Source organism: Klebsiella sp. M5al, from assembly GCF_002090195.1.
Classification (GTDB): domain Bacteria; phylum Pseudomonadota; class Gammaproteobacteria; order Enterobacterales; family Enterobacteriaceae; genus Klebsiella; species Klebsiella grimontii.
In genome coordinates this window covers 4,928,253-5,380,303 of the sequence record NZ_CP020657.1, presented here as the reverse complement: position 1 = coordinate 5,380,303, position 452,051 = coordinate 4,928,253, and the positions used below count along the sequence as shown (strand labels likewise).

The following is a 452,051-nucleotide window of genomic DNA, read 5'->3' as shown; positions in this document are numbered from 1 at the left end:
GAATAGGTTGGCGTCGGATTTATCAAGAAGGTCCTCAATAAAGCGGTGGCCGACCATACCATTACCAATGATAGCGAGTCTGACTTTGCTCATTTTTGCCTCGATTTCTTTTATATTACCGCCTACCTTAACGATTCAGCCGCGACACTTATTGATGCAAATCAATTACACCTTTACCTACTACTTAAGTGGTATGTTTATGATTTGTCAGTATTTTTATAAGTGCTGGAAAACGCTGGCTTTTCCTTTTTGCTTTTTTTATGTACAAAATTGGCAACGGAGACCCACGGCGGGTTGACTAAATATTCAGCAACAATTACGGGAGTCAGCAATATGACAGCAGCGCCGCTTTGGTTAATTGAGAACGTTCGTCTGCCCGATCGCGAAGGACTATGGCAGATAGCGATAGACAAGGGGCGCTTCGGGGATATCACCCCCATGGGTGAGGCGCGCAATGAGAGTTATGAAGTGCTGAATGCGCGCGGCGGGCTGGCGATCCCTCCGTTTATTGAGCCGCATATCCATCTTGATACTACGCAAACCGCCGGTGAGCCGAACTGGAATCAGTCCGGAACCCTGTTTGAAGGGATTGAGCGTTGGGCGGAGCGGAAGGCGTTATTGAGCCATGAGGACGTTAAAGCTCGCGCGTGGAAGACGCTAAAATGGCAAATCGCCAACGGCATCCAGTTTGTTCGTACCCACGTTGATGTTTCCGACCCTACGCTGACCGCGCTCAAAGCCATGCTGGAGGTCAAAAAGGAGGTCGCGCCGTGGGTAGAGCTGCAGATTGTCGCCTTCCCACAAGAGGGTATTTTATCCTATCCCAATGGTGAGGCTCTGCTGGAAGAGGCGCTGCGTCTGGGCGCCGATGTGGTCGGCGCGATTCCGCATTTTGAATTCACGCGCGAATATGGCGTGGAATCCCTGCACATCGCTTTCCGGCTGGCGAAAAAGTATCAGCGGCCTCTGGATATCCACTGCGATGAAATCGATGATGAACAGTCGCGGTTCGTTGAAACCGTGGCGGCCCTGGCGTTAAAAGAGGGTATTGGGCCGCGAGTGACCGCCAGCCATACCACCGCAATGCACTCCTACAATGGCGCGTATACGTCACGTCTTTTTCGTTTACTGAAGCTGTCGGGCATTAACTTCGTGGCCAATCCTCTGGTCAATATTCATCTTCAGGGACGCTTTGACGACTATCCGAAGCGCCGCGGCATTACGCGCGTGAAGGAGCTGATGGCGGCGGGAATTAACGTCTGCTTTGGCCATGACGATGTATTTGACCCGTGGTATCCGCTGGGTACCGGCAATATGCTGCAGGTGCTGCATATGGGGCTGCACGTTTGTCAGATAATGGGCTATCAGCAGATTAATGATGGACTGAAGCTGGTGACGGAAAACAGCGCGCGAACGTTTGGCCTCAGCGATTACGGTATTACAACGGGGAACCCGGCGAATCTGGTGATTCTGCCCGCTGAAAACGGGTTTGAGGCCGTGCGCTGTCAGGTGCCGGTGCGCTGGTCAATTCGTCAGGGGAGAGTGATTGCCACCACGCAGCTGGCGCAGACCTGGGTACAGACTGACAGGGGCGGGGAGGAGCTGTTCTTTACCCGAAATAGCCCCTTTGCCGGAACAAAGGGGCCTGAGGCTTAGTGCGATTCCGCAGCCGCGTTGTTCTGACGGTGGCGGGAGACGAAGCCGAGGATCAGACACATCACAAATACCACCGCGTAGAGAACGTTAGCGGTATGCAGCGCCGCCAGCGGGCCGCTGGCGGCAACGATAGGACCGGTGACCACGAAGGTCAGCATGGTGCCTACGGTGCCGCAGGTGAGAATGAAGTTCACCAGCTTCGGCGATGACACTTTGGTCTGCAGCGAGCCCAGGGTGATGATCGACGTATAGATAGCGCTGGAGAAGAAGCCGAGGGTCAGGATAAACCACGGCATATGCTCCGGCGAACCGTTGATAAACAGATACATCAGTACCGTCGCCACGCCCGCCAGCACCGTCAGAATACGCTGCAGGTCGAAGAAGCGCAGAATAAAGCTGAATGACCACATGCCGATCATGTACGACATCCAGAAATCACTCACCAGTTTACCTGCGTCGCCAAGACTCATACCGAGGCCTTTGGCGTATTCCGGCACCCAGGAGATAAAGCCCAGTTGGCCGAGGATATAGCACAGCGCGGCGATAGAGAGAAACAGTACGCCGATGCCCCATTTCTCTTTCGCTACCGGCTGGCTTTCTTGCAGGGCTTTTTTACCCAATACCGGGAATTCACAGCCGAAGGTCAGCACGAAAATCGCGACGTAGACCAGGCCGATGCAGGCATACACCCAGTACCACTCGATGCTGCGCGCCAGCAGATAAGCGGCCAGCATCGGGAAGATCATCCCCGCCATGCTGAAGAAGGAGTCGGTGAACAGCAGACGCGCCCCGCGCTGACGACCTTCATACATATGGGTGATCAGGAAGGTACCAATCGACATGGTGATCCCGCTGACCAGGCCAAGCACGAACATTGAAGCGGAAAACAGCGCCAGGCTGTGGCTGAACATTAAACCCGCGACGGCCAGAACCATCAGGATAAAGCTAAAACGCAGCTGGGTTTTCAGCGGAACAATTTCCATCAGCCAGGCGTTCAGGAAGATAGAGATCAGGATACCGGAGTTAAGGAAGGTAAAGGTGTTGCTCATACTGGAAACGGGCAGATGAAAATAATCTGCGATGTTTCCCATCACCATCCCGGTGACAATCACCAACGCGCCGGTCAGGGCGTAGGAGAAAAAGCTGATCCATGTGAGCTTGATACGGTTGCTGTTAGTCATGACTGGCCTGTGAATAGAAATGTAAAGCGCGTTGACTCTGCGCCGGGCGGACAGATTTTATGCGTTAGCGTGATTCAAGCAAACGTTTATTCTGAAAATTAGATCTTTTTGCAATTATTAATGTGACTGACTTCACATTTATTTATTTGGCGGATCAATAGACGCATCGTTACAAGTGTTTCAGCTAAGTAAAATTAGGTAAAAGGCTGGCCCAGGATGCAAAGGCTCTTTAGAATCAAAGCACTCGGTTTTTATTCTGCTCCGTTAAGGAATTTCCATGCTCAAATCCACTCTCGCGGCGGTGGCTGCCGTTTTCGCCATTTCAGCATTCTCCCCGGCCATGGCGGCAAAGGGCGATCCCCATGTGTTGCTGACCACGTCTGCGGGCAATATTGAGCTTGAGCTGAATAGCCAGAAAGCGCCAATTTCGGTTGATAACTTCCTCAAGTACGTGAACAGCGGTTTTTATAACAACACCACGTTTCACCGCGTGATCCCAGGTTTTATGGTGCAGGGCGGCGGCTTTAACGAACAGATGCAGCAGAAGCAGCCTAATCCGCCGATTAAAAACGAAGCCGACAACGGCCTGCGCAACACGCGTGGCACCATCGCCATGGCGCGTACCGCCGATCAGGACAGCGCCACCAGCCAGTTCTTTATCAATATTGCGGATAACGCCTTCCTCGATCATGGCCAGCGCGATTTCGGCTATGCGGTGTTTGGTAAAGTCGTCAAAGGCATGGACGTAGCGGATAAGATTTCTCAGGTGCCGACCCATAACGTTGGGCCGTATCAGAATGTACCGTCGAAACCTATCGTGATTCTTTCCGCAAAAGTGCTGCCGTAAACCTATTTGCGCGGGTAACTCATGCCCGCGCATTCCCCCGCTTCCCTGCGAAATCGTTTTTTGCCGCTTATACTTGTGGCAACCGCGGAATCGTCAGGGAGGTGTTAAATGAAAAAACTCACCGAAAAACAGAAATCCCGTCTCTGGGAGGCTCGACGTAACGTTAATTTCCAGGCCAGCCGACGGCTGGAGGGCGTCGATATTCCGCTGATAACCCTTACCCCCGAAGAAGCTCTGGCGCGTATTGAGGCGTTAAGGAGTCACTATGAGCGATAAATTCGGCGAGGGGCGGGATCCTTATCTCTACTCGGGCCTGAAGGTCATGCGCAACCGCCTGGGCATCCGCCAGGCTCAGCGCCTTGAGCAGGCGGCATGGGATCTGACCGCATTACGCGCGGCAACCATTGAACTCGGGCCGTTGGTGCGGGGATTGCCTCATCTGTGCGCGATTCATCGCCAGCTCTATCAGGATGTTTTCGACTGGGCGGGGCAACTGCGTGAAGTGGATATCTATCAGGGCGACACCCGCTTCTGCCATTTCGCCTATATCGAAAAAGAGGGAAACGCGCTGCTTCAGGATCTTGAAGAGGAAGGTTATCTGGTGGGGCTCGCGCAGGATAAATTCATTGAACGTCTTGCTCATTACTATTGCGAAATAAATGTCCTGCATCCTTTCCGTCTCGGTAACGGCATGGCGCAACGCATTTTCTTTGAGCAGCTGGCTATCCATGCGGGTTATACGCTGGATTGGCGCGATATTGCGGTCGATGCGTGGAACCAGGCCAACCAGAGCGGAGCGATGGGCGACCTTTCCCCGCTGCAGACGATATTTCGCAAAGTGGTAAGCGAAGCCGTGGAAACTGAGTAGAATAGCGCGGTTCTTTGTTCCCGGAGCCGCTATGATCCTGCTTATCGATAACTACGATTCTTTCACCTGGAATTTGTATCAGTATTTCTGCGAGCTTGGCGCGGAAGTTCTGGTCAGACGTAATGACGAGCTGACGTTAGCGGATATCATTGCTCTGGCGCCAGCGAAAATCGTTATCTCGCCGGGCCCCTGCACGCCCGATGAGTCAGGGATTTCGCTGGCGGTGATTCGCCACTTTTCCGGTAAGACGCCGATCTTAGGCGTTTGCCTGGGCCATCAGGCGATTGCCCAGGTTTTCGGCGCCGCGATCGTACGAGCCGCGAAAGTGATGCACGGGAAAACGTCCCCGGTCAGCCATACCGGTCAAGGGGTGTTCCTTGGACTGAATAACCCGCTTACGGTGACCCGCTACCACTCCCTGCTCATTGATCCGCTAACGCTGCCTGAATGCTTTGAGGTGACCGCCCGCAGCGAAAAGGGGGAGATCATGGGCATTCGCCACCGCGTCTTCGATCTCGAGGGCGTGCAGTTTCATCCGGAGAGTATTCTCAGCGAGCAGGGACATCAGCTGCTGGCAAACTTCCTCAATCGGTGATTTGTAGTTGCCATGGGTTGATTTTTTATGCATATTTTGTGATTAGATTATCATAATCATTGCTGCATAACGTAAAGGATGGGCACCACATGGCAACTGAACAACCGGCAATCACCCGCGCTACATTCGATGAAGTCATTTTGCCGATTTATGCACCGGCAGAATTTATTCCGGTGAAGGGCAAGGGGAGCCGAGTATGGGATCAGCAGGGTAAAGAGTACGTTGATTTCGCCGGTGGGATTGCCGTGACCGCGCTCGGTCATTGCCATCCGGCGCTGGTGGCGGCACTCCATGAGCAGGGTGAAAAGCTGTGGCATACCAGTAACGTTTTTACCAACGAACCGGCCCTGCGCCTCGGGCGTAAGCTGGTGGATGCGACTTTTGCCGATCGCGTGGTGTTTATGAACTCCGGGACGGAAGCCAACGAAACGGCATTCAAGCTGGCGCGCCATTACACCGTGACGCGCCATAGTCCGTACAAAACCAAAATCATCGCTTTCCATAACGCCTTTCACGGTCGGTCGCTGTTTACCGTCTCCGTCGGCGGTCAGCCCAAATATTCTGATGGTTTCGGGCCGAAACCGGCCGATATCGTTCACGTACCGTTTAACGATTTACACGCGGTGAAAGCGGTGATGGACGATCATACCTGCGCGGTGGTGGTCGAGCCGATTCAGGGTGAAGGTGGAGTGACGGCGGCGACGCCGGAATTCCTGCAAGGATTGCGCGATCTCTGCGACCAGCACCAGGCACTGCTGGTGTTTGATGAAGTCCAGTGCGGTATGGGGCGCACCGGCTCGCTGTTTGCCTATATGCACTACGGCGTGACGCCGGATATTCTGACCAGCGCCAAGGCGCTTGGCGGCGGCTTCCCTATCAGCGCGATGCTGACCACCCATGATATCGCCAGCGCTTTCCACGCCGGTTCCCATGGTTCGACCTACGGCGGTAACCCGCTGGCCTGCGCGGTCGGCGGGGCGGCCTTCGATCTGATTAACACGCCGGAAGTGCTGGACGGCGTCACCGCGAAGCGCGAGCTGTTTGTTCAGCACCTTCAGCAAATTGACGCGCGGTTCGATCTGTTTAGCGATATTCGCGGCATGGGTCTGCTGATCGGCGCCGAGCTGAAGCCGCAGTATCACGGGAAGGCGCGCGATTTCTTGTATGCAGCCGCAGAGGCGGGCGTCATGGTGCTCAATGCCGGACCAGACGTGATGCGCTTCGTACCGTCGCTGGTGATTGATGATAGCGATATTGCTGAAGGCATGGCGCGCTTTGCCCAGGCGGTTGAGCGGGTGCTTAGCGCTTAGTGGCGCGCAGCCAGATGCCATGATGCGGACGCTGACGCCATGCCACCGATGAAATGGTGTGCATGGTGTTCAGATGCCCGAGGATGCGCTGCAAGTGCTGCTCCATCGTACTGAGCGGTCCGCGAGGGACCTCCGCATCCTGCGCCTCCATAATATTCACATCCCCCGCGCTGCCGGGCCCGTCGGAATCCAGCCGCTGCTGGCAGCGCTGGAGCGCAATCTCGCAGGACTCCAGATAACGCTGGGCTAAATCCGGCGTCAGCATATTGTGCTCGCGCGCCAGGGTAGTCATGGCATTGATGTGCTCGACAATAAACTGGCTGTGGGTCACCCACAGCTTCATGTCTTCGAGATAGTGGGAATTAAAACCGGGTTCCTGCATCGCCTGATTTAGCGAGTTAAACAGCGCGTTATGCGTCTGATTAACGCGCATGCGCTGATAGGCCAGCGCCGGGGCCTGATGGTCGTCGCTGAGGATCAGCCTGATGGCTTCCTGATCGGCTTCCAGCGCGTCGTGGGCATTTTTGCGCAGCAGACCGCTTTGCCACTGCGGCCATAGCCAGACCATGCCGCCGAAAGCAATCAGACAGCCAATCAGCGTATCAATCAGTCTGGCGACGATAAACTGCTCGCCGTTCAGGGTGAGCAGTTGCAGGGTGTACACCGCCGTCACGGTAAATCCGACCATCGCCCAGCCGTAATGCTGGCGAATAATCAGGTAGCTCAATAGCGTAATGAACAGCATCGTGGTCAGCGTATAGCCTTCAGGAACGTGAAAGTGCAGCGTGAGCCCGGCAATGACCAGCCCCGCAATAGTTCCGGCAGCCCGATGGACGATACGTACCCGCGTCGCGCCGTAGCCGTTTTGCGTCACGAACAGCACGGTCATCAGGATCCAGTAGGGCTTAGGCAGATGCAGCGCGCTGCCCATCAGGCTGGCGGTGCTCAGCATTACGCTGATACGCGCGGCGTTACGTAACGCCGGCGACTTAAGCGACAGATAGTTTTTCAACGCGGGCAGCAGCGGCAGGCGGCGGGTTTTATCCGCCATCAGGTTACGCGCGTACAGCGGGCGCTGGGTGCGCAGAACTCTGGCAATGCGGCTGAAGTGCCAGGCGCAGAACTGGCCGACAGGATTATCCGGATGCTGCCAGGCGATTTTTTCCAGCGCGCCGATCTGTTTGTCCATCTGAAAGCGCCGGGGATAACGGTGGTAGAGCAGATCGTCCGCCAGCTCCCGCAGGCGGGCGGCAACGGTTTGCGCGTTCCAGCGAATCACCGCTTCCGCGTGACTGCGTTCCACCAGCTTCTGCACCTCTTCTGGCTGATGAAGGCTGACGGAAATATGCTCCTGAAGGTCCAGTCCAACCTGGAAAGCGCGCAGCAGGCGTTTGTGATCGCTGCGCTGGTTAGCCGCCAGCATATGCATCTGCTGATAGCACTGGGTAATCAGATCCACCACCTTTTGCTGGCGGTTGAGCAGCGGCGGCAGCGATGTGGCGGGGTCCGTATGCTGGGTAAGCAGGCTGTATTTGGCCTCGCAGTAGTTGGCGAGCTCACGGTAGAGCAGGCTTAAGGATTCGCGCAGCGGCTGCTCGCGCCAGAGCCAAAACCAGAACCAGTTGAACACCCCATACCATAAGGTGCCGAGGGCGTAGATTAACAGCGGCTCCCACACCGGCATGTTGCCCGCGAGACTGAGGGTAAAAATAGCCGCGATAAGCGAGGCAGGCAGCAGCCGCGCGTGCAGGGAGCTGATTTCAGCCGTGACGCCGAGGATCAGCGCCAGACCGGTGAGGATTAGCGGCAAAGGGATTTCGCGTTGCAGAAGAAGCTGGACGATCAGGCTACAGCCGGCAAACAGGCTGCCGCCGATAATCAGACGCTTAAAGAAACGCTTATGCGGCGTATCCAGCCCGGCAATGTTGCAGCAGGCGGGAACCAGAGAGAACAGAAGCCCCTGCTGTAAGTGGCCAAACAGAAGCCCAATCGCGACCGGCAGACACAACACCAGCGTTTGCCGCAGTGCATAGTTGACTTCAGGGTGGTAAATCAGCCTGCGCCACATGAGGAGAAAACAAAAACGGCGTATCGTCAGGCAATACGCCGTTTTACCGACTTAACGGGTACCGTAGACGACGATAGTTTTACCGTGCGCGGAGATCAGGTTTTGATCTTCCAGCATTTTCAGGATGCGGCCAACGGTCTCGCGGGAGCAGCCGACGATCTGGCCGATTTCCTGACGGGTAATTTTAATTTGCATACCGTCCGGATGGGTCATCGCATCCGGCTGTTTAGCCAGGTTCAGCAGCGTCTGAGCGATACGACCGGTAACGTCAAGGAAGGCGAGGTTGCCCACTTTCTCAGACGTGACCTGCAGACGACGAGCCATCTGCGAAGAGAGACGCATCAGGATGTCCGGGTTAACCTGGATCAGCTGACGGAATTTTTTGTAGGAGATTTCGGCCACTTCACATGCGGTTTTCGCACGTACCCAAGCGCTACGCTCCTGGCCTTCTTCAAACAAGCCTAATTCACCGATGAAATCGCCCTGATTAAGGTAAGAGAGGATCATCTCTTTACCTTCTTCATCCTTGATGAGTACAGCCACGGAGCCTTTAACGATGTAGTACAACGTTTCTGCTTTCTCACCCTGGTGGATCAGCGTGCTCTTTGATGGGTACTTATGAATGTGGCAATGAGACAAGAACCATTCAAGGGTAGGGTCTGTTTGCGGTTTGCCAAGCACCATGCGCGGTTATCCTCTGTTATAAGCTATCTCCGGGTGCCGACACTACACGGCATCCGGGCATGCAATCGTATTGAATCCCTATACCTGGGAATCCGGCTGAAAGTTTTCTGCAGCCTGTAATGTGAACTCCTCTGCATACATGCAGTACATCAATGTATTACTGTAGCATCCAGATTGTTTTAGCATAGCTTTCGCCGCATGTCTCCTGGTGTCTCGCTTCAGCATGACCCAGGTCGCCTTCCGTTGCGAGAATTGTTATGTACGCGTAATCTGTCGGGAAAATTACAGCCCTGGAGTTAAATTTATGCAAGCGCGAGTGAAGTGGGTTGAAGGGTTAACCTTCATTGGTGAGTCGGCTTCTGGTCACCAGATTCTGATGGACGGCAATTCCGGGGATAAAGCGCCCAGCCCAATGGAAATGGTTCTGATGGCGGCAGGCGGATGCAGCGCGATCGATGTGGTTTCCATATTGCAGAAGGGCCGTCATAACGTTACCAACTGCGAAGTTAAGCTGACTTCTGAGCGTCGCGAAGAGGCTCCGCGTCTGTTTACCCATATCAATCTGCATTTTATCGTGACCGGTAAAGAACTGAAGGACGCTGCCGTGTCTCGCGCGGTCAACCTGTCGGCGGAAAAGTATTGTTCCGTCGCGCTGATGCTTGAGAAAGCGGTAAACATTACCCACTCTTATGAAGTGATCGAAGGGTAAGCCGAACGGGCCCCGGCCGGCAAACGCGTCACCGGGGTTTTGACCGTTAGCTTATTTTCCTGCCTTCCATCAGGCGCTCAACCAGCGGCGCCATGATCAGTTCCATCGCCAGCCCCATTTTCCCGCCCGGTACCACCAGCGTATTCATATGCGAGATAAACGAGCCCTGCAGCATCGCCAGAAGCCAGGGGAAATCGATATTTTTTAGATTACGGAAATGGATAACGACAAAGCTTTCATCCAGCGAAGGGATGGCTTTGGCCGCAAACGGGTTGGACGTATCCACCGTCGGTACGCGCTGGAAGTTGAGGTGGGTGCGCGAAAACTGCGGGGTGATAAAGTTGATGTAGTCTTCCATCGAACGGACCACGGAATCCATCACCGCCTCACGAGAGTGGCCGCGTTCGCTGGTGTCGCGAATAAGCTTCTGGATCCACTCAAGATTGACGATGGGCACCACGCCAACCAGCAGGTCGACATGGTTTGCTACGTTATGCTGCGGCGTCACCACGCCGCCGTGCAGGCCTTCATAAAACAGGACGTCAGTCGGTTCGGGCAGCGGCTGCCAGGGCGTGAAGGTCCCCGGAACCTGATTCCACGGCACGGCCTCGTCATAGGTATGTAAATACTTGCGCGACTGGCCTTTGCCGCTTTGCCCATATTCGGCGAACGTGTGTTCCAGCAGGCCGAAGTCGTTAGCCTCGGGGCCAAAGTAGCTGATATGTTTGCCCTGATCGCGCGCTTTACGGATCGCCATGTCCATTTCCGGACGGGTATAGCGGTGAAAGCTATCGCCTTCAACTTCGGCGGCGTGCAGATTAAGCTGGGCGAAGATTTTGCGAAAGGCGAGGCTGGTGGTCGTGGTTCCCGCGCCGCTGGAGCCCGTGACGGCAATCACCGGATGTTTGGCAGACATAACAACTCCCAGAGTAAACGATAGTGTGTGCCGCCTTAGCCGTGAAACTGCTTGCGGGGCATAATGTTCACCGTCTCGTGCAGTTCTGACCACACCAGCACGGCTTCTCCGCTTTTCAACTGCAGTTTAACATCAGCGACTTTATCCGTCAGCGAACGTTCATGTTCACCATAATCGGTGCCTTCACGTAATACAAAACTTTCGATCAGGTTATCCAGCGTTTCGGGATCGAGATCTTGCCAGGGAATGATCATATTTGCGCTCCTAACCAACGGGTTAGCCAATCCGGAATTCTTTTTTCAAGCCACATTTCCGGCTTACGCAGCGTGCCGCCGACGAAACCCACGTGCCCGCCGTGCTCCGTGAGCTGATATTCGACATTCGCCGGCAGCTGTTCCTGCGGGGGAATCGAGTGGTGATCCATAAAGGGATCGTCCTTCGCGTGAATAATCAGCGTGGGCTTAGTGATATCGCTTAAGCGCGGCATGGCGCTACATTGGCGATAATAGTCCAGCGCATCGGCAAAGCCGTGGATCCTGGCCGTGATGCTATCGTCAAATTCGCGAATACGGCGCATGCTTTTTAGCTGGCGTAAATCGACGGGCAGAGAGCCGGGATAGGCTTTTAGCTTACGCGCGGCGTTGGCTTTCAGCAGGTTGAGCAGATAGCGCTGATAAACGCGGGAGAAACCTTTGTCCATATGATAGCTACAGGCCTCCAGCATAAACGGCGCCGAGACGATAACCGCGGCATCAACGGGAATTGCGTCGCCCTCTTTTGCCAGCAGGCAGCCCAGCATATTGCCCCCGAGCGAATATCCCACCGCGGCGGTGGGGGCCGTGCCGTACTCGCGCTGGAGCCAGCGCAGAAACCAGGAGCCATCTTCCGTTTCGCCCGAGTGGTAGATGCGGTTATTCCGGTTGGGTTCGCCGCTACAGCCGCGAAAGTGCATCACCACGCCCAGCCAGCCGCGCTGCATGGCCGCATGGATAAGTCCGTGGGCGTAAGGGCTGTGCAGACTGCCCTCCAGGCCATGAAACACCACCAGGCGTGGTTTATGACGCGCCTGCGAAGGGTCTTCGCTCCACGCCAGATCGATAAAGTCGCCGTCCGGCAATTCCAGACGCTGCCAGTGGGGAGTAAAGCGGAGTTTGCGACGGATTAGCCGCGGCAACATGGTTTGCAAATGACGATTGCCTAAGCCGCGCATCGGATGAAACTGCTGCGAGTCGTCTTCAGGGGGCGTCATTTCTGTAGGAGTGATATCAACCATAGCACCAGAGCAATAAATAATCTTTATAACATACTATACCGCGCATGAAGTGCGCAGGTTAGCCCATATGTGGCCTTGCGGCTAATCGGTCAGCAGGTTACGTGAAAAGAGATGAAAATCGACGCCGGATTTACGCCGCCATAGCCGCGCTTTGCGCGCGCCGGTTGCCGCTGTTTCCCCGGTCTCTTCAAACATTCCGGAGGCTTCGAAGCGGCGAATCAGGCTTTTGCGTTGAATCGGCTGACCAAGGATGATTTCCGTGGCTTCCAGCAGCTGACCATGGGTAAAGGTCTCCGGCAGACAGTAAACCGGCAGTAAAGAGTACATCGTTTTTTGGCGTAAGCGGTGCAGACCGGCGTCGATGATCTTTTGATGATCGAAAGCCAGCGAATAGCTATCCAGCTGCGCCACCGGCACCCAGCGGGCATCGCTGACGCTGGCGATATGCGGCTGACAATCTACCCATGAGATTAACGCAAACCAGGCGATAGTCAGGCTCCAGCCGCGCGGATCGCGATCCGGCCCGGAAAAGGTGTCGAGCTGCTCCAGCCATGACGGTGAAATCCCGGTTTTTTCCGTGAGCTTACGTAGCGCCGTGGCGCGGGTTGAATCATCGTGCGCCAGATCGATAAAGCCGCCGGGTAGCCCCCACGCCCCCTGCTGCGGCGGATGAGCGCGCTCAACCAGCAGAACGCATAGCGCCCCTTCATACAGGGTAAACAGGACGCTATCGACGGTCACCAGCGGCGAGGGAAAGCGGCTGGCATCGTATTGGCTGAGGTATTCGGCATCGGTGGTCATAGAGCGCTCGCAGCGGAAAAGAACGCTGACAAGTGTACCAGCCCCTTCCTGAGCAGCAAGTCTCTATTTTTGTTATTATTTTTCAATAGCCTAATCCATTTTTCCGCTTAAATGACATTTAACACTTGCATCATATGTGTCTTAGGGACATTATTGATTGTGTCTTAGAGACACAATTTAATGAGCGGAGGTCACCATGAGCGAAAAATTTACCCTGGAACTGGATGATGAGGCGTTTACGCTTGCCAGCGGCGTCTTTCCCGATGGCGCTGTGTGGCTGAAGGTGACCGATCAATTACCGCCTTCCGCCCGTTTGATGCGCATCCGGGCGGTTACTCTGCGCGATATGAACGATTTTATGCTGCTGGCGCAGCTGGTGGAGGCCGTGCGTCATGTTACCGACGTGGCGTTTAGCCATCTGGAACTGCCGTGGCTGCCGTGGGCGCGTCAGGATCGCCATATGGTGCCGGGAGACAGCTTTGCTCTGAAGGTCTTCGCTCGGCAGCTTAATACCCTTGGCTTTGACAAAGTCGTGGTGCTTGACCCGCATAGCGATGCCGCGGCGGCGGCAGTCAATAATATGGTTGCGGTTGCCCAGCAGCACTGTCTTCTGCAGAGCGCCGTTCTGCGTCAGGCTATTGCTACCGGGGAGCTGATGCTGGTGGCGCCGGATGCCGGCGCGCTCAAGAAGATTCACCCTGTGGCTAAAGCCTGCGGCGCCGGAGAGTTCGCGATCCTCGGTAAAGAGCGTGACCTTGCCAGCGGCGCGTTAACCAGTTTTTCCCTGCTGGCCGGTGATGTCGCGGGGAAAGCGGTGCTTATTGTTGACGACCTGTGCGACGCTGGCGGCACCTTTATCGGCTCGGCGCAGGTGCTGCGCGAGGCGGGCGCCCGCAGCGTGAGTCTGTACGTCACCCACGGTATTTTTTCCAAAGGCGTAGAGCATCTGTTGAATAACGGCATCGATGCCGTTTACGCCACCACCTCTTTGACTTCTCCTGCCCTGGCTCACCCGCAGCTGGAGCTTATCGATATAGACGCTATCTACCGCGCACATTGGGGATAATATGATGAAAATAAATCCGATTCTGGCTATTGATGGTTATAAAGTTTCCCATCGCGTGCAGTATCCGCAGGGGACTACGAAGGTCTACTCAAACTTTACTCCGCGCAGCGATCGTTTTTTCCAGTCGCCGCAGGCCGACGGCAAGCTGGTATTTTTCGGCCTGCAGGGGTTTCTGCAGTGGTTCCTGGTCGATCTGTTTAACGAGGCGTTTTTCGCCCGCCCGGAAGAGGAGGTCGTCAACGAGTATAAGCAGGTGATGGACGGCTATCTGGGGCGCGATACGGTTGGGGTGGAGCCTGTTCGTGCTCTGCATCGGCTTGGCTATTTACCGCTGCATATCAAAGCGCTCGATGAAGGTACCAAGGTGCCGATGAAAGTACCGGTGCTGACCATCACCAATACGCAACCTGAGTTCTTCTGGCTGGTGAACTATCTGGAGACGGTGCTTTCGGCGGAGCTGTGGAAAGCGTCAACCAACGCGACCATTGCCCACCACTATCGCCTGATTTGCGAACGCTGGGCGGAGAAAACCTGTAGCGATCTGACGCACCTTGATTTCCAATGTCACGACTTTTCGTTTCGGGGGATGTCCGGGCTGCACGACACTGCGCAGTCGGGCTGCGGACATCTGGCCAGTTTCAAAGGTACCGATAGCCTGCCTTCGCTGCTGTATGCCCGGGATTATTACACTCGCGGTGAAGATGAGCTTATCGGCGCCAGCATTCCGGCCACGGAACACAGCGTGATGTGTATGGGCGAGCGCGAGCGGGAAATTGAAACCTTTCGCCGGCTGATTACCGAAGTCCACCCGCAGGGTTTCGTCTCTATCGTCTCGGATACCTGGGATTACTGGCAGGTGCTGACCGAATACACCCGCGAGCTGAAGGCGATAATTATGCGGCGCCAGGGGCGAGTCGTATTCCGTCCGGACAGCGGCGATCCGGTGGCTATTCTGTGCGGAACGGCGGCTGACGACGACACCCGCAGCGAGCGCAGCGCCGAGGAGAAAGGCTCCGTTGAAGTACTGTGGGAAATCTTCGGCGGTACGATTAACGAAAAAGGATACAAGGTACTGGATCCGCATGTCGGCCTGATTTACGGCGATTCCATTACTCTCGCCAGAGCGGATGAGATCCTGCGTCGCCTGGAAGCGAAAGGCTTTGCCAGCGCTAACGTGGTGTTCGGCGTGGGTTCCTTTACCTACCAGTACAACACCCGCGATACCTTCGGCTTCGCGATGAAGGCGACCTGGGGGGAGGTGAACGGCGAGGGAAGAGCCCTCTTTAAGGAGCCGAAAACCGATAATGGCCTCAAACGTTCGGCGCGTGGTCTGCTGCGCGTGGAACGCGACGCCGTGGGGGAACTGCAGCTGTACGATGGGCAAACGCTGGAGCAGGAGCAGCAGGGCGAGTTAAAAACGCGCTTTCTGGATGGCAAGCTGTACGGCTATGCCTCGCTGTCGCAGATCCGCGCCCGGCTGGCGGCGCAGCGTTAAGCGGCGGGGAGTGGGATTAAAAAAGGCGGGCGTTCCCGCCTTTTGGTACTGCATCATGCCGTTAGCCTTCCTGGAGCATCTGCTCCAGCTGTTCCTGGGCATCCAGCCAGGCCATCTCACACTCTTCCAGCCCGGACTTCGCGCTAGCCTGCTGCTGTAAACACGCGGTGAGTTCCGCTTTGCGGCTTTGATCGTATAATTCGCTGTCGCCCAGCTTCTCTTCCGCCTGCGCCAGCTGCGCGTTGAACTTCTCCATCTCTTTTTCCAGGCGGGCAATCTCTTTGCGCAGCGGTTGGGTTTGCGTACGCAGCTCGGCTTCCCGGCGTTTCTGATCTTTACGCGCCTGGGCGCTGTTGCCGTTTTCCTTCGGCTCTTCTGAGGCCTGGTTTTCCTGTTTTTGCGTGTCGCTCAGCCACTGCTGGTAGTCTTCAAGATCGCCGTCGAAAGGTTCGACTTTGCTATCGTGCACCAGATAAAGGTCGTCGGTGGTGGAGCGAATCAGATGGCGGTCGTGCGAAACCACCACCAGCGCGCCTTCAAAATCGATTAACGCTTCGGTTAGCGCCTGACGCATATCGAGATCGAGGTGGTTGGTGGGTTCATCAAGCAGCAGCAGATTTGGCCGTTGCCAGACGATTAACGCCAGCACCAGGCGCGCTTTCTCGCCGCCGGAGAAACGCTGCGTCTGTTCGTTGACCTTATCGCTCTGGAAGCCGAAACCGCCCAGATAGTCGCGCAGTTTCTGCTCCAGTTCCTGCGGCGCGAGGCGGGCAAGATGCTGCAGCGGGGATTCATCCGCGCGCAGAAATTCCAACTGATGCTGAGCGAAGTAGCCAAGCTTGATGCCTTTCGCCAGACCAATCTCACCGTGCAGCGGCTGTAGCTCACCGGCCAGCAGTTTAATCAGCGTCGATTTACCGGCGCCGTTGCGCCCCAGCAGACCAATGCGCGAACCGGGAACCAGATTCAGCTTGATTGAGTCGAGAATCACCCGCTCTCCATAGCCGGCGCTAACCTTTTCCATCTTCAGCAGCGGATTGGGCAGGCTTTCCGGCGCGCGGAAGCTAAAGTGGAACGGGTTATCCACGTGGGCAGGCGCGATGAGCTCCATGCGCTCAAGCATTTTGATACGGCTTTGCGCCTGTTTAGCTTTGGTGGCTTTAGCGCGAAAACGGTCGATGTAGCTCTGCAAATGCGCGACGCGCAGCTGCTGGCTTTCGTACATCGACTGTTGCTGCGAAAGACGGGTCGCGCGCTGCACTTCAAATGAGCTGTAGTTGCCGGTGTACTCGAACATCGTTTGCTGTTCGATATGGATAATTTTGTCGACGATCGGATCGAGAAAGTCGCGATCGTGGGAGATCAGAATCAGGGTCCCCAGATAGCCTTTGAGCCATTTCTCCAGCCAGATGACCGCGTCGAGATCGAGGTGGTTCGTCGGTTCATCAAGCAGCAGCAGATCGGAACGGCAAATCAGCGCCTGAGCGAGGTTAAGGCGCATACGCCAGCCGCCGGAAAAGTCGCTCACCGGTCTTTCAAGCTGTTCGTTGCTGAAACCGAGCCCGTGGAGCAGGCTGGCCGCACGCGAGCGGATGGTCCAGGCGTCGATGGCGTCCAGCTTACCGTGTACCGTCGCGATGGCATGACCGTCATTACGTTCGTTGGCCGCGTGCAGATCCGCCTCCAGCTTGCGGAATTCGCGATCGCCATCAATAACATAGTCAATAGCCGGCTGCGCAAGCGCAGGCGTTTCCTGGTTAACCCAGGCCAGCTGCCAGCTGCCGGGGAAGGTCATCGAGCCGCCGTCGGCGCTAATCTCGTTTTTCAAAAGCGAAAGCAGCGTGGATTTACCGCAGCCGTTTTTACCCACCAGGCCGACTTTTTGCCCTGGGTTGATGGTAGCGGTGGCGTTGTCCAGCAGGACGCGTACGCCGCGACGAATTTGTAAGGAGGAGAAAACAATCATAAGGCGCCGTATGTTCTGACTATGTTAATTTGTCATTATGATAATGTAGTGTGGAGCGAATCGCTCAACCGGGCCGCAATGGTAGCCCAAAATGAAGATGATACACAAAGTCATTCTGGTTGCGTCGGGACGCAGCCGCTGCACAGGCCGCCAGAAGACGTTCGGGAGGGGAAAGATGTCTCAGACAGCGAAAGTTTTGCTGCTGTATGCCCACCCAGAATCTCAGGATTCCGTGGCCAACCGGGTTTTGCTTGAACCGGCCTTACAGTTGTCGAATGTGACCGTGCACGATCTCTACGCGCACTATCCGGATTTTTTTATTGATATCGCCTGGGAGCAGGATCTCCTGCGCCAGCATGAGGTGATTGTTTTCCAGCATCCGCTCTATACCTGGAGCTGCCCGGCGCTGATGAAAGAGTGGCTGGACAGGGTGCTCAGCCGCGGCTTCGCCAGCGGGGCGGGAGGGAATCAGCTGGCGGGAAAGTACTGGCGTAGCGTCATTACTACCGGCGAGCCGGAGAGCGCCTACCGGCGCGATGCCCATCGTTATCCGATGAATGACATTCTCCGCCCTTTTGAATTGACTGCCGGCATGTGCCGTATGCACTGGATGAGCCCGATTATCGTCTACTGGGCGCGTCGGCAATCTCCCGAAGACCTGAAAAGCCGCGCTCGCGCCTACCGCGATTGGCTGGCTAATCCTGTAACGGCTGGAGGTCCAAATGGCGGGAGCTGATTTACTGCTGGCCGGGGTGTTATTTCTGTTTGCCGCCGTGGTGGCGGTACCGCTGGCGGCGAGGCTGGGTATTGGCGCCGTACTGGGGTATCTGCTGGCCGGTATCGCCATCGGCCCCTGGGGATTAGGGTTCATCAGCGATGTGGATGAAATTCTTCACTTCTCAGAATTAGGCGTCGTCTTTCTGATGTTTATCATCGGACTGGAGCTGAATCCGTCCAAACTGTGGCGGCTGAGAAGCTCCATTTTCGGCGTCGGGGCCGCTCAGGTCGCCTTCAGCGCGCTCATTCTTGGCGGTTTGCTTATGCTGAGCGACTTCTCATGGCGCGCTGCGGTGGTCGGCGGGATTGGGCTGGCGATGTCTTCCACCGCGATGGCGCTGCAGCTGATGCGTGAGAAGGGCATGAGCCGCAGCGAATCCGGACAGCTGGGTTTCTCCGTATTGCTGTTTCAGGATCTGGCCGTGATCCCGGCCCTGGCGCTGGTTCCATTGCTTGCGGGTTCTGGTGACGACCATTTTAACTGGCTCACCATAGGGATGAAGGTATTGGCTTTCGGCGGAATGCTGGTCGGCGGGCGTTATCTGCTGAGGCCGGTATTTCGTTTTATCGCCGGATCCGGCGTGCGGGAAGTCTTCACCGCCGCGACGCTACTGTTGGTGCTCGGATCGGCTTTGTTTATGGATGCGCTCGGTTTGTCGATGGCGCTGGGGACCTTTATCGCCGGCGTTCTGCTGGCAGAGAGTGAGTATCGCCACGAGCTGGAAATCGCCATCGATCCGTTTAAAGGGCTTCTCCTCGGTCTGTTCTTTATTTCCGTTGGCATGGCGCTGAATCTTGGAGTGCTTTATACCCATTTGCTGTGGGTTGTGGTCAGCGTCGCAGTGCTGGTGACGGTAAAAGGTCTCGTCCTGTATCTTCTGGCGCGGGTATACGGCCTGCGCAGTTCGGAACGGGTGCAGTTTGCCGGCGTGCTGAGCCAGGGAGGGGAATTCGCCTTTGTGCTGTTTTCACTCCCCGCTTCGCTTCGTCTGTTTCAAAACGATCAGATGGCCCTATTGCTGGTGACGGTGACGTTGTCGATGATGACCACGCCGCTGCTGATGACGCTCATCGATAAAGTGCTTTCGCGGCGATTGAATCAACCCGAAGAAGAGGGTGAGGCGCCGTGGGTTGAAGATGACAAACCGCAGGTCATTATCGTGGGTTTTGGTCGTTTCGGTCAGGTGATCGGCCGTCTGCTGATGGCGAACAAAATGCGTATCACGGTACTGGAGCGCGATATCAGCGCGGTCAATCTGATGCGTAAATATGGCTATAAAGTCTATTTTGGCGATGCGACGCAGCTGGAGCTCCTGCGCTCAGCGGGAGCCGAAGACGCGCAGTCGATCGTAATTACCTGTAACGAGCCGGAAGATACCATGAAGCTGGTGGAGATGTGTCAACAACACTTTCCACATCTGCATATTCTGGCGCGAGCGCGGGGACGCGTTGAGGCCCATGAGCTGCTGCAGGCGGGAGTGGCGCAATTTTCTCGCGAAACCTTCTCCAGCGCGCTGGAGCTGGGACGAAAAGCGCTGATCTCGCTGGGCATGCATCCCCATCAGGCGCAGCGCGCTCAACTGCACTTTCGGCGCCTTGATATGCGGATGCTACGCGAGTTAATGCCGGTACATAGTGATACCCTGCAGATATCCCGCGTGCGGGAAGCCAGACGCGAGCTGGAGGAGATCTTTCAGCGTGAGATGCAAAAAGAGAGCAGGCAGTTAGACGGCTGGGATGAATTTGAATAAAGGTAAATGATATGGCTGTGCGTAAACGTTTTATTGCCGGTGCGAAATGTCCGGCGTGCCAGGCTCAGGATTCACTGGCGATGTGGCGTGAGAATAATGTCGATATTGTTGAGTGCGTTAAGTGCGGGCACCAGATGCGTGAGGCGGATAAAGAGGTTCGCGAGCATGTTCGCAAAGAAGAGCAAGTGATAGGCATTTTTCATCCGGACTAGCGTTATCTATCGGCTTTTTTTAAGCTAGAGGGTACACGGCTGCAGAATTCCGCTACAATCTGCGCCACTATTCTTCCCATGCTCAGGAGATATCATGAAAGTAGCAAAAGACCTGGTGGTCAGCCTGGCCTATCAGGTACGTACAGAAGACGGTGTGTTGGTTGATGAGTCTCCGGTAAGCGCGCCGCTTGACTACCTGCATGGTCACGGTTCCCTGATTTCCGGCCTGGAAAACGCGCTGGACGGCCACGACGTAGGCGACAAATTTGACGTCGAAGTCGGCGCTAACGACGCGTACGGTCAGTACGACGAAAACCTGGTTCAGCGCGTACCTAAAGATGTATTTATGGGCGTTGATGAGCTGCAGGTGGGCATGCGCTTCCTGGCGGAAACCGATCAGGGTCCGGTACCGGTAGAAATCACCGAAGTGGGTGACGAACACGTTGTTGTTGACGGTAACCACATGCTGGCTGGTCAGAATCTGAAGTTCAACGTTGAAGTCGTCGCGATTCGCGAAGCAACGGCGGAAGAGCTGGAGCATGGTCATGTACACGGTGCTCACGGCCACGATCATGGCCACGACCACGATCACGACGGTTGCTGCGGCGGTCACGGCCATGACCATGGCCACGAACACGGCAAAGGCGGTTGCGGCGGTAACGGCGGCTGCGGTTGTCATTAATTCCGCTACGCTCGCGTTGCGGAATAGAAAAAAGCGGGGAGACCCGCTTTTTTTACGTCTTAATAATGCGGAGGAGGCGTTTCTTCCGCCTGTGAAGCCATGTGGGATGGCTGAGTCGCTTTCAATTTTTCCACCATCAGGCGCATATGTTCGCGCATCCTTGCCATTTCTATCTCGTGGGCGGTGACGGTTTTGTTGAGGTCTTCAATAGTGATTTCCTGAAACGCCAGTCTGCTCTCCAGCTCCGCAAGGCGAGTCTCTAAAGTGCTATCGTGCATGAGTAACCTCTTCTGTCTTATCCTGCGGGCGGATTCTACTGAAGTTTCAGCATCCGCGCAGCATCGTTACGTCTGACGGGAAACTAATTCATACAAAAATAGTCTGAAATGAGGCGATATTCAGGTACGTCTGTATGTTGATTTGTTCTGCAACGTTCTATAGTACGTTTTTTGTTTTTTACGATAACCCTGGGGTGAGATGCCCCGGCCCTGGAGAAATGGATGAAATCACTGTTTAAAGTAACGCTGCTGGCGACCACAATGGCCGTCGCCCTGAATGCACCGCTGAGCTTCGCTGCTGAGACGACAGCGAAAGCGGCACCCGCAACGGACAGCAAATCGGCATTCAAAAATGACGATCAGAAATCTGCTTATGCGCTGGGTGCATCGCTGGGACGTTACATGGAAAACTCCCTGAAAGAACAAGAAAAACTGGGCATCAAATTAGATAAAGATCAGCTGATCGCCGGTGTTCAGGACGCTTTTGCTGATAAGAGCAAACTGTCCGATCAGGAGATCGAACAGACTCTGCAGACGTTTGAAACCCGCGTAAAAACGGCTGCTCAGCAGAAAATGGAAAAAGACGCATCTGAGAATGAAGCGAAAGGCAAAGCTTACCGTGACGCCTTTGCGAAAGAGAAAGGCGTGAAAACCTCTAAATCTGGCCTGCTCTACAAAGTCGAAAAAGCGGGTACCGGTGAAGCGCCGAAAGACAGCGATACCGTTGTGGTTAACTACAAAGGTACGCTTATCGACGGTAAAGAGTTTGATAACTCCTACACCCGCGGCGAGCCGCTTTCCTTCCGCCTGGACGGCGTGATCCCAGGCTGGACCGAAGGCCTGAAGAACATCAAGAAAGGCGGTAAAATCCAGCTGGTCATTCCACCGGATCTGGCTTACGGCAAAACCGGCGTACCGGGCATCCCGGCGAACTCTACTCTGGTATTTGATGTAGAGCTGCTGGATATTAAACCGGCCCCGAAAGCGGATGCCAAGCCTGAAGCAGCCGCTGAAGCCCCTGCCGCTGACGCTAAGAAGTAATCGGTTTTAAGCCGCCGCCTCCAGGGGCGGCGGCTTTTTTATTGCGGGCAGATATAATTAAAACTGGAAAGAACCTCAGGCGCTGTATTACTTTAGATAGATTAATAATGATGATGAGCCTGCCCTGACGATAACGACAGGCTCCTGAAAAGGAGTGCTTTTTTTCATGTCCAGGTCGCTTTTAACCAACGAGACCAGTGAGCTTGATTTACTGGATCAACGTCCTTTTGACCAGACCGACTTCGATATCCTCAAATCCTATGAAGCGGTAGTGGACGGGTTAGCGATGCTCATCGGTTCCCACTGTGAAATCGTATTGCACTCATTGCAGGACTTAAAATGTTCCGCTATTCGTATCGCCAACGGTGAACACACCGGCCGACAAATCGGCTCGCCAATTACCGACCTTGCGCTGCGCATGCTGCACGATATGACTGGAGCCGATAGCAGCGTTTCCAAATGCTATTTTACCCGCGCAAAAAGCGGTGTGCTGATGAAATCGGTCACAATCGCCATCCGCAACCGTGACCATCGGGTTATCGGCCTGCTGTGCATCAACATGAATCTTGATGTGCCGTTCTCACAAATAATGAGCACCTTTATTCCGCCGGAAACGACGGAGGTAAACTCGCAGGTCAACTTTGCTTCATCGGTTGACGATCTGGTTGCCCAGACGCTTGAGTTCACAATTGAAGAGGTGAACGCTGACCGTAACGTTTCTAACAACGCCAAAAATCGGCAGATCGTCCTGAACCTCTATGAGAAAGGGATCTTTGATATCAAGGATGCCATTAACCAGGTAGCCGATCGGCTGAACATCTCTAAGCACACGGTTTATCTCTACATTCGTCAGTTCAAAAGCGGAGATTTCCAGGGGCTGGATAAATAATGCGCTTTGCCATTACGGTGACGGGCCCCGCTTACGGTACCCAGCAGGCCAGCAGCGCATTACAGTTTGCCCGCGCCGTTTTGCAGGAGGGGCACGAGCTGCTCAGCATCTTTTTCTATCGTGAAGGCGTCTACAACGCGAATCAGCTTACGGCTCCCGCCAGCGACGAGTTTGATCTGGTTCGGGCCTGGCAGGCGCTGCATGAGGAGCACGCTGTTTCCTTGCATATCTGTGTAGCCGCAGCTTTACGCCGTGGAATCACTGATGAACAGGAGGCCAGGCAGCTGAGTTTGCCTGCGCATAATTTGCAGCCGGGTTTTACCTTGAGTGGCTTGGGCGCGCTGGCGGAAGCCGCGTTAACCTGCGATCGCATGGTGCAGTTCTGATGAAACGCGTAGCCTTTATTTTTTCGTCTGCGCCCCATGGTTCAGCATCGGGCAGGGAAGGGCTGGATGCCCTGCTGGCAACCTCAGCCCTGACGGAAGAGATCGGCGTATTCTTCGTGGGCGATGGCGTATTTCAGCTGCTTCCAGAGCAGCGGCCTGCCGCGGTGCTGGCGCGCGACTATATCTCTACCTTCAAACTCTTATCGCTATACGATATCGAACAGTGCTGGATTTGCGCTGCTTCAGCACGGGAGCGCGGCCTGAATTCTGCTACGCCGTGGGTCGTTGACGGTGAATGGCTGGAGCCAGAGGCTCTGCGCGCCCGGCTTGATGATTTTAACGTGATACTGCGTTTCTGAGGCCTGAATGCTCCATACGCTAAGCACTTCCCCCTGGCACGCTGATATGGCGACGATGCGCCGTTTGATAAAAGAGGGTGACGATCTTCTCCTGCTGTCGGACGGCGTTATCGCCGCCATCGCGGAAGGGCGTTTCCTTGAAATCCTGCAATCTGCCCCCATTTCTATCTACGCTCTGCAAGAAGATATCGAAGCCCGCGGGCTGGCTGGTCAAATTGCGGACAGCGTCATCAGGGTTAGCTATACTGAGTTCGTCAGACTGACCGTCAAACATGCGGGTCAGTTGGACTGGTAATGGCGGGATTGTTGTATATTTCTTGACACCTTTTCGGCACCGCCCTAAAATTCTGCGTCCTCATATTATATGAGGCGATTTATTACGTGTTTACGAAGCAAAAGCTAAAACCAGGAGCTATTTAATGGCAACAATTAACCAGCTGGTACGCAAACCACGCGCGCGCAAAGTTGCAAAGAGCAACGTGCCGGCGCTGGAAGCCTGCCCGCAGAAACGTGGCGTATGTACTCGTGTATATACCACCACTCCTAAGAAACCTAACTCCGCACTGCGTAAAGTTTGCCGTGTGCGTCTGACTAACGGTTTCGAAGTCACCTCCTACATCGGTGGTGAAGGTCACAACCTGCAGGAGCACTCCGTGATCCTGATCCGTGGCGGTCGTGTTAAAGACCTTCCGGGTGTTCGTTACCACACCGTTCGTGGTGCGCTTGACTGCTCCGGCGTTAAAGACCGTAAGCAAGCTCGCTCCAAGTATGGCGTGAAGCGTCCTAAGGCTTAATGGTTCTCCGTTAAGTAAGGCCAAACGTTTTATATTAATGTCAAACTAAACTCTTAGAGTTTTGGACAATCCTGAATTAACAACGGAGTATTTCCATGCCACGTCGTCGCGTCATTGGTCAGCGTAAAATCCTGCCGGATCCTAAGTTCGGATCAGAACTGCTGGCTAAATTTGTAAATATCCTGATGGTAGATGGTAAAAAATCTACTGCAGAAGCAATCGTATACAGCGCGCTGGAGACCCTGGCTCAGCGCTCTGGTAAAAATGAACTGGAAGCTTTCGAAGTCGCTCTCGACAACGTGCGCCCGACTGTAGAAGTTAAGTCTCGCCGCGTTGGTGGTTCTACTTATCAGGTTCCAGTTGAAGTCCGTCCGGTTCGTCGTAATGCTCTGGCAATGCGTTGGATCGTTGAAGCTGCTCGTAAACGTAGTGATAAATCCATGGCTCTGCGTCTGGCGAACGAACTCTCTGATGCTGCAGACAACAAAGGTACTGCAGTTAAGAAACGTGAAGACGTTCACCGTATGGCAGAAGCCAACAAGGCGTTCGCACACTACCGTTGGTAATCCCTTCGGAGTCATAGTCACCAGACGGGCGCTTCAGGTAAGTCGCCCGTTTTGGATAACTTAACTGAACGCCTAAAGAAATAACGAGGAATCAAATGGCTCGTACAACACCCATCGCACGCTACCGTAACATCGGTATCAGTGCGCACATCGACGCCGGTAAAACTACTACTACCGAACGTATTCTGTTCTACACCGGTGTAAACCACAAAATCGGTGAAGTTCATGACGGCGCTGCCACCATGGACTGGATGGAACAGGAGCAGGAGCGTGGTATTACTATCACCTCCGCAGCGACTACTGCATTCTGGTCAGGTATGGCTAAGCAGTATGAACCGCATCGCGTAAACATCATCGACACCCCGGGGCACGTTGACTTCACTATCGAAGTAGAACGTTCCATGCGTGTGCTTGATGGTGCAGTAATGGTTTACTGCGCAGTTGGTGGTGTTCAGCCTCAGTCTGAAACCGTATGGCGTCAGGCAAACAAATATAAAGTTCCGCGCATTGCGTTCGTTAACAAAATGGACCGTATGGGTGCGAACTTCCTGAAAGTTGTTGGTCAGATCAAAACCCGTCTGGGCGCGAACCCTGTTCCGCTGCAGCTGGCGATTGGCGCTGAAGAAGCGTTCACCGGTGTTGTTGACCTGGTGAAAATGAAAGCCATCAACTGGAACGAAGAAGATGCAGGTGTAACCTTCACTTACGAAGATATCCCGGCAGACATGCAGGAACTGGCCGAAGAATGGCACCAGAACCTGATCGAGTCCGCTGCTGAAGCTTCTGAAGAGCTGATGGAGAAATACCTGGGTGGTGAAGAACTGACTGAAGAAGAGATTAAAACTGCTCTGCGTCAGCGTGTTCTGAATAACGAAATCATCCTGGTAACCTGTGGTTCTGCGTTCAAGAACAAAGGTGTTCAGGCAATGCTGGATGCGGTAGTTGACTACCTGCCATCCCCGGTTGACGTACCTGCGATCAACGGTATCCTGGACGACGGTAAAGATACTCCGGCTGAGCGTCACGCTAGCGATGATGAGCCGTTTGCTGCTCTGGCATTCAAAATCGCTACCGACCCGTTCGTGGGTAACCTGACCTTCTTCCGCGTGTACTCCGGTGTGGTTAACTCTGGTGATACCATCCTGAACTCCGTGAAAGCTGCACGTGAGCGTTTCGGTCGTATCGTACAGATGCACGCTAACAAACGTGAAGAGATCAAAGAAGTTCGCGCGGGCGATATCGCTGCTGCTATCGGTCTGAAAGACGTAACTACGGGTGACACTCTGTGCGATCCTAATGCGCCGATCATTCTGGAGCGTATGGAATTCCCTGAGCCGGTAATCTCTATCGCTGTTGAACCGAAAACCAAAGCTGACCAGGAAAAAATGGGTCTGGCTCTGGGCCGTCTGGCTAAAGAAGACCCGTCTTTCCGCGTATGGACTGACGAAGAATCTAACCAGACTATCATCGCCGGTATGGGTGAGCTGCACCTCGACATCATCGTTGACCGTATGAAGCGTGAATTCAACGTTGAAGCGAACGTCGGTAAACCTCAGGTTGCTTACCGTGAAGCGATTCGCGCGAAAGTTACCGATATCGAAGGTAAACACGCTAAACAGTCTGGTGGTCGCGGTCAGTATGGTCACGTCGTTATCGACATGTACCCGCTGGAGCCGGGCTCTAACCCGAAAGGTTATGAGTTCATCAACGACATCAAAGGTGGTGTAATTCCTGGCGAATACATCCCGGCCGTTGATAAAGGCATCCAGGAGCAGCTGAAAGCGGGTCCTCTGGCTGGTTACCCGGTAGTTGATCTGGGCGTGCGTCTGCACTTCGGTTCTTACCACGACGTTGACTCCTCTGAACTGGCGTTTAAACTGGCCGCTTCTATTGCCTTTAAAGATGGCTTTAAGAAAGCGAAACCAGTTCTGCTTGAGCCGATCATGAAGGTTGAAGTAGAAACTCCGGAAGAGAACACTGGTGACGTTATCGGTGACCTTAGCCGTCGTCGCGGTATGCTGCGCGGTCAGGAATCCAACGTGACTGGCGTTGTGATCCACGCTGAAGTTCCGCTGTCTGAAATGTTCGGATATGCAACTCAGCTGCGTTCTCTGACCAAAGGTCGTGCTTCTTACTCCATGGAGTTCCTGAAGTATGATGATGCGCCGAACAACGTTGCTCAGGCCGTAATCGAAGCCCGTGGTAAATAAGCCGCAGGGTTAAAACCAAAGTCCCGTGCTCTCTCCAGAAGGGGAGAGCACTATAGTAAGGAATATAGCCGTGTCTAAAGAAAAATTTGAACGTACAAAACCGCACGTCAACGTCGGTACTATCGGCCACGTTGACCATGGTAAAACTACTCTGACCGCTGCAATCACTACCGTTCTGGCTAAAACCTACGGTGGTTCTGCTCGTGCATTCGACCAGATCGATAACGCGCCGGAAGAAAAAGCTCGTGGTATCACCATCAACACGTCTCACGTTGAATATGACACCCCGACTCGCCACTACGCGCACGTAGACTGCCCGGGCCACGCCGACTATGTTAAAAACATGATCACCGGTGCTGCGCAGATGGACGGCGCGATCCTGGTTGTTGCTGCGACTGACGGCCCGATGCCGCAGACTCGTGAGCACATCCTGCTGGGTCGTCAGGTAGGCGTTCCGTACATCATCGTGTTCCTGAACAAATGCGACATGGTTGATGACGAAGAGCTGCTGGAACTGGTTGAAATGGAAGTTCGTGAACTTCTGTCTCAGTACGATTTCCCGGGCGACGACACCCCGATCGTTCGTGGTTCCGCTCTGAAAGCGCTGGAAGGCGACGCAGACTGGGAAGCGAAAATCATCGAACTGGCTGGCTACCTGGATTCTTACATCCCGGAACCAGAGCGTGCGATTGACAAGCCGTTCCTGCTGCCGATCGAAGACGTATTCTCCATCTCCGGTCGTGGTACCGTTGTTACCGGTCGTGTCGAGCGCGGTATCATCAAAGTTGGCGAAGAAGTTGAAATCGTTGGTATCAAAGAGACTGCGAAGTCTACTTGTACTGGCGTTGAAATGTTCCGCAAACTGCTGGACGAAGGCCGTGCTGGTGAGAACGTTGGTGTTCTGCTGCGTGGTATCAAACGTGAAGAAATCGAACGTGGTCAGGTACTGGCTAAGCCGGGTTCCATCAAGCCGCACACCAAGTTCGAATCTGAAGTGTACATTCTGTCCAAAGACGAAGGCGGCCGTCATACTCCGTTCTTCAAAGGCTACCGTCCGCAGTTCTACTTCCGTACAACTGACGTGACTGGCACCATCGAACTGCCGGAAGGCGTAGAGATGGTTATGCCGGGCGACAACATCAAAATGGTTGTTACCCTGATCCACCCGATCGCGATGGACGACGGTCTGCGTTTCGCAATCCGTGAAGGCGGCCGTACCGTTGGCGCGGGCGTTGTTGCTAAAGTTCTGGGCTAATAATTAGTTCTGAATTAAAAAGGGCGCTAAGGCGCCCTTTTTGCTGTCTGCTATATGTGAGCTGCAGCACGATGACCGGCAGCAAATAGAGTAAATGTTTATTTAATAGACAGGCTATTGTAATCATAACTATTCTCATTTACACTTTGTTTGTAAGTTGAACGGGAGTATATATGTACGTTTGTCTGTGTAATGGTGTGAACGATAAAAAAATTCGTCAGGCTGTGCGCCAATTCAATCCTCAGTCTTTTCAACAACTGCGAAAATTTATTCCCGTTGGAAATCAATGCGGTAAGTGCGTCCGTGCGGCGCGCGAGATTATGGAAGATGAATTAACCCGCATGCCGGAATATCAAGAGATCGCCTGAAGCCCCTCAGCTTTACTTTGACATCCCTATAGCTCGAACTACGCTTCAATAAGTGGAAGCGGAGGGACTATATAATGAAAGGTGATGTCAAAATCATAAGTTATCTCAATAAATTATTGGGAAATGAGCTTGTCGCAATTAATCAATACTTTCTCCATGCGAGAATGTTCAAGAACTGGGGCCTGATGCGCCTCAATGATGTCGAATACCACGAATCTATCGATGAAATGAAGCATGCCGATAAGTATATTGAGCGCATTTTGTTTCTCGAAGGGATCCCGAACCTGCAGGATCTCGGCAAACTCCGCATCGGAGAAGACGTCGAGGAGATGCTGCAATCTGACCTAAGGCTGGAGCTGGAAGGGGCGAAGGATCTACGCGAGGCCATTGCCTATGCCGACAGCGTCCATGACTACGTCAGCCGTGATATGTTAATCACTATCCTCGCAGATGAAGAAGGCCATATCGATTGGCTGGAAACCGAATTGGACCTGATAGGCAAAATTGGTTTGCAGAATTATCTTCAGTCGCAGATTAAAGTGGCTGACTGATAAACGTCTGCCATCCACAGAACACACCCGCTGCGGCCAGGAAAGGGCCAAAAGGCAGCGGGTGGTGTAGCGTCTGCCTTGTTCTCGTGCACAAAATCAGCGCCGTTACGGCCGCGCAGGCCAGAATAGCTGCGATGAGAACCAGCTGCGGTAAAACTTCCCACCCATGCCATGCCCCAAGCGCGGCGAGAAATTTAATATCGCCGTAGCCGATGCCTTCCCGCCTGCGTATTCCCCTGTAGAGCCAATAGATCAAGCCAAAGGCCAGATAGCCGCCTATCGCGCCCCAGACGGCTTGTACCAGATTGGCCGGCGACAGACAGAGATAATAAAGCAACCCACTCCACAGCAGAGGGCAGGTAAATTTATCGGGTAGCAAGCCATAGCGCAGATCGTGCCAACAAAGCGTGAGTAATAGCCCGCCATGGATAATAAAGAATGCAAAGGTCGCGACTGTCATCGATTGTTCCCGCGTTTTGGCCTTAGTAACCGAGTGTGCTGCTGGAACGGGGTTTCTGGCAAAAGGCAATAAACAGGAGTGGACTTCCTAATCCAGAGTATTTGCTGGCCTTTCATGGTATTGCAGTAAACGTGGGTGCGTGCTCCCGGAAACAGGTGATGATTTTGTACGCAGCCCTTGCGTTGTATCTGAATTTGCGTATAATGCGCGGGCCTGTCAAAGTTGACGGCCGGTTCGATATGAACCCCGGTAGTAGCAACACGCTACCAAACAATGTTCCCAATTGGGGAACTATGTAAGAACGGTTACACTCTCCCATCAATCGTAATGGGTATGAGGAGTAACCATTTCGTCTATAAAATAATTGGAGCTCTGGTCTCATGCAGAACCAAAGAATCCGTATCCGCCTTAAAGCGTTTGATCATCGTCTGATCGATCAATCAACCGCGGAAATCGTCGAGACTGCTAAGCGCACTGGTGCGCAAGTCCGTGGTCCGATCCCGCTGCCGACCCGCAAAGAGCGCTTTACCGTTCTGATTTCTCCGCACGTCAACAAAGATGCGCGCGATCAGTACGAAATCCGCACTCATAAGCGTCTGGTTGACATCGTTGAGCCAACTGAAAAAACCGTTGATGCTCTGATGCGTCTGGATCTGGCTGCCGGTGTAGACGTGCAGATCAGCCTGGGTTAATCAGGTCATCGAGCGATTGAGAGGTTGAAACAATGATTGGTTTAGTCGGTAAAAAAGTGGGCATGACCCGCATCTTCACTGAAGATGGCGTATCTATCCCAGTAACCGTAATCGAAGTTGAAGCAAACCGCGTTACTCAGGTTAAAGATCTGGCTAACGATGGCTACCGTGCCGTTCAGGTTACCACTGGTGCTAAAAAAGCTAACCGTGTAACTAAACCGGAAGCGGGTCACTTCGCTAAAGCTGGCGTTGAAGCTGGCCGTGGTCTGTGGGAATTCCGTCTGGCTGACGGCGAAGAATTCACCGTAGGTCAGGACATTAGCGTTGAACTGTTTGCTGACGTTAAAAAAGTTGACGTAACCGGTACCTCTAAAGGTAAAGGTTTTGCTGGTACCGTTAAGCGCTGGAACTTCCGTACCCAGGACGCTACTCACGGTAACTCCTTGTCCCACCGCGTACCGGGTTCTATCGGTCAGAACCAGACTCCGGGCAAAGTGTTCAAAGGCAAGAAAATGGCAGGTCAGCTGGGTAACGAACGTGTCACCGTTCAGAGCCTGGACGTAGTACGTGTTGACGCTGAGCGCAACCTGCTGCTGGTTAAAGGCGCGGTCCCGGGTGCAACCGGTAGCGACCTGATCGTTAAACCAGCTGTGAAGGCGTAAGGGGATAGCAATGGAATTAGTATTGAAAGACGCGCAGAGCGCGCTGACTGTTTCCGAAACTACCTTCGGTCGTGATTTCAACGAAGCGCTGGTTCACCAGGTTGTAGTTGCTTATGCAGCTGGTGCTCGTCAGGGTACTCGTGCTCAGAAGACTCGTGCTGAAGTAACTGGTTCAGGCAAAAAGCCGTGGCGCCAGAAAGGTACCGGCCGTGCGCGTTCAGGTTCTATCAAGAGCCCGATCTGGCGTTCAGGTGGCGTGACCTTCGCTGCGCGTCCGCAGGACCACAGTCAAAAAGTTAACAAAAAGATGTACCGCGGCGCGCTGAAAAGCATTCTGTCCGAACTGGTACGTCAGGATCGTCTGATCGTTGTCGAATCATTCTCTGTTGAAGCGCCTAAAACTAAGCTGCTGGCACAGAAACTGAAAGACATGGCTCTGGAAGATGTGCTGATCATCACCGGTGAGCTGGACGAGAACCTGTTCCTTGCTGCGCGCAACCTGCATAAGGTTGACGTACGTGATGCAACTGGTATCGACCCGGTTAGCCTGATCGCCTTCGACAAAGTCGTAATGACTGCTGATGCTGTTAAGCAAGTTGAGGAGATGCTGGCATGATTCGTGAAGAACGTCTGCTGAAGGTGCTGCGTGCACCGCACGTTTCTGAAAAAGCGTCTACTGCGATGGAAAAAACCAATACCATCGTTCTCAAAGTTGCTAAAGACGCGACCAAAGCAGAAATCAAAGCTGCTGTGCAGAAACTGTTTGAAGTCGAAGTCGAAGTCGTTAACACCCTGGTTGTTAAAGGGAAAGTTAAACGTCACGGACAGCGTATCGGTCGTCGTAGCGACTGGAAAAAAGCTTACGTCACCCTGAAGGAAGGCCAGAATCTGGACTTCGTCGGCGGCGCTGAGTAAGTCGGAGGAGTAATACAATGGCAGTTGTTAAATGTAAACCGACATCTCCGGGTCGTCGCCACGTTGTTAAAGTGGTCAACCCAGAGCTGCACAAGGGCAAACCTTTTGCTCCGCTGGTTGAAAAAAACAGCAAATCCGGTGGTCGTAACAACAATGGCCGTATCACCACCCGTCATATCGGTGGTGGTCACAAACAGGCCTACCGTATTGTTGACTTCAAACGCAACAAAGATGGTATCCCGGCAGTTGTTGAACGTCTTGAGTACGATCCGAACCGCTCCGCGAACATCGCGCTGGTTCTGTACAAAGACGGTGAGCGCCGTTACATCCTGGCCCCTAAAGGCCTGAAAGCTGGCGACCAGATTCAGTCTGGCGTTGATGCTGCAATCAAAGCAGGCAACACCCTGCCGATGCGCAATATCCCGGTTGGTTCTACCGTTCATAACGTAGAAATGAAACCAGGTAAAGGCGGTCAGCTGGCGCGTTCCGCTGGTACTTACGTTCAGATCGTTGCTCGCGATGGTGCTTATGTCACCCTGCGTCTGCGTTCTGGTGAAATGCGTAAAGTCGAAGCAGATTGCCGCGCTACTCTGGGCGAAGTTGGCAATGCTGAGCATATGCTGCGCGTTCTGGGTAAAGCAGGTGCTGCACGCTGGCGTGGTGTTCGTCCTACCGTTCGCGGTACTGCGATGAACCCAGTCGACCACCCACATGGTGGTGGTGAAGGTCGTAACTTTGGTAAGCACCCGGTAACTCCGTGGGGCGTTCAGACCAAAGGTAAGAAGACCCGCAGCAACAAGCGTACTGATAAATTCATCGTACGTCGCCGTAGCAAATAATTTTAGAGGATAAGCCATGCCACGTTCTCTCAAGAAAGGTCCTTTTATTGACCTGCACTTGCTGAAGAAGGTAGAGAAAGCGGTGGAAAGCGGAGACAAGAAGCCCCTGCGCACTTGGTCCCGTCGTTCAACGATCTTTCCTAACATGATCGGTTTGACCATCGCTGTCCATAATGGTCGTCAGCACGTTCCAGTTTTTGTTTCCGACGAAATGGTTGGTCACAAACTGGGTGAATTCGCACCGACTCGTACTTATCGCGGCCATGCTGCTGATAAAAAAGCGAAGAAGAAATAAGGTAGGAGGAAGAGATGGAAACTTTAGCTCAACATCGCCATGCTCGTTCTTCTGCTCAGAAGGTTCGCCTTGTTGCTGACCTGATTCGCGGTAAGAAAGTGTCGCAGGCCCTGGATATTCTGACCTACACCAATAAGAAAGCTGCTGTACTGGTCAAGAAGGTACTGGAATCTGCCATTGCTAACGCTGAACACAACGATGGCGCTGACATTGATGATCTGAAAGTTGCGAAAATTTTCGTAGACGAAGGCCCGAGCATGAAGCGCATTATGCCGCGTGCTAAAGGTCGTGCAGATCGCATCCTGAAGCGCACCAGCCACATTACTGTGGTTGTGTCCGATCGCTGAGACTCTGGAGACTAGCAATGGGTCAGAAAGTACATCCTAATGGTATTCGCCTGGGTATTGTAAAACCATGGAACTCAACCTGGTTTGCGAACACCAAAGAATTCGCTGACAACCTGGACAGCGATTTTAAAGTACGTCAGTACCTGACTAAGGAACTGGCGAAAGCGTCTGTATCTCGTATCGTTATCGAGCGTCCGGCTAAAAGCATTCGTGTGACCATTCACACTGCTCGCCCGGGTATCGTTATCGGTAAGAAAGGCGAAGACGTAGAAAAACTGCGCAAGGTCGTCGCGGATCTCGCTGGCGTGCCTGCACAGATCAATATTGCCGAAGTTCGTAAGCCTGAACTGGACGCTAAATTGGTTGCTGACAGCATCACTTCTCAGCTGGAACGTCGCGTTATGTTCCGTCGTGCTATGAAGCGTGCTGTACAGAACGCAATGCGTCTGGGCGCTAAAGGTATCAAAGTTGAAGTTAGCGGCCGTCTGGGCGGCGCGGAAATCGCACGTACCGAATGGTACCGTGAAGGTCGCGTACCGCTGCACACTCTGCGTGCTGACATCGACTACAACACCTCTGAAGCGCACACCACTTACGGTGTAATCGGCGTTAAGGTATGGATCTTCAAAGGTGAGATCCTGGGTGGTATGGCTGCTGTTGAACAACCGGAACCGGCTGCTCAACCTAAAAAGCAGCAGCGTAAAGGCCGTAAATAAGGAGCGTCGCTGATGTTACAACCAAAGCGTACAAAATTCCGTAAAGTGCATAAAGGCCGCAACCGTGGTCTGGCGCAGGGTACGGATGTTAGCTTCGGCACTTTCGGTCTGAAAGCTGTTGGCCGTGGTCGTCTGACTGCACGTCAGATCGAAGCAGCACGTCGTGCTATGACCCGTGCAGTTAAGCGTCAAGGTAAGATCTGGATCCGTGTATTCCCGGACAAACCGATCACCGAGAAGCCGCTGGAAGTTCGTATGGGTAAAGGTAAAGGTAACGTGGAGTACTGGGTTGCCTTGATTCAGCCGGGTAAAGTCCTTTATGAAATGGACGGCGTACCGGAAGAGCTGGCCCGTGAAGCATTCGGCCTGGCAGCAGCGAAACTGCCGATCAAAACCACCTTTGTAACTAAGACGGTGATGTAATGAAAGCAAAAGAGCTGCGTGAAAAAAGCGTTGAAGAGCTGAACGCTGAGCTGCTGAACCTGCTGCGTGAGCAGTTCAACCTGCGTATGCAGGCTGCAAGTGGCCAGCTGCAACAGACTCATCTGCTGAAGCAAGTGCGTCGTGATGTTGCACGCGTTAAGACTTTACTGACTCAGAAGGCGGGTGCGTAATGACCGATAAAATCCGTACTCTGCAAGGTCGCGTGGTTAGCGACAAAATGGAGAAATCCATTGTTGTTGCTATCGAACGTATGGTGAAACACCCGGTATACGGCAAATTCATCAAGCGTACGACCAAACTGCACGTACATGACGAGAACAACGAATGCGGTATCGGTGACGTGGTTGAAATCCGCGAATGCCGTCCGCTGTCCAAGACTAAGTCCTGGACGCTGGTTCGCGTTGTAGAGAAAGCGGTTCTGTAATACAGTACGCATTCTCGATACGGATAAACGGCTCAGCGATGAGCCGTTTATTTTTTCTACCCATATCTGATTTGCGGTGTTATAATGCCGCGCCCTCGATATGGGGCTTTTTTAACGACCCTATTTTTGGGTCTCAGTAGTAGTTGACATTAGCGGAGCACTAAAATGATCCAAGAACAGACTATGCTGAACGTCGCCGACAACTCCGGTGCACGTCGCGTAATGTGTATCAAGGTTCTGGGTGGCTCGCACCGTCGCTACGCAGGCGTAGGCGACATCATCAAGATCACCATCAAGGAAGCAATTCCGCGTGGTAAGGTCAAAAAAGGTGATGTGCTGAAGGCGGTAGTGGTGCGCACCAAGAAGGGTGTTCGTCGCCCGGACGGTTCTGTCATTCGCTTCGATGGTAATGCATGCGTTATTTTAAACAATAACAGCGAGCAGCCCATCGGTACGCGTATTTTTGGGCCGGTAACTCGTGAACTTCGTAACGAGAAGTTCATGAAAATTATCTCTCTGGCCCCAGAAGTACTCTAAGGAGCGAATCATGGCAGCGAAAATCCGTCGTGATGACGAAGTTATCGTGTTAACCGGTAAAGATAAAGGTAAACGCGGTAAAGTTAAGAATGTCTTGTCTTCCGGCAAGCTCATTGTTGAAGGTATCAACCTGGTTAAGAAACACCAGAAGCCGGTTCCGGCTCTGAACCAACCAGGCGGCATCGTTGAAAAAGAAGCTGCTATTCAGGTTTCTAACGTTGCGATCTTCAATGCGGCAACCGGCAAGGCTGACCGTGTAGGCTTTAGATTCGAAGACGGCAAAAAAGTCCGTTTCTTCAAATCTAATAGCGAAACTATCAAGTAATTTGGAGTAGTACGATGGCGAAACTGCATGATTACTACAAAGACGAAGTAGTTAAAAAACTCATGACTGAGTTTAACTACAATTCTGTCATGCAAGTCCCTCGGGTCGAGAAGATCACCCTGAACATGGGTGTTGGTGAAGCGATCGCTGACAAGAAACTGCTGGATAACGCAGCAGCCGATCTGACAGCAATCTCCGGTCAAAAACCGCTGATCACCAAAGCACGCAAATCAGTTGCAGGCTTCAAAATCCGTCAGGGCTATCCGATCGGCTGTAAAGTAACTCTGCGTGGCGAACGCATGTGGGAGTTCTTTGAGCGCCTGATCACTATTGCTGTACCGCGTATCCGTGACTTCCGTGGCTTGTCCGCTAAGTCTTTCGACGGTCGTGGCAACTACAGCATGGGTGTCCGTGAGCAGATCATCTTCCCAGAAATCGACTACGATAAAGTCGACCGCGTTCGTGGTTTGGATATTACCATTACCACTACTGCGAAATCTGATGAAGAAGGCCGCGCTCTGCTGGCTGCCTTTGACTTCCCGTTCCGCAAGTAAGGTAGGGTTACTTAATGGCTAAGCAATCAATGAAAGCACGCGAAGTAAAGCGCGTGGCTTTAGCTGATAAATTCTTCGCTAAACGCGCTGAACTGAAAGCTATCATCTCTGATGTGAACGCAACCGACGAAGATCGTTGGAACGCTGTTCTCAAGCTGCAGACTCTGCCGCGTGATTCCAGCCCGTCTCGTCAGCGTAATCGCTGCCGTCAAACAGGTCGTCCGCATGGTTTCCTGCGGAAGTTCGGGTTGAGCCGTATCAAGGTCCGTGAAGCCGCAATGCGCGGTGAAATCCCGGGTCTGAAAAAGGCTAGCTGGTAATTGTCACCAATTGAATCACGGGAGTAAAGACAGATGAGCATGCAAGATCCGATCGCGGATATGCTGACCCGTATCCGTAACGGTCAGGCCGCGAATAAAGCTGCGGTCACCATGCCTTCCTCCAAGCTGAAAGTGGCAATTGCCAACGTGCTGAAGGAAGAAGGCTTTATTGAAGATTTTAAAGTTGAAGGCGACATCAAGCCGGAACTGGAACTGACTCTTAAGTATTTCCAGGGTAAAGCTGTTGTAGAAAGCATTCAGCGTGTCAGCCGCCCAGGTCTGCGCATCTACAAACGTAAAGATGAGCTGCCGAAAGTTATGGCGGGTCTGGGTATCGCGGTTATTTCTACCTCTAAAGGTGTTATGACCGATCGTGCAGCGCGCCAGGCTGGTCTTGGTGGCGAAATTATCTGCTACGTAGCCTAATCGGAGGAAAAAATGTCTCGTGTTGCTAAAGCACCGGTCGTTGTTCCTGCCGGCGTTGATGTAAAAATCAACGGTCAGGTTATTACGATCAAAGGTAAAAACGGCGAGCTGACTCGTACCCTCAACAATGCTGTTGAAGTTAAACATGCAGATAATGCTCTGACCTTCGGTCCGCGTGATGGTTTCGTGGATGGGTGGGCTCAGGCTGGTACCGCGCGTGCCCTGCTGAACTCAATGGTTGTTGGTGTTACCGAAGGCTTCACTAAAAAGCTTCAGCTGGTTGGTGTAGGCTATCGTGCAGCGGTCAAAGGGGATGTAGTAAACCTGGCTTTAGGTTTCTCTCATCCTGTTGAGCATAAACTGCCGGCCGGTATCACTGCAGAATGTCCGACTCAAACTGAAATCGTGCTGAAAGGCGCTGATAAGCAGGTGATCGGTCAGGTTGCAGCAGATCTGCGCGCCTACCGTCGTCCTGAGCCTTATAAAGGCAAGGGTGTTCGTTACGCCGACGAAGTCGTGCGTACCAAAGAGGCTAAGAAGAAGTAAGGTAACACTATGGATAAGAAATCTGCTCGTATCCGTCGTGCGACCCGCGCACGCCGCAAGCTCCAGGAGCTGGGTGCAACTCGCCTGGTGGTACATCGTACCCCGCGTCATATTTACGCACAGGTAATTGCACCGAACGGTTCTGAAGTTCTGGTAGCTGCTTCTACTGTAGAAAAAGCTATCGCTGAACAACTGAAGTACACCGGTAACAAAGACGCGGCAGCAGCTGTGGGTAAAGCTGTTGCTGAACGCGCTCTGGAAAAAGGCATCAAAGATGTTTCCTTTGACCGTTCCGGGTTCCAATATCATGGTCGTGTCCAGGCACTGGCAGATGCTGCCCGTGAAGCTGGCCTTCAGTTCTAAGGTAGAGGTGTAAGATGGCTCACATCGAAAAACAAGCTGGCGAACTGCAGGAAAAGCTGATCGCGGTTAACCGCGTATCTAAAACCGTTAAAGGTGGTCGTATTTTCTCCTTCACAGCTCTGACTGTAGTTGGTGACGGTAACGGTCGCGTTGGTTTTGGTTACGGTAAAGCGCGTGAAGTTCCAGCAGCGATCCAGAAAGCGATGGAAAAAGCCCGTCGCAATATGATTAATGTCGCGCTGAACCACGGCACCCTGCAACACCCGGTTAAAGGTGTTCACACGGGTTCTCGTGTATTCATGCAGCCAGCTTCCGAAGGTACCGGTATCATTGCCGGTGGTGCAATGCGCGCCGTTCTGGAAGTTGCTGGAGTTCATAACGTTCTGGCCAAAGCATATGGTTCCACCAACCCGATCAACGTGGTTCGTGCAACTATTGATGGCCTGGAAAATATGAATTCTCCAGAAATGGTCGCTGCCAAGCGTGGTAAATCCGTTGAAGAAATTCTGGGGAAATAAACCATGGCAAAGACTATTAAAATTACTCAAACCCGCAGTGCAATCGGTCGTTTGCCGAAACACAAGGCAACGCTGCTTGGCCTGGGTCTGCGTCGTATTGGTCACACCGTAGAGCGCGAGGATACTCCTGCTGTTCGTGGTATGGTCAACGCGGTTTCCTTCATGGTTAAAGTTGAGGAGTAAGAGATGCGTTTAAATACTCTGTCTCCGGCCGAAGGCTCCAAAAAGGCGGGTAAACGCCTGGGTCGTGGTATCGGTTCTGGCCTCGGTAAAACCGGTGGTCGTGGTCACAAAGGTCAGAACTCTCGTTCTGGCGGTGGCGTACGTCGCGGTTTCGAAGGTGGTCAGATGCCTCTGTACCGTCGTCTGCCGAAATTCGGCTTCACTTCTCGTAAAGCGATGATCACGGCAGAAGTTCGTCTGTCTGATCTGGCTCACGTAGAAGGCGATGTTATCGACCTGAACACGCTGAAAGCGGCTAACATTATCGGTATCCAGATCGAATTCGCGAAAGTGATCCTGTCTGGTGAAGTATCTCGTCCGGTAACTGTTCGTGGCCTGCGCGTGACTAAAGGTGCTCGTGCTGCTATCGAAGCTGCTGGCGGTAAAATTGAGGAATAAGTAGCAGATGGCTAAGCAACCGGGATTAGATTTTCAAAGTGCCAAAGGTGGGATTGGCGAACTGAAGCGCAGACTGTTGTTTGTAATCGGTGCGTTGATTGTGTTCCGTATTGGCTCTTTTATTCCGATCCCTGGTATTGATGCCGCTGTACTTGCCAAACTGCTTGAGCAACAGCGAGGCACCATCATTGAAATGTTCAACATGTTCTCTGGTGGTGCTCTCAGCCGTGCTTCTATCTTTGCGTTGGGTATCATGCCGTATATTTCGGCATCGATCATTGTCCAGCTGTTGACGGTTGTTTATCAGCCGTTAGCAGAGCTGAAGAAAGAAGGGGAGTCTGGTCGTCGTAAGATCAGCCAGTACACCCGCTACGGTACTCTGGTGCTGGCGATATTCCAGTCGATCGGTATTGCTACCGGTCTGCCGAATATGCCTGGTATGCAGGGCCTGGTGATTAATCCAGGCTTTGCATTCTATTTCACCGCTGTTGTTAGTCTGGTTTCAGGAACAATGTTCCTGATGTGGCTCGGCGAACAGATTACTGAACGTGGTATCGGAAACGGTATCTCGATCATTATCTTTGCCGGTATCGTTGCGGGTCTCCCGCCAGCCATCGCCCATACTATCGAGCAAGCGCGTCAAGGCGACCTGCACTTCCTCCTGTTGCTGTTGGTTGCAGTATTAGTATTTGCAGTGACCTTCTTTGTTGTCTTTGTTGAGCGTGGCCAACGCCGCATTGTGGTAAACTACGCTAAGCGTCAACAGGGTCGTCGTGTCTATGCTGCACAGAGCACACATTTACCGCTGAAAGTGAATATGGCAGGGGTCATCCCGGCAATCTTCGCTTCCAGTATTATTCTGTTCCCGGCAACCATTACATCATGGTTCGGGGGCGGTACTGGTTGGAACTGGCTGACAACAATTTCGCTGTATTTGCAGCCTGGGCAACCGCTTTATGTGTTACTCTATGCGTCTGCAATCATCTTCTTCTGTTTCTTCTATACGGCGTTGGTTTTCAACCCGCGTGAAACAGCAGATAACCTGAAGAAGTCCGGTGCATTTGTACCAGGAATTCGTCCGGGAGAGCAAACGGCGAAGTATATCGATAAAGTAATGACTCGCCTGACTTTGGTCGGTGCGTTATACATCACTTTTATCTGCCTGATCCCGGAGTTCATGCGTGATGCAATGAAAGTACCGTTCTACTTCGGTGGGACCTCACTGCTTATCGTTGTTGTCGTGATTATGGACTTTATGGCTCAAGTGCAAACTCTGATGATGTCGAGTCAGTACGAGTCTGCATTGAAGAAGGCGAACCTGAAAGGCTACGGCCGCTAACAGGTCGCTCGAGAAGTTACGGAGAGTAAAAATGAAAGTTCGTGCTTCCGTCAAGAAATTATGCCGTAACTGCAAAATCGTTAAGCGTGATGGCGTCATCCGCGTGATTTGCAGTGCCGAGCCGAAGCATAAACAGCGCCAAGGCTGATTTATTCGCATATTTTTCTTGCAAAGTTGGGTTGAGCTGGCTAGATTAGCCAGCCAATCTTTTGTATGTCTGTACGTTTCCATTTGAGTATCCTGAAAACGGGCTTTTCAGCATGGTGCGTACATATTAAATAGTAGGAGTGCATAGTGGCCCGTATAGCAGGCATTAACATTCCTGATCACAAACATACCGTAATCGCATTAACTGCCATTTTCGGTATCGGCAAGACCCGCTCTAAAGCCATCTGTGCTGACACGGGTATCGCTGAAAATGTTAAGATCAGTGAGCTGTCTGAAGAACAAATTGAATCCCTGCGTGAAGCGGTTGGTAAATTTGTCGTTGAAGGTGATCTGCGCCGTGAAATCACCCTGAGCATCAAGCGTCTGATGGACCTTGGTTGCTATCGTGGTTTACGCCATCGTCGTGGTCTTCCGGTTCGCGGTCAGCGTACTAAGACCAACGCACGTACCCGTAAGGGTCCGCGTAAACCGATCAAGAAATAGTCGGGGTGATTGAATAATGGCAAAGGCACCAGTTCGTGCACGTAAGCGTGTAAGAAAACAAGTCTCTGATGGCGTGGCTCATGTCCATGCTTCTTTTAACAACACCATCGTTACCATTACCGATCGTCAGGGTAACGCGCTGGGTTGGGCAACAGCCGGTGGTTCCGGTTTCCGTGGTTCTCGCAAATCCACTCCGTTTGCAGCTCAGGTTGCAGCAGAGCGTTGCGCTGAAGCCGTAAAAGAATACGGCATCAAGAATCTGGAAGTTATGGTCAAAGGTCCGGGTCCAGGTCGCGAATCTACTATTCGTGCACTGAACGCCGCTGGTTTCCGCATCACGAATATTACTGATGTGACTCCGATCCCTCATAACGGTTGTCGTCCGCCGAAAAAACGTCGCGTATAACGCGTTCGTTTCTAGGATTGTTGGAGAAAGAAAATGGCAAGATATTTGGGTCCTAAGCTCAAGCTGAGCCGTCGTGAGGGCACAGACCTGTTCCTTAAGTCTGGCGTTCGCGCGATCGATACCAAGTGTAAAATTGAACAAGCTCCTGGCCAGCACGGTGCGCGTAAACCGCGTCTGTCTGACTATGGTGTGCAGTTGCGTGAAAAGCAAAAAGTTCGCCGTATGTACGGTGTGCTGGAGCGTCAGTTCCGTAACTACTATAAAGAAGCAGCGCGTCTGAAAGGCAACACCGGTGAAAACCTGTTGACTCTGCTGGAAGGTCGTCTGGACAACGTTGTATACCGTATGGGCTTCGGCGCGACTCGTGCTGAATCACGTCAGCTGGTTAGCCACAAAGCTATCATGGTAAACGGTCGTGTTGTTAACATCGCTTCTTATCAGGTTAAAGCGAATGACGTTGTCAGCATTCGTGAGAAAGCGAAAAAGCAATCTCGCGTGAAAGCCGCTCTGGAGCTGGCTGAGCAGCGTGAAAAGCCAACCTGGCTGGAAGTTGATGCTGGCAAGATGGAAGGTACGTTCAAGCGTCAGCCGGAACGTTCTGATCTGTCTGCGGACATTAACGAACACCTGATCGTCGAGCTTTACTCCAAGTAAAGCTTAGTACCAAAGAGAGGACACAATGCAGGGTTCTGTGACAGAGTTTCTAAAACCGCGCCTGGTCGATATCGAGCAAGTGAGTTCGACGCACGCCAAGGTGACCCTTGAACCTTTAGAGCGTGGCTTTGGCCATACTCTGGGTAACGCACTGCGCCGTATTCTGCTCTCATCGATGCCGGGTTGCGCGGTGACCGAGGTTGAGATTGATGGTGTACTTCATGAGTACAGCACCAAAGAAGGCGTTCAGGAAGATATCCTTGAAATCCTGCTCAACCTGAAAGGGCTGGCGGTGAGAGTTCAGGGTAAAGATGAAGTTATCCTTACTTTGAACAAATCTGGCATTGGCCCTGTGACCGCAGCCGACATTACCCATGACGGTGATGTCGAAATCGTCAAGCCGCAACATGTGATCTGCCACCTGACCGATGAGAACGCAGCTATTAGCATGCGTATCAAAGTTCAGCGCGGTCGCGGTTATGTGCCGGCTTCTGCCCGAATTCATTCGGAAGAAGATGAGCGCCCAATCGGCCGTCTGCTGGTCGACGCATGCTACAGCCCGGTAGAGCGTATTGCCTACAATGTTGAAGCAGCGCGTGTAGAACAGCGTACCGACCTGGACAAGCTGGTCATCGAAATGGAAACCAACGGAACAATCGATCCTGAAGAGGCGATTCGTCGTGCGGCAACCATCCTGGCAGAACAACTGGAAGCTTTCGTTGATTTACGTGATGTACGTCAGCCGGAAGTGAAAGAAGAGAAACCAGAATTCGATCCGATCCTGCTGCGCCCTGTTGACGATCTCGAATTGACTGTCCGCTCTGCTAACTGCCTTAAGGCAGAAGCTATCCACTATATCGGTGATCTGGTACAGCGTACCGAGGTTGAGTTGCTGAAAACGCCGAACCTGGGTAAAAAATCTCTTACCGAGATTAAAGACGTGCTGGCTTCACGTGGTCTGTCTCTGGGCATGCGCCTGGAAAACTGGCCACCGGCAAGCATTGCTGACGAGTAACCGGATCACAGGTTAAGGTTTTACTGAGAAGGATAAGGTCATGCGCCATCGTAAGAGTGGTCGTCAACTGAACCGCAACAGCAGCCATCGCCAGGCTATGTTCCGTAACATGGCTGGTTCGCTGGTTCGTCATGAAATCATCAAGACGACCCTGCCGAAAGCGAAAGAACTGCGTCGCGTAGTTGAGCCGCTGATTACTCTTGCCAAGACTGATAGCGTTGCTAATCGTCGTCTGGCATTCGCCCGCACTCGTGATAACGAGATCGTGGCAAAACTGTTTAACGAGCTGGGCCCGCGTTTCGCGAGCCGCGCCGGTGGTTACACTCGTATTCTGAAGTGTGGCTTCCGTGCAGGCGACAACGCGCCGATGGCATACATCGAGCTGGTTGATCGCTCTGAATCGAAAGCAGAAGCTGCTGCAGAGTAATCTGTAGTAACGTAAAAAAACCCGCTCCGGCGGGTTTTTTTATATCCACCCTATTCCTGCTTGTTTACAATATCTGCATTATTTTTGTTCATCGCCGGAGCCTTATGATGTGGTTACTGGATCAGTGGGCAGAGCGCCATATTCTTGATGCACAGCGCAAAGGTGAGTTAGATAATCTTCCGGGAAGTGGGGAACCTCTTTCTCTGGATGACGACTCGCATGTGCCAGCTGAGCTGCGCGCAGGTTACCGATTACTCAAAAATGCAGGTTGTTTACCTCCCGAACTCGAACATCGTAAAGAAGCGGTAATGCTCACTGACCTACTGAAAGGTGTACAGGAGAGCGATCCGCGCTATGCGGAACTGAGCCGTCGTTTGGCGCTACTCGAGTTAAAGCTGCGACAGGCGGGCCTGAACACGGACTTCCTGCGTGGAGATTACGCTGATAAGTTGCTACATAAAATTAATGAGGAGTAATCATGTACCGTATTGGTGAACTGGCAAAATTGGCTGACGTTACTCCCGACACCATCCGCTACTACGAAAAGCAGCAGATGATGGATCACAATGTGCGTACGGAAGGTGGATTTCGCCTCTATACGGACAACGACTTACAGAGGCTGCGTTTTATTCGCTATGCCAGACAGCTCGGTTTCACGCTAGAATCGATCCGCGAACTTCTCTCGATCCGCATCGATCCAGAGCATCACACCTGCCAGGAATCTAAAGGTATTGTGCAGGTCCGTTTGAGCGAAGTGGAATCCCGGATTAAAGAGCTACAAACCATGCGTCGCTCTTTGCAGCGCCTCAATGATGCTTGCTGCGGCACAGCGCACAGCAGCGTCTATTGTTCAATTCTTGAAGCGCTTGAGCAGGGGGCCAGCAACCAAAATACAGCACGTTGATTTTTGCATCAGTCGCGTCTACACTCAGGCCGATTTCTTTTACTAATCTGGAGAGTTTATGAGCCGCTATCAGCATACGAAAGGGCAAATAAAAGATAACGCCATTGAGGCATTACTTCATGACCCATTATTCAGGCAGAGAGTTGAGAAGAACAGGAAAGGGAAAGGCAGCTACCAAAGAAAAGAAAAACATGCAGGACGGAATGGTCGGGAGGCCAGTGGCAAGAAAGTAATTAACTTTCTTACCACTGGCCTTCTGCTTTTGACGCTTCTTAAGAACGATTATTTTGTTCTTTCAACAGGTCACGAATTTCGCTAAGCAGGACTTCTTCTTTGGTCGGGGCCGGTGGTGCTGCCGGGGTTTCTTCTTTTTTTCTGTTCAATTTATTCATCAGTTTGATTGCCATAAAAATGGCAAACGCCACGATAATAAAATCGAAGACGTTCTGGATGAATACGCCATAATGCATTACGACCGCTGGGATGTCTCCCTGGGCGTCCCGTAGCGTGACAGCAAACTGTTTAAAGTCGATTCCGCCAATGAGTAAACCTAGCGGTGGCATAATAATATCGGCAACTAACGACGATACGATTTTACCAAAGGCTGCACCAATGATGACACCGACTGCCAAATCAACCACGTTCCCGCGCATCGCAAATTCGCGAAATTCTTTTAAAAAACTCATTTTATTCTCCTTGAGCCAGCTAACACTGATAAGTTTAACAAATGTATTCCTATTTTCCATTACTGGGGAATAATTGCAGAAAAATATTATCCTTTGATATATAAGGGATAAAAGAAAGGCGTCCCGTCGACGCCTGCGAACTACAGGAAGAAAGGACTTGGCTGGAATAGTCTCTCAACATCAGAGATGAATTTTTTGTCCGTCAGGAACATAACGACATGATCCCCTTGCTCAATACGCAGATTATTATTCGCGATCATGACATCATTACCGCGTACTACTGCGCCAATAATTGTTCCGGGGGGAAGCTTAATCTCATCGATAGCGCGACCAACGACCCGCGAAGTGCTTTCATCTCCGTGCGCTACAGCTTCAATGGCCTCCGCGACACCGCGGCGCAGAGAGGAAACGCCGACAATATCAGCTTTCCGCACATGGCTGAGCAGAGCTGAAATAGTTGCCTGCTGCGGTGATATTGCAATGTCGATCACGCTCCCCTGAACAAGATCAACGTAGGCGCGGCGTTGGATCAGTACCATCACTTTTTTGGCGCCCATGCGTTTTGCGAGCATGGCAGACATAATATTGGCTTCATCATCGTTGGTGACGGCAATGAAAAGATCGACCTGATCGATATGTTCTTCCGCCAGCAATTCTTGATCTGATGCATCACCGTAAAAGACAATTGTATTTTGCAGCTTTTCTGCGAGCTCTGCGGCACGCTGTTGATTACGTTCAATAAGCTTGACGCTGTAATCTTTCTCCAGCTTATGGGCGAGTCCGGCCCCGATGTTTCCCCCGCCAACCAGCATGATGCGCTTGTACGGTTTTTCAAGGCGCTGAAGTTCGCTCATCACTGCACGGATATGCTGTGATGCGGCGATGAAAAACACCTCATCACCGGCCTCTACGATTGTTGATCCTTGTGGCCTGATAGGACGATCGTGGCGGAAAATAGCCGCTACGCGTGTATCAATATGCGGCATATGCTCACGCATAGTTGAAAGCGCGTTTCCCACCAAAGGGCCGCCATAATAAGCTTTAACGACTGCAAGGCTGACTTTTCCTTCAGCAAAATTAACCACCTGCAGCGCGCCTGGGTACTCGATCAGACGGTGAATACTGTCAATTACCAACTGCTCTGGAGCGATGAGGTGGTCAATAGGAACCGCTTCTGAATGGAAAAGTTTATCGGCATCGCGTACATAATCCGGGGAACGGATGCGGGCAATACGATTTGGTGTATTAAACAGCGAATAGGCGACCTGGCAGGCCACCATGTTCGTTTCATCTGAGCTGGTCACTGCAACCAACATGTCGGCATCATCCGCACCGGCCTCGCGCAGCACGCGCGGGTGCGAGCCGTGGCCCTGAACCACTCTGAGATCAAATTTGTCCTGAAGACTGCGAAGGCGGTCGCCATTCGTGTCTACCAGCGTAATATCGTTGTTCTCACCGACAAGGTTTTCTGCCAGAGTTCCGCCGACCTGCCCTGCGCCCAATATGATAATTTTCATCAGTCGCGACTCGTTGTCTCATTACTTTTTGATTAGCTTAGCGTAAAAGAAGCCGTCACCTTGCTCGGCGCCTGGCAAATTTTGCTGGCCCGGTAAATCTGCATCGCCGGTTTCGTTAAGAACCGCATCAGCTGTACGTTGCAGGAAGGCTTTTATTTGCTGGCTGTTCTCTTCTGGCAATACGGAACATGTCGCGTAAACCAGAGTGCCGCCGGATTTCAGGTGCGGCCATACGGCATCCAGAATTTCAGCCTGGAGCTGGGCCAGTTCCGCGATATCACGATCCCGGCGCAGCCATTTGATATCCGGGTGACGGCGAATAACACCGGTGGCGGAACAAGGGGCATCCAACAGAATACGATCGAACTGCTGCTCGCCACACCATTGGGCTGGATAACGGCCATCGCCTTGTTTGACGGTCGCTTTCATGCCCAGACGCTTCAGGTTGTCATAGACGCGGGAGAGTCGCTGCTCATCAACGTCGACAGCCAGAACCTGTGCTTCGGGCGCCGCTTCGAGAATATGGGTGGTTTTACCACCCGGGGCAGCGCATAGATCCAAAATATACTCGTCGTTTTGCGGATCAAGGAATGTCATGCAGCCTTGGGCAGAGGCATCCTGCACGGTCACCCAACCTGCCTCAAACCCGGGCAATGCGTGGACCGGTACCGGTGTTTCCAGGCGCACGGCGTCAGGGTAAGCAGGATGAGTAAACCCTTTCATTCCCGCCTCTTCCAGTAAAGCCAGCCAGCTGTCGCGCGAATGATGGACGCGGTTTACCCGCAACCACATCGGCGGGCGCTGGTTGTTCGCTTCCACAATGGCTTCCCACTGTGCTGGATAGGCTTTTTGCAGACGTTTCAATAACCAGGAAGGATGTAAAAAGCGGATCTCGCTACGAGAAAATTCAGCTAACAGCTCTTCCTGCTGACGTTGAAACTGGCGCAAGACCCCATTGATCAACCCTTTGAGCTGCGGACGTTTAATAGCAACGGCGCCTTCAACGGTTTCCGCCAAAGCTGCATGAGGCGGAATGCGTGTGTATAACAGTTGATAAAAGCCCACCATAATCAGGTAGTGCACAACACGCTGCTTACCCGTCATCGGCCGGGACATGAGCTTGCCGATCAGCCAATCTAACTGTGAAAGCGTACGTAGCACGCCAAAGCATAGTTCCTGAAGCAGCGCTTTATCTTTATCAGAGACTTTCTGTTGCAGCGGCGGCAGAACGTTGCTTAAGGATTGCCCTTGTTCGAGAACCTGTTCAACGGCCTGCGCTGCCAGACTGCGTAAATTGAGTTGTTTTTTCATAAGTACAAAAATAAAAATGCCCGGTAACACCGGGCGTATTAAGAAAGGAGCGTCAGACCAGACGGCTGCCAGGTACAAACCATTCCCGGCGCGAGTTTAATAGATCCTGAGCACTCATGGCTTTTTTCCCGGCTGGCTGTAGCGAGAGTAAATTCAGAACCCCGTCCCCGGTTGCGACCTGAATTCCCCGTTTTGTCGCTTCAAGAATGGTCCCCGGCTCGGCTTTTGTTGCCGTGTCGATCGCCGATGCCTGCCAGACTTTCACCGGCTGACCATCAATTTCTATCCAACTCATTGGCCATGGGTTAAAGGCGCGAATGCAGCGTTCTAGCTGTGCAGCGGAAAGAGACCAGTCGATACGCGCTTCTTCTTTGCTGAGTTTTTGCGCATGGGTAACCAGCGCTTCATCCTGTACAACCGGTTTTGCGGTGCCTGCGGCAAGCTGCTTAAGGGTTTCGATAAGCCCCTGGGGGCCCAGGTTCGCCAGCTTGTCGTACAGCGTCCCGCTGGTGTCTTCTGCGGTGATCGGGCACGCAAGCTTATACAGCATATCACCCGTATCGAGACCAACATCCATCTGCATGATAGTTACACCCGTCTCGGCATCGCCAGCCCAAAGCGAACGTTGAATCGGGGCCGCACCGCGCCAGCGCGGAAGCAGCGAGCCGTGAACGTTAATGCAGCCCAGGCGTGGAATATCAAGTACGGCTTTTGGCAGAAGGAGGCCATAGGCCACGACGACCATAACATCTGCGCGCAGGTCAGAGACGAGTTGCTGGTTTTCCTGCGGACGTAACGAAGCTGGCTGGAATACCGGTATGCCTTGCTCTTCCGCCAGAACTTTTACCGGGCTGGGCATGAGTTTTTTACCACGACCAGCCGGACGGTCCGGTTGGGTGAACACGCCAACAACGTTATGTCCAGAGGAGAGCAGCGCGTCGAGATGACGCGCTGCAAAGTCAGGTGTGCCCGCAAAAATAATACGTAGTGAATCTGACACGTTAATTCTCGTCCTTAAGCTCGGGCATTCAGGCGATCAAGTTTCTCAACTTTCTGACGAATGCGTTGTTGCTTGAGCGGCGACAGGTAGTCGATGAACAGCTTACCGACGAGGTGATCCATCTCATGCTGAATACAGATTGCCAGCAGACCATCAGCTTCAAGCTCATAAGGTTTACCTTCACGATCGAGCGCGCGGATTTTCACCTTTTCTGCACGTGGTACTAAAGCACGCTGTTCAGGAATAGAGAGACAACCCTCTTCAATACCTGTTTCTCCGCTCTTTTCCAGCAGCTCAGGGTTAATTAATACCAGCTGCTCTTCACGATTTTCTGATACGTCAATAACGATAATGCGCTGATGAATATCTACCTGCGTTGCGGCCAGACCGATACCTTCTTCAGCGTACATCGTCTCGAACATATCATCGACGATACGCTGAATTTCTGCATTTACTTCTTCTACCGGTTTTGCGACTTTGCGAAGGCGCTCGTCCGGAATATGTAACACTTGCAAAACTGACATAGTTATCCAGAGTTGTGTTCAGGAGTTGGAAAGATTATTACCTCTATTCTAGACAAAACCCCCTGCAATTGACAGTCTCACTGACCAATCGCAAAGATTGTTAAAGTCGCTTGTGGCAGGGGAATAGGGATGACGCCGAGGGAAATTTGGTTACGTTTGATGAGAGTGAGCAGCCTGTATGGAGAAGGTGCTATCAGTGCTGCACGCCAGCTATGTTCATCTCCGACGCTAGAGCGAGAAGAGTTGCGTGCCCGTGGTTTGAATCTGGCGCAATCGAAGCATTTCCTCGGTGTTAACCAATGCGAAATCGATGCCACGCTGCAATGGCTGGAGCGGCCCAATTGCTATTTACTGACTGCCGAAGATCCGCTTTACCCACCCCAACTGCGGGCGATTGTCGACTTTCCTTGCGCTCTTTTAGTATGTGGAGATCCTGCGCTACTCAGTAGCCGGCAGCTGTCCGTCATCGGGAGTCGGTCGCACTCGTGGTATGGCGCTCGTTGGGGAAAACTATTTAGCGAAGCTTTAGCGCGTTATGGCATTACGATCACGAGCGGTCTGGCCCTTGGCATTGATGGTATTGCTCATCGTGGTGCGCTGGAAGGGAAAGGTAAAACGGTGGCAGTTTTAGGGAATGGCTTAGGAGAGATCTATCCTCGTCGCCATCAGGCGTTAGCGGAACAGATAATTAACGGTGGCGGAGCCGTCATTTCTGAGTTCCCGCTGTTTACTCCGCCCCTGCCGGGCAATTTTCCCCGTCGTAACCGAATTATCAGTGGCCTAAGCGCCGGTGTGTTGGTTATTGAAGCTGCGCTGAAAAGTGGCTCATTAGTGACGGTTCGGTATGCGCTGGAGCAGGGAAGGGATGTATTTGCTCTGCCAGGGCCGATTGGCAGCCCGGGTTCAGAAGGTCCTCATTGGCTCATCAAGCAGGGCGCGATTCCCGTAACAGCCCCTGAAGATATCGTCGAATACTGGCGAGATGAGCTACCGTATATTCTTCCTGAGCCAGATGAGGTAAATAATTGCGGTAATCGGCCTTCTGTAGCATTGCCATTTCCAGAGCTCCTGGCTAACGTAGGAGATGAGGTAACACCTGTTGACGTTGTCGCTGAACGTGCCGGCCAATCTGTGCCAGTAACCGTAGCCCAGCTACTAGAACTGGAGTTAGCAGGCTGGATCGCAGCTGTACCCGGCGGCTATGTCCGATTAAGGAGGGCAAGCCATGTTCGACGTACTGATGTATCTGTTTGAAACTTACATCCATAACGAAGCAGAAATGCGCGTGGATCAGGACAAGCTGACTCGGGATCTGACCGATGCCGGTTTTGAACGAGAAGATATCTATAACGCCCTAATGTGGCTCGAAAAACTGGCTGATTACCAGGAGGGGCTTGTTGCACCCATGCAGCTAGCTTCTGACCCACTCTCGTTACGAGTCTATACTGACGAGGAGTGTCAGCGTCTTGATGCGAGTTGCCGGGGATTCTTACTATTCCTTGAGCAAATTCAGGTGTTGAACCTCGAAACACGGGAAATGGTGATAGAGCGCGTGCTGGCGCTGGATACGGCAGAATTCGATCTGGAGGATCTCAAATGGGTGATTCTGATGGTGCTGTTCAATATTCCCGGTTGCGAAAATGCCTACCAGCAAATGGAAGAATTACTCTTTGAAGTAAATGAAGGTATGCTGCACTAACTTTTTTGCTGCGACATTAGAATTGTTATGACCAAAACAGCGCTGTTTTCGGTGCGTAAAAACGAACCCTGCCCGCAGTGTGGGGCTGAACTGGTAATACGCTCCGGGAAGCACGGGCCTTTTCTCGGCTGCTCGCATTATCCTGACTGTGACTATGTCCGCCCCCTGAAAAGCCAGGCGGACGGACATATTGTCAAAGTTCTGGAGGGGCAAACGTGTCCGTCCTGCGGCGCGGTGCTGGTACTCCGCCAAGGGCGTTTTGGTATGTTTATCGGTTGCAGCAGCTATCCTGATTGCGAACATACTGAACTTATCGATAAGCCGGATGAAACTGCAATAGCCTGCCCACAATGCGGACAAGGGCATCTGGTTCAGCGCCGTTCACGGTTTGGAAAAAACTTCCATTCCTGCGATCGTTACCCCGATTGTCAGTTCGTCATTAACTTCAGGCCAGTGGCGGGCGAGTGTCCTGAGTGTCATTACCCGTTGCTAATCGAAAAGAAAACGGCGCAGGGCGTTAAGCGCTTCTGCGCCAGCAAACAATGTGGAAAGCCGATATCGGCGGAATAAATCTGTGAATAATAACCTGCCCTCAGAAGCCATCGTACGCGCTGTGGCGCTTCTGAATAATGAACATGTCATCGCCTATCCAACAGAAGCCGTTTTTGGCGTCGGTTGCGATCCCGATAGCGAAAAAGCCGTCATGAGTCTGCTCGCACTGAAGCAGCGTCCCGTTGAAAAGGGGCTGATTCTGATTGCTGCGAACTTTGAGCAACTCAAGCCGTATATTGACGATACGCAGCTGAGTGATGCGCAGCTAGCGGCTATTTTTTCGTGTTGGCCTGGGCCGGTAACATTTGTCTTCCCTGCCTGCGCTTCAACGCCGCGTTGGTTGACCGGGCGCTTCAATTCATTGGCGGTACGAGTCACGGATCATCCGCTGGTGGTCGAACTGTGTAAGGCTTACGGGAAACCGCTTGTTTCTACCAGCGCAAATTTATCGGGCCAGCCTCCTTGTCGCACGACGGCTGAGGTTTATACGCAGTTTGGCGCTGATTTCCCGGTAGTCGATGGGGCAACGGGCGGGCGTCAAAACCCATCTGAAATACGTGACGCCTTGACGGGCGAACTCTTCCGCCAGGGGTAACTCATGGAAACTTATGCCGTCTTCGGAAACCCGATTGCCCATAGCAAGTCGCCATCTATTCATCGGCTTTTTGCGCAGCAGCTGCAAATTACGCATCCCTATGGCCGTATCCTGGCTCCGCTCGATGATTTTGTTACCACGCTCGATGCTTTCTTTAATGAAGGTGGTAAGGGAGCGAACGTCACCGTGCCTTTTAAAGAAGAGGCCTTCGCGCGAGCTGATGAGTTAACTGAACGCGCAGCGCTGGCTGGTGCGGTCAATACGCTTAAACGGTTGGAGGATGGCCGCCTGCTTGGGGACAATACCGATGGTATTGGACTACTGAGCGATCTGGAACGGCTTGGTTTTATTAAACCTGGATTCCGGGTGTTGCTTATTGGCGCAGGTGGGGCTTCACGCGGCGTATTGCTTCCTCTCCTGTCGCTGGATTGCGCCGTGACTATTGTTAATCGTACCTATTCTCGCGCCCATGAACTGGCTACGCTTTTTTCTCATACCGGCAGCGTCCGCGCTTTAGATATAGAAGCATTGGGCGGTCAGGAATTTGATCTGATTGTTAATGCGACGTCCAGCGGTATTGACGGCGATGTTCCCTCGATCCCTGTTACCTTAATAAATCCTCATGTCTGTTGTTATGACATGTTTTACCAGAAAGGCTGTACGCCATTTTTAGCCCTCTGCCAGCAACACGGTGCGACAAAATGCGCTGATGGGTTGGGAATGCTGGTGGCGCAGGCTGCCCATGCGGTGCTGTTATGGCATGGCGTACTGCCAGAAATTAGGCCAGTCATTGCAGCGTTGCAGAAGGAACTGAATGCGTGAACCAGGCTATTCAGTTTCCAGACAGAGAGATATGGGATGAAGCGCATCAATGTATCGCTTTTCCGGCATTAGTTAACGGCATGCAGCTTACCTGCGCCTTAACGTTAACGGTGCTCAAGAAGCGTTTTGGCGGTGAAGAACCCGCACAATGGCTGGCCGCTTTTCGTGAACATCGCTGGGATCTGGAAGATGAAGCCCAGGATCTCATTCTCGACCAGCGGGAAGATGCTCAGGGTTGGGTCTGGCTTTCCTGATCGAGATAATCACCTTTCCACTTTACATAGTTATTCGCTGAATATATGAGCCCCGCGATTTCCGCCTCCGTCAGGGGGCGTATCTGTTTTACCGGGTTACCAAAGTAAAGGTAGCCACTCTTGAGGCGTTTGTTCTGAGGCACCAGACTACCTGCGCCAATCATTATGTCGTCTTCAACAATCACGCCATCCAACAAAATCGAACCCATCCCGACCAGTACCCGATTACCAATAGTGCAGCCGTGTAGCATCACCTTATGCCCGACGGTGACATCATCGCCAATGATCAGTGGATTGCCTTGCGGATTAGATGGTGATTTATGCGTGACATGTAAGACGCTACCGTCCTGAATGTTGGTGCGAGCGCCTATTTCGACGTAATTCACATCGCCGCGAATCGCGACCAGAGGCCAGATACTGACGTCATCAGCCATTCTTACATCACCGATCACCACGCTGCTGCTGTCGATCATCACGCGCAGGCCCGTTTTAGGGAATAAATCTTTATAACGACGTAAACTGGTGGTCATGGTTACCTCAATAAACGAAGGGAGTGCAGAGACTTTGGTTGCTTTTTTGGCCGTCTGCAACCCTTTATTGTGGTAAAAATTGAGCGAATTGAGCAAGAACGCCGCGAAGCGGCTGAAAAACCATCATTTGGAAAAAAAGATCGAAAAAAGGCTTGTGCAAAAAAATGGGATCCCTATAATGCGCCTCCATCGACACGGCAGATGTGAATCACTTCACAAACAACCCGGTCGGTTGAAGAGAAAAAATCCTGGAATAACGGGTTGACTCTGAAAGAGGAAAGCGTAATATACGCCACCTCGCAACGGTGAGCGAAAGCCGCGTTGCACTGCTCTTTAACAATTTATCAGACAATCTGTGTGGGCACTCAAAGTGACATGGATTCTTAACGTCTTCGGACGAAAAATGAATACCAAGTCTCTGAGTGAACATACGTAATTCATTACGAAGTTTAATTCACGAGCATCAAACTTAAATTGAAGAGTTTGATCATGGCTCAGATTGAACGCTGGCGGCAGGCCTAACACATGCAAGTCGAACGGTAGCACAGAGAGCTTGCTCTCGGGTGACGAGTGGCGGACGGGTGAGTAATGTCTGGGAAACTGCCTGATGGAGGGGGATAACTACTGGAAACGGTAGCTAATACCGCATAACGTCGCAAGACCAAAGAGGGGGACCTTCGGGCCTCTTGCCATCAGATGTGCCCAGATGGGATTAGCTAGTAGGTGGGGTAACGGCTCACCTAGGCGACGATCCCTAGCTGGTCTGAGAGGATGACCAGCCACACTGGAACTGAGACACGGTCCAGACTCCTACGGGAGGCAGCAGTGGGGAATATTGCACAATGGGCGCAAGCCTGATGCAGCCATGCCGCGTGTATGAAGAAGGCCTTCGGGTTGTAAAGTACTTTCAGCGGGGAGGAAGGCGATAAGGTTAATAACCTTGTCGATTGACGTTACCCGCAGAAGAAGCACCGGCTAACTCCGTGCCAGCAGCCGCGGTAATACGGAGGGTGCAAGCGTTAATCGGAATTACTGGGCGTAAAGCGCACGCAGGCGGTCTGTCAAGTCGGATGTGAAATCCCCGGGCTCAACCTGGGAACTGCATTCGAAACTGGCAGGCTGGAGTCTTGTAGAGGGGGGTAGAATTCCAGGTGTAGCGGTGAAATGCGTAGAGATCTGGAGGAATACCGGTGGCGAAGGCGGCCCCCTGGACAAAGACTGACGCTCAGGTGCGAAAGCGTGGGGAGCAAACAGGATTAGATACCCTGGTAGTCCACGCTGTAAACGATGTCGACTTGGAGGTTGTTCCCTTGAGGAGTGGCTTCCGGAGCTAACGCGTTAAGTCGACCGCCTGGGGAGTACGGCCGCAAGGTTAAAACTCAAATGAATTGACGGGGGCCCGCACAAGCGGTGGAGCATGTGGTTTAATTCGATGCAACGCGAAGAACCTTACCTACTCTTGACATCCACGGAACTTAGCAGAGATGCTTTGGTGCCTTCGGGAACCGTGAGACAGGTGCTGCATGGCTGTCGTCAGCTCGTGTTGTGAAATGTTGGGTTAAGTCCCGCAACGAGCGCAACCCTTATCCTTTGTTGCCAGCGGTCCGGCCGGGAACTCAAAGGAGACTGCCAGTGATAAACTGGAGGAAGGTGGGGATGACGTCAAGTCATCATGGCCCTTACGAGTAGGGCTACACACGTGCTACAATGGCATATACAAAGAGAAGCGACCTCGCGAGAGCAAGCGGACCTCATAAAGTATGTCGTAGTCCGGATTGGAGTCTGCAACTCGACTCCATGAAGTCGGAATCGCTAGTAATCGTGGATCAGAATGCCACGGTGAATACGTTCCCGGGCCTTGTACACACCGCCCGTCACACCATGGGAGTGGGTTGCAAAAGAAGTAGGTAGCTTAACCTTCGGGAGGGCGCTTACCACTTTGTGATTCATGACTGGGGTGAAGTCGTAACAAGGTAACCGTAGGGGAACCTGCGGTTGGATCACCTCCTTACCTGAAAGAACCTGCCTTTGTAGTGTCCACACAGATTGTCTGATAGATGTAAAGAAGCAAGACGGCTGCGAAGTCGCGACACCTCGTGTCCCCTTCGTCTAGCGGTTAGGACTCCGCCCTTTCACGGCGGCAACAGGGGTTCGAATCCCCTAGGGGACGCCACTTGCTGGCTGTGAGTGAAAGGCACAACCAACCGATATCTCAAAACTCATCTTCGGGTGACGTTTGAGATATTTGCTCTTTAAAAATCTGGATCAAGCTGAAAATTGAAACGACACACAGCTAATGTGTGTTCGAGTCTCTCAAATTTTCGCGACACGATGATGTTTTACGAAACATCTTCGGGTTGTGAGGTTAAGCGACTAAGCGTACACGGTGGATGCCCTGGCAGTCAGAGGCGATGAAGGACGTGCTAATCTGCGAAAAGCGTCGGTAAGGTGATATGAACCGTTATAGCCGGCGATGTCCGAATGGGGAAACCCAGTGCAATTCGTTGCACTATCGTTTGATGAATACATAGTCAAACGAGGCGAACCGGGGGAACTGAAACATCTAAGTACCCCGAGGAAAAGAAATCAACCGAGATTCCCCCAGTAGCGGCGAGCGAACGGGGAGCAGCCCGGAGTCTGAATCAGCTTGTGTGTTAGTGGAAGCGTCTGGAAAGTCGCAGGGTACAGGGTGATACTCCCGTACACTAAAACGCACAGGCTGTGAACTCGAAGAGTAGGGCGGGACACGTGGTATCCTGTCTGAATATGGGGGGACCATCCTCCAAGGCTAAATACTCCTGACTGACCGATAGTGAACCAGTACCGTGAGGGAAAGGCGAAAAGAACCCCGGCGAGGGGAGTGAAAAAGAACCTGAAACCGTGTACGTACAAGCAGTAGGAGCCTCTTTATGGGGTGACTGCGTACCTTTTGTATAATGGGTCAGCGACTTATATTCTGTAGCAAGGTTAACCGTATAGGGGAGCCGCAGGGAAACCGAGTCTTAACTGGGCGTTAAGTTGCAGGGTATAGACCCGAAACCCGGTGATCTAGCCATGGGCAGGTTGAAGGTTGGGTAACACTAACTGGAGGACCGAACCGACTAATGTTGAAAAATTAGCGGATGACTTGTGGCTGGGGGTGAAAGGCCAATCAAACCGGGAGATAGCTGGTTCTCCCCGAAAGCTATTTAGGTAGCGCCTCGTGAACTCATCTTCGGGGGTAGAGCACTGTTTCGGCTAGGGGGTCATCCCGACTTACCAACCCGATGCAAACTACGAATACCGAAGAATGTTATCACGGGAGACACACGGCGGGTGCTAACGTCCGTCGTGAAGAGGGAAACAACCCAGACCGCCAGCTAAGGTCCCAAAGTCATGGTTAAGTGGGAAACGATGTGGGAAGGCCCAGACAGCCAGGATGTTGGCTTAGAAGCAGCCATCATTTAAAGAAAGCGTAATAGCTCACTGGTCGAGTCGGCCTGCGCGGAAGATGTAACGGGGCTAAACCATGCACCGAAGCTGCGGCAGCGACACTATGTGTTGTTGGGTAGGGGAGCGTTCTGTAAGCCGTTGAAGGTGGCCTGTGAGGGTTGCTGGAGGTATCAGAAGTGCGAATGCTGACATAAGTAACGATAATGCGGGTGAAAAACCCGCACGCCGGAAGACCAAGGGTTCCTGTCCAACGTTAATCGGGGCAGGGTGAGTCGACCCCTAAGGCGAGGCCGAAAGGCGTAGTCGATGGGAAACAGGTTAATATTCCTGTACTCGGTGTTACTGCGAAGGGGGGACGGAGAAGGCTATGTTGGCCGGGCGACGGTTGTCCCGGTTTAAGCATGTAGGCGGATGTTCCAGGTAAATCCGGAACGTTATTAACGCTGAGGTGTGATGACGAGGCACTACGGTGCTGAAGTGACAAATGCCCTGCTTCCAGGAAAAGCCTCTAAGCATCAGGTAACATCAAATCGTACCCCAAACCGACACAGGTGGTCAGGTAGAGAATACCAAGGCGCTTGAGAGAACTCGGGTGAAGGAACTAGGCAAAATGGTGCCGTAACTTCGGGAGAAGGCACGCTGATATGTAGGTGAAGTGGTTTACCCATGGAGCTGAAATCAGTCGAAGATACCAGCTGGCTGCAACTGTTTATTAAAAACACAGCACTGTGCAAACACGAAAGTGGACGTATACGGTGTGACGCCTGCCCGGTGCCGGAAGGTTAATTGATGGGGTTATCCGTAAGGAGAAGCTCTTGATCGAAGCCCCGGTAAACGGCGGCCGTAACTATAACGGTCCTAAGGTAGCGAAATTCCTTGTCGGGTAAGTTCCGACCTGCACGAATGGCGTAATGATGGCCAGGCTGTCTCCACCCGAGACTCAGTGAAATTGAACTCGCTGTGAAGATGCAGTGTACCCGCGGCAAGACGGAAAGACCCCGTGAACCTTTACTATAGCTTGACACTGAACACTGGTCCTTGATGTGTAGGATAGGTGGGAGGCTTTGAAGTGTGGACGCCAGTCTGCATGGAGCCATCCTTGAAATACCACCCTTTAATGGCTGGTGTTCTAACGTGGGCCCCTAATCGGGGTTGCGGACAGTGTCTGGTGGGTAGTTTGACTGGGGCGGTCTCCTCCTAAAGAGTAACGGAGGAGCACGAAGGTCAGCTAATCCTGGTCGGACATCAGGAGGTTAGTGCAATGGCATAAGCTGGCTTGACTGCGAGCGTGACGGCGCGAGCAGGTGCGAAAGCAGGTCATAGTGATCCGGTGGTTCTGAATGGAAGGGCCATCGCTCAACGGATAAAAGGTACTCCGGGGATAACAGGCTGATACCGCCCAAGAGTTCATATCGACGGCGGTGTTTGGCACCTCGATGTCGGCTCATCACATCCTGGGGCTGAAGTAGGTCCCAAGGGTATGGCTGTTCGCCATTTAAAGTGGTACGCGAGCTGGGTTTAGAACGTCGTGAGACAGTTCGGTCCCTATCTGCCGTGGGCGCTGGAGAATTGAGGGGGGCTGCTCCTAGTACGAGAGGACCGGAGTGGACGCATCACTGGTGTTCGGGTTGTCATGCCAATGGCATTGCCCGGTAGCTAAATGCGGAAGAGATAAGTGCTGAAAGCATCTAAGCACGAAACTTGCCCCGAGATGAGTTCTCCCTGACTCCTTGAGAGTCCTGAAGGAACGTTGAAGACGACGACGTTGATAGGCCGGGTGTGTAAGCGCAGCGATGCGTTGAGCTAACCGGTACTAATGAACCGTGAGGCTTAACCTTACAACGCCGAAGATGTTTTGGCGGATTTGAGAGAAAGATTTTCAGCCTGATACAGATAACAGAATTTGCCTGGCGGCAACAGCGCGGTGGTCCCACCTGACCCCATGCCGAACTCAGAAGTGAAACGCCGTAGCGCCGATGGTAGTGTGGGGTCTCCCCATGTGAGAGTAGGGAACTGCCAGGCATCAAATTAAGTGTGCTGATATGGCTCAGTTGGTAGAGCGCACCCTTGGTAAGGGTGAGGTCCCCAGTTCGACTCTGGGTATCAGCACCAGTTTTTTAGGTTAAAGTTCGGCGATTTGAAAAGAATTTGCCTGGCAACGATAGCGCGGTGGTCCCACCTGACCCCATGCCGAACTCAGAAGTGAAACGCCGTAGCGCCGATGGTAGTGTGGGGTCTCCCCATGTGAGAGTAGGGCATTGCCAGGCATCAAATAAGTGAAAAGCCCATCCTGACGGATGGGCTTTTTGCGTTTTTGCGTCCACGAAAAAATCATATCCGGCAATGACGTTTCATCCGCTCGCTGTTATCCGAGGGAGCTTTGTCCGGGCTTCAGCAGCGGGCAATACAGTTTAAGCATCGTGGGGCTTACCTTCGGGGAAAGCGGTACCGGATATGACTTCGGTACCTGTCATGTCAGAGAAGAGAAAGGAATTAACGCGTCAATGCCACGATACCGAGCGTCAGACCAGCTATCGCGGCTGCGCCTCCGGCAATCGCGCCAGCAGTTTCCCAGTTATCCTGGGTCGTTCCTTTCATACAGGTATTGGTGTGGACTAATCTACCTTCAGAATCATAAACCGGCACACACGGAGAGTCGTGCGCACAGCCGGCGAGCAGCGTTGCCAGCAATGCCACTATAATAAATTTATTCATGATGTTACCTCTAAATAATCCGCTTCGCTGTATTGGAGAACCCATACACCTACGGAACGGTTTATTTTATCATCAGCAATACAGGGCGCCGCTAGAGTAAATAATCTCAATTTATGAGTAACGTAAATATCGTGAAGAAAGTCAGAAGACGATAGATAAATAATGTGTATGGGAAACCGCGGCAATTATTAAAAATTAATAAATACATTTAATATCATCAGGATAGTTACCGATACGCAGACGAAAAAAAAGCACCAGAAAGGTGCCTTTAGATAAGAGTATTTACTCTGCGTGTTTCGTAAAACGGCGTCTTACCACCACGAAGAAGACGGGGACGAAGAAGATAGCCAGCAATGTCGCCATCAGCATTCCGCCCATAACGCCGGTACCGACCGCGTTTTGGGCGCCGCTGCCGGCTCCGTGGCTAATTACCAGAGGCAGAACCCCCAGGATAAAGGCCAGCGAAGTCATCAGGATAGGGCGTAAACGCATACGAGATGCTTCAAGTGTGGCTTCGATAATTCCTTTGCCTTCCTTATCCATCAGGTCTTTCGCAAACTCAACGATAAGAATAGCGTTTTTCGCAGACAGGCCGATAGTTGTTAATAAACCCACCTGGAAATAAACGTCATTATTAAGCCCACGTAACGACGCTGCCAGCAGTGCTCCAACCACCCCTAATGGAACGACGAGCATGACGGAGAAGGGAATAGACCAGCTTTCATAAAGCGCCGCAAGACACAAAAAGACAACGATAAGTGAAATGGCATATAAAGCTGGCGCCTGATTACCGGATAAACGTTCTTGATAAGACATCCCCGTCCAGTCGTAGCCGATCCCAGTAGGAAGCTTGCTGGCCAATTGCTCCATTAAAATCATCGCATCACCGGTACTTTTCCCGGGCGCCGCTTCGCCAAGCATTTCCATAGAGGGCAAACCATTGTAGCGCTCCAGTCGCGGGGAGCCATAAACCCAGCGCGAAGTCACAAAAGCGGAGAACGGGACCATTTCGCCATTCGCGCTGCGGACGTACATATTATTGATATCGCTCGGCAGCATACGGAATTTTGCATCGGCCTGAACGTAGACTTTTTTCACTCGCCCATGGTCAATAAAGTCGTTGACGTAATATCCCCCCAGCGCCGCGGAAATGGTCTCATTGATATCGGATAGCGAAATACCCAGAGCCTGAGCTTTCTCCTGATCGACATCCAGCTTGAATTGCGGCGTGTCTTCGAGCCCATTCGGGCGAACGCGTACCAGCTGATCCGGATGCTCTCTCACCATACCAAGGAGCTGATTACGGGCCTGGGTTAGCGCGCTATGGCCGAGGTTGCCCTGATCGATAAGCTCAAAGTCAAAACCCGTGGCCGTACCCAGCTCGATAATAGCCGGCAGGTTGAAAGGGAAGACCATGGCATCTTTAATCTGGCTGAAGGCGGCGGTTGCTCGTTTGATGATGGCCTCAACGCCATTTTCGGAACCACTGCGTTCTTCCCATGGCTTCAGGCTGACAAACGCCATACCGGAGTTTTGGCCCTGACCGCTAAAGCTAAAGCCGTTAACGGTAAAGACGCTTTCAACGTTCGCCTTCTCTTTATGCAGGTAGTAATCGGTAACCGTATCGAGCACTTTTTGCGTGCGCTCCTGCGTTGCGCCTGAAGGCAGTTGGATCATGGTCATAAATACCCCCTGATCCTCATCCGGCAAGAAGGAGGTGGGCAGGCGCACAAAGAGCACGGCCATACCCACAACGATCAGCAAATAGATGATGAGATAGCGTCCGGTACAGCGCAGGATCCCACTAACGCTGTTAGTGTAGTGGCTCACGCTACGATCGAATTTCGCGTTAAACCAACCAAAAAATCCTTTTTTCTCATGATGATCGGCTGATGCGGGTTTCAATAATGTAGCGCAAAGCGCGGGGGTCAGGATCAGCGCCACCAGTACGGACAGCGCCATGGCGGAGACGATGGTGATAGAGAATTGCCGATAAATCGCTCCCGTAGAACCGCCAAAGAAGGCCATCGGGACAAACACCGCCGAGAGCACCATGGCAATGCCAACCAGCGCCCCCTGTATTTGCGCCATCGATTTTTCCGTCGCCTCTTTTGGCGGAAGCTTCTCTTCAACCATGACGCGTTCGACGTTTTCCACCACCACGATAGCATCGTCGACCAGAAGGCCTATTGCCAGCACCATGCCAAACATGGTTAGCGTATTGATGGAGTAACCGAACGTTGCCAGGACGGCAAAGGTGCCGAGCAGGACGACCGGAACCGCAATAGTGGGGATCAGCGTGGCCCGGATATTCTGTAAAAACAGGTACATTACCAGGAAGACGAGGATAATCGCCTCAAACAGCGTCTTCACGACCTCATGAATTGAGATTTTCACAAACGGCGTGGTGTCGTAAGGATAGACGACCTTCATCCCCTGGGGGAAGTATGGCTGCAGTTCGGCAAGCTTCGCTTTAATCGCAGCGGCGGTATCGAGGGCATTGGCGCCGGTAGCGAGTTTAATTCCCAAGCCTGAAGCCGGTTTTCCATTGATTTTAGCGACAACGTTGTAGTTCTCACCACCCAGCTCAATACGCGCCACATCTTTCAGATGCACCACTGAGCCATCCGCGTTCACGCGCAGCGTCACTTTGCCAAACTCTGCCGGGTCTTTCAGCCGTGTCTGAGCAATGATGGAGGCGTTTAGCTGCTGGCCTTTAAGGGCTGGCGTACCGCCAAGCTGGCCTGCTGCAATCTGATCGTTCTGTATCTGTAGCTGGTTAATGACGTCGACAGGCGTGAGGTTGTACTTATTCAGGAGATTGCCGTCCAGCCAGACGCGCATTGCATACTGCGCCCCGAAGAGCTGTACATCGCCAACGCCGTTAAGGCGGCTGATGGTATCTTTGACGTTCGATGCGACATAGTCAGAGATATCATCCTGAGTGGTGCTGGCGTTATCGGAGATGAATCCAGCAACCATCAAGAAGCTACTGCTTGATTTCTCGACGCTAATCCCCTGCTGCTGTACTTCCTGAGGCAGAAGCGGCGTCGCCAGCTGGAGTTTATTCTGCACCTGAACTTGCGCAATATCCGGATCCGTACCCGACGTAAAGGTCAGAGTGATGGTCACGCCGCCTGCAGAATCGCTGGTTGAGGACATGTACATCAGGTTATCGATACCGTTCATGTTCTGTTCGATAACCTGAGTCACCGTATCCTGAACGGTTTGCGCGTCCGCACCCGGATAGGTTGCGGAGATCGCCACCGCTGGCGGCGCGATAGTCGGGTATTGTGCAATCGGTAGCTGCATAATCGCGAGGCCACCAGCAATCATCATGATGATCGCCAGCACCCAGGCGAAGACCGGTCGATGAATAAAAAACTTAGACATAGGGATTTGTACCTTATTGCGCGACGGACGTCGCGGTATCCTCTTCGGCCTTCACGGTGACGCCGGGACGTACTTTCTGCAGACCGCTGACGATAACTTTTTCACCGGCTTTCAGACCGCTGGTGACTAACCACTTATCGCCAATCGCCTGCGCAGCGGTGACAGCCCGCGTTTCCACCTGGTTTTTGTCATTAACGAGCATCACGCTGGCCTCGCCGCGCGGCGTGCGGGTGACTCCCTGCTGGGGAACGAGAATGGCATTCGGCGACACGCCTTCATCAATGCGGGCGCGAACAAACATTCCTGGCAGCAAAGCGTGCTGTGGGTTAGGGAAGATCGCGCGTAGCGTAATTGAGCCGGTGCTCTCATCCACGGTGACATCAGAGAACTGCAAAGCGCCCTGAAGCGTATAAGGCTGACCGTTTTCCATAATCAACTGCACGTTTTTGGTGTCATTGCCGTGCTGCAGACTTTCCTGTTTCAGGCGCATGAAATCATTACTGGATTCGGTAACGTCCACATAAATGGGGTCGAGCTGCTGTACCGTCGCCATCGCGTCGGCCTGACCGTTCGTCACCAGGGCGCCTTCGGTCACGCTCGATTTGCCGATACGGCCGCTGATGGGAGAGGTCACTTTGGTGTAGGCCAGATTAATACGCGCGCTTTCCACGGCTGCTTTTGCAGCGATAACATCGGCATCAGCCTGGCGTGCGGTCGCCACCGCCTGATCGTACTCTTGCTGGCTGATATATTTTGTGCCGAGAAGAGGCGCGTAGCGTTTTACCGTTAAATGGGCGATGGCGGCTGCGGCCTCCGCTTTCGCTTCATCGCCCTTTGTGCTGTTGTAAGCTGCCTGATAGGTCGCCGGATCGATTTGATAAAGCGACTGTCCTGCGCTGACATCGCTACCCTCGACAAAGTTACGCTGCAGGATAATTCCATTCACCTGCGGGCGGACTTCCGCGACGCGGTAGGCTGATGTGCGGCCGGGTAGCTCCGTGGTGACGGATAGCGGCGCGCTGTGTACCACATAAACGGAGACCTGGGGTATCTGTGCATGCGGTTGCCCATCGCCTGAATTATCGCAACCGCTGAGCAAGATAGCCGAGATGATAAGGCTGGATAAAAGTGTAACCCTGACATGAGGTGTCATTGCTGTTCCTTATAGATTATGAGCCTGACTTGGCCACGAATCTGTGCAAGAAATAATGAATTAAAATGCGGTTTGTTATCCTACAAATAAAAAACGATGTATGTAAGACATAGTTATTTTTTAGCCATCAGCAAGGCACGTAAAAACAAAATATCAGGGATTATGTTTTTAGGATGATCTCAAATTAAAATTTGCTTACATTGATATTTAATTCATGAATGAATTGGAATTAATTATTTGTTGTGTGTATTTGTTTTATTTTGGTTTGAGATTTAACTTATCTGTATTTTTGCTAAACAATATTGATTGTCAGATGCTAGGTTTATACCTATTCAGCTATTTCCCACACTCTCAATCTGGCGTTGAGTGGAGCACCGTATGCCTAGAAGAACGAAAGAAGATGCGCTAAAGACCCGGCAGCTTCTGATTGAGTCCGCCATTCAGCAGTTTGCCCTACGCGGCGTGACCAGCACCACCTTAGCCGATATTGCTGATGCTGCTGGCGTCACGCGCGGAGCGGTGTACTGGCACTTTGCGAGCAAAGCGGAGCTATTTAATGAAATATGGCAACAGCAGCTGCCGCTACGCGACCTGCTTCAGCATGAATTTCCCCAAAAAGAGAGCAAGGATCCGCTCAGCACGCTACGAGAGAAATTTATTATTGGCTTACAATATATCGCCAATAATCCCCGTCAGCGTGCGTTGATGCAAATTCTGTATCAGAAATGTGAGTTTTCCAGCGACATGATGCCGGAAGCTGAGATTCGTAAGAGAATTGGATTTAGTTACCCGATTATTGGCGGGGTTTTGCAGCTCTGTATTCGTAACGGAGTATTACCAGCGGAAACGAATGTTGAAATTTCATTAATTGTCTTACACAGCGCGTTTACCGGTATTATTAAAAACTGGCTGGTGGAGCCGGGGCAATTTGATCTGTATCGCCAGGCGCCCGCTTTGGTTGATAATATTATGTCGATCCTTTGTGGGACTACACGACAGCTGGCGACAGTGAGCCATTACAATCAATGAAATAAAAAAGGCGCTTCCCCATGCCGAAGAGCGCCTTTTATATCAAACATTTAACTGATTAGTATCAGTTCATGCCGTATTTTTTCAATTTTTTACGCAGAGTACCACGGTTGATGCCCATCATCAGGGCAGCACGGGTCTGGTTACCGCGGGTGTATTGCATCACCATGTCCAACAGGGGCTGTTCTACTTCAGCCAGTACCAGCTCATACAGGTCATTAACATCCTGACCGTTCAGTTGAGCAAAATAGTTCTTCAGTGCCTGTTTAACCGAGTCACGCAGGGGCTTTTGAGTCACCTGATCCTGAGAGTTAACGGTAGAAACGGTCAGTACGTCAGAATTTACGCGTTGTTCGAACATAGTTCTGTCAGCTCTTTATTTCTATTACGCAAAATTTTCGAAGTATGCCTCCAACGCCTCCAGCTGTTCGCTGGAATCTTCTATGGCGTTGAATGTGCGCCGAAACTGGTCATCTGGAGCGTGTTCCTGCAGATACCAGGATACGTGTTTGCGTGCGATTCGGTACCCTTTTGCCTGGCCATAAAAGCCATGCAGTTCCCGAACGTGTGCACAAAGCAAGCGCTTAACCTCTGCCAACGGCAGCGGGGGCAGCAGCTCTCCAGTGTCCAGATAGTGCTGGATTTCCCGAAAGATCCAGGGTCTTCCCTGAGCGGCACGGCCTATCATAAGGGCATCTGCCCCCGTATAGTCGAGCACAGCTCTGGCTTTAAGCGGGTCAGTAATGTCGCCATTCGCGATAACCGGAATGGAAACTTTCTGCTTAACTGCCCGAATACTGTCGTACTCAGCATCTCCGTTAAACAAGCAGGCGCGCGTGCGTCCGTGAATAGTCAGAGCCTGAATGCCACATTCTTCAGCCAGTTGGGCAATTTCTACACAGTTACGGTGTTCCGGTTCCCAACCGGTGCGAATCTTGAGAGTTACGGGAACGTCCACTGCTTTGACGACCGCCGTCAGGATGGACTTCACCTGGTCGGGGTACTGCAAGAGGGCTGAACCTGCAAGCTTACGATTCACCTTTTTAGCCGGACACCCCATATTGATATCAATAATCTGGGCGCCGCTTTCCACGTTAATACGGGCGGCTGCAGCCATCTCTTCCGGCACGCTGCCGGCGATTTGCACGGTACGAATACCGGGCTCATCAACGTGCACCATCCGTAAGCGGGACTTGTCGCTCTCCCAAACCTGCGGGTTGGAGGACATCATCTCGGATACGGTCAATCCTGCTCCCATCTCGTAACACAACGTCCGGAATGGTCTGTCAGTAATGCCAGCCATAGGCGCTGCGATGAGTCGATTCCTGAGCTGGTAGTGTCCGATGCGCATGAGTTAAGAAATGACCATACTGTGACTGCAAGGCGGCGTATATTACGCATTTTTTGCACGAGATGAAAGGCCAAACTTTGAGCAATCCTCTGCGGTGGATCAAAGAATCGCCGTGAAGATTAGCGTCCATGAATAATTAGCTTTATAAATCATTGCATTAAAAATATGTGATGAATTTATCTACACATATAATTTTGTCTAACTTCTCATTTTTTCTTCCCGGAGCCGGCTGCGGGCAAGATAATCTGCTGAAGAAATCAGCAAATTACCTTGGCTTTATGTGAGTTAGCTCTCATTTCAGAACATGATCGTGAAGCATCTCTGATGTTTACTCTATGACCACGCGACCGTTCAGCGGCTGTACCGGACGATTGTTATCGTGATGCATAGCGTGGCTGAATTTTGCCAGCTGCGCTGAAGAAAGGGTCAGGGGATGCTTAAGCACAATCCAGGTTACCCCTTCTGAACAAGGCGGAGTGGTCAGAGAGCCGCTAAAGCGCCAGTAGGTTTTATCTATGGGAAGCAGGGCGTTGAGATCCATTTGCGTGACAATTTTAGCCGTCTGCTCAGCCTGCTCGGGCATGGTGGCCCACAGCTTGTTCAGTTCTGTATTTTCCGCGCCCTGCTCGAACATCACCGCCACCACGGCGACGGCGCCTTTAGCGTTCTTATGTACCAGATGCATCTCCATCGCATAGTGCTTGCCGTGGACCGTGTTTTCGCTCGGGGCATGGAAATGGAACTGCTGGAGGATAAATGGCGTACCGTCAATCGTAATGGTGTCCGCTGTCGTGGTCTTTAGCGCCGCCTGGATGGTATGGCCATTATTAATGAGCGTGATTGGGCCATCGATGTAGTGCGTATCCAGCGGTGAAAGGTGGGTTTTGAACGTGGCATCGATGTTGATGGGGGATTGGTTCATGCCGTTCTGGCAGGTTTTATACTCCTCATTGAGCGCCCCCCAGTGTTCCGGCGAACCTTCGCCTTCATAGCTCCAGTGGGAAGCGAAAACCGTAACGGGCATCATGCTTAACGCCAACAATGCCGCCTTGCCTAAAGATGTTTTCATATAATTCGTCCGATGAATAGAATGATGATTTTATTGGTAACTACAATACGTTACCTCATCATCTTATTCTTATTGAGCGCAAGATTATGTACAGAAAACGCGAAAAGTTGTGGCCTGCGATGAGGCCACAAGGAGAGATTACTTTTTATAACCGGTAATTCGGCACCACTCCTCTTTTTCCACGACGGGATCTAGCTCAAAGAGCTCGGCGTAGGCTTCACAAACGCTTTCCGCTTGGCTGGCAAGGATACCGGAAAGCCCCAGCAGACCGCCTGTAACCGGCAGCACGCTGATAAGAGGGGCCAGCTCGCGTAATGGGCCAGCCAGAATGTTGGCGACCACCACATCGGCTTTCATCGCCTCTGGCTGATCCTTGGGCAGATAAAGTTCCAGGCGTTCAGAGACCCCGTTACGTTCGGCATTATCGCGGCTGGCCTGAATAGCCTGCGGATCGATATCAATACCGATAGCTTTCGCCGCGCCCAGCTTTAATGCCGCGATAGCCAGAATGCCTGAGCCGCAGCCAAAATCGATAATCGTTTTACCCGCGAGATCGAGTCCATCCAGCCACTGCAGGCACATCGCGGTGGTGGGATGCGTACCGGTACCAAACGCCAGGCCCGGATCGAGCATCACGTTCACGGCGTTTTCATCCGGAACATCGCGCCAGCTCGGGCAAATCCACAGTCGTTGACCAAAGCACATAGGGTGGAAGTTATCCATCCACTCGCGCTCCCAGTCTTTATCTTCCAGTTGTTCGATTTTATGCACGAAACCGACGCCCAACAGCGGATGCTGCTGCAGAATGGCGACCACCTCTTCCATATCGGTTTCGGCGTCAAACAGACCGATAACGTCCGTATCGCCCCACAGACGGGTTTCACCCGGTAGAGGTTCGAAGACCGGCGTATCGTGAGTATCCTGGAAAGTAATGGAAACGGAACCCGCTTCCATCAGCGCATCACTCAGCTCTTCCGCGTTCGCGCCGGTAGTATTCAATTTCAGTTGGATCCATGGCATGGCAAAACTCTTTATTTATCAGTAGTCAATACGGCGGCTTGCGGGGCGGAGGTACCGAACCGGTTTCCGACCAGGAAAGCCAATAAGCTTAACAGCAACGAGGGCACTATCGGATGGAAGCCCAGGTACTGAAGATTAAAAGTGGCGAGTATGGCATAGAGTACGCCGCCGACGATCATCGCGCTCAATGCGCCTGTTGCATTCGCCCGTTCCCAGTACAGACCCAGAACCAGCGGCCATAAGAACACGGCCTCAAGGCCGCCGAACGCCAGCAGGTTGAGCCAGATGATCATCTCAGGCGGACGCCAGGCGGCCAGCATCATCAGGATCCCCAGCACCAGCGTGGCGATCGTTGAGATCCGCTTTAGCTTCTGTTCATTATGTTTTTTCGTCGGCTGAGCGCTGAGCCAAAGATCTTTAATGATCGTAGCTGAAGCCTGCAATAAATGGGCATTGACGTTCGACATGATCGCGGCCATCGGGGCCGCCAGAAACAGACCCGCAGCCCAGGGGGGGAGAACCTGCACCATCAGGGTCGGGATAACCTGATCCGGGACGGTCAGGTGGGGCAAAACGGCTCTACCCAGCGCGCCGGCCAGATGCATACCAAACATCAGGATCGCGACAACGATGGTACCGATGATGATGCCGCGGTGCACCGCTTTACTATCTTTATAAGAGATGCAGCGCACGGCGGTGTGCGGCAGGCCGATAACCCCGAAGCACACCAGAACCCAGAAGGAGGTCATAAATGCCGGAGTGAGGATATCGTTCGCTCCGTGCGGCGATACCAGCTTCGGGTCGATATGCTGCAGCGTATCCACGGCGTTATGCAATCCGCCTGCCGCGTGTACGACGCCAACCAGCAAGACGATGGTGCCGATCAGCATGACCATACCTTGCATCGTGTCGTTGAGGACGCTGGCGCGGAAGCCGCCGAAGGCGGTGTACAGCGCGATAGTGATGCCGAAGATCAGCAGGCCCGTTTCATATTTGATGCCGGCGGCGGTTTCCAGCAGGCGGGCGCCGCCGATAAACTGCACGGCAATCGCCCCGACAAAGGCGACCAGCAGGCTTACGCTCGCTATCCAGACGACCGCGCGGCTTTGGTAGCGCGCCTGTAGCATATCGTTAAGGGTAATCGCGTTATAGCGCCGCGCCAGAATGGCGAACTTTTTGCCGAGTATCCCTAATGACAGCCAGATTGTTGGCACCTGAATCATCGCCAGCAGCACCCAGCCAAGTCCATATTTATAGGCGGCTCCCGGCCCGCCGATAAAAGAACTGGCGCTGATATAGGTGGCGGTTAGCGTCATTGCGAGAACGAAGCCGCCCATCGAACGGCTACCGAGAAAGTATTCGCTGAGAAAGCTGCCGCTGCTGCGTTTGCGCATCGCGTAAATCGACAGACCAAACACGACCAACAGGTAAACGAGCAGTACAACGATGATTTCAAACTGCATCGTTATCCTCCAGGGAAATATCGCGGAAGATGAAACGCACCATCGCCCAGCACAGCAGAATAAACACCAGCGGTACCAGCAGGCAGGCCATTTCAAACCAGTGCGGCAGACCGGTGATACCAATACCGACGCCCGGCAGATAGGCGGCAGCCAGCCAGGCCGCAAGGTAGAGAAGGGTTAGCCACAGCGCCCAGCGCGCCTCTTTATGGGCCTGAACAAAACGCTTGTCCATTTTTTGTCCCCTGAGGATGAAGAAAGCGGGGATTGTACCGCATGGCAAAGAGGAGGGGAGAGAAAAAGAAAAAAGGCCGGGTTATCCGGCCTTTTGCAACGATGGCAGAATTACTTCTCCTGCAATCCGAGTTTTTTCTCCAGATAGTGGATATTGGTGCCACCATTCTGGAAATGCTCGTCGTTCATGATGCGAATCTGCAGATCAACGTTGGTTTTGATGCCGTCGATAATCAGCTCCTGCAGCGCATTCTTCATGCGGGCAATCGCGACATCACGGTTTTCGCCATAGCAGATCAGCTTCCCGATCATGGAGTCATAGTACGGAGGCACGGTGTAGCCTGCGTAGATATGAGACTCCCAGCGCACGCCAAAACCGCCCGGCGCGTGGAAGCGGGTAATTTTACCCGGGCTCGGCAGGAAGGTATTCGGGTCTTCGGCGTTGATACGGCATTCCACCGCATGGCCTTTAACCACAACTTCTTCCTGCTTGATGGACAGCGGCTGCCCTGCAGCGATACGCAGCTGTTCTTTAATCAGGTCGACGCCGGTGATCATTTCGGTTACCGGATGTTCAACCTGAATACGGGTGTTCATTTCGATGAAATAGAACTCGCCGTTTTCGAACAGGAACTCAAAAGTACCCGCGCCGCGATAGCCGATATCGACGCACGCTTTGGAGCAACGCTCGCCGATATAGCGACGCAGTTCCGGCGTAATGCCCGGCGCTGGCGCCTCTTCGACCACTTTCTGGTGACGACGCTGCATGGAGCAGTCGCGCTCAGCCAGATAGATAGCGTTACCCTGGCCATCAGCCAGTACCTGGATCTCGATGTGACGAGGATTCTCCAGGTATTTCTCCATATACACCATGTCGTTGTTGAAAGCGGCTTTCGCTTCCGCTTTGGTCATGGAGATGGATTGCGCCAGCTCAGCATCGCTGCGCACGACGCGCATACCGCGACCGCCGCCGCCGCCGGAGGCTTTGATAATCACCGGGTAGCCAATGCGTTTTGCATGAGCGCGGTTAACGTCCATATCTTCGCCCAGCGGGCCGTCAGAGCCCGGTACGGTCGGAACGCCGGCTTTCTTCATTGCGGTGATAGCCGACACTTTGTCGCCCATCAGGCGGATGGTGTCAGCTTTCGGACCGATAAAGATAAAGCCGGAACGCTCAACCTGCTCAGCGAAGTTTGCGTTTTCGGACAAAAATCCGTAACCCGGGTGAATAGCCACCGCGCCGGTGATTTCAGCAGCGCTGATAATCGCCGGGATATTAAGGTAGCTTTTTACGGACGGCGCCGGGCCGATACAGACCGTCTCATCCGCTAACAATACGTGTTTTAAATCGCGATCCGCCGTTGAGTGCACAGCAACGGTCTTGATGCCCAGTTCTTTACAGGCACGCAGGATACGCAATGCAATCTCGCCGCGGTTGGCGATAACAATTTTATCCAGCATGTTCGCCTCGTTATTCGATGACGACCAGTGGCTCGTCAAATTCTACCGGTTGACCACTTTCGACCAGAATGGCTTTCACCACGCCGGATTTATCGGCTTCGATCTGGTTCATCATTTTCATGGCTTCAACGATGCACAGGGTATCGCCCGCGTTAACTTTCTGACCGATTTCGATGAAGGCTTTCGCGTCCGGGCTCGGGGTGCGGTAGAAAGTACCAACCATTGGGGAACGTACGATGTGGCCACTGATTTCCGCTGCCGCAGGGGCTTCCATTGCTGGCGTTGCCGCAGAGGCGACTGCGTTAGACAGCGCTGGCTGTTGCTGCATCATCGGTGCGGCATAAGCCTGTTGCATCACCGGGAAACCTGCATTTGGCGCGGCACGGCTGATGCGTACAGACTCTTCGCCTTCAGAAATTTCCAGTTCGGAGATGCCTGATTCTTCAACCAGCTCGATCAGTTTTTTAATCTTACGAATATCCATGAGTGGGTTCCGTACTCTTTGTTTAGTGTGATTGTGACAGGCGTGTTAGCACCGTCTGTAAAGCATATGAATTACTGCTGTTGCAAGACGCCGCGCTTCTTCAGAAGCCGACAGGTTAAGCCTCCGATGCTCGAAAGCAAAAAGCGAAACTTATCGGCCAATATGCGGCTATCTTCTGCCATTCTCGGGTAAAAAACAAAATATACCTTCGATGCGCGATTGTCACCTTTTCGGGACTCAAAAAGCCCGTCAGGAAAACCAAAGTCGCACATTATAACGATTTCGTAGCAATTGGCAGCTAAATACTGGTCTTATCAGGGAAGATTATCAACCGCTATCGTGAAAAGAGTGGCGGTTGATAAAAGAACTGCGGGAAACTGCACATATCCGGAATTAGCGCCACCACTGGCGGAACTTCTTGTATCGCCATGCCAGAAGCAGGACCGCCAGCAGCGCATAAATTATCGGTTGCGGGGATAAAATCTTCACCGACCACAGGTAGTGGATGGGGGCGAGGATCGCGACAACATAGACGAAGTTATGCAATGTTTGCCAGCGACGCCCCAATTTTCGCTGCATCGCTTGCGTTGACGTCGCCGCCAGCGCCAGCAGAATCAGCCAGCTGATTAACCCCAGCGTCAGGTAGGGGCGGGTGAACACTTCTGTACCCAATAGCGTCAGATTGTTAATCCCAAGTTCGAGCAGCGTATAGCTGGTCAAATGCAGCGTTGCCCAGGCAAAGCACCATAAACCGAGTAAACGCCGGGTGCGTATCAATAACGGCTGTTTAGCGTAGCGCGCCAGCGGCGAAACAAGCAAGGTAGCCAGCAGGAATTTAAGAGCCATCCTACCGGTGAAGTGCTGGATATCCTTTGCCGGATCGGCGCTGAAATACCCTTGATGCCCGGCCCAAAACAGCCAGACAAAAGGCAAAAAGCCGGCAAGATGGAGAAGCGCTTTCAGCCAGGTTATCTGCTTTACAGTCAGGCGCACTAGTAATTCTCCCGCAGGTTCAGGCCCCGGTAGAGCGAGGCCACTTCCTCGGCATAGCCGTTGAAGAGCAACGTTGGCTGGCGTTTGACGTCGAGTACGCCGCCTGCGCCGATAAAGCGCTCGGTTGCCTGCGACCAGCGGGGATGATCGACATGCGGGTTGACGTTGGCGTAGAAGCCATATTCCTCAGGCCCGGCGAGGTTCCAGGTGGTGGGGGGACGTTCACGAGTCAGTTCGATACTGACGATCGACTTTATCCCTTTGAAACCGTACTTCCAGGGAACGGTGAGTCGAACCGGCGCGCCGTTTTGCGGGGGCAACGCTTTGCCATACACGCCGACGCTGAGCAGCGTCAGAGGATGCATGGCTTCATCGAGCCGCAGCCCTTCGACATAGGGATACGCCAGCCCGCCGCCGATAAAACGATCCTTCTGGCCCGGCATCTGTTCAGGCGCATAAAGCGTTTTAAACGCGACGTAGCGTGCATTGCTGGTGGGTTCGACCAGCGACAGCAGTTTATGTAGCGGGAAGCCGACCCACGGAATCACCATCGACCAGGCTTCGACGCAGCGCATGCGGTAAATTCTCTCCTCCAGCGGGAAGCGGCTGGTCAGGTCGTCATGATCGAGCGTGAGGGGTTTTGCCACTTCACCGCCGATCGTTAGCGTCCAGGGGTCAGTGCGCAGGCTTCCGGCATTTGCCGCCGGATCGGCTTTATCCAGGCCGAACTCATAAAAGTTGTTGTAGCCTGATACCTTATCTTCCGGCGTTAACGTGAGATTGTTTTGCCATTGCGCCGGTTTATCGAACGTCAGCGCTTTACCCGCCGGTGCCGGCGGGCGGTCGTTGCCTTTAAACCAATCCAGCAGGTCAGCTTGCGCGGAGGGGGAGAGGGAAAGGGCGGTCGCGCTAATCCCCAGCATTTTCAGGACCTGGCGACGTTGCAACATAAAAACGGATTCTGCCGTCACGTCGGCTTCCGTCAGTTTTTTGGGTTTCATGGCATCCTCCGTCATGCGTTTTTCTTAGCATGGCGGAGGCGCAGCGTTATTGCGAATATGTCACGAAAAATTGCAGATTAGGCGATTTTGACCAGCGTGCGGCCCTGAATTTTATTGCTCATGATCTTATCGGCAAACGCAGGGGCTTCCGCGAGGGTGATTTCCGTTGCGCTTTGCGCGTAGAAAGATTCCGGGAGATCGCGAACCAGCCGCTGCCAGGCCTCGGCCCGGCGCGCGGGAGGGGTCATCACCGAGTCAACGCCCTGCAGGCGCACGTTACGCAGAATAAAGGGCATCACGGTAGTGGGCAGAGCAAAGCCGCCTGCCAGACCGCAGGCGGCGACGCAGCCGCCGTAGTTCATCTGCGCCAGTACTTTTGCCAGCACTTTATCGCCAACGGTGTCAACGGCACCGGCCCACAGCTGTTTTTCCAGCGGCCGGGTTTCGGCGAACTCATCGCGGCTAAGAATGCGCTGAGCGCCGAGGTTTTTAAGATATTCATGCGTGCTTTCGCGCCCGGAAACCGCCGCCACCTTGTACCCGAGATGATGCAGCAAAGCGACCGCGGTGCTGCCGACGCCGCCGCTGGCCCCGGTGACCACCACTTCGCCGTCTTCAGGACGGATCCCGGCGTCTTCCAGCGCCATCACGCACAGCATCGCGGTGAAACCCGCGGTACCAATCACCATGGCTTTACGTCCATCCAGGCCTTGAGGCATCGCCACCAGCCAGTCGCCTTTAACGCGAGCGCGCTCCGCCAGACCGCCCCAGTGGTTTTCCCCCACGCCCCATCCGGTCAGCAGCACCTGCTGGCCGGCGTGGAAGCGAGGATCTTCGCTGCTGTGGACAAAACCGGCAAAATCGATGCCAGGAATCATCGGAAAGTTGCGGATAATTTTTCCTTTCCCGGTGATAGCCAGCGCATCTTTATAGTTGAGGCTGGACCATTGGACATCCACTGTCACATCGCCCTGTGGCAGCTGGCTGGCGTCAATGGTTTGCACCGAAGAGAGAGTTTTGCCATCCTGCTGTTCTAAGATTAAAGCCTGCATGCGCCGGTCCTCATAGGTTGGATGATTGGAAAATTTTTTCTGCAGACTATACTCGCTAACGGCATTATTACACCGACGTAACGCAATAAATTGCCAGATGCGCCAGCTTTGATAGTATGCGTCGCTCTTTAGAAAGTTAGTGCTTACTTTAGTTTAGGCGCCAGCACAGGAGCCCGGATGTTTATCGGGTAGTCATTCACACGCGGAGTTAACACAGGGATGCGATTAACGACGAAATTCTCAGCTTTTGTCACGTTGCTCACCGGCCTGACGATCTTTGTCACGCTGATTGGCGCTTCGCTGAGTTTTTATAACGGCATTCAGCTAAAAATGACTAACCGCGTTCAGGCGGTGGCGACGATGCTGGATAACCGTCTGGTCTCTATGTCCTTTGACCAGATTGAACCGCAGATGGATGAACTGATGACGCCGGTCGAAGCGGTGCGCGTTGATTTTCAGCTCAATGGCAAGTCGGTCTATAGCCATTCTCGCACCGATAACTATCGCCCTTTAGGCAGCAGCAAGCAGTTTCGCGCTATCACGGTCCCGTCGCTCAAACACCCAGGTATGGCTATCCATCTGGTATACCTGGATCCCATGGCCAATTACTTCCGTTCACTGCACGTCACCGCGCCGCTTTCCATCGCCATTGGTTTTATGGTGCTGATTATCTTTTTCTCCGTGCGCTGGATCCGTCGCCAGCTGGCGGGCCAGGAGCTCCTGGAGCTTCGCACTGCGCGTATTCTTAATGGCGAACGTGGACCGCAGGTGCGCGGATCGGTACACGAGTGGCCAGCGAACACCAGTAGCGCGCTGGATATGCTGCTATCCGAACTTCAGTTCGCCAGCGATCAGCGAAGCCGCATGGATACCCTGATTCGTTCCTATGTCGCGCAGGATTCAAAAACCGGGCTGAGTAACCGATTATTTTTTGATAACCAGCTATCGACGCTGCTTGAAGATCAGGAGAAGGTGGGGTCATACGGCATCGTTATGATGATCCGCCTGCCGGATTTCGACCTGCTTCGCGATAACTGGGGGCGCGCGGCGACCGAAGAGCATTACTTTACGCTGATCAACATGCTTTCCACTTTCATCATGCGTTACCCTGGCGCGCTGCTGGCTCGCTACCATCGCAGCGATTTTGCCGTCTTGCTTCCGCATCGTACGTTAAAAGAGGCGGACAGCATTGCCGGGTTGCTATTGAAAGCCATGGACGCTCTGCCGCCGACGCGCATTCTCGATCGTGACGATATGATGCATATCGGGATCTGTGCTTTCCGTAGCGGGCAAACGGCGGCTCAGGTGATGGAACATGCGGAAGCGGCTACGCGCAATGCGGTGCTGCAGGGCAGCAATAGCTGGGCTGTCTATGATGACTCTCTGCCGGAGAAAGGGCGTGGCAACGTGCGCTGGCGTACCCTTATCGAGCAGATGCTCAGCCGAGGCGGGCCGCGACTTTACCAGAAACCGGCGGTGACTCGCGACGGTCGCGTACATCATCGCGAGCTAATGTGCCGTCTGTATGATGGCAAGGAAGAGGTGATTGCGGCGGAATATATGCCGATGGTGCTGCAGTTTGGCCTGGCGGAAGAGTATGACCGCCTGCAAATTACGCGACTGCTGCCGTTTTTAGGCTTCTGGCCGGAAGAAAACCTCGCGCTGCAGGTGACGGTTGAGTCTTTAATCCGCCCCCGATTCCAGCGCTGGCTGCGCGATACTTTGATGCAATGCGAAAAATCGCACCGTCGACGTATTATTTTTGAACTTGCAGAGGCGGATGTTTGTCAATATATCGGCCGCCTGCAGCCGGTTATGCGGTTGGTTAACGCTTTAGGTATTCGGATCGCCGTTGTTCAGGCCGGTCTGACGCTGGTTGGAACTAGCTGGATCAAGCAGCTCGACGTTGAAGTGATTAAGCTGCATTCGGGGTTATCGCGCAATATAGAAAAACGCAGTGAAAATCAGCTGCTGGTCCAGAGCCTGGTTGAGGCCTGTAAAGGAATGCCGGTTCAGGTTTTCGCAACCGGCGTGCTCAGCCGAAGCGAGTGGCAGGTGCTGTCTCAATGCGGTGTTACCGGCGGTCAGGGGGAATTTTTTGCCGCCTCACAGCCACTTGACACAAATGTGAAAAAATATTCGCAAAGATACTCTGTTTGATCTGCCGTTTAGCGTGATTTCACGTAGAATAATGCGCGCCATAGTGATGGGGGTGTGCTTGTCTACCTGCCGGATTGTCGCAATGTAAATGCCAGTGAATGACCTTTGACAGGTTGCAGATTCAAGCGCGGAGCGCTGCTGAAGATTTCTGCGTCGGACGGACTCAGTCAAATTTGTAACAAAGGTAACGAACTGCACTAATTTTCACCGCAGCAGATGATTTTTGCGCCTTGTCGCTGCTGCGCGTGGTTGGTAAAGTAAGCGGATTTTGTTTTCCGCCCCAGCTTTCAGGATTATCCCTTAGTATGTTAAAAAAATTTCGTGGCATGTTTTCCAATGACCTGTCCATTGACCTGGGTACCGCGAATACCCTGATTTATGTAAAAGGACAAGGCATCGTATTGAATGAGCCTTCCGTTGTGGCCATTCGTCAGGATCGTGCCGGATCGCCGAAAAGCGTCGCCGCTGTGGGTCATGAAGCGAAGCAGATGCTTGGGCGTACACCGGGCAACATTGCAGCTATTCGCCCAATGAAAGACGGCGTTATCGCCGACTTCTTCGTTACCGAAAAAATGCTCCAGCACTTTATTAAACAGGTGCACAGCAACAGCTTTATGCGTCCGAGCCCGCGCGTGCTGGTCTGCGTACCGGTTGGCGCGACCCAGGTTGAACGTCGCGCGATTCGCGAATCCGCACAGGGCGCTGGCGCCCGTGAAGTCTTCCTGATTGAAGAGCCGATGGCGGCTGCGATCGGCGCCGGTCTGCCGGTCTCCGAAGCGACGGGTTCGATGGTTGTGGATATCGGCGGCGGTACCACTGAAGTGGCGGTTATCTCTCTGAACGGTGTGGTTTACTCCTCCTCCGTCCGTATCGGCGGCGACCGTTTTGACGAAGCCGTCATTAATTATGTCCGTCGTAACTATGGTTCCCTGATCGGCGAAGCGACCGCAGAACGTATTAAACACGAGATCGGTTCCGCTTATCCGGGTGATGAAGTTCGCGAAATCGAAGTTCGCGGGCGTAACCTTGCTGAAGGCGTGCCGCGCGGCTTTACGCTGAACTCTAACGAAATCCTCGAAGCGCTGCAGGAGCCGTTGACCGGCATCGTCAGCGCGGTGATGGTCGCGCTGGAACAGTGCCCGCCGGAATTGGCTTCCGATATCTCCGAACGCGGAATGGTTCTGACCGGCGGTGGCGCACTGCTGCGCAACCTTGACCGTCTGTTAATGGAAGAGACAGGAATACCTGTCGTAGTTGCAGAAGATCCACTGACCTGCGTCGCTCGTGGCGGCGGCAAGGCACTGGAAATGATCGATATGCACGGCGGCGACTTGTTCAGCGAAGAGTAGTCAGCCTGAGATCCGGGTAGCTGGCCTACGGCTGCCCCGATCTTAACTGACACGAGAATACGCATAGCCTATGAAGCCAATTTTTAGCCGTGGCCCGTCGCTACAGATTCGCCTTATTCTGGCGGTTTTGGTGGCGCTTGGCGTGATAATCGCCGACAGCCGCCTGGGTACGTTCAGCCAAATTCGAACGTACATGGATACTGCCGTCAGCCCTTTCTACTTTGTTTCTAATGGTCCACGGGAATTGCTGGATAGCGTTTCGCAAACGCTGGCCACCCGCGACCAGCTCGAACTGGAAAACCGCGCGTTGCGCCAGGAACTGTTGCTGAAGAACAGCGATCTGCTGATGCTGGGCCAGTACAAGCAGGAGAACGCGCGTCTGCGGGAACTGCTGGGCTCTCCGCTGCGTCAGGACGAGCAAAAAATGGTGACCCAGGTCATCTCAACGGTTAACGACCCCTATAGCGATCAGGTCGTTATCGATAAAGGCAGCGTTAACGGCGTTTATGAAGGCCAGCCGGTGATCAGCGATAAAGGCGTTGTGGGTCAGGTGGTGGCGGTGGCGAAACTGACCAGCCGCGTGCTGCTGATTTGCGATGCCACGCATGCGTTACCGATTCAGGTACTGCGTAACGATATTCGCGTGATTGCCGCAGGCAACGGCTGTACCGACGATTTGCAGCTGGAACATCTGCCGGCCAATACCGATATTCGCGTCGGCGACGTCCTGGTGACTTCGGGCCTCGGCGGTCGCTTCCCTGAAGGGTATCCGGTAGGGGTGGTTTCGTCCGTTAAGCTGGATACGCAGCGCGCGTATACGGTGATTCAGGCGCGTCCGACAGCCGGTCTGCAGCGCCTGCGTTACCTGCTGCTGCTATGGGGAGCCGATCGCAACGGCGCGAATCCGATGACGCCGGAAGAGGTTCATCGCGTAGCGAATGAACGCCTGATGCAGATGATGCCGCAGGTTCTGCCTGCGCCGGATGCGATGGGGCCGCAGATGCCGGCTCCGGCAACCGGTATGTCACAGCAGTCTCAGCCAGCGGGGGGGCAATAGTGGCAAGTTACCGTAGCCAGGGACGCTGGGTTATCTGGCTCTCGTTTCTTATCGCACTATTGCTGCAAATAATGCCCTGGCCGGCGGACATTAGCGTTTACCGGCCAAACTGGGTATTGCTTATCCTGTTGTACTGGATCCTCGCGCTGCCCCACCGGGTTAATGTCGGCACAGGCTTTGTGATGGGGGCGATCCTCGATCTCATCAGCGGCTCGACGCTTGGCGTTCGCGCACTATCATTAAGTATTGTGGCTTATCTGGTCGCGCTGAAATATCAGCTGTTCCGCAATCTGGCGCTCTGGCAACAGGCTCTGGTAGTCGTCATGTTATCCCTCGCCGTGGATATCATTGTTTTCTGGGCAGAGTTTTTAGTGATCAACGTCTCTTTCCGTCCGGAAGTGTTCTGGAGTAGTGTAGTAAACGGTGTGCTCTGGCCATGGATTTTCCTGCTGATGCGTAAAGTGCGCCAGCAGTTTGCGGTGCAATAAGGTTGATATGACGACTCTGTATCTTGCTTCAGGTTCTCCGCGTCGGCAGGAACTGCTGACTCAGCTTGGCCTCGCTTTTGAGCGCGTGGTTCCCGGTATTGAGGAACTGCGCCGCCCGCAGGAGAGCGCTCAGCAGTATGTGGTCCGTCTGGCGCGCGAAAAGGCGCAGGCTGGCGTCGCGCTGGCACCGCTCGATCTGCCCGTTTTGGGCGCGGATACCATTGTCATCCTGAACGGTGACGTGCTGGAAAAACCGCGCGATGCCGGGCACGCCGCAGAAATGTTGCGCATGCTTTCCGGGAAAACCCATCAGGTGATGACCGCCGTGGCGCTGGCCGATAAGCAGCAGACGCTGGATTGCCTGGTGGTCACGGAGGTTACTTTCCGCGTGCTCTCAGTACAGGATATCGCCGATTATGTCGCCAGCGGCGAACCGTTAGATAAAGCAGGTGCATACGGTATTCAGGGGTTGGGTGGCTGTTTCGTCAGGAAGATAAATGGCAGCTATCACGCCGTAGTTGGCTTACCGCTAGTGGAAACGTATGAGTTGCTAAGTAACTTTAACTCACTGCGTGAAGAAAAGGGATAAAGATGACTGCTGAACTATTAGTTAACGTAACGCCATCAGAAACGCGCGTCGCTTACATTGATGGCGGTATTCTTCAGGAAATTCATATTGAGCGTGAAGCGCGACGCGGAATAGTAGGCAATATCTACAAGGGTCGTGTCAGTCGGGTGCTGCCGGGAATGCAGGCGGCTTTTGTAGATATTGGCCTGGATAAGGCCGCGTTTCTGCACGCTTCCGATATTATGCCGCATACCGAGTGCGTGGCGGGCGAAGAGCAAAAGCAGTTCGCCGTCCGCGATATCTCCGAGCTGGTGCGTCAGGGGCAGGATTTAATGGTGCAGGTGGTGAAAGATCCTCTCGGCACCAAAGGCGCCCGCCTGACCACCGATATCACCATTCCTTCTCGCTATCTGGTCTTTATGCCCGGGGCTTCGCACGTCGGCGTCTCTCAGCGTATTGAAAGCGAAGCGGAACGCGAACGCCTGAAAAAAGTGGTCTCTGAATACTGTGACGAACAGGGCGGATTCATTATCCGTACCGCGGCGGAAGGCGTTCATGAGCAGGAGATGGCCGCAGATGCCGCCTATCTCAAGCGCGTCTGGACAAAAGTGATGGAGCGCAAAAAGCGCCAGCAGACGCGTTATCAAATGTATGGTGAGCTGGCGCTGGCGCAGCGCGTGCTGCGTGATTTCGCCGATGCGCATCTTGACCGTATTCGCGTGGACTCCCGTCTGACCTACGAATCGCTGCTTGAGTTTACCGCCGAATATATTCCGGAGATGACCAGCAAGCTGGAGCACTACAGCGGCCGCCAGCCGATTTTCGATCTTTTCGACGTGGAAAACGAAATTCAGCGCGCGCTGGAGCGTAAAGTTGAGCTGAAATCAGGCGGTTATCTGATCATTGATCAAACGGAAGCGATGACCACCGTTGATATCAACACCGGCGCATTCGTCGGTCACCGTAATCTTGACGATACTATCTTTAATACCAATATTGAGGCGACCCAGGCGATTGCTCGTCAGCTACGGCTGCGCAATCTCGGTGGGATTATCATCATTGATTTCATTGATATGAACAATGAAGATCACCGTCGCCGGGTGCTGCACTCTCTTGAGCAGGCGCTGAGCAAAGACCGGGTTAAAACCAGCATTAACGGCTTCTCCCAGCTTGGACTGGTAGAGATGACCCGCAAGCGCACACGTGAAAGCGTGGAGCACGTGCTGTGTAATGAGTGTCCTACCTGCCACGGGCGCGGTACGGTGAAAACGGTGGAAACGGTGTGCTATGAAATCATGCGCGAAATCGTGCGCGTGCATCATGCCTACGATTCCGACCGATTCCTGGTCTATGCTTCTCCTGCGGTAGCGGAAACGCTGAAAGGGGAAGAGTCGCACGCGCTGGCAGAAGTCGAGATCTTTGTCGGTAAGCAGGTCAAAGTACAAATTGAACCGCTCTATAATCAAGAGCAGTTTGATGTCGTAATGATGTAATCATCCGTTTGCTTGCTGATGTCGGGATAAAGAGGCGGGCGAAAGGATGACGCGTAACAGGCTGACAAGGAGAGATGCGTGAGGCGACTGCCCGGGATATTACTGCTCACCGCGGCAACATTGATTGTTGTCGTCGCACTGCTGGTGAGCGGTCTGCGTCTCGTTCTGCCGCAGTTGAACAGCTGGCGTCCACAGGTGCTGGAAAAAGTCTCCGCGATGGCCGGCGTGCCGGTCGATGCCTCAAACATTGTCGCCAGCTGGCAGACGTTTGGCCCGACGCTTGATGTCCGTGATGTTAAGGCCGGCCTGAATGACGGCGGTGAGCTTTCCGTCAAACGCGTCACTCTGGCACTCGACGTCTGGCAAAGCCTGCTGCATATGCGCTGGCAGTTTCGCGATCTAACCTTCTGGCAGCTGCAGATTCATACCAATACTCCTATTCAAACCAATAACGGCGGTGAAGGGCTGAAAACCGACCGTATCAGCGATCTTTTTCTCCGCCAGTTCGACCACTTTATCCTTCGCGATAGCCATCTGAGCTTCCTGACGATCTCGGGTCAGCGGGCAGAACTCTCGATCCCGCAGCTTACCTGGCTGAACGGTAAAAATCGCCATCGCGCTGAGGGGCAGCTTAGTCTTAGCAGCCTGACCGGCCAGCATGGCGTGATGCAGGTGCGCATGGACCTGCGCGATGAAGACGGCTTGCTCAATAAGGGGCGCGTCTGGCTTCAGGCCGATGATATCGACGTTAAGCCATGGCTTGGTCGCTGGATGCAGGACAACATCGCCCTGCAAAGCGCGCGGTTTAGCCTCGAAGGCTGGATGACTATCGATAAAGGCGACGTCGCCAGCGGGGATGTATGGCTGAAAAAAGGCGGCGCCAGCTGGCAGGGCGACAAAGATAAGCATCATCTCTCGGTTGATAATCTGACGGCGCACATCTATCGCGATAATCAAAGCTGGGGCTTTGACATCCCTGATACGCGCATTTCGATGGATAATAAACCCTGGCCGCGCGGCGCGCTGTCGATGGCGTGGATCCCGGCTCAGGATGTGGGTGGAAAAAATGGTCAACGCAGCGATGAGCTGCGCATTCGCGCCAGCAATCTTAACCTTAGCGGCCTGACCGGGCTGCAGCCGATGGCGGATAAACTGGCGCCGTCGCTGGGCGAAATCTGGCGTACGACGCAGCCGGACGGCAAAATTAACCTTCTGGCGCTGGATATTCCGCTGCAGATGGCGGAAAAAACGCGCTTTCAGGCGGACTGGAGCGACATGTCCTGGAAGCAGTGGAAGCTGCTGCCAGGGGCTGAGCATTTCTCCGGCAACATTGCCGGTAGCGTGGAAAACGGTACCCTGCATGCCCGCATGACGCAGGCGAGAATGCCCTATGAAACGGTCTTTCGCGCGCCGCTGGAGATCGCCCGGGGCGATGCGACCCTCAGTTGGGTGAAGAATGACAAAGGTTTTATGCTCGATGGTCGCGACATCGACGTACAGGCAACCGGCGTTCGCGCCCGCGGCGGGTTCCGCTATCTACAGCCGCAGGGTGATGAACCCTGGCTCGGTATTCTGGCCGGTATCAGTACCAACGACGGCGGTCAGGCATGGCGCTACTTCCCGGAAAATCTGATGGGCAAAGCGCTGGTGGATTACCTCAGCGGAGCGATTAAAGGCGGCCAGGCCACCGATGCCACGCTGGCTTATGGCGGCAACCCGCACCTTTTCCCGTATAAGCATAATGAGGGGCAATTCCAGGTTACGGTGCCGCTCAAGAACGCCACCTTTGCCTTTCAGCCTGACTGGCCTGCGCTAACCGGCCTGAATATCGACCTTAACTTTATCAATGACGGACTATGGATGAAGGCCGATAAGGCGATGCTCGGCAAAGTGACCGCCAGCAATCTCGACGCGGTAATTCCCGACTATTCGCGTGAAAAGTTATTAATTGATGCCGATGTTAACGGTCCGGGTAAAGAAGTTGGCCCTTATTTTAACGAGACGCCGCTGAAAGAGACGCTGGGGGCGGCGCTGGGTGAGCTTCAGTTGGACGGTGGTGTGAGCGCTCGCTTACATCTTGATATCCCCCTGGATGGCGAGATGACCACCGCTAAGGGTGATGTCCGGCTGAACAATAACAGCTTATTTATCAAGCCTATTGATACTACATTGCAGAACCTGAGCGGTAAATTCAGCTTCGTAAACGGCGACCTGAAAAGCGAACCGATGAGCGCGACCTGGTTTAATCAGCCGCTGAATATCGATTTCTCGACCACCGAAGGCGCGAAAGCATTCCTGGTAGACGTCGGGATGAACGCCAGCTGGCAGCCCGCGCGTACCGGTTTACTGCCGAAAGCCCTGGAAGGCACCCTGAGCGGCAGCGTGCCCTGGGACGGTAAAGTCGCGATTGAACTTCCGTATCGCGGTAGCGCGAGCTATAAGGTGGATGTTAACGCTGACCTGAAGAATGTAAGTAGTCACTTACCTGCGCCGGTCGATAAACAGGCCGGTGAGCCTTTGCCGGTAAACATTAAGGTTGATGGCGGCCTAAGCAGCTTTACTCTGGCTGGCTCCGTGGGGGCGAAAAATCATATCAATAGCCGCTGGCTGCTGGGTCATAAGCTGACTCTGGACCGCGCTATTTTAACCACTGACAGTAAAGCCGTGTCGCCGCTTCCCGAGCAGCCTGGCGTGGAGCTGAATATGCCGCCGATGGATGGCGCGCAGTGGCTTGCGCTGTTCCAGGGCGGCGGGGCCAATGACGTCAGCAGCAATATGGTTTTCCCCGAGCAGGTCACGCTGCGTACGCCGGTGTTAACGATGGCGGGCCAGAGCTGGAATAACGTCAGCCTTGTTTCCCAACCCGGCGCCGGAGGGACGAAGATTGAAGCCCAGGGGCGTGAAGTTAACGCCACCCTGACGATGCGCAAAAACGCGCCGTGGCTGGCAGCCATTCGCTATCTCTACTACAACCCCACTGCAGCGAAAAGCGGCGGGACGGAAAAAAGCAGCGGCCCTCTGGCTGACGCCAAAATTGATTTCCACGGCTGGCCGGACCTTCAGCTTCGCTGCGCCGAGTGCTGGCTGTGGGGGCAAAAATATGGTCGCATCGAAGGCGATTTTGATATCCGCGGCGATACCCTGACGCTGGCAAATGGCCTGGTGGATACCGGGTTTGGCCGCCTGACGACCGATGGCGTATGGGTAAGCGCGCCGACGGGCGTACGAACCTCTTTAAAAGGTAAACTGCACGGTAATAAAACCGATGATTTCGTCAACTTCTTCGGCGTGTCCACGCCGGTAAAAGGTTCATCGTTTGATATTGATTATGACCTTCACTGGCGTGCGCCGCCGTGGCAGCCCGATGTTGCCTCGCTGAACGGGATCCTGAAAAGCCGTCTTGGGAAAGGCGAGTTTACCGATCTCAGCACCGGCCACGCCGGCCAGCTGCTGCGTTTGTTGAGCGTTGACGCGCTGCTTCGCAAGCTGCGTTTCGACTTTAGCGATACCTTCAGCGAAGGTTTCTACTTCGATTCCATTCGCAGTACGGCGTGGATTAAAGACGGCGTTATGCATACCGACGATACGCTGGTTGATGGTCTGGAAGCGGATATCGCCATGAAGGGGTCGGTGGATCTTGTCCGCCGTCAGCTGGATATGCAGGCCGTGGTCGCGCCGGAAATTTCCGCGACCGTGGGCGTCGCCGCGGCCTTTGCCGTTAACCCGATAATCGGCGCCGCGGTCTTTGCCGCCAGTAAGGTGCTGGGGCCGCTGTGGAATAAGGTTTCAATTCTGCGCTATCGCATCACCGGTCCTATCGATCAGCCGCAAATTAACGAAGTGCTGCGCCAGGCGCGGAGCGACAAAAAGCAATGATTTGACGATTGTGCGTAATTACCGCACTCTCAATAGAGAGCCTATTTTATTTCCGCCCGAGAGGCGGCAACAAACGAGTAGCAAAACGATGAGTCTGAACCTGGTAAGTGAACAATTACTGTCGGCAAACGGCCTGAATCATCAGGATCTGTTTACCATTCTTGGCCAACTGGCCGAGCGCCGTCTGGATTACGGCGATCTCTATTTTCAGTCGAGCTATCACGAGTCCTGGGTTCTTGAAGACAGCATCATTAAAGATGGTTCGTACAATATCGACCAGGGCGTCGGCGTCCGTGCGGTGAGCGGGGAAAAAACCGGCTTTGCCTATGCGGACCAGATTAGCCGACTGGCGCTGGAACAGAGCGCGCAGGCGGCGCGTACCATTGTACGCGACCACGGCGATGGTAAAGTTCATACCCTCGGCGGAGTGGAGTACAGCTCCCTCTATACCAGCATCGACCCGCTGCAAAGCATGAGTCGGGAAGAGAAGCTGGATATTCTGCGCCGGGTAGATAAAACCGCTCGCGCGGCCGATAAACGGGTGCAGGAAGTTTCCGCCAGCCTGACCGGCGTCTACGAGTTAATTCTTGTGGCCGCCACCGACGGCACGCTGGCGGCGGACGTGCGCCCGCTGGTTCGTCTTTCCGTCAGCGTGCTGGTGGAAGAGGATGGCAAACGCGAACGCGGCGCCAGCGGCGGCGGCGGTCGCTTTGGCTACGACTATTTCCTGGCCTCCCAGGATGGCGATGTGCGCGCGGATGTTTGGGCGAGAGAAGCCGTGCGTATGGCGCTGGTCAATCTGACCGCCGTCGCCGCGCCCGCCGGAATGCTGCCGGTCGTACTGGGCGCGGGCTGGCCTGGCGTGCTGCTTCATGAAGCCGTCGGTCACGGACTGGAAGGCGATTTTAACCGTCGGGGGACGTCGGTATTCAGCGGCCATATGGGTGAGCTGGTGGCCTCAGAGCTGTGCACCGTAGTGGATGATGGCACCATTGCCAACCGTCGCGGCTCCGTCGCCATTGATGACGAAGGTACCCCGGGTCAGTATAACGTTTTGATTGAAAACGGCATTCTCAAAGGCTATATGCAGGACAAGCTCAATGCCCGGCTGATGGGCGTGGCGCCAACCGGCAACGGTCGTCGCGAATCCTACGCGCATCTGCCTATGCCGCGTATGACCAACACCTACATGCTGGCGGGAAAATCCACGCCGCAGGAGATTATCGAATCGGTCGATTACGGCATCTACGCGCCGAACTTTGGCGGCGGTCAGGTGGATATCACCTCCGGCAAATTTGTCTTCTCCACGTCTGAAGCCTACCTGATTGAAAAAGGCAAAGTGACCAAAGCGGTGAAGGGGGCGACGCTTATCGGTTCAGGTATCGAAGCGATGCAGCAGATTTCGATGGTGGGGAACGATCTGAAGCTGGACAGCGGCGTCGGCGTTTGCGGCAAAGAGGGCCAGAGCGTACCGGTTGGCGTCGGTCAGCCAACGCTCAAAGTGGATAAACTCACCGTCGGCGGTACTGCCTGATACCTCTCAATGCGCTTTCGCTCGCGGCGAAAGCGCACATCACCTCCGCGGGGTCGCGATGAAAGCCGCGCGTCAGCAGCAGATAGTCGAGTTACTCAGTCAGCACCACACCCTAACTACTGAAGCGTTATCCCAGCTTCTGCAGGTCAGCATCGAGACCGTTCGTCGCGATTTGAGCGAGCTGCAGAAACAGGGGAGTATCCAGCGTAGCCACGGACAGGCGCGCGTTCTCCTGCGCGATAATCACAACGGCGAGAAGCCGTTTCATCGCCGCGTGAAAAGCCATTATGCCCATAAATCTGATATTGCCCGTACCGCGCTGGCGTGGATTGATGAAGGCATGACGATCGCGCTGGATGCCAGCTCAACCTGCTGGTTTCTGGCGCGTCAGCTACCGAATAGTAACCTGACGGTGTTTACCAACAGCCATCCGGTCTGCGTAGAGCTGGGCCGCCGTGAGCGGATCCAACTGATCAGCGCCGGTGGTCAGCTTCAGCGTCAATATGGCTATTACGTTAACCCTGCGCTGTTATCGCAGGTCAAATCGCTGGAGATCGATCTATTCATTTTTTCCTGCGAGGGGATCGATAACGACGGCGTGCTCTGGGATTCCAGCGCCAATAATGCCGCTTACAAATCGCTGCTGCTGAAACGGGCGGCACAGTCGCTATTGTTAATCGACAAAAGCAAATTTCATCGCTCCGGCGAGGTGCGCATCGGCAATCTCCGCGACGTGACGCAGATCATTTCCGATGCCGGGCCTGATAATACGTTATTACCCTTTTTCGCAGGCTCTGGCCGCTAGCGGGCTATCCCCCGACCGCGCATACCCTGGTAAATATTTGCCACCCCGACGAAATACTCAGTCAGATAATTAATGCATACCTGTACCTTCAGGGGCAGCTTATCTTTCTCGGTATATAGCGCGTACACCGGGCGCGGATCGGACTGGTAGCTCGGCAGCAGAATCTCCAGTTCGCCGCGGTTGATCTCTTCGATCGCCCACATCAGCGGAACGTAAGCCACGCCGACGCCTGCCGTTAGCCAGCGCACCAGCGTCATCGGATCGTTAGTGACGAATCTGCCCTGAGGGATCAGCTTGGTTGAAATGCCTTCCGGGGCGATGATTTCAAATTCGTTATCCGGCCGGACGCTGTATTCCAGCCAGGAGTGGCTGGCGAGATCCGCCGGCTTTTCCGGACATCCGGCGTGCTGGAGATAGCTTTTCGCCGCGCAGAGCACCATTGGCATAGAGCCCAGACGGCGGGAAAAGAGGCTGGAGTCCTGCAGCGCTCCCACGCGAATCACCACGTCCAGACCGTCCGCGATCAGGTCCGGCGCCGGGATGCCGGTGACCAGGTTGATGGAGAGCCCCGGGTGCTCTTTGAGCATATCGGCCGTTATGCGAGCCAGGACATTCTGTGCCATAGTTGAAGAACAGCCGATGCGCAGCGTACCGATGGGCGTATTGTTAAACGCGTATAGCTGTTCATGGACATCCTGGACTTCGAACAGCATCCGCCGACAGCCTTGATAATATATTTTTCCCGCTTCGGTTAAGCCAAGACTGCGCGTACTGCGGTTGAGTAGCTTAACCTGCAGCTCATCTTCCAGTTTAGCTACCGTCTGGCTGATGGAAGAAACGCTCATCTGGAGCTGGCGGGCCGCGGCGGTAAAGGAACCTAATTCCACCACTCTGGCAAATACGGACATGCGTTTTAATCGTTCCATTATTCACTCTGGCTTAAAAGTGATTTAGATCACACATTATAGATAAGACCGCAATTGTTACGTTACTATATAGTTAGCTTAATAATAAACGCATCGCGCATATCACCTGTACGCTTCTTATCAAGGTCATCATGAGTCTGTTTCCTGTCATTGTGATTTTCGGCTTGTCGTTTCCGCCGATCTTCTTTGAGTTGCTATTGTCGCTAGCCATCTTTTGGCTGGTGCACCGCCTGCTGGTTCCGACCGGCATCTATGATTTTGTCTGGCATCCGGCACTGTTTAATACCGCGCTCTATTGCTGCCTGTTTTATCTGATATCGCGTTTGTTCGTTTGAGGTAGATGTGAAAACACTAACAAGAAATATCCTCCGTACCGCAATCACTGTGATACTGGTTATCCTGGCATTTGTGGCGATTTTTCGCGCATGGGTGTATTACACCGCCTCGCCCTGGACGCGCGATGCGCGCTTTAGTGCGGATATTGTGGCCATCGCTCCCGATGTTTCCGGCCTGATTTCGCAGGTGAATATCAAGGATAACCAACTGGTTAAGAAAGACCAGGTTTTGTTCGTCATTGACCAGCCGCGTTACCAGAAAGCCTTAGCTGAGGCTGAAGCCGATGTCTCCTATTACCAGACTCTGGCGCAGGAGAAGCGCGTTGAAGCCGGCCGTCGTAACCGCCTTGGCGTCCAGGCCATGTCCCGGGAGGAGATTGACCAGGCGAATAACGTTCTGCAAACCGTTGAGCATCAGTTGGCAAAAGCGACCGCGAGTCGCGATCTGGCGAAGCTTGATCTTGAACGCACGGTCATTCGCGCCCCGGCTGACGGCTGGGTGACGAACCTGAACGTCTACAGCGGCGAGTTTATCACCCGCGGTTCTACCGCGGTTGCGCTGGTCAAGCAGAATACCTTCTATGTGATGGCCTACCTGGAAGAGACCAAGCTTGAGGGCGTGCGCCCCGGCTTCCGCGCCGAAATTACCCCGCTGGGAAGCGTGCAAACTCTTAAAGGCACCGTCGACAGCATCGCTGCTGGGGTCACCAATGCCAGCAGCAGCAGCGATACGAAAGGGCTGGCCTCTATTGACTCTAATCTTGAATGGGTACGCCTGGCGCAGCGGGTGCCGGTACGTATTCACCTTGACCAGCAGCAGGGCAACCTCTGGCCGGCCGGGACGACCGCGACGGTGGTGATCACCGGTAAAGACGACCGCGATTCCAGCCGGACAAGTTTCTTCCAGAAACTGGCGATGCGCCTGCGTGAGTTCGGTTAATCGCCATGGGGATTTTCACCATCGAACCCCGGCATCTCCGCTTTGCCGTTAAATTAGCCTGTGCGGTAGTGCTGGCGTTATTCGTCGGTTTTCACTTTCAGCTGGAAACACCGCGCTGGGCGGTGCTTACCGCAGCCATCGTGGCCGCCGGCCCGGCGTTTGCCGCCGGCGGAGAGCCTTACTCCGGGGCTATCCGCTATCGCGGGATGCTGCGTATTGTCGGTACCTTTATCGGCTGTATCGCCGCGCTGGCGATTATCATCCTGATGATTCGCGCCCCGCTGCTGATGGTGCTGGTCTGCTGCCTGTGGGCAGGGTTCTGTACCTGGATCTCCTCGCTGGTGCGGGTTGAGAACTCCTATGCCTGGGGCCTGGCGGGCTATACCGCGCTTATCATTATTATCACTATCCACGAAGAGCCGATGCTGGCGCCGCAGTTCGCCGTCGAACGGTGCAGTGAAATTGTTGTTGGTATCGTCAGCGCCATCGTGGCCGACCTGCTATTTTCGCCGCGTTCGATTAAAAAAGAGATCGACCTTGAGCTGGATAACCTGCTGATCGATCAATACCGCCTGATGCAGCTTTGCGTGGCGTATGCCGATAAAGATGAAGTCGATAAGGCCTGGAGCGCGCTGGTTCGCCGCACCAACGGACTGGAAGGGATGCGCGGAAACTTAATTATGGAGTCTTCGCGCTGGGCAAAAGTGAACCAGCGGCTGAAGGCGATCAATACCCTCTCTCTGACCTTAATTACCCAAGCCTGTGAAACCTATTTGATTCAGAATACCCGGCCTGAGATGGTCACCGATGACTATCGCGAGCTGTTCGCTGAACCGGTTGAGACCGTGCAGGACGTGCACCGCCAGTTAAAGCGGATGCGCCGCTTTTTGACCTGGAAGGGAGAGCACAATACGCCGGTGACGATCTACAGCTGGGTCGGGGCCGCGACGCGCTATCTGCTTTTGAAGCGGGGCGTGGTCGGCAATACCAAAATCAGCCGTATTGAAGCGGAAGTGCTGCAAGGCGAAGTGGTGGTGAAGGCGGAATCCGCCGAGCGACACCATGCGATGGTCAACTTTTGGCGTACGTCTATCTCCTGTATCCTCGGTACGCTGTTCTGGCTGTGGACCGGCTGGACTTCAGGGAGCGGGGCGATGGTGATGATCGCAGTTGTTACGGCCTTAGCGATGCGTTTACCTAATCCGCGAATGGTGGCTATCGATTTCCTCTACGGCACGCTGGCGGCATTACCGCTGGGGGCGCTGTTTTTCCTCGTGATTATGCCCGCGACGCAGCAAAGTATGCTGCTGCTGTGCATCAGCCTGGCGGTGATGGCATTTTTTATCGGTATCGAGGTGCAAAAGCGGCGGCTGGGTTCGCTGGGGGCGCTGGCCAGCACCATTAATATTCTGGTGCTGGATAATCCGATGAAGTTTCAATTCAACCAATTTCTGGATAGCGCCTTAGGCCAGATCGTGGGGTGTTTCCTCGCGCTGATGGTGATCTTACTGGTTCGCGATAACTCTCAGGCTCGCACCGGTCGCGTGTTGCTCAACCAGTTTGTCTCGGCGGCGGTATCATCGCTGACCACCAATACGGCGCGACGCAAAGAAAACCATTTGCCGGCCCTGTATCGTCAGCTCTTTTTGTTGCTGAATAAATTCCCCGGCGATATCGCGCGCTTTCGTTTGGCGCTGACCCTGATTATTGCCCATCAGCGCCTGCGCGACGCGCCAGTACCGATAAATGACGACCTGTCGGTATTTCACCGGCAGCTGCGTCGTACGGCGGATCGCGTCATTTCCGCCAGCAGCGATGATAAGCGCCGCTACTATTTTGCCCGCCTGCTTGATGAGCTGGATATCTACCAGCAAAAATTACAGCTCTGGGAAGCCTCTCCGCAGGTGACCGAGCCGGTGCGAAGGCTGGTGGAGATGCTGCATAAGTACCAGCATGTATTAACCAATAGCTAGCCGCCAGAACCGACGCCTGAAGCGTCGGTTTTTTTATCGCTATACTTAATTGTCTGAGTATGAATTCCACCGTCAGAGTGGAACTACACGCCGGGATGACCGGGCTATGAAAAGTTGCAGGTGTGGACAGGATGCGGGCAATGGCTACCTATACCTTTGATTTTGATGAAATAGCTGAACAGCAGGATTTTTATCGTGAGTTTTCACGTACCTTTGGCTTAGCGCGTGAGAAGGTGAACAACCTTGATTCGCTGTGGGAAGCGGTGACCGCCGGGCTGCTGCCCCTGCCGCTGGAGATTGAGTTTATTCATTTAAGCGATAATCAGCGACGGCGCTTTGGCGCGATAATATTGCTATTTGATGAGGCGGAAGAAGAGCTGGAAGGGGAGCTTCGTTTTAATGTGCGGCAGCCATAAAAAAGCCCCCGACAGAGCGGGGGCAAGTCGTCGGATAAGACGACGAGGGTTTATTTGTACAGCTCAGCCGTAGCGTGCCAGTTATCGCCGGTACGGGCTTCAATAATACGGTAGCTGCTGGCGCCTTCTTTTTCAGCTTTAGCCGCCAGTTCCTGGCGCATATCCATCGGCGCGCTGCCTACCTGAGAAACGGAAACGGTGCCCATGGACTGCAGATTTTGCGCCTGTTCAGCGTTCACTTGATTAACGGCGGCGTTTGCGCCGAAAGAGAGAACGGAAGCCAGACCCAGGGATGCGATGATAATTGCGCTTTTCATAATTTTTTCTCCAACCTTATTATTTGCAGCGGCGGAAGGTTTTAATGAACCTGAGGCCGCTGGAGAGATTCTGTTTCAGTTAATGACCGACAATCGTTAAATCTTATTTATACAGTTCAGCCGTAGCGTGCCAGTGGTCACCGGTACGTGCTTCGATAATGCGATAAGAGGAAGCACCTTCTTCTTGCGCTTTCTTGTTCAGCATTTCGTGCATATCCATCGGGGAAGAACTTACCGCGCCGACGGAAACGGTGCCGATTGCCTGACGGCCTTGAGCCTGTTCGCTGTTAATGGAGTCAGCGGCGAAGGCGCCGAAAGACAGAACGGAAAGGATGCTTAATGCTGCTACAGTGGTTTTGATTTTCATGATGTTCACCTCGTCGAATCTTTTTGTTGGGGGTCTTTGTTTCGTGACCCTCATCACAAAATCAAGTATACACTAATCACTGAAAATATTAATACCTTGCTAATTGTTTTTCATGTAAATAATCACAAAGAAATGTCTTTTTTATAACGTATAAGAATTAGAAATGTCACAATTTCGCCAGGATAGGCAATAATAATTAATAAAATCATTAAGTTATATGGATTTGATCTTTTGTGCGCTTAAGCCGGTTTCATCACGTAAATGAATGTATAGAAGCGGAAAAACACACAAAATGTTAAAGAAATGATAATTTTTTGAAGGAATATCCTCTGGCGTTAACCAGAGGGAAGGGCATCAGAGTTCCTGCTCAAACAGGACGAGGATAGCGTCATGCAGCTCTTTAACGGTAAAACCCCTGGCCGGAGTGGTAAAGATAGTATCATCACCGGCAATGCTGCCGAGAATACCCTCGGCTTTGCCCAGGGAGTCCAGAAGCCGGGCGATCAGCTGTGCTGCGCCTGGGCTGGTATGAATAACCACGACCGAATCGTTATAGTCGATATCCAGCACCAGGTTTTTTAGCGGGCTGGAGGTCGTCGGGACGCCAAGCTCGGCGGGCAGGCAGTAAACCATTTCCATTTTGGCGTTACGCGTGCGTACGGCGCCAAACTTGGTGAGCATACGTGAGACTTTCGATTGGTTGATATTATCGAAGCCTTCCTCTTGCAGGGCCTGTACGATTTCACCTTGAGAGCTGAATTTTTCTTCTTTAAGCAGCGCTTTAAACGCCTTAACCAGTTCTTCTTGTTTTGCCGAACTACGCATAAGTCACCCAATTATGGTGGTAAAAACAACATCATTATGCATAAACATGCATTTTTATGCAAATAATCCGCGGGGAGAAGCGTAAATAATGTTATGAAGGGCGCATATTTTAGCAAAAAACCCTAATAAGGAACATGCTTTCGTCACGGGGCGCAAATTGCTACAAAAGTAAATGAAATGTTATTAAATGATGTTGTTCTGCTCAACGCGCTGGGTGTATTGTAACCAACAGTCGATCCGGTACTACGCTTTGCTGGATGGTCAGTCTCAGGGAGGAAAATGCGAAGCTGCTGCATCGCTGCGCACGACCACGCATTCTTCAGCCATAATTATTGTAATTGTTCATCTTGTGAATTAAGGTCCAGGCGACGGAGTAACGAAAGACTATTTTAACCATAATAAGGAGTTTAGGATGAAAGTTGCAGTCCTCGGCGCCGCTGGTGGAATTGGCCAGGCGCTTGCCCTACTACTTAAGACCCAACTGCCTTCAGGTTCAGAACTCTCGTTGTACGACATCGCTCCGGTAACGCCGGGCGTGGCGGTTGATCTTAGCCATATCCCTACCGATGTAAAAATCAAAGGTTTTTCCGGCGAAGACGCCACCCCTGCGCTGGAAGGTGCTGATGTGGTGCTGATATCCGCGGGCGTAGCGCGTAAGCCCGGTATGGATCGCTCCGATTTATTCAACGTTAATGCCGGTATTGTGAAAAATCTGGTACAGCAAATCGCCAAAACCTGCCCGCAGGCCTGCGTCGGGGTTATCACCAACCCGGTGAACACCACCGTGGCGATTGCCGCAGAAGTGCTGAAAAAAGCCGGTGTTTACGATAAGAACAAGCTGTTTGGCGTCACGACGCTGGATATTATCCGCTCGAATACCTTTGTCGCTGAACTGAAAGGCAAATCTTCGTCAGACGTTGAGGTTCCGGTGATTGGCGGCCACTCCGGTGTGACTATTCTTCCTTTACTGTCACAAATTCCGGGCGTCAGCTTCAGCGAGCAGGAAGTGGCGGATTTGACTAAACGCATTCAAAACGCCGGTACTGAAGTTGTTGAAGCAAAAGCCGGTGGCGGCTCAGCAACGCTATCAATGGGGCAGGCCGCCGCGCGGTTCGGTCTCTCTTTAGTTCGCGCCATGCAGGGAGAGAAAGGCGTGGTGGAATGCGCCTATGTTGAAGGTGATGGCCAATATGCCCGCTTCTTCTCGCAGCCGCTGCTGTTAGGTAAAAATGGCGTAGAGCAGCGTCAGTCTATCGGTAAACTGAGCGCGTTTGAGCAGCAGGCGCTGGAGGGGATGCTGGATACGTTGAAGAAAGATATCGCCCTTGGCGAAGATTTTGTGAATAAATAACGTTTCATAAAAAGAGAAGCCGGAGCCTGGGTTCCGGCTTTTTTATGCCTTTCTCCCGCCCCGGAATGACTCAACCTGCTGGTAAATCTGCTAAACTCCCCGCGTCTTGAGCGGCAACAAACGAGGACGTCGTGAAAAAAATTGAAAGAAAGCAGACCAGGGACCACATTACTCAAATGATCCGTTACGAGATCCTTTCCGGCAGTATGAAACCGGGGGATGAGCTCGCGCAGGAGAGTATTGCGGAACAGCTGGGGCTTTCTCGTATGCCGGTTCGTGAAGCGTTACAGGCCCTGGAGCAGGAAGGGTTTCTGGTGCGCTTGCCAAACCGCCATATGCAGGTCTCACGGCTGGAGCCTGACCACGTCAGCCACATTTTCCAGGCCATTGCGGCGATGGCAACAGCGCTTTTTTCACTGGTGCCCGCGGCAGCAGGCGAGTCGCTGGCTACCAGAGCGCGAGAGCTGGGGCATCCCGGTGAGAGGACACGGGAGCTGGCGTTTCATCAGGCGCTCATTTCTTATATTGATAACCGCTATCTGGAAAAGATTTATCAGCAGTTTTTAGATGGTTATATCGGCTATGTCATTCTGTATCTGAAAGAGGATAATCAGGAGTCGGCGCAAATACTCAGTTCTCTGATGGATGCTATCCAACAAGGCGATCGCGCCGAGATCGCGCAGGAAACGCAGCGTTATTTCCTCTCTCTGGCAGAAATAATGCGTCAACACATGAAGGATTGGGAAAGTGCAGAAGCCTCGATTAGGGAAAATTAAGCTTCTTTCAGCGAAAGAGCAGGTCGCGGCAGTATTACGTAAAGCGATACTGTCGCGAGATTTAGTTGAAGGGCAAGAAATTACCCTTGAAGGGATCGCCAGCATGGTTGGCGTATCCAGTATGCCCGTGCGTGAAGCATTTCAGATACTGGCTGCGGATGGGCTGATTAAAGTCCGCCCCAATAAAGGGGCGGTTGTGCTGGGGATTAACGAACAAACGATTCGCGAGCATTACGAGATTCGCGCGCTGCTGGAGAGTGAAGCGGTCGCTAAAGCTTCTCGCCCTGGGACGGACATTTCGCGCATTGCCGAAGTCCATTACGCTGCGGAAAAAGCGCTGGCGGAAAATAACTCAGCTGAATATTCTGACCTCAATCAGGCTTTTCATATGGAGATATGGAATGCGGCCGGAAACGGCAAAATGAAGCTGCTGCTCAGCAATATGTGGAACGGGCTCTCGATGGGGCATAAGGTCACCGAGGAGGAGTATGCGATCATTTCCATACGCGAGCATAAAGGGATTTTACAGGCCCTGGAGCAGCATAATGAAGCGCTGGCCCGTCAGCGAATGCGCGAGCATATCATCCGTTCGATGGAGAATATGCTGACGCGCTACGTCGGCGAGCCCTCGGCCTGACCTCACCGCCTGCACGATCGTTGCAGGCGTCTTACCTATTCACCCCATAAATTAATTCCTCTAAGTTACTGCTTTTGCGAGATTTTGATAAAGATCTCAATCCTGACGCTTTCGTGAAAAACGCATTGACTTACTCTTTGCATGGGAATAATTTCCCTCTCGTCAATATTGGATACAATATCATATATCATTGATGGGATAATTATAAATATGGAACCGATTACCATTACTCTATGTTTGCTGGCGTTTGCTATCGCCATGTTTGTGTGGGAAAAAATACCGCTCGCGGTCACGTCTATGGTGGTTTGCGTCGCGCTGGTTCTCACCGGCGTCCTCAATCTCAAGCAGGCTTTCGCCGGCTTTATCGACACCAACGTCATTCTCTTCGTCGCCATGTTTATCGTCGGCGGGGCGCTATTTGAAACCGGGATGGCGAATAAAGTGGGGGGCGTGATTACGCGCTTCGCTAAAACGGAAAAGCAGCTGATTTTTACCATTATGGTCGTGGTTGGCGTGATGTCCGGTTTCCTCTCCAATACCGGTACCGCAGCCGTCCTGATCCCGGTCGTTATCGGCGTGGCGGCGAAATCAGGCTTTGCCCGTTCCCGACTGCTGATGCCGCTGGTTTTCGCCGCCGCGCTCGGCGGTAACCTGTCGTTGATTGGCGCGCCGGGCAACCTGATTGCGCAATCAGCCTTGCAGAACATTGGCAGCGGTTTTGGCTTTTTTGAATATGCCAAAGTGGGTTTACCGATGCTGGTTTGTGGCATGATTTACTTTCTGACCATCGGCTATAAATTCCTGCCCAACCACCCGAATAGTGGGGAAGTTGGCAGCATCGGCCAACAGCGCGATTACAGCCACGTTCCGCGCTGGAAGCAGATCCTCTCTTTGCTTGTTCTGATCGCCACGATCCTCGGCATGATTTTCGAAAAGCAGACCGGTGTGAGTCTTGCGGTAGCGGGCTGTATCGGCGCGCTGGTGCTGGTGGTTACCGGCGTGCTTACAGAAAAGCAGGCTTATAAAGCCATTGATTCACAAACTATTTTTATCTTCGGCGGCACTCTGGCGCTGGCGAAAGCGCTGGAAATGACCGGGGCGGGAAAACTGGTGGCGGATCACGTGATTGGCCTGCTGGGGCAAAACTCTTCGCCTTTTATGCTGCTGGTGGTGGTCTTTGCGCTGTCCGTCGTTATGACTAACTTCATGTCCAACACCGCCACCGTCGCGCTGCTGGTACCGGTGAGCCTGTCGATTGCGGCGGGCATGGGCGCCGACCCTCGCGCGGTGCTGATGGCGACGGTGATCGGCAGCTCTTGCGCCTACGCCACGCCAATCGGTATGCCTGCCAACATGATGGTGCTGACGGCAGGCGGCTATAAGTTTGTTGACTACGCCAAATCCGGCATCCCACTGATTATCGTTTCCACCATTGTCAGCCTGATTCTGCTGCCAATCCTTTTCCCTTTTCATCCGTAATGAACGGAAGCTGTCCTGACTAAGGAGCCTTTATGAGCAAAAGTGAACAGATATCCCATATGACCAATATTATGGCCAAATTTGTGGGGTACACCGGCAAAGTCTTGCCTGATGACGTCACCGCAAAACTGGAAGATTTGCATAAAAAAGAGACCAGTAAACTGGCCGACGTCATCTTTACGACCATGATTGAGAACCAGCGTCTGGCAAAAGAACTGGATCGCCCTTCCTGCCAGGATACCGGCGTGATTCAGTTTCTGGTGGAGTGCGGGGCCAACTTCCCGCTGATCGGCGAACTGGAAGCGCTGCTGCGTGAAGCGGTGATCAAAGCGACCGTGGATTCCCCGCTGCGCCACAACAGCGTTGAGACTTTTGATGAATACAATACCGGTAAAAACGTGGGTAAAGGTACGCCGACGGTATTCTGGGAGATCGTTCCCAATTCTGACCAGTGCAGCATTTACACCTATATGGCGGGCGGCGGCTGTTCTCTGCCGGGGAAAGCGATGGTGCTGATGCCGGGCGCAGGTTATGAAGGCGTAACCCGCTTTGTGCTGGATGTGATGACCAGCTACGGCCTTAACGCCTGTCCGCCGCTACTGGTTGGCGTGGGCGTGGCGACCTCTGTTGAAACGGCGGCGCTGCTATCGAAAAAAGCGCTGATGCGTCCGATCGGTTCGCACAATGAGAATGAGCGTGCGGCTTCGCTGGAGAAAATGCTGGAAGACGGCATTAACAAAATTGGCCTTGGGCCGCAGGGGATGTCCGGTAATACCTCCGTCATGGGCGTGAATATTGAAAACACCGCGCGCCATCCCTCCACCATCGGTGTGGCGGTGAACGTCGGCTGCTGGTCGCACCGGAAAGGACATATCGTTTTTGATAAAGACCTGAACTACACCATTACGTCTCACAGCGGAGTGAATTTCTGATGACGAAAAAAATCCTGACTACGCCAATTAAAGATGAAGATTTAGCCGATATTAAAGCGGGCGATATTATTTATCTCAACGGTCATATTGTTACCTGTCGTGATGTGGCGCACCGTCGATTAATTGAAGGCGGGCGCGAATTACCCGTTGATGTTCGCGGCGGCGCTATTTTACACGCTGGCCCAATTGTCCGCCCAATTAAAGGCGAAGACGATAAATTTGAAATGGTCTCCGTTGGGCCAACCACCAGCATGCGCATGGAAAAATTCGAAAAAGAATTTATTGCGCAGACCGGCGTGAAATTAATCGTTGGGAAAGGCGGCATGGGGAAAGGTACCGAAGAGGGCTGCGCGGAGCATAAAGCACTGCACTGCGTATTCCCGGCCGGCTGCGCGGTAGTGGCCGCGGTGTGCGTGGAAGAGATCGAAGATGCGCAGTGGCGCGATCTGGGAATGCCGGAAACGCTATGGGTATGTCGGGTAAAAGAGTTTGGCCCATTAATCGTTTCCATTGATACCCATGGAAATAACCTGTTCGAACAGAACAAAATTATTTTTAACCAGCGTAAAGAGATCGTCGCTGATGAAATATGCCAGAACGTAAGCTTTATCAAATAATCTGGGTTATATGAATTGCACGATAATGATGGCGATACGTTTATTGCGATAATAAACAGGGACTCTGACCGGGGCGGTTCAGGGAAATCCACCCTTATTATTTTCGTTATAAATAACATCATTATCGTGCCTCCTGCTCGAAGGCTATTTTATGACTGATGCAGCACTGCTATTAGGTGAAGGCTTCACCCTGATGTTCCTCGGCATGGGGTTCGTGCTGGCGTTTCTGTTTGTGCTGATTTTCGCCATCCAGGGCATGTCCGCCGCCGTCAACCGCTTCTTCCCCGAACCGGCTCCGGCGCCGAAGGCCGCACCTGCCGCCGCGCCCGCTGACGACTTCGCCCGCTTAACGCCGGTGATTGCCGCCGCCATCCACCACCATCGCCGCCTTAACCCTTAATTCACGGAGGAATCCATGACCGTTGCCATTACCGATGTCGTCCTGCGCGACGCCCACCAGTCCCTGTTCGCCACCCGCCTGCGCCTTGACGATATGCTCCCCGTCGCCGCGCAGCTCGACGACGTGGGCTACGGCTCCCTCGAGTGCTGGGGCGGCGCCACCTTTGACGCCTGCATCCGCTTTCTCGGCGAAGACCCGTGGGTCCGCCTGCGCGAGCTGAAAAAGGCCATGCCGAAGACCCCGCTGCAGATGCTGCTGCGCGGCCAGAACCTCCTCGGCTACCGCCACTACGCCGATGACGTGGTCGAACACTTTGTTGAGCGCGCCGTCAAAAACGGCATGGACGTCTTCCGCGTCTTCGACGCCATGAACGACCCGCGCAATATGCAGGCCGCCCTGCGGGCGGTGCGCAGCCACGGGGCGCACGCCCAGGGCACGCTCTCCTACACCACCAGCCCGGCGCACACCTTACAGACCTGGCTGGACCTGACCGAACAACTGCTGGAAACCGGCGTCGACTCCATCGCCATCAAGGACATGTCCGGTATCCTCACCCCGATGGCGGCGTATGAGCTGGTCAGCGAAATCAAGAAGCGCTATGACGTGCGCCTGCACCTGCACTGCCACGCTACCACCGGGATGGCGGAGATGGCCCTGCTGAAGGCCATCGAGGCGGGGGTGGACGGCGTGGACACGGCGATTTCTTCCATGAGCGCCACCTACGGCCACCCGGCCACCGAGGCGCTGGTGGCGACGCTGGCCGGAACGGAACATGACACCGGGCTGGATATCCTGAAGCTGGAGAGCATCGCGGCGTACTTCCGCGAGGTGCGCAGGAAATATCACGCCTTTGAAGGCCAGCTGAAGGGCACCGACAGCCGTATCCTCGTGGCCCAGGTGCCGGGCGGGATGCTCACCAACCTCGAGGGCCAGCTGAAGCAGCAGAACGCCGCCCACCGTCTGGATGAGGTGCTGGCGGAAATCCCCCGCGTGCGCGAGGACCTCGGCTTTATTCCTTTAGTCACCCCGACCTCGCAGATTGTCGGCACCCAGGCGGTGCTTAACGTCCTGACCGGGGAGCGCTACAAAACCATCGCCAAAGAGACCGCCGGGATTCTGAAAGGCGAGTACGGCCACACCCCGGTGCCGGTCAATGCCGCCCTGCAGGCGCGCGTGCTGGAGGGGGCCGCCCCGGTGACCTGCCGTCCGGCGGACCTGCTGAAGCCGGAGCTGGCTGCGCTGGAAGCGGATGTGAAGCGCCAGGCGCAGGAGAAGGGCATCACGCTTGCCGATAACGCCATCGACGACGTGCTGACCGTGGCCCTGTTCCCGCAAATCGGCCTGAAGTTCCTTGAGAACCGCAACAACCCGGCGGCCTTTGAGCCGGTCCCGCAGGCGGAAGAGGCGAAACCTGCCGCTGCCCCGGTAAAACCTGCCGCCTCCGGCATCTACACCGTGGAAGTGGAAGGCCAGGCCTTTGCGGTGAAGGTCAGCGACGGCGGCGATATCAGCCAGCTGACCGCGGCTGTTCCTGCCACCGCGCCAGCCGCTGCCGCCCCGGCAGGCGCAGGCACCCCGGTGACCGCCCCGCTGGCGGGCAATATCTGGAAGGTGACTGCCACCGAGGGCCAGACGGTCGCCGAAGGCGACGTGCTGCTGATTCTCGAAGCCATGAAGATGGAAACCGAAATCCGCGCCGCGCAGGCCGGCACCGTGCGCGGTATCGCGGTGAAATCCGGCGACGCGGTGGCGGTCGGCGACACCCTGATGACGCTGGCGTAAGGAAAAGGAACGGAAATGGAAAGTCTGAACGCCCTGATTCAGGGCATGGGCCTGATGCACCTCGGCATCGGCCAGGCCATCATGCTGCTGGTGAGCCTGCTGCTGCTGTGGCTGGCGATTGCGAAGAAGTTCGAGCCGCTACTGCTGCTGCCGATTGGCTTCGGCGGCCTGCTGTCGAATATCCCGGAGGCCGGGCTGGCGCTGACCGCCCTGGAGAGCCTGCTGGCGCACCACGACGCCGGGCAGCTGGCGGTGATTGCCGCGAAGCTCAACTGCCTGCCGGACGTTCATGCCATCAAGGAGGCATTAGCCCTGGCCCTGCCGTCGGTGCAGGGGCAGATGGAGCAGCAGGCGGTGGATATGGGCTACTCCGCCGGGGTGCTGGCGGTGTTCTATAAGGTCGCCATCGGGTCGGGTATCGCCCCGCTGGTGATATTTATGGGCGTCGGGGCGATGACCGACTTCGGTCCGCTGCTGGCCAACCCGCGCACCCTGCTGCTGGGGGCGGCGGCGCAGTTCGGTATCTTCGCCACGGTGCTCGGGGCGCTGACGCTGAACTACTTCGGGATTATCAGCTTCACCCTGCCGCAGGCGGCGGCGATAGGCATTATCGGCGGCGCGGACGGCCCGACGGCGATTTATCTCTCCGGGAAACTGGCGCCGGAGCTGCTGGGGGCGATAGCGGTGGCGGCGTACTCGTATATGGCGCTGGTGCCGTTAATCCAGCCGCCGATTATGAAGGCGCTGACCACGGATAAGGAGCGGAAAATCCGCATGGTGCAGCTGCGCACGGTGAGCAGGCGGGAGAAAATCCTGTTCCCGGCGGTGCTGTTGCTGCTGGTGGCGCTGCTGCTGCCGGACGCGGCGCCGCTGCTGGGGATGTTCTGCTTCGGCAACCTGATGCGCGAAAGCGGCGTGGTGGAGCGCCTGAGCGACACGGTGCAGAACGCGCTGATAAATATCGTGACCATTTTCCTGGGTCTGTCGGTGGGCGCCAAGCTGGTGGCGGACAAGTTCCTCCAGCCGCAGACGCTGGGGATTCTGGTGCTGGGGGTGATTGCGTTCTGTATCGGGACGGCGGCGGGGGTGCTGATGGCGAAGCTGCTGAACCTGTTCAGTCACAACAAAATCAACCCGCTGATTGGCTCGGCCGGGGTGTCGGCGGTGCCGATGGCGGCGCGGGTATCGAACAAGGTGGGGCTGGAGTCGGACGCGCAGAACTTCCTGCTGATGCACTCGATGGGCCCGAACGTGGCGGGAGTGATTGGCTCGGCGATAGCCGCCGGGGTGATGCTCAAGTACGTGCTGGCGATGTAGTTCTGTGCTCTTCCCGGAGGCGGCGCGTTGCGCCTGTCCGGGCTACGGGATCGCAGATGACTGTAAACCCGTAGCCCGGGTAAGGCGTCAGCCGCGACCCGGGAGATTTCCTGTAAGGAGACTTTGATGAATGAAACCATAGCATTACGTCCTGACAGCAGGGCGTCGGCAAAGGACAGCGTTGTTGATTACACCCTTGCGTCGCTGGAGGAACTTGAACAACTGCATCCGGCTCTGAATCTGCTGGCGCACCCATCAATCGCTCAGGGTAGCCATGATTTTTTTGTCCGTTGCTATGACGCTGGCGTACGGCATGCGCAGGCCGGGGCCGCTGAAACGGTGGCGGCTTTACCTGATTCGCTGACACATGAGCAGCAAGGGAGCGGGCTACTGTGTGCGGCTGCCGGGCGTCTGGAAATTCTTGGTCAGCCGCTGACGCACAATCGTCTGTGCGACCTCGCCGGTCAGTTCTGTGCTGGCATGGCGGATGTTGATAGCGAAATCCGCAGCGGTTTCTATACCGTGCGCAGCATATCGCTGCCGGTTTACCGGCGGCTGCTGCGGGATAAGCATTCATATGGCATCTGCCTGCAGCAGGCGCTGCTGCATCTGCTGGCCTGGAAAAGTGATTCCCCCTGGGCGCGGCAGCAGGCCCAGCGGTTGCTCTGGCAGGGGGGAGTTCTGGGTGATAACGGCGAGTTTGCGCTGATGACGCTCGATGATGAACTGCGGGAGCGCCAGTTTGCGTGGCCCGGATTGTGGTCGCTGCTGGCCGTGACCGGGTTTCTGGCGAAATTCCCGGCCGGGCCATTGTTTGCTGATTGAAAAGCGCTCCCCTGGTGGGGAGCCTGTTAATTGGTCGCAGGATATTCCTGGACGGCGATATGCAGCGTAAGTTTTTTATCATCGCGCATAATCACCACCGGAATTTCCGAGCCCGGGCGAATCTCTGCGACCTGGTCCATGGTTTCCAGGGCGGAAACGGCGGGCTTGTCGTTAACCGAAATAATGACGTCGTTGGCGCGGATCCCTGCCTGGGCGGCCGGGCCTTCCGGCGCAACATCATTCACCACGATCCCCTGCAGCTGATCGATCCCGCCGCCCTGCGCATGCAGCGGCGCAATTTCGCGGCCGCTGATCCCTATATAGCCGCGAATAACGCGGCCATCGCGGATCAGCTTATCCATAATCTTGGTTGCCAGCTGGAAAGGGATCGCAAAGCCGATCCCTTCCGGCGTTTCGCCATCGTTGCTTTTATCAAATGACAGGGTGTTGATACCCATCAGCTCGCCCAGCGAGTTCACCAGCGCGCCGCCGGAGTTACCGTGATTGATTGACGCGTCGGTCTGCAGGAAATTCTGGCGCCCGGTGGGGTTCAGGCCGATACGGCCGGTGGCGCTGATAATGCCCTGGGTAATGGTTTGCCCAAGGTTGTACGGGTTGCCGATCGCCAGCACGACGTCACCGATATGCGGCACGCGTTTCGGGTTAATCGGAATGACCGGCAGGCCGCCGCTGGCGTTGATTTTTAACACCGCCAGATCGGTGAGAGTATCTGAGCCGACCAGCAGCGCTTCAAAAACCCGACCATCCTGTAGGGCCACGATAATCTGATCGGCATCGTTGATAACGTGCTTATTGGTCAGGATATAGCCGCGCTGATCCATGATCACGCCGGAACCGAGCGTTAGCTGGTTATGGCTGGTGCTGTTGAGTGCCCGGTTATAGACGTTCACGACCGCCGGGGCGGCGCGGCGAACGGCGGAATTATAGCTGGCGGGGGATTCATCCGCGCTATCGTATTGCGTGGTCGGCGAAAGCTGCCACTGGCGCAGCGAAGGCATAACGGCCAGCAGCAGACCGCCGACAATCAAACCAATAAGTATCGAACGTAAAAGCTTTCCAGGCATGATGCAGATATCGTTGATGGATGGACAGGCGCAGCATAACACGTCTTGTCCGGACATCGCACTGCACGCGATGCCCGGAAGGCGAGTTAACGCAGCAGCAGATAGATGCTTTCGCTGCCGCGAACGACGTTCAGCGCAATCACCGTCGGCTTGCTTTCAAGCACTTTTCGCAGTTCAGCAATGGACCTTACGCGCTCGCGGTTGAGGCCAATAATGATGTCGTCTTTATGCAGCCCCGCCTGGGCGGCAGGGCTGGCTTTATCGACATTATCGATGACGACGCCTTTGGTCCCGTCTTTCATCTGACCGTCGCTTAACGATGCGCCCTGCAGGGCTGGCGCGATAAGTTCGGCGCTGGCGGAAGAAGAGGTGCTCTTGTCGAGGGTGACTTCAACTTCTACGGGCTTTCCTTCGCGCAGGAGCCCCAGCTTCACCTTGGTCCCCGGCTCGGTCGTGGCGATGCGGGAGCGCAGTTCGGCGAAGCTGTTGAGCGGCTTGCCGTTCAGGCTGACGATAACGTCGCCAGATTTGATGCCCGCTTTGGCCGACCCTGAATTTGGCAGCACTTCGCTGACGAAGGCGCCGCGCTGGACGTCGAGATTCATCGCTTTGGCGATATCCGCGCTCATTTCCATGCCTTTGATGCCCAGCAGGCCGCGTTTGATTTCACCAAACTGAATAAGCTGCTGGGAGAGGATTTTCGCCATATTGCTGGGGATCGCGAAGCCAATGCCGACGCTGCCGCCGCCCGGGGCCAGAATGGCGGTGTTGATGCCAATCAGCTCGCCGTTGAGGTTCAGCAGCGCGCCGCCGGAGTTGCCGCGGTTGATCGAGGCATCGGTCTGGATAAAGTTCTCCAGCCCTTCAAGATTCAGGCCGCTGCGGCCAAGGGCTGAAATAATCCCGGATGTGGCGGTCTGACCCAGACCAAACGGGTTACCGACGGCGACGGCGAAATCGCCTACCCGCAGCTTATCGGAGTCGGCGATCGCGATTTGCGTCAGATTGCTGGGTTTTAACAGCTGCAGCAGGGCGATATCGCTCTGCTCGTCGCTGCCGACCAGTTTGGCATCGAACTCGCGACCATCGTTAAGCTGGACGCTGATTTTCTGCGCCTGATTAATCACGTGATTATTGGTCAGCACGTAGCCTTTTGCCGCGTCAATGATGACCCCAGAACCCAGGCCTTCAAACGGCTGCGCCTGCTCTTGCGGCGCATTGTCGCCAAAGTACTTCTTCAGCTCTTCCGGCATATTCTGCGCGGGTGACGCGGTGCCCTCAACCTGTACGCTCACCACCGCCGGCAACACTTTTTCCAGCATCGGCGCGAGGCTTGGCAACGCGCCCTGGCCGGGAACCTGTGTCGGTAAAGACGCTGCTGCCGGAGGTAAGGCGGACAACGACAACCCAACGCTTAACGCTAACGCACTTAACAGCAAAGTCTGTTTATTCATTAGATGCTGGCTCTCGTAACCTGAGGTGTATGGGAAACGTCCCGAATGGTCCGATGTTATTGAATTTTCGGCCCGGTAACAATGTGGGCGATAGTTAAATTGTAGCTGGGATGAGAGGTTGAAACGGGCGCTGAGGGTGCGCCCGGAAAATATTTTTACTGTCGTTGGCGGATTAGTCGCGCTTTACGCCGCCGCGCAGCAGGCCGGAGGCGCCTTCAGAGTAGTCGCGCGGCATCTGGACCGGAGCCTGATCGTTGCCCGCTTCAGACTCTTCCAGACGATTGCGGAACGGATTGGCGTCCGCCATGCTGTCCGGCAGCAGGTTGCTGGAACTTTTCGCCATATGCTGATACAGCTGGCGGTAATCATGCGCCATGTTATCCAGTAGCTCTGCGCTCCGGGCAAAATGGCTTACCAGCTCTTCGCGGTACTCTTCCAGCTCTGCTTTATTCTTTTCCAGTTCAAACTGCAGCGCCTGCTGTTGGCGTAATTTGCGATTGCCAAAACGCATCGCGACGGCGCCGATAATGATGCCGACAACTAGCCCAATTAGCGCGTATTCCCAGGTCATGAACATCTCCCGTTGTTTTGTGGTTCCGTAGGATGGCTGTGAGGCTCTCCGCCTGCGCCCGATAGTGCCACTATAACCGCTAATTCCACAGAAGTGGAATCCTGGCGTATCATCACGTAGTGTAGAGCGGCCTTTTTTTCGTCAATCGTGAGCTACGGCATTACGGTTTTCAAGGAATAAGAATTAGATCATGCAAAGCCTGTCCCCAACATCGCGTTACCTTTCCTCTCTCAACGAGGGGAGCCACCAACCTGACGACGTACAGCGAGAAGCGGTCAGCCGCCTCGATACGATTTTTCATGAATTGCAGAATAAACCTTCGGCAGCGCCGCAAACCGGCGGCGGTTTACGGGCGAAATTCGGCAAGCTGCTGGGCAAGCGCGAACCCGTTGCCGAAACGGTCGCGGTTCGCGGTCTCTATATGTGGGGCGGGGTCGGCAGGGGGAAAACCTGGCTGATGGACCTGTTCTATCAAAGCCTGCCGGGAAAACGTAAACAACGTCTGCATTTTCATCGGTTTATGCTGCGGGTACATGAAGAGTTAACGACGCTGCAGGGGCACAGCGATCCGCTGGAAATCGTTGCGGACCGTTTCAAAGCTGAAACCGACGTGCTCTGCTTCGATGAGTTTTTCGTCTCTGATATTACCGATGCGATGCTGTTGGGCGGTCTAATGAAAGCGCTGTTCGCTCGCGGCATAACCCTGGTGGCGACATCGAATATTCCTCCTGACGAGCTGTACCGGAACGGCCTTCAGCGCGCCCGTTTCCTGCCCGCCATCGACGCCATTAAGCAACATTGCGATATCATGAATGTCGACGCCGGTATTGATTACCGCCTGCGCACGCTGACCCAGGCGCATCTGTGGCTGTCGCCGCTGAATGCTGAGACCCAGCAGCAGATGGATAAATTGTGGCTGGCGCTGGCAGGTGCGAAGCGCGAACAGGCGCCGACGCTGGAGATCAACCATCGTCCGCTGCCGACGCTGGGCGTAGAGAACCAGACGCTGGCGGCGTCGTTCGCCACGCTGTGCGTGGATGCGCGCAGCCAGCATGACTATATTGCGCTCTCGCGTCTGTTTCATACCGTGATGCTTTTTGAGGTGCCGGTGATGACTGGGCTGATGGAGAGCGAGGCGCGGCGCTTTATCGCCCTGGTTGATGAGTTCTATGAGCGCCACGTTAAACTGGTGGTCAGCGCGGCGGTACCGCTTTATGAGATCTATCAGGGTGAGAGGTTAAAATTCGAGTTCCAGCGCTGTTTGTCGCGCCTGCAGGAGATGCAGAGCGAGGAGTATCTGAAGCGGGAACACTTACCGGGGTAAAACCGGGTACAAATCACATAAAGGGGTCGATCTTTGACCCCGACTTCTCTATAATCTTGCGACCCCACGTTACGAGAAGGTTTTTTTCCCAAAACTTTCTATGTGCCGGCATAGGCTATTCGAAGGGGTAGGTTTGCTGGACAATGTCGTGTGAACCTCAACTGACTAAACGTTTGGGTGTTCACCAACGTGTAACTTATTTATTTGGGTAAGCTTTTAATGAAAACTTTTACAGCTAAACCAGAAACCGTAAAACGCGACTGGTATGTTGTTGACGCGACCGGTAAAACTCTGGGCCGTCTGGCTTCCGAACTGGCTCTGCGCCTGCGCGGCAAGCATAAAGCGGAATACACTCCGCACGTTGATACCGGTGATTACATCATCGTTCTGAACGCAGAAAAAGTTGCTGTAACCGGCAACAAGCGCGAAGACAAAATGTACTACCACCACACCGGCCACATCGGTGGTATCAAAGAAGCGACCTTTGAAGAGATGATTGCCCGCCGTCCTGAGCGTGTGATTGAAATCGCGGTTAAAGGCATGCTGCCAAAAGGCCCGCTGGGTCGTGCTATGTACCGTAAGCTGAAAGTTTACGCGGGTAACGAGCACAACCACGCGGCACAGCAACCGCAAGTTCTTGACATCTAATCGGGATTATAGGCAATGGCTGAAAATCAATACTACGGCACCGGTCGCCGCAAAAGTTCCGCAGCTCGCGTTTTCATCAAACCGGGCAACGGTAAAATCGTTATCAACCAGCGTTCTCTGGAACAGTACTTCGGTCGTGAAACTGCCCGCATGGTAGTTCGTCAGCCGCTGGAACTGGTCGACATGGTTGAGAAATTAGATCTGTACATCACCGTTAAAGGTGGTGGTATCTCTGGTCAGGCTGGTGCGATCCGTCACGGTATCACCCGCGCTCTGATGGAGTACGACGAGTCCCTGCGTGGCGAACTGCGTAAAGCTGGTTTCGTTACTCGTGATGCTCGTCAGGTTGAACGTAAGAAAGTCGGCCTGCGTAAAGCACGTCGTCGTCCTCAGTTCTCCAAACGTTAATTGTTTTCTGCTCACGCAGAACAATTTGCGAAAAAACCCGCTTCGGCGGGTTTTTTTATGGATAAATTTGCCATTTTCCCTCTACAAACGCCCCATTGTTACCACTTTTTCAGCATTTCCAGAATCCCCTCACCACAACCTCTTCAAAATCTGGTAAACTATCATCCAATTTTCTGCCCAAATGCAGGTGATTGTTCATTTTTTGTTTGGATGACGAACGAAATGAAGTCACGCAAATGGGGTTTTTACATCTGGCTGGCCATGCGTGGTCGGCAGCAGTACAAAAATTCTGAATATACCTGGAGGTTTTCATGGCTGTCGCTGCCAACAAACGTTCGGTAATGACGCTGTTTTCTGGTCCTACTGACATCTATAGCCATCAGGTCCGCATCGTGCTGGCCGAAAAAGGTGTTAGTTTTGAGATAGAGCACGTGGAGAAGGACAACCCGCCTCAGGATCTGATTGACCTCAACCCGAATCAAAGCGTACCGACGCTTGTGGATCGTGAGCTCACTCTGTGGGAATCTCGCATCATTATGGAATATCTGGATGAGCGTTTCCCGCATCCGCCGCTAATGCCGGTTTACCCGGTGGCGCGTGGGGAAAGCCGTCTGTATATGCAGCGTATCGAAAAGGACTGGTATTCGTTGATGAATACCATTCAGACCGGTACCGCTGCGCAGGCTGATACTGCGCGTAAGCAGCTGCGTGAAGAACTGCAGGCGATTGCGCCAGTTTTCACCCAGAAGCCCTACTTCCTGAGCGATGAGTTCAGCCTGGTGGACTGCTACCTGGCACCACTGCTGTGGCGTCTGCCGGTTCTCGGCGTAGAGCTGGTCGGCGCTGGCGCGAAAGAGCTTAAAGGCTATATGACTCGCGTATTTGAGCGCGACTCTTTCCTCGCTTCTTTAACTGAAGCCGAACGTGAAATGCGTCTCGGTCGGGGCTAAATGATGGATGTATCACAGCTGACGCCGCGTCGCCCGTATCTATTACGAGCGTTCTATGAGTGGCTGCTGGATAACCAGCTGACTCCGCATCTGGTCGTTGACGTCACTCTGCCGGGCGTAATGGTCCCGATGGAGTACGCTCGCGATGGGCAAATTGTTCTCAATATTGCCCCACGCGCTGTCGGTAACCTCGAGCTGGCCAACGACGAAGTGCGTTTTAACGCGCGCTTCGGCGGCGTGCCGCGCAATGTCTCCGTGCCGATGGCTGCCGTACTGGCGGTTTACGCGCGTGAGAATGGCGCAGGGACCATGTTCGAACCGGAAGCGGCCTATGATGAAGATGTCACTAGCCTGAACGATGACGAAGAGCTGCCTGACAGCGAAACGGTCATGTCGGTGATCGATGGCGATAAGCCGGATAGTCACGACGACGATCCCGACGATACGCCGCCTCCTCGCGGTGGGCGTCCGGCGCTGCGCGTCGTAAAATAATCTTTGCCAGGCCCTTCGGGGCCTGTTTTATATCTTAATTCACATCTGAATTTGATAACATCATTGAAAATGAGCGAAGCGTGTTTCTGAACATGCTTCGCTTTTTTTATCCTATAGTCGGCGGCCTTGGTGTAAATAGACCCGTTTTAGTTCCCGGATTTTTTTGCGATCCCGGCCAAATTGACCCTGGCCCAATACTTTATGCCGCCAACAATCTGAACATGGATTTTACCGTGACCGCGGAGGCGGCGGGGTATACACCGACTTTAGTAATAACGACGTCGTTGATTTTGGCTCGCGGCATGTCGGCTTGCTATCAACTACCGCCTTTACCCAACTGGGCGCGCGGGACATCACTTTAACGATTCACTGTGAGACGTGCACCGGGATCGCCATTACGGCATGAGATGCCCGCGCCAGTTCCGCTATCACAGGCAAAGACGCCTTTACAGATAAGCGCAGCGGTTGGGGATAATATCAGAAGCGGGCAGAAGGTGTAGCTGGACGGCGAGGCGGTACTCAGCATTGTTTATCTTTGAATAAAGAGCTTGCGGGCACGGAGCCCGCAAGCTTCTCATTTTACACTTCCAGATAGTTCAGGATCCCGTCAGCCGCCTTACGGCCTTCGGCAATCGCCGTCACCACCAGGTCGGAACCGCGAACGATATCACCCCCGGCGAAGATTTTCGGGTTGCTGGTCTGGAAGGCGTTGTCGCTGCCTTCCGGCGCAATCACGCGGCCCTGAGAATCGAGCTCGACGCTGTGCTTCGCCAGCCATTCCATGCTGTGTGGACGGAAACCAAACGCCATTACAACGGCATCGGCGGGCACCACATGCTCAGAACCGGCCACGATTTCCGCGCGGCGGCGGCCTTTCGCATCCGGCTGGCCCATCTCCGTACGCGCCATCTTCACGCCGCATACCTTACCGTTGGCATTCACTTCAATGCCCAGCGGTTGGACGTTGAACTGGAACTCCACGCCTTCTTCACGCGCGTTTTTCACTTCGCGCTTCGAGCCCGGCATGTTCTCCTCATCACGGCGATAGGCGCAGATGACGTGAGTGGCGTTCTGGCGAATCGAGGTCCGCACGCAGTCCATAGCGGTGTCGCCACCGCCAAGAACCACGACGCGTTTGCCTTCCATGCTGACGTACGGCTCGTCCGCCGTTTCGCCAAAGCCCATGATCTGTTTGGTATTGGCGATCAGGAACGGCAGCGCATCAAAGACCCCGCTAGCGTCTTCGTTTTCCAGCCCGCCGCGCATGGACTGATAGGTCCCGACGCCGAGGAACACCGCATCGTAATCTTTCAGCAGATCGTCGAGCTGTACATCGCGGCCCACTTCGATATTGAGTTTGAACTCGATGCCCATGCCGGTGAAGATCTCGCGACGGCGGGTCATCACCTCTTTTTCCAGCTTAAACGCCGGAATACCAAAGGTCAGCAGACCGCCGATTTCCGGATGGCGATCGAAAACCACCGCCTTCACGCCGTTGCGGGTCAACACGTCGGCGCACGCCAGGCCCGCTGGACCCGCGCCGATAATGGCGACGGTTTTACCGGTTTGCTTTACGCCGGTAAGGTCGGGGCGCCAGCCCATTTCGAACGCTTTATCGTTGATATAGCGTTCGATGTTGCCGATGGTGACCGCGCCGAACTCATCGTTCAGCGTGCAGGAACCCTCGCACAGACGATCCTGTGGGCAAACGCGCCCGCAGACTTCCGGTAAGGTATTGGTTTGATGCGACAGCTCCGCCGCTTCAAAAATACGTCCTTCATTAGCCAGCTTCAGCCAGTTCGGGATGTAGTTATGCACCGGGCACTTCCATTCGCAGTACGGGTTGCCGCAGGACAGGCAGCGGTCCGCCTGTGCTTTGGCCTGGCCTTCTGAAAACGGCTCGTAAATTTCCACAAATTCAATTTTACGGATCTTCAGCGCTTTCTTTGGCGGATCAACTCGCTGTAAGTCGATAAATTGATAGACATTCTGACTCATCTTAACCCCTTACTGCGCCTGCACCCGCAGCTCAGCTGCGGAACGACTACGGTGACCCAACAGTGCTTTAACATCGCTGGACTTCGGTTTAACCAGCGCAAACTTCGCTGAGAAGGCCGGCCAGTTAGCCAGGATCTCTTCGCCGCGCTGCGAGCCGGTAAGCTGCACGTGCTCGGTAATCAAACCGCGCAGGTGCTCTTCATGGATGGCCAGAGAGTCAACGTCCAGCACTTCTACCAGTTCAGGGTTCACGCGTTTGCGGAAGTCGCCATCTTCATCCAGAACGTAACCAAAGCCGCCGGTCATGCCTGCGCCAAAGTTGACGCCGGTTTTACCCAGCACGCAGACGATGCCGCCGGTCATGTATTCACAGCCGTTGTCGCCAATACCTTCGACGACGGTGATCGCGCCGGAGTTACGCACCGCGAAACGCTCGCCCGCACGGCCCGCAGCATACAGGCGACCGCCGGTCGCGCCGTACAGGCAGGTGTTGCCGATGATGCTGGCTTCGTGGCTACGGAAGGCCGAGCCTACCGGAGGACGAATGGCGAGCAGGCCGCCGGCCATCCCTTTACCCACATAGTCGTTCGCATCGCCAGTCAGATGCAGTTCGACGCCGCCGGCATTCCACACGCCGAAGCTCTGGCCCGCAGTACCGCTAAAGTGGGCGACAATCGGGTCGGCAGCGAGACCCTGGTCGCCGTGAGTCTGGGCGATATAACCGGACAGCGATGCGCCAACGGAGCGGTCGGTGTTGCGGATATCGAACCAGAACGTTTTGCTCTGCTTGCTGTCAACAAACGGTTTCGCCTGCTGCAGAAGCTGGGCATTGAGTACGCCATTGTCGAACGGCGGGTTGTTCTCCGTGCAGTACAGCGCTTTGCCAGGATGCGGCTCAGCGGTTTCCAGCATCTTGCTCAGATCCAGCTTCTGCTGCTTGGCGGTAAATCCGTCCAGCTCTTTCAGCAGGTCGGTGCGACCAATCAGATCCACCAGACGCTTCACGCCCAGCTGCGCCATCAGCTCGCGAGTTTCGCGGGCGATGAATTCAAAGTAGTTGGTCACTTTAAACGGCAGACCGTGATAGTGGTTCTTACGCAGTTTGTCGTCCTGTGTTGCTACGCCGGTTGCGCAGTTGTTCAGGTGGCAAATACGCAGATATTTACAGCCCAGCGCGACCATTGGGCCGGTACCGAAGCCGAAGCTCTCAGCCCCGAGGATAGCCGCTTTGATGATATCAAGGCCGGTTTTCAGGCCGCCGTCCACCTGCAGACGAATTTTGTGGCGCAGCCCGTTGGCAACCAGCGCCTGCTGGGTTTCCACCAGTCCCAGTTCCCACGGACAGCCTGCGTACTTCACTGAAGAGAGCGGGCTGGCGCCGGTGCCACCGTCATAGCCAGCGATGGTGATTAAATCCGCGTAAGCTTTTGCCACGCCGGTGGCGATAGTCCCGACGCCCGGTTCGGAAACCAGCTTCACGGAGATCATCGCCTTCGGGTTGACCTGCTTCAGGTCGAAAATCAGCTGCGCCAGATCCTCGATAGAGTAAATATCGTGGTGCGGCGGCGGGGAGATCAGCGTCACGCCCGGCACGGAATAGCGCAGTTTGGCGATGTAGGGCGTCACTTTATCGCCCGGCAGCTGGCCGCCTTCGCCAGGCTTCGCGCCCTGAGCGACTTTAATCTGGATAACGTCGGCGTTGACCAGATAAGCGGGGGTTACGCCGAAGCGGCCGGAAGCAACCTGCTTAATGCGCGAGACTTTATTCGTGCCATAGCGCGCCGGGTCTTCGCCGCCTTCGCCGGAGTTGGAATTACCGCCGATGCTGTTCATCGCTTCCGCCAGCGCTTCGTGCGCTTCGGGGCTCAGCGCGCCGATAGACATCGCCGCGGTATCGAAGCGTTTGAACAGCTCGCTGGCCGGCTCAACGTCTTCCAGGCTCACCGTGGTGCCGTCCGGCGTCACGGCCAGCAGATCGCGCAGCGTTGCCGCCGGACGCTCGTTAACCAGCTTCGCGTACTGCTGGTAATCGCCGTATTCGCCGCTTTGTACCGCTTGCTGCAGGGTACGCACCACGTCCGGGTTGTAGGCGTGATATTCGCCGCCGTGGACGTACTTCAGCAGGCCGCCCTGGTCCAGCGGTTTACGCGCCAGCCAGGCACGTTTCGACAGGTTCAGCAGATCCTGCTGGAAGTCATCGAAGCCCGCGCCGCCGATGCGGCTGACGACGCCCTGGAAGCACAGGTCGGAGACGTCGCGATGCAGGCCGACCGCTTCAAACAGCTTCGAGCAGCGATAGGACGCAATGGTCGAAATCCCCATCTTCGACATGATTTTATACAGACCTTTGTTGATGCCGTTACGATAGTTCAGCATCACCGCGCGGTACTCTTTGTCGATGGCTTTGTTATCCACCAGCTTCGCCAGGGTTTCATAGGCGAGGTACGGGTAGATAGCCGTCGCGCCGAAGCCGAGCAGCACGGCAAAATGGTGCGGATCGCGGGCGCTGGCGGTTTCGACAATAATGTTGGCATCGCAGCGCAGGCTCTTATCGACCAGTCGGGTCTGAATTGCGCCGACCGCCATCGGAGCCGGTACCGGCAGACGGTTTTTCGCGATGTTGCGGTCAGAGAGCACCAGCAGAACGGTACCGTTACGTACCATCTGTTCGGCTTTATCGCACAGCGCCTTCACGGTTTCAGCCAGCGTGGTTGCGGTGGCATCAAAAGTGATATCCAGGACGTCGGCGCGATAGTGCTCCTCTTCCATGGTGGTCAGCTGTTTAAAATCGGAGTACAGCAGAATCGGCGATTTGAAGCTCAGGCGGTGCGCCTGGCCTTCCGCTTCGCAGAAGACGTTCATTTCACGGCCGATGCTGGTGGCCAGCGACATGACGTGCGCTTCGCGCAGCGGATCGATCGGCGGGTTGGTCACCTGCGCGAACTGTTGGCGGAAGTAATCGTAAATGATACGCGGCTGGCTGGAGAGCACGGCAAATGGGGTATCGTCGCCCATTGAGCCGACCGCCTCCTGGCCGTTTTCACCCAGAACGCGCAGGACGGAGTCCAGCTCTTCAGCGCTGTAGTTAAACTGTTTCTGGTAGCTGGCGAGGGTATCATCGTCCAACTGGCGGCTACCGACCTCTTCATCCGGCAGATCTTCGAATGGCACCAGGCGACGGACGTTTTTCGCCATCCACTCTTTATATGGGTGGCGGCTTTTCAGATCGTTGTCGGTTTCCGCGGAGTGCAGAATACGCCCCTCGCGGGTATCGATAACCATCAGCTCGCCCGGGCCAACGCGGCCTTTTTCGACCACTTCATCCGGCTGGTAATCCCAGATCCCGACTTCGGAAGCGCAGGTGATGAGCTTGTCTTTGGTGATGACGTAGCGCGCCGGGCGCAGACCGTTACGGTCGAGGTTACAGGCGGCATAGCGACCGTCGGACATGACGATGCCCGCCGGGCCGTCCCACGGCTCCATATGCATGGAGTTAAAGTCGAAGAACGACCGCAGGTCTGGATCCATATCCGGGTTGTTTTGCCAGGCTGGCGGCACCAGCAGGCGCATGGCGCGGATGATATCCATCCCGCCCGCCAGCAGCAGCTCCAGCATGTTATCCATGGAGCTGGAGTCAGAGCCGGTTTCATTGACGAACGGCGCGGCGTCGTGGAGGTCCGGGATCAGCGGCGTCTGGAACTTATAGGTACGGGCGCGGGCCCACTGGCGGTTGCCGGTGATGGTGTTGATCTCGCCGTTGTGCGCCAGATAGCGGAACGGCTGCGCCAGCGGCCAGCGCGGCACGGTGTTGGTGGAAAAGCGCTGGTGGAACAGGCAGATCGCCGACTCCAGGCGCAGGTCCGCAAGATCCAGGTAGAAGCGCGGCAGATCCGCCGGCATACACAGACCTTTATAAATGTTGACCAGGTTCGACAGGCTGCAAACGTAGAAATCTTTATCTTCCTGCAGGCGTTTTTCGATACGGCGACGCGCGATGAATAAACGGCGCTCCATGTCGCGCGGACGCCAGCCAGCCGGGGCGTTCACAAAGATTTGTTCAATACGGGGCAGCGAGGAGAGGGCGATTTCACCAAGAACGCCTTCATTAGTCGGCACATCGCGCCAGCCAACGATAGACAGCGTTTCGCGTTGAAGTTCTTCTTCGACGATGCGGCGTGCCGCTTTGGCCAGTTCAGGATCCTTATTAAGGAACAGCATCCCAACGGCGTAATTTTTGGCTAAACGCCAGCCGCGCTCTTCCGCAACAATTCGGAAGAAACGATCGGGTTTTTGTAGCAGCAAGCCACAACCGTCGCCGGTTTTTCCATCGGCAAGAATCGCGCCGCGGTGCTGCATTCGGGCCAGTGCGTGTATAGCGGTTCGCACTACCTTGTGGCTAGGTTCGCCTTCTATGTGGGCGATCAGGCCGAAACCACAGTTATCCCTCTCAAGGGATTTATCGTACAACATATCAGTGAACCTCCCCAGGCTCTACGGGACACCCTCCGATACCGATTGCGCACGGGCACAGAAAGAGCATGGCGACGGGGTTTACACCTCGCATTCGCCCTCTTTAAATCCTTTTCGCGTCGGTACACAAGTTTGAGGACTTGCTGTTAAGAGGGAATCTCAATTACTGCATAAATATGATGAGCAGAGCGCTCATCCAGAAAGCTTCCAGCGGATTCCCAACTTATCGGGAATCCACACATACGTCAAATGGCAATCTTATTTATACAAAAATGTGCTATACAACATCTAATATACTGATTTTTAATAAAATAATGGTCTTTTGAATGCCAGGGAAGCGCAGGGGACGGCTTTATCGAGTGTGATCTGTCTCACTATATCGACGGCACGCTATTATCGTTCTGTGCTGAAGTGTTCATTTATTGCAGTTTTTTAAACTGGTTTTTGTTTGATTAAAAGTTATTGGTACTGTTTTATGCCCTGGTAAAGATAATGGCAAATCAGAGGCTATATATAAGGAAAACTCATTACCATGATGGTGAATTAAATTGCAGTTATCTTGATTGTTTATGCAATGAGATAAGCGGCCGCGTTGACGATTGATCCAGGTCATCGCCGTCGGTAGCTAAAAATGGCAGGCTTGGCCCCTTTCTTAAGGCCGGTCTATCAGATTATGCAGTTACAAAAATTAGTCAATATGTTTGGTGGGGATCTTATGCGCCGCTACGGTGAAAAGGTTCATAAACTGACGCTGCACGGTGGATTTAGTTGCCCAAATCGCGATGGCACCCTTGGTCGCGGCGGCTGTACGTTCTGTAATGTCGCCTCTTTTGCCGATGAAGAACAGCAGCACAGCTCGATCGCTGAACAGCTGGCCCATCAGGCGCAGCGGGTTAACCGCGCAAAACGCTATCTGGCCTATTTCCAGGCTTATACCAGCACCTTTGCCGAGGTACAGGTACTGCGCTCCATGTATCAGCAGGCGGTCAGCCAGGCGAATATCGTCGGGCTCTGCGTGGGCACTCGCCCGGACTGCGTTCCCGGAGCGGTATTGGATCTGCTGTCTGAATATCGGCAGCAGGGTTATGAAGTCTGGCTCGAGTTGGGTTTACAAACCGCGCACGATAAAACGCTGCGCCGAATTAATCGCGGCCACGATTTTGCCTGCTACCAGCGTACAGCCCGTCTGGCGCGCGAGCGGGGCCTCAAAGTGTGCAGCCACCTTATCGTTGGCCTGCCGGGTGAAGGGCAGAGCGAATGCCTTGAAACGCTAAAACAGGTGGTAGAGACCGGCGTAGACGGCATTAAGCTGCATCCACTTCATATTGTGAAGGGCAGCATTATGGCCAGGGCGTGGCAGGCCGGAAGGTTGCAGGGTATTGATCTGGCGGACTATACGGTCAGCGCAGGCGAGATGATCCGCCATACCCCGCCAGAGGTGATTTATCACCGTATTTCCGCCAGTGCTCGACGTCCGATGCTGCTGGCGCCGCTGTGGTGTGAGAACCGTTGGACCGGTATGGTTGAGCTGGATAAATATCTCAATGAATACGGCGTTCAGGGGTCAGCTATTGGTCGTTGCTGGAGATCTCCGGCCGCTACCGAATAACGTCATCGCCAGCCGCATTCCGGCTGACCGCTACCCCCAGGCAGGCGCGTAACTACAATCCTTCCCGCATTTTTCGCACAACTTACAGCGTCTTGCTCAGAATTGAGTATTATTGTGCGAAGTTGTCGCGAAGGAATCCCTTATGAAGCAAATCCGTATGCTGGCGCAGTATTATGTTGACCTGATGATGAAGCTGGGTCTGGTGCGCTTTTCCATGCTGCTGGCCTTTGCGCTGGTGGTGCTGGCGATCGTCGTGCAGATGGCCGTTACTATGGTGCTGCACGGCCAGGTGGAAAGTATTGATGTGATCCGCTCTATCTTCTTTGGTTTGCTGATTACGCCGTGGGCGGTCTATTTCCTGTCGGTGGTCGTTGAGCAGCTGGAAGAGTCCCGGCAGCGTCTTTCGCGGCTGGTGGAGAAACTGGAGGAGATGCGCGAGCGCGATCTCAAGCTGAATGTGCAGCTTAAGGACAATATCGCCCAGCTTAATCAGGAAATCGGTGAACGTGAAAAAGCTGAAGCGGAACGTGAAACGACGCTTGAGCAGCTGAAAATTGAGATGAAGGAGCGTGAAGAAACGCAAATTCAGCTTGAACAGCAATCGTCCTTTCTGCGCTCCTTTCTTGACGCTTCACCGGACCTCGTTTTCTATCGTAATGAAGATAAAGAGTTCTCAGGCTGTAACCGCGCCATGGAACTGCTGACCGGTAAAAGCGAAAAACAGCTTATTCATCTGAAGCCGCAGGATGTCTACAGCGAAGAGGTGGCGGAGAAGGTGCTGGAGACGGATGAGAAAGTCTTCCGCCATAACGTTTCGCTCACCTACGAGCAGTGGCTGGATTATCCGGACGGGCGCAAGGCCTGCTTTGAAATCCGCAAAGTGCCCTATTATGACCGCGTCGGTAAGCGGCGCGGCCTGATGGGGTTCGGTCGTGATATTACGGAGCGTAAGCGCTATCAGGACGCGCTGGAGCGTGCCAGCCGCGATAAGACCACCTTTATCTCAACGATCAGCCACGAGCTGCGTACGCCGCTTAACGGCATCGTCGGGCTGAGCCGAATCCTTCTCGATACCGACCTGACCGACGAACAGGAAAGATACCTGAAAACCATCCACGTCTCAGCGGTAACGCTGGGTAATATCTTCAATGATATTATTGAGATGGATAAGATGGAGCGGCGTAAAATTCAGTTGGATAACCAGCCGGTTGATTTCACCGGCTTCCTTGCCGACCTTGAAAACCTCTCCGGCCTGCAGGCGCAGCAGAAAGGGCTGCGCTTTGTGCTGGATCCTTCGCTTCCGCTGCCGCATAAAGTGATCACCGACGGAACGCGTTTACGCCAAATCTTGTGGAATCTAATCAGCAACGCCGTGAAGTTTACCCCGCAGGGTGGGAGCGTGAACGTGCGCGTGCGCTATGACGAAGGGGACATCCTGCACTTTGAAGTGGAAGATTCAGGCATTGGCATCCCTGAAGCGGAACAGGATAAAATTTTCGCCATGTATTACCAGGTGAAAGATAGCCAGGGCGGCAAGCCAGCGACAGGTACCGGCATCGGACTCGCCGTGTCGCGGCGTCTGGCGCGTAATATGGGCGGCGACATTAGCGTTGCCAGCCTGCCGGGTAAAGGGGCCACGTTCACGCTCACCGTACACGCGCCGGCCGTGGCTGAAGAGGTTGAAGACACGCTGGCGGAAGATGAAATGCCATTACCTGCGCTGAACGTGCTGCTGGTGGAAGATATTGAGCTCAACGTGATCGTGGCGCGTTCGGTACTGGAGAAGCTGGGCAACAGCGTGGATGTGGCGATGACCGGTAAGGCTGCGCTGGAGATGTTTGTACCCGGCGAGTACGATCTGGTTCTGCTCGATATTCAACTACCGGATATGACTGGGCTCGATATTTCTCGTCAGCTGAAACAGCGCTTTGCCGCCGATGAGCTTCCCCCGCTGGTTGCGCTTACCGCTAACGTCCTGAAGAACAAGACTGAGTATCTGGAAGCGGGAATGGATGATGTCCTGAGCAAGCCGTTATCGGTTCCGGCATTAACCGCGATTATCAAAAAATTCTGGGATGCGCCGGAAGAGGAGGAGAATGAGATGCCATCTGTAGATATCAGTAAATCAGCTTCCGTACTGGATATTCCGATGCTTGAGCAGTATATCGAACTGGTAGGGCCGAAGCTGATTAATGACGGTCTGGCCGTTTTCGAAAGAATGATGCCGGGCTACATGGCGGTTCTGGAATCAAATTTAACCGCTCGCGACCAGAAAGGTATTGTCGATGAGGGGCATAAGATAAAAGGCGCTGCGGGCTCTATCGGTTTGCGCCATATCCAGCAGCTAGGCCAGCAGATCCAAACCCCGGATTTACCGGCCTGGTCGGATAACGTTGGCGAATGGGTTGAAGAGATGAAATCCGAATGGCAAAACGATGTCGCGGTACTGAAGGCGTGGGTAGCGGCGGCAGATAAAAAATGACCCCGGATAAACCGGGGTGCGCGAATACTGCGCCAACACCAGGGAACGGGTCATTGCGCCAGAATCATTTGAGTGATTTTTTTACACGGCGCAACCTGAGGATTTGGCTTACTCGCTCATTAAGATAGCAAACCTTAAATATTTTGTTACGTGAAACAGTAAAATATGTGAAGCATAGCGAGTAAATCAAAATTTTTGACTGCTTTCATAAACTTGTACTAAGGGGCTGATGTGATGAAGAAAATTGGTGTAGTGCTGAGCGGCTGCGGCGTTTATGACGGAAGCGAAATTCATGAAGCCGTTATTACCCTGCTGGCTATTGCCCGCAGCGGCGCTCAGGCTATCTGCTATGCGCCTGATAAAGCGCAAACCGATGTTATCAATCACCTGACCGGCGAAGCGCAGGCGGAAAGCCGTAATGTGCTTGTGGAAGCGGCGCGTATCGCGCGCGGAGAGATTCAGCCTTTAGCAAACGCCCGGGCGGATGCGCTGGACGCGCTGATTGTGCCCGGCGGTTTTGGCGCGGCAAAGAACCTCAGCAATTTTGCTTCGCAGGGAAGTGAATGTGAAGTGGATAGCGATCTCAAGGCCCTGGCGCTGGCGATGCATCAGGCGGGTAAACCGTTGGGCTTTATCTGTATCGCTCCGGCGCTGTTGCCTAAAATATTCTCTATTCCGCTACGCGTCACTATTGGTACCGATCTTGATACCGCCGATGCGGTAGAGGAGATGGGGGCCGAACACGTGCCTTGCCCGGTCGATGACATTGTGGTTGATGAAGACAATAAAGTGGTGACGACTCCCGCGTATATGCTGGCGCAGAACATCGCCGAAGCGGCGAGCGGAATTGAAAAGCTGGTTGCTCGCGTATTGGTTCTGACGGCATGACATTTCGCTTTTCGCCGTTGCGCTTGATTAAACGTTTTTTGCTGAGGCTGCTGCTGGCTTGCGCGGTGCTATGGGGCGGCGGGGTTGCTCTGTTTAGCATCGTCCCCGTCCCGTTTTCAGCGGTGATGCTGGAGCGGCAGCTCGGCGCCTGGCTCTCAGGGAATTTTCATTACATCGCCCATTCCGATTGGGTGGGCATGGATGAAATTTCTCCGTGGATGGGGCTGGCGGTTATTGCCGCGGAAGACCAGAAATTCCCGGAGCACTGGGGGTTTGACGTCCCGGCGATTGAGAAGGCGCTGGCGCACAATGAACGCAATGAGAACCGCATCCGCGGTGCGTCAACCCTGTCGCAGCAGACGGCAAAAAACCTGTTCCTGTGGGATGGTCGCAGCTGGCTAAGAAAAGGGCTGGAGGCGGGGCTGACCGTTGGCATTGAGACGGTCTGGAGCAAAAAGCGGATCCTCACCGTTTATCTGAATATTGCGGAGTTTGGTGAAGGGACGTTTGGCGTTGAAGCCGCATCGCAGCGCTATTTTCACAAACCGGCCAGCAGATTGACGGCTGCTGAAGCCGCGCTTTTAGCGGCGGTTTTGCCTAATCCCATTCGCTTTCGCGCTGACGCGCCGTCGGGTTATATTCGCAGCCGCCAGGCGTGGATCCTGCGCCAGATGAGGCAGTTAGGCGGGGAAGGGTTTATGCGGGCGAATCAGCTACATTGATGATTTCACGGCTCAGTACCCCGGAAGGCGCGCCGCGACCGGGGGAGTGAAATCTAATCCTCATCAAACCCGGCGTTGAACAGCGCGATAACCGCTGCCAGCGCCTCCACTTCTTGCGGGCCGTTGGCTTCAATCTCAATCTGCCGCCCTTTAGCTGAGTCAAGCATCAGCAGGGCAATCACGCTATTCGCTTCAGCTACAGTTCCTTCATCATTGCGCAGTAGCACTTCAGCATCGTAGTTCTGCATTAATTCAAACAGCTTCATCGCCGGGCGAGCGTGCATCCCCAGCTTATTGGTGATTTCAACGGTTTGCTTAACGGTCATGATTTGCGTTTTTCCAGCGTCCGATGACGGGACTGCACGTTCTTACCGCGCGAGCGGAAGTAGTCAGCCAGCTGTTCGGCGATGTAAACCGAACGGTGTTTACCACCGGTACAACCAATAGCTACCGTCAGATAGCTGCGGTTATTGGTCTCCAGCATAGGTAACCATAGCTCAAGATAGCTGCGGGTCTGGTAAATGAAATTGTGAACTTCCGTGTGCCGGTCGAGGAAGGCGGCCACGGGTTTATCCAGACCGGTCATCGGGCGCAGCTTCGGATCCCAGTGCGGGTTCGGCAGGAAGCGTACGTCGAAAACGTAATCAGCATCAATGGGAATACCGTGCTTAAAGCCAAAGGATTCAAACACCATCGTCAGCTCGCGTTCGCGCTTGCCTAACAAACGCGTGCGCAGCATTTCTGCCAGCTCATGTACCGACATTTCTGAGGTATCGACGATCAGGTCAGCGCGGGAACGCAGAGGTTCCAGCAGGTCGCTCTCTTCATCAATGGCGCTCTCCAGCGACAGGTTTTTGCTGGAGAGGGGATGCAAACGACGCGTGTCGCTGTAGCGGCGAATCAAGGTGTTACGATCGGCATCCAGGAACAGCAGCTGAGGTGAAAACTCTGCGGGCAGATTTTTCATCGCCTGCTCGAAGATTTCCGGCGACTCAGGCATGTTTCGCACGTCAATACTGACCGCGGCCGAGATGTTTCTGTCGGCGAGCGAGCGCGCCAGCTCGGGCAAAAGCACAACCGGCAGGTTATCCACGCAGTAAAAACCCATATCTTCCAGCGCTCGCAGGGCGACGGATTTCCCCGACCCTGAACGGCCGCTGACGATCATCAGTACCATGTACCGTTTCTCCTCAGTACGAAAAAGCGTAAGGTGCGGCTTTCGTTACGCCTCATTATTGCTTCCCGCTTCAGTGATGATTTCATACAGCTCTTCATCGCTTTGCGCAGCGCGCAGACGGCGGCAAATTGTTTTATCGGCCAGACGTTTCGCCACCAGCGAGAGCGTATGCAGATGCGTCTTAGTTTGATCGGCCGGGACGAGAAGGGCAAACAACAGATCGACGGGTTGGTTGTCGATAGCATCGAAAGCAATGGGGGTTTCCAGCTGGACAAACACGCCCACGGCCCGCAGCGTATCCTCTTCGAGTTTGCCATGGGGGATTGCAATGCCGTTGCCAATCCCGGTACTGCCCATTTTCTCACGGGTAAGGATCGCCTCGAACACTATCTGGGACGATAAGCCTAACTGCTTTGCTGCCAGCTCGCTGATGATTTCCAGCGCGCGTTTCTTGCTCTGGCAGTGAACCTGGCTACGGGTACATTCCTGGTTAAGGACATTGCTCAGTTGTAGAGCCGAATCGTTATTTATCATAATTTCACCTGAGCTCTCCTTGCCAACCGCCGGCAGGCGGTTGGCGTAGGCGATTGCCCGGACAATTAGTGTTGTTTCAGTTTATCTTTATGTTTTGTTAACTGTCTTGCCAGCTTATCGATAAGACCATCGATAGCAGCATACATATCTTGGCCTTCCGCACTGGCATGGATTTCGCCACCGTTGACATGCAGATTGGCGTCCGCAATTTGCGTCACCTTCTCCACTTTTAACACAATGTAGACCTGGTTGATCCTGTCGAAAAACTGCTCCAGTTTGCTGAACTTCGCGGTAACGAAATCGCGCATCGCGGGGGTTATCTCGACGTTGTGTCCTGTAATGTTGAGCTGCATAGTGTCTTCCTTATCGGTTGGGTCAAACCAGCTGCTTGCGCTGATTTGACGGCGGAATGGATAAAGACTCTCGGTACTTAGCAACGGTTCGCCGTGCCACCATAATACCCTGATCGGATAGCATGGTGGTGAGCTTACTATCACTCAATGGTTTCGCGGGGTTTTCCGCGGCGATTAATTTCTTCACCAGCGCGCGAATGGCCGTCGACGATGCTTCGCCGCCGCCTTCGGTGTTCACATGGCTGGAGAAGAAATACTTCAGCTCAAAAATACCGCGTGGACTGTGCAGGTATTTTTGCGTAGTAACGCGTGAAATAGTGGATTCATGCATTTCGACGGCCTGAGCGATATCCGCCAGCACCATCGGTTTCATAAACTCTTCACCTTGTTCAAAAAAAGCCTGCTGCTGTTCGACGATACAGCGGCTGACGCGCAGCAGGGTGTCGTTGCGGCTCTCCAGGCTCTTGATCAGCCAGCGCGCTTCCTGCAGGTTGCTACGGATAAACTGGCCGTCAGCGTCATTGCGCGTGCTGTTACCCATAGCGGCATACTGCTGATTGATCTTCAGGCGCGGAAGGCTATCTGAATTGAGCTCAACCACCCAACGATCGTTGACTTTACGCACCAGAACGTCAGGAATGACATATTCTGGCTCGCCAGTTTGGATCGACTGTCCCGGGCGCGGATCCAGCGATTGGATCAGATTTACCGCTTCCTTTAACACTTCTTCTTTGAGGCGGGTTACGCGCATCAGGCTGCGGAAGTCGTGGTTGGCCAGCAGATCGAGATGATCGCTGATGATCAGGCGGGCTTCTTCAATCCACGGCGTCTCTTTGGCAAACTGTGAAAGCTGAACCAGCAGGCAATCACGCAAATCTTTTGCCGCCACGCCGACGGGGTCGAAACGCTGAATGCGCTTGAGAACCGCTTCAACTTCTTCAAGTCCGATTTCATCGTCGCCAATACTTTCCACGATGTCTTCGACAGAAATCGTCAGGTAGCCGGTATCATCAACGGCATCGACGATAGAGGTCGCGATGGCGCGATCGGTATCGGTGAATGGCGTAAGTTCAACCTGCCACATCAGGTAATCCTGCAGGCTTTGCGTGGTCTCTCCCTGGTAGACGGGCAGTTCGTCATCCTGGTAATCGACGCCGTTGCCTGATGGCGTTCCGGCGGTGTAAATCTCATCCCAGCTGGCATCAAGCGGCAGCTCTTCGGGCATCTCTTTTTGCTCAAGGGCGTCGACGGTATCCAGAGATTCGCGATCCTCGGCCTCTTTGGTTTCTACCTCATCGTGAAGATCGGTTTGCTCCAGCAACGGGTTGCTGTCCAGCGCCTGCTGGAGTTCTTGCTGGAGTTCTAACGTGGACAGCTGCAGTAGACGAATCGCCTGCTGCAGTTGTGGCGTCATGGCAAGCTGTTGGCTTAGCCTTAATTGCAAACCTTGCTTCATATTCAGGGCCAATATCTCCGGCTAAAACGTCTGTAACCTCTACCCTATCAGAGTCTGAAGTCTTCCCCAAGATACACGCGCTTAACCTGCTCGTCTTCAAGGATTTGCTGCGGCGTACCGTGGGCTATCAGGTGGCCCTGGCTGACGATATAAGCACGCTCGCAAACGGCCAGCGTTTCCCTGACGTTATGGTCGGTTATCAGGACGCCAAGACCGCTGTCGCGCAGGTGTTCAATAATGCGTTTGATATCGATAACGGAGATGGGGTCAACGCCGGCAAAGGGTTCATCCAGTAGGATGAATTTCGGGTTAGCGGCCAACGCGCGGGCGATCTCGACGCGGCGCCGTTCACCACCGGAGAGCGCCTGGCCGAGACTATCGCGCAGGTGCTCAATGTGAAACTCCTCCATCAGCTCTTTCGCGCGATCTTCGCGCTGCTCGTTGCTGAGATCGTCGCGAATCTGCAATACCGCCATCAGGTTATCGTAAACGCTCAGCCGGCGGAAAATGGAGGCCTCCTGCGGCAAATAGCCGATTCCGCGACGCGCGCGCGCGTGCAGCGGCAGCAGGCTGATGTCTTCATCATCGATGATAATGTTGCCCGCGTCGCGCGGTACGATACCAACAACCATATAGAAGGTAGTGGTTTTACCGGCGCCGTTCGGACCGAGCAGGCCAACAATCTCGCCCGAATTCACGGTCAGACTGACATCTTCCACGACGCGGCGGCCTTTATAGGCTTTAGCAAGATTCTTTGCAGTTAATGTTGCCATAACGAATTACTTACCCTTCTTTGACTGATCGCTACCTTTATCCTGCAGCTGCGAAGGAACCAGAACCGTGGTCACGCGCCCGCCTTTATTGCTGAAAGCCTGCATTTTTTGTTCTTTCACCAGGTAAGTGATTTTGTCACCCTGGATATTGCTATCGATCTGTTCCAGATGCGCATTGCCGGTCAGGACGACAAAGTCGTTTTGCAGTTCATAATGCATTTTCGACGCGCGGCCTTTTACCGGTTTGCCGTTGTCCTGCATCTGGTAGAAGGTGGCCGGGTTACCGTAGCCATCGATAACCTCTTTGCCTTTTTCGCCGCCCGGACGGGTCACGACGACTTTGTCGGCGTTGATTTTGATCGTACCCTGAGTGACGACGACATTACCCGTAAAGGTAACGACGTTGCCCTGCATATCCAGCGACTGCTGATCGGATTCAATATGAATCGGCTGATCGGTATCACCCGTTTTGGCCTGTGCCGACAGGCTGGCGGCCAGTAAGGCGCTGGCGAGCGCAATCTTAAGGCTGAGTTTGTTTGTTCTGAATTTCATATGAGGTTCTAACCTTTTCAATCAGCTCGGCATTTTTGCTGCGCAGGTTCCCGCGCATTTTCAGGCCGCTGGAATTAAATGTTGTTCCGTACAACGTCACCATGTCATCGGAGGTAACATCCTGCGTCACCAGGTTTATCTGGGCGTTATCCGTCGTAATTTTGCGCAGTTGAGAATCCGCCGTCAGCGCATTAACCTCAACGTGCCCGTAAAGATACAGCATGCGGTCATTCGTCAACTTAGCTTTATCCGCTTTGATAGACCAGGTTGGTACTTTATTCGTATCGAAGGTGGTCATCACCGGTTTTGCGAACCACGAGAGCTGCTGTTCGGAAAAATACTCTACGTGTTCCGCGATTAGCCGGTAGTTAAGCGCCCCTTCGGGACTATAAACGACGGTATCGGTATGCTCGCTGGTATACGTCGGATCGTCAGGATTGATCGCTTGCTGGGTGGCATCGTCCGTACTCGCCAGGTTCAGGCCGATCAGGATCAGCGCGACCAGCGATAGTAAAATGATAACCCAACGTCTGGTTTTACTCATATAGATTGCCCTTTGGCCTCATCCAGCTTGCCCTGCGCCAATAGTAGCAAATCGCACACTTCGCGTACCGCTCCGCGACCGCCGTTGATACGAGTGACGTAATCCGCGCGCGGGAGCAGCAACGGATGCGCATCGGCTACCGCTATGCTTAAACCCACTTCAGCCATCACCGGCCAGTCGATCAGATCGTCGCCAATATAGGCCACTTCATCCGCGCTAACGGCCAGTTTATTGAGTAGCTCATGAAACGCCAGCAGCTTATCAGACTGCCCCTGGTAGAGATGGGTGATGCCGAGCGTCTGGCAGCGATCTTCCACCAGTTTAGCGTTTCGCCCGGTAATTATCGCTACTTCAATCTCTGAAGTCAGGGCGCAGCGGATACCGTAGCCGTCGCGCACGTTAAACGCTTTCAGCTCTTCGCCGTTGTTGCCCATATAGATAAGACCGTCGGACAGAACGCCGTCCACATCAAGTATCAGTAAACGGATCTTCGCCGCCCGGTCAATAAAGCCCTGACTTACCGGACCATAGCAGGTCGTTATCAGGGCATCAGCATTATTCATTATTTTTTCCTTACTTACACTACGCCCGCGCGCAGGAGATCGTGCATATGTATCACACCTACCAGACGGTCGCCATCGGCAACCAGTACGCAGGTGATATGACGGGACTGCATCAGGTTCAGCGCATCAACGGCCAGCGTACCGGGACGGATGCGGATGCCGCCTCGCGTCATGACTTCGGCGATGCTGGCGTTACGCATATCAATGCCGGTATCAAAGACGCGGCGCAGATCGCCATCGGTGAAAATGCCGATGATATTCATTTCATCGTCGCAAATAGCGGTCATGCCTAAATTTTTGCGCGTGATTTCCAGCAGCGCATCGCGCAGCGTGGCCTCCAGGCCAACATGCGGAATTTCATCGCCGGTGTGCATGATATCATTGACCCGCAGCAGTAGCTTACGGCCCAGCGCGCCGCCGGGATGCGATAGCGCAAAATCTTCAGCGGTAAAACCGCGGGCTTCCAGCAGCGCGACGGCAAGGGCATCGCCCATCACCAGCGCGGCGGTGGTGCTTGATGTGGGGGCCAGCCCTAACGGGCAAGCCTCTTTGGGCACCTTCACGCACAGATGAATATCCGCCGCGCGCGCCATGCTGCTTTCCGGTCGGCTGGTGATACAGATAAGCGACACCTGCTGGCGCTTAAGCACCGGGATCAGGGCGAGAATTTCATTTGATTCCCCGGAATTAGATAGCGCGATCACTACGTCGCAGGGGGTGACCATGCCCAAATCGCCGTGCGCGGCCTCGCCGGGATGGACGAAGAATGATGATGTCCCGGTGCTGGCGAACGTTGCGGCCATCTTTCGCCCGATATGGCCGGATTTACCCATTCCCATCACCACAACTTTACCGGTACAGCGAAAAATGGTCTCACAGGCACGGGTAAAATCTTCATTAATATATTGATCGAGCTGGGCCAGACCTTCACGTTCAATGTCCAGCACCTCACGGCCTGCCCGTTGAAAGTCAAAATCCGCTGGCAAATCTATTTGCGACATAATGTTATCCCGAATCATTCAACGAAGAGCGGCGCTGTCCAGTACAGCATCGCTAACCAAAGCACAAAACCACCCAGCAGCAGGGCGCCGGCAAGGCGACCGGGCTGTTGTTTACGACGCCAGCACAGCACCGCGAAGATCAGGCTGACCAGCAGCATGACGCCATAGTCGCGGGTAAAGGCCTCGGCGGCAAAGGCGCCAGGCGCAATCAGCGCGGGGAGCCCGAGAACCAGTACGATATTCAGAATATTAGCGCCAATGATATTGCCGATGGCGATGTCATTTTCGCCTTTTCGCGCTCCGGCGATGGCGGTGGCCAGCTCGGGCAGGCTGGTGCCGATGGCAACGACCGTTAAGCCGACGGTCAGTTCGCTGATGGCAAAAAAGTTTGCCAGCACCGTGGCGTTATCCACCACCATCCGCGTGGCCATCGGCATCACTATCATCGCGACGCCCAACCAGAGCAGCGCGACGGGAAGCGAGCCCTCCCGCGGCAGCTCCGCCAGCTGTTCACGGGTCAGGCTGTCGTTCCCCTGGCGTTCCGCAAGGCGGGCAATCTTAAGGGTAAACAACAGCCACAGTACCGCCAGCGCCAGCAAAAAAAGGCCATCTATCCGCGTAATCTGCCCGTCGTACAGCACAAATCCTGCCAGTAAACTGACCAGCAACATTAGCGGCAATTCGCGGCGCAGGATATCAGAATGCACGGTAAAAGGTTGAAACAGAGCGGTGAGGCCGAGGATCAGCAGGATATTGGTGATATTCGATCCCAGAGCTGTGCCGATCGCCAGATCGGTTTGCCCATGCAGGGAAGCGGCGGCGGAAACAATGACTTCCGGTAAACTGGTACCGATGCTGACCACCGTCATCCCTATAATAAGGGGGGGGATTCCCAGCATACGGCAGAGTATTGAAGCGGCGTAGACCAGACGATCGGCGCTGTAGACAACCAGCAATAAACCAATAATTAACAGAGCCGTCGCTAAGAGCATCTAAAGTCCTTTCTTCAGGTATAATCGTCGCCTCGCTGGCCGTCCGTAGGCAGCGTAACGAATTCTTAATTTTGACTTTATGTGTGCCAAAAGTAAAACAAATGCCAGCTTTCGCTAACCCGGGCGGGTAAGATTCTGTAAAAATGTTGGGTTTGTGGTGAAAGAAAGCGCCATGCTTAGCCCGACGGGTGTCTAGTAAGGATGATTTTATGAGCCAGAGTTCGGCGAATCTAGTCGAAGTGCGCGGTATTCGCTTCTCGAGGGGCGATCGCGTGATCTTCGATGATATCTCGCTATCGGTACCCCGCGGCAAGATCACCGCGATAATGGGGCCATCAGGGATCGGCAAAACCACCCTGTTACGTCTGATCGGCGGTCAGATCCCGCCCGATAAAGGCGAGATCCTGTTTGATGGTGAAAACGTACCGCAGATGTCGCGCTCGCGCCTGTATACCGTCCGCAAGCGCATGAGCATGCTGTTTCAGTCCGGCGCGCTGTTCACCGACCTGAACGTGTTTGATAACGTCGCTTATCCGCTGCGCGAGCATACGCGTTTGCCGGAAGCGCTGCTGCACACCACGGTGATGATGAAGCTGGAGGCCGTCGGGCTACGCGGAGCCGCGAAGCTGATGCCTTCTGAGCTCTCCGGCGGCATGGCGCGCCGTGCCGCGCTGGCGAGGGCGATTGCGCTGGAACCTGATTTAATCATGTTCGATGAGCCCTTTGTCGGGCAGGACCCCATTACGATGGGGGTGCTGGTGAAGCTGATTTCTGAACTCAATAGCACCCTGGGTGTCACCTGTATCGTGGTTTCGCATGATGTGCCGGAGGTGCTCAGCATCGCGGACTTCGCATATATCGTGGCGGACAAAAAAGTGGTGGCGCACGGGAGTGCGCAGTCGCTGCGCGAAAATGCCGATCCTCGGGTTCGTCAGTTCATTGATGGTATCGCCGACGGTCCGGTGCCGTTCCGCTATCCGGCGGGTGATTATCATCATGATTTATTGGGCAAAGGGAGTTAAGCGACTCATGTTGTTAAATGCGCTAGCCGCGCTTGGGCATCGCGGTATTAAAACTATCGCGACGTTCGGGCGTGCTGGATTAATGCTCTTCAACGCGGTTGTCGGCAAGCCTGAGTTTCGCAAGCATGCGCCGCTGCTGGTGCGTCAGCTGTATAACGTTGGCGTGCTGTCGATGCTGATCATCATTGTCTCGGGGCTGTTTATCGGTATGGTGCTTGGTCTGCAGGGCTATCTGGTGTTAACCACCTATAGCGCCGAAACCAGTCTGGGCATGCTGGTGGCGCTGTCGCTGCTGCGTGAACTGGGGCCGGTGGTCGCCGCGCTGTTGTTTGCCGGGCGTGCCGGTTCGGCGCTGACTGCCGAAATTGGCCTGATGCGCGCAACCGAGCAGCTCTCCAGCATGGAGATGATGGCGGTCGACCCGCTTCGCCGCGTGATCTCTCCGCGCTTCTGGGCGGGGGTGATTTCACTGCCGTTGTTAACGATTATTTTTGTGGCGGTCGGCGTTTGGGGCGGCTCGCTGGTCGGTGTCAGTTGGAAGGGCATCGATGGCGGATTCTTCTGGAGCGCGATGCAAAACGCCGTTGACTGGCGGATGGATCTGGTTAACTGCCTGATTAAGAGTCTGGTTTTCGCCATTACGGTAACATGGATCGCGTTATTTAACGGTTATGACGCTATCCCCACTTCCGCCGGGATTAGCCGGGCGACGACGCGTACCGTGGTACATGCGTCGCTGGCGGTTCTGGGGCTGGATTTTGTGCTGACTGCGCTGATGTTTGGGAATTGAGTTCATGCAAACGAGAAAAAATGAAATCTGGGTAGGGGTATTTTTACTGGTTGCGCTGCTGGCTGCGCTGTTTGTCTGCCTGAAGGCGGCAAACGTAACCTCTTTACGTACCGAACCGACTTATCGGCTCTATGCCACTTTTGACAATATCGGCGGTCTGAAAGCGCGCTCTCCGGTACGGATTGGCGGCGTTGTCGTCGGACGCGTGGCGGATATCACGCTCGACCCTAAAACCTACCTGCCTCGCGTCGCTCTCGATATTGATGAGCGCTACAACCATATCCCGGATACCAGCTCGCTGGCGATTAGAACTTCCGGTCTGCTGGGCGAACAGTACCTGGCGATGAACATCGGGTTTGAAGACCCGGAGTTGGGAACGGCTATCCTTAAAGATGGCGGCACCATTCAGGACACCAAATCCGCCATGGTGCTGGAAGATTTGATAGGCCAGTTCCTTTATAACAGTAAAGGTAGCGACAATAAGAATTCTGGCGATGAACAGTCTGCCGGGGAGAGTCATACTGACGCTACGCCGCCAGCCGGCACGACGCACTAATTTCAGGAGAGATAAGACATGTTTAAACGCTTACTAATGGTCGCCATGCTGGTGATTGCCCCTTTGACTGCGGCCACCGCCGCGGACCAATCCAATCCCTATAAGCTGATGGACGAAGCGGCGCAGAAAACCTTCGATCGCCTGAAGAACGAGCAGCCTAAGATTCAGGCTAACCCGAACTACCTGCGCGACATCGTCGATCAGGAACTGCTGCCCTATGTTCAGGTGAAATACGCCGGCGCGCTGGTATTAGGTCGTTATTACAAAGAAGCGACCCCGGCGCAGCGTGAAGCCTATTTCGCCGCCTTCCGCGAATATCTGAAACAGGCCTACGGCCAGGCGCTGGCGATGTATCACGGTCAGACCTATCAGATTGCGCCTGAGCAGCCTCTGGGCAGCGCGACCATTGTTCCTATTCGCGTCACCATCCTCGATCCGAATGGCCGTCCGCCGGTTCGCCTGGATTTCCAGTGGCGTAAAAATACCCAGACCGGTAACTGGCAGGCGTACGACATGATTGCGGAAGGGGTGAGCATGATCACCACTAAACAAAACGAGTGGAGCGACCTGCTGCGTACTAAAGGCGTTGATGGTCTGACGGCGCAGCTGAAGGCAAGCTCCGCGCAGCCGATTACTCTGGAACAGAAAAAATAATGACCGGGCAGCTGAGCTGGACTCGCGATGGTGAGACGCTGGCGCTGCGCGGAGAGCTGGACCAGGATCTTCTGGTCCCGCTGTGGGAAGCACGCGCTCAGGCGACGGATGGCGTGTCCGCAATCGACCTGAGCGCCGTGACCCGCGTGGACACCGCCGGGCTGGCGCTATTAGTGCATTTTATCGCACTGGTTCGTCGGCAGGGCGGGGAAGCGAAGTTGACCGGGAAGAGTGAAAATCTGCAAACCCTGGTCAGGTTGTATAACCTTCCTGCCGATATGATCCCATAACTTTTTCAGTGCCTTACTGCTGAAGCTATTCTGAAAGCCCCATCAAACTTTTCGATGGGGCTTTTTGCTTGTTTAAGACAGCGCCACTTTCCTCTAAGATGTTGGGCTGTTTTCACTATCAGATAAATGTAGCCCATGGAAAATCATGAAATTCAGACCGTGCTGATGAACGCACTCTCCCTTCAGGAAGTCCACGTCTCTGGCGATGGCAGCCACTTTCAGGTTATTGCTGTGGGTGAGATGTTCGACGGCATGAGTCGGGTCAAGAAGCAACAGGCTATCTATGCCCCGCTGATGGAATATATTGCCGATAACCGCATCCATGCTCTGTCGATAAAAGCGTTTACCCCGCAGGAGTGGGCGCGAGACCGCAAACTAAATGGCTTATAAGCTGTGGGGATGTTCCCCGCAGCGTATGTGAATTCTTAACAGAGAACAGAATCAATGGATAAATTCCGTGTTCAGGGGCCTACTCGTCTGCAGGGCGAGGTCACTATTTCCGGCGCGAAAAACGCCGCCCTGCCAATCCTCTTTTCCGCGCTATTAGCCGAAGAGCCGATTGAGATCCAGAACGTACCGAAGCTGAAAGACATCGATACCACCATGAAACTGCTGAGCCAGCTGGGCGCGAACGTTAAGCGCAACGGCTCCGTATGGATCGATGCCGGCCCGGTTGACGTTTTCTGTGCCCCGTATGACCTCGTCAAAACCATGCGTGCTTCGATTTGGGCGCTGGGTCCGCTGGTGGCCCGTTTTGGTCAGGGACAGGTATCACTTCCCGGCGGCTGCGCCATCGGCGCGCGCCCGGTTGATTTACACATTACCGGTCTTGAGCAACTGGGTGCGGAAATCAAACTGGAAGAAGGTTATGTCAAGGCGTCGGTTAATGGACGCCTGAAAGGCGCGCATATTGTGATGGATAAGGTCAGCGTTGGCGCTACCGTAACCATCATGAGCGCTGCGACGCTGGCGGAAGGCACCACCGTTATCGAAAACGCCGCGCGCGAGCCGGAAATTGTCGATACCGCCAACTTTCTCAACGCGCTGGGCGCGAAGATCAAAGGTCAGGGTACCGATCGTATCACCATCGAAGGCGTAGCGCGCCTCGGCGGCGGCGTCTACCGCGTTCTGCCGGATCGTATTGAAACCGGGACCTTCCTGGTGGCGGCGGCGATTTCTGGCGGTAAGATCCTGTGCCGCAATGCTCAACCTGATACGCTTGATGCGGTTCTGGCGAAGCTACGCGATGCCGGCGCGGACATCGAAACGGGCGAGGACTGGATTAGCCTCGATATGCACGGCAACCGTCCGAAAGCTGTCAACGTTCGTACTGCTCCGCATCCGGGTTTCCCGACCGATATGCAGGCCCAGTTCACCTTGCTGAATCTGGTTGCCGAGGGAACCGGCGTGATCACCGAAACGATCTTCGAAAACCGTTTCATGCATATCCCGGAGCTGATCCGTATGGGCGCGCATGCGGAAATCGAGAGCAATACGGCGATTTGCCACGGCGTGAAGCAACTTTCTGGCGCCCAGGTCATGGCGACGGATCTGCGTGCGTCAGCTAGCCTGGTGCTGGCAGGCTGCATTGCGGAAGGGACGACGATTGTCGATCGTATTTACCACATTGACCGCGGCTACGAACGTATCGAAGACAAACTTCAGGCGCTTGGCGCGAATATCGAACGCGTCAAAGCCGAATAAGCCCATTACAGCAGCCCTCTGACGTAGGTCCGGGGGCTGTTGTCTGCAACCTCGCTTTACTTGTTATTCTTCCTCTGACGCATCATCTGCGTTCTGTCGATAAACTGGTGGGTATGGGGATCGTGATAGCGCGATGGCCATATTACCCACGGATCGGTTTCCAGCGCGTGAGCGATAATCAGCTCGCCCTTGGGCCAGGGCCGAGTCAGCGCATTGGCGAGCGTTGAAGAACTTAAACCATTACGCCGCGATTCAGCTGCCAGCGACGTCCCTTTTTTGCGTAATCCGGCAATAATATCCGCTGGATGCCAGTCGATGAACTTATCCATAAATTCTCCTGGTAATAAACATTCCGTTCGTCCTTAATGGGCGACAAAATGACTATACCTTGAGTTCCGGTAATGTTCTAACAAGTTCTTTTAATGGCTTTGATATTAGGAATATATCAAGAAATAAGGCTGAAATTGGCTTTATTGGTGTTTACTGGAACTTTCCCGCGATTTTACGCGGGAAAGTGAGGGGAGGGGTTAATGGTCGCGCTGCACGGCGATGTGGGCAAGACCAATTAGCGCTTCACGCCACGGGGAATCGGGGAGGACCTGAAGGGCGGCAATCGCTTTATCAGCCTCTTCCTCCGCGCGTTTTTGGGTCCATTCCAGCGAGCCGCAGGCTGCCATGGTTTCCAGTACGGCTTCGAGTAGATGGCGGCCGTTACCCTGCTCGATCGCTCCGCGGATCATGGCGGACTGTTCTGCGCTGCCGTGTTGCATAGCGTGCAGCAGCGGAAGAGTGGGTTTGCCTTCATTTAGATCGTCACCGACGTTTTTACCCAGCCGCTCACCGTCTGAACTGTAGTCAAGCAGATCGTCAATCAGCTGGAAAGCGGTGCCCAGATAGCGCCCGTAGTCCTGTAACGCTTTCTCTTGTTCCGCGGTGCAGTCGGCCAGGATCCCGGAGCACTGGGCTGCGGCTTCAAACAAACGAGCGGTCTTGCTATAAATGACCCGCATATAGTTTTCTTCGGTGATATCCGGGTCGTTCACGTTCATCAACTGCAGAACTTCGCCTTCAGCAATGACGTTCACGGCTTCCGACATCACTTCCAGAACTCTCAATGAGCCGAGGCTGGTCATCATCTGAAAGGCGCGGGTGTAGATGAAATCGCCAACCAGCACGCTAGCGGCATTGCCAAAAGCGGCGTTTGCGGTGGCTTTGCCCCGGCGCATATCAGACTCATCGACGACGTCATCATGCAGCAGGGTGGCGGTATGGATAAATTCGATCAGCGCAGCAATGGCGACGTGAGCGTTTCCCTGATATCCCACGGCACGCGCGGCCAGCACGGCGATCATCGGGCGAATGCGTTTACCGCCTCCGCTAACGATGTAGTAGCCTAACTGATTGATAAGCTGAACATCCGAGTCGAGTTGCTCAAGAATTGTCGCATTGACGCCCGCCATATCCTGCGCGGTTAACTCATTGATTTTTTCTAAATTCATCGCAAAAGCCGGGCCAAATGTCCTGTTCCCGCGTATCCAATAGGATCACAGAAGGATTAAGATAGAATTAAAAGAAGATGTGATTGTACTGAAAAATTGCCGCAGATAAACGCTGGAGTGAAAGTTGTGTTTTTTTTCTGCGTTGATCGCTGATCGCTCTTGTCAAAGGCTCGCGTTTTGCGTAATATTCGCGCCCTATTGTGAATATTTATAGCGCACTCTGAATCATACGAAGAGGTGCGCGGAAGCGGAGTTCTATATGTACGCGGTTTTCCAAAGTGGTGGTAAACAACACCGAGTAAGCGAAGGTCAAACCATTCGCCTGGAAAAGCTGGACATCGCAACTGGCGAAGCTGTTGAGTTCGCAGAAGTGCTGATGATCGCAAACGGTGAAGAAATTAAAATCGGCGTTCCTTTCGTTGAGGGCGGCGTAATCAAAGCTGAAGTTGTTGCACACGGTCGTGGCGAGAAAGTTAAAATCGTTAAGTTTCGTCGTCGTAAACACTACCGTAAGCAGCAGGGCCATCGTCAGTGGTTCACTGATGTGAAAATTACTGGCATCAGCGCCTAAGACCTGAGGAGAGATTTAAATGGCACATAAAAAGGCTGGCGGCTCAACTCGTAACGGTCGCGATTCAGAAGCTAAACGCCTGGGCGTTAAGCGTTTCGGTGGCGAATCCGTTCTGGCGGGTAGCATCATCGTTCGTCAACGTGGTACCAAATTCCACGCTGGCACTAACGTAGGTTGCGGTCGTGACCACACTCTGTTTGCTAAAGCAGACGGTAAAGTGAAATTCGAAGTTAAAGGCCCGAACAACCGTAAATACATCAGCATCGTTGCTGAGTAAGTTTTTCGTGGTCCGGTAACGGATTAAAGCCCCGCAACGTGTTGCGGGGCTTTTTACATTGAAAACCCGGAAAATTTTCTGCAGGGAAAACGGGCATGAAGCAGCAGGCCGGCATCGGCATTATTTTAGCGCTCACCACGGCGATGTGTTGGGGGGCCCTGCCGATCGCAATGAAGCAGGTTCTTGAAGTGATGGAGCCGCCGACGGTGGTTTTTTATCGCTTTTTGATGGCAAGTTTTGGTCTTGGCGCCATTCTGGCCATGAAAAGAAAACTGCCTCCGCTGCGTATTTTTCGTAAGCCGCGGTGGTTGATACTGCTGGTGATTGCGACGGGTGGTTTGTTCGGTAACTTCATTCTGTTTAGTTCTTCCTTGCAATATCTCAGCCCCACCGCTTCCCAGGTGATTGGCCAGCTGTCCCCGGTCGGCATGATGGTGGCCAGCGTTTTTGTCCTTAAAGAAAAAATGCGCGGCACTCAGGTTGTGGGAGCGCTGATGCTGGTGAGCGGTCTGGTCATGTTTTTTAACACCAGCCTGATTGAGATTTTTACTCGCCTGACGGACTACACGTGGGGGGTAATTTTCGGCGTCGGGGCGGCGACGGTGTGGGTGTGCTACGGTGTCGCGCAAAAGGTGTTATTGCGGCGTCTGGCGTCACAGCAAATCCTTTTTTTGCTGTACACTTTATGTACGATATCGCTATTGCCATTAGCGAAGCCTTCGCAGGTACTGGCATTAAGCGACTGGCAGCTGGCCTGCCTGGTTTTTTGCGGCCTGAACACCCTGGTCGGCTACGGCGCGCTGGCGGAAGCGATGGCGCGCTGGCAGGCGGCGCAGGTGAGCGCGTTGATTACCTTAACGCCGCTGTTTACGCTGCTGTTTTCAGATTTATTATCACTGGCCTGGCCCGACGTTTTCGCCAGACCGCTGTTGAACCTGATGGGTTATCTCGGTGCGTTTGTCGTGGTTGCGGGCGCGATGTATTCCGCCGTCGGTCATCGTCTTTGGGGACGATGGCGTAAGCGAGAAGCGGTTGTGCCGCTCCCCCGCTCAGGCGAATGATTTACGGAGAGTAAAATGAAGTTTGTTGATGAAGCAACGATCCTGGTCGTAGCAGGCGATGGCGGCAATGGTTGCGTTAGCTTCCGCCGCGAAAAATATATCCCGAGAGGCGGCCCGGACGGCGGTGACGGTGGTGATGGCGGCGACGTCTGGCTTGAAGCGGACGAAAACCTGAACACCCTGATCGACTATCGTTTTGAGAAGTCTTTCCGCGCCGAGCGCGGGCAAAACGGCCAGAGCCGCGACTGTACCGGTAAACGCGGTAAAGACGTGACGGTGAAAGTGCCGGTAGGAACCCGTGTAATCGACCAGGGGACCGGCGAGACGATGGGCGATATGACCAAGCACGGTCAGCGTCTGATGGTCGCCAAAGGCGGCTGGCACGGTCTGGGTAACACCCGTTTCAAATCGTCCGTAAACCGTACTCCGCGTCAAAAGACGATGGGGACGCCGGGCGATAAGCGCGATCTCCAACTGGAGCTGATGCTGCTGGCGGACGTCGGGATGCTGGGGATGCCGAATGCGGGTAAATCGACCTTTATTCGTGCCGTTTCCGCTGCCAAGCCTAAAGTCGCTGACTATCCGTTTACGACGCTGGTGCCAAGCCTCGGCGTGGTGCGTATGGATAACGAGAAGAGCTTTGTGGTGGCGGATATCCCTGGGCTGATTGAAGGCGCAGCGGAAGGCGCAGGCCTCGGTATTCGCTTCCTGAAGCACCTGGAGCGCTGCCGCGTGCTGCTGCATCTCATCGATATCGAGCCGATTGACGGCTCCGATCCGGTTGAGAACGCGCGGATTATTATCGGTGAGCTGGAAAAATACAGTGAGAAGCTGGCTTCTAAGCCGCGCTGGCTGGTCTTTAACAAGATTGACCTGATGGATAAAGCTGAGGCGGAAGCGAAAGCGAAAGCTATCGCGCAGGCGCTGGGCTGGGAAGATAAATTCTATCTGATTTCGGCGGCCAGTCAGCAGGGCGTAAAAGACCTGTGCTGGGACGTGATGACCTTTATCATCGAAAACCCGATTGTCCATGCGGAAGAAGCGAAGCCGGCCGAAAAAGTCGAGTTTATGTGGGACGACTATCATCGTCAGCAGCTTGAAGAAGCTGAAGTGGAAGATGATGAAGACTGGGATGACGATTGGGACGAAGACGACGAAGAAGGCGTCGAATTCATCTACAAGCGTTAATTCCGGGTACACAAAAAGGGCCGCATATGATGCGGCCCTTTTGCTTTTAGTTGTTCTGGTACAGGTCCTTGTACAATCGGCTTTCGAAGCGCACCAGCGGAATGCGGCGATTACGCTGGTCGGCCGGAGGCACGGCGTAGCCAGACAAATATTGCACGAACGCAATCTTCTGGCCGCTGGCGGTAGTGATGAAACCGGCCAGGTTATACACCCCTTGCAGTGAACCCGTTTTCGCCGAAACTTTGCCATCAACGCCAGCCTGATGCAGACCCGCACGGTATTGCAGAGAACCGTCGTGGCCGGCCAGAGGCAGCATCGAGATAAAGTTGAGCTCGTTATCGTGCTGGGCGATGTACTGCAGCACCTGCATCATCGTGGCTGGCGCGATGAGGTTATGGCGCGATAGACCTGAGCCATCGGCAATAATGGTATTGCCGAGATCGACACCGGCCTGCTGGCGCAGGATCTGCCGTACGGCATCGGATCCGGCTCGCCAGGTACCCGGTACGCTGAAGCGGGCATGCCCAATGGTGCGGAATACCGTATCGGCGATCATGTTGTCCGATTTTTTCAACATAATACGCAGCAGATCGTGCAGCGGTGCAGATTGGGTGCTCGCCAGGACGGTACCCGGATCGTTCGCCAGCGTCTGACGCAGCAGCGTGCCGCTCCAGGTGATGTCGGCATCGGTCAGCTCCGCTTTCAGAATCGCACCGGCGTAGCTGGCACCATCCTGGATGGCGAAAGCCAGCGGCAGCGGTTCGCTGCGCTGCGGCAGACAGCCGGTCAGGGTGTATCGGTTCAGATCGCCGGGAACCACGTCAAGCTCACAGTACTGTGCTTCAGAAGAGCCGCGCGCCAGCGTTCGTACCTGGCTGAACATGGTCACCGGGTAGTAAGACGCCACGCGGATAAACGCCAGATCGCCCGGTTTTTGCGCGCTATAGAGCGAGATGGAGAAACAGTTTCGATCGACAATAGCTGCCGCTGGCGGGGCGCTAAAGCACTGCGTCATATCATTCCAGGGCCAGCCCGGCGCTTTGTCATGGCTGGCGAAGATGGAGGTATCGATCAGGACATTACCTTCAATTCGCTGGACGCCGGCTTTCTTCAGCGTGGCCACCATATTACGAATATCCTGACGCCGAAGGGTGGGATCGCCGCCAAAGCGCGCAATAAGGTCGCCTTTCAGGACACCGCCATCGAGACTGCCTTTCGTTTCCAGCGTGGTGGTGAAGCGGAAGTCCGGACCCAGCTGCAGCAGCGCAGCAAGTGCGGTTATCACCTTTTGGGTGCTGGCCGGAAGCGCCATCTGCTGGCTATGATAGTCTATCTCCGGCGTTGGGGATCCCACCTTCTGCGCCATAAAGGCAAGGTTTGCGCCCGCAGGAAGCTGGTTGATGTACTCGTCAATATTCGCCGCCTGAGCGCTAAGCGCTATACCGGCGGTCAATCCGATGATAAATCTGGGAAATCGCATAATCTCGCGCTAACAGCCTGAAACCAGTCCGTCATACTACGGTGCATCGCCCTGTAAAGTAAACGATGACCCATAGTGAACTTCAGGGTAAAATACGTATCAAATTGAAAATTGCTGCTGACCTGGGGATGACTTTCCGGGTCGGTTTTCTTTTGCTCCGGCCCTGCTCAAGTCTTGACCGGCTGCGGAGCGGTGTTGTCTGCTCCATGAAGGAATGAAAAGAGGTATAACAAATGCAAGCTATTCCGATGACCTTACGTGGCGCTGAAAAACTGCGCGAAGAACTAGATTTCCTGAAGTCCGTACGTCGTCCTGAAATCATCGCGGCCATCGCTGATGCGCGCGAGCACGGCGATCTGAAAGAAAATGCTGAGTATCATGCTGCCCGCGAACAGCAGGGCTTCTGTGAAGGCCGCATTAAGGATATTGAAGCAAAGCTGTCGAACGCGCAGGTTATCGACATCACTAAAATGCCTAACAATGGCCGGGTGATTTTTGGTTCGACGGTCAGCGTTCTGAATCTCGATACGGATGAAGAGCAAACTTATCGTATCGTCGGCGATGATGAGGCCGATTTTAAGCAAAATCTGATCTCTGTTAACTCACCGATTGCACGTGGTTTAATCGGTAAAGAGCAGGATGATGTTGTGGTAATCCGTACACCGGGCGGTGAAGTCGAATTCGAAATTCTGAAGGTTGAGTACCTTTAATCCGAATTTAACGCTACGATGTTGATGGATTGTAAAGAAAGGAAAAAGGCCGCGTAGCGGCCTTTTATCAGCGTCCGGAGCATGGCATTTTGCTCGTCTACCCGCAGAAAACCCTCGATTTACACAAAGTTGTGTCGATAACCAGGATATTCTTAGCGTGGCAGCGAGATTTTACGCTCTTTAGTCGGGCGGTACAGAACCAGCGTTTTACCGATGACCTGTACATTACAGGCGCCGGTTTCGCGCACGATAGCTTCCACGATCAAGGTTTTAGTTTCGCGATCTTCCGAGGCGATCTTCACCTTGATAAGTTCATGGTGCTCTAACGCTTGTTCAATCTCGGCCAGTACCCCTTCGGTCAAACCATTGTTGCCAAGCATAACTACCGGCTTGAGCGGATGTGCCAGACCTTTCAGGTGCTGTTTTTGTTTAGTACTCAGATTCATCGTATTTTTTTGCTTACGTTGGGATTGAAAACGGTTCATTCTACCGCCATCTCCCATATATCGCCAAACTACCGCGTCGATTTTTACGTCGCGAAGTACGATGAACCCGAAATGGGAATGTTAAATGACAGGTAAAAAGCGTTCTGCCAGCTCAAGTCGTTGGCTTCAGGAACACTTTAGCGATAAATATGTTCAGCAGGCACAGAAAAAGGGGTTACGTTCCCGTGCCTGGTTTAAACTTGATGAAATACAGCAAAGTGACAAGATTTTTAAACCGGGGATGACGATAGTTGACCTCGGCGCTGCACCCGGTGGCTGGTCGCAATACGCGGTTACGCAGATCGGTAACAGCGGCCGCATCATTGCTTGCGATCTTCTACCTATGGATCCAATCGTTGGTGTGGACTTCCTTCAGGGCGACTTTCGTGATGAATTAGTCCTGAAAGCGTTACTTGAGCGTGTAGGTGACAGTAAAGTACAAGTTGTCATGTCCGATATGGCGCCAAATATGTGTGGAACACCGGCGGTGGATATTCCCCGGGCCATGTATCTGGTGGAACTGGCGCTTGGAATGGCTCGTGATGTCTTAGCGCCAGGTGGTAGTTTTGTAGTGAAGGTGTTCCAGGGCGAAGGCTTCGATGAGTATCTAAGAGAGATTCGCTCCCTGTTTACGAAGGTCAAAGTTCGTAAGCCGGACTCTTCTCGCGCCCGTTCGCGTGAAGTGTATATTGTAGCGACCGGGCGTAAACCATAACCGGCAGATTTCAAACGAAAGTTTGAAAGACGCTGGATATAGAGTATCCTGACGCTGTTTTTAACACAGTTGTAATATGAGGTTAATCCCTTGAGTGACATGGCGAAAAACCTAATACTCTGGCTGGTCATTGCCGTTGTGCTGATGTCAGTATTCCAGAGCTTTGGGCCCAGCGAGTCGAATGGCCGCAAGGTGGATTATTCTACCTTCCTGCAGGAGGTCAATCAGGACCAGGTTCGCGAAGCGCGTATCAACGGACGTGAGATAAACGTTACCAAGAAAGATAGTAACCGTTACACGACCTACATCCCGGTGAACGATCCTAAGCTGCTTGATAACCTTCTGACTAAAAACGTCAAGGTGGTTGGTGAGCCGCCAGAAGAGCCGAGCCTGCTGGCTTCTATCTTCATCTCCTGGTTCCCGATGCTGCTTCTTATCGGCGTCTGGATCTTCTTTATGCGCCAGATGCAGGGCGGCGGTGGCAAAGGTGCCATGTCGTTCGGTAAGAGCAAGGCGCGTATGCTGACGGAAGACCAGATCAAAACCACTTTTGCCGACGTCGCCGGTTGTGACGAAGCGAAAGAAGAAGTGGCTGAACTGGTTGAATACCTGCGCGAGCCGAGCCGTTTCCAGAAGCTGGGCGGTAAAATCCCGAAAGGCGTCCTGATGGTCGGCCCTCCGGGTACCGGTAAAACCTTGCTGGCAAAAGCCATCGCGGGTGAAGCTAAGGTTCCATTTTTTACGATTTCCGGTTCTGACTTCGTTGAAATGTTCGTTGGTGTCGGTGCATCCCGCGTGCGTGACATGTTCGAACAGGCCAAGAAAGCGGCTCCGTGCATCATCTTTATCGATGAAATCGACGCCGTGGGCCGCCAGCGTGGTGCGGGCTTAGGTGGCGGTCACGATGAACGTGAACAGACCCTGAACCAGATGCTGGTTGAGATGGACGGCTTCGAGGGTAACGAAGGTATCATCGTTATCGCGGCAACCAACCGCCCGGACGTTCTTGACCCTGCGCTGCTGCGTCCAGGCCGCTTTGACCGTCAGGTTGTGGTAGGTCTGCCGGACGTTCGCGGTCGCGAACAGATTCTGAAAGTGCATATGCGCCGCGTACCGCTGGCGCCGGATATCGACGCGGCAATTATTGCCCGCGGTACGCCGGGCTTCTCCGGTGCTGACCTGGCAAACCTGGTGAACGAAGCGGCGCTGTTTGCGGCTCGTGGCAACAAGCGCGTTGTATCGATGGTTGAATTCGAGAAAGCGAAAGACAAAATCATGATGGGTGCGGAACGTCGCTCCATGGTGATGACGGAAGCGCAGAAAGAGTCCACCGCATATCACGAAGCGGGCCATGCGATTATTGGCCGCCTGGTGCCGGAACACGATCCGGTGCACAAAGTGACGATTATCCCGCGCGGTCGCGCACTGGGTGTCACCTTCTTCCTGCCTGAAGGCGACGCGATCAGCGCCAGCCGTCAGAAGCTGGAAAGCCAGATTTCAACCCTGTACGGCGGTCGTCTGGCGGAAGAGATTATCTACGGCGTAGAGCATGTTTCTACCGGCGCGTCGAACGACATTAAAGTCGCGACTAACCTGGCGCGTAACATGGTCACCCAGTGGGGCTTCTCTGACAAACTCGGCCCGCTGCTGTATGCCGAAGAAGAAGGTGAAGTTTTCCTTGGCCGCAGCGTCGCGAAAGCGAAGCATATGTCCGATGAAACGGCGCGTATTATCGACCAGGAAGTGAAGTCACTGATTGAGCGTAACTACAATCGTGCACGCCAGCTTCTGAACGATAACATGGACATCCTGCACGCGATGAAAGATGCGCTCATGAAATATGAAACCATCGACGCCCCGCAGATTGATGACCTGATGGCTCGCCGCGATGTTCGCCCCCCAGCTGGCTGGGAAGAACCGGGTTCATCCAACAATTCTGACAACAATGGCACCCCTCGTGCTCCGCGTCCGGTCGATGAACCGCGTACGCCAAACCCGGGCAATACCATGTCAGAACAGCTGGGCGACAAATAAGTTAGCCGTTATTGACGCTGTTGTACTTTTTAAAACCCCTGAGCGTATGCTCCGGGGTTTTTCTTTTTCAACCTTTCTCTGACTCAGGGATTTAGCGATGAAACTTGTAGCCCAGGGCTCAACCCTCGATCTCTCTCATCCACATGTGATGGGTATTCTTAACGTTACTCCTGATTCTTTCTCTGACGGCGGGACTCACAACACGCTGGTCGAAGCCGTTAAACACGCCAATCTGATGATCAATGCCGGGGCGACTATCATTGATATCGGTGGGGAGTCGACGCGTCCGGGGGCTGCGGATGTCAGCGTCGAGGAAGAACTGGCGCGAGTCATTCCGACGGTGGAGGCGATTGCCCAGCGCTTTGAGGTCTGGATCTCCGTTGATACCTCAAAACCGGAAGTGATTCGCGAGTCGGCGCGTGTTGGCGCGCATATCATCAATGATATCCGTTCGCTGACCGAACCGGGAGCGCTGGAGGCTGCGGCTGAAACGGGCTTGCCGGTATGTCTGATGCATATGCAGGGTCAGCCGAAGACAATGCAGGACGCGCCGAAGTACGCGGACGTGTTTGCTGACGTTGAGCGCTTTTTTGTCGAACATATTGTGCGCTGCGAACGGGCCGGTATCGCAAAAGATAAATTGTTGCTCGACCCGGGATTCGGTTTCGGTAAAAATCTTTCTCATAATTATGAACTGCTTGCCCGACTTGGAGAGTTCCATCATTTTGGTCTTCCGCTGCTGGTAGGTATGTCGCGTAAGTCGATGGTAGGTCAGTTGCTTAATGTCGGGCCGACGGAGCGCCTGAGTGGCAGCCTGGCCTGTGCTGTCATTGCTGCAATGCAGGGCGCGCAGATAATTCGCGTCCATGATGTCAAAGAAACGGTAGAAGCGCTGCGCGTGGTGGAAGCTACCCTGGCCGCTAAGGAAAATAAACGTTATGAGTAACCGCAAATATTTTGGTACTGATGGTATTCGTGGCCGCGTAGGCGATGCGCCAATAACGCCAGAATTTGTGTTAAAGCTGGGCTGGGCGGCAGGTAAGGTACTGGCAAGGCACGGCTCACGGAAGATTATTATTGGTAAAGATACCCGTATTTCAGGCTATATGCTGGAGTCCGCGCTGGAGGCTGGCCTGGCCGCCGCGGGATTATCCGCTTCTTTTACCGGCCCGATGCCAACGCCGGCAATTGCCTATCTGACGCGCACCTTCCGCGCGGAAGCCGGGATTGTGATTTCCGCTTCGCATAATCCGTTCTATGACAACGGCATCAAATTCTTCTCTATCGAGGGCACGAAGCTTCCTGATGAGGTAGAGGAAGCCATTGAAGCTGAAATGGAAAAAGAACTCACCTGCGTGGATTCCGCCGAGCTGGGTAAAGCCAGCCGTATCGTCGACGCTGCCGGTCGTTATATCGAGTTTTGCAAAGGCACTTTCCCGAACGAGCTGAGCCTCAACTCTTTAAAAGTGGTGGTCGATTGCGCTCACGGGGCGACATATCACATTGCGCCGAACGTTTTCCGCGAGTTGGGCGCTCAGGTCATTGCGATGGGCTGTGAGCCTGATGGTCTCAACATCAATGAAGAAGTCGGGGCGACGGACGTTCGTGCTCTGCAGGCGCGCGTGCTGGCGGAAAAGGCCGATCTGGGCATTGCTTACGATGGCGATGGCGATCGGGTCATTATGGTGGACCATGAAGGCAACAAAGTCGACGGTGACCAGATCCTCTATATCATTGCCCGTGAGGGCCTGCGTCAGGGGCAGCTGCGGGGCGGCGCTGTCGGGACGCTGATGAGCAATATGGGTCTCGAACTGGCGCTCAAACAGCTGGGTATTCCTTTTGTTCGCGCCAAAGTGGGCGACCGCTATGTGCTGGAGAAGCTGCAGGAGAAGGGCTGGCGCATTGGCGCGGAAAACTCCGGTCATGTGATCTTACTGGATAAAACCACTACGGGTGATGGGATTGTCGCCAGCCTGCAGGTTGTGGCGGCAATGGTGCGTAACCATTTGAGCCTGCACGACCTGTGCAGCGGAATGAAAATGTTCCCGCAGCTTCTGGTTAACGTTCGCTTTACGGAAGGTAGCGGTAACCCGCTGGAACATGAGCACGTCAAAGCGGTAACGGCAGAAGTGGAAGCGGCGCTGGGGAATCGAGGCCGCGTACTGCTGCGTAAATCAGGCACTGAGCCGCTGATTCGCGTTATGGTGGAAGGCGAGCATGAAGAACAGGTGCACGAATTTGCTCACCGTATCGCTGATGCGGTGAAAAGCGTTTAATCTCTCTTGCTAAGTGACTAAAAAGGCGACGCTTGCCGCCTTTTTAGTCGACAATAAATCGCTTTTTGCTGTTTTTTTCCGCACTTGATACAATGCGCTGAAATTGCCCTTGCGAAGGTCATTCGCTTTGGTTAGTATTCACACCCGCTTCAGTGGGAAACGTTGAAACGTCCCGCTTTATTGGTCGAAGCACTTGGTATGCGGCAAATCCGCAAGGAACAGGTTGATTATGTACGAAGCTCTTTTAGTTGTTTTCCTTATTGTGGCGATTGGCCTTGTTGGTCTGATTATGCTGCAGCAAGGTAAAGGCGCTGATATGGGAGCCTCCTTCGGAGCAGGCGCTTCCGGCACTCTGTTTGGATCCAGCGGTTCAGGTAATTTCATGACCCGCATGACTGGTATCCTGGCTGCGCTGTTCTTCATCATCAGTCTGGCGCTGGGCAATATCAACAGCAACAAGACCAATAAAGGAAGTGAGTGGGATAATCTGAGCGCTCCGAAAACTGAGCAAACTCAGCCGACAGCTCCGGCGCAGCCGAGCAGCGATATCCCGCACTGATAAGTAGTATCCGTACCGAGGTGGTGGAATTGGTAGACACGCTACCTTGAGGTGGTAGTGCCCTAACGGGCTTGTGGGTTCGAGTCCCATCCTCGGTACCAATTTCTTGAAAAAAGACGCTGAAAAGCGTCTTTTTTTTCGTCCAGAGAAAGGTGAACGGCAGCATCAGTGCCGGATATTCCACGTCGCTTTGGCGCGGATATTTCTGCATAAAAAAGGCCGCTCGCGCGGCCTTCACTATTTTCTCTGGAACGTTACTTAGATTTACTTTCCAGATTTTCTACCTGCGGCAAGCCGGTGGCGGAAGAGGCGGTCAGCAGTCCGGACTGCGCGTAGCCAAATAGCTTATCGCGGGTATCGGTGATATCCAGGTTGCGCATCGTCAGCTGGCCGATACGGTCCTCGGCGGAGAACATCGAGTCACCTTTTTCCATCGTCAGACGCTCTGCTTTATAGGTCAGATTATCAGAGACGGTATTGAGGATGGAGTAGTCGTTGCCGCGACGCAGTTCAAGCGTCACTTCGCCGGTGATTTGGCTAGCCACCCAGCGCTGCAGTCCGTCGCGCAGCATCAGCGCCTGGGAATCGAACCAGCGCCCCTGATACAGCAGACGACCCAGCTGACGACCGTGCGCATGATATTGCTCGATGGTATCTTCATTGTGAATACCGGTCAGCAGACGCTCGTAGGCGATATGCAGCAGCGCCATGCCCGGGGCTTCATAAATGCCGCGGCTCTTCGCTTCGATAATACGGTTTTCGATCTGATCGCTCATACCCAGACCATGGCGGCCGCCGATGCGGTTAGCTTCCAGCATCAGTTCAACGTCATCGCTAAAGGTTTGTCCGTTCAGCGCAACCGGGTGGCCCTGTTCAAAGCGAACGGTGACTTCTTCCGCCGGGATTTTGACGCTTTCGTCCCAGAACTTGACGCCCATAATCGGGTTCACAATCTTGACGCTGGAGTTCAGGAACTCGAGATCTTTCGCTTCGTGTGTGGCGCCCAGCATATTGGAGTCGGTTGAGTAGGCTTTTTCTACGGACATTTTATAGTCAAATCCGCAGGAAATCATAAACTCTGACATCTCCTGACGGCCGCCCAGCTCGTCGATAAAGTCGCTATCCAGCCACGGTTTGTAAATTTTCAGCTCAGCATTGGTCAGCAGGCCGTAGCGATAGAAACGTTCAATATCGTTACCTTTATAGGTACTGCCATCGCCCCAGATATTGACGCCGTCTTCCTTCATGGCAGCGACCAGCATGGTACCGGTCACCGCGCGGCCCAGCGGGGTGGTGTTAAAGTAGGTTAATCCGCCGGTGGTGTTATGAAATGCTCCGCACTGAATCGCGGCAATGCCTTCGGCAACCAGCTGTTTACGGCAATCGATCAAACGAGCCCCTTCAGCACCATATTCTTTGGCACGACGAGGAATGGCATCGTAATCGTCTTCGTCTGGCTGTCCCAGGTTTGCAGTATATGCATAAGGGACTGCACCCTTTTTACGCATCCACAGCAGCGCGGCGCTGGTATCCAGCCCACCAGAAAAAGCAATACCAATACGTTGGCCTACCGGGAGATGCTTGAGAATCGTCGTCATAAAATAAAACCCTGCTAGATAGACTGTGGTGAGTTCAACTCAACAATCTTTATTGCATGTTTATGCATTAATTGTGAGTTTTCATTTAATCATCTTTTGCTGGCGACAGGAAGAGGCAGAGCCTATTTTTGCCAAAAAAGCCTGAAATACCAGCATGAACCGAAACCTGCAATGTGAAATTCATGTTGACAAAATATATGAAGTATCAATACAATTCACTACGATTTTATGTCCCGTCTCTCGGTACCAAATCCCAGCAGTATTTGCGTCTTTTGCTCAAAACGAGTAAAATATGCCACGTTTCAGGCGCGGGGTGGAGCAGCCTGGTAGCTCGTCGGGCTCATAACCCGAAGGTCGTCGGTTCAAATCCGGCCCCCGCAACCACTTTCCCATTAAGTACTTTTTCAAATATACTGTGAGGACCGGGTCCTTCGTAGACGAATTTGAAAGAATTCTTCTGGAAAGTGTTCCAGATCGCAGTTGCGATCTCAGGGTTCAGTTATCTAAAGCCCCGATTTATCGGGGTTTTTTGTTATCTGACTTCAGAATAACTGGGCTATACGCCCTTTTTTTATGTCTTGGGGGTGGGTTTGTCCACATTAGAGCAAAAATTAACAGAGATGCTCACTGCGCCAGTTGAAGCGCTTGGCTTTGAGCTGGTCGGCATCGAATTTATTCGCGGTCGCACGTCCACACTGCGCATCTATATTGATAGTGACGATGGCATCAATGTTGATGATTGTGCTGATGTGAGCCACCAGGTCAGTGCTGTCATGGACGTCGAAGACCCGATTACAGTCGCTTATAACCTGGAAGTCTCTTCCCCTGGTCTCGATCGTCCCATGTTCACCGCCGAGCACTATGAGCGTTTCATTGGTGAAGAAGTTTCGCTGGTTTTGCGCATGGCGGTACAGAACCGACGCAAATGGCAGGGCCTTATCAAAGCGGTAGACGGTGAGATGATCACGGTAACCGTCGAAGGCAAAGATGAAGTGTTCGCGCTGAGTAACATCCAGAAGGCGAACCTGGTTCCCCACTTTTAACAGTCTGGATTGAGGTGAAAGGCCCCGATGAACAAAGAAATTTTGGCTGTTGTTGAAGCCGTTTCCAACGAAAAGGCGCTGCCGCGTGAGAAAATTTTCGAAGCGTTGGAAAGTGCGTTAGCGACGGCTACCAAGAAAAAATATGAGCAAGAGATCGACGTGCGCGTAGAAATCGATCGCAAAAGCGGTGATTTCGATACTTTCCGTCGCTGGTTGGTAGTTGAAGAAGTCACTCAGCCGACGCGCGAAATCACGCTGGAAGCTGCGCGCTACGAAGATGAAAGCATGAATCCTGGCGATTACGTCGAAGACCAGATTGAATCTGTCACCTTTGACCGTATCACTACGCAGACCGCCAAGCAGGTTATCGTACAAAAAGTACGTGAAGCCGAACGTGCGATGGTCGTCGATCAGTTCCGTGAGCACGAAGGTGAAATCATCACGGGCGTAGTGAAGAAAGTGAACCGCGACAACATTACGCTGGATCTGGGCAACAACGCTGAAGCCGTGATCCTGCGTGAAGATATGCTGCCGCGTGAGAACTTCCGTCCGGGTGACCGTATCCGTGGCGTACTGTACGCAGTTCGTCCGGAAGCGCGCGGCGCGCAGCTGTTCGTGACTCGCTCCAAGCCGGAAATGCTGGTTGAACTGTTCCGCATTGAAGTACCGGAAATTGGTGAAGAAGTTCTCGAAATTAAAGCGGCGGCTCGCGATCCTGGCTCTCGTGCCAAAATCGCCGTTAAAACTAACGACAAGCGTATCGATCCGGTTGGCGCCTGCGTCGGCATGCGCGGCGCGCGCGTTCAGGCTGTCTCGACTGAACTGGGCGGCGAGCGTATCGATATCGTGCTGTGGGACGATAACCCGGCGCAGTTCGTGATTAACGCCATGGCTCCGGCTGACGTCGCATCTATCGTGGTAGATGAAGACAAGCACACCATGGATATCGCAGTCGAAGCGGGCAACCTGGCGCAGGCCATTGGCCGTAACGGTCAGAACGTACGTCTGGCATCTCAGCTCAGCGGCTGGGAACTCAACGTCATGACCGTTGACGACCTCCAGGCTAAGCATCAGGCCGAAGCCCATGCAGCGATTGATACCTTCACTAAATATCTTGATATTGATGAAGATTTCGCCACGCTGCTGGTTGAAGAAGGTTTCGCCACTCTGGAAGAACTGGCCTATGTGCCAATGAAGGAACTGCTGGAAATCGACGGTCTGGATGAAGCAACCGTTGAAGCACTTCGTGAGCGGGCGAAAAACGCGCTGACCACGCTGGCGCTGGCCAAAGAAGAGAGCCTGGGAGACAGCAAACCTGCCGACGATCTTTTGAATCTCGAAGGTATGGATCGCGCTCTGGCATTCACCCTGGCCGCCCGTGGTGTTTGTACGCTGGAAGATCTCGCCGAGCAGGGCATTGATGATCTGGCTGATATCGAAGGCTTGACCGACGAGAAAGCCGGAGAACTTATCATGGCCGCTCGTAATATTTGTTGGTTCGGCGACGAAGCGTAATAAACTGTAGCAGGAAGGAACAGCATGACAGATGTGACCATTAAAGCGCTGGCCTCAGAGATTCAGACCTCTGTGGATCGCCTGATACAGCAGTTTGCTGATGCAGGGATCCGCAAATCGGCTGATGATTCTGTGACCGCGCAAGAGAAGCAAACCTTGTTGACGCACCTGAACCGTGAACACGGCTCGGCGCCCGACAAGCTGACGCTGCAGCGCAAAACGCGCAGCACGTTAAATATTCCGGGTACCGGTGGAAAGAGCAAATCGGTACAAATCGAAGTCCGCAAGAAACGCACCTTTGTGAAACGCGATCCGCAAGAGGCCGAACGCCTTGCCGCGGAAGAGCAGGCGCAGCGTGAAGCGGAAGAGCAAGCCCGTCGTGAAGCTGAAGAATCAGCCAAACGCGAGGCGCAATTAAAAGCTGAACGTGAGGCCGCAGAACAAGCGAAACGTGAACTCGCCGATAAAGCGAAACGTGAAGCCGCGGAAAAAGACAAAGTGAGCAATCAACAAACCGACGATATGACCAAAACCGCCCAGGCTGAAAAGCAACGCCGCGAAAATGAAGCAGCGGAGCTCAAGCGCAAATCGGAAGAAGAAGCACGCCGCAAACTTGAAGAAGAAGCGCGCCGTGTAGCGGAAGAAGCACGCCGTATGGCTCAAGAAAATGAAAAGAACTGGACTGAAGCGCCAGAAACGCCTGAAGAGACCACTGACTATCACGTAACGACTTCTCAGCATGCTCGTCAGGCTGAAGACGACAACGATCGTGAAGTTGAAGGCGGTCGCGGCCGCGGACGTAATGCGAAAGCAGCGCGCCCGGCGAAGAAAGGCAATAAACACGCTGAATCGAAAGCCGATCGTGAAGAAGCCCGTGCGGCCGTTCGCGGCGGTAAAGGCGGTAAGCATCGTAAAGGTTCTGCTCTGCAGCAAGGTTTCCAGAAGCCGGCTCAGGCGGTTAACCGTGATGTCATCATCGGCGAAACCATCACCGTTGGCGATCTGGCCAACAAGATGGCCGTCAAAGGTTCTCAGGTCATCAAAGCGATGATGAAACTGGGCGCGATGGCGACCATCAACCAGGTCATCGACCAGGAAACCGCGCAGCTGGTTGCCGAAGAGATGGGCCACAAGGTTATCCTGCGTCGTGAAAACGAGCTGGAAGAAGCGGTAATGAGCGACCGTGACACCGGCGCAGCGGCTGAACCGCGCGCACCGGTAGTGACCATCATGGGTCACGTTGACCACGGTAAAACCTCTCTGCTGGACTACATTCGTTCAACGAAAGTGGCCTCTGGCGAAGCGGGCGGCATCACCCAGCACATCGGTGCGTACCATGTTGAAACCGACAACGGTATGATCACCTTCCTGGATACCCCGGGCCACGCCGCGTTTACCTCTATGCGTGCTCGTGGTGCGCAGGCGACGGATATCGTGGTTCTGGTTGTGGCGGCAGACGACGGCGTGATGCCGCAGACCATCGAAGCTATCCAGCACGCGAAAGCGGCGCAGGTACCTCTGGTCGTTGCGGTGAACAAAATCGATAAGCCGGAAGCTGACCTGGATCGCGTTAAAAACGAACTGTCTCAGTACGGCGTTATGCCGGAAGAGTGGGGCGGCGAAGCGCAGTTCATCCCTGTATCCGCTAAAGCCGGTACCGGTATTGACGATCTGCTGAATGCTATTCTGCTGCAGGCGGAAGTTCTGGAGCTGAAAGCGGTTCGCAACGGTATGGCGAGCGGCGCGGTGATCGAATCCTTCCTCGATAAAGGTCGTGGTCCGGTTGCAACCGTTCTGGTACGCGAAGGTACGCTGCATAAAGGCGACATCGTCCTGTGCGGTTTCGAATACGGTCGCGTTCGTGCGATGCGTAACGAACTGGGTCTGGAAGTGCTGGAAGCGGGTCCATCCATTCCGGTGGAAATCCTCGGCCTGTCTGGCGTACCGGCTGCCGGCGACGAAGTGACCGTCGTGCGTGACGAGAAGAAAGCGCGTGAAGTTGCGCTGTATCGTCAGGGCAAATTCCGTGAAGTTAAACTGGCTCGTCAGCAGAAATCTAAGCTGGAGAACATGTTCGCCAACATGACTGAAGGCGAAGTTCACGAAGTGAACATCGTCCTCAAAGCGGACGTTCAGGGTTCTGTGGAAGCGATCTCCGACTCCTTGCTGAAACTGTCTACCGACGAAGTGAAAGTGAAGATCATTGGTTCCGGCGTAGGTGGTATCACCGAAACCGACGCAACCCTGGCGGCCGCATCCAACGCGATTCTGGTTGGCTTTAACGTTCGTGCTGACGCATCTGCGCGTAAAGTTATCGACGCGGAAAGCCTGGATCTGCGCTACTACTCCGTCATCTACCATTTGATCGACGAAGTGAAAGCAGCGATGAGCGGCATGCTGTCTCCGGAACTGAAACAGCAGATCATCGGTCTGGCTGAAGTGCGTGATGTGTTCAAATCGCCGAAATTCGGCGCCATCGCGGGCTGTATGGTCACCGAAGGTACGATTAAGCGTCACAACCCAATCCGCGTTCTGCGCGACAACGTGGTTATCTATGAAGGCGAGCTGGAATCCCTGCGCCGCTTTAAAGATGACGTTAACGAAGTCCGTAACGGCATGGAATGTGGTATCGGCGTTAAGAACTACAACGACGTTCGCGTCGGCGATATGATCGAAGTGTTCGAAATCATCGAGATTCAACGTACCATCGATTAATCGTTTAGTAGGCCGGGGAAGCGCAGCGCCACCCGGTTATACAAAATTAAAGGGGGCCGCGTGGCCCCCTTATTTGTCTGGAGAATTTATTATGGCGAAAGAATTTGGTCGCCCGCAGCGTGTGGCCCAGGAGATGCAAAAAGAGATCGCAATCATCCTGCAGCGCGAAATTAAAGACCCGCGTCTGGGCATGATGACCACGGTTTCAGGTGTCGAAATGTCCCGCGATCTGGCCTATGCCAAAGTGTTTGTGACCTTCCTGAACGATAAAGACGAAGCCGCCGTGAAAGCGGGCATCAAGGCTTTGCAGGAAGCGTCTGGTTTTATTCGCTCGCTGCTGGGCAAAGCGATGCGCCTGCGTATCGTGCCTGAACTGACGTTTTTCTACGATAATTCGTTAGTCGAAGGGATGCGCATGTCGAATCTGGTGACCAGCGTGGTGAAACATGACGATGAGCGTCGTGTGAACCCGGACGACAGCAAGGAGGACTAATGAGTCGTCCTCGTCGTCGCGGCCGCGATGTGCACGGCGTTCTGTTGCTGGATAAACCGCAAGGCGCATCCAGCAACGACGTGTTGCAGAAAGTCAAACGGCTTTATAACGCCAACCGGGCAGGGCACACGGGCGCGCTGGATCCGCTGGCGACCGGTATGCTGCCGATTTGCCTCGGGGAAGCGACAAAGTTTTCCCAGTATCTGCTCGATTCTGACAAGCGCTACCGCGTGATTGCAAAGCTCGGCCAGCGCACCGATACCTCTGATGCCGATGGCCAGGTGGTGGAAGAGCGTCCGCTGGCTTTTAGCCCGGAGCAGCTGGCAGCCGCGCTTGACGGCTTCCGCGGCGAAACTCAGCAGATACCGTCGATGTATTCGGCGCTGAAATACCAGGGCAAAAAGCTGTACGAATATGCCCGCCAGGGCATTGAAGTACCGCGTGAATCCCGGCCGATTACGGTATACGAATTGTTATTTATTCGTCATGAGGGTAGCGAGCTTGAGCTGGAAATCCACTGCTCGAAAGGCACCTACATTCGCACGATTATTGATGATTTAGGCGAGAAATTAGGATGCGGCGCGCACGTCACTTTTCTCCGTCGCCTGGCGGTCAGTAAATATCCTGTCGAACGAATGGTGACGCTGGAGCAGCTGCAGGCGTTGGTCGAGCAGGCCAATGCGCAGGATATTCCCGCCGCTCAGCTGCTGGACCCGCTGCTGATGCCGATGGACAGTCCGGCTTCGGATTACCCGTTGATTAATATTCCGGAAACCTCAGCCGTCTACTTTAAAAACGGTAACCCGGTTCGTACATCGGGCGCGCCGCTACAGGGGCTGGTTCGCGTCACGGAAGGCGCGGAAGAGAAGTTTCTTGGTATGGGTGAAATTGATGATGAAGGCCGCGTTGCGCCTCGTCGTCTGGTGGTTGAATACCCTGCCTGAGCGCTTTCCTTGCGATAAAAGGCTGCTGCGAGTAGAATATCGCCGCTTAACGCTCGCCAAAGTGATTTAACATTTGCGAGCGTTATATCAGGGGTTGCTGAATTAGAGATCGGCACCCTTTCTTTCTTTTAATTTTGGAGTTCGAAAATGTCTCTAAGCGTTGAAGCTAAAGCAAAAATCGTTTCTGAGTTCGGTCGTGGCGAAAACGACAGCGGTTCTACTGAAGTTCAGGTTGCACTGCTGACTGCACAGATCAACCACCTGCAGGGTCACTTTGCAGAGCACAAAAAAGATCACCACAGCCGTCGTGGTCTGCTGCGCATGGTTTCTCAGCGTCGTAAACTGCTCGACTACCTGAAACGTAAAGATGTTGCACGTTACTCTGCGCTGATCGAGCGTCTGGGTCTGCGTCGCTAATTCTGCGAGTTTCAGAAGAAGGGGCCTCACGGCCCCTTTTTTCGACCGGGCGGCAGCAATTCATTAAAAACTCATGTATTGTTGCTATTAATGATCTTCATGCAGAGGTTCGCGCGGCTAATGAGAGGCTTGACTCGCAGGGGCGGGTAAAGGTTGTCATTAGTCGCGAGGATGCAGAAGATCGGGTCATACGATGTCTTATCGTGGATTTGACATCATCTATAGATATAAGGATAGAATTTTGCTTAATCCGATCGTTCGTAAATTCCAGTACGGCCAACATACCGTAACCCTGGAGACCGGCATGATGGCGCGCCAGGCAACTGCCGCCGTTATGGTTAGCATGGATGACACCGCGGTATTCGTTACCGTTGTGGGCCAGAAAAAAGCGAAACCAGGCCAGGATTTCTTCCCGCTGACCGTTAACTATCAAGAGCGTACCTACGCTGCAGGTAAAATCCCGGGTGGTTTCTTCCGTCGTGAAGGCCGTCCGAGTGAAGGCGAAACCCTGATCGCGCGTCTGATTGACCGCCCGGTTCGCCCGCTGTTCCCGGAAGGTTTTGTCAACGAAGTTCAGGTTATTGCGACCGTGGTTTCCGTTAACCCGCAGGTTAACCCGGATATCGTCGCGATGATTGGCGCTTCCGCAGCCCTGTCCCTGTCCGGTATTCCGTTCAACGGCCCAATTGGCGCCGCTCGCGTCGGTTATATTAATGACCAGTACGTGCTGAACCCGACCCAGGAAGAGCTGAAGTCCAGCAAACTGGATCTGGTTGTTGCAGGTACCGAAGCCGCAGTACTGATGGTTGAATCCGAAGCTGAACTGCTGAGCGAAGACCAGATGCTGGGCGCGGTCGTGTTTGGTCACGACCAGCAGCAGATTGTTATTCAGAACATCAACGACCTGGTGAAAGAAGCCGGTAAACCGCGTTGGGACTGGCAGCCGGAAGTGGTTGATGCGGCGCTGAACGCGCGCGTTGCCGCGCTGGCTGAATCTCGCCTGAGCGATGCTTACCGTATCACCGACAAACAGGAGCGTTATGCTCAGGTTGACGCGATCAAATCTGAAACTATCGCCACCCTGGTTGCGGAAGATGAATCCCTGGACGCTAACGAACTGGGTGAAATCCTGCACGCAATCGAGAAAAACGTGGTGCGTAGCCGCGTACTGGCCGGTGAGCCGCGTATCGATGGTCGTGAAAAAGATATGATTCGTGGTCTGGACGTTCGTACCGGCGTTCTGCCGCGTACCCACGGTTCCGCACTCTTTACTCGTGGCGAAACTCAGGCGCTGGTTACCGCGACCCTGGGTACCGCACGCGACGCGCAGAACATCGATGAGCTGATGGGCGAGCGCACGGATTCCTTCCTGTTCCACTATAACTTCCCTCCGTACTCCGTAGGCGAAACGGGAATGGTCGGTTCTCCGAAGCGTCGTGAAATCGGTCACGGTCGTCTGGCCAAGCGCGGCGTCCTGGCCGTTATGCCGACTATCGAAGAGTTCCCGTACACCGTTCGCGTGGTTTCTGAAATCACCGAATCTAACGGTTCCTCCTCCATGGCTTCCGTCTGTGGCGCTTCTCTGGCGCTGATGGACGCAGGCGTGCCGGTGAAAGCCGCCGTTGCGGGTATCGCAATGGGTCTGGTGAAGGAAGGCGACAACTTCGTCGTACTGTCTGACATTCTGGGCGATGAAGATCACTTGGGCGATATGGACTTCAAAGTAGCGGGTTCCCGCGAAGGTATCTCTGCGCTGCAGATGGATATCAAAATTGAAGGTATCACCAAAGAGATCATGCAGGTTGCTCTGAACCAGGCTAAAGGTGCGCGTCTGCACATCCTGGGCGTGATGGAACAGGCGATTAACGCGCCGCGCGGCGATATCTCCGAATTCGCACCGCGTATCCACACGATCAAAATCAGCCCGGACAAAATTAAAGACGTTATCGGTAAGGGTGGCTCCGTTATCCGCGCGCTGACCGAAGAGACCGGCACCACTATCGAAATCGAAGATGACGGTACCGTTAAAATCGCAGCAACCGATGGCGACAAAGCGCAGCACGCGATTCGTCGTATCGAAGAGATCACCGCTGAGATCGAAGTTGGCCGTATCTATAACGGTAAAGTGACCCGCATCGTTGACTTTGGCGCGTTTGTTGCCATTGGCGGCGGTAAAGAAGGCCTGGTTCACATCTCTCAGATCGCCGACAAGCGCGTTGAGAAAGTGACCGACTATCTGCAGATGGGTCAGGAAGTGCCGGTTAAGGTTCTGGAAGTTGACCGTCAGGGCCGTGTCCGTCTGAGCATCAAAGAAGCAACTGAACAAACTCAGCCTGCGGCTGCGCCGGAAGCTCCGGCTGCCGAACAGCAGGGCGAGTAAGGTTGCCGTTTGCCCTCCGCATAGCGGAGGGCGCATTACGGGCAGGACGCCCTGTTTGCAGCCGGGGAACTGGACGTTCATCCAATCGTTGTCTTCGGGAGTGGGAAATGAAGCCTTTTTTGCGCTGGTGTTTCGTGGCGACAGCTCTCACGCTGGCAGGATGCAGCAACTCTGCCTGGCGTAAGGACGCAGTCCTCGCGGTGCCATTGCAACCGACTTTGCAGCAAGAAGTGATTCTGGCGCGCATGGAACAAATTCTTGCCAGTCGGGCTTTAACCGATGACGAACGCGCACAGCTTTTATATGAGCGCGGAGTGTTGTATGATAGTCTCGGTCTGAGGGCATTAGCGCGAAATGATTTTTCACAAGCGCTGGCAATCCGACCGGATATGCCTGAAGTATTCAATTACTTAGGCATTTATTTAACGCAGGCAGGCAATTTTGATGCTGCCTATGAAGCGTTTGATTCTGTACTTGAGCTTGATCCAACTTACAACTACGCGCACTTAAATCGCGGCATCGCCCTGTATTACGGCGGTCGTGCTAAGTTAGCGCAAGATGATCTGCTGGCGTTTTATCAAGACGATCCCAATGATCCTTTCCGAAGCCTGTGGCTTTATCTCGCCGAGCGTCAGCTCGATGAGAAGCAGGCGCTTGAAGCACTGAGACAGCGCTTAGACAAGTCGGATAAAGAACAATGGGGATGGAACATTGTCGGGTTCTACCTTGGCGACATTAGCGAAAAAGAGCTAATGACCCGTCTGAAGGCAGACGCAACGGATAACACCTCGCTCGCTGAGCATCTCAGTGAAACCAACTTCTATTTAGGTAAGTACTACCTAAGTCTGGGGGACAAGGACAGCGCTACGGCACTGTTCAAACTGGCGGTCGCAAACAACGTTCATAACTACGTTGAGCACCGATACGCATTGTTGGAATTATCGCTCTTGGGCCAGGAGCAAGATGACCTGGCAGAATCGGACCAGCAATAGCTGACGAACACATCAGCCCTTTTTTGATTGCCATCACCTTTGCGGGTGAGGGCGTTGTTGTTCGTTAATACACCTACTTTGAGCCGGTTCACACTTTTCAATGAAAATTACCGTAAATTTTCACGATGAGTTATGTAGACTGGCCGCCATTAATTTTGAGGCACACGTACTACATGGCTGAATTCGAAACCACTTTTGCAGATCTGGGCCTGAAGGCTCCCATCCTTGAAGCGCTTAACGATCTGGGTTACGAAAAACCATCTCCGATCCAGGCTGAGTGCATTCCGCATCTGCTGGGCGGCCGCGACGTTCTGGGTATGGCCCAGACGGGTAGCGGTAAAACCGCAGCGTTCTCTTTACCGCTGCTGAACAACCTTGATCCTGAGCTGAGAGCACCGCAGATTCTGGTGCTGGCGCCGACCCGCGAACTGGCGGTACAGGTAGCTGAAGCAATGACGGATTTCTCTAAACATATGCGCGGCGTAAACGTGGTTGCCCTCTACGGCGGCCAGCGTTATGACGTGCAGCTGCGCGCGCTGCGTCAGGGACCGCAAATTGTTGTTGGTACCCCGGGTCGTCTGCTGGACCACCTGAAACGCGGTACGCTGGATCTCTCTAAGCTGAGCGGTCTGGTTCTGGATGAAGCTGACGAAATGCTGCGCATGGGCTTCATTGAAGACGTAGAAACAATTATGGCGCAGATCCCGGAAGGTCATCAGACCGCTCTGTTCTCCGCCACCATGCCGGAAGCGATTCGTCGTATTACCCGCCGCTTTATGAAAGAGCCGCAGGAAGTGCGCATCCAGTCGAGCGTAACGACTCGTCCGGACATCAGCCAGAGCTACTGGACTGCTTACGGTATGCGTAAAAACGAAGCGCTGGTGCGTTTCCTGGAAGCGGAAGATTTTGATGCGGCGATTATCTTCGTTCGTACCAAAAACGCGACCCTGGAAGTGGCCGAAGCGCTGGAGCGTAGCGGCTATAGCAGCGCTGCGCTGAACGGCGATATGAACCAGTCCCTGCGTGAGCAGACTCTGGAGCGTCTGAAAGACGGTCGTCTGGATATCCTGATTGCAACCGATGTTGCGGCCCGTGGCCTGGACGTTGAGCGTATCAGCCTGGTAGTTAACTACGATATTCCGATGGATTCCGAGTCTTATGTTCACCGTATCGGCCGTACCGGTCGTGCGGGTCGTGCTGGTCGCGCGCTGCTGTTCGTTGAGAACCGCGAGCGTCGTCTGCTGCGCAACATCGAACGTACGATGAAGCTGACCATTCCGGAAGTTGAACTGCCGAACGCAGAACTGCTGGGCAAACGTCGCCTGGAAAAATTTGCCGCGAAAGTTCAGCAGCAGCTGGAAAGCAGCGATCTGGATCAGTACCGCGCGCTGCTGGCGAAAATCCAGCCGTCTGCCGAAGGCGAAGAGCTGGATGTGGAAACGCTGGCCGCCGCGCTGCTGAAAATGGCTCAGGGCGAACGTCCGCTGATCCTGCCGCCGGATGCGCCAATGCGTCCTAAGCGCGAGTTCCGCGACCGTGACGATCGTTTTGAGCGTCGTGGCGACCGTAACGACCGTGGCCCGCGCGGCGACCGTCCTGAACGCAGCGGCGAAGATCGTCCTAAGCGTGAACGTCGTGACGTTGGCGATATGGAACTGTACCGCATTGAAGTGGGCCGTGATGACGGCGTTGAAGTACGTCATATCGTTGGCGCAATCGCCAACGAAGGCGACATCAGCAGCCGTTACATTGGTAACATCAAGCTGTTTGGTTCTCACTCCACTATCGAACTGCCGAAAGGCATGCCGGGCGAAGTGCTGCAGCACTTTACGCGTACCCGCATCCTGAACAAGCCGATGAACATGCAGCTGCTGGGTGATGCTCAGCCGCGTCCTGAGCGCAGCGGCGAACGTCGTGGCGGCGGTGAGCGTCGTGAAGGCGGTCGTAGCTTCGGCGGCGGTGAACGTCGTGAAGGTCGTGGTTTCGGCGGCGAGCGTCGCGAAGGCGGCCGTAGTGAAGGTCGTCGTTTCAGCGGCGAACGTCGTGAAGGCGGCCGCGCGCCGCGCCGCGATGATGCTTCAGCTCCGCGTCGCGATGACTCCGCAGGTCGTCGTCGTTTCGGTGGCGATGCATAATTAGCGCTTTCCGCTAACGTAAAGTAAACGATACAGCCCCGATCTTAACGATTGGGGCTTTTTTTATTTCCTTTGTACTCGTGTACTGGTACAGTGCGTCACGTTGATAACAACAAAAGTATTTTCGACTGGAGATTTCGGCAAATGGCGACACTTACCACTACGGCAACCCGACCGTCCCTGTTTGGCGGCGTAGTGATTATTGGCGGGACGATTATTGGGGCGGGGATGTTCTCACTGCCGGTTGTGATGTCCGGCGCGTGGTTCTTCTGGTCTCTGGCGGCGCTGGTTTTTACCTGGTTTTGTATGCTTCACTCCGGGTTAATGATCCTCGAAGCGAACCTGAATTATCGCATTGGCTCCAGCTTCGATACCATTACCAAAGATTTGCTCGGTAAGGGCTGGAATCTGCTTAACGGCGTGTCGATCGCCTTTGTGCTTTATATTCTGACTTACGCCTATATCTCCGCCAGCGGCTCGATCCTGCACCATACGTTTAGCGAAATGTCGCTGAACGTCCCGGCAAGGGCAGCAGGTTTTGGTTTTGCCCTGCTGGTGGCGTTTATCGTCTGGCTGAGTACCAAAGCGGTGAGCCGCATGACGGCCATTGTGCTCGGGGCGAAGGTTATTACTTTCTTTCTGACCTTTGGCAGCCTGTTGGGACACGTTCAGCCGACCACCCTGTTTAACGTTGCTGAAAAGAATGCCTCGTATCTGCCCTACCTGCTGATGACGCTGCCGTTCTGCCTCGCGTCCTTCGGCTATCACGGCAATGTGCCGAGCCTGATGAAGTACTACGGCAAAGATCCGCGCACAATCGTTAAGTGCCTGGTTTACGGTACGCTGCTGGCGCTGGGTCTGTACGTGGTGTGGCTGCTGGTGACGATGGGCAATATCCCTCGTCCGGAGTTTATCGGTATCGCGCAGAAGGGGGGCAATATTGATGTCCTGGTCCAGGCGCTCAGCGGGGTACTGAATAGCCGGAGTCTGGATCTGCTGTTAGTGATCTTCTCAAACTTTGCCGTAGCCAGCTCATTCCTTGGCGTCACTCTCGGCCTGTTTGATTATCTGGCGGATCTTTTCGGTTTCGACGACTCCGCGCTGGGACGCTTTAAAACCGCGATTTTCACCTTTGTCCCGCCAATGGTGGGCGGCCTGCTGTGGCCGAACGGGTTCCTCTACGCGATCGGCTATGCGGGTCTGGCGGCGACCATCTGGGCGGCAATCGTACCGGCGCTGCTGGCTCGCGCATCGCGTAAACGCTTTGGCAGCCCATTGTTTCGCGTTTGGGGCGGAAAGCCGATGATTGCTTTGGTCCTGCTGTTTGGTCTGGGCAACGTGATTGTGCATTTCCTGTCGAGCTTTAATGTATTACCCACCTATCAATAATTGAATTTTCCGCTGAGCCAGATTTAACGATCTGGCTCAAAAAATATTTTCTTTATTTCTCTTACTATGAATATTGTCTTGAATAAGGGAATATTTATATGCTGAATAACGATATTACTCTGCGGAAGCTCGAGATTTTCCTTAGCTATATGGAGTCGATGAATATATCAAAAACTGCAGAGCTAATGAACATTTCATCCGTTAGCGTTCATCGCGCGCTTCATTCGCTGGAAGATAATTTACGCTGTCCTTTGTTTACCCATAATGGCCGCAATCTTTATCCTTTACCTGGCGCATGGGTTATGCAAAAGGAAGCGCGGGAAGTCATTAATGCACTGGAACGCTGTATTTATCTTACCCGCAAGGCTTCGGGGTATCATTCTCAGGTTTTACGTTTAGGGCTACTTTATTCGCTAGTGTTAAAAACCGCACCGCAAATTGTTCAGGGATTGAAAAAACGCTGCCCGGAACTGACCATTGAATTTATCATGAACTCTAATAAGAAATTATTAGAAGCGCTTAATGAAGAGAAGATTGATGCGGTTCTGATATCGACTCCTGATGATTATAACGCCCAGTTATTTGAGACATGGACCATATTCTCTGATTCCATCTACCTTGCAGTTCCGGTAACCGAAGCGGATAGCTTATCAACCCCCGTAGATTTACGGCATCTGCAAAATAAAAAGTTTATTGCCTTGAGCGAAGGCTTCGCGACCTGGCGAGGATTTCAGGAGGCCTTTCAGATTGCTGGATTTACGCCCGACATTACCGTCCGGGTACATGATATTTTTTCACTGATGAGTATGGTGAATGCCGGCATGGGCTATACCTTAATTCCGGGGCGGATGCGCGGCCTGTTCAGTAACGGCATTCGCCTGCTGCCGCTGCAGGAGCCCTATCGAATGGAACAGGAAATTTCGCTGGTCTTCCCGCGTAGCCAGGAAAATCAGCCGGGTCTGCTGTCCTTACTAGCCGAGTGCCGTATGTACGCCAGACAGCTTATGATGGAGAAAAGCGAGACAGAGAAAACCCCGTAAGCTCATGACTCAATCGCTGATAGACCACGCTTTCGCCGTAGATAGCGACGGCAAGCCACTTTGGATTACTGACTAAGGCTATTTTTATTCTCATCCGATCGCCATTGATGCTGTTCGCTAAAGCATGGGTCAGCGCCTGATGGCTGACCTGACATAACGTAAAAATGGCCGATTCCTGGCGCGTAATTATCTGATGCTTAAACGCGCAGCCGATGATACAGCGCTGTAGTTTATTTTTTATTTCATCCGACGTCCCGGTCATAAAAACAAAACCCACCTTATGTTCGGGCTTATCCGCTAATAGCTTCTGGCGAAAATTATCTTCGTCTTCTTGCGTACAAAGTGAGGCCAGAAGCGCGATTTGCCCAGGTTTCATGCGCTGAAATGAGTACATTGAACATCCCTTGCGCCTGCTGCATCACAGCAGGCGTCCGTCATTAAAAGAAGGGGGTTAAAGAGAGATAGAGGGCCGAAGGGGCCAGCAGACAGCCAAGGCCGGTATAAAAGGTTGCCGTCATTGCGCCATAGGGAACGAGTTTCGGGTCCGTGGCCGCCAGACCCGCGGCGACTCCGCTGGTGGAGCCCATTAGCCCGCCGTAGACGATAGCGGCGGCAGGCGAGTTCAGGCCCGCGGCTTTCGCTACCAGCGGCGTTAAGATCATGACGGCAATAGACTTAATCACGCCGGCGGCGATGCTCAGCGCGATAACATCCGAGCTTGCGCCAAGCGCTGCGCCGGTTACCGGGCCGACGATGAAGGTTACGGCCCCCGCGCCAATGGTCGCCATGCTGATGGCGTCGGTATAGCCAAAAGCCCAGGCGACAATCGCCCCGAGATAAAAAGAGAGCACCGTCGAGATAACCAGCGCCAGCGCGCCAGCCATGCCGGCTTTTTTCAGTTCTTCAAGCTTAACGCCGAAGGCGGTGGAAATGATGGCGAAATCGCGGAACATACCGCCGCCCATCAGCGCAATACCGCTAAACAAGCTGATATCGGCCAGACCTTTTTTACCGCCGGTCAGTTCCCCGCCAAGCCAGGCCAGCAGCAATCCGGCGACGATGGCAATAGCTGAGCTGTGGATCTTGCCGCGAAGCAGATGCGTTGAGATCCAGCTTGCGGCCCAGCATACGATACCCACCACGACAAAAGCGGTAATCAAACCGTTGCTGGTGAAGCTACCGGTTAGAATCTTTGTCAGCTGTTCCATTATTTACACTCCTCGCTAACGGCGGAGCTTTCCTGATGGCCGCGACCGCCGATTTTGCTCAAAGGCTTAATCAGCAGAAAACCAATAAAAACGGCGCCAACGCCGGCAATCAAGGCAACCGGACCGCCTTTAAGGGCGGCGATAACGTTCTGGTTTGCCGACATAGCGACGACAATCGGGATATACATTGCATTCCAGAAACCTACCCCCTGTTCCGCAGGCTTGGAGAGCAATCCTTTATCCACTAATTTTTGTGACACGATAACTAAAAACAGCATCGCGAAGCCGATGCCGCCGATATTGGCGGAAATACCCAAGACCAGGCCAAGAAGATCGCCCACGATTAGCCCGGCGAACATGCACAGTCCCATTAACATCAATCCGTAAATAATCATGATGTTTCTCTTTGTCTATCCATACTAAAAGCGAATTACACAACGCGGGTTGATAATGCCCGCGTTGGAGAAATGACAAAAAATTAATCAGCGGCTTTTAGCATAGCGCGTTTTTATTTGCGGACATTCGTAAGAACACAGGTTTGCTCAGTCACTATGATTTATCATATCAGCAAGCAAAATGCTTACTGATATGACATTAACATAGAAATAATCTCACAATAGAATGTCGCATTGTTTTTTTAATTAAATGCGTGTTAACTCACTTTACTCTGCAATAATTTCAAATAACACCATGCCTGGGTTGACGCGGTCTCCGGTATTGAGTGACAGCGTTTTTAATATACCCGTCTCCGGCGAGGCGACCGGCATTTTCATTTTCATGGCTTCGAGCACAATCACCACCTGGCCTTTTTCGATTTTATCCCCGGCAGCGGCTTTTACTTCATCGACCACACCCGGGACTTTTGATTTAACTTCAGACATATTAGATTCCTTTTTGATGTATTTAACAGAGATATGTTCTCATTGCTGCCGTGACCTGCTGTCGCGATCTTAATTGAACATCATCCTCTCCTTTAGCCAGCAGAGTTGCGCTTCCGCTGAACCACTCTTTGATATTGATTGCGTATCCGTCAGCTAAACCAATCTCGCCATCAATACGTAACTGAAATTGCCGTTCTATATTGCATAACCTTTCCTGACATTCGCTGAGTCCGGCAAGCGCGCCGGGGATAAGACGAATATCCAGATCGGAATCGGCGTCAGTCCACTGCCACGGCGTGACGATTTCCTGCGCCACCGAACCCCATACGCCAAGCTGGATTTCCGGCCAGCGCCATTCCTGACGCAATGCATTGAAAGCGCGTATCGCATGGGAACCTCCGGCAATGGGAAGACATGCCGTTTGTTCCGGCGTTAAATGACGCGTTATTGCCGATAGCGGCGCCTCTGCGGCCAGGCGTAAACGCTGCCCCTGCCAGCGCAGCGGAAAACAAAACCCAAGCGGGATCGCGCCATTATTCCGTCCGCCGCGGCGCACAATCCCCGGCAGCGATCCGCTGAGCAGAAATCCCCGCGCCTGTTGCCGCAGCGCAGCGGGCAGAGGCTCCAGTTGTTCCGCGATGTCAGCCAGCGCCGGGAGCGCCAGCCAGCACAGGGTATGCCGTTGCCGGAGGCTCATCGCGCCTTACACCATGCCGGATCGTTTTTCGCCTGCTGCTGCAAATCCCGCTGGGCCTGAAGCAGCGCGTCAAACTGGGCCGTGGCCTGCGGACCGATGATGTCGACAGGCGCAAGCCCTGCCGTACATTCTCCGGGGATCGCCTTCGGCCAGAGCTGAATGTGCGTCGCGCTGGCTTCGGTTTTCAGCTGCGTTGACACGTGGCAAATTCGCCCTTTAATCCGCAGGATTGTCCGCGCCGTGCGTTCAACGATCTCCCGACTTTGCGCGGTGGTGGCCATCACCACCATGTCATACTCCGGCGTGGTGCGCTGGCGCTTCCAGGTCTGGATTTTCCCCTGCGGATTGCAAAGATGCCCGCCCGCAGCGACGGGAAAACTGTCTCCGGTCGGCAGGCCGCCCACGACCACCTCCCGCCAGTCGCCGCCCTGCGGGGCGGGAATCAGCGAAATATCCTCGCGTAGCACAACGCCATCGAGCGCCAGCCAGCCGAACTCCTGACAGCCATAAATATCGTGCAGCGCATAGCCCAGCGAAGCCGCCAGCGGAACCAGCTCTTCGTCCAGCGGCGTCCCCGCCGTTATTAGCGTCAGCTTTTTCGGCAGCCTGTCCGCCAGCTCCATCTTCAGCGCCTGCTCCAGGGTGGCGCGTAAAAAAGAGGATTCTCCCACCACCACGTCCGGCGACTGTCGGCACAGAGCGATCAACAGCGCGTCCCGGCAGGAGCGGGGTAAAAACGACCAGCGAAGGCCGCTCTCGTCCAGCGCCTGGCGAGTAAACACGTTGACCAGCGGCGCATAGGTCACCAGGATATTTTGCCCTGCGCTGACGCCGCATATCGCCAGCGCGCGCTTTCCGGCGGCGGTACGCAGCGCTAACTCGCTGTGGGTGACGCCGACGATATTCTGAAACGCGCTGCTGCCGGTGGTGAAGGTGACCAGCGCCAGGTTAAGCGGCGTATGGATCTCTTCAATAACGTGCGCCGCCGTAGGGCCAGCAATACCTTTGTCCTCCAGCGTCCGGCGCGGCATTTCCTCAAATAAGGGAATTCCGGGCTGCGCCTGGGCCAACCATTCGAGCGTGGCGATGGGATCGTTCATCTCACTTTTCCCCTGGATCAGCCGGGCTGATAACGCGCCGCGACGTGCTGATACTCTTCGCGCATCTGCGCCAGAATCACGCCGCGGGCTTTCCTGCCGCCGCGTTCCTCGCCAGAGATGCCGCGCCCCTGCGGACCGGTGGCCTGAATACCCGCAGCCTGTTTCTGCTGGCGTACTTCAGCGATATGTCGAACGATCGCCTCTTTCATCGCCGGGATGGTTTTGATTAACTCTTCCACACCGCCCAGCTGCCAGAAAAACTCCGGACCTGCCGCAAAGACCGGGTTGCTACGGGAGAGTTCGCTCAGCCGCTCGACGTCCTGACGGGTAATACGCGCGATGCTGCTCAGCGGCATCACGTGGATCATGGTGCCGAATTCCGAGGTCAGACTGAGGATATGGTCGGCCTGCAGTCCGTGGCACAGGAACGCGCCGCTGATGGCGCGGCCAATCACCATGGCGATAATCGGGTGCCCGGCATGGCGCGCTTCGGCCAGCGCCAGCTGGTATGCGCCGGTCGCTTTATTCATACCGATAATCTCTTCCAGCTTGCCCGGCCCGTTCCCCGGCGTGTCGACAATCAGCACCAGCGGACGCTTCTCGCTCGCAGGTTTGTCTTTATCCATCGCCAGCGTGCGGTAGACCGCCAGCGCCATTTTATAGCCCTCTTCGAGACCGATTATCCCGGCGTAAACCACCGGAAAACGTGGGTTGAAGGTCATGGCGTCGTTGGCGATCACCGTGCAGGTTTCGCCGTTGATCCGCGCGCTGCCGACGACCGCGCCGGGGCCGTAGTCGTCGCAGGGGAGGTTAAGTTGCTCAAGGGCGTTTTCGGCAAAACTGCCTTCATCGACAATCAGGTCGATGGCTGCGCGCCCCTGACCGAGTAAATTTTCCATCATGCTTCCTCCACGGACAGGCGTTGGACATTGCTCAGAAAGGTCTCCAGGCTCATATCAACCAGCGATTGCGGCACTGAATTTCCCGCCGCAGCCCAGACATCGCGCGCGTCGGTTGGCGCAAGTTCGTTGATTTTTTGCGTCAGCGCCATCTGTGCGCGGACTTTCGCCTCGCTGCCGATCCGGCGCATCGCTTCAATCTCAGGCCACGGCAGGTCGGCAATCAGTGAAGCCTGCTGGTGGAAGGCAGCCAGCGAATCGGCAATCAGGTAGTTGCAGTCGCCGACGATATATTTGTGCTTGCCGCCGGTAGTGCGGAACACCAGGGCGCGATCCGAGGCGTCAAATTCGCTACGACCCATCTCCTGCTCAATGACTTCCGGGCCGGTGAGTCCGAGACGGCCCGACTCGCTCATGACGATCAGATCGGTGGCGGCGGCGACAAAGCCCATACCGCCGAAGCAGCCGATCTTGCTGCCGATCAGCGCCACCACCGGTACGCGGCCGCGCAGGATTTGCAGCATATCCATGCACTCGGCGTGCGCCAGCAGCCCGGCGTTGGCCTCGTGCAGGCGCACGCCGCCGGTTTCAAACGAGATGAGCACGATGGGACGGCGGGCCGGATCGTTAGTTTGCGCCGCCAGCTCGTCGGCCAGCATCAGCGCGCCGACCATCTTTGCGCCGCCAACCTCACCAACGGAGCCGCCGATAAAACGTCCTTCCTGCGAGATAACGATGGTCGGATGCTGGCTGAGCAGGCCAATACCGGTCACCACGCCGTCATCAAACTCTACCGCTTCGCCCAGTACCGGCAGATGCGGACTAATCCATTTTGCCGCCGGGCCGATCAGTTCGGTAAACGAGCCTTTATCCACCAACCCTTCGGCGCGAACGCGGGCGCTGGCTTCCAGAAAACGCAGATCACTCATGATGGTTTTCCCCCGGAATTGCCTGTTGTAATGCTTGCTGAAGGCGTAACGCCACCACGGCAGGCGTCGCGTTGTTATCATTGATGCTGACCTGCATATCGCCCAGCGGACCGTTGTCTAAAAAGCGGGTGAGGACGATTTTCCAGATGTCGTCGAACCCGGTGACCGGCGTACAAATGCTGATGTCGATTCCGCCTGCCAGGGCTTTAGGTTCCAGCAACACTTCCAGATCGCCAGAGCCTACGATGCCGCAGTGCACGGTTTGCGGCAGAGACGGACGGTCGCTTTTACCGCTGAAATGATGTGATATTTGATGTAGAGCCATTTGCTATTCCCTTACCAGTTACGGAATCGAGCAGGAGGGTTGTACAGTCCGCCGGACCACTCGACCAAATCGCGAATACTCTTCGCCGCCAGCATCTGGCGGTTGGCGCGGCGTCTGTCGATGCCTAAATCTTCCGGCGTCTGCACAATGCCCGCATCGCGTAGCGCTTGCGTTTGCGCCGGGTCGGCGGCGAGGCCGATATCGGTGTAGCCCGCCACGGCGCGAATGGCCGCCATCCGCTGCTCCAGCCCTTCGCAGCGGTGCAGGTGGGCAATACCTTCTTCGGTGAGCACGTGGGTGACGTCATCGGCGTAAACCATTACCGGCGGCAGGGCGAGACCGGCTTTTTCCGCCAGTTCCCAGGCGTCCAGTTTGTCGACGAAGGCGGGCTGGCGCTTCTCGCGGAAGGTCTCCTGCATCTGGACCACCAGGCGTTTGCCGCGCGGCATATCGCCGATTAACTGCTGCTGAGTCGCATTGAACTCTTCGCCGCATTTGAGCCAGGATTGAGTGACGTGGCGGCGGCCTTTGGCATCGCAGCCCATATTCGGCGCGCCGCCAAAACCGGAAACGCGGCTGGCGGTAGCGGTGCTGCTGTTGCCGTACTTATCGATTTGCAGCGTGCCGCCGATAAACATATCCAGCGCATAGTGTCCGGCGGCCTGGGCGAAGGCGCGGTTTGAGCGCAGAGTGCCGTCCTGGCCGATGTAAAACACATCCGGGCGCTCGGCGACGTATTTTTCCATTCCCAGCTCGCCGCCGAAGCAGTGAACGGACTGGATCCATCCGCTCTCGATCGCCGGGATCAGCGTCGGATGCGGGTTCAGCACCATGTGGGTACACACTTTGCCTTTCAGCCCCAGCTCTTCGCCGTAGGTGGGCAGCAGCAGTTCAATGGCGGCGGTGAAGAAGCCGATGCCGTGGTTAATGCGCTCGACGCCGTATTCGGCGTAGATCCCTTTGAGCGCCATCATCGCCATCAGCACGTGGGTATCGGTGATCAGCGCCGGATCGCGAGTGAACAGGGGTTCAACGTAGAACGGGCGCGGCGCTTCAATAACCGCGTTCACCCAGTCGCCGGGAATATCGACGCGCGGCACTTTATCGACGATCTTGTTCACCTGGGCTATCACGATCCCCTGGCGGAAGTGGGTCGCTTCAGCGATTACCGGCGTGTCTTCGGTGTTAAAGCCGGTGTAGAGGTTGCCGTCTTTGTCGGCGGCAAAGGCGGTGATCAGCGAGACTCGCGGAGTGAGATCGACAAAGTAGCGGCTGAACAGCTCAAGGTAGGTATGGATCGCCCCGAGCTTGATCTTACCCTGCTGAATAAGCTGCGCGAGGCGGCCATCCTGCGGCCCGGCGTAGGCGAAGTCGAGCTTTTCGGCAATGCCCTTCTCGAACAGATCGAGGTGCGTACTGAGCGGCACGGAAGACTGCACCATATGCAGGCCGGAAATTTTTTCCGGGTCCACTTTGCACAGGCATTCGGCGAGAAAATCCGCCTGCTTCTGGTTGTTGCCCTCAATATTGACGCGATCAAAGCGGCGGATCGCTGCCTCCAGCACCGCGACGGTATCTTTAGCATCAATAATCTTGCCATCGCGGAAATACGGCGCCAGCAGCTTCAGGCGCTGCGCCGTATCATCCTTAAGTTGATGCCAGTTGTGCTCTTTAAGCATGTTTTTACTCCCTTATTTCAGCAGGAATAGCGTGGAGATAAAGACCCCGGTGGCGATGGCCGAAACGATCAGGCCACTGACGCCAGCGCCCATGGCCAGCGGCAGAATGACGGCGTAGGGGTTTTCATGGCTGACTTCTTTCTGCGCGATTTTGGCGGTGGTCGGCAGGCACGAAACCCCGGCGATGCCAATGGCCGGGTTGTAGCGTCCTTTCGAGATAAGCCAGATAAACCAGCCGCCGAGCAGGGCGCCGATTGCCGAGATAGCCAGCGCGCCAATACCGAGAATCAGAATGATGCCGACTTTCGGGTCAAGAATGGTTTGCGCTTCGCACAGCGTGCCGAGCAGCAGGCCGAGAAACAGCGTCGCGGTATAAGTCAGGGTGGTCTCCAGCAGCTTCTGGAACGGTTCGATCTCCGCTTCTTTAATCGCGATCCCGAGGAAGAATGAGAGGATCAGCGGCGCGGCGACCGGCAACAGCAGGCACAGCAGCAGGCAGGCGCAGATGGTGAAGATGAACTTCGCTTTTTTTGATACGGTGGGATATTCGATATCCACTTCCATCCCGCGGTACTTTTTCGGTACCAGCAGGCGCACCAGATACGGATAGCCGGCGTAGGTCAGGCTCAGATACAGGTAGGCGATAATGGCGATGGGGACAAACAGATTCGGCGCCAGAATCAAGGAGGCGAAGAGCACCATCGGGCCGTCGGCGCCGCCGATGGTCGCAATAGAAGCCGCTTCGTTAGCCGGGAGGCCAAATACTTCTATTCCCAGCAGCAGCGCGGCGAAGGTACCCGCTTCGGCGAACAGCGCAACGATGATGCTGGCCCAGGGGCGGAGCAGAATAAAGCTGATATCGCTCATCGCGCCGATGCCGAAGAAAACGATACAGGCTATCAGGCCGTTACTGAAGGTCAGGTTATAAACCGGCTGCAGGAAGTTTATCTGCATAATGTTAACCAGCTCGGTAGGGTCGCTGATCATCGGGTCGAGAATTAAGGTGCCGGTTTGCCCGCCCGCGAGAAAGAGCACCCCGGCGTTAACGGCAATCATGCCTAAGCCCATCGGCACCATAATCAGCGGTTCGAGGGTGCGGCGAAAACCCATCCACGCCAGGACAAAACCCAGAATAATTAATAATATTCGCGCAATGGCTATTGTGGGATCTTCAATAAAAAAGCTACCAATGCCCGAAAAGAGCTTAATAAAGATATCCATAAAATATATTCCTGATAACGCATAAAAAGAGGCGTATTAGTCGTCGGTAATATTCAGCTTATTCATGACTCTATTAACGCCAACAATGACTCCGACCACGGCAAAAGAAATAACAATCGTCATGGCATAAGTTAATAATGTATATAAATAGATACTCATATCTCTTCCTCGTTAGGGTCCTCTTGCAATTGATGGCAAAGAAAGTACATCGCCAGGGTCAGCGCTAATAAATCTGCCGACCCGCCCGGACTGACCCATTTGTCCACGCACCAGGCATTAAATTCGTTGAGCTCATGTTCTATGCCGGGGTGGCTCATTCCTCCCAGGTTGACCAGGCGCTGCGCGCGCTGTTTCATTTCGTGCAGCGCAGGGGGACCTGCGCGCGAAAGTACCGTCGTATCATCGCAGCGCGCCATCAGCGCGAGTAGCGTGTGGATCAGCGCCTCACGCCAGCTAAATCCCAGAGAGAGCGCCTGTCGCAGGGCCGGAAGCCCAATATGGCAGACCAGCGGGAAGCCTTGTTCCGCCTCGCCGCGCACGCCGGTGATACCAAATTGCAGATACAGTTTTTCACCGTGGGTTTGCGCGGAACGATGGGCGAGCGCGGCGAAATCGTTGCGGCAGAGATCGAGGCACAGCCCGGCGACGCACTGGCTTAATGACTCGCTGGAAAGCGGCTGTCTCCGACCTTTTAGCCAGCCGGCGGCGGCGGCCAGAACGGCTCCGGCAAAGAGTATGCCGCGCTGAGTATTTATCTCGCGGGTGGATTGCAGCAGCCTGGATTCGTATTCAATACCGATAAGACGTATTTTGGGAAATAAATCTGCCAGCTCGCCCTGATGATATTCACCGGCCTGCGCGCAAGCATAAAAACAGGGCGCTATGGCAGAGCTACTGGTAATAAAAAGCCATATATCCATATCGTCATGCGCGCCCTGCGAGTGCGGCGTCACCAGGCCGGGTTTCGGCCAGGCGCAAACTTCCATTAATAGCGCTTTTAATAAACACTCACCGATCCTTATTGCATTGGCGGTTGGTTGGCTCATGGCGATTCTCTTTGACGCGTGCATTTATGAAAAGTAAAACAAGAGAGAAAGTAACATCGCTTTTTTTAGAGAACAATTACGCTCGGGGTAACGTAATTACGCTTAACGTAACCAGATGAGGGAAAAGGCGTGAGAAGAATGAGGTGGGTCACAGATTGTCATTCAGGCGGAAAAAAATGCGGCAAAAATGCCGCATTGCTCACTATCCGAGAAGCGCTTCTTTCACCTGCATCGCCAAATCAAATGAATGCAGGCGGGCCTGATGATCGAAGATTTGACCGTTAACCATGATTTCATCGGCCTGGGTTTCCCGCAGGATCGATTCCAGCCCGTGGCGGATTTTGGTTTTATCGCCGACCAGCGACATGCTCAGCGCCTTTTGCACGCCGTACTGCTCTGAAGCGGACCACAGCTGATGCATATTTTGCACCGGCGGCGGCAGCTGCCCGGTTTCGCCGCGGCGCAGTTTGACGAACGCCTGCTGCACGGAGGTAAACAGAAATTCCGCATCTCTGTCGCTGTCGGCGGCAATAATATTAATGCACACCATCGCGTACGGCTTCTCTAACCGTTCTGACGGCTGGAAGTGGGTGCGGTAGAGGTGCAGGGCCTGGAAAAGCATATCCGGGGCGAAGTGCGAGGCAAAGGCGAACGGCAGCCCAAGCTGCGCCGCCAGCTGGGCGCTGTACAGGCTTGAGCCGAGCAGCCAGACCGGGATCTTCTCGCCATAGCCGGGAACCGGGCGCACGTGCGGATTAGGATCGCGGGCGTCGAACCAGTCCACCAGCTCCGCGACATCGCGCGGGAAGTTATCGACATCGCCGCTCATATGGCGACGCAGCGCGCGCATGGTCGGCTGATCGCTGCCCGGCGCGCGGCCAAGGCCGAGATCGATACGTCCTGGGTACAGCGTATTGAGCGTGCCGAACTGCTCGGCAATCACCAGCGGCGAATGGTTTGGCAGCATCACGCCGCCGGAGCCAAGATGCAGAGTGGTGGTATTCGCGGCAAGGTAGCCAATCAGCACCGAAGTCGCGGCGCTGGCGATACCGACCATATTATGGTGCTCGGCCAGCCAGTAGCGGTGATAGCCGCGCTTTTCCGCCAGCTGCGCCAGGTCTAAAGAGTGGGAGAAGGCTTCCTTTGCGGAAGACCCCTGCGGGATCGGCGCCAGATCGAGCACCGAGAACGAAACAGGTTTGTCAGTCATAAAGGCTCACTTTGCTACAGCATCGTCATCAGATTGAAGGTCTTCTTCCAGCCTGGCGTATCCAGGATACGCCTGCCAGAAAAGCTGCATCTTTAATAGTGCATTAAAAAGCAGCGATAGCCATTAACAAAGTGAGCGGTTAATCAGCTCTGCAATTCCAGTCCGGCCAGCCGTCGCCAGTAGCCGTTGCAGTCGCTGTTCGCCGTCAGCGACAGCGGCGCTGCGCCGTTTTCATTGGCGCGGAAGGCGTCCAGCATCGCAAAGGTCTCGCTGCCCAACGGCGACAGGCGAACCATATCCACCAGCCCGTTCATGGTGTTGAGCTCATTCCCGAGGTTATAGACGTAGCCGCTCATGGTCTGAATGCCGTTGAGGACGAACACCTGCTGGTTCTCCTGTGAGAGCACGTCGCGCCCGTTAGGGTATTTAATGCAGCAGGTTTCACACTCATCTTTTGGCCGGTCTTCCGAGCGGGCGGTAAAGCAGCGGGCGGAGTAAGCCAGCGGCAGGTGGCCGTAGCTGAGCACCTCCACTTCAAACTGATGGCGGATGCCCAGGTCGTCACACTGGGTCAGCAAGTTCGCCAGCCAGTCGCGGGAAAGCTCAACTGGCATACACCAGCGCACCATGCCTTGCTTGAGCAGCAGGCGCAGGGTGACGGCGTTGTAGCAGTTGAGCGCATGGCCGGCGACGAACGGCAGCTTACGTTCCGCGCACAGGTTGACGACCCCGAGATCGCTGGCTTCAATCAGAAACTCGCCGTTATCGACATAGCGTTTAAGTTCGCCCAGCTCAGAGGAGGCCTGCACCAGCGCGAGGGTGGAAAGCACCACCTGTTTACCGCTTCCCGCCAGCGCTTTCGCCATCTCGATCCAGTCGCCGACTTTGGTGGCGCGGCGTTTGCTGCATACCGCTTCGCCGAGGTAAATCGTATCCGCGCTGCAGTTTGCCGCCTTCTGGTAAAAATCTTCCAGCGTCTCTTTTGGCCAGTAATAAAGCACCGGCCCTAATGAATATTTCATTGCTGTTCTCACTGCCATTTACGGTGATAAGCGCCAAGGGTGGTTTGCGTCCCTTCGGACATGGAACCGAGGGTTTCCATCCACGCGGACTGCGGCACGAAGTTTTGCGGATCGGCTTTGCAGCGATCGATCGCCTGACGCCAGACCTTCGCCACCTGGGTGACGTAGGCCGGGCTGCGCTGGCGGCCTTCAATTTTCACCGAGGCAATATTTGCCGCCATCAGTTCCGGCAGCAGCTCCAGGGTGTTCAGGCTGGTGGGCTCTTCCAGCGCGTGGTAGCGCTCGCCGTCGACCAGATAACGCCCCTTGCAGAGGGTGGGATAACCGGCGTTTTCACCATCCCGGTAGCGGTCGATCAACACTTCGTTAAGGCGTGATTCCAGGCCCTGCGGCGTTTGCTGCCAGCGCACGAAGCGCGCTGGCGAACAGGCGCCAACGGTATTCGGCGATTCGCCGGTGAGGTAGGAGGAAAGGTAGCAGCGTCCTTCCGCCATAATGCACAGGCTGCCGAAGGCGAAAACCTCCAGCGGCACAGGCGTGTTGCGCGCCAGCTGTTTGACCTGGTGAATCGACAGCACGCGCGGCAGCACCACGCGGGCGATGTCGAAATTGCGATGATAAAACTTCACCGCCTCTTCGTTGGTGGCCGAAGCCTGAACGGAAACGTGACGCTCAATATGCGGGTAACGCTCGGCGGCGTATTCCAGCATCGCGATATCGGCGAGGATTAGCGCATCGGCGCCCAGCTGCGCCGCCATGTCGACCGCGCGTTGCCAGCGGGCATAACCATCAGGATGGGCGAAGGTGTTGATGGCAATATGCAGTTTGCGACGATGCTGATGCACAAAGCTGACGGCTTCCTGCAGTTTCTTTTCGGTGAAATTAAGGCCGGCAAAGTGGCGGGCGTTGGTGTCATCTTTCAGCCCGATATAGACGGCATCGGCGCCGTTTTCGATGGCCGCCTTAAGCGCCGGAAGGTTACCGGCTGGGCAGAGCAGCTCCATAATTTTTCCTGAAAAATGCGGCCCGTCAGGGACGCTGGATGGTTAATGAGCTGGGATTTTAGTTAACCTTCTGGTGACAATTTTTGATTTGAGGCAGTTAAAAGCGTATTGGCGGAATCAATACCAGCGGCCCGGCATCGTGATTTTGTTGATTTACGCCGCTATGTCGTTTATTTGATATGGCACAATAGAGGAACTATTGCATTCATGGAGTAAAGCTTGTGTTGGATAAACTGCGTTCCAAACTGGTTCACTTTGGCCCGTCGATGATGAGCGTGCCGGTTAAGCTGGCGCCATTTGCCCTCAAGCGCCAGGTGCTGGAACAAGTATTAAGCTGGCAATTTCGCCAGGCGCTGGCGGATGGGGAACTGGATTTTCTCGAGGGGCGCTGGTTAAGTATTCATGTGCGCGACATCGGTCTGCTGTGGTATACCTCGGTGGTTGATGGGCGTCTGGTGGTCAGTCCTGCGGCCGAAGCGGACGTCAGCTTCAGCGCCGACGCCAGCGACCTGCTGATGATTGCGGCGCGTAAGCAGGATCCGGATACGCTGTTCTTCCAGCGTCGCCTGGTTATCGAAGGCGATACCGAGCTGGGACTGTATGTAAAAAACCTGATGGATGCCATTGAGCTGGAGCAGATGCCGAAGGCGCTGCGCATCATGCTGCTGCAGCTGGCGGACTTTGTTGAAGCTGGCCTGAAAGGCCCGCAGAAACCTGAACAGACATCGGTAGGTGAGGCATGCTGATTCGAGTAGAGATTGGGATTGATGCGCCGGGAATCGATGCTTTATTGCGTCGTACCTTTGGCGGCGACGTGGAAGCGCAGCTGGTGCACAGTCTACGTGAAGATGGCCTGATCACGCTGGGCGTGGTGGCGACGGATGACGAAGGTCAGGTCGTAGGCTACGTGGCCTTTAGCCCGGTCGCCGTCGAAGGCGAAGAGCTGCAGTGGGTCGGACTAGCTCCGCTGGCGGTCGATGAAAGCTACCGCGGTCAGGGCATCGGGCGTCAGCTGGTCTATGAAGGGCTTGATTCCCTGAACGAGTTTGGCTATGCCGCCGTCGTGACGCTTGGCGATCCGGCGCTCTATGGCCGTCTGGGCTTTGAACCGGCGGCGCGTTTCGATCTGCGCTGCCGCTGGCCCAATAGCGCCGAGGCTTTCCAGGTTCATCGTCTGGCCGATGACGCGCTGAACGGCGTGAGCGGGCTGGTCGAATATAGCGACCACTTTAATCGCTTCTGAGGCTTTCCAGCAGCGCCTCAAATGAACCGTCCCCGGCAACGAGGCGCTCTTTCTGGCGCTTCGTTAGCTGCTTGATACGATATTCAAGACGCAACGCTAGTGAGCGTTCACCAACTTCCTTGCTAAAGGCCAGTTGAAGCTCTCCTTTGCCACGCAGCGCTTTCGCGCCCCTGCCGTCCTGGTGCTGGCAAAAGCGGCGTGCGACATCGGTGGTAATCCCGGTATAGAGGCGATTATCGGCGGTACGAATCAGATAGAGAAACCAGCACACGGTACAGAGATCGCTATGTTAAGGTGTGAGCACCATAACATACTGGAGAGTAAAGATGGATACGCTCGCTGCTATCAGCCGCTGGCTGGGCAAACAGCACGTCGTCACCTGGTGCGTCGCCCGCGATGACGAGCTATGGTGCGCCAACGCCTTTTACGTCTATGACCCGCAGCAGGTCGCATTTTATCTGCTCAGCGATGAAAAAACGCGCCACGGCCAAATGACCGGGGAAGGCGCCAACGTAGCCGGGACGGTCAACGGGCAGCCGAAAACCGTCGCGCTGATCCGCGGCGTGCAGTTTAAAGGCAAAATTCGCCGCCTGGCCGGGGAAGAAGAGGCGGCGATGCGTAAGCGCTACGTTAGCCGTTTTCCGGTGGCCCGCATGCTATCGGCGCCCGTCTGGGAGATTCGACCCGATGAGATCAAGTTCACCGATAACACGCTGGGCTTTGGTAAAAAGCTGCACTGGCTGCGTGAGTCAGGCGCCGAGCAGGCGTAAGGCTTCACGATTAAACGCCGGCAGGTCGTCCGGGGTTCGGCTGGTCACCAGCTGCTCGTTGTCGATAACCACTTCCTGGTCATAGAATTCGCCGCCGGCGTTTTTCACGTCGATAATGATAGGTTTCACGGCCGTCAGCTTACGCCCGCGAATCACATCGGCGCTAATCAACAGCTGCGGACCGTGGCAGATGGCGAAGACCGGTTTGCCGCTGTTGACAAAATCGCGGGTGAAGGTGACAAAGCGTTCGTCGCCGCGCAGCGAGTCCGGTGAATATCCGCCCGGCAGCAGTAAGGCGTCAAAGTCCGCAGGGCTGACGTCATCAATGGCTTTATCGATAACGACTTCGGCTTCCCCTTTTTTCCCTTTTACCTTCTTCCCCGCCTGTTTTTCAATCGTGACCACCTCGTGGCCGGCAAGACGGTAGGCGTCAGCCGGTGAGGTAAATTCTGAATCTTCAAAGTCGTTGGTAATTAATACGGCTATCTTCTTACTCATTCTTCCTCCAGTGTTTCGGTGTGGAATGAGGCATTTCCCTGATGATGATGGATAATTACCTCGTAGAGTATTAAGTCTGGAACATGAGCCGGGGATCGCAAGGCAGAAAAGTCTGCAAAGGAGTTTCGATGAGTCAGGTACTGTTAACGGGGGCGACCGGGTTAGTTGGCGGTCACTTACTACGAATGCTGCTTAACGCGCCGGCGATTAAATCCATTGCCGCGCCCACGCGTCGGCCGCTGGCCGATATCGCCGGCGTATTTAACCCGCACGATCCGCAGCTTACGGATGCCCTGGCGCAGGTGGTCGATCCGATCGATATCGTTTTCTGCTGCCTGGGAACTACCCGCCGGGAAGCGGGGAGCAAAGAGGCGTTTGTGCATGCCGATTATACGCTGGTCATTGATACCGCGCTGGTGGGGAAAAGGCTGGGCGCGCAGCATATGCTGGTGGTCAGCGCGATGGGGGCGAACGCTCATTCGCCCTTTTTCTACAATCGGGTAAAAGGCGAGATGGAAGAGGCGCTGATTGCGCAGCAGTGGCCGCGGTTGACCATTGCTCGCCCGTCCATGCTGATAGGCGAACGGGAAAAGCAGCGGACCAGTGAGACCCTGTTTGCGCCGCTCTTCCGCCTCCTGCCGGGGAACCTGAAATCGATAGACGCGCGGGACGTAGCGAGCGCACTGCTCGCGGAGTCGCTATCGCCAACACATGAAGGCGTACAGATTCTCTCGTCATCGCAGCTTCGTGAGAGAGCGGCGCGGTCAGGGGATTAATAATTTCCAAAATTTCCCTGAAAGCGTAGTATTCATGGCCTCAATTTAACATGACACTCCCTGGGGAATGCTATGGCTGGTCAGTCTTCATCTCAGGCGGCAGCACCGTTTCAATGGTGGAAGCCCGCGCTCTTTTTTCTCGTTGTTATCGTCGGCCTGTGGTTCGTCAAATGGCAGCCCTACTACGGCAAAGCTTTTACCGCCGCCGAGACGCACAGTATCGGTAAATCTATCCTCGCTAACGGTGACGCGAACCCTTTAGCCGCGGCCTGGGATTACGCGCTGGTCTATTTCCTGGCGGTATGGAAAGCGGCGGTATTAGGCGTGCTGCTGGGATCGCTTATTCAGGTGCTGATCCCGCGTGACTGGCTGCTGCGCACGTTGGGGCAGTCGCGCTTTCGCGGCACGCTGCTGGGGGCCGCGTTCTCTCTGCCGGGGATGATGTGTACCTGCTGCGCCGCGCCGGTGGCGGCGGGCATGCGTAAACAGCAGGTCTCCATGGGCGGCGCGCTGGCATTCTGGCTGGGCAATCCGCTGCTCAACCCGGCGACGCTGGTATTCATGGGCTTTGTGCTGGGCTGGCAGTTCGCGCTGATTCGCCTGCTGGCCGGACTGGCGACCGTACTGGTGGTCGCCACGCTGGTGCAGAAATGGGTGAAAGAAGCGGCGACGCAGCCCGCAGATGTGCCTGAATTGCCGGCGGAAACCGCGCAGGGCGGCTTCTTCAGCCGCTGGCTACGCGCGCTGTGGACGCTGTTCTGGAATACCATCCCGGTTTATATTCTGGCGGTTCTGGTGCTGGGCGCCGCGCGGGTGTGGCTATTCCCTCACGCCGATGGCGTGGTGGATAATACGCTGTTCTGGGTGATTGCCATGGCGATTGCCGGCTGCCTGTTTGTCATACCGACGGCGGCGGAGATCCCGATTGTGCAGACCATGATGCTGGCTGGAATGGGCGTGGCGCCCGCGCTGGCGCTGCTGATTACGCTGCCTGCCGTTAGCGTACCGTCACTGATTATGCTGCGTAAAGCGTTCCCGGCGAAGGCGCTGTGGCTGACCGGCGGGCTGGTGGCGCTGTGCGGCGCGGTAGCAGGCGGGTTGGCTTTAATCTGATATTTCCCGGGTTGCAGCGTAAACGCCTTACCCAGGCTACGGGTTCGCCGTCGGCTGTGGGCCGGTAGCCCGGACAGGCGAGCAGCGCCGCCTCCGGGATAAAGGGGCAGAGGGCGGCGTCAGCTAAAAGAGTTGCGGGATCTACAAATGCAGACCGCGTGGCTTTGTCGCCCGGCTCAGCGTAGCGCAAGCCGGGAGGCAGAACGCTTACTTGATATAGGTAAAGGCGGTGGTCACGCGAGACACGCCGCTCACCCGGCTGGCGATATCCGCCGCCGCGCGTCCTTCACGGTCGGTGACCAGACCCATCAGGAACACTTCGCCGTTTTCGGTTGTCACCTTCACGTTGGAGGATTTCACCTGGTCGGTACCCAGCAGCTGAGAGCGGACTTTGGTGGTGATCCAGGTATCCGAAGACGCGGTGCCTAAGCCGATCGGCTGGCCCTGACGCACTTCGTTAAACACTTCCGTTGTCCCTTCTACGCCCATAGCGATTTGCTTCGCGCGCGCGGAGAGATCGGAGGTTGGAGACTGCCCGGTCAGCAGGACTTTACCCTGGTAGGCGGTCACGTTGATACGGGCCTGTTTCTTGATTTGTTCATCTTTCGACAGCGCGCTGTTGACGCGCAGCTCCAGCGTGCTGTCGTCCACCTGAGTACCTACCGTACGCGGGTCCGTCGCGGCTTTAGTGCCGACTGCTGCCGTTCCGACTACCGCGGCAGCAACGCATCCCTGAAGCAGTAGCGCAGACAGCAGAATGGCGAGGGGCGAGAGAGCCTTCATGTGTTCTCCTTAATCGTCCTGGTGTGGAAAAAGCGTGTTATCGATCAAATCGCACAGACAGTTGACGGTGAGCATGTGCATTTCCTGAATTCGCGCGCTGCGATGTGAGGGAATGCGGATTTCGACGTCCTGCTGCCCTAACAGGCCAGCCAGTTCACCGCCGTCATAACCGGTTAACGCCACGATAGTCATATCGCGGGTGACCGCCGCTTCCACGGCTTTCACAATGTCCCGGCTGTTGCCGCGCGTAGAAATCGCCAGCAGCACGTCGCCGGCGTGTCCCAACGCACGCACCTGCTTAGCATAGATTTCGTCATGCAGGCGATCGTTGGCAATTGCGGTTAAGACCACATTATCGGTATTTAGTGCAATGGCGGGTAAACCAGGACGCTCTGTTTCAAAACGATTAATCATACTGGCAGCAAAATGCTGTGCGTTGGCGGCGGAAGTGCCATTACCACAACAGAGGATTTTGTTGCCGTTCAGCAGCGACTGAACGAGCGTCATCGCCGCACGGGAGATGGCGTCCGGGAGTGCTTCCGCTGCTGCAATTTGGGTTTGAATGCTTTCGGTGAAGCAGGCTTTGATTCTGTCGAGCACGGGATCCCTTAATTCATTTACGCTATTCGCCAAAGGCGTTTTTTAGCCACTGGATGTCGTTTCCGGTGAAGGCTACCACATCGAAACGGCAATCCACAGTCTCAAAGCTCCCATTCTGTCGGCAGAGCCACAGACGCGCGGCTTTGAGCAGTCGTTGTTGCTTTTGCGGCGTGACGCTGGAGGCGGCATCGCCGTAGTTTACGGTGCGACGATAGCGCACTTCGACAAACACGGTAACGCTGCCGTCGCGCATAATGAGGTCAATCTCGCCGCCGCGCTCGCGGACGTTGGCGGCGATAAAATGCAGACCCTGGCTCTCCAGCCAGCGGCGCGCCTGGATTTCCCAGGCGTCGCCGGTCTGTTTACTTAGTTGGCCGCGACGATTTGCCCACCCTGGTATTTGAGCCATGACAGTTTCCTGTTGATCACGCAATCCTGCGTGGCCGTAAGATCGCCGGTATTGCCGTTCAGCTCAAAGCCGGGAACCTGGCGCATCTGCGAGAAATGGTTGGCCAGTGACCAGGCGTCGGCGCCCATGGCGTACAGACGCGCCAGCGAGTAATCGTTACGAACGGCCGCCAGCGCCTGCTGCTGCAGGGCAGGGTTACTTCCCGCCAGCATCGGGATCTCGCTATATTGCAGGCCTTCCATTTCCAGGCGGAAGTCCGGGCCGGAAGTCCCCTGGGCGCTGCGGGAGCTGGCGTACAACGTCACACCGCTCTGGCTACCGTTACGCAGTGCGATCATCGGCTTGATGTAGGCAATTTGTTCTGGCGTGGCCAGGATATACGCGGCGTCGACGCCGCCGGTGCTGCTGACCGGCACATCGCTCGGGCTGCCCAGGGCGCTGTCCTGACCTGACGGCAGGGTTGAGACCGGCGTACCGCTTAATGAAATACCGCTGTTAACGCTGCCGCGCAGCTCGGCGGTGGAGCCCAGGCGCTGTTGCAGCACCGTACCGCCACCCAGCTTCAGCCACTCGTTGGCGAAGGCGGTAACTACCCGATCGCCCAGCGCGCCGCGCGGCACCAGCAGCAGCGGAGTCTGTTTACCCTGATCGTGTATGTGGTGCGCCGCGTCGCGAGCTTCGTCTTCCGGAGAGAGGGCGAAATAGCAGATATTGGCCCGGCTTTCGATTTTCTCCGGCTGGTTGAGCGCCAGCACGTTCAGCGAGGTATTGCTCTTGATGACTTGTTCGACGTTATCTTTCAGCAGCGGGCCGACGACGATGGTTGCGCCGTCCTGCTGCACCTGGGCCAGCAGCTGGCTCATTGGCTGAGTGGTCGTGTCGTAGATTTTCAGTTCTGCCGAAGGGTTGGCTGGCGTTGCGGCGACCGCCTGAGCCTGTGGCGCTTCCGCCGGCTGGCTGGTGGCCTCCGGCGTCGGGGCTTGTACTGCCGCCGGCGCGGTGACCGGCGCCGCGGGTTGCGCCTGGTCGGCCGCTGGCGTCTGTACCGGGGGCTGGGCGTTATTGGTCGTCGTCAGATCGGTGACCTCCGCCTGCGATGGGCTGACCACCGCGCTTTCGGCAACATTCGCCGCCTGGGCGACCTGGGCGGGCACCGCGCTTCCTGCAACGGCAGGCGCGCCGTTCTTCGCCGCTTCAAAGCCCTGCTGGATGGTGCGGCCAAAAATCGCCGCCTGGCCGTTTAACGGCAGCAGCAGGGCGATTTTATTGGTCGATGCGGCCTGGTAGTTCTGCATATTCACTAACTGCGTCGGCAGCATTTTCGCCCCCGGGTTTTGCGGGTAGCGGGTCTGCCAGTCTTTCACCCCCGCCTTGAGCATCGTCGGGTCGTTGCGGTTATCAAACCACATGCGCTGCAGATCCAGCCAGCCCTGCAGGACGTTCTCGTCGGCGTTAATGACCAGCGCGTTGGCCTGATCTTTGGTCATGGCGGTGAGCGCTTTCCAGGTCGCGTCGATGTTTTTCTGCTTTTGCGCAGGCAGGCTTAACAGCGGCTGCTGGGCAATCAGGGCCCGCAGCAGGTTCAGCGAGGGTTGACCCTGGCTGGCGTCAATTTGCGCCTGCCAGTAGCGGGGCTGCTGATTCTGCTCAAGGCTTGCCGGGTCGAGCTTGCTGAGCAGCGTCTGCGCGCCCTGGAAATCGTTCTGCGCCAGCTTCACTTCAACCGCCAGCAGCGACCTTTCGCGACTTTGCGCGGCGTTGAGGTTAGACGGCAACTGATTGAACAGATCGACCGCCTGCGGTTTCTTACCTTCCTTCAGCAGTGCACGAATGGCGAGTAATTGCCAGTTGGTCTTGCTATCATTCGCGCTTTGCTGCATCTGTTGCAGATAGTAACTGGAGTCTGCCTGGGCCGTACCCTGCAAATACGCCGTGCTTTGGTCCGGGGTATGGGTACCGCAGCCGGCAAAGATCAGAGCGGCCAGCAGTACGGGCAGACAACGCACGGGTTTAGAACGAAGAAATGTTGACGGTACCATATGTGTCCAGTGATATTTTTTTGGCTCAATGCTCAATATTAATTCGGCAATACGGACGAGACAATGAAACAACACGAATCAGCAGATAATTCTCAGGGACAGCTCTTTATTGTGCCCACTCCGATAGGGAATCTGTCTGATATCACGCAGCGCGCGCTGGAAGTGCTGCAAGCCGTTGATTTAGTTGCGGCGGAAGATACCCGCCATACCGGTTTGCTGCTGCAGCATTTTGCGATCAATGCCCGTTTATTCGCGCTTCACGACCACAACGAGCAGCAAAAGGCGGAAACGCTGGTCGCGAAGCTTAAAGCGGGGCAAAACATCGCGCTGGTTTCCGACGCCGGAACGCCGCTGATTAACGACCCCGGCTATCATCTGGTGCGCACCTGCCGCGAGGCCAATATCCGCGTGGTGCCGCTGCCCGGACCCTGTGCGGCGATTGCGGCGCTGAGCGCAGCCGGCCTGCCTTCGGATCGTTTTTGCTATGAAGGCTTTTTACCCGCCAAATCCAAAGGCCGTCGCGATACGCTGAAGGCGCTGGAAGAAGAGCCGCGGACGATTATTTTTTATGAATCCACCCACCGCCTGCTGGAAAGCCTGGAAGATATTTGTACCGTGCTGGGCGAGTCCCGCTACGTGGTGCTGGCGCGCGAGCTGACCAAAACCTGGGAATCGATTCACGGAGCGCCGATCGGCGAGCTGCTGGCGTGGGTGAAAGAGGACGAAAATCGCCGTAAAGGCGAGATGGTGCTGATCGTAGAAGGTTTTAAAGCGCAGGAAGAGGCGCTGCCGGCGGTAGCGCTGCGTACGCTGGCCCTGCTGCAGGCCGAGCTGCCGCTGAAAAAAGCCGCCGCGCTGGCCGCGGAAATCCACGGCGTGAAGAAAAATGCGCTGTATAAGTATGCTCTGGAGCAGCAGGGAGACTAACCTCATGAGTCATTACCAGCCGCCGTTTAGCATTACTCCTGCCATTCTCAATCTGGTTGTTGAGATTGGTGAGCTGTTAGGGCACTGGTCGGCTCAAACGGGACGAGCCTCCCCCCTTCTGCGAAAAGAGAATCGTATTCGTACGATTCAGGCGTCGCTGGCGATAGAGCATAACAGCCTGAGTACCGATCAGGTCACTGCGCTAGTGGAGGGTAAACGTGTTCTTGCGCCAGCAAAAGATATTCAGGAAGTGAGAAACGCTATTCTGGCATATGAAAAAATGCCTGCATGGAAAAGCCACCGGTTAACCGATCTTTTGACCGCCCACCGGACGCTGATGATAGGGCTGGTTGATAACCCTGGCCAGCTGCGTGACGGAGATGTAGGGATCTACCGGGATACCCGACTGGTTCATATGGCTCCCCCCGCCTCTCAGGTCGAGCGTTTGATAAACGAGTTGCTGCTATGGCTGAAAGTCACTGACATTCATCCGCTTATCGCTGGAGCTGTCTTCCACTACGAATTTGAGTTTATCCATCCATTTGCCGATGGTAATGGCCGAATGGGACGCCTGTGGCAAACCTTAATTCTTAGCCAGTGGCGCGCGGAGCTTGCCTGGCTACCAGTTGAAACGTTGATGCATTATCAGCAGGAGCGCTATTACCAGGTTTTAGGGATGTGTGATAGCCAGAGTGACAGCACGCCGTTTATTGAATTTATGCTGGAAAATATGGTTATCGCGTTGAAAGATGGCATGGGACAAACCGCTTCTCTGTCGGAAGAAATGTCGGAAAAAATGTCGGAAGAAAAAGTGGAAATGCTGGCTGCCGTTGAGGAACGGATCCTCAAGCTTTTGTCCAAAGAACCCACGCGTACCGCGAAAGACATGGCTCAGGAAATGGATGTTTCTGCCAGAACCGTTGAGCGGTATCTGAAGACGCTGCAGCAAAAGGGAAGATTACAGCGGACCGGCGCAAAAAAAAGGGGAGCCTGGCGCATTCTTTAGCGGGTTATCAGCGTACAAAACGTGATGGTCAATAGGGCAGATGTCACCGCATCTGCCTTATTTTCTATACGATGTGTAACTCAATCCGGGTACTTTTTAATGCCTTCCGATACTCATCGTTTATTCCGCTGTCGGTAATGACGCAGTTTATTTTCTCCATCGGCAGAACCTGGTTGAACCCGCGACGATTAAATTTGCTGGCATCCAGCACTGCTACCACCTTATGCGCCGCGGCGGCCATGACGCCGCTGATGGAGTAGCCTTCGTTGAAGGTCGTGATGCCGTTGGTGGTGTCGATACCGTCCGCGCCGACGAACATCAAATCGGCACTGATACCCTGAAGCGAGCGTTCAGCGATGGTGCCGTGCATCGAGTGCGTTTTATGGCGCACGGTGCCACCGCACACGACCAGCGTGATATCTTTGTTTTCTGATAGCGTAAACGCCGCGGGCAGACTGTTGGTAATTACCGTAATATTGGTCATACGTACCAGCGCCTCGGCAATCAGCAGAGTAGTGCTGCCGCTATCCAGGATCACCGTCATGCCTTCGCTAATCATCGCTACCGCCGCCTGAGCGATCCGCTTTTTCGGATCGCTGGCCAGCTGATAACGGTCTTCAAGTACCACTTCCAGATTATCTCCTTCGGTCAAATTACTGCCAGGCCTTGCGGCGCCGCCATGAAAGCGGGTGAGTAACCCCTTTTCCTCCAGCAAACGGAGATCGGCCCGAATAGTCACTTCGGAGATGCCAAAGAGATTCGAAAGGTCCAGTACCAATACGCTACCCTGCGCATTAACCATTTCGACGATTTTGTTCCTTCGCTCAAATGAGTTCATATTAATTTGCCTGATAATTAACTGATCTTAGTGTAATCGAAGGGTAATGAAAGTTGAACGATAATTTTCGAAAGGTTATGTGAGCCAGCTCTGATTGCTGGCTCAGTCGATCAGGAAAGTTTTAGCAGAATTTTCCCCTGCATCGGCGCGCCGTTCAGCGCCTGAACTTCGCGGGCAAAGCTTTCTGCATTGCCGATATGGGCGATAAGCGGAACAAGCTGAATGCGTTTTTCCGTCAGCAGGCGAACCGCCGTTTGCCACTCTTCTCCCGGCCACGGACCTGAGTAGTTCATCCAACTGCCGACGATAGTCAGCTCTTTACGCAGAATCTGGCCAAAGGTGGCGGAGAGCAGCGTCAAATCGTGGTGCAGCGTGCCCACCAGCGCCAGCTGCGCTCGCGGTCCGGCGACCTCAATACCCAGCGCCACGGTTTGCGGCGTACCGGCGGTTTCCAGCACCAATTGGTCGAACTGAATCTCTTCCAGCGCCGTTTGAATCTCTTTGCTGCTCATCTCTTTACTGTTAAAGACGTACGTTGCGCCGAGCGTTTTTGCCAGCGCCAGCCTCTGCGGATTGATATCGATTGCCGTAATGCTTTTGGCGCCCAGTTCGCGGGCGCACTGCAGCGCCAGCAGACCAATCGTGCCTGCGCCAATAATAATGACGTTTTTTCCTTCGCAGCCCTGAGCCAGATGGAAGGCGTGCAGGCCGACGGTCATCGGTTCAATAAACGCGCCGTCATCAATCGGCATCCGATCCGGCAGACGGAACAGATTGGCGCGCTTAACCACCACATACTCCGCATTGCCGCCTTCGCTACGCGAACCGACAAACTGGTACTGCTTGCAAAGAGAGAAATATTCACGCTGGCACTGCGGGCAGTTAAAGCAGGGAAGCAGAGGCACGCAGGCCACTGCGTCGCCAGGCTGCAGATCGGTCACCGCGGAGCCGTAAGATTCAACGTAACCGCTGAACTCATGACCCAGGGTGATGGGGTAGTAGTGTGCGCCTTTGGCGAAGATGCGCGGAATATCAGAACCGCACAATCCGGAGCTGACGACTTTGACCAGGACATCGTTTTCCGTTTGCAGAGTCGGTATCGGGCGTTCTTCAACACGCACTGTCCCCTCAGCATGGATTACCACTGATTGCATATAATTCTCCAGAAATGTCCGGGGGAGCGGATGCTCCCCTTGAGGTTAAGAAATGCTTGGGCTTTGTTGCGCGGTGGCCGCTTTCTCTGCGGCGGCAAAGTTGCGAGCCCGGCGCCACGTCAGCAGCACGCCGGCAACATAGATGACACCGATAACCGCAAAACCCACCACGTTTTGCCAGGTGAAGAGCTGAATGAGTAGCCAGGTAATCGGCGAACCACCCTGGTCCATGGAGGCCACAAGGCCTCCCGCCTTCAGAGCGCCAGCGTTAGCCGCCAGTTGGGTATGCAGGCCGATGGTTTGCGTCGCAATCCATAGCGTGATCCCCATCAGGATGATCCCGGAAATTAGCGTACGGAACAGGTTCCCCTGGTGCACTGCAACCGCCATGGCGACGAAGAATCCAATGGTTGCGAGGTCGCCGAACGGCAGGACCTGGTTGCCTGGCACCAAGACCGCGATCAGAATACTGAGCGGAATAAAGATCAGACTGGCGGACACGACCGAGGTATGGCCAAGCAGCAGCGCAGGATCGAGGCCAATCAGGAAATCCTGGCCGCCGAATTTTGCCTGAAGGCGTTTACGCGCCTGTTTGGCAATCGGGTTCAGGCCGTCCATGATAGGTTTGATAACGCGCGGCATCAGCAGCATTACGGCGGCGGTTTTCACCGCCAGCTGGAGGATACCCTTCAGGTCGTAGCCCGCCAGCGCGCCGATGACCAGACCCATCACGAAACCAACGGTGACCGGCTCGCCGAACGGGCCGAAGCGCTTCTGGATATCGTCAGCGCTGAAGTGAATGCGGTTCAGGCCGGGGATTTTCTCAATAATCGTATCGACCAGCACGGCTATTGGCCCTAGATACGCCGAGCTACCGTGCGGAATAGCGATACCCTCAAGGCCGAAAAAGTCGCGGGTATCCTTCGCAAACCAGTCGCCGAGCTTGTAGACGAAAGCCGCATGTACCACCACGCCGAGAATACCGATCCAGTAAGAGCCGGTGGCGATATGCAGCATTGCGCCGGTAAAGGTCATATGCCAAATGTTCCAGATATCGACGTTCACAACGCGAGTCATCCGGGTCACCAGCATGAAGATGTTGACTGCGATAGCGATAGGAATCGCCACCAGTGCGATTTGCGATGCCCAGGTCATCGGCGACGACCCTGGCCAACCAATATCAATCACGTGCAGGTTAATCTGGAAATGCTCCGCCATCGCTTTCGCCGCCGGGCCGATAGAGTCGAGCATCAGTCCGATGACCAGGCCGATACCGACGAAACCAATCCCGATATGAAGGCCTGATTTAAAACAGTCCCCGAGCTTCATCCCCAGTATTTTGGAGAAGATGATGATCACGATCGGCAGCATCACCGTTGGACCAAGATCGAGGATATAACGCATGATTTCGCTAAACATGAGCGTTACTCCGTCAGGATGTTCAGGATTTTTTGCTGCAGCTCTTCAATACCTACGCCGGATATGAAAGGCATACCGTGAACCACTGGAATATCGCCAAAGGTTCTGTCGACCCGGGCGGTGGTGCAGATGAGGTGCGCGCCGTCCATATAGGTTTCGATTTCATTCACCCGACACTGCACCAGGTCCAGTTCAATGCTATGGTCCGTGCACAGATCTTTGATCTCTTCTGCGGCCATGGTCGAGGTGGCGACAGCGCCTCCACAGGCGACAATTACTTTACGTTTCATAGTGTACCCCTTTTATTATCAGTCTGTTATAAAGCCTGAACGCTGGGTTCTGACTCAAGGATAGAGTGCCGAAACAGCTCGGGCAGCTGCTCTTGCGAGGCAGCCAATAATGCTTCAAGCGTGGTCGGATTCTGTAGCTCACTAAATAACCGGCGCAGCAGCTGCAGCTGTGCGGTCGGATTTTCTACAATCAGCGCGATGATTAACGAAACGTCGATTTCTCCGTCGTCGTCAGCGCGTTGAAAAGGGACCGGATTGTCCGGGCGAATCAGATAGATAGCCGGAGACTTTGCATGTACTGCCTCGCAGTGGGGAATAGCGACCGCGTGCTGCTCCAGCGCAATGCCGGTTGGGAAAGTTGCTTCTCGTTCGAGCAGCGCCAGTGGGTAGCTATCGTGCACGACGCCGCGCGCCAGCATCTCTTCGCCAATATGCTCCAACGCCTGCTGGCTGGAGCTAAAATGAATGCCGGTACGAACAAACAATTGACTCATAAATCCTCTTTACTCAGGCGATTTCAGATGAACAGCCGTAACGGTAAGCTCGCAGCACATCCTGAATCTTGTCGAGGATGAGGTCGTGCGGCACGGCGGCAAGTTCGTTTAACGACAGTCGTTCAAACTGCACGGGCATATACTGGCTGATAAGGCCCAGCGGTAGCTTAGTTTCGGTCAGGTTTGCAATTAACTTTTCCACGCTCTGGCGAATACGTGGATGCGGCCAGTAGTAGCGAATGCGGTCGGACAGGCTGAAGTGAATATCCACCATTGCCTGGCTCCAGGTCGGGCGGTAGTACTTTTTCCAGTAGCCCGGCTCGTTAAGCATCACTTCATCAATCACTTCCATTACGCGGCTGCGGGACTCCGGAGCGACCAGCTCATTTTCCATTTGCGCGAGGGCAAAAATGGCTTCACGCAGCGCGAAGGTCAGCGCCGGGCCCACTTTCAGGATGGCGTAATGGTCGCGCACCAGTGCCCGGTAGGCCTGACGAGACTGGTAATCAGTTGAGTGCGCTTCGTAGACCATCGGCGTGCCTTCGATCCACGCGGAGAGCGCTTTGGCGGCCTCCGGCTGGTAATGAATAATTTGCGTATGGTCGAACTCAACGCCGGGCTGCACCACGATAGCAATGACGCGCTCCAGCGCTGCGTTAAGACCCAGTTTGCGGAAGGCGGCTTCATGGGTTTCCAGCGTTGCCGCCGCATCCTGGGCGCGGGTCACGTGGACGCTGCCGATGGTGCTGGCTTCGCCGCCGGGAACCGGAACCTCGGTGCCGATGACATAGGTCAGATGGCGTTTCTGTTCGTCGGTTGCCGTCTCTTCCGCGGCCTGGCACAGGCGAGCGGCACGTTCGGCGACGATGGCCGGGTCCAGCGGTACCGGATCGTCAGCGCAGGACATGGAGGCATCGAGATGGATTTTGCTGAAGCCCGCGGCGACGTAGGCTTTAATCAGATCGACCGATTTCTCCATCGCTTCGGCGGCGGGTTCGCCCTGCCAGCAGTTCGGCCCGAGATGGTCGCCGCCGAGAATAATACGCTCTGACGGGAAACCGACTTCGCGGGCAATTTTATTCACGAAATCACGAAAGTCCGCAGGCTGCATTCCGGTGTAGCCGCCAAACTGGTTAACCTGATTAGAGGTTGCTTCGATAAGAACCTTGTTGTTGGTATGCAGATCGAAACGTAGCGCGGCTTCGATAACCAGCGGATGCGCGGAACAAACTGAGCAGATGCCGATGTGTTCGCCAGCTTTGTGGCGGGAAATAATATCTTTCATTTCAATCCTCCGTTTTCTTTCGAATATATTCGTTATGTTTTGTTTTGCTCGCAAGCTCCTTTGTTTTGATTTGTGATTAATCTCGAAAAAAAGAAAGATAAAACGTAATGTTTCGAAAATTAAAGATAAAAAAACGCTCTGGCGATAACGGCAGAGCGTTTTTAATTTATTGAAATTTAACTAAATATTCTTGAAAGCCAGCTCCGTTTAGGCTTTTCTGCTGGCTGAACGACCTGCTGCGGCTGTGCGGCAATTTCGCCTAATCCGGCATTAAAGGCCGTACCGATAGCCTCCAGCGCCTGATGGGCATCTTCCCCGCTGGCCATAAAATGCAGCCGATGCCCCTGCTTTGCGCCGAGAGAAACGACCCGCATCAGATTTTTGGCGTCAACAATAGCGGAACGGGTGTCGAGATTTTCCACCCGAATTTGCGATCGCCACTGCTTCACCGCTTTCACCAGGACCGCGCTTGGCCGCGCGTGCAGTCCGTGGGGATTGCGTAGGGTAAACGTCGCCTCTTCATCGAACACCGGAGGCGGTTCCATATCTTCCCCTTCGGCAGGAAAGATATTTCCGGCCAGAATCTCCAGCACCGCCTGCGGACTCTCGGTGCGCGAGAGCGCTTCAGGTACGCGCTCGTCGCTCATGGCATGGGTAAGCTGGCGTAGAATATCGAGGTGTTCGCTATCCTGTGCGGCGATACCCACAATCAGATAAGCCGTTTGTTGCTCTCCCCAATCTACCCCCTGCGGGCAGGCCAGCACTTTCACTCCGGTTTTCAGTACCGCATCGCGACTCTGCGGCGTGCCGTGAGGAATGGCGATACCGTTGCCAAGGTACGTGCTGATTTGCCCTTCGCGATCGCGCATACCGTTCAGATAAGCGGCCGTGGTATGCCCGGCTTCGGTTAATCTGCCAACGACGCGTTGCAGCGCTTCATCTTTCGTTTTAATCTCGCGATCGAAATGGATATCTGCGCAACTCAGTTGCATAAATAGCTCCTTATTTAATGGCACCGGCAAGCGTTGTCGCTTCCTGGTTCCGTTTTTGCCATAGCCTCCAGCATCCCAGCATGACCGCGCCGCAGGCGGAACCGGCGAGAATACACAGTACCCACATCAGCGGTTTGCTTACCAGCGGCAGGATCAGGAAGCCGCCGTGCGGAGCAGGAACCTGGATTTGCAGGCTATAGCTGAGAACCGCAGAGATGGAAGAGGCGATCATCATCATAGGGATGACGCGTAAAGGATCTTTCGCGGCGAACGGAATAGCGCCTTCAGTAATATGGGTACAGCCGAGGATATAGTTAACCATTCCGGCGGCGCGCTCTTCTTCACTGAAGCCTTTCGGGAAGAAGGTAGTCGCCAGCGCGATAACCAGCGGCGGCGTGATGCAGGCGGCGGAAACCCCGGCCATAAAGAAGTAGTTACCCTGGCCAAGCAGCAGCGTACCGGTGACGTAGGCGGCTTTATTCACCGGGCCGCCAAAGTCGAAGGAGCACATCGCGCCTACCACAATACCCAGCAGAATTGGGTTTGCTTCCTGCAATGAGCTCAGCCAGTTCATCATCGCGTTGTTGATAGCGGCGACGGGTTGACCCAGCAGCACCATCATCACGCCAATCACCAGTACGCCAACGAGCGGCATAATGAAGATCGATTTCAGCCCTTCATACTGGCGCGGCAGGCCGTTGAGCATATTGCGGATCAGCAGCATAAAATAACCGGCGGCGAAACCGGCGATAATCCCGCCGAGAAAGCCTGCGCCGGTTGCGTTGGCTAATAGCCCACCGACAAAGCCCGCGACCATACCGGGACGCCCGGAAATAGACCAGGCAATATAAGCGGTGAAAATCGGCACCATGATTGAGAAAGCCTGTTGACCCACTTTCATTAGCGTGGCGGCGATAACGTTATATTGCGGCGAGTTTGGATCGGCGGAGTAGATGCCCCACAGGAAGGAGATGGCAATCAAAATCCCTCCGGCGACAACAAACGGCAGCATGTTAGAGACGCCGCTCATCAGGTGCTTATATACCTGGCGCCCGAAAGACTCCCGCTCGTATTTCTCCGTTGAATCGTCGGAGGCAGAAATACCCTGACGACGCGCCGCCTGGCCGCTGATAAATTTATTAATTAAGTCGGCCGGATGGTGAATGGCTTCTTTAACCGGAACTTCAATGACCGGCAGACCATTAAATCGCTCGGCGTTAACGTCTTTATCAGCGGCAATAATAACGCCATAAATATCTTTTAAATCCGCGGGCGTAATCGCATTTTCAACACCTGAAGCGCCGTTGGTTTCGACTTTAATTTCAATATTTAATTTCTTTGCTGCGGTTTTTAAGGCCTCTTCAGCCATAAAAGTATGCGCAATACCCGTAGGGCAACCGGTAACTGCAATGATTTTTTTCATAATCGGACCTTTATAATTGGACGACCTGAATTTGCTGTAATAATTCTTCTGTGCGTTGTAATTTTCCTAATCCGGCGGAGCCGGCGACGTCGGCGCCGGTCGCACTGGCTAGTGCCAGGGCGTGAGCAACATCTTCTTTATTAAGCCATTTACTAAGAAAAGCGCCCAGGGCGGCATCACCGGCGCAGGCGGAGCTGACCAGCGCAATTTTCGGTGCGGAGCAAAACCACACGCCTTCGCCATCAGAAAAGTAGAGTCCTTCCGCCCCCATCGTCAGCAGCACGTTGCGAGCGCCCAGCTGATGCAGGGTACGCATTGCCTCGCGTACCTGCTGGTGGTTGCTGACGTCGAGACCAAAGATTTCCCGCAGCTCGTCATCATTGGGTTTGATCAACAAAGGCCGTAATTCAAGCAGCTGGCGCAGGACCGGATGGCTGATATCGAGGATAACTTCACACCTTTTCTGCTGGCATAATTCAATAATTTCAGCATAAAATCGGCTTTCAATCCCCGGGGGCAGGCTGCCGCTGATCGCTAAATAATCACCAGAGGCGACGCATTGCAGATGATGAATAACCTGCTGTTTACACTCATCATCAATTTTTGCTCCAGGATTAACGAGCTTATATTCCTCAGCGCCGTCATTAATAAAAATATTAATTCTGGTTGGCTCAGAGACCCATGCCGGCGTCACTTTAATTTTTTTCTGACGTAACTCTTCCACAATATAACGGCCAGTGAAACCACCGAAAATACCTATAATGTGAGTGGGCTGCTGATAATGATTTAATATCAGCGATACGTTCACTCCTTTACCATTTGGGCAATATTCCGTGTGTCGGGTTCGGTTCACTGCCGACGGCTTCAGCGGATCGCAAAAGATATTCATATCGATTGCCGTATTGAGTGTCAGGGTATGGATCACGACATTGCTCCTTCGATCCGAAAATTACAGTTGTCCTTCACAGCCGCAAACGTGAATGACTTTGCGTACGACATCCTTCATCGCCGCTTTGGCCGGTTTCATGTAATGACGCGGATCGTTAGCGTCCGGATTTTCCTCGAAATAGTGCTTCAGGGCATCGGAGAAAGCGATTTTCAGTTCGGTGGCGACGTTGACCTTGCACACGCCCAGCGAAATTGCCCGACGGATGTCGCTATCGGGCAGGCCTGACGCGCCATGAAGAACCAGAGGAACGTCAACGCGATCGCGAATGGCGGCAAGGCGGTCAAAATCGAGTTTAGGTTCCGCAGCGTACAAGCCGTGCGCTGTACCGATAGCCACCGCCAGGGAGTCGATGCCGGTGCGGGCGACAAATTCGCGCGCCTGTTCCGGGTTGGTATACAGCGCATCTTTTGCATCAACCACCAAATCATCTTCCACACCGCCCAGGCGGCCAAGCTCGGCTTCGACGCTGGCATCATAGCGGTGGCTCAGTTCAACCACACTCTTGACTAACGCGACGTTTTCTTCAAAAGGCGAATGCGATCCGTCGATCATGACCGAGCGGATACCGGCCTGTACTTTGCGCGTGATATCGGCCAGATCTTCATGGTGATCGAGGTGGACTGCTAAAGGAAGATCCCAGATCTTAGCCAGATCGCGAGCGATCGCTACTACGTTACCGGTTCCTGCATAGCTGTAAGTTCCCGGGGTGCCGGCAAGAATCAGGGGAGAACGCAGCTCGGCAGCCGTCTCTACCACCACCTGCATCGTTTCCAGGTTGTGGATATTAAAGGCAGGAACGGCATAGCCGAGGCGTTGAGCTTTCAACAGCATATTTTTACTGGAGATAATGAACATTCTTACTCCTTTACTTTTATATTGTAAGTTTGTTTTCGCATATAACCTTCGTTTTGAAAGTAATGTAGCGATCGACCCGCGTTTTTGTTGTGATCAACCGCACACATCAGCGATATTTTTTTATAAATGAAAGTTATTCTGTCTTGTTTGTTTTCTTTTTTAAAATTATATTAAGAAGTGAGGTTGATTGTAAGTTTCTGAATTAAATGATTTTAATTTGGTATCAAACCCATATGGACGGCCTTACGTTTGACAATGTGGCGGGGAAATTTAAAAATGAAAGTTATTCTGGGAGAAAATAAGAAGGCACAACACTGTGGCAAAACCGTCAACAAGTCTGCTGAAAAGGCGCCTGGACATCGCGGAGATCGTGCGTAAGAACGGAGAGATCAAAGTCGACGATCTGGCTGAAATGCTGGCTGTTTCCGGGGTAACGATTCGTAACGATCTTAACTACCTTGAACAGCAGGGCTACCTGAAGCGCTCTTTTGGCGGCGCAATATACACTTCCCAGGCAGGGACGCCGGTTGCCCTGGTTCAGGAGGCGCCGGTTGTCACCGATAAAGCGCTGGAGACCGAAATGGCTCGCCAGATCGCCGCGCAGATCGAAGATAGTGAAACGCTATTCCTGGGTCAGGGCTCGATATTACGTAAAGTGATCCCCTTCCTTGCCGGTTATGACGAGCTGTGTCTACTGTTGAACGACCTGGCGCATGTGCCGCTGGCGCAGGAGTTTCTGAATGGCGAAACCGTGCTGCTCGGCGGCGTACTAGGGAGCAGCGGCAAAATAGTCGAAGGCGATCTGGCGTTAAGCGCGCTGGGTCATTATCGCCCCTCGCGAGCGCTGATAGCTGTCGATCATATTGCTGAGGATGGCACTTTAAGCGTCAGGCAGGAAGCCAGCGCCCGCCTGTTGAGCGAAGCGGTGTCGCAAAGCGAGAGGGTGATCGCGGTAGCCGCACATCGTCCGGTCTATGGCGATAAGCGTTACGCGATTGGCGAGTTGCAGCAACTTAGCGGCATCGTTACGCCGCAGGTGGTTGCCGCGGAGTATCACGCCCGCCTTCTTGCTGCCGGACTGACGAATAGCTATACCAATAACGAGTGCCTGACATGGCTCAACCCTGCTTTGCAAAAGGCAAAGTAAAGGAGCGATGATGAACGTGACCATTTGCACCATTGGCGAACTACTGGTGGAGTTTCTGGCAAAAGAAGAGAGCCAGGGTTTTTCTCGTCCGGGAGAGTTTTGGGGGCCATATCCCAGCGGCGCGCCAGCAATTTTCGCCGATCAGGTGGCGAAGCTGGGGCTAGGTTCGGTGCTTTTCAGCTGCGTCGGCAACGATGCTTTTGGGGAAATGAATATTGCGCGGCTGGAAAGCGATGGCGTCAACGTTAACGGGATCGCGATGCTGCAAAAGGCGACTACAGGCAGCGCTTTTGTGAGCTACCGCAGCCAGGCGCAGCGCGATTTTATTTTCAATATGCCAAACAGCGCCTGTGGTCTGCTAACCGCCGACCATATCGATGACCGCCTGCTTAACCAGTGCAACCATTTCCACATTATGGGCTCTTCGCTGTTTTCGTTTCGCATGATCGACGCGATGCGTAAAGCGATTGAAAATATTAAAGCGCGCGACGGCACGGTTTCGTTCGATCCCAATATCCGTAAAGAGATGCTCAATATCCCGGAAATGTCGCAGGCCTTTGAATATATTCTTGATTATACCGATATCTTCCTGCCAAGCGACGGCGAACTGGATTACTTTGGCCTCAACCCGGGGCGCGATGAACAGGTGCTGGTGGATAAGCTTTTAAAGCGCGGCGTAAAGCACGTGGTGATTAAACGCGGCCCGCGCGGAGCGAGCTATTTCAGCGCCCGGGAAACGCATCATGTTACCGGGTTTCATGTCCCGGTTGTGGATCCAACGGGAGCTGGCGACTGCTTCGGCGCGACCTTTGTCAGCCTGTTCCTGTCCGGCGCATCGCCGCAGGAGGCACTGAGATGGGCTAATGCCAGCGGCTCTCTGGCGATTTCCCGCCGTGGCCCGATGGAGGGAACTTCCACGAAGGCGCAGATAGAGGCCTTTCTTAACGCGCATCAATAGCGGAGGTATCCCGCCCGAAGCATCACGAGCGGGATAAATCGCTGATTCGATCAGGTCACCGGCGCCGGGTTAAACACCGCCAGCTGATTGTGCAATCCCCATTGATCCGAGAAGGTTTTCTTGCGGCCGCTGGCGACATCAAGAATAAACTCAAACAGCTTCAGCCCTACCTCTTCGATGGTTTCTTCGCCGGTGGCGATGGTTCCCGCGTTGATATCCATTAAGTCGTACCAGCGGTTTGCCAGCTCGGTACGCGTCGCCATTTTAATCACCGGCACGGCGACCAGGCCATACGGCGTACCGCGACCGGTAGTAAACACCTGCACGGTGATCCCGGACGCCACCTGCTGAGTACCGCAGACAAAGTCGCTCGCCGGCGTCGCGGCGTAAATCAGACCGCGTTTGGTTGGGCGTTGCCCCGGAGAGAGCACTTCGGCAATCGCGCTCTTCCCGGACTTGGCGATAGAGCCCAGCGCTTTCTCTACAACGTTCGCCAGGCCGCCTTTCTTGTTGCCCGGGGAGGGGTTGGCGCTGCGGTCGGTTTTGCCCATATCGAGATAGTTATCATACCAGGCCATCTCCTCCAGCAGGCGTTTACCGACTTCCTCGTTGATGGCGCGCGGCGTCAGAAGATGGATCGCATCGCGCACCTCGGTGACTTCGGAAAACATCACCGTCGCTCCGCAGCGCACCAGCAGATCGGACGCGTAGCCCACCGCCGGGTTGGCGGTGACGCCAGAAAACGCATCGCTGCCGCCGCACTGCATACCGACAACCAGCTCGGAGGCAGGGCAGGTTTCACGCTGGCGCTGGTTCAGTTTCTCCAGATGGCGCTCGGCGACCTGCAAGATGTCATCCACCATTGATTTAAAACCGACGTGCTTCTCATCCTGCAGGCTGACGATGCTGGCGCTATCCACCGGGATGCCTTTCACATCATCGGTGCCTTCCAGCAGGCGCTCCGGCTGCAGTTTTTCGCAGCCGAGGCCAATGACCATCACTTCGCCGCCGAAGTTTGGATTAAGCGCCAGGTTGTGAATGGTGCGGATGGGCACGACCGCCGCCGGGGCGTTAATCGCCACGCCGCAGCCATACAGGTGGTTCAGACCCACGACGCCATCGACGTTGGGATACTTCGGCAGCAGATCGCGTTCGATAATTTTCACCACGTAATCGACGACGCCCGCCACGCAGTGCACGCTGGTGCTAATGCCGAGCAGGTTTTTGGTGCCCACGCTCCCGTCGGCGTTGCGATAGCCTTCGAAGGTATAGCCTTCCAGCGGCGGCAGCGGCGCCGGGACTTTGGTCGCCAGCGGCAAAGTATGCAGCGGCGGCGCTTTCGGCAGTTCGACCAGCGATTCGTCAATCCAGCTGCCCTGCGGGATATCGCGTACCGCGTAGCCAATCACTTCGCCATAGCGGATGATTTCACCGTGTACAGGAATATCGACCAGCGCGACTTTATGGCCCTGCGGGATATGTTCAACCAGCGTGAGCCCGTCAGGGAAACGCGTTCCGGCCGTTAAACCTCGATCGTTAACAATAATCGCCACGTTATCCGTTTCGTGTACTTTTATATAAAACGCCGTTGGCGATTCTTGCCTAATTTCAATGTCAGCCATTGTCCAGTATTCTCCAGCAAGGTGCGAATAATAAATAAAACGTTTATTCAATTTCTGATGTGCAGATTTGTGAAATAGAGAATGTCAGGTGTTTGAATCTGAAAATGTGATCTATATCACCCATTGCTGTGAGCGCCAATTCGCTAAAGTGGGAAATCGCTGGAACTGTGGATCAGCGCCCACTCATTACTGCATTTGCACAACAATAACGATAATTAAACGCCATTTACAGGTTATGTGCACAGTGTTTAACGCTCGTAAGCTGATTATACTGAGTCATGCTTGCAATACGCCGGATAAGTAAATCGATACCTTATGATATTGATTTCTGAATAATGAAGAGTCACACCAAAATAAATAATGGAAGGTGTGTTGTACCTGAGGAATATTAAATGAGTCTGGATGCAACGATAGAACAGAAAAAGGAAGTGCCAACCCGATATTTAATTCTTTTGATCATTTTCATTGTTACCGCCGTTAACTATGCCGACCGGGCGACGCTGTCGATCGCCGGTACAGAGGTGGCGAAAGAGCTGCAGCTGAGCGCGGTATCAATGGGCTATATTTTCTCCGCTTTCGGCTGGGCCTACCTGCTGATGCAGATCCCCGGCGGCTGGCTGCTCGATAAATTTGGATCGAAAAAGGTCTACTCTTACAGCCTGTTCTTCTGGTCGCTGTTCACCTTCCTGCAAGGCTTTGTGGATATGTTTCCGCTGGCGTGGGCGGGCATCTCAATGTTTTTTATGCGCTTTATGCTGGGCTTTTCAGAAGCGCCTTCTTTCCCGGCAAACGCCCGTATCGTCGCGGCCTGGTTTCCGACGAAAGAGCGCGGCACCGCATCGGCGATCTTTAACTCCGCACAATATTTCTCCCTGGCGCTGTTCTCGCCGCTGCTGGGCTGGCTGACCTTCGCCTGGGGCTGGGAGCACGTTTTCACCGTGATGGGTGTGATTGGTTTTGTGCTGACCGGCCTGTGGATAAAACTGATCCATAATCCCACCGACCATCCGCGCATGACGCAAGAGGAGCTGAAGTTTATCTCCGAGAATGGCGCAGTGGTTGATATGGACCATAAAAAGCCCGGCAGCGCGGCGGCCAGCGGCCCGAAGCTTCACTATATCAAGCAGCTGCTGACCAACCGCATGATGCTGGGCGTATTCTTCGGTCAATATTTTATCAATACCATTACCTGGTTCTTCCTCACCTGGTTCCCGATTTATCTGGTGCAGGAAAAGGGTATGTCGATTCTGAAAGTGGGTCTGGTCGCATCGATTCCGGCGCTGTGCGGTTTTGCCGGCGGCGTGCTGGGCGGCGTGTTCTCTGACTATCTGATTAAACGCGGCTTTTCCATCACCGTGGCGCGTAAACTGCCGATCGTCCTCGGAATGCTGCTGGCGTCCACCATCATTCTGTGTAACTACACCGATAACACCGCGCTGGTGGTGACCCTGATGGCGCTGGCTTTCTTCGGTAAAGGGTTCGGCGCGCTGGGCTGGCCGGTGATTTCCGATACCGCGCCGAAAGAGATTGTCGGCCTGTGCGGCGGCGTCTTTAACGTATTTGGTAACGTCGCTTCCATCGTAACCCCGCTGGTTATCGGTTACCTGGTGAGCGAGCTGCACTCATTCAACGCAGCGCTGGTCTTCGTCGGATGCTCGGCCCTGATGGCGATGGTTTGCTATCTGTTTGTGGTCGGCGACATCAAACGTATGGAACTGCAGAAATAATTAACGGTTAAGTGACAAGGTATAAGTGATGAATAACGATATCTTCCCGAACAAATTTAAGGCGGCCCTGGCGGCGCATCAGGTTCAGATTGGCTGCTGGTCCGCGCTGGCGAGCCCAATTAGCACCGAAGTTTTAGGTCTGGCAGGTTTCGACTGGCTGGTACTGGACGGCGAACATGCGCCGAACGATATCTCCACCTTTATCCCGCAGCTGATGGCGCTGAAAGGCAGCGCCAGCGCGCCGGTCGTCCGCGTACCGACCAATGAGCCGGTGATCATTAAGCGTCTGCTGGATATCGGTTTTTATAACTTCCTGATTCCGTTTGTCGAAACGGAAGAGCAGGCGGTTAACGCCGTCGCCTCAACCCGCTATCCGCCTGAAGGCATTCGCGGCGTATCTGTATCGCACCGCGCCAATATGTTTGGCACCGTGCCGGATTACTTCGCGCAGTCGAACAAAAATATCACCATTCTCGTGCAAATCGAGAGCCAGCAGGGCGTGGATAACGTTGATGCGATAGCCGCCACGCCGGGCGTGGACGGTATTTTTGTCGGCCCAAGCGATCTGGCCGCTGCGCTGGGCCATCTGGGCAATGCTTCCCATCCGGAAGTGCAGGAAGCGATTCAGCACATTTTTGCCAGCGCGAAGAAGCACGGTAAGCCGAGCGGTATTCTGGCGCCGGTTGAAGCCGACGCGCGCCGCTATCTGGAATGGGGCGCGACCTTTGTCGCCGTCGGCAGCGACCTGGGCGTATTCCGCTCTGCCACGCAGAAACTGGCTGACTCCTTTAAGAAATAACCACCACCGAAACTAGAGAGATAAAGACATGACAATGAAAGTTGGTTTTATTGGCCTCGGTATCATGGGTAAACCAATGAGTAAAAACCTCCTCAAGGCAGGTTACTCGTTGGTGGTTGCTGACCGTAATCCGGAAGCGATTGCCGAAGTGATTGCCGCAGGCGCAGAAACCGCCGCGTCAGCGAAAGCGATTGCCGAGCAATGCGATGTGATCATCACCATGCTGCCGAACTCGCCGCATGTGAAAGAAGTGGCGCTGGGCGAAGGCGGCATTATCGAAGGCGCGAAGCCGGGCACCGTGCTTATCGATATGAGCTCCATTGCGCCGCTGGCGAGCCGCGAAATCAGCGAAGCGCTGAAAGCGAAAGGCGTCGATATGCTGGATGCGCCGGTCAGCGGCGGCGAACCGAAGGCCATCGACGGTACGCTGTCGGTGATGGTGGGCGGTGATAAAGCGATTTTCGACAAATATTACGAGCTGCTGAAAGCGATGGCGGGTTCCGTGGTGCATACCGGCGAGATCGGCGCGGGCAACGTGACCAAGCTGGCCAACCAGGTGATCGTGGCGCTGAACATTGCGGCGATGTCCGAAGCGCTGACGCTGGCGACCAAAGCGGGCGTAAACCCGGATCTGGTGTATCAGGCCATTCGCGGCGGGCTGGCCGGGAGCACCGTGCTGGATGCCAAAGCGCCAATGGTGATGGACCGCAACTTCAAGCCGGGCTTCCGTATCGATCTGCATATTAAAGATCTGGCGAATGCGCTGGACACCTCCCACGGCGTGGGCGCCCAGCTGCCGCTGACCGCCGCGGTGATGGAGATGATGCAGGCGCTGCGCGCCGACGGTTTGGGTACCGCCGACCATAGCGCGCTTGCATGTTACTACGAAAAACTGGCGAAAGTGGAAGTCACTCGCTAACAAGAAGGGCGCGGATGCGCGCCCTGTAATTCTTGCCTTGCGCGGCACTGTCAGGCTACATAACTATGAAAATCGTAATCGCCCCAGACTCTTATAAAGAAAGCCTCTCGGCCACCGAGGTTGCTCAGGCTATAGAAAAAGGTTTTCGGGAAATTTTCCCCGATGCGCTCTACGTGAAGGTTCCTCTCGCCGATGGCGGAGAGGGGACCGTTGAGGCGATGATTGCCGCGACGCAGGGAACCGAAATGAGCGCCTGCGTGACGGGGCCGCTGGGCGTCCCGGTGGATGCCTGCTGGGGGCTTTCCGGCGATGGCAAAACCGCGTTTATCGAAATGGCGGCGGCCAGCGGGCTGGGGCTGGTGCCGCCCGCTCAGCGTAATCCGCTACTGACGACATCGCGCGGTACCGGCGAGCTGATTCTGCACGCGCTGGATCACGGAGCGAAAAACATCATTATTGGCATTGGCGGCAGCGCCACCAACGACGGGGGCGCGGGGATGGTGCAGGCGCTGGGCGCGCGTCTTTGCGATGCCAATGGCGCGGAGATCGGCCACGGCGGCGGTAGCCTGGGTGGTCTGAATTCGATAGATATCACCGGCCTCGATGCGAGGCTGCATGATTGCGCCATTCGGGTCGCCTGCGATGTCACCAATCCGCTGATCGGCGATACCGGCGCATCAAGGATATTTGGCCCGCAGAAAGGGGCTACCGAAGCGATGATCCGCGAGCTGGACAGCAACCTGGCGCACTATGCGGACGTTATTAAGGCCGATCTGCATGTCGATGTGAAGCAGGTTGCTGGCGCGGGCGCCGCGGGCGGTATGGGCGCTGCGCTGATGGCGTTTCTCAATGCTGAATTACGCAGCGGGATTGAAATCGTGACCCAGGCGCTGAATCTGGAAGAGCATATTCTCGATTGCTCGCTGGTGGTGACCGGCGAAGGCCGGCTGGATAGCCAGAGCATTAACGGTAAAGTGCCGGTTGGCGTGGCGAGCGTGGCGAAAAAGTACCATAAGCCGGTGATTGGTATCGCCGGCAGCCTGACCCGCGACGTGGGCGTGGTTCATCAGTATGGGATTGATGCGGTATTTAGCGTGCTGACCAGCGTAACGACGCTGGAAGAGGCGTTTCGCGGCGCGGCGGACAATATTTATCGTGCGTCGCGTAATATTGCGGCGACATTGCAGGTCGGGATGGCGACGGAAGGATGACAACCGCCGGCAAACCCTCTATACTTCGCGCCGAAGCTGACCAGACAGTCGCCGCTTCGTCGTCGTCCTCTTCGGGGGAGACGGGCGGAGGGGAGGAAAGTCCGGGCTCCATAGGGCAGGGTGCCAGGTAACGCCTGGGAGGCGCAAGCCTACGACCAGTGCAACAGAGAGCAAACCGCCGATGGCCCACGCAAGTGGGATCAGGTAAGGGTGAAAGGGTGCGGTAAGAGCGCACCGCGCGTCTGGTAACAGTTCGCGGCACGGTAAACTCCACCCGGAGCAAGGCCAAATAGGGGTTCACAAGGTACGGCCCGTACTGAACCCGGGTAGGCTGCTTGAGCCAGTGAGCGATTGCTGGCCTAGATGAATGACTGTCCACGACAGAACCCGGCTTAACGGTCAGCTTCCTCATTCAAAGAAAACCCTCGTCAGAAATGGCGGGGGTTTTTGCTTCATATGGCAGGTTGAAACACAGGGCAGATGAATGGCTGTCCACGACGCTATACCCAAAAGAAAGCGGCTTAACGGTCAGCTTCCTCATTCAAAGAAAACCCTCGTCAGAAATGGCGGGGGTTTTTGCTTCATATGGCAGGTTGAAACACAGGGCAGATGAATGGCTGTCCACGACGCTATACCCAAAAGAAAGCGGCTTAACGGTCAGCTTCCTCATTCAAAGAAAACCATCGTCAGCAATGGCGGGGGTTTTTGCTTCATACGGCAGGTTGAAACACAGGACAGATGAATGCCTGTCCACGACGCTATACCCAAAAGAAAGCGGCTTAACGGTCAGCTTCCTCATTCAAAGAAAACCCTCGTCAGCAATGGCGGGGGTTTTTGCTTCATATGGCAGGTTGAAATACAGGGCAGATGAATGGCTGTCCACGACGCTATACCCAAAAGAAAGCGGCTTAACGGTCAGCTTCCTCATTCAAAGAAAACCCTCGTCAGCAATGGCGGGGGTTTTTGCTTCATACGGCAGGTTGAAACACAGGGCAGATGAATGCCTGTCCACGACGCTATACCCAAAAGAAAGCGGCTTAACGGTCAGCTTCCTCATTCAAAGAAAACCCTCGTCAGCAATGGCGGGGGTTTTTGCTTCATATGGCAGGTTGAAATACAGGGCAGATGAATGGCTGTCCACGACGCTATACCCAAAAGAAAGCGGCTTAACGGTCAGCTTCCTCATTCAAAGAAAACCCTCGTCAGCAATGGCGGGGTTTTTGCTTCATACGGCAGGTTGAAACACAGGACAGATGAATGCCTGTCCACGACGCTATACCCAAAAGAAAGCGGCTTAACGGTCAGCTTCCTCATTCAAAGAAAACCCTCGTCAGCAATGGCGGGGGTTTTTGCTTCATACGGCAGGTTGAAACACAGGACAGATGAATGCCTGTCCACGACGCTATACCCAAAAGAAAGCGGCTTAACGGTCAGCTTCCTCATTCAAAGAAAACCCTCGTCAGCAATGGCGGGGTTTTTGCTTCATACGGCAGGTTGAAACACAGGACAGATGAATGCCTGTCCACGACGCTATACCCAAAAGAAAGCGGCTTAACGGTCAGCTTCCTCATTCAAAGAAAACCCTCGTCAGCAATGGCGGGGGTTTTTGCTTCATACGGCAGGTTGAAACACAGGACAGATGAATGCCTGTCCACGACGCTATACCCAAAAGAAAGCGGCTTAACGGTCAGCTTCCTCATTCAAAGAAAACCCTCGTCAGCAATGGCGGGGTTTTTGCTTCATACGGCAGGTTGAAACACAGGGCAGATGAATACCTGTCCACGACGCTATACCCAAAAGAAAGCGGCTTAACGGTCAGCTTCCTCATTCAAAGAAAACCCTCGTCAGCAATGGCGGGGGTTTTTGCTTCATACGGCAGGTTGAAACACAGGACAGATGAATGCCTGTCCACGACGCTAGCGGGCATAGGGCGCGGGTGTAGTCGATCAGTTAAGGCGTCAGCCACCACCTGGCAATAAAGCGGAGACAACGCGCAAGGCAGGTCTGCCATCAACCGCAGGATGAATCATACGGCCATTAATTTTCCTTTCTTATTTATTATATATTTTAAATAAATGCATTTGGTTTTATTATTCATATTTATTATGTGTTTTCTTTTTTTAACTACATTTATATGCACTATTTTTTACATTTCTTCATCTGCTTCTGAAAAATAATAGCCAGCCACATCGGTGATAATTAATCAGGATAAAAGAAAAAATGAAATTAATGACCCGCATTGCAGTGACAACCGTCCTCGCCACTGGCTTCTCAATGGCGGCACAGGCTGCGGATGTTAACGCTGCGCCAGCCCCGGCGCAGGATCCGATCGTCCAGCACTTAAAACTGACCAACGATCAGGTAACGAAAATTAAAAGCCTGCATCAGCAGCTGGAGAAAAGCGTTCAGCAGATCTCGCAGAAAGATATTAAAGACGGCGTATTATTTGATGTAATTGATTCCGGAAAATGGAATGAAAAAGCGGTCAAAGATCAGCTGGCGGCGTTTAGCAAAGTCGAACAGCAGGTTCGCTATTATCGCGTGAAGTACTATTTTGATGTCAATCAGGTCCTGACGCCAGAACAGCGTAAGCAGGTACAAAAAGATTTAGCTCAGGCACTGAGTGAGTAAATCTATCGGCCCCGGCTGGGGCCGATATTGACGTCAGGCAACGCTTTCTTCATCCTGGAGCCGTATCTCCGCTTCTGCGACGATCGCCTCCAGCTCGCTTAACATCTCTTCATAACCAAAACCCACCGTTGTCATGGTTTCTGGTTGCGGCTGCGGCACTGCTAGCGCCACTTTTTTGGTTTTCTTCTTGCCCACTGACACACTCCCTTACTGCCGTTGTTACACTGGTAAATCTATCAGCAAAGCGCGCAGCGGCGTATCGGCGACGAGGGTAATGTTAGCTTCGTCACGAATAAACGCGCCATCGCCGCAGGTCAGTGCCTGTTTCTCTTCTTCCTGTACCCGTGCATGCACCGTGCCATGAATCGACTGCAGGTAGGCCCGTGGGCCGTGGAGCTGCACGCTAAGCTGCTCGCCTTTCGCCAGATTGATATGGTGGATCCATACCTGCTGGCGCAGCTGGAGACTCTTCTGGCTGCCGTCCGGCGAAGCCAGCAGCTGCTGAGCTCCCTCGGCGATAGCGATTTTTTGCACCAGCGGGTTTTCATGCTGCGGGCAGGCATCCAGCCACAGCTGCATTCGCGTCAGCGAGCGCTCTTTGCTCAGGTTGTGCTCGCTGTAGCTCACGCCGGGCTGGGTAGAGATCAGCAGCGCTTCGCCAGCTTTCGCCTGGATATGGTTGCCATCGCTGTCGCGGTATTCCGCTTCACCTTCCAGAATCAGGTTCAGAATGTCGACTTTCGGATAGGTGCGCGGCTGAAACGACGCGCCGGGCGCCAGAACTTCCTGGTTGAGCACGCGCAGCGACGCGTAACCTAGCAATTTCGGGTCGAAGTAGTGGCCAAAGGAAAAGGTGTAGCGGGCCTGCAGCCAGCCGAAGTCAGCTTGACCGCACTGTTTGGCTGTTCGGGTTGTAATCATCTTCTTGACCTCTCTTTACACTAAATCAATGGTAAAGGTATGGACGCTGTATTGTTAGCCAGATATTCTGCCCGGTATGTTCAAATTTCCTGAATGAGAGTGCGATGGCTAAAGAGAGAGCATTAACGCTGGAAGCGTTACGCGTAATGGATGCGATTGACCGGCGCGGAAGCTTTGCGGCGGCGGCCGATGAACTGGGTCGAGTGCCTTCTGCGCTCAGCTATACCATGCAAAAGCTGGAAGAGGAGCTGGATGTCGTTCTGTTCGACCGTTCAGGTCATCGAACAAAATTCACCAACGTTGGCCGAATGCTGCTCGAGCGCGGGCGCGTTTTGCTGGAGGCGGCGGATAAACTGACAACCGATGCCGAAGCGCTATCGCGCGGCTGGGAAACGCACCTGACCATCGTCACCGAGGCGCTGGTGCCCACCACCGGCCTGTTCCCGTTAATTGAAAAGCTGGCAACCAAATCGAACACTCAGCTGTCGATTATTACCGAAGTGCTGGCCGGGGCATGGGAGCGCCTTGAGCAGGGGAGGGCGGATATTGTCGTCGCGCCGGATATGCATTTTCGCTCTTCCTCGGAAATTAACTCCCGGAAGCTCTATTCGGTAATGAGCGTCTACGTTGCCGCGCCGGATCATCCCATTCACCAGGAACCGGAGCCGCTCTCTGAAGTGACGCGCGTTAAGTACCGCGGCGTGGCGGTGGCGGATACCGCCCGCGAGCGTCCGGTGCTGACGGTGCAGCTGCTCGACAAACAGCCGCGATTAACCGTGAGCTCGATCGAAGATAAACGCCAGGCCCTGCTGGCAGGACTGGGCGTCGCCACGATGCCGTATCCGCTGGTTGAGCAGGATATTGCCGAGGGGCGTCTTCGGGTGGTCAGCCCGGAGTACAGCAACGAGATCGACATTATTATGGCCTGGCGCCGGGACAGCATGGGGGAGGCGAAATCATGGTGTCTGCGGGAAATTCCGAAGCTATTTATGGCCAGATAAAACAAAATGCGCCCCTTTTTAACGAGGGGCGCATTGTTCAGTAGGAAGTCGGTTTGGGATCCGGCCCGAAGCGGTTATTGCCGGGAGTGCCGTTCTGGCAATTGAAGACCAGGATCACCAGCCAGCCGATAATGGGGATCAGCAGTAATAACAGCCACCAGGCCGAGCGGTCGGTGTCGTGCAATCGACGAAACTGCACCGCCCACCACGGTAAGAAGATCAGCACGCCATAGATGGTCGTCAGAATGCCCTCTCCTCCTGCGCGCTGCCATCCAAGCATTTTATCAATGATGCTGAGTACGCCGGTCAGGATGATGTTGACCAGAATAAACATCCAGTACTCTTTGCGCCGGGCGCGGCCGCCAAATCCAATGTAATTTTTTAATACTTTAAGATACCAGTCCATTTCTACGCCTCGATTAACCGTCAATCACTTGTTTTTAAAGCGATCGAAATAAGAATAGACGTGAATGAAATGGCGGTAAATATTTGTTTTGTGAATTATTGGGCGCGGTAAATCGCGCCCAATCGCTTAGCGGAAGAGAAGATCGCGGCCGTGCGGCTCGTTAAGATCCTGCTGCGGGCCGACGGAGATGATCCCGGTCGGGTTGATCGTCTTATGGCTTCGGTAGTAATGGTTGCGAATATGGGCGAAGTCCACCGTTTCAGCGATGCCCGGCATCTGGTAGATGTCGCGCAGGAAACCGTAAAGATTGAGATAATCGCTGATGCGGCGTTTGTCGCATTTAAAGTGGGTCACATACACCGGGTCGAAACGAACCAGGGTGGTCCACAGACGAATATCAGCCTCCGTCAGCTGATTACCGGTCAGGAAGCGGTGTTGGCCGAGGATTTGCTCCAGACGTTCCAGCGAGGTAAATACCCCATCGACCGCTTCGTCATAGGCCTGCTGGCTGGTGGCGAATCCGGCTTTATAGACCCCGTTGTTGACGTTGTCATAGATCCAGCCGTTCAGCTCATCAATTTGCGCGCGCAGCGCCGGCGGGTAGTAATCTCCTGCGCGGGCGCCCAGTCCGTCAAAGGCGGTATTCAACATGCGGATGATTTCCGCCGACTCATTGCTGACAATGGTTTGCTGCTTCTTGTCCCACAATACCGGCACCGTAACGCGCCCGCTGTAGTGCGGATCGGCATGCAGATAGAGCTGATAGAGAAATTCGTGCTGGTAGAGGGTATCGCCCGTGGCTGCCGGGAAGCTATCGTCGAAAGTCCAGCCGTTTTCAAACATCAGGGGGTTGACCACGGAGACGGAAATAAACGGCTCAAGCCCTTTCAGGCTGCGCAGAATCAAGGTGCGATGCGCCCATGGACAGGCAAGAGAAACGTACAGATGGTAACGGTCTTTTTCCGCAGCGAATCCGGCTTGGCCGCTTGGGCCCGGCGCGCCATCGGCGGTTAGCCAGTTGCGGAAGGCGGAAACAGAACGCTTGAATCGCCCCCCGGTGGATTTGGTGTCATACCAGGTATCGTGCCAGACGCCGTCAACTAATTGTCCCATTGTTGCCTCCTTCAGATAGCAAAAGCGAGGAGATATCCCCTCGCTTTTTTAGATTTTCACTCAGTATAGTGTGCTTACCACTTTTTATTCAGGACGCGGTCAATACTAAACGCGCCTGGACCGGTGATAGCCAGCAGCAGGAAGCCGCCTGCGATGCTCAGGTTCTTCATGAACATCAGCGAGTTCACGCCCTCAGCAAAGTTGCTGTGGAACAGAAACGCGGTCAGTACGGTGAAGCCCGCGGTGAACAGCGCGGTGGTACGGGTCAGGAAACCGAACAGGATTGCCAGACCGCCGCCGAACTCAAGCAGGATAACCAGCGGCAGCATAAACCCAGGGACCCCCATGGCTTCCATATATTGTTGTGTACCCGCATACCCGGTAATTTTTCCCCAACCTGCGGTAATGAACAGAATGGGCATCAGAATGCGCGCTACCAATACACCAACATCTTCTAATTTTTTCATTTCTAACTCCAGGAAACCCAAAGGGCGGCGATTTCGTTTTTTGGTGCAATCCTGCGTAGTTACGCGGGCTTGCTGTCGATGGAGAGGATATTAGCGAGGATGAGATGTGATTGTTAGCAAGGAAAACTGTAGTTCTTTTTCAAAGTTTCTGAGCAATTATTGATAAACGAAATGAATAGAAAGGGTGATATAGCGGCGCAGCGGGAGAGTGATTAGGGCGGCGAGCAGAAGGGCAAATCTGATGGGACAGTACGACGATATTGATGCCGGGCGGCGGCTGGCGCCTGACCCGGCTGACATAACCCAGACGTGAGAAATCAGCCTTAGCGCGATGCGGTCTGCTGCAACAGCTTGCGGGCCATACGCCAGGTGCTCCAGATACCGAGGCTGCGTTTTGTCCAGCGGAGCAAAAAGCGCGGATGGCGAACGGACCATACCGCGACGAGGCCGCTGCCGACCATTGCCCATGAACGCAGGTTGAGCAGGGTGTTCCAGCCACGGTCGATTGGCGCGGTCGCCTCAAGCCAGCGGCGGCGGCTGGCGTTGAGATCCAGCCGCTGCTGTTGGATTTGACGTAGCAAAAGCGCCTTTTGCCGTTCGCGTTCCTGCTGGTCGCGGCTCATGACTTGTCATCCTCCAGCAATGCCCGGTCATTAGCCAGCTCCTGGCGCGTCAGGCGCAGGAACGTCGAACGACGCGCTTTGCGTAACGTCCAGATCCCGCCAATGAGCGCCGCCAGCAGCAGAATCACGGTGGTGGCGATCATCACGTTTAACCGATATTGCGCATCGACGGCCCAGATGATGAGGACTAACAGGCTCATCAGGCCGAACGCGGCGAACAGCAGCGTCAGCCCGAGCATCAGGAATAGCTGGAAGAGATTGGCTTTCTCCTCTTCCAGCTCCACGACGACGAGGCGCAGACGCGTTTCGACCATTTCGACCAGCAGGGTGACTATCCGCTGGCCAATGCCGAAAACGCTTTGCCCCGGCCCTTGCGTGCTTTGAGAATTCGCCATAATCAACGACGCGTCAGCAGGACACCCAGCACCAGCCCGACGGCAGCACCAATTCCTACGCCGGTCCACGGGTTTTCACGGACGTATTCATCCGCACGCGCAGCGGTTTCGCGCGTTTGCTTCACAATGGCGTCGCTGGTTTCACCCAGGCGAACGCGGCTCTCTTTCAGCGCGCTTTCGGCTTTACTACGCAGTTTACCAATCTCTTCTTTCGACTTATCCGTGGAGGAGTTCAGCACTTCTTCCAGGGTATCAGCCAGCGTTTTCAGTTCCGCACGCAGGTCTTCTGCAACGTTATCTTTAGCCATGTTTTATCTCCTGTGAAAGTGGTCCATATTGGTCTTGCTTAATCGATTAGTACTCGCGAGACTGTAGCGCTTTCAGCTCTTGCTGCGCTTCATCAAGTTTACGTTGACGCTTGCTGATTTTATCAGCATCGCCTTTCTGTTCGGCTTCGCGCAGGTCATTCTGGCGTTCGCTTATTTCTGCCTGCTGTTTGGCGATTTTTTTCTGGTGATCGGCTTTGAGCTGGCTGTCGCTACAGTTTGCCTGCACTTCGCTAAGCGCCCGTTTCAGACCATCAATACGGTGCTGGTTATGATGTTTTTCGGCGTAGCTTATCTCCCGTTGAATATCTTGTTCTTTTTCCTGACAAGGGGAGATGGCAAAGGCGCTGGCGCTCAGTGAAGACAGAACCAGGATCAAAGCAATGCGGTGTTTCATGGATACGACCTTCCATTGTGTGAGGGAATATCTGAAGGATATACCCTATCCAGTTGATTAACGTGAGCCTGGTGACTCCCGCAGACTTAATGATAGTAAGTAAAACGGGAAATCACCAAACAGGGTGAAAATATTCGGAATTTTCGTGCATTATCCGAATCTGTGCGGGGTATCGCGCAGGCGCGAAATCCAGGCGGTAGGCGAATCATCATCTTCCAGTAAAGCGATAATATAGCCATGCGGCAGGGCGCGGCCCAAAACTTCTTTTGCCGCGGCGCCCTGAGCGCTGGAGTCAAACTTGATGATCAAGCCGTCATTCTGCGGCGTAATGCTTTTAAAGCGGATGCCGTTAGCGTCGAGATGATGCCAGACGGAAAACCCGTCCGGCATGCTGATACCCTGGCTGACGGGACGAATAGCCAGGGTCGACTCCTGCTGTTGCACGGTGAGCCAGAGCCAGAACAGGCCGCACAGGAGTAGCGAACCGCCCAGCACCCAGCTTATCTGACGCAGAGAGGATCGTTGCATCGCCATTGTTAGCCCCGGCTTCTGTATTTTTTCTTCCACAGGACAATCAGCGAACCAATCAGGCCAAATACCAGCAGCGCGACGGGCAGCAGCATCAGGCAGGACATCAGCTGATCTTCATACTTCAGGAATACCGGTGTTTTTCCCAGCAGGTACCCCAGGGAGGTCAGAATCAGGACCCACAGCAGACCGCTCATCCAGTTAAAAAACTGGAAGCGTGCGCTGCTCAGGCCGGATAGCCCGGCGATGGTCGGCAGCAGCGTACGAACGAAGGCGATAAAGCGGCCAATCAGCAGCGCGGAAAGCCCGTGCTTATGGAACAGATGATGCGCGCGCTGGTGGTAGTGTGAGGGAAGGTGCGATAGCCAGTTTTGTACGATTCGCGTATTACCCAGCCAGCGGCCCTGAATATAGCTTAGCCAGCAGCCGAGACTTGCCGCAGCGGTAAGCAGCAGCAGCGTTTCCGGAAAGCCCATCGCGCCTTTAGCGATCAGGACGCCGACCAGCACCAGCAGGCTATCGCCGGGCAAAAAGGCGGCAGGCAGTAAACCGTTCTCAAGGAACAAAATCATAAATAAGACAAAGTACAACATGCCAATCATGGATGGATTAGCGAGAGTTTCGTAATCCTGAGCCCACAAGGCATTCAATAATTGGGTTAATAGTTCCATTCACGATTCCTGGTACATCGGTTAACGGCACGTCTGAACGCGGTATATGCACGGCGACATAGCTTTTTATTAGATTAGGGTCGCTGCTGCGCTCTGAACGGTTCCCTGTTTAAAAGTGAAGTAAGCCAAAGCTAACTCTCAGAACGACAAAATGCATCTAATTGTAACAAACCCGCTGACTTTACGTCAGAGAAATTGCAGTTTGTTGCATTCTGATTTTGCTGATTGCGAAGGAGGGTGGCGAGTGTATTTACACAGGCTGACACTATATATGCTTTGCTTACCCTGAGGGCGTTGCGGGCAGTGAAGGAATCGCTGCCCGGTATGGGGATAAGCGTCTATTTTACGCCGTTGGCGGCCGTATCGAGGTGAACCACCGGATTATCGGCAAACAGGTAGCGATCGGCGTTAAATTCAAAGTCATCGCTGGTTTCGTTGAACAACATCAGCTTGGTATTTTCCAGATGCTGCCACATGGCCAGCTTCGCCGCATGCGGATCTTTGCGAATCAGCGCCTTAAGAATTTGGTCATGATCGTCGCACCAGTTATCGACGGTACGCGAGTCGATATGATCGTGCAGTTTTTTCCAGTACGGGTTATGCACGCGCTGGGTCCACATTTTTTCTACGATGGCGGCTAACGCGGTGTTTTGCGTCGCCAGTGCCACCTGGACATGGAACTGAAGATCCCATTCGGAATCGCGAAAGCACTTCTCTTTACGCGCATTTTCCTGGATCTCCATCAGCTTCATGATGTCCTGCTTGGTCACCTGAGTCGCCGCGAATTCGGCAATATTGCTTTCTATCAGCTGGCGGGCCTGCAACAGCTCAAAAGGACCATAATTGGCGAATTCCAGCGATTCATCGGCAATTTGCTGATGTTTTGGATGATTGGAGATGACGTGGATGCCGGAGCCTTTGCGAACCTCAACGTAGCCTTCAACTTCCAGCATAATGATGGCTTCGCGAACCACGGTACGACTCACGCTTTTTTCGTCAGCGATAAACCGCTCTGCGGGTAGCTTATCGCCCACAAGGTAGACGCCTTGTTCAATGCGCGACTTAAGCTCAGCGGCAAGCTGCTGATACAGACGACGCGATTCAGTGATTTCCATATTCGCTCCCGGGAGATGGCGACAATATTGGATTTGTTATACCACTTTTACGCGCTTCTCACCATAAAAACAGACGAAAAAGCCGCCTGTATCAAGGCGGCTTCGGATGGGGGCAACTCGCCTGCGTTTAGCTTTGCGTGGCGGGTTTACTCGTTTCCAGCGGCGTACTGTCGTCATCCGCTGATTTATTTTTCAGCACCGTCCAGATAACTACGGCGCCCAGCACATCGAAAACCGCCAACACGGCGAACAGCGGGCTAAAGCCGATTGTATCCGCCAGCGCGCCGACCACCAGGGCGAACATGGTGCTCGCCAGCCATGCGGCCATGCCGGTCATGCCGTTCGCCGTCGCCACTTCGTTACGCCCAAATACGTCGGAAGAGAGGGTAATTAACGCGCCGGACAGCGCCTGGTGAGCAAAGCCGCCGACGCACAGCAGGGCGATGGCGACAAACGGGCTGGTGAACAGACCGATCATCCCTGGGCCAATCATCAGCAGCGCGCCCATGGTCACCACCATTTTACGCGAAACGATCAGGTTAACGCCAAACCAGCGCTGGAACAGCGGCGGCAGATAGCCCCCAACGATGCAGCCGAGGTCGGCAAACAGCATCGGCATCCACGCAAACATCGCAATCTCTTTCAGGTTAAAGCCGTAGACTTTAAACATGAACAGCGGGATCCAGGCGTTGAAGGTCCCCCACGCCGGCTCGGCAAGGAAACGCGGCAGGGCGATACCCCAGAACTGACGGTTGCGCAGAATCTGCCACGGAGACATTTTCTTACCGTTGTTGGTCTGATGATGGGATTCCTGGCCACCGATAATATAGTTGCGTTCTTCTTCCGTTAATTTTTTCTGATCGCGCGGGTGTTTGTAGAAAACCAGCCACGCCATCGCCCAGGCAAAGCTCAGAACGCCGGAGATGATAAACGCCATTTGCCAGCTGTGCATCACGATAGCCCAAACCACCAGCGGCGGGGCAATCATGGCGCCGATGGAGGAGCCGACGTTGAAGTAACCCACAGCGATAGAACGCTCTTTTGCCGGGAACCATTCGGAGCTGGCTTTCAGACCCGCAGGGATCATGGCCGCTTCGGCGGCACCCACCGCGCCGCGCGCCAGCGCCAGTCCGCCCCAGCTTCCCGCCAGCGCCGTAGAGCCGCAGAACACCGCCCAGGCGATAGCAAAGAAGGCATAGCCGATTTTAGTGCCTAACACGTCCAGCACGTAGCCGGCGACGGGCTGCATAACGGTATAGGCAGCGGAATAGGCCGCGATGATATAGGAATACTGTTGGGTGGAGATGTGTAACTCTTCCATCAGAGTCGGCGCAGCTGCCGCCACAGTGTTACGCGTCAGGTACCCCAGCACGGTGCCTAACGTCACCAGCGCGATCATGTACCAACGTAACCCTTTAATTTTACGCATGTAAACCTCATCGTTTGTTATATATCCGCAGCGGGTGCGGCTATCTTCCAGCCCAGTCACTGAGGCGAAGAAGGTGAAACGGAGGGTTCAGGAGAGGAAACCTCGTATGGCCCGAACCTTGCCATCAACTGTTGTGTCTAAATTCGGTGTCCATACCGGTAAATCCGACGTGATTGTTCGTCGGTAATGCATTCCGTCGGTTTATATGTTTCGACGGCAGCAAGATAACTTGTCATACAACTTCAAAAGTTGAGTGACGTCACAAAAGTGGGAAAGTTTGTGTGGGCATTCATTCTTGCGACAAAGGCCAGAGCTGGCGCGCTTTAGCGGGGATTTTACTCCTTTGATGGTACTTTTTTTGTCGTCGTTTATTGATCTAACTCACGAAAAATACTTCGGTCTGTAGAAATTGGTGTGATAACTTTGTCAGCATTATAGTCAATCATCTGATGGGCTCCTCCGGGGGCGAAGAGGACACGAAAATGACACCGTTTATGACCGAAGATTTCCTGCTTGATACCGAGTTTGCCCGCCGCCTGTACCACGATTACGCGAAAGACCAGCCGATTTTCGACTATCACTGCCACCTGCCGCCGCAGCAGATCGCGGAGAATTATCGCTTCAAAAATCTGTATGACATCTGGCTGAAAGGCGATCACTACAAGTGGCGCGCGATGCGCACCAACGGCGTAGCCGAGCGTCTGTGTACCGGCGACGCCTCCGATCGCGAGAAATTTGACGCCTGGGCGGCCACCGTACCGCATACCATCGGCAACCCGTTATACCACTGGACCCATCTTGAGCTGCGCCGCCCTTTTGGTATTACAGGTAAGGTGCTCTCGCCGGCAACGGCGGATGAAATCTGGAATCAGTGCAACGATCTGCTGGCGCAGGAGAGCTTCTCCGCTCGCGGCATCATGCAGCAGATGAACGTGAAAATGGTCGGCACCACCGACGATCCGGTCGATTCGCTGGAGCATCACGCCTCCGTCGCGAAAGACAGCTCATTCTCCGTCAAGGTGCTGCCGAGCTGGCGCCCGGACAAAGCGTTCAACATTGAGCAGGCAACTTTCAACGACTACATGGCGAAGCTGGGCGACGTGTCTGACACCGATATCCGCCGCTTTGCCGATCTCCAGTCCGCGCTGACCAAACGTCTGGATCACTTTGCCGCTCACGGCTGTAAAGTTTCTGACCACGCGCTGGACGTGGTGCTGTTCGCGGAAGCCAACGAAAGCGAACTGGATAGCATCCTGGCGCGCCGTCTGGCCGGTGAAGCTCTCAGCGAGCATGAAGTCGCGCAGTTCAAAACCGCGGTTCTGGTGTTCCTCGGCGCGGAATATGCCCGCCGCGGATGGGTACAGCAGTATCACATCGGCGCGCTGCGCAATAACAACCTGCGTCAGTTCAAGCTGTTAGGGCCGGATGTGGGTTTTGACTCCATCAACGACCGTCCGATGGCGGAAGAGCTGTCCAAACTGCTCAGCAAGCAGAACGAAGAAAACCTGCTGCCAAAAACCATCCTCTACTGCCTGAATCCGCGCGATAACGAAGTGCTGGGCACCATGATCGGCAACTTCCAGGGCGAAGGCATGCCGGGCAAGATGCAGTTCGGTTCCGGCTGGTGGTTTAACGATCAGAAAGACGGTATGGAACGTCAGATGACCCAACTGGCGCAGCTTGGCCTGCTGAGCCGCTTTGTCGGCATGCTGACCGATAGCCGCAGCTTCCTCTCCTACACCCGTCATGAATACTTCCGCCGCATCCTGTGCCAGATGATTGGCCGCTGGGTTGAAGCGGGAGAAGCCCCGGCGGACATTCAGCTGCTGGGCGAGATGGTGAAAAACATTTGCTTTAACAATGCGCGTGACTACTTCGCCATTGAACTGAACTAAGACCAGAGGTCGGTTGATATGCAATACATTAAAATCCATTCGCACGATAACGTCGCGGTAGCGTTGGCGGATATGGCGGCAGGCACGGTAGTCACCATTGACGGCGATACGGTCACGTTGGCTCAGGATATTGCGCGCGGGCATAAGTTTACGCTGCGCGGGATTGCGAAAGGAGACAACGTCATTAAGTATGGTCTGCCGATAGGACATGCGCTGGCGGATATTGCGCCGGGGGAACATATTCACTCCCACAATACGCGTACTAACCTGAGCGATCTCGACGCGTATAGCTATCAACCGGATCTTAGCGAGCCCGCCGCACAGCCGGCGGATCGCGACATCCAGATTTATCGTCGCGCTAACGGCGAAGTCGGGGTGCGCAACGAGCTGTGGATCCTGCCGACCGTCGGCTGCGTCAACGCCATGGCGCGCCAGATGCAGAACCGTTTTCTGAAGGAAACCAACGACGCGGAAGGTATCGACGGCGTTCACCTTTTCAGCCACACCTACGGCTGCTCGCAGCTCGGGGACGATCACATTAACACCCGCACTATGCTGCAAAACATGGTGCGTCACCCGAACGCCGGGGCGGTACTGGTAGTCGGTCTGGGCTGCGAAAACAATCAGGTCGACGCCTTCCGCGAAACGCTGGGTGAATTCGACCCTGAGCGCGTTCACTTTATGATCTGTCAGCACCAGGATGATGAAGTAGAAGCCGGGCTGGAGCATCTACGTCAGCTATATGACGTGATGCGCCATGACAAGCGCGAGTCGGGTAAGCTGAGCGAACTGAAGTTTGGTCTCGAGTGCGGCGGTTCTGACGGTCTGTCCGGCATCACCGCTAATCCGATGCTGGGCCGCTTCTCGGATTATCTGATTGCCAACGGCGGCACCACCGTCCTGACCGAAGTGCCGGAAATGTTCGGCGCCGAGCAGCTGCTGATGAGCCACTGTCGCGACGAAGAGACCTTCGGCAAGCTGGTGACGATGGTCAATGATTTCAAGCAGTACTTTCTCGCCCATGACCAGCCGATTTACGAGAATCCGTCGCCGGGCAACAAGGCGGGCGGTATCACTACGCTTGAGGATAAATCGTTGGGCTGCACGCAGAAAGCGGGCTCCAGCCAGGTGGTTGACGTCCTGCGCTACGGCGAGCGGCTGAAAGTTCACGGTCTTAACCTGCTGAGCGCCCCGGGCAACGACGCGGTAGCGACCAGCGCGCTGGCCGGCGCGGGCTGCCATATGGTGCTCTTCAGTACCGGGCGCGGCACGCCGTACGGCGGTTTCGTGCCGACGGTGAAAATTGCCACCAACAGCGAACTGGCGACGAAGAAAAAGCACTGGATCGACTTCGATGCCGGTCAGCTGATTCACGGTAAAGCGATGCCGCAGCTGCTGGAGGAGTTCGTCGATACCATTGTGGACTTCGCTAACGGTAAGCAGACCTGTAATGAGCGGAATGATTTCCGCGAGCTGGCGATATTTAAAAGCGGCGTGACGTTGTAGACCTGATAAACAGGCACAGGTAATAGCGTGACACTCGTTTTTAAAAGCGGCGTTTCAGATAATGATGCGCCGTTTTGTTTTATAAGGACTTTTCATGACCGCGTATTGGCTTGCCCAGGGCGTCGGCGTTATCGCCTTTCTGATCGGGATTACGACTTTTTTCAACCGCGATGAGCGCCGCTTTAAGCTGCAGCTGGCTGTCTATAGCGCCACCATTGGCGTGCATTTCTTTTTAATGGGCGCGTGGCCGGCGGGAATGAGCGCCGAGCTGAATACCGTCCGCACCCTGGTCTCCATGCGTACCCGCAGGATGTGGGTGATGGCCCTGTTTATCGTACTCACGCTGGTACTGGGGCTGGCGAAGCTGCAGCATGCTATGGAGCTGCTGCCGATTATTGGCACGCTGGCCAGCACCTGGGCGCTCTTTCGCTGCTCGGGGTTAACCGTCCGCTGCGTCATGTGGTGCGCGACCGCCTGCTGGGTAATCCACAACTTCTGGCTGGGCTCGATCGGCGGCACCCTGATTGAAGGCAGCTTCCTGTTGATGAACGGTATGAACATCATCCGTTTCCGGCGGATGCAAAAGCGGGGAATCGACCCGTTTAAAGTCGAAAAGGCGGTACAGGGAGAGACCCCCTCCGCGCGTTAGCGGAGGGGGAAGGAATCAGTTGCGCAGGGCGTTTTTGGCAATCTGTTCGTCTTCGGCGATACAGGCGGCGGCGGTAAACAGAACGTCGGTGGAGGAGTTCAGCGCGGTTTCGCAGGAGTCCTGCAATACGCCGATAATAAAGCCCACGGCGACCACCTGCATGGCCACATCGTTCGGAATGCCGAACATGTTACAGGCCAGCGGGATCAGCAGCAGCGAACCGCCCGCCACGCCGGAAGCGCCGCAGGCGCACAGCGAAGCGACGACGCTCAACAGCAGCGCGGTCGGCAGATCTACCGGAACATTCAGCGTATGCACGGCCGCCAGGGTGAGTACCGTAATGGTAATCGCCGCGCCGGCCATGTTGATGGTGGCGCCCAGCGGAATGGAAACCGAGTAGGTATCGCGGTCCAGGTTCAGCTTTTCACTCAGCGCCATATTCACCGGGATATTGGCGGCGGAGCTACGGGTGAAGAAGGCGTAAACGCCGCTTTCGCGCAGGCAGAGCAGCACTAGCGGGTAGGGGTTACGGCGGATTTTCCAGAACACCAGCAGCGGGTTAATCACCAGCGCCACCAGCAGCATGCAGCCAACCAGTACCAGCAGCAGTTGGGCATAACCCCAGAGGGTCTCAAAACCGGTGGTCGCCAGCGTCGAGGCGACGAGGCCGAAGATGCCCAGCGGCGCGAAGCGAATTACCACTTTAACGATAAAGGTCACCGCGTGAGAAACGTCATTAATCAGGTTTTTGGTGGTTTCATTACCGTGGCGCAGCGCGAATCCTAAACCGACGGCCCACACCAGAATCCCGATATAGTTGGCGTTCAGCAGCGCGTCTATCGGGTTGGAAACCATGCTCATCAGCAGCCCGCGCAGGACTTCGACGATACCCGATGGCGGAGTGATGCTCTCTGCCGCGGCGTTCAGGTGCAGCGTAGACGGGAAGATAAAGCTAAACACTACCGCGGTTAACGCGGCGGCGAATGTCCCCAGTAGATAGAGGAACAGGATCGGGCGAATACTGGTTTTTTGCCCCTGCTGGTGGTTGGCGATGGAGGCCATGACCAGCATCAGCACCAGCACCGGCGCTACCGCTTTCAGCGCGCCGACAAACAGCGTGCCCAGCAGCCCAACCGCCACGGCGGCCGGTTTTGAGACCGTCGCCAGCAGTACGCCGAGCACCAGACCGATTAAAATTTGTTTGACCAGGCTACCCTGAGCCAGCCGCCGCAGCAGGGTCGAGCGGGGTGATTGTGTTGCCATGCTTCATTCCTTCCAGTGATGTTGCTGTCCGTCCCGGCGACGTATTATTGGTCACGTTTATGTCCGGATGTAAATAAATGTTTGCCTGGTTGAGTATACGGAAAGAACGCTATTGGGGAAGGGTAAAATGCTGTTACCTGCGCTGAGATCTTATTTTTTAACTGTATATTAACTATTTTGTGACATGAGTAAGAATAATACGCGGAGAAAGTTGCTGGCCGGATGAAAAGGGTCTTCACCCGGCCGTTCAGGCCTTACTGCAGCTGCTTTTTCTTATCGTGCTGCTTATTAACCCAGGCATTGATAAGCAGCGTCAACGTCAGAATTCCGCCAACCACGCCCAGCGAAATGCCGATGGGAATATGGTAAAAATCGACGATCAGCATTTTGATGCCGATAAATACCAGAATCACCGACAGGCCATACTTCAGCATTGAGAAGCGCTCCGCGACGCCCGCCAGCAGGAAATACATGGCGCGCAGGCCGAGAATCGCGAACAGGTTCGAGGTCAGCACGATAAACGGATCGGTGGTCACGGCGAAGATGGCGGGAATACTGTCCACGGCAAAGATAACGTCGCTCAGCTCAACCAGGATCAGCACCAGCAGCAGCGGCGTCGCGTAGAGCACGCCGTTTTGGCGGGTAAAGAAGCGCTCACCCTCGATTTTATCCGTCATGCGCAGATGATTACGGATCCAGCGCACCAGCGGTTTGTCGCCGATGCCGGAATCATCCTCTTTCGCCAGCGCCATCTTCACGCCGGTAAACAGCAGGAACGCGCCGAAGACGTAGAGCAGCCACTCGAACTGGGAAATCAGCCAACTGCCGGCGAAGATCATGATCGTTCGCAGTACGATCGCGCCCAGTACGCCGTAAACCAGCACTCTGCGCTGTAGCGCAGGCGGAACGGCAAAGTAGCTGAACAGCATCAGCCAGACGAAGACGTTATCCACCGCCAGCGCTTTCTCGATCAGATAGCCGGTGAGGAACGCCAGCGCTTGCGGGTCGGCCACGGCGCGACCTTCGGTCTGCACCAGATACCACCAGAAAGCGGCGTTAAACAACAGCGAGAGGGTAACCCAGAGAATGGACCAGCCAGCGGCCTGCCTCATGGTCATGCTATGCGCACCACGCCGTCCCTGCAGCAGCAGATCGATAGCCAACATGATGACCACGACCACTGCGAATCCGCCCCATAACAACGGTGTGCCGACAGTATTCATTACGATATTCCTTACATAAAAACAAAACGGCTGACGTCGGAAGACGGCAGCCGCTGCGCTTTTATGCATAGACCTCGCCTTCCGGCAAGGTCTCACTTACAACAAGAATCTGTTGCCCGGCGACCGGATGCGGTTTTTCACGCATCGTAATGACGATCGGCCGGCAAGGAAGTTACTCCCCTTTGCGCGTAACAAAGTATTACAGGTTATAAATGGCGTCAATGGAGGCCGACGGACCATTTACACAGCTTTACGCCACGGGTTGACTATCCGCCGGGAAGACCACGCCGGTCTGGCGACGAATTTCGCTCAGCAGCTTCGCCGTGATGCGGCTCACTTCCAGACCCGGATGAGCCACCTCGTTGGCTTCGACCAGACGAGCGAACTCCTCCGCTTCATACAGCATAGTATTGATATGCTGCGGCTGGGTGAGATCCTGAGATTTGCCGCCGCGCGGCACGAAGCAGACTTTCTGGCATTCGGAGATTTTTTCGATCACCAGCGCGCCGGCTTCACCCTGGATTTCGCTCGGGATGGCGGAATCGCTTACCTTCGAGTGGTGCAGGGTGACATCAAAATCACCGTAGCTCAGAACGACCGTGCCCTGACCATCGACGCCGCTTTCCAGCAGGCTGGCGCTGGCGTGCACCGCGCGAGGCTCGCCCCACAGAGCCACCGCGGAGGCCAGGCAGTAAAAGCCGATGTCCATGATCGAGCCGTTAGAGAAGGCCGGATTGAAAGTATTGGGATTTTCGCCATCGAGATAGCGCTGATAGCGGGAAGAGTACTGGCAGTAGTTAATAAAGGCTTTGCGCAGCTTGCCGATCTTGTCAAACGACTGTTTAAGCAGCAGGAAGTTTGGCAGGCTGGCGGTTTTGAACGCTTCGAAGAGGACCACGTTATTTTCCCGCGCCGTTTTCATCGCGGCTTCGACTTCCTGCAGGTTCGAGGCCAGCGGTTTTTCGCAAATGACGTGCTTTTTATGGCGTAGAAACAGGCGGGTTTGCGGAAAGTGCAGCGAGTTAGGGCTGGCGATATAGACCGCGTCAACGTCAGGGCTCTGCGCTAAATCTTCCAGCGAAGTAAACAGGTGTTCGACGGGATAATCGCTGGCGAAGGCCTGAGCTTGCTCAAGGCTGCGGGAGTAGATGGCGGTGAGTTTATATTTGCCGGTTTCATGGGCGGCATCGACAAACTGCTTGGTTATCCAGTTTGTGCCAACAACTGCGAAACGTATCATAAACGTTGACGAACTCCGTAAAAGGGACCTTTCGTCACTGTAGCACGCCATCATGACAAAACCAGTGCGCTATGGCGCAGAACGCTCTAACGAAAGCTGGGTCAGCCACAGGCGGGTATCAAACTCCAGCTGATGGTACTGCGGCTCCATATGGCAGCACAGCTGATAGAACGCCTTGTTGTGCTCTTTTTCCTTCAGGTGCGCCAGCTCGTGCACCACGATCATCCGCAGAAAATCCTCCGGCGCATCGCGAAAGACGGTGGCGACGCGAATTTCGGCTTTAGCCTTCAGCTTGCCGCCCTGAACGCGGGAGATGGCGGTATGCAGGCCGAGCGCGTTGTTGAGCACGTGGATCTTGTTGTCGTACATCACCTTGTTGATCGGCGCCGCGCCGCGCAGATAGCGTGACTTCAGATCCTGGGTGTACTGATACAGCGCTTTATCGTTGTTGATATCGTGACCCTGCGGATAGCGCTTTTTCAGCACTTCGCCGAGACGGTTCTGTTTGATTAACGCGGTGACCTGCGCCAGCAGGGATTCAGGGTAGCCCTGGAGATAGGTTAAAGTGCTCATGCGGCCTGTTTGGGTCATTCAGCGACAACAGCCGGGGATTCTAGCACCCCGCGCGGGCAGGATGCCAGAAGGCAGCGTTACTCGATTATCGCGTCTTCTACCGCCCGGTAGCTAAAGAAGTCAAACAGCGCCTCTTTACGATGCAGCATGCTATCCACGCAGGCCATGCCGACAAACGCGCCGGTAAACTCGCCGTAGCGGCTATATTCATCGGAAAAACGTGAGGTGTCGTAGACCGCGCCGATGTGTTGGTATTTTTCGCCATCGACGGACCACGAGCACCGTATCTCCCGGCCGTTAATAGCCATCGCCAGATAGACTTCCCCCGTCGCAAGGAGGATTTTCTGCGGGTCGTCGTGACGCTCGCCGTTATCCATATAAATGATGGCCAGCTGCGCTGCGCCGGAAGCTTCATCCCAGGTTTTATGCAAAAACAGATAGTTCATGTTGTCGTAATAGAGCACCAGGCCAGCGCTGTGCTGATAAATCTCCGGGCTGAAATCCATCTTCGTGACGATAGTGGCGTATACCGAGGTGAGCTTTTTCGCCAGCAGGCTAACTTTATTCAGCGAGCTCAGCGACTCCTGACCGCGTAAGGCAAGGTAGCCCGCTTTACGTTCAAGGCTGGTAAAGCGCTGAAAGCGGATCCGCGGCGCATAGAAGGCGTTATCCAGCGTTTGCCCATCAAAATCATCCCTGTCTGGTTTAGCCGGAAACGGCTGAGAAGGCAGATTCGACTCTTCCACCTGGTGCTGAGCGAGGTTTCCCCCGGCCGCCAGCCGCAGCCAGCCATCATCGCTCCATATCATCTTTTGTATCGCCGTCTCGCGGCCTAGCGGGCAGCGCAGCTCCTGGCGGAAGGGTCTGCTGCAAAGGTGGGTTAACCAGACTTCGCCCGTCGGGGTCTCGACGTAGCTGCCGTGCCCGGCTTTTTGCAGATAGGTTTGCGGATTGAAGTAGTGTGGTTTGAGATGGCCTGCGTCGTGGCGCTCGTTAAAATTCTCCGGCCAGGCGGTGACGATGGGGTTTTGCGGATCGCCTTCATAGGGGCCGGCGACCTGCGTTGCGCGCGCCATGGTGACCGCATGGCCATAGCCGGTGCCGCCTTCGGCGACCATCAGGTAGTAATAATCGCCGCGGCGCGTCAAATGCGGTGCTTCAATACAGCCGCGATCGGTACCGCCGCGCCAGATTCGCTGCGGATAGCCGACAACGCGTTGCCTTTGCGGCGAATACTCCACCAGGCAAATGGCGCCCGGTTTTTCGTAACCTTCGCGGGTTTCCCACTCCAGTGAAACGATCCATTTTTTACCGTCGCTGTCGTGCAGGATAGAAGCATCGAACCCGGCAGAGTGGAGATAAACCGGCTCACTCCACGGGCCGGTGATTTCACTGGCGGTAATAAGATAGTTATCTACATCGAAATATCGCGAATTCATGGAATTCATCACGCCATAAATAACGTAGAATAATTTTTCCTCTTCACACCAGGTCAGGCTCGGTGCCCAAATACCTTTGGCGGAGGGCAGCTTTTTTAAATCCGGATTATTATCATCGGTAAGAACGTGGGTGAGTAATTGCCAATGTTTAAGATCTCTCGAATGGTAAATCGGCAGGCCGGGAAACCATTCAAAGGAAGAGACCGCTACATAATAATCATCGCCGCGCCGACATATACTGGGGTCAGGATTAAAACCTCTAAACACAGGATTCTGAATCATCGTATTTACCCTTAATGCGCAAAATATAGCGATAATTGTAAATAGACGACAGCCCAGGAGATATATAGATTGTTTCTGTTTATATAATAAACGTCTACTTATCCGGTGATGTTGCTCACAAAAAAGAGTTATTTGTCCGCCCGATTGCCCACGGCAGCAGTACTTCTGACTTTGTGCCGGAAAGATTGCGGGGTATCGTTCATCATCTCTTTAAACTTGAGGCAGAAGTAGGCGCTGTCGGTGAAGCCGGCGCTTTGCGAGATATCGCTGATCTTCAGGTCGGTATTGGTCAGCAGGTTGATAGCGATATTGAGTTTGCGCAGCAGCATAAATTTCTTGAAGCTGATTCCAAAGGCGGATTTAAAGGTGCGGGAAAACCAGGATTTTGACCACCGGCAGCGGCAGGCGGCTTCTTCGGTCGTCATTTCAAAATTTTCATTTTCATCAATGGATTGAAGCAGTTCAATAAGCTCGCTGAGGTAGCGATGGTTGGTTCGTTCGGTAATGGGGACAGAATCTTTAAGGCTATTAAAAGCATGCAGCAGCACGCTTTGCATCAGGGAGCGAAACAGCGAATCGGAGAAGTCGCTGAACTCACCGCACCAGCTTAGCAGCAGCTCCAGGCGCTCGGCTTCCTCGCCGGAAAGGTAAGCGACCGCGCCGCAGTGGGCGGCGGGGAGCGACAGGTCGTATCCCTCGAGCCACTCTTTTTCGAATTGCATAAGATAACGCTTGTGGCTGGCGGCGGCCGGGAGCGTCATTTCATGGATCACTAAGGCGGGGACGAAAATCAGGGTATTGTTTTTTACCGTAAATTTCTCGTCACCAATCGAATAGCTGCCCTCTGACTCTCTGAACCACATCAGCTCGTCCATCATATGAAAATGAGGGACTACGTTTATGCCGTTGAAATCATTTATGTTATCTACCCGCAGGGTAAATAGCTCACCGGCGCCCACGGGGATCTTTTCGAAAACGGGAGATTCGTCACTCATCGGGTACACTCTTCTTATATTTAACAGGATGATTTATACATAATCGGTAAGCCCTAAGCAATAACGTACAGAGGACAAATATTAACGATCTTCTGGCGGAGGCGCGATGAACACTGTCCGTATCAGTATTAAAGAAAAATTTAGCTATGGGTTAGGGGATACCGGCTGTAATTTAGTCTGGCAAACGGTCATGTTGTTTATGGCCTGGTTTTATACCGACGTATTTGGTTTAAGTCCGGCGCATATGGGGACCATGTTTCTGGCGGTAAGGGTATTAGACGCGGTGACCGATGTATTAATGGGGGCGGTGGCGGATCGTACCCGGACTAAATATGGGCAATTCCGTCCCTATATTTTATGGTTCGCGATTCCTTTTGGCGTACTTTGCTGCTTAACGTTTTATACGCCGGATTTTGGCTATACCGGCAAGCTAATTTATGCCTATGTTTCTTATACATTGTTATCTCTGGTGTATACGGCGATTAACGTTCCGTATTGCGCGATGATCAATAATATCTCTAACGATTCCCGCGAGCGCGTTTCGCTCCAGTCGTGGCGCTTTGCGCTCAGTACGCTCGGCGGTTTGATTGTCTCGCTCACCGCGCTGCCGCTGGTGGCCTGGCTGGGTCAGGGTAACGTGCAAAACGGCTATTTTTACACCATGATTGTGATGGGGTGCCTGAGCATCATCCTGTTCTTTATCTGCTTCGGCCTGACGAAAGAGCGCTACACCAAGGATATCGCGGTCAATAACCAAAGCAGCATTCTTGATGATCTGAAAACCCTGATCGCCAACAAGGACTGGCGCATTCTGTTCGCGCTCAACGTCGTTAACCTGATTGCGGTGCTGTTTAAAGGCGGGACCACGCTCTATTACGTCAATAACATTATGGGGCGGGCGGATCTGGGCAGCCTGCTGCTGACCACCACCCTGGCTTCCGGCGTGCTGGGGGCGATGCTCTCTCCGTTTATCTTTAAAAATATTGATAAAGTGAGAGGGTTTAAAATCTCGATGGCCATCGAGGCGGCGCTGCTGATAGGCATGTACTTCGTCCCGGCGGGGAACGTGGCCGCTATCTTTGCGCTGGTGATTATCATCAATATTATTCAGCTGGCCGCTACGCCGCTGCAGTGGAGCATGCTGTCCGATATTATCGATGCGGAAGAAAAACGCAGCGGTAAAAAGCTCAGCGGGATCGTTTTTTCAACAAACCTGTTTGCCATCAAGCTGGGGATCGCCATCGGCGGCGCGCTGGTGGGCTATATGCTGGCATGGGGCGATTACGTTGGCGGCGCAGCGCAGCAAACCGACTCCGCGCTGCAGATGATCAAGCTGCTGTTCACCGTCTTCCCCGGCGTGCTGGTGGCGCTGCTGGTGGTCATCATGAGCAAGTACAGCCTGGACGATAAGCGCCTGTCACGCCTGGCGCAGGACGACCTCCCGGCGTAACGGACTGTGGCCCGGAAGAAGGAGATAATCGGCGCATCTCTATTCTACTGGGCGAAGTTTGCGTATAAACTCGCGGGTTTTAGTGTTCCGGAGGCACAGAGGCGATGAGCCAGGTAGAGTTAAACGGTGAGTTATTCACATTAGAGCGGTTCCCGCCAAATGCTGAAGAGGAAGCGCTTCAGGCGTGGGAAGCGGCGGATGAATATCTGCTGCAACAGGTGAATGACGTCGACGGCCTGACGCTCATTTTCAATGACAGCTTCGGCGCGCTGGGCTGTGCGCTCGCGGAACGCAACCCGGTCAGCATCAACGATTCCTACATATCTGAGCTGGCGACCCGCTACAACCTGCGGATGAACGGTATTGATGAAGAGAGCGTACGTTTTCAGGATCCCCTGAGCGAACTGCCTGCGGCACCGGCGCTGGTGCTCATTAAGGTGCCGAAACAGCTGGCGCTGCTGGAGCAGCAGCTGCGCGCTCTGCGCGAAGTTGTCACGCCGGAAACCCGCATTGTTGCCGCCGCGAAAGCGCGGGATGTCCACAATTCCACCCTGGCGCTGTTTGAGAAGATCCTCGGCACCACCACCACATCGCTGGCATGGAAAAAGGCGCGGCTGATTTTCTGTACCTTTACCGCGCCTGAGGTGGCCGATGCGCCGCAGACCTATAGCTGGCAACTGGACGGTACGCCGTGGACGATCCACAACCACGCCAACGTGTTCGCCCGCAGCGGCCTGGATATTGGCGCGCGCTTCTTCCTGGAACATCTGCCGGCAAATATTGAAGGCGAGATCGCCGATCTCGGCTGCGGCAACGGCGTGATTGGCCTGAAAGCGCTGGCCTTAAACCCGGACGCCCGGGTGATGTTCACCGATGAGTCCTATATGGCGGTGGCCTCCAGCCGGCTGAACGTTGAAACCAACCTGCCGGATGACATCGAGCGCTGCGAGTTTGTGGTGAATAACGCGTTGTCCGATATTGAGCCGGACCGTTTCGCCGCGATCCTCTGTAACCCGCCGTTCCACCAGCAGCATGCGATCACCGATCATATTGCCTGGCAGATGTTTAACGACGCCCGCCGCAGCCTGAAGTACGGCGGCGAATTGTACGTTGTCGGCAACCGCCACCTCGATTATTTCCGCAAGCTGAAGCGCGCGTTCGGTAACTGCACGACGATCGCCACCAATAATAAATTTGTGGTGTTGAAAGCGACAAAGGTGCGCAAGCAGCGCTAAGCCTTATCGGCTTCCCCGGTTTCCCCGGCTTGCGGCTGACGCCTTAGCCGGGCTACCGGTCGGGTTTTCTTTCCCTAAATTGACAGCGCCAGCCGGGTGCCCTGGGCGATTGCCCGTCGGGCGTCCAGCTCCATCGCCACGTCGCAGCCGCCAATCAAATGCACCGTTTTACCCGCCGCCTGTAGCGGATCGGCCAGCTCGCGGCGGGGATCCTGACCGGCGCAGATAATCACATGATCAACGTTAAGCACCTGAGATTCGCCGCCGATCGTCACATGTAAGCCGGCATCATCGATCCGTTGATAGCCGACGCCGGGGATCATTTTGACGCCGCGGGCCAGCAGGGTGGCGCGGTGGATCCAGCCGGTGGTTTTCCCCAGCCCGTCGCCGGGTTTGCTGGCTTTGCGCTGGAGCATCACTATCTGGCGTGGACTTTTCGCTAATTGCATCCCTTCCGGGCGCAGTCCGCCCGCGGTCTGCAGGGTGGTATCAATCCCCCATTCGGCGCAGAACTCGCCGATATTCTGGCTGGTGGCGATACCAGACTGGCTGAGGTACATGGCGGTATCAAAGCCGATCCCGCCGCAGCCGATAATCGCCACCTTCTCGCCGACCGGCGCTTTATCGCGCAGGACATCGAGATAGCTCAGCACCTTAGGATGTTCGATTCCCTCGATATTCGGCATCCGCGGGGCGATCCCGGTGGCGAGGATGACCTCATCAAATGCCAGCAGATCGTCCGCGGTCGCCAGAGTTTCCAGCCGCAGCGCGACGCCGGTAAGATCCAGCATTCGGCGGTAATAGCGCAGGGTTTCGTAGAACTCCTCTTTGCCGGGGATCTGTTTGGCGATATTAAACTGGCCGCCAATCTCGCGGTGACCATCAAACAGGGTAACCTGATGCCCGCGCGAGGCGGCGTTAACGGCAAAGGCCAGCCCGGCAGGACCGGCGCCGACTACCGCCAACCGCTTCGGTGTGGTCGCAGGCGCTATCGGCATCAGGGTTTCATGGCAGGCGCGCGGATTGACCAGGCACGAGGTGACTTTACCGGCGAAGATCCGATCAAGACAGGCCTGATTACAGCCGATGCAGGTATTGATCTCATCCGCCCGTCCGCTCTGCGCTTTAGAGAGAAATTCGCTATCGGCGAGAAAAGGGCGGGCCATCGAGACCATGTCGGCGTCTCCGCGGGCCAGGATCGCTTCCGCCACGGCGGGATCGTTAATCCGGTTGGTGGTGACCAGCGGGATCGACACCGCGCCCTTCAGCTTGCGGGTGACCCAGCTAAACGCGCCGCGCGGTACCGGGGTGGCGATGGTGGGAATGCGCGCCTCGTGCCAGCCGATACCGGTATTGATAATCGTTGCCCCGGCGGCCTCAATGGCTTTTGCCAGCTCGGTGACTTCCGCCAGGGTGCTGCCGCCGCTGACCAGATCGAGCATCGACAAGCGGTAGATAATAATAAAGTCGCTGCCTGCGCGTTCCCGCACGGCTCTGACCACCTCGATGGCAAAACGCATGCGTCGGGCGTAGTCGCCGCCCCACCGGTCGTCGCGCAGGTTGGTGCGCGCGGCAAGGAATTCGTTAATCAGGTAGCCTTCCGAACCCATCACTTCGACGCCGTCGTACCCGGCTTCCCGCGCCAGCTGGGCGCAGCGGGCAAAATCATCGATCAGCTGCAGGATCTCTTCGTGGCTCAGCGCGTGAGGCGTAAAGGGGTTGATCGGCGCCTGCAGCGCGGAAGGAGCCACCAGCTTCGGCTGGTAGCTGTAGCGCCCGGTATGCAGGATCTGCAGCGCAATTTTACCGCCCTCCTCGTGTACCGCATCGGTAATATGGCGATGGTGGGAGAGATGGCTGGCGTCGTTCAGCACCGCGCCGCCCGCCATGGTGACGCCGGAAGGGGCGGGGGCAATTCCGCCGGTGACGATCAGCGCCACCCCGTGGCGGGCGCGCTCGGCGTAAAAAGCCGCCAGCCGCTGCGCGCCGTCCGGGAGCTCCTCCAGGCCAGTATGCATCGAGCCCATCAACACGCGGTTTTTGAGCGTTGTGAACCCCAGGTCAAGCGGGGCGAAAAGCGACGGGTAGCGGCTCATAATTTCTTCCAGTGTAAAATTATTGTTATGTGGTCGGATGAGTTACTAATTTAGCCGTCGCGGGCAAAAAGGGAAAAGGGGAGTGCGGCGATTGTGATGGGATTCAAAGAACGGCGAAAGGTTCCCCTTCCTCCTCTCCCACAGGAAGAGGAGGAAGGGCGGAATGGCGCCGGTGGCCAGATAAGTCCGGACTGTTCTCCTCTTCTTTTGGGGAGAGGGTTAGGGCGAGGGGACAACAGGAGCACGGCGCGCCAGCCCCGGCGCCTGCCACATTGAGGTCGTTAATCCGCTATCCACCAGACCGAGCTGCTCGGCGTACACCGACTGCCATTTGGCCATCATCTCCTGATACAGCTCGCGGTGCGCCGGATTGGGCGTAAATTCCCGATGCCAGCTCACCAGCTTCTCGCCGGTCGCCGCCATATCGCTGTACAACCCGGCGCCAGCCCCGGCAGCGATCGCGCAGCCCAGCGCCGTCGCCTCGCGCACCTCCGGCACCCGTACCGGCAGGCCGGTGACGTCGCTGAGGATCTGGCTCCACAGCGCCCCTTTCGAGCCGCCGCCGGCGAAAACCAGGCCGTCAAACTTCACGCCGGAAAACTGTGAAATTTGCGCCAGGTTACAGGCGGAGACAATCGCCGCGTTCTCTTCCAGCGCGCGGAAAAGGGTGGCTTTATTGCATTTTTCCGGGTCGATGGAGAGGTTAATAAACGACGGCGCGGCGTGGTACCACTGCTTAAAGTGCATGGCGTCAGAGAAGATCGGCATCACCCCGTGGGAACCCGCCGGCACGCGGCTGGCCATCTCTTCCAGCAGGCTGTAGGCGTCGACGCCGAGGCGTTCGGCAATCAGCTTCTCCTCCGCGCAGAAGGCATCGCGGAACCAGCGCATGGTCAGGCCGGTGAAGAAGCTGATGGACTCCGCCTGCGCCATACCGGGAATGACGTGTGGGTTAACGCGAATATTCATCTCCGGGTCGGTACGCACTTCCGGCAGGTTGACCACCTGCTGCCAGAAGGTGCCGCCGAGCACCGCCGTCTGCCCGGCGCGCACCACGCCGAGTCCCAGGCAGCCGAGCTGGACGTCGCCGCCGCCCATCACCACCGGCGTTCCCGCCCGCAAACCGCTCTGCGCCGCCGCCGCGTCGGTGACTGCGCCGAGTACGGTGCCGGTCTCTTTTACCGGCGAGAGAATATCGGCCCGCAGTCCGGCCATATCCAGCAGCGCCGGACGCCAGTCGCGGCTGAACAGGTCGAGCATGCCGGTGGTCCCGGCGTTAGAGGGGTCGACCGCCAGCTCGCCGGAAAGCTTCGCCGCCAGCCAGTCGCTGATCATGGTGATGGTCGCCGCGCTGCGGTAAATATCCGGGCGATGATGGGCCAGCCACAGCAGGCGCGGCATGGCGCTTAGCGCCAGGGTCTGCCCCGACACGCCGTACACTTCCGATTCAAAACGGTCGTCGTGGATCTCTTTGAGCTCTGCCACCTCGCGGCTGGCGCGGGCGTCAACGTTGGCGCAGGCCCAGATGGCCTCGCCGTTGCGGTCGTAAAGCACGATGCCTTCGCGCATGGAGCAGCAGGCGACGGACTGAATATCCGCCGCAGAGAGATGGGCGGCGGCCAGCGCCTGACGGATACACTGGCAGGCCAGCTGCCAGTTGGTGGTGAGATCGAATTCCATCGAGCCGGGGACATTGTCCACGCTCAGGTGTTTCCATTCGGCCTGGCCGACCGCAATCTGGCGGCCGTTGAGATCGAAAATCACCGCCCGGATGCTGCCGGTCCCGGCATCTAACGCTAACAGGTAACTCATGACATGCGCCTCGCTCGTGTTGCGCGGCGCAAGGCCGTTATGAGGCCAGCGTAAGCACCGCGCGTGCTGTTGTCTCTTCCGTTACCAGGCCATTAATCCGCTTGCCGATCAGGGCCGCGTAAATCGCCTGCGCTTTTTCTTCTCCCCCGGCGACGCCAACGATGGTTGGCAGCTGCGCCAGTTCATCAAGGGTGACGCCGAGCAGTTCCCGATGGATCTCCAGCCCTTCGACCGGTTTGCCGTCGGCCTGCAGGAAATAACCTAAAATGTCGCCTACCGCGCCTTTGCGGGCGTACATCAGTTGTTCACCCTCGCTGATATAGCCGGAGCGCAGGATGGTGGCGTCGCGGCGCTGATCGATGGCGCCGATGCCCACCACCGCCGCATCCGCCGCCGTGGCGGCGAGGATCACGTCGCGTACGCTCGCTTCCCGGCGCAGTATCTCCGCTACATCTGCCGATGACACCCTGAGCGGCGCGGGGATCATGCTGACGCTACAGGCGGCATCCAGCTGGCCAATGCCGGTCATATACGGGCCCACGCCGCCGGAAAGCGTCACCAGCCGAACCTGCTGGGAGCCGATAAACCCGCTCAGGTGCTGCAGGCAGCTCATGGTCGCCTCGCCAAAGCCCACCGCCAGCAGCTGTCCCGGCTCCAGCACGCCCATTAACGATTGCGCCGCGCCAATCCCCAGGCGGGTGTTCATCGGGGGCGTATTCAGCGCCGGCAGCACGCGGGCGATTTTCAGGCCGAAGCGCTGCTGAAGTTCGGTTTCCAGCGCCAGGCAGCCTTCATAGCGCGAGTTAATCTGGACGCGGATCACCCCCGACTGGCGGCCCTTCTCCAGCAGGCGGGAGATCTTTAACCGCGGCAGTCCTAAACGCTCGCCGATGTCGTTCTGCGTCAGGCCGTCGTGGTAGTAACACCACGCCACCCGCGCCACCAGCTCCTCCTCGGCTAACGCCAGCCCGGCGTAGCGGCTCTCTTCCGTAATGCGTTTTTCGCTCATAAAGTGAACTCTTATAAAAATTTAGATCATATGTTCGTTGTTGCGCGGTCGGAAAATGTGAGCCGACTGGCAAAACCGATCTTTCGTTGTTCGCTGGTTTTATTCAAACGATCGAAAGCATAAAACTGTGATCGCTGCACGGTTGTAAATATAGTTCACCGTCTACGCTTTTGAACATTATTAATTTAAAAAATCTTTTGTTCAAAATGAGGCGCGATGATGAAGCCACTGCTTGAAGCTCGCCAAATCTGCAAACAGTTCTCCGGCGTCACCGTGCTGAAGCAGATTGATTTCACGCTGCTTTCCGGCCAGGTACACGCGCTGATGGGCGGCAACGGCGCCGGGAAATCGACGCTGATGAAGATTATCGCCGGCGTGGAAACGCCCGACAGCGGTGAGCTTGTCTTCGGCGAACGCGCGTTTGCGCGCCTCACTCCCGCCCAGGCCCATCAGCAGGGCGTGTATCTGGTGCCGCAGGAACCGATGTTATTCCCCAATCTGACGGTGCGGGAAAATATTCTTTTTCGTCTGCCGAAGCGGGCGGATAACGAGACCCGCCTGCGGGAAAAGCTTCAGCAGCTTAACTGCCAGCTCAACCTTGAGGCGGCGGCCAGCACTCTGGAAGTGGCCGATCAGCAAATGGTGGAGATCCTGCGCGGGCTGATGCGCGACGCGCAGATCCTGATCCTCGATGAGCCCACCGCCTCGCTGACGCCGGGGGAAACCGAACGCCTGTTTCGCCAGATCCGCTCTTTACAGGCCCTCGGCGTCGGGATCGTGTTTATCTCGCACAAACTGCCGGAGATCCGCCAGGTCGCCAGCCACGTTTCGGTGATGCGCGACGGCGCGGTGGTGCTGAGCGGGGAAACCGCGCAGTACGGCGACAATCAGCTGATCGGCGCGATGACGCCCGTCAGTCGCGATCGAGCCCTGAGCGACACGCAAAAGCTGTGGCTGGCGCTGCCGGGCAATCGCCGTACCCAGGCGCAGGATTTCCCGGTGCTGCGGGTAGAAGATCTGACCGGGGAAGGTTTTATCGATCTCAACCTCGAGATCCGTGCCGGGGAGATCGTCGGCCTCGCCGGGCTGGTGGGATCCGGGCGTACCGAATTCGCCGAAACGCTCTACGGTCTGCGCCCGGCTCGCGCCGGGCGGGTGTGGCTGGAGAACCGCGATATCAGCCGCGATAGCACGCGCGCCAGGCTCGCCAGCGGGCTGGTCTATTTGCCGGAGGACAGGCAGGTTTCCGGATTGTTTCTCGATGCGCCGGTGCGCTGGAACACGGTGATGTTTAACCAGCCGTCGCTGTGGCAGCAGAACCGGCGCGAAGCGGCGGTGGTGGAGCGCTATCACCGGGCGCTGGGGATCAAAATGGCCGATGGCGATCGCCCGGTGCGTACGCTCTCCGGCGGCAATCAGCAGAAGGTGCTGTTGGCGCGTTGCCTGGAGGCTAACCCGCTGCTGCTGATCGTTGATGAGCCCACGCGCGGCGTGGACGTTTCCGCCCGCGCCGATATCTATCAGCTGCTGAAAAGCGTCGCCGCGCAGAACGTGGCGGTGCTGATGATCTCCAGCGATCTCGACGAGTTCGTCGGCCTGGCCGACCGGGTACTGGTGATGCATCAGGGCAGGCAGAGCGGCGAGCTGGCGCAGCAGGCGGTCAGCGTTGACCGGATGATGACCCTGGCCTTCGGAGGGCAGGCATGAAAACGTTACTGAAAAATCGCGAACTGAGCGCCTTTCTCGCTATCGTGGTGCTGTTTGCCGGGCTGGTGGCGCTCAACCCGGCCTATTTCAGCTTACAAACCCTGGGCATGATTTTCGCCAGCTCGCAAATCCTTTGCCTGCTGGCGCTGGGGGCGACCCTGGTGATGCTGACCCGCAATATCGACGTTTCGGTGGGTTCCACCGTCGGCCTGAGCGCTATCGCGGTGGGCGTGGCGCTCAATAGCGGCTATGGCCTGATGACCGCCATCGCCTTCGCGCTGGCGATCGGCGCGCTGGCCGGCGCCTTTAACGGCCTGCTGGTGGTGGGGCTGCGTATCCCGGCGATTGTCGCCACCCTCGGCACTCTCGGGCTTTATCGCGGAGTGATGCTGCTGTGGACCGGCGGTAAGTGGATTGAAGGCTTGCCGAACAGCCTGAAAGCGCTGTCGGAACCGGCGTTCATCGGCATTTCGCCGCTGGGCTGGCTGGTGCTGGCGCTGCTGCTGGCGGGCGGCGGGATACTGTCGCGCACCGCCTTTGGCCGCGATTTTTACGCCGTCGGCGATAACCTCGCCGCTGCCCGCCAGCTTGGGGTGGCGGTGAACCGCACGCGGATGCTGGCATTCACCCTTAACGGCATGCTGGCCGCCTGCGCCGGCATTGTGTTCGCCGCGCAGATCGGCTTTGTGCCCAATCAGACCGGCAGCGGCCTGGAGATGAAGGCCATCGCCGCCTGCGTGCTCGGCGGGATCTCGCTGCTGGGCGGTACCGGCACGCTGCTCGGCGCTTTTCTCGGTGCTTTCTTTCTCACCCAAATCGACACCGTGCTGGTGCTGTTCCGCCTCCCGGCGTGGTGGAACGACTTTATCGCCGGCCTGGTGCTGCTCGGCGTGCTGGTGCTCGACGGGCGGCTGCGCCAGGCGCTGGCCCGCCATCAGCGGGCGCTGAAGTACAGCCGCTTTCAGCCCGGCAACAAAGGGGGCAAGCGCGTGGCCCCGTTTCCCGAACGCAAAAACAAAGAGGTGGCGTAAATGAAGCTCAGCTGGGAAAGCGCGCTGCTGGCGTTGCTGGTGCTGGAGATCCTGCTGTTTGGCGCCCTCAATCCGCGCATGCTGGATCTCAATATGCTGCTGTTCAGCACCAGCGACTTTATCTGCATTGGCATCGTGGCGCTGCCGCTGACGCTGGTGATCATCAGCGGCGGGATTGATATTTCGCTCGGTTCGACCATCGGCCTGTGCGCTATCGCGCTGGGGGTGATGATGCAGGCGGGCTGGCCGATGAGCCTCGCGATCCCCCTGACGCTGCTGCTCGGCCTGCTGTGCGGGCTGCTGAACGCGGCGCTGATTCACTACACCGGCATTAGCCCGCTGGTGATAACCCTCGGCACCCTGTACCTCTACGGCGGCGGCGCGCTGCTGCTTTCGGGCATGGCCGGGGCCACCGGCTACGAAGGCATCGGCGGATTCCCGGACAGCTTTACCGCCTTCGCCAACCTGACCCTGTTCGGCCTGCCGATCCCGCTGGTGCTGTTCGCCGTTATCACCTTTTTCTTCTGGCTGCTGGCCCACCGCGGGCGCTTTGGCCGCCACCTTTTTCTGCTCGGGCAGAACCCGCGCGCCGCGCGCTACGCCGCGCTTTCCGTTAACGGGATGCCCTACGCGCTGTATGGCCTGGTGGGCGTGGCGTCGGCGGTGGCGGCGCTGGTGATGGTCTCCTATTTCGGCTCGGCGCGCTCGGACTTAGGCCGCGACCTGCTGATGCCGGCGCTGACCGCCGCGGTGCTCGGCGGGGCCAATATCTACGGCGGTTCCGGCTCGATCGTCGGCACGGCGCTGGCCGCGCTGCTGGTGGGCTATTTACAACAAGGTTTGCAAATGGTCGGCATCCCCAACCAGGTGTCGAGCGCGCTGTCAGGGGCGCTGTTGGTTGTGGTGGTGATGGGGCGTTCGCTGAGCCTGCACCGTGAATGGGTGCGGATGAGCTGGCGGCGTCTTTTCTCGCGTAAAACAATCGGAGCATAAAATGAAAACAAAACTGATGGTGCTGGCGATGGCGCTGGGTATGGCATCGGCCCAGGCGGCGGACCGCATCGCCTTTATTCCAAAACTGGTCGGTGTCGGTTTCTTTACCAGCGGCGGCAACGGCGCGAAAGAGGCGGGCAAAGCGCTCGGCGTGGACGTCACCTACGACGGCCCGACTGAACCGAGCGTCTCCGGCCAGGTACAGCTGATCAACAACTTTGTCAACCAGGGCTACAACGCGATTATCGTCTCCGCCGTATCGCCGGACGGCCTGTGCCCGGCGCTGAAGCGGGCGATGCAGCGCGGGGTCAAGGTCCTGACCTGGGACTCCGATACCAAACCGGAGTGCCGCAGCATCTATATCAACCAGGGGACGCCGCAGCAGCTCGGCGGCCTGCTGGTGGAGATGGCGGAAAAACAGGTGACGAAACCCACCGCCAAAGTGGCGTTTTTCTACTCCAGCCCGACGGTGACCGACCAGAACCAGTGGGTGAAAGAGGCGAAGGCCAAAATTGAAAAAGAACATCCGCAGTGGGAAGTGGTGACCACCCAGTTTGGCTATAACGACGCCACTAAATCGCTGCAAACCGCCGAGGGGATCTTAAAAGCGTACCCGGATCTCGACGCTATTATCGCTCCTGACGCCAACGCGCTCCCGGCGGCCGCCCAGGCGGCGGAAAACCTCAAGCGCCAGGGCGTGGCGATCGTTGGTTTTAGCACGCCGAACGTGATGCGCCCCTACGTAGATCGCGGCACGGTAAAAGCCTTCGGCCTGTGGGACGTGGTGCAGCAGGGCAAGATCGCGGTTAACGTCGCCGATCGTCTGCTGAAAAAGGGCGATCTTAACGTTGGCGACAGCGTCGATGTGAAAGATCTCGGCGCCCTGAAAGTCGAGCCGAACAGCGTGCAGGGCTACCAGTATGAAGCGAAAGGCAACGGCATCGTGCTGCTGCCGGAGCGGGTGGTGTTCACCAAAGAGAATATCAATAACTACGATTTCTGATGGAGGATGAGATGGCTGATTTAGACGATATCAAAGAGGGAAAAAACTTCGGCTTAGACCGTCCGCAGCAGAACACCCTCTATACGCTGAAGGGCTGCGGGTCGCTGGAGTGGGGGATGCAGTCGCGGCTGGCGCGTATCTTCAATCCGCAGAGCAACCGTACGGTGATGCTGGCGTTCGACCACGGCTATTTTCAGGGGCCGACCACCGGGCTGGAGCGGATCGATCTCTCTATCGCGCCGCTGTTCGAAGAGACCGACGTGCTGATGTGTACCCGCGGCGTGCTGCGCAGTCAGGTGCCGGCGGCGACCAACAAACCGGTGGTGCTGCGTGCTTCCGGCGGCAACTCGATCCTCAGCGAACTTTCCAACGAGTGCGTGGCGGTGGCGATGGAGGACGCGTTGCGCCTGAACGTCTGCGCGGTGGCGGCGCAGGTCTATATCGGCAGCGAGCACGAGCATCAGTCGATCAACAACATCATCAAGCTGGTGGACGCCGGCAACCGCTACGGTATGCCGGTGCTGGCGGTAACCGGCGTGGGCAAAGAGATGACCCGCGACGCCCGCTACTTCTCGCTGGCCAGCCGCATTGCCGCCGAAATGGGGGCGCAGTTCGTGAAAACCTATTTTGTTGAGGAAGGCTTTGAGAAAGTCACCGCCAGCTGCCCGGTGCCGATCGTCATCGCCGGGGGCAAAAAGCTGCCGGAGCAGGAGGCGCTGGAGATGTGCTGGCGGGCGATCGACCAGGGCGCATCCGGCGTGGATATGGGGCGGAATATCTTCCAGTCCAGCGCGCCGCGCGCGATGCTGAAGGCGGTGAAAAAAGTGGTGCATGAGAACCTGAGCGCCCGCGAGGCGTATCAGTTCTGGCAGGAGGAAAAACAGGGAGAGCTGCAATGAACGTAACGCTGGTGGAAATCAATATCAAACCGGAACGGGTCGACGAGTTTCTTGAGGTGTTCCGTGCCAACCACGAAGGGGCGCTGCAGGAGCCGGGCAATCTGCGCTTTGACGTGCTGCAGGACCCGGAGGTGAAGACGCGCTTTTTTATCTATGAAGCCTATATCGACGATGAGGCGGTGCTGGCGCACAAGAAAACCCCGCACTATCTGGCCTGCGTAGAGAAGCTGGAGGCGCTGATGTCGAAGCCGCGGCAGAAGCGCAGCTTTATCGGCCTGCTGCCGGAGGTGTAAGACTGTCCCCTCACGCTAACCTTTGCTATGGGATAGCGTGAGGGGACATATATTGCGGACATAGGGGCAAGCCACTACGCCTCTTCTACCGAAACCCGTAGCGCCGCCAGGGCCAGGCGGGCCGCTTTTAGCACCTGTTCACACTGCTCCAGCGTCAGCGTCAGCGGCGGCTCAACGCGGATCGTCCTGGCGTTGTTCAGCGTTCCGGCCACCAGTACCCGCTGGCGGAACATCTCGCTGGCAAAGTCATAGCCGATTTCGTTATCGACAAACTCAATCGCCATCAGCATGCCTTTGCCGCGAACTTCATTCACCAGATCCGGATATTCGCGGGCCAACTGACGGAAGCCATCCAGCAGCATGTCGCCTTTCTGCTCCGCCTGCGCGGGCAGGTTTTGCGTCAGCAGCACGTTGATGGTCGCCAGCGCCGCCGCGCAGGCCAGCGGATTGCCGCCGAACGTGGTGGTATGCAGGAACGGGTTGTCGAACAGCACCGAGAACACCTCTTCGGTGGCGATCGTGGCGCCAATCGGCATCACCCCGCCGCCCAGCGCTTTGGCAAGGCACAGAATATCCGGCTGGACGTTTTCATGCTCGCAGGCAAACATCTTGCCGGTGCGCCCCATGCCGGTTTGTACTTCATCGAGGATCAGCAGCGCGCCAAACTCGTCGCACAGCTTGCGCACCGCGGGCAGATAGCCCGGCGGCGGCAGAATCACCCCGCCTTCGCCCTGGATGGGCTCAAGGATCACCGCCGCGACGTCATCGCCGGTCTTTTTGCACTCGCTCAGCAACGTGCGCATGGCGTTAATATCGCCGAACGGTACGTGCCGGAATCCCGGCAGCAGCGGCATAAAAGGCTTACGGAAAGTGGATTTCGCGGTGGCGGAAAGCGCGCCCAACGACTTACCGTGAAACGCGCCGCTGGTGGCGACGAAGGTAAATTTGCCGCGCGGAGACTGGTAAGCTTTCGCCAGCTTTAACGCCGCTTCGACCGATTCGGTGCCGCTATTGCTAAAGAAGCTGTATTTCAGTTTGCCGGGCGTTAAGGCCGCGAGGGTTTTTGCCAGCATGGCCCGCAGCGGGTCCAGCAGTTCCTGACTATGAAGAGGTTGTTTAGCGAGTTGATTTTCGACGGCGGAAACGACAACTGGATTACGGTGCCCTACATTAAAAATCCCAAACCCACCCAGGCAGTCGATAAACTCCTGTCCCTGAGTGTCGACAAGCGTATTTAACCCTCCCGCTTGCCACTCTACGGCTCCGTAATCCCCGCCAGCAGTGACCGATTTTCGATACGCTAAAAATCCTGGGTTCACATGCTCTTTAAAGTATTCTCTGACCTCCTGGTTAAGTGATTTCATCTCCTCATGATCGAGCGTTCGCTTCTCAATGAGATTCAATGCGTGTGCGCTGCAGGCCAGAGCCGATGCGCTGGAAGGTAACCTGTTCAAAATATGCTCCTGGGCGGGGCGTATCACATGATACTGAATTAAGTATTGCAGGGATTACGCCACTTCGGCGCGGGCCAGGAAAATCGGGATAAACGCAACGTGAAATTGCGATTGAGCAAAATTTAATCTTACGGCGCTATTATTGGCATGTTTTACTCCTGAAGGCGTAAAACCCCGTGAATAAGGGCTTCCGCCGCGCGCGTCGCGGCGGTGCAGGCTGCCCAGCGATGGGGCAGAGGGTTAGTCGAGCTGGGAAATCTCCATTGCCGCGCGGTCAATCACGCCGACGATCTGCTTTAGCTGAGCTTCAGTAATGGCCTGCTGGTTAACTTTTAAATCCAGTACCGCCTTAAAATTCTCCAGCGCGCGCTTCATCTGCGGATTTTTACGCAGTTCACAACCCACCATACGCGCGTGCAGTTTGGCCTGAATCTGCTCCAGCTGTTGCTGGTTTTCCGTGTGCAGCTGGCTGCCGTCGGCGGTAATGGCGATTTTTTTACGACCGTTTTCGTCAGCCACGCTGATTAAGCCCTGATCCTGGAGCAAGTCGAGCGTCGGGTAGATGACGCCGGGGCTCGGGCTGTAGTTGCCCTGGGTCATGGTTTCGATCTCTTTGATAAGCTCGTAGCCGTGGCTGGCGTTACGGGTGAGGATATCCAGAATCACCAGGCGCAGCTCGCCGTGGCCAAAGAAGCGCTGCCGACGTCCGCCGCCCCTGCGGCCATGCTCGCCGTGTTCGCCATGCTCATCGTGGCGTCCGCGTGGCCCACGCCCTTCTTCGTGATGATGTCTCATGTTTTGCCCCTCTGTTTTTGATATATCTAATTTATATCTAAAAAATACAAAGTAGCAATGAAGGATTTTGTTTATTTTTTAACTTAATGATTTTAAATGGTTTATTTTTCATTTTTGACTTTTGTGCCGTTTTGCTTTGGCTATATCAAAAAAGACTTGCATTCTTTTTTAATGGCAATCATTATCATTTGCAAGATTTTTAGATATATCTATTCAGTTCACGAAGGCGATGAAAAATGACAAAGGCAAATAACCCCAAATACCCGCAGCGCGTGCGTAACGAGCTGCGTTTTCGCGAGTTGACCGTGCAGCGCGTCGAGCGTATCGGTCACGCTTTCCAGCGTATTGTGCTGGGCGGAGAGGCGCTGGACGGTTTTGTTTCTCAGGGTTTTGACGACCACACCAAGCTCTTTTTCCCCGAAGCGGGCGCCGCATTCACGCCGCCGGTGGTGACGGATGAAGGCATTAACTGGGGCGAAGGCGTGCGTCCGGCGACTCGCGACTATACGCCGCTGTACGACGCCGGGCGTCATGAGCTGGCGTACGACTTTTTTATTCACGACGGCGGCATTGCCAGCCGCTGGGCGCTGACGGCGCAAGCGGGCGATAAGCTGGTGATCGGCGGCCCGCGCGGTTCGCTGGTGGTGCCGGAAGATTACGCCTGGCAGCTGTACGTGACCGATGAGTCCGGAATGCCCGCGCTGCGCCGCCGTTTGCTCGGGTTGCAGCAGCTTCCGACGCCGCCGCAGGTGACGGCGATTGTGACTATTGGCGATGCGTCTTATCAAGATTACCTGGCCGATCTTGATGGCTTTAATATCGAGTGGGTGGTAGGGCATAACCCAGCCGCCGTGGCCGAACGTCTGGCGCAGGTGGTGATTCCGGCGGACGATTATTTTATCTGGCTGACCGGGGAAGGCGCGGCGGTGAAGTCGCTGCTGGCGCGCTTTGAAGGCGAAGAGATTGACCCGCAGCTGGTGCGTTCGCAGGCCTACTGGCACAGCAAGTAAGCGCGGAGAAAACCCGGGTTGCGGCTGACGCCTTACCCGGGCTACGAAAGAGAACTGCGCGGTGATTTTCCCGCAGGCGATGCTGCGCATCTGTCCGGGCTACCGCTCCACAGACGGCGGTGCGCCCGTAGCCCGGGCAAGGCGCGTCAAGCGCCGCCCCCGGGAGCAGAGTGCGCAGAGGCATCATTTCCCGCAGGCGATGCTGCGCATCTGTTCGGTTACCAGGTCCAAAGACGGCGGTGAACCCGTAGCCCTGCTAAGCGCAGCGCGAGCAGGGGAATTATTTCTGCGCCAGCGCTTTAAACACCATCGCCACCGCATGGGCGCCGGGGTCCATATTGCCGCGCAGGCTATCGCTGTTGAGATACGACGCGCGCCCGGCGTTGGCTTTGCTGGCGTGAAGCGTACGATCCGCGCCCGCCTGTGCCGCCGCGAAAGCGGCCTGCAGATTTTCCGGCTCGGCCGCCAGCGCCGCCAGTGCCGGCTGCAGGGCATCAATCATGGTCCGATCGCCTTCATCGGCGCCGCCGTAAAACTTCATCTGCGCCAGCCCGGCGTTTAGCGCTTCGGCGACGCTTGCCCCCTGTTCCAGCTTCTGCCCGGCGGCGGTAAAGAAAATTGACATCAGCACGCCGCTGGAGCCGCCCATCACCACCGTCAGACGCTCGCCAATCAGCGCCAATAGCGTAGCGAGGTTAGCCAACGGCAGCTGGCGACGCTGTAGCAAGTCGGCGATGTCGCGCGCGCCGGCGGCGAAGGTGGAGCCGGTATCGCCGTCGCCGACTTTGGCATCCAGCGCGTTGAGATCTGCTTCAAGATCGGACAGCGTGCCGGTCACCCGCTCGACGTAGTCCGCAACCACGCTATTCTCCGAGGGCTCAAACTCTACCCGGGTGCTGCGCAGCGACGACGGCATCACGCTGATTTCGCGCGGCTGCACCGGCGTCTGCCAGCCGGCGGTTTCTACCGCGGAAAGCAGCGCCTTCTCAATACTCTCTTCCAGCACGATGGCGGTGAGGGAGAAGCCTTTCATATCCAGCGCGGTCACCAGCGAAGCCGGGCCAATCAGCCAGTCGATACGCTGTTGCAGCGGCGTATGCGCCAGCTCGCGGGTCAAAATCGCCATTTCGGCAATCGATACGCCGCCGAGATTATTGATCATCACCGCCAGACGACCGGTTTCCGGCAGGGCGGCGCTGAGCTTCTCCGCCATCAGCGTAACGATTTCCGCGCTGTTCTGGGTCGCGATGACCGATGCGCCCGGTTCGCCGTGGATCCCCATGCCCAGCTCGGCCTGGTCCGCGTGATGGCGCGGGGCCGTTTCCGCATCCTGCGGCAGATGACAGCTGGCAAGGGCCAGCCCGAGGCTGAAGGTATGTCCGGCGGCATACTGCGCTTCGCGCAGCACGGTCGCCAGATTGTGTCCGCGTTCGGCGAAGTAGCCTGCCACTTTATGCACCAGAATCGTCCCGGCGATGCCGCGCGGATGTTTGTTGTCCGGCAGCGAAATATCATCGCCAACGATCAGCATTTCAACGTTATAGCCCATGCGGCGCGCCTTCTCCGCCGCGAGGCCGAAGTTCAGGCGATCGCCGGTATAGTTCTTGACGATCAGCAGACAGCCCGCGTCGCCGGTTACCGCCTGGATGGCGGTCAGCACCGCATCGACGCTCGGCGAGGCAAACAGATCGCCGCAGACGGCGGCGGTCAGCATGCCTTTGCCGACAAAGCCCGCGTGGGCCGGCTCGTGACCGGAACCGCCACCGGAGATCACCGCCACGTTGTTTTTGTCGAGATCGCGACGCACCACCACGCGAATGGCGGGATCGCTCTCCAGCCGCGCCAGGTTATTCCACGGGCTGGCGATAATGGTTCCTTCAATCACGTCGTTGACGAGGTTGGCGCGTTGATTAAAAAAGAATTGAGACATAACGGATCCTGAAAGTTAAGCGAGTTCCCGGAGGGGACAGCCTCCGGGGTGGAAAGATGGGGCAGGTTAGCCGCGAATCACGCGTTTGCCGGGAATATCAAGGGTGACGGTCTCGCCGTTTTGCAGCGTCGTCAGCACATCGCGCTGCTGGCAAAGCATCGCAATGCCCGCCTGGCGGGCGATAATCGCGCCGTGAGCGTGCTCGCTGCTCTCCTGCAGACAGATTCCCTTCACCTGACGGCCGTCGAGCTGCACGACGGTAGAAGGAAAGATATCGTCGGCTACGAGGATCGAAGGCGTGCTAAACTGCGGCAGTGCTTCGCTGCTCTCGTTAAGGTGACGCAGCGTGCGGTGCAAAATATCTTCAATATCAATATAGCGTGCCTGAAGGTAGGCATCGTCGAGATGGCGATATTGTTGGCTTAAATCGCTCAGCACCTGATGCCACGCCCACTCCGCGCTGCACTGCTCGTCGCGCACGATATCGCACGCTGCCGTATATAAATCAGGATCATCAAGCAGAGTATGATGCCCGGAGAAGATCGCCGCGATGTCGGCGGAATACTTCTCCTCCGCCAGGGCCGTCAGCGCGCTAAGATCGTCCAGCGTCCGATCAATAGCCCGTTTCAGGCGCAGCTGCTGCTGACCGATGGCGGCGCTCTTTTCCCGCGTAACGCTGTTCTGAGGCCGAGGGTAGAGCACGACCTGGCCCTGAATGCGGGCGGCATGGGTGGGCTGCAAAGCGGGGGTCGCCTCCGTTTGCTCGCCAAAGTTCTCCGCCGCCAGCGCCTGGAATGCCGCCAGCGCGGCGTCGGCGTCCGGGCCGCGGGCCAGCAGCCTTAAGGTATCGTTACGGCGCACCTGAAGCAGGGCGATTTGGTTGAGGCTATCCGGCGTGACGCACTTTCCCTCTTTCTCCAGCACCAGGTCGGCGTTGAATCCCGCCAGCGCGGCGACCAGCTTTGACGCCGGGCGAACGTGCAGGCCGTTAGGATTTTGAATCACTACGGAAACCGAGCGCGCGTCGCGGTCATCGGCCAGCTCGGCGGTAAGCGAAGGGGGTTGCGGTTGCGATGGTAACCCGAGCTGTACGCGCTTTGCCTCCAGCGCATTCATGGCGTCCTCAATCACCTTGTCGATGTCGGCCCCGGCGGCGGCGCTCACCGTCGCCGCCAGCGTCCCTTCAACCAGCGGCGCCGCGCACAGGCGGACCTTCGCCGCAATCGCCGGATCGAGCAGATCCAGCGCGGTTTCGGCGCTCAGCAGGGCGCTGCCAATATCCATCATTACCAGTACATGATCGGCGTCGGCGACGGATTCAATGGCCTCCATCACCTTAATCGGATCTGTGCCGATCGGGCTGGCGGGATCGTCAATGCCGGCGGCGATCGCCAGCTTACAGCCATCGTTCATTAACATCTGCCGGGCCAGTTCTCCGACACCTTCGCCCAGACGGGCGCTATGAGAAACAATAACCAGGTTTACCATCGCGTTTTCCTTACTCTTTAGCTGCTGCGGCCAGCATCTGAACCATAAACATCACCGAGGTTGCGCCAGGATCCTGATGCCCGATGCTGCGTTCGCCCAGATAGCTAGCCCGCCCTTTACGGGCCTGCATGGCGATGGTGGCGTTGACGGCGGCTTGCGCCTGTTCGCAGGCAGCATCAAGGGCGCCTGGTATCGACAGGTGCTGTTCGCTGGACTGGCGCAGCGATTCCACCACCGGCAGCCAGACGTCGCACATGGTTTTATCCCCGGGCTCGGCTTTGCCGCGATTCACCACCCCTTCCGCGCCTTCGCGGAAGGTCTGATAAAGCTCTTCCAGCGTCAGGCTCTGATGGGCCTGGGTCACCTGGGCGGCGCGAATAAAGAAGGTGCCGAACAGCGGGCCGCTGGCCCCGCCGACGTTGGAGAGCAGCGTCATACCGGTATTTTTAAGAATGAAACCAATGTCTTTATCGGCAATTGACGGCAGTTTTTCCACTACCTTGCTGAAACCACGATGCATATTCAGGCCGTGGTCGGCATCGCCGATTTCCCGGTCCAGACCGGTCAAAAAATCGCTCTCTTTCGTGAAGATATCGCCGCAGCGATAGAGCCAGTCTACGATTTGCGTTCTGCTTAATGACATGTCGTGTTCCTTATTTTCCCCAGTTCAGCGCCGGGGTGTGAACCGGGGCGTCCCATAATGCCAGCGTCTCGTCATCGACTTTTAACAGGGTGATGGAAAAACCCACCATATCCAGAGAGGTACAGTAGCTGCCGATAAGATTGCGCTCGATAACGATGCCGGTTTCCTCGCAGCGCTGCGTCAGACGGTTATAGACGCCGTAGAGTTCGGACAGCGGCGTGGCGCCGAGGTTGTTGACCAGCGCGATAACCCGATCGCCTTTTTGCAGCGCCTGCTTGGTCTGCGCTACCTCCTGCCACGCGCCTTTCACGTTGTCCCAGTGGCGCAGCGTGCGGCTATAGGCGCCGTTTTCCAGCAGGGTATCGAACATTTCGTCAACGGTGCGATCGAGGGAGGTGAAGCGGCGGCGGTCGATGCCCGGTTCGCCGTGAATGCCGACGCCGAACTCCATCTCATCGTCCTGCAGTTCGAATGAGGGCTGCCCGGCGGCCGGCACGGTGCAGGCGCCGAGCGCGATACCGATAGAGTGGCCGAGGTTGTTGAGCTTGCGCCCCAGTTCGGCGCAGGATTCCAGCGAGTCGCCGCGTTCGGCAGCCGCGCCTACCAGTTTTTCAATCAGGACGGTATTGGCCACTCCGCGCCGTCCGGCGGTGTAGAGGCTATCTTTCACCGCCACGTCGTCATCGACCACCACGGTGGTGACCTTAACGCCGCTTTCGTGCAGCAGCTCGGTGGCGGTTTCGAAGTTAAGAATATCGCCGGTGTAGTTTTTGATAATCAGCAGCACGCCTTCGCCGCCGTCGATGTTCATGGCGCACTCAAACATTTTATCCGGCGTCGGGGAGGTGAAAATTTCCCCCGGACATGCCCCGGAAAGCATGCCCTGGCCAATATATCCGCAGTGCATCGGCTCGTGACCGCTGCCGCCGCCGGAGAGCAGCGCCACTTTTCCGGCCACCGGCGCATCGGCGCGGGTCACGTAGACCGGGTCCTGGTGCAGCCTCAGTTCAGGGTGCGCTTTTGCCAGACCCGCCAGTTGTTCACTCAGGACATCTTCGACACGGTTAATCAGTTTTTTCATTGTTTATTCTCCGTCGGAGTTTCGATGCGGCCTCTCTGCTGATGGAGGCGGTCATCGTGTAGGGGTACCGCCTGACGAGGTGCGATATCGGGCGATGTAATGATTCTGGCTGAGTTACCGGGAAAAAAAATTGTGATAAAAGGAGTTTCATTACGAAACGTAATTATTCATTTTTGTTCCGAAATGAAACGCTTTTGCGCGAGGAAATGAAAAAATGCGAGCTAAAGCGACTATTTCATCTCGCTTCACCTGGCTGCAAGGTCTGCGTAAAGAAATAAATTTGCCCGTTCTTGCCGCCCATGACGCTGAAAAAGGCCGACGATCGTCCGGTTAGTGGCCTTCTTTTGCGTCGAAGGGGCGGATCGAGATCGCAATCCCACCGTTTCATGTGAATTCATGTTCCAATATGGAACAATAAAATTTATGTGCTGTTTCATATTGAGACAAAAACCGGAAAGATTTTTTTGCCCGCGGCTCGCCCTACAGTGATGGCATCGCTCAGGTAGCGCTTTCGTTCCCGCCTTGAATACATGGCCGGACGAGGAAATACCGGGGCCCATCATGTCAAAACATGCACTTATTTGAGGGTGAACGGAATGCTAAAAGTTATTCAATCTCCAGCCAAATATCTCCAGGGACCAGATGCATCCACGCTGTTTGGGCAATACGCCAAAAACCTGGCGGACAGCTTTTTCGTGATTGCCGATGACTTCGTAATGAAGCTGGCGGGAGAGAAAGTGCTGGAAGGTTTGCACAGCCACAACATTAGCTGCCATGCGGAGCGTTTCAACGGCGAGTGCAGCCACGTTGAGATCAATCGCCTGATCGCCATTCTGAAGCAGCACGGCTGCCGCGGCGTGGTGGGTATCGGCGGCGGTAAGACGCTCGATACGGCGAAAGCCATCGGCTACTACCAGAAGCTGCCGGTGGTGGTGATCCCGACGATCGCCTCCACCGATGCGCCAACCAGCGCGCTGTCGGTTATCTACACCGAAGCCGGTGAGTTTGAAGAGTATCTGATCTACCCGAAAAACCCGGATATGGTGGTGATGGATACGGCGATTATCGCCAAAGCGCCGGTGCGCCTGCTGGTGGCCGGGATGGGGGATGCGCTGTCAACCTGGTTTGAAGCCAAGGCCTGCTACGACGCCAGAGCCACCAGCATGGCGGGCGGCCAGTCGACGGCGGCGGCGCTGAGCCTGGCGCACCTGTGCTATGATACGCTGCTGGCGGAAGGCGAAAAAGCCCGCCTCGCCGCCCAGGCCGGGGTGGTGACCGATGCGCTGGAACGCATCGTTGAAGCGAATACCTACCTCAGCGGTATCGGCTTTGAAAGTAGCGGTCTGGCCGCCGCGCACGCCATTCACAACGGTTTCACCATCCTCGAAGAGTGTCACCATCTGTACCATGGCGAGAAAGTGGCCTTTGGTACCCTGGCGCAGCTGGTGCTGCAAAATAGCCCGATGGAAGAGATCGAAACGGTGCTGAACTTCTGCCATACCGTCGGCCTGCCGGTCACGCTGGCGCAAATGGGCGTTAAAGAGGGCATCGATGAGAAAATTCAGGCAGTCGCTAAAGCGACCTGCGCGGAAGGTGAAACCATTCATAATATGCCCTTCCCGGTCAGCGCGCAGAGCGCGCATGCGGCGATTCTGACCGCTGACCTGCTCGGACAGCAGTGGCTGGCGCGCTAATTTATCGTGGTCCAGCCCCGCCTCATTTAAACGATGGGGCGTTTTTTTCCCCCCTCTTGCGGTAGCCGCCGGAGGGGTTGTCGTTTATGAAACAGCGGAAATGGATATGACTGCGCAGACTCAGAGCTTTCCTTTGGTGATAACCCAGTCATGGCATCGCTGCAGCAAGTTTATGCAGCGGGAAACCTGGCAGACGCCGCATCAGGCGCAGGGGCTGACCTTTGAATCGATTTGCCGGCGCAAGACCGCGCTGTTGACGATTGGTCAGGCGGCGCTGGAAGATGCCTGGGAGTTTATGGATAACCGCCCCTGCGCGCTGTTTATCCTTGATGAGTCCGCCTGTATTCTCAGCCGCTGCGGCGATCCGCAGACCCTCGACCAGCTGGCGGCGCTGGGATTTCGTGACGGCAGCTACTGCGCGGAAAGCATTATCGGCAGCTGCGCGCTCTCGCTGGCCTCAATGCTCGGGCAGCCGGTCAAAACGACGGGCGAGCAGCATTTTAAACATGCGCTGCACGGATGGTCGTTTAGCTCCACGCCGGTGTTTGATAACCACGGGCGCCTGTTCGGTTCCATTTCCCTGTGCTGCCTGATCGAAGAGCAGGCTTCGCCGGATCTCTCCCTGACCCTGGCTATCGCGCGGGAAGTCGGTAACTCGCTGCTGACCGACAGCCTGTTGTCAGAGTCGAATCGCCATCTTAATCAGATGTACGGTCTGCTGGAGAGTATGGATGACGGGGTGATGGCGTGGAATGAGCAGGGAGTTTTGCAGTTTCTTAACGTGCAGGCCGCGAGGCTGCTGCATCTTGATGCCCAGGCCAGCCAGGGGAAAAACATCAATGAACTGGTGACGCTCCCGGCCCTGCTGCGCCGGGCCATTAAGCACGCGCGCGGGCTGAACCATGTCGAAGTGACCTTTGAGAGCCAGCATCAGTTTGTCGACGCCGTGATTACGCTCAAGCCGATCGTCGAAGAGCAGGGCAACAGCTTTATTCTGCTGCTGCATCCGGTCGAGCAGATGCGCCAGCTGATGACCAGCCAGCTTGGCAAAGTGAGCCATACCTTTGAGCAGATGTCGGCGGACGACCCGGAAACCCGGCGGCTGATTCACTTTGGCCGCCAGGCGGCGCGCGGCGCTTTCCCGGTGCTGCTGTGCGGTGAAGAAGGGGTGGGTAAAGAGCTGCTCAGCCAGGCGATTCACAATGAGAGCGAGCGGGGCGGCGGGCCGTATATCGCGGTCAACTGCCAGCTGTATGCCGACAGCGTCCTGGGCCAGGATTTTATGGGCAGCGCGCCGACGGACGATGAAAACGGTCGCCTTAGCCGTCTTGAGCTGGCCAACGGCGGGACGCTGTTTCTGGAAAAAATTGAATATCTGGCGCCGGAGCTGCAGTCCGCGCTGCTGCAGGTGATCAAGCAGGGGGTATTAACCCGTCTGGACGCCCGTCGCTTGATCCCGGTGGACGTCAAAGTGATCGCCACCACTACCGTCGATCTTGCCAATCTGGTGGAGCAAAACCGCTTTAGCCGCCAGCTTTACTACGCGCTGCACTCTTTTGAAATCGTTATTCCCCCGCTGCGGGCGCGGCGCAACAGTATCCCCTCGCTGGTGCACAATCGCCTTAAGAGCCTGGAAAAACGCTTTTCCTCGCGGCTGAAGATGGATGACGATGCGCTGGCGCAGCTGGTGGCCTACTCCTGGCCGGGCAATGATTTTGAGCTGAATAGCGTTATCGAGAATATCGCCATTAGCAGCGATAACGGCCATATCCGTCTGAGTAATTTGCCGGAATATCTGTTTGCCGAGCGGCCGGGCGCCGACGCGGGGTCATCGCTGCTGCCCGCCAGCCTGACCTTTAGCGCCATTGAGAAAGAGGCGATTATCCACGCCGCCCGGGTGACCAGCGGTCGGGTACAGGAGATGGCGCAGCTGCTGAATATTGGCCGTACCACGCTGTGGCGAAAAATGAAGCACTACGATATCGATGCCGGTCAGTTTAAGCGCGGACGTATGGAGTAGTTTCCTGGTGACTGGTGCGGAATAGTCGAGTAGAAAAGCAGCACGCAAGCGTTTAGCTGCGGTCTGAATCAAAGAAAGGCAACGATCTCTTTGATATCCCGGCAAAGATGGGTCCATAGTGTAAGCATGTTCATTACGTGGTTAATTTTAAGGATAAGAGCATGCCAACAGCAATCGATAAAGCCCTGGATTTTATTGGTGGTATGAACACCTCGTTGTCGGTGCCGAATACTATGGATGAAAGTACCGCGAAGGGAATTTTGAAGTATTTGCATGAATTAGGCGTACCGGCGAACCCTGCCGACGTCACGGCCCGGGGTGAAAAGGAGGGATGGGATGCCGGGTTCACGGAAAAAGTCGCCGGATGGGCGGACAAAATTGCCTCCGGTAAGCGGATCGTCATTAAAAACCCGGAATTCTTCACCGTCTATATGCGCGAACAGCTGCAGGCGCTGGTGTAACCTGACCTCATTTTAAGCGGCGGCGCCGGATGGGGCTGCATAATGCAAAAAAGGGCTGACGATTTCTCGTCAGCCCTTGCTGTATCTGGTGGCCCCTGCTGGACTTGAACCAGCGACCAAGCGATTATGAGTCGCCTGCTCTAACCACTGAGCTAAGGGGCCGTGGCGAAGGATTATAAAGTAACTGTTCCCCGCAATCCAGCCTAAAACGCACGCCTGCTGTTTTTATAAACAACGCATTTTCAATCCTTTATAATGACCTTTTAGGTATTGAGCTGGGGAAAATATGATTAACGATATTCTGGCGCCGAACCTGAGGGTCGTCTTTTGCGGTATCAATCCGGGGAAGTCTTCCGCCCATACCGGTTTTCATTTCGCCCATCCGGGAAATCGCTTCTGGAAGGTGATTCACCAGGCCGGGTTTACCGACCGTCTGCTGAAGCCCGAGGAGGAACTTCAGCTGCTGGATACTCGCTGCGGGATCACCATGCTCGTCGAGCGCCCAACGGTGCAGGCCAGCGAGGTCGAGCTGCTGGAGCTCCGTGACGGTGGCCGGGAGCTGGTCAGAAAAATGGAAGAGTATCAGCCGTATGCGCTGGCGATTCTCGGTAAACAGGCCTTCGAGAAAGCGTTTCAGGTACGCGGCGTAAAATGGGGTAAACAGCAGGTGACCATAGGCGCGACGGAAGTATGGGTGTTGCCAAATCCCAGCGGGCTCAACCGGGCGACGCTGGATAAGCTGGTGGAGGCCTACCGGGAGCTTGACGAGGCGCTGGCAACGCGAGGGCTTTAAGGCACTGCGGACGACTCTGCGCTGGCTAAAGCCTGAGGCTTTAGCCAGCTTTTGCGTTATCGCTAATATTCCCTTTTTCTATCATTAATAGTACTGAGTTAAAAGCGAAGTCGAGAAAGGATTTACGGTCTTTTTCAAGGTGACGTAAAAGATAGGATTCTCTATGTGAGGATTTTTCTACGAGTCCGGTCAGGCAGAGCCAGAACAGCATCGTGACGTCCGCGGCGGGAGCATTCAGCGCGATCTCTTTTTTTTCGGCGGCGTCGGTAATTTGCGCGGCGATAATATGGTTTATCTGCTCACCAATCATAGAGATACTTTTCAACGCTTTATTGTTTTTAGTGATTTTTTCAGAACTCGCGATTTTGCCTGTAATAGCGGGAAAATAGGCAATGCTCGCTTCGTGGAGAGCGATCAGCGCATGGCATAGCTCGCGATAAAAGTCGCGAAATGAATTTTGCCGATTGGCTATTTTTAGCACCTCCTGATGGAAATGCTCCATTCCCTGAAGGATAAGATGATCCAGAATATCTTTTTTATTTTCAAAATAGGTATAAAGCGTTGTTTTGCTAAAACCCGTTTCATGGGCGATCACATCCATGGTGGTATTTTCTATTCCGCGACTGAGAAATAAGGTATTAGATGTGGTTAAAATAACCGTTCTATTAAAATCAGCCAGCTGAATTTTACGCTTGCTATTCATTCCATTTCCCTATGATTTATCTTCCGTTTTAGGCCCTATGGGCTATCCATAAACCCATAGTACAAACGTAAAACGGTGAGTCCAGTTGTTTATCTGCCTATAAAGAAGTAATTAAGAATATGGCCTGAATATATTTTTAAGGGTTTTATATTTTGATTTTAATATTTCTTAAATAAATGATTACCGTTCAGGCATAAAAAAAGCCAGTCATTTGACTGGCTTTTTGCGGTACGCGGCGATAATTAATCGTCGAGGAAGCTACGCAGCACTTCAGAGCGGCTCGGATGACGCAGTTTACGCAGCGCCTTCGCTTCGATCTGACGGATACGTTCGCGGGTAACGTCGAACTGTTTACCCACTTCTTCCAGCGTGTGATCGGTATTCATGTCGATACCGAAGCGCATACGCAGGACTTTCGCTTCTCGGGCGGTCAGGCCAGCCAGAACGTCATGGGTGGCGGCGCGCAGGCTCTCGGTGGTGGCAGAGTCCAGCGGCAGCTCGAGGGTGTTATCCTCGATGAAATCTCCCAGATGCGAATCTTCATCGTCGCCAATCGGCGTTTCCATGGAGATCGGCTCTTTGGCGATTTTCAGCACCTTACGAATTTTATCTTCCGGCATCAGCATACGCTCGGCCAGCTCTTCCGGCGTCGGCTCGCGGCCCATCTCCTGCAGCATCTGGCGGGAAATACGGTTGAGCTTGTTGATCGTCTCAATCATATGCACCGGAATACGGATGGTGCGCGCCTGGTCTGCGATAGAGCGGGTGATCGCCTGACGGATCCACCAGGTTGCGTAGGTGGAAAACTTATAGCCGCGGCGGTATTCAAACTTATCAACCGCTTTCATCAGACCGATGTTGCCTTCCTGGATCAGGTCGAGGAACTGCAGACCGCGGTTGGTGTATTTCTTGGCGATCGAGATAACCAGACGCAGGTTCGCTTCAACCATCTCTTTCTTCGCACGGCGGGCTTTCGCTTCACCGATGGACATGCGACGGTTGATATCTTTTACCTGCTCAATGGTCAGGCCGGTCTCTTGCTCAATCTGCTGCAGCTTCATCAGGCCGCGCTGGACGTCTTCTTTTACGTCAAGCAGCTTCTCTGACCACGGCTTGTTCATGGCGATGGCCGCGTTGAACCAGGTTTCGCTGGTTTCGTTGCCAGTGAACAGAGTGATGAAGTTTTTCTTCGGCATTTTGCACTGTTCAACGCACAGCTTCATGATAATACGTTCTTGAGTACGAACGCGATCCATCATGACACGCATGCTGTTAACCAGGTAATCAAACTGCTTCGGCACCAGACGGAACTGTTTGAACACTTCAGACAGCTTGAGGATCTCTTCCTGCGCTGCGGCGTGGCTACGACCTTTCGCTTTGATGGTGTCGCGGGTCAGTTCGTACTGCGTACGCAGTTCGGCGAATTTCTCGCGCGCCAGCTCAGGGTCGATGCTGTTGTCGTCATCGCTGCTGTCGTCGTCTTCTTCTTCATCTTCGTCTTCGTCGTCATCCATCTCTTCCTGAGAGAGTTCAGAACCGACGTGAGTGGCGGTTGGCGCCAGATCTTCTTCAGCGTTCGGGTCGACAAAGCCGGTGATCAGATCGGACAGGCGCGCTTCTTCCGCTTCAACGCGATCGTACTGCTCCAGCAGATAGGTGATCGCTTCCGGGTATTCCGCAACCGAGCACTGGACCTGGTTAATCCCGTCTTCGATGCGTTTAGCGATGTCAATTTCGCCTTCGCGCGTCAGCAGTTCGACGGTACCCATTTCGCGCATGTACATACGCACCGGGTCGGTTGTGCGTCCGATTTCAGACTCAACGCTGGAGAGAACCTGCGCGGCAGCTTCTTCCGCATCTTCGTCGGTATTGTTGTTCGTTTCAGCAAGCAAGAGATCATCGGCATCCGGTGCTTCTTCCATCACCTGAATGCCCATGTCGTTGATCATTTGGATGATGTCTTCGATCTGGTCGGAGTCGACGATATCTTCCGGCAGATGGTCATTGACCTCGGCATAGGTCAGATAGCCTTGCTCCTTACCACGTTGGACAAGAAGCTTCAGCTGTGACTGCGGGTTTTGCTCCATAAGACGGTATCCACACTTAATTCGTTTGATTGGTGTAAGCAGGCGAACTGCCAACATTTAAAGCGAGGGCGTACTTATATTATTGCCGCTGCGCCTCGAGCGGCTGTCGGGGTCTTCCCGAACGATATTCGGCAGTTAAGCCGTTAAATACGTCATCCTTCAAGTTGTCTTAGCGTTAGCTGCGTTCCTTCATCCTGGTCATGGATTTATGTTTCCTTCCAGGAGTTCGTTCTCTTGCTGCCTTGATACAACTTGAATGATTTAATCTTTCGCTTATTTTTTGGCCAGTTCCTGGCTGATAGTCCAGAGCTCCCGGCGTTCTTCACTGCTTAAACCGTGCGTGCGGTCGCGAGCTATCAACTCTTCTTGCCGCAGTTCCAGCAGTGAATCAAACATATGGTTGAGCGAGTCGGTGAAGGTTTTTTCAGCAATATCCTTATCTGCTATATCGTCCCACATCGACAGTTTTTCAAGGGTTGCGGCTTCATTTGTGCCGCGATACTGCTCTAAAAGCAGTCCGGTAGTCAGGCCCGGCTGTGCTAAACAGGTTTTAACCAGTTCGTTGAACAAACCAAGCCCGGGCATTTTACGCGGGTCCAGCCCTTCGAGAGGCGGTACCAGCGGGGCCAGGTCCGGGTTTTGTACCAGTAGTCCTATCAGTATACGCATGGTCGTGCGTTTTAGCTGCGGAGCAGGGCGCTGGATGCCATTTTCAGACTGTTTTGGCATTAAACGTTCAAGCTGCGCATCGTCTAAAATCCCCAGCTTATTGCCTAACTCCTGACGCAGATAAATGCGCAGCGTTTCGCCCGGTACCTGAGTTATTAGCGGCAAGGCTAACGTACTCAGCTGCGCGCGTCCGTCCGGGGTGCTCAAATCCACCTGCGGTAGCAGGCTGTTGAACAAAAACGTGGAGAGCGGCTGAGCCTGCTCCATCCGCGCTTCAAATGCGGCTTTCCCCTCTTTGCGCACCAGCGTATCCGGATCTTCGCCATCCGGCAGAAACATAAAGCGTAGCTGACGCCCGTCGGTCATATACGGCAGCGCCGTTTCCAGCGCGCGCCAGGCGGCATCGCGGCCAGCCCGGTCGCCGTCGTAGCAGCAAACCACCTGATTGGTGACCCGGAACAACAGCTGAATATGGTCAGCGGTCGTCGACGTTCCTAACGACGCAACGGCATAGTTGATGCCGAATTGCGCCAGCGCCACCACGTCCATATAGCCTTCGACCACCAGCAGGCGGGACGGTTCAGCGTTGTCCTGCTGCGCTTCATAAAGACCGTACAGCTGGCGGCCTTTATGGAAAATATCGGTCTCCGGGGAGTTCAGGTACTTCGGCAGAGCATCACCCAGCACGCGACCACCAAAACCAATCACCCGGCCTCGCTTATCGCGGATGGGGAACATCACCCGTTCGCGGAAGCGGTCGTAACTGCGCCCCTGATCGTTCGTGACCAGCATGCCTGCATCAATCAGCGACTGGCGATTTTCTTGATTACCGCCAAAACGTTTTAAAACGTTGTCCCAGCCGGGAGGGGCGTAGCCAATCGCAAAGCGCGTAATGACCTCACTGCTTAAGCCGCGTTTTTCCAGATACTGGCGCGCGGGGTCGGCGGCGGGTTGCATCAGAGACTGTTGATAAAACGTGTTCAGACCATCCATCAGCTGATAAAGATTTTGCCGCTGATGGCGCTCAATCTGGCTGGGCCCGCTACCTGCTTCATACGGCACGTCAAGATTATGCATGGCGGCCAGCTCTTCGACGGTTTCCACGAACTCGAGCTTGTCGTAGTTCATCAGGAAGTCGATAGCGTTGCCGTGCGCACCGCAGCCAAAGCAGTGGTAAAACTGTTTTTCACCATTGACGGTGAAAGAGGGGGTTTTTTCGTTATGGAACGGACAGCACGCGTGATAATTCTTGCCCTGCTTTTTCAGCTTTACCCGGGCATCGATCAGATCGACGATGTCGGTGCGCGCCAGCAGGTCATTGATAAATACTCGTGGGATTCGTCCAGCCATATGCCCCGTTTTATACACTTGAGCCTTCAGATTGCCTCTGCGTTGGCTAAATTCGTTCACCCCTGCCACTTACTTGAGTAAGCGCCGGGACTCACTCCCTTGCTGCCTGAGTGCATCCTGAATGATGTCGTGTATATGCTAATGCATAAACGAAAATAAGCCGCGCATTCCTTTCGGAAGCACGGCCTTACAACTACAACTCGGTCTGAATTGAGAGCTATGCTCCCAACAGATTAGTACAGACGAGTGCGGCGTGCGTTTTCGCGAGCCAGTTTCTTCGCGTGACGTTTCACTGCTGAAGCTTTAGCGCGTTTACGTTCGGTAGTCGGTTTTTCATAGAACTCACGACGACGAACTTCCGCCAGAACACCTGCTTTTTCGCATGAACGTTTGAAGCGACGCAGCGCTACGTCGAACGGCTCGTTTTCACGTACTTTAATTACCGGCATGTAACTCTCACCTTTGATAAATTCGGTTTGCCGCTGGCATCAGCGCCAGCTTATTTCAAAATGGTGCGGAATTTTACTGCAATTGCTGCTGCTTTGTAAAGCACCGACGCGATTTTTGAAAGGGACTTTTATAAGGACAGGGAGTATACACGAAGTGAACGCCAGGGGTGAGGAAAGTTTTACATCAACCCGCATTGGTCCTACACTGCGCGGTATTGAAACGAGGTAAAACTAGCCATGCGTGTACTGGGAATTGAAACATCCTGCGATGAAACCGGCATCGCCATTTATGACGACGAAAAAGGTCTGTTAGCCAACCAGCTGTATAGTCAGGTGAAACTGCACGCTGACTACGGCGGCGTGGTGCCTGAGCTGGCCTCGCGCGACCACGTGCGTAAAACTGTCCCCCTGATTCAGGCGGCGCTCAAGGAAGCCGGGCTGACGGCAAAGGATATTGATGCCGTTGCGTATACGGCGGGCCCGGGTCTGGTTGGCGCGCTGCTGGTCGGCGCCACGGTTGGCCGATCGCTGGCGTTCGCCTGGAACGTTCCGGCGATCCCGGTACACCATATGGAAGGGCACCTGCTGGCGCCGATGCTGGAAGATAATCCGCCGCAGTATCCTTTTGTCGCGCTGCTGGTTTCCGGCGGTCATACCCAGCTGATCAGCGTCACCGGCATTGGCCAGTACGAGCTGTTAGGCGAGTCTATTGACGACGCGGCGGGCGAAGCCTTCGATAAGACGGCTAAACTGCTGGGGCTGGATTATCCCGGCGGCCCGATGCTGTCGAAGATGGCTTCTCAGGGCACCGAAGGGCGCTTTGTCTTCCCGCGACCGATGACCGACCGCCCCGGCCTGGATTTCAGCTTCTCTGGTCTGAAAACCTTTGCCGCGAACACCATCCGCAACAACGGCGATGACGACCAGACCCGCGCCGATATCGCCCGCGCGTTTGAAGACGCGGTCGTGGATACGCTGATGATTAAGTGCCGCCGCGCACTGGAGCAAACCGGCTTTAAACGGCTGGTGATGGCGGGGGGCGTCAGCGCTAACCGTACGCTGCGCGCGAAGCTGGCGGAAATGATGCAAAAGCGCGGCGGGGAAGTCTTCTATGCCCGTCCTGAATTTTGCACCGATAACGGCGCGATGATTGCCTATGCCGGGATGGTTCGTCTGCGCTCCGGGGCGAAAGCGGAGCTCGGCGTGACCGTTCGTCCGCGCTGGCCGCTGGCTGAACTCCCGGCGGCATAACGTCTTCTGTTTCACAGGCCGACGTCCTGTCGGCCTGCCTTCCTACTTATTCCATACTCTTACACAGCGAGCAAATCGCGCCCTGATGCTTGTGCGAATGCATTACGTCCGGACGTTCGTACTCCTCCCGGCAGCTCAGGCAGCGGTAAACGGTGATCGACGCGTTGCCCTGCGTATCGTAGCGCGGCTCGGCGATCCCGTCATCGCGCTGTTTAATGTAATAGCGCCCGCGGGTGGCGATCCCCATGACCGGCGTCATTACGAAAGCCACCGCCAGCGCGATCAGCGGCGAGAACGGTGCCAGCGTTTCGCCCAACAGGCCGAAGAAGGCGCTAATCGACAGGCCTGCTGCGAGGGCAAAAGCCACCACGCCCACCGGGTTGACGTTATAGATCATCCCGCGACGATACTCCGGCTGCGCCGGGGCCAGCTTCAGCAGGCCTTTGTTGACGGTGATATCGGTGGCGACCACCACCACCCAGGCGATGGCAAAGTTGGAATAGAAGCCGAGGATCCACGCCAGAGCGCTGAACATGTCGCCTTCCATCAGGGCAAGGGCAATGGTCAGGTTGACGATGACGAAAATAATCCGCCCCGGGTAGCGCTTGGTGGTGCGCGTCCAGGCGCTGGTCCACGCCAGCGAGCCGGAATAGGCGTTGGTGACGTTAATTTTAATCTGCGAGATAACCACCAGTACCACCGCGAGGGTAAGCGCCAGCCAGCCGGGGACCAGGTTATCGAAGACGCTGACGAACTGCTGTACCGGCTCGGTGTTATGCACTGCCGGGAAGCGGGTCAGCAGATAGAAGCCGAGGAAAGCGCCGATAATCTGTTTAATCGCGCCTAACACGACCCAGCCCGGACCGGCGGAGAACACCGCCAGCCACCAGCTTTTGCTGTTTTCCGCGGTCTTCGGCGGCATAAAGCGCAGATAGTCGATCTGCTCGCCAATTTGCATGATCAGCGACAGGCACACCCCCGCGCCGAGCATAATGGCGGTCAAGTCTACCGTTGCGGCGTTGTTTTTACCGGCGAAGTTCATAAACCCATCCACCAGATCCGGGTCTTTGGCGATAAGCCAGGCCACCGGAACCACCATCAGGACCAGCCACAGCGGCGTTGTCCAGACCTGAAGGCGAGTCAGCGCCTTCATGCCGTAGACCACCAGCGGCAATACCATCAGCGTGGCGATGAGGTAGCCCATCCACAGCGGGATCCCCAGGCCCACCAGCAGCCCCTGCGCCATGATCGAGCCTTCAAGCGCGAAGAAGATAAAGGTAAATCCGGCGAAGATAATGCTGGTGATCACCGAGCCAAAGTAGCCGAAACCGGCGCTGCGGGTGATCAGGTCGAGGTCGATGTTATAGCGCGCGGCGGTAATCGCCAGCGGGATACCGGTAAGAAAAATAACCAGCGCCGCCAGCAGGATCGCGTAAATCGCATTGGTGGTGCCCCACGCCATGCCGATGCTGGCGCCGATAGAAAAGTCAGCCAGATAGGCGATGCCGCCTAAGGCGGTCACCGCCACAACCCCCGGTCCCCAGCGGCGAAAGCTCAGCGGAGCATAGCGAAGGGTATAATCTTCCAGCGTTTCTTTTGAGCCGGAGGCACTGGTTTGCGCAGGTAAATCAGTTTTTATATCCAGTGATGACATAGTCATTCCTTAATGGTTAGGCATGACTGGAATTAGCAAACCTTATGCCACATCGCAGGGCAGGCGCTATCAGGGCTTCATGAAGGGGATGGCTAAAGAGAGGGCAGGGCATGCACCATCCCGACACCTCTGCGCCGGGATGGTGCAGGGGTTACTTGCCGAGCATGCCTTTGTCTTCGATAAAGGCGATGATATTTTGCAGGCCGTCGCCGCTTTTCAAGTTGGTGAAGCTCCACGGGCGTTCGCCGCGCATGCGCAGGGTATCGCGCTCCATCACTTCCAGAGACGCGCCCACGTACGGTGCAAGATCGGTTTTATTGATCACCAGGAAGTCGGATTTGGTGATCCCCGGTCCGCCTTTGCGCGGGATTTTTTCCCCTTCCGCCACGTCGATGACGTAGATGGTGAGATCCGCCAGCTCCGGGCTGAAGGTGGCGCTCAGATTATCGCCGCCGCTTTCCACAAAGATGAGATCGAGATTGCCGAATTTCTCGCTCAGCGCTTCCACCGCGGCAAGGTTCATTGACGCGTCTTCCCGAATGGCGGTATGCGGGCAGCCGCCGGTTTCGACACCGACAATTCGTTCAGGCTCCAGGGCACCGGCTTCGGTGAGAATGCGCTGATCTTCTTTGGTGTAGATATCGTTGGTCACCACCGCCAGCTGCCAGGTGTCGCGCATGGCTTTGCAGAGGGCTTCCAGCAGCGCCGTTTTTCCGGAGCCGACCGGGCCGCCGACGCCGACGCGCAGCGGTTGCTTAATCATGTTCATACCTTCTCCTAAGAACGGAATAATCGGGAATACTGGGTTTCGTGCCGGGCGGAAGCGATAGCCGCCAGCGGCGTCGCCGAACCGAGGGCGTCGTCCGGGGCGGCGAGGGCGCTGTCCATGTCCGCCGCGTAGCGGTCGCACAGGCGTAGAATCAACTGCTGGGCCGCCTGCTGGCCAAAGGGCACCAGCTTGACGCCCGCCATCACCGCGCTTTCAATCCAGCTATAGCCAAGGCTCAGGGCTAGGTCAGGAATGGCGATTTGCCAGCGTACGCCGAGCCACGCCATGCCGGTTAGCTGACTTTGCTGGCACAGCTTGCGCCACTCGGGCGGGCAGTCCGGCTGCCAGTCGGCCAGCAGCCGGGTGAAGGCCGCGCCGCGGTTGCGCTCTTCATCGCGCAGCTCGCGGGTTTCCCGGCAGGCGAGCAGGTAAGCGGTCCAGCGCCGGGCGCAGGCCAGATCGCCCGCTTCGCAGGCCCGGTAAAGCCGGGCGAACAGCGGCAGATCGACGGTAAAAAAGCTCTGCTCCATCTGCCGCAGCTGCCAGCGCTCAAAAGCGGCGGTATCCGCTACCCAGCCCGCTTCCACCGCCCACTCCAGCCCCTGGGACCAGCTGTAGCCGCCAACCGGGAGGCTGCTGCTGGCAAGCTGCATTAAGCGCAGACGTTTTTCCGGCGTCGGCATTTAGTGGCTGTGCTCATGATGGTGATGATGGTGATGGCCGTGTGATTCGCTGGCGTAGGCGCCGGCTTCCGGTTCAAACGGCAGATGCGCGAAATCCACGGCCAGACCAAACTGGCGCAGCATATCGTCCAGGACGTGATCGTGATGATAGCGCAGCTCGCCGGGCATAATTTGCAGCGGCACGTGGCGATTGCCAAGGTGATAGCAGGCCTTCGCCAGCACAAAGGGGTCATCGCAGCGTACGACCGAAACGGCTTCATCGGCGGCGATCACTTCGATGAACTCGCTGCCGTTTTCGTTGCTGAGAATATCGCCGCCGCGCAGCAGCAGGCCGCGCGGCAGCAGCAGGCCCGCCTGACGACCATCGTTAAGCGTGACTTTTATGCGGCTTTTTACCCGCACGTCAATCGGCAGGGTAACGCTGGCCGTGGCCTGCGCCGGGGTCTCCACCCGTTGGGTTAAATAAAGCATGTGCGCTCCTTAAAACAGGAAATAACGTTGCGCCATCGGTAGCACGTCCGCCGGTTCGCTGGTAATCAGTTCGCCGTCGATGCGCACCTCGTAGGTTTGCGAATTCACGGTAATATTGGGCAGCAGGCCGTTGTGGTGCATATCAGCTTTTTGTACCTCGCGGCAGCCTTTCACCACCGCCGTCGCGCTGTGCAGGTTCAGCCGTTCAGCGACGCCGTTTTCCGCCGCCGCCTGCGACAGGAAGGTCAAACGGCAGCGGTGACGGGCGCTGCCCAGCGCGCCGAACATCGGGCGATAGTGCACCGGCTGCGGCGTTGGGATAGAGGCGTTGATGTCGCCCATCGGCGCCATGGCGATCATGCCGCCTTTAACGATTGTCGCCGGTTTCACGCCGAAGAACGCCGGGGACCACAGCACCAGATCCGCCAGTTTACCGGCTTCAATCGAGCCGACTTCGTGGGCGATACCGTGGGTCAACGCCGGATTAATCGTGTATTTGGCGATATAGCGCTTTACGCGGAAGTTGTCGTTATCGCCGCTCTCTTCCGCCAGCGGGCCGCGCTGAACTTTCATCCGGTGCGCTACCTGCCAGGTACGTAACACCACTTCGCCGACGCGCCCCATCGCCTGCGAATCTGACGAGGTAAGGGAGAAGGCGCCGAGGTCGTGTAGGACGTCTTCCGCGGCGATGGTTTCCCGCCGAATGCGCGATTCGGCAAACGCCACGTCCTCGGCGATATCCGGATCGAGGTGATGGCAAACCATCAGCATATCCAGATGTTCGTCAATGGTGTTGACGGTATAGGGCAGCGTCGGGTTGGTCGACGACGGTAAAATATTGGGGTGCGCGCAGGCGGTAATAATATCCGGCGCATGGCCGCCGCCCGCGCCTTCGGTATGGAAAGTATGGATAGTGCGCCCGCCGATGGCCGCCAGGGTATCCTCAACGAATCCGGACTCATTGAGGGTGTCGCTGTGCAGCGCGACCTGCACGTCCATTTCGTCGGCCACGGTCAGCGCGCAGTCGATTGCCGCCGGGGTCGCGCCCCAGTCTTCGTGAATTTTCAGGCCGATAACCCCGGCCGCGACCTGCTCACGCAGCGCGTCGGGATTCGAGCCGTTGCCTTTACCCAGTAGGCCGATATTGACCGGCAGGCTGTCGGCGGCCTGCAGCATCCGCGAGATATACCACGGCCCTGGCGTACAGGTCGTGGCGTTGGTGCCCGCCGCCGGGCCGGTCCCGCCGCCGATCATGGTGGTGACGCCGGAGACCAGCGCCTCTTCCGCCTGCTGCGGGCAGATCCAGTGAATATGCGTATCGACGCCGCCGGCGGTGACGATCTTACCTTCCGCCGCAATAATTTCCGTGGCCGCGCCGATCGGGATCGTGACGTTGGGCTGAATATCCGGATTGCCGGCTTTGCCGATCGCGAAGATCCGTCCGTCTTTGACGCCAATATCGGCTTTGACGATCCCCCAGTAATCGACGATCAGGGCGTTGGTCAGCACCAGATCCACGCACCCGGCGGAAAGCATCTGTCCCTGCCCCATTCCGTCGCGGATCACTTTACCGCCGCCAAATTTGACCTCTTCGCCGTAGGTGGTCAAATCATCTTCGACCTCGATCCATAGCTCGGTGTCCGCCAGGCGAACTTTATCGCCGGTGGTAGGGCCGAACATGTCGGCATAGGCCTGACGTGAAATTTCACTCATCGTTTGCCTCCAGCGCGCCCATCACCTCGCCGCGAAAACCGTACACCGCACGGGTTCCGGCCAGCGCCACCAGCTCCACCTCGCGTTTTTGACCCGGCTCGAAGCGCACTGCGGTGCCGGCAGCGATATTCAGCCGATAGCCGGTCGCCTGCTGGCGATCGAACTTCAGCGCCGGGTTGACCTCGGCGAAGTGGTAATGCGAGCCGACCTGAATCGGCCGGTCGCCGTGATTTTCAACAATAATGCTGCAGGTTGCGCGGCCAGCGTTGAGGGCTATCTGTCCGGGCTTTATCTGATATTCTCCAGGGATCATCACGCTACCTCAGATTATCGGATTATGAACGGTGACCAGCTTCGAGCCGTCCGGGAAGGTGGCTTCGACCTGGATATCGGGGATCATTTCCGGCACGCCTTCCATGACCTGGTCACGGCTCAGGACGTGGCGTCCCTCTTCCATCAGCTCGGCGACGCTTTTGCCATCGCGCGCGCCTTCCATAATAAAGGCGCTAATCAGGGCCACGGATTCGGGATAGTTGAGCTTCAGGCCGCGGGCCAGGCGACGCTCCGCCACCAGTGCGGCGGTAAACAGCAACAGCTTGTCTTTTTCTCTGGGTGTCAGTTCCATAGCGTTCTCTTAAGTCAGCCAGATTCGGGGAAGTACCGGAGATTTGCCGGTCAGATGCGGGCGCATGAATTGCCAGATATCGCGCATCGCCCGCTGGCAAAGCAGATTATCATCGCTTAAAAAACGTACCGTTAGCAGGCCGTCGGTGAGCGTAGCGCCGGCGTAATTTGCCAGCGGCGTAAGCTTTTCGCGTACGCCTTCCAGCAGCGTTTCGTTCGCCGGGTAGAACAGCATCGTTCCCACCCACGGCTGCTGTGCGACGCAGGCCAGCTGTCCATCGGCCAGGCTCAGGCGCTCAATCAGCAGCGGAGAGCCGTCGACCCACACTTCCAGCCGATTGGCGAGCGCGCCGTGGCTAAAAGCTTCGCCGATAACCGGTCGGCCAAGGCACAGCAGGTCCCAGGCCAGCAGCGTGCTGGAGGCGGCGAGATGAAAGGCGGTAGACAAAGCGGCGTTGGCGCCGGGAAAGAAGATCGCGTCCTGCGGCAGCCACTCGAGCGTCGAGTTTTCGGCCAGCGTCAGGGTTTGCTGAAGCCGCGCCTGCGCGCCGCTGCTGCGATAAAACTTGCTGGCGCCGGGCATGGTGATCAGGGTATGGCAATCGGCATCAATGGTCGCGCTAATGGTGAGCTCATCGCCGCCGACGATGCCGCCGGGCGGATGAAGCAGATAGAGGTGGCAGGTCTCTGCTTCGGGATAAAACGGGCGCTGAACGGTGAGGGGACCGACATGGCGACGGGAGGCGAGCGTGGTTTTCCCGCCGAGAAATTGAAACTGGAGGTCCAGCGTGGCCTGCCAGCCTTTTTTATTCTGTGCTAACACGGTGCCGTGCAATGTCGCGCCCCTGCAAAATCAAGATAAAACAGCAGCGAAGAGTATTGATCGGGGGGGAACCATCCCGATCATATGAAAAGCTTATGCCCGTCATACTTCGAGCCGCAGCGGCGTTGGCTACGGGCTACTCGGCCCATCCATGGGCCTCGCCCTGGCGGGCCGTCGCAAGCGACGTTCAAATCTGCTCCCGGCAGATTTGTCGCTCGCCCGAATCACTGACTGGAGTAAGCTCATTGCCGCCTTGCGGCGAAGCAAAGGTTATTTCTGCTCCGGCGCTTTTTTCTTCTTTTTGAAACGAGACCAGATTCGGGTTTCCTGACGACGCCACAAACGCTGAATGTTGTCATGATGGCGCAGCAGGATCAGGCACGACAGCATCGAAACGGGGAAAGTGTACTGCGGTTTGAACCACCAGACATAGAAGGGCGCAATCAGCGCGCTCACGATGGCCCCAAGAGAGGAGTAGCCGCTGAGCAGAATCGTCAGCAGCCAGGTTCCGGCCATTACGCCGGTAAGATCCCAGCCGATTGGGGCAATGGCGCCGAAGGCGGTCGCCACGCCTTTACCACCGCGGAAGTTAAAAAATACCGGCCAGATATGGCCCACGCAGGCGGCAATCGCCACCAGACCGAGCCAGAACGGGGTCAGGCCTAGCGCCCACGCGCCCCAGACCGGCAGCATGCCTTTCAGCACATCAAAAATCAGTACCGCTACGGCTGCGCCTTTGCCGCCAATTCGCAGGACGTTCGTCGCCCCAGGATTGCCGGAGCCGCTGTCGCGAGGGTCAGGAAGGCCAGCGAGGCGGCAAACGAGAATGGCGCTGGAGATTGAGCCGCAGAGGTAGGCGAGGATAACCAGTCCAGGCGCGATTGCACTCATCAGCTGTTCCATTTAGAAAGAGTTGGTTTATCCCCAGCGCTGTCGGCGCGTTGGCCCGCCCGGACGCATCGCAACGCCGTGCGCCTGGAGCCTTGCCGCGTCGCGGTCTTACTGCAACGCAAATTATTTAGGGGATGTCTTTGCATCTGTGGATAATACGCATAATTGGTCAGAAGTGGTATCCGGTTTAGTCAAAAAGCAGGCGGGTCGTGATGGATATTGTATTTATAGAGCAACTTTCGGTAATCACCACAATTGGTGTTTACGACTGGGAACAAACCATCGAACAGAAGCTGGTGTTCGATATCGAAATGGCGTGGGATAACCGCAAAGCGGCGGCCAGCGATGATGTCAGCGATTGCCTCAGCTATGCTGATATCAGCGAGCTGGTGATCAACCACGTTGAGGGAGCGCGCTTTGCGCTGGTGGAGCGCGTGGCGGAAGAGATCGCCGACCTGCTGCTGGAAAAGTTTCAATCGCCATGGGTACGTATTAAAGTCAGCAAGCCCGGCGCGGTAGCGCGAGCGGCCAACGTTGGCGTCATTATTGAACGTGGCCTTAATCTGAAACAAAACTTTTCAGGTCATACTCGTTAAACAAAGCGTGTTTATACCGGTCATAGAATCCGGCTATCAGGCTATGCTATTTGCCGTTTTGTTCCAGAACAGCGCTCGAAATCCTTGCGTACAACCTGTACGCTCAGTTTTCTGCGCGCTGTCTGTGGCCAAATAAGCACGCCTGATAGCTCGGTTCTTCGTTCCTGGTTTTTTTCATTTTACTTTTTAAAGGGTTTAATTGGATGAGCGATATACACTCGCTGCTGATAGCGGCAATATTGGGTGTGGTTGAGGGTTTGACAGAGTTTTTACCTGTCTCCAGTACTGGTCATATGATTATTGTCGGTCATCTGCTGGGTTTTGAAGGCGATACCGCAAATACTTTTGAAGTAGTGATTCAGCTTGGTTCCATTCTGGCCGTTGTGGTGATGTTCTGGCGCCGTCTGTTTGGCCTTATCGGCATTCATTTTGGTAAAAAGCCCGAACATGAAGGCCAGGGCAGCGGTCGCCTGTCGCTTATTCATATTCTCTTGGGGATGGTCCCGGCGGTGGTGCTGGGGCTAATTTTCCACGATACCATCAAGTCGCTGTTTAACCCGATTAACGTGATGTATGCGCTGATTGTGGGCGGCGTGCTGCTGATCGCGGCGGAAGTGCTGAAGCCAAAACAGCCGCGGGCGGTGGGCATTGATGATATGACTTATCGTCAGGCGTTCGTCATCGGCTGCTTCCAGTGTCTGGCGCTATGGCCGGGCTTCTCGCGTTCCGGAGCGACGATTTCCGGCGGGATGCTGATGGGTGTAAGCCGCTATGCGGCCTCTGAGTTCTCGTTCCTGCTGGCGGTGCCGATGATGATGGGCGCAACCGTACTGGATATGTACAAGAGCATTGGGTTCCTCAACGCCAGCGATATTCCGATGTTTGCCGTCGGTTTTGTCACGGCGTTTATCGTTGCGCTGATTGCGATTAAAACCTTCCTGCAGCTGATTAAACGTATTTCGTTTATCCCGTTCGCCATTTACCGCTTTATCGTCGCGGCAGCGGTCTACGTGGTCTTCTTCTAAGCGCCCGCCCTCAGTCGCGCGGCTGAGGGCAACGCTTTTCTTTCCAGCGGGCGACGGCCTGAATTCGCCGACGCGTTAGCTCTTCACGAATCTCAACGCCCTGAAAACCTTCCGCCAACACCTCTTTTGTTGAAACCGACCGGGCAACTTCCCAGGCTTCCAGCAGCAGGCGTCCCTGCGGATAATCGCAGGCTTCAAAGCCCGTGCGCCCGCGCACGTCGGCCTCGCTGGTTAAGGCGATTTGCCTGACACGATGCGGCTTGCGCCAGGCGTCGATATTATCGAACAGCTTGACCAGCGTTTTCGGCTGCAGGATGGGGAGCGTATGAATCAGATCGTGAAATTCGGCGACCAGCTTAGCCAGGTCGCGAATGTCGTTCGGTACTCGCAGACGGGCGCAGAGCTGCTCGACCAGCTTAACCCCCGCCGGGCCGTGACCATGATGGCGGGGCCAGAGCGCTTTCGGCGTTAGCCCTTTCCCCAGGTCGTGGCATAGCGTGGCAAAACGGACATCCACTTCCGGAGAGAGCATCGCCGCCATGGTGACGGTCATCAGCGTGTGCAGACCAGTGTCGATTTCCGGGTGCCATTTCGCCGGAGCCGGTACGCCATAAAGGGCGTCGACTTCCGGGAACAGCACCTTGAGCGCCCGGCAGTCGTGTAGTGTCTGGAAGAAGACCTGCGGGTTGCGGGTGGCAAGGGCGCTTTCCGTCTCTTTCCACACCCGCTCAGGCGTGAGGTGCGCCAGCTCGCCGGCATCGGCCATCGCGCGCATCAGCGCCATGGTTTCATCGGCGATGCGGAAACCCAGGTGCGCGTAGCGGGCGGCAAAGCGCGCCACGCGCAGGACGCGTAGCGGATCCTCGCTAAAAGCGGGCGAGACGTGGCGCAACAGGCGCTGGCGTAAGTCAGTCTGGCCGCCGTAGGGATCGATAATCTGGCCGTTGGCGTCCTGGGCCAGCGCATTGATCGTCAGATCGCGGCGCAGCAGATCTTGTTCAAGGGTAACGTCGGCTGCGGCATAGCAGGTAAAGCCGGTGTAACCGGAACCTGACTTGCGCTCGGTACGCGCCAGGGCATACTCTTCGCGGCTTTGCGGATGAAGGAACACGGGAAAATCACGGCCTACCTGCTGGTAGCCCGCGTCGAGAAGTTGCTGAGGCGTGGCGCCAACCACGACCCAATCTTTGTCTTTAACCGGTAGCCTTAATAACGCATCTCGTACTGCACCACCGACCAGATAAACCTTCACGCCTTACTCTCCCGTCTTCATTTTCTTACGATGATACGTAAGTCTGGCAGAGAAGACGAATTAGTTCATCCAACGGTCTTTGCGTTTGCGGCTCGGTACCAGGTGCGGCAACACCAGTCCGAGGATCAGGCCGACGCCCAGCACGCCGCCGCCGTACATAAACCACTGCATGATAATGGTGCGCTGTTTGTCATCAAGCTGCAGATTCGCGGCGTTTACCTTTTTCTGCGCGACAACCAGCTCATTTTTCAGCTTTTGGTTCTCTTCTTTCAGGCCGTTGATAACGGCGTCGCTACCGGCGACTTTCTTCTGCATGTCCGCCGTGCGCTGGTTCCAGGTGGTGTCGATATTGTTCAGTTTGTCGGTCAGGGTTTTGACCTGGTTTTCCAGATCCGGCACGCGGGTGCGCAGGCTGGGCTCGTTGCTCAGCTCTTTCAGGGGGATCCAGGCTGTACGGCCGCTGCCGTCGCGTACCTGAGCATAGTTCGTGCTGTCGTTGGTTTGCAGCACCGCGACTTCCTCACCGGCGTTGATGGTGCCCACGAGACGATAGTTATCGCCCGGACCGCTGCGCACCCAGGTATTCAGTTCATCTGAAACGTAACGTTTTTCTTCCGCGTGAACCGCCGTGGCGGCGCTCAGCGCCAGCAAAGTCAATGTAATAAGGCGTAATTTAGGCATCAGGTCATCGTTTGGTCATAAAAAGTTGAACGATAGTAGTGGCATCGCCGAAGCGACGCAAAGTTTTCCGCCACAATCGGAATCATCCAGGAGGTGGCCCGGCAAAATGCGCATTGCATGGCGATTCGCCGCAAAATACTATTTACTGACAAGAAATATCGTTGTTAGTTCGCCGCAATTTCCCGGCACAGCATATAAGCGGAAGAATTCAGTCATGGCTCAAGAAATCGAATTAAAGTTTATCGTCGCTCAGGATGGCGTTGACGCGCTGCGTCAGCACCTCAACACGCTGGAGGCAAAGCATACGCCCGCGGGTCAATTGCTGAATATTTACTATGAAACGGCGGATAACTGGCTGCGCCGCCACGACATGGGGCTGCGCATTCGCGGCGACCAGGGACGCTATGAAATGACGCTGAAAATCGCCGGGCGCGTCGTCGGCGGCCTGCATCAGCGTCCGGAATACAACATTCCGCTGGACACGCCGGAGCTGGCGCTGGAGAAACTGCCGGCTGAGGTCTGGCCGCAGGGAGAACTGCCGGCGGAGCTCGCACAGAACGTACAGCCGCTTTTCAGCACTGATTTTGCGCGTGAAAGATGGGTTGTAAAGGAAGGCGATAGCGAAATTGAAATCGCGCTCGACCGCGGCGCAGTCAAAGCCGGTGAACACCAGGAGCCGATTTGTGAACTGGAGCTGGAACTGCTGTCCGGTAAAACGCAGGACATTCTGACCCTTGCCCGTCGCCTGCTGGATACCGGCGTACTGCGCCAGGGTAGTCTGAGCAAGGCGGCGCGCGGTTATCATCTGGCGCAGGGCAATGAAGAACGTCCGCTCACCGCGTTGTCTATCCTTCGCGTCGCGCCGAAGGCCAGCGTCGAACAGGCACTGGAAGCGGCGCTGGAAAGCGCGCTCGCGCACTGGCTGTATCATGATGAACTCCTCAATCGCGGCAATGCGAAAGCGAAAGCGGAGATTCTGCACGCCATCGCCCGCGTGCGGCATGCGCTGGTGCTGTTTGGCGGCATTGTCCCGCGCAAGGCCACCACGCTGCTGCGTGAGCGTCTGAACGAAGCCGAAACGGCGCTGGCGGAGGCCGAAACGGCCCAGGCGGCGCTTTTCAGCGTGGCGACCGTCAGAGCGAAGCTGACGCTCACCGATCTGCTGGTAAACCGCGGCTGGCGTCCTTTCCTGAACGCCGCCGGGGAACAGAAGATTGCCGGATCGTTTAAACGCTTCGCGGATATTCAGCTCTCCAGAGCGGCGGCGGAGCTGAAAAACGCCTTCCGCCAGCCGTCCGCTGACGGTTATGTCGATCAGCTTCCGCGCCTGACCCGCGAAATTGACACCGTTCAACTGTTATCCGGAGCCTATCTCGACGTCGCCGGGCCGTGGCTGGAAAACTGGCAAGAGACCCGCCGGGCGATTGCGCATAACGACAGTAGCGTTATCGAATATTTTCGTCGCCAGGCGCTGGCAGCGGAGCCGTTCTGGCTGCATAGTGGAAAACGATAATTTCAGGCCAGGGAGCCCCTAAGATGCCGCTTTCTTCGCAGTTACAGCAGCACTGGCAGACGGTCATAGACCGACTGCCAGCGGATTTTCCCGTATCGACGTTGAGCGAACGGGCGCAATCGGTTATGGCCTTCAGCGATTTTGTCGCGCAGAGTCTGATCGCGCAGCCGCAGTGGCTGGCGGAGCTTGAAAGTGCGCCTCCCGAGGCGCTGGAGTGGCATCACTATGCCGAGTGGCTGCAGGTTCGCCTGGCCGAGGTCAATGATGAGGCCGCGCTGATGCGCGAGCTGCGGCAGTTTCGCCGCTGGATTATGGTGCGCATCGCCTGGGCCCAGGCGCTATCGCTGGTCAGCGAAGAGAGCAGTCTACAGCAGCTCAGCGCGCTGGCGGAGACCTTAATCGTCGCCGCGCGCGACTGGCTTTACGCCGCCTGCTGCCGCGAATGGGGGACGCCGTGTAATGCGGAAGGTTCAGCTCAGCCGCTGCTGATCCTCGGCATGGGCAAGCTCGGCGGCGGCGAGCTGAATTTCTCCTCCGACATCGATCTGATTTTCGCCTGGCCGGAGCACGGCTCCACCCGCGGCGGCCGTCGCGAGCTGGATAACGCGCAGTTTTTTACCCGTCTCGGACAGCGCCTGATTAAGGTGCTGGATCAGCCCACCCAGGATGGCTTTGTCTACCGCGTGGATATGCGCCTGCGCCCGTTTGGCGACAGCGGCCCGCTGGTGCTGAGCTTTGCCGCGCTGGAAGATTATTACCAGGAGCAGGGGCGCGACTGGGAGCGCTATGCGATGGTGAAAGCGCGCATCATGGGCGATAACGATGGTGTTTATGCCGGCGAGCTGCGCGCTATGCTGCGGCCATTTGTCTTCCGCCGTTATATTGATTTCAGCGTGATTCAGTCCCTGCGTAATATGAAGGGAATGATTGCCCGCGAGGTGCGCCGCCGGGGTCTGAAGGATAATATCAAGCTCGGCGCGGGCGGTATCCGCGAAGTGGAGTTTATCGTCCAGGTTTTTCAACTGATTCGCGGCGGTCGCGAGCCGATGCTGCAACAGCGGGCCCTGCTGCCGACGCTGGCCGCCATCGAGGAGCTGCACCTGCTGCCGGAAGGCGATGCGCAGAGGCTGCGCGAAGCCTATCTGTTTTTGCGACGCCTCGAAAACCTGCTGCAGAGTATCAACGATGAGCAGACGCAAACTCTGCCGCAGGATGAGCTTAATCGCGCCCGGCTGGCTTGGGGGATGGGCGCTGCCGACTGGGAGACGCTCAGCGCGCGGCTGGCGGAGCAGATGGCCAACGTGCGGCGCGTGTTTAATGAACTGATCGGCGACGATGAAACGCAGTCGCCGGATGAACAGCTTGAAGAGTACTGGCGCGAACTGTGGCAGGACGCGCTGCAGGAGGACGATACCAGCCCGGCGCTGGCGCATCTGGCTGATAGCGATCGCCGCAGCGTGCTGGCGCTGATCGCCGATTTTCGTAAAGAGCTGGATCGGCGCACGATTGGTCCGCGCGGCCGTCAGGTGCTCGACCAGCTCATGCCGCATCTGCTCAGCGAAATCTGTTCGCGCGCCGATGCCCCGGTGCCGCTGGCGCGCATCACGCCGCTGCTGACCGGAATTGTCACCCGTACAACCTACCTGGAGCTGCTGAGCGAGTTCCCCGGCGCGTTAAAGCACCTGATTAGCCTGTGCGCCGCATCGCCGATGGTCGCCAGCCAGCTGGCCCGTCACCCGCTGCTGCTGGACGAGCTGCTGGACCCGAATACGCTTTATCAGCCGACGGCCACCGATGCCTATCGCGACGAGCTTCGGCAGTATCTGCTGCGCGTACCGGAAGAGGATGAAGAGCAGCAGCTGGAGGCGCTTCGCCAGTTTAAGCAGGCGCAGCTGCTGCATATTGCCGCGGCGGATATCGCCGGAACCCTGCCGGTGATGAAAGTGAGCGATCACTTGACCTGGCTGGCGGAGGCGATGATTGATGCGGTCGTCCAGCAGGCCTGGCTGCAGATGGTGGCCCGCTACGGGCAGCCGACGCACCTTCACGAGCGCCAGGGGCGCGGTTTTGCGGTGGTCGGCTACGGCAAGTTGGGAGGCTGGGAGCTGGGCTACAGTTCCGATCTCGACCTGGTATTCCTCCACGATTGTCCGATGGAGGTGATGACCGACGGCGAGCGCGAAATCGACGGTCGGCAGTTTTATCTGCGCCTGGCGCAGCGCATCATGCATCTTTTCAGCACCCGCACCTCGTCGGGCATTCTGTACGAAGTGGACGCTCGCTTACGTCCTTCTGGCGCGGCGGGCATGCTGGTGACTACCGCCGATTCCTTTGCTGATTATCAACAAAACGAGGCATGGACCTGGGAGCATCAGGCGCTGGTTCGCGCCCGCGTGGTGTACGGCGATCCTGAGCTACAGGCGCGCTTTGACGCGATTCGTCGGGATATTCTCACCGCCCCGCGGGAAGGCGAAAAACTGCAAACCGAAGTGCGGGAAATGCGTGAAAAAATGCGCGCTCATCTGGGGAATAAGCATCCCGATCGCTTTGATATTAAAGCCGATGCCGGGGGGATCACGGATATTGAATTTATTACCCAGTATCTGGTCCTACGCTATGCCAGTGATAAACCGAAGCTCACGCGCTGGTCCGATAACGTCCGTATTCTGGAACTGCTGGCGCAGAATGACATTATGGACGAGGGAGAGGCGAGGGCGTTAACTCACGCTTACACTACGCTGCGCGATGCGCTACATCACCTGGCGCTGCAGGAACAGCCGGGGCACGTGGCGCCAGAGGCGTTTAGCGAGGAGCGTGAACAGGTCAGCGCCAGCTGGCAGAAGTGGTTGATGGCTTAACTAAAAAACCGGGTGTGCTATTATCGCGCGCAAAGTTTGCGTCTCGCAGGAGAGAGGAATGAAAGTAACGCTGCCAGAGTTTGAACGTGCAGGAGTGTTGGTGGTTGGCGATGTGATGCTGGACCGCTATTGGTATGGACCCACCAGCCGCATTTCGCCGGAAGCGCCGGTGCCGGTGGTGAAGGTGGAAAATATCGAAGAACGTCCTGGCGGCGCGGCAAACGTGGCGATGAACATTGCGTCCCTCGGCGCGACCTCTCGCCTCGTTGGCCTGACCGGGATTGACGATGCCGCCCGCGCGTTGAGTAAGGCGCTGGCCGACGTTAACGTGAAGTGCGATTTTGTCTCCGTCCCGACGCACCCGACGATTACCAAACTGCGCGTGCTGTCGCGTAACCAGCAGCTGATTCGTCTCGATTTTGAAGAAGGGTTCTCCGGCGTCGACCCGCAGCCGATGCACGAACGTATTCAGCAGGCGCTGGGCTCCATTGGCGCGCTGGTACTCTCTGATTACGCCAAAGGCGCGCTGACCAGCGTTCAGACCATGATTAAGCTGGCTCGCGACGCGGGCGTTCCGGTGCTCATTGACCCGAAAGGCACGGATTTTGAACGCTATCGTGGCGCCACCCTGCTGACGCCTAACCTCTCAGAGTTTGAAGCGGTAGCGGGTAAATGTAAGGATGAAGAAGAGATCGTTGAGCGCGGGATGAAAATCATTGCCGATTTCGATCTCTCCGCGCTGCTGGTGACCCGTTCCGAGCAGGGGATGACGCTGCTGCAGCCTGGGCGGCCGCCGCTGCATATGCCTACTCAGGCGCAGGAAGTTTATGATGTTACCGGCGCGGGCGACACGGTCATCGGCGTGCTGGCGGCGACGCTGGCTTCCGGCAACACGCTGGAAGAGGCCTGCTATTTTGCCAACGCGGCGGCGGGCGTCGTGGTGGGTAAACTCGGTACCTCTACCGTTTCGCCTATCGAACTGGAGAACGCGGTGCGCGGGCGCTCAGAGACCGGTTTTGGCGTGATGGGCGAAGAGGAGCTGAAGCTGGCGGTCGCCGCGGCGCGCAAGCGCGGCGAGAAAGTGGTGATGACCAACGGCGTGTTCGACATTTTACACGCGGGCCACGTTTCCTACCTGGCGAACGCTCGCAAGCTGGGCGACAGGCTGATTGTGGCGGTGAACAGCGACGCATCAACGAAGCGTCTGAAAGGCGAGTCTCGTCCGGTCAACCCGCTGGATCAGCGTATGATCGTGCTGGGCGCGCTGGAAGCCGTCGACTGGGTGGTCTCTTTTGAAGAGGACACACCGCAGCGGCTGATTGCCGGCATTCTGCCGGATCTGCTGGTGAAAGGCGGCGACTATAAGCCGGAACAGATTGCCGGTAGTGAAGAGGTATGGGCAAACGGCGGCGAGGTGCTGGTGCTCAACTTCGAAGACGGCTGTTCGACGACCAACATCATTAAGAAGATCCAGAAAGATAACAAACAGTAATGTTTTCTCTCCCCACCGTAGCGGCGGTATATCCGGGATTATCGCGCTAAACGCCGCGTAACCGACGATTCCGCTACAAAGTAGTGCAAAAGAGGCCCGCGATCGCCTAATCGCGGGCCTCTTTTTATTTAATGACGGCATAAATGATTTGGCGCAATAAATCACCATGTTGGGCGCATTTTTCGTACAAAAAACGTTAAGGTAAGGATAAATACTGAAGTAAGTAAAAAGCATATGACCAATCAGAACACCAACGGCTGAAGGAGTATGCGTATGAAGAATAACGATATGTATTTAATGAAGAATTTTGATTTCCTGGCCCAGAGTTTCGCCAGAATGAACGCACAAGGTCAGCCCGTCGATCTTCAGGCCATTGTTGGCAATATGGATGAAGCGCATCGTGAATGGTTCTGTCAACGCTATGAGCTTTACTGCCGGCAGGCGAACAGCGCGATGACGCCAGAAGCGGAGCTGGAGCACTAATCAACTTTCCACCTTACCGATATGACAACGGGCCTTGCGGCCCGTTGCTTGTTTTTACTGCTTCTCTTCTGCGTCAGGCGTCGCCGACGCGCTCAGCGAACGGCTTTCCAGATCGTTAAGACGCTGCTCCAGCAGCGCCAGCTTTTCACGCGTGCGCAGCAGCACCTGCGTCTGCACGTCGAACTCTTCGCGGCTTACCAGGTCCAGGCGAGTTAACTGCGACTGGAGCACCTGACGAATTTTTTTCTCCACGTCTTCCCCCAGATCGCGGAGCCCTTTCGGCATCGATTCATGAACCTGACGGGCGATTTGTTCAATTTTTTTCGGGTCAATCATGGTGGTATCCTGCTCTGGTCGGTTATGGGCTCATTGTAGTGCGATCGTCGGTGCCTATAAACCATAAATGTTTGAAGCTTATGCATTGCCGACGATAGTCAATAGCGTTATAGTGACTTTGCTTATTCTCAGGGCGGGGCGAAATTCCCCACCGGCGGTAAATCAACCATAGCGTTGAAAGCCCGCGAGCGCTTTCTGTGAATGCAGAAAGGTCAGCAGATCCGGTGTAATTCCGGGGCCGACGGTTAGAGTCCGGATGGGAGAGAGTAACGGCTCAGTCGGGTTTCTGCCCGCTTGCGTTGACTTTTGCCGCTAAACCGGCGCTCCTAAGACTGCCCTGATTCTGGTAACCATACAATTAATGAGGTTTTTTTTACCATGAATCAGACGCTACTTTCCTCTTTTGGTACCGCTTTTGAACGTGTGGAACACGCTTTAGATGCACTGCGCGAAGGCCGCGGTGTGATGGTACTTGACGATGAAGATCGTGAAAACGAAGGCGATATGATTTTCGCCGCTGAAACCATGACCGTTGAGCAAATGGCCCTGACTATTCGTCACGGCAGCGGTATTGTTTGCCTGTGCCTGACGGAAGATCGCCGTAAACAGCTCGACCTGCCAATGATGGTTGAGAACAACACCAGCGCCTACGGTACCGGTTTTACCGTGACCATCGAAGCCGCTGAAGGCGTGACCACCGGCGTTTCCGCCGCTGACCGCGTGACCACCGTGCGTGCGGCGATTGCCGATGGCGCGAAGCCGTCCGACCTGAACCGTCCTGGCCACGTTTTCCCGCTGCGCGCGCAGCCGGGCGGCGTGTTGACCCGCGGCGGCCATACCGAAGCGACTATCGACCTGGTGACGTTAGCAGGTTTCAAACCGGCTGGCGTACTGTGCGAACTGACCAACGATGATGGCTCTATGGCCCGCGCGCCGCAGTGCATCGAGTTTGCTCAGCAGCATAATATGGCTGTGGTCACTATCGAAGATTTAGCGGCTTACCGTCGTGAGCACGAACGTAAAGCCAGCTGATCGCTGACATTGCGCCAAATAATAAAGCCGGGTTATCCCGGCTTTATTATTGTCAGTCATGAAATTTTTAATGACTATTGATAATTTATCTTGATGATGACATCTTTACTGAATGGCCCATCGGCCACAGATTCAGACGGTTTTTTAGTGAGTTCGGCGGTATAGTTATGCGTTACTGTTGAAGGTTCACCGGGTATATATGTTGTAAAAGGCATATATTGGTTGAAAAGAACATCAGTATTAGCCGTGTCATCTACGATATTTAATAATAGCCCGTTCCCTATATCCAGATGTGTGGAATCGTAGAGATTTTCATTAATATAGAAACTGGTAGTAATATCAAATCGTTCAGTGCAGCCTGCAGTTTGATCTCGAATAGTTGAAAGACTAAAGTTTTTTTTCAGGACCGGCATGTTTTTTTCGTAGTTATAAATAGCTCCGAAATCAACAGTTTGATTTTCTGGATATAGCTTAACTGATGCTGTGCAGGTCAGAATATGGATATTATCCAGCCCTGAAATATAGTAACGTAAATTGTTAGCGTCGCTAAGCAGGTTCGCTCCCCCTTGGCCATCAAATTGCAGTACGTTAATATCGCCAAAATTATAGACCGTTGAACTATCGGGAGGAATCGCTGCAATTTTAACGTACAGGCGGAAGCGGGCGTTAAAGGTTATATTTTTTTGCAGTGACGAACCATTACATACAGGATCATGATAGACATTTGGGATTGGAGCCTGATCTATCCTATCAAGACAGGCGCCGGTGTTGATCCCTTGATTAATGCCTTCATAATCGACACCGGCATATGTTACGCCAAAAGTAAAATAGGGATTGTTGAGCACATCGCCGCTATTAAAAGCTGATAACTTTATCCACGCATAGATATTTTCTGTGGGATTCGATGGAGACCATTCGCTCGCTTTATCGCAGTAAACCGTAATGTTAATGTCCGAGCTTTCCCATATCTTTTTCCCTAGCTGGATGTCGTTAGGGATGGTGAATGGGGGGAGAGTTAGCGTTGCGCTCACCGGGCCGCCATAGGTATTTTGATAGCAGTCAACCGCCCACGCAGGGAATGAAAACAGGCAGGCTAATAATGCTAAAAAACTGATTGCTTTTTTCATTATTATTCCTTTTTCACCGGTTCGGACTGGCATGTTGCCTGAACAGAGTTGCAGCTGATCTTAAACATATGCAGGCCACCGTAATCGCCAATATAGCCGACCTGGAAATTCGCCGGTAAATTTTTAATTTCCTGGACCGCCTGGCCAAAGGGTTCGGCCATCATGCTGGCGGTTTTCGGTAGCAATGTTTTGCCGTTAACGCCGATATAACCGACAGTAATAAAGTAGGGAGACTTGTTCTTCAGCGTCAATCCACTGGCGGTTCGGCTAATGTCGACTTTGCCGACCAGATTTACCTGTCCATCAGGTATTTCGATAGCCTTTGGTCGCCAGAAAAGCTTAATCCGGCTCTGCATGGCAATCTGCATAACGTTTTTCTGTTCTGAACGCGGCGGAATTTCCCGAATATTGTAATAAAATAGCGATTCTCTGTCGGCAGGAAGCTGCGCCAGCGTTGCTTGCCCCATCAGGCGCACCTGCGCCTGCTCGCCGGCTTCAAGGCGCAACATTGGCGGTATTGCGGTGATATAAGTACGAGATTTTTTATTATCCTTGTCCTCTATCCATGATTGGGCAAGGAAAGGCGTGTCGGGACTCTGGTTGGTCAGACGCACCGAGACGCTTTTATCCGATTGGTTATAAATGATGCGTGTTCTGTCAGGAGATACGGCGGCATTGGCCGCAAAACTGGCGCCCGCCAGGCATAAAATTCCTTTTGTCATTACGTTTATCTTCATTGTCTTCATCCTGAATTAATGTTGAGACTTACACGGTAAAATAACGGCCTGACCATCAGCATTACTGTGGTTAGGTGGTGTAATGTCGCAGGCTTTATCGTTCCATTTGAGCGTCAGGATACTATTTTCCTGCACGCCGCTGAGGTACACGAAGCCATCATCGGCCACCAGTCCGATATCACGACCGGTCGATTTATCTGTCACGGTAACGCCCAACGGCGGATAGCGTCCATCTTCCAGGCGGATGACGCCAATAATTTGATAGCCTTTGGTCGCGCTGAGCGGCATATAACCAATGGCTCCCTCGGTTAGCGTGGTGCGAATAACCGAGTTAGTGACATCGACACCTTCAGGTAGGTTGTTATTATTTACCATTACCGTGGCGGTAGTATAGTTACCCACCGATGGGACCACGGAAATACCAAATATATTAGTCTTACTGCGATTGTTATTCACTTCAACGCCAGAGATGCTATCCGCATCCACCATGACGCGGGAACTATTACCGGGGCTATAATCATGGAATGCCGCCCCATAACGCGTTGCCGTAAACGAACCGTTCCAGCCCGCGCTTAATGTGCGATAGTTGCTGGGCTGCACGCTGCCGTTAACATTTAGCCGGCCCCAGGGAGAGTAGTGTTGGTAATAACCACGCAAGGCCGCTTCGCCATCGCTATAGTCTTTATCGCTGCCAGATACGGATAAATTCCAGGTGTTGTTGCGGTCCGAACTGTCATAGTATGTTGCAGTTTGTGTAGCGGCGTCGTCGCCGTAGCGTTGCAAACTGTAGGTAACATTGCGGTTGTTTTCAAATGGTACTGAAATAGAGAAATAGTATTGATTTTCTTCATCATCGCCCCAGCTCACGCGGCTCATTGCCAGAGAGGCGGACATATTCTTGAAATCGCCAATATCAAAGTTTCGGCTAACGGAGAATGAATAGTTGGTATTGGTATCACTATTCCAGTAGGTATTGCGCGTAATGCTCAGATAGCTGTTTAGCGCCAACGGTTCGATATATTGGTTAAATGAGAGGACATAGCTCTCTTTTTCATTATTGTTGGTATTGTTACCATCACGCGAATTGATATATTCACTCATCGTGACATATTCTTTATCCGAAAAACGATAACCCGCGAAGGTTATCTGACTGCCCGTTTCCTCGAAGCGCTTAGAATAGTTTGCGCGATAGCTGAAGCCGCGCTGCTTGCCTTCATTGTCATCGCGTAAATTGGCCTCTGCCCGCGTGACATCAAAGGAGAGGGAGCCAAAGCTATTCAGGTTAAAGCCGATTCCGCTGGTCGCCGCCTGGTAGTCGTCGGCGGTAACGATCGCGCCGCCGTATAAAGAGATATCGCTCAGCCAGCCCCATGAAATCTCTCCCGTCCAGAAGAGTGGGTTGTTAATGTCGTTGTGGGTGGTTGATGTAGGCTTGCCCACGGAGCTTTTATAACGTATCTGGCCCTGACGCGTCAGAAACGGGATAGAGGCTGAACCGACCTGAAACGTGCTTTTACGCCCATCTTCTTCTTCAATGGTGACATCCAGTTGCCCCTGCAACGTGGTCCCCAGATCGGTAATTGTAAACGGTCCGGGGGAAACGGAAGTTTGATACAAAGTACGGCCGTTCTGTGAAACGGTGACCCTGGCGTTTGTTTGAGCGATGCCGCTTATTTGCGGCGCGTATCCGCGCAGGTCCGGCGGTAGCATCTGTTCGTCGCTCTCCAGTGAAGCGCCGGTAAAATGGAACGTATCGTAGAGATCGGAACTGAGATCATACTGCCCCATGGTGAGTTTCGACGCCAGGGATGGAATAGGGCGGAACAGATAGGTTCGCGGCAGACTGCTGTTGCTGCCGTTGGAGTTATTTTCAGTAAACGACTGATCGTACTGATAATCGCTGCGTAGACGCCATGCGCCTAAGTTGAAACCCAGCGTGCCGTAGGTATTTACGTTTTGGTTGCTGTCGCCATGGCTGGGAACATACTGGCTGGCGTAGAGGTTATAATCCATGATAAAACCAGTAACCCCCACGTCCCAGAACTCCGGCGGGGTCCAGTTTTTGGCCCGATACTTCATCCACGCCTGGGGAACCGTTAAGGTCAGTATCATATTCGCTTTGTCCAGGCGAGTGACCAGGTCCGATTTATGGCTCAGATCGAGGCAACCTTGCGGGTTCAGCGGCTGTAGAGACAAGATAAACGCATCCGCAAAACCAAATTCTGTTAGATGTTCTTGAGTCAGGCAAAGCAGAGACCCATTTTCATTATCCGATTTTATCCATTCGAGATTATAGGCGCGCGGAAGCGTATTTTTGTTTATTTGTACGCGTACTAAATAGGTACCAACAGGGATGTAGCCTTTCTTTTCAAATTGCGAGAGATCGACGTTTTCCCGATCTTCGGCATCGATCATATCTGTATTAAATTCAATGGCATAAATCGACGTTGATAAAGAAAATACCATACATACAGAATAGAGGGCCCGCTTTATTAAAAGAGATAATCCTTTGGGCGTTAAATCGGAATAAATGAGATTACGCATAAAATCCGTTTCTTTTAATAAAGTAGGCCAACAAAGCCGGTGAGTTTTCACCGGCCTGGATTAATCAAGCAAGACAACAAATAGTGATTATTGATAAGCCAGGACGTAGTTTGCCTGAGCGTAAACATCACCTTCGGTAGCTTTTTTGGTCGGAGATTCCATACGTGCGTGGAAGTTCAGATCCTGAGTCGGGTTGGTATCGGTAAACATGACCGGAACTGCGGTGCCCAGAGTAACGGTGTTGTAACCTGCATCCAGGATACGCACGCCAACGTTAGTTGCGCCGCCGTAGTTGTTTTCTTTGGTATTGGACATCAGGCTAGTGTCGGAAACATCAACGTTAGCAGAGGTAAAAGTCACATTAACTTTGTTAATAGTAGTGGTTTTGCCTTCAGTATCAGTGCTGGTCAGTACGCAATCACGCAGTTGAATAGTGAAGTCAGCAGACTGAGAATACTGGCCGCCATTCAGCACGGTGTCAGCAACCTGACCCAGATTTACGTCAATCTGAGAGCTTTCCGGAGCAACAGAGCAAGGTGCAGTAATTACTGTGCCGGAAAAATTAACGATACCGTGACCCTGATCGATTGCGCTTGCATTAAAAGCAGCTGTAGATAAAAGGGTAGTGGTGGCAACAGCGAGCAGTGTTTTCTTTAACATGGAATATAATCCTTTATAGATTAATCATATCTAGCGAATATAAACAAAATCCTGAAAGTTAAATATTAGAACCTGGGGGTTAATATTAACTTACGGCGCGAAATTATCATGTCACCATCTGTTACACTCGTTATTTATAGTTAACATTTATCTTTAGTTTAAGTTAATATATATGTTATTATTGCGTTTCTTAGACTATAGTCTGAATTGCTAAGCATGTTTAGCGCGATTTTTAACTTTTAATATATTTTATGTGAATGTAACTTCTTCTTTTTGCTATCGGATTTTTATCACCATAATAGCTGTTAACTTAAAATTGTCCTTTACTATAGAATATGCGGCTGACTATTTTTATTACTTAATGTTAAATTGGATAATTTGAACTTATTTCTTATTTGTTATGGATTCACGAGATGAATTGACTATGCCGATCCTGACATAAAATGATTTTATCTGCCAATCAACCATAGACTATGTCTTATGGCGACACGGTTCTTAATATGTAGGTCTTTTAACCCATTAATCTCATAAATTAGTATGGTCTGGACTACGTTATTGGAGAACATGACTTTATTCAGTTGGCGGCTAACACCAATTTATTAGTATAATCTATGTATATGGAAAACTCGATACTCATTGTCAGAGTATATAGTTGGTTATTCTCTTTTAATGAATGGTTATGAATAAAATATCCTGCAGAAATATAGCGTTAGTGAGCTTTTCCTGATAGGTAATGATTACGAGCTGATTAAAAATAGAGCGGGTGCGCCATGCAGAGTTGATCTTGTCATCTACATGCGAATACGCGATATAGAGTGTCTACAAGATGCTCCCTCTTTGTCGACAAATAACAGAGAATGCTTATCGGCTCAGTCAGTATTGAAAGTTTTTGCCAGTAAGCCTCTTTCTGTGACTCACGTTGCCCGTGGACTGATTTTGCAAAACGTTTAAGATGCGGAAAATAAATAGCGTGTAATCATGGTAATTTGTTGAATTTAAATGAAAATTTAAATTTCTATTCTGGTTGCAATCCAATTTTATTGATATTCAAATTTTCTGACGATCATCATCATGCTTATCTGAGTTTATCCTGAATAAAAAGCGCGTAAGGTAAATGCATCCACTATTCTCAACCAAGGATATTACTATGTCACGTATCCGCATGCCGGCACTGTTTTTAGGCCACGGTAGTCCGATGAACGTGCTGGAAGATAACATCTATACCCGCGCCTGGCGGCATCTGGGCGAGACGCTGCCGCGGCCTAAAGCTATTGTGGTGATATCCGCGCACTGGTTTACACGCGGTACGGGAGTGACCGCGATGGAGGCGCCGAAAACAATCCATGATTTTGGCGGTTTTCCACAGGCGCTTTACGATACGCATTATCCGGCGCCGGGTTCACCTGAGCTGGCCCAACGCCTGGTTGAGCTGCTGGCGCCGGTGCCGGTGACGCTGGATAAAGAAGCCTGGGGCTTTGACCACGGTTCATGGGGCGTGTTGATTAAAATGTATCCCGATGCCGATATTCCGATGGTGCAGCTGAGTATTGATAGTACGAAACCCGCCGCATGGCATTTAGAAATGGGGCGTAAGCTGGCTCAGCTGCGCGATGAAGGCATTATGCTGGTGGCCAGCGGCAACGTGGTGCATAACCTGCGTACTGCGCGCTGGCACGGCGAAAATACGCCCTATCCTTGGGCTGAGTCGTTTAATGACTACGTGAAGGCGAACCTCGCCTGGAAAGGTCCCGTAGCCGAGCATCCGCTGGTGAATTACCTGGCGCATGAAGGCGGATCGTTATCTAACCCGACGGCCGAGCACTTTCTGCCGCTGCTGTATGTTCTTGGCGCCTGGGACGGCGAGGAGCCGATAACTATTCCGGTTGAAGGAATAGAGATGGGGTCGTTGAGTATGCTGTCAGTAGTGATTGGCGCTTGAGAAAAAACAAAACCCCGGCAGTAAGCGGTGCTGCCGGGGTTCAATGTTACTCGACGAAAATGTGCGGATAAAAGCGCGACAGGTCCTGCGTGATCAGCGCCCGGTCTTCGCGAATGCCAATCCCCGCAGGCTGATCGTTAATTAGCCAGCTGCCGATGAGCGTGTAGCTATCGCCAAACTTCGGCAAAGGATAGAACTCCTGTACAATGGTGCCTTCTTCGCCGTACGGCCCTTCTACAGCTTCCAGCACCTTACCGTTCTCCATGATAGAGACGTTCGCGCCTTCGCGGGAGAAGATAGGCTTGATAACGTACTTGTCCATCTCCGGATGCGCATCTTCGCTGAAATAAGCGGCCAGCAGGTTCGGATGGTTGGGGAACATCTCCCACAGCAGCGGCAGCAGCGCTTTATTGGAGATAATGCTCTTCCATGCCGGCTCCAGCCAGCGCACGCCGGCATCTTCCAGCTTGGTGGAGAACACCTCGCGCAGCATGTACTCCCACGGATAGAGCTTGAACAGATTACCAATCACCTGGTCCTGCAGGTCGGTAAACTGACCTTTTTCGCCAAGACCGATATCTTCGATGTAAAGGAATTCGGTCGCCACGCCCGCTTCTGCGGCGCAGTCCTGCAAGTATTGCACGGTACCGCGGTCTTCAATGGTATCGCGGCAGCAGGCCATATGTAGCAGCTGAAAACCGAACTGCTCGCGCAGTTCGCCGAAGCGATCGATCAGCTTCTCCTGCAGGCTGTTGAACTGATCGCTGCCCGCCGGAAGTTGACCGGCGTTGAGCTGATCTTCCATCCAGATCCACTGGAAGAATGCCGCTTCATACAGAGACGTCGGCGTATCGGCGTTGTTCTCCAGCAGCTTCGGCTCACCCACGCCGTCCCACGCGAGATCGAGACGCGAATACAGCGAAGGCTGATGGGTTTTCCACGACTGGCGCACGAAACCCCATGTATGTTTGGGGATGCGAAATTTGGCCATTAATTCATCGCTGGCGACGACTTTCTCTACCGCCTGCAGACACATCTGATGCAGCTCAGCGGTGACGTCTTCGAGCTTCTCAACCTGCGCCAGCGTCAGCTTATAATAGGCTTCTTCACTCCAGTACGGCTCACCGTACATGGTGTGAAAGTTAAAACCATATTCTGTCGCTTTTTCACGCCAGTCCGGGCGCTCGGTAATGCTGATTCTTTCCATGTCGCTTAGCCGCCCATCGAGCGTGAAGAAGAGGAGCTTGCTGAGCTACGCTGCATAGTTGATTGCTTAGCGACTGAGTCGCCAAACCCGCCGCGCGTCACGGTGCTGGTGGTGGCTGGTTTTGGCGCCATCGCGGTTTTCGGCACGTTCATGGTACGGCCCGGCTGCGCTGCGCCGTAGCTCTTACCGCCTGCGTCGGTATATTTACCATACGCCGGACTGGCCGGATTTTTTGAGCTGAACAGCGGTTGCTGAGCGCCCATTCCGCCACCCATCATCCGGCCCATCATGTAGCCAGCCATCAGCGGCATCCAGAAGCTGCCGCTGCTTTGCGCCTGGGCCTGGTTTTCCGGAGCCATGCCAGCCTGAGCCGGCGCCTGCTGGCACTGACCTTCACCGAATTCGGCGACGCAATCTTCACGAGAGGCGTATTTCGGCGCGGTACGTTCCGCTTCTTTAAGCGCGTTATTGTAAGCAGTGGTGCACTCTGCGGATTTGCTCGGGTTAGCGGCAGAGCAGTCATCGGCGTTTTGATACAGAGAAACCGTTTCATCGCTTTGTTCACAACCGGCGAGCATAAATACCGCCGTCACGGCAAGCGCGACGGGAGTTAAATGTCGAGCGCTCCAGCTTTTGCGGAAGGAGGCGTGTTTAATATTTTTTGTCCGTTTCATATTTGTCTTCCTGGACCCAGTGGTATGCGTTTTGTTAACGCTCAGGATAGAGGATGAGTGGTGGAAAATGAAGCGAATAGGGGCGGAAAGCGGGGGATCTTTACGTTGCCTTACGTTTAACGCTTCGCTTACCCGGCGGGTAAGCGAAGCGCGGACTGCGCAAACTTGATTACTGGCGGAACGGATTGCTGCCGCTGGTGCTGCGCGCTGATGTCGGTTTTGCCGCGGCGGTGTTGCTGTAGCCGTCAGCGCTGGCATCCTGCTGCGGGTTCTCCGGCGCGACGCTGTCCGGTGAGGTCGGAATCGCTTTACCCAGCGTATTGTTCAGCGCAACCAGATCCTGCTCGTTCAGCGTACCGAGCGCAGACTTGATATTCAGCTCGTTAATCAGGTAGTTATAACGGGCGTTGGACAATTGCTGTTTGGCGTTATACAGCGTGGTCGTCGCGTCCAGGACATCGACGATGGTACGCGTACCCACCGAATAACCGGCTTCCATGGCATCCAGAGAGCTCTGGGCAGAGACCACGGCCTGTTTGTAGGCATTAATGCTGCTGATGGACGCGTTCACGTTGTTAAACGAGGAGCGGACGGTTTGCACGACGCTACGGTGCGCGCTTTCCAGCTGCTCGCTGGCGCCGACGAAGTTGTACTGCGCTTGTTTAACCTGGGAGTTCACCATCCCGCCCTGATACAGCGGCAGGGAGAAGCTCAGGCCGATTTTGTTCTGCCCTACGTCAGCATCTTGCGCAAGGCTTTTAGACCCGCTGTAGCGGTTATTTGACACTCCGCTGGACGCGTTTAAATTCAGGGTTGGCAGATGACCATCCTGCGCCTGGCGAATTTGCTCGCGCGCCAGATCCTGGCTCAGGCGGGCCTGCAGCAGCGACAGGTTGCGGTTTTCCGCTTCTTTCAGCAGCGCGTTAACCGCTGAAGGTTTAGTCGTTTTAAAGCCATCCACGTTCAACGAGGCCAGCTCCGGATAGTAGTTACCGGTCACCTGGCGCAGCTCTTCAACCGCGTTATCGAGGCTGTTGCGCGCGGTCACTTCATTCGCCAGTACGGCATCGTACTGTGAACGGGCGTTCTGCACGTCGGTGATGGCTACCAGGCCAACGTTAAAGCGCTGGGTGGTCTGATCTAACTGGCGATAAATAGCCTGTTTCTGCGCTTCGGTATAGGAGAGCGTATCGATAGCGGCCAGCACTTTAAAATAGGCGGTCGCGGTGTTCAGGATCAGCGTTTGCTGGTCCGTCTGGTAAGTGACGTCCTGAATGCCAGCGTTCTTTTCCTGCAGCGTCAGCGCGCGCCATTTCGACATATCGAACAGAACCTGCGTGAGCTGCAGCGAGCCGCTGGTGACGTTTGAATTCTGGTCTTTATAATCACGGAAGCCGCTGGTATAGGTATAATCAGCACCCAGACCGAGCTGTGGTAGTAATGGGCTACGCGCTTCGTTGATCTTCTCGAATGCGGCATCACGATCGGCTGCTGACTTACGCAGATCAGGGTTGCTGATACGCGCCTGCTGATAAACCTGCAGCAGGTTTTCTGCCTGGCTCATGGCGCTGAAGCCAGTCAGGCCCAGGCCGATAAGGATGGGAAAGAGTTTCTTCATTTGCATTCCTTGTTGTGAAGCATTTAGCGCTACTCAAATTCTAAAAATAATCACTGATTGTATAGAGTCTGTTACCGTAAAAAGTTGGCGTAATGTGCCATGGGGCGGTAATTTGCACCAATCTAACATACGAACCGTAAAACGGTAGCCACACCGCCTATAAATTCATAACTTCATGTTCTACAGGATATCGAAATGAGCGACGTCAATCAGCAGGGGATTACCTTCTCTAAAAACGATGTAGAAATTATTGCACGCGAAACGCTTTATCGCGGTTTTTTTTCGCTCGATTTATATCGTTTTCGCCATCGCCTGTTTAACGGCGGCATGAGTGATGAAGTGACGCGTGAAATTTTTGAGCGCGGGCACGCCGCAGTCTTGCTACCCTTTGACCCGGTGCGCGATGAAGTTGTGCTCGTCGAGCAGATCCGTATTGCGGCGTACGATACCAGCGCGAGCCCGTGGCTGCTTGAAATGGTCGCCGGTATGATAGAAGAAGGCGAATCTCCTGAAGATGTCGCCCGTCGTGAAGCGGTGGAAGAAGCCGGGCTTAATGTTGGCCGGATTAAACCGGTCCTGAGCTACCTGGCCAGCCCCGGCGGCACCAGTGAAAGACTGTCTATTATGGTGGGGGAAGTCGATGCCACGACGGCAAAAGGGATTCATGGATTGGCCGACGAAAATGAGGATATTCGCGTCCACGTGGTGAGCCGGGAACAGGCTTACAGATGGGTGGAAGAGGGGAAAATCGACAACGCAGCCTCTGTCATCGCGCTGCAATGGCTGCAACTGCATTATCACAATTTACGCAACGAGTGGACAAAATGAAGCGTTATACGCCTGACTTTCCTGAAATGATGCGCCTGTGTGAAACCAACTTTGCCCAGTTGCGCCGCCTGTTGCCGCGAACGGATGCAGCGGGAGAAAAGGTGAGTTACCAGGTGGGCAACGCGCAATACCGATTAACCATCGTCGAATCGACCCGCTACACTACGTTAGTGGCGATTGAGCAGACGGCTCCGTCGGTGAGCTACTGGAGTCTGCCGTCAATGACGGTACGGCTCTATCACGATGCAATGGTCGCTGAAGTGTGTTCAAGCCAGCAGATCTTTCGCTTTAAAGCGCGGTATGATTATCCTAATAAAAAGTTGCATCAACGCGACGAAAAGCATCAAATTAATCAGTTTTTGGCCGATTGGCTGCGATACTGTTTAGCACATGGAGCGATGGCGATTCCGGTTTGTTAGCGTCGTGAAACCTAAGGACACCATTTGGAAAGCCTGTTAAACCTACCTTTGGCTGGTGAGGCCAGAGTCAGGATATTACAAATTACCGATACTCACCTGTTTGCTGAAAAACACGAAACGCTGTTAGGCATCAATACCTGGGAAAGCTATCAGGCCGTACTGGATGCTATCCACGCCTCACAGCGAGAATGCGACCTGATTGTTGCTACAGGCGATCTGGCGCAAGATCACTCTGCCGCGGCCTATCAGCATTTTGCTGAGGGCATCGCGAGTTTTGCTGCACCTTGCGTCTGGCTGCCGGGTAATCATGATTTTCAACCGGCGATGTATAGCACGCTGCAGGAATCAGGCATCTCCCCCGCTAAACGCGTATTGCTGGGCGACCATTGGCAAATATTGCTCATGGATAGCCAGGTGTTCGGCGTGCCGCACGGCGAGCTGAGCGATTTCCAACTGGAATGGCTTGAGCAGAAGCTGGCGGAAGTCCCGGAGCGGTATACGCTGCTGCTGTTGCACCACCATCCTATGCCGTCAGGCTGCAGCTGGCTGGATCAGCATAGCCTGCGCAATGCCGGGGCGCTTGATTGCGCGCTGGCCGCGTTTCCTCGCGTTAAGCATCTGCTGTGCGGCCATATTCATCAGGAACTGGATCTTGACTGGAACGGTCGGCGCATGATGGCCACGCCATCCACCTGCGTGCAGTTTAAGCCGCACTGCGCTAACTTCACGCTGGATACCGTCTCTCCGGGCTGGCGCTGGCTGGATCTGCATCCTGATGGCACGTTGACCACTGAAGTTTGCCGCCTTGAAGGCGTGAAATTTCACCCGGATATCGCTTCAGAAGGATACTGATGTCTACGCTTCTCTATCTGCATGGTTTTAACAGCTCGCCGCGCTCGGCAAAAGCGACTACGCTGAAAGAGTGGCTGGCGCGGACCTATCCTGACATCTCAATGGTGATACCGGAGCTCCCGGTTTACCCCGCGCAAGCGGCGGAATATCTGGAGGCCATCGTGCTGGAGCACGGCGGCGAACCGCTAGGCGTTGTCGGTTCCTCGCTGGGGGGATATTACGCGACCTGGCTATCGCAGTGCTTTATGCTGCCGGCGGTGGTCGTGAACCCTGCGGTGCGCCCGTTTGAGCTATTGAACAATTTCCTTGGCCCCAATGAGAATCCATACACGGGGCAGCAATATGTGCTAGAGTCTCGCCATATTTACGATCTCAAAGTCATGCAAATTGACCCGCTGGAAGCGCCGGATTTAATCTGGTTATTGCAGCAAACGGGCGATGAAGTGCTTGATTACCGCCAGGCCGTTGATTATTTCGCCTCCTGCCGACAGACGGTAGAGGAGGGCGGTAATCACGCATTTGTTGGCTTTGAAGATCATTTCACTCAGATTATCGATTTTCTGGGCCTGCGCTGAGCGGTTCGGAACGACCTACGAATACACACCATGACGCAATCTTCATATAACGCTGATGCCATTGAGGTACTCACCGGGCTAGAGCCGGTTCGCCGCCGTCCGGGAATGTACACTGATACCACACGTCCAAATCATCTTGGTCAGGAAGTTATTGATAACAGCGTGGATGAGGCCCTGGCCGGTCACGCGAAACGCGTGGAGGTCATTCTCCATGCCGACCAGTCGCTGGAAGTTATCGATGATGGCCGCGGAATGCCGGTGGATATCCATCCTGAAGAAGGGGTTCCGGCAGTTGAACTGATTCTTTGCCGCCTGCACGCGGGGGGGAAATTCTCCAATAAGAACTACCAGTTCTCCGGCGGCCTGCACGGCGTAGGGATTTCAGTGGTCAACGCCCTATCGAAACGCGTTGAAGTGAACGTGCGCCGCGACGGTCAGATCTACAGCATCGCCTTTGAAAATGGCGATAAAGTAGAAGATCTCCATGTGACCGGCACCTGCGGTAAGCGCAATACCGGTACCAGCGTGCACTTCTGGCCGGATGAAAGCTTTTTTGACAGCCCGCGTTTTTCCGTCTCACGCCTCTCGCATTTGTTAAAAGCCAAGGCCGTTCTTTGCCCGGGCGTAGAGATTGTTTTCCGCGATCTGGTCAACGACAGTGAACAACGCTGGTGCTACGCCGATGGATTGACCGACTATCTTAGCGAAGCGGTTAACGGCCTGCCTCTGCTGCCGGAAAAACCGTTCGTCGGCACCTTCTCTGGCGATACCGAAGCGGTCGACTGGGCGTTGCTGTGGCTGCCGGAAGGCGGCGAGCTGCTGACCGAAAGCTACGTCAACCTGATCCCTACCATGCAGGGCGGCACCCACGTTAACGGTCTGCGTCAGGGTTTACTGGACGCTATGCGCGAGTTCTGCGAATACCGGAACATCCTGCCGCGCGGCGTGAAGCTATCGGCGGAAGATATCTGGGAGCGCTGCGCTTACGTGCTTTCCGTGAAGATGCAGGATCCGCAGTTTGCCGGGCAAACCAAAGAGCGCCTCTCTTCACGTCAGTGCGCCGCGTTTGTTTCCGGCGTCGTTAAGGACGCGTTCAGCCTGTGGCTAAACCAGAACGTCCAGTCGGCGGAGCTGTTGGCGGAAATGGCGATTTCCAGCGCCCAGCGTCGTCTGCGCGCGGCGAAAAAAGTGGTGCGTAAAAAGCTCACTAGCGGTCCTGCCCTTCCCGGCAAGCTGGCGGATTGCACCGCTCAGGATTTGAATCGGACCGAACTGTTTCTTGTGGAAGGGGATTCCGCGGGCGGCTCTGCCAAGCAGGCGCGCGATCGCGAATATCAGGCGATCATGCCGCTGAAAGGCAAAATCCTGAACACCTGGGAAGTCTCTTCCGATGAAGTGCTCGCTTCCCAGGAAGTGCATGATATTTCCGTCGCGATTGGTATCGATCCGGATAGCGATGACCTGAGCCAGCTGCGATACGGCAAGATTTGTATTCTGGCTGACGCCGACTCCGATGGTCTGCACATCGCGACGCTGCTGTGCGCGCTGTTCGTCAGGCACTTCCGCACTTTGGTTAAACACGGCCACGTTTACGTGGCGCTGCCGCCTTTGTACCGTATCGACCTCGGCAAAGAGGTTTACTACGCGCTGACGGAAGAAGAAAAAGCGGGCGTGCTCGAGCAGCTCAAGCGTAAGAAAGGCAAACCGAACGTACAGCGCTTTAAAGGGCTGGGCGAGATGAACCCGTTGCAGCTGCGTGAAACTACCCTGGATCCGAATACCCGCCGTCTGGTACAGCTGATTATCAACGATGAAGATGAACAGCAGACAACCGCTATGATGGATATGCTGTTAGCGAAGAAGCGCTCTGAAGATCGGCGTAACTGGCTGCAGGAGAAGGGCGATCTGGCGGATATCGAAGGGTAACGCAGGCGAATGCCGGACGGCGGCTCGCGTGCCCCGTCCGGGATACAGTTTTAAATTTTATGTCTTTTCCGGTACTGCAGCGGCGTTTCGCCAATGCCCTTGCCGAACGCGCTGATAAAATAGGTGACATCTGAAAACCCGACCATTCGGGCGATCTCGCGCACGCTCTGCTGGCTATGCAATAGCGCCTCGCACGCTTTTCTTAGTCGTATCGTATTGAGATAATTGACAATACTTTCGCCTGTTTCCTGATGAAAGCGGCGCGAAATATAGCTCTTCGATTTACCCAACTCTTCCGCCAGCCTGCTCAGGCTAAACTTTCGCATGTAATTCTCGTCAAGCCAGAACATCACCTGGCTTGCGGTACCATCGGTTATTCCCGACATGCTGGGATGATCTTCGCTCAGCATGCTGAGTAAAGAGAGCAGCAGACAGGAAACCTGCTCGCTATTTAGCGGCGAGTCTCCGGCTAGCTTTTCATAGCGGCTGAATAAAAAATCGATGTGGGGGTGAATATCGGCGACGTCCACTACCCAGGATTGGCCCGCTCGCTGGGTCAGATTATGGAGCCGCTGGCGGGAGTAGGGGAAATCACGTAATCCTTTCAGCAGGGCATACTGGTCGAGATGAATGATGGTTCGCCGGTAACGATCCTGCGCCTGCTCATCCACGATGATTTTATGCAGCGTAAAGGGAGGGAAGAAAAACATCCTCCCCGGGCGCATGGTGTATTGCTTATGATCGACAATCACCACGCCGAACCCCTCCTCTACGTACAGTACTTCAAGACACTGATGCCAGTGATGATAGCGGACCGTATTGGCGAATAACCGGCTAAACGACGCCGTTGCGTCATTGAGGGTTATCAGTTCCAGACGTTCTTCATTTAAGGTCTGCGCCATAGTGCAATAAATTTAAACTTTTGCAGGGATTATTCGTTTTATAAACTACCTTTTTAAATTTTATCAGTTGCTGTTTTATTTTTATCCTGCCGGTGTGACTGAGGTAACATTTCTCATCCCCGGCGATTCACTATGCTTTGCCCATTAAATCAGGGGGGAGCTATGTGGTCGGCAACGAAAGAAAAATCAAATCCATTGTCATCGCGTGACGACGTTATTCGCGCTGTTACAACGATGCTGAGCGCGCTCGACGCCCAATTTCCGGCCGGTCAGGCGCAGTTCACGCTCGGCGATACCTGCGCGCATTATGATACGAATATTGCCGGTATGGAGGGGTTATCCAGAGCGCTATGGGGGCTATTTCCGCTGTGGGCGGGCGGTGAAGAGACGCCTTTTGCTGAGAAATATATCCAGGCGATTAAGCTAGGTACCGATCCCGATAGCCCACAGTATTGGGGCGATACGGGGCCATACGATCAGCGGCTGGTGGAGATGGCAGCCTACGGCTTGGGCCTGGCGTTACTGCAGACGCGCCTGACGGATGTATTCAGCCAAAAGGAACTGGCGAATTTCCACCGCTGGCTGAATCAAATCACCGATGCGCAGATGCCTGACAGCAACTGGAACTATTTCGCTATTATCGTTCAGCTTGGGTTTAAGCGCGCGGGATTAGCCTTCGATCAGGATGCCATCGATCGCCGGTTTGCGATGATGGAAGCCTACTATTTGGGCGAAGGATGGTACTCCGATGGGCCGGGGCGGCCAAAAGATTACTACATCTCTATGGCTTTTCATTTTTACGGCCTACTGTACGCCACCCTGAGTCCGGATGATGCAGAGCGGGCCGCCACGTTACGCGAACGCTCCCGTTTGTTTGCCCGGGATTTTATCTATATGTCGGCGGCGGATGGTTCATCCGTACCTTTTGGGCGCAGCCTGACCTATCGTTTCGCCATGATTGCCTTCTGGAGCGCGATGGCGTTTTCCGGGGTGGACGAATTTTCTCCTGGCGTGGTGAAAGGACTGATCCTACGCCATTTACGCTGGTGGCAGCAGCAGCCGATTTTCGATCGCGACGGTATTCTGACGCTGGGTTTTGCCTATCCCAATCTGGCGATGTGCGAGGACTATAATTCGCCCGGGTCCCCTTACTGGGCGCTGAAGGTTTTCCTGATTCTGGCGTTACCGGCAGATCATGATTTTTGGCTAGCGGAAGAGTTACCGCTGCCGCCGCTGGCTAAGGTGCGCGTGATACCCCAAGCGGCGCAAATTTTGCAGCACGATCGCCATTCTCGCCATGTAACGATGCTGACGTCGGGCCAGCTGGAGTTAAATAATTACGTCAATACCGAAGCCAAATATACCCGGTTTGCCTACTCCAGCCGCTTTGGTTTTACCCTTGAGCGGGGGCGGTATGGCCTTAAGCATGCCGCCTGCGACTCGATGCTCCTGCTATCTGACAACGATAATTACTGGCGCGGACGGCGCGAATGCGAGGAAGTGACGGTAGCGGAGAACGCGATTTTCTGCCGCTGGTCGCCGTGGTCAGACGTACATATCCGCACCTGGCTTATCCCCTGCGGCGACTGGCACGTTCGGGTACACCACATTGCCAGCGCTCGACGGCTACAGTCCGTGGAGGGGGGCTTTGCGGTACTGAAGGCGGAGCCCTGCCTGGAGGCCGGCAGCAGCCTGATTCTGGCCAGCAATGGGAGCAGCATGATAGCCAATCTTGCTCCCGGCATCGCCAGGCAGGGCGAGTCCGTTATCACGCCGCCCAATAGCAGTATCATGTTTGCGCCCTGCGCGGCCATTCCCACTTTAACCACCGAGCTGGCTCCTGGCGAACATTGGTTGGCCTGTGCGGTTATCGCCAGCGCTGAGATAAATAAAGTTTTTGCCGATATGCCGTTACTCATTCGACAAGATCGCCGCTTTATTATTATGGATAGCCAAAAAGAAACCCAGCAAACTATTTATTTTTAAACGCGGTCGGGCTAACGCCCGGCAACTCATTATTCGATTTTTTTACATGCTTTCGCTGAGGATAGTATGGAAAGTACCTATACGAATAACAAAGTTGAGTATTACAAAATAAGCGCCTTCATTTTTCTGTATTTTTTCACCTGGTCTGCCAGTATTGGCCTGCTCGCCATATGGTTAGGGCAAAAAGCCAATCTAAGCGGCGCGGTTATTGGCACCGTCTTTGCCGTGAATGGCGTATTTTCAGTTATTCTTAAACCCATTTATGGCTATATACTTGATAAAATAGGGATGAGTAAGTATCTGCTCTATTTTGTGGTGTTGATGTCGGCATTAATGGCGCCTTTTTTTATTTATGTTTATCAGCCGCTACTGTTAACCAAGACGATGCTGGGTATTATTGTCGGTGCGATTTATTTAAGCTTCGCCTGGTATGCGGGCGTCGCGGCCTGTGAATCCTATACCGACCGTTACAGCCGTCTGAACAATATGGAGTTTGGGCAAATTCGCATGTGGGGATCGCTCGGATGGGCGGTAGCGTCTTCTTTCTCTGGCCTGCTGTTTAACCTCTCGCCAGCGTATAACTTTATCCTGGGAAGCGTCACGTCGATAGTGATGCTGGCCGTTTTATTAAGCCTGAAAGTCAACGAAAATGCGGAGAATGCCGCGCAGGTGCTGGTCAAAGATAAAATTTCTCCGGCGGATGTTTATACCCTTCTGCGTAACCGTAAATTCTGGGCATTCTGCCTGTACGTGGCCGGGGTGGCGTGGATGATGTTTATCGCGGAGCAGCAGTTTTCGCGCTATTTTGTCACGTTCTTTGCCGATGTCCATAAAGGCAACGCCATTTTTGGTTATCTGGGAACGGTACAGTCCGGGATGGAATTTATTATGTATATGGTCATTCCATTCTTTGTTAACTACATTGGCGCAAAACGTGGATTATTAATTGTTGGCCTGCTGGTAGGCGCCAGGTTGGTGATTTCTGGCCTGTGTGATTCCCATCTGTTGATTTCGCTATTAAAACCATTGTATGGCCTGGAAATATGCCTGCTGTTGGTTTCAGTATTTAAGTATATCGCCGAGCACTTTGACAAACGCGTTAATGCAACGATGTATTTGTTAGGTTATCAGGCGATGTTATATGTTGGTAATGTGGTCGTCTCGTCACCTGCCGGGTTTATGTACGATCGTATCGGGTTTGAGAAAACGTATATTATTATGGGCATGATTGCGCTGGTTTTTACCGTGATATCGGCATTTACCTTATCGTCATGCCAGAGTAAACGGCGCAGCTCTGCCACCCTCAATGTTTCAGAAAATAACGCATCAAAATAAGCTAAGCGATAAGGAACCGAAATATGTTAAATAATATCGTAGAGGAACCATTGCGCGATTTCCCCGGCGAGCCGATCTCAATGGATTGCTTCCGGGAAGAAATGAAGCGGGCGCGTGAAGATGTCCTTGAACTGATTGGCCGTCATTTAACGGAATTCGGTGAACAATTTCCCGCTGAGACCTGCGTCGAAGGTTATTATCCGTTGACTGAAAACGTCGAGTGGACGACCAGTTTTTGGACCGGACAGCTATGGCTGGCGTGGGAGATGAGCGGTGAAGATAAGTTTCGCCAGATGGCGGAGAAAAACGTGCGGACTTTCGGTCTGCGTATTGCAGGGCGTCACGACACCAATACACATGATTTGGGCTTTCTCTACACGCTTTCCTGCGTGGCGGCCTGGCGTTTAACCGGTAATCGCGACGCGCGCGGGTTCTCGCTGATGGCGGCGGAGGCTCTGTTGGAGCGCTTTCACGCGAAGGCGCAGATTATTCAGGCCTGGGGCGATCTCAACGATCCCGCCCAGGCCGGGCGGATGATTATTGACTGCACGATGAATCTGCCGCTGCTTTATTGGGCAAGCGAGCAAACGGGCGACCCGCGCTTCAGGGATGCGGCTCTGGCGCACGTCAGGCAATCGGCGGCTTTTCTGGTACGTGAAGATGCTTCGACCTGGCACACCTATTATATGGATGTTGTCAGCGGGAAGCCGCGCTATGGGAATACTCAGCAGGGTTATGCCGATGATTCCTGCTGGTCCCGCGGCCAGGCGTGGGGAATTTATGGTTTTCTGCTCAGCTATATCTATACCGGCGACAGGGCGCTGGTCGGCCTGGCAAAAAAACTGGCCAACTATTTCCTCAACCGCCTGCCAGAGGACTATGTCTGTCATTGGGATCTGGCGCTGATAAACACCGATGCGCTGCGAGACTCTTCTTCGGCTGCTATCGCCGTATGCGGTCTGCTGGAGTTGGTTAAGCAGTTGCCAACGACCGACCCGGATCGCGAACGCTATCAACAGTGGGCGATGGCGATAATGGCCTCGCTAACGAAGGGCTATCTGATGGCAAAAAGTGACAAGGGTAATGGTTTACTCAAGCACTCGGTCTACCATCTGGCGAGTAATAAAGGCGTCGATGAGTGCTGTAGCTGGGGGGACTATTTTTACGTTGAAGCGCTGATGCGCATGACGCAGAGCTGGAAACTGTACTGGTAACGCTATTGCCCGGTAGCGTGCGCTTACCGGGCGGCCAGCGTTGCTTAAATGCCCGCTTCCAGAATACGAATGCTCATCTCCAGCACGTCGCCTTTCACGGCTTCGCTGTAGGCTTTCATGTGCGGGGTCTGCAGGTGCGCTTCAAGATGCGCGACGCTTTCCCACTGCTCGACCATCACAATTGAGTCCGGCGAGGTGGTCTGAAAACTGACGCCAGCGGCGTGATCCACCAGCGGCGCATAGCCGTGGCAGCCCTCTTCCTGGAGAACGGTCGGGGTAATTTTTGCGAACTGATCCAGCACCGCCTGGCGGTGGTGTTGGCCCGGACGAGTGCGAATTTCAGCGATCACTGTCAACATGGTTAACTCAACTCCTTCTGTCTATTCTCATCATACTTCAAGCCGCCGCTCGGTTAGCCGCGCTTGTCGTCTTTTCATAACTCATTACAGTTAACCAAAAATTTCAGCCAGATGCTTGCGATATTCTGCCGTATAACGCGGAACATCGGGCATTTTGATCACATCGTTGGCGATGAAGGTCGGCAGGGCGCTCATCCCGAGGAACTGGTTGGCCTTATGGAACGGAAGGTAAACGCCATCGACGCCAACGCCGTGGAAGAACTGATCTTTCTCGGTGAAGGCTTCCATCGGCGCGTTCCAGGTCAGGGACAGCATATATTTTTTGCCCTGAATCAGGCCGCCGGAGCCATATTTCTTACTGGCATCGGAGCGGGTGCGGCCATCGCTGGCATACAGCGCGCCGTGACCTTCGGTAAAGACGTCATCGATGTACTTTTTCACCGTCCACGGCGCGCCCATCCACCAGCCCGGCATTTGCCAGATAACGGAATCGGCCCACAGGAAGTTTTGCACTTCGGTTTTCACGTCGTAGTCGCTATCGGCGCGGACCACTTTAACATCATGCCCGAGGTCGCGCAGATAGGTTTCCGCGACTTCAGTCAGGGTGTCGTTCAGCTGGCCGTTAGAGTGGCCGAACTTTTTTGCGCCATTAATAATCAGGATGTTGCTCATTTTTTATCCTCAACTTTTCAATTTTGTGGTTAATTTTACCCCGTCGGGCAGAGCGGTAAAATGAGCAAAATGTGCAAAGTCTTTTGCTTTTATAGCAATAATGCCGCTACCAGCGAATGCGCGCCTCGAATCCGCCGTCCCGGGCGTTGCCGAAACTTGCCGTCATCCCGTGCAGCGCGGCGATACGTTTGACGATGGAGAGCCCGAGGCCGCTGCCGGGCTGCTCCTGGCCAGGAGGACGATAAAAGCGCTCGCCGACGCGCGCCAGGGCCTCGGCGCTGATGCCCGGGCCGTTGTCGCGTACGCGGAATTCACCGGCATCCAGGGTGATGTCGACCTGGCTTCCGGCGGGGCTGTAGCGCACGGCGTTATCTAAAAGATTGCGCACCAGCAGGCTTAGCAGCAGCGGCTGCCCGGTGCGCATGATGCTCTTTGCGTTCAGGTGCAGGCGCAGCTCAACTCCGGCCAGCTGCGCCGGGTGGTACATCTCCATGACCGCCGACTGGAGCAGTTCATCAAGAGCGATCGTTTGAACATCATCCAGCTGCGCCAGCGAATCCAGGCGCGATAGGGTCAGTAGCTGGTCGACCAGGCGGGTTGCGCGATCGATACCCTGATGGAGCTGCTCCAGCGCTTTATCCAGCCCTTGCGGATCGTCCAGCGAGAGCTGGGCCACTTCGGTCTGCACCTTCAGCGCCGCCAGCGGGCTGCGCAGTTCGTGGGCGGCATCGGAGGTGAAGCGACGCTCGCGGATCATGGTGTCGTGCGTCCGGGTAAAGAGCTGATTTAGCGCGTCGACCAGCGGACGGACCTCATTAGGCACGTTGTCGCTATTTAGCGTTTCGGCGGAATCCGGCGCCCGGGTGCGCAGCGTGGTGGCCAGCTTTTTCAGCGGCGCCAGTTCCCGGCTTAACAGCACGATGAGCAGTAAAAACATCAGCGGCAGCGCCACCAGCCAGGGCGTAAGCTGTGAGGTGACGATATCCAGCGCCATCTCGCGGCGGTAATCCCACTCCTGGCCGACGACGATACGATGGCGCCCGTCGCGGGTGGTGAGCCACAGAAAGCGCCACTCGTCATCGTCGCCGCGCAGATAGCCGTCGCTGAACCCCTCCCGGTCGTTACCCCACAGGATATCCTGGCCATTTTCGCCATCGTTAAGCACCATTTTGCCGTCGGTGGTAAAGATAGCGAAAGCCAGCGCATCGTCGTCGAGATGGCCGTGCTTGACCTTTTTCTTCGTCCGCACCTGCGGCGCGAGAGTATGCAGCTCGTCGAAATTCATCGCGCTTAGGCGGCGGGCGAAAAGCAGCTGCTGGGTATCGAACAGCTTATCCAGCTTGTCGGTTGTCTGTTGCCAGGCCACAAAGCTGGCCATGCCCCAGGCGGCGCTGGTCAGCAGCAAAAAAAGCAGCGTCAGGCGGACCCGCAGGCTCAGTTTTCCCAGCCGCTTCATGCGTCCCCCAGGGTATAGCCGATGCCGTGTACGGTACGAATGAAAGCGCTGCCGAGCTTACGGCGCAGATGATGGACGTGCACTTCTATGGCGTTGCTGGAGACGTCGTCATCCCAGCTATAGAGCTTTTCTTCAATAAGCTTACGCGGCAGCACGCGTCCGGCATTGCGCATCAGCAGCTCCAGCAGAGCAAACTCCTTTGGCTTGAGCGCCAGGCTCTCGCCGTTCAGGGTGGTTGTGAGTCGGCCTGGATCGAGGACCACATTGCCGTGCCGCAGTTCGCTGCTGCTTTGGCCGTGGGCGCGGCGCATCAGCGCTTCCAGGCGCGCGGCAACTTCAACCAGCGCGAAAGGTTTGCAAAGATAGTCATCGGCGCCGAGCCGAAGCCCTTCGACACGCTGGCTGAGCGCGTCGCGGGCGGTCAGGATCAGTACCGGTTCGTGGCGGCCTTTGTCGCGCCATTCGCGCAGAATATCCAGCCCATCGATACCGGGGAGCGTCAGGTCCAGGACAATGGCGTCGTACGGGGCGTTGTACAGCGCGGCTTTGCCTTCCTCGCCGCGGGTAAACCAGTCGACGCTGAAGCCCAGTTTGGCCAGTCCGGTTTTGAGGCCGTCACCGATCAGTTTGTCGTCTTCCACCAGTAAAATGCGCATTCTTCTGCTCCTGTGTCCCTCGGCTATTCCAGCAGTAAAGCGCGTCGCGGCGCGCGCTGTACAGGAAAAAAAATTATTTTTTCCGCTTAAGAAGTTGTTAAGTTTTGCCCGGTGTAATAGTGACGATATAAACACAAAGGGAGAACACATCATGAAGAAAATCGCCGCAATGACCGCTATCATCGCCTTAGTTTCCATGCCGGTACTGGCCGCTGAGCAGGGCGGATTTTCCGGACCTGGATCCGCGCCAACCAGCCAGACAACCACGCAAAACGGCGGGTTCATTGGCCCGAACGGGAGCGTAACAACGGTCGCCAATGCGAAAACCCTGCGTGACGATACCTGGGTGACCCTGCGCGGTAAAATCGTGGAGCGTATTTCCGACGACCTGTATAAATTCCAGGACAGCTCCGGCATCGTGAACGTCGATATCGATCATAAGCGCTGGAACGGCGTGACCGTAACCCCGCAGGACACGGTAGAGATTCAGGGTGAAGTCGATAAAGACTGGAACTCTGTGGAAATCGACGTAAAGCAGATTCGTAAAATCGCGCAATAATATTTGGCCCCGATCTCATGTCGGGGCATAACCCGTGAATCAGGGATCCTCAACCGGCCTAACGCCCTGTGACTCAGGGCGTCAGATAGGGTATTATCGCCGGTAGTTTTGCCGTCCGAACGGCCGGTACGCAGATTGAGGATTCACGATTAATGAGTGATATGGCAGAGCGCCTCGCGCTGCATGAATTTACGGAAAACGCCTACCTTAACTACTCCATGTACGTCATCATGGACAGGGCGCTGCCGTTTATTGGCGATGGCCTGAAGCCGGTCCAGCGTCGCATCGTCTATGCGATGTCTGAACTGGGTCTGAACGCCAGCGCCAAATTCAAAAAGTCCGCCCGCACCGTCGGCGACGTGCTGGGTAAATACCATCCGCACGGCGATAGCGCGTGTTATGAAGCCATGGTGCTGATGGCGCAACCCTTCTCTTACCGCTATCCGCTGGTCGACGGTCAGGGGAACTGGGGGGCGCCGGACGATCCTAAATCCTTCGCCGCGATGCGTTATACCGAATCCCGTTTGTCGAAGTATGCTGAACTGCTGCTGAGCGAACTGGGGCAGGGCACCGTTGACTGGGTACCGAACTTTGACGGCACCCTGCAGGAGCCGAAAATGCTGCCTGCGCGCCTGCCCAATATTCTGCTCAACGGCACTACCGGCATCGCCGTCGGCATGGCGACGGATATTCCGCCGCACAACCTGCGTGAAGTCGCTCAGGCGGCCATTACCCTGATTGAAAAACCGCAGACGTCGCTCGACGATCTGCTGGATATCGTACAGGGGCCGGATTATCCGACCGAAGCGGAAATCATTACCCCCCGCGCCGAGATCCGTAAAATCTACCAGAATGGCCGCGGTTCGGTGCGTATGCGCGCGGTGTGGACGAAAGAAGACGGCGCGGTGGTGATCAGCGCCCTGCCGCATCAGGTTTCCGGCGCCCGCGTGCTGGAGCAGATCGCCGCCCAGATGCGCAATAAAAAGCTGCCGATGGTGGATGACCTGCGCGACGAATCGGATCACGAAAACCCGACTCGCCTGGTGATTGTCCCGCGTTCTAACCGCGTGGATATGGAGCAGGTGATGAACCACCTGTTCGCGACGACCGATCTGGAAAAGAGCTACCGTATCAACCTGAATATGATCGGTCTCGATAACCGTCCGGCGGTAAAAAACCTGCTGGAAATCCTCTCGGAATGGCTGACTTTCCGTCGCGATACCGTACGCCGTCGTCTCAGCTACCGTCTGGAAAAAGTCCTCAAGCGCCTGCATATCCTGGAAGGTTTGCTGGTAGCGTTTCTGAATATCGATGAAGTTATCGAAATTATCCGCCACGAAGATGAGCCGAAACCGGCCCTGATGTCGCGCTTCGGCATCAGCGAAACCCAGGCGGAAGCGATTCTGGAGTTAAAACTGCGCCATCTCGCCCGACTGGAAGAGATGAAGATCCGCGGTGAACAAAGCGAGCTGGAAAAAGAACGCGACCATCTGCAGGCCATTCTGGCTTCAGAACGCAAGATGAATAACCTGCTGAAGAAAGAGCTGCAGGCCGACGCTGACGCCTACGGCGACGATCGCCGTTCGCCGCTGCGCGAGCGTGAAGAAGCGAAAGCGATGAGCGAGCACGATATGCTGCCGTCCGAGCCGGTCACTATCGTTCTGTCGCAGAGCGGCTGGGTTCGTAGCGCCAAAGGTCATGATATCGACGCGCCGGGGCTGAACTATAAAGCGGGCGACAGTTTTAAAGCCGCAGTGAAAGGGAAGAGCAATCAGCCGGTGGTCTTCATTGACACCACCGGGCGCAGCTACGCGATTGACCCGATCACCCTGCCGTCCGCACGCGGGCAGGGCGAGCCGCTCACCGGTAAGCTGACGCTGCCGCCGGGGGCGACGGTGGAACATATGCTGATGGAGGCCGATGATCAAAAACTGCTGCTGGCTTCCGACGCAGGCTACGGGTTTATTTGTACTTTCAACGATCTGGTTGCGCGCAATCGCGCCGGTAAGACGTTGATTAGCCTTCCGGATAACGCCCACGTGATGCCGCCGCTGGTGATTGAGGACGAGTCCGATATGCTGCTGGCCATTACCGCCGCCGGCCGCATGCTGATGTTCCCGGTCAGCGACCTGCCGCAGCTGTCGAAAGGCAAAGGCAACAAGATTATCAACATCCCGTCGGCGGAAGCGGCTGCGGGCCAGGATGGCCTGGCGCATCTGTTTGTCCTGCCGCCGCAAAGTACGCTGACGATTCACGTCGGCAAACGGAAAATCAAACTCCGTCCGGAAGAGCTGCAAAAAGTCACCGGCGAGCGCGGCCGCCGCGGCTCTCTGATGCGCGGACTGCAGAAGATCGACCGGGTGGAGATTGATTCACCGCGTCGCGCCTCCGCGGGCGATAGCGAAGAGTAGGATGACCCTCCCTCGCAGTTCGGCGGGGGAGGTTAATATTTACCGCAAAATCGTTGTTTATTCAGGCATTGCGATTAACAATATCCGCCAGCATCGTTCGGGTGCTTAACGCGCTTTGCAATGATGCCCGATGCCTGCAATCTGCGAAACAGCGAGTATAATTCTAAGCGGTTTGGGTTTTAGAGGTAGCTATGCTATTTATTTTTCGACTAATTATCGTTGTCATCTATTGTATTCTGGTCTGCATCTTCGGCTGTATTTATTGTCTGTTCAGTCCGCGTAATCCTAAGCACGTCGCCACCTTCGGTCACCTGTTTGGCAAACTGTCGCCGGTTTTCGGCCTGAAAGTCGAGCTGCGCAAGCCGGCCGATGCGGAAAGCTACGGCAACGCCATCTATATCGCTAACCACCAGAATAACTATGATATGGTGACGGCATCAAATATCGTGCAGCCGCCGACCGTTACCGTGGGTAAAAAGAGCCTGGCGTGGATCCCATTTTTCGGCCAGCTCTACTGGCTCACGGGGAACCTGCTGATTGACCGCAATAACCGGGCAAAAGCGCACGGCACTATTGCCGAAGTCGTGAACGCGTTTAAAAAGCGCAATATCTCTTTTTGGATGTTTCCGGAAGGGACCCGCAGCCGCGGTCGCGGTCTGCTGCCTTTTAAAACCGGCGCTTTTCATGCGGCTGTCGCGGCTGGCGTGCCCATTATTCCGGTGTGCGTGTCTAATACATCGAATAAAATTAATCTCAATCGCCTGAATAACGGTCTGGTGATTGTAGAAATGCTGCCGCCGGTAGACACCAGCCAGTATGGAAAAGAGGGCGTTCGCGCGCTGGCGACGCACTGTCGCGAGCTGATGTCCGCTAAAATCGCTGAGCTGGATAAAGAAGTTGCCGAACGCGAAGCGGCCGCAAAGAAATAACACAGGAAACGCCGCGAACCGCGCGCGTATTGCTGGCGGGAAACGAATTCCCTTGTTAATTAGTCAGTATTTCATGGAGTAAATATGTCACTCAGTCGGCGTCAGTTCATTAAGGCTTCAGGCGTAGCGCTGTGCGCAGGCGCCGCGCCGCTGAAGGCACAGGCCGCTGGTCAGCAGCCTGCGCTGCCGATCCCTCCTCTGCTGGAGTCCCGCCGCGGGCAGCCGCTATTTTTGACGCTACAGCGAGCGCACTGGTCATTTACGCCCGGAACCCGCGCATCGGTGTGGGGGATTAACGGCCGCTATATGGGGCCAACTATTCGTGTCTGGAACGGCGACGATGTGAAGCTGATTTACAGCAACCGCCTGACGGAAAACGTCGCGATGACCATCCGCGGTCTGCAGGTTCCCGGTCCGCTGATTGGCGGCGCCGCGCGCATGATGTCCGCCAACGCCGACTGGGCTCCGGTACTACCAATCCGCCAAAGCGCGGCGACGCTGTGGTATCAGGCCAACACGCCAAACCATATGGCAAAACAGGTCTATAACGGCCTGGCCGGGATGTGGCTGGTTGAAGATGATGTCAGTAAAAATCTGCCGATCCCCAATCACTACGGCGTGGATGATTTCCCGGTGATTATTCAGGACAAGCGTCTGGATAACTTCGGTACGCCTGAGTATAGCGAGCCCGGTAGCGGAGGATTCGTTGGCGATACGCTGCTGGTGAACGGCGTTCAGGGGCCTTTCGTGGAAGTGTCGCGCGGCTGGGTGCGCCTGCGCCTGCTGAATGCGTCCAACTCCCGTCGCTATCAGCTGCAGATGAGCGATGGTCGATTGCTGCACGTGATTTCCGGCGATCAGGGGCTGCTGCCGGCGCCGGTTTCGCTGAAGCAGCTGTCGCTGGCGCCGGGCGAGCGTCGTGAAATTCTGGTCGATATGACCAACGGCGATGAAGTGTCGATCACCTGCGGGGAAGCGGCCAGCATCGTCGATCGTATTCGCGGCTTTTTCGAACCGTCGAGCATCCTGATTTCCACGCTGATTCTGACGCTGCGCCCGACGGGCCTGCTGCCGCTGGTGACCGATAGCCTGCCCGTGCGTTTGCTGCCGACGGAAATTCTGGCCGGCGCGGCGATTCGCAGCCGCGATATCACGCTTGGCGACGATCCGGGTATTAACGGTCAGCTGTGGGATCCGCAGCGTATCGATATTACGGCGCAGCAGGGAACCTGGGAGCGCTGGACGGTGCGCGCCGACCGGCCGCAGTCGTTCCATATTGAAGGCGTCATGTTCCAGGTGCGTAACGTCAACGGCTCCGCGCCGTTCCCGGAAGATCGCGGCTGGAAGGATACCGTCTGGATCGATGGCCAGGTTGAGCTGCTGGTCTATTACAATCAGCCCTCCTGGCCGCACTTCCCGTTCCAGTACTTAAGTCAGACGCTGGAGCTTGCCGACCGGGGCTCTATTGGCCAGATTCTGGTGAATCCGGCGCCGTAATGTGTTCTGTCCCGGCCCCTGCTGGCCGGGATCGGAAAAACCTCCTTCATTTCTTCCATCGTTCCGGCTTATAATCGCCGCCCTTTTTGATTATTTTTTTATCATTTCCCCGGAAGCAATATGAGCGCAATATCCCTGATCCAACCGGATCGTGACCTTTTCTCCTGGCCGCAGTACTGGGCCGCCTGCTTTGGCCCCGCGCCGTTCTTGCCGATGTCGCGAGAAGAGATGGATCAACTTGGCTGGGATAGCTGCGACATTATTCTGGTTACCGGCGATGCCTATGTCGATCACCCGAGCTTCGGCATGGCGATCTGCGGACGCATGCTGGAATCCCAGGGGTTCCGCGTGGGGATTATTTCCCAGCCGGACTGGAACAACAAAGATGACTTTATGCGTCTGGGTAAACCGAACCTGTTCTTCGGCGTCACCGCCGGTAACATGGACTCGATGATCAACCGCTACACCGCTGACCGTAAGCTGCGCCATGACGATGCCTACACGGCGGGTAACGTGGCCGGCAAGCGCCCGGATCGCGCCACGCTGGTCTACACTCAGCGCTGCAAAGAGGCGTGGAAAGATGTGCCGGTGATCCTCGGGGGCATCGAAGCCAGCCTGCGCCGTACCGCGCACTATGACTACTGGTCCGATACCGTGCGCCGCTCGGTGCTGGTGGACTCTAAGGCCGATATGCTGATGTTCGGCAACGGCGAGCGTCCGCTGGTGGAAGTGGCGCACCGTCTGGCCGCCGGCGAGCCTATCGGGCAAATTCGCGACGTTCGCAACACCGCCATCATGGTGAAAGAGGCGCTGCCGGGCTGGAGCGGAGTCGATTCCACGCGTCTGGATACGCCGGGGAAAATCGACCCAATCCCGCATCCGTACGGTGAAGATCTGCCGTGCGCGGATAACAAAACCGTCGCACCGCCAAAACAGGAAGCGAAGCGCGTCACCGTGCAGCCGCCGCGTCCGAAGCCGTGGGAGAAGACCTACGTCCTGCTGCCTTCCTTTGAAAAGGTGAAGGGCGACAAGGTGCTCTACGCCCATGCGTCGCGGATCCTGCACCATGAAACCAACCCCGGCTGCGCCCGCGCGCTGATGCAGAAACACGGCGAGCGCTATATCTGGGTTAACCCGCCCGCTATTCCGCTTTCCACCGAAGAGATGGATAGCGTGTTTGCCCTGCCGTATAAGCGCGTTCCGCATCCCTCATACGGCGATGCCCGCATTCCGGCCTACGAGATGATCCGCTTCTCGATTAACATTATGCGCGGCTGTTTTGGCGGCTGTTCCTTCTGCTCAATTACCGAGCATGAGGGCCGTATCATTCAGAGCCGCTCCGAAGATTCGATCATCAATGAAATCGAAGCGATTCGCGACACGGTCCCCGGCTTTACCGGCATTATTTCCGATCTTGGCGGTCCGACGGCTAACATGTATATGCTGCGCTGCAAGTCGCCGCGCGCCGAGCAGACCTGCCGCCGCCTGTCATGCGTTTACCCGGATATCTGTCCGCATATGGACACTAACCATGAACCGACGATTAATCTTTATCGCCGCGCCCGTGACCTGAAAGGCATCAAAAAGATCCTTATCGCGTCCGGCGTGCGTTACGATATCGCCGTTGAAGACCCGCGCTATATCAAAGAGCTGGCCACCCATCACGTCGGCGGCTATCTGAAGATTGCCCCGGAGCATACGGAAGAGGGGCCGCTGTCGAAGATGATGAAGCCGGGAATGGGCAGCTACGATCGTTTTAAAGAGCTGTTTGATACCTATTCGAAACAGGCCGGTAAAGAGCAGTATCTGATTCCTTACTTTATCTCCGCACACCCGGGGACGCGCGATGAAGATATGGTGAACCTGGCGCTGTGGCTGAAGCAGCATCGTTTCCGTCTGGATCAGGTGCAGAACTTCTATCCGTCGCCGCTGGCGAACTCAACCACCATGTATTACACCGGTAAGAACCCGCTGGGTAAGATTGGCTATAAGAGTGAAGATGTGGTGGTGCCGAAGGGCGACAAACAGCGCCGCCTGCACAAAGCGCTGCTGCGCTATCACGATCCGGCCAACTGGCCGCTGATCCGCCAGGCGCTGGAAACCATGGGTAAAAAGCACCTGATCGGCAGCCGTCGCGATTGTCTGGTACCGGCGCCGACGATCGACGAAATGCGCGAAGCGCGTCGCCAGAACCGCCATACCCGTCCGGCGCTGACCAAGCATACGCCGATTGTGCACCAGCGCTCGAACGGCGGGGCGACGGCGAAGAAGCCCGTAAAACGCGGTAAGGTCGCCGGTCGTTAATTCGGCTGCATTGCCCGGCGGCGCTAGCGTCTGCCGGGCTTACAAAACATCTCCAGGCCGGATAAGCGCCAGCGCTATCCGGCTTTTTTACGGTTTAGCCGCCAAACTGATCCGGGTCTGGCCCCAGACGTTTGTTCTGGTCCAGTTTAGTGATTTCACTTAATTCATCTTTATCAAGACGGAAGTCCCAGACGTTAAAATTCTCGGCAATGCGCGATGGCGTCACCGATTTCGGGATCACCACCAGGCCGCTGTCCAGATGCCAGCGAATAACGATCTGCGCCGGGGTTTTACCGTATTTATCCGCCAGTTGACGAATAATTTTCTGATCGAATACCCCTTCGCCGCCCTGCGCCAGCGGGCTCCAGGACTCGGTCTGAATTTTATGCGTCGCATTCCAGGCGTGAAGCTGACGCTGCTGCATCAGCGGGTGAAGTTCAATCTGGTTTATCACCGGCGCGACGCCGGTTTCATCGATGATTTTTTGCAGATGATGAACCTGGAAATTACACACGCCGATGCTTTTTGCCAGCCCCTGCTGCTGCAGCTCAATTAAGCTTTTCCAGGCGTCGACGAAGTGGTTCGTTGCCGGAACCGGCCAGTGAATTAAATATAAATCGACATAGTCGAGCTTCAGTTTTTTCAGGCTTTCCTGCAGCGCTTCTTTGGGCTGCTTTTGATCGTCATTCCACAGTTTCGTGGTGACGAACAGCTCATCGCGGGGGACGCCTGCGCTGCTCAATGCGTTGCCGACGCCGGTTTCATTCTGGTACACGGCGGCGGTGTCAAACGAGCGATAACCGACTTCCAGCGCCTTATGAATGGCGGAGACGACTTCCTCGTTGCCTGCTTTCCACACGCCGAGCCCCAGCTGCGGCATCAGGTTGCCGTCGTGTAGTTTTATAACGGTTGGATGTGTCATGCCTTCCTCCTGTTAATGAACTCAGCGGAATAAAATCCGCCGAGGGGTAGCATTAAGTCTGGACGAAATAGCTAAAAACGGTAGTTAAACTCCTCTCCTTTGCGCGAGTTTACGCGTCGGAGAGGAGGTTGATTAGCGCGCAGCCTCGTAAATACGGCGGCTGACGTCCAGCGTAATATCCTGGTTTTCGCCCAGTTGGGTCATGCCGTGCTCTTCCAGCTTCGCCAGTAGCGCCGGGATAGAGCTGCCATCCAGACCGTAGGCGGAAAGGCGCGTCGGGACGCCCATCTGTTCGAAGAAATCACGCGTTGCGGCGATGGCGGCATCGATACGCTGTTCTTCAGAACCTTCGGTGATGTTCCAGACGCGAGCGGCGTACTGCAGCAGCTTGGCGCGTTTAACGTCGCGTTTTTCATTCCACAGCGCAGGCAGGACGATAGCCAGGGTCTGGGCGTGATCGAGACCGTGCATGGCGGTCAGCTCGTGGCCGAGCATATGGGTCGCCCAGTCCTGCGGCACGCCTGCGCCAATCAGGCCGTTCAGCGCCTGGGTGGCCGCCCACATAATATTGGCGCGTACGTCGTAGTTTTCTGGCTCTTTCAGCGCTTTCGGGCCATCTTCCACCAGGGTCAGCAGAATGCCTTCGGCGAAGCGGTCCTGAATTTTGCCGTCGACCGGATAGGTGACGTACTGCTCAACGGTATGGACAAATGCGTCGACTACGCCGTTAGCCACCTGGCGCGGCGGCAGGGTGTAGGTGTAAACCGGATCCAGGATAGCGAACACCGGCTGGACGTGGCTGGACATAAACGCGCGTTTGTCGCCGGTGGTTTTGCGCGAGATGACCGCGCCTTTATTGGATTCGGAACCGGTCGCCGGCAGCGTCAACACGGAGCCCATCGGGATGGCGCTGGCCACTTTGCTACCGTAAGTTTCGAGGATTTCCCACGGATCGCTGTCGGCATTGTAGTGGGCCGCTGCGGCGATAAATTTGGTACCGTCGAGAACGGAACCGCCGCCCACCGCCAGCAGGAACGTGATCTTTTCATCACGGGCGATTTTCACCGCGTTCATCAGCGTTTCGTAGGATGGGTTGGGCTCGATGCCGCCAAATTCCCGGACGTCAATGCCGTTCAGCGCGCTAAGAACCTGATCAAGCACGCCGGTTTTCTTCACGCTACCGCCGCCGTAGGTGACAAGCACGCGAGCATCCGCCGGGATTTGATCGCGCAGATTTTCAATCGCGCCTTTACCGAACAGAATGCGGGTTGGGGTATGTAGGTCGAAATTATTCATGGCTGGTGCCCTCAAATAGATAAAACCGCCAACAGAGACAATCCCTCTGTCAGATGACGGACATTGTGTTCCCGTCGCCCGTTCCCCTCAATGCACATTCCTGCCGTTGTCTTGCCCATTTCTCCTTGGGGCTGGAGAAATGCGCCGCAAGTGCGCACAATACGGAGGTATAAAAACGTTCGCAGAGGCCCGAAAAATGAACCGCGCTGAGATATGCCAGCTATTAACGCATAAAGTTAATCAGCTGAAAGATAAAGAAGAAATGCTTAATGGTCTGCTGCCGGATATTCGCCTGCTGTACGGTACCCAGCCGGGGACGCGGACGCCGGTCATGTATCAGCCGGGGATCGTTTTTCTCTTTTCCGGGCATAAAATTGGCTACATTAACGAGCGTACCTTTCGCTATGACACCAATGAGTATCTGCTGCTGACGGTACCGCTGCCGTTTGAATGCGAAACCTTCGCCACCCCGGAAGTGCCGCTGGCGGGGATTCGGCTGAACGTCGATATTCTGCAGCTGCAAGAGCTGCTGATGGATATCGGTGAAGATGAGCAGTTTCAGCCGTCCATGGCGTCGAGCGGGATCAACTCCGCGGTGCTGTCCGAAGAGATTCTGTGCGCGGCGGAGCGCCTGCTGGACGTGATGGAGCGCCCACTGGACGCGCGCATTCTGGGCAAACAGATTATCCGCGAAATCCTTTATCACGTGCTGACCGGGCCGTGCGGCGGGGCGCTGCTGGCGCTGGTCAGCCGGCAGACCCACTTCAGCCTGATCAGCCGCGTGCTGAAGCGTATTGAAAGCCAGTACACGGAAAACCTCAGCGTCGATCAGCTGGCGGCGGAAGCCAATATGAGCGTCTCGGCGTTCCATCATAACTTTAAATCGGTCACCAGCACCTCCCCGCTGCAGTATCTGAAAACCTACCGTCTGCACAAAGCGCGCATGCTGATGATCCACGATGGTATGAAGGCCAGCGCGGCGGCGATGCGGGTAGGGTATGAAAGCGCGTCGCAGTTCAGCCGCGAGTTTAAGCGTTATTTCGGCATGACGCCGGGGGAAGATGCGGCGCGAATCAGAACGATTCAGGGGATGTGAGGGCGGCGAATCCGCGCCGCCCTGGAAACGCTCAGGCGTTACAGTATTTCTTTTTAATCACCACGATAACCGTACCGAGCAGCCCGGCGATCAGCAGCGCGATAGGCAAAATCATCAGGCAGGTCATGACCTGATCTTCATGACGCTTAACGAAGGGAATCATGCTCAGCGCATAGCCCAGGCCGGTAACCACGCCAACCCACAGCAGCGCGCTCAGCCAGTTGAAGAACTGGAAGCGGCGGTTTGGCAGCCCGGAAATGCCCGCCATGGTGGGCAGCAGGGTGCGAACAAACGCCAGAAAACGCCCGGCCAGCAGCGCCAGCAGGCCGTGTTTGTCAAACATGCAGGTTGCCCGCTGATGGTACTTATGCGGCAGATGCCCAAGCCAGCGCTTAACCGTGACGGTGTTACCCAGCCAGCGCCCCTGGATATAGCTCAGCCAGCAGCCGAGGCTGGCCGCGGCGGTTAAAATGGCGACCGTGGGTACAAAGTCCATTACGCCTTTGGCGATCAGCGCCCCGGCGAGCAGCAGCAGGCTATCGCCCGGTAAAAATGAGGCGGGCAGCAGACCGTTTTCCAGAAACAGGGTTGCGAACATGACCAGATATACAACGCCCACAACGTGGGGGTTTGCCAACGCGGCAAAATCATGCTGCCACAGCGCGGCGACAATTTCTTGAATGACAACCATGGACTTTCCTAAGTGGTACCGTGTTTTTTGTCTAGTGTACTCCTGAAGAGGCTCGGGCACCTTGATCCCGGGCGCAACTAAAGCGGCCGTTTTTCTAAAAAACGTCCGCTATTGTTGCCACTGAGTGTCACTTTACACGATACGCGCGAAGCCCGCCGCTAAATCATCCTGCAGATCGGTAACATTTTCTAACCCGATATGCAGGCGGATCAGCGTGCCGCTGAAATCAACTTCAGCATCCGGTCGGATTGCGGCAATGTGTTCCGGCTGGTTGGCTAAAATCAGCGATTCAAAGCCGCCCCAGGAGTAGGCCATGCTGAACAAGCTGAAGTGGTCCAGATAAGCGGACAATTCGGCGTCGGTCAGGCGTTTATTGAGCACGAAAGAGAACAGGCCGCTGCTGCCGGTGAAGTCGCGCTGCCAGAACTCATGGCCTTTGCTGCCGGGCAGAGCGGGGTGGTTCACGCGGGCCACCTGCGGATGCTGCGCCAGCCATTCGGCAATCTGCAGGCTGCTTTCATGGTGCTGACGCAGGCGCACCGCCAGGGTGCGCAGACCGCGGCTGGTCATATAGGCGGTATCGGCATCCACCATTTGCCCCATCAGATAGGCGTTTTCGCGCAGTTGCGCCCAGCAGCGCTCATTGGACACGGCGGTACCGACCATGGCGTCGGAATGGCCGATCAGGTATTTGGTGCCGGCCTGAATGGAGATATCGATACCAAACTCCAGCGCTTTGAACAGCACCCCCGCCGCCCAGGTGTTGTCGATCATAATGATGGCTTCTGGAGCGACGCGGCGCACCGCCGCAACGATCGCCGGAACATCATGAACTTCCATGGTGATGGAACCGGGGGATTCGAGGAACACCACGCGGGTGTTCGGCTGTACCAGACGGGCGATATCGCCGCCGATGAGCGGGTCGAACCAGCCGGTGGTGACGCCGAGTTTGGCGAGGATTTTGGTGCAGAAATCCTGGGTAGGTTCATAGGCGGTGTTGGTCACCAGAATATGGTCGCCCTGCTCGACAAACGCCAGAATGGTATTGGCGACCGCCGCCGCGCCGCAGGGAAAGAGCGCGCAGCCGGCGCCGCCTTCCAGCTCGCACATCGCTTCCTGGAGAGAAAAGTGGGTCAGCGTCCCGCGACGCCCGTAGAACAGCTCGCCTTTGGCGCGGTTGCGGGTGGCGTGTTTTTTCGCTTCGACGGTGTCGAAAACCAGCGATGAGGCGCGCTGAATGACGCTGTTTACCGAGCCCTGGGTGTATTTTTTGCTGCGCCCGGCATGAACCAGCGCAGTATCAAGATGTTTATCAGCCATGTTCAGATAACCTGTTTTTATACGTCTGGACGTCTAAACTAACATGAATACCCGTTGATGTACCGGGTCGCGACGGATACAGGTAAAAATTTTACCAACGGCGGGGTCAGCAACTTTTTTACTGCGTAAGCGCAAGGAAAATAATCGTGATTTACTGCACAGTGTAAATACTAATGAGAACCACTATCAATTCGATGCCGTTTTGATATTATTGTGCGCAGTTTTTGTGATTTACGTCCTGGAGATACAGTGTGGGTAATAATTTGATGCAGGCGGATCTCTCCGTTTGGGGTATGTATCATCATGCCGATATTGTCGTTAAGGTAGTGATGATCGGCCTGATTCTGGCGTCGGTGGTCACATGGGCTATCTTTTTCGGCAAAGGCGCAGAGATCCTGGCCAGCAAGCGTCGCCTCAAGCGTGAACAGCAGCTGGTTGCCGAAGCACGCTCTCTCGACCAGGCCAGCGATATCGCTAACGCGTTCGAGGCGAAAAGCCTGACTTCCCAACTGATCAACGAAGCGCAGAACGAGCTGGAGCTGTCCGCAGGTTCTGAAGATAACGAAGGCATTAAAGAGCGTACCGGTTTTCGACTGGAGCGTCGCGTGGCGGCGGTGGGTCGTTACATGGGGCGCGGCAACGGTTATCTGGCAACCATCGGCGCGATTTCCCCGTTCGTCGGTTTGTTTGGTACCGTCTGGGGCATCATGAACAGCTTTATCGGTATTGCCCAGACCCAGACCACTAACCTGGCGGTCGTGGCGCCAGGCATCGCGGAAGCGCTGCTGGCTACGGCAATTGGCCTGTTCGCTGCGATTCCGGCGGTGGTCATCTACAACATTTTCGCCCGTATGATTGCCAGCTACAAAGCTTCACTTGGCGATGTCGCCGCCCAGGTTCTGCTGCTGCAAAGCCGTGACCTGGACCTGAGCGCCAGCGGCGTTAAGCCGGTGCGTACCGCCCAGAAACTCCGCGTAGGTTGATGCTTTATGGCCATGCATTTTAACGAAAACCTCGATGATAACGGTGAAATGCACGACATCAACGTGACGCCGTTTATCGACGTCATGCTGGTGCTGCTGATCATCTTTATGGTGGCGGCGCCGCTGGCCACCGTAGACGTGAAGGTGAATCTTCCGGCTTCTTCCAGCCAGCCGCAGCCGCGCCCGGAAAAACCGATCTACCTGTCGGTGAAGGCGGATAAAACCATGTTCCTCGGTAATGACCCCATCACCGAAGAGAGCATGATTGCGTCCCTGGATGCCCTGACCGAAGGCAAGAAAGATACCACCGTCTTCTTCCGCGCGGATAAAACCGTGGACTACGAGACGATGATGAAGGTCATGGATACCCTGCACCAGGCGGGCTATCTGAAGATTGGCCTGGTGGGCGAAGAGACCGTCAAAGCCAAGTAACCCCTTACCGACTCATCTCCCAGGCTGGCCTTGCGCCAGCCTTTTTTATCTCCTCGAATCGCTCTCCTGTTGGACGACTGTTGCTATAACGTTACCCTGTTGCGGTATAATGGCGGTCGTTTATGTTAACTGACAGGATCTTATGGAACGCTTTCTGGAAAATGCTATGTACGCCTCGCGCTGGCTGCTGGCGCCGGTTTATTTTGGCCTTTCGCTCGGTTTGATTGCGCTGACGATCAAATTTTTTCAGGAGATCTTCCACATACTGCCGCATATTTTCAGCGTCAGTGAGTCGGATATGATTCTGACCCTGCTGTCGCTGGTGGATATGACCCTGGTGGGCGGTCTGCTGGTGATGGTGATGTTCTCCGGCTATGAAAATTTTGTCTCGCAGCTGGATATTAACGAGGGTAAAGAAAAACTCAGCTGGCTGGGCAAAATGGACGCGACGTCGCTGAAAAATAAGGTTGCCGCCTCCATCGTGGCGATCTCCTCTATTCACCTGCTGCGGGTGTTTATGGATGCGAAAAACGTCCCGGACAATAAGCTGATGTGGTACGTCATCATCCACCTGACCTTTGTGCTCTCGGCCTTTGTTATGGGCTACCTCGATCGTCTGACCAAAGTGAAACACTGATCCCTTCTCTCCCGGCGGCGTTAGCCGCTGGGCTTTTTTCTCCCCGTTTCTGCTTTTCTGCGCTGGCGTATGTCCGGGCTTCTGCTTTGCTTAAAGGGCGCTTAACAACGGAGGCAGGGTGATGACGCGATTAACGGCCAAAGATTTCCCGCAGCAGCTGCTCGAGTATTATGACTACTATGCCCACGGCAAAATCAGCAAACGCGAGTTTCTCCAGCTGGCGGGAAAATATACCGTCGGCGGAATGACCGCGCTGGCGCTGTTTAATCTGCTGAAGCCCGACTATGCCCTGGCAGAGCAAGTACCGTTCACCGACCCGGATATCCGCCCGGAGTATATTCATTATCCCTCCCCTGACGGCCACGGCGAAGTGCGGGCTTACCTGGTGACGCCGACGAAAATAGCCGACAAAGCGCCCGCCGTGGTGGTGGTTCATGAGAACCGCGGCCTGAACCCCTATATTGAAGACGTAGCCCGGCGGGTAGCGAAAGCGGGGTATATCGCGCTGGCGCCGGATGGCCTGAGCTCCGTCGGCGGCTATCCGGGGAATGATGATGAAGGCCGCGCGCTACAGCAGAAAGTCGATCCCGTGAAGCTGATGAATGACTTTTTTGCGGCGGTCGAATTTATGGCGAAGCATCCGCAGGCGACGGGGAAGGTCGGTATCACCGGTTTTTGCTACGGCGGCGGCGTCAGCAACGCGGCGGCGGTGGCGATCCCGGAGCTGGCCTGCGCGGTGCCGTTTTACGGCCGCCAGCCGCCGTTGAAGGAGGTCGATAAAATTAAAGCGCCGCTGCTGCTGCACTATGCCGGCCTTGATAGCGGCATTAATGAAGGCTGGCCCGCCTATGAACAGGCGCTGAAGGCGCATAATAAAGTCTACGAGGCCTATCTCTATCAGGGCGTGAATCACGGCTTTCATAATGATTCCACGCCGCGCTACGATCGGGCTGCGGCTGACCTGGCCTGGCAACGTACGCTGGCGTGGTTTGAAAAGTATTTACGCTAGCGCAAACGCCATAAATAGCGCTACCGCTCGCTCAAAAAATCGCTATATAATTTATTATATAACGATTGGGAGAGCGCGATGGAAAATCATTTTGGAAAAGGCTTAATGGCGGGGCTACAGGCATCCCATGCTGACACCGCCGCGCATGCGGCGAATTTTTGCACCGACTATAAACGCGGGTTTGTGCTCGGCTACTCGCACCGCATGTTTGAAAAAACCGGCGACCGCCAGCTCAGCGCCTGGGAAGCGGGGATCCTCACTCGTCGCTATGGCCTGGAAAGAGACATGGTGATGGACTTCTTCAAAGAGGGCGGTTCTTCGACCGCGATGCGCTACTTTATGGCGGGCTATCGGCTGGAAAGCTAAAAACCGGAGGCGGGCGCCTCCGGTGGGCCAGAGCGTTACGCCTGGCGCTTATCTTCGGTTTGCGTTTCGAAGTCGCTGGCGGCATGGCGCTCATGAAGCTGCTCATTGAGCGGGCCAGAGGTACGGTTAACCATGCGTCCACGCTGTACGGCGGGGCGATTGCCAACATCCTGCGCCCAACGCAGCACGTTTTTATAGCTTCCGGCATCAAGGAATTCGGCGGCATTATAGACATTCCCCAGCACCACGTTGCCGTACCACGGCCAGATAGCCATGTCGGCGATGGTGTACTCCTCTCCTGCCACAAAACGGCCGCGGGCAAGCTGCTTGTCGAGCACGTCAAGCTGGCGTTTGGCTTCCATCGTAAAGCGGTCGATCGCGTATTCGATTTTCACCGGCGCATAGCTGAAGAAATGGCCAAAACCGCCGCCGAGGAACGGGGCCGAGCCCTGCAGCCAGAACAGCCAGTTGAGAGTTTCAGTGCGGCCTGCCGGATCTTTAGGCAGGAAGAAGCCGAACTTTTCCGCCAGATAGAGCAGGATGCTGCCGGATTCAAAAACGCGGGTCGGCGGCGTGGTGGAGTGGTCGCGGAGCGCGGGGATTTTCGAGTTCGGGTTAACCTCGACAAAGCCGCTGGAGAACTGGTCGCCTTCGCCGATGCGAATCAGCCAGGCGTCGTATTCCGCGCCGCTGACGCCTAATGCCAGCAGTTCTTCCAGCATAATGGTCACCTTCTGCCCGTTAGGCGTCCCCAGCGAATAGAGCTGAAGCGGGTGCGCGCCCACCGGCAGCACCCGATCGTGCGTTGCGCCGGAAACGGGACGGTTGATATTGGCGAATGCGCCGCCGTTGTTTTGCTTCCATTCCCACACTTTAGGTGGCTGGTAGTTATTCTCTGACATGCTGATCTGCCTTTTTAGTGAGGTGTTGAAGTCGTGGCGCTAAACTTTCGGTGCGCCGGTCTAAGCCAGAATCCGCGCGGCCCATACGCTGACGTCGTCGCCGCTGCCGAGATCCGCCTGCACCAGGCCGTTAACCATAAAGGTCGGCGACACGTGGATGCCGTTCTGGCGGGCATACTTGCTGTGCCATTTGATCTCGTTTTGCAGCTCCGGGCGGGCAAACGCCGCGGCCAGCGAAACGTGGCTATAGCGTTCGATACGCTCGATAATCTGCTGCGGCGTGGCGTCCATGTTTGGCCCGCTGCAGTGGTCGGTAAACTCAAACTCTTCGCGGTGGTCGGCGACGGCTTTAAGCACCTTATGCGCCTGCTCCCGGCCGTGCGGCAAGGTGGAAGCGGCGAGAATGCAGCGCACGATGACGCCGGAAAACAGATGCCAGGGCTGGGACTGGAGACGAATTTTGATCGTCACGTTATCCGCGCCAACTTCATCCAGCAGATCATCCAGCTTATTAAAGGCGCGCACGGAGAAAGGGCAGGTGGGTTCGAGGAACACCTCAAAGGTGCGTGGGCCATGCCCCCAGACCAGCGGTTGGGCAGTCAGATGCGAAGGTGTGCTCATTGTCGACTCCTGTTTTTTTTATCTCAAATAACGATATCACTTTTGCCCGGCGGCGCAGGCTTATTTTCCTTAAGGGCACGATTAGCGAATCGAATGAGTGGTATCATCACTCCACCTCTGTCTGGTAAGTGCCTGCGGCAGGATAAGAAGAGGGAGTTTTGTTTCGCCAACTGCCCGGGCTGCATTAATTTGAGGTCAGGCTAAATGAGCAAAGGTTCGACAAGCAGTGACGCCCCGTTTGGTACACTCTTAGGCTACGCACCGGGCGGCGTGGCGATTTATTCTTCGAATTACAGTAGCTTAAATCCGCAAGATTACCCGGATGACGCCACGTTCCGCAGCTATATCGGTAATGAGTATATGGGGCACAAATGGCAGTGCGTGGAGTTCGCGCGCCGCTTTCTGTTCCTCACCTACGGTTTTGTTTTCACCGATGTCGGCATGGCCTACGAAATCTTCTCCCTGCGTTTTTTACGCGAGGTGGTCAACGACAATATTCTGCCGCTGCAGGCGTTCGCCAACGGCTCCCGCCGTCCGCCGATCGCCGGCTCACTGCTGATCTGGCAGAAAGGCGGCGAGTTTAAGCACACTGGCCACGTGGCGGTGATTACGCAACTGGTAGGCAATAAGGTCAGGATTGCCGAGCAGAACGTGATTCACTCGCCGCTGCCGCAGGGCCAGCAGTGGACCCGAGAGCTGACGCTGGAAGTGAAAAACGGCATCTACACGATTAAAGACACCTTTGCCGATACCGAAATCCTCGGCTGGATGATCCAAACCGCCGATACCGAGCACAGCCTGCCGCAGCCGGTGCTGCCGGGTGAGGCGATGGCCATCAAAGGCGCGCGGCTGCCGAATAAAGGCCAATACCGCGGCAACTGGCTCAACGAGAAAGATTCGCTGCAAAAAGCCTACGTGGAAGCCAACGGCCACGTCATCAATAAAGACCCTTACCAGTATTTCACCATCACCGAAAGCGCCGAGCAGGAGCTTATCAAGGCCACCAACGAGCTGCATCTGATGTACCTGCACGCCACCGACAAGGTGATGAAGGATGACAGCCTGCTGGCGCTGTTCGATATTCCGAAAATTCTCTGGCCGCGCCTGCGCCTCTCGTGGCAGCGGCGTCGCCATCATATGATTACCGGCCGCATGGATTTCTGTATGGATGAGCGCGGGCTGAAGGTATATGAGTACAACGCCGACTCCGCGTCCTGCCATACCGAAGGCGGGCTGATCCTCGAACAGTGGCTGAAACAGGGCTACTACGGCACCGGCCACAACCCGGCGGAAAACCTGCTGGATGAGCTGGCTGGGGCGTGGAAGCACAGCCGGGCGCGTCCTTTCGTGCACATCATGCAGGATAAGGATCTGGAGGAGAACTACCACGCGCAGTTTATCCAGCGTTCGCTGACCCAGGCCGGTTTTGAGAGCAAAATTCTGTTTGGCCTTGATGAGCTGCGCTGGGATGCCGCCGGGCAGCTGATCGACGCCGACGGTCGTCTGGTTAACTGCGTCTGGAAAACCTGGGCATGGGAAACCGCCATTGAGCAGGTGCGGGAAGTCAGCGCCGATGAGTACGCGGCGGTGCCGATCCGTACCGGACACCCGAATAATGAAGTTCGCCTGATAGACGTTCTGCTGCGCCCGGAAGTATTAGTCTTCGAGCCGCTGTGGACGGTCATCCCCGGCAATAAGGCGATTTTGCCGGTGCTGTGGTCGCTGTTCCCCAACCATCGCTATCTTCTGGATACCGATTTTGTGGTCAACGAGCAGCTGGCGGAAAGCGGCTATGCGGTTAAGCCTATCTCAGGCCGCTGCGGCAACAATATCGACCTGATTGGCCCGCAGGACGAAGTGCTGGATAAAACCAGCGGCCAGTTTTTCGACCGCAAAAATATCTACCAGCAGCTGTGGTGCCTGCCAAAAGTGGATGGCAAATACATCCAGGTTTGCACCTTCACCGTCGGCGGTAACTACGGCGGGACCTGCCTGCGCGGAGATGATTCTCTGGTGGTTAAAAAAGAGAGCGATATTGAGCCGTTAATCGTGCTAAAAGACACAGATAGCCGTTAAGTTTGGCCCGGATTGCGGCGATGAGCGCCTTATTCGGGCTGCGGTTCTCGTCACCTGCGGCATTTGTAGCCCGGGCAAGGCGCATCGCGCCGCCCCCGGGGGAAGGCCGCAGGATGCTGAAGAATATCCCGGAGGCGATGCTGCGCATCTGTCCGGGCTACCGAACATACGAACCCGTAGCCCCAGTGAGCATAGTGCGACCGGGAGAATTATCGGTAAAAAATAGATAAAACATCACAACAACAAGACAGAAAAGGAAAATAGTATGCACGATCGGCGACTCGCCGCCCGCGCGGGTGAACTTAAGCCCTCCGCCGTCCGCGAACTCCTCAAGCACAGTAAACTGCCCGGCGTGATCTCCCTGGGCGGAGGTATTCCGGCCCCGGAGCTTTTTGATACCGAAGGCCTGAACCTGGCGGTGCAGCAGGTGATGAACGGGCGCTTTAACGATGCGTTTCAGTACGGGTTGACCGAAGGTTATCCGCCGCTGCGTCAGGCCGTTAGCGAACTGTGTCAGGCGCGCGGCGTTGCCTGCCCGGCAAGCCATGTCTATATCACCTCCGGTTCGCAGCAGTCGCTGGATATCGTCGCCCGCACGCTGCTCGATCCGGGCGATGCCATCGTCGTTGAGCGCCCGACCTATCTGGCGGCGCTGCAGGTCTTCCAGCTGGCGCAGGCGAACATTCTCAGCGTCGATACCGATGATGACGGTATGCTGGTGGAGCAACTGGCCGACCTGCTGGAAACCACCCGGGTGAAAGCCGTTTACCTGGTGCCGACGTTTGGCAACCCCGGTGGGAAAACCCTGAGCGAAGCGCGCCGTCGCCGCCTGGTAGAGCTGGCGAAAAAGCATGACTTCGTCATCATTGAAGACGATCCGTACGGTGAAATCAGCTTCACTGACGAAGTACGCCGCCCGCTGTATCAGTACGCGGTTGAGCTGGGCTGTGAAGATCAGGTGGTTTATACCTCCACCTTCTCCAAGATCCTCGCGCCGGGGATGCGTATTGGCTGGATCGTCATGCCGGACTGGCTGGCGCAGCAGACGGTGATCGTCAAACAGGCGGCGGATCTGCACACTAACATGCTCTCGCAGGTGATCACCGCGGAATACCTGAGCATGAACCGTCTGGAAAGCCAGATTGCCCTGATTCGCGAAGATTATCGTAAGAAGTGCGTGGCCCTGGCCGACGCGCTGGAATCGCAGCTTGGCGAGCATCTGGAGTTCAGCCGTCCTAAAGGTGGTATGTTCCTGTGGGCTCGCTTCCGTTATCCGTTCGATACCATGGAATGGATGAAGAAAACGCTGGAAAACGGCGTAGTCTACGTGCCTGGGGAAGCGTTCTATAACGATAACCCGGATACCCGCACGCTGCGTCTCTCCTACTCTACGGTGTCGGCGGACGGTCTGATGACCGCCGTCGAGCGTCTGGCGAAGTCGCTGTAATCGCCCTGCTCTGCGCCGTTGGCGGCGCGGGGCTTCCTTGCCGTTCTCTTCTCTAAGCCCCCCATCTTCATGCGAATGCATGGTCTGCCCGTTGAGCGAAAAACAGCAATGAGTAACGTGAAAATGGCTTGGGCGGGGTTTTTGAATCGCCCGTAGCCTTTGGCTACGGGCGAGAGAAACACAGAGGCGGGCCTTCTGCGACTTATCGTCGGCCCGGGTCGTTAATCCTGGTCGGCAATGCGATCGTCAAGCCAGATCAGCATCAATGCGGAAAGAAAAGCAACAGCGACGGTACCAATAGCTAACAGCATAAGAAGAGCCTCAGGGGTTTTTATTATTTTTCTGCGTTGACCGATGAGCGATTATTTCTGTCTGTGATGGTGACTTTGGTTGCTGACTGGGATGTGGCGAGGGTGAAAAAATCGTCAGCATCGATATCGAAATTGAGGACGATTTCTTTGTACTTCCCGCAATTCATTAACTCTTTTGCTTCTTTCATACTACTGGCTGTAATAGTAGGCATCAGTTTCATCTCGTTGAAAAACTGAGAAGCAAAATAAGAGCTTGTCGATACCAGATCAACTACTTTTTATGATAAGGGCAATCCGGCGTCAGATTGATGATTGCCGCCGCCAATAGCCAATTGAAACATAATTTCTGTTTAACCTTTCCTGCCAGCGTTTCGTTTTGCTCAGCGCGAATTCTTAGCGCGAACGCTGTTTTTCGCTCATCAGCTGGCGACAGCGCTGCTGGTCCTTGCTGATACTTTTCTGTTCTTCCGGCGTGAGCTGCTGCCAGGTGTCCAGCATCCGTTGGCCCAGGGCGGGCACGTAATGGGTCTTATGTAGCGCATAGTCCGAATTGCCGCCTTCAATCATATTTTCCATATCGCGGAGAAACGCGCGGCTGTCCTGATGGTCGATCGCGCAGAAGACGGAGCGGTAGTACGCGACATCCTCTTCGGCGTAGCGGGGCGTGAACCACCAGATAAGCAGGGCGATAAGCGCCAAAAGCGGGGCAATAAAAGCGAGTTTTTTCAACATGAGTGGTTCAAAAAGGCAAATTGAAGGGCCAGTGTAACTGTTGATGGAACAGGATGTAAGCGCCGTCGCGGGCCGGAAGGGGGATTCCAGCCCGCAGCGGCCGGTTAGTAGCCGACCTTATAGATCCGTCCGTTCTGGATGCCTTCTACGCTGCGGCGGTAGGCCTGAGCCACGCTGGCGGCGGGGACGCTGGCAAAACCGGGGAAGAAACCGTCGTAGGCTGCCGCCGATTCCGTTAATACGGTCGGGCTAATCAGGTTAATGCGTATTCCGCGCGGCAGTTCGCAGGCGGCGGCGCGAACGAATCCTTCCAGCCCGGCGTTGACGGTGGTGGCATTGACGCCCTGAGCGATGGGCTCATGGGCGACGATCCCGCTAATCAGCGTAATAGATCCGCCATCGTTCAGATAATGCTGGCCGGTCAACGCCAGGCGAATCTGCCCCAATAGCTTATCCTGTAAGCCCTGGTTGAAATCGCCGTCGGTCATGGTTGCCAGTGGGCCAAAGAACAGATTACCGGTGGCGGAAACAATCGCGTCTACCCGGCCGGTTTTCTCAAACAGGCTCTCTACGCTTTGCTGTGAGGTGATATCCACTTGATAGTCGCCCTGAGTGCGGCCGACGTGAATAACCTCATGACGCTGACTTAACTCTTGCGCAACCGCGCGGCCAACGGTACCGCTGGCGCCAATAACGATGATTTTCATAGCAGGTTCCTCTCTCGGGTGAGAGGCTATTCTTTAATAAAACAGATATCGGATAAACTGGCTAAAAGTTAAATGATTACTAACCTGAGGTTTGCAATATGGATAAGCTGCGGGCGATGGAGACCTTTATTGCGGTGGTGGAATGCGGAAGCTTTACCGAAGCCGCATCGCGGCTCGATATGTCGGCGGTGATGGTCGGGAAATATATCGCGCTGATCGAGCGGCAGCTTAATACCCGTCTTCTTGAGCGCAATACCCGCCGCCAGAGCCTCACCGACGCCGGGCGGGTCTATTTTGACGAGGCGAAACGCGTCCTTGAGCAGGTTTCCATCGCCGAAAGCGCGGTGGAGAGGCTGCGGATCGCGCCCGCGGGGACGCTGCGGGTAAGCGCGCCGACGTCGTTTGGCGCCTGCGTGATCGCACCGCTGGCCGCCACTTTTCTCCAGGCCTGGCCCGACGTGCGCGTGGAGCTGGATCTGACCAACCGGATGGTCGATCTGGTGGATGAAGGTATCGATCTGGCGATCCGTATCGGCGAGATCCGCAATAACGATCTGGTGGCAAAGTATCTCGCGCCCTACCGGATGACGATCTGCGCCGCGCCCGGGTATTTAGCCCGCCACGGTACGCCGACAACGCCTGCGGACCTGGCCGATCACCTCTGTTTGTCGCATACGGTGTGGACCGCGCGCAATGAGTGGAAGCTGCCGGGCGCGGAGGAGGGCGTCCGCTGGAAGCGCGATGCTGTTCTGCGCTGTAATGATGGCTACGCGCTGCGAACGGCGGCGATCGCCGGCGCCGGACTGCTGCTGCAGCCGGAAGTGCTGCTGGCAGATGCGCTCGAGTGCGGCCAACTGGTGCGCGTGCTGGAGGCTTATACTCCACAGCCGAGGCCGGTTCATCTACTCTGGCGGCAGGACCTGCGCCCGCTGCCGAAGCTGACGCGGTTTGTTGAGCATCTTTTGCAGGGGCAGCGCCAGAACGGGCTGACCGCTTAATTCTCTGCCGGGCGGCGGGCCTGATGTGATGGGGGGCTTGTCGGCCCGGCAAAGCGTTAGCTGCTGCCGGGCAATCTGCTTAGTCGCGCAGCGCATGGCGCCAGTCGGCGATCAGATCCTGCGGATCTTCAATCCCTACCGACAGACGAATCAGCTGCGGAGTAATCCCGTTGGCTAACCGCTGCTCCAGCGGGATCGACGCGTGGGTCATGCTAAACGGCTGGCTCACCAGGCTTTCCACGCCGCCGAGGCTCTCCGCGAGGGTAAACAGCTTCAGTTTACGAATGATCCGCTCGGCGTAGCTATCGTCGCCTTTGACCACCACGGAGATCATCCCGCCGGGAAGCGCCATCTGCCTGCGCGCCAGCTGATGATGCGGATGCGAGGCCAGCCACGGGAACCAGACCTTTTCGACCTGCGGCTGCTGCTCCAGCCACTCGGCGAGCAGCAGCGCATTGCTGCTGTGGCGCTCCATACGCAGCGCCAGGGTACGAATACCGCGCAGCGTCAGGAAGCTGCTGAACGGATCGAGAACGCCGCCAACCGCGTTTTGCAGATAGCCCAGCTTTTCCGCCAGCGCGGCGTTGTCGCCGACCACCGCCAGCCCGGCGACCACATCGGAGTGGCCGTTGAGGTATTTGGTCGCCGAGTGCACCACGATATCGAAGCCCAGCTCCAGCGGACGATGGATAGCCGGCGAGGCGAAGGTGTTGTCGGTGACGCTGATAATATTGTGCCGCCGGGCAATGGCGGCGATAGCGCTGAGGTCTGCCAGCTTAAGCAGCGGGTTGGTCGGCGTTTCGACCCAGATCATGCGCGTATCGGGCCGAATGGCCGCTTCGATGGCCGCCAGATCGTCGGGCTTCACCCAGCTCACCCGCAGGCCGGCGCTGCGGCGGCGAACGTTTTCAATCAGCCGGTATGTGCCGCCGTAGACATCGTCGACGGCGACCAGGTGGCTATCTTTATCCAGCAGCTCCAGCACGGTTGAGATGGCCGCAAGGCCGGAAGCAAAGGCGTAGCCGCGCGTGCCGCTTTCCAGGTCGGCAATTGCCGTTTCCAGCGCGTGGCGGGTCGGGTTGCCGCTGCGCGAATATTCGTACCCGGTATGCTGGCCCGGCGCGGGCTGGGCAAAGGTAGAGGTGGCATAAATAGGCGGCATCACCGCGCCGTGTTCATCGGTAAATGTGCCGCTATGTACGCTCAGAGTATGCAAATTTGTCATTGAAAAGTCCTTACTGTTCGAGTCGGTTACGCCAGGTGGTCAGCACATCGCTGCGGGTAATGAGGCCAAGAAAACGATCGTTGTCGGCGATAACGGCTACCAGGCCGCGATCGAAAATGGCTTTCAGCGCGCTTTCCGGCGCGTGCTTATCCAGGGTTTCCACGTTACGGGTCATCGCTTCCCTGACCGGCAGAGCAAAGCGCTGGCTGTCGCCCTGGACGTGGCTAATCAGATCCCATTCGTCGACGATGCCGACGACGCGGCCGTTTTCCAGCACCGGCAGCTGTGAGATGTCGTAGAGGCGCATACGCGCGAGGATGGCCGCCAGGGTATCGTCCGGCGCGGCGGTGACGGTTGCCCCTTCGTCGTGGCGCAGAGCGATAAAATCGCTGAGATCGCCGCGCGATGGGCGGCTTAAAAAGCCCTGCTGGCGCATCCAGTCATCGTTAAACATCTTTGATAAATATTTATTGCCGCTGTCGCAGGCGAAGGTCACCACGCGTTTAGGGGATGTCTGCGACCGGCAGTAGCGCAGGGCGGCGGTGAGCAATGTTCCGGTAGAGGAGCCTGCCAGAATACCTTCAACCTGCAGCAGCTGGCGGGCGGTGGCGAAAGCTTCGCTATCGGTGACGCGGTAAGCGCTGCGGACGCCTTCAAGATGGGCCAGCGGCGGAATAAAGTCTTCGCCGATCCCTTCAACCAGCCAGGAGCCGGTTTCACCGTAGCGCCCGGTTTCGACCTGGTCCGCCAGAATGGAGCCCGCCGGATCGGCAAGGATAAATTCCGTTTTAGGGGAGTGTTCAGCAAACCAGGCCTGTAGCCCGCCGAGCGTTCCGCCGGAGCCGACGCCGACGACGATCGCGTCGATATCGCCTTCCAGCTGCTGGAAGATTTCCGGGGCAGTGGTGGTGGCATGCGCCAGCGGATTGGCCTCGTTATTAAACTGGTCGATATAAAAGGCGCCTGGCGTTTCGTCGGCAAGACGCCGGGCGTAGTCCTGATAGTAGGCGGGATGGCCTTTGTTAACGTCCGAGCGGGTAAGCTGCACCTGCGCTCCCAGCGCGCGCAGATGGAAAATCTTCTCGCGGCTCATTTTGTCCGGCACCACCAGGATCAGGCGATAATTTTTCTGCGCGGCGATCAGCGCCAGCCCGAGGCCGGTATTGCCGGCGGTGGCTTCGATAATCGTGCCCCCGGGCTTTAATTTTCCTTCGCGCTCTGCCTGGGTAATCATGGATAGCGCGACGCGGTCTTTTATCGAGCCGCCGGGATTTTGATTTTCCAGTTTTAGAAACAGGTTGCAGGGGCCGGTATCCAGCTTATGCAGCTGCAGCAGGGGAGTATGACCAATCAGGTCGCTAACGGAATGAAAAACTGACATAACATTTTGCCCATTCGTATCGAGATGATTTGAATGGTAGGGCTGCAAAATTGGCATTTTAAAGAACTTTTGTCTGCCGTTAAGAGCAAAAAGGAATATAAGATGCTTTTTAGCCATCCGGAGGGAAAGGTTGTTAGCCGCCTGGGCGTGTCGATTTCCAGAAAATAGCTTTTTTGCCGGGTTTTTCACCGAATTATCCGTTTTTACGCGCTGCTTTATCTCTATTTCAGAAAAGGATTGCTGAAAATAATCGATAGTTCCCAGCGGCAACTTTCAGGTGCCAGCGAAAATATCAGTACCCGGTATACCGGGGCATTGTTCAACGACGGAAATTCAGGTGAGTGAATTAATCCTGATAAGATGTTCCTGCTCGCTTCAATAAATAACCTATATCAGGAACCCTATTTCCAAAAATATCCTGCCCAGTAGTTAATCAGTCGGAAAATTGTCTGGTACGATCCAGTTAACAGAACAGGAACATAATTTATACCTGCAAGACATATACATGTAATGATTCAGTCGTAACCAGTTACAAGGAAGCTACTATGAATAAAAACGACATGAGTCCTTTACCCACCAATACCCACGAGTGGTTTTTTAATCGTAACAGCATCATCATTTTGCTCGATATTGTTCTGTTTATCGTTCTCTACAACACGCTACCCTATGAGCCGAAGGTGGTCATGGGACTGAGTATGCTCGCTTTTATCGCCGTATTATGGTTAACGGAAGCGCTGCATGTGACCGTTACGGCAATAATGGTTCCCGTCATGGCCGTGCTGCTGGGGGTATTTAATACCCAGGCGGCGCTAAACAGTTTTGCCAACTCTACGATATTTCTTTTCCTCGGCGGCTTTGCTCTGGCGGCGGCGATGCATGTGCAGGGGCTGGATAAAGTCATTGCTGATAAGGTATTAGCGATGGCGAGGGGTAAAATGAGCCTCGCGGTCTTTATGCTGTTTGGCGTGACGGCGCTGCTGTCAATGTGGATCAGTAATACGGCGACGGCCGCAATGATGATGCCGCTGGTATTGGGGATCCTGAGCAAAGTCGATAGCAAAAACAGCCATTCGACCTATGTGTTTGTGCTCCTGGGGATTGCCTATAGCGCCAGCATTGGCGGGATGGCGACTATCGTCGGCAGTCCACCGAATGCGATTGCCGCCGCCGAGGTGGGGCTCTCCTTCTTTGACTGGATGAAGTTCGGTTTCCCGGCAATGATCGTCTTACTGCCTGTCGCTATTGCGATTCTTTACCTCGTGTTCAGGCCGGAACTTAAGGGGACCTTCGAAACGAATAGTGAACGGGTCGATTGGGATAAAGGCAAAATAGTCACCCTGGCTATTTTTGCGCTTACCGTATTCTTCTGGATTTTCAGCGGACCCATTAACGATCTGCTGGGCGGTTTTAAATCCTTCGATACCATCGTGGCTTTAGGCGCCATTATATTGGTCAATTTCGCCCGGGTGGTTCACTGGAAGGATATAGAGAAAACGGCTGACTGGGGCGTGCTGCTATTATTCGGCGGTGGTATTTGCTTAAGTAATGTGTTGAAAGAGACGGGCACCAGCTTGTTCCTGGCAAACCAGATTAGCGGGATGGTGGCTCATATGGGGATATTTATTATTATCCTGGTGATTGCAACATTCGTGGTGTTTCTAACCGAGTTTGCCAGTAATACGGCCAGCGCTGCGTTGCTCATTCCCGTATTTGCCTCGGTGGCCGAAGCGTTCGGCATGTCTCCTGTGATTCTGTCGGTATTGATTGCCATTGCGGCTTCATGCGCTTTTATGCTGCCCGTGGCGACGCCGCCAAACGCTATCGTTTTCGCCACCGGTCATATCAAGCAGCAGGAGATGATGCGCGCCGGCCTGTTTTTGAATATCGCTTGTATTATCGTTTTGACCGGATTTAGCATGTTGTTTTGGGTATAACTTTTAATAAGCGAGTTTCCACCCAATATCATTGCAAATGAAGACTACCTTGCGGCGAATAATCGAATGCAGTTCGATGGAGAGTCCGGTCGCAGAAAAGCAAAAACCCGCCTTGTGGGCGGGTTCTTTAAATAGTGGTGCCCGGACTCGGAATCGAACCAAGGACACGGGGATTTTCAATCCCCTGCTCTACCGACTGAGCTATCCGGGCAACGGGGCGCATTAAACCTGATTCACCGCACCTCGTCAACGAAATTTATCTGTTTCGCAGCAGACTGAACAATCTATCACCAGATTGCGTCAAAAGCACGCATCTTCAGGCGAAAAACGCCGTCCAGGCCACTGAAATCGGCATCGCCAGCACCAGGGCCGGTAGCATATTCACCACTGCGAACATTTTAATTCCGCAAATGCGCAGACCAGTTGCGACCAGCAACATGCCGCCGACGGCGGTGAAATCCGCCATCATCATCGGCGTGGTTAACGGCATAATCAGCGACGCGCAGGCCGCCAGCGCCAGCTGGATGGCCAGCATCGGTACGCAAATGGCCGAGACCGCCAGCCCCAGGGTGCAGGCGAAGATGGTGGCGGTAAAGAAGTCGAGAAACGCTTTGGCGATAAGAATGCTGGCGTCGCCGGTCATCCCTTCGCGCATCGCGCCGAAAATCCCGGTTCCGCTGGCGCAGAACAGCACGATAATCGCGACGTAGCTTTGAATATAGGACTCATGCGCTGAGACCTTTTTCTGCCCCTTTTTGGGCGAAAGCAGCTGCTGGAGCTTACTGACCAGCGTATTAATGCCTTTCTCCATGTTGCACACTTCGCCGAGCAGCGCGCCCACCAGCGTTGAAAGCACCATCACCGGCAGGTTGGCGCATTTGATCACCAGCAGAATGCCGATGCCTAACGACGCCAGGCCAAAAATAGAGGTCATTGATGTCCGAATCCGTTCCGGCAATCTTTGACTTAAAAGCGCGCCGAGCACGCCGCCCAAAAGGACCGCGCCGGCGTTAATAAATGGCCCTGTAACCACAGCATGACTCCTGTTAATTATCCCTAATGACTGCATTATTATGACGCCAAACGGGCAAAAAGGCTTGCGCATCCGTGGTGTGGCTGCATACGTAATTCATCTTGCGCGGTAGATTTAAAGGTGACATGATTGCGCGAATTTTCTCCTCTCCTGAATGAGGCCGCCGTGATGACGACATCGCCGCTACATCGCCGTTGCCGTTGCGTACAGATGCGCAGGCAGCCTCGTCTTGCTACCCTTACTCTGCAACTTCTGCCCGCCATGCGGTGAGCGTAACGCAGGCTCACTGCAGGACAACAGTAAGATCGGACGCGGTCTGCTTTTACTGATGTCTGGCGGTCGGAGCTGGGATCCAGCCAGACCCTGACAGTTCGTTGGCCAGAGCACAGATGCCCTGGCCTAAGCCTTTTACTCTCCGGAAACGGGTATTCGCGCTCATGAAATCAATGCACATTGCCGCCAGCCGCGAGCTGGTATCCCGCCTGTCTACCCATCGTCGCGTGGTGGCCCTGGACAGTACCGATTTTACCGATGTGGCGGCAGTCGTCATTACCGTAGCGGACAGCCGCAGCGGCATCCTTGCGTTGCTGAAACGCACCGGGTTCAACCTGCCGGTTTATCTGTTCAGTGAAGCTGACCACGAAAAACCGCAGGGCGTCATGGCGATCGTTAGCGGCAAAGAGCAGGAGTGGCTCGAACTGGAAGCCGCCGCCTGCGGCTACGAAGAGAATCTGCTGCCGCCGTTCTTCGATACGCTGACCCAATACGTTGAGATGGATAACAGCACCTTCGCGTGTCCGGGCCATCAGCACGGCGCCTTCTTTAAGAAGCATCCGGCGGGACGGCAGTTCTTTGACTTCTTTGGCGAAAACGTCTTTCGCGCCGACATGTGCAACGCCGACGTTAAGCTTGGCGATCTGCTGATTCATGAAGGGTCTGCCAAACACGCGCAAAAGTTCGCGGCGAAAGTGTTCAACGCCGATAAAACCTATTTTGTCCTTAACGGCACCTCGGCGGCGAACAAAGTCGTCACCAACGCGCTGCTGACGCGCGGCGATCTGGTGCTGTTTGATCGCAATAACCATAAATCCAATCATCATGGGGCGCTGATTCAGGCAGGCGCGACGCCGGTCTATCTCGAAGCATCGCGCAACCCGTTCGGTTTTATCGGCGGGATTGACGATCGCTGCTTCGATGAAAAATACCTGCGCGATCTGATTCGCGAGACGGCGCCGGAAAAAGCTGATATGCCGCGCCCGTTCCGCCTCGCGGTGATCCAGCTCGGGACTTATGATGGGACGGTATACAACGCCCGCCAGGTGGTCGATAAAATCGGCAGCCTGTGCGACTACATCCTGTTTGACTCGGCCTGGGTCGGCTACGAGCAGTTTATCCCGATGATGGCCGACTGTTCGCCGCTGCTGCTGGACCTGACGCCGGATGACCCGGGCATTTTTGTTACGCAGTCGGTGCATAAACAGCAGGCCGGTTTTTCGCAAACGTCGCAGATCCACAAAAAAGACAATCATCTGCGCGGACAGGAACGTTTTTGCCCGCATAAGCGGCTGAACAACGCCTTTATGTTGCACGCCTCGACCAGCCCGTTTTATCCGCTGTTCGCCGCCCTGGACGTGAATGCCAAAATTCACGAAGGCGAGAGCGGGCGCCGCCTGTGGGCGGAGTGCGTGGCGCTGGGTATCGAAGCGCGCAAGGCGATTATCGCCAACTGCAAAATGATCCAGCCGTTTATTCCGCCGGTGGTGGCGGGGCGTCCGTGGCAGGATCATCCTACCGAAGCCATCGCCCGCGAACGGCGTTTCTTTAGCTTTGAGCCGGGCGCGCGCTGGCACGGCTTTGAAGGTTATGCCAGCGATCAGTACTTCGTTGACCCCTGCAAACTGCTGCTGACGACGCCGGGGATCGACGCCGAGAGCGGGAAATATACCGATTTTGGCATTCCGGCGACCATCCTCGCGCACTATCTGCGCGAAAACGGCATCGTGCCGGAGAAGTGCGATCTGAACTCCATTCTGTTCCTGCTGACGCCCGCAGAGAGCGCGGAGAAGCTGGCGCAGCTGGTGGCGATGCTCGCCCGGTTTGAGCAGCATATTGAATCCGATACCCCGCTGGCCGACGTTCTGCCGACCATCTTTAACAAATATCCGGTGCGCTATCGGGATTACACCATCCGCGAGCTGTGCCAGGAGATGCATAACCTGTACGTCAGCTTTGACGTGAAGGATTTGCAAAAAGAGATGTTCCGCAAGAAGAGCTTCCCGCGGGCGGTGATGAACCCGCAGGACGCCAACCGCGAGTTTATTCGCGGTAACGTTGAGCTGGTGCGCTTAAGCGCAGCCGAAGGGCGGATTGCGGCGGAAGGCGCGCTGCCGTATCCACCGGGCGTGCTGTGCGTCGTGCCCGGAGAGATCTGGGGCGGGGCGGTGCTGCGCTATTTCCTGGCGCTGGAGGAAGGCGTCAATATGCTGCCGGGCTTCTCGCCGGAGCTCCAGGGGGTCTACAGCGAAACGGACCCTGACGGCATTAAGCGGCTATATGGCTATGTGCTGAAAGCATAAAAAACGCGCCCCGTTGATAACACCGGGGCGCGTTTTTTTATTCGTAAATCTGGGGTAAGCCGTTTATTTAATGTGCGACGGTCTGCGCCCCGGTTGGTACGCGGACGTGCTTGTACTTAAACAGCGCCACAAAGGCAAACGCCAGCACCAGCGAATAGCCGGCGAAAATCAGCCACACGGTTTGCCAGTCGGTGATCCCTTCGACGGTAAAGTGCTCTACGACTTTGCCGCTCACCATCCCACCAAGTATGCAGCCAAACCCGTTGGTCATCATCAGGAACATCCCCTGCGCGCTGGCGCGGATTTCCGGGCGAACCTCTTTTTCCACAAACACCGAACCCGAGATGTTGAAAAAGTCGAAGGCGCAGCCATAAACGATCATCGACAGCACCAGCAGCACGGTGCCGAACGGGGTCGGATCGCCGTAAGCGAACAGGCCGAAGCGCAGCATCCACGCCACGATACTGATCAGCATCACGTTCTTGATGCCGTAGCGGCTGAGGAAGAACGGAATGGTCAGGATGAACAGGGTTTCCGAGATCTGCGAAATCGACATCATCACCGAGGCGTGCTGCACGATAAAGCTGCTGGCGAACAGCGGATCTTTATCAAAGCTGTGCAGGAAGGTGTTGCCGAACATATTGGTGATCTGCAGCTCGGCGCCCAGCATCATCGAGAAAATAAAGAAGATCGCCATGCGTTTGTTTTTAAACAGCGCGAAGGCATCGAGGCCCAGCATGGCGGTCCAGCTCTGGTTTTTCTGCTGATTAGCCACCGGAATATGCGGCAGCGTCAGGGTGAAGAGCACCAGCAGTAAGGAGAGCGCCGCGCCGATATAAAGCTGCATATGGCTCAGCTCAAAGCCGGAGAAGCTGACGGCCCACATGGCGAGGATAAAGCCGATGGTGCCCCAGATACGAATCGGCGGGAAATCGGTCACGATATCCATATCCGCAGACTGCAGGCGGTAGTACGAAATGGTGTTAATCAGCCCCAGCGTTGGCATATAGGCCAGCGAGTTGAGCAGGATGACGAGGAACATCTCGCCCGGCGTGGTGACCTGGGCGGCGAGCCACAGCGTCAGCGCGCCGACCAGATGGCAAATGGCATAAACCCACTTGGCGCTGATCCATTTATCGGCAACGATACCGAGCAGCGTCGGCATAAACACCGCGGCGATACCGAGCGAGCTATACACCGCCCCGATGGCCGCTCCGTCGAACTTGAGGGTGACGAACATATACGAGCCGAGCGTGGTGAGCCAGCTTCCCCAGAGGCAGAACTGCAGGAACGACAGTACTTTGAGCTGCAGCTTAAGATTCATGTTTTGATCCTCACGGATATAGAATTGTTTTGTGTTTTAAATAACATTTATAGCGTTATTTTGGTTGGATTCTATCATTTATGCGGTGGATGCTTTTGTTAACTGCCGCAGAAAATCGTAAAAGAGTTGCGCAACTCTATTGGGTATAGCAGAAGGAATGCGCCCTTGAGGAAACAAGGGCGCTGGAGGGAGATTACCTGCGGCGGTAGCCTTTCTGCGCAGAGTTAACCTTGTACAGATAACGACGCGACTCGGCGGAGGGGTGACGGCTGGTGATGGTTTGATAAACATCGCCCGGCGTCATGTTGTTGATGATATTCGCCGCCTGAACCTTATCGCTGGAGAAGACCCGCAGTACGCTGCCCGCGCCGCCGTTATAGGCGGTGATAACCGCATAGCGACGCGAGGTAGGGTTGGTGATACCGGACAGATAGACGTTGTTCAGCATCGCCAGATAGGCGGTACCGGTGTCGATGTTATTGACCGGGTCGAACAGGTAGCTGCGGCTCGGCAGGCCTGATTTCCCCTGTGAACGGAACACGTCCTTCCCGGCGCTGTGCTGCACCACCTGCATCAGCCCCAGGGCGTCGGCGTGGCTGACCGCATAGGGGTTAAAGGAGGATTCGGTTTGCATAATCGCCAGGATCAGCGATTCATCAACGCCGTATTTGCGCGACGCCTGACGGACCATGCCAATGTATTTATGCGCGCGTTTGTCGAGGTGGTTCGGCACCAGGTTAATGGTGATGCTGTAGATCATGCGCGGGCCGTTGCTGCGGCTTTTCAGGCGGGTTTGCAGCAGATAGTCGGCGAAGCGCGAGGCGCGCCACTCCCAGCGAATCGCCTCGCCGGTGTTATCCACCACCTGGCCATACAGGAACGGCTCTTTTGAAATCTGAATATCATCGACGTCGGAATAGAGGTCGATGGAGTTAGGGTCGTCGCCCATTAGCAGGGTTTTTATAATCGCCTGGCGCAGGCGCCCGGCCGGGTCGGTGCCGGCGATGGTTTCAACGGTAATCGTCCCCGCATCAAAGTTGATGTGGCTGCGGGTTTGATACTGGTCGGTGTATTTGACGTAGTCCTTCGGCCCGGCGAGCAGAACTTCGTTATAACCCCAAATATTCTCGATGTTATGGGCGAACTGGCCCATCAGGATATCAAAGCCGTTGGTGTCCTTCACCCACGCCTCGTTATACTCGGCGCCTTTTTTGGTTGAGCTGGAACACGAAACGAGCAAAGGCGCAATCAGCGCTAGCGCTAAGTATTTTTTCATCATTCCGGGAGTGCGTGTTGTGTTTATTGTTGTAAAGGGCCGTCAGGCCCTTACTGTTTTTCTGGCGGCGTATAGCCTTCGATGTGCACGTCTTTGCCTTCAAACAGGAACTGAACCATCTCCTGCTCCAGCAGTTTGCGATGCTCAGGGTTCATCATGCTGAGTTTTTTCTCGTTGATCAGCATCGTCTGCTTATGCTGCCACTGGGCCCAGGCTTCTTTGGAGATTTCGTTATAGATGCGTTTGCCCAGCTCGCCCGGATATAGCTGAAAATCCTGGCCATCGGCTTCACGCTGCAGGAAAGTACAAAAAATCGTTCTGCTCATTCTTAATCCTCTTTAATCGCCAGAAAGCTAAACCGGTGCTCCGGCTTTTAACTGTTGCAACAAGCGCTCCACGGGGGCCGCCAGACCGACGGACGGCGGCTGCGCTAAGTTATACCAGAGTGCGCCCCCTTCATCCATGCATGCGCCGGATGAGTGCACTGTAAGCCACATCGGCACAATATCCAGATGGAAATGGCTGAAAGTGTGGCGGAACGCGGTTAATTGCGTCAGATTCTCGGCCCCGATCTGCCGCTGGGCCAACCACTCCCGCAGCGCATCTTCATCTTCAAACTGCGGGAAGCAGAACAATCCCCCCCATAATCCCACCGGCGGGCGCTGGGAGAGAAACACCTTGTCGCCGTGCTGCATCAGCAGGAAATAGCCGGTACGCTCGGGGATCGTCTGTTTCGGTTTTTTGCCTGGATATTGATCCCATGAATGATTTGCGTAGGCCACGCAGCCGTTATTCAGCGGACAAAGCTCGCATTTCGGCTTTGAGCGGGTACATACCATCGCTCCAAGGTCCATCATGGCCTGGTTAAAACGCTCGACCCCATTGGCTGGCGTGACGTCTTCGCTGATATCCCACAGGCGTTTCTCAACCTCTTTTTTCCCCGGCCAACCGCTGACAGCATAGCAGCGCGCGAGCACGCGCTTCACGTTGCCGTCGAGAATCGGATAATGCTGACCGAGAGAAAGGGACAAAATCGCGCCGGCGGTGGAGCGGCCTACGCCCGGCAGCGCGGCGACTTCATCGAAGGTCTGCGGGAATTTTCCGTCGTGCAGGGTGGCCACCTGCTGCGCCGCTTTATGCAGATTGCGCGCGCGGGCGTAATAGCCGAGTCCGGTCCACAGATGCAGGACTTCATCGAGGGGCGCGTTCGCCAGATCGGTAATTGTTGGGAAACGCGCCATAAAGCGTTCAAAATAGGGGATAACCGTCGCCACTTGCGTTTGTTGCAACATCACCTCGGAGAGCCATACTTTGTAAGGCGTCTTGCCGATTTGCCAGGGCAGGGTTTTACGCCCGTATTTGTCGTACCAGTCCAGTACCTGGGCTGAAAATTGCGCGGCGAGAAAAGTCAAAGCTACGGCTCCGGGAAAGCGATTATAAGGTGGCAGATTGCAGCACAAGGGCGAGGGGCTGTAAACCCTTGCATCCGCCGGGTAACTTTGGATAATGCCCGTTTTCCGAACACATCTCACAAGCAGACTTAACTTTTATGAAAAACGACGTCATATCTCCGGAATTCGATGAAAACGGCCGCCCGCTGCGCCGTATTCGCAGCTTCGTCCGTCGTCAGGGCCGCCTGACCAAAGGTCAGCAGCACGCGCTGGACACTATTTGGCCGGTGATGGGCGTTGAATTCAACGAAGCGCCGCTCGATTTCGCCGCCCTGTTTGGCCGTGAAGCGCCGGTCACGCTGGAGATTGGTTTTGGTATGGGGGCGTCGCTGGTGGCGATGGCGAAAGAGAAGCCGCAGCAGAATTTCCTCGGCATTGAAGTGCACTCGCCGGGCGTCGGCGCTTGTCTGGCGTCCGCCGAAGAAGAGGGCGTGCAAAACCTGCGCGTCATGTGCCACGATGCGGTGGAAGTGCTGCATACCATGATTCCGGATAACTCCCTGAGCATGGTGCAGCTGTTTTTCCCTGACCCGTGGCACAAAGCGCGTCATAATAAGCGCCGTATCGTTCAGCCGCCTTTTGCCGAACTGGTGAAAAGTAAACTGAAGCTGGGCGGCGTCTTCCATATGGCGACCGACTGGGAGCAATATGCCGAGCATATGCTGGAAGTGATGTCCTCGCTTGAAGGGTATCGTAACCGGTCAGAAAGCAACGACTATGTGCCGCGCCCGGAATCGCGCCCGGTAACCAAATTTGAACAGCGTGGTCATCGTCTTGGCCACGGCGTATGGGACTTAATGTTCGAGAGGGTGAAATAATGGCAACGAATCGTAGCCGTCGTCTGCGTAAAAAAATGCATATCGACGAGTTTCAGGAAGTAGGTTTCTCCGTCGCGTGGCGCTTCGCGGAAGGAACCAGCGAAGAGCAGATCGACCAGACCGTTAACGATCTGATTGAGGAAGTGATTGAGCCTAATAAGCTAGCCTTTGACGGCAGCGGCTATCTTTCCTGGGAAGGGCTGATCTGCCTGCAGGAAATCGGCAAATGCACCGAAGAACACCAGGCCATCGTGCGTAAGTGGCTGGAAGAGCGCGGGCTTGCCGATGTGCGCACCAGCGAACTTTTTGATATCTGGTGGGACTAAGTTTGACAAGGGTCGGCAGCTGCCGGCCCGTTTTGTCTGAAGGGAGTTAAATGATGCGCAAAACGCTGTTGGCAGTGGCGCTTTCCGTCACCGCTTTGTCCGCGCATGCGGACTACCAGTGTAGCGTCACGCCGCGTGACGATGTCATCCTCAGCCCGCAGCAGGTGCAGGTGAAAGGCGAAAACGGCGATCTGGTGATTAAGCCGGACGGCAATCTGACCTTTAACGGGAAAGCCTATGCGCTGAACGCCGCTCAGCGCGAGCAGGCGCAGGACTATCAGGCTGGACTGCGCAGCAGCCTGCCGTGGATTGATGAAGGTGCCCGCACGCGGGTAGAAAAAGGCCGCGCCGCGCTGGATAAAATCATTACCGAACAGGTGGGGGCCAGCAGCAGCATGCATAGCCGCCTGACCAAGCTTGATGCGCAGCTGAAAGCGCAAATGGGCCGCATTATTGAACATCGCAACGATGGGCTGACCTTCCACTATAAAGCCATCGATCAGGTGCGCGCCGACGGCCAGCAGCTGGTAAACCAGGCGATGGGCGGTATTCTGCAGGACAGCATCAACGAGATGGGCGCGAAGGCGGTTCTCAAAGGCGGCGGTAACCCGCTGCAGGGGATCCTCGGTAGCCTCGGCGGCCTGCAAACGGCCATTCAGGACGAATGGAAAAACCAGGAGGCAGATTTCCAGCAGTTTGGTAAGGACGTCTGCGGCCGCGTGGTCTCCCTTGAGGAGAGCCGCAAAGCGCTGGTGGGGTCGTTAAAGTAAGTTTTAATTCGCTACCTGCGGGCGCAGGTAGCGATTATGGTCAGTCGGTCACATCAGCCCCAGCAGCTGCGGAATAAACAGCGAGATCTGCGGGATATACACAATCATCATCAGCGCGATCAGCAGGGCGGCGTAGAACGGCAGCAGCGGTTTGATGAGCTGCTGAATTTTAACGCCGGAAATAGAGCAGCCTACAAACAGCGCGCTGCCTACCGGCGGCGTCAGCAGACCGATGCACAGGTTAGCGACCATCATGATGCCGAAATGCACCGGATCCATCCCCAAATCCTGCGCGATGGGCAGGAATATCGGCGTGAAAATCAGTACCGCCGGGGTCATATCCATAAAGATCCCGACGATTAACAGCACGATATTAATCAGCAGCAGAATCACCACCGGGTTTTCAGAAATCCCCATTAGCGCATCGCTTATCATGTAGGGGATATCGGCGTTGGTCATCGCCCACGACATGCCGACGGAAAAGCCGATCAGCAGTAGCACGATGGAGGTCATCACCACCGACTCAAGGATCAGCTTCGGCAGATCGCGCCACTTCACTTCCCGGTAAATCAGCACCGACAGAATAAAGGTGTAAACCACGGCGATAGCCGATGCTTCGGTCGCGGTGAAAATGCCGCCGAGGATCCCGCCCATCACAATGATCACCAGCAGCAGGCTGGGCAGGGCGTCGAAAAACGCTTTTGCCGCCTGGGCGCAGGTGGGACGTTCTGAAACCGGGTAGCCGCGACGCTTAGCGATGATGGCGCAGACCACCATAATGGCCAGGCCCATCAGGATGCCCGGCAGATAACCGGCCATAAACAGCGACGCGACGGAGACGCCCCCAGCCGTCAGAGAGAAGACGATCAGGACGTTTGACGGCGGGATGAGCAGGCCCGTGATGCACGACGAGACGTTAACCGCCGTGGAGAAAGCCGGATCGTAACCTTTCCGGGTCTGAATGGGGTTAAGCGTTCCCCCTACCGCCGCCGCCGCGGCGACCGCCGAACCTGAAATCGAGCCGAACATCATGTTCGCCAGTACGTTAACGTGGCCCAATGAGCCTGGTACGCGGCCAACCATCACCTGCGCCAGGTTGATTAAGCGGATGGCAATCCCGCCGCTGTTCATCAGGGTACCGGCAAAGATAAAGAATGGAATCGCCAGCAGGGCGAAGTTGTCGAGGCCGTTCGCCAGGCGCTGAGAAACGGTAATCACGGCAATATCCCACGGGAACATCAGCAGCATTGAACCGACGGTGGCGATGCCAATGGAGAAGGAGATGGGGACGCCAATAAAAACCAGAATAAAGAAAGAGCCAAATAGCATCAGTGCGATATAGCTGTCCATCAATTTGCCCCCGCTTCTTCGTTCTTCATATTTTTCAGCCCGTTGCTGATAAAACAGAGCGTGTAAAACATCATAATGATGCCGGTTAGCGGCAGGATCAGATACACATAGCCCATGGGGATCTGCATCGCGGCCGAGACCTGCGACGTCGATAGCGTTTTTTCAATCAGCTTCACGCCGCCGGTGACAATCACTGACCCGGCAAAAATAAAGATCAGCAGATTAATAATGACGCTGAGCAGCGCCTGCCTGCGGGGAGGAAGCGTCATGGCGAGTAAATCGATCGCCAGATGACGCTGGGCGCCGACGGTATATGCCGCACCCAGCAGCCCGACCCAGATCATCAAAAAGCGCGCCAGCTCGTCGGTCAGGGTGCTTGGCTGGTTTAGCACGTAGCGGCTGAACACCTGCCAGACGACGCAGACCACCAGCGCAATCATAACGGCGACGGAGAATGCGGCGATCGCGCGGTCTACCGCGAGCTTTATGCGGTTAAGTATCATCATTGTTTTCCCGGTGAAAGCGGGCCAGCGGCTGGCCCGCTAAGTGTTATTCAGCAGCGGCTTCAAATTTGGCCAGCAGGGCAGCCTGCTTCGGATCTTTTTTGAAGTCATCAAACAGCGGCTGCACGGCGGCGCGGAACGGCGCTTTATCCACTTTGACGATTTCGCCGCCCATGGCTTTGGCCTGCGCGCGGGTGTCGGCGTCGATCTTGTCCCACAGTTTTTGCTGATAAACTTCGGAAGCTTTCGCCGCCTTGATCAGGATTTGCTGCTGATCCGGCGTCAGTTTGTCCCAGGTTTTACTGGAGATAACGAGGAAATCCGGGATGGAGGCATGTTCATCTTCAGAGAACACTTTAGCGATTTCGATATGGCGCGTTTGCACCCAGGAAGGCACGTTATTTTCCGCGCCGTCCACCACGCCCTGCTGCATGGCGGTATAAACTTCTCCAAAGGAAATGGGCGTTGGCGAACCGCCCATTAATTCGACCATTTTTAAGGTTGTCGGGCTGGCCTGGACGCGGATCTTCAATCCTTTTAAATCTTCCGGTTTAGTGATGGGCTTTTTGGCGTAAAAGCTGCGGGTTCCGGCAACATAAACGGAAAGCGCAAAGAAGCCTTTATCTTTCGTGGACTCCATTATTTCTTTGCCTACTTCACCGAAAACGACTTTATTGAAGTGATTCTGGTCCTTAAAAAGGAACGGTAAATTATATATCGCGTAGACGTTATCGAATGACTCCAGATCGCTGGCGGAACCTTTGGTCATATCCAGCGCGCCATTTTGTAATAACTCCAGCGTTTCTCGCGCGCTGCCCATTTGGCTACTGGGATAAATACGGATCTTCATAGACCCATTGGAAAGTTGGTTAACCTCTTTGGACATCTCCTCAAAGGCCTGATGAACAACATGGCTGCGTTCAAGGTTATGTGCCAGTTTTAACGTGACTTTTTCAGCCGCGCTGGCGCCTGAAGAGAGCAGGGCAAGTAAAGATACACACACCAGAGAACGAGAAAAAGAGAGTTTTTTCATGAGTCGGCTCCATGCACTTGGGGTAATTGGTCAATATCTTAAGAGTCATTCTTTGTTTCTGTATGACATATTATCCTTGTTGTCTGACATCTTTAAGCCGTCTGACTCACACTTTTTCTCAATGAATCGATCAAATAGGTATTTTTGTGCGGTTGGTTATATTTATTTTCAATAAATGAATGTGAATATATTTTCATTATGAATGTTGAATTGAAATAGTTCGGAAATAGCGCTATTGATATTTCGAGAATGTCGAGTAATTAATTATCCCGTTATTTTTATAACGGGATAGGCGGAGAGGGCGTTATTCGCTGAGGAAGAGTTCGAGAAGGGAATTCAAAAATAGCTTACCGTGCTCGGTAATTTGCCAGTAGCGCTCATCTTCCGTCAGGTAGCCTTCGGCGATGGCGGCATCGATTTGCGGACGGATCGTACGCTCATCAAGGCCGGTGTAGCGGCTGAATTCATCGCGCGGGGCGGCTTCCAGCAGGCGGAAACGGTTCATAAAGAACTCAAACGGTTTATCCGCATCTTCCACATCATGCTGGCGCTCCAGATAGCGGCCTTCCATGTAACCGCGTGGATGCCGGGTTTTCGCCGTCCGCAGTATGCGCCCGTCCGGGAACGTCACTTTGCCGTGCGCGCCGCAGCCAATCCCGAGGTAGTCGCCAAAGCGCCAGTAGTTCAGGTTATGCTGGCACTGATAGCCCGGCTTAGCGTAGGCGGAGGTTTCATATTGCTGATAGCCCGCCGCGCTGAGCAGGCTATGCCCCTGTTCATAAATGTCCCACAGCGCGTCGTCATCGGGCAGGGTCGGCGGCCGCGAACCAAACAGGGTGTTTGGCTCAATGGTCAGCTGATACCAGGAGAGATGCGGCGGATTGAGCGCAATCGCCTGGCGCAGGTCGTCCAGCGCCTCTTCCAGAGACTGGTCCGGCAGGCCATGCATTAAATCGAGGTTAAAACTGCGTAGCCCCAGGCCGCTTGCCAGGTTTGCCGCGCGTTTGGCTTCCTGTGGCCCATGGATGCGCCCGAGCCGCTGCAGCTTCTGTTCGCTAAAGCTCTGTACGCCGATGGAGATACGATTAATGCCCGCGCGCTGGTACTCGACAAAGCGATCCGCTTCCACGGTGCCGGGGTTGGCTTCCATGGTGATTTCCGCGTTGGACGCCAGCGGAAGAGACTCGCGCACGCCGTCGAGCAGGGTTTGCATCGCCGGGCCGGAGAGCAGGCTCGGCGTACCGCCGCCAATGAAAATAGTCCCGATTTCACGTCCCTGCGCATAGTGAGCGTCGGCTCGCAGATCGTTCAGCAGATGCTGAACGTAGTCGTCATGCGGCACCTCGCCTTTCAACGCATGCGAATTGAAATCGCAGTACGGGCATTTCTGCACGCACCACGGGATGTGAATATAGAGGCTCAGGGGCGGCAAATTAGCCATTACGTAAGGCTTCCAGTAACAGTTTAAGCGCGCGTCCGCGGTGGGAAATGGCGCTCTTTTCTTCACGGCTTAGCTCCGCTGCGGTTTTACCTTCCGTCGGAACAAAGAAAATCGGATCGTAACCAAAGCCGCCGCTGCCTGCGGCTTCGCGAGCGATGATGCCCGGCCAGCTGCCGTGGCAAACCAGCGGCGTCGGATCTTCCGCATGGCGCAGATAGACCAACACGCAGTGGAATTGCGCCTGACGCTTATCGTCCGGCACGTCGCGAAGCGCGTCGAGCAGCTTTTCCAGATTCCGCTGGTCGGTCGCACCTTCACCGGAATAACGGGCGGAGTAGATGCCCGGCGCGCCGCCTAACGCATCGACGGCCAGACCTGAGTCATCGGCGATGGCCGGGAGCCCGGTCAGCTGCGCGGCATGGCGCGCCTTCAGAATGGCGTTTTCGATAAACGTCAGGCCGGTTTCCTCTGCGGAATCCACGCCCAGCTCGGTTTGCGCAACGATATCAAGGCCAAAATCTGCCAGCAGCGAGGCCAGCTCGCGCACTTTTCCGGGGTTGCCGGTAGCGAGAACAACTTTTTGCATAAGAGATCCTGTTTATTCCGTCAGCGCGGCGACCCCGTCCGGGATCTGCTGCGGATGAATGATTTTTATCTGTTTGTGGCGACCCAGTTCGCCTTTCTCAATAAGCACCTGGCTTTTCGCTACGCGAAACTGTTTGGCGAGGAATTTTACCAGATGGGCGTTGGCCTGGCCGTCAACGGGTGGCGCGGTAATGGCGACTTTGAGCTCGTCGCCATGTAAACCAACGATGCTGTCGCGGCTGGCCTTGGGCTGAATATACAGCCGTAAGACCAACCCGTCAGCGCAGGCTTCGACGGCACTCATAGCGCCATCCACAGCCCCGGAAGCAGAACGTTGCCGGTAGCCTGCAACAGTTCGGCGATACCCATGTTGATCACGTACAGCAGCAGAACCAGCACCATCGGCGAGAAATCAATGCCGCCCATCGATGGCAGCAATCTGCGGATCGGGCGCAGCAGCGGATCGGCCAGCTGCATCAGAACAAATTCCACCGGACTGCGGCCCTGGCTTACCCAGCTCATAATCGCCATTAACAGAAGAACCCAGAAGATCAGCGAGCCGACGGTTTTAATGAGGATCAGCAGCGCGGAAATCCAGATAATCGGCTGGAAGGTCACGACCATAAACAGCACGATAGCTTTCACGACGCAGAGAATAAAGGCGACCAGCAGGGAAGCGCTATCGAGAGGCCCCATCGCCGGAATAATGCGGCGCAGCGGCCCAACGACAGGCTGCGTAGCCTTGACTACGAACTGCGAAAACGGGTTATAAAAGTCGCAGCGCGCCCACTGCATCCAGACGCGTAATAACACGACCATTGTGTAAAGCTCAATGACCGTTGAGAGCAGGAAAGTCAACGTCTTCATGGCGTTCCTCAGATTCCTTGTTTTTTGCTGTAGTCGCGCGCGCCGAAAATTGCGGTTCCGATGCGCACCATAGTGCTTCCCGCCGCGATGGCGGCTTCCATATCATCCGACATTCCCAGCGACAGCGTATCGACGGTAGGGTAGTGCGTTTTTAGCCGCGCAAATGCTACCGCCATTTGTTGGGCGACGGCAAACTGCCTTACATATTCTGACTCTGGCGCGGGAATGGCCATTAAACCGCGTAGCTGCAGATTAGGGAGTTTAGCGATTTCTGCCGCCAGCGCGTCCAGCTCTTCAGGCGGAATACCCGACTTGCTCTGCTCATCGCTAATGTTGATTTGAATCAGCACGTTGAGCGGCGGCAGTTGAGCCGGGCGCTGTTCGCTCAGGCGGACGGCGATTTTGAGACGATCGACGGTATGGCACCAGTCAAAATGTTCGGCCACCAGACGGCTTTTATTGGACTGCAGCGGACCAATAAAGTGCCACTGTAGCCCGGTGGCGCCCGTTTCCTGAAAGTAGCGGATTTTATCCACGCCTTCCTGAACATAGTTTTCGCCAAACGCGAGCTGGCCGGCGGCCATCGCTTCTTCGATAGCGCTCGCAGGTTTCGTTTTACTGACTGCAAGCAACGTAACTTCTTCTGGAGCACGGCCGCAGCGTGCGGCAGCGGCTGAGATTTTGTCCCGGACCTGTGCCAGGTTATGCGCAATATCGTTCATATACCGAGGATGAGTTATGGAACTGGAAGAAATAGTGGCCCTTAGTGTAAAGCATAACGTCTCCGATCTACACCTGTGCAATGCTTCAGCGCCGCGCTGGCGTCGCCAGGGCAAGCTGGAGCCCGCGCCGTTTACCTCTCCCGATATTGGCAAGATACTCACTGATTGGCTCAACGCCGAGCAGCTCGCGCAGTGGCAGGCCTGCGGGCAGGTCGATTTCGCGCTGACTCCGGCGGACGGGCCGCGCCTGCGCGCCAGCGCATTTGCGCACAATCGCGGTCTGTCGCTGGCGCTGCGTCTGCTGGCGGAAACCTGCCCTCAGCTGGCGGATCTCGGCGCGCCGGCCGCCTTGACGGAGCTGCTCAATGAAGAGAGCGGGCTTATCCTGGTCACGGGGGCTACCGGTAGCGGAAAATCAACCACCCTGGCGGCGATGGTGGGCTATCTTAACCAGCGCCTCAGCGGCCATATCCTGACGCTGGAAGATCCGGTTGAGTTTATTCACCGCAGCGAGCGCTGTCTGATCCAGCAGCGGGAAATCGGCCGCCACTGCCCCTCATTTGCCGCTGCCCTACGCGCCGCGCTGCGTCAGGACCCGGATGTCATTCTGTTAGGGGAGCTGCGTGACAGCGAAACGATCCGCCTGGCATTAACCGCAGCGGAGACCGGACATCTGGTGATGGCAACGCTGCATACGCGCGGCGCAGCGCAGGCGGTTGAGAGGCTGGTGGACGTCTTCCCGGCGCAGGAGAAAGAGCAGGTTCGCAGCCAACTGGCGGGGAGCTTATGCGCGGTGCTGGCACAAAAACTGTTTCCAGATGCTGCTGGCGGCAGAGTTGCGTTATACGAGCTTTTGGTTAACACCCCGGCGGTGGCTAATTTGATCCGAGAGGGGAAAACGCATCAGTTGCCCGGCGTGATGCAAACCGGGCAGCAATCGGGCATGCAAACATTTACGCAAAGCTTTCAGCAACGTACGGCCGCGGGGCTTTTATAGCTGCGCTTTTTATATTCAGAGATCCTACCAATAGCTTGTTATAATAATGTTTTATTAATGTTTGGTACCTTTATTTGATATTACAAATAAACACCTAAGATTAAGCCGAGTAATCTATTCCATGAAAAAAGAATTGACATAAACCTCTCATAACCAGGAAAAAAGTTTGATAATCTTTTGACTCTCTTAAGGCATTCGATTTATGCTGTTTTCAGGGATAGGAAGATTCCCATGGAATATTGTTTCAATGTGTAAAAATGATTTGTTTTTATAAATACACAGGCGATCGTATTCTTGTTAATTCATTTAACCGCTATGAAGGCGGAAATCAACTAAGGAGAGTTTTAAGTGATTAATTTATCTGAGAATTCGGCTTTTTCTCACCAGGTTACTTTTATTACTCACCCCTCCATTCAAAGCAAAGCATTTGCGACCTGGCTGGCCGAAAGGTTATCCGCATCGGTCATTCTGCAAAATATTAACAAACCCCTCGCGCAACGCCTTTTGAAAGATTCTGTAATATTATTTGATATTGCGGTTTCAAATAAAAAGTTGAATAGCGTATGGCGCGATATTATTCGCATGCAGGCAGATAACCCTCGTTTATTGATTATCAATAGCGCACAAAAGTATGAGCTCTACGAAATGGCGCAGTGGCCAGCGCTGTATGGTGTTTTCCGTCATGACGATGATGAATCGCGCTTAATTGAGGGCGTTAAGGCTGTGCTGAACGGCGAACAGACGGCTGAATTGAGCGTGATGCACCCGGCGATGTATGCGGCGGATCATGTATCGGCGCCTGCGGAAAATTCACCGCTGACCGAGCGTGAATGTGAAATCCTCAATGAACTGCGCTGCGGGGCGACCAATCTGGATATTGCCCGCGCGCTGTTTATCAGTGAAAACACGGTGCGTACCCATCTGTACAACGTGTTCCGTAAGCTTAGCGTGAAGAACCGCACTCAGGCGGTCAGCTGGGCGAATGAACATCTGCGCCACTAAACATGAAATCAGGATGATGGCGCCTGCCGCTGGTATGGGGCGCCATCATTCAGCTTCAGTAACCCTGCTCGAAGTAGCTTTCCAGAATAATAACGGCGGAAGCGGAATCCACGCTGCCTTTATTGAGCGCCCGGAATCCACCCTGTTCGAATAGCCCAGCTCTGGCTTCAACCGTGCTCAGACGTTCATCATGCAGGGTTATCTGCACGCCGAAGCGGCCATGAATTTTATTCGCGAAGTTGCGCGCACGGGCGGTCAGGGGCTGTTCCGTGCCGTCCATATTCAGCGGCAGGCCGACAATCACGGCTTCAGGCTGCCACTCTTTCAGCAGTTTCTCAATAACGTTCCAGTCAGGCTTACCGTCCTGCGCTTTCAACGCGGGGAGAGGGCGGGCGGTGCCGGTGATGCGCTGCCCTACGGCGACGCCAATGCTTTTGGTACCAAAATCAAAGCCTAAAAAAGTGCCGCTCATTACGCGTGCCCCGCATCGGCTGGCATGGTCACGATATCAATGCCAATCAGCTTCGCAGCCTCGCGCCAGCGGTCGGCTATCGGCGTGCTGAACAAAATATTCCGATCGGCCGGCGCGGTGAGCCAGGCGTTATCCAGTATCTCTTGCTCCAGCTGGCCTTTCTCCCAGGAAGCATAGCCCAGCGCAACCAGTACGTTCTCTGGCTGTTTATCCGTACCCAGCGTTTCGAGCACGTCGCGGGAGGTGGTAATCACCGTGTTATCGGAAATACGGATGCTGGAGGAAAAATCGGAGGGCGGCGAATGCAGTATAAAACCCCGATCCTCGGCCAGCGGACCGCCAACCATCACCGGTTTATCCAGGCGGATCTCGGGATTGCGCGGTTCAGGCGTGATTTTTAATTTCTCCAGGATCCCTTCAACCTGCAGATTTTCCATCGGCTTATTGATGATGATGCCCATGGCACCGTCATCGTTATACTCGCAGATATAGACTACGGAGCGACGGAACATCGGGTCCTGGAGAGCAGGCATGGCAATTAGAAAGTGATGCTGTAAATTCATTGTCAGAGGTTCTGTTCCTGGTTCAAAAAAGCAGCACCCAGTATGCGGGTAAAGCAAGGGAGTGTCGATTCACTTTATCTTTCAGGCTCAAGGCGCATTGCCTGCCTGAACCTGATAGCGAATCGTCTGCGCTGGCTCCAGGCTACAGGCGCAGGCCTGCAGCCGGAATAAGCGCTTTATTTATTGAGGCGCTGCTCAATGGCGTCCATCAGCATCCCGGTAATGGAAATCGGGAAGGCGGCTTCGATTTCACGAACGCAGGTGGGGCTGGTGACGTTAATTTCCGTCAGGCGATCGCCGATGATATCCAGGCCGACGAAGATTAAGCCTTTGGCCTTCAGCGTGGGGCCAACGCGGCGGGCGATGGCCCAGTCGCTTTCGGTCAGCGGGCGCGCTTCGCCACGACCACCGGCCGCAAGGTTACCGCGGGTTTCGCCGCCCTGCGGGATACGGGCCAGGCAGTAAGGAACCGGCTCGCCGTCAACCACCAGCACGCGCTTATCGCCATCTTTAATGGCGGGTAGATAGTTCTGCGCCATGCAGTAGCGGTTGCCCAGCTCGGTCAGCGTCTCGGTGATGACGCCGAGGTTAGGGTCACCCTCTTTAACGCGGAAAATGGAGGTGCCGCCCATACCGTCCAGCGGTTTGAGGATGATATCGCCGTGTTTTTCCCAGAAGGCTTTCAGCTGCGCCTTATTACGGGTGACCAGCGTTTCCGGGGTCAGCTCGGAGAACCAGGCGGTAAACAGCTTTTCGTTACAGTCGCGCAGGCTCTGCGGCTTATTGACGATAAGCGTGCCTTGTTCTTCGGCGCGTTCGAGGATGTAGGTCGCGTAGATAAACTCGGTATCGAATGGCGGATCTTTACGCATCAGAATGACGTCAAGGTCCGCGAGAGGCAGATCCTGCTCGCCGTTGAACGCGTACCATTTGTCGTAGTTCTGCTCGACGCTCAGCTTGCGCGTACGGGCGCGGGCTTCGCCGTTGATTAAGTACAGATCGTTCATCTCCATATAATGGAGTTCATAGCCGCGACGCTGCGCTTCCAGCAACATGGCGAAGCTGGTGTCTTTCTTGATGTTGATGGTTGCGATGGGGTCCATCACGATGCCGAGCTTAATCATTGTTCTTCTCCGTTAACGCTTCAACCTAAGTCGCCAAAACGCACCTGCAGGGCGGTTATGGCAGTGAGCGCAGTTGTCTCTGTACGCAGAACGCGCGGTCCCAACAGGATATCAGTAAACTGGTAGCGAGCGGTCATCGCTATCTCTTCTGCCGACAGGCCGCCTTCCGGGCCAATCAGCAGCCGGATGCGTTCGACCGGCAGGGGCAGCGTGTTAATGCTGGCGCTGGCGCGAGGGTGCAAATTAAGCTTCAGACCCTCGTCCTGCTCCGCACACCAGGCTTCAAGCTGCATGGCCGGGCGGATCTCCGGCACCACGTTGCGGCCGCTTTGCTCGCAGGCGGCAATGGCGATTTTCTGCCACTGCTGGATCTTTTTCTGCAAACGTTCGGCGTCCAGTTTAACGCCACAACGCTCGGAAAACAGTGGCGTTATGAGGCTTACACCAAGTTCGATCGATTTCTGGATGGTGAATTCCATTTTTTCGCCGCGGGACATCACCTGGCCCAAATGGATATGCAGCGGGGATTCACGGTTATCAACTTTGCTGCTCTGTACTTCAACCAGAACATTTTTCTTACCGGCCTCGACAATGACCGCCTCGAAGATCTGATTGCTGCCGTCAAAAAGCTCTATTGCCTGGCCTTTACCCATCCGTAAAACGCGACCGACATGGTTGGCCGCGTCGTCGGAAAGCGCTATCTGGCTACCCGTGGTAATACGTTCCGGGTGATGGATGCGAGGAATGCGCATGCTTGATGTTCCGTTCTTAGCGCAGATATCTCTTCCCCCAGTCAAGGGGGAAGAGTGAAGCTGCAAATTAACAATTGCCGCTAGTGTAGGTTAGCTCTTTTGCGCCTGGCAAGCCTGCAGGACATAAGGATTATGGTTGCCCTGAACTTTGGCAATACGCGCATCGCGTTCGCACTCCCAGGTCGTGACCGGGTACATCTTATCCCAGGCGGTAAACAGCTGGGTTTGCTGGCGGGAAAGATTGAGCTGGTAGCGGTCGCGCATATAGAAGTAGGTACGGGCGATGGCGCCACGCGCGCGCGCCGGCGGCTCGGCAACTTTATCTTTAAAATCAACCTTCATTGCGCACTGGCCGTACTGGCCTTCGCCGCCGTTCCACTGGCTGTACATAAAGTTGGCGCGGTCGCCGTTGACCTCGCCGACCGCCGGCTGCAGGTTATGCATGTCGCTTTCCATCTTGCGGTATTCCGGATCTTTGGCGCAGTTTTTGCGCCCGCCGTCCTGCCAGCACTGCCGCTGATGGCCAAACTGCCATGCGGGAACCACATGCTCCCACTCGACCCGGCTGGCGCGATTCTCATTTTTACGCACTTTATAGCCACAAGATTCCAGGTCGATAACCCCCTTTTTTCCCTGCCAGTTGATTTTACAGCCGCAGTAGAAATCGCCGGGGGCGTCGGCATTGACCTTGACCCCAGCGGTCTTGGCCTGAGAAAAACTGTTGATTCCTTCCGCTGCAAGCGGGGCGCATACCGCCACGCTAAGAAACGCGGCAGCAAAAGTATGAATACGGGACATCGTTAACTCCGTGTCAAAACGAGCCCGCAACGTAACGAATGTGATTGCCAGACGCAATCAGTCAGATCAGAAAATTTCCAATTATTTCCGGAGATTACTTTTCCGCCACCAGAACATCTCCGCAGCGCACGCAGCGATAGGTGGCCTCCCCGCGCATCACGCGATTGTGGCGGCGGACGGTAAGCTGGTGCTGCTGGCATTGGCAGCGGTAGGGGAAGGTATTTTTACGGACTGAATCGAGTTCGAAACGATGGGTGCGCAGAGCCGGAACGCCCAGCACGCTTTCCATCATCCATTTCCACTCTTTACCATGCGGCGCGACGCGGCCAAAGTGTTTCCACACCAGCAGGTGGGCCAGCTCGTGCGGCACGACTTCATCAATAAACGCCTGCTGGTTTTCCAGCAGCAGCACCGGGTTAAGGCGGATTTCGTTTTTCTCCAGCCAGGCGGTACCGGCGGAGGTTCCCCGCTGCTGATAAACCAGCGCCGGTTCAGGGTAATGGCGTCCCAGCTTGAGGTTCGCTTTGGCCAGATTCTCCCGCAGGCTGCGCATAACGGCCTGTTGAAGGGCAATGGGAATTCGGGGTGTTTTCATAGCGCCAGAGGATAGTGCGGCGGGGTGAGGAGAGCAAGAAGAAGCTTCCTCCCGGGCGGGAGGAAGCGTATCAGGCTAGTCGCGCGCGCCGATTTCGCGCAGCTTGCGGCCTTTCATCAGGTTACGTTCGATATGCTCCAGCGAAACGTTTTTGGTTTCCGGGATCAGCCACAAGGTCAGGAAGATGAACAGGATGTTCAGGCCGCCATAGACCCAGAAGGTGTTGGCGCTGCCCAGCGAGTTCAGCATGGTGAGGAACGTCGCGCCGACGATCATGTTGGCAATCCAGTTGGTGGCCGTCGAACAGGTGATACCGAAATCACGCCCTTTCAGCGGCTGGATTTCGGAACACAGCACCCAAATCAGCGGGCCGGCGCTCATGGCAAAGCCAACGATAAACATCAGCAGCATCAGGACGGCAAAGTACTGCGCCGTGGCGGAGTGGATGCCGATATGCATCATGCTGCCCAGAATGCCCATGCCGAGCGCCATGACGATAAAGCCAAGGATCAGCGTCGGCTTGCGACCCCAGCGGTCGACCAGCCCGATGGCGATAAAGGTCGCCAGCACATTGGTCAGACCGACGATGACGGTGCCCCACATCTGTTCGGTGGTATTGGCATAGCCTGCCAGTTCAAAAATCTTCGGCGCGTAGTACATGATGACGTTCATACCGGTGAACTGTTGCATCACCTGCAGCAGAACGCCGAGGAATACCGCGCGGCGGAAGTTGCTGTTTTCTTTAAACAGCGACCAGCCGGACTGTTTTACCTTCAGGCTTTCGCGGATCTCATCCAGCTCGCGTTTCGCTTCAGCGCTGGTGTCGCGCAGGCGCAGCAGAACGCGTTCAGCATCGACAAAGCGGCGCTTGGCGGCAAACCAGCGCGGGCTGTCCGGCAGGAAAACCACGCCAATCAGCAGCAGCACCGCCGGGATAATAATCACCCCGAGCATCCAGCGCCAGGCGCCGCTGTAGCTGAATGCCGTATCGGAAAGATAGGCGCCGAGAATACCAATGGTAATCATCAGCTGGTACATCGAAATCATGCTGCCGCGGATTTTTTCCGGTGCGATTTCAGACAGATACAGCGGGGCGGTGTAGGAGGCGACGCCCACGGCCAGGCCGAGCAGCACGCGGGAGATCAGCAGCACTTCTACGTTCGGCGCGGCGGCGGAGAACAGCGAGCCGGCAACGAACAGGATGGCGCCAATCATCAGGCTTTTTTTACGCCCGAGTTTGAAGGAGAGCCAGCCGCTGCCCACCGCGCCGACGGCGGCGCCGAACATCATAGAGCTGACCACCCATTCCTGAGTGTGGGCGCTTATCTGGAACTCATTGGCAATAAAGGGTAAGGCACCCGCAATAACACCGATATCAAGGCCGAACAGCAGGCCAGCCAGTGCGGCGAGGAAGCAGACAAAGAACGTCATCGTCTTGTTCGAACGCCCTTGTTTTTTGTTGTCAGGCATAACGCCCTCCGGTTGAGTTATTGATCCTGTCGATGCGTAGGGTAGGTAAATACGTAGTAAAAAAATGTGATAGTAATCACGGCTGTGTAATCGGTTACACTAGAGTAAAGAAACGTAATTACTATAAATGTATTTAAATCAGTACATTAATTGAGTTTAGCTTAAGAAATTAAAAGCGCTAATCAGACTTTGCTGAAATATTGTGTAACAAAGTGAAGCGTTATTACATTTCGCACGTATTTAAGGGAAATATTTGCTCTGTATATGATGTAATCGCTTCCATTTTGAGCGGGCGTAGGCAGGATTCGGCGTCAGCGAAGGGGAGCTAAAGTAAAAAGGCCAGCGCGGGTCTGGCCTTGAAATCGAGGGAGTGCGGAGATTATTTCAGACCGGACGCTTCGCGCAGCTGGGCTGCCTTGTCGGTTTTTTCCCATGGGAAATGTTCGCGACCGAAGTGACCGTATGCCGCCGTCTCTTTGTAGATCGGGTGCAGCAGATCCAGCATCTGAATCAGGCCGTACGGACGCAGGTCAAAGAACTCACGCACCAGCAGGGTCAGCTGCTCAGAAGGCACTTTTTCGGTACCGAAGGTTTCAACCATGATTGAAGTCGGCTCTGCCACGCCGATGGCGTAGGAAACCTGAATTTCACAACGATCGGCCAGGCCAGCGGCAACGATATTTTTCGCTACATAGCGCGCCGCGTAGGCCGCGGAACGGTCCACTTTAGATGGATCTTTACCGGAGAACGCGCCGCCGCCGTGACGAGCCATGCCGCCGTAGGTGTCAACGATGATTTTACGCCCGGTCAGGCCGCAGTCGCCCATTGGTCCGCCGATAACAAAACGGCCGGTTGGGTTGATAAAGAATTTTGTGGCGCTGTTCAGCCACTCGGTCGGCAAGACCGGTTTGATGATCTCTTCCATCACTGCTTCCTGCAGCGATTTCTGGTCGATATCTTCCGCGTGCTGGGTCGACAGGACTACCGCGTCAATCCCGACGATTTTACCGTCGTCGTACTGGAAGGTGACCTGGCTTTTCGCATCCGGGCGCAGCCACGGCAGGGTGCCGTTTTTGCGTACTTCGGCCTGACGCTGCACCAGACGGTGGGCATAGGTGATCGGCGCCGGCATCAGCACGTCGGTTTCGTTGGTGGCATAGCCAAACATCAGGCCCTGGTCGCCCGCGCCCTGTTCCAGCGGATCGGCGCGGTCAACGCCCTGGTTGATGTCCGGAGACTGTTTACCGATAGCGCTCAGGACCGCGCAGGAGTTGGCGTCAAAGCCCATGTCGGAATGCACGTAGCCAATTTCACGGACCGTGTTGCGGGTGATCTCTTCAATATCAACCCATGCGCTGGTGGTGATCTCGCCACCGACCAGAACCATGCCGGTTTTGACGTAGGTTTCACAAGCTACGCGCGCCTTCGGATCCTGTTCGAGGATCGCATCCAGCACGGCGTCGGAGATTTGGTCAGCAATTTTGTCGGGATGCCCTTCTGATACGGACTCTGACGTAAAGAGGTGTTTTGCCATGTTTTATTTCACCTGTGGACGATTCGGGTAGCTCATACTGTTGTGTAGAATGGCTTTGACGGATGACTCTACCAAAGCTTGCAGGTAGCGACACGAGCAGTCTGAGTGTTAATCAGTATAGATGGATTAACTTCTGGACGGCTATTTTAGGGCAGTTCTTGACCCCATTTCCAGCCTTTTTTGATATTCGTCGCATTTATAGAAAAAGGGCGGTGGCAATTTTTCCTGACAATCCCCGGCAACGCGCATATTTTTATTTTGCTTTTTACCCCGCTTCTCGGTATAAAACGCCGCGCGCGGCTCATTAAAACAGCGCACGAGCATTTGCTTCGTGACGCCACTTCCAGCCGGGTTAAGCAGTCTGTATTGACAGAGTCCCGCGGCGGCGTTTTCGCTGGCTGTCTGGAACGTATAGCTTTGGCTTGTCGCTGGCCCGTCTCGGGGCAGTGTGGAGGTGATACCAGATAATGAACCCACGTTTTTCGCCTGATTCGTCGCGTCGTTCCGTCGCGCGTCACTATCCCGCAACCCGCATCTCTCTCATGCAAACCAGCCGATGTTCTACCCATCTCGGCGCTTCTCAGGATTCCCGGGCCGGCAGGCTGCTGGAACACTGAACAAGGGCGCTCTTGCGATAGCAAGGGTTTTCTCGTGGTTTCTCCGGACTGTCATACTCCGTTCGGGTACGTGTTTTACGATGATATGAATAAGAAACCGGTCGCTCAGCCGCAAGACCAGCACTATCTACTGGGATTTCGGACTGTTTATGGGTTGTTATCGCTTCTTCGGATTGCGATAGTAGTCAACTGTTTTACACTTGTTACTAAAATTTGAGGTTCGCTATGTCTGACGACATGTCTTTATCTTCGCCTTCGTCAGCAGGCGATCACGGTGTACTACGTTCCATGCAGGAGGTTGCGATGAGCTCCCAGGAAGCCAGCAAGATGCTACGTACTTACAATATTGCCTGGTGGGGTAATAACTACTACGACGTTAACGAACTGGGCCATATTAGCGTCTGCCCGGATCCTGACGTCCCGGAAGCGCGCGTTGACCTTGCCGAGCTGGTGAAAGCGCGTGAAGCTCAGGGGCAGCGCCTGCCTGCACTGTTCTGCTTCCCGCAGATTTTGCAGCACCGCCTGCGTTCGATTAACGCCGCCTTTAAACGGGCGCGCGAATCTTATGGCTATAACGGCGACTACTTCCTGGTTTATCCGATCAAGGTTAACCAGCATCGCCGCGTGATTGAATCGCTGATCCACTCCGGCGAACCGCTGGGTCTGGAAGCCGGCTCGAAGGCCGAGCTGATGGCGGTACTGGCGCACGCCGGTATGACCCGCAGCGTGATTGTTTGTAACGGTTATAAAGACCGTGAATATATCCGCCTGGCGCTGGTGGGCGAAAAAATGGGCCACAAGGTCTATCTGGTCATCGAGAAGATGTCGGAAATCGCCATCGTGCTCGAAGAAGCCGAGCGGCTGAACGTGGTGCCGCGTCTTGGCGTGCGTGCGCGTCTGGCTTCGCAGGGCTCTGGCAAATGGCAGTCCTCCGGCGGCGAAAAATCCAAATTCGGTCTCGCGGCGACCCAGGTTCTGCAACTGGTTGAAATTCTGCGCTCAGCCGGGCATCTGGACAGCCTGCAGCTGCTGCACTTCCACCTTGGCTCGCAGATGGCCAATATTCGCGATATCGCCACCGGCGTGCGTGAATCGTCGCGCTTCTACGTGGAGCTGCATAAGCTGGGCGTGAATATTCAGTGCTTCGACGTTGGCGGTGGTCTCGGCGTTGATTATGAAGGCACCCGCTCCCAGTCCGACTGTTCGGTGAACTACGGCCTGAACGAATATGCCAACAACATCATCTGGGCGATTGGCGATGCCTGCGAAGAGAACGGTCTGCCGCATCCGACGGTGATCACCGAATCCGGTCGTGCGGTCACGGCGCACCACACCGTGCTGGTATCGAACATTATCGGCGTTGAGCGTAACGAATATACCGAGGCGACTCCGCCTGCGGAAGACGCCGCGCGTCCGCTGCAAAGCATGTGGGAAACCTGGCTGGAGATGCAGGAAACCGGCAACCGCCGCTCGCTGCGCGAATGGCTGCACGACAGCCAGATGGATCTGCACGATATCCACATCGGCTACTCCTCCGGCACCTTTAATCTTCAGGAGCGCGCCTGGGCCGAGCAGCTGTATCTGAATATGTGCCATGAAGTGCAGAAACAGCTCGACCCCAGCAACCGCGCGCATCGTCCGATTATCGATGAGCTGCAGGAGCGCATGGCGGATAAGATTTACGTCAACTTTTCCCTGTTCCAGTCGATGCCGGATGCATGGGGTATCGATCAGCTGTTCCCGGTGATGCCGCTGGAAGGGCTGAACATGGTGCCGGAACGCCGCGCGGTGCTGCTGGATATCACCTGTGATTCCGATGGCGCGATTGACCACTATGTGGATGGCGACGGTATTGCGACCACCATGCCGATGCCGGAATACGATCCGGAGAATCCGCCTATGCTGGGCTTCTTTATGGTGGGCGCCTACCAGGAGATCCTCGGCAATATGCACAACCTGTTCGGCGATACGGAAGCCGTAGACGTGTTTGTCTTCCCTGACGGCAGCGTGGAAGTTGAGCTGTCTGATGAAGGGGATACCGTTGCGGACATGCTGCAGTACGTGCAGCTCGATCCGAACACGCTGTTGACCCAATTCCGCGATCAGGTGAAAAATACGGACCTGGACGCCGCCCTGCAGCAGCAGTTCCTTGAAGAGTTCGAAGCGGGTTTATACGGCTACACTTATCTGGAAGACGAGTGATATACGCCCTCTCCGTAATGGAGAGGGAAGAGGAAGGCGAAGCCGATTGCGCCATTCGCCAAACTTGCTTGAACCCGTAGAAATTTGCGGCGATAATTCGCCCAATTAAGCAATAAACTCATTCAAAACCCTTCCTCGTCGGGCCTAACGACGCGGAGGGGTTTTTTTATATTTGTATTTCAATACAACGACGGTAAAAGAGGTCATATCCATGAGCACCTTAGGTCATCAATACGATAACTCCCTGGTATCCAACGCATTTGGTTTTCTGCGTCTACCGATGAATTTCATGCCGTATGACAGCGATGCGGACTGGGTCATCACCGGCGTACCGTTTGATATGGCGACCTCCGGACGCGCGGGCGGCCGTCATGGCCCGGCGGCGATCCGTCAGGTGTCGACGAACCTTGCGTGGGAGCACAACCGCTTCCCGTGGAATTTTGACATGCGCGAGCGCCTGAACGTTGTGGACTGCGGCGATCTGGTTTATGCCTTCGGCGACGCGCGTGAAATGAGTGAAAAGCTGCAGGCCCACGCGGAAAAACTGCTGGCGGCAGGTAAACGCATGCTCTCCTTCGGCGGCGACCATTTTGTGACGCTACCGCTGCTGCGCGCGCATGCTAAACACTTCGGCAAAATGGCGCTGGTACATTTCGATGCCCACACCGATACCTACGCTAACGGCTGCGAATTTGACCATGGCACCATGTTCTACACCGCGCCGAACGAAGGCCTGATCGATCCGCATCATTCGGTGCAGATCGGTATCCGTACCGAGTTTGATAAGGACAACGGCTTCACGGTGCTGGATGCGGGCCAGGTCAACGATCGCAGCGTTGACGACGTGATCGCTCAGGTGAAACAGATCGTCGGCGATATGCCGGTGTATCTGACCTTTGATATTGACTGTCTGGATCCGGCGTTTGCCCCGGGTACCGGTACGCCGGTGATCGGCGGGCTGACCTCCGATCGGGCGATCAAGCTGGTGCGTGGCCTCAAGGATCTGAACATCGTCGGCATGGACGTGGTGGAAGTCGCTCCGGCCTACGACCAGTCTGAAATCACCGCCCTGGCGGCGGCGACCCTGGCGCTGGAAATGCTGTATATCCAGGCGGCGAAAAAAGGCGAGTAAGCGGACTATTTTACTCGCCATTTTGCAGCCGGGCAGCGCTCGCTATCCTCACGTACGACGTGTACGCTCCGGTGGCGGTGCGCTGTCCGGAGCCCGCCCATAACGTCCGATTTGTTACAAACCGGGGCGAGAATTATTTGATGCCGTCCGCCGCCATGCGATCGCGGATATGCTGAGCGCGTGCTTCCGATGCCGGATGATCGTCAAACATTGAGCTTTGGCGTCCGGCTTCCAGCTTCGCCAGTTTCTCGAAGCTGGTGGCGAGACCCGCCGGATTGATTCCGCGCTTGCGCAGCAGATCGTACGAGTAGTCGTCCGCTTCCGATTCCTGACGCTGGGAGAACTGCGAGTTCACCAGCTTCTCGCCCAGATCGCCCAGCTGCGATTGCGACAGACTACCGACGATGCCGCCTGCGGAGGCCGCCGCCGCGCGTACCGCGTTAGTGCCCAGCGCTACCTGCATCCCTTTCTTCACGTGGCCCAGCGCGACGTGACCCATTTCGTGGCCGATGACCGCTTCAACTTCATTATCATTCATTAAATCCATCAGCCCGCTGTAAACGCGGATGCAGCCGTTAGCCATGGCGAAGGCGTTAACGTCTTTGGTCTGGTATACCTTATAGTTCACCGGCTGGCCGTTGATGTTGTCCCCCAGCGCGGCGGCGATTTTACCCAGACGTTTGCTGTATTCACTGCTGGCAGGCGCGATAGTCGCCTTCGCATCCATCTCCTGACAGGCTTTGTCGCTTAAGGCTTTCACCTGCTCGTCGCTGAGCGAGTAAGCCTGGAAGGCCTCCGCGCCGGAGCTAAGCAGGCCGTTGGAATCCATGTTCTGGCATCCGGTTAGCGTTGCTGCGATCCCAAGGGCAAGAATAGCTGAACGAAATTTCATTTTTTATCTTCCACAATCTTATGGTTATTTATCCGAAAAAACGGCGATGGCTGCCTGCCGTATCCTGTGCAAATTATAAATACTATATGAGAATGCGGGCGAGAGGATTACGCCGTAGCACAACGTGTTCCAGAGATTTCTTAAACGGCAAAAGGATGCTCCATGTACATGCTTTGCCGCTTAGGTTACATTGTTCACACTTTTTTCCGGCGTAGCCCAAAACGCGCTGTCGTCAAGTCGTTGCGGGCATGGCCTTCATTATCCGATCTGGAGTCAAAATGTCCTCACGTAAAGAGCTTGCTAACGCTATTCGTGCGCTGAGCATGGACGCAGTACAGAAAGCCAAATCCGGCCACCCGGGTGCCCCGATGGGTATGGCTGACATTGCCGAAGTCCTGTGGCGTGATTTCCTGAATCATAACCCGCAGAACCCGTCCTGGGCCGACCGCGACCGCTTCGTGCTGTCCAACGGTCACGGCTCCATGCTGATTTACAGCCTGCTGCACCTCACCGGTTATGATCTGCCGATTGAAGAGCTGAAGAACTTCCGTCAACTGCACTCTAAAACGCCGGGTCACCCGGAAGTCGGCTACACCGCGGGCGTGGAAACCACCACCGGCCCGCTGGGTCAGGGTATTGCGAATGCGGTCGGTATGGCCATTGCGGAGAAAACTCTGGCGGCGCAGTTCAACCGTCCGGGCCACGACATTGTTGACCACTTCACCTACGCGTTCATGGGCGACGGCTGCATGATGGAAGGTATCTCCCACGAGGTATGCTCCCTGGCCGGTACCCTGAAGCTGGGCAAGCTTGTTGCGTTCTATGACGACAACGGCATCTCCATCGACGGTCATGTAGAAGGCTGGTTCACCGATGACACCGCGAAGCGCTTTGAAGCCTACGGCTGGCACGTGGTGCGCGGCGTTGACGGCCATGATGCTGACTCGATTAAACGCGTGGTAGAAGAAGCGCGTGCGGTCACCGACAAGCCGTCCCTGCTGATGTGCAAAACCATTATCGGTTTCGGTTCGCCGAACAAAGCCGGTACCCACGACTCCCACGGCGCGCCGCTGGGCGACGCGGAAATCGCGCTGACCCGCGAAGCGCTCGGCTGGAAACACCCGGCGTTTGAAATCCCGTCTGAAATCTATGCCCAGTGGGATGCCAAAGAAGCCGGCCAGGCGAAAGAGTCTGCGTGGAACGAGAAATTTGCCGCCTACGCCAAAGCCTTCCCGCAGGAAGCCGCTGAGTTTACTCGTCGTATGAAAGGCGACATGCCGGCTGACTTCGACGCGAAAGCGAACGAGTTCATCGCTAAGCTGCAGGCTAACCCGGCGAAAATCGCCAGCCGTAAAGCGTCCCAGAACGCCATTGAAGCCTTCGGCCCGCTGCTGCCGGAATTCCTCGGCGGCTCCGCTGACCTGGCGCCAAGTAACCTGACCCTGTGGTCCGGTTCTAAAGCGATCAACGAAGACACTGCCGGTAACTACATTCACTACGGCGTGCGCGAATTCGGTATGACCGCGATTGCCAACGGCATCGCCCTGCACGGCGGTTTCCTGCCGTATACCTCCACCTTCCTGATGTTCGTCGAGTACGCGCGTAACGCGGTACGTATGGCGGCGCTGATGAAACAGCGTCAGGTGATGGTCTACACCCACGACTCCATCGGTCTGGGCGAAGACGGCCCGACTCACCAGCCGGTAGAGCAGGTGGCTTCCCTGCGCGTCACCCCGAACATGTCCACATGGCGTCCGTGCGACCAGGTGGAATCCGCCATCGCGTGGAAATACGGCGTAGAGCGTCAGGACGGCCCGACCGCGCTGATTCTGTCCCGTCAGAACCTGGCGCAGCAGGAGCGTACCGAAGAGCAGCTGGCGAACGTTGCCCGCGGCGGCTACGTGCTGAAGGATTGTGCCGGTCAGCCGGAACTGATCTTCATCGCCACCGGCTCTGAAGTTGAGCTGGCGGTCGCCGCTTACGAAAAACTGACTGCCGAAGGCGTGAAGGCGCGCGTGGTTTCCATGCCGTCCACTGACGCGTTCGACAAGCAGGATGCCGCTTACCGTGAAGCCGTGCTGCCGAAAGCCGTCTCTGCGCGCGTGGCTATCGAAGCGGGTATCGCTGACTACTGGTTCAAATATGTGGGCCTGAACGGCGCGATCGTCGGCATGACCACCTTCGGTGAGTCTGCGCCGGCGGAGCTGCTGTTTGAAGAGTTTGGCTTCACCGTGGACAACGTGGTCGCGAAAGCGAAAGCGCTGCTGTAGTCCTTTCACTCTTCCGGCGCGGTAAAGCCGCGCCTTGTCCGAGCTACGGGGCCAGTGCGGTCGGGTAGCCCGGGCAGGTGCGCAGCACCGCCTCCGGGTAAAGACTTTAGTTGTCACCGTAAAAAACGGGTCGCTCAGGCGGCCCGTTTCTTTTTCAGGAAATACTCAGTAGCCTTCCCTTTTCCAGGCGCACCATGCGGGAAAAGTGGCGCTGTATAAAAGCCGGGTCATGGCTGATAGCCACTACGCTGGTCCCCCTTTTGCGGCAAACCGCAAGCCACTCCTCAAATATCGTCAGCCAGTGCTGGTCAAAATCGCGGCTGGGTTCGTCGAGCAGCAGAACTGCTGGCGCCATCGCTTCCAGACAGGCGACGGCCACCATGCGGCGCTGGGCGGTATGCAAATCCAGCGGATGCGCATCGGCGACGTCCTCTAACTGGCAAAGCTGCAGCGCTGCCGCGGTGCGTTGCGCAACCTCTGCGGCAGACCGTTTCTGTAGCCGCAGCCCGAAGGCGACTTCTTCAGCCACCTTGCTGTGAAAGATTTGATTTTCAGCTTCCTGAAACAGGACGCCGAGCATACCGGCGCGATGGCGATTTTTATAATGCGCCATCGGCTTATCCAGCAAATTGACGGTACCGGACGTGGCGGGTAGCAGTCCGGCCATCACCCGCAGCAGGGTGGATTTCCCCGCGCCGTTATCGCCGGTGAGCGCCAGCCATTCGTTTTCACCGAGGTTTAGCGAGATGTTTTGCAAACAGTCTGCCGCCGCGCCGGGCCAGCGATAAGTCACCTGATTCAACGTCAGCATAGCGGGGAAAGCGCTCCATCATGCAGTCGCCATCCCTGCTGACACCAGGCAAGAAAAGGCGAGGGAGTTCGTTCAAAAAGGATAATCAAGGAACGCTGCGCCTGCGCCCAGTGCCGCAAGCGCTCCAGAAGCATGGCGCTAGCCTGCGCCGTCAAACGGCTAAACGCTTCATCCAGTATCAATATCCTGGGCTGCATGGCAAGCGCGCTGGCAATGACTACCCGCTGGGTTTCTCCGCCGGAGAGAGTGGCCGGGTGGCGATGACGTAACGCCTGGCATGCCGTCAGCGTCAGCGCTTCATCAATACGACGCATAATCTCGTCTTCGCTGAGGCAGAGATTTTCAGGACCAAAAGCGACCTCTTCTTCGACGCTGAATGTACAGCCGGAAAGCTGGAGATAGGGGGATTGTTGAACCAGCTGGACGGTGCTCGCCTGTTCGACGAGCGACAACTGTCCGATAGGGTTCCCGAGTAACGTTCCTTTACCTTCAATTTCTCCGGGGAGGAAATCCGGATACCAGCCCGCCATCAACTGCGCAAGCGTACTTTTTCCGCTGCCGTTATCGCCAAAAATCGCCACCATACCGGGCTCGGCGTAGTGAAAATCGAAGCAGGCAGGTGGGCGCGTGGCATGGGTTGGAAGATAGCGAAACTGTTCTAATGTAACCATATCCAGACTCCGGTCTCGGTGACTATCAGCGCCACCATGGCGTAGCGTGCCCAACGCTGTAAGGTGCTGTCCGGTGGTGCCCACAGCGTGGTGCGTGTCCGATGCAGGCGAAATCCTCGCATATCCAACGCCGCACCGCGTACGGCTAAATCGTTGAGCGCATTATGGGTAAGCGGCACAATCAATGCAGGCATCGCGCGTAAACGATGATACCAGGCCTCATCCAGCGGGACGCCCCGTGCGCACTGGGCCTCATGAATAATCGCCAGCTGGCGTTTGAGCTGCTCGACAACCAGCAACGGGCCGGCAAACAGATAGGCGAGACCCGGCGGCAAGCGGGAGGCAAACAGGGCGCGCATAAACCGCGAAACCGGCACGTAGTGCATCCACAGCTGCGATGTTGATACGATGGCCAGGATCCGCAGCCAGAGCGTGACGGCATTGGCCCAACGTTCAGGTTCACGCGCTTGTCCAGCGATCCATTCGCTCAACCAGCCGCCGTGCACCAGCCACAGGCCTAACCCTAAAGGGATCATCAGCCAGAGTACGTATTTTGCCCGTGGCCGCGTGGCCTTGATTCCCAGTAAACAGATGAAAGTCAGCGCGCTGTAAAGGCTTAAGGGCGCACCCGCGGGTAGGAGGAGCGTGGAGCAGGCGGCGAGCGCCCACAGGCTTAATGAGGTAAAGGGATGCATTTAGCGTACAGCAGACATGGTTGGGAAATGGCGCGTTGTGCGTAGCGGAAGCTGGCGCAACAGGACCCAGACGATGGCCGCCGTCAGGATTTTATCGACCAGGTTCGCGCCCAGCACGGTGATCGCGACGGACTCCACCAGATTCTGGCCGACCGAGTGCATCCAGGCGACAAAGAGATCGGCACCGCTGCCGGTGACGCCGCCAAACAACGTAGTGCGAATAGGCACGGCGACAAGCGTGACGGCGAGAGTAATGATGACACCGCTGGCCACCACTTTCGGTAAGGTGCGAAACCATCCCGCCCGCGCCAGCCATCCAGCCACCAGCCCGATAACCATCGCCACCGGAGCGAAGGCGGCGGCGATAGGATCGGTCAATAACCCCCACAGCAGGTTAGTGAGTAGGCCAGTCAGCATTCCGACCACCGGGCCTAACAGCACCGCGCTGATTAAGGTGCCAATAGAGTCGAGAAAAATCGGTAATTTCAGCATGCTGATCAGCTGGCCGCCGACCATATTGATGGCGATAGCAATGACAATCAGGACCAGAGACTGGCTGGAAAATTGGCGACGCGCCATAGAAGACCTCGTTTAAGTGAAACGTTAGCGGGATGAAATGACCAGTTCGTCATAGCCGGACACCGCACACGGCTGACGGCTAAACGCCACGGAGGTCAGTTCGCCGATCACCAGCTCAAGGGTGGTGCGGACGGTACAGCCGGGCATCATATGGCCGCCGAGCATGGCGCCTTGCGGATCGGATAGGGATAAATGGAGATGTTCTCCGGCTAATTCCAGCGTGCCATTCAGAGAAATCACCTCATATATTCCGTTCAATAAGGCGGTTTGATCCTGACCGGCAAAGCGTAACGCTACGTTGCTTAGGCTGCCGGTGCAGCCAGCTATCCAGCCGGCCTGAATATGGTGTTGCTGCACAAACGCGCGCAGGCGGGAAAAAACCTCCTCGCCCGGAAGTAAGCGAAGCGCATAGTAACGTGCCGCAGAGGGCTGAATGTGGGGAATTGTCATGATTTTAGAGGGACTCCGAAACTCGGACGTAACGGTAATAATATCGCCGCTCTTCAGTATAGTTTCTGATATAAATCAGTATTAGCGGTCCGGCAACGAAAAGATATTGCTACGCTTATTCGTCATTCTGGAATATGGAATAAATTCCCCAGCAGATAGCGTGAAAGTGTGATGTAAGTCAGATAAATGCTTTCTCCAGCTGGACAATCATTCCTTTTATTCCTTGTTTGGCTTATTCTAGCTGAAGCGTTTCAGTCGTCTAAATGTTCGACAATTAATCAATCAGTCGCAGTTTGCGACAGGTAAGGTTTCCCTTAGAGCGTTGCTGCATTACTCTGTCAGCCACCTCTTATCATGGACAGCCTTGCAGGAGACCTATGACCATACGCATTGCGATTAATGGCTTCGGTCGCATCGGGCGTAACGTGGTTCGTGCTTTGTATGAATCCGGGCGTCGTGCGGAAATTACCGTGGTGGCAATCAATGAACTGGCGGATGCTGCCGGCATCGCGCATTTATTGAAATATGACACCAGCCATGGGCGCTTTGCCTGGGATGTGCGTCAGGAGAGAGAGCAGCTGTTTGTTGGCGATGATGCCATCCGTCTGCTGCATGAACCTTCCCTTGAGGCGTTGCCCTGGCGGGAACTGGCGGTTGATGTGGTACTTGACTGTACCGGCGTTTACGGCAGCCGCGAACATGGCGAAGCCCATCTTCAGGCCGGCGCCAGGAAAGTGCTTTTTTCACATCCTGGCGGCAGCGATCTCGACGCGACGATCGTTTTTGGCGTAAACCATGACGAATTAAGAACCGAGCACCGTATCGTCTCCAACGCCTCCTGCACCACCAACTGCATTATTCCGGTCATTAAGCTGTTAGATGATGCCTATGGCATTGAGTCGGGTACGGTAACGACGATCCACTCATCAATGAACGATCAGCAGGTCATTGATTCCTGGCATCCGGATTTACGCCGGACGCGAGCGGCCAGCCAGTCGATCATCCCGGTTGATACTAAGCTTGCTGCGGGGATCACGCGTATTTTCCCTCAGTTTAACGATCGTTTTGAAGCGATTGCGGTCCGGGTACCGACGATTAATGTGACGGCAATCGACCTTAGCGTCACGGTGAAAAAACCGGTAAAAGCAAGTGAAGTCAACCAGTTGCTGCAAAAAGCAGCGCAGGGTGTATTTCATGGTATAGTTGACTATACGGAATTGCCGTTAGTCTCGATAGATTTCAACCACGATCCCCATAGCGCCATCGTCGATGGCACGCAAACGCGGGTAAGTGGCGCGCATTTGATCAAAACGCTGGTCTGGTGCGATAACGAATGGGGCTTTGCTAACCGGATGCTCGACACCACGTTAGCGATGGCCGCACAAGGTTTCAGGTAAGGCGCGCAGGCGCCTGCAAAACTTTATCAAGAATCAACGAGAGGATTCACCATGTCTGTAATTAAGATGACCGATCTGGATCTGGCTGGTAAACGCGTTTTTATCCGTGCGGATCTGAACGTACCGGTTAAAGAAGGGAAAGTAACCAGCGACGCGCGTATCCGCGCTTCTCTGCCGACCATCGAACTGGCCCTGAAGCAGGGTGCGAAAGTGATGGTCACTTCCCACCTGGGTCGTCCTACCGAAGGCGAGTACAACGAAGAATTCTCTCTGCTGCCGGTTGTTAACTACCTGAAAGACAAACTGTCTAACCCGGTACGTCTGGTTAAAGATTACCTGGACGGCGTAGAAGTCGCTGCCGGTGAGCTGGTGGTTCTGGAAAACGTTCGCTTTAACAAAGGCGAGAAGAAAGACGACGAAGCGCTGTCGAAAAAATACGCTGCGCTGTGCGATGTATTCGTCATGGACGCGTTCGGTACCGCTCACCGCGCGCAGGCTTCTACTCACGGTATCGGCAAATTCGCTGACGTCGCTTGCGCAGGTCCGCTGCTGGCCGCTGAGCTGGACGCCCTGGGTAAAGCGCTGAAAGAACCGGCCCGTCCGATGGTCGCTATCGTGGGCGGTTCTAAAGTTTCCACTAAGCTGACCGTTCTGGATTCCCTGTCTAAAATCGCTGACCAGCTGATCGTCGGCGGCGGCATCGCCAACACCTTTGTTGCCGCTCAGGGCCACAACGTGGGTAAATCCCTGTACGAAGCCGATCTGGTTGACGAAGCGAAACGTCTGCTGACGACCTGCGATATCCCGGTTCCGACTGACGTTCGCGTGGCAACCGAGTTCTCTGAAACCGCAACCGCGACCCTGAAATCTGTTAACGACATCAAAGATGAAGAGCAGATTCTGGACCTGGGCGATGCTTCCGCAGAGAAACTGGCTGAAATCCTGAAAAATGCGAAAACCATCCTGTGGAACGGCCCGGTCGGCGTGTTCGAATTCCCGAACTTCCGCAAAGGGACTGAAATCGTGGCTAACGCCATCGCAGACAGCGAAGCGTTCTCTATCGCCGGCGGCGGCGACACTCTGGCAGCAATCGACCTGTTCGGCATTGCTGACAAAATCTCCTACATCTCCACCGGCGGCGGCGCATTCCTCGAATTCGTGGAAGGTAAAGTTCTGCCGGCAGTAGCTATGCTCGAAGAGCGCGCTAAGCAGTAATTCAGTTCAGGCGGGGAGACCCGCCTGTTTTTCAGCGCGCGTAAAAGCTCGCGAACCTTCTTCAACGGTCGAAGATACAGATACAGGACTACGTAACATGTCTAAAATTTTTGATTTCGTAAAACCGGGCGTCATCACTGGCGACGACGTTCAGAAAGTGTTCCAGGTCGCTAAAGAAAACCAATTTGCTCTGCCAGCGGTAAACTGCGTGGGTACTGATTCCATCAACGCCGTTCTGGAAGCAGCTGCAAAAGTTCGTTCTCCGGTTATCGTTCAGTTCTCTAATGGCGGCGCTGCGTTCATCGCGGGTAAAGGCGTGAAAACTGACGTTCCTCAGGGCGCAGCCATCCTGGGCGCTATCTCTGGCGCGCATCACGTTCATCAGATGGCTGAGCACTACGGTGTTCCGGTTATCCTGCACACCGACCACTGCGCGAAGAAACTGCTGCCGTGGATCGATGGTCTGCTGGACGCCGGTGAAAAACACTTCGCTGCAACCGGCAAACCGCTGTTCTCTTCTCACATGATCGACCTGTCTGAAGAGTCCCTGCACGAAAACATCGAGATCTGTTCTAAGTACCTGGCGCGTATGGCCAAAATGGACATGACTCTGGAAATCGAACTGGGCTGCACCGGCGGCGAAGAAGACGGCGTGGACAACAGCCACATGGACGCTTCAGCGCTGTACACTCAGCCGGAAGACGTTGATTACGCGTACACCGAGCTGAGCAAAATCAGCCCGCGTTTCACCATCGCCGCTTCCTTCGGTAACGTACACGGCGTTTACAAGCCGGGCAACGTAGTACTGACCCCGACTATCCTGCGCGACTCTCAGGAATACGTTTCTAAGAAACACAACCTGCCGCACAACAGCCTGAACTTCGTATTCCACGGTGGTTCCGGTTCTTCCGCTCAGGAAATCAAAGACTCCGTAAGCTACGGCGTGATCAAAATGAACATCGATACCGATACCCAATGGGCAACCTGGGACGGTATCCTGCAGTACTACAAAACTAACGAAGCTTACCTGCAGGGCCAGCTGGGCAACCCGAAAGGCGAAGACCAGCCGAACAAGAAATACTACGATCCGCGCGTATGGCTGCGCGCTGCACAGACTTCCATGGTGACGCGTCTGGAGCAGGCATTTAAAGAGCTGAACGCGATCGACGTTCTGTAAGAAAATTTCGTTTCTTACCCGGAAGCCCGCAGAAATGCGGGCTTTTTTATTATCTGAACAATATGAAATGTTGCTAAATAAATGTGATCAATTTGGCAAAACGCACTGTTATTGTTTACCCTTAACCAGGCTGACATTACAGGTTTGGTTATTTTATTTCCCGTCCGGGTATCCATAAGGAAAGTTGAATGGAAGATTTGAACGTTGTCGATAGCATAAATAACGCCGGTTCATGGCTGGTGCGCAATCAGGCATTACTGCTGAGCTATGCCGTCAACATCGTCGCGGCTCTCGCGATTATTATTGTCGGTTTGATCGTGGCGCGCATTGTTTCCAATACTGTGAATCGCCTGATGCGGGCGCGGCATATTGATGCCACCGTTGCCGATTTTCTTTCTGCGCTGGTGCGCTATGCCGTTATTGCTTTTACGCTGATAGCCGCTCTGGGCCGCGTGGGCGTGCAAACCGCCTCGGTCATTGCCGTCCTCGGCGCCGCGGGTTTAGCCGTTGGTCTGGCGCTGCAGGGCTCGCTGTCTAACCTTGCCGCTGGCGTTCTGCTGGTGGTCTTCCGCCCGTTCCGCGCCGGTGAATACGTTGACCTTGGCGGCATCGCGGGAACCGTGCTGAACGTGCAGATATTCTCCACGACCCTGCGCAGCGCGGATGGCAAAATCGTGGTGGTGCCGAACGGCAAAATCATCGCCGGGAATATCATCAACTTCTCCCGCGAGCCAGTGCGCCGCAACGAGTTTATCATCGGCGTGGCCTACGATGCTGATATCGATAAAGTGAAGCAGCTGCTCACCAATATTATCGAATCGGATGAACGCATCCTCAAAGATCGTGAAATGACCGTGCGTCTGAATGAACTGGGCGCGTCATCGGTGAACTACGTGGTACGCGTATGGAGTAAAAGCAGCGATCTGCAAAGCGTTTACTGGGACGTTCTGGAGCGCATTAAGCGCGACTTTGACGCCAACGGCATCGGCTTCCCGTATCCGCAGATGGATGTGCATGTGATTCGTCCGCAGGAAAAAGCAGAGTAGTTTTCCCCTCTAAAAGGCCGGTACGCCCGGCCTTTTATTCGAATCTGATCATTAGATTTACTTATTAATGATTAATATTTTCAATTTCATCTAATGGTATTTGCGCGTTATATTCCCCGGCATTGACTCTTTCAGTGGAAATCACTCCCCATGTTATCGTATTACTTTCAGGGCCTTGCTCTGGGAGCGGCCATGATTTTGCCGCTCGGCCCGCAAAACGCCTTTGTGATGAATCAGGGCATTCGCCGTCAGTACCATCTGATGATCGCGCTGCTGTGCGCCATCAGCGATCTGCTGCTGATCTGCGCCGGGATTTTTGGCGGCAGCGCGCTGCTGATGCAGTCGCCGTGGCTGCTGGCGCTGGTGACCTGGGGCGGCGTCGCTTTTTTATTGTGGTACGGTTTTGGCGCGCTGAAAACGGCTTTTAGCAGCAATCTGGAGCTGGCCAGCGCGGAAGTGATGAAGCAGGGGCGCTGGAAAATTATCGTCACCATGCTGGCGGTGACCTGGCTGAATCCCCACGTCTATCTGGATACGTTTGTGGTTCTTGGTAGTCTCGGCGGCCAGCTGGCGATGGAGCCAAAGCGCTGGTTTGCGTTAGGCACCATCAGCGCGTCGTTCTTGTGGTTCTTTGGCCTGGCCCTGCTGGCCGCCTGGCTGGCCCCGCGCCTGCGTACGGCGAAGGCGCAGCGAATAATTAACATGCTGGTGGGTCTGGTGATGTGGATCATTGCTCTGCAACTGGCGAAAGATGGCCTGGCCCACGTGCAGGCGCTGCTTAACTAAGCCTTGTCCGATGGACTTTCTCCGCGTAAGCGCTAAGCTTGCTAGCATGCGTCTGTGTATAGACGACCAATGTAATATGGAGAAACGACAGTGAAGTTAAAAGTCATGGCCCTGGCGGCGGCACTCGGATTTAGCGCAATGGCAGCTCAGGCAAATGAGTTGCCGAACGGCCCACATATTGTCACTTCAGGTACCGCCAGCGTTGCGGCGGTTCCTGATATCGCTACGCTGGCGATTGAAGTTAACGTCTCCGCGAAAGACGCAGCATCCGCTAAAAAACAGGCCGATGAGCGCGTGGCCCAGTATCTCTCCTTCCTGGAGAAGAGCGGTATTGCGAAGAAAGACATTAACTCTGCCAACCTGCGTACCCAGCCTGATTACGACTATCAGAACGGCAAAAGCATTCTTAAGGGCTACCGCGCGGTGCGTAGCGTTGAAGTGACGCTGCGCCAGCTGGATAAGCTCAACGGTCTGTTAGATGGCGCGCTTAAAGCCGGTCTGAATGAGATCCGTTCCGTCTCACTGGGCGTGGCGCAGCCGGACGCTTATAAAGATAAAGCGCGTAAAGCGGCGATTGATGATGCCATTCACCAGGCTCAGGAGCTGGCTACCGGCTTCCACGGCAAACTGGGGCCCGTCTATAGCGTTCGCTATCATGTCTCCAACTACCAGCCAAGCCCGATGGTGCGGATGATGAAGGCCGATGCGGCGCCGGTTTCTGCCCAGGAAACCTACGAGCAGGCGACCATTCAGTTTGATGACCAGGTGGACGTGGTGTTTGAGCTGCAGTCGACCCAGCCTGCGCCAGCAGCTGCGGAGCCGGCGAAACCCGCCGAACAACCCAAAGCGGCGCAGTAATCCTATCGCCCGGCCTTCGCGCCGGGCTTTTTTCTGTGACTATCTGTAAAAGTGAGAGCGCGACACAAGTCTTTTCCCTGAATGAGGTAAGGATATATCCCTGTTCTACTATGAGGTGAGCATGGATATCTTTATTTCGAAAAAGATGCGCAATTTCATTTTGTTGGCGCAGACTAACAACATCGCCAGAGCGGCGGAAAAAATTCATATGACCGCGTCTCCCTTCGGCAAAAGCATTGCTGCGCTCGAGGATCGGATAGGCTATACGCTATTTACCCGCAAAGATAACAGCATCAGCCTCAATAAAGCGGGGCAGGAGCTCTATCAGAAGCTGTTTCCCATTTATCAGCGCTTATCGGCCATCGATAACGAAATTCACTTTTCCGCGCGCCGCTCGCGCAACGTTGTTATCGGCATCGACAATACCTATCCGACGATAATTTTCGATCAGCTCATCAGCCTGGGCGATAAATACGATGGGGTGACCACCCAGGCCGTGGAGTTCAGCGAGAACGGGGTGATTGATAATCTGTTCGACCGTCAGCTCGATTTTATTATCTCGCCGCAGCACGTTTCGGCCCGCGTGCAGGAGCTGGAAAATTTGACCATTAGCGAACTCGCGCCGCTGCGGCTTGGGTTTCTGGTTTCCCGCCGTTATGAAGATAGGCCGCCGCAGGAACTTTTACGTGAGCTGCCCTGGCTGCAGATGCGCTTCCAGAACCGGGCCAATTTTGAGGCGATGCTGGACGCGTATATGCGCCCCAGCGGGATCAACCCGACGATTATCTATCGTCCCTACAGCTTTATGGCCAAAATTAGCGCCGTAGAGCGGGGGCAGTTTTTGACGGTTATTCCCTACTTCGCCTGGCGTCTGGTCAACCCTGCGAAGCTGAAGTACTTCGATGCGCCCGGCAGCGCGATGTATATGCAGGAGTATCTCTATTCGCTGAAAAACCATCGCTATACCGCCACGATGCTTCAGCACATTACGGAAGATCGCGACGGTACGGAGGGCTAGCCGAGCATGGAGCCGTGCTCAAGCAGATTACGATGCAGGTCGAACGCGTGGGTGAGGTCGTGATGAATATGCCCGCCGGGCGCGTTATCCAGGTAGCGGTGTAAATAGTCCCGATAGAGCGGGTGCGCGCAGTTATCAATGATGACGCGGGCGCGTTGCAGCGGCGATAGCCCGCGCAGGTCGGCGATCCCCTGCTCGGTCACGATCACCTTCACGCTGTGCTCGCTGTGATCGACGTGGCTGCACATCGGCACGATGGTGGAGATTTTCCCCTCTTTGGCGATGGAGGGGGCCATAAAGATGGAGAGCCAGGCGTTGCGCTCAAAATCGCCGCTGCCGCCGATACCGTTCATCAGATTCACCCCGGCCACGTGGGTGGAATTGGCGTGGCCGTAGATATCAAACTCCAGCCCCACGTTGAGGGCGATAACCCCGAGGCGGCGGATAATTTCTGGATTATTGGAGATCTCCTGCGGGCGCAGGACAATACGGCTGGCGAAGAAATCCATATTGTCGTAAATCTTGCGCAAAGCATCGGCGGATACCGTCAGGCTGGAGGCGCTGACGCCGGTAATTTTCCCGCTTTCCAGCAGATGGACCACCGACTCCTGCAATACCTCCGAATACATCATAAAAGCGGGAATATCCGGATTCTCACCCAGCCGCGCCATGACCGCGTTATTGATATTGCCCACGCCGCTTTGCAGCGGCAGAAATTCAGGCGGGATGCGCCCGCGAGCCATCTCATCCAGCAGAAAGGTGACCACGTTATCGGCGATTTGCTGGCACACGGGATTGATTTTATCAAGCGCGTTGCCGGCGTCGGGCAGTTCGGTCTCCACGACCGCGACAATCTTTTGTGGATCGATTTGCACGTACCGGCTGCCCACGCGATCCATGGTATGAAAGATGGCGATGCTGTTGCGCCGCGGCGGCGCGCCGGGGATCACGATATCAGCCAGCTCGGCGACGCGCGGATTGTGGTAGTGATTCAGCTCGATGATCACTTTCTTCGCCCGCAGCAGCCAGGTTGGGGCGTTGCCGATGCCGCTGGTGAGCCAGACCCGTCCATCCGGCGCGAGCGCCGAGGCTTCGATCACCGCGACATCAATCTCGCCAAAGAAGCCGTAGTTGACCATTTGCGCCACTTCGCTCAGGTGCAGGTCGACAAAATTCACCTTCCCCTGGTTGATTTTTTGCCGCAGGCCGGAGGCGGTCTGATACGGCGCGCGCCACGAGACGGCATCGGCCGCCGAGAGCGCATCATCGGCGGCAGCGCTGATGGAGGCGCCGGTCAGCAGGCGGATCTGGAATGGCTGCTGCGCCTGATGTAATTCACCGGCGCGGCGAGCGATGGCCGCGGGCAGCGCTTTAGGCGAACCGGCGGGCGTGAACCCGCTGAACGCCACCATCTGGTCATGCTGGATAATCTCCGCCGCTTCATCGGCGCTCATCCGTTTCATTTTGCACTCCTTAACCCGGCGTGATTAATGGCCGACGAACTCAGGTTTACGTTTTTCCATAAACGCGCTCATGCCTTCCTGATAATCCTCGCTGTCGTAGACGGCGCGGCGCATCCCCTGAATACGTTCGAATTCATCGGAATTCATGGTGTGCGCTTCGCCAAGCACGCGCAGCTCTTCCTTAATGACCGCAATCGCCAGCGGCGCCTTCTCGGAGATGTGGTGCGCCATCTGTAAGGTAAAATCCTCCAGTTCGTCGGCGTCCACCACATGATTGAGAATACCGACCGCCAGCGCGCGCTGGGCGGTAATCGGCAGGGCGGTGAAAATCAGCTCTTTGACGATGTGAAAACCGGCGTCGCGGGTCAGGTTGTGAATGCCGACCAGATTGTAGGGCACGCCGAGATTCACCGGCGTCATGGAGAAAGTGGACGTGCTGGCGGCGATGATCAGATCGGAACTCATGATCATCTCAAACGCGCCGCCCCAGACGCTTCCTTCGACCATGGAGATCACCGGTTTCGGATATTTTTGGATCATGCGGGTGATCTGACGCAGCGGATCGTCATAGGAGAGAGGATCGCGGCGCCCACCGGGCAGTTCATGGATATCATGGCCGGCGGAGAAGACTTTTGCGCCCCCGGGCGCGCGTAAAATAACGCAGCGTATTTCCGGCCGGTTGAGGTCGCTCAGCGCCTGCATCAGATCGTCGATGAACACCTTGCTTAAGGCGTTGAGCTTGCGGCTATAGTTGAACTCAATGACCGCAACCTTCCGGATAATTTCGACATTAACATATTGATAAGACATAAATATCCTTTTACGCAAAGTAATGATTCTGAAGGAATTCGCTAATCTGCCGCAGGCCGGTGCGCGGCGAGAGGCCGTTGTTTTTCACCGCCTGTAGCGTTTGCTGGAAGTAGCGCTCGAAGTCGGTTCGGGCAAACAGCAGGTGCAGCGCCTCGGTTTCGGTCTGCTTTTGCAGCCACTCCAGCGCCTGGCGCTGGCGCAGTTTTTCAAGATCGCCGCTGTCAGTCAGGGTTGTTTTGAAATCCAGAACAGCGAGCCAGATGGCTTCGATGCCGCGCCGCTCCAGCGCGCTACAGCTCAAAACGCGCGGCTGCCACGCGGCGTGCTTGCGGCGCAGAATATGCAGGGCGGATTCATACATATGCCGGGTGATGGCGACGCTGGCGCGGTTCTCGCCATCATCCTTATTGATGACGACGATATCCGCCATCTCCATGATCCCTTTCTTGATGCCCTGCAGATCGTCACCGCCGCCGGCGATCTGCAGCGAGATAAAGCAGTCCACCAGGCGGGAGACCTCCGTTTCCGACTGGCCGACGCCGACGGTTTCGACAATCACCACGTCGTAGCCCGCCGCTTCGCACAGCAGTATCAGCTCCCGCGCGCGCAGGCTGGTGCCGCCGAGATGGCCGCTGGAGGGCACCGGGCGGATAAAGGCCGAATCCGATCGCGCCAGGTCGATCATGCGAGTTTTGTCGCCAAGGATGCTGCCGCCGCTGACCGGGCTGCTCGGATCGACCGCGATCACCGCAACCCGCAGGCCATGGCGAATCAGCAGCATGCCGAAGGCTTCCAGAAAGGTACTCTTTCCGGCTCCCGGCGTGCCGGTGACGCCGAGGCGCAGGGCGTTGCCGGTGAAGGGCATAATCGCATCCAGCAGCTGGGCGCTCAGCGCCTGGTGGCGAGGATGCTGACTCTCTACCAGCGTCATGGCCTGGGCGAGCGTGGCCCGCTCGCCCAAACGTAATCGTCGGATGGCGTCGCTCAGGGTGGATGGGTTAATCATGATGCTGGCTAATCCTCGTCAGGACGTCGCGCACGCTCTCCAGCATCGGTGTGCCGGGGCCGTAAATGGCGGCCACGCCGCGCGCCTGCAGAAAGGCGTAATCCTGCGGCGGGATGACGCCGCCGGCGATGACGCAGATATCTTCCCGCCCCCATTTTTTCAGCGCGGCGACCAGCTCGGGGATCAGGGTTTTGTGGCCTGCCGCCAGCGATGAGGCGCCAACCACGTGCACGTCGTTTTCTATCGCCAGACGAGCAATCTCTTCCGGCGTGGAAAACATCGGGCTCAGGTCAACGTCGAAGCCGAGATCGGAATAGGCGCTGGCGATCACCTTGGCGCCGCGATCGTGGCCATCCTGGCCCATTTTGGCGATCAGAATGCGCGGGCGGCGGCCGTTATCCATCAGGAACCGTTCGGTTTGCGCAACGATGGCGTCAAATTCGCCGGCGGCTGTGTCCGACTGATGGTAGCTTTGCGCAATCACGCCGGTGACGCACTGGCTGGGTACCAGATAGCGGTCAAACGCCGCCTCCAGCGCGTCGGAGATTTCCCCCAGGGTGGCGCGAACGCGAGCGGCGTTGATCGCGGCGGCCAGCAGATTTTCATGATGCTGCGCGGCGTGGGTGAGGGCGTTCAGCGCGGCTTTTACCGTCACATCGTCACGCTGAGCGCGGATTTTTTCCAGCGAGGCGATCTGCTCGTTGCGCACCTTGACGTTGTCGATCTCCAGCACCGCCGTTTCATCCTCTTTTTCCAGCTTGTACTTATTAACGCCGACGATGACGCGCTTGCCCTGATCGATCAGCGACTGTTCGCGGGCGGAGGCCTCTTCGATCATCCGTTTCGGCAGCCCGGCCTCGATCGCCTTAGCCATTCCGCCCGCCTCGGCGATCTGTTGAATAATGGCCCGCGCCTGCTTGACGATTTGATCGGTCAGCGACTCCACATAATACGATCCGGCCAGCGGATCCACGGTGCGGCAGATCTCCGACTCCTCCTGAATGATGATCTGCGTATTACGCGCGATGCGGGCGGAAAAGTCGGTGGGCAAGCCGAGCGCCTCGTCAAAGGCGTTGGTGTGCAGCGACTGGGTGCCGCCAAGCGTGGCGCCGAGGGCTTCGATGGTGGTACGGATCACGTTGTTATACGGATCCTGCTCGGTGAGGCTCCAGCCGGAGGTCTGGCAGTGGGTGCGCAGGGCTAAGGATTTCGGATTGGTGGCGCCGAAGCCGCTCACCGCTTCGCTCCACAGGTAGCGTGCGGCGCGCAGCATCGCAACGTTCATAAACAGATCCATGCCGATGCCGAAGAAAAACGACAGGCGCGGAGCGAAGTCGTCAATTTTCAGCCCGGCGCAGAGCGCGGCCTTGATATATTCGATACCGTCCGCCAGCGTAAAGGCGACCTGCTGCACGCAGTTAGCCCCCGCCTCACCCATGTGGTAGCCGCTGATGCTGATGGTGTTAAAGCGCGGCATGTAGTCCGAACACCAGGCAATGATGTCGGCGATAATGCGCATGGAGGGCTTCGGCGGATAAATGTAGGTGTTACGGCACAGGTACTCTTTCAGAATATCGTTCTGGATTGTCCCGGTGAGCTGCTCCGACGCAACCCCTTGTTCTTCCGCCGCGACGATATAAAACGCCATCACCGGTAGCACCGCGCCGTTCATGGTCATCGACACGGACATCTTATCCAGCGGGATCCGATCGAACAGAATTTTCATATCTTCGACGGTATCGATCGCCACGCCCGCTTTACCGACGTCGCCCGCCACGCGCGGGTTATCGGAGTCATAGCCCCGATGGGTCGCGAGGTCGAAGGCGACGGAAAGCCCTTTCTGCCCGGCGGCGAGGTTGCGGCGATAGAAGGCGTTGGACTCTTTGGCGGTAGAGAAACCGGCGTACTGGCGGATGGTCCACGGCTGTGCGGTGTACATGGTGGCGCGCGGGCCGCGAACGTAAGGCGGCAGGCCGGGCAGGGTGCCGGTCACTTCCAGATTATCAAGATCGGCTTCGGTATACAGCGGCTTAACGGCAATGCCCTCTGCCGTCTGTTTGACCAGGTCGTCGACGGTTTTTTCTCGCCGGCTAAGCTCTTTGTTGGCGAGCGTTTGCCACTCCTGCAACTCAGACATGTTGTGCTCCGTATTCGCAATAAAATGGGGTGTTGCGAATACGGTGAGCTTTTTCATCGGCCCTGTCGCCAGCAAAAAACAGCCATCGATGCGTCGTTTTTTGCCGGATAGAATGTTTTATTTTGTGATGTATTTCAAAGATATGAGAAGAGGATAGTGGGTCACACGGGCCGGATGACTCCGGCCTGCTTGCGGGGGTTAATCTTGCCTCAACACCTTGTGGCCGTAATCGATCAGCGCATCGGTCACCCGGCGCATCATGCGGCTTTCCGGCGCAAAACGGTGCCAGTAGAGCATCCGGCGCTGGAACAGGCCCGGCGTGAGGTTGATAAGCTCGCCGCTGTTCAGCTCTCTTTCAATTTGCAGATGCGGGATCATACAGCAGGTCGTTCCCTGGCGGGCCAGCTGCACGAAGGCTTCAGACGAGTTGACGATATGGCAGGGCACGCTGCCCGGCGGCAAATCGAAGTTCTGCTGCAAAAAGGCCTGATGCATATCATCGAGATGATCGAATGCCACCACCGGCGCTTTCAACAGCGCCGAGCGGGTCACCCCATTAGGGAAATAGCGTTGGGCAAACTCCTTCGAGGCGACGAACAGATAGTCGAGGGCGCCGAGCTGATCGACCAGGCAGCTTGGCAATGCCTGCGGCTGGATACTGACCGCACCGACCACTTCACCGCGGCGCAGGCGTTCCTGAGTCCGGGTCTCGTCTTCCACCTGCAGGTTCAGGCGAATCGGGGAGTCGGAAAGCACGCTTGAGAGCGCGGGCAGCAGCCAGGTGGCCAGACTGTCGGCGTTGACCGCCAGCGATAGCAGCAGCGGCGTGGAGCCGGTTTGCTCATCGCCCAGCCACTCCTCTTCCAGCAGCTCAACCTGACGCAGCAGGGCCAGCAGCTTTTGCCCCTGTTCGGTGGGACGCGGCGGTACGGTTCGCACCAGCAGCGGCTGTCCAAACATGTTTTCCAGCTGTTTGATGCGCTGAGAGACGGCGGACTGCGTAATACAAAGCTTCTGCGCGGCGCGCTCAAACCCTCGTTCCCTGATTACCGCGTCCAGCGCCTGTAGTGTTCTGTAGTCCGGTCGTTTCATTGCTCTGGCGTGCCCCCTAATACTTTTCGTTAACTCGCACTATGACATAAATTTGTTTTTGATGAAGATGAAAAATTGGCGACTGCGTTGTGTGATCGCCGTCGCAGGGACAATGGCACCCCGGATGTTCTATAATGCGCCACAGGAATTCACATCTCGGACCATAATCATGACGCAAGATGAACTGAAAAAAGCAGTAGGCTGGGCGGCATTGCAGTATGTACAACCGGGCACCATCGTTGGGGTCGGCACGGGCTCGACGGCGGCGCACTTTATTGATGCGCTGGGTACCATGAAAGGGCAGATTGAAGGAGCGGTTTCCAGCTCTGACGCCTCTACTGAAAAACTGAAAAGCCTCGGTATTACGGTTTTTGATCTGAACAGCGTTGACCGTCTTGGTATTTATGTGGACGGCGCTGATGAAATCAACGGCCATATGCAGATGATCAAGGGCGGCGGCGCCGCGCTGACGCGCGAGAAAATTATCGCCTCGGTCGCCGATAAATTTATCTGCATCGCCGATGCTTCCAAGCAGGTGGATATTTTAGGTAAATTCCCGCTGCCGGTAGAGGTGATTCCGATGGCGCGCAGCGCCGTAGCGCGTCAGCTGGTTAAGCTGGGCGGCCGTCCGGAGTATCGCCAGGGCGTCGTGACCGATAACGGTAACGTGATCCTCGATGTGTTTGGTCTGGAAATTCTGGACGCTATTGCGCTGGAAAATACCATTAACGGTATTCCGGGCGTCGTGACCGTCGGCCTGTTTGCGAATCGCGGTGCGGACGTCGCGCTGATTGGTACCGCTGATGGTGTAAAAACTATCACTAAATAGTCTGATCCGAGGGAGCGAATCGCTCCCTCGCAAATATTTTTTCTCCAGGCCTATTTTGGTGACTTCTGTCACATTTATGCGCCTTGTCTCAGTAACAATCTACCTTTCTTTTACTTTCTGGTGTTTTGTCCTGCTATTTCCCGCTGATTGATATTTCTTCAGGATGCCGACGCAAACGTTCATATTGCCGCAATAGTTTTTTTTGATATGTTGCTGGGAAGAACTTTCGTTCCGCACGACATCAGTTAAGACAAAAACAGGACGGGGAAATGGCTAAGGTATCACTGGAAAAAGACAAGATTAAATTTCTGCTGGTTGAAGGTGTGCACCAAAAAGCGGTGGACAGCCTCCGCGCAGCGGGCTACACCAATATCGAATTTCATAAAGGCGCGCTGGATAGCGAAGAGCTGAAAGCGTCCATCCGTGATGCCCATTTCATCGGCCTGCGTTCCCGTACTCATCTGACGGAAGAGATCTTCGCGGCGGCGGAGAAGCTGGTCGCGGTCGGCTGCTTCTGTATCGGCACCAACCAGGTTGATTTAAACGCGGCGGCAAAACGCGGTATCCCGGTGTTTAACGCCCCGTTCTCCAATACCCGTTCCGTTGCTGAACTGGTAATCGGCGAGCTGCTGCTTATGCTGCGCGGCGTACCGGCGGCAAACGCTAAAGCGCACCGCGGCGTATGGAACAAGCTGGCGGTCGGCAGCTTTGAAGCGCGCGGTAAAAAGCTGGGTATCATCGGCTATGGTCATATCGGCACGCAGCTGGGGATTCTGGCTGAATCGCTGGGGATGCACGTCTATTTCTACGATATTGAAAGCAAGCTACCGTTAGGTAACGCCACTCAGGTTCAGCATCTTTCTGATTTGTTGAACATGAGCGATGTGGTGAGTCTGCACGTGCCGGAAAACGCCTCGACGAAGAACATGATCGGCGCGGAAGAGCTGGCGCTGATGAAGCCCGGCGCTCTGCTGATCAACGCCTCTCGCGGCACCGTGGTGGATATCCCGGCGCTGTGCGATGCGCTGGCGAGCAAACACCTGGCGGGCGCGGCGATCGACGTATTCCCGACCGAGCCGGCCACCAACAGCGATCCGTTCAACTCTCCGCTGTGCGAGTTCGACAACGTTATCCTGACCCCGCACATTGGCGGCTCAACTCAGGAAGCGCAGGAGAACATCGGCCTGGAAGTGGCGGGCAAGCTGGCGAAATACTCGGATAACGGTTCAACGCTCTCCGCGGTTAACTTCCCGGAAGTGTCTCTGCCGCTGCACGGTGGGCGCCGTCTGCTGCATATCCATGAAAACCGTCCGGGCGTACTGACCGCGCTTAACCAGATTTTCGCGGCCCAGGGCATTAACATCGCGGCGCAGTATCTGCAGACCACTCCGCAGATGGGCTACGTGGTGATTGATATCGAAGCCGAAGAAGATGTGGCGCAGGCTGCGCTGCAGGCGATGAAGGCTATTCCTGGCACCATCCGCGCCCGTCTGCTGTTCTAACGCCTTTTTTACCAGCGGGCAGGTCATCGACCTGCCCCTTTTCTCCTGATTGCCCCTCCCTGCAACTTTCCGTTGTCCTCCAGATGCTTTGCGAGTCTTGCCGCAAACGGTGATTAAAACCGTCAGATGTCGTTGTGCCTGAAAGAAAGGGATTTACGATAAAGACTCAGCGTGGGGCTGAAACGGGAAAGCCCCTACCGAAGCAGGGGCTTTAAAAAGGAAAGGGACGATGATGAGACTCTTCATCATGCTGCTTATCCTGTTAATCATCGCCTACCCAGCATATTAACAGAGAGGAAGCAGGAGGGAGGTTCGCCTCCCTCACCCTTTACCCAAATTTAGGTGAAAAAAACAGCAATGTCAATTGTTCGGACATTCTACCAGAGCCAGGTTTTTGACGGCGTGATGACCGCAGGCAGCGGGATATCCCACTGCTCCGTCGGCAGCGCGTCGACCTGCTGGCAATCATGGGCGTAGCCGACCGGCTGCAGGCGATGCTGCCGCCAGTTTTGCAGCGTCCGGTCGTAAAATCCGCCGCCCATTCCCAGACGCTGTCCGGCGGCATCAAACGCGACCAGCGGCGTAACCAGTACATCCAGCTGGCTAAGCGGGAGAACATCGCGCACGTCGAGCTTCGGTTCGCGGATTTTCAGGCGATTCACCACCAGAACGCTGCTCGGGTGGTAGTGGAGAAACAGAAGATTGCCGGGGCTGAACGGATGCAGCACGGGGAGATACACCCGTTTGCCCGCCCGCCAGAGCTGATCAATCAGCGGCCGCGTATCCAGCTCGCCATCAAACGACAGAAATACCGCGACCGTATGCGCGAGCAGAACCGGCGGGTACGCCATCATTCTGTCCGCCGCCAGGAGGGCGAACTGCGTTTGCTGCTCCGGCGTTAACGCGCGTCGGCGCAGGCGGATCTGCTGGCGAATTTGCTGTCTGGTATAGGGGGGATCTGACAGTAGAGTCATACCTGAGTCTCATCGGTAAGCAAACGATACAAACAGGCGTAGTTTAATACACGACGGCAAAAGCCGAAAATTAACTTAGAGGGGATGAAACGAAAAAGGAAGGGAATCTCCGAGATGCCGCCGCAGGCTGTAACCCTTGAACCCTTGGTTCAAGGTGAATGTGTCGTCACAGTTTTAAGGCTTCTCGGACGGGCCGAGCATGCTCACCAACCGTGGAGCGCCACATTCTTGTGGTATGAAATATCGGCTCAGGGGACTGGCCCGCTTGCAAACATCTCAGAGAAATTTTGTTCTTGCGATTACTCTAACACAGTTAAATGCAAAGTGTTATTCAAACTTCTGCCCGGGTCTTTCGCTTATGCGACCTTGCTCAAGCAACGCTTGTTCGATGGTCTGCTGAAGCATCCGAATACGCTGCTCCATGCTGGCGGCGTAGTCGCGGGTTTTCGCTTTTTCCTGAGTCAACTCATAGCTGATGTTCAACGCGGCGATGAAGACCAGCTGCTCAGTATTTGTGACTCTAGTGCGTTCTTTTAAATCTTGCAACCGCTGATTCAGGTCGTCAGCTGCCTGGTTTAAGGCATCCCTTTGTTCAGGCGGGCAATTCACTCGTAGTGAACGGCCAAAAATTTGGAGATCTACGGGTTGTGCAGACATGCCACCTTCCTGCTGATTGACTGCGCGGCCTTCACGCCCTGGGAGGGTCTGCGAAGGGGCGACACTATAGCTACCCTGGTTTTAAGATACAAGCCCTATTCTGGTTCACCAGGGTCCAAAGTGGTAGCATATCATGAATATTCCTCCCAACGATGACGAATGCGCATGTCTATACAGAACGAAATGCCTGGCTACAACGCTGTAGACCAGTTACTGAACCAACAAGGGGTGGGATTAACCCCTGCCGAAATGCACGGTTTGATCAGCGGGATCCTGTGCGGCGGCAACAAAGACAGCAGCTGGCAGCCGTTGGTGCACGATCTGACCAACGAAGGTCTGGCCTTTGGTCACGAGCTGGCGCAGGCGCTGCGTAACATGCATTCCGCCACTAGCGATTCGCTGGAGGATGACGGTTTCTTATTCCAGCTCTACCTGCCGGATGGCGACGAGGTGAGCGTGTTCGATCGCGCCGATGCGCTGGCGGGTTGGGTAAACCATTTCCTGCTGGGGCTGGGCGTGACGCAGCCCAAGCTGGATAAAGTCAAAGACGAAACCGGCGAAGCTATCGACGACCTGCGCAATATTGCTCAGCTTGGGTATGACGAAGACGAGGATCAGGAAGAGCTCGAAATGTCTCTGGAGGAGATTATCGAATACGTACGCGTTGCCGCGCTACTGTGTCACGACACCTTCTCTCTTCAGAAACCCACTGCGCCGGAAGTGCAAAAGCCGACGCTACATTAATTATTCATTAAATCGTTCAGGGGGCGTCATGACTCAGCAGGAATTTCTCTCTCGTCGCCAGGCTCTACTGGCGCAGATGCAGCCGGGCAGCGCAGCGCTTATTTTCGCCGCGCCGGAAGCGGTACGCAGCGCAGATTCGGAATATCCCTACCGCCAGAGCAGCGACTTTTGGTACTTCACCGGCTTTAATGAGCCCGAAGCGCTGCTGGTATTGATTAAAAGCGATGAGACGCATAACCACAGCGTGTTGTTTAACCGCGTGCGCGATCTGACCGCTGAAATCTGGTTTGGCCGCCGCCTTGGGCAGGAAGCTGCCCCCGCGAAGCTGGGCGTCGATCGCGCGCTGGCGTTTAGTGAAATTAATCAGCAGCTGTTCCAGCTCCTTAACGGCCTCGACGCTATCTACTTTGCGCAAGGCGAATATGCCTACGCCGACGAAATTGTGTTTAACGCGCTGGAAAAACTGCGCAAAGGCGTGCGGCAGAATCTGCAGGCGCCGAACTCGGTCATTGACTGGCGGCCGATGGTGCATGAGATGCGCCTGTTTAAGTCGCCAGAAGAGCTGGCGGTGATGCGCCGCGCAGGTGAGATTTCCGCGCTGGCCCACACCCGCGCTATGGAAAAATGCCGTCCTGGAATGTTCGAATATCATCTGGAAGGCGAGATCCTCCATGAGTTCAACCGTCACGGCGCGCGCTTCCCTTCTTATAACACTATCGTGGGCGGCGGCGAAAATGGCTGCATCCTGCACTACACCGAAAACGAATGCGAGCTGCGCGACGGCGATCTGGTGTTGATTGACGCAGGCTGCGAATACCGCGGCTACGCGGGCGATATCACCCGAACCTTCCCGGTTAACGGCAAGTTCAGCCCGGCGCAGCGCGATATTTACGACATCGTCCTTGAATCTCTGGAAACCTCACTGAAGCTCTATCGCCCCGGAACCTCGATCAACGAGGTTAACCAGCAGGTGGTGCGGATTATGATTACCGGCCTCGTGCGCCTGGGGATCCTGAAAGGCGAAATTGATGAGCTGATTGCTAATAACGCCCATCGTCCTTTCTTTATGCATGGCCTGAGCCACTGGCTGGGGCTCGACGTGCATGATGTCGGCAGCTATGACGTTGAACGTTCGCGTATTCTCGAACCGGGAATGGTGCTGACCGTTGAGCCCGGGCTGTATATCGCCACGGATGCTGACGTTCCGGCCCAGTACCGCGGCATTGGCATTCGTATTGAAGACGACATTGTCATTACCGAGGACGGCAACGAGAACCTCACCGCCGGGGTAGTGAAAAAGGCTGATGATATTGAGGCGCTGATGGCGGCGGCGCGCCAGCTATGAGCGTCCTGATCGTTGGCGGCGGAATGACCGGCGCGACGCTGGCGTTAGCGATATCTCGCTTAACCGGCGGTAAGCTGCCGGTGCATCTGGTTGAAGCATCCGCGCCGGAGTCCGCGCAGCATCCGGGCTTCGACGCGCGCGCCATCGCCCTGGCCGCCGGTACCTGCCAGCAGCTGGCGCGCGTGGATATCTGGCAAGAGATAGCCGACTGCGCCACGGCCATTCGGCGCGTGCACGTTAGCGATCGCGGCCATGCGGGGTTTGTCACCCTCGAGGCTGAGGACTATGGGCTGGCGGCGCTGGGTCAGGTGGTTGAGCTGCACGATGTCGGCCAGCGCCTGTTTGCGCAACTGCGTAAAGCGCCGGGCGTGACGCTGCACTGCCCGGCTAGGGTAGAAAATGTCAGCCGCAGCGAAGAGAGCGTGAGCCTGCAGCTGGATAACGGCGAAACGCTCCGCGGTAAGCTGCTGGTTGCCGCCGACGGTTCGCGCTCCACTCTGGGAGCCCGCTGCGGTATCAGCTGGCAGCAGCAACCCTATGAACAGCTGGCGATTATCGCTAACGTTAGTACCGCTCAGCCGCATAACGGGCGCGCATTTGAACGCTTTACCCCACACGGCCCGCTGGCGATGCTGCCCATGTCGCAGGGCCGCTGCTCGCTGGTGTGGTGTCATTCGCAGTCGCGGCACGAAGAGGTTCTGAGCTGGTCGGATGAACGCTTCTGTCATGAACTTCAGCAGGCGTTTGGCTGGCGTCTTGGCCGGATCGTCCAGGCCGGAAAGCGCAGCGTCTATCCGCTGTCGCTGACCTCGGCTGCCCGCACGGTTGCGCATCGGCTGGCATTGGTCGGCAACGCGGCGCAAACGCTGCATCCTATCGCCGGACAGGGGTTTAACCTCGGTCTGCGGGACGTGATGAGCCTGGCGGAAATGCTGGCGCAGGCGCATGCTGACGAAGAGGATCCGGGTAGCTATTCGCTTTTAAGTCGCTATCAGGCCAGGCGCGCCGAAGATAAGGCCGCCACTATCGGCGTCACCGACGGGCTGGTGCATCTGTTTGCCAATCGCTGGGCGCCGCTGGTGGCGGGGCGCAACCTGGGCCTGATGGCGATGGAATTATTTACCCCGGCGCGCGATGCGCTGGCGCAGCGTACCCTCGGTTGGGTTCCCCGTTAAGGAGTGAAACGTGCAAAGTGTTGATGTCGCTATTGTTGGCGGTGGAATGGTGGGGCTGGCGGTTGCCTGCGGTTTACAGGGCAGCGGGCTGCGCGTTGCGGTGCTGGAACAGGCCGCGCCTCAGCCTTTGAGCGAGGATGCGCCGCCGGCGCTGCGGGTGTCGGCGATTAACGCCGCCAGCGAGAAGCTGCTGAACAAACTGGGCGTCTGGCAGGATATTATCGCCCAGCGCGCCAGCTGCTACCACGGTATGGAGGTGTGGGACAAAGACAGTTTTGGCCGCATCAGCTTTGATGACCAGAGCATGGGCTTTAGCCACCTTGGGCACATTATTGAAAACGCCGTGGTGCATCATGCTCTGTGGCAAAAAGCGCAGCGCTGCGCGGACGTCACCCTGCTGGCTCCGGCGCAGCTGCAGCAGGTCGCGTGGGGAGAGAATGAGGCCTTTCTTAGCCTGCAGGACGGCGGCATGTTAACCGCCCGGCTGGTGGTTGGCGCCGATGGGGCCAATTCGTGGCTGCGCAACAAAGCCGATATTCCGCTGACCTATTGGGATTATCACCATCATGCGCTGGTTGCCACTATTCGCACCGAAGAGCCGCACGAAGCGGTGGCGCGTCAGGCGTTCCACGGCGAAGGGATCCTCGCGTTCCTGCCGCTGAGCGATCCGCACCTTTGCTCTATCGTCTGGTCGCTCTCTCCTGAAGAGGCGGAGCGGATGCGGGCGGCGGACGATGCCGCTTTCAACCAGGCGCTGAATATTGCTTTCGATAACCGCCTGGGTTTGTGCGCCGTGGAGAGCGAGCGTCAGGTTTTCCCGCTGACTGGCCGCTACGCGCGGCAGTTTGCCGCCCATCGTCTGGCGCTGGTTGGCGATGCCGCCCATACCATTCATCCGCTGGCCGGGCAGGGCGTCAATCTTGGCTTTATGGATGCTGCTGAGCTGATCGAGGAGCTCAAACGCCTGCATGCGCAGGGCAAGGATATCGGTCAGCATCTGTATCTGCGTCGCTATGAGCGCAGCCGCAAGCATAGCGCCGCGGTGATGCTGGCGGGGATGCAGGGCTTTCGCGACATGTTCTCCGGCAGCCATCCTGCGAAAAAACTGCTGCGCGATATCGGCCTTAAGCTGGCGGATACATTGCCCGGCGTGAAGCCGCAGCTTATTCGTCAGGCGATGGGGTTCCACGACCTGCCTGCCTGGTTACGTTAAGTCCATCACACTTCTCTCACCCGGCCTCGCGCCGGGTTTTCTCCTCTCATTTGAAATAATCTAATTTCACCTCGTTTTTCGCATTAGTTTTATTAATGTTACCTTTTTTTTGTTATAGAAATTAGGCTCGTCATTTCGCATAAAATATCATCATGCGCTGCTTTTTTACCTTATTTGTTTAATTTTATGCGGCTTAACTCGCTTTATTGTAGCTAAAAACTCTATAGGCTCTTCGGCTGATTTTAGTCATAAGCTAATGTGATGTCCTGACCGGGCTTATGGTTTAGTGCGGATATCGGTGGTAAGTTCAGGCCAAAGAGAACGTTTGCGTCGGCGTCCGTTAGCGATGCCGGCGGCGTTTTTCGCGGCGCAAAAACGCCAAAAATAGTGGCTGGTTCCGTTTTATTCGATGAGGAAAAGATGGCTCAACAGACTCCGTTGTTTGAACAACACACGCTATGCGGCGCGCGCATGGTGGATTTCCATGGCTGGATGATGCCGCTGCATTACGGATCCCAGATTGATGAGCATCATGCGGTGCGCGGCGATGCCGGAATGTTCGATGTGTCGCACATGACCATCGTCGATTTCCACGGCAGCCGAATCCGCGAGTTTCTGCGCTATTTGCTGGCTAACGACGTAGCGAAGCTCACCGTGCCAGGCAAAGCGCTCTATAGCGGCATGCTGACCGCCTCCGGCGGCGTCATTGATGACCTGATTGTTTATTTCCTTTCTGAAGACTATTTCCGCCTCGTTGTTAACTCCGCCACCCGTGAAAAAGATCTCGCCTGGATCGCCCAGCAGTCTGAATCTTATGGTCTTGAAATAACCGTGCGCGACGATCTTTCCCTGATCGCAGTCCAGGGTCCCAGGGCGAAAGAGAAAGCGGCGACGCTGTTTACCGACGCGCAGCGTCAGGCCGTGGAAGGCATGAAGCCTTTCTTTGGCGTGCAGGCGGGCGATCTGTTTATTGCGACCACCGGCTATACCGGCGAAGCGGGTTATGAAATCGCGCTGCCGAACGAGCAGGCGGTAGATTTCTGGCGCGGCCTGCTCGATGCGGGCGTTAAGCCATGCGGCCTCGGCGCGCGCGATACGCTGCGCCTGGAAGCGGGCATGAACCTTTACGGCCAGGAGATGGACGAAGGCGTCTCTCCGCTGGCGGCTAATATGGGCTGGACCATTGCCTGGGAACCGACTGACCGTGACTTCATCGGGCGTGAAGCGCTGGAAATGCAGCGCGAAAAGGGCACCGAGCAGCTGGTGGGCCTGGTCATGACCGAGAAAGGCGTTCTGCGTGGCGGCCTGCCGGTGCGCTTTAGCGATGCCGACGGCAATCAGAAAGAAGGCATTATCACCAGCGGCACCTTCTCCCCGACGCTGGGCTACAGTATTGCGTTAGCGCGCGTACCGGAAGGCATCGGTGAAACCGCCGTAGTGCAGATTCGCAACCGCGAAATGCCGGTCAAAGTGACTAAACCTGTTTTTGTACGCAACGGCAAAGCCGTGGTGTGATTTCCCTTTTGGAGATGAATTGATGAGCAACGTACCAGCAGAACTGAAATACAGCAAAGAACACGAATGGCTGCGTAAAGAAGCGGACGGCACTTATACCGTTGGTATCACCGAGCACGCGCAAGAGCTGCTTGGCGATATGGTTTTCGTCGACCTGCCGGAAGTGGGCGCCGCCGTTGAAGCGGGCGCAGACTGCGCGGTTGCCGAATCCGTCAAAGCGGCTTCCGATATCTACGCGCCGATCAGCGGCGAAATCGTTGCCGTCAATGACGAGCTGAACGACTCCCCTGAGCTGGTCAACAGCGAGCCGTACGCCGGCGGCTGGATCTTTAAAATCAAAGCCAGCGACGAAGCTCAGATTGACGCGCTGCTGGATGCGACCGCATATGAAGCTCTGTTAGAAGACGAATAAATACGCTTCATCCTTCACGCTGCAGGGGCGTTGGCTTCCTGCAACGCCAATGATTTTGCGTATTCTGGCCCGGCAAGCATCAGCGCTCGCCGGGCAAACCAGTCAGACAATCACGATTCACCGCACGTTCAGGAACCATCGCTCATGACCCAGACTTTAGGCCAGCTTGAAAACCGTGACGCCTTTATTGAACGTCACATCGGCCCGGACGCCCTGCAGCAGCAGGAGATGCTGAAAACCGTTGGCGCCGATTCGCTTAACGCCCTGATTGGCCAGATTGTGCCGCAGGATATCCAGCTGGCGACGCCGCCGCAGGTGGGCGAGGCAACCACGGAATTCGCCGCGCTGGCGGAACTGAAAGCGATCGCCGGTCGTAACAAGCGCTTCAAGTCGTACATTGGCATGGGCTACACCGCCGTGCAGCTGCCGCCGGTGATTCAGCGCAACATGCTGGAAAATCCGGGCTGGTATACCGCCTATACGCCTTATCAGCCGGAGGTTTCTCAGGGCCGTCTGGAATCGCTGCTGAACTTCCAGCAGGTGACCCTCGACCTGACCGGTCTCGATATCGCCTCAGCCTCGCTGCTGGACGAAGCTACCGCCGCCGCGGAAGCGATGGCGATGGCCAAACGCGTAAGCAAACTGAAAAACGCCAACCGTTTCTTCGTCGCCGCCGACGTTCACCCGCAGACCCTGGACGTAGTGCGCACTCGCGCGGAGACCTTCGGTTTCGATGTGATTGTCGATGATGCGGAAAAAGCGCTCGACCATCAGGACGTCTTCGGCGTACTGCTGCAGCAGGTGGGCACCACCGGCGAGGTTCATGATTACAGCAAACTGATTGCTGACCTGAAAGCGCGCAAAGTGATTGTCAGCGTCGCCGCCGATTTTATGGCGCTGGTTCTGCTGACCGCACCGGGTAAGCAGGGCGCGGACATCGTTTTTGGCTCCGCCCAGCGCTTTGGCGTACCGATGGGCTACGGCGGCCCGCACGCGGCTTTCTTTGCCGCCAAAGATGAATTCAAACGCTCCATGCCGGGCCGTATTATCGGCGTATCGAAAGATGCGGCGGGCAATACCGCGCTGCGCATGGCGATGCAGACGCGCGAGCAGCATATTCGCCGCGAGAAAGCGAACTCCAATATCTGTACTTCTCAGGTGCTGCTGGCCAACATTGCCAGCCTGTACGCGGTATTCCACGGTCCGGCTGGCCTGAAGCGTATCGCCAGCCGTATTCACCGTCTGACCGATATTCTGGCCGATGGTCTGCAGAAAAAAGGCCTTAAGCTCCGCCATGCGCACTACTTCGATACCCTGTGCGTTGAGGTTGCCGATAAAGCCGCTGTGCTGGCGCGGGCGGAAGCGCTGCGCATTAACCTGCGCAGCGATATTCATCATGCCGTCGGGATCACCCTTGACGAAGCCACCACGCGTGAAGACGTCCTGAACCTGTTCCGCGCCATCCTTGGCGACGATCATGGCCTGGATATCGACACCCTGGATAAAGACGTGGCCCTCGATAGCCGCTCGATCCCTGCCAGCATGCTGCGCGACGATGCGATCCTTACTCATCCGGTGTTTAACCGCTACCACAGCGAAACCGAGATGATGCGCTATATGCACGCGCTGGAGCGTAAGGATCTGGCGTTGAACCAGGCGATGATCCCGCTGGGCTCCTGCACCATGAAGCTGAATGCCGCCGCCGAGATGATCCCGATCACCTGGCCGGAATTCGCCGAACTGCATCCGTTCTGTCCGGTCGATCAGGCTGAAGGCTATCATCAGATGATCGCTCAGCTCTCCGACTGGCTGGTTAAGCTGACCGGCTACGATGCGGTCTGCATGCAGCCGAACTCCGGCGCGCAGGGCGAATACGCGGGCCTGCTGGCGATTCGTCATTACCACGAAAGCCGCAACGAGGGGCATCGCGATATCTGCCTGATCCCAAGCTCCGCTCACGGCACCAACCCGGCTTCCGCGCAGATGGCGGGAATGCAGGTGGTGGTGGTGGCCTGCGATAAAAACGGCAATATCGATCTTGCTGACCTGCGGGCGAAAGCCGAGCAGCATGCGGCGAACCTCTCCTGCATCATGGTGACCTATCCGTCCACCCACGGCGTTTACGAAGAGACCATTCGCGAAGTGTGCGAAGTGGTGCATCAGTTTGGCGGCCAGGTTTACCTCGATGGCGCGAACATGAACGCCCAGGTCGGCATTACCTCTCCGGGCTTTATCGGCGCGGACGTCTCGCACCTTAACCTGCATAAGACCTTCTGTATTCCGCACGGCGGCGGCGGCCCGGGTATGGGGCCGATTGGCGTGAAATCGCACCTGGCGCAGTTTGTGCCGGGCCACAGCGTGGTGCAAATTGAAGGCATGCTGACCCGCCAGGGCGCGGTTTCCGCCGCGCCGTTCGGCAGCGCCTCCATCCTGCCAATCAGCTGGATGTATATCCGAATGATGGGCGCAGAAGGGCTGAAACAGGCGAGCCAGATGGCGATTCTGAACGCCAACTACATCGCTACCCGTTTGAAAGACGCGTTTCCGGTGCTGTATACCGGCCGCGACGGTCGCGTGGCGCACGAATGCATTCTGGATATTCGTCCGCTGAAAGAAGAGACCGGCATCAGCGAGCTGGATATTGCTAAGCGACTGATTGATTTTGGTTTCCATGCTCCAACCATGTCCTTCCCGGTCGCCGGTACGCTGATGGTTGAACCGACCGAATCGGAAAGCAAAGTGGAGCTGGACCGCTTTATCGATGCGATGCTGGCGATTCGCGGCGAGATCGACCGCGTGAAAGCCGGCGAGTGGCCGCTGGAGGATAACCCGCTGGTGAACGCGCCGCATACCCAGGGTGAACTGGTGAGCGCGTGGAACCATCCGTACGCCCGCGAACTGGCGGTCTTCCCGGCAGGGCTGAACAACAAATACTGGCCGACCGTTAAGCGTCTGGACGATGTTTACGGCGACCGTAACCTGTTCTGCTCCTGCGTACCGATGAGCGAATACCAGTAATCTGCTGATTAGACTATCTTTTAAAGGCGCTGCGGCGCCTTTATATTTTGGGAGAATGGTATGACGATAGCATTGGTGACGGGCGGCAGCCGGGGAATAGGTAAAGCGACGGCGCTGCTGCTGGCGCAGGAAGGCTATACCGTGGCGGTGAATTACCACCAGAATAGCGCCGCGGCGACCGGCGTGGTGAACGAGATTATCGCCAGCGGCGGCAAAGCCGTTGCGTTACGGGCGGACGTCAGCGATGAAGCGCAGGTGATGGCGATGTTTGCCTCGATCGACCGTCTCGGCGAACCGCTCTCCGCGCTGGTCAATAACGCCGGGATTTTATTTACTCAGGGGACGATTGAAAGCCTTAGCGCCGACCGGATTAACCGGGTGCTGGCCACCAATGTGACCGGTTACTTCCTCTGCTGCCGGGAGGCGGTAAAGCGGATGTCGCACAAGCACGGCGGTAAGGGTGGGGCGATTGTGAATGTGTCGTCCGCGGCATCGCGCCTCGGGGCGCCGGGGGAGTATGTGGATTACGCCGCGTCGAAAGGCGCGGTTGATACCCTGACCACCGGCCTGTCGCTGGAAGTGGCGGCGCAGGGGATTCGGGTCAACGGCGTGCGCCCCGGCTTAATCTATACCGATATGCACGCCAGCGGCGGTGAGCCCGGGCGCGTGGATCGCGTCAAGTCGATGCTGCCGATGCGGCGCGGCGGGCAGCCGGAGGAGGTGGCTCAGGCCATCGTCTGGCTGCTAAGCGATAAGGCTTCCTACGTTACCGGCAGCTTCCTCGAGCTGGCGGGCGGGAAGTAATCCGTAAATCTTTCCCGGAGGCGGCGCTGCGCACCTGTCCGGGCTACCAGCCCGCAGACAACTGTGAACTTGTAGCCCGGTCAGCGCAGCGCCACCGGGAGTTTTGTGATCCATTACACTGTGGATTTCCGGGTTACCAGACCTTCAGACCGCATCGACCCGTAGCTCAGCAAGCAGGGAAATTCCCTACGACGCCATCCACAGCCGCAGGCGCATCCCCCAGCCGCTGGTCCAGCCGGTGGTGACTGACTTCACCTCGCCGCGTGAGATAACGATAAGGGTCGGCGTGACCTGTACCTCCCACCGTTGGGATAGCTGACCGCTGGCGTCATTAATCGTCGGCAGCGCCGTTTTTTTATGCGCCAGCCAGCGCGTCAGGGTGGCGTTATCGCCCGAACGTAACGCTACCGTCATAACATTACCGCCATCGTCAGCCAACGCGGCCACCGATGGCGTGGTGTAACGACATACGCTGCACCAGGTGGCCCAGACGTACAGCAGCAAGGGGCGTTCGTGGCTCATGGCCGCCAGATCGACCGTTCGGCCATCAAGCGTTTGCAGCGGCGTGCTGGAGAAATTCTGCGGCAGCGCCGGTTTGCGCAGATAATCCACCGCCAGGCTGACGGCGGCAACGATCAGCAGCCATGTCAGGATCAGTCTAAAGACGTTTAGCATCATTTTTCTACATGGTGATGCGCCGGAAAAGCCGGCAGCGTGCGGCGTTGATTCGCGGAGTAAGCGTCAGCGACTCAACGATTGATGGGGTTTATCTTATCGGCTGAGCGCGCGTTAGCAACGCTAACGCTGTAAAGAAGTGTCTGTTTTGTGGGAAGTTTTACCCCCTTCCGACTGGAAAGGGGCAAGATGCTTACAATTTCTCGCCGTTGCTGGCGATAACGTCTTTGTACCAGTTAAAGCTCTTCTTGCGCGAGCGGGACATATCGCCGGTACCATCGTCATGTTTGTTGACGTAGATAAAGCCGTAGCGCTTGCTGTATTGACCGGTGGTGAAGGAGACGCAGTCGATGCAGCCCCACGGGGTATAGCCCATTAGCTCAACGCCGTCGTAAGTCACCGCTTTGATCATCTCTTCGACGTGAGCGCGCAGATAGTCGATGCGGTAGTCGTCGTTGATGCTGCCGTCTTCTTCGACTTTATCGTACGCGCCGAAGCCGTTTTCGACGATAAACAGCGGTTTCTGATAGCGCTCATACAGTTCGCACAGCGCATAGCGCAGGCCCACCGAGTCAATCTGCCAACCCCAATCGGACGCTTTAACGTGCGGGTTGGGCACGCTGCCCTCGAAGCCGGAAATTGCGTCGCCGCTGCCGCCTTCCGCTTTCACCGCGTTGGTCATGTAGTAGCTGAAGCCGAGATACGCGCAGGTGCCTTCGCGCAGGATTTGCGCATCGCCATCCTCCATTTTGATACTGAAGCCGCGGCGCTCCCACTCGTTCAGGACGTAGCTCGGGTAGTAGCCGCGCAGCTGGACGTCGGTAAAGACGTAGCGTTCACGCATCGATTCCTGGGCAAACATCACGTCTTCCGGCTTACAGGAGTACGGATAGAGAGGGACCATTGCCAGCATGCAGCCAACCTGCATCTGCGGATTGATTTGACGTGCCGCCTTCACCGCCAGCGCGCTGGCGACAAACTGATGATGCAGCACCTGGTACATGGTCTCTTCCGGGTTTTCATGCTCGGTATAGACCACGCCGGAGCAGCAGTAGCCAAACAGCGGCGCGCGCCAGTTACGCTGGTTATTGATCTCGTTAAAGGTCATCCAGTATTTCACTTTGTGCTTATAGCGCTCGAAGACCACTTCGGCGAAGCGCACAAAGAAATCGACCACTTTGCGGTTGGTCCAGCCGCCGTACTGCTGAACCAGATGCAGCGGCATCTCAAAGTGGGAGAGGGTGATTACCGGCTCGATGTTGTACTTCAGCAGTTCATCGAACATATCATCGTAGAATTTCAGCCCCTCTTCATTCGGCTGGCTTTCGTCGCCCAGCGGGAAAATGCGCGTCCAGGCGATGGAGGTGCGAAAGCACTTGAAGCCCATCTCGGCGAACAGCTTGATGTCTTCTTTGTAGCGGCCATGAAAGTCGATGGCTTCGTGGTTTGGATAGTACTTGCCCGGCTCTACCTGCTGGGTTATCTCGCGCGGCACGCCGTGCGCGCCGCCGGTAAGCACGTCGCAGATGCTCGGACCTTTACCGTCTTTATTCCAGCCGCCTTCAACCTGGTGCGCGGCGACGGCGCCGCCCCATAAAAAGTCTTTTGGTAAAGGAATTTTCTTCATCTTTGCTCATCTCGTCATAATTACTTGTTGGTTTCGAGTCTAACAAAGGCGATATAAATGTCACGATATAACAATTTGTCCTGGATGGAATTTGTTACATCGAAAAAACATCCTGTTATTTTCAGCGGAGTTTGCGCGCTAATTTACGCCCCAGCGTTTCCAGAATATAAATGACCGGGATCTGAGTGGTAATGTCGTAGACGCCGCCGATACGCGTTTGCGGAACATGCCAGGAGAGATTAAAGTCGGCAAGCTTTGCCAGCCGCGAGTGCTCGTGGCTGGTAATGGACATCACTTTACAGCGATGCAGGCTGAACTGGCTGGCAAAGCGCAGGATCTCTTCCGTTTCTCCGGAGACCGACAGTACAATAGCCAGCGCATTACGCGCCATATCATTGGTCACCGGGAAATAAGGATCGTCGATATGGTTGCTGAATTTTCCGACGTTAGAAAAGAAGCGTGCGCCATATTTTGCCAGCGCGCCGGAGGTGCCGGCGCCGACGAAAATAATACGTTCTGACGACAGAATAATATCGACCGCCTGCTCGAGCAGTTGGTCAAATTCATCGTTATTAACGCTTTTAAAAAAGCTCATTATTTCGCTGGCGCCGATATTTGCCTGTTGAGGCTCATTCTGCTCCAGATATAATTTAAAGCGTACGCGAAACTCCGAGTAGCCTTCGCACTGCAGCTTGCGGCAGAAGCGCAGGACGGTGGTCGTGGAGACTCCGGCCGCTTCCGCCAGCTCGCGGATGGTCATGTACATCACTTTGTCGCGATTTTTAATGACATAGTGATAGACCATCATCTCAAGATTATTGAGACTGGCGATAGCGGCGTGGGAGAAGATACTCACAGTGGCAAACTCACAATTCATAATGACCAGGACGGAATGATATCATGCAGCCAAATAACATAACCTTTTTTCAGCGTTTTCAGGACGACATCCTCGCCGGACGCAAAACCATTACCATCCGCGATGCTGCGGAATCGCACTTTAAAGCCGGCGATGTACTGCGCGTTGGTCGCTATGAAGATGACGGCTATTTTTGCACCATTCGCGTAGTCGCAACCTCGACGGTGACGCTGGATACGCTGAACGAACGGCACGCGCAGCAGGAGAATATGACCCTGCCGCAGCTGCGCGAAGTGATAGCGGAAATCTACCCTGAAGAAAAGCTCTTTTATGTTATTGAATTCGAAAGGCTTTAATAAAATAATGAACGACTGTAAGTTGAAATTTTAATTTAACTTATTGATTTTATTATATTCATAAATATTCATCCTTTTATTTTAGCTAACATGTGTTCACTGGAATCATTCTCAGTTAACCTAAGTGTGCTATTGAAAGCGTACTTGTTTTCGGAGTCAAATATGGTTCGCAAATCGTTAATCACGCAGGGATATTCTCTGGCAGAGGAAATTGCCAACAGCATCAGCCACGGGATTGGGCTGGTGTTCGGTATTGTCGGTCTGGTGCTGTTGCTAGTACAGGCGGTGGATAGTAACGCCGGCGCAACGGCCATCACCAGCTACAGCCTGTACGGCGGGAGCATGATTCTGCTGTTCCTCGCCTCTACGCTCTATCACGCCATTCCGCATCAGCGGGCAAAGCTGTGGCTGAAAAAATTCGACCACTGCGCGATCTACCTGCTGATTGCCGGGACCTATACGCCGTTTCTGCTGGTAGGGCTAAATTCGCCGCTGTCGCGCGGGTTGATGATCGTCATCTGGAGCCTGGCGCTGCTGGGGATCCTGTTTAAGCTGACGATTGCGCATCGTTTTAAGATCCTCTCTTTAGTGACCTACTTGACGATGGGCTGGCTGTCGCTGATTGTGGTTTATCAACTGGCGATTAAGCTGGCGGTGGGCGGCGTAACGCTGTTAGCCGTTGGCGGGATTATTTATTCGCTGGGGGTTATTTTCTACGTCTGCAAACGTATTCCATACAACCACGCTATCTGGCACGGTTTTGTCCTGGGCGGCAGCGTGTGCCACTTCCTGGCCATTTATTTGTACGTCGGGCAGGTTTAAATTTTGAGAAATCTCCCGGCTCGCGCTACGCTTAGCCGGGCTACAGGTTCACCGTCGTCTGCGGGCTGGTAGCCCGGACAGGCGAGTCGCGCCGCCTCCGGGGAGAAGGCGGGCGGGAATATCGCTTTAACGCTCTTCCAGCGTATACGGCAGCGGCTCGATGCTCAGGCTACCGGCATCGTCGCGCACGCGGAACACGCTGTCCGGTTCCATATCATTATTCATCACCACCTGCACCAGCAGACGGCCGTCGTCCAGCTGTACGGCGGCTAAAACGGTGCCGGTACGGCGCCAGTTGTCACCCATCTTCATTTCCAGGTCTTCCCCGGCTTCAGGCACGCGGCTGGCGGTCCCGGCCAGATACCACAGGGCGCGCTTGTTGGCACCGCGGAATTTAGCGCGGGCAACCATCTCCTGACCGGTATAGCAGCCTTTTTTGAAGCTGATGCCGCCCAGCGCCTGCAGGTTGGTGGCCTGCGGAATAAACTGCGCGCTGTTGGCGCTGTCGATGACCGGCAGACCGGCTTCAATATTCAGCGCCAGCCACTGCTGGCTATTGTTTAGCTGTGCTTCGCCGCGCAGCGCGTCGGTGATGCGGGTGGCGGTTGCCACATCGGTCACCAGCAGGAAGCGCTCGGCGGGATGCTCAAACCACAGCACGCTGGTGGCACCTTCGCTGACAACCTGTTTATCGGCATTCGGCAGCTCGTTAAACAGCGGCGTCAGCGCAGCGCGTGCCTGGAACCCGGCAACGCCCAGCAGCACGGATTCATCGTCGGCGGCGATGGTCACTTTAGAGAACACCGCATACTTTTTCAGTTCAGTCAGCTGCGCATCGCGCAGGCTGCGGCGCTCAATCCACGCAAAACCCTCGTTGCGACGGAAAACGCGCAGATTGCTCCACATCTTGCCCTTGGCGTCACAGTGCGCGGCAAGCAGATGCTGCTCGTCGGTCAGGTGGCTGACGTCAGCGGTGATCTGCCCCTGCAGATATTTCTCGCCATCCGGCCCGGTAATCGTCGCCAGCGCCCAGTCATCCAGCGTCATCAGCGTTAACGGCAGACGAGCGGAAGAGGAGGGCTGACGCGGAGGAAAAGGTGTAAAAGCCATAGTCATATCCTGAATAGCTTAACGCAGAGTGTGTGACTAATGGTAAAAGAGCTATGGTGCAATGCAAGCGCTTTTGCCAGGCCATTCGTGCCCTCAAAACTGGGCGCTAACGCGAACGAAATTATCAATAACCTGATTATTTTAGAGATTTCATGGAATAGCGCTCGTGAATCTTGATATTCCAGTGAAGTCAGCGGCGAAAACGGGTTAAACTAAGCAATATTTATAAGCAGGAAGTAAAACATGGATATTAACAATAAAGCTCGCATCCACTGGGCATGCCGCCGGGGAATGCGTGAACTCGATATCTCCATCATGCCGTTTTTTGAGCATGAGTACGATACGCTCAGTGATGACGATAAGCGGTTGTTCATCCGCCTGCTGGAAAATGACGATCCGGACCTGTTCAACTGGTTGATGAACCATGGCGAACCGGCTGATGCAGAACTGCAGCGGATGGTAAAATTAATTCAGACACGGAATCGGGAACGTGGTCCTGTGGCAATCTGATTTACGCATCTCGTGGCGAGCGCAATGGTTCTCACTGTTGATGCACGGCGTGGTGGCGGCGCTGGTGCTGGTGTTGCCCTGGCCGCTGAGCTATACCCCGCTGTGGCTGATACTGCTGTCGCTGGTGGTGTTCGACTGCGTGCGCAGCCAGCGGCGGATCCATGCCAGACAGGGGGAAATAAAGCTGCTGATTGACTCTCGCCTGCGCTGGCAAAAAGCGGAGTGGGATATCGTCGGCACCCCGTGGGTAATCAATAGCGGAATGCTGCTGCGTCTGCGGAATACGGAAAACCAACGTACCCAGCATTTATGGGTCGCGGCGGATAGCATGGACGCGGGAGAATGGCGCGACCTGCGTCGGCTGGTGTTACAGAAACCGACGCAAGAGTAGGCAAAGGCTCAGGAGAACTGCTCAGCCATTTCACCGAGGATTTGCTCGCACCAGTTCTGAATGCGCTCATCGCTCAGATCGTACTGGTTCGTTTCATCAAGCGCCAGGCCAACGAACAGCTGGCCGTCGGCGATGACCGGTTTCGGGCTGGTGAATTCATAGCCTTCGGTAGGCCAGTAGCCAATGAACTTAACCCCTTTGGTCGCCAGCTTATCGTGCAGCATACCGAGCGCGTCGAGGAACCATTCGCCGTAGCCGAGCTGGTCGCCCATGCCGTACAGCGCGACGATTTTATCCTGCAGATCCAGCGTATCAAGCTGCTGCCAGACGGTTTCCCAATCTTCCTGGATCTCGCCGAAATCCCAGGTCGGAATGCCGAGGATCAGCACGTCATACTGCGTCATCAGGGCAGGGGAATCATCTTTCAGGTTGTGCAGCGTGACCAGTTCAGGGCCGATAATATCGCGGATTTTTTCCGCCGCCATTTCGGTGTAGCAGGTGCTGGAACCGTAAAAAAGACCTATGTTCATCGCGGAAACGTCTCAATTCTTGCTGTGACTTTGCGCTTAGTGTACCAGAAAGGCCGCGCCCGCCTGCAACTCGAATTATTTAGGGTATAATGGCGCCGTTTTAATAAGCAAAGAGGCCGGAGTGGAACAGGATCTCGCACGAATCGAGCAGTTTCTTGATGCCTTATGGCTGGAGCGTAATCTGGCGGAGAACACGCTAAGCGCCTACCGCCGGGACCTGACGATGGTGGTGGAATGGCTGCATCATCGTGGCCTGTCGCTTGCCAGCGTCAGCGGCGAAGATCTCCAGTCGCTGCTGGCGGAGCGGCAAACCGGCGGCTACAAGGCCACCAGCACCGCGCGCCTCCTAAGCGCCGTGCGACGCTTCTTCCAGCATCTTTACCGGGAGAAAATTCGTCCGGACGATCCCAGCGCGCTGCTGGCCTCGCCAAAGCTGCCGCAGCGGCTGCCGAAGGATCTGAGTGAGGCGCAGGTGGAGCGGCTACTCCAGGCTCCGCTGGTTGAACAGCCGCTGGAGCTGCGCGATAAAGCGATGCTGGAAGTGCTGTACGCCACCGGTCTGCGCGTTTCCGAGCTGGTGGGCCTGACCATGAGCGACATTAGCCTGCGCCAGGGCGTGCTGCGCGTGATTGGTAAAGGAAATAAAGAACGTCTGGTACCGTTAGGCGAAGAGGCGGTGCTGTGGGTTGAGAATTACCTTGAATACGGCCGCCCCTGGCTGCTGAACGGCGTGGCGTCCGATGTGCTTTTCCCCAGCCAGCGCGCGCAGCAGATGACGCGCCAGACCTTCTGGCATCGAATTAAGCACTATGCCGTACTGGCGGGGATTGATAGCGAAAAGCTCTCCCCGCACGTGTTACGCCATGCGTTTGCTACACATTTACTTAACCATGGCGCCGACTTACGCGTGGTGCAGATGCTGTTAGGACACAGCGATCTCTCCACGACGCAGATCTACACCCACGTGGCGACCGAGCGTCTGCGACAACTCCATCAACAGCATCACCCGCGTGCGTGAGTGCTGAAAAAAAGGACTGAGTATGAAAAAAGGTTTACTGATGTTCACTCTGCTGGCGACCACCTTATCCGGTGCGGCGCATGCGGATAGCGCGGCGATTAAGCAACTGCTGGCGAAGCTGGGTGTGCAGAGTTCGGACGTGCAACCTTCGCCGATCAAAGGCATCAGCACCGCATTGACGGACAGCGGCGTGATATACGTTACCGATGACGGTAAGCACATTATCCAGGGGCCGATGTACGACGTCAGCGGCGCGCAGCCGGTAAACGTCACCAATACGCTGCTGGCCGGTAAGCTGAACGCGCTGGAAAAAGAGATGATCGTCTATAAGGCGCCGCAGGAAAAACACGTCATCACCGTCTTCACCGATATTACCTGCGGCTACTGCCATAAACTGCACGAACAGATGAGCGACTACAACGCGCTGGGGATTACCGTGCGCTATCTGGCCTTCCCGCGCCAGGGGCTGCAAAGCGAAGCCGAGCAGAACATGAAGGCTATCTGGTGCGCCAAAGATCGCAACAAAGCCCTGGATAACGCGATGAGCGGCAAAGGCGTGCAGCCGGCCAGCTGCGATGTTGATATCGCTAAACACTACACGCTGGGCGTGCAGCTTGGCGTTAACGGCACGCCGGCGATGGTGCTGAGCGACGGCACCCTTATGCCCGGCTATCGCGATCCGAAAGACCTGAAAGCGCTCCTCGATGAGCATCAAAAACAGACAAGCGGTAACTGATTCGCGTGAAACAACAGATACAACTACGCCGCCGCGAGGCGGTTGACGGCGTCGATTTACCTGCCGATCTCCCGCCGCTGCTGCAGCGGCTGTACGCCAGCCGCGGCGTGCGCAGCGCGCAGGAGCTGGAGCGCGGGGTGAAAGGCATGCTGCCGTGGTCGCAGCTGACCGGCGTCGAAAAAGCGGTAGAGATACTTTACGGCGCATTTAAGCAGGGGCTGCATATCGTGGTGGTCGGCGACTTTGACGCTGACGGTGCCACCAGCACCGCGCTGAGCGTGCTGGCTCTGCGCGCGCTGGGTTACGGCAACGTTTCGTACCTGGTGCCAAACCGTTTTGAAGATGGCTACGGCCTGAGTCCGGAAGTAGTCGATCAGGCTCACGCCCGCGGCGCGCAGCTGATTATGACCGTCGACAACGGCATTTCTTCGCACGCTGGCGTCGATCATGCCCACGCGCTGGGTATTCCGGTGCTGGTAACCGATCACCACCTGCCGGGGGATTCGCTGCCCGCGGCGGAAGCGATTATTAACCCGAACCTGCGCGACTGTGAGTTCCCGTCGAAATCGCTGGCCGGGGTGGGCGTAGCTTTTTATCTGATGCTGGCGCTGCGCACTTTTCTGCGCGATAAAGGCTGGTTTGAGGAGCGCGGCATCGCGCCGCCGAATCTGGCTGATTTACTCGATCTGGTGGCGCTTGGCACCGTGGCGGACGTCGTACCGCTGGATGCCAACAACCGGATCCTGACCTGGCAGGGGCTGAGCCGCATTCGGGCGGGGAAATGCCGTCCGGGCATTAAAGCGCTGCTGGAAATCGCCAACCGCGATCCGCAAAAGCTGGCGGCAAGCGATCTCGGCTTTGCGCTCGGCCCGCGTCTGAACGCGGCGGGGCGGCTGGACGATATGTCCGTCGGCGTGGCGCTGCTGCTGTGCGACAACACCGGCGAAGCCCGGGTGCTGGCCAATGAGCTGGACGCGCTGAACCAGACGCGTAAAGAGATAGAACAGGGGATGCAGGCGGAAGCGCTGACCCTGTGTGAAAAGCTGGAACGCAGCGGCGAGACGCTGCCCGGCGGCCTGGCGATGTACCACCCGCAGTGGCATCAGGGCGTCGTCGGCATTCTGGCCTCGCGTATCAAAGAGCGCTTCCATCGCCCGGTTATCGCCTTTGCGCCCACCGGCGACGGTACGCTCAAAGGCTCAGGTCGGTCGATTCAGGGGCTGCATATGCGCGATGCGCTGGAGCGTCTGGACACGCTCTATCCGGGGCTGATTATGAAGTTTGGCGGCCATGCCATGGCGGCAGGGCTATCGCTGGAAGAGGCGCGCTTTGAAGAGTTCCAGCAGCGCTTTGGCGAGCTGGTGACCGAGTGGCTCGATCCGGCGCTGCTGCAGGGCGAAGTGGTCTCCGACGGTCCGCTGACGGCGGCAGAAATGAGCATGGAGGTCGCGCAGATGCTGCGCGACGCCGGGCCGTGGGGGCAGATGTTCCCCGAGCCGCTGTTTGACGGGCGTTTTCGTCTGCTGCAGCAGCGGCTGGTCGGTGAGCGTCATTTGAAGGTGATGGTTGAACCGGTCGGCGGCGGCCCACTGCTGGACGGTATCGCGTTCAATGTTGATACTTCCCTTTGGCCGGATAACGGCGTTCGCGAAGTTCAGCTTGCCTATAAGCTGGATATCAATGAGTTCCGCGGCAACCGCAGCCTGCAGCTGATCATTGACCACCTCTGGCCAAATTGACAACAGTATATTAATGAGAGCGCGAATCCGGTAGAATTCCGCTCTTATCACCGCATTTTGACGAATCCATTAAAAGAAACCGACCATGTTTGAAATAAATCCGGTAAAAAACCGCATTCAGGACCTCACGGAGCGCTCGGGCGTTCTTAGGGGGTATCTTTGACTACGATGCTAAGAAAGAGCGTCTCGAAGAAGTAAACGCCGAGCTGGAGCAGCCGGACGTCTGGAACGAACCCGAGCGCGCACAGGCGCTGGGCAAAGAGCGTTCCTCGCTGGAAGCCATCGTTGATACGCTGGATCAGATGTCTCAGGGGCTGGAGGACGTATCCGGCCTGCTGGAGCTGGCCGTTGAAGCCGACGACGAAGAGACCTTCAACGAAGCCGTCGCTGAGCTCGATGTGCTGGAAGAGAAGCTGGCACAGCTGGAATTCCGCCGCATGTTCTCCGGTGAATACGACAGCGCCGATTGCTACCTCGATATCCAGGCCGGTTCCGGCGGTACGGAAGCGCAGGACTGGGCCAGCATGCTGACGCGCATGTATCTGCGCTGGGCTGAAGCGCGCGGCTTCAAGACCGAGATCATTGAAGAGTCTGAAGGCGAAGTGGCGGGCATTAAGTCCGTGACCATCAAGATTATCGGCGACTACGCCTACGGCTGGCTGCGTACTGAAACCGGCGTTCATCGCCTGGTGCGTAAGAGCCCGTTCGATTCCGGCGGCCGCCGCCACACCTCTTTCAGCTCCGCGTTCGTTTACCCGGAAGTGGATGACGATATCGATATCGACATCAACCCGGCGGATCTGCGCATTGACGTTTACCGCGCATCCGGCGCGGGCGGCCAGCACGTTAACCGTACGGAATCCGCGGTGCGTATCACCCACATTCCGACCGGCTTAGTGACCCAGTGCCAGAACGACCGTTCGCAGCACAAGAACAAAGACCAGGCCATGAAGCAGATGAAAGCGAAGCTTTATGAGCTGGAAATGCAGAAGAAAAATGCCGAGAAGCAGGCGATGGAAGATACCAAATCCGACATCGGCTGGGGCAGCCAGATCCGTTCTTACGTGCTGGATGACTCCCGCATTAAAGATCTGCGCACCGGGGTAGAAACCCGCAACACTCAGGCGGTGCTGGACGGCAGCCTGGATCAATTTATCGAAGCAAGTTTGAAAGCAGGGTTATGAGGAACCAACATGTCTGAACAACAAGCACAGGGCGCTGACGCGGCAATTGACCTTAATAATGAACTGAAAGCCCGTCGTGAGAAGCTGGCCGCGCTGCGTGAGCAGGGTATCCCGTTCCCGAATGATTTCCGTCGTGACCACACCTCTGACCAACTGCACGCTGACTTCGATGGCAAAGAAAACGAAGAGCTGGAAGCACTGAACGTTGAAGTCGCCGTCGCTGGCCGCATGATGACCCGTCGTATCATGGGTAAAGCCTCCTTCGTTACGCTGCAGGACGTTGGCGGCCGCATTCAGCTGTACGTCGCCCGCGACGATCTGGCGGAAGGCGTCTACAACGAGCAGTTCAAAAAGTGGGACCTTGGCGACATCATTGCCGCGCGCGGTAAGCTGTTCAAAACCAAGACCGGCGAGCTCTCTATCCACTGCACCGAACTGCGTCTGCTGACCAAAGCCCTGCGCCCGCTGCCGGACAAATTCCACGGCCTGCAGGATCAGGAAGCGCGCTATCGTCAGCGCTATCTGGACCTGATCTCCAATGATGAATCGCGCAACACCTTTAAAGTGCGTTCGCAGATCCTGGCGGGCATCCGTCAGTTCATGGTCGGCCGCGGCTTTATGGAAGTTGAAACCCCGATGATGCAGGTGATCCCCGGCGGTGCTTCCGCGCGGCCTTTCATCACCCATCACAACGCGCTCGATCTGGACATGTACCTGCGTATCGCGCCGGAGCTGTACCTGAAGCGTCTGGTAGTCGGCGGCTTCGAGCGCGTGTTCGAAATCAACCGTAACTTCCGTAACGAAGGCATCTCCGTTCGCCATAACCCAGAGTTCACCATGATGGAACTCTATATGGCCTATGCGGACTATAAAGATCTGATTGAGCTGACCGAATCCCTGTTCCGCACCCTGGCGCAGGACGTTCTGGGCCACACTGAAGTGCCTTACGGCGATCAGACCTTCGATTTCGGCAAGCCGTTTGAAAAGCTGACCATGCGCGAAGCGATCAAGAAGTACCGTCCGGAAACCGAGATGGCCGATCTGGATAACTTCGATTCTGCAAAAGCCATTGCGGAAAGCATCGGCATTCACGTTGAGAAGAGCTGGGGTCTGGGCCGCATCGTGACCGAGATCTTCGAAGAAGTGGCGGAAGCGCATCTGATTCAGCCAACCTTTATCACCGAATATCCGGCAGAAGTCTCTCCGCTGGCGCGTCGTAACGACGAAAACCCGGAAATCACCGACCGTTTTGAATTCTTCATCGGCGGGCGTGAAATCGGTAACGGCTTTAGCGAGCTGAACGATGCGGAAGACCAGGCGCAGCGCTTCCTCGATCAGGTTAACGCGAAAGCCGCCGGTGATGACGAAGCGATGTTCTATGACGAAGACTACGTTACCGCGCTGGAGCACGGCCTGCCGCCGACCGCGGGCCTCGGTATCGGTATCGATCGTATGGTGATGCTCTTTACCAACAGCCACACCATCCGCGACGTGATCCTGTTCCCGGCGATGCGTCCGGTAAAATAAGCATTACGCGAATAAACGAAACCCCAGCGCTGCTGGGGTTTTTTATGCCTGACGGCTAAAGTTTATCAACGCATTACGCGCATTGTCGTCCGCTGCCTGCATCACCATCCACGGGCTAAACGCCCACGGCGTCGCGCGAATCCCGCTCAGAACATCCGCAAGATTGCTCCACTGAACATCCATCACTTCGTCAGGATTTATCCGTAACGCGCTGGCTATTCGTGCCGCATAGACCGGACAGACCTCGTTTTCGACGATGCCATTCGGCGCGACGGCCCGATAGCGAAATGCCGGAAAGACTGGGGCGATGCGGGTAATCTCAACGCCAAGCTCAAAGCGGCAGCGGCGCTCAACGGCCTGTTCGAAGGTTTCGCCGGTTTGCGGATGCCCGCAGACTGAGTTCGTCCACACGCCAGGCCAGGCTTTTTTGCCCAACGAGCGGCGCGTGACCAGCAGTTGGCCTTGTTCATTGAACAACCAGCAGGAAAACGCGAGATGCAAAGGGGTATCGAGGGTGTGAGCGGCATACTTCTCCAGCATACCTGAAGGCTTATCTTGCTTGTCCAGCAAAATGACATGTTCCCCGGCCATGACAACTCCTGAAATGAAAAATGACCCGGCACAAACCCGCCGGGTCATGTACTCAGGCCACTAGGGTAGCCCATAAATGGGACAAAGGCATTACCAAAACAAGCCCTGGCAACATGTTGGCCACTGGAAAGAGCTTAATGTTACAGATGCGCAGCCCGGTCGCCACCATCAGCAGTCCGCCGGCGCAGGAGAAATCCGCCATCATATCAGGCGAGATCGACGGCAGAATAACCACCGCCAGCATCGCCAGCGCAATCTGAATAATGACCTGCGGGATAGCAATGGTCATCACCGCGTAGCCCAGCAGCGTCGCGAAAATCCCGGCGGTAAACAGATCGAGAATCGTTTTGATATACAGAATTGACGGATCGCCGCTCATGCCTTCGGTCATCGCGCCGAAAATACCGGTGCCGCTGGCGCAAAACAGAACCAGGATGGCGACAAATTTCTCGGTAAACTCTTCATGGCCAAGGCCATTGACCGGCGGCAGCACTTTGTTGATCAAACCGCGCGTGGAGCCTGCGGCTTTACCGATGCCCTTTTCCAGATGCAGCAGTTCGCCGAGGATGGCGCCAATCACCATTGCCAGCACGACGGCGGGCATATATTTCACTTTGAGCACCAGCGTAATACCAAGACCAACGGAGCACAGGCCGAAGGTCATCGGCAGCGCCGTTTTGACGCGCTCGGGGAGCTTGCCGCCCGCCGCAGCGCCGATGAGTCCGCCGATAATCACGGCGGCTCCGTTTACATATGGGCCGATTAACATTGAATGATTTCCGGTTAATTAAAACGTAGCTCGCCTTCACCCCAGCGGGGGATGTTGTTGACCTGCAGGTCAAACAGATCGAGCGCGCGATTGACGCTATGGGTAACGATGTCGTCCGCCGTTTGCGGACGCTGGTAAAGCGCCGGGACCGGCGGAAAGATAATCCCGCCCATTTCGGTTACAGCGGCCATATTGCGGATGTGGCCGAGGTTCAGCGGCGTTTCCCGGGCCAGCAGCACCAGGCGACGACGTTCTTTCAGCACCACGTCCGCCGCGCGGGTGAGCAGGTTGTCGGTCAGGCAGTGGGCGATGGCGCCCAAAGAACGCATTGAACACGGCGCGACCAGCATCCCCAGCGTTTTAAATGAACCGCTGGAGATAGCTGCGCCAAGATTGGCGATGGAATGCACCACGTCGGCCAGCGCCATCACCTCGTCCAGGCGGTAATCCGTCTCCAGCTCGCAGGTTTTTTCCGCGCCTTTAGAGACGACCAGGTGGACTTCAACGGGATGCGGGCGCAGTAGCTCCAGCGCCTTAACGCCGTACTGAAACCCGGATGCGCCGCTGATACCAATGATGATGCGTGCCGTCATGAGGTTCTCCTTTTATTCGAAATCTGCCAGGAAGCGCTTCACGTCCACTTCTTTAAATCTGGATCGCTGGAAGTTGTGCTTCAGATGGAACGGCACCGTGCAGTCGAATATCGTTTTGCAGGACATTCCCTGCTGCAGGATGCTCGGGCTGTATTCCGGTACCTGCGACGGATCGAGCGGATGGCAGCGAACGCCGGGAATAGTGATTGTATCGACATCGCCCTGGTAGCGGGTTTGCATGGCCCAAAGCACGTCGTCGCTGTCGAAAATATCGACGTCTTCATCGACCAGAATCACATGCTTCAGTTCCGGGAAGGCTGAGAACGCCAGCAGAGCAGCCTGACGCTGACGCCCTTCGTCCGCCGGGGAGGACTTTTTGAACTGCAGCACCGCCAGCAGCTTGCCGCCGCCCGCCGAATGGGCAAAGACGTTCAGCAGCTTGCCCGGCATCGCGCGTTCGACCATATCCAGGATGCTGGCTTCGGTCGGGATACCGGCCATATTGACGTGTTCTTCGCCTGGCCCTACGGTGGTGCGCCAGATAGGGTTAATGCGATGGGTGACGGCTTTCACCTTGATCACCGGAATAGCTTCTTTCGCTTCGCCGGTATAGCCGGGGAATTCCGGCATCGCGCGCCCTGTATCGGTGTTCTGGTCTTCGCGTACGCGGGCGTGGGGCAGCAGTTCGCCTTCAATCACGATCTCAGCGTGGGCGATCGCTTTCTCGTTGATGGTTTTACACTGCGTCATCTCCACCGCTTTGCCGCGCAGCGCGCCGGCGATACTTAACTCGTTGAAGCCCAGCGGGGTGGTCGGCGGCTCAAAGCAGGCGGCAATTTCAATCGCCGGATCGACGCCGATGCTGATTGAAATCGGCAGCGGCTGGCCTGCGGCTTCCGCCTTCATGCGGAAGGCGTCGATATGGCGGCCGGGCGTAAGCCACATGGAGAGTTCGTCGCGGCTCTGGACGCACAGGCGATGAATGGTGATATCGGACTCATGGGTTTCTGGATCGGAGGCGTAGCACAGGCCCATCGTAATATAGGGGCCGGCGTCTTCTTCGGTATTCGTCGGCGCCGGCAGCAGCTTGCGCAGATCGAAATCGGCATCGCTCGCCAGATGAATCACTTCCTGGCAAACCGCTGTGCCCTGGGTCATCACCGGGGCTATCGCCTTCTCCACTGAATCCTTCAGCAGGTGCCCCAGTTTTGCCGGTTCACACTGGAGAAAATGGCTGACGCGCTGACGGGAGCCATTCAGGCCAATCGCCACGCTGATATTTTCAAAGCCTTTGATTTTATTGAAGACCATAACCGGGCCATTCTTGCGGGTTGGACGCTGGCAGGTGCCGCCGGCGCCTACGTAACGATAGACGCCGGAGAGTTCGGCGTGCGGGTCGACTTCGGTATCGGTTTCAACATACTCGCCGGGTAGGGTTTTCAGTAGTTCCAGCGCGGAGCGTAAATCATGTACCGATGAGGGTGTTTTGTTATCACTATTTGCCATGGGATGTTCCTTCGGAAAAGAAGTTTTGCTCCCAGCACAATATTTTTACTGCGGCGGATAAACAAATACCGTTTACCGGATGGTCAGTAGATCAAAAAAGTTTATTTTAACAAGGTGTTAAATAATAATTAATTAATATGAGGAGCAACGCTGCGGCTTTTTATTTCTCCGTCTAAGTGTGATACTGGTGATAAATTACACTGCGGATAATGATGATGGATTTAAAGCGCTTACGCTATTTTTGTCGGGTGGTGGAACAAGGTTCGGTTAGCCAGGCGGCGAAGTCTCTGAACATGGCGCAGCCGCCGCTCAGCAAGCGAATTCAGGAGCTGGAAGAGGAGCTTCAGGTATCGCTTTTTGTTCGCCGGGGAAACCGCATTGAGCCTACGGAAGCCGGTTTTTTTCTCTATCGAAAAGCGTGTGAAATATTACGCCAGGTAGAGGATACGGCGCGGGAAACGACGGATATTGCGCACAAAAACAGAACTGAATTGAGAATCGGCTTAACTCATCTCTATCAGAATTATTTTAAAGCATTGCTGATGGAGGTATATCGACGTCATCCCGACACTTCCATAAATATTTCCGTTACCGACTCCAGCCACCTCGAGACGTTATTAACCGAGGGCGCAATTGATTTAGCCTTAATCCAGCGCCCCTACCGTAGCGAAGGTTTTGATTATGTCTCTTTTGATCCGATTAAGCTGGTCGCGGTGATCAATAAAAAATGCTTGCCGGAGCCGCCGTCTAATCCCTATAGCTACACGTCGCTGGCGGCGCTGCCATTAGTGTTGTTGCATCGTGCAAAAGATTCAGGGACTTACGAGATGCTGATGGATCTGTTTCGTAAATCTGGGGTCAATGCGAAGGTTATCATGCATATCACGCAGCCAGGGGTTATCCTCGATTGGCTGGACTCCGGCCTTGAGGCTGCGACGTTACTACCGTCTTCAGAAGTGGATGCCGATAAACTTAGCCACTGCTACGTGGTCGATGTTTTTCCCTCGCCGCAAATATTCTACCCGGCGCTGGTAAAATTGCCGTCTATGCCTTATCTGCCCGCGCTGATGGATATTATTACGCATGGCTATCCGTTTAATACTTCTGTATGAAGGGTAGCGATTGGGGATTGCCTTACGGGCTGGTATGATAATCGCCCCTGGTTTTGAGGTGAATGTTTGTGTTAAGCGCAGGACGCCTGATGAGAAAACGCTTTGTTATCGCAATAATGTTGCTGAGCAGCCTGATCGTCGCGGGGTGTTCCAGCTCATCCGATTCCGGTTCCACCTATACCGTGAAGCGCGGCGACACGCTGTACGCTATTTCACGTTCCACTGGCACCAGCGTCAGGGATCTTGCCCGTCTCAATAATATTTCACCTCCCTATACCATCGAAGTCGGGCAAAAGCTGAAGCTGAACAGCGGTTCAGGAACCACGGCGAAGGCGGGGGCATCCGGCAAGAAATCGTCAGTGAAACGTACCGCCGCCGTGACGCCCTCTTCGGCGGTGCCGCAGTCCTCCTGGCCGCCGGTCGGGCAACGCTGCTGGCGCTGGCCAACCAGCGGTAAAGTCGTGCTGCCATACTCCACCAGCGATGGCGGCAATAAAGGTATCGATATCGCCGGTAAGCGCGGCCAGCCGGTGTATGCGGCAGGGGCGGGCAAAGTGGTGTACGTGGGCAACCAGCTGCGCGGCTACGGCAACCTGATTATGATTAAACATAATGAGGACTATATCAGCGCCTATGCGCACAACGACAAGCTGATGGTGAACAACGGCCAGAGCGTGAAGATTGGCCAGCAGATCGCCACCATGGGCAGTTCGGACGCGGATTCCGTGCGCCTGCACTTCCAGATCCGCTACCGGGCGACGGCGATCGACCCGCTGCGCTATTTGCCGCCACAGGGCAGTAAGCCTAAGTGCTAAAAGGTTATTTTATCGGCAGTTAGCCCGGTTTGGGCTTGTCAGCGGGTGCGTAAGGTCTATAATGACCCACGCACCTCCTTGCGGGCGTAGTTCAATGGTAGAACGAGAGCTTCCCAAGCTCTATACGAGGGTTCGATTCCCTTCGCCCGCTCCAGACTTCTGAATTCTGCTCTTCCCCTATAAATTGATCTGGTTAACCCGCCTGGCATACTTGCCTCTTGTTTTTTGTTACTTAACACATATGATTTTTCATATGTGGTGTTGAACTTATATCTCTGTGGAGTATCCTGTCCGTCGACGATCGGGAGGAATGATGTCATTAACACCCTTACAGCTTTTCAAAAATCTGTCCGATGAAACCCGCCTGGGTATTGTGCTGCTGCTTAAAGAGATGGGGGAGCTGTGCGTGTGCGATCTCTGCGCGGCGTTGGATCAGTCGCAGCCAAAGATCTCCCGCCATCTGGCTATGCTGCGGGAAAGCGGATTATTGCTGGATCGCAAGCAGGGTAAGTGGGTGCACTATCGCTTATCACCGCATATGCCTGCATGGGCGGCACAGGTAATAGCGCAGGCCTGGTTAAGCCAACAGGAGATCGTACAGGCCATCGCCCGCAAGCTGGCATCAGCAAACTGTTCTGGAAGCGGTAAAGCGTTCTGCCTTTAAAAATTTGCCGTAATATATATGTTTTTTCGAATGTGATCTTCAGGGAGGGGGTATGCTACTGGCAAGTGCTATTTTTGTCCTGACCATTTTTCTGGTTATCTGGCAGCCGAAGGGGTTAGGCATCGGCTGGAGCGCGTCGCTGGGCGCGGTACTGGCTTTGATTGCTGGCGTTGTACATGTCGATGATATCCCGGTGGTGTGGAATATCGTCTGGAACGCGACGGCGACCTTTATTGCGGTAATTATTATCAGCCTGCTGCTCGATGAGTCCGGCTTTTTTGAATGGGCTGCGCTGCACGTAGCTCGTTGGGGAAACGGTCGTGGCCGTTTGCTGTTTACGTATATTGTTCTGCTCGGCGCAGCGGTGGCGGCGTTGTTTGCCAACGATGGCGCGGCATTAATATTGACGCCCATCGTGATTGCCATGCTGCTGGCATTAGGATTCAGCAAGGGCACGACGCTGGCCTTCGTGATGGCTGCCGGGTTTATTGCTGATACTGCCAGCCTGCCGCTTATTGTGTCGAATCTGGTGAACATCGTATCGGCAGATCTCTTCGGGCTGGGATTCACTGGATATGCCTCGGTAATGGTGCCGGTCGATATTGCCGCCATAGGCGCTACGCTGGTGACGCTGCACCTGTTCTTTCGCAAAGATATCCCGCCGGCCTACGATTTGGTCCTGCTTAAATCGCCGGCAAACGCCATTAAAGATCCGGCTACGTTCCGCACCGGCTGGATAGTTTTGATTCTTCTGCTGGTCGGTTTTTTCGTCCTCGAGCCGCTTGGCATTCCGGTCAGCGCGATTGCCGCGGCAGGGGCGATCATTCTGCTTGCGGTCGCTAAGCGCGGTCATGCCATCAATACCGGCAAAGTGCTGCGTGGCGCACCCTGGCAGATCGTCATCTTCTCATTGGGGATGTACCTGGTGGTCTACGGTCTGCGCAACGCCGGGCTAACCGAATACCTTTCAGGGGTATTGAACGTGCTGGCGGATAAAGGACTTTGGGCCGCGACGCTGGGTACTGGCTTTCTGACGGCTTTCCTGTCTTCCATCATGAACAACATGCCTTCCGTGCTGGTGGGGGCACTGTCTATCGATGGAAGCACCGCAACCGGCGTGATCAAAGAGGCGATGATCTATGCCAACGTGATTGGCTGCGATCTGGGGCCGAAAATTACACCTATTGGTAGCCTGGCAACGCTGCTCTGGCTGCACGTACTTTCACAGAAGAACATGACCATCTCCTGGGGCTACTACTTCCGCACCGGGATCGTCATGACTCTGCCTGTACTGTTTGTAACGCTGGCCGCGCTGGCGCTACGTCTCTCTTTCACTTTGTCATGAGATACACAAATGACCAACGTTACCATTTATCATAACCCGGCCTGCGGCACGTCGCGTAATACGCTGGAGATGATCCGCAACAGCGGTACTGAACCCACCGTTATTCATTACCTTGAAAATCCACCGCCACGCGATGAGCTGGTCAAACTCATTGCCGATATGGGGATCGCGGTACGAGTGCTGCTGCGTAAAAATGTTGAGCCCTATGAAGAACTGGGCCTGGCGGAAGATAAATTTACCGATGACCAGTTAATCGATTTCATGCTGCAGCATCCAATCCTGATTAACCGCCCGATTGTGGTGACGCCGCTGGGAACGCGCCTGTGCCGCCCATCGGAGGTGGTACTGGATATCCTTCCTGACGCGCAAAAGGGCGCGTTTGCAAAGGAAGATGGCGAGAAAGTGGTGGATGATGAGGGCAAAAGGCTTATGTAAATTGCCTGCGGGACGGTATCACTATCACTGAACGTTGCCCTGGACGCGACGATTATCTGCAGACGCCTCCTGATGCCGCTTCAGCCAGTATTGAATATTAATCATACCTGACTGAATAAGATCCGTGTTCAGGTAAGCTGGAAAATCATCAATAATCATCACCAGCGGAAACAACATGACGCTGTCGTCTCTATGTTACTGATCTTTGGTGGCCTGCCCGGTACCGGGAAATCAACCCTTGCTCGCCTGCTGGCCGCCAGCCTGACTCTGGATACCTCCGTACTGACCGCCGAAGAGGCGGTCGAGAGGATCCTTCAACATATCCAGTCAGGCACGCCGGTAAGCGCATAAAGAGCCGCCAGGGAATCACGGGCGGCATCGGCTGCAAGAACCTACATAAAAAACTTCACGGCCTGCTGTAACGTGGTGCCGACGCCCCATAACAGCGGCACGCTCACCGCCACCCAGCTTACGGTTAGCAGCAGCGTGGAAGGACGGGCCTCCCACGTGAGCTGAGCATTCTTGTTGATGGTGTACAGACCTTTCGCCTGCTGCTGCTGTTCCGCGGTCATCGCATGCTCTTCCGTCAGCGGACGCACCAGCTGATTACAGATAAAACCCATCACCAGCAGGCCGGTCAGCACCATCAGCGTAATATCATAGACGCGCTCGGGCGGGACCCCGTGCGTCAGCTGATACTCGCGTAGATAGTTGACCAGCACCGGGCCGCTGATCCCTGCCGCAGACCAGGCGGTTAACAAACGCCCGTGAATCGCGCCGACCATTTGTGAGCCAAAGACGTCGGCCAGATAGGCGGGAATACTGGCAAAGCCTCCGCCGTACATCGAAATGATAATGCACATCGCGCAGACATACAGCGCGATATAGCCGCCGTGATTCACCAGCGGCAACGTCCCGTACAGCGCGGCGCCCAGGCAGAAAATAATCGCAAAGGTCATTTTGCGCCCGCACAGGTCGGATACCGATGCCCAGAAAAAACGTCCCAGGATGTTAAACAGGCTTAGCAGGCCGGTAAATCCTGCGGCCATGGTAGCAATGCGTTTCAGCTGCTCGCCGTTCAGCTCATGCCAGCTCAGATCGAGCGACAGCAGTTTACCGGCAAAGATCTCCTGCAGCATCGGCGAGGCCATACCGAGAATGCCGATCCCCGCGGTGACGTTGAGCCACAGCACCATCCACAGCAGCCAGAACTGCGGGGTACGGCAGGCGACGCGGACGTGCACCTGGATCGTGGGATTATTGCGCATCGTTTTTTGCGCCTTCTCGCCCGAAGGGTGCCAGCCCATGGGCGGCAGACGATAGCCAAAGGTTCCGGCGAGCATAAACAGCGCATAAATCGCCGCCAGCGCCAGAATGCTTTGCCATACCCCGTTGCCGGCCGGACCGGCAAAGTAATTCATCAGTCCGTTTGCCAGCGGCGCCCCCACCAGCGCGCCTCCGCCAAAACCCATGATCGCCATCCCGGCCGCCATTCCGCGCTTATCCGGAAACCAGCGCAACAGCGTCGAAACCGGTGAGATATAGCCCAGTCCGAGACCGATTCCGCCGATGACCCCGGCTCCCAGCCACAGCAACCAAAGCTGGTGGAAATAGATAGCGACGCTAGATAGCAACAGGCCGCCGCACCAGCACAAGGTGGCAATAAAGCTCACCAGCCGTGGTCCAACCTTCTCAAGCCAGCTGCCCCACAGCGCCGCCGAACAGCCGAGAAAAACAAAAAACAGCGTGTAGGTCCATCCCAGCATGGAGATCTTCCAGTCGCAATCGCGGGTAAACAGCTGCTGCCAGAACGACATCGTGACGGGGCATTGTAAGGACTCGCTTCCTCCTATTAGCTGCGACATAGGCAGCCAGTAAACCGAAAATCCGTAGGCCATACCTATGCAGAGATGAACGGCCAGCGCGGCCGGGGGCACCAGCCAGCGGTTAAAACCGGGCCTGGCGATGATGCGTGGTTTCGCGAAAAAATCGCGTAAGGGAGAGACCGGTGCGGTCGCGACGTTTTCATTCATTTGCGCCATTTTCCTGTCCTTTTTATCTATATTGACCGACGAACGCCGCCGTCGGGGAACGTAGATAAAAGGCAAGAAAGGTGCCATTTGATTAAATTATGTACAGAAATGGCGACTGAAGCGAGCAAGCTTCGCCGAAGGGATGAGGCGAAAAGCCCGCCATCGGCGACGGGCGCCCCGCTCGCGATAAAAACGCCGGGCGCGCTATTATTTTGATAAACGTCGATCTCAGAGTGATACACCGCGACCGGTAACGTTCGGGCCGCTTCCTCCCGGACATGGCTGTGGGGTATTTCCCCTGCAGGGCGGGCGAGAGCACCCGCCGCTCTCTAGCTTAAGGTATCAATCCATTCGCTCTGGCGCGGGTTCTGCCGACGATAGCAGTGTACCGACACCGCCAGCTGCGTCAGGTCGGTGAAGACCATCGGATCGAGCTGAATATGCTTTTTAATCTGCTGCAGCCGGTAGGTGAGCGTATTGCGATGAATCCCCAACAGCAGCGACGTTTTGCCCGGCTCGGCGTTATTGGCAATAAAGCTGCTCAGGGTATCCAGCAGCACCTCGCCGGAATCATGCTCAAGCAGCTGGCGTACGTTATTGATAAAAAAATTCACCATATAGCTGTCTTCCAGCACCCGGAACAGGCAGAGCATCGCCATCTCGCGAAAGTAGTAGATTTGTCGCTGCGGCTGCACTTTGCTCCCCACCTCAATCACCGAACGGGCGAATCGGATAGCCTCGCGAATATCCGGGGCGTTGTCCGCCTGCACGCCAATCCCGATATGGTAATGGCTGATCTGATTGCTGAGAACAAACTCGATGCCCCGCAGCATCGTCTCCTGAGGTTCGCATAGCGTATTGAGGATAAGTATTTCATTGCTGCCCAGCAAAATGACGTCTCTTACCCCGGACAGCTGCGAGAATTCCCGCAGCAGCGTACTCAATACTTCGCTTAGCTGGTGCTGTTCGACCTGCACGGTCACCACAACCGGCATCAGCGGGGCATTAAAATTAAAGCCAAGCTCCACCAGGCGATGAAGCGCTTCCTGTCCGGCGGGCGCGGCTCCCTGCTCAAGGTACTGACAAAACAGGGTGTCGCGCAGACGCTGTCGCCAGTTGGTTTCCCGCATCTCTATGGCCTGGCGGACCAGTAGTTCGGCGGTAAGCACCGCCAGTTCAGCATAGCGGCTTATTGCCGCCGGGTCGCCGCTGATGCCCACCACCATCACCACGCGATCGTCATACATAATGGGATGATTAATCCCGGGATGCACATTCTGAAAACGCGCGGCTTCCGCGGTGTTATTAATACAAATACGTTTACCGGTGCGTATCACCTCGCGGGCGATTTCATGCTGCTCGCCGATACGATGACGTTCACCTGAGGCAATAATCTGTCCATGATGGTCAATCACGTTCACGTTATGATGAATTATCGCCATTGCCCGGGCGACAATTTCATTAGCCAGCGCCGTCGTAATAATCATACAGTTATCCGCTTATGTGCCTCTCCGCGCCGTCCGCTCAGAAAGGTTCGTAGAACATTCTCCGCTGCGTCGGCGAGGAGCTGTTCGCATGTGTTCATCGACTCCGCCAGCGGCATAGGGCGCTGGCAGATAGACCACATCGCGTCAATATGGTGTTGATACAATTGCCGACTGCTCTCATCGCGTCCGCCGCAAAGGGCCACAACCGGTACGCCGTGGCGCGCCGCTTTGCCCGCCACGCCCACCGGGGCTTTACCAAAGGCGCTCTGACGATCGAGCCAGCCTTCCCCGACGATGGTCAGCGCGGCATCGCTAAGATGGCGGTCGGCATTAAGCAGTTCCAGCACCAGGTCAATGCCCGGACGCAGCGTGCCGCCCGCATAGGCGATCAGCGCAGCTCCCATACCGCCCGCGGCCCCGGCGCCTGGCGCTTCGCTGACGTCGTAGCCGAGCGTTTGCGTAAGCTGCCGGCTGTAGTGCGCCATACCCGCCTCCAGCTCGCTCAGCGCCGCCTCATCCGCCCCTTTCTGCGCGCCATAAACCCAGGTGGCGCCATCGGTTCCAAGCAGAGGGTTGGTGACGTCGCAGGAGGCCTGAATTTCGGCCTGTCGTAAACGCGGGTCCAGTTCGCTTAAATCGATGCGCTGGATATGCGCAAGATCCTGGCCCGCGGCGGGAACCGGCAGCAGCGTGCCGTCCTTGCGCAAGAATCGTGCGCCAAGCGCCTGGGCGAAACCGATGCCGCCATCGTTGGTCGCGCTGCCGCCCAGCCCGATAATCAGACGCCGGCAACCGGCATCCAGCGCCGCTTTTACCTGTTCGCCCAGCCCAAAACTGCTGGCCAGACGCACATCCCGCTGCGCTTTCGGCGTAAGCTCCAGCCCACAGCTTTGCGCCATCTCAATAATGGCCCGCTCGCCGGGCAGGATCAGAAACGCGGCCTGTACGGCGAGGCCGTAAGGCGAGGTACAGCGCTGCTGCTGCCACCTCGCGCCTTTCAGCTGCGGACTTTCCGCAAGGGTCGAAAGCAGTCCCTCTCCGCCGTCCGACACGGGCATTTCGACCAGCTCCAGCGCCTCGTCAACCCGGCGCAATCCCCGTGCGACCGCTGCGCAAGCGGCCTGCGCGCTACAGCTGCCCTTAAACGAATCCAGCGCGATAACAATCTTCATGCGTTCTCCTGCGTTAATGCGCTTTGCGCGGCGTTTTATCGGTGGTCATCAGCTGCAACAACATCCCCAGCAGCGCGCATCCCGCCATGGTAAAGAAGGCGTAGATATAACCCGCCGGATTTTCCCATCCCCCACCGAACTGGATGAGCCAGCCCATAAGCAATGGCGAAAGGCCGCCGCCGATAAACATCGCCGTGGTGATAATTCCGTTGGCGGTAGAGGTGGCGCGTTCTTCGGCGGAATCCGAGGCCATTGCGTAGTAGATAGGCCACACGGCGTTGGCCACCAGGCCAAAAAAGAGCTGAATGGCGATAAGACGCGGCATATTGGTGGCGAAATAGAACAGCGCAATGCCGATACTCATCCACAGACCGCAGACGATCAGAGTACGTTTACGACCAAAGCTATCGGATAGCCAGGGCCAGATTATCTGGCCCAGAGTACCGGTCAGCGTGAAGATAATACTTAGCCCGGCGGATGCCGCCAGCGACAGGCCGGAGACGTGATAAAGATACGGCGGCAGCACAACGTTAATGCCCATATAGACAATTTGCGTCAGCAGGGTATTGCCCGCCGTTAGCGAAATATTGCGGTTGCGCAGGGTACGTAAAAAGGTCTTCATCCCTTCGCCTTTGGCAACATGGCTGCTTTCCTGGGTCGCCGGGCGCGTCATCCCCTGGCTATCGATATGCTGATAAAGCGTGTTGATGCGATCGGCGGTGGAATATTTCGCCCAGAAAATCATCAGCGGGATGGCGACGATCAGCGCCAGCAGGAAGCAGTAGCGCCAGCTGCCTTCGCCAAATGCGGAAAGCACCAGACTTGCCACCACGCCGCTCAGCAGCGCGCCAATCGGATAGCCGGTATGATGCACCCCCAGCGCGAAGCCGCGCTTCTCTTTCGGCCACCACTCCGCGGTGTTGCTGACGCCGACGGGCTCGCCCCAGCCGGCCCCGAGGTTGACGCCAACGCGCAGCAGCACAAACGCCGTCAGCCCGTGGCTGATCGCTTTAATCCCGGAAATAAAAGAGAGGGCGGTATAGCCCAGCACCAGCGGTACCTGAAAGCGCGCCCGCTTCCAGCCTGAACCGTAGCGATCGCTCCAGATGGAGCCGGGGATATCCAGCACCGCCAGGGCAACCATAATCAGCGCGACGACGTTGCCCCACTGTTCCGGCGAGAGCGAGAACTCCTTAGAGATGACCGGGCCAAGGCGCAGGATCATCTCGCGGTCGTAGGCGTTAAGCACCCAGATTAGCCAGCAAACCAGCAGCGAAACCCAGGAGAAACGATGTATCAGCCGCTTTTTTGCGCCTTGTTCGCCGGCAGGTGTTTGATTGATTGTTGTCATAGTCGTGTTTACTCCGCGGCGTCGCGACAGCATGGCGCGCGCCGCCAGGTATCAGGGTCAGAGTGGGTTCGCCGGGTATTATTGTTATCGCGGCGAGCCGGATATTCGTTTAACCGGCAAAGCGCCGTTCCGCTACGCCGGTGACGCCCAGGTCGTAAATGGCGAACAGGCTGCCGCGTAGCTGATTATCTTCCGGGAAGCGCGGTAGCGGCGGCTGCGCCATTGAGGTGACGTACAGCACGTCGAGGTTTTCGCCGCCGAACATCACGCTGGTGACTTTTTTCACCGGCATCTCAATGATGCGATCGACCTCGCCCTCCGGCGTGTAGCGCACCAGCTTGCCCGCATAGACCAGCGCGTTCCACAGATAGCCTTCGCTGTCCACGGTGGCGCCATCCGCCGCGCCGCCTTCGCTGCGATCGACGTGGCAAAAGACACGTTCGCCAGAGAGATCGCCGGTCGCGGTGTTGTAGTCCCAGGCACAGATTTCGCCCGTCCAGGTATCGGCAAAGTAGAACGTTTCGCCGGAGGGGCTCCAGCAGGGGGCGTTAGAGACGATGATATTTTTCTTCAGCACGTGCAGTGACAGATCGGCGTCCAGGCGATATAGCGCGCCGCTTGGCTCCTCTTCGCGCATATCCATCGACCCGAACAGAAAGCGTCCCTGACGATCGACTTTACCGTCGTTGAGCCGGTTAAAGGGCCGGTCCGCTTCCGGATGGTGCAGCAGCGTCAGCCCGCCGCTGGCGAAGTCGAGCAGATGAACGCCATTCTGTAGCGCTACCACCGCGCCTTCGCCGTTCTGGCGCAGGGCGAAAGAGCCAATTTTCTGCCGCACGTCCCAGCTCTTAATAGCGCCGCCCTGCGCGTTACAGGCGAACAGGCGCCCGTCGAGGCTATCTACCCACCAAAGACGTTGCTGCTCGATATCCCATACAGGGCTCTCGCCGAGGCGAGTTTTTAAATCCAGTAACACTTCGATACGCATAAGGCGCTCCTGATTAAGCGTTTTCGCCGCGGGCCTGTTTTGCCGAGGCGGGGGTAGAGGATGACGAACTTTTAATCAACAGAGATGCCAGCGCGCCGACAATCAGTAGCGCGACGGCGAACCATAAGCCGGACGTCGCCGCGCCGGTGCGGTCCTCAAACGCGCCGAGGATAAACGGCCCGAGAAAGCCGCCGCACAATCCGAGGCAGTTAAGCAGGCCGAAGCTGCCCGCCAGCATATGCCCGCTCATGATCGAGGGGAGCCAGTTAAAGATGATGGATTGCATGGCGAAGAACATGAAGGCGGCCAGCGAGAAGCCAAGCAACGCCACGCCGTGGCCGGCAATCGCGCCAATCGCCATGCCGGTCGCCATGACCAGATACCCGGCCATCAGCATGCTGCGCGAACGCTGTTCCGTCCGGGCGAAACGCGGCAGCAGGATCCCGCCAGCGGCGGCGGCGATCCATGGGATGGCGGTCAGCAGACCGATCTGCAGCGGGGTAAGCTGGCCCCAGCTTCCGATGATCCCCGGCAGGAAATAACTCAGGCCGTAAACCGAGAACTGGTGGGTAAAGTAAATCAGCACCAGCAACAAAAATACGCGGGTGGTGAGCGCGGTTTTCAGGGAAAAGCGGCTTGGCGTATGGCGCGTCTCCTCGGCTTCTTTCTCCAGCACCGCAGTGATTGCCTGTACGTCGTGGCTGTCCAGCCAGCGGGCGTCGGCGGGTTTATCCGGCAGCCTGCGCCAGACGACGAACGCCAGCGCTATCGCGGGCAGCCCTTCGATAAAGAACATCCACTGCCAGCCGTGCCAGCCGGACATTCCATCAAGGCTTAATAACAATCCGCCCAGCGGCGCACCGATAATATTGGCCAGGCAGACCCCCAGCAGGAACAGGCCGGTGGCTTTAGCGCGCTCTTCACGGCCAAACCAGAGGGTCAGGTAGTAAATAATGCCCGGATACAGCCCCGCTTCGGCGGCGCCGAGCAAAAGGCGCATCACGTAAAAGGACGTAGGCCCGGTGACGAACGCCATACCGCAGGAGATGATCCCCCAGGTGATCATGATGCGGGCGATCCAGCGCCGCGCGCCAATCCGGGTTAAAAACAGGTTGCTGGGGATCTCCAGCACCGCGTAGGTGAGAAAAAACAACCCGGCCCCGAGGCCGAATGCGGTTGCGGAAAGGCCGATATCCACCGACATGGTCGCTTTCGCCATGCCAATATTGGTACGATCAATAAAGCTGATGATGTACGCCACGATAAGTAGCGGCATCAAATGGCGGTAGATCTTTTTATGGGTGCGCTGTAGCTGCGTCCCGTTTACCGCCTTTTCATTTATTGCGGACATGGTTATTATTTCCCCGTATTCGTGGTCAGAAGCCTTGCCGGGATCGCGTCGATCCCGTTCGTCAGCTCACAGGTTGTCGCCGGGTGCTGACCCGAACGACGCCCGGCCCGAAGCCCCACTTCGGGCCGTCTTTTCCTAAGCGCCTTCGCGCTCGAACAGCATAGAAATCCCCTGGCCGCCGCCGATGCACATGGTGACCAGACCGGTGCGCGCGCCGCTGCGCGCCATTTCATACATCAGTTTGACCGGCAGGATCGCACCGCTGGCGCCCACCGGATGGCCGAGAGCGATCGCGCCGCCGTTGACGTTGACGCGGGCCGGATCGAGACGCAGATCGTTCATCACCGCCAGCGCCTGGGCGGCGAAGGCCTCATTGAGTTCAATTAAATCGATGGCGTGAACATCCATATTGAGACGGTCCATCAGGCGTCGGGTAGCGGGAGAGGGACCAAACCCCATAATCTCCGCGCCGCAGCCGGCAACCGCCCAGCCGCGAATTCGCATACGCGGGGTGAGGCCGCGCTTTTCCGCCTGCTGGCGGGTCATCATCACCAGCGCGGCCGCGCCGTCGTTAATGCCGGAGGAGTTGGCCGCCGTCACCACGCCGTCGGCTTTAAATGCCGGACGCAGCGCGGCAAGCTTTTCGCGCGGGGTGTCGCGCGGGTGTTCATCGGTCGCGAACAGGCGGGTCGCTTTTTTGCCGTCCGGCACCTCAAGAGCCAGAATCTGCTCGCGGAAGCGCTCCTCAGCGATCGCCTTCAGCGCCTTCTGCTGGCTCGACCAGGCGAAATCGTCCATCGCTTCGCGGGTGATACCGAAACGTTGCGCAACGTTTTCCGCCGTGATGCCGTTGTGATAAGGCCCTTCCGGCCAGGTGAGAATGGAGATCAGCCCATCTTCCAGCTCGCCGTGGCCCATGCGATAGCCATCGCGCGCTTTACGCAGGTAGTAGGGGAGCTGGGTCATATTTTCCGTTCCGCAGGCGACGACCACCTCGGCCTGGCCGCTTTGCAGCTGCATCATGCCGTCCGCGAGGGCCTGGAGCCCGGATCCGCACTGGCGGTTAACCGAATACGCGGTGCTCTCCTGTGGGATCCCCGCCCGCAGTTGGCAGATGCGGGCGATAAAACCGCTTTCGGCGATTTGCCCGACGTTGCCGACGATCGTTTCGTCGATATCCTGCGGCGCAAGTCCGGCGCGGTTGACCGCTTCGCGAATAACCGCCGCCCCGAGGTCATGCTGGTGGGTATGCTTAAGACTGCCGTTAAACGTGCCAATAGCGGTACGGACGCCGCTGACAACCACAATATCATTAGCCTGTGTCATCGTTTTTCTCCTTACAGCACCATGCCGCCGCCGACGTTAATCACTTCACCGTTGATATAGCGCGCGCCGTCAGACGCCAGAAACGCCACGCACTCGCCAACGTCTTTCGCCTCCCCGGCGTAACCCGCGGGTATTTTATTGATCATGATTTGCCAGACGTTTTCCGGGACGCCGCGGGTCATATCGGTATCGATAAAGCCCGGGCAGATGGCGTTGACCGTGACGCCTTTCTTCGCCAGTTCGCGGCAGGCGGTTTTGGTCATCCCCACCACGCCGGCTTTTGACGCCGAATAGTTGGTTTGTCCGACGTTGCCAAGCCAGCTGGCGGAAGCGATATTGATAATGCGGCCCGCGCCGCGCTCGCGCATACGGATGGCGGCCTGCTGCATACAGAGAAAAGTGCCCTTCAGATTGACATCGATCACCGTATCCCAGTCCGCTTCGGAGAGTTTGTGCAGCATGGCGTCGCGGTTGATTCCGGCGTTATTCACCACAATATCCACCGCGCCAAACGCCTCTTCGGCCTGGGAAAACAGCGCTTCGACCTGCGCTTTGTCACCGATATTGCAGCTGATAAACAGCGCCTGTGCGCCCGATTCGCGCAGGGACGCGGCGGCGGCTTCGCCGTGCGCGTCGCGATCGGCGATGATCACGCGCGCGCCTTCCCGCGCAAGCACCTGAGCAATGCCAAAGCCGATACCGCGCGCGGCGCCGGTGACAATGGCGGTTTTACTGGCAAGTTTCATAGCTAATTTCCTTGTGAGTCAGAGGATGAATTCCGGGACAGATGTTCCGCGAGGCCGCAGGGCTGCGGGGTGAACAAGCGGCTGTCCATAACCTGAAGATCCGCGGCGATCGTCGGACGAAAATCCATATGCGCCAGGATGTCGCGCTCAAGATCGATACCGGGGGCGATTTCCGTCAGCACCGGCCCCTCCGGGCGTAGTTCGAAAACCGCCCGTTCGGTGACGTAATGCATGGTTTGTCCTTTGGCGCGGGCCAGCTCGCCGTTGTAAGAAATCTGATTAACCCCGGCGACGAATTTACGTACCTCGCCTTCGCGGCGGATATGCAGCGCCCCTTGTTCACAGGCGATCTCCAGCCCTTTGGCGGTAAAAGAGGAGCAGAACACGACGTGGCGGGCATTCTGGGTGATGTCGATAAAACCGCCCGCGCCGGGGCAGGATGCGCCGAGCCGCGTAGCGTTGACGTGGCCGTGCGGGTCCATCTCGCCGGCGCCCATAAAGGTGATATCGACTCCCGCGCCGTTGTAATAGAGCATTTGATCCTGGTGGCCTATCATCGCGCTCAGATTACGACCGATGCCGAAATCAACGCCGCCCGCCTGCTGGCCGCCGTAGATCCCCGACTCCACGGTGATGGTGACCTGCTCGCCGAGCCGTTCTTCGTGAATGATGGCGCCAATAACGTCGTTGGGAATGCCGGTGCCGAGATTGATGACGCAGCCGGGCGTCAGATAGCGGCAGGCTATCCGCCCGATAAGTTTGCGCAGGTCGAGCGGCAGCGGCGCGCTCTGCGCGGCGGGCAGTTGGATATCGCCGCACAGCGCCGGATCGAAGTCCCAACTGGAGGTCTGGCGGTGATCCATCTGCGGCTCTTCGCACACCACAATGGCGTCAATCAGGTTGCCGGGAACGGTGACGCTTTTCGGATGCAGCGAGCCTTTCGCCACGCGATATTTCACCTGCGCCAGCACCTTCGCCCCATAGCGTCTGGCGGCGAGAACCGCGTGCAGAACTTCCAGCTTCATCACCTCTTCATCGGTCGTGAGGTTGCCGTCTTCATCAGCATGGGTGCCGCGCACAATGACCACGTCCAGGGGAATGGCCGGGTAAAACAGATATTCGGCGCCGCGAAACGTCACGTGCTCGATCAGATCGGGCCGTTCGCGGGTGCGGGCGTTCATCCGCCCGCCTTCCATGCGCGGATCGACAAAGGTACCGAGCCCGACGGGGGAAAGCCTCCCCGCAAGTCCGGCGGCCATCGCGCTATAGAGATGAACGATCTGCCCCTGCGGCAGACACCAGGCTTCCACTTCGTTGTTGTTGATCATCGCCATCCAGCGCGGCGCCAGGCCCCAGTGCGAGCCGATAAGGCGCGTCACCATACCCGGATGGGCGAAGTGCTGGATACCGCGCTGGCGATCGCTTTGCCCAGCGGCATGCAGCAGCGTCAGATCGCGCGGTTCGCCCGCGGTCAGAAAGCGCGCTTCGATAGCGCTTAAAATGGACTCCGCCGCGCCGATAAGCGTCATCCCGACGGTACAGACGGTGTCGCCGCTGGCGACCCACTGCGCCGCTTGATGGGCGTCGATAAATTTGCTGCTCACTTTTTATCCTCCGTTGATAGCGTGATGATGGATTCCGCGAGGCGCGCTTTGAGCTGCTGCTTGCTCACTTTTCCGTTATGGGTACGCGGTAAAACGCGGGTGAAAATAATGCGCGCCGGCAGCTTAAAGCGGGCGATTTTGACCTTCAGCCAGCCGAGGATCTCTTCGCTGGTCAGGTGGTGCTGACCGTCCGGCACGATAAACGCCACCGGCTCTTCGCCATAGACCGGGCTGGGGGTCGGGATCACGGCAACTTCCCGTACGCCCCGATAGGTAGAGAGGATGTTTTCCAGCTCCAGCGAGTAAATCTTCTCTCCGCCGCGATTGATCATGTCCTTGCTGCGATCTTTGATGTACAGCCAGCCTTCGTCGTCGAGATAGCCCAGATCGCCGGTACAAAACCAGCCCTGCGCATCGCAGCTCGGGCGTCGTTCGCTGTGCTGCCAGTATTCGCGGATCACCACATCGCCTTTGAGCCAGATATGCCCGATTTGCCCGGCGGGGAGGGGCTGCTGGCGATCGTTGCGGATCGCAATGGCGAGGCCGGGGATCGCCTGCCCCGAGCTGCCGCATTTATCGCTGCCCCAGACATCGCCTGGAAAGATGGTGGCGGGCGAGGTCGTTTCGGTGAGACCGTAGATCGGCTGAATCGCCGTATGCGGAAACAGGGTTTTTAGCTCAGCGATCAGTCCGTCGCTCAGGTGGCCCGCGCCGCAGGCAATCGTGCGTAGCGCGGGGAAATCGCCTGGATGGCTGGCGCTCTGCTCGCGCGCAGCCTGGCACAGCAGGATAAAAATGGTTGGCGAGCCGTGCAGAAAGGTAATGTTCTGCTCGCGCAGGGTGTTGATTACCTGCGGGGCGTTAAACCGGTGCTGTAGCCAGAGGCTCGCGCCGAGGCTAATAAACAGCGCCAGCAGCGCCGACAGGCCGGTGATGTGATAGATAGGCACCGCCAGAATGGTGCTATCCGCGGCGGTGAGATTCAGTTTTTGCGCGTAAGCGTCAATCGCGCAGAGCAGGTTGTGGTGCGTGATAATCGCCCCTTTCGGCTCTCCGGTGGTACCGGAGGTAAACATCATCACCGCCGTATCATCGCGGTTAACCGGGGTCGGCAGGCGGGTTAGCGGATCGGGAAGAGAGAGCGCCTGCCATTCGCTGAGCGAAACGCAGAGGGCGTCGGGAGTCTGTTTCAGCCAGTCCTGCACGGTCGCATCGAACAGCACGGCCCGCGGGGCGATATGGCCCACCAGCTCCTCGCTTTCGGCCTGCTTAAGCTTAGTGCTGAAAGGCACCACTTCAATGCCCAGACCCAGCGCGGCAAATAGGACTTCGCAAAAAGCGGGATGATTCCCCCAGGCCAGCAGGATTCGGTCGCCTTTGCGCAGCGACCAGATGCGGTCAAGCTGCGCCATCGCTCGCTGTACCCGCAGGTGAAAATCGCGGTACAGATAGCGCCGATCCTCAAACGCCAGCGCCAGGGCATCCGGGCTGCGGGCGGCGCTGCGGCTCAGGGCCTGGTAAAGATTCTGGAAGTCGGCGGAGGTGCTGCTCATTTGTCTCTCCTGATATTGCGTATTGACTGGAAGTAGTCTGGGGAAATTCAGGAGAGGAAATTGCCGAATGGCTCACAATAGAAAATCAACAAAACGGAAGCAATTTTGTAACATTGCACAATAGGCAGGAGAGGCCGGGTAGGGGGGAGAAATACTGGAATCAGGCAGGCTTTTGTAAAGCCTGAGGAAGCCCGCTTTTAGACCCGTATTAACCGGGCCTAAAAGGAAGAAGGGGATCAGCCCTGCCGCTTAGCGTTTAAAGGCATCGAACTCGAGCCGTTCGCCGTCGGGGCCGCGAATAAGCAGGAAGCGCACATTTTCTTCCTCAATCGGCCCTTCATCGAGCGGATAGCCGAGCGCCGCCAGCCGCTGCTGCACCGCATCCAGGTCGCGGACTTCCAGCGCCAGATGATCGATACCGCAGCGAGGAGCGTCAAAGGGCGTTCCTGCGGGAAGCTGATACAGCTCGAGGACGGCGCCCGCCATTTCCAGGAACGCGACTTCAATAGTGCCCTGCGGCGACGGCTTGCTAAACCGCTGCTGGCGCTGAAAGCCCAGCGGTTCATAGAAGGCAAGCGAACGCGTTAAGTCGCTGACCTGATAGCCAATATGAGCAATCGTGTTGATAAGTTCGCGCATGTTATACCCCCTTACGCACGCACCAGAAACCGTAGAAAGCGACATACACAAAGCACAGGAGCGGAGCGATAAAGGCGATTTGCATATTGCCGCCGTTCATATCCGAGATAATGCCCATCACCAGTGGAATAACGGCCCCGCCGATAATCGACATCACTACGATCGAGCCTGCGGTCTGGGTATCTTTCCCCATGCCCTTAATGACCAGGCCAAAGTTGGTCGGCCAGCATGGCGCCATACAGAAGCTGACCAGAATGAGCGCATAGACCGCCAGCATTGAACTGCTGAATACGGCAATCAATAAAAGGACGGTGGCGGCCAGGGCAAAGGTGCCGAGCAGCAGCGCCGGATTGAGGCGGTTCATCAGCCAGGTGGCGACGGTTTTACCCACGGCGTAAATCACCAGAGAAGCCAGCAGCCAGTAGGTCGCGGAGTGCTCGCTGGTGCCCTGCTGCACGAGCTGCACAAAGCGGATCGTGAAGCTCCATACGCCAACCTGGGCGCCGACGTACAAAAACTGCGACAGGATGCCGAGGCGAAAGCGCGGGATAGCAAACAGGCGTTTCAGCGTTGACCCCATGCTTTCTGTCGGGATCTGCTGCTGTTGTGACGGCGTGCCCTTGCACGACGGGAATTTAATAAACACGAACACCAGCGCCAGCACCACCAGCACGGAGCCGATAATCAGATAGGGCCCGACCACCTGGCCGACCATTTGATGGCGCGCGGCGTCCGCGGCGGCGGCGGGCATCGCCAGCAGCTGTTCATGGCTCGGATCGTTCTCGCCAAAGACCATCACCTGGCCAATCAGCACGCCGGAAATCACCCCCAGCGAGTTGAAGATCTGCGAAAAGTTAATGCGCTGGGTGGAGGATTGAATCGGGCCCAGCAGGCTTGAGTAGGTGTTTGCCGACGTTTCCAGAAAAGAGAGTCCGCAGGCGATCACCCCCAGGCAGGCGAGGAACGCGCCGTAGGTCATGATCTGCGCGGCCGGAACGAACAGGAAACAGCCGAGGGCGTACAGGCACAGCCCAATAATAATCGCCGCTTTATAGGAATAACGCTTAATCAGCGCCGCCGCAGGCAGGGCGACAAAAAAGTAGCCGAGGAAAAAAATCGACTGCACCAGCGCCGTCTGGGTATCCGTTAAATCGAAGCCCTTTTTAAACTGGGCGATCAAAATATCATTCAGGTTGCCCGCCATGCCCCATAGCGCAAACAGGCAACAGACCAGTAAAAATTGCAGCCAGGGGGTGTGCGGTAAATACGCGCTGGTATCCAGTTTTTCATTGTGGACCGCCGCTTTATCGACCTTATCCGTTATTAGCGTACTCATTGAGCTATCCTCTTAATGGTTTTTATACAGTAGGGTTTATGCCATTTCATAATCAGAGGCGGCACGCAAAAGCCGTTCTCGTGCCTCTTCGTAGTCAGGTAAGGATGACGCGCCCTGCTTTTCGACGCTGACGGCGGCATAGGCCGCCGCAAATCGGGCCGCGGTATGCAGCGGTTCGCCGCAGGCCAGCCGCGCCGCCAGCGCGCCGTTGAAGGCATCGCCCGCGCCGGTGGTATCGCGGGGATGAGAAGGGAAGCACGGGATAGGGGATTTCACGCCCTGCTCGCTCAGCAGGGCGCCCTTTGCGCCAAGGGTGATAATGACGTTGCGCGCGCCCTGGGCATGCAGCGCATCGGCGGCCTCGGCCGCGGCCGCGAGACTATCGACCTGACACCCGGTCATTAACCCGGCCTCCGTCGCGTTCGGGGTAAGCAAATCCACTTTACTCAGAAATGCGTTATCAACGGGCTGCCAGGGGGCGGGATTGAGCACCACGAAGGCCCCGGCTGCTTTAGCGGCGTCAACGACCCGTTCAATCGCGGAAAGATTGTTCTCCAACTGAACCAGAACCACATCCGCGCAGCCGATAGCGGGGACGCAGCCGGCGATTTCATCATCGCTCACCGTCATATTCGCGCCGGGATCGACGGCGATCATGTTTTCAGCATCGTTGCCGGCCACATAAATCAGCGCATTGCCGGTGGGGATATCTTCGGCGACCAGCAGCGTCACGGCGTTAAACCCCACGCCTTTCAGATGGCGGCGGGCAAAATGGCCGAAGGTATCATTGCCAATCTTGCCGATGTAGTGGACATTCGCTCCCGCTTTTAGCGCAGCGGTGGCCTGGTTCGCCCCTTTTCCGCCGGCGCTGGTCATACTCCCGCAGGCCACTAACGACTCGCCCGGTACGGGAAAGCGCTCCACTCTGGCCACCATGTCGAAATTGAATGAACCAAAAACGCAGACTTTTCCTGACATCATTCGCTCCTTTATACGCGCTCGGGGGAGTGCAGCGCGGCGGACAGATCGCGGGACATTTTTTCCCAGGCCTGCTCGAGCGGCATATCCGGGCGGAATAAGCCGCTGCTGCCCATCACCAATACCTGCGCTCCGGCGCCCAGCAGCTCACGGTAGGTGGTGCGGTTGCATGAGCCGTCGACTTCCAGCAAGAAGTGGAGGTCGCGGGTCTCTTTTAGCTGATGAAGCTGCGCGATTTTGGCGGTCATTTCGGGAATAAACGGCTGACCGGCATAGCCCGGATCGACGGTCATCACCGTGACCTTATCGAGCAGATGCAGATAGTGCTGGATGCTCTCAACCGGCGTGGCGGGATTGAGCACCATGCCCACCGCTTTCCCCGCCTGGCGAAGCATATTGATGAGCCGGAAGGCTTCGCGGCAGATGGTTTCCGGATGCAGTGAAATAGCGTCAGCGCCGGCTTCTATTAGCGCCGGGATAAACGAGGCGGGCTCTTCGACCATCAGGTGGACATCGATGGGAAGCGATGTGTAGGGACGAATCTGCGTCACAAAGCTGGCCGATAGCGCCAGATTTTTGACATAGTGGCCGTCCATTATGTCGACATGCAGCCTGTCGGCTTTGCCGTTTAAAAAGCGCAGCTGTTCCGTCACTTTCATCATGTCCATGCACATGAGCGAGGGAGAAAGGTAATAACGCATAAGGCCTCATTTATTCCGGTAGTGGCTGATTTCAGGCAAAGTCTGGCCCTGCCGCATGAAGCGGCGTTTCGACATTGCGCGTATTGACCGTCACGTCATGACGGCGTACTCAGGCGATTTGTAGGCCGACGTTATGCCAGGTCATCTCTTTTTCCAGCAGCGGATCGGCAAACTTTTCGGTAATTAAACAGTCCAGTTCGCCTAAGCCGCCGATGCGCGCGACGCCTGTTCGCCCCAGCTTGCTGCCGTCGACTAATGCCACCGTCTGACGGGCGGCCAGCATCATCTGTTTCAGCAGGGCGGCGTGGGCTTCCGTACCCGCATATAAGCCGCTATCGCGCTCCAGACCCTGGCAGGAGAAAAAGAGCGTATCGATGGCGTACTCGCGCAGCGTTCGTGAGGCGGTTTCACCGAAGAACGACTCCTCGGTCGGGGAAAAATCGCCCCCCAGTCCTACGAGATGCAACGAGCGTCTGCTCATCAGCGTTTGCAAGATGCGGATGGAGGGCGTAATTACCGTTAGCGCCATCTCCGGCATCTGCCGGGCCAAAAACCAGCTGGTGCTGCTGCCGTCCAGGACGATGGTCTGTCCCGGCTGCAGAAACTGCAGCGCTTTACGGGCAACGCGCATTTTTCCTTCGCTGTGCAGCAGCGTTCTCTGCTGAAAGCTTCCCTGGCTATCTTCGACCGGCAGGGCGGACGCTGCCGCTCGGGTCGTCGGCAGCGGGTTTTCCGCCGCCAGCGCTCCGCCGTGGCTCCGATTTAAGATCCCTTTCCGTTCCAGCTCGCTCAGATCGCGGCGAATCGTTTCCCTTGAGACCCGAGTCGCTTGCGCAATCTCATTCACCCGCATCACGCCGCGTTGGCCCAGCAGTTCAACAATCAAACGATGACGTTCCAGCGGCAACATAGCTCTCTCCTGAAGTACATGATCAGATTACCTTTCCCTTGCGCAGGGCGTTGAGACCTCGGGAATGTCCGACGAAGGCGAGCTTTTCGCTGCCGGACAGTGTGATAGCGCACGCATTTCGGCTGCACTGCCGCCAGCGTTTTTGCTATCTCGCCCGCTATTCAGGCATAAACAAAAACAAACAAAAATAAATGCAACATTGCCTTTGCGCCCGTTTATGACCGTTTACGCCCGCTCTGCGAGGGCACTGTTCATTTCTTGCCTGCTAATTAAAAACAAATGAAAATAAAAAAATGCTAATTTGATCACGTTATTTTCATTTGATGCGTTTTTAAATGGATTTAAGCCGATTAACAGCATTAAATGAAAGTAATTAAAAACAAAGAGCAGGATGAAACCATGAATGAAACAACCCGTCGTTTTGCACGTTTAGTCGACCTGAGCGCAGTCCAGGCCACCAGTACCGAAGCGGACGTTCGCGCCTGCGCTGAGCTGGCCGCCCGCTACAACATTATTTCCGTCCACGTGCTGCCCTGCTGGACGCGGTTTCTCAGTACGTTGCTGCCGCAGCAGGGTACGGGAGAGGTGATGATCGGCGGGCCGGTCGGCTTTCCCGGCGGCGGGCATGCTACTGATACCAAGGTTCAGGAAGTGCGGCAGCTGATTGCCGATGGCGCCCGCGAAGTCGATATGGTGGTGAACATCGGCAAAGTGTTATCCGGCGATTATGACTATGTGCGCGAAGATTTACGCCGCGTGGTGGACGCCGCCGCGCCGGTACCGGCGAAGGTGATCCTCGAAACGCACTATCTCAATGAGGAGCAGATTCGCCGCGTGTGCGATATCGCCGTAGAGGTGGGGATGAAGTGGGTCAAAACCTCCACCGGCTGGGCGCCCACCGGCGCGACGGTGGAAAAAGTCAGCATCATTGCCGACCAGCTTAAAGGCCGAATCGATATCAAAGGCGCAGGAGGCATTCGCGATCTGGCAACGGTGCGCGCGCTTTACCAGCTTGGCATCCGCCGCTTTGGCATGAGTCACGGCGCGGTCAGCAAAGTGCTGACTGAACTGGAGCAGCACCCGGAACGCTTTCCCGAGCTGAACGCCGATTAAACTGAGAGACCGCGGGCCTGATGGCCCGCCATAAAACGTCACCGGAGTCAGTGATGAAAGATAAAATACTCACGATTGATGTTGGCACTGGCAGTACCCGCGCCGCTATTTTGCGCGTTGATGGCACGATGGTCGGTTTTGCGCAAAGGGAGTATGAGCAGACCACGCCGCGTGCGGGCTGGTCAGAACAGGCCCCTTCTCTATGGTGGCGGGCCGCCTGCGAATGCATACGCGAGGTGCTCTACCGCTATCCTGAAACGGTTACGCAGATTGCGGTCATTGGCGCCTGCGGACAGATGCACGGCACCGTCCTGCTGGACGACTGCGGCGAGCTGGTGGAGGACCGGGCGCTGCTGTGGAATGACAAGCGTAGCCAGCCGCAGGTGGATGCCTTTGCCGCGCGCGAAGGGCGGGAAAAGTGGCTGGCGCATTTAAATAATCCCCCCGCGGCGGCGTGGCCGGCTTTCAAATTAGCCTGGTGGCGTGAACATCATCCAGAACGTTGGCCAAAGCTCGCCAAAGTGTTAATGCCGAAGGACTATATTAATTTCATGCTCACCGGCGCCCTGGCGACCGACTATAGCGAGGCGTCCTGCTATTTTCTGATGGACAGCGAAACCCGCGCCTGGTCTTCGCAAGCCTGCGAAACGTTTGGCCTGCGGGTCGATCAGCTACCGGAGCTTAAACTTTCCAGCGACATTATCGGCCAGGTGACGCCGCGCGCATCCGATACCACGGGGCTGCCTGTCGGTATCCCGGTGGTGGCGGGTACGTCGGATATGGCGGCCTCTCTGCTCGGTTCGGGCGTGTATGAGCCGGGTATGGCGTCCGACTCCACCGGCACGTCGACGCTGATAACGGTGGTATCGCAGCGGCCGTTACGCCATCCGCTGGTCAATAACCTCCATCTCGCCAACGCGGCCTGGGGCGGATTTACGATTCTGGATGCTGGGGGCGATGCCGTCCGCTGGGCGCGGCTGGCGCTGGCCGATAACCAGATAACGCACCCGCAGCTTTTGCAGGAAGCAGCCGCGGTGCCGGCCGGCGCGGAAGGGCTACTCTTTCTTCCCTATCTGACGGGAGAGCGCCTGGCCGAGCACACGAACTCGCGGGCGCAGTTCTTCGGCCTGCAGCGCAAGCATCGCCGCGGCCATTTATTCCGCGCGGTCCTGGAAGGGGTGGCCTTTGCGTCCTGGCGCAACCTTCGCCAGCTGCAGGCGTGCGGGCAATATCCGCAGCAAATGATCGCTTCCGGCGGCGGCGCGCGCAGCCCGCTGTGGCTTGAAATCAAAGCGGCGGCGTACAATCTTCCGATATTATCGACGCGCAATCAGGAGAATGGCGTCACCGGATGCGGTATTATCGCCGGGGTTGGCGCGGGGCTGTACGCGGATTTTGCCAGCGGCGTGCGGCAGACGGTGCAGTTCGACAAGCTGATTTCGCCGGATCCCCGTCTGCGGGATTATTACCAGGCCTGCAGCGAGCTTTTTGATACGCTCTACCAGCAATCCGCCACCTTATACGACAGGCTGGATGCGCTGAGCGCGGGGCCAGACTGAAGGTATGCTATCGCGCGGAGAGCGCCGTAAATATAGAGAGAGGCAGAATGTTTGCAGAAGAAAGACAGGAGAAGTTGCTCAGTATTCTCAGGGAAAAACGCAAAGTGGCTGTTTCTGAGATGTGTGACGTCTTTAATGTATCTGGCGCCACCATTCGTGCCGATCTCCGCCAGCTGGAAGAGGAGGGGCTGCTGACCCGTACCCACGGCGGCGCCGTTCTTCGCACGCGGGCGAGCTTTGAACAGGCCTCTGACGCGCGCGAAATCGTTAATCTCAGCGCGAAAGAGCGCATCGGTCAGCGCGCGGCGGCGCTGGTTGAGGATGGTGACATTATCGTGCTGGATACCGGCACCACGACCCTGCATATCGCGCGCAATATTCGCGACAGACAAAACGTCACGGTGGTGACCAACGATTACCAAATCGCCCGCGAGCTGGAAGCCAGCCCCTCTATTCAAACCATTCTGCTGGGCGGGATCGTCAAGAAGGGGTACCACTGCGTGGTGGCGATCAATGGACGCTCCATTCTCGATACGCTGAACGTCGATAAAGCGTTTATGGGCGCCAATTCGCTGTCGCTGAAACACGGCGCCTGCGTGGCCGATATCATGCTGGCAGAAACGAAACGCGGCATGGTTGAACACGCCAGCCAGGTGATTATCGTCTGCGACTACAGCAAGCTGAATAACACCTCCCTTGCCCAATTTACCGCCGCGGATCGGATTGATACCGTGGTGATCGATCGTCTGCCCGATGACGTTCAGGCGTATCGCAACGCCGGCATTCAGGTGATCTCGTTGGATGAAGAGGCGCCTCGGTAGCGGGATTTGATTTTGCCTCCACCTGCTGTACAGACGGAGGCAAGATATCAGAAAGAAGCGATAGATTGGCTCCCATTTTTGGCATCGTTACGCAGCAGGGAGCCGACCGTATCTATCCGTTCAGGGCAGCCCCCGGGTTATTGGAGGTCGCTGGCGCAGTTGCATCCTGACACCACAGTTTGTCATAAGCGTAACCGGTAAGATCTTCCACAACATGGCGGGCTTCAGGCGTCACATCCTGCTTGCGACCATGCGCTTTCAGGCGTTCGATCTCGTCGACTAAAATTTTGTGCGTACGCTTGTTCAGATGGAAAGTCAGCGCTTGCCATAGCGCGATGATCAACAGCCCGGCGGTGCCGACAAATAGCAGCATAGCAATCGTGGTGATGGCTTCCTGAGGCTGAACCTGGCTACCTTTCATGAAACCACCGCTCTGTAACAGCAGGCCTACCGCAAAGGTCGCAATGGCAACCGTTGTTTTACGGGAGAAGGTCATCACCGCAGCAAACAGACCTTCGCGGCGTTGGCGGGTTATCATTTCATCAATATCCGGAATAAACGGGAATACGTTCCACGGGGTAAATTCCAGTACGCAGCGGCCGACCTGATAAACGCCCGCGAGGATCACTAGCAGCATTACTTTGTTATCCGTCGGGAACTGATAGACCAGGAAGAATCCGCCGAGACACAGCATCATCAGGGTATAGGCGAAAACATAAAGCCGGGAGGGGCCGTATTTAATGATCGCGACGCCCGCCGCCAGCGTGACCGGCAATCCAACGATACTCATCGACAGCAGCGTTCCCGCCAGAGAGGATGACACATTCAGGCAGTAGACGCAGAAAAAGACAAACACCGTGTTGTAGATATCCTTCGCGGTGAAGGAAAAGAGATAGATAGCCAGGTGTTTACGGAATGCGCGCACCTTCAGGGTAGAGGCGTACTCTTTAAACAAGTTACCGAAGGCTGTGATTTTCTCTCCGAAGGTCGTAGGCTGCGTCTCTTTCTCGATTTCTGCCTGCATTTCCGGCGTTAACTCACGCTCCCAGGTGACTTTCCAGGAAATGAATACGCAGAGGGTAAACATAACGGCAAAGACTACCCCGTTGATTAAATAGGCATCGGCGTTGTTCTCGCCCAGCCAGCCGATCAACAGGCCTGGAATAAAGGTGGCGAGAAAGGTGCCGGAGGCCGACAGGAACATTCGGCAAGTGGAGAGTTTGGTACGATCGTTAAAATCTTTGGTCATCTCAGAGGGCAGCGTTTCCCATGGGATAAGCACCATTGCCGCGATAACTTCAAAGGCCAGGTAGACCGCGAGATAGAACCAGAAATTCATACCGTTCATCCACAGCAGGATATAAACCAGCATGAGCGGCGCGCCAATCAGTAGGAAGAAGCGACGACGGCCAAATTTTTTACCCAGATAATTTTTATAGAAATGATCGGTGAAGCTGCCCATAAACAGGCTAACGATAGCATCAACAATACGGGCAATCGCCACGATTGAAGCCGCTTCAATCGGCGACAGACCGACAAAAGTGGTATAAAAAAAGAGAAGCCACGCGCCAATGACGGTAAAGGCGCCGCCGCCCATAATATCCGTCAGACCGTAGCCGATACTGACAGGAATGGTTACTTTTCTGTTTTTAAGGGTCATGGTTTATACCTGTCTCAGGCTTGTGAAAAACGGAAATAGCGGCGTGCGTTTTCTACGCAAATATCCCGAATCATTGAGGTAAGAATGTTTTTATCGTCAGGAACTTCTCCATTTTCCACCCATCCTCCAATCAGATCGCAGAGGATCCGGCGGAAGTAATCGTGTCGGGTATAGGAGACGAAGCTGCGGGAATCGGTGAGCATACCGACGAAGTTGGCCAGTAAACCCTGATCGGCGAGCGTATTGAGCTGATTGACCATGCCGCGGCGAGTATCGTTAAACCACCAGCCGGATCCAAACTGCAGCGGGGATTTCACGCCATCTTCGCCGCTCTGGAAGTTAGCGATCGCAGAGGCCACCACATCGTTATAGCCGGCATTGAGGTTATAAAGGATGGTTTTGGGCAGGCCATTGTTCTCGCCCATGGCGTTGAGGAGCGCATTCAGGCTTCCGGCGAGGAGCGTTTGATCGCCAACGGAATCAAAGCCGCAGTTGATGCCCACCTTCTTAAACATCGGTTTGTTATTGTTGCGAATTGCGCCAAAGTGAATCTGCATAGCCCACTCGCGCTGCTTATACATTTTGGCGAGTGCGATAAAAATTGCGCTATCCCACGCCTGCTGTTCGTCTTTTGTCAGGGCCTCGTTCTTCAGACGGCGCTGGAAAAGCGCGGCCAGAGCGGCTTCATCCAGAGGGTTGTAAACGATTTCCAGAGGACCGTGATCGGATATGCGGCACCCTACAGTGTGGAAAAAATCGATACGTGATTCCAGAGCGGCCAGAAAGTCTTGCAAAGAAGCGATACGAATTTGGGTTTTCTCCGCCAGACGGGAAATAAACGTCTGAAAGCTTTCTGGATCGGTATCAAAGAGTTCGTCAGGGCGGAAAGTCGGTAGAACAAGCGGAGAAAAATCACTATTTGCCGCCAGCCGCTGATGATATTCCAGATTATCCAGCGGCCCATCCGTTGTGCACAGGGCCTCGACATTTGAACGGCGTATTAACGCCTGAGGTAAGAATTCTTTGCGGCGTAATTGCTCATTACACCGCGTCATTATTTCATGCCAGTTACGGCTATTTAACGTGTCATCAATGTTAAAATAGTATTTAAGTTCCAGATGGGTCCAGTGATAGAGAGGATTACCGAAGCAGGCCTCAACGGTTTGCGCCCATGCCGCAAATTTTTCTTCAGCGGTAGCGTTACCGGTGATTTTTTCCTCGGGAATACCATTTGCCCGCATCGCGCGCCATTTATAATGATCGCCTTCCAGCCATAACTGCGTAATGTCGGCGAAAGGTTCATTTTCCCAAATAGCCTTCGCCTCAAGATGGCAATGGTAATCGATAATAGGTTGCTCTCTCGCTATCTCAAGATAGAGTTTTTTTCCTGTCGGATTGCTGATCATAAAACTATCATTTATCAATGGCATAAGTTCTCCAGTAGACGCTGAACACGGTTTTTTTAGCCTAAAGCGCTGTCTGATTTAAATGGATATTGCTTTCTGATAGTGCCTGTGAGCGCCGACATTAAACCCTGCGTATAATTTTAGTCTACTACCATACAAGTGCAAATGGGAAATATGTGACTCAACTCATATTATTTAATGTCGGGCCATTGTGATAACGGTAAGGGGGAGGGCTAATTTATAACTGATGGTAAAAAAGAGGGGCGTAAATGAATTAAAATAGGCGCCATGCGCATTTTATTTCACATATAAATAACAAGTTTTAATAGTGGTTCGCTTATTAAGATGATGCCTAAAACGTGTGGGACGTCAGAGAGATTTATTTTTTTTAAAATAACTATTGATCTAATAAAACTTACTGAATACTCTTTTTACTACTAGTATGGTAACTATCTCAATGATGAAGGCAGAAGTTAAAATGCAGATGACAATGCGCTGGTTCGGGCCGCAGGAAGATAAAATCCCACTGGAGTATATTCGACAGGTGCCGGGGGTAGAAGGCGTCGTCGGGGCGCTTTACGATGTTGCCCCCGGCGAAGTCTGGCCGGTAGAAAAAATTAAGGCGTTGATTGAGCAGGCCCACGCCGCAGGCCTGAAGATGGAAGTCATCGAAAGCGTAAACATTCACGATGACATCAAAATTGGTTCAGCGGAACGCGATCGCTATATTGACAACTACAAGCAAACTATCCGTAACCTGGCGGGGTTTGGCGTAAAAGTCATTTGTTATAATTTCATGCCGGTCTTCGACTGGATGAAAACCGATATGAATTATGTGCTTCCGGATGGCTCATTAACCATGGCCTTTGAAAAGCGCGGTATTGATAAGTCTCTGGAAGACGTCGTTAAAGAGGTACTGGAGAACGCGAACGGTTTTGCTTTGCCGGGTTGGGAACCTGAGCGTCTGGCGAAGGTTCAGGAGCTGTTCGCGCGCTATCGCGATGTCGATGATACCAGGCTTCGGGAAAATCTGTTCTATTTTTTACGTGAAGTCATTCCGGTATGTGAAGAAGTGGGCGTCAAAATGGCGATCCACCCGGACGATCCGCCGTATTCTATTTTTGGCCTGCCGCGTGTGGTAAAAAATCATGCCGATCTGGCGTTGATTTGCGATACGGTTGATTCACCCGCGAACGGTATCACCCTTTGTACAGGGTCGATTGCCGAAGATCCTGACAATAATGTCTATGAAATTCTGGCTGAATTTACCCGGCGTAAGCGTCTTCACTTTGCGCACGTACGCAATATTAAACTTATTAAAGACAAGGATTTTTATGAGTCGGCGCACCCTTCCGCGTACGGCTCTCTGGATATGTACCGCATAATGCAGGCTCTCCATGATAATGGTTTTGATGGTTATATTCGTCCGGACCATGGTCGCTTTATTTGGGGAGAAACCGGGCGTCCGGGATACGGTCTGTATGACCGCGCATTGGGCGTTACCTACCTGATGGGTCTGTGGGAAGCGCTGGAAAAGCAAAAGTAATTGACTGAAAAACCGGGGCGAATGTCCCCGGTACTCACCTTGCACGGATAATACAAAGCCCCTTGAGGCTTAGAGGCAGCTGATACTGGCTTGCCGTTGCTCTCTGCTCACCCTTTCTTCACAACTTCAATTGTTAGATTTATCGGTCTTTCCTGGCATTGTGCCTATCAGACATGGATTTATTAAGGTTATAGATAGGTTACCACCCCCTCGGGTTTCGCCCGCTAATGATAAAAATAACTATTATTAACTATCTGTTTATTAAGATAAATTTTACATAACGTGCTCGGTTTTATGATGTCAATCACATTTTGACTTCAGCCAACTTTAAATCTGTAAAAGTAGACGTTTGTCGACTTTTCATCTAAAAAGTTGGGGGAAGGGACTAGACAGGACCATTTTTAGGTTATCAAATGGTTAAATAACGTCATATTAAATGTGAATGATTGACCTTATGTATAAAAGGCCAACACGCTTTCCGCTGCGTTAAAGCGCGGCGGACATCCTGGGAGAAGTTATGCATTCCTCTGTTAATAAAAATGAAACTCGGACCTTTTTTGGTCATCCGTACCCGCTTGGTTCGCTGTTTTTCACCGAAATGTGGGAACGGTTCTCGTTTTACGGCATTCGTCCGTTACTGATCCTGTTTATGGCAGCCACCGTTTATGACGGAGGGATGGGGCTGGCGCGCGAGAACGCGTCGGCCATCGTCGGGATCTTTGCCGGGACCATGTATCTTGCCGCGCTGCCGGGCGGCTGGCTAGCGGACAACTGGCTCGGACAACGAAAGGCAGTCTGGTACGGCTCAATTCTGATCGCGCTGGGCCATCTCTCCATCGCCCTGTCGGCGGTGATGGGCGATAGCCTGTTCTTTATCGGCCTGATGTTTATTGTGCTCGGTTCCGGCCTGTTCAAAACCTGTATTTCGGTGATGGTCGGTACCCTGTACAAAAAAGGCGATGCGCGCCGCGACGGCGGCTTCTCGCTGTTTTATATGGGCATTAACATGGGGTCGTTTATCGCCCCGCTGATCTCCGGCTGGCTGATTAAATCTCACGGCTGGCACTGGGGTTTCGGCATCGGCGGCATCGGGATGCTGGTCGCGCTGATTATCTTCCGCGTCTTTGCCGTTCCGGCGATGAAACGCTATGACAGTGAAGTCGGCCTCGATTCCACCTGGAACAGTCCGGTAGTGAAACGAAACGGCGTCGGCGCATGGCTGCTGGCGCTAACGGTGGGCGTGGCGGTTATCATCGCGCTGATTGCCCAGGGCGTTATCGTGATTAACCCGGTGGCGGTCGCCAGCGTGCTGGTCTACGTGATTGCGGCGTCGGTGGTGCTCTATTTTATCTACCTGTTCGTCTTCGCCGGACTGAGCCGCAAAGAGCGCGCCCGCCTGCTGGTATGCTTTATCCTGCTGATCTCCGCCGCCTTTTTCTGGTCGGCGTTTGAGCAGAAACCGACCTCGTTTAACCTGTTCGCTAACGACTATACCAACCGTATGATCGGCTCCTTCGAGATCCCGGCGGTGTGGTTCCAGTCGATTAACGCCCTGTTTATTATTCTGCTGGCGCCGGTATTTAGCTGGGCGTGGCCTGCGCTGGCGCGCAAAAACGTGCGTCCGAGCAGCATCACCAAGTTTGTTATCGGTATTTTATGCGCGGCGGCGGGCTTTGGCCTGATGATGCTGGCGGCGCAAAACGTCCTGAGCAACAACGGCGCGGGCGTCTCGCCGATGTGGCTGGTGGGCAGTATTCTGATGCTGACGCTGGGCGAGCTGTGCCTCAGCCCGATTGGCCTGGCGACCATGACGCTGCTGGCGCCGGAAAGAATGCGCGGCCAGATGATGGGGCTGTGGTTCTGCGCCAGCGCCCTGGGCAACCTGGCGGCGGGCCTGATTGGCGGTCACGTGAAGGCCGATCAGCTGGATATGCTGCCCGATCTGTTCGCACGCTGCTCCATTGCGCTGCTGATCTGCGCCGCGGTGCTGTGCCTGCTGATTGTTCCGGTTCGCCGGATGCTGGAAAACACCCGTAGCGACAAGCCGCAGGAGCCCGCGGCTAACGCGTAATCCCGCAAAAACCCGGCGCGTTCTGCGCCGGGTTTATCCCTTAACGATAAACAATACCGCCATCGATCAGAATCGACTGACCGGTAACATAATCGGAATCCGGGCCTGCCAGATAAGAGACCAGGCTTGCCACATCGTCCGGCGTTTCGGCGCGGCCAAGGGCGATACCTTCAACGTATTTTTTATAGGTTTCACCCACCGGCGCACCGGTAATTTCCGCGAAGCGCTTATCGATTTCGGTCCACATCCCGGTTCCCACAATCCCCGGACAGTAGGCGTTAACCGTAATGCCGCGGCTGGCATACTCTTTCGCCGCTGCCTGCGTCAGGGCGCGTACGGCAAATTTGGTGGCGGAATAAACGCCCAGCAGCGCGAAACCATCGTGACCGGCGATAGAGCAGGCGTTGATGATTTTCCCTTTCTGCTGACGGTCGATGAATTTTTTCGCCGCCGCCTGAATGCCCCACAGGGTACCCTGAACGTTGATGCGCATGATGCGGTCTACTTCTTCAGGCGTCACATCGGCCAGCGCCTGAACCTGGGCGATCCCGGCGTTGTTCACGATAATATCAAAGCCGCCGAGCTGTTTTTCCGCTTCATCAATGGCGGCGTACACCTGCGCGCGATCGGCGATGTTAGCGACGAAGGTGGCCGCTTTACGTCCCAGCGCTTCCACTTCGGCGGCGACGGCGGCAATCCCTTCAGGGTTCACGTCGACCAGCATCAGCGACGCGCCGTCTTTGGCCAGACGCAACGCAATACCGCGGCCAATGCCCTGACCGGCGCCGGTTACCAGCGCAACTTTATTTTCGATAGCCATGTCTGTACTCACCTTGTACTGATTAATAAACTAGGGAGGCCCGCGGCCGATGTCGTCGTAGCCGCTGCGGCGAATGGCACTACTCTATCGGGCGCGATAAGCGTGGCCTACCCCCCTGATGGGGGGGATGATGAGCGTACGGACTGGATTAAGGAGTAATCGCGGTATGGCTTTTTTATCCTCGGCGGATGATGCGCTGACAGCGCTTGTTCATCAGGAACCTTTACGCTTCACGGGGACGCTGCCGCTTATCTCCACGCGCTTTACGCCGCCCCGTACGCCGGAAAGCCTGCTGTCGCGGGAGCGCCTGCTGCTGCGCCTCGACGCCGCCGTCTCCCGCCGTTTAACCCTGGTGCGCGCGCCCGCCGGATTTGGCAAAACCACCCTGCTGGCGCAGTGGTACCGGCACCGCCTTCGACAAGGGGATGCGCTGGCCTGGCTGAGCCTTGAAGAGGATGACAACGCGCCGCTGCTGTTTATACGCTATCTGCAGGAGGCGCTGCGGCCATTGTGGCAGGGGTGGAGCCCGTCGTTTCTGCAGCTGCTGCAAGGCGAGCTTCCGGCCGACCTCCCCCTGTTCTTTGCTGAACTCGTTAATCAGCTTAATCAGTGCCCGCATCCGCTGTACCTGATCCTCGACGACTATCAATGTATCAGCGACCCGGCGATTCATCAGGGAATGAGCTGGCTGCTGCACCATGCGCCGCCGGCGCTGCACCTGATTATCGGCAGCCGCAGTCAGCCGCCTTTAGCCCTGAGCCGTCTGCATATGCAGGATCAGCTGCTGGAGGTGTACGACCCCGAACTGCGCTTTAGCCCCAGCGAAGCCCGCGCCTGGTTCGCCGGCGCGTCGGGGCTGGATCCGCAGGCGATCCCCCGGCTTATCGCGCTCACGGAAGGGTGGATCGCGGGAATGAAAATGGCCGCGCTCTCTGCGGACGCTTCCGCGGTGATGGGCCTCAGCGCCGGCTCACGGTCAATCACCCGCTATCTGGATGAAGTCATTTTCGCGCCGCTGCCGCCCGAGGTGTTCGACTTCCTTCTGCAGACCTCGATGCTTAATCGCCTGCATCCGGACCTGTGCGACGTCGTTTGCGGCCGCAATAACGCCAGGGCGATGCTGGCGTGGATAGAGCGGCATAACCTGTTTCTTTCCGCGCTGGATGAAAGCGGCCTTTGGTTTCGCTATCACCCGCTGATGCGCGACGCGCTGCTGCACCGCCTGCGGCACAGCGGTGAGATTGATATTCGCCAGCTGCACGACCGCGCCAGCGGCTGGTTCGCCTCACAGCAGCTGTGGGCCGAGGCGATACGCCATGCGCTGGCCGCCGG

Annotated in this window: 454 protein-coding genes, 7 tRNA genes, 4 rRNA genes, 2 other RNA genes, 3 pseudogenes and 1 riboswitch (2 of these 471 cut by a window edge); of the genes and pseudogenes, 249 read left to right on the top strand and 221 right to left on the bottom strand. The window is 55.5% G+C overall.

Annotated elements, in window-relative coordinates; translation table 11 throughout:
* Positions 1 to 93: the beginning of an NADPH-nitrite reductase large subunit gene (gene nirB / locus BWI76_RS26040; protein WP_049087553.1), read on the bottom strand. It extends 2,451 nt beyond the left edge of the window; the window shows 93 of its 2,544 coding nt (coding positions 1-93); it begins with the start codon at positions 91 to 93; its stop codon lies off the left edge, out of view.
* 240 nt (positions 94 to 333) lie between these two features.
* Between nirB and BWI76_RS26030 the strand changes: the two genes are divergently transcribed.
* Positions 334 to 1,656, top strand: coding sequence for a cytosine deaminase (locus BWI76_RS26030; protein WP_024359840.1), 1,323 nt, complete (start codon positions 334 to 336; stop codon positions 1,654 to 1,656).
* On the opposite strand, the gene tsgA is transcribed toward BWI76_RS26030, so the two are convergent.
* A complete protein-coding gene (gene tsgA, locus BWI76_RS26025; RefSeq protein ID WP_004132243.1) occupies positions 1,653 to 2,837 on the bottom strand; it encodes an MFS transporter TsgA in 1,185 nt (394 codons plus the stop codon). The two genes, BWI76_RS26030 and tsgA, sit on opposite strands and share 4 nt — an antisense overlap.
* Before the next feature lie 277 nt (positions 2,838 to 3,114).
* Here tsgA and ppiA point away from each other — a divergent pair, with 277 nt between their 5' ends.
* From ppiA to argD, 5 genes are all read left to right on the top strand, one after another.
* Positions 3,115 to 3,684, top strand: a complete 570-nt coding sequence (gene ppiA / locus BWI76_RS26020; protein WP_004854889.1) for a peptidylprolyl isomerase A — start codon at positions 3,115 to 3,117, stop codon at positions 3,682 to 3,684.
* A 108-nt stretch (positions 3,685 to 3,792) separates the two neighbouring features.
* The gene (locus BWI76_RS26015) at positions 3,793 to 3,960 is read left to right on the top strand and encodes a YhfG family protein (RefSeq protein WP_004138384.1); all 168 of its coding nucleotides are present in this window, start codon (positions 3,793 to 3,795) and stop codon (positions 3,958 to 3,960) included.
* Positions 3,950 to 4,552, top strand: a complete 603-nt coding sequence (locus BWI76_RS26010; protein ID WP_024359842.1) for a putative adenosine monophosphate-protein transferase Fic — start codon at positions 3,950 to 3,952, stop codon at positions 4,550 to 4,552. The genes BWI76_RS26015 and BWI76_RS26010 overlap by 11 nt, the downstream gene beginning before the upstream one ends.
* Before the next feature lie 31 nt (positions 4,553 to 4,583).
* Positions 4,584 to 5,147: an aminodeoxychorismate synthase component 2 gene (gene pabA, locus BWI76_RS26005; protein WP_004138386.1), complete on the top strand. Its 564-nt coding sequence runs from the start codon at positions 4,584 to 4,586 to the stop codon at positions 5,145 to 5,147.
* An 89-nt stretch (positions 5,148 to 5,236) separates the two neighbouring features.
* Positions 5,237 to 6,457, top strand: a complete 1,221-nt coding sequence (gene argD, locus BWI76_RS26000) for a bifunctional acetylornithine/succinyldiaminopimelate transaminase (protein ID WP_004138387.1) — start codon at positions 5,237 to 5,239, stop codon at positions 6,455 to 6,457.
* Here argD and BWI76_RS25995 read toward each other — a convergent pair.
* Both BWI76_RS25995 and crp read right to left on the bottom strand, forming a co-directional pair.
* Positions 6,447 to 8,525, bottom strand: a complete 2,079-nt coding sequence (locus BWI76_RS25995) for a YccS/YhfK family putative transporter (RefSeq protein ID WP_049087551.1) — start codon at positions 8,523 to 8,525, stop codon at positions 6,447 to 6,449. The two genes, argD and BWI76_RS25995, sit on opposite strands and share 11 nt — an antisense overlap.
* 51 nt (positions 8,526 to 8,576) lie before the next feature.
* Positions 8,577 to 9,209 (bottom strand): cAMP-activated global transcriptional regulator CRP, encoded by a 633-nt coding sequence (gene crp / locus BWI76_RS25990; RefSeq protein ID WP_000242758.1) that lies wholly within the window; start codon positions 9,207 to 9,209, stop codon positions 8,577 to 8,579.
* Between the two features lie 304 nt (positions 9,210 to 9,513).
* Here crp and BWI76_RS25980 point away from each other — a divergent pair, with 304 nt between their 5' ends.
* The gene (locus BWI76_RS25980) at positions 9,514 to 9,918 is read left to right on the top strand and encodes an OsmC family protein (protein ID WP_004138394.1); all 405 of its coding nucleotides are present in this window, start codon (positions 9,514 to 9,516) and stop codon (positions 9,916 to 9,918) included.
* A gap of 46 nt (positions 9,919 to 9,964) precedes the next feature.
* Here the strand turns inward: BWI76_RS25980 and BWI76_RS25975 are convergent, their stop codons facing one another.
* The 4 genes from BWI76_RS25975 to BWI76_RS25960 all read right to left on the bottom strand — a co-directional run bounded on the left by BWI76_RS25975 (position 9,965) and on the right by BWI76_RS25960 (position 12,908).
* A complete protein-coding gene (locus BWI76_RS25975; protein WP_004138395.1) occupies positions 9,965 to 10,834 on the bottom strand; it encodes a phosphoribulokinase in 870 nt (289 codons plus the stop codon).
* Positions 10,835 to 10,869: 35 nt separating this feature from the next.
* Positions 10,870 to 11,088, bottom strand: a complete 219-nt coding sequence (locus tag BWI76_RS25970) for a YheU family protein (protein WP_004138396.1) — start codon at positions 11,086 to 11,088, stop codon at positions 10,870 to 10,872.
* A complete protein-coding gene (locus BWI76_RS25965) occupies positions 11,085 to 12,044 on the bottom strand; it encodes a hydrolase (protein WP_236039638.1) in 960 nt (319 codons plus the stop codon). Before BWI76_RS25965 ends, BWI76_RS25970 begins: the two co-directional genes overlap by 4 nt.
* A 144-nt stretch (positions 12,045 to 12,188) precedes the next feature.
* Positions 12,189 to 12,908: an NUDIX hydrolase gene (locus BWI76_RS25960; RefSeq protein ID WP_049087550.1), complete on the bottom strand. Its 720-nt coding sequence runs from the start codon at positions 12,906 to 12,908 to the stop codon at positions 12,189 to 12,191.
* Between the two features lie 196 nt (positions 12,909 to 13,104).
* On the opposite strand from BWI76_RS25960, the gene prs reads away from it, so the two are divergent.
* Together prs and BWI76_RS25950 are read left to right on the top strand one after the other, a co-directional pair.
* Positions 13,105 to 13,974, top strand: a complete 870-nt coding sequence (prs, locus tag BWI76_RS25955) for a ribose-phosphate diphosphokinase (protein ID WP_049087549.1) — start codon at positions 13,105 to 13,107, stop codon at positions 13,972 to 13,974.
* A gap of 4 nt (positions 13,975 to 13,978) precedes the next feature.
* Positions 13,979 to 15,469, top strand: coding sequence for a nicotinate phosphoribosyltransferase (locus BWI76_RS25950; RefSeq protein ID WP_004138401.1), 1,491 nt, complete (start codon positions 13,979 to 13,981; stop codon positions 15,467 to 15,469).
* A gap of 61 nt (positions 15,470 to 15,530) precedes the next feature.
* On the opposite strand, the gene BWI76_RS25945 is transcribed toward BWI76_RS25950, so the two are convergent.
* A complete protein-coding gene (locus tag BWI76_RS25945) occupies positions 15,531 to 17,435 on the bottom strand; it encodes an ABC transporter ATP-binding protein (protein WP_004138404.1) in 1,905 nt (634 codons plus the stop codon).
* A gap of 175 nt (positions 17,436 to 17,610) precedes the next feature.
* Here BWI76_RS25945 and kefG point away from each other — a divergent pair, with 175 nt between their 5' ends.
* From kefG to slyD, 4 genes are all read left to right on the top strand, one after another.
* Positions 17,611 to 18,171 carry a glutathione-regulated potassium-efflux system ancillary protein KefG gene (gene kefG / locus BWI76_RS25935; protein WP_004138406.1) on the top strand — a complete coding sequence of 187 codons (561 nt, stop codon included), beginning with the start codon at positions 17,611 to 17,613 and terminating at the stop codon, positions 18,169 to 18,171.
* Complete coding sequence (gene kefB / locus BWI76_RS25930) at positions 18,158 to 19,963, top strand: glutathione-regulated potassium-efflux system protein KefB (protein WP_004125954.1); 1,806 nt, start codon at positions 18,158 to 18,160, stop codon at positions 19,961 to 19,963. Before kefG ends, kefB begins: the two co-directional genes overlap by 14 nt.
* A gap of 11 nt (positions 19,964 to 19,974) precedes the next feature.
* Positions 19,975 to 20,175 carry a YheV family putative zinc ribbon protein gene (locus tag BWI76_RS25925; RefSeq protein ID WP_004106389.1) on the top strand — a complete coding sequence of 67 codons (201 nt, stop codon included), beginning with the start codon at positions 19,975 to 19,977 and terminating at the stop codon, positions 20,173 to 20,175.
* A 94-nt stretch (positions 20,176 to 20,269) separates the two neighbouring features.
* Positions 20,270 to 20,857 carry a peptidylprolyl isomerase gene (slyD, locus tag BWI76_RS25920; RefSeq protein ID WP_004125951.1) on the top strand — a complete coding sequence of 196 codons (588 nt, stop codon included), beginning with the start codon at positions 20,270 to 20,272 and terminating at the stop codon, positions 20,855 to 20,857.
* Between the two features lie 59 nt (positions 20,858 to 20,916).
* Here the strand turns inward: slyD and BWI76_RS25915 are convergent, their stop codons facing one another.
* A complete protein-coding gene (locus BWI76_RS25915) occupies positions 20,917 to 21,135 on the bottom strand; it encodes a protein SlyX (protein WP_004106384.1) in 219 nt (72 codons plus the stop codon).
* 222 nt (positions 21,136 to 21,357) lie between these two features.
* Between BWI76_RS25915 and fkpA the strand changes: the two genes are divergently transcribed.
* The 11 genes from fkpA to bfr all read left to right on the top strand — a co-directional run bounded on the left by fkpA (position 21,358) and on the right by bfr (position 29,554).
* A complete protein-coding gene (gene fkpA / locus BWI76_RS25910; protein ID WP_004125943.1) occupies positions 21,358 to 22,176 on the top strand; it encodes an FKBP-type peptidyl-prolyl cis-trans isomerase in 819 nt (272 codons plus the stop codon).
* 166 nt (positions 22,177 to 22,342) lie between these two features.
* Complete coding sequence (locus tag BWI76_RS25905; protein ID WP_004106380.1) at positions 22,343 to 23,065, top strand: transcriptional regulator; 723 nt, start codon at positions 22,343 to 22,345, stop codon at positions 23,063 to 23,065.
* Positions 23,065 to 23,451, top strand: coding sequence for a sulfurtransferase complex subunit TusD (tusD, locus tag BWI76_RS25900; protein ID WP_004138410.1), 387 nt, complete (start codon positions 23,065 to 23,067; stop codon positions 23,449 to 23,451). The genes BWI76_RS25905 and tusD overlap by 1 nt, the downstream gene beginning before the upstream one ends.
* Positions 23,451 to 23,810: a sulfurtransferase complex subunit TusC gene (gene tusC / locus BWI76_RS25895; protein WP_004125933.1), complete on the top strand. Its 360-nt coding sequence runs from the start codon at positions 23,451 to 23,453 to the stop codon at positions 23,808 to 23,810. Before tusD ends, tusC begins: the two co-directional genes overlap by 1 nt.
* Positions 23,811 to 23,817: 7 nt before the next feature.
* Positions 23,818 to 24,105, top strand: a complete 288-nt coding sequence (tusB, locus tag BWI76_RS25890; RefSeq protein ID WP_004138412.1) for a sulfurtransferase complex subunit TusB — start codon at positions 23,818 to 23,820, stop codon at positions 24,103 to 24,105.
* A 124-nt stretch (positions 24,106 to 24,229) separates the two neighbouring features.
* A complete protein-coding gene (rpsL, locus tag BWI76_RS25885; protein WP_002920115.1) occupies positions 24,230 to 24,604 on the top strand; it encodes a 30S ribosomal protein S12 in 375 nt (124 codons plus the stop codon).
* Between the two features lie 95 nt (positions 24,605 to 24,699).
* Complete coding sequence (rpsG, locus tag BWI76_RS25880) at positions 24,700 to 25,170, top strand: 30S ribosomal protein S7 (protein WP_004138414.1); 471 nt, start codon at positions 24,700 to 24,702, stop codon at positions 25,168 to 25,170.
* 95 nt (positions 25,171 to 25,265) lie between these two features.
* A complete protein-coding gene (gene fusA / locus BWI76_RS25875) occupies positions 25,266 to 27,380 on the top strand; it encodes an elongation factor G (RefSeq protein WP_004115957.1) in 2,115 nt (704 codons plus the stop codon).
* A 70-nt stretch (positions 27,381 to 27,450) separates the two neighbouring features.
* A complete protein-coding gene (gene tuf, locus BWI76_RS25870; protein ID WP_004097636.1) occupies positions 27,451 to 28,635 on the top strand; it encodes an elongation factor Tu in 1,185 nt (394 codons plus the stop codon).
* 173 nt (positions 28,636 to 28,808) lie between these two features.
* Positions 28,809 to 29,003: a bacterioferritin-associated ferredoxin gene (bfd, locus tag BWI76_RS25860; protein WP_004125913.1), complete on the top strand. Its 195-nt coding sequence runs from the start codon at positions 28,809 to 28,811 to the stop codon at positions 29,001 to 29,003.
* A 74-nt stretch (positions 29,004 to 29,077) separates the two neighbouring features.
* Entirely contained in the window at positions 29,078 to 29,554 is a 477-nt protein-coding gene (gene bfr, locus BWI76_RS25855) for a bacterioferritin (protein WP_004125910.1), read from the top strand.
* Here the strand turns inward: bfr and BWI76_RS25850 are convergent.
* Positions 29,538 to 30,014 (bottom strand): prepilin peptidase, encoded by a 477-nt coding sequence (locus tag BWI76_RS25850; protein WP_004138416.1) that lies wholly within the window; start codon positions 30,012 to 30,014, stop codon positions 29,538 to 29,540. The genes bfr and BWI76_RS25850 overlap by 17 nt on opposite strands.
* A 380-nt stretch (positions 30,015 to 30,394) precedes the next feature.
* Here BWI76_RS25850 and rpsJ point away from each other — a divergent pair, with 380 nt between their 5' ends.
* The 31 genes from rpsJ (at position 30,395) to BWI76_RS25695 (ending at position 45,273) form a co-directional block, all read left to right on the top strand.
* The gene (rpsJ, locus tag BWI76_RS25845) at positions 30,395 to 30,706 is read left to right on the top strand and encodes a 30S ribosomal protein S10 (protein WP_001181005.1); all 312 of its coding nucleotides are present in this window, start codon (positions 30,395 to 30,397) and stop codon (positions 30,704 to 30,706) included.
* Positions 30,707 to 30,738: 32 nt separating this feature from the next.
* The gene (gene rplC, locus BWI76_RS25840) at positions 30,739 to 31,368 is read left to right on the top strand and encodes a 50S ribosomal protein L3 (protein ID WP_004106354.1); all 630 of its coding nucleotides are present in this window, start codon (positions 30,739 to 30,741) and stop codon (positions 31,366 to 31,368) included.
* A gap of 10 nt (positions 31,369 to 31,378) precedes the next feature.
* The gene (gene rplD / locus BWI76_RS25835) at positions 31,379 to 31,984 is read left to right on the top strand and encodes a 50S ribosomal protein L4 (protein ID WP_003031119.1); all 606 of its coding nucleotides are present in this window, start codon (positions 31,379 to 31,381) and stop codon (positions 31,982 to 31,984) included.
* Complete coding sequence (gene rplW / locus BWI76_RS25830; protein ID WP_000617546.1) at positions 31,981 to 32,283, top strand: 50S ribosomal protein L23; 303 nt, start codon at positions 31,981 to 31,983, stop codon at positions 32,281 to 32,283. The genes rplD and rplW overlap by 4 nt, the downstream gene beginning before the upstream one ends.
* Positions 32,284 to 32,300: 17 nt before the next feature.
* Positions 32,301 to 33,122 carry a 50S ribosomal protein L2 gene (rplB, locus tag BWI76_RS25825; RefSeq protein WP_000301869.1) on the top strand — a complete coding sequence of 274 codons (822 nt, stop codon included), beginning with the start codon at positions 32,301 to 32,303 and terminating at the stop codon, positions 33,120 to 33,122.
* Positions 33,123 to 33,138: 16 nt separating this feature from the next.
* Complete coding sequence (gene rpsS, locus BWI76_RS25820) at positions 33,139 to 33,417, top strand: 30S ribosomal protein S19 (RefSeq protein WP_001138115.1); 279 nt, start codon at positions 33,139 to 33,141, stop codon at positions 33,415 to 33,417.
* Positions 33,418 to 33,431: 14 nt separating this feature from the next.
* Positions 33,432 to 33,764 carry a 50S ribosomal protein L22 gene (gene rplV, locus BWI76_RS25815; protein ID WP_002919773.1) on the top strand — a complete coding sequence of 111 codons (333 nt, stop codon included), beginning with the start codon at positions 33,432 to 33,434 and terminating at the stop codon, positions 33,762 to 33,764.
* Between the two features lie 17 nt (positions 33,765 to 33,781).
* Positions 33,782 to 34,480 (top strand): 30S ribosomal protein S3, encoded by a 699-nt coding sequence (rpsC, locus tag BWI76_RS25810; protein ID WP_004106350.1) that lies wholly within the window; start codon positions 33,782 to 33,784, stop codon positions 34,478 to 34,480.
* Between the two features lie 12 nt (positions 34,481 to 34,492).
* Positions 34,493 to 34,903 (top strand): 50S ribosomal protein L16, encoded by a 411-nt coding sequence (gene rplP, locus BWI76_RS25805; protein ID WP_002919759.1) that lies wholly within the window; start codon positions 34,493 to 34,495, stop codon positions 34,901 to 34,903.
* Positions 34,903 to 35,094, top strand: coding sequence for a 50S ribosomal protein L29 (gene rpmC, locus BWI76_RS25800; RefSeq protein WP_002919754.1), 192 nt, complete (start codon positions 34,903 to 34,905; stop codon positions 35,092 to 35,094). Before rplP ends, rpmC begins: the two co-directional genes overlap by 1 nt.
* Positions 35,094 to 35,348, top strand: a complete 255-nt coding sequence (gene rpsQ / locus BWI76_RS25795; protein WP_004106347.1) for a 30S ribosomal protein S17 — start codon at positions 35,094 to 35,096, stop codon at positions 35,346 to 35,348. Before rpmC ends, rpsQ begins: the two co-directional genes overlap by 1 nt.
* Positions 35,349 to 35,513: 165 nt before the next feature.
* Positions 35,514 to 35,885, top strand: a complete 372-nt coding sequence (rplN, locus tag BWI76_RS25790) for a 50S ribosomal protein L14 (protein WP_000613954.1) — start codon at positions 35,514 to 35,516, stop codon at positions 35,883 to 35,885.
* 10 nt (positions 35,886 to 35,895) lie between these two features.
* On the top strand, positions 35,896 to 36,210 hold the full coding sequence (gene rplX / locus BWI76_RS25785; protein ID WP_004106345.1) for a 50S ribosomal protein L24: 315 nt from the start codon (positions 35,896 to 35,898) through the stop codon (positions 36,208 to 36,210).
* A 14-nt stretch (positions 36,211 to 36,224) separates the two neighbouring features.
* Complete coding sequence (rplE, locus tag BWI76_RS25780) at positions 36,225 to 36,764, top strand: 50S ribosomal protein L5 (protein WP_001096202.1); 540 nt, start codon at positions 36,225 to 36,227, stop codon at positions 36,762 to 36,764.
* Positions 36,765 to 36,778: 14 nt separating this feature from the next.
* Positions 36,779 to 37,084 (top strand): 30S ribosomal protein S14, encoded by a 306-nt coding sequence (gene rpsN, locus BWI76_RS25775; protein WP_002919667.1) that lies wholly within the window; start codon positions 36,779 to 36,781, stop codon positions 37,082 to 37,084.
* Between the two features lie 33 nt (positions 37,085 to 37,117).
* Complete coding sequence (rpsH, locus tag BWI76_RS25770) at positions 37,118 to 37,510, top strand: 30S ribosomal protein S8 (protein WP_004106343.1); 393 nt, start codon at positions 37,118 to 37,120, stop codon at positions 37,508 to 37,510.
* A gap of 12 nt (positions 37,511 to 37,522) precedes the next feature.
* The gene (gene rplF / locus BWI76_RS25765) at positions 37,523 to 38,056 is read left to right on the top strand and encodes a 50S ribosomal protein L6 (protein WP_004106341.1); all 534 of its coding nucleotides are present in this window, start codon (positions 37,523 to 37,525) and stop codon (positions 38,054 to 38,056) included.
* Between the two features lie 9 nt (positions 38,057 to 38,065).
* Positions 38,066 to 38,419 (top strand): 50S ribosomal protein L18, encoded by a 354-nt coding sequence (rplR, locus tag BWI76_RS25760; RefSeq protein WP_000358960.1) that lies wholly within the window; start codon positions 38,066 to 38,068, stop codon positions 38,417 to 38,419.
* A 14-nt stretch (positions 38,420 to 38,433) separates the two neighbouring features.
* Positions 38,434 to 38,937: a 30S ribosomal protein S5 gene (gene rpsE, locus BWI76_RS25755; RefSeq protein WP_004106339.1), complete on the top strand. Its 504-nt coding sequence runs from the start codon at positions 38,434 to 38,436 to the stop codon at positions 38,935 to 38,937.
* Positions 38,938 to 38,940: 3 nt separating this feature from the next.
* Positions 38,941 to 39,120 (top strand): 50S ribosomal protein L30, encoded by a 180-nt coding sequence (gene rpmD / locus BWI76_RS25750; RefSeq protein WP_001140434.1) that lies wholly within the window; start codon positions 38,941 to 38,943, stop codon positions 39,118 to 39,120.
* Positions 39,121 to 39,123: 3 nt separating this feature from the next.
* The gene (gene rplO / locus BWI76_RS25745; protein WP_004106336.1) at positions 39,124 to 39,558 is read left to right on the top strand and encodes a 50S ribosomal protein L15; all 435 of its coding nucleotides are present in this window, start codon (positions 39,124 to 39,126) and stop codon (positions 39,556 to 39,558) included.
* 7 nt (positions 39,559 to 39,565) lie between these two features.
* Positions 39,566 to 40,897 carry a preprotein translocase subunit SecY gene (secY, locus tag BWI76_RS25740; protein WP_004106334.1) on the top strand — a complete coding sequence of 444 codons (1,332 nt, stop codon included), beginning with the start codon at positions 39,566 to 39,568 and terminating at the stop codon, positions 40,895 to 40,897.
* 31 nt (positions 40,898 to 40,928) lie between these two features.
* Positions 40,929 to 41,045, top strand: a complete 117-nt coding sequence (rpmJ, locus tag BWI76_RS25735) for a 50S ribosomal protein L36 (RefSeq protein WP_000868187.1) — start codon at positions 40,929 to 40,931, stop codon at positions 41,043 to 41,045.
* Between the two features lie 146 nt (positions 41,046 to 41,191).
* Entirely contained in the window at positions 41,192 to 41,548 is a 357-nt protein-coding gene (gene rpsM / locus BWI76_RS25730; RefSeq protein ID WP_004106333.1) for a 30S ribosomal protein S13, read from the top strand.
* 16 nt (positions 41,549 to 41,564) lie between these two features.
* Positions 41,565 to 41,954, top strand: a complete 390-nt coding sequence (gene rpsK / locus BWI76_RS25725) for a 30S ribosomal protein S11 (RefSeq protein ID WP_004138423.1) — start codon at positions 41,565 to 41,567, stop codon at positions 41,952 to 41,954.
* Between the two features lie 33 nt (positions 41,955 to 41,987).
* Entirely contained in the window at positions 41,988 to 42,608 is a 621-nt protein-coding gene (gene rpsD / locus BWI76_RS25720) for a 30S ribosomal protein S4 (protein ID WP_004125897.1), read from the top strand.
* 25 nt (positions 42,609 to 42,633) lie between these two features.
* Positions 42,634 to 43,623 (top strand): DNA-directed RNA polymerase subunit alpha, encoded by a 990-nt coding sequence (locus BWI76_RS25715; protein WP_002919219.1) that lies wholly within the window; start codon positions 42,634 to 42,636, stop codon positions 43,621 to 43,623.
* 40 nt (positions 43,624 to 43,663) lie between these two features.
* Positions 43,664 to 44,050: a 50S ribosomal protein L17 gene (gene rplQ / locus BWI76_RS25710; protein ID WP_001216372.1), complete on the top strand. Its 387-nt coding sequence runs from the start codon at positions 43,664 to 43,666 to the stop codon at positions 44,048 to 44,050.
* A 107-nt stretch (positions 44,051 to 44,157) separates the two neighbouring features.
* Positions 44,158 to 44,526: a DUF1992 domain-containing protein gene (locus tag BWI76_RS25705; protein WP_004138424.1), complete on the top strand. Its 369-nt coding sequence runs from the start codon at positions 44,158 to 44,160 to the stop codon at positions 44,524 to 44,526.
* A gap of 2 nt (positions 44,527 to 44,528) precedes the next feature.
* Positions 44,529 to 44,954: a Zn(2+)-responsive transcriptional regulator gene (zntR, locus tag BWI76_RS25700; RefSeq protein ID WP_004138425.1), complete on the top strand. Its 426-nt coding sequence runs from the start codon at positions 44,529 to 44,531 to the stop codon at positions 44,952 to 44,954.
* A gap of 58 nt (positions 44,955 to 45,012) precedes the next feature.
* Positions 45,013 to 45,273, top strand: a complete 261-nt coding sequence (locus BWI76_RS25695; protein ID WP_004138426.1) for an alternative ribosome-rescue factor A — start codon at positions 45,013 to 45,015, stop codon at positions 45,271 to 45,273.
* Here BWI76_RS25695 and mscL read toward each other — a convergent pair.
* The 5 genes from mscL to def form a co-directional block, all read right to left on the bottom strand.
* Entirely contained in the window at positions 45,227 to 45,640 is a 414-nt protein-coding gene (gene mscL / locus BWI76_RS25690) for a large-conductance mechanosensitive channel protein MscL (RefSeq protein ID WP_004138427.1), read from the bottom strand. The genes BWI76_RS25695 and mscL overlap by 47 nt on opposite strands.
* Before the next feature lie 140 nt (positions 45,641 to 45,780).
* The gene (gene trkA, locus BWI76_RS25685) at positions 45,781 to 47,157 is read right to left on the bottom strand and encodes a Trk system potassium transporter TrkA (RefSeq protein WP_004125888.1); all 1,377 of its coding nucleotides are present in this window, start codon (positions 47,155 to 47,157) and stop codon (positions 45,781 to 45,783) included.
* Positions 47,158 to 47,178: 21 nt separating this feature from the next.
* The gene (gene rsmB / locus BWI76_RS25680; RefSeq protein ID WP_004138428.1) at positions 47,179 to 48,468 is read right to left on the bottom strand and encodes a 16S rRNA (cytosine(967)-C(5))-methyltransferase RsmB; all 1,290 of its coding nucleotides are present in this window, start codon (positions 48,466 to 48,468) and stop codon (positions 47,179 to 47,181) included.
* Positions 48,469 to 48,520: 52 nt separating this feature from the next.
* Positions 48,521 to 49,468: a methionyl-tRNA formyltransferase gene (gene fmt / locus BWI76_RS25675; protein ID WP_004138430.1), complete on the bottom strand. Its 948-nt coding sequence runs from the start codon at positions 49,466 to 49,468 to the stop codon at positions 48,521 to 48,523.
* Positions 49,469 to 49,482: 14 nt separating this feature from the next.
* Positions 49,483 to 49,992 carry a peptide deformylase gene (def, locus tag BWI76_RS25670; protein ID WP_004138433.1) on the bottom strand — a complete coding sequence of 170 codons (510 nt, stop codon included), beginning with the start codon at positions 49,990 to 49,992 and terminating at the stop codon, positions 49,483 to 49,485.
* Between the two features lie 129 nt (positions 49,993 to 50,121).
* Here def and dprA point away from each other — a divergent pair, with 129 nt between their 5' ends.
* The 6 genes from dprA to BWI76_RS25640 are packed head-to-tail and all read left to right on the top strand — an operon-like array spanning position 50,122 to position 53,914.
* Positions 50,122 to 51,246 (top strand): DNA-protecting protein DprA, encoded by a 1,125-nt coding sequence (gene dprA / locus BWI76_RS25665; protein WP_024360700.1) that lies wholly within the window; start codon positions 50,122 to 50,124, stop codon positions 51,244 to 51,246.
* On the top strand, positions 51,218 to 51,691 hold the full coding sequence (gene smg / locus BWI76_RS25660; protein ID WP_004125874.1) for a DUF494 family protein Smg: 474 nt from the start codon (positions 51,218 to 51,220) through the stop codon (positions 51,689 to 51,691). Before dprA ends, smg begins: the two co-directional genes overlap by 29 nt.
* Before the next feature lie 27 nt (positions 51,692 to 51,718).
* Positions 51,719 to 52,261: a type I DNA topoisomerase gene (locus tag BWI76_RS25655; protein WP_004138439.1), complete on the top strand. Its 543-nt coding sequence runs from the start codon at positions 51,719 to 51,721 to the stop codon at positions 52,259 to 52,261.
* 4 nt (positions 52,262 to 52,265) lie between these two features.
* Positions 52,266 to 52,838, top strand: a complete 573-nt coding sequence (tsaC, locus tag BWI76_RS25650; protein ID WP_004138440.1) for an L-threonylcarbamoyladenylate synthase type 1 TsaC — start codon at positions 52,266 to 52,268, stop codon at positions 52,836 to 52,838.
* 3 nt (positions 52,839 to 52,841) lie between these two features.
* The gene (gene aroE / locus BWI76_RS25645; RefSeq protein ID WP_004138442.1) at positions 52,842 to 53,660 is read left to right on the top strand and encodes a shikimate dehydrogenase; all 819 of its coding nucleotides are present in this window, start codon (positions 52,842 to 52,844) and stop codon (positions 53,658 to 53,660) included.
* Positions 53,657 to 53,914: a DUF1488 domain-containing protein gene (locus tag BWI76_RS25640; protein ID WP_004138448.1), complete on the top strand. Its 258-nt coding sequence runs from the start codon at positions 53,657 to 53,659 to the stop codon at positions 53,912 to 53,914. The genes aroE and BWI76_RS25640 overlap by 4 nt, the downstream gene beginning before the upstream one ends.
* Here BWI76_RS25640 and BWI76_RS25635 read toward each other — a convergent pair.
* Positions 53,890 to 54,444 (bottom strand): gamma carbonic anhydrase family protein, encoded by a 555-nt coding sequence (locus tag BWI76_RS25635; RefSeq protein ID WP_024360698.1) that lies wholly within the window; start codon positions 54,442 to 54,444, stop codon positions 53,890 to 53,892. The two genes, BWI76_RS25640 and BWI76_RS25635, sit on opposite strands and share 25 nt — an antisense overlap.
* 471 nt (positions 54,445 to 54,915) lie before the next feature.
* On the opposite strand from BWI76_RS25635, the gene BWI76_RS25620 reads away from it, so the two are divergent.
* The 6 genes from BWI76_RS25620 (at position 54,916) to rrf (BWI76_RS25595) (ending at position 60,143) form a co-directional block, all read left to right on the top strand.
* Positions 54,916 to 56,455, top strand: a 16S ribosomal RNA gene (locus tag BWI76_RS25620).
* Positions 56,456 to 56,542: 87 nt separating this feature from the next.
* Positions 56,543 to 56,617, top strand: a tRNA-Glu gene (locus BWI76_RS25615).
* 190 nt (positions 56,618 to 56,807) lie between these two features.
* Positions 56,808 to 59,714, top strand: a 23S ribosomal RNA gene (locus BWI76_RS25610).
* A 68-nt stretch (positions 59,715 to 59,782) separates the two neighbouring features.
* A 5S ribosomal RNA gene (gene rrf, locus BWI76_RS25605) occupies positions 59,783 to 59,898 on the top strand.
* Between the two features lie 14 nt (positions 59,899 to 59,912).
* Positions 59,913 to 59,988 (top strand) — tRNA-Thr (locus BWI76_RS25600).
* A 39-nt stretch (positions 59,989 to 60,027) separates the two neighbouring features.
* Positions 60,028 to 60,143: ribosomal RNA gene (gene rrf / locus BWI76_RS25595) — 5S ribosomal RNA — on the top strand.
* The 16S, 23S and 5S rRNA genes sit together here with 2 tRNA genes alongside, the layout of an rRNA operon.
* Before the next feature lie 226 nt (positions 60,144 to 60,369).
* On the opposite strand, the gene BWI76_RS25590 is transcribed toward rrf (BWI76_RS25595), so the two are convergent.
* The 3 genes from BWI76_RS25590 to BWI76_RS25580 all read right to left on the bottom strand — a co-directional run bounded on the left by BWI76_RS25590 (position 60,370) and on the right by BWI76_RS25580 (position 65,137).
* A complete protein-coding gene (locus BWI76_RS25590) occupies positions 60,370 to 60,591 on the bottom strand; it encodes a membrane protein (RefSeq protein ID WP_004125860.1) in 222 nt (73 codons plus the stop codon).
* 282 nt (positions 60,592 to 60,873) lie between these two features.
* Complete coding sequence (locus BWI76_RS25585) at positions 60,874 to 63,984, bottom strand: efflux RND transporter permease subunit (protein ID WP_024360646.1); 3,111 nt, start codon at positions 63,982 to 63,984, stop codon at positions 60,874 to 60,876.
* Between the two features lie 13 nt (positions 63,985 to 63,997).
* Positions 63,998 to 65,137: an efflux RND transporter periplasmic adaptor subunit gene (locus BWI76_RS25580; protein WP_004139667.1), complete on the bottom strand. Its 1,140-nt coding sequence runs from the start codon at positions 65,135 to 65,137 to the stop codon at positions 63,998 to 64,000.
* Positions 65,138 to 65,515: 378 nt separating this feature from the next.
* Here BWI76_RS25580 and envR point away from each other — a divergent pair, with 378 nt between their 5' ends.
* A complete protein-coding gene (envR, locus tag BWI76_RS25575) occupies positions 65,516 to 66,166 on the top strand; it encodes an acrEF/envCD operon transcriptional regulator (RefSeq protein WP_004139668.1) in 651 nt (216 codons plus the stop codon).
* 64 nt (positions 66,167 to 66,230) lie between these two features.
* Here the strand turns inward: envR and fis are convergent, their stop codons facing one another.
* The 11 genes from fis to BWI76_RS25510 form a co-directional block, all read right to left on the bottom strand.
* A complete protein-coding gene (gene fis, locus BWI76_RS25570; RefSeq protein ID WP_000462905.1) occupies positions 66,231 to 66,527 on the bottom strand; it encodes a DNA-binding transcriptional regulator Fis in 297 nt (98 codons plus the stop codon).
* A gap of 24 nt (positions 66,528 to 66,551) precedes the next feature.
* The gene (gene dusB / locus BWI76_RS25565; RefSeq protein ID WP_024360647.1) at positions 66,552 to 67,517 is read right to left on the bottom strand and encodes a tRNA dihydrouridine synthase DusB; all 966 of its coding nucleotides are present in this window, start codon (positions 67,515 to 67,517) and stop codon (positions 66,552 to 66,554) included.
* A 328-nt stretch (positions 67,518 to 67,845) separates the two neighbouring features.
* Complete coding sequence (locus tag BWI76_RS25560) at positions 67,846 to 68,586, bottom strand: carbonic anhydrase (protein ID WP_064371554.1); 741 nt, start codon at positions 68,584 to 68,586, stop codon at positions 67,846 to 67,848.
* A gap of 138 nt (positions 68,587 to 68,724) precedes the next feature.
* On the bottom strand, positions 68,725 to 69,606 hold the full coding sequence (gene prmA / locus BWI76_RS25555; RefSeq protein WP_064371555.1) for a 50S ribosomal protein L11 methyltransferase: 882 nt from the start codon (positions 69,604 to 69,606) through the stop codon (positions 68,725 to 68,727).
* Positions 69,607 to 69,617: 11 nt separating this feature from the next.
* A complete protein-coding gene (gene panF / locus BWI76_RS25550) occupies positions 69,618 to 71,069 on the bottom strand; it encodes a sodium/pantothenate symporter (protein WP_004139683.1) in 1,452 nt (483 codons plus the stop codon).
* The gene (locus tag BWI76_RS25545) at positions 71,059 to 71,301 is read right to left on the bottom strand and encodes a YhdT family protein (RefSeq protein WP_004139687.1); all 243 of its coding nucleotides are present in this window, start codon (positions 71,299 to 71,301) and stop codon (positions 71,059 to 71,061) included. The genes panF and BWI76_RS25545 overlap by 11 nt, the downstream gene beginning before the upstream one ends.
* Positions 71,302 to 71,411: 110 nt before the next feature.
* Positions 71,412 to 72,761 (bottom strand): acetyl-CoA carboxylase biotin carboxylase subunit, encoded by a 1,350-nt coding sequence (gene accC, locus BWI76_RS25540; protein ID WP_004125846.1) that lies wholly within the window; start codon positions 72,759 to 72,761, stop codon positions 71,412 to 71,414.
* Between the two features lie 10 nt (positions 72,762 to 72,771).
* Positions 72,772 to 73,245: an acetyl-CoA carboxylase biotin carboxyl carrier protein gene (gene accB, locus BWI76_RS25535; protein WP_004125844.1), complete on the bottom strand. Its 474-nt coding sequence runs from the start codon at positions 73,243 to 73,245 to the stop codon at positions 72,772 to 72,774.
* Positions 73,246 to 73,638: 393 nt separating this feature from the next.
* Positions 73,639 to 74,238 carry a protein-methionine-sulfoxide reductase heme-binding subunit MsrQ gene (msrQ, locus tag BWI76_RS25520; RefSeq protein ID WP_004139694.1) on the bottom strand — a complete coding sequence of 200 codons (600 nt, stop codon included), beginning with the start codon at positions 74,236 to 74,238 and terminating at the stop codon, positions 73,639 to 73,641.
* Positions 74,238 to 75,239 (bottom strand): protein-methionine-sulfoxide reductase catalytic subunit MsrP, encoded by a 1,002-nt coding sequence (msrP, locus tag BWI76_RS25515; protein WP_049090443.1) that lies wholly within the window; start codon positions 75,237 to 75,239, stop codon positions 74,238 to 74,240. The genes msrQ and msrP overlap by 1 nt, the downstream gene beginning before the upstream one ends.
* Positions 75,240 to 75,316: 77 nt before the next feature.
* On the bottom strand, positions 75,317 to 76,291 hold the full coding sequence (locus BWI76_RS25510; RefSeq protein ID WP_004139700.1) for an MDR family oxidoreductase: 975 nt from the start codon (positions 76,289 to 76,291) through the stop codon (positions 75,317 to 75,319).
* Between the two features lie 219 nt (positions 76,292 to 76,510).
* Between BWI76_RS25510 and csrD the strand changes: the two genes are divergently transcribed.
* From csrD to fucR, 9 genes are all read left to right on the top strand, one after another.
* Positions 76,511 to 78,451 carry an RNase E specificity factor CsrD gene (gene csrD, locus BWI76_RS25505; protein ID WP_004139703.1) on the top strand — a complete coding sequence of 647 codons (1,941 nt, stop codon included), beginning with the start codon at positions 76,511 to 76,513 and terminating at the stop codon, positions 78,449 to 78,451.
* A gap of 305 nt (positions 78,452 to 78,756) precedes the next feature.
* On the top strand, positions 78,757 to 79,800 hold the full coding sequence (mreB, locus tag BWI76_RS25500) for a rod shape-determining protein MreB (RefSeq protein WP_002918653.1): 1,044 nt from the start codon (positions 78,757 to 78,759) through the stop codon (positions 79,798 to 79,800).
* Positions 79,801 to 79,870: 70 nt separating this feature from the next.
* The gene (mreC, locus tag BWI76_RS25495; protein ID WP_004139707.1) at positions 79,871 to 80,857 is read left to right on the top strand and encodes a rod shape-determining protein MreC; all 987 of its coding nucleotides are present in this window, start codon (positions 79,871 to 79,873) and stop codon (positions 80,855 to 80,857) included.
* The gene (mreD, locus tag BWI76_RS25490; RefSeq protein WP_004139709.1) at positions 80,857 to 81,345 is read left to right on the top strand and encodes a rod shape-determining protein MreD; all 489 of its coding nucleotides are present in this window, start codon (positions 80,857 to 80,859) and stop codon (positions 81,343 to 81,345) included. The genes mreC and mreD overlap by 1 nt, the downstream gene beginning before the upstream one ends.
* A 7-nt stretch (positions 81,346 to 81,352) precedes the next feature.
* Positions 81,353 to 81,934: a Maf family protein gene (locus BWI76_RS25485; protein WP_004139711.1), complete on the top strand. Its 582-nt coding sequence runs from the start codon at positions 81,353 to 81,355 to the stop codon at positions 81,932 to 81,934.
* A 2-nt stretch (positions 81,935 to 81,936) separates the two neighbouring features.
* Complete coding sequence (rng, locus tag BWI76_RS25480; protein ID WP_004125826.1) at positions 81,937 to 83,406, top strand: ribonuclease G; 1,470 nt, start codon at positions 81,937 to 81,939, stop codon at positions 83,404 to 83,406.
* 78 nt (positions 83,407 to 83,484) lie between these two features.
* Positions 83,485 to 87,282 (top strand): AsmA2 domain-containing protein YhdP, encoded by a 3,798-nt coding sequence (gene yhdP / locus BWI76_RS25475; protein WP_004139713.1) that lies wholly within the window; start codon positions 83,485 to 83,487, stop codon positions 87,280 to 87,282.
* An 88-nt stretch (positions 87,283 to 87,370) separates the two neighbouring features.
* On the top strand, positions 87,371 to 88,816 hold the full coding sequence (gene tldD / locus BWI76_RS25470) for a metalloprotease TldD (protein ID WP_024360655.1): 1,446 nt from the start codon (positions 87,371 to 87,373) through the stop codon (positions 88,814 to 88,816).
* Positions 88,817 to 88,874: 58 nt separating this feature from the next.
* On the top strand, positions 88,875 to 89,621 hold the full coding sequence (gene fucR, locus BWI76_RS25465) for an L-fucose operon activator (RefSeq protein ID WP_024360656.1): 747 nt from the start codon (positions 88,875 to 88,877) through the stop codon (positions 89,619 to 89,621).
* Here fucR and aaeR read toward each other — a convergent pair.
* The gene (gene aaeR / locus BWI76_RS25460) at positions 89,618 to 90,547 is read right to left on the bottom strand and encodes an HTH-type transcriptional activator AaeR (protein ID WP_004139722.1); all 930 of its coding nucleotides are present in this window, start codon (positions 90,545 to 90,547) and stop codon (positions 89,618 to 89,620) included. The genes fucR and aaeR overlap by 4 nt on opposite strands.
* Positions 90,548 to 90,678: 131 nt before the next feature.
* Between aaeR and aaeX the strand changes: the two genes are divergently transcribed.
* The 4 genes from aaeX to BWI76_RS25440 all read left to right on the top strand — a co-directional run bounded on the left by aaeX (position 90,679) and on the right by BWI76_RS25440 (position 94,211).
* Positions 90,679 to 90,882, top strand: a complete 204-nt coding sequence (gene aaeX / locus BWI76_RS25455) for a p-hydroxybenzoic acid efflux pump operon protein AaeX (protein WP_002918640.1) — start codon at positions 90,679 to 90,681, stop codon at positions 90,880 to 90,882.
* Between the two features lie 7 nt (positions 90,883 to 90,889).
* On the top strand, positions 90,890 to 91,822 hold the full coding sequence (gene aaeA, locus BWI76_RS25450; RefSeq protein ID WP_004139725.1) for a p-hydroxybenzoic acid efflux pump subunit AaeA: 933 nt from the start codon (positions 90,890 to 90,892) through the stop codon (positions 91,820 to 91,822).
* Between the two features lie 5 nt (positions 91,823 to 91,827).
* The gene (gene aaeB / locus BWI76_RS25445; RefSeq protein ID WP_024360657.1) at positions 91,828 to 93,795 is read left to right on the top strand and encodes a p-hydroxybenzoic acid efflux pump subunit AaeB; all 1,968 of its coding nucleotides are present in this window, start codon (positions 91,828 to 91,830) and stop codon (positions 93,793 to 93,795) included.
* Between the two features lie 140 nt (positions 93,796 to 93,935).
* Positions 93,936 to 94,211, top strand: a complete 276-nt coding sequence (locus BWI76_RS25440) for a barstar family protein (RefSeq protein WP_004139730.1) — start codon at positions 93,936 to 93,938, stop codon at positions 94,209 to 94,211.
* Between the two features lie 50 nt (positions 94,212 to 94,261).
* Here BWI76_RS25440 and yhcN-B read toward each other — a convergent pair whose 3' ends face one another.
* From yhcN-B to argR, 3 genes are all read right to left on the bottom strand, one after another.
* Complete coding sequence (gene yhcN-B / locus BWI76_RS25435) at positions 94,262 to 94,528, bottom strand: DUF1471 family stress response protein YhcN-B (protein WP_004106229.1); 267 nt, start codon at positions 94,526 to 94,528, stop codon at positions 94,262 to 94,264.
* 103 nt (positions 94,529 to 94,631) lie between these two features.
* Positions 94,632 to 94,895 carry a peroxide/acid stress response protein YhcN gene (gene yhcN / locus BWI76_RS25430; protein WP_004106226.1) on the bottom strand — a complete coding sequence of 88 codons (264 nt, stop codon included), beginning with the start codon at positions 94,893 to 94,895 and terminating at the stop codon, positions 94,632 to 94,634.
* Between the two features lie 354 nt (positions 94,896 to 95,249).
* Complete coding sequence (argR, locus tag BWI76_RS25425) at positions 95,250 to 95,720, bottom strand: transcriptional regulator ArgR (protein ID WP_004106225.1); 471 nt, start codon at positions 95,718 to 95,720, stop codon at positions 95,250 to 95,252.
* A 412-nt stretch (positions 95,721 to 96,132) separates the two neighbouring features.
* On the opposite strand from argR, the gene mdh reads away from it, so the two are divergent.
* The 10 genes from mdh to BWI76_RS25375 all read left to right on the top strand — a co-directional run bounded on the left by mdh (position 96,133) and on the right by BWI76_RS25375 (position 105,836).
* Complete coding sequence (gene mdh / locus BWI76_RS25420) at positions 96,133 to 97,071, top strand: malate dehydrogenase (RefSeq protein ID WP_004139734.1); 939 nt, start codon at positions 96,133 to 96,135, stop codon at positions 97,069 to 97,071.
* A 131-nt stretch (positions 97,072 to 97,202) separates the two neighbouring features.
* Positions 97,203 to 97,847, top strand: a complete 645-nt coding sequence (locus BWI76_RS25415; protein ID WP_064343271.1) for a GntR family transcriptional regulator — start codon at positions 97,203 to 97,205, stop codon at positions 97,845 to 97,847.
* Positions 97,819 to 98,484: a GntR family transcriptional regulator gene (locus BWI76_RS25410; protein ID WP_004139740.1), complete on the top strand. Its 666-nt coding sequence runs from the start codon at positions 97,819 to 97,821 to the stop codon at positions 98,482 to 98,484. Before BWI76_RS25415 ends, BWI76_RS25410 begins: the two co-directional genes overlap by 29 nt.
* A 210-nt stretch (positions 98,485 to 98,694) precedes the next feature.
* Positions 98,695 to 99,963: an SLC13 family permease gene (locus tag BWI76_RS25405; RefSeq protein WP_004139742.1), complete on the top strand. Its 1,269-nt coding sequence runs from the start codon at positions 98,695 to 98,697 to the stop codon at positions 99,961 to 99,963.
* A 32-nt stretch (positions 99,964 to 99,995) separates the two neighbouring features.
* Positions 99,996 to 100,895 (top strand): L(+)-tartrate dehydratase subunit alpha, encoded by a 900-nt coding sequence (gene ttdA, locus BWI76_RS25400; protein ID WP_004139744.1) that lies wholly within the window; start codon positions 99,996 to 99,998, stop codon positions 100,893 to 100,895.
* Complete coding sequence (ttdB, locus tag BWI76_RS25395; protein WP_000162405.1) at positions 100,895 to 101,512, top strand: L(+)-tartrate dehydratase subunit beta; 618 nt, start codon at positions 100,895 to 100,897, stop codon at positions 101,510 to 101,512. Before ttdA ends, ttdB begins: the two co-directional genes overlap by 1 nt.
* A 151-nt stretch (positions 101,513 to 101,663) precedes the next feature.
* Entirely contained in the window at positions 101,664 to 101,912 is a 249-nt protein-coding gene (locus BWI76_RS25390; protein WP_004139751.1) for an oxaloacetate decarboxylase subunit gamma, read from the top strand.
* Between the two features lie 15 nt (positions 101,913 to 101,927).
* A complete protein-coding gene (gene oadA / locus BWI76_RS25385) occupies positions 101,928 to 103,694 on the top strand; it encodes a sodium-extruding oxaloacetate decarboxylase subunit alpha (RefSeq protein ID WP_064371556.1) in 1,767 nt (588 codons plus the stop codon).
* Between the two features lie 15 nt (positions 103,695 to 103,709).
* On the top strand, positions 103,710 to 105,011 hold the full coding sequence (locus BWI76_RS25380) for an oxaloacetate decarboxylase subunit beta (RefSeq protein WP_064371557.1): 1,302 nt from the start codon (positions 103,710 to 103,712) through the stop codon (positions 105,009 to 105,011).
* A 126-nt stretch (positions 105,012 to 105,137) separates the two neighbouring features.
* Complete coding sequence (locus BWI76_RS25375; RefSeq protein ID WP_004139762.1) at positions 105,138 to 105,836, top strand: triphosphoribosyl-dephospho-CoA synthase; 699 nt, start codon at positions 105,138 to 105,140, stop codon at positions 105,834 to 105,836.
* 26 nt (positions 105,837 to 105,862) lie between these two features.
* On the opposite strand, the gene degS is transcribed toward BWI76_RS25375, so the two are convergent.
* From degS to zapG, 3 genes are all read right to left on the bottom strand, one after another.
* Positions 105,863 to 106,921 (bottom strand): outer membrane-stress sensor serine endopeptidase DegS, encoded by a 1,059-nt coding sequence (gene degS, locus BWI76_RS25370; RefSeq protein ID WP_004134703.1) that lies wholly within the window; start codon positions 106,919 to 106,921, stop codon positions 105,863 to 105,865.
* Positions 106,922 to 107,007: 86 nt separating this feature from the next.
* A complete protein-coding gene (degQ, locus tag BWI76_RS25365) occupies positions 107,008 to 108,375 on the bottom strand; it encodes a serine endoprotease DegQ (protein WP_024358764.1) in 1,368 nt (455 codons plus the stop codon).
* Between the two features lie 172 nt (positions 108,376 to 108,547).
* The gene (gene zapG, locus BWI76_RS25360) at positions 108,548 to 108,946 is read right to left on the bottom strand and encodes a Z-ring associated protein ZapG (protein WP_004125749.1); all 399 of its coding nucleotides are present in this window, start codon (positions 108,944 to 108,946) and stop codon (positions 108,548 to 108,550) included.
* A gap of 190 nt (positions 108,947 to 109,136) precedes the next feature.
* On the opposite strand from zapG, the gene zapE reads away from it, so the two are divergent.
* The 6 genes from zapE to BWI76_RS28620 all read left to right on the top strand — a co-directional run bounded on the left by zapE (position 109,137) and on the right by BWI76_RS28620 (position 113,174).
* Positions 109,137 to 110,270, top strand: coding sequence for a cell division protein ZapE (gene zapE / locus BWI76_RS25355; protein WP_024358763.1), 1,134 nt, complete (start codon positions 109,137 to 109,139; stop codon positions 110,268 to 110,270).
* A gap of 219 nt (positions 110,271 to 110,489) precedes the next feature.
* The gene (gene rplM / locus BWI76_RS25350; RefSeq protein WP_004106200.1) at positions 110,490 to 110,918 is read left to right on the top strand and encodes a 50S ribosomal protein L13; all 429 of its coding nucleotides are present in this window, start codon (positions 110,490 to 110,492) and stop codon (positions 110,916 to 110,918) included.
* A 15-nt stretch (positions 110,919 to 110,933) separates the two neighbouring features.
* The gene (rpsI, locus tag BWI76_RS25345; protein WP_000829815.1) at positions 110,934 to 111,326 is read left to right on the top strand and encodes a 30S ribosomal protein S9; all 393 of its coding nucleotides are present in this window, start codon (positions 110,934 to 110,936) and stop codon (positions 111,324 to 111,326) included.
* Between the two features lie 311 nt (positions 111,327 to 111,637).
* A complete protein-coding gene (gene sspA, locus BWI76_RS25335; protein ID WP_004134697.1) occupies positions 111,638 to 112,276 on the top strand; it encodes a stringent starvation protein SspA in 639 nt (212 codons plus the stop codon).
* A gap of 3 nt (positions 112,277 to 112,279) precedes the next feature.
* Positions 112,280 to 112,768, top strand: coding sequence for a ClpXP protease specificity-enhancing factor (gene sspB / locus BWI76_RS25330; protein WP_049087008.1), 489 nt, complete (start codon positions 112,280 to 112,282; stop codon positions 112,766 to 112,768).
* Positions 112,769 to 113,078: 310 nt separating this feature from the next.
* The gene (locus tag BWI76_RS28620; protein ID WP_224231723.1) at positions 113,079 to 113,174 is read left to right on the top strand and encodes a DUF1120 domain-containing protein; all 96 of its coding nucleotides are present in this window, start codon (positions 113,079 to 113,081) and stop codon (positions 113,172 to 113,174) included.
* 173 nt (positions 113,175 to 113,347) lie between these two features.
* Here the strand turns inward: BWI76_RS28620 and gltD are convergent, their stop codons facing one another.
* Positions 113,348 to 114,766, bottom strand: a complete 1,419-nt coding sequence (gene gltD, locus BWI76_RS25320; RefSeq protein WP_024358762.1) for a glutamate synthase subunit GltD — start codon at positions 114,764 to 114,766, stop codon at positions 113,348 to 113,350.
* Positions 114,767 to 114,775: 9 nt separating this feature from the next.
* Positions 114,776 to 119,236 carry a glutamate synthase large subunit gene (gene gltB / locus BWI76_RS25315; protein ID WP_049250658.1) on the bottom strand — a complete coding sequence of 1,487 codons (4,461 nt, stop codon included), beginning with the start codon at positions 119,234 to 119,236 and terminating at the stop codon, positions 114,776 to 114,778.
* A 673-nt stretch (positions 119,237 to 119,909) separates the two neighbouring features.
* Here gltB and BWI76_RS25305 point away from each other — a divergent pair.
* The 4 genes from BWI76_RS25305 to mtgA all read left to right on the top strand — a co-directional run bounded on the left by BWI76_RS25305 (position 119,910) and on the right by mtgA (position 124,937).
* Entirely contained in the window at positions 119,910 to 120,845 is a 936-nt protein-coding gene (locus BWI76_RS25305) for a TIGR01212 family radical SAM protein (protein ID WP_004139765.1), read from the top strand.
* Between the two features lie 142 nt (positions 120,846 to 120,987).
* Positions 120,988 to 123,327 carry an aerobic respiration two-component sensor histidine kinase ArcB gene (gene arcB, locus BWI76_RS25300; RefSeq protein WP_024358760.1) on the top strand — a complete coding sequence of 780 codons (2,340 nt, stop codon included), beginning with the start codon at positions 120,988 to 120,990 and terminating at the stop codon, positions 123,325 to 123,327.
* A 234-nt stretch (positions 123,328 to 123,561) separates the two neighbouring features.
* A complete protein-coding gene (elbB, locus tag BWI76_RS25295) occupies positions 123,562 to 124,215 on the top strand; it encodes an isoprenoid biosynthesis glyoxalase ElbB (RefSeq protein ID WP_004139768.1) in 654 nt (217 codons plus the stop codon).
* Positions 124,212 to 124,937, top strand: coding sequence for a monofunctional biosynthetic peptidoglycan transglycosylase (gene mtgA / locus BWI76_RS25290; protein WP_004139770.1), 726 nt, complete (start codon positions 124,212 to 124,214; stop codon positions 124,935 to 124,937). The genes elbB and mtgA overlap by 4 nt, the downstream gene beginning before the upstream one ends.
* A 53-nt stretch (positions 124,938 to 124,990) precedes the next feature.
* Here the strand turns inward: mtgA and npr are convergent, their stop codons facing one another.
* The 11 genes from npr to BWI76_RS25235 all read right to left on the bottom strand — a co-directional run bounded on the left by npr (position 124,991) and on the right by BWI76_RS25235 (position 132,882).
* Positions 124,991 to 125,263, bottom strand: coding sequence for a PTS phosphocarrier protein NPr (gene npr / locus BWI76_RS25285; protein WP_004139771.1), 273 nt, complete (start codon positions 125,261 to 125,263; stop codon positions 124,991 to 124,993).
* Positions 125,260 to 126,114, bottom strand: coding sequence for an RNase adapter RapZ (gene rapZ, locus BWI76_RS25280; RefSeq protein ID WP_004106169.1), 855 nt, complete (start codon positions 126,112 to 126,114; stop codon positions 125,260 to 125,262). The genes npr and rapZ overlap by 4 nt, the downstream gene beginning before the upstream one ends.
* 45 nt (positions 126,115 to 126,159) lie before the next feature.
* On the bottom strand, positions 126,160 to 126,648 hold the full coding sequence (ptsN, locus tag BWI76_RS25275; protein ID WP_004125714.1) for a PTS IIA-like nitrogen regulatory protein PtsN: 489 nt from the start codon (positions 126,646 to 126,648) through the stop codon (positions 126,160 to 126,162).
* A gap of 65 nt (positions 126,649 to 126,713) precedes the next feature.
* Positions 126,714 to 127,001, bottom strand: coding sequence for a ribosome hibernation promoting factor (hpf, locus tag BWI76_RS25270; RefSeq protein ID WP_004106167.1), 288 nt, complete (start codon positions 126,999 to 127,001; stop codon positions 126,714 to 126,716).
* Between the two features lie 22 nt (positions 127,002 to 127,023).
* Positions 127,024 to 128,457 carry an RNA polymerase factor sigma-54 gene (rpoN, locus tag BWI76_RS25265; protein ID WP_049087000.1) on the bottom strand — a complete coding sequence of 478 codons (1,434 nt, stop codon included), beginning with the start codon at positions 128,455 to 128,457 and terminating at the stop codon, positions 127,024 to 127,026.
* A 47-nt stretch (positions 128,458 to 128,504) separates the two neighbouring features.
* Positions 128,505 to 129,230 carry an LPS export ABC transporter ATP-binding protein gene (gene lptB / locus BWI76_RS25260; protein ID WP_004125705.1) on the bottom strand — a complete coding sequence of 242 codons (726 nt, stop codon included), beginning with the start codon at positions 129,228 to 129,230 and terminating at the stop codon, positions 128,505 to 128,507.
* 6 nt (positions 129,231 to 129,236) lie between these two features.
* Positions 129,237 to 129,782, bottom strand: a complete 546-nt coding sequence (gene lptA / locus BWI76_RS25255; protein ID WP_004125703.1) for a lipopolysaccharide ABC transporter substrate-binding protein LptA — start codon at positions 129,780 to 129,782, stop codon at positions 129,237 to 129,239.
* A complete protein-coding gene (gene lptC, locus BWI76_RS25250) occupies positions 129,751 to 130,326 on the bottom strand; it encodes an LPS export ABC transporter periplasmic protein LptC (protein WP_004125700.1) in 576 nt (191 codons plus the stop codon). Before lptC ends, lptA begins: the two co-directional genes overlap by 32 nt.
* Positions 130,323 to 130,889: a 3-deoxy-manno-octulosonate-8-phosphatase KdsC gene (gene kdsC / locus BWI76_RS25245; RefSeq protein WP_024358756.1), complete on the bottom strand. Its 567-nt coding sequence runs from the start codon at positions 130,887 to 130,889 to the stop codon at positions 130,323 to 130,325. Before kdsC ends, lptC begins: the two co-directional genes overlap by 4 nt.
* Before the next feature lie 14 nt (positions 130,890 to 130,903).
* Complete coding sequence (gene kdsD / locus BWI76_RS25240; protein WP_162685355.1) at positions 130,904 to 131,908, bottom strand: arabinose-5-phosphate isomerase KdsD; 1,005 nt, start codon at positions 131,906 to 131,908, stop codon at positions 130,904 to 130,906.
* A complete protein-coding gene (locus tag BWI76_RS25235; protein WP_004139780.1) occupies positions 131,905 to 132,882 on the bottom strand; it encodes a calcium/sodium antiporter in 978 nt (325 codons plus the stop codon). The genes kdsD and BWI76_RS25235 overlap by 4 nt, the downstream gene beginning before the upstream one ends.
* 209 nt (positions 132,883 to 133,091) lie before the next feature.
* On the opposite strand from BWI76_RS25235, the gene mlaF reads away from it, so the two are divergent.
* The 7 genes from mlaF (at position 133,092) to murA (ending at position 137,898) form a co-directional block, all read left to right on the top strand.
* The gene (gene mlaF / locus BWI76_RS25230; RefSeq protein ID WP_004125691.1) at positions 133,092 to 133,904 is read left to right on the top strand and encodes a phospholipid ABC transporter ATP-binding protein MlaF; all 813 of its coding nucleotides are present in this window, start codon (positions 133,092 to 133,094) and stop codon (positions 133,902 to 133,904) included.
* 7 nt (positions 133,905 to 133,911) lie between these two features.
* Positions 133,912 to 134,694: a lipid asymmetry maintenance ABC transporter permease subunit MlaE gene (gene mlaE, locus BWI76_RS25225; RefSeq protein ID WP_004125690.1), complete on the top strand. Its 783-nt coding sequence runs from the start codon at positions 133,912 to 133,914 to the stop codon at positions 134,692 to 134,694.
* 4 nt (positions 134,695 to 134,698) lie between these two features.
* Positions 134,699 to 135,250: an outer membrane lipid asymmetry maintenance protein MlaD gene (gene mlaD, locus BWI76_RS25220; protein ID WP_004139782.1), complete on the top strand. Its 552-nt coding sequence runs from the start codon at positions 134,699 to 134,701 to the stop codon at positions 135,248 to 135,250.
* Between the two features lie 18 nt (positions 135,251 to 135,268).
* Positions 135,269 to 135,904, top strand: a complete 636-nt coding sequence (mlaC, locus tag BWI76_RS25215) for a phospholipid-binding protein MlaC (protein WP_004125682.1) — start codon at positions 135,269 to 135,271, stop codon at positions 135,902 to 135,904.
* The gene (mlaB, locus tag BWI76_RS25210; protein ID WP_004125681.1) at positions 135,904 to 136,194 is read left to right on the top strand and encodes a lipid asymmetry maintenance protein MlaB; all 291 of its coding nucleotides are present in this window, start codon (positions 135,904 to 135,906) and stop codon (positions 136,192 to 136,194) included. The genes mlaC and mlaB overlap by 1 nt, the downstream gene beginning before the upstream one ends.
* A gap of 135 nt (positions 136,195 to 136,329) precedes the next feature.
* Positions 136,330 to 136,584, top strand: a complete 255-nt coding sequence (ibaG, locus tag BWI76_RS25205; RefSeq protein ID WP_004106141.1) for a BolA family iron metabolism protein IbaG — start codon at positions 136,330 to 136,332, stop codon at positions 136,582 to 136,584.
* Between the two features lie 54 nt (positions 136,585 to 136,638).
* Positions 136,639 to 137,898, top strand: a complete 1,260-nt coding sequence (gene murA, locus BWI76_RS25200; protein WP_024358754.1) for a UDP-N-acetylglucosamine 1-carboxyvinyltransferase — start codon at positions 136,639 to 136,641, stop codon at positions 137,896 to 137,898.
* Between the two features lie 56 nt (positions 137,899 to 137,954).
* On the opposite strand, the gene sfsB is transcribed toward murA, so the two are convergent.
* Positions 137,955 to 138,227 carry a DNA-binding transcriptional regulator SfsB gene (gene sfsB / locus BWI76_RS25195; protein ID WP_004139786.1) on the bottom strand — a complete coding sequence of 91 codons (273 nt, stop codon included), beginning with the start codon at positions 138,225 to 138,227 and terminating at the stop codon, positions 137,955 to 137,957.
* Between the two features lie 198 nt (positions 138,228 to 138,425).
* Entirely contained in the window at positions 138,426 to 139,397 is a 972-nt protein-coding gene (gene ispB, locus BWI76_RS25190; RefSeq protein ID WP_004139788.1) for an octaprenyl diphosphate synthase, read from the bottom strand.
* A gap of 259 nt (positions 139,398 to 139,656) precedes the next feature.
* Here ispB and rplU point away from each other — a divergent pair, with 259 nt between their 5' ends.
* The 4 genes from rplU to cgtA all read left to right on the top strand — a co-directional run bounded on the left by rplU (position 139,657) and on the right by cgtA (position 142,494).
* Entirely contained in the window at positions 139,657 to 139,968 is a 312-nt protein-coding gene (rplU, locus tag BWI76_RS25185; RefSeq protein WP_004106123.1) for a 50S ribosomal protein L21, read from the top strand.
* A gap of 19 nt (positions 139,969 to 139,987) precedes the next feature.
* The gene (rpmA, locus tag BWI76_RS25180) at positions 139,988 to 140,245 is read left to right on the top strand and encodes a 50S ribosomal protein L27 (protein WP_003861831.1); all 258 of its coding nucleotides are present in this window, start codon (positions 139,988 to 139,990) and stop codon (positions 140,243 to 140,245) included.
* Between the two features lie 95 nt (positions 140,246 to 140,340).
* Positions 140,341 to 141,306, top strand: a complete 966-nt coding sequence (locus BWI76_RS25175) for a DMT family transporter (RefSeq protein ID WP_004139791.1) — start codon at positions 140,341 to 140,343, stop codon at positions 141,304 to 141,306.
* Positions 141,307 to 141,321: 15 nt separating this feature from the next.
* Entirely contained in the window at positions 141,322 to 142,494 is a 1,173-nt protein-coding gene (gene cgtA / locus BWI76_RS25170) for an Obg family GTPase CgtA (protein WP_004125676.1), read from the top strand.
* A 46-nt stretch (positions 142,495 to 142,540) separates the two neighbouring features.
* Here cgtA and dacB read toward each other — a convergent pair whose 3' ends face one another.
* Positions 142,541 to 143,974, bottom strand: coding sequence for a serine-type D-Ala-D-Ala carboxypeptidase (gene dacB, locus BWI76_RS25165; RefSeq protein WP_049086998.1), 1,434 nt, complete (start codon positions 143,972 to 143,974; stop codon positions 142,541 to 142,543).
* Between the two features lie 233 nt (positions 143,975 to 144,207).
* Between dacB and greA the strand changes: the two genes are divergently transcribed.
* Positions 144,208 to 144,684 (top strand): transcription elongation factor GreA, encoded by a 477-nt coding sequence (gene greA / locus BWI76_RS25160; RefSeq protein WP_004125674.1) that lies wholly within the window; start codon positions 144,208 to 144,210, stop codon positions 144,682 to 144,684.
* 152 nt (positions 144,685 to 144,836) lie between these two features.
* On the opposite strand, the gene yhbY is transcribed toward greA, so the two are convergent.
* The gene (gene yhbY, locus BWI76_RS25155; RefSeq protein WP_004139797.1) at positions 144,837 to 145,130 is read right to left on the bottom strand and encodes a ribosome assembly RNA-binding protein YhbY; all 294 of its coding nucleotides are present in this window, start codon (positions 145,128 to 145,130) and stop codon (positions 144,837 to 144,839) included.
* A gap of 124 nt (positions 145,131 to 145,254) precedes the next feature.
* On the opposite strand from yhbY, the gene rlmE reads away from it, so the two are divergent.
* The 6 genes from rlmE to BWI76_RS25120 all read left to right on the top strand — a co-directional run bounded on the left by rlmE (position 145,255) and on the right by BWI76_RS25120 (position 150,854).
* Positions 145,255 to 145,884: a 23S rRNA (uridine(2552)-2'-O)-methyltransferase RlmE gene (gene rlmE / locus BWI76_RS25145; RefSeq protein ID WP_004106110.1), complete on the top strand. Its 630-nt coding sequence runs from the start codon at positions 145,255 to 145,257 to the stop codon at positions 145,882 to 145,884.
* A 99-nt stretch (positions 145,885 to 145,983) separates the two neighbouring features.
* Positions 145,984 to 147,918 carry an ATP-dependent zinc metalloprotease FtsH gene (ftsH, locus tag BWI76_RS25140; protein ID WP_004139802.1) on the top strand — a complete coding sequence of 645 codons (1,935 nt, stop codon included), beginning with the start codon at positions 145,984 to 145,986 and terminating at the stop codon, positions 147,916 to 147,918.
* 97 nt (positions 147,919 to 148,015) lie between these two features.
* Positions 148,016 to 148,864 (top strand): dihydropteroate synthase, encoded by an 849-nt coding sequence (gene folP, locus BWI76_RS25135; protein ID WP_004125673.1) that lies wholly within the window; start codon positions 148,016 to 148,018, stop codon positions 148,862 to 148,864.
* On the top strand, positions 148,857 to 150,194 hold the full coding sequence (gene glmM, locus BWI76_RS25130; RefSeq protein WP_064371558.1) for a phosphoglucosamine mutase: 1,338 nt from the start codon (positions 148,857 to 148,859) through the stop codon (positions 150,192 to 150,194). The genes folP and glmM overlap by 8 nt, the downstream gene beginning before the upstream one ends.
* A 229-nt stretch (positions 150,195 to 150,423) precedes the next feature.
* Positions 150,424 to 150,753: a preprotein translocase subunit SecG gene (gene secG / locus BWI76_RS25125; RefSeq protein ID WP_004106103.1), complete on the top strand. Its 330-nt coding sequence runs from the start codon at positions 150,424 to 150,426 to the stop codon at positions 150,751 to 150,753.
* Positions 150,754 to 150,767: 14 nt separating this feature from the next.
* Positions 150,768 to 150,854 (top strand) — tRNA-Leu (locus BWI76_RS25120).
* 153 nt (positions 150,855 to 151,007) lie between these two features.
* On the opposite strand, the gene argG is transcribed toward BWI76_RS25120, so the two are convergent.
* Entirely contained in the window at positions 151,008 to 152,351 is a 1,344-nt protein-coding gene (gene argG / locus BWI76_RS25115; RefSeq protein ID WP_004139807.1) for an argininosuccinate synthase, read from the bottom strand.
* Between the two features lie 307 nt (positions 152,352 to 152,658).
* On the opposite strand from argG, the gene BWI76_RS25105 reads away from it, so the two are divergent.
* The 13 genes from BWI76_RS25105 to BWI76_RS25045 all read left to right on the top strand — a co-directional run bounded on the left by BWI76_RS25105 (position 152,659) and on the right by BWI76_RS25045 (position 167,414).
* Positions 152,659 to 152,735, top strand: a tRNA-Met gene (locus BWI76_RS25105).
* A 206-nt stretch (positions 152,736 to 152,941) separates the two neighbouring features.
* The gene (gene rimP, locus BWI76_RS25100) at positions 152,942 to 153,394 is read left to right on the top strand and encodes a ribosome maturation factor RimP (protein WP_004139810.1); all 453 of its coding nucleotides are present in this window, start codon (positions 152,942 to 152,944) and stop codon (positions 153,392 to 153,394) included.
* A 27-nt stretch (positions 153,395 to 153,421) separates the two neighbouring features.
* On the top strand, positions 153,422 to 154,909 hold the full coding sequence (nusA, locus tag BWI76_RS25095; protein WP_004125657.1) for a transcription termination factor NusA: 1,488 nt from the start codon (positions 153,422 to 153,424) through the stop codon (positions 154,907 to 154,909).
* 24 nt (positions 154,910 to 154,933) lie between these two features.
* Complete coding sequence (gene infB / locus BWI76_RS25090; protein ID WP_004125655.1) at positions 154,934 to 157,624, top strand: translation initiation factor IF-2; 2,691 nt, start codon at positions 154,934 to 154,936, stop codon at positions 157,622 to 157,624.
* A 91-nt stretch (positions 157,625 to 157,715) separates the two neighbouring features.
* A complete protein-coding gene (gene rbfA, locus BWI76_RS25085) occupies positions 157,716 to 158,117 on the top strand; it encodes a 30S ribosome-binding factor RbfA (protein ID WP_004106092.1) in 402 nt (133 codons plus the stop codon).
* On the top strand, positions 158,117 to 159,061 hold the full coding sequence (gene truB / locus BWI76_RS25080) for a tRNA pseudouridine(55) synthase TruB (RefSeq protein WP_024358750.1): 945 nt from the start codon (positions 158,117 to 158,119) through the stop codon (positions 159,059 to 159,061). The genes rbfA and truB overlap by 1 nt, the downstream gene beginning before the upstream one ends.
* 147 nt (positions 159,062 to 159,208) lie before the next feature.
* Positions 159,209 to 159,478, top strand: coding sequence for a 30S ribosomal protein S15 (gene rpsO / locus BWI76_RS25075; RefSeq protein ID WP_002918244.1), 270 nt, complete (start codon positions 159,209 to 159,211; stop codon positions 159,476 to 159,478).
* A 241-nt stretch (positions 159,479 to 159,719) separates the two neighbouring features.
* Positions 159,720 to 161,858 (top strand): polyribonucleotide nucleotidyltransferase, encoded by a 2,139-nt coding sequence (gene pnp / locus BWI76_RS25065; RefSeq protein WP_004139819.1) that lies wholly within the window; start codon positions 159,720 to 159,722, stop codon positions 161,856 to 161,858.
* Between the two features lie 107 nt (positions 161,859 to 161,965).
* Positions 161,966 to 162,850: a lipoprotein NlpI gene (gene nlpI, locus BWI76_RS25060; protein WP_004139820.1), complete on the top strand. Its 885-nt coding sequence runs from the start codon at positions 161,966 to 161,968 to the stop codon at positions 162,848 to 162,850.
* Positions 162,851 to 162,950: 100 nt separating this feature from the next.
* Positions 162,951 to 163,031, top strand: coding sequence for a protein YrbN (gene yrbN / locus BWI76_RS28270; protein ID WP_085903200.1), 81 nt, complete (start codon positions 162,951 to 162,953; stop codon positions 163,029 to 163,031).
* On the top strand, positions 163,024 to 164,985 hold the full coding sequence (locus tag BWI76_RS25055) for a DEAD/DEAH family ATP-dependent RNA helicase (protein ID WP_024358749.1): 1,962 nt from the start codon (positions 163,024 to 163,026) through the stop codon (positions 164,983 to 164,985). Before yrbN ends, BWI76_RS25055 begins: the two co-directional genes overlap by 8 nt.
* A gap of 144 nt (positions 164,986 to 165,129) precedes the next feature.
* Positions 165,130 to 166,374, top strand: a complete 1,245-nt coding sequence (mtr, locus tag BWI76_RS25050; RefSeq protein ID WP_004139822.1) for a tryptophan permease — start codon at positions 165,130 to 165,132, stop codon at positions 166,372 to 166,374.
* A gap of 98 nt (positions 166,375 to 166,472) precedes the next feature.
* The gene (locus BWI76_RS25045) at positions 166,473 to 167,414 is read left to right on the top strand and encodes a LysR family transcriptional regulator (RefSeq protein ID WP_004139823.1); all 942 of its coding nucleotides are present in this window, start codon (positions 166,473 to 166,475) and stop codon (positions 167,412 to 167,414) included.
* Here the strand turns inward: BWI76_RS25045 and BWI76_RS25040 are convergent.
* From BWI76_RS25040 to ubiU, 15 genes are all read right to left on the bottom strand, one after another.
* On the bottom strand, positions 167,377 to 167,808 hold the full coding sequence (locus tag BWI76_RS25040) for a HutP family protein (RefSeq protein ID WP_004139824.1): 432 nt from the start codon (positions 167,806 to 167,808) through the stop codon (positions 167,377 to 167,379). The genes BWI76_RS25045 and BWI76_RS25040 overlap by 38 nt on opposite strands.
* A 43-nt stretch (positions 167,809 to 167,851) precedes the next feature.
* Entirely contained in the window at positions 167,852 to 168,622 is a 771-nt protein-coding gene (madM, locus tag BWI76_RS25035; RefSeq protein WP_004139827.1) for a malonate transporter subunit MadM, read from the bottom strand.
* The gene (gene madL / locus BWI76_RS25030) at positions 168,622 to 169,017 is read right to left on the bottom strand and encodes a malonate transporter subunit MadL (protein WP_004139834.1); all 396 of its coding nucleotides are present in this window, start codon (positions 169,015 to 169,017) and stop codon (positions 168,622 to 168,624) included. Before madL ends, madM begins: the two co-directional genes overlap by 1 nt.
* Positions 169,018 to 169,284: 267 nt before the next feature.
* Positions 169,285 to 169,503, bottom strand: a complete 219-nt coding sequence (locus BWI76_RS25025) for an acetyl-CoA carboxylase biotin carboxyl carrier protein subunit (RefSeq protein WP_004139836.1) — start codon at positions 169,501 to 169,503, stop codon at positions 169,285 to 169,287.
* Between the two features lie 22 nt (positions 169,504 to 169,525).
* Positions 169,526 to 170,200: a malonate decarboxylase holo-[acyl-carrier-protein] synthase gene (gene mdcG / locus BWI76_RS25020; protein WP_004139838.1), complete on the bottom strand. Its 675-nt coding sequence runs from the start codon at positions 170,198 to 170,200 to the stop codon at positions 169,526 to 169,528.
* Positions 170,197 to 171,300, bottom strand: a complete 1,104-nt coding sequence (locus BWI76_RS25015) for a hypothetical protein (protein ID WP_004139840.1) — start codon at positions 171,298 to 171,300, stop codon at positions 170,197 to 170,199. The genes mdcG and BWI76_RS25015 overlap by 4 nt, the downstream gene beginning before the upstream one ends.
* Before the next feature lie 17 nt (positions 171,301 to 171,317).
* On the bottom strand, positions 171,318 to 172,199 hold the full coding sequence (gene mdcE, locus BWI76_RS28675; RefSeq protein ID WP_004139842.1) for a biotin-independent malonate decarboxylase subunit gamma: 882 nt from the start codon (positions 172,197 to 172,199) through the stop codon (positions 171,318 to 171,320).
* On the bottom strand, positions 172,199 to 173,128 hold the full coding sequence (locus BWI76_RS28670) for a biotin-independent malonate decarboxylase subunit beta (RefSeq protein ID WP_004139848.1): 930 nt from the start codon (positions 173,126 to 173,128) through the stop codon (positions 172,199 to 172,201). Before BWI76_RS28670 ends, mdcE begins: the two co-directional genes overlap by 1 nt.
* Entirely contained in the window at positions 173,121 to 173,453 is a 333-nt protein-coding gene (gene mdcC / locus BWI76_RS25000) for a malonate decarboxylase acyl carrier protein (protein WP_004139850.1), read from the bottom strand. Before mdcC ends, BWI76_RS28670 begins: the two co-directional genes overlap by 8 nt.
* 11 nt (positions 173,454 to 173,464) lie before the next feature.
* A complete protein-coding gene (gene mdcA / locus BWI76_RS24995) occupies positions 173,465 to 175,132 on the bottom strand; it encodes a malonate decarboxylase subunit alpha (RefSeq protein ID WP_004139857.1) in 1,668 nt (555 codons plus the stop codon).
* A gap of 12 nt (positions 175,133 to 175,144) precedes the next feature.
* Positions 175,145 to 176,353, bottom strand: a complete 1,209-nt coding sequence (gene madB / locus BWI76_RS24990) for a Na+-transporting malonate decarboxylase, carboxybiotin decarboxylase subunit (protein ID WP_004139859.1) — start codon at positions 176,351 to 176,353, stop codon at positions 175,145 to 175,147.
* A gap of 155 nt (positions 176,354 to 176,508) precedes the next feature.
* Positions 176,509 to 177,399 carry a triphosphoribosyl-dephospho-CoA synthase gene (locus BWI76_RS24985; RefSeq protein WP_049100027.1) on the bottom strand — a complete coding sequence of 297 codons (891 nt, stop codon included), beginning with the start codon at positions 177,397 to 177,399 and terminating at the stop codon, positions 176,509 to 176,511.
* Positions 177,400 to 177,601: 202 nt separating this feature from the next.
* A complete protein-coding gene (locus BWI76_RS24980; RefSeq protein ID WP_004139862.1) occupies positions 177,602 to 178,609 on the bottom strand; it encodes a luciferase-like monooxygenase in 1,008 nt (335 codons plus the stop codon).
* 143 nt (positions 178,610 to 178,752) lie between these two features.
* Entirely contained in the window at positions 178,753 to 179,631 is an 879-nt protein-coding gene (locus tag BWI76_RS24975) for a U32 family peptidase (protein WP_004139864.1), read from the bottom strand.
* An 8-nt stretch (positions 179,632 to 179,639) separates the two neighbouring features.
* A complete protein-coding gene (gene ubiU, locus BWI76_RS24970) occupies positions 179,640 to 180,635 on the bottom strand; it encodes a ubiquinone anaerobic biosynthesis protein UbiU (RefSeq protein ID WP_004139867.1) in 996 nt (331 codons plus the stop codon).
* Positions 180,636 to 180,856: 221 nt separating this feature from the next.
* Between ubiU and ubiT the strand changes: the two genes are divergently transcribed.
* Together ubiT and BWI76_RS24960 are read left to right on the top strand one after the other, a co-directional pair.
* The gene (gene ubiT, locus BWI76_RS24965; protein ID WP_004125595.1) at positions 180,857 to 181,381 is read left to right on the top strand and encodes a ubiquinone anaerobic biosynthesis accessory factor UbiT; all 525 of its coding nucleotides are present in this window, start codon (positions 180,857 to 180,859) and stop codon (positions 181,379 to 181,381) included.
* Entirely contained in the window at positions 181,375 to 181,878 is a 504-nt protein-coding gene (locus tag BWI76_RS24960) for a GNAT family N-acetyltransferase (RefSeq protein ID WP_064371559.1), read from the top strand. The genes ubiT and BWI76_RS24960 overlap by 7 nt, the downstream gene beginning before the upstream one ends.
* On the opposite strand, the gene BWI76_RS24955 is transcribed toward BWI76_RS24960, so the two are convergent.
* The gene (locus BWI76_RS24955) at positions 181,865 to 182,149 is read right to left on the bottom strand and encodes a GIY-YIG nuclease family protein (protein ID WP_004139877.1); all 285 of its coding nucleotides are present in this window, start codon (positions 182,147 to 182,149) and stop codon (positions 181,865 to 181,867) included. The genes BWI76_RS24960 and BWI76_RS24955 overlap by 14 nt on opposite strands.
* A 55-nt stretch (positions 182,150 to 182,204) precedes the next feature.
* Here BWI76_RS24955 and BWI76_RS24950 point away from each other — a divergent pair, with 55 nt between their 5' ends.
* On the top strand, positions 182,205 to 182,648 hold the full coding sequence (locus BWI76_RS24950) for a YhbP family protein (protein ID WP_004139879.1): 444 nt from the start codon (positions 182,205 to 182,207) through the stop codon (positions 182,646 to 182,648).
* Here BWI76_RS24950 and BWI76_RS24945 read toward each other — a convergent pair.
* On the bottom strand, positions 182,628 to 183,146 hold the full coding sequence (locus BWI76_RS24945; RefSeq protein ID WP_004139883.1) for a type 1 glutamine amidotransferase domain-containing protein: 519 nt from the start codon (positions 183,144 to 183,146) through the stop codon (positions 182,628 to 182,630). The two genes, BWI76_RS24950 and BWI76_RS24945, sit on opposite strands and share 21 nt — an antisense overlap.
* Before the next feature lie 128 nt (positions 183,147 to 183,274).
* On the opposite strand from BWI76_RS24945, the gene BWI76_RS24940 reads away from it, so the two are divergent.
* Positions 183,275 to 183,922: an NAD(P)H-binding protein gene (locus BWI76_RS24940; RefSeq protein WP_024358734.1), complete on the top strand. Its 648-nt coding sequence runs from the start codon at positions 183,275 to 183,277 to the stop codon at positions 183,920 to 183,922.
* Between the two features lie 72 nt (positions 183,923 to 183,994).
* The gene (locus tag BWI76_RS24935; RefSeq protein ID WP_004139888.1) at positions 183,995 to 185,035 is read left to right on the top strand and encodes a permease; all 1,041 of its coding nucleotides are present in this window, start codon (positions 183,995 to 183,997) and stop codon (positions 185,033 to 185,035) included.
* A gap of 207 nt (positions 185,036 to 185,242) precedes the next feature.
* On the opposite strand, the gene dolP is transcribed toward BWI76_RS24935, so the two are convergent.
* Genes dolP through BWI76_RS24915 form a run of 4 tightly spaced genes read right to left on the bottom strand, consistent with a single transcriptional unit; the run spans position 185,243 to position 188,866 of the window.
* Complete coding sequence (gene dolP / locus BWI76_RS24930) at positions 185,243 to 185,818, bottom strand: division/outer membrane stress-associated lipid-binding lipoprotein (protein ID WP_004125578.1); 576 nt, start codon at positions 185,816 to 185,818, stop codon at positions 185,243 to 185,245.
* Between the two features lie 9 nt (positions 185,819 to 185,827).
* Positions 185,828 to 186,418 carry a DnaA initiator-associating protein DiaA gene (diaA, locus tag BWI76_RS24925; protein ID WP_002918211.1) on the bottom strand — a complete coding sequence of 197 codons (591 nt, stop codon included), beginning with the start codon at positions 186,416 to 186,418 and terminating at the stop codon, positions 185,828 to 185,830.
* A 22-nt stretch (positions 186,419 to 186,440) separates the two neighbouring features.
* Entirely contained in the window at positions 186,441 to 186,827 is a 387-nt protein-coding gene (locus tag BWI76_RS24920) for a YraN family protein (RefSeq protein WP_004135864.1), read from the bottom strand.
* Positions 186,785 to 188,866 (bottom strand): penicillin-binding protein activator, encoded by a 2,082-nt coding sequence (locus BWI76_RS24915; protein ID WP_004135866.1) that lies wholly within the window; start codon positions 188,864 to 188,866, stop codon positions 186,785 to 186,787. Before BWI76_RS24915 ends, BWI76_RS24920 begins: the two co-directional genes overlap by 43 nt.
* 63 nt (positions 188,867 to 188,929) lie before the next feature.
* Here BWI76_RS24915 and rsmI point away from each other — a divergent pair, with 63 nt between their 5' ends.
* The gene (rsmI, locus tag BWI76_RS24910; protein ID WP_004135868.1) at positions 188,930 to 189,793 is read left to right on the top strand and encodes a 16S rRNA (cytidine(1402)-2'-O)-methyltransferase; all 864 of its coding nucleotides are present in this window, start codon (positions 188,930 to 188,932) and stop codon (positions 189,791 to 189,793) included.
* A 4-nt stretch (positions 189,794 to 189,797) separates the two neighbouring features.
* A complete protein-coding gene (locus BWI76_RS24905) occupies positions 189,798 to 190,799 on the top strand; it encodes a Fic family protein (RefSeq protein ID WP_004135869.1) in 1,002 nt (333 codons plus the stop codon).
* A 64-nt stretch (positions 190,800 to 190,863) separates the two neighbouring features.
* Here BWI76_RS24905 and BWI76_RS24900 read toward each other — a convergent pair whose 3' ends face one another.
* The 10 genes from BWI76_RS24900 to BWI76_RS24855 all read right to left on the bottom strand — a co-directional run bounded on the left by BWI76_RS24900 (position 190,864) and on the right by BWI76_RS24855 (position 200,498).
* Complete coding sequence (locus tag BWI76_RS24900; protein WP_004135871.1) at positions 190,864 to 191,637, bottom strand: DeoR/GlpR family DNA-binding transcription regulator; 774 nt, start codon at positions 191,635 to 191,637, stop codon at positions 190,864 to 190,866.
* Between the two features lie 110 nt (positions 191,638 to 191,747).
* Positions 191,748 to 192,791, bottom strand: coding sequence for a galactitol-1-phosphate 5-dehydrogenase (gene gatD / locus BWI76_RS24895; RefSeq protein WP_064371560.1), 1,044 nt, complete (start codon positions 192,789 to 192,791; stop codon positions 191,748 to 191,750).
* Positions 192,792 to 192,836: 45 nt separating this feature from the next.
* Positions 192,837 to 194,210: a galactitol-specific PTS transporter subunit IIC gene (locus BWI76_RS24890; RefSeq protein WP_004135874.1), complete on the bottom strand. Its 1,374-nt coding sequence runs from the start codon at positions 194,208 to 194,210 to the stop codon at positions 192,837 to 192,839.
* Positions 194,211 to 194,215: 5 nt separating this feature from the next.
* On the bottom strand, positions 194,216 to 194,500 hold the full coding sequence (gene gatB / locus BWI76_RS24885; RefSeq protein ID WP_004135876.1) for a PTS galactitol transporter subunit IIB: 285 nt from the start codon (positions 194,498 to 194,500) through the stop codon (positions 194,216 to 194,218).
* A 26-nt stretch (positions 194,501 to 194,526) separates the two neighbouring features.
* On the bottom strand, positions 194,527 to 194,994 hold the full coding sequence (gatA, locus tag BWI76_RS24880) for a PTS galactitol transporter subunit IIA (protein WP_004135877.1): 468 nt from the start codon (positions 194,992 to 194,994) through the stop codon (positions 194,527 to 194,529).
* A 13-nt stretch (positions 194,995 to 195,007) separates the two neighbouring features.
* Positions 195,008 to 196,279 (bottom strand): tagatose-bisphosphate aldolase subunit GatZ, encoded by a 1,272-nt coding sequence (gene gatZ, locus BWI76_RS24875; RefSeq protein ID WP_004135878.1) that lies wholly within the window; start codon positions 196,277 to 196,279, stop codon positions 195,008 to 195,010.
* A 176-nt stretch (positions 196,280 to 196,455) separates the two neighbouring features.
* The gene (locus BWI76_RS24870) at positions 196,456 to 197,271 is read right to left on the bottom strand and encodes an HPr family phosphocarrier protein (protein WP_004135879.1); all 816 of its coding nucleotides are present in this window, start codon (positions 197,269 to 197,271) and stop codon (positions 196,456 to 196,458) included.
* 10 nt (positions 197,272 to 197,281) lie between these two features.
* Positions 197,282 to 198,694, bottom strand: coding sequence for a PTS fructose transporter subunit IIC (locus BWI76_RS24865; RefSeq protein ID WP_004135880.1), 1,413 nt, complete (start codon positions 198,692 to 198,694; stop codon positions 197,282 to 197,284).
* A 10-nt stretch (positions 198,695 to 198,704) separates the two neighbouring features.
* Positions 198,705 to 199,619, bottom strand: a complete 915-nt coding sequence (gene pfkB / locus BWI76_RS24860; RefSeq protein ID WP_004135881.1) for a 1-phosphofructokinase — start codon at positions 199,617 to 199,619, stop codon at positions 198,705 to 198,707.
* A 24-nt stretch (positions 199,620 to 199,643) separates the two neighbouring features.
* Positions 199,644 to 200,498 (bottom strand): tagatose bisphosphate family class II aldolase, encoded by an 855-nt coding sequence (locus BWI76_RS24855; protein ID WP_024358725.1) that lies wholly within the window; start codon positions 200,496 to 200,498, stop codon positions 199,644 to 199,646.
* A 352-nt stretch (positions 200,499 to 200,850) separates the two neighbouring features.
* On the opposite strand from BWI76_RS24855, the gene BWI76_RS24850 reads away from it, so the two are divergent.
* Together BWI76_RS24850 and BWI76_RS24845 are read left to right on the top strand one after the other, a co-directional pair.
* Positions 200,851 to 201,645, top strand: coding sequence for a DeoR/GlpR family DNA-binding transcription regulator (locus BWI76_RS24850; RefSeq protein ID WP_155553545.1), 795 nt, complete (start codon positions 200,851 to 200,853; stop codon positions 201,643 to 201,645).
* 10 nt (positions 201,646 to 201,655) lie between these two features.
* Positions 201,656 to 202,603, top strand: a complete 948-nt coding sequence (locus tag BWI76_RS24845) for a sugar kinase (RefSeq protein WP_004135886.1) — start codon at positions 201,656 to 201,658, stop codon at positions 202,601 to 202,603.
* Between the two features lie 50 nt (positions 202,604 to 202,653).
* Here the strand turns inward: BWI76_RS24845 and garD are convergent, their stop codons facing one another.
* On the bottom strand, positions 202,654 to 204,225 hold the full coding sequence (garD, locus tag BWI76_RS24840) for a galactarate dehydratase (protein WP_024358724.1): 1,572 nt from the start codon (positions 204,223 to 204,225) through the stop codon (positions 202,654 to 202,656).
* A gap of 392 nt (positions 204,226 to 204,617) precedes the next feature.
* Between garD and garP the strand changes: the two genes are divergently transcribed.
* From garP to BWI76_RS24800, 8 genes are all read left to right on the top strand, one after another.
* Entirely contained in the window at positions 204,618 to 205,952 is a 1,335-nt protein-coding gene (gene garP, locus BWI76_RS24835) for a galactarate/glucarate/glycerate transporter GarP (protein WP_004135890.1), read from the top strand.
* A 28-nt stretch (positions 205,953 to 205,980) separates the two neighbouring features.
* Positions 205,981 to 206,751: a 2-dehydro-3-deoxyglucarate aldolase gene (gene garL / locus BWI76_RS24830; protein ID WP_004135893.1), complete on the top strand. Its 771-nt coding sequence runs from the start codon at positions 205,981 to 205,983 to the stop codon at positions 206,749 to 206,751.
* 28 nt (positions 206,752 to 206,779) lie between these two features.
* Positions 206,780 to 207,670: a 2-hydroxy-3-oxopropionate reductase gene (garR, locus tag BWI76_RS24825; RefSeq protein ID WP_004135895.1), complete on the top strand. Its 891-nt coding sequence runs from the start codon at positions 206,780 to 206,782 to the stop codon at positions 207,668 to 207,670.
* 65 nt (positions 207,671 to 207,735) lie between these two features.
* Positions 207,736 to 208,881, top strand: coding sequence for a glycerate 2-kinase (gene garK / locus BWI76_RS24820; RefSeq protein WP_024358722.1), 1,146 nt, complete (start codon positions 207,736 to 207,738; stop codon positions 208,879 to 208,881).
* 32 nt (positions 208,882 to 208,913) lie between these two features.
* Positions 208,914 to 209,292: RNase P RNA component class A (gene rnpB / locus BWI76_RS24815), an RNA gene on the top strand.
* 23 nt (positions 209,293 to 209,315) lie between these two features.
* On the top strand, positions 209,316 to 210,122 hold the full coding sequence (locus BWI76_RS28265; protein WP_157130120.1) for a hypothetical protein: 807 nt from the start codon (positions 209,316 to 209,318) through the stop codon (positions 210,120 to 210,122).
* Between the two features lie 145 nt (positions 210,123 to 210,267).
* Positions 210,268 to 210,636, top strand: coding sequence for a hypothetical protein (locus tag BWI76_RS28260; protein ID WP_157130119.1), 369 nt, complete (start codon positions 210,268 to 210,270; stop codon positions 210,634 to 210,636).
* 465 nt (positions 210,637 to 211,101) lie between these two features.
* A complete protein-coding gene (locus tag BWI76_RS24800; RefSeq protein ID WP_004135900.1) occupies positions 211,102 to 211,512 on the top strand; it encodes a Spy/CpxP family protein refolding chaperone in 411 nt (136 codons plus the stop codon).
* A gap of 33 nt (positions 211,513 to 211,545) precedes the next feature.
* Here the strand turns inward: BWI76_RS24800 and BWI76_RS28385 are convergent, their stop codons facing one another.
* Together BWI76_RS28385 and BWI76_RS24795 are read right to left on the bottom strand one after the other, a co-directional pair.
* Positions 211,546 to 211,707 carry a hypothetical protein gene (locus tag BWI76_RS28385; protein WP_004135901.1) on the bottom strand — a complete coding sequence of 54 codons (162 nt, stop codon included), beginning with the start codon at positions 211,705 to 211,707 and terminating at the stop codon, positions 211,546 to 211,548.
* Between the two features lie 24 nt (positions 211,708 to 211,731).
* Positions 211,732 to 212,433: a pirin family protein gene (locus tag BWI76_RS24795; protein ID WP_004135902.1), complete on the bottom strand. Its 702-nt coding sequence runs from the start codon at positions 212,431 to 212,433 to the stop codon at positions 211,732 to 211,734.
* A 104-nt stretch (positions 212,434 to 212,537) separates the two neighbouring features.
* Here BWI76_RS24795 and BWI76_RS24790 point away from each other — a divergent pair, with 104 nt between their 5' ends.
* Positions 212,538 to 213,434 (top strand): LysR family transcriptional regulator, encoded by an 897-nt coding sequence (locus tag BWI76_RS24790; protein WP_049085097.1) that lies wholly within the window; start codon positions 212,538 to 212,540, stop codon positions 213,432 to 213,434.
* Between the two features lie 37 nt (positions 213,435 to 213,471).
* On the opposite strand, the gene BWI76_RS24785 is transcribed toward BWI76_RS24790, so the two are convergent.
* The 11 genes from BWI76_RS24785 to BWI76_RS24735 form a co-directional block, all read right to left on the bottom strand.
* Complete coding sequence (locus BWI76_RS24785; RefSeq protein WP_004135903.1) at positions 213,472 to 213,840, bottom strand: DUF805 domain-containing protein; 369 nt, start codon at positions 213,838 to 213,840, stop codon at positions 213,472 to 213,474.
* Between the two features lie 126 nt (positions 213,841 to 213,966).
* Entirely contained in the window at positions 213,967 to 214,953 is a 987-nt protein-coding gene (locus BWI76_RS24780; RefSeq protein WP_004135904.1) for a glutathione S-transferase family protein, read from the bottom strand.
* 74 nt (positions 214,954 to 215,027) lie between these two features.
* A complete protein-coding gene (locus BWI76_RS24775; RefSeq protein WP_004125512.1) occupies positions 215,028 to 215,420 on the bottom strand; it encodes a DoxX family protein in 393 nt (130 codons plus the stop codon).
* Positions 215,421 to 215,743: 323 nt separating this feature from the next.
* Complete coding sequence (locus BWI76_RS24770; RefSeq protein ID WP_004135905.1) at positions 215,744 to 216,043, bottom strand: YqjK-like family protein; 300 nt, start codon at positions 216,041 to 216,043, stop codon at positions 215,744 to 215,746.
* On the bottom strand, positions 216,040 to 216,438 hold the full coding sequence (locus BWI76_RS24765; RefSeq protein WP_024358717.1) for a phage holin family protein: 399 nt from the start codon (positions 216,436 to 216,438) through the stop codon (positions 216,040 to 216,042). Before BWI76_RS24765 ends, BWI76_RS24770 begins: the two co-directional genes overlap by 4 nt.
* Positions 216,439 to 216,440: 2 nt before the next feature.
* The gene (locus tag BWI76_RS24760; protein WP_004125506.1) at positions 216,441 to 216,746 is read right to left on the bottom strand and encodes a DUF883 family protein; all 306 of its coding nucleotides are present in this window, start codon (positions 216,744 to 216,746) and stop codon (positions 216,441 to 216,443) included.
* A gap of 46 nt (positions 216,747 to 216,792) precedes the next feature.
* On the bottom strand, positions 216,793 to 217,161 hold the full coding sequence (locus BWI76_RS24755; protein WP_004125504.1) for a DUF1090 domain-containing protein: 369 nt from the start codon (positions 217,159 to 217,161) through the stop codon (positions 216,793 to 216,795).
* Between the two features lie 150 nt (positions 217,162 to 217,311).
* Positions 217,312 to 217,689 (bottom strand): EnvZ/OmpR regulon moderator MzrA, encoded by a 378-nt coding sequence (gene mzrA, locus BWI76_RS24750; protein ID WP_162626098.1) that lies wholly within the window; start codon positions 217,687 to 217,689, stop codon positions 217,312 to 217,314.
* Between the two features lie 8 nt (positions 217,690 to 217,697).
* A complete protein-coding gene (gene yqjA / locus BWI76_RS24745) occupies positions 217,698 to 218,360 on the bottom strand; it encodes a DedA family general envelope maintenance protein YqjA (RefSeq protein ID WP_004125499.1) in 663 nt (220 codons plus the stop codon).
* Between the two features lie 338 nt (positions 218,361 to 218,698).
* Positions 218,699 to 219,475: a transcriptional regulator ExuR gene (gene exuR, locus BWI76_RS24740; protein WP_004135908.1), complete on the bottom strand. Its 777-nt coding sequence runs from the start codon at positions 219,473 to 219,475 to the stop codon at positions 218,699 to 218,701.
* Positions 219,476 to 219,602: 127 nt separating this feature from the next.
* The gene (locus tag BWI76_RS24735) at positions 219,603 to 220,904 is read right to left on the bottom strand and encodes an MFS transporter (RefSeq protein WP_004135911.1); all 1,302 of its coding nucleotides are present in this window, start codon (positions 220,902 to 220,904) and stop codon (positions 219,603 to 219,605) included.
* Between the two features lie 482 nt (positions 220,905 to 221,386).
* On the opposite strand from BWI76_RS24735, the gene uxaC (BWI76_RS24730) reads away from it, so the two are divergent.
* The 3 genes from uxaC (BWI76_RS24730) (at position 221,387) to BWI76_RS24720 (ending at position 224,954) form a co-directional block, all read left to right on the top strand.
* The gene (gene uxaC, locus BWI76_RS24730) at positions 221,387 to 222,799 is read left to right on the top strand and encodes a glucuronate isomerase (protein WP_004135913.1); all 1,413 of its coding nucleotides are present in this window, start codon (positions 221,387 to 221,389) and stop codon (positions 222,797 to 222,799) included.
* Between the two features lie 18 nt (positions 222,800 to 222,817).
* A complete protein-coding gene (locus tag BWI76_RS24725; protein ID WP_049085099.1) occupies positions 222,818 to 224,305 on the top strand; it encodes a UxaA family hydrolase in 1,488 nt (495 codons plus the stop codon).
* Between the two features lie 94 nt (positions 224,306 to 224,399).
* Positions 224,400 to 224,954 carry a YgjV family protein gene (locus BWI76_RS24720; protein WP_004135916.1) on the top strand — a complete coding sequence of 185 codons (555 nt, stop codon included), beginning with the start codon at positions 224,400 to 224,402 and terminating at the stop codon, positions 224,952 to 224,954.
* Between the two features lie 15 nt (positions 224,955 to 224,969).
* Here BWI76_RS24720 and sstT read toward each other — a convergent pair whose 3' ends face one another.
* From sstT to BWI76_RS24690, 6 genes are all read right to left on the bottom strand, one after another.
* Entirely contained in the window at positions 224,970 to 226,217 is a 1,248-nt protein-coding gene (gene sstT / locus BWI76_RS24715) for a serine/threonine transporter SstT (RefSeq protein ID WP_024358715.1), read from the bottom strand.
* A gap of 254 nt (positions 226,218 to 226,471) precedes the next feature.
* Complete coding sequence (locus BWI76_RS24710) at positions 226,472 to 227,440, bottom strand: TerC family protein (protein ID WP_024358714.1); 969 nt, start codon at positions 227,438 to 227,440, stop codon at positions 226,472 to 226,474.
* 250 nt (positions 227,441 to 227,690) lie between these two features.
* Complete coding sequence (locus BWI76_RS24705) at positions 227,691 to 228,680, bottom strand: Gfo/Idh/MocA family protein (protein ID WP_024358713.1); 990 nt, start codon at positions 228,678 to 228,680, stop codon at positions 227,691 to 227,693.
* Between the two features lie 69 nt (positions 228,681 to 228,749).
* Positions 228,750 to 229,253, bottom strand: coding sequence for a M48 family metallopeptidase (locus tag BWI76_RS24700; RefSeq protein ID WP_004135921.1), 504 nt, complete (start codon positions 229,251 to 229,253; stop codon positions 228,750 to 228,752).
* Between the two features lie 77 nt (positions 229,254 to 229,330).
* On the bottom strand, positions 229,331 to 230,974 hold the full coding sequence (locus BWI76_RS24695; RefSeq protein WP_004135923.1) for a glycoside hydrolase family 43 protein: 1,644 nt from the start codon (positions 230,972 to 230,974) through the stop codon (positions 229,331 to 229,333).
* Between the two features lie 128 nt (positions 230,975 to 231,102).
* Entirely contained in the window at positions 231,103 to 231,969 is an 867-nt protein-coding gene (locus BWI76_RS24690) for an AraC family transcriptional regulator (protein ID WP_064371649.1), read from the bottom strand.
* A gap of 106 nt (positions 231,970 to 232,075) precedes the next feature.
* Here BWI76_RS24690 and BWI76_RS24685 point away from each other — a divergent pair, with 106 nt between their 5' ends.
* The gene (locus BWI76_RS24685) at positions 232,076 to 233,419 is read left to right on the top strand and encodes a glycoside-pentoside-hexuronide (GPH):cation symporter (protein ID WP_004135928.1); all 1,344 of its coding nucleotides are present in this window, start codon (positions 232,076 to 232,078) and stop codon (positions 233,417 to 233,419) included.
* Between the two features lie 104 nt (positions 233,420 to 233,523).
* Positions 233,524 to 234,654 carry a 23S rRNA (guanine(1835)-N(2))-methyltransferase RlmG gene (gene rlmG / locus BWI76_RS24680; protein WP_004135930.1) on the top strand — a complete coding sequence of 377 codons (1,131 nt, stop codon included), beginning with the start codon at positions 233,524 to 233,526 and terminating at the stop codon, positions 234,652 to 234,654.
* A gap of 74 nt (positions 234,655 to 234,728) precedes the next feature.
* On the opposite strand, the gene BWI76_RS24675 is transcribed toward rlmG, so the two are convergent.
* From BWI76_RS24675 to lsrR, 3 genes are all read right to left on the bottom strand, one after another.
* A complete protein-coding gene (locus BWI76_RS24675) occupies positions 234,729 to 236,750 on the bottom strand; it encodes an NADPH-dependent 2,4-dienoyl-CoA reductase (RefSeq protein WP_049133284.1) in 2,022 nt (673 codons plus the stop codon).
* Between the two features lie 219 nt (positions 236,751 to 236,969).
* Positions 236,970 to 238,562 (bottom strand): autoinducer-2 kinase, encoded by a 1,593-nt coding sequence (gene lsrK, locus BWI76_RS24670; protein WP_024358709.1) that lies wholly within the window; start codon positions 238,560 to 238,562, stop codon positions 236,970 to 236,972.
* A 37-nt stretch (positions 238,563 to 238,599) separates the two neighbouring features.
* Positions 238,600 to 239,571 carry a transcriptional regulator LsrR gene (lsrR, locus tag BWI76_RS24665; RefSeq protein WP_024358708.1) on the bottom strand — a complete coding sequence of 324 codons (972 nt, stop codon included), beginning with the start codon at positions 239,569 to 239,571 and terminating at the stop codon, positions 238,600 to 238,602.
* A 219-nt stretch (positions 239,572 to 239,790) separates the two neighbouring features.
* Between lsrR and lsrA the strand changes: the two genes are divergently transcribed.
* From lsrA to lsrG, 6 genes are read left to right on the top strand one after another with little or no spacing between them, the layout of a single operon-like run.
* Complete coding sequence (lsrA, locus tag BWI76_RS24660; protein WP_004135936.1) at positions 239,791 to 241,278, top strand: autoinducer 2 ABC transporter ATP-binding protein LsrA; 1,488 nt, start codon at positions 239,791 to 239,793, stop codon at positions 241,276 to 241,278.
* Entirely contained in the window at positions 241,275 to 242,309 is a 1,035-nt protein-coding gene (lsrC, locus tag BWI76_RS24655; RefSeq protein WP_004135938.1) for an autoinducer 2 ABC transporter permease LsrC, read from the top strand. Before lsrA ends, lsrC begins: the two co-directional genes overlap by 4 nt.
* On the top strand, positions 242,310 to 243,302 hold the full coding sequence (gene lsrD, locus BWI76_RS24650; protein ID WP_004135940.1) for an autoinducer 2 ABC transporter permease LsrD: 993 nt from the start codon (positions 242,310 to 242,312) through the stop codon (positions 243,300 to 243,302).
* A 1-nt stretch (position 243,303) separates the two neighbouring features.
* Positions 243,304 to 244,305 carry an autoinducer 2 ABC transporter substrate-binding protein LsrB gene (gene lsrB / locus BWI76_RS24645; protein WP_049086177.1) on the top strand — a complete coding sequence of 334 codons (1,002 nt, stop codon included), beginning with the start codon at positions 243,304 to 243,306 and terminating at the stop codon, positions 244,303 to 244,305.
* 11 nt (positions 244,306 to 244,316) lie between these two features.
* Positions 244,317 to 245,204, top strand: coding sequence for a 3-hydroxy-5-phosphonooxypentane-2,4-dione thiolase (gene lsrF / locus BWI76_RS24640; protein ID WP_004125444.1), 888 nt, complete (start codon positions 244,317 to 244,319; stop codon positions 245,202 to 245,204).
* Positions 245,201 to 245,497: a (4S)-4-hydroxy-5-phosphonooxypentane-2,3-dione isomerase gene (lsrG, locus tag BWI76_RS24635; RefSeq protein WP_004135945.1), complete on the top strand. Its 297-nt coding sequence runs from the start codon at positions 245,201 to 245,203 to the stop codon at positions 245,495 to 245,497. The genes lsrF and lsrG overlap by 4 nt, the downstream gene beginning before the upstream one ends.
* Positions 245,498 to 245,571: 74 nt before the next feature.
* On the opposite strand, the gene ygjG is transcribed toward lsrG, so the two are convergent.
* Positions 245,572 to 246,951, bottom strand: coding sequence for a putrescine aminotransferase (gene ygjG, locus BWI76_RS24630; RefSeq protein WP_049089047.1), 1,380 nt, complete (start codon positions 246,949 to 246,951; stop codon positions 245,572 to 245,574).
* A 240-nt stretch (positions 246,952 to 247,191) separates the two neighbouring features.
* Positions 247,192 to 247,746 (bottom strand): PadR family transcriptional regulator, encoded by a 555-nt coding sequence (locus tag BWI76_RS24620; protein WP_064371648.1) that lies wholly within the window; start codon positions 247,744 to 247,746, stop codon positions 247,192 to 247,194.
* Between the two features lie 236 nt (positions 247,747 to 247,982).
* Here BWI76_RS24620 and BWI76_RS24615 point away from each other — a divergent pair, with 236 nt between their 5' ends.
* On the top strand, positions 247,983 to 248,756 hold the full coding sequence (locus BWI76_RS24615; RefSeq protein ID WP_004135955.1) for a siderophore-interacting protein: 774 nt from the start codon (positions 247,983 to 247,985) through the stop codon (positions 248,754 to 248,756).
* 280 nt (positions 248,757 to 249,036) lie between these two features.
* On the opposite strand, the gene BWI76_RS24610 is transcribed toward BWI76_RS24615, so the two are convergent.
* From BWI76_RS24610 to dhaK, 4 genes are all read right to left on the bottom strand, one after another.
* A complete protein-coding gene (locus BWI76_RS24610; RefSeq protein WP_049086671.1) occupies positions 249,037 to 250,686 on the bottom strand; it encodes a glycerone kinase in 1,650 nt (549 codons plus the stop codon).
* 66 nt (positions 250,687 to 250,752) lie between these two features.
* Positions 250,753 to 252,174, bottom strand: a complete 1,422-nt coding sequence (gene dhaM, locus BWI76_RS24605; RefSeq protein ID WP_049086669.1) for a dihydroxyacetone kinase phosphoryl donor subunit DhaM — start codon at positions 252,172 to 252,174, stop codon at positions 250,753 to 250,755.
* Between the two features lie 10 nt (positions 252,175 to 252,184).
* A complete protein-coding gene (gene dhaL / locus BWI76_RS24600; protein ID WP_049086668.1) occupies positions 252,185 to 252,817 on the bottom strand; it encodes a dihydroxyacetone kinase subunit DhaL in 633 nt (210 codons plus the stop codon).
* A 10-nt stretch (positions 252,818 to 252,827) separates the two neighbouring features.
* A complete protein-coding gene (dhaK, locus tag BWI76_RS24595) occupies positions 252,828 to 253,898 on the bottom strand; it encodes a dihydroxyacetone kinase subunit DhaK (protein WP_024358698.1) in 1,071 nt (356 codons plus the stop codon).
* 596 nt (positions 253,899 to 254,494) lie between these two features.
* Between dhaK and BWI76_RS24585 the strand changes: the two genes are divergently transcribed.
* The 3 genes from BWI76_RS24585 to BWI76_RS24575 all read left to right on the top strand — a co-directional run bounded on the left by BWI76_RS24585 (position 254,495) and on the right by BWI76_RS24575 (position 258,073).
* Positions 254,495 to 255,592 carry a glycerol dehydrogenase gene (locus BWI76_RS24585; protein WP_004135967.1) on the top strand — a complete coding sequence of 366 codons (1,098 nt, stop codon included), beginning with the start codon at positions 254,495 to 254,497 and terminating at the stop codon, positions 255,590 to 255,592.
* A 106-nt stretch (positions 255,593 to 255,698) separates the two neighbouring features.
* On the top strand, positions 255,699 to 257,612 hold the full coding sequence (dhaR, locus tag BWI76_RS24580) for a dihydroxyacetone kinase operon transcriptional regulator DhaR (protein ID WP_049086672.1): 1,914 nt from the start codon (positions 255,699 to 255,701) through the stop codon (positions 257,610 to 257,612).
* Positions 257,613 to 257,749: 137 nt separating this feature from the next.
* Entirely contained in the window at positions 257,750 to 258,073 is a 324-nt protein-coding gene (locus tag BWI76_RS24575) for a DUF1889 family protein (RefSeq protein ID WP_071830695.1), read from the top strand.
* A gap of 86 nt (positions 258,074 to 258,159) precedes the next feature.
* Here BWI76_RS24575 and BWI76_RS24570 read toward each other — a convergent pair.
* Positions 258,160 to 258,235, bottom strand: a tRNA-Ile gene (locus tag BWI76_RS24570).
* A 124-nt stretch (positions 258,236 to 258,359) separates the two neighbouring features.
* On the opposite strand from BWI76_RS24570, the gene mug reads away from it, so the two are divergent.
* Positions 258,360 to 258,866: a G/U mismatch-specific DNA glycosylase gene (gene mug / locus BWI76_RS24565; protein ID WP_024358695.1), complete on the top strand. Its 507-nt coding sequence runs from the start codon at positions 258,360 to 258,362 to the stop codon at positions 258,864 to 258,866.
* A gap of 40 nt (positions 258,867 to 258,906) precedes the next feature.
* Here mug and BWI76_RS24560 read toward each other — a convergent pair whose 3' ends face one another.
* The 4 genes from BWI76_RS24560 to rpsU form a co-directional block, all read right to left on the bottom strand.
* Positions 258,907 to 259,569 (bottom strand): TetR/AcrR family transcriptional regulator, encoded by a 663-nt coding sequence (locus BWI76_RS24560; protein WP_024358694.1) that lies wholly within the window; start codon positions 259,567 to 259,569, stop codon positions 258,907 to 258,909.
* 242 nt (positions 259,570 to 259,811) lie between these two features.
* Positions 259,812 to 261,656, bottom strand: a complete 1,845-nt coding sequence (rpoD, locus tag BWI76_RS24555) for an RNA polymerase sigma factor RpoD (protein ID WP_004125383.1) — start codon at positions 261,654 to 261,656, stop codon at positions 259,812 to 259,814.
* 273 nt (positions 261,657 to 261,929) lie between these two features.
* A complete protein-coding gene (gene dnaG / locus BWI76_RS24550; RefSeq protein WP_004872393.1) occupies positions 261,930 to 263,675 on the bottom strand; it encodes a DNA primase in 1,746 nt (581 codons plus the stop codon).
* Between the two features lie 233 nt (positions 263,676 to 263,908).
* The gene (gene rpsU, locus BWI76_RS24545) at positions 263,909 to 264,124 is read right to left on the bottom strand and encodes a 30S ribosomal protein S21 (protein ID WP_001144069.1); all 216 of its coding nucleotides are present in this window, start codon (positions 264,122 to 264,124) and stop codon (positions 263,909 to 263,911) included.
* A gap of 237 nt (positions 264,125 to 264,361) precedes the next feature.
* On the opposite strand from rpsU, the gene tsaD reads away from it, so the two are divergent.
* Positions 264,362 to 265,375 carry a tRNA (adenosine(37)-N6)-threonylcarbamoyltransferase complex transferase subunit TsaD gene (gene tsaD / locus BWI76_RS24535; RefSeq protein ID WP_004872392.1) on the top strand — a complete coding sequence of 338 codons (1,014 nt, stop codon included), beginning with the start codon at positions 264,362 to 264,364 and terminating at the stop codon, positions 265,373 to 265,375.
* Positions 265,376 to 265,421: 46 nt separating this feature from the next.
* On the opposite strand, the gene BWI76_RS24530 is transcribed toward tsaD, so the two are convergent.
* From BWI76_RS24530 to BWI76_RS24495, 8 genes are all read right to left on the bottom strand, one after another.
* Positions 265,422 to 267,029, bottom strand: a complete 1,608-nt coding sequence (locus tag BWI76_RS24530; protein ID WP_004872391.1) for a purine-cytosine permease family protein — start codon at positions 267,027 to 267,029, stop codon at positions 265,422 to 265,424.
* Between the two features lie 151 nt (positions 267,030 to 267,180).
* A complete protein-coding gene (ureG, locus tag BWI76_RS24525; protein WP_004105899.1) occupies positions 267,181 to 267,798 on the bottom strand; it encodes an urease accessory protein UreG in 618 nt (205 codons plus the stop codon).
* Positions 267,799 to 267,806: 8 nt separating this feature from the next.
* Entirely contained in the window at positions 267,807 to 268,481 is a 675-nt protein-coding gene (locus BWI76_RS24520; protein WP_024358692.1) for an urease accessory protein UreF, read from the bottom strand.
* Positions 268,482 to 268,952, bottom strand: a complete 471-nt coding sequence (gene ureE / locus BWI76_RS24515) for an urease accessory protein UreE (RefSeq protein ID WP_004125362.1) — start codon at positions 268,950 to 268,952, stop codon at positions 268,482 to 268,484.
* Between the two features lie 9 nt (positions 268,953 to 268,961).
* A complete protein-coding gene (gene ureC / locus BWI76_RS24510; protein ID WP_049100246.1) occupies positions 268,962 to 270,665 on the bottom strand; it encodes an urease subunit alpha in 1,704 nt (567 codons plus the stop codon).
* A complete protein-coding gene (locus BWI76_RS24505) occupies positions 270,658 to 270,978 on the bottom strand; it encodes an urease subunit beta (RefSeq protein ID WP_004135711.1) in 321 nt (106 codons plus the stop codon). The genes ureC and BWI76_RS24505 overlap by 8 nt, the downstream gene beginning before the upstream one ends.
* A 9-nt stretch (positions 270,979 to 270,987) precedes the next feature.
* Positions 270,988 to 271,290, bottom strand: a complete 303-nt coding sequence (locus BWI76_RS24500) for an urease subunit gamma (protein WP_004125356.1) — start codon at positions 271,288 to 271,290, stop codon at positions 270,988 to 270,990.
* Between the two features lie 9 nt (positions 271,291 to 271,299).
* A complete protein-coding gene (locus BWI76_RS24495; RefSeq protein ID WP_004135715.1) occupies positions 271,300 to 272,124 on the bottom strand; it encodes an urease accessory protein UreD in 825 nt (274 codons plus the stop codon).
* Here BWI76_RS24495 and BWI76_RS28610 point away from each other — a divergent pair.
* Positions 272,114 to 272,197: pseudogene (locus BWI76_RS28610) on the top strand (short-chain dehydrogenase); the annotation flags it as partial. The gene BWI76_RS24495 and the pseudogene BWI76_RS28610 sit on opposite strands and share 11 nt — an antisense overlap.
* A gap of 185 nt (positions 272,198 to 272,382) precedes the next feature.
* Here the strand turns inward: BWI76_RS28610 and plsY are convergent.
* Positions 272,383 to 273,003 carry a glycerol-3-phosphate 1-O-acyltransferase PlsY gene (gene plsY / locus BWI76_RS24490; protein WP_004125351.1) on the bottom strand — a complete coding sequence of 207 codons (621 nt, stop codon included), beginning with the start codon at positions 273,001 to 273,003 and terminating at the stop codon, positions 272,383 to 272,385.
* A gap of 212 nt (positions 273,004 to 273,215) precedes the next feature.
* Between plsY and folB the strand changes: the two genes are divergently transcribed.
* Positions 273,216 to 273,599, top strand: a complete 384-nt coding sequence (gene folB / locus BWI76_RS24485) for a bifunctional dihydroneopterin aldolase/7,8-dihydroneopterin epimerase (protein ID WP_004135716.1) — start codon at positions 273,216 to 273,218, stop codon at positions 273,597 to 273,599.
* A 203-nt stretch (positions 273,600 to 273,802) separates the two neighbouring features.
* Entirely contained in the window at positions 273,803 to 274,624 is an 822-nt protein-coding gene (bacA, locus tag BWI76_RS24480) for an undecaprenyl-diphosphate phosphatase (RefSeq protein ID WP_004135718.1), read from the top strand.
* Between the two features lie 10 nt (positions 274,625 to 274,634).
* Here bacA and BWI76_RS24475 read toward each other — a convergent pair whose 3' ends face one another.
* Both BWI76_RS24475 and BWI76_RS24470 read right to left on the bottom strand, forming a co-directional pair.
* Complete coding sequence (locus BWI76_RS24475; protein ID WP_004135720.1) at positions 274,635 to 275,876, bottom strand: multifunctional CCA addition/repair protein; 1,242 nt, start codon at positions 275,874 to 275,876, stop codon at positions 274,635 to 274,637.
* A 60-nt stretch (positions 275,877 to 275,936) separates the two neighbouring features.
* Entirely contained in the window at positions 275,937 to 276,557 is a 621-nt protein-coding gene (locus BWI76_RS24470) for a TIGR04211 family SH3 domain-containing protein (RefSeq protein ID WP_004125329.1), read from the bottom strand.
* Between the two features lie 214 nt (positions 276,558 to 276,771).
* Here BWI76_RS24470 and BWI76_RS24465 point away from each other — a divergent pair, with 214 nt between their 5' ends.
* Genes BWI76_RS24465 through hldE form a run of 3 tightly spaced genes read left to right on the top strand, consistent with a single transcriptional unit; the run spans position 276,772 to position 282,420 of the window.
* A complete protein-coding gene (locus BWI76_RS24465; protein ID WP_049087450.1) occupies positions 276,772 to 278,070 on the top strand; it encodes an inorganic triphosphatase in 1,299 nt (432 codons plus the stop codon).
* Between the two features lie 23 nt (positions 278,071 to 278,093).
* Complete coding sequence (glnE, locus tag BWI76_RS24460) at positions 278,094 to 280,928, top strand: bifunctional [glutamate--ammonia ligase]-adenylyl-L-tyrosine phosphorylase/[glutamate--ammonia-ligase] adenylyltransferase (protein ID WP_064371647.1); 2,835 nt, start codon at positions 278,094 to 278,096, stop codon at positions 280,926 to 280,928.
* A 58-nt stretch (positions 280,929 to 280,986) separates the two neighbouring features.
* The gene (hldE, locus tag BWI76_RS24455) at positions 280,987 to 282,420 is read left to right on the top strand and encodes a bifunctional D-glycero-beta-D-manno-heptose-7-phosphate kinase/D-glycero-beta-D-manno-heptose 1-phosphate adenylyltransferase HldE (RefSeq protein ID WP_004125323.1); all 1,434 of its coding nucleotides are present in this window, start codon (positions 280,987 to 280,989) and stop codon (positions 282,418 to 282,420) included.
* Between the two features lie 141 nt (positions 282,421 to 282,561).
* Here the strand turns inward: hldE and BWI76_RS28380 are convergent.
* Positions 282,562 to 282,702 (bottom strand): annotated as a pseudogene (locus BWI76_RS28380) (hypothetical protein); the annotation flags it as partial.
* Here BWI76_RS28380 and glgS point away from each other — a divergent pair.
* Positions 282,694 to 282,903 (top strand): cell surface composition regulator GlgS, encoded by a 210-nt coding sequence (glgS, locus tag BWI76_RS24450; protein WP_004135725.1) that lies wholly within the window; start codon positions 282,694 to 282,696, stop codon positions 282,901 to 282,903. The pseudogene BWI76_RS28380 and the gene glgS overlap by 9 nt on opposite strands.
* A gap of 54 nt (positions 282,904 to 282,957) precedes the next feature.
* Here the strand turns inward: glgS and ubiK are convergent, their stop codons facing one another.
* On the bottom strand, positions 282,958 to 283,239 hold the full coding sequence (gene ubiK, locus BWI76_RS24445) for a ubiquinone biosynthesis accessory factor UbiK (RefSeq protein WP_004135727.1): 282 nt from the start codon (positions 283,237 to 283,239) through the stop codon (positions 282,958 to 282,960).
* A gap of 120 nt (positions 283,240 to 283,359) precedes the next feature.
* A riboswitch (FMN riboswitch) is annotated at positions 283,360 to 283,511 on the top strand.
* Between the two features lie 106 nt (positions 283,512 to 283,617).
* Here ubiK and ribB point away from each other — a divergent pair.
* Positions 283,618 to 284,271: a 3,4-dihydroxy-2-butanone-4-phosphate synthase gene (gene ribB, locus BWI76_RS24440; RefSeq protein WP_004125315.1), complete on the top strand. Its 654-nt coding sequence runs from the start codon at positions 283,618 to 283,620 to the stop codon at positions 284,269 to 284,271.
* 74 nt (positions 284,272 to 284,345) lie between these two features.
* On the opposite strand, the gene BWI76_RS24435 is transcribed toward ribB, so the two are convergent.
* From BWI76_RS24435 to BWI76_RS24420, 4 genes are all read right to left on the bottom strand, one after another.
* Positions 284,346 to 285,398: a hypothetical protein gene (locus tag BWI76_RS24435; RefSeq protein ID WP_004135730.1), complete on the bottom strand. Its 1,053-nt coding sequence runs from the start codon at positions 285,396 to 285,398 to the stop codon at positions 284,346 to 284,348.
* Positions 285,399 to 285,400: 2 nt separating this feature from the next.
* Positions 285,401 to 286,135: a molecular chaperone gene (locus BWI76_RS24430; protein WP_024358683.1), complete on the bottom strand. Its 735-nt coding sequence runs from the start codon at positions 286,133 to 286,135 to the stop codon at positions 285,401 to 285,403.
* 15 nt (positions 286,136 to 286,150) lie between these two features.
* Complete coding sequence (locus tag BWI76_RS24425; protein WP_077265774.1) at positions 286,151 to 288,679, bottom strand: fimbria/pilus outer membrane usher protein; 2,529 nt, start codon at positions 288,677 to 288,679, stop codon at positions 286,151 to 286,153.
* A gap of 87 nt (positions 288,680 to 288,766) precedes the next feature.
* Positions 288,767 to 289,339 (bottom strand): fimbrial-like protein, encoded by a 573-nt coding sequence (locus tag BWI76_RS24420; protein WP_004135738.1) that lies wholly within the window; start codon positions 289,337 to 289,339, stop codon positions 288,767 to 288,769.
* A gap of 1,147 nt (positions 289,340 to 290,486) precedes the next feature.
* Between BWI76_RS24420 and ygiD the strand changes: the two genes are divergently transcribed.
* Entirely contained in the window at positions 290,487 to 291,278 is a 792-nt protein-coding gene (gene ygiD, locus BWI76_RS24415; RefSeq protein ID WP_004135740.1) for a 4,5-DOPA dioxygenase extradiol, read from the top strand.
* A 46-nt stretch (positions 291,279 to 291,324) separates the two neighbouring features.
* Here the strand turns inward: ygiD and BWI76_RS24410 are convergent, their stop codons facing one another.
* From BWI76_RS24410 to tolC, 3 genes are all read right to left on the bottom strand, one after another.
* A complete protein-coding gene (locus tag BWI76_RS24410) occupies positions 291,325 to 292,485 on the bottom strand; it encodes a glutathionylspermidine synthase family protein (protein ID WP_004135741.1) in 1,161 nt (386 codons plus the stop codon).
* Between the two features lie 5 nt (positions 292,486 to 292,490).
* Entirely contained in the window at positions 292,491 to 293,159 is a 669-nt protein-coding gene (locus BWI76_RS24405) for a DUF1190 family protein (protein ID WP_004135743.1), read from the bottom strand.
* Between the two features lie 169 nt (positions 293,160 to 293,328).
* The gene (gene tolC / locus BWI76_RS24400; RefSeq protein ID WP_064371646.1) at positions 293,329 to 294,777 is read right to left on the bottom strand and encodes an outer membrane channel protein TolC; all 1,449 of its coding nucleotides are present in this window, start codon (positions 294,775 to 294,777) and stop codon (positions 293,329 to 293,331) included.
* Between the two features lie 195 nt (positions 294,778 to 294,972).
* On the opposite strand from tolC, the gene nudF reads away from it, so the two are divergent.
* From nudF to parE, 5 genes are read left to right on the top strand one after another with little or no spacing between them, the layout of a single operon-like run.
* Positions 294,973 to 295,605 (top strand): ADP-ribose diphosphatase, encoded by a 633-nt coding sequence (gene nudF, locus BWI76_RS24395; protein ID WP_024358678.1) that lies wholly within the window; start codon positions 294,973 to 294,975, stop codon positions 295,603 to 295,605.
* The gene (locus tag BWI76_RS24390) at positions 295,602 to 296,024 is read left to right on the top strand and encodes a DUF1249 family protein (RefSeq protein WP_004125296.1); all 423 of its coding nucleotides are present in this window, start codon (positions 295,602 to 295,604) and stop codon (positions 296,022 to 296,024) included. Before nudF ends, BWI76_RS24390 begins: the two co-directional genes overlap by 4 nt.
* 24 nt (positions 296,025 to 296,048) lie before the next feature.
* The gene (cpdA, locus tag BWI76_RS24385; protein WP_004135749.1) at positions 296,049 to 296,876 is read left to right on the top strand and encodes a 3',5'-cyclic-AMP phosphodiesterase; all 828 of its coding nucleotides are present in this window, start codon (positions 296,049 to 296,051) and stop codon (positions 296,874 to 296,876) included.
* Entirely contained in the window at positions 296,876 to 297,451 is a 576-nt protein-coding gene (yqiA, locus tag BWI76_RS24380) for an esterase YqiA (RefSeq protein ID WP_004135753.1), read from the top strand. The genes cpdA and yqiA overlap by 1 nt, the downstream gene beginning before the upstream one ends.
* 30 nt (positions 297,452 to 297,481) lie before the next feature.
* Complete coding sequence (gene parE / locus BWI76_RS24375) at positions 297,482 to 299,377, top strand: DNA topoisomerase IV subunit B (protein WP_024358676.1); 1,896 nt, start codon at positions 297,482 to 297,484, stop codon at positions 299,375 to 299,377.
* A 50-nt stretch (positions 299,378 to 299,427) separates the two neighbouring features.
* On the opposite strand, the gene BWI76_RS24370 is transcribed toward parE, so the two are convergent.
* Positions 299,428 to 300,279: a helix-turn-helix transcriptional regulator gene (locus BWI76_RS24370; RefSeq protein ID WP_004135755.1), complete on the bottom strand. Its 852-nt coding sequence runs from the start codon at positions 300,277 to 300,279 to the stop codon at positions 299,428 to 299,430.
* Between the two features lie 162 nt (positions 300,280 to 300,441).
* On the opposite strand from BWI76_RS24370, the gene BWI76_RS24365 reads away from it, so the two are divergent.
* From BWI76_RS24365 to BWI76_RS24355, 3 genes are all read left to right on the top strand, one after another.
* Entirely contained in the window at positions 300,442 to 302,265 is a 1,824-nt protein-coding gene (locus BWI76_RS24365) for a DUF2264 domain-containing protein (protein ID WP_004135756.1), read from the top strand.
* A gap of 66 nt (positions 302,266 to 302,331) precedes the next feature.
* Positions 302,332 to 303,600: an oligosaccharide MFS transporter gene (locus tag BWI76_RS24360; protein WP_004135757.1), complete on the top strand. Its 1,269-nt coding sequence runs from the start codon at positions 302,332 to 302,334 to the stop codon at positions 303,598 to 303,600.
* A 23-nt stretch (positions 303,601 to 303,623) separates the two neighbouring features.
* Positions 303,624 to 304,814, top strand: coding sequence for a glycoside hydrolase family 88 protein (locus BWI76_RS24355; RefSeq protein ID WP_004135758.1), 1,191 nt, complete (start codon positions 303,624 to 303,626; stop codon positions 304,812 to 304,814).
* Positions 304,815 to 304,858: 44 nt separating this feature from the next.
* Here the strand turns inward: BWI76_RS24355 and BWI76_RS24350 are convergent, their stop codons facing one another.
* The 4 genes from BWI76_RS24350 to qseB all read right to left on the bottom strand — a co-directional run bounded on the left by BWI76_RS24350 (position 304,859) and on the right by qseB (position 307,957).
* Positions 304,859 to 305,173 carry a putative quinol monooxygenase gene (locus BWI76_RS24350; protein ID WP_004135759.1) on the bottom strand — a complete coding sequence of 105 codons (315 nt, stop codon included), beginning with the start codon at positions 305,171 to 305,173 and terminating at the stop codon, positions 304,859 to 304,861.
* 90 nt (positions 305,174 to 305,263) lie between these two features.
* The gene (locus BWI76_RS24345) at positions 305,264 to 305,845 is read right to left on the bottom strand and encodes an NAD(P)H-dependent oxidoreductase (RefSeq protein WP_004125278.1); all 582 of its coding nucleotides are present in this window, start codon (positions 305,843 to 305,845) and stop codon (positions 305,264 to 305,266) included.
* A gap of 106 nt (positions 305,846 to 305,951) precedes the next feature.
* On the bottom strand, positions 305,952 to 307,301 hold the full coding sequence (gene qseC, locus BWI76_RS24340) for a quorum sensing histidine kinase QseC (protein WP_024358673.1): 1,350 nt from the start codon (positions 307,299 to 307,301) through the stop codon (positions 305,952 to 305,954).
* Positions 307,298 to 307,957, bottom strand: a complete 660-nt coding sequence (qseB, locus tag BWI76_RS24335; protein WP_004135762.1) for a quorum sensing response regulator transcription factor QseB — start codon at positions 307,955 to 307,957, stop codon at positions 307,298 to 307,300. The genes qseC and qseB overlap by 4 nt, the downstream gene beginning before the upstream one ends.
* Positions 307,958 to 308,108: 151 nt before the next feature.
* On the opposite strand from qseB, the gene BWI76_RS24330 reads away from it, so the two are divergent.
* From BWI76_RS24330 to BWI76_RS24310, 5 genes and pseudogenes are all read left to right on the top strand, one after another.
* Complete coding sequence (locus BWI76_RS24330; protein ID WP_004135770.1) at positions 308,109 to 308,516, top strand: YgiW/YdeI family stress tolerance OB fold protein; 408 nt, start codon at positions 308,109 to 308,111, stop codon at positions 308,514 to 308,516.
* 152 nt (positions 308,517 to 308,668) lie between these two features.
* Entirely contained in the window at positions 308,669 to 310,927 is a 2,259-nt protein-coding gene (gene parC, locus BWI76_RS24325) for a DNA topoisomerase IV subunit A (RefSeq protein ID WP_004135773.1), read from the top strand.
* A gap of 191 nt (positions 310,928 to 311,118) precedes the next feature.
* Positions 311,119 to 311,856 carry a 1-acylglycerol-3-phosphate O-acyltransferase gene (plsC, locus tag BWI76_RS24320; protein ID WP_004125254.1) on the top strand — a complete coding sequence of 246 codons (738 nt, stop codon included), beginning with the start codon at positions 311,119 to 311,121 and terminating at the stop codon, positions 311,854 to 311,856.
* 84 nt (positions 311,857 to 311,940) lie between these two features.
* Positions 311,941 to 313,353 (top strand): cell division protein FtsP, encoded by a 1,413-nt coding sequence (gene ftsP, locus BWI76_RS24315; RefSeq protein WP_004125252.1) that lies wholly within the window; start codon positions 311,941 to 311,943, stop codon positions 313,351 to 313,353.
* A gap of 30 nt (positions 313,354 to 313,383) precedes the next feature.
* Positions 313,384 to 315,624: pseudogene (locus tag BWI76_RS24310) on the top strand (YgiQ family radical SAM protein); the annotation flags it as partial.
* Between the two features lie 127 nt (positions 315,625 to 315,751).
* On the opposite strand, the gene dkgA reads toward BWI76_RS24310, so the two are convergent.
* Together dkgA and yqhD are read right to left on the bottom strand one after the other, a co-directional pair.
* The gene (gene dkgA, locus BWI76_RS24305; RefSeq protein ID WP_004135777.1) at positions 315,752 to 316,579 is read right to left on the bottom strand and encodes a 2,5-didehydrogluconate reductase DkgA; all 828 of its coding nucleotides are present in this window, start codon (positions 316,577 to 316,579) and stop codon (positions 315,752 to 315,754) included.
* Between the two features lie 132 nt (positions 316,580 to 316,711).
* On the bottom strand, positions 316,712 to 317,875 hold the full coding sequence (gene yqhD / locus BWI76_RS24300) for an alcohol dehydrogenase (RefSeq protein ID WP_004125245.1): 1,164 nt from the start codon (positions 317,873 to 317,875) through the stop codon (positions 316,712 to 316,714).
* A 196-nt stretch (positions 317,876 to 318,071) separates the two neighbouring features.
* Between yqhD and BWI76_RS24295 the strand changes: the two genes are divergently transcribed.
* Positions 318,072 to 318,971 (top strand): AraC family transcriptional regulator, encoded by a 900-nt coding sequence (locus BWI76_RS24295; RefSeq protein WP_004115613.1) that lies wholly within the window; start codon positions 318,072 to 318,074, stop codon positions 318,969 to 318,971.
* 31 nt (positions 318,972 to 319,002) lie between these two features.
* Here BWI76_RS24295 and yghB read toward each other — a convergent pair whose 3' ends face one another.
* Both yghB and metC read right to left on the bottom strand, forming a co-directional pair.
* Entirely contained in the window at positions 319,003 to 319,662 is a 660-nt protein-coding gene (gene yghB / locus BWI76_RS24290) for a DedA family general envelope maintenance protein YghB (RefSeq protein ID WP_004125241.1), read from the bottom strand.
* 132 nt (positions 319,663 to 319,794) lie between these two features.
* Entirely contained in the window at positions 319,795 to 320,982 is a 1,188-nt protein-coding gene (gene metC, locus BWI76_RS24285; RefSeq protein WP_004125240.1) for a cystathionine beta-lyase, read from the bottom strand.
* Positions 320,983 to 321,233: 251 nt separating this feature from the next.
* On the opposite strand from metC, the gene exbB reads away from it, so the two are divergent.
* The 5 genes from exbB to BWI76_RS24260 all read left to right on the top strand — a co-directional run bounded on the left by exbB (position 321,234) and on the right by BWI76_RS24260 (position 324,409).
* Complete coding sequence (gene exbB / locus BWI76_RS24280; protein WP_004125237.1) at positions 321,234 to 321,965, top strand: tol-pal system-associated acyl-CoA thioesterase; 732 nt, start codon at positions 321,234 to 321,236, stop codon at positions 321,963 to 321,965.
* 6 nt (positions 321,966 to 321,971) lie between these two features.
* Positions 321,972 to 322,397: a TonB system transport protein ExbD gene (gene exbD / locus BWI76_RS24275; protein WP_004135785.1), complete on the top strand. Its 426-nt coding sequence runs from the start codon at positions 321,972 to 321,974 to the stop codon at positions 322,395 to 322,397.
* 142 nt (positions 322,398 to 322,539) lie between these two features.
* Complete coding sequence (locus BWI76_RS24270) at positions 322,540 to 323,034, top strand: TIGR00645 family protein (RefSeq protein ID WP_004105804.1); 495 nt, start codon at positions 322,540 to 322,542, stop codon at positions 323,032 to 323,034.
* Between the two features lie 121 nt (positions 323,035 to 323,155).
* Positions 323,156 to 324,043, top strand: coding sequence for a YghX family hydrolase (yghX, locus tag BWI76_RS24265; protein ID WP_017145416.1), 888 nt, complete (start codon positions 323,156 to 323,158; stop codon positions 324,041 to 324,043).
* 78 nt (positions 324,044 to 324,121) lie between these two features.
* On the top strand, positions 324,122 to 324,409 hold the full coding sequence (locus BWI76_RS24260) for a DUF2623 family protein (protein ID WP_004105801.1): 288 nt from the start codon (positions 324,122 to 324,124) through the stop codon (positions 324,407 to 324,409).
* Positions 324,410 to 324,444: 35 nt separating this feature from the next.
* On the opposite strand, the gene yghU is transcribed toward BWI76_RS24260, so the two are convergent.
* Positions 324,445 to 325,311, bottom strand: coding sequence for a glutathione-dependent disulfide-bond oxidoreductase (gene yghU, locus BWI76_RS24255; protein ID WP_004135788.1), 867 nt, complete (start codon positions 325,309 to 325,311; stop codon positions 324,445 to 324,447).
* A gap of 60 nt (positions 325,312 to 325,371) precedes the next feature.
* Positions 325,372 to 325,932, bottom strand: a complete 561-nt coding sequence (locus tag BWI76_RS24250; protein ID WP_004135790.1) for a DsbA family protein — start codon at positions 325,930 to 325,932, stop codon at positions 325,372 to 325,374.
* On the opposite strand from BWI76_RS24250, the gene BWI76_RS28715 reads away from it, so the two are divergent.
* The 3 genes from BWI76_RS28715 to BWI76_RS24235 all read left to right on the top strand — a co-directional run bounded on the left by BWI76_RS28715 (position 325,932) and on the right by BWI76_RS24235 (position 329,455).
* On the top strand, positions 325,932 to 326,060 hold the full coding sequence (locus BWI76_RS28715) for a hypothetical protein (protein ID WP_305955025.1): 129 nt from the start codon (positions 325,932 to 325,934) through the stop codon (positions 326,058 to 326,060). The two genes, BWI76_RS24250 and BWI76_RS28715, sit on opposite strands and share 1 nt — an antisense overlap.
* 76 nt (positions 326,061 to 326,136) lie before the next feature.
* The gene (gene gss / locus BWI76_RS24245) at positions 326,137 to 328,008 is read left to right on the top strand and encodes a bifunctional glutathionylspermidine amidase/synthase (protein WP_004135792.1); all 1,872 of its coding nucleotides are present in this window, start codon (positions 326,137 to 326,139) and stop codon (positions 328,006 to 328,008) included.
* Between the two features lie 265 nt (positions 328,009 to 328,273).
* Positions 328,274 to 329,455, top strand: a complete 1,182-nt coding sequence (locus BWI76_RS24235) for a PLP-dependent aminotransferase family protein (RefSeq protein ID WP_004135794.1) — start codon at positions 328,274 to 328,276, stop codon at positions 329,453 to 329,455.
* Between the two features lie 334 nt (positions 329,456 to 329,789).
* On the opposite strand, the gene BWI76_RS24230 is transcribed toward BWI76_RS24235, so the two are convergent.
* From BWI76_RS24230 to BWI76_RS24220, 3 genes are all read right to left on the bottom strand, one after another.
* Positions 329,790 to 329,978 carry a hypothetical protein gene (locus tag BWI76_RS24230; protein WP_004135795.1) on the bottom strand — a complete coding sequence of 63 codons (189 nt, stop codon included), beginning with the start codon at positions 329,976 to 329,978 and terminating at the stop codon, positions 329,790 to 329,792.
* Positions 329,979 to 330,159: 181 nt separating this feature from the next.
* Positions 330,160 to 330,498: a hypothetical protein gene (locus BWI76_RS24225; protein ID WP_004135798.1), complete on the bottom strand. Its 339-nt coding sequence runs from the start codon at positions 330,496 to 330,498 to the stop codon at positions 330,160 to 330,162.
* A 104-nt stretch (positions 330,499 to 330,602) separates the two neighbouring features.
* Positions 330,603 to 331,205: a short chain dehydrogenase gene (locus tag BWI76_RS24220; protein ID WP_004135806.1), complete on the bottom strand. Its 603-nt coding sequence runs from the start codon at positions 331,203 to 331,205 to the stop codon at positions 330,603 to 330,605.
* A 98-nt stretch (positions 331,206 to 331,303) separates the two neighbouring features.
* Here BWI76_RS24220 and BWI76_RS24215 point away from each other — a divergent pair, with 98 nt between their 5' ends.
* Positions 331,304 to 332,203 carry a LysR family transcriptional regulator gene (locus tag BWI76_RS24215; protein WP_004135809.1) on the top strand — a complete coding sequence of 300 codons (900 nt, stop codon included), beginning with the start codon at positions 331,304 to 331,306 and terminating at the stop codon, positions 332,201 to 332,203.
* 79 nt (positions 332,204 to 332,282) lie between these two features.
* Here BWI76_RS24215 and BWI76_RS24210 read toward each other — a convergent pair whose 3' ends face one another.
* Both BWI76_RS24210 and BWI76_RS24205 read right to left on the bottom strand, forming a co-directional pair.
* Positions 332,283 to 333,428, bottom strand: a complete 1,146-nt coding sequence (locus BWI76_RS24210) for a trans-sulfuration enzyme family protein (protein WP_004135810.1) — start codon at positions 333,426 to 333,428, stop codon at positions 332,283 to 332,285.
* A 10-nt stretch (positions 333,429 to 333,438) separates the two neighbouring features.
* The gene (locus tag BWI76_RS24205) at positions 333,439 to 334,809 is read right to left on the bottom strand and encodes a pyridoxal-phosphate dependent enzyme (protein ID WP_004135812.1); all 1,371 of its coding nucleotides are present in this window, start codon (positions 334,807 to 334,809) and stop codon (positions 333,439 to 333,441) included.
* Between the two features lie 545 nt (positions 334,810 to 335,354).
* Between BWI76_RS24205 and BWI76_RS24195 the strand changes: the two genes are divergently transcribed.
* A complete protein-coding gene (locus BWI76_RS24195) occupies positions 335,355 to 336,743 on the top strand; it encodes an SLC13 family permease (protein ID WP_049085001.1) in 1,389 nt (462 codons plus the stop codon).
* Between the two features lie 135 nt (positions 336,744 to 336,878).
* On the opposite strand, the gene BWI76_RS24190 is transcribed toward BWI76_RS24195, so the two are convergent.
* Both BWI76_RS24190 and BWI76_RS24185 read right to left on the bottom strand, forming a co-directional pair.
* Positions 336,879 to 336,954: transfer RNA gene (locus BWI76_RS24190), tRNA-Phe, on the bottom strand.
* A gap of 105 nt (positions 336,955 to 337,059) precedes the next feature.
* Positions 337,060 to 337,776 (bottom strand): DUF554 domain-containing protein, encoded by a 717-nt coding sequence (locus BWI76_RS24185; protein ID WP_004135818.1) that lies wholly within the window; start codon positions 337,774 to 337,776, stop codon positions 337,060 to 337,062.
* 437 nt (positions 337,777 to 338,213) lie between these two features.
* On the opposite strand from BWI76_RS24185, the gene BWI76_RS24175 reads away from it, so the two are divergent.
* Positions 338,214 to 340,352, top strand: a complete 2,139-nt coding sequence (locus BWI76_RS24175) for an ornithine decarboxylase (protein WP_004135821.1) — start codon at positions 338,214 to 338,216, stop codon at positions 340,350 to 340,352.
* A 67-nt stretch (positions 340,353 to 340,419) separates the two neighbouring features.
* Here the strand turns inward: BWI76_RS24175 and BWI76_RS24170 are convergent, their stop codons facing one another.
* From BWI76_RS24170 to mutY, 4 genes are all read right to left on the bottom strand, one after another.
* Entirely contained in the window at positions 340,420 to 341,676 is a 1,257-nt protein-coding gene (locus BWI76_RS24170; protein WP_004135823.1) for a nucleoside permease, read from the bottom strand.
* Between the two features lie 193 nt (positions 341,677 to 341,869).
* Positions 341,870 to 342,952, bottom strand: coding sequence for a membrane-bound lytic murein transglycosylase MltC (gene mltC, locus BWI76_RS24165; RefSeq protein ID WP_004135825.1), 1,083 nt, complete (start codon positions 342,950 to 342,952; stop codon positions 341,870 to 341,872).
* 50 nt (positions 342,953 to 343,002) lie between these two features.
* Complete coding sequence (locus BWI76_RS24160; protein ID WP_004105744.1) at positions 343,003 to 343,278, bottom strand: oxidative damage protection protein; 276 nt, start codon at positions 343,276 to 343,278, stop codon at positions 343,003 to 343,005.
* A gap of 27 nt (positions 343,279 to 343,305) precedes the next feature.
* On the bottom strand, positions 343,306 to 344,364 hold the full coding sequence (mutY, locus tag BWI76_RS24155; RefSeq protein ID WP_004135826.1) for an A/G-specific adenine glycosylase: 1,059 nt from the start codon (positions 344,362 to 344,364) through the stop codon (positions 343,306 to 343,308).
* A 137-nt stretch (positions 344,365 to 344,501) separates the two neighbouring features.
* On the opposite strand from mutY, the gene trmB reads away from it, so the two are divergent.
* Genes trmB through BWI76_RS24140 form a run of 3 tightly spaced genes read left to right on the top strand, consistent with a single transcriptional unit; the run spans position 344,502 to position 346,317 of the window.
* Positions 344,502 to 345,221 carry a tRNA (guanosine(46)-N7)-methyltransferase TrmB gene (gene trmB / locus BWI76_RS24150; protein WP_004125186.1) on the top strand — a complete coding sequence of 240 codons (720 nt, stop codon included), beginning with the start codon at positions 344,502 to 344,504 and terminating at the stop codon, positions 345,219 to 345,221.
* Entirely contained in the window at positions 345,221 to 345,547 is a 327-nt protein-coding gene (locus tag BWI76_RS24145; protein WP_004135829.1) for a YggL family protein, read from the top strand. The genes trmB and BWI76_RS24145 overlap by 1 nt, the downstream gene beginning before the upstream one ends.
* A 50-nt stretch (positions 345,548 to 345,597) precedes the next feature.
* Positions 345,598 to 346,317 carry a DUF2884 domain-containing protein gene (locus tag BWI76_RS24140; protein WP_024358653.1) on the top strand — a complete coding sequence of 240 codons (720 nt, stop codon included), beginning with the start codon at positions 345,598 to 345,600 and terminating at the stop codon, positions 346,315 to 346,317.
* A gap of 48 nt (positions 346,318 to 346,365) precedes the next feature.
* On the opposite strand, the gene BWI76_RS24135 is transcribed toward BWI76_RS24140, so the two are convergent.
* From BWI76_RS24135 to BWI76_RS24100, 8 genes are all read right to left on the bottom strand, one after another.
* On the bottom strand, positions 346,366 to 347,667 hold the full coding sequence (locus tag BWI76_RS24135; protein ID WP_004135833.1) for a TRAP transporter large permease: 1,302 nt from the start codon (positions 347,665 to 347,667) through the stop codon (positions 346,366 to 346,368).
* Complete coding sequence (locus BWI76_RS24130) at positions 347,667 to 348,170, bottom strand: TRAP transporter small permease (protein ID WP_004135834.1); 504 nt, start codon at positions 348,168 to 348,170, stop codon at positions 347,667 to 347,669. The genes BWI76_RS24135 and BWI76_RS24130 overlap by 1 nt, the downstream gene beginning before the upstream one ends.
* A gap of 46 nt (positions 348,171 to 348,216) precedes the next feature.
* Positions 348,217 to 349,203 (bottom strand): TRAP transporter substrate-binding protein, encoded by a 987-nt coding sequence (locus BWI76_RS24125; protein ID WP_064371644.1) that lies wholly within the window; start codon positions 349,201 to 349,203, stop codon positions 348,217 to 348,219.
* A gap of 304 nt (positions 349,204 to 349,507) precedes the next feature.
* Positions 349,508 to 350,644 (bottom strand): radical SAM family heme chaperone HemW, encoded by a 1,137-nt coding sequence (gene hemW, locus BWI76_RS24120; protein WP_004135839.1) that lies wholly within the window; start codon positions 350,642 to 350,644, stop codon positions 349,508 to 349,510.
* Positions 350,637 to 351,230, bottom strand: a complete 594-nt coding sequence (locus BWI76_RS24115) for an XTP/dITP diphosphatase (protein WP_004135841.1) — start codon at positions 351,228 to 351,230, stop codon at positions 350,637 to 350,639. Before BWI76_RS24115 ends, hemW begins: the two co-directional genes overlap by 8 nt.
* A 12-nt stretch (positions 351,231 to 351,242) precedes the next feature.
* Complete coding sequence (yggU, locus tag BWI76_RS24110) at positions 351,243 to 351,533, bottom strand: DUF167 family protein YggU (protein ID WP_004125173.1); 291 nt, start codon at positions 351,531 to 351,533, stop codon at positions 351,243 to 351,245.
* Entirely contained in the window at positions 351,530 to 352,096 is a 567-nt protein-coding gene (locus tag BWI76_RS24105) for a YggT family protein (RefSeq protein WP_004135843.1), read from the bottom strand. Before BWI76_RS24105 ends, yggU begins: the two co-directional genes overlap by 4 nt.
* A gap of 8 nt (positions 352,097 to 352,104) precedes the next feature.
* The gene (locus BWI76_RS24100; protein ID WP_004125172.1) at positions 352,105 to 352,818 is read right to left on the bottom strand and encodes a YggS family pyridoxal phosphate-dependent enzyme; all 714 of its coding nucleotides are present in this window, start codon (positions 352,816 to 352,818) and stop codon (positions 352,105 to 352,107) included.
* Positions 352,819 to 352,834: 16 nt separating this feature from the next.
* Here BWI76_RS24100 and BWI76_RS24095 point away from each other — a divergent pair, with 16 nt between their 5' ends.
* Together BWI76_RS24095 and BWI76_RS24090 are read left to right on the top strand one after the other, a co-directional pair.
* Positions 352,835 to 353,815 (top strand): type IV pilus twitching motility protein PilT, encoded by a 981-nt coding sequence (locus BWI76_RS24095; RefSeq protein WP_004135845.1) that lies wholly within the window; start codon positions 352,835 to 352,837, stop codon positions 353,813 to 353,815.
* A gap of 348 nt (positions 353,816 to 354,163) precedes the next feature.
* The gene (locus tag BWI76_RS24090) at positions 354,164 to 354,817 is read left to right on the top strand and encodes a LuxR C-terminal-related transcriptional regulator (RefSeq protein ID WP_004135847.1); all 654 of its coding nucleotides are present in this window, start codon (positions 354,164 to 354,166) and stop codon (positions 354,815 to 354,817) included.
* Positions 354,818 to 354,872: 55 nt separating this feature from the next.
* Here BWI76_RS24090 and ruvX read toward each other — a convergent pair whose 3' ends face one another.
* The 9 genes from ruvX to BWI76_RS28255 form a co-directional block, all read right to left on the bottom strand.
* Positions 354,873 to 355,289, bottom strand: coding sequence for a Holliday junction resolvase RuvX (gene ruvX, locus BWI76_RS24085; protein ID WP_004135849.1), 417 nt, complete (start codon positions 355,287 to 355,289; stop codon positions 354,873 to 354,875).
* Positions 355,289 to 355,852, bottom strand: a complete 564-nt coding sequence (locus BWI76_RS24080) for a YqgE/AlgH family protein (protein WP_004135851.1) — start codon at positions 355,850 to 355,852, stop codon at positions 355,289 to 355,291. Before BWI76_RS24080 ends, ruvX begins: the two co-directional genes overlap by 1 nt.
* Positions 355,853 to 356,028: 176 nt before the next feature.
* Positions 356,029 to 356,976: a glutathione synthase gene (gshB, locus tag BWI76_RS24075; protein WP_004135852.1), complete on the bottom strand. Its 948-nt coding sequence runs from the start codon at positions 356,974 to 356,976 to the stop codon at positions 356,029 to 356,031.
* A 20-nt stretch (positions 356,977 to 356,996) separates the two neighbouring features.
* Complete coding sequence (gene rsmE, locus BWI76_RS24070; protein ID WP_024358647.1) at positions 356,997 to 357,728, bottom strand: 16S rRNA (uracil(1498)-N(3))-methyltransferase; 732 nt, start codon at positions 357,726 to 357,728, stop codon at positions 356,997 to 356,999.
* Positions 357,729 to 357,818: 90 nt separating this feature from the next.
* Entirely contained in the window at positions 357,819 to 358,526 is a 708-nt protein-coding gene (gene endA, locus BWI76_RS24065; protein WP_004135856.1) for a deoxyribonuclease I, read from the bottom strand.
* Between the two features lie 94 nt (positions 358,527 to 358,620).
* Positions 358,621 to 359,121, bottom strand: coding sequence for a SprT family zinc-dependent metalloprotease (locus BWI76_RS24060; RefSeq protein WP_004135858.1), 501 nt, complete (start codon positions 359,119 to 359,121; stop codon positions 358,621 to 358,623).
* 75 nt (positions 359,122 to 359,196) lie between these two features.
* Entirely contained in the window at positions 359,197 to 360,591 is a 1,395-nt protein-coding gene (locus BWI76_RS24055) for a sugar porter family MFS transporter (protein WP_004125138.1), read from the bottom strand.
* Positions 360,592 to 360,970: 379 nt separating this feature from the next.
* Positions 360,971 to 362,125, bottom strand: coding sequence for a methionine adenosyltransferase (metK, locus tag BWI76_RS24050; protein WP_004125136.1), 1,155 nt, complete (start codon positions 362,123 to 362,125; stop codon positions 360,971 to 360,973).
* Between the two features lie 141 nt (positions 362,126 to 362,266).
* Positions 362,267 to 362,602 carry a hypothetical protein gene (locus BWI76_RS28255; protein ID WP_138110033.1) on the bottom strand — a complete coding sequence of 112 codons (336 nt, stop codon included), beginning with the start codon at positions 362,600 to 362,602 and terminating at the stop codon, positions 362,267 to 362,269.
* Between the two features lie 225 nt (positions 362,603 to 362,827).
* Between BWI76_RS28255 and yqgB the strand changes: the two genes are divergently transcribed.
* From yqgB to speB, 3 genes are all read left to right on the top strand, one after another.
* On the top strand, positions 362,828 to 362,959 hold the full coding sequence (gene yqgB, locus BWI76_RS24035; protein WP_075210876.1) for an acid stress response protein YqgB: 132 nt from the start codon (positions 362,828 to 362,830) through the stop codon (positions 362,957 to 362,959).
* An 8-nt stretch (positions 362,960 to 362,967) separates the two neighbouring features.
* Positions 362,968 to 364,944 (top strand): biosynthetic arginine decarboxylase, encoded by a 1,977-nt coding sequence (gene speA, locus BWI76_RS24030; protein WP_024358645.1) that lies wholly within the window; start codon positions 362,968 to 362,970, stop codon positions 364,942 to 364,944.
* Between the two features lie 211 nt (positions 364,945 to 365,155).
* The gene (speB, locus tag BWI76_RS24025) at positions 365,156 to 366,076 is read left to right on the top strand and encodes an agmatinase (RefSeq protein WP_004105690.1); all 921 of its coding nucleotides are present in this window, start codon (positions 365,156 to 365,158) and stop codon (positions 366,074 to 366,076) included.
* Positions 366,077 to 366,209: 133 nt separating this feature from the next.
* Here the strand turns inward: speB and BWI76_RS24020 are convergent, their stop codons facing one another.
* The gene (locus BWI76_RS24020; RefSeq protein ID WP_004133548.1) at positions 366,210 to 366,968 is read right to left on the bottom strand and encodes a M48 family metallopeptidase; all 759 of its coding nucleotides are present in this window, start codon (positions 366,966 to 366,968) and stop codon (positions 366,210 to 366,212) included.
* Positions 366,969 to 367,246: 278 nt separating this feature from the next.
* On the opposite strand from BWI76_RS24020, the gene tkt reads away from it, so the two are divergent.
* Positions 367,247 to 369,238: a transketolase gene (gene tkt, locus BWI76_RS24015; RefSeq protein ID WP_064371643.1), complete on the top strand. Its 1,992-nt coding sequence runs from the start codon at positions 367,247 to 367,249 to the stop codon at positions 369,236 to 369,238.
* Positions 369,239 to 369,392: 154 nt separating this feature from the next.
* Here tkt and BWI76_RS24010 read toward each other — a convergent pair whose 3' ends face one another.
* From BWI76_RS24010 to BWI76_RS23990, 5 genes are read right to left on the bottom strand one after another with little or no spacing between them, the layout of a single operon-like run.
* Entirely contained in the window at positions 369,393 to 370,049 is a 657-nt protein-coding gene (locus BWI76_RS24010; protein WP_004133550.1) for an ABC transporter ATP-binding protein, read from the bottom strand.
* Positions 370,043 to 370,720, bottom strand: a complete 678-nt coding sequence (locus tag BWI76_RS24005; RefSeq protein ID WP_024358641.1) for an ABC transporter ATP-binding protein — start codon at positions 370,718 to 370,720, stop codon at positions 370,043 to 370,045. Before BWI76_RS24005 ends, BWI76_RS24010 begins: the two co-directional genes overlap by 7 nt.
* Positions 370,708 to 371,415, bottom strand: a complete 708-nt coding sequence (locus BWI76_RS24000) for an energy-coupling factor transporter transmembrane component T (RefSeq protein WP_004133554.1) — start codon at positions 371,413 to 371,415, stop codon at positions 370,708 to 370,710. The genes BWI76_RS24005 and BWI76_RS24000 overlap by 13 nt, the downstream gene beginning before the upstream one ends.
* Positions 371,416 to 371,994, bottom strand: coding sequence for an ECF transporter S component (locus tag BWI76_RS23995; protein ID WP_004133556.1), 579 nt, complete (start codon positions 371,992 to 371,994; stop codon positions 371,416 to 371,418).
* A 24-nt stretch (positions 371,995 to 372,018) separates the two neighbouring features.
* Positions 372,019 to 372,444, bottom strand: a complete 426-nt coding sequence (locus BWI76_RS23990; RefSeq protein WP_024358639.1) for a PPC domain-containing DNA-binding protein — start codon at positions 372,442 to 372,444, stop codon at positions 372,019 to 372,021.
* Positions 372,445 to 372,821: 377 nt separating this feature from the next.
* Between BWI76_RS23990 and epd the strand changes: the two genes are divergently transcribed.
* The 7 genes from epd (at position 372,822) to srsR (ending at position 379,941) form a co-directional block, all read left to right on the top strand.
* Positions 372,822 to 373,841 (top strand): erythrose-4-phosphate dehydrogenase, encoded by a 1,020-nt coding sequence (gene epd / locus BWI76_RS23985; protein ID WP_004133558.1) that lies wholly within the window; start codon positions 372,822 to 372,824, stop codon positions 373,839 to 373,841.
* Between the two features lie 51 nt (positions 373,842 to 373,892).
* Positions 373,893 to 375,056 carry a phosphoglycerate kinase gene (gene pgk, locus BWI76_RS23980; protein WP_004125049.1) on the top strand — a complete coding sequence of 388 codons (1,164 nt, stop codon included), beginning with the start codon at positions 373,893 to 373,895 and terminating at the stop codon, positions 375,054 to 375,056.
* Between the two features lie 97 nt (positions 375,057 to 375,153).
* A complete protein-coding gene (gene fbaA / locus BWI76_RS23975) occupies positions 375,154 to 376,233 on the top strand; it encodes a class II fructose-bisphosphate aldolase (protein ID WP_004125043.1) in 1,080 nt (359 codons plus the stop codon).
* Between the two features lie 188 nt (positions 376,234 to 376,421).
* Entirely contained in the window at positions 376,422 to 377,279 is an 858-nt protein-coding gene (locus tag BWI76_RS23970) for a small-conductance mechanosensitive channel MscS (protein WP_024358637.1), read from the top strand.
* Positions 377,280 to 377,429: 150 nt separating this feature from the next.
* Complete coding sequence (gene argO / locus BWI76_RS23965; RefSeq protein ID WP_004133560.1) at positions 377,430 to 378,065, top strand: arginine exporter ArgO; 636 nt, start codon at positions 377,430 to 377,432, stop codon at positions 378,063 to 378,065.
* 90 nt (positions 378,066 to 378,155) lie between these two features.
* Positions 378,156 to 378,923, top strand: coding sequence for an oxidative stress defense protein (locus BWI76_RS23960; protein WP_004133562.1), 768 nt, complete (start codon positions 378,156 to 378,158; stop codon positions 378,921 to 378,923).
* Positions 378,924 to 379,044: 121 nt separating this feature from the next.
* Positions 379,045 to 379,941: a LysR family transcriptional regulator SrsR gene (srsR, locus tag BWI76_RS23955; RefSeq protein WP_004133564.1), complete on the top strand. Its 897-nt coding sequence runs from the start codon at positions 379,045 to 379,047 to the stop codon at positions 379,939 to 379,941.
* Here srsR and BWI76_RS23950 read toward each other — a convergent pair.
* The 5 genes from BWI76_RS23950 to argP all read right to left on the bottom strand — a co-directional run bounded on the left by BWI76_RS23950 (position 379,938) and on the right by argP (position 386,449).
* Entirely contained in the window at positions 379,938 to 381,404 is a 1,467-nt protein-coding gene (locus BWI76_RS23950) for an acetyl-CoA hydrolase/transferase family protein (protein ID WP_004133565.1), read from the bottom strand. The two genes, srsR and BWI76_RS23950, sit on opposite strands and share 4 nt — an antisense overlap.
* A gap of 24 nt (positions 381,405 to 381,428) precedes the next feature.
* Positions 381,429 to 382,214 (bottom strand): methylmalonyl-CoA decarboxylase, encoded by a 786-nt coding sequence (scpB, locus tag BWI76_RS23945; RefSeq protein ID WP_004133567.1) that lies wholly within the window; start codon positions 382,212 to 382,214, stop codon positions 381,429 to 381,431.
* Positions 382,215 to 382,224: 10 nt separating this feature from the next.
* A complete protein-coding gene (meaB, locus tag BWI76_RS23940; protein ID WP_064371642.1) occupies positions 382,225 to 383,220 on the bottom strand; it encodes a methylmalonyl Co-A mutase-associated GTPase MeaB in 996 nt (331 codons plus the stop codon).
* Positions 383,213 to 385,357 carry a methylmalonyl-CoA mutase gene (gene scpA / locus BWI76_RS23935; RefSeq protein WP_004133570.1) on the bottom strand — a complete coding sequence of 715 codons (2,145 nt, stop codon included), beginning with the start codon at positions 385,355 to 385,357 and terminating at the stop codon, positions 383,213 to 383,215. The genes meaB and scpA overlap by 8 nt, the downstream gene beginning before the upstream one ends.
* Before the next feature lie 198 nt (positions 385,358 to 385,555).
* Positions 385,556 to 386,449 (bottom strand): DNA-binding transcriptional regulator ArgP, encoded by an 894-nt coding sequence (gene argP, locus BWI76_RS23930; RefSeq protein ID WP_004105608.1) that lies wholly within the window; start codon positions 386,447 to 386,449, stop codon positions 385,556 to 385,558.
* A 169-nt stretch (positions 386,450 to 386,618) separates the two neighbouring features.
* On the opposite strand from argP, the gene rpiA reads away from it, so the two are divergent.
* Both rpiA and serA read left to right on the top strand, forming a co-directional pair.
* Entirely contained in the window at positions 386,619 to 387,278 is a 660-nt protein-coding gene (gene rpiA, locus BWI76_RS23925) for a ribose-5-phosphate isomerase RpiA (protein ID WP_004125006.1), read from the top strand.
* A gap of 269 nt (positions 387,279 to 387,547) precedes the next feature.
* A complete protein-coding gene (gene serA / locus BWI76_RS23920) occupies positions 387,548 to 388,780 on the top strand; it encodes a phosphoglycerate dehydrogenase (protein ID WP_004133574.1) in 1,233 nt (410 codons plus the stop codon).
* Positions 388,781 to 389,157: 377 nt separating this feature from the next.
* Here the strand turns inward: serA and BWI76_RS23915 are convergent, their stop codons facing one another.
* The 3 genes from BWI76_RS23915 to zapA all read right to left on the bottom strand — a co-directional run bounded on the left by BWI76_RS23915 (position 389,158) and on the right by zapA (position 390,411).
* Entirely contained in the window at positions 389,158 to 389,754 is a 597-nt protein-coding gene (locus BWI76_RS23915; RefSeq protein WP_004133575.1) for a 5-formyltetrahydrofolate cyclo-ligase, read from the bottom strand.
* A gap of 102 nt (positions 389,755 to 389,856) precedes the next feature.
* A non-coding RNA gene (gene ssrS, locus BWI76_RS23910) (6S RNA) lies at positions 389,857 to 390,040 on the bottom strand.
* Positions 390,041 to 390,081: 41 nt separating this feature from the next.
* Positions 390,082 to 390,411 (bottom strand): cell division protein ZapA, encoded by a 330-nt coding sequence (gene zapA, locus BWI76_RS23905; RefSeq protein ID WP_004105598.1) that lies wholly within the window; start codon positions 390,409 to 390,411, stop codon positions 390,082 to 390,084.
* A 165-nt stretch (positions 390,412 to 390,576) separates the two neighbouring features.
* On the opposite strand from zapA, the gene BWI76_RS23900 reads away from it, so the two are divergent.
* The 8 genes from BWI76_RS23900 (at position 390,577) to BWI76_RS23865 (ending at position 400,637) form a co-directional block, all read left to right on the top strand.
* Complete coding sequence (locus tag BWI76_RS23900) at positions 390,577 to 391,155, top strand: YecA family protein (protein WP_004133578.1); 579 nt, start codon at positions 390,577 to 390,579, stop codon at positions 391,153 to 391,155.
* Between the two features lie 28 nt (positions 391,156 to 391,183).
* Positions 391,184 to 392,500: a Xaa-Pro aminopeptidase gene (gene pepP / locus BWI76_RS23895; protein ID WP_049087333.1), complete on the top strand. Its 1,317-nt coding sequence runs from the start codon at positions 391,184 to 391,186 to the stop codon at positions 392,498 to 392,500.
* A complete protein-coding gene (gene ubiH, locus BWI76_RS23890; RefSeq protein ID WP_049087334.1) occupies positions 392,497 to 393,675 on the top strand; it encodes a 2-octaprenyl-6-methoxyphenyl hydroxylase in 1,179 nt (392 codons plus the stop codon). The genes pepP and ubiH overlap by 4 nt, the downstream gene beginning before the upstream one ends.
* A gap of 10 nt (positions 393,676 to 393,685) precedes the next feature.
* Positions 393,686 to 394,888 (top strand): FAD-dependent 2-octaprenylphenol hydroxylase, encoded by a 1,203-nt coding sequence (ubiI, locus tag BWI76_RS23885; RefSeq protein ID WP_004133582.1) that lies wholly within the window; start codon positions 393,686 to 393,688, stop codon positions 394,886 to 394,888.
* A gap of 420 nt (positions 394,889 to 395,308) precedes the next feature.
* Complete coding sequence (gene gcvT / locus BWI76_RS23880; RefSeq protein ID WP_049087335.1) at positions 395,309 to 396,403, top strand: glycine cleavage system aminomethyltransferase GcvT; 1,095 nt, start codon at positions 395,309 to 395,311, stop codon at positions 396,401 to 396,403.
* A gap of 22 nt (positions 396,404 to 396,425) precedes the next feature.
* A complete protein-coding gene (gene gcvH / locus BWI76_RS23875; RefSeq protein WP_004133586.1) occupies positions 396,426 to 396,815 on the top strand; it encodes a glycine cleavage system protein GcvH in 390 nt (129 codons plus the stop codon).
* A gap of 144 nt (positions 396,816 to 396,959) precedes the next feature.
* Positions 396,960 to 399,833 (top strand): aminomethyl-transferring glycine dehydrogenase, encoded by a 2,874-nt coding sequence (gene gcvP / locus BWI76_RS23870; protein WP_004133588.1) that lies wholly within the window; start codon positions 396,960 to 396,962, stop codon positions 399,831 to 399,833.
* Positions 399,834 to 399,893: 60 nt separating this feature from the next.
* Positions 399,894 to 400,637, top strand: a complete 744-nt coding sequence (locus BWI76_RS23865) for an SDR family oxidoreductase (RefSeq protein WP_004133590.1) — start codon at positions 399,894 to 399,896, stop codon at positions 400,635 to 400,637.
* 186 nt (positions 400,638 to 400,823) lie between these two features.
* Here BWI76_RS23865 and BWI76_RS23860 read toward each other — a convergent pair whose 3' ends face one another.
* The 3 genes from BWI76_RS23860 to BWI76_RS23850 form a co-directional block, all read right to left on the bottom strand.
* Positions 400,824 to 401,315 carry a protein disulfide oxidoreductase gene (locus BWI76_RS23860; protein ID WP_049087336.1) on the bottom strand — a complete coding sequence of 164 codons (492 nt, stop codon included), beginning with the start codon at positions 401,313 to 401,315 and terminating at the stop codon, positions 400,824 to 400,826.
* A 190-nt stretch (positions 401,316 to 401,505) separates the two neighbouring features.
* Positions 401,506 to 402,939: a 6-phospho-beta-glucosidase gene (locus tag BWI76_RS23855; protein ID WP_004133593.1), complete on the bottom strand. Its 1,434-nt coding sequence runs from the start codon at positions 402,937 to 402,939 to the stop codon at positions 401,506 to 401,508.
* Positions 402,940 to 403,060: 121 nt separating this feature from the next.
* On the bottom strand, positions 403,061 to 403,789 hold the full coding sequence (locus BWI76_RS23850) for a MurR/RpiR family transcriptional regulator (protein ID WP_024358621.1): 729 nt from the start codon (positions 403,787 to 403,789) through the stop codon (positions 403,061 to 403,063).
* A gap of 50 nt (positions 403,790 to 403,839) precedes the next feature.
* Here BWI76_RS23850 and yqfB point away from each other — a divergent pair, with 50 nt between their 5' ends.
* Together yqfB and trhA are read left to right on the top strand one after the other, a co-directional pair.
* Positions 403,840 to 404,151 carry a N(4)-acetylcytidine aminohydrolase gene (yqfB, locus tag BWI76_RS23845; RefSeq protein ID WP_004133599.1) on the top strand — a complete coding sequence of 104 codons (312 nt, stop codon included), beginning with the start codon at positions 403,840 to 403,842 and terminating at the stop codon, positions 404,149 to 404,151.
* Between the two features lie 162 nt (positions 404,152 to 404,313).
* Positions 404,314 to 404,973, top strand: coding sequence for a PAQR family membrane homeostasis protein TrhA (trhA, locus tag BWI76_RS23840; protein ID WP_004124978.1), 660 nt, complete (start codon positions 404,314 to 404,316; stop codon positions 404,971 to 404,973).
* Between the two features lie 126 nt (positions 404,974 to 405,099).
* Here the strand turns inward: trhA and ygfZ are convergent, their stop codons facing one another.
* Positions 405,100 to 406,083 (bottom strand): tRNA-modifying protein YgfZ, encoded by a 984-nt coding sequence (gene ygfZ / locus BWI76_RS23835; protein ID WP_049087337.1) that lies wholly within the window; start codon positions 406,081 to 406,083, stop codon positions 405,100 to 405,102.
* Positions 406,084 to 406,326: 243 nt separating this feature from the next.
* Between ygfZ and sdhE the strand changes: the two genes are divergently transcribed.
* A complete protein-coding gene (sdhE, locus tag BWI76_RS23830; RefSeq protein WP_004105561.1) occupies positions 406,327 to 406,593 on the top strand; it encodes an FAD assembly factor SdhE in 267 nt (88 codons plus the stop codon).
* Positions 406,574 to 406,984 (top strand): protein YgfX, encoded by a 411-nt coding sequence (locus tag BWI76_RS23825; RefSeq protein WP_004134421.1) that lies wholly within the window; start codon positions 406,574 to 406,576, stop codon positions 406,982 to 406,984. The genes sdhE and BWI76_RS23825 overlap by 20 nt, the downstream gene beginning before the upstream one ends.
* Before the next feature lie 8 nt (positions 406,985 to 406,992).
* On the opposite strand, the gene fldB is transcribed toward BWI76_RS23825, so the two are convergent.
* On the bottom strand, positions 406,993 to 407,514 hold the full coding sequence (gene fldB, locus BWI76_RS23820; protein ID WP_004134423.1) for a flavodoxin FldB: 522 nt from the start codon (positions 407,512 to 407,514) through the stop codon (positions 406,993 to 406,995).
* Between the two features lie 121 nt (positions 407,515 to 407,635).
* Here fldB and xerD point away from each other — a divergent pair, with 121 nt between their 5' ends.
* The 5 genes from xerD (at position 407,636) to lysS (ending at position 413,718) form a co-directional block, all read left to right on the top strand.
* The gene (gene xerD / locus BWI76_RS23815) at positions 407,636 to 408,532 is read left to right on the top strand and encodes a site-specific tyrosine recombinase XerD (protein WP_004124942.1); all 897 of its coding nucleotides are present in this window, start codon (positions 407,636 to 407,638) and stop codon (positions 408,530 to 408,532) included.
* Between the two features lie 22 nt (positions 408,533 to 408,554).
* Positions 408,555 to 409,268, top strand: a complete 714-nt coding sequence (dsbC, locus tag BWI76_RS23810) for a bifunctional protein-disulfide isomerase/oxidoreductase DsbC (RefSeq protein ID WP_004134425.1) — start codon at positions 408,555 to 408,557, stop codon at positions 409,266 to 409,268.
* Positions 409,269 to 409,273: 5 nt separating this feature from the next.
* Positions 409,274 to 411,007: a single-stranded-DNA-specific exonuclease RecJ gene (recJ, locus tag BWI76_RS23805; protein ID WP_004134426.1), complete on the top strand. Its 1,734-nt coding sequence runs from the start codon at positions 409,274 to 409,276 to the stop codon at positions 411,005 to 411,007.
* 85 nt (positions 411,008 to 411,092) lie between these two features.
* Positions 411,093 to 412,191, top strand: a protein-coding gene (prfB, locus tag BWI76_RS23800) for a peptide chain release factor 2 (protein WP_098066859.1) whose coding sequence is annotated in 2 segments (ribosomal slippage) — positions 411,093 to 411,167 and positions 411,169 to 412,191 — 1,098 coding nt in all. Because the reading frame shifts where the segments join, the coding sequence is not laid out codon by codon here.
* Positions 412,192 to 412,200: 9 nt separating this feature from the next.
* Entirely contained in the window at positions 412,201 to 413,718 is a 1,518-nt protein-coding gene (gene lysS, locus BWI76_RS23795; RefSeq protein WP_004134430.1) for a lysine--tRNA ligase, read from the top strand.
* Between the two features lie 42 nt (positions 413,719 to 413,760).
* Here the strand turns inward: lysS and idi are convergent, their stop codons facing one another.
* From idi to BWI76_RS23775, 4 genes are read right to left on the bottom strand one after another with little or no spacing between them, the layout of a single operon-like run.
* Positions 413,761 to 414,309 carry an isopentenyl-diphosphate Delta-isomerase gene (gene idi, locus BWI76_RS23790; RefSeq protein WP_004134432.1) on the bottom strand — a complete coding sequence of 183 codons (549 nt, stop codon included), beginning with the start codon at positions 414,307 to 414,309 and terminating at the stop codon, positions 413,761 to 413,763.
* 52 nt (positions 414,310 to 414,361) lie between these two features.
* Positions 414,362 to 415,078, bottom strand: coding sequence for a DUF554 domain-containing protein (locus BWI76_RS23785; RefSeq protein ID WP_004134433.1), 717 nt, complete (start codon positions 415,076 to 415,078; stop codon positions 414,362 to 414,364).
* Positions 415,079 to 415,092: 14 nt separating this feature from the next.
* The gene (locus BWI76_RS23780) at positions 415,093 to 415,671 is read right to left on the bottom strand and encodes a UbiX family flavin prenyltransferase (protein ID WP_004134436.1); all 579 of its coding nucleotides are present in this window, start codon (positions 415,669 to 415,671) and stop codon (positions 415,093 to 415,095) included.
* 12 nt (positions 415,672 to 415,683) lie between these two features.
* On the bottom strand, positions 415,684 to 417,177 hold the full coding sequence (locus BWI76_RS23775; RefSeq protein ID WP_049131302.1) for a UbiD family decarboxylase: 1,494 nt from the start codon (positions 417,175 to 417,177) through the stop codon (positions 415,684 to 415,686).
* Between the two features lie 215 nt (positions 417,178 to 417,392).
* Between BWI76_RS23775 and BWI76_RS23770 the strand changes: the two genes are divergently transcribed.
* The 7 genes from BWI76_RS23770 to BWI76_RS28600 all read left to right on the top strand — a co-directional run bounded on the left by BWI76_RS23770 (position 417,393) and on the right by BWI76_RS28600 (position 421,899).
* Positions 417,393 to 418,289 (top strand): LysR family transcriptional regulator, encoded by an 897-nt coding sequence (locus BWI76_RS23770; RefSeq protein ID WP_049099823.1) that lies wholly within the window; start codon positions 417,393 to 417,395, stop codon positions 418,287 to 418,289.
* Between the two features lie 89 nt (positions 418,290 to 418,378).
* A complete protein-coding gene (gene actS / locus BWI76_RS23765; RefSeq protein WP_004134442.1) occupies positions 418,379 to 419,104 on the top strand; it encodes an amidase activator ActS in 726 nt (241 codons plus the stop codon).
* An 80-nt stretch (positions 419,105 to 419,184) separates the two neighbouring features.
* A tRNA-Gly gene (locus tag BWI76_RS23760) sits at positions 419,185 to 419,258 on the top strand.
* Between the two features lie 159 nt (positions 419,259 to 419,417).
* Positions 419,418 to 419,768, top strand: coding sequence for a transcriptional regulator (locus BWI76_RS23755; RefSeq protein ID WP_004134443.1), 351 nt, complete (start codon positions 419,418 to 419,420; stop codon positions 419,766 to 419,768).
* Between the two features lie 52 nt (positions 419,769 to 419,820).
* Complete coding sequence (locus BWI76_RS23750) at positions 419,821 to 421,113, top strand: arsenic transporter (protein ID WP_004134447.1); 1,293 nt, start codon at positions 419,821 to 419,823, stop codon at positions 421,111 to 421,113.
* A 9-nt stretch (positions 421,114 to 421,122) separates the two neighbouring features.
* The gene (gene arsC, locus BWI76_RS23745; RefSeq protein WP_004134449.1) at positions 421,123 to 421,548 is read left to right on the top strand and encodes a glutaredoxin-dependent arsenate reductase; all 426 of its coding nucleotides are present in this window, start codon (positions 421,123 to 421,125) and stop codon (positions 421,546 to 421,548) included.
* A gap of 192 nt (positions 421,549 to 421,740) precedes the next feature.
* On the top strand, positions 421,741 to 421,899 hold the full coding sequence (locus BWI76_RS28600; RefSeq protein WP_004134456.1) for an AAA family ATPase: 159 nt from the start codon (positions 421,741 to 421,743) through the stop codon (positions 421,897 to 421,899).
* A gap of 41 nt (positions 421,900 to 421,940) precedes the next feature.
* On the opposite strand, the gene BWI76_RS23740 is transcribed toward BWI76_RS28600, so the two are convergent.
* From BWI76_RS23740 to BWI76_RS23670, 15 genes are all read right to left on the bottom strand, one after another.
* On the bottom strand, positions 421,941 to 423,590 hold the full coding sequence (locus BWI76_RS23740) for an OFA family MFS transporter (protein ID WP_024358595.1): 1,650 nt from the start codon (positions 423,588 to 423,590) through the stop codon (positions 421,941 to 421,943).
* A 320-nt stretch (positions 423,591 to 423,910) separates the two neighbouring features.
* Positions 423,911 to 425,068, bottom strand: coding sequence for a CdaR family transcriptional regulator (locus BWI76_RS23735; protein WP_004134458.1), 1,158 nt, complete (start codon positions 425,066 to 425,068; stop codon positions 423,911 to 423,913).
* A complete protein-coding gene (locus tag BWI76_RS23730) occupies positions 425,065 to 426,240 on the bottom strand; it encodes a glycerate kinase (protein WP_004134460.1) in 1,176 nt (391 codons plus the stop codon). Before BWI76_RS23730 ends, BWI76_RS23735 begins: the two co-directional genes overlap by 4 nt.
* A 13-nt stretch (positions 426,241 to 426,253) precedes the next feature.
* The gene (locus BWI76_RS23725) at positions 426,254 to 427,624 is read right to left on the bottom strand and encodes an MFS transporter (RefSeq protein ID WP_024358594.1); all 1,371 of its coding nucleotides are present in this window, start codon (positions 427,622 to 427,624) and stop codon (positions 426,254 to 426,256) included.
* 76 nt (positions 427,625 to 427,700) lie between these two features.
* The gene (locus BWI76_RS23720) at positions 427,701 to 428,579 is read right to left on the bottom strand and encodes an SMP-30/gluconolactonase/LRE family protein (RefSeq protein WP_024358593.1); all 879 of its coding nucleotides are present in this window, start codon (positions 428,577 to 428,579) and stop codon (positions 427,701 to 427,703) included.
* Between the two features lie 13 nt (positions 428,580 to 428,592).
* Entirely contained in the window at positions 428,593 to 429,930 is a 1,338-nt protein-coding gene (locus tag BWI76_RS23715; protein ID WP_004134464.1) for an MFS transporter, read from the bottom strand.
* A 135-nt stretch (positions 429,931 to 430,065) separates the two neighbouring features.
* Positions 430,066 to 431,256, bottom strand: coding sequence for a thiolase family protein (locus BWI76_RS23710; protein ID WP_004134465.1), 1,191 nt, complete (start codon positions 431,254 to 431,256; stop codon positions 430,066 to 430,068).
* An 11-nt stretch (positions 431,257 to 431,267) separates the two neighbouring features.
* A complete protein-coding gene (fabG, locus tag BWI76_RS23705) occupies positions 431,268 to 432,002 on the bottom strand; it encodes a 3-oxoacyl-ACP reductase FabG (RefSeq protein WP_004134466.1) in 735 nt (244 codons plus the stop codon).
* Positions 432,003 to 432,004: 2 nt separating this feature from the next.
* A complete protein-coding gene (locus BWI76_RS23700) occupies positions 432,005 to 433,606 on the bottom strand; it encodes an acetyl-CoA--acetoacetyl-CoA transferase subunit alpha/beta (RefSeq protein WP_004134467.1) in 1,602 nt (533 codons plus the stop codon).
* A complete protein-coding gene (locus BWI76_RS23695) occupies positions 433,603 to 435,159 on the bottom strand; it encodes a class I adenylate-forming enzyme family protein (RefSeq protein ID WP_004134468.1) in 1,557 nt (518 codons plus the stop codon). Before BWI76_RS23695 ends, BWI76_RS23700 begins: the two co-directional genes overlap by 4 nt.
* A gap of 249 nt (positions 435,160 to 435,408) precedes the next feature.
* Entirely contained in the window at positions 435,409 to 435,798 is a 390-nt protein-coding gene (locus BWI76_RS23690) for a VOC family protein (RefSeq protein ID WP_004134469.1), read from the bottom strand.
* Position 435,799: 1 nt separating this feature from the next.
* A complete protein-coding gene (gene fucP, locus BWI76_RS23685) occupies positions 435,800 to 437,134 on the bottom strand; it encodes an L-fucose:H+ symporter permease (protein ID WP_049087429.1) in 1,335 nt (444 codons plus the stop codon).
* 36 nt (positions 437,135 to 437,170) lie between these two features.
* Positions 437,171 to 438,112 carry a ribokinase gene (locus BWI76_RS23680; protein WP_024358588.1) on the bottom strand — a complete coding sequence of 314 codons (942 nt, stop codon included), beginning with the start codon at positions 438,110 to 438,112 and terminating at the stop codon, positions 437,171 to 437,173.
* A gap of 11 nt (positions 438,113 to 438,123) precedes the next feature.
* Entirely contained in the window at positions 438,124 to 438,813 is a 690-nt protein-coding gene (alsE, locus tag BWI76_RS23675) for a D-allulose 6-phosphate 3-epimerase (RefSeq protein WP_049087428.1), read from the bottom strand.
* Positions 438,814 to 438,922: 109 nt separating this feature from the next.
* Positions 438,923 to 439,723, bottom strand: coding sequence for a DeoR/GlpR family DNA-binding transcription regulator (locus BWI76_RS23670; RefSeq protein WP_049087427.1), 801 nt, complete (start codon positions 439,721 to 439,723; stop codon positions 438,923 to 438,925).
* Positions 439,724 to 440,086: 363 nt separating this feature from the next.
* On the opposite strand from BWI76_RS23670, the gene deoC reads away from it, so the two are divergent.
* The 3 genes from deoC to BWI76_RS23655 are packed head-to-tail and all read left to right on the top strand — an operon-like array spanning position 440,087 to position 443,216.
* Positions 440,087 to 440,836, top strand: coding sequence for a deoxyribose-phosphate aldolase (deoC, locus tag BWI76_RS23665; protein WP_004134476.1), 750 nt, complete (start codon positions 440,087 to 440,089; stop codon positions 440,834 to 440,836).
* Positions 440,837 to 440,889: 53 nt separating this feature from the next.
* Complete coding sequence (locus tag BWI76_RS23660; RefSeq protein ID WP_049131312.1) at positions 440,890 to 442,395, top strand: xylulokinase; 1,506 nt, start codon at positions 440,890 to 440,892, stop codon at positions 442,393 to 442,395.
* A gap of 47 nt (positions 442,396 to 442,442) precedes the next feature.
* Positions 442,443 to 443,216: a DeoR/GlpR family DNA-binding transcription regulator gene (locus BWI76_RS23655; RefSeq protein ID WP_004134484.1), complete on the top strand. Its 774-nt coding sequence runs from the start codon at positions 442,443 to 442,445 to the stop codon at positions 443,214 to 443,216.
* Between the two features lie 112 nt (positions 443,217 to 443,328).
* Here BWI76_RS23655 and BWI76_RS23650 read toward each other — a convergent pair whose 3' ends face one another.
* Together BWI76_RS23650 and uxaC (BWI76_RS23645) are read right to left on the bottom strand one after the other, a co-directional pair.
* Positions 443,329 to 444,876 carry an MFS transporter gene (locus BWI76_RS23650; protein ID WP_004134486.1) on the bottom strand — a complete coding sequence of 516 codons (1,548 nt, stop codon included), beginning with the start codon at positions 444,874 to 444,876 and terminating at the stop codon, positions 443,329 to 443,331.
* Between the two features lie 14 nt (positions 444,877 to 444,890).
* Positions 444,891 to 446,306, bottom strand: a complete 1,416-nt coding sequence (uxaC, locus tag BWI76_RS23645) for a glucuronate isomerase (protein WP_049087611.1) — start codon at positions 446,304 to 446,306, stop codon at positions 444,891 to 444,893.
* 454 nt (positions 446,307 to 446,760) lie between these two features.
* On the opposite strand from uxaC (BWI76_RS23645), the gene uxuA reads away from it, so the two are divergent.
* A complete protein-coding gene (gene uxuA / locus BWI76_RS23640; protein WP_024358582.1) occupies positions 446,761 to 447,828 on the top strand; it encodes a mannonate dehydratase in 1,068 nt (355 codons plus the stop codon).
* Between the two features lie 517 nt (positions 447,829 to 448,345).
* The gene (locus BWI76_RS23635) at positions 448,346 to 449,899 is read left to right on the top strand and encodes a peptide MFS transporter (RefSeq protein WP_004134506.1); all 1,554 of its coding nucleotides are present in this window, start codon (positions 448,346 to 448,348) and stop codon (positions 449,897 to 449,899) included.
* Between the two features lie 40 nt (positions 449,900 to 449,939).
* On the opposite strand, the gene BWI76_RS23630 is transcribed toward BWI76_RS23635, so the two are convergent.
* Positions 449,940 to 450,719 (bottom strand): acetoin reductase, encoded by a 780-nt coding sequence (locus tag BWI76_RS23630; protein ID WP_004134509.1) that lies wholly within the window; start codon positions 450,717 to 450,719, stop codon positions 449,940 to 449,942.
* 166 nt (positions 450,720 to 450,885) lie between these two features.
* Here BWI76_RS23630 and BWI76_RS23625 point away from each other — a divergent pair, with 166 nt between their 5' ends.
* A protein-coding gene (locus BWI76_RS23625; protein ID WP_064371641.1) for a LuxR C-terminal-related transcriptional regulator crosses the window boundary here: on the top strand, positions 450,886 to 452,051 show its start. It continues 1,546 nt past the right edge of the window; only the first 1,166 of its 2,712 coding nucleotides appear in the window; the start codon lies at positions 450,886 to 450,888; its stop codon lies beyond the right edge, outside the window.

Bases quoted from the DNA above. Each gene is read 5' to 3' on its own strand.
- BWI76_RS26030 (WP_024359840.1), top strand. From the start codon at position 334: ATGACAGCAGCGCCGCTTTGGTTAATTGAGAACGTTCGTCTGCCCGAT.
- tsgA (WP_004132243.1), bottom strand. From the start codon at position 2,837: ATGACTAACAGCAACCGTATCAAGCTCACATGGATCAGCTTTTTCTCC.
- ppiA (WP_004854889.1), top strand. From the start codon at position 3,115: ATGCTCAAATCCACTCTCGCGGCGGTGGCTGCCGTTTTCGCCATTTCA.
- BWI76_RS26015 (WP_004138384.1), top strand. From the start codon at position 3,793: ATGAAAAAACTCACCGAAAAACAGAAATCCCGTCTCTGGGAGGCTCGA.
- BWI76_RS26010 (WP_024359842.1), top strand. From the start codon at position 3,950: ATGAGCGATAAATTCGGCGAGGGGCGGGATCCTTATCTCTACTCGGGC.
- pabA (WP_004138386.1), top strand. From the start codon at position 4,584: ATGATCCTGCTTATCGATAACTACGATTCTTTCACCTGGAATTTGTAT.
- argD (WP_004138387.1), top strand. From the start codon at position 5,237: ATGGCAACTGAACAACCGGCAATCACCCGCGCTACATTCGATGAAGTC.
- BWI76_RS25995 (WP_049087551.1), bottom strand. From the start codon at position 8,525: ATGTGGCGCAGGCTGATTTACCACCCTGAAGTCAACTATGCACTGCGG.
- crp (WP_000242758.1), bottom strand. From the start codon at position 9,209: ATGGTGCTTGGCAAACCGCAAACAGACCCTACCCTTGAATGGTTCTTG.
- BWI76_RS25980 (WP_004138394.1), top strand. From the start codon at position 9,514: ATGCAAGCGCGAGTGAAGTGGGTTGAAGGGTTAACCTTCATTGGTGAG.
- BWI76_RS25975 (WP_004138395.1), bottom strand. From the start codon at position 10,834: ATGTCTGCCAAACATCCGGTGATTGCCGTCACGGGCTCCAGCGGCGCG.
- BWI76_RS25970 (WP_004138396.1), bottom strand. From the start codon at position 11,088: ATGATCATTCCCTGGCAAGATCTCGATCCCGAAACGCTGGATAACCTG.
- BWI76_RS25965 (WP_236039638.1), bottom strand. From the start codon at position 12,044: ATGCGCGGCTTAGGCAATCGTCATTTGCAAACCATGTTGCCGCGGCTA.
- BWI76_RS25960 (WP_049087550.1), bottom strand. From the start codon at position 12,908: ATGACCACCGATGCCGAATACCTCAGCCAATACGATGCCAGCCGCTTT.
- prs (WP_049087549.1), top strand. From the start codon at position 13,105: ATGAGCGAAAAATTTACCCTGGAACTGGATGATGAGGCGTTTACGCTT.
- BWI76_RS25950 (WP_004138401.1), top strand. From the start codon at position 13,979: ATGAAAATAAATCCGATTCTGGCTATTGATGGTTATAAAGTTTCCCAT.
- BWI76_RS25945 (WP_004138404.1), bottom strand. From the start codon at position 17,435: ATGATTGTTTTCTCCTCCTTACAAATTCGTCGCGGCGTACGCGTCCTG.
- kefG (WP_004138406.1), top strand. From the start codon at position 17,611: ATGTCTCAGACAGCGAAAGTTTTGCTGCTGTATGCCCACCCAGAATCT.
- kefB (WP_004125954.1), top strand. From the start codon at position 18,158: ATGGCGGGAGCTGATTTACTGCTGGCCGGGGTGTTATTTCTGTTTGCC.
- BWI76_RS25925 (WP_004106389.1), top strand. From the start codon at position 19,975: ATGGCTGTGCGTAAACGTTTTATTGCCGGTGCGAAATGTCCGGCGTGC.
- slyD (WP_004125951.1), top strand. From the start codon at position 20,270: ATGAAAGTAGCAAAAGACCTGGTGGTCAGCCTGGCCTATCAGGTACGT.
- BWI76_RS25915 (WP_004106384.1), bottom strand. From the start codon at position 21,135: ATGCACGATAGCACTTTAGAGACTCGCCTTGCGGAGCTGGAGAGCAGA.
- fkpA (WP_004125943.1), top strand. From the start codon at position 21,358: ATGAAATCACTGTTTAAAGTAACGCTGCTGGCGACCACAATGGCCGTC.
- BWI76_RS25905 (WP_004106380.1), top strand. From the start codon at position 22,343: ATGTCCAGGTCGCTTTTAACCAACGAGACCAGTGAGCTTGATTTACTG.
- tusD (WP_004138410.1), top strand. From the start codon at position 23,065: ATGCGCTTTGCCATTACGGTGACGGGCCCCGCTTACGGTACCCAGCAG.
- tusC (WP_004125933.1), top strand. From the start codon at position 23,451: ATGAAACGCGTAGCCTTTATTTTTTCGTCTGCGCCCCATGGTTCAGCA.
- tusB (WP_004138412.1), top strand. From the start codon at position 23,818: ATGCTCCATACGCTAAGCACTTCCCCCTGGCACGCTGATATGGCGACG.
- rpsL (WP_002920115.1), top strand. From the start codon at position 24,230: ATGGCAACAATTAACCAGCTGGTACGCAAACCACGCGCGCGCAAAGTT.
- rpsG (WP_004138414.1), top strand. From the start codon at position 24,700: ATGCCACGTCGTCGCGTCATTGGTCAGCGTAAAATCCTGCCGGATCCT.
- fusA (WP_004115957.1), top strand. From the start codon at position 25,266: ATGGCTCGTACAACACCCATCGCACGCTACCGTAACATCGGTATCAGT.
- bfd (WP_004125913.1), top strand. From the start codon at position 28,809: ATGTACGTTTGTCTGTGTAATGGTGTGAACGATAAAAAAATTCGTCAG.
- bfr (WP_004125910.1), top strand. From the start codon at position 29,078: ATGAAAGGTGATGTCAAAATCATAAGTTATCTCAATAAATTATTGGGA.
- BWI76_RS25850 (WP_004138416.1), bottom strand. From the start codon at position 30,014: ATGACAGTCGCGACCTTTGCATTCTTTATTATCCATGGCGGGCTATTA.
- rpsJ (WP_001181005.1), top strand. From the start codon at position 30,395: ATGCAGAACCAAAGAATCCGTATCCGCCTTAAAGCGTTTGATCATCGT.
- rplC (WP_004106354.1), top strand. From the start codon at position 30,739: ATGATTGGTTTAGTCGGTAAAAAAGTGGGCATGACCCGCATCTTCACT.
- rplD (WP_003031119.1), top strand. From the start codon at position 31,379: ATGGAATTAGTATTGAAAGACGCGCAGAGCGCGCTGACTGTTTCCGAA.
- rplW (WP_000617546.1), top strand. From the start codon at position 31,981: ATGATTCGTGAAGAACGTCTGCTGAAGGTGCTGCGTGCACCGCACGTT.
- rplB (WP_000301869.1), top strand. From the start codon at position 32,301: ATGGCAGTTGTTAAATGTAAACCGACATCTCCGGGTCGTCGCCACGTT.
- rpsS (WP_001138115.1), top strand. From the start codon at position 33,139: ATGCCACGTTCTCTCAAGAAAGGTCCTTTTATTGACCTGCACTTGCTG.
- rplV (WP_002919773.1), top strand. From the start codon at position 33,432: ATGGAAACTTTAGCTCAACATCGCCATGCTCGTTCTTCTGCTCAGAAG.
- rpsC (WP_004106350.1), top strand. From the start codon at position 33,782: ATGGGTCAGAAAGTACATCCTAATGGTATTCGCCTGGGTATTGTAAAA.
- rplP (WP_002919759.1), top strand. From the start codon at position 34,493: ATGTTACAACCAAAGCGTACAAAATTCCGTAAAGTGCATAAAGGCCGC.
- rpmC (WP_002919754.1), top strand. From the start codon at position 34,903: ATGAAAGCAAAAGAGCTGCGTGAAAAAAGCGTTGAAGAGCTGAACGCT.
- rpsQ (WP_004106347.1), top strand. From the start codon at position 35,094: ATGACCGATAAAATCCGTACTCTGCAAGGTCGCGTGGTTAGCGACAAA.
- rplN (WP_000613954.1), top strand. From the start codon at position 35,514: ATGATCCAAGAACAGACTATGCTGAACGTCGCCGACAACTCCGGTGCA.
- rplX (WP_004106345.1), top strand. From the start codon at position 35,896: ATGGCAGCGAAAATCCGTCGTGATGACGAAGTTATCGTGTTAACCGGT.
- rplE (WP_001096202.1), top strand. From the start codon at position 36,225: ATGGCGAAACTGCATGATTACTACAAAGACGAAGTAGTTAAAAAACTC.
- rpsN (WP_002919667.1), top strand. From the start codon at position 36,779: ATGGCTAAGCAATCAATGAAAGCACGCGAAGTAAAGCGCGTGGCTTTA.
- rpsH (WP_004106343.1), top strand. From the start codon at position 37,118: ATGAGCATGCAAGATCCGATCGCGGATATGCTGACCCGTATCCGTAAC.
- rplF (WP_004106341.1), top strand. From the start codon at position 37,523: ATGTCTCGTGTTGCTAAAGCACCGGTCGTTGTTCCTGCCGGCGTTGAT.
- rplR (WP_000358960.1), top strand. From the start codon at position 38,066: ATGGATAAGAAATCTGCTCGTATCCGTCGTGCGACCCGCGCACGCCGC.
- rpsE (WP_004106339.1), top strand. From the start codon at position 38,434: ATGGCTCACATCGAAAAACAAGCTGGCGAACTGCAGGAAAAGCTGATC.
- rpmD (WP_001140434.1), top strand. From the start codon at position 38,941: ATGGCAAAGACTATTAAAATTACTCAAACCCGCAGTGCAATCGGTCGT.
- rplO (WP_004106336.1), top strand. From the start codon at position 39,124: ATGCGTTTAAATACTCTGTCTCCGGCCGAAGGCTCCAAAAAGGCGGGT.
- secY (WP_004106334.1), top strand. From the start codon at position 39,566: ATGGCTAAGCAACCGGGATTAGATTTTCAAAGTGCCAAAGGTGGGATT.
- rpmJ (WP_000868187.1), top strand. From the start codon at position 40,929: ATGAAAGTTCGTGCTTCCGTCAAGAAATTATGCCGTAACTGCAAAATC.
- rpsK (WP_004138423.1), top strand. From the start codon at position 41,565: ATGGCAAAGGCACCAGTTCGTGCACGTAAGCGTGTAAGAAAACAAGTC.
- rpsD (WP_004125897.1), top strand. From the start codon at position 41,988: ATGGCAAGATATTTGGGTCCTAAGCTCAAGCTGAGCCGTCGTGAGGGC.
- BWI76_RS25715 (WP_002919219.1), top strand. From the start codon at position 42,634: ATGCAGGGTTCTGTGACAGAGTTTCTAAAACCGCGCCTGGTCGATATC.
- rplQ (WP_001216372.1), top strand. From the start codon at position 43,664: ATGCGCCATCGTAAGAGTGGTCGTCAACTGAACCGCAACAGCAGCCAT.
- BWI76_RS25705 (WP_004138424.1), top strand. From the start codon at position 44,158: ATGTGGTTACTGGATCAGTGGGCAGAGCGCCATATTCTTGATGCACAG.
- zntR (WP_004138425.1), top strand. From the start codon at position 44,529: ATGTACCGTATTGGTGAACTGGCAAAATTGGCTGACGTTACTCCCGAC.
- BWI76_RS25695 (WP_004138426.1), top strand. From the start codon at position 45,013: ATGAGCCGCTATCAGCATACGAAAGGGCAAATAAAAGATAACGCCATT.
- mscL (WP_004138427.1), bottom strand. From the start codon at position 45,640: ATGAGTTTTTTAAAAGAATTTCGCGAATTTGCGATGCGCGGGAACGTG.
- trkA (WP_004125888.1), bottom strand. From the start codon at position 47,157: ATGAAAATTATCATATTGGGCGCAGGGCAGGTCGGCGGAACTCTGGCA.
- rsmB (WP_004138428.1), bottom strand. From the start codon at position 48,468: ATGAAAAAACAACTCAATTTACGCAGTCTGGCAGCGCAGGCCGTTGAA.
- def (WP_004138433.1), bottom strand. From the start codon at position 49,992: ATGTCAGTTTTGCAAGTGTTACATATTCCGGACGAGCGCCTTCGCAAA.
- dprA (WP_024360700.1), top strand. From the start codon at position 50,122: ATGACGCCGAGGGAAATTTGGTTACGTTTGATGAGAGTGAGCAGCCTG.
- smg (WP_004125874.1), top strand. From the start codon at position 51,218: ATGTTCGACGTACTGATGTATCTGTTTGAAACTTACATCCATAACGAA.
- BWI76_RS25655 (WP_004138439.1), top strand. From the start codon at position 51,719: ATGACCAAAACAGCGCTGTTTTCGGTGCGTAAAAACGAACCCTGCCCG.
- aroE (WP_004138442.1), top strand. From the start codon at position 52,842: ATGGAAACTTATGCCGTCTTCGGAAACCCGATTGCCCATAGCAAGTCG.
- BWI76_RS25635 (WP_024360698.1), bottom strand. From the start codon at position 54,444: ATGACCACCAGTTTACGTCGTTATAAAGATTTATTCCCTAAAACGGGC.
- BWI76_RS25590 (WP_004125860.1), bottom strand. From the start codon at position 60,591: ATGAATAAATTTATTATAGTGGCATTGCTGGCAACGCTGCTCGCCGGC.
- BWI76_RS25585 (WP_024360646.1), bottom strand. From the start codon at position 63,984: ATGTCTAAGTTTTTTATTCATCGACCGGTCTTCGCCTGGGTGCTGGCG.
- BWI76_RS25580 (WP_004139667.1), bottom strand. From the start codon at position 65,137: ATGACACCTCATGTCAGGGTTACACTTTTATCCAGCCTTATCATCTCG.
- envR (WP_004139668.1), top strand. From the start codon at position 65,516: ATGCCTAGAAGAACGAAAGAAGATGCGCTAAAGACCCGGCAGCTTCTG.
- fis (WP_000462905.1), bottom strand. From the start codon at position 66,527: ATGTTCGAACAACGCGTAAATTCTGACGTACTGACCGTTTCTACCGTT.
- dusB (WP_024360647.1), bottom strand. From the start codon at position 67,517: ATGCGCATCGGACACTACCAGCTCAGGAATCGACTCATCGCAGCGCCT.
- BWI76_RS25560 (WP_064371554.1), bottom strand. From the start codon at position 68,586: ATGAAAACATCTTTAGGCAAGGCGGCATTGTTGGCGTTAAGCATGATG.
- prmA (WP_064371555.1), bottom strand. From the start codon at position 69,606: ATGCCATGGATCCAACTGAAATTGAATACTACCGGCGCGAACGCGGAA.
- panF (WP_004139683.1), bottom strand. From the start codon at position 71,069: ATGCAGTTTGAAATCATCGTTGTACTGCTCGTTTACCTGTTGGTCGTG.
- BWI76_RS25545 (WP_004139687.1), bottom strand. From the start codon at position 71,301: ATGGACAAGCGTTTTGTTCAGGCCCATAAAGAGGCGCGCTGGGCGCTG.
- accC (WP_004125846.1), bottom strand. From the start codon at position 72,761: ATGCTGGATAAAATTGTTATCGCCAACCGCGGCGAGATTGCATTGCGT.
- accB (WP_004125844.1), bottom strand. From the start codon at position 73,245: ATGGATATTCGTAAGATTAAAAAACTGATCGAGCTGGTTGAAGAATCA.
- msrP (WP_049090443.1), bottom strand. From the start codon at position 75,239: ATGAAACCCAAAAAACTGACGGAAGCCGACGTGACGGCAGAATCCGTT.
- BWI76_RS25510 (WP_004139700.1), bottom strand. From the start codon at position 76,291: ATGCAGGCTTTAATCTTAGAACAGCAGGATGGCAAAACTCTCTCTTCG.
- csrD (WP_004139703.1), top strand. From the start codon at position 76,511: ATGCGATTAACGACGAAATTCTCAGCTTTTGTCACGTTGCTCACCGGC.
- mreB (WP_002918653.1), top strand. From the start codon at position 78,757: ATGTTAAAAAAATTTCGTGGCATGTTTTCCAATGACCTGTCCATTGAC.
- mreC (WP_004139707.1), top strand. From the start codon at position 79,871: ATGAAGCCAATTTTTAGCCGTGGCCCGTCGCTACAGATTCGCCTTATT.
- BWI76_RS25485 (WP_004139711.1), top strand. From the start codon at position 81,353: ATGACGACTCTGTATCTTGCTTCAGGTTCTCCGCGTCGGCAGGAACTG.
- rng (WP_004125826.1), top strand. From the start codon at position 81,937: ATGACTGCTGAACTATTAGTTAACGTAACGCCATCAGAAACGCGCGTC.
- tldD (WP_024360655.1), top strand. From the start codon at position 87,371: ATGAGTCTGAACCTGGTAAGTGAACAATTACTGTCGGCAAACGGCCTG.
- fucR (WP_024360656.1), top strand. From the start codon at position 88,875: ATGAAAGCCGCGCGTCAGCAGCAGATAGTCGAGTTACTCAGTCAGCAC.
- aaeR (WP_004139722.1), bottom strand. From the start codon at position 90,547: ATGGAACGATTAAAACGCATGTCCGTATTTGCCAGAGTGGTGGAATTA.
- aaeX (WP_002918640.1), top strand. From the start codon at position 90,679: ATGAGTCTGTTTCCTGTCATTGTGATTTTCGGCTTGTCGTTTCCGCCG.
- aaeB (WP_024360657.1), top strand. From the start codon at position 91,828: ATGGGGATTTTCACCATCGAACCCCGGCATCTCCGCTTTGCCGTTAAA.
- BWI76_RS25440 (WP_004139730.1), top strand. From the start codon at position 93,936: ATGGCTACCTATACCTTTGATTTTGATGAAATAGCTGAACAGCAGGAT.
- yhcN-B (WP_004106229.1), bottom strand. From the start codon at position 94,528: ATGAAAAGCGCAATTATCATCGCATCCCTGGGTCTGGCTTCCGTTCTC.
- yhcN (WP_004106226.1), bottom strand. From the start codon at position 94,895: ATGAAAATCAAAACCACTGTAGCAGCATTAAGCATCCTTTCCGTTCTG.
- argR (WP_004106225.1), bottom strand. From the start codon at position 95,720: ATGCGTAGTTCGGCAAAACAAGAAGAACTGGTTAAGGCGTTTAAAGCG.
- mdh (WP_004139734.1), top strand. From the start codon at position 96,133: ATGAAAGTTGCAGTCCTCGGCGCCGCTGGTGGAATTGGCCAGGCGCTT.
- BWI76_RS25405 (WP_004139742.1), top strand. From the start codon at position 98,695: ATGGAACCGATTACCATTACTCTATGTTTGCTGGCGTTTGCTATCGCC.
- ttdA (WP_004139744.1), top strand. From the start codon at position 99,996: ATGAGCAAAAGTGAACAGATATCCCATATGACCAATATTATGGCCAAA.
- ttdB (WP_000162405.1), top strand. From the start codon at position 100,895: ATGACGAAAAAAATCCTGACTACGCCAATTAAAGATGAAGATTTAGCC.
- BWI76_RS25390 (WP_004139751.1), top strand. From the start codon at position 101,664: ATGACTGATGCAGCACTGCTATTAGGTGAAGGCTTCACCCTGATGTTC.
- oadA (WP_064371556.1), top strand. From the start codon at position 101,928: ATGACCGTTGCCATTACCGATGTCGTCCTGCGCGACGCCCACCAGTCC.
- BWI76_RS25380 (WP_064371557.1), top strand. From the start codon at position 103,710: ATGGAAAGTCTGAACGCCCTGATTCAGGGCATGGGCCTGATGCACCTC.
- BWI76_RS25375 (WP_004139762.1), top strand. From the start codon at position 105,138: ATGAATGAAACCATAGCATTACGTCCTGACAGCAGGGCGTCGGCAAAG.
- degS (WP_004134703.1), bottom strand. From the start codon at position 106,921: ATGCCTGGAAAGCTTTTACGTTCGATACTTATTGGTTTGATTGTCGGC.
- degQ (WP_024358764.1), bottom strand. From the start codon at position 108,375: ATGAATAAACAGACTTTGCTGTTAAGTGCGTTAGCGTTAAGCGTTGGG.
- zapG (WP_004125749.1), bottom strand. From the start codon at position 108,946: ATGACCTGGGAATACGCGCTAATTGGGCTAGTTGTCGGCATCATTATC.
- zapE (WP_024358763.1), top strand. From the start codon at position 109,137: ATGCAAAGCCTGTCCCCAACATCGCGTTACCTTTCCTCTCTCAACGAG.
- rplM (WP_004106200.1), top strand. From the start codon at position 110,490: ATGAAAACTTTTACAGCTAAACCAGAAACCGTAAAACGCGACTGGTAT.
- rpsI (WP_000829815.1), top strand. From the start codon at position 110,934: ATGGCTGAAAATCAATACTACGGCACCGGTCGCCGCAAAAGTTCCGCA.
- sspA (WP_004134697.1), top strand. From the start codon at position 111,638: ATGGCTGTCGCTGCCAACAAACGTTCGGTAATGACGCTGTTTTCTGGT.
- sspB (WP_049087008.1), top strand. From the start codon at position 112,280: ATGGATGTATCACAGCTGACGCCGCGTCGCCCGTATCTATTACGAGCG.
- gltD (WP_024358762.1), bottom strand. From the start codon at position 114,766: ATGAGTCAGAATGTCTATCAATTTATCGACTTACAGCGAGTTGATCCG.
- gltB (WP_049250658.1), bottom strand. From the start codon at position 119,236: ATGTTGTACGATAAATCCCTTGAGAGGGATAACTGTGGTTTCGGCCTG.
- BWI76_RS25305 (WP_004139765.1), top strand. From the start codon at position 119,910: ATGCAGTTACAAAAATTAGTCAATATGTTTGGTGGGGATCTTATGCGC.
- arcB (WP_024358760.1), top strand. From the start codon at position 120,988: ATGAAGCAAATCCGTATGCTGGCGCAGTATTATGTTGACCTGATGATG.
- elbB (WP_004139768.1), top strand. From the start codon at position 123,562: ATGAAGAAAATTGGTGTAGTGCTGAGCGGCTGCGGCGTTTATGACGGA.
- mtgA (WP_004139770.1), top strand. From the start codon at position 124,212: ATGACATTTCGCTTTTCGCCGTTGCGCTTGATTAAACGTTTTTTGCTG.
- npr (WP_004139771.1), bottom strand. From the start codon at position 125,263: ATGACCGTTAAGCAAACCGTTGAAATCACCAATAAGCTGGGGATGCAC.
- rapZ (WP_004106169.1), bottom strand. From the start codon at position 126,114: ATGGTACTGATGATCGTCAGCGGCCGTTCAGGGTCGGGGAAATCCGTC.
- ptsN (WP_004125714.1), bottom strand. From the start codon at position 126,648: ATGATAAATAACGATTCGGCTCTACAACTGAGCAATGTCCTTAACCAG.
- hpf (WP_004106167.1), bottom strand. From the start codon at position 127,001: ATGCAGCTCAACATTACAGGACACAACGTCGAGATAACCCCCGCGATG.
- rpoN (WP_049087000.1), bottom strand. From the start codon at position 128,457: ATGAAGCAAGGTTTGCAATTAAGGCTAAGCCAACAGCTTGCCATGACG.
- lptB (WP_004125705.1), bottom strand. From the start codon at position 129,230: ATGGCAACATTAACTGCAAAGAATCTTGCTAAAGCCTATAAAGGCCGC.
- lptA (WP_004125703.1), bottom strand. From the start codon at position 129,782: ATGAAATTCAGAACAAACAAACTCAGCCTTAAGATTGCGCTCGCCAGC.
- lptC (WP_004125700.1), bottom strand. From the start codon at position 130,326: ATGAGTAAAACCAGACGTTGGGTTATCATTTTACTATCGCTGGTCGCG.
- kdsC (WP_024358756.1), bottom strand. From the start codon at position 130,889: ATGAATAATGCTGATGCCCTGATAACGACCTGCTATGGTCCGGTAAGT.
- kdsD (WP_162685355.1), bottom strand. From the start codon at position 131,908: ATGATTCGGGATAACATTATGTCGCAAATAGATTTGCCAGCGGATTTT.
- BWI76_RS25235 (WP_004139780.1), bottom strand. From the start codon at position 132,882: ATGCTCTTAGCGACGGCTCTGTTAATTATTGGTTTATTGCTGGTTGTC.
- mlaF (WP_004125691.1), top strand. From the start codon at position 133,092: ATGAGCCAGAGTTCGGCGAATCTAGTCGAAGTGCGCGGTATTCGCTTC.
- mlaE (WP_004125690.1), top strand. From the start codon at position 133,912: ATGTTGTTAAATGCGCTAGCCGCGCTTGGGCATCGCGGTATTAAAACT.
- mlaD (WP_004139782.1), top strand. From the start codon at position 134,699: ATGCAAACGAGAAAAAATGAAATCTGGGTAGGGGTATTTTTACTGGTT.
- mlaC (WP_004125682.1), top strand. From the start codon at position 135,269: ATGTTTAAACGCTTACTAATGGTCGCCATGCTGGTGATTGCCCCTTTG.
- mlaB (WP_004125681.1), top strand. From the start codon at position 135,904: ATGACCGGGCAGCTGAGCTGGACTCGCGATGGTGAGACGCTGGCGCTG.
- ibaG (WP_004106141.1), top strand. From the start codon at position 136,330: ATGGAAAATCATGAAATTCAGACCGTGCTGATGAACGCACTCTCCCTT.
- murA (WP_024358754.1), top strand. From the start codon at position 136,639: ATGGATAAATTCCGTGTTCAGGGGCCTACTCGTCTGCAGGGCGAGGTC.
- sfsB (WP_004139786.1), bottom strand. From the start codon at position 138,227: ATGGATAAGTTCATCGACTGGCATCCAGCGGATATTATTGCCGGATTA.
- ispB (WP_004139788.1), bottom strand. From the start codon at position 139,397: ATGAATTTAGAAAAAATCAATGAGTTAACCGCGCAGGATATGGCGGGC.
- rplU (WP_004106123.1), top strand. From the start codon at position 139,657: ATGTACGCGGTTTTCCAAAGTGGTGGTAAACAACACCGAGTAAGCGAA.
- rpmA (WP_003861831.1), top strand. From the start codon at position 139,988: ATGGCACATAAAAAGGCTGGCGGCTCAACTCGTAACGGTCGCGATTCA.
- BWI76_RS25175 (WP_004139791.1), top strand. From the start codon at position 140,341: ATGAAGCAGCAGGCCGGCATCGGCATTATTTTAGCGCTCACCACGGCG.
- cgtA (WP_004125676.1), top strand. From the start codon at position 141,322: ATGAAGTTTGTTGATGAAGCAACGATCCTGGTCGTAGCAGGCGATGGC.
- dacB (WP_049086998.1), bottom strand. From the start codon at position 143,974: ATGCGATTTCCCAGATTTATCATCGGATTGACCGCCGGTATAGCGCTT.
- greA (WP_004125674.1), top strand. From the start codon at position 144,208: ATGCAAGCTATTCCGATGACCTTACGTGGCGCTGAAAAACTGCGCGAA.
- yhbY (WP_004139797.1), bottom strand. From the start codon at position 145,130: ATGAATCTGAGTACTAAACAAAAACAGCACCTGAAAGGTCTGGCACAT.
- rlmE (WP_004106110.1), top strand. From the start codon at position 145,255: ATGACAGGTAAAAAGCGTTCTGCCAGCTCAAGTCGTTGGCTTCAGGAA.
- ftsH (WP_004139802.1), top strand. From the start codon at position 145,984: ATGGCGAAAAACCTAATACTCTGGCTGGTCATTGCCGTTGTGCTGATG.
- folP (WP_004125673.1), top strand. From the start codon at position 148,016: ATGAAACTTGTAGCCCAGGGCTCAACCCTCGATCTCTCTCATCCACAT.
- glmM (WP_064371558.1), top strand. From the start codon at position 148,857: ATGAGTAACCGCAAATATTTTGGTACTGATGGTATTCGTGGCCGCGTA.
- secG (WP_004106103.1), top strand. From the start codon at position 150,424: ATGTACGAAGCTCTTTTAGTTGTTTTCCTTATTGTGGCGATTGGCCTT.
- argG (WP_004139807.1), bottom strand. From the start codon at position 152,351: ATGACGACGATTCTCAAGCATCTCCCGGTAGGCCAACGTATTGGTATT.
- nusA (WP_004125657.1), top strand. From the start codon at position 153,422: ATGAACAAAGAAATTTTGGCTGTTGTTGAAGCCGTTTCCAACGAAAAG.
- infB (WP_004125655.1), top strand. From the start codon at position 154,934: ATGACAGATGTGACCATTAAAGCGCTGGCCTCAGAGATTCAGACCTCT.
- rbfA (WP_004106092.1), top strand. From the start codon at position 157,716: ATGGCGAAAGAATTTGGTCGCCCGCAGCGTGTGGCCCAGGAGATGCAA.
- truB (WP_024358750.1), top strand. From the start codon at position 158,117: ATGAGTCGTCCTCGTCGTCGCGGCCGCGATGTGCACGGCGTTCTGTTG.
- rpsO (WP_002918244.1), top strand. From the start codon at position 159,209: ATGTCTCTAAGCGTTGAAGCTAAAGCAAAAATCGTTTCTGAGTTCGGT.
- nlpI (WP_004139820.1), top strand. From the start codon at position 161,966: ATGAAGCCTTTTTTGCGCTGGTGTTTCGTGGCGACAGCTCTCACGCTG.
- yrbN (WP_085903200.1), top strand. From the start codon at position 162,951: ATGAAAATTACCGTAAATTTTCACGATGAGTTATGTAGACTGGCCGCC.
- BWI76_RS25055 (WP_024358749.1), top strand. From the start codon at position 163,024: ATGGCTGAATTCGAAACCACTTTTGCAGATCTGGGCCTGAAGGCTCCC.
- mtr (WP_004139822.1), top strand. From the start codon at position 165,130: ATGGCGACACTTACCACTACGGCAACCCGACCGTCCCTGTTTGGCGGC.
- BWI76_RS25045 (WP_004139823.1), top strand. From the start codon at position 166,473: ATGCTGAATAACGATATTACTCTGCGGAAGCTCGAGATTTTCCTTAGC.
- BWI76_RS25040 (WP_004139824.1), bottom strand. From the start codon at position 167,808: ATGTACTCATTTCAGCGCATGAAACCTGGGCAAATCGCGCTTCTGGCC.
- madM (WP_004139827.1), bottom strand. From the start codon at position 168,622: ATGGAACAGCTGACAAAGATTCTAACCGGTAGCTTCACCAGCAACGGT.
- madL (WP_004139834.1), bottom strand. From the start codon at position 169,017: ATGATTATTTACGGATTGATGTTAATGGGACTGTGCATGTTCGCCGGG.
- BWI76_RS25025 (WP_004139836.1), bottom strand. From the start codon at position 169,503: ATGTCTGAAGTTAAATCAAAAGTCCCGGGTGTGGTCGATGAAGTAAAA.
- mdcG (WP_004139838.1), bottom strand. From the start codon at position 170,200: ATGAGCCTCCGGCAACGGCATACCCTGTGCTGGCTGGCGCTCCCGGCG.
- BWI76_RS25015 (WP_004139840.1), bottom strand. From the start codon at position 171,300: ATGAACGATCCCATCGCCACGCTCGAATGGTTGGCCCAGGCGCAGCCC.
- mdcE (WP_004139842.1), bottom strand. From the start codon at position 172,199: ATGGAAAATTTACTCGGTCAGGGGCGCGCAGCCATCGACCTGATTGTC.
- BWI76_RS28670 (WP_004139848.1), bottom strand. From the start codon at position 173,128: ATGAGTGATCTGCGTTTTCTGGAAGCCAGCGCCCGCGTTCGCGCCGAA.
- mdcC (WP_004139850.1), bottom strand. From the start codon at position 173,453: ATGGCTCTACATCAAATATCACATCATTTCAGCGGTAAAAGCGACCGT.
- mdcA (WP_004139857.1), bottom strand. From the start codon at position 175,132: ATGCTTAAAGAGCACAACTGGCATCAACTTAAGGATGATACGGCGCAG.
- madB (WP_004139859.1), bottom strand. From the start codon at position 176,353: ATGGATATCTTTATTAAGCTCTTTTCGGGCATTGGTAGCTTTTTTATT.
- BWI76_RS24985 (WP_049100027.1), bottom strand. From the start codon at position 177,399: ATGAGCCAACCAACCGCCAATGCAATAAGGATCGGTGAGTGTTTATTA.
- BWI76_RS24980 (WP_004139862.1), bottom strand. From the start codon at position 178,609: ATGACTGACAAACCTGTTTCGTTCTCGGTGCTCGATCTGGCGCCGATC.
- BWI76_RS24975 (WP_004139864.1), bottom strand. From the start codon at position 179,631: ATGAAATATTCATTAGGGCCGGTGCTTTATTACTGGCCAAAAGAGACG.
- ubiU (WP_004139867.1), bottom strand. From the start codon at position 180,635: ATGGAGCTGCTCTGCCCAGCCGGTAACCTTCCGGCGCTTAAGGCGGCC.
- BWI76_RS24960 (WP_064371559.1), top strand. From the start codon at position 181,375: ATGCTGATTCGAGTAGAGATTGGGATTGATGCGCCGGGAATCGATGCT.
- BWI76_RS24950 (WP_004139879.1), top strand. From the start codon at position 182,205: ATGGATACGCTCGCTGCTATCAGCCGCTGGCTGGGCAAACAGCACGTC.
- BWI76_RS24945 (WP_004139883.1), bottom strand. From the start codon at position 183,146: ATGAGTAAGAAGATAGCCGTATTAATTACCAACGACTTTGAAGATTCA.
- BWI76_RS24940 (WP_024358734.1), top strand. From the start codon at position 183,275: ATGAGTCAGGTACTGTTAACGGGGGCGACCGGGTTAGTTGGCGGTCAC.
- BWI76_RS24935 (WP_004139888.1), top strand. From the start codon at position 183,995: ATGGCTGGTCAGTCTTCATCTCAGGCGGCAGCACCGTTTCAATGGTGG.
- dolP (WP_004125578.1), bottom strand. From the start codon at position 185,818: ATGAAGGCTCTCTCGCCCCTCGCCATTCTGCTGTCTGCGCTACTGCTT.
- BWI76_RS24920 (WP_004135864.1), bottom strand. From the start codon at position 186,827: ATGGCTCAAATACCAGGGTGGGCAAATCGTCGCGGCCAACTAAGTAAA.
- BWI76_RS24915 (WP_004135866.1), bottom strand. From the start codon at position 188,866: ATGGTACCGTCAACATTTCTTCGTTCTAAACCCGTGCGTTGTCTGCCC.
- rsmI (WP_004135868.1), top strand. From the start codon at position 188,930: ATGAAACAACACGAATCAGCAGATAATTCTCAGGGACAGCTCTTTATT.
- BWI76_RS24905 (WP_004135869.1), top strand. From the start codon at position 189,798: ATGAGTCATTACCAGCCGCCGTTTAGCATTACTCCTGCCATTCTCAAT.
- BWI76_RS24900 (WP_004135871.1), bottom strand. From the start codon at position 191,637: ATGAACTCATTTGAGCGAAGGAACAAAATCGTCGAAATGGTTAATGCG.
- gatD (WP_064371560.1), bottom strand. From the start codon at position 192,791: ATGCAATCAGTGGTAATCCATGCTGAGGGGACAGTGCGTGTTGAAGAA.
- BWI76_RS24890 (WP_004135874.1), bottom strand. From the start codon at position 194,210: ATGTTTAGCGAAATCATGCGTTATATCCTCGATCTTGGTCCAACGGTG.
- gatB (WP_004135876.1), bottom strand. From the start codon at position 194,500: ATGAAACGTAAAGTAATTGTCGCCTGTGGAGGCGCTGTCGCCACCTCG.
- gatA (WP_004135877.1), bottom strand. From the start codon at position 194,994: ATGAGTCAATTGTTTGTTCGTACCGGCATTCATTTTAGCTCCAGCCAG.
- gatZ (WP_004135878.1), bottom strand. From the start codon at position 196,279: ATGAAAGATATTATTTCCCGCCACAAAGCTGGCGAACACATCGGCATC.
- BWI76_RS24870 (WP_004135879.1), bottom strand. From the start codon at position 197,271: ATGCAACTGAGTTGCGCAGATATCCATTTCGATCGCGAGATTAAAACG.
- BWI76_RS24865 (WP_004135880.1), bottom strand. From the start codon at position 198,694: ATGAAAAAAATCATTGCAGTTACCGGTTGCCCTACGGGTATTGCGCAT.
- BWI76_RS24855 (WP_024358725.1), bottom strand. From the start codon at position 200,498: ATGTTCATTATCTCCAGTAAAAATATGCTGTTGAAAGCTCAACGCCTC.
- BWI76_RS24845 (WP_004135886.1), top strand. From the start codon at position 201,656: ATGAACGTGACCATTTGCACCATTGGCGAACTACTGGTGGAGTTTCTG.
- garD (WP_024358724.1), bottom strand. From the start codon at position 204,225: ATGGCTGACATTGAAATTAGGCAAGAATCGCCAACGGCGTTTTATATA.
- garP (WP_004135890.1), top strand. From the start codon at position 204,618: ATGAGTCTGGATGCAACGATAGAACAGAAAAAGGAAGTGCCAACCCGA.
- garL (WP_004135893.1), top strand. From the start codon at position 205,981: ATGAATAACGATATCTTCCCGAACAAATTTAAGGCGGCCCTGGCGGCG.
- garR (WP_004135895.1), top strand. From the start codon at position 206,780: ATGACAATGAAAGTTGGTTTTATTGGCCTCGGTATCATGGGTAAACCA.
- garK (WP_024358722.1), top strand. From the start codon at position 207,736: ATGAAAATCGTAATCGCCCCAGACTCTTATAAAGAAAGCCTCTCGGCC.
- BWI76_RS28265 (WP_157130120.1), top strand. From the start codon at position 209,316: ATGGCGGGGGTTTTTGCTTCATATGGCAGGTTGAAACACAGGGCAGAT.
- BWI76_RS28260 (WP_157130119.1), top strand. From the start codon at position 210,268: ATGCCTGTCCACGACGCTATACCCAAAAGAAAGCGGCTTAACGGTCAG.
- BWI76_RS24800 (WP_004135900.1), top strand. From the start codon at position 211,102: ATGAAATTAATGACCCGCATTGCAGTGACAACCGTCCTCGCCACTGGC.
- BWI76_RS24795 (WP_004135902.1), bottom strand. From the start codon at position 212,433: ATGATTACAACCCGAACAGCCAAACAGTGCGGTCAAGCTGACTTCGGC.
- BWI76_RS24790 (WP_049085097.1), top strand. From the start codon at position 212,538: ATGGCTAAAGAGAGAGCATTAACGCTGGAAGCGTTACGCGTAATGGAT.
- BWI76_RS24785 (WP_004135903.1), bottom strand. From the start codon at position 213,840: ATGGACTGGTATCTTAAAGTATTAAAAAATTACATTGGATTTGGCGGC.
- BWI76_RS24780 (WP_004135904.1), bottom strand. From the start codon at position 214,953: ATGGGACAATTAGTTGACGGCGTCTGGCACGATACCTGGTATGACACC.
- BWI76_RS24775 (WP_004125512.1), bottom strand. From the start codon at position 215,420: ATGAAAAAATTAGAAGATGTTGGTGTATTGGTAGCGCGCATTCTGATG.
- BWI76_RS24770 (WP_004135905.1), bottom strand. From the start codon at position 216,043: ATGAGCCGCGACCAGCAGGAACGCGAACGGCAAAAGGCGCTTTTGCTA.
- BWI76_RS24765 (WP_024358717.1), bottom strand. From the start codon at position 216,438: ATGGCGAATTCTCAAAGCACGCAAGGGCCGGGGCAAAGCGTTTTCGGC.
- BWI76_RS24760 (WP_004125506.1), bottom strand. From the start codon at position 216,746: ATGGCTAAAGATAACGTTGCAGAAGACCTGCGTGCGGAACTGAAAACG.
- BWI76_RS24755 (WP_004125504.1), bottom strand. From the start codon at position 217,161: ATGAAACACCGCATTGCTTTGATCCTGGTTCTGTCTTCACTGAGCGCC.
- mzrA (WP_162626098.1), bottom strand. From the start codon at position 217,689: ATGCAACGATCCTCTCTGCGTCAGATAAGCTGGGTGCTGGGCGGTTCG.
- yqjA (WP_004125499.1), bottom strand. From the start codon at position 218,360: ATGGAACTATTAACCCAATTATTGAATGCCTTGTGGGCTCAGGATTAC.
- exuR (WP_004135908.1), bottom strand. From the start codon at position 219,475: ATGGAAATCACTGAATCGCGTCGTCTGTATCAGCAGCTTGCCGCTGAG.
- BWI76_RS24735 (WP_004135911.1), bottom strand. From the start codon at position 220,904: ATGCGTAAAATTAAAGGGTTACGTTGGTACATGATCGCGCTGGTGACG.
- uxaC (WP_004135913.1), top strand. From the start codon at position 221,387: ATGACACCGTTTATGACCGAAGATTTCCTGCTTGATACCGAGTTTGCC.
- BWI76_RS24725 (WP_049085099.1), top strand. From the start codon at position 222,818: ATGCAATACATTAAAATCCATTCGCACGATAACGTCGCGGTAGCGTTG.
- BWI76_RS24720 (WP_004135916.1), top strand. From the start codon at position 224,400: ATGACCGCGTATTGGCTTGCCCAGGGCGTCGGCGTTATCGCCTTTCTG.
- sstT (WP_024358715.1), bottom strand. From the start codon at position 226,217: ATGGCAACACAATCACCCCGCTCGACCCTGCTGCGGCGGCTGGCTCAG.
- BWI76_RS24710 (WP_024358714.1), bottom strand. From the start codon at position 227,440: ATGAATACTGTCGGCACACCGTTGTTATGGGGCGGATTCGCAGTGGTC.
- BWI76_RS24705 (WP_024358713.1), bottom strand. From the start codon at position 228,680: ATGATACGTTTCGCAGTTGTTGGCACAAACTGGATAACCAAGCAGTTT.
- BWI76_RS24700 (WP_004135921.1), bottom strand. From the start codon at position 229,253: ATGAGCACTTTAACCTATCTCCAGGGCTACCCTGAATCCCTGCTGGCG.
- BWI76_RS24695 (WP_004135923.1), bottom strand. From the start codon at position 230,974: ATGATTCAGAATCCTGTGTTTAGAGGTTTTAATCCTGACCCCAGTATA.
- BWI76_RS24690 (WP_064371649.1), bottom strand. From the start codon at position 231,969: ATGAGTGACGAATCTCCCGTTTTCGAAAAGATCCCCGTGGGCGCCGGT.
- BWI76_RS24685 (WP_004135928.1), top strand. From the start codon at position 232,076: ATGAACACTGTCCGTATCAGTATTAAAGAAAAATTTAGCTATGGGTTA.
- rlmG (WP_004135930.1), top strand. From the start codon at position 233,524: ATGAGCCAGGTAGAGTTAAACGGTGAGTTATTCACATTAGAGCGGTTC.
- BWI76_RS24675 (WP_049133284.1), bottom strand. From the start codon at position 236,750: ATGAGCCGCTACCCGTCGCTTTTCGCCCCGCTTGACCTGGGGTTCACA.
- lsrK (WP_024358709.1), bottom strand. From the start codon at position 238,562: ATGAGTTACCTGTTAGCGTTAGATGCCGGGACCGGCAGCATCCGGGCG.
- lsrR (WP_024358708.1), bottom strand. From the start codon at position 239,571: ATGAGCGAAAAACGCATTACGGAAGAGAGCCGCTACGCCGGGCTGGCG.
- lsrA (WP_004135936.1), top strand. From the start codon at position 239,791: ATGAAGCCACTGCTTGAAGCTCGCCAAATCTGCAAACAGTTCTCCGGC.
- lsrC (WP_004135938.1), top strand. From the start codon at position 241,275: ATGAAAACGTTACTGAAAAATCGCGAACTGAGCGCCTTTCTCGCTATC.
- lsrD (WP_004135940.1), top strand. From the start codon at position 242,310: ATGAAGCTCAGCTGGGAAAGCGCGCTGCTGGCGTTGCTGGTGCTGGAG.
- lsrB (WP_049086177.1), top strand. From the start codon at position 243,304: ATGAAAACAAAACTGATGGTGCTGGCGATGGCGCTGGGTATGGCATCG.
- lsrF (WP_004125444.1), top strand. From the start codon at position 244,317: ATGGCTGATTTAGACGATATCAAAGAGGGAAAAAACTTCGGCTTAGAC.
- lsrG (WP_004135945.1), top strand. From the start codon at position 245,201: ATGAACGTAACGCTGGTGGAAATCAATATCAAACCGGAACGGGTCGAC.
- BWI76_RS24620 (WP_064371648.1), bottom strand. From the start codon at position 247,746: ATGAGACATCATCACGAAGAAGGGCGTGGGCCACGCGGACGCCACGAT.
- BWI76_RS24615 (WP_004135955.1), top strand. From the start codon at position 247,983: ATGACAAAGGCAAATAACCCCAAATACCCGCAGCGCGTGCGTAACGAG.
- BWI76_RS24610 (WP_049086671.1), bottom strand. From the start codon at position 250,686: ATGTCTCAATTCTTTTTTAATCAACGCGCCAACCTCGTCAACGACGTG.
- dhaM (WP_049086669.1), bottom strand. From the start codon at position 252,174: ATGGTAAACCTGGTTATTGTTTCTCATAGCGCCCGTCTGGGCGAAGGT.
- dhaL (WP_049086668.1), bottom strand. From the start codon at position 252,817: ATGTCATTAAGCAGAACGCAAATCGTAGACTGGCTCTATCGCTGCGGC.
- dhaK (WP_024358698.1), bottom strand. From the start codon at position 253,898: ATGAAAAAACTGATTAACCGTGTCGAAGATGTCCTGAGTGAACAACTG.
- BWI76_RS24585 (WP_004135967.1), top strand. From the start codon at position 254,495: ATGCTAAAAGTTATTCAATCTCCAGCCAAATATCTCCAGGGACCAGAT.
- dhaR (WP_049086672.1), top strand. From the start codon at position 255,699: ATGACTGCGCAGACTCAGAGCTTTCCTTTGGTGATAACCCAGTCATGG.
- mug (WP_024358695.1), top strand. From the start codon at position 258,360: ATGATTAACGATATTCTGGCGCCGAACCTGAGGGTCGTCTTTTGCGGT.
- BWI76_RS24560 (WP_024358694.1), bottom strand. From the start codon at position 259,569: ATGAATAGCAAGCGTAAAATTCAGCTGGCTGATTTTAATAGAACGGTT.
- rpoD (WP_004125383.1), bottom strand. From the start codon at position 261,656: ATGGAGCAAAACCCGCAGTCACAGCTGAAGCTTCTTGTCCAACGTGGT.
- dnaG (WP_004872393.1), bottom strand. From the start codon at position 263,675: ATGGCTGGACGAATCCCACGAGTATTTATCAATGACCTGCTGGCGCGC.
- rpsU (WP_001144069.1), bottom strand. From the start codon at position 264,124: ATGCCGGTAATTAAAGTACGTGAAAACGAGCCGTTCGACGTAGCGCTG.
- tsaD (WP_004872392.1), top strand. From the start codon at position 264,362: ATGCGTGTACTGGGAATTGAAACATCCTGCGATGAAACCGGCATCGCC.
- BWI76_RS24530 (WP_004872391.1), bottom strand. From the start codon at position 267,029: ATGTCATCACTGGATATAAAAACTGATTTACCTGCGCAAACCAGTGCC.
- ureG (WP_004105899.1), bottom strand. From the start codon at position 267,798: ATGAACATGATTAAGCAACCGCTGCGCGTCGGCGTCGGCGGCCCGGTC.
- BWI76_RS24520 (WP_024358692.1), bottom strand. From the start codon at position 268,481: ATGCCGACGCCGGAAAAACGTCTGCGCTTAATGCAGCTTGCCAGCAGC.
- ureE (WP_004125362.1), bottom strand. From the start codon at position 268,952: ATGCTTTATTTAACCCAACGGGTGGAGACCCCGGCGCAGGCCACGGCC.
- ureC (WP_049100246.1), bottom strand. From the start codon at position 270,665: ATGAGTGAAATTTCACGTCAGGCCTATGCCGACATGTTCGGCCCTACC.
- BWI76_RS24505 (WP_004135711.1), bottom strand. From the start codon at position 270,978: ATGATCCCTGGAGAATATCAGATAAAGCCCGGACAGATAGCCCTCAAC.
- BWI76_RS24500 (WP_004125356.1), bottom strand. From the start codon at position 271,290: ATGGAACTGACACCCAGAGAAAAAGACAAGCTGTTGCTGTTTACCGCC.
- plsY (WP_004125351.1), bottom strand. From the start codon at position 273,003: ATGAGTGCAATCGCGCCTGGACTGGTTATCCTCGCCTACCTCTGCGGC.
- folB (WP_004135716.1), top strand. From the start codon at position 273,216: ATGGATATTGTATTTATAGAGCAACTTTCGGTAATCACCACAATTGGT.
- bacA (WP_004135718.1), top strand. From the start codon at position 273,803: ATGAGCGATATACACTCGCTGCTGATAGCGGCAATATTGGGTGTGGTT.
- BWI76_RS24470 (WP_004125329.1), bottom strand. From the start codon at position 276,557: ATGCCTAAATTACGCCTTATTACATTGACTTTGCTGGCGCTGAGCGCC.
- BWI76_RS24465 (WP_049087450.1), top strand. From the start codon at position 276,772: ATGGCTCAAGAAATCGAATTAAAGTTTATCGTCGCTCAGGATGGCGTT.
- glnE (WP_064371647.1), top strand. From the start codon at position 278,094: ATGCCGCTTTCTTCGCAGTTACAGCAGCACTGGCAGACGGTCATAGAC.
- hldE (WP_004125323.1), top strand. From the start codon at position 280,987: ATGAAAGTAACGCTGCCAGAGTTTGAACGTGCAGGAGTGTTGGTGGTT.
- glgS (WP_004135725.1), top strand. From the start codon at position 282,694: ATGAAGAATAACGATATGTATTTAATGAAGAATTTTGATTTCCTGGCC.
- ubiK (WP_004135727.1), bottom strand. From the start codon at position 283,239: ATGATTGACCCGAAAAAAATTGAACAAATCGCCCGTCAGGTTCATGAA.
- ribB (WP_004125315.1), top strand. From the start codon at position 283,618: ATGAATCAGACGCTACTTTCCTCTTTTGGTACCGCTTTTGAACGTGTG.
- BWI76_RS24435 (WP_004135730.1), bottom strand. From the start codon at position 285,398: ATGAAAAAAGCAATCAGTTTTTTAGCATTATTAGCCTGCCTGTTTTCA.
- BWI76_RS24430 (WP_024358683.1), bottom strand. From the start codon at position 286,135: ATGAAGATAAACGTAATGACAAAAGGAATTTTATGCCTGGCGGGCGCC.
- BWI76_RS24425 (WP_077265774.1), bottom strand. From the start codon at position 288,679: ATGCGTAATCTCATTTATTCCGATTTAACGCCCAAAGGATTATCTCTT.
- BWI76_RS24420 (WP_004135738.1), bottom strand. From the start codon at position 289,339: ATGTTAAAGAAAACACTGCTCGCTGTTGCCACCACTACCCTTTTATCT.
- ygiD (WP_004135740.1), top strand. From the start codon at position 290,487: ATGTCACGTATCCGCATGCCGGCACTGTTTTTAGGCCACGGTAGTCCG.
- BWI76_RS24410 (WP_004135741.1), bottom strand. From the start codon at position 292,485: ATGGAAAGAATCAGCATTACCGAGCGCCCGGACTGGCGTGAAAAAGCG.
- BWI76_RS24405 (WP_004135743.1), bottom strand. From the start codon at position 293,159: ATGAAACGGACAAAAAATATTAAACACGCCTCCTTCCGCAAAAGCTGG.
- tolC (WP_064371646.1), bottom strand. From the start codon at position 294,777: ATGAAGAAACTCTTTCCCATCCTTATCGGCCTGGGCCTGACTGGCTTC.
- nudF (WP_024358678.1), top strand. From the start codon at position 294,973: ATGAGCGACGTCAATCAGCAGGGGATTACCTTCTCTAAAAACGATGTA.
- BWI76_RS24390 (WP_004125296.1), top strand. From the start codon at position 295,602: ATGAAGCGTTATACGCCTGACTTTCCTGAAATGATGCGCCTGTGTGAA.
- yqiA (WP_004135753.1), top strand. From the start codon at position 296,876: ATGTCTACGCTTCTCTATCTGCATGGTTTTAACAGCTCGCCGCGCTCG.
- parE (WP_024358676.1), top strand. From the start codon at position 297,482: ATGACGCAATCTTCATATAACGCTGATGCCATTGAGGTACTCACCGGG.
- BWI76_RS24370 (WP_004135755.1), bottom strand. From the start codon at position 300,279: ATGGCGCAGACCTTAAATGAAGAACGTCTGGAACTGATAACCCTCAAT.
- BWI76_RS24365 (WP_004135756.1), top strand. From the start codon at position 300,442: ATGTGGTCGGCAACGAAAGAAAAATCAAATCCATTGTCATCGCGTGAC.
- BWI76_RS24360 (WP_004135757.1), top strand. From the start codon at position 302,332: ATGGAAAGTACCTATACGAATAACAAAGTTGAGTATTACAAAATAAGC.
- BWI76_RS24355 (WP_004135758.1), top strand. From the start codon at position 303,624: ATGTTAAATAATATCGTAGAGGAACCATTGCGCGATTTCCCCGGCGAG.
- BWI76_RS24350 (WP_004135759.1), bottom strand. From the start codon at position 305,173: ATGTTGACAGTGATCGCTGAAATTCGCACTCGTCCGGGCCAACACCAC.
- BWI76_RS24345 (WP_004125278.1), bottom strand. From the start codon at position 305,845: ATGAGCAACATCCTGATTATTAATGGCGCAAAAAAGTTCGGCCACTCT.
- qseC (WP_024358673.1), bottom strand. From the start codon at position 307,301: ATGAAGCGGCTGGGAAAACTGAGCCTGCGGGTCCGCCTGACGCTGCTT.
- qseB (WP_004135762.1), bottom strand. From the start codon at position 307,957: ATGCGCATTTTACTGGTGGAAGACGACAAACTGATCGGTGACGGCCTC.
- BWI76_RS24330 (WP_004135770.1), top strand. From the start codon at position 308,109: ATGAAGAAAATCGCCGCAATGACCGCTATCATCGCCTTAGTTTCCATG.
- parC (WP_004135773.1), top strand. From the start codon at position 308,669: ATGAGTGATATGGCAGAGCGCCTCGCGCTGCATGAATTTACGGAAAAC.
- plsC (WP_004125254.1), top strand. From the start codon at position 311,119: ATGCTATTTATTTTTCGACTAATTATCGTTGTCATCTATTGTATTCTG.
- ftsP (WP_004125252.1), top strand. From the start codon at position 311,941: ATGTCACTCAGTCGGCGTCAGTTCATTAAGGCTTCAGGCGTAGCGCTG.
- dkgA (WP_004135777.1), bottom strand. From the start codon at position 316,579: ATGACACATCCAACCGTTATAAAACTACACGACGGCAACCTGATGCCG.
- yqhD (WP_004125245.1), bottom strand. From the start codon at position 317,875: ATGAATAATTTCGACCTACATACCCCAACCCGCATTCTGTTCGGTAAA.
- BWI76_RS24295 (WP_004115613.1), top strand. From the start codon at position 318,072: ATGAACCGCGCTGAGATATGCCAGCTATTAACGCATAAAGTTAATCAG.
- yghB (WP_004125241.1), bottom strand. From the start codon at position 319,662: ATGGTTGTCATTCAAGAAATTGTCGCCGCGCTGTGGCAGCATGATTTT.
- metC (WP_004125240.1), bottom strand. From the start codon at position 320,982: ATGGCTGATAAACATCTTGATACTGCGCTGGTTCATGCCGGGCGCAGC.
- exbD (WP_004135785.1), top strand. From the start codon at position 321,972: ATGGCCATGCATTTTAACGAAAACCTCGATGATAACGGTGAAATGCAC.
- BWI76_RS24270 (WP_004105804.1), top strand. From the start codon at position 322,540: ATGGAACGCTTTCTGGAAAATGCTATGTACGCCTCGCGCTGGCTGCTG.
- yghX (WP_017145416.1), top strand. From the start codon at position 323,156: ATGACGCGATTAACGGCCAAAGATTTCCCGCAGCAGCTGCTCGAGTAT.
- BWI76_RS24260 (WP_004105801.1), top strand. From the start codon at position 324,122: ATGGAAAATCATTTTGGAAAAGGCTTAATGGCGGGGCTACAGGCATCC.
- yghU (WP_004135788.1), bottom strand. From the start codon at position 325,311: ATGTCAGAGAATAACTACCAGCCACCTAAAGTGTGGGAATGGAAGCAA.
- BWI76_RS24250 (WP_004135790.1), bottom strand. From the start codon at position 325,932: ATGAGCACACCTTCGCATCTGACTGCCCAACCGCTGGTCTGGGGGCAT.
- gss (WP_004135792.1), top strand. From the start codon at position 326,137: ATGAGCAAAGGTTCGACAAGCAGTGACGCCCCGTTTGGTACACTCTTA.
- BWI76_RS24235 (WP_004135794.1), top strand. From the start codon at position 328,274: ATGCACGATCGGCGACTCGCCGCCCGCGCGGGTGAACTTAAGCCCTCC.
- BWI76_RS24230 (WP_004135795.1), bottom strand. From the start codon at position 329,978: ATGCCTACTATTACAGCCAGTAGTATGAAAGAAGCAAAAGAGTTAATG.
- BWI76_RS24225 (WP_004135798.1), bottom strand. From the start codon at position 330,498: ATGTTGAAAAAACTCGCTTTTATTGCCCCGCTTTTGGCGCTTATCGCC.
- BWI76_RS24220 (WP_004135806.1), bottom strand. From the start codon at position 331,205: ATGAAAATCATCGTTATTGGCGCCAGCGGTACCGTTGGCCGCGCGGTT.
- BWI76_RS24215 (WP_004135809.1), top strand. From the start codon at position 331,304: ATGGATAAGCTGCGGGCGATGGAGACCTTTATTGCGGTGGTGGAATGC.
- BWI76_RS24210 (WP_004135810.1), bottom strand. From the start codon at position 333,428: ATGACAAATTTGCATACTCTGAGCGTACATAGCGGCACATTTACCGAT.
- BWI76_RS24205 (WP_004135812.1), bottom strand. From the start codon at position 334,809: ATGTCAGTTTTTCATTCCGTTAGCGACCTGATTGGTCATACTCCCCTG.
- BWI76_RS24195 (WP_049085001.1), top strand. From the start codon at position 335,355: ATGAATAAAAACGACATGAGTCCTTTACCCACCAATACCCACGAGTGG.
- BWI76_RS24175 (WP_004135821.1), top strand. From the start codon at position 338,214: ATGAAATCAATGCACATTGCCGCCAGCCGCGAGCTGGTATCCCGCCTG.
- BWI76_RS24170 (WP_004135823.1), bottom strand. From the start codon at position 341,676: ATGAATCTTAAGCTGCAGCTCAAAGTACTGTCGTTCCTGCAGTTCTGC.
- mltC (WP_004135825.1), bottom strand. From the start codon at position 342,952: ATGAAAAAATACTTAGCGCTAGCGCTGATTGCGCCTTTGCTCGTTTCG.
- BWI76_RS24160 (WP_004105744.1), bottom strand. From the start codon at position 343,278: ATGAGCAGAACGATTTTTTGTACTTTCCTGCAGCGTGAAGCCGATGGC.
- trmB (WP_004125186.1), top strand. From the start codon at position 344,502: ATGAAAAACGACGTCATATCTCCGGAATTCGATGAAAACGGCCGCCCG.
- BWI76_RS24145 (WP_004135829.1), top strand. From the start codon at position 345,221: ATGGCAACGAATCGTAGCCGTCGTCTGCGTAAAAAAATGCATATCGAC.
- BWI76_RS24140 (WP_024358653.1), top strand. From the start codon at position 345,598: ATGATGCGCAAAACGCTGTTGGCAGTGGCGCTTTCCGTCACCGCTTTG.
- BWI76_RS24135 (WP_004135833.1), bottom strand. From the start codon at position 347,667: ATGGACAGCTATATCGCACTGATGCTATTTGGCTCTTTCTTTATTCTG.
- BWI76_RS24130 (WP_004135834.1), bottom strand. From the start codon at position 348,170: ATGATACTTAACCGCATAAAGCTCGCGGTAGACCGCGCGATCGCCGCA.
- BWI76_RS24125 (WP_064371644.1), bottom strand. From the start codon at position 349,203: ATGAAAAAACTCTCTTTTTCTCGTTCTCTGGTGTGTGTATCTTTACTT.
- hemW (WP_004135839.1), bottom strand. From the start codon at position 350,644: ATGGCTAATTTGCCGCCCCTGAGCCTCTATATTCACATCCCGTGGTGC.
- BWI76_RS24115 (WP_004135841.1), bottom strand. From the start codon at position 351,230: ATGCAAAAAGTTGTTCTCGCTACCGGCAACCCCGGAAAAGTGCGCGAG.
- yggU (WP_004125173.1), bottom strand. From the start codon at position 351,533: ATGAGTGCCGTCGAAGCCTGCGCTGACGGGTTGGTCTTACGGCTGTAT.
- BWI76_RS24105 (WP_004135843.1), bottom strand. From the start codon at position 352,096: ATGAAGACGTTGACTTTCCTGCTCTCAACGGTCATTGAGCTTTACACA.
- BWI76_RS24100 (WP_004125172.1), bottom strand. From the start codon at position 352,818: ATGAACGATATTGCGCATAACCTGGCACAGGTCCGGGACAAAATCTCA.
- BWI76_RS24095 (WP_004135845.1), top strand. From the start codon at position 352,835: ATGGAACTGGAAGAAATAGTGGCCCTTAGTGTAAAGCATAACGTCTCC.
- ruvX (WP_004135849.1), bottom strand. From the start codon at position 355,289: ATGAGCGGCACTTTTTTAGGCTTTGATTTTGGTACCAAAAGCATTGGC.
- BWI76_RS24080 (WP_004135851.1), bottom strand. From the start codon at position 355,852: ATGAATTTACAGCATCACTTTCTAATTGCCATGCCTGCTCTCCAGGAC.
- gshB (WP_004135852.1), bottom strand. From the start codon at position 356,976: ATGATTAAGCTCGGCATCGTGATGGACCCCATCGCAACCATCAACATC.
- rsmE (WP_024358647.1), bottom strand. From the start codon at position 357,728: ATGCGCATTCCTCGCATCCATCACCCGGAACGTATTACCACGGGTAGC.
- endA (WP_004135856.1), bottom strand. From the start codon at position 358,526: ATGTCCCGTATTCATACTTTTGCTGCCGCGTTTCTTAGCGTGGCGGTA.
- BWI76_RS24060 (WP_004135858.1), bottom strand. From the start codon at position 359,121: ATGAAAACACCCCGAATTCCCATTGCCCTTCAACAGGCCGTTATGCGC.
- BWI76_RS24055 (WP_004125138.1), bottom strand. From the start codon at position 360,591: ATGCCTGACAACAAAAAACAAGGGCGTTCGAACAAGACGATGACGTTC.
- metK (WP_004125136.1), bottom strand. From the start codon at position 362,125: ATGGCAAAACACCTCTTTACGTCAGAGTCCGTATCAGAAGGGCATCCC.
- yqgB (WP_075210876.1), top strand. From the start codon at position 362,828: ATGAATAAGAAACCGGTCGCTCAGCCGCAAGACCAGCACTATCTACTG.
- speA (WP_024358645.1), top strand. From the start codon at position 362,968: ATGTCTGACGACATGTCTTTATCTTCGCCTTCGTCAGCAGGCGATCAC.
- speB (WP_004105690.1), top strand. From the start codon at position 365,156: ATGAGCACCTTAGGTCATCAATACGATAACTCCCTGGTATCCAACGCA.
- BWI76_RS24020 (WP_004133548.1), bottom strand. From the start codon at position 366,968: ATGAAATTTCGTTCAGCTATTCTTGCCCTTGGGATCGCAGCAACGCTA.
- tkt (WP_064371643.1), top strand. From the start codon at position 367,247: ATGTCCTCACGTAAAGAGCTTGCTAACGCTATTCGTGCGCTGAGCATG.
- BWI76_RS24010 (WP_004133550.1), bottom strand. From the start codon at position 370,049: ATGCTGACGTTGAATCAGGTGACTTATCGCTGGCCCGGCGCGGCGGCA.
- BWI76_RS24005 (WP_024358641.1), bottom strand. From the start codon at position 370,720: ATGGTTACATTAGAACAGTTTCGCTATCTTCCAACCCATGCCACGCGC.
- BWI76_RS24000 (WP_004133554.1), bottom strand. From the start codon at position 371,415: ATGCATCCCTTTACCTCATTAAGCCTGTGGGCGCTCGCCGCCTGCTCC.
- BWI76_RS23995 (WP_004133556.1), bottom strand. From the start codon at position 371,994: ATGGCGCGTCGCCAATTTTCCAGCCAGTCTCTGGTCCTGATTGTCATT.
- BWI76_RS23990 (WP_024358639.1), bottom strand. From the start codon at position 372,444: ATGACAATTCCCCACATTCAGCCCTCTGCGGCACGTTACTATGCGCTT.
- epd (WP_004133558.1), top strand. From the start codon at position 372,822: ATGACCATACGCATTGCGATTAATGGCTTCGGTCGCATCGGGCGTAAC.
- pgk (WP_004125049.1), top strand. From the start codon at position 373,893: ATGTCTGTAATTAAGATGACCGATCTGGATCTGGCTGGTAAACGCGTT.
- fbaA (WP_004125043.1), top strand. From the start codon at position 375,154: ATGTCTAAAATTTTTGATTTCGTAAAACCGGGCGTCATCACTGGCGAC.
- BWI76_RS23970 (WP_024358637.1), top strand. From the start codon at position 376,422: ATGGAAGATTTGAACGTTGTCGATAGCATAAATAACGCCGGTTCATGG.
- argO (WP_004133560.1), top strand. From the start codon at position 377,430: ATGTTATCGTATTACTTTCAGGGCCTTGCTCTGGGAGCGGCCATGATT.
- srsR (WP_004133564.1), top strand. From the start codon at position 379,045: ATGGATATCTTTATTTCGAAAAAGATGCGCAATTTCATTTTGTTGGCG.
- BWI76_RS23950 (WP_004133565.1), bottom strand. From the start codon at position 381,404: ATGAAACGGATGAGCGCCGATGAAGCGGCGGAGATTATCCAGCATGAC.
- scpB (WP_004133567.1), bottom strand. From the start codon at position 382,214: ATGTCTTATCAATATGTTAATGTCGAAATTATCCGGAAGGTTGCGGTC.
- meaB (WP_064371642.1), bottom strand. From the start codon at position 383,220: ATGATTAACCCATCCACCCTGAGCGACGCCATCCGACGATTACGTTTG.
- scpA (WP_004133570.1), bottom strand. From the start codon at position 385,357: ATGTCTGAGTTGCAGGAGTGGCAAACGCTCGCCAACAAAGAGCTTAGC.
- argP (WP_004105608.1), bottom strand. From the start codon at position 386,449: ATGAAACGACCGGACTACAGAACACTACAGGCGCTGGACGCGGTAATC.
- rpiA (WP_004125006.1), top strand. From the start codon at position 386,619: ATGACGCAAGATGAACTGAAAAAAGCAGTAGGCTGGGCGGCATTGCAG.
- serA (WP_004133574.1), top strand. From the start codon at position 387,548: ATGGCTAAGGTATCACTGGAAAAAGACAAGATTAAATTTCTGCTGGTT.
- BWI76_RS23915 (WP_004133575.1), bottom strand. From the start codon at position 389,754: ATGACTCTACTGTCAGATCCCCCCTATACCAGACAGCAAATTCGCCAG.
- zapA (WP_004105598.1), bottom strand. From the start codon at position 390,411: ATGTCTGCACAACCCGTAGATCTCCAAATTTTTGGCCGTTCACTACGA.
- BWI76_RS23900 (WP_004133578.1), top strand. From the start codon at position 390,577: ATGTCTATACAGAACGAAATGCCTGGCTACAACGCTGTAGACCAGTTA.
- pepP (WP_049087333.1), top strand. From the start codon at position 391,184: ATGACTCAGCAGGAATTTCTCTCTCGTCGCCAGGCTCTACTGGCGCAG.
- ubiH (WP_049087334.1), top strand. From the start codon at position 392,497: ATGAGCGTCCTGATCGTTGGCGGCGGAATGACCGGCGCGACGCTGGCG.
- gcvT (WP_049087335.1), top strand. From the start codon at position 395,309: ATGGCTCAACAGACTCCGTTGTTTGAACAACACACGCTATGCGGCGCG.
- gcvH (WP_004133586.1), top strand. From the start codon at position 396,426: ATGAGCAACGTACCAGCAGAACTGAAATACAGCAAAGAACACGAATGG.
- gcvP (WP_004133588.1), top strand. From the start codon at position 396,960: ATGACCCAGACTTTAGGCCAGCTTGAAAACCGTGACGCCTTTATTGAA.
- BWI76_RS23865 (WP_004133590.1), top strand. From the start codon at position 399,894: ATGACGATAGCATTGGTGACGGGCGGCAGCCGGGGAATAGGTAAAGCG.
- BWI76_RS23860 (WP_049087336.1), bottom strand. From the start codon at position 401,315: ATGATGCTAAACGTCTTTAGACTGATCCTGACATGGCTGCTGATCGTT.
- BWI76_RS23855 (WP_004133593.1), bottom strand. From the start codon at position 402,939: ATGAAGAAAATTCCTTTACCAAAAGACTTTTTATGGGGCGGCGCCGTC.
- yqfB (WP_004133599.1), top strand. From the start codon at position 403,840: ATGCAGCCAAATAACATAACCTTTTTTCAGCGTTTTCAGGACGACATC.
- trhA (WP_004124978.1), top strand. From the start codon at position 404,314: ATGGTTCGCAAATCGTTAATCACGCAGGGATATTCTCTGGCAGAGGAA.
- ygfZ (WP_049087337.1), bottom strand. From the start codon at position 406,083: ATGGCTTTTACACCTTTTCCTCCGCGTCAGCCCTCCTCTTCCGCTCGT.
- sdhE (WP_004105561.1), top strand. From the start codon at position 406,327: ATGGATATTAACAATAAAGCTCGCATCCACTGGGCATGCCGCCGGGGA.
- fldB (WP_004134423.1), bottom strand. From the start codon at position 407,514: ATGAACATAGGTCTTTTTTACGGTTCCAGCACCTGCTACACCGAAATG.
- dsbC (WP_004134425.1), top strand. From the start codon at position 408,555: ATGAAAAAAGGTTTACTGATGTTCACTCTGCTGGCGACCACCTTATCC.
- lysS (WP_004134430.1), top strand. From the start codon at position 412,201: ATGTCTGAACAACAAGCACAGGGCGCTGACGCGGCAATTGACCTTAAT.
- idi (WP_004134432.1), bottom strand. From the start codon at position 414,309: ATGGCCGGGGAACATGTCATTTTGCTGGACAAGCAAGATAAGCCTTCA.
- BWI76_RS23785 (WP_004134433.1), bottom strand. From the start codon at position 415,078: ATGTTAATCGGCCCATATGTAAACGGAGCCGCCGTGATTATCGGCGGA.
- BWI76_RS23780 (WP_004134436.1), bottom strand. From the start codon at position 415,671: ATGACGGCACGCATCATCATTGGTATCAGCGGCGCATCCGGGTTTCAG.
- BWI76_RS23775 (WP_049131302.1), bottom strand. From the start codon at position 417,177: ATGGCAAATAGTGATAACAAAACACCCTCATCGGTACATGATTTACGC.
- BWI76_RS23770 (WP_049099823.1), top strand. From the start codon at position 417,393: ATGGATTTAAAGCGCTTACGCTATTTTTGTCGGGTGGTGGAACAAGGT.
- actS (WP_004134442.1), top strand. From the start codon at position 418,379: ATGAGAAAACGCTTTGTTATCGCAATAATGTTGCTGAGCAGCCTGATC.
- BWI76_RS23755 (WP_004134443.1), top strand. From the start codon at position 419,418: ATGTCATTAACACCCTTACAGCTTTTCAAAAATCTGTCCGATGAAACC.
- BWI76_RS23750 (WP_004134447.1), top strand. From the start codon at position 419,821: ATGCTACTGGCAAGTGCTATTTTTGTCCTGACCATTTTTCTGGTTATC.
- arsC (WP_004134449.1), top strand. From the start codon at position 421,123: ATGACCAACGTTACCATTTATCATAACCCGGCCTGCGGCACGTCGCGT.
- BWI76_RS28600 (WP_004134456.1), top strand. From the start codon at position 421,741: ATGTTACTGATCTTTGGTGGCCTGCCCGGTACCGGGAAATCAACCCTT.
- BWI76_RS23740 (WP_024358595.1), bottom strand. From the start codon at position 423,590: ATGGCGCAAATGAATGAAAACGTCGCGACCGCACCGGTCTCTCCCTTA.
- BWI76_RS23735 (WP_004134458.1), bottom strand. From the start codon at position 425,068: ATGATTATTACGACGGCGCTGGCTAATGAAATTGTCGCCCGGGCAATG.
- BWI76_RS23730 (WP_004134460.1), bottom strand. From the start codon at position 426,240: ATGAAGATTGTTATCGCGCTGGATTCGTTTAAGGGCAGCTGTAGCGCG.
- BWI76_RS23725 (WP_024358594.1), bottom strand. From the start codon at position 427,624: ATGCTGTCGCGACGCCGCGGAGTAAACACGACTATGACAACAATCAAT.
- BWI76_RS23720 (WP_024358593.1), bottom strand. From the start codon at position 428,579: ATGCGTATCGAAGTGTTACTGGATTTAAAAACTCGCCTCGGCGAGAGC.
- BWI76_RS23715 (WP_004134464.1), bottom strand. From the start codon at position 429,930: ATGTCCGCAATAAATGAAAAGGCGGTAAACGGGACGCAGCTACAGCGC.
- BWI76_RS23710 (WP_004134465.1), bottom strand. From the start codon at position 431,256: ATGACACAGGCTAATGATATTGTGGTTGTCAGCGGCGTCCGTACCGCT.
- fabG (WP_004134466.1), bottom strand. From the start codon at position 432,002: ATGAAACTTGCCAGTAAAACCGCCATTGTCACCGGCGCCGCGCGCGGT.
- BWI76_RS23695 (WP_004134468.1), bottom strand. From the start codon at position 435,159: ATGAGCAGCACCTCCGCCGACTTCCAGAATCTTTACCAGGCCCTGAGC.
- BWI76_RS23690 (WP_004134469.1), bottom strand. From the start codon at position 435,798: ATGCGCGAACTTATCAACACGATTGCTCATATTGGCTATCAGGTCAGC.
- fucP (WP_049087429.1), bottom strand. From the start codon at position 437,134: ATGAGTACGCTAATAACGGATAAGGTCGATAAAGCGGCGGTCCACAAT.
- BWI76_RS23680 (WP_024358588.1), bottom strand. From the start codon at position 438,112: ATGTCAGGAAAAGTCTGCGTTTTTGGTTCATTCAATTTCGACATGGTG.
- alsE (WP_049087428.1), bottom strand. From the start codon at position 438,813: ATGCGTTATTACCTTTCTCCCTCGCTCATGTGCATGGACATGATGAAA.
- BWI76_RS23670 (WP_049087427.1), bottom strand. From the start codon at position 439,723: ATGTTGCCGCTGGAACGTCATCGTTTGATTGTTGAACTGCTGGGCCAA.
- deoC (WP_004134476.1), top strand. From the start codon at position 440,087: ATGAAAGTAATTAAAAACAAAGAGCAGGATGAAACCATGAATGAAACA.
- BWI76_RS23660 (WP_049131312.1), top strand. From the start codon at position 440,890: ATGAAAGATAAAATACTCACGATTGATGTTGGCACTGGCAGTACCCGC.
- BWI76_RS23655 (WP_004134484.1), top strand. From the start codon at position 442,443: ATGTTTGCAGAAGAAAGACAGGAGAAGTTGCTCAGTATTCTCAGGGAA.
- BWI76_RS23650 (WP_004134486.1), bottom strand. From the start codon at position 444,876: ATGACCCTTAAAAACAGAAAAGTAACCATTCCTGTCAGTATCGGCTAC.
- uxaC (WP_049087611.1), bottom strand. From the start codon at position 446,306: ATGCCATTGATAAATGATAGTTTTATGATCAGCAATCCGACAGGAAAA.
- uxuA (WP_024358582.1), top strand. From the start codon at position 446,761: ATGCAGATGACAATGCGCTGGTTCGGGCCGCAGGAAGATAAAATCCCA.
- BWI76_RS23635 (WP_004134506.1), top strand. From the start codon at position 448,346: ATGCATTCCTCTGTTAATAAAAATGAAACTCGGACCTTTTTTGGTCAT.
- BWI76_RS23630 (WP_004134509.1), bottom strand. From the start codon at position 450,719: ATGGCTATCGAAAATAAAGTTGCGCTGGTAACCGGCGCCGGTCAGGGC.